Annotated in this window: 440 protein-coding genes, 1 tRNA gene, 2 pseudogenes and 2 riboswitches (2 of these 445 cut by a window edge); of the genes and pseudogenes, 225 read left to right on the top strand and 218 right to left on the bottom strand. The window is 73.6% G+C overall.

Translation table 11 applies throughout. From position 1 onward, the window contains the following. The 3 genes from ACSDG8_RS03250 to ACSDG8_RS03240 form a co-directional block, all read right to left on the bottom strand. A protein-coding gene (locus ACSDG8_RS03250; protein ID WP_210891343.1) for an AI-2E family transporter crosses the window boundary here: on the bottom strand, positions 1-1,020 show its 5' portion. The gene continues 96 nt to the left of window position 1, outside the view; 1,020 of the gene's 1,116 nt are visible here — the first part of the coding sequence; the start codon lies at positions 1,018-1,020; its stop codon lies off the left edge, out of view. A gap of 39 nt (positions 1,021-1,059) precedes the next feature. Then, positions 1,060-1,845 (bottom strand): spermidine synthase, encoded by a 786-nt coding sequence (locus ACSDG8_RS03245; protein WP_210891345.1) that lies wholly within the window; start codon positions 1,843-1,845, stop codon positions 1,060-1,062. Positions 1,846-1,916: 71 nt separating this feature from the next. Then, on the bottom strand, positions 1,917-2,888 hold the full coding sequence (locus ACSDG8_RS03240) for a DUF2267 domain-containing protein (protein ID WP_210891347.1): 972 nt from the start codon (positions 2,886-2,888) through the stop codon (positions 1,917-1,919). A 182-nt stretch (positions 2,889-3,070) separates the two neighbouring features. Here ACSDG8_RS03240 and ACSDG8_RS03235 point away from each other — a divergent pair, with 182 nt between their 5' ends. Further along, positions 3,071-3,382, top strand: a complete 312-nt coding sequence (locus tag ACSDG8_RS03235; RefSeq protein ID WP_184685618.1) for a hypothetical protein — start codon at positions 3,071-3,073, stop codon at positions 3,380-3,382. Positions 3,383-3,455: 73 nt separating this feature from the next. Here the strand turns inward: ACSDG8_RS03235 and ACSDG8_RS03230 are convergent, their stop codons facing one another. Further along, complete coding sequence (locus tag ACSDG8_RS03230; protein WP_307856152.1) at positions 3,456-3,803, bottom strand: STAS domain-containing protein; 348 nt, start codon at positions 3,801-3,803, stop codon at positions 3,456-3,458. A gap of 42 nt (positions 3,804-3,845) precedes the next feature. Continuing rightward, complete coding sequence (locus ACSDG8_RS03225) at positions 3,846-4,190, bottom strand: STAS domain-containing protein (protein WP_307856151.1); 345 nt, start codon at positions 4,188-4,190, stop codon at positions 3,846-3,848. A gap of 258 nt (positions 4,191-4,448) precedes the next feature. On the opposite strand from ACSDG8_RS03225, the gene ACSDG8_RS03220 reads away from it, so the two are divergent. The 5 genes from ACSDG8_RS03220 to ACSDG8_RS03200 all read left to right on the top strand — a co-directional run bounded on the left by ACSDG8_RS03220 (position 4,449) and on the right by ACSDG8_RS03200 (position 8,783). Then, positions 4,449-6,206, top strand: a complete 1,758-nt coding sequence (locus ACSDG8_RS03220; protein ID WP_210891351.1) for a PP2C family protein-serine/threonine phosphatase — start codon at positions 4,449-4,451, stop codon at positions 6,204-6,206. Continuing rightward, positions 6,203-7,249 (top strand): cobalamin B12-binding domain-containing protein, encoded by a 1,047-nt coding sequence (locus ACSDG8_RS03215; RefSeq protein WP_210891353.1) that lies wholly within the window; start codon positions 6,203-6,205, stop codon positions 7,247-7,249. Before ACSDG8_RS03220 ends, ACSDG8_RS03215 begins: the two co-directional genes overlap by 4 nt. A 76-nt stretch (positions 7,250-7,325) precedes the next feature. Continuing rightward, positions 7,326-7,673, top strand: a complete 348-nt coding sequence (locus tag ACSDG8_RS03210; RefSeq protein WP_210891355.1) for an STAS domain-containing protein — start codon at positions 7,326-7,328, stop codon at positions 7,671-7,673. Between the two features lie 72 nt (positions 7,674-7,745). After that, positions 7,746-8,192 carry a response regulator gene (locus tag ACSDG8_RS03205; RefSeq protein WP_210891357.1) on the top strand — a complete coding sequence of 149 codons (447 nt, stop codon included), beginning with the start codon at positions 7,746-7,748 and terminating at the stop codon, positions 8,190-8,192. Between the two features lie 117 nt (positions 8,193-8,309). After that, positions 8,310-8,783, top strand: coding sequence for an ATPase (locus ACSDG8_RS03200; RefSeq protein WP_210891359.1), 474 nt, complete (start codon positions 8,310-8,312; stop codon positions 8,781-8,783). Between the two features lie 10 nt (positions 8,784-8,793). On the opposite strand, the gene ACSDG8_RS03195 is transcribed toward ACSDG8_RS03200, so the two are convergent. Beyond that, entirely contained in the window at positions 8,794-9,633 is an 840-nt protein-coding gene (locus ACSDG8_RS03195; RefSeq protein ID WP_210891361.1) for a hypothetical protein, read from the bottom strand. A gap of 351 nt (positions 9,634-9,984) precedes the next feature. On the opposite strand from ACSDG8_RS03195, the gene ACSDG8_RS03190 reads away from it, so the two are divergent. Further along, positions 9,985-10,935 (top strand): endonuclease/exonuclease/phosphatase family protein, encoded by a 951-nt coding sequence (locus ACSDG8_RS03190; RefSeq protein ID WP_307856149.1) that lies wholly within the window; start codon positions 9,985-9,987, stop codon positions 10,933-10,935. 4 nt (positions 10,936-10,939) lie between these two features. On the opposite strand, the gene ACSDG8_RS03185 is transcribed toward ACSDG8_RS03190, so the two are convergent. Both ACSDG8_RS03185 and ACSDG8_RS03180 read right to left on the bottom strand, forming a co-directional pair. Next, positions 10,940-11,368 carry an OsmC family protein gene (locus tag ACSDG8_RS03185; RefSeq protein ID WP_013285994.1) on the bottom strand — a complete coding sequence of 143 codons (429 nt, stop codon included), beginning with the start codon at positions 11,366-11,368 and terminating at the stop codon, positions 10,940-10,942. 79 nt (positions 11,369-11,447) lie between these two features. Further along, positions 11,448-12,395, bottom strand: a complete 948-nt coding sequence (locus ACSDG8_RS03180) for a serine/threonine-protein kinase (protein WP_210891363.1) — start codon at positions 12,393-12,395, stop codon at positions 11,448-11,450. Positions 12,396-12,525: 130 nt separating this feature from the next. Here ACSDG8_RS03180 and ACSDG8_RS03175 point away from each other — a divergent pair, with 130 nt between their 5' ends. After that, the gene (locus ACSDG8_RS03175) at positions 12,526-12,750 is read left to right on the top strand and encodes a hypothetical protein (RefSeq protein ID WP_174536561.1); all 225 of its coding nucleotides are present in this window, start codon (positions 12,526-12,528) and stop codon (positions 12,748-12,750) included. 3 nt (positions 12,751-12,753) lie between these two features. Here ACSDG8_RS03175 and ACSDG8_RS03170 read toward each other — a convergent pair whose 3' ends face one another. Beyond that, complete coding sequence (locus ACSDG8_RS03170; RefSeq protein ID WP_210891365.1) at positions 12,754-13,551, bottom strand: alpha/beta fold hydrolase; 798 nt, start codon at positions 13,549-13,551, stop codon at positions 12,754-12,756. Beyond that, positions 13,548-14,441, bottom strand: coding sequence for an SDR family oxidoreductase (locus ACSDG8_RS03165; RefSeq protein ID WP_210891367.1), 894 nt, complete (start codon positions 14,439-14,441; stop codon positions 13,548-13,550). Before ACSDG8_RS03165 ends, ACSDG8_RS03170 begins: the two co-directional genes overlap by 4 nt. A gap of 136 nt (positions 14,442-14,577) precedes the next feature. Between ACSDG8_RS03165 and ACSDG8_RS03160 the strand changes: the two genes are divergently transcribed. The 5 genes from ACSDG8_RS03160 to ACSDG8_RS03140 all read left to right on the top strand — a co-directional run bounded on the left by ACSDG8_RS03160 (position 14,578) and on the right by ACSDG8_RS03140 (position 21,377). Further along, positions 14,578-15,324, top strand: coding sequence for a response regulator transcription factor (locus tag ACSDG8_RS03160; protein WP_043324544.1), 747 nt, complete (start codon positions 14,578-14,580; stop codon positions 15,322-15,324). Continuing rightward, on the top strand, positions 15,302-16,834 hold the full coding sequence (locus ACSDG8_RS03155; RefSeq protein ID WP_439427630.1) for a HAMP domain-containing sensor histidine kinase: 1,533 nt from the start codon (positions 15,302-15,304) through the stop codon (positions 16,832-16,834). Before ACSDG8_RS03160 ends, ACSDG8_RS03155 begins: the two co-directional genes overlap by 23 nt. Positions 16,835-16,879: 45 nt before the next feature. Then, a complete protein-coding gene (locus tag ACSDG8_RS03150) occupies positions 16,880-19,321 on the top strand; it encodes an ArnT family glycosyltransferase (protein WP_210942649.1) in 2,442 nt (813 codons plus the stop codon). 3 nt (positions 19,322-19,324) lie between these two features. Then, positions 19,325-20,548, top strand: coding sequence for a dolichyl-phosphate beta-glucosyltransferase (locus tag ACSDG8_RS03145; RefSeq protein WP_439427629.1), 1,224 nt, complete (start codon positions 19,325-19,327; stop codon positions 20,546-20,548). A gap of 103 nt (positions 20,549-20,651) precedes the next feature. Then, positions 20,652-21,377 carry a helix-turn-helix transcriptional regulator gene (locus ACSDG8_RS03140; RefSeq protein ID WP_210942736.1) on the top strand — a complete coding sequence of 242 codons (726 nt, stop codon included), beginning with the start codon at positions 20,652-20,654 and terminating at the stop codon, positions 21,375-21,377. Positions 21,378-21,389: 12 nt separating this feature from the next. Here ACSDG8_RS03140 and ACSDG8_RS03135 read toward each other — a convergent pair whose 3' ends face one another. Next, on the bottom strand, positions 21,390-21,791 hold the full coding sequence (locus ACSDG8_RS03135) for a VOC family protein (protein ID WP_043324537.1): 402 nt from the start codon (positions 21,789-21,791) through the stop codon (positions 21,390-21,392). Between the two features lie 181 nt (positions 21,792-21,972). On the opposite strand from ACSDG8_RS03135, the gene ACSDG8_RS03130 reads away from it, so the two are divergent. The 4 genes from ACSDG8_RS03130 (at position 21,973) to ACSDG8_RS03115 (ending at position 27,041) form a co-directional block, all read left to right on the top strand. After that, positions 21,973-22,131: a hypothetical protein gene (locus tag ACSDG8_RS03130; protein ID WP_013286005.1), complete on the top strand. Its 159-nt coding sequence runs from the start codon at positions 21,973-21,975 to the stop codon at positions 22,129-22,131. Continuing rightward, positions 22,128-23,543 (top strand): methyltransferase domain-containing protein, encoded by a 1,416-nt coding sequence (locus ACSDG8_RS03125; RefSeq protein ID WP_210942648.1) that lies wholly within the window; start codon positions 22,128-22,130, stop codon positions 23,541-23,543. Before ACSDG8_RS03130 ends, ACSDG8_RS03125 begins: the two co-directional genes overlap by 4 nt. Beyond that, complete coding sequence (locus ACSDG8_RS03120) at positions 23,536-25,581, top strand: sulfatase-like hydrolase/transferase (RefSeq protein ID WP_210942647.1); 2,046 nt, start codon at positions 23,536-23,538, stop codon at positions 25,579-25,581. The genes ACSDG8_RS03125 and ACSDG8_RS03120 overlap by 8 nt, the downstream gene beginning before the upstream one ends. Positions 25,582-25,757: 176 nt before the next feature. After that, a complete protein-coding gene (locus tag ACSDG8_RS03115; protein WP_210891383.1) occupies positions 25,758-27,041 on the top strand; it encodes a citrate synthase in 1,284 nt (427 codons plus the stop codon). 178 nt (positions 27,042-27,219) lie between these two features. Here the strand turns inward: ACSDG8_RS03115 and ACSDG8_RS03110 are convergent, their stop codons facing one another. Further along, entirely contained in the window at positions 27,220-28,617 is a 1,398-nt protein-coding gene (locus tag ACSDG8_RS03110; protein ID WP_210942646.1) for a glycosyltransferase family 4 protein, read from the bottom strand. 315 nt (positions 28,618-28,932) lie between these two features. Here ACSDG8_RS03110 and glgX point away from each other — a divergent pair, with 315 nt between their 5' ends. The 3 genes from glgX to treZ are packed head-to-tail and all read left to right on the top strand — an operon-like array spanning position 28,933 to position 35,087. Next, complete coding sequence (gene glgX / locus ACSDG8_RS03105) at positions 28,933-31,053, top strand: glycogen debranching protein GlgX (RefSeq protein ID WP_210942645.1); 2,121 nt, start codon at positions 28,933-28,935, stop codon at positions 31,051-31,053. A 3-nt stretch (positions 31,054-31,056) separates the two neighbouring features. After that, entirely contained in the window at positions 31,057-33,357 is a 2,301-nt protein-coding gene (gene treY / locus ACSDG8_RS03100) for a malto-oligosyltrehalose synthase (protein WP_439427628.1), read from the top strand. Continuing rightward, positions 33,354-35,087 (top strand): malto-oligosyltrehalose trehalohydrolase, encoded by a 1,734-nt coding sequence (treZ, locus tag ACSDG8_RS03095; RefSeq protein ID WP_210942644.1) that lies wholly within the window; start codon positions 33,354-33,356, stop codon positions 35,085-35,087. The genes treY and treZ overlap by 4 nt, the downstream gene beginning before the upstream one ends. A 4-nt stretch (positions 35,088-35,091) precedes the next feature. Here the strand turns inward: treZ and ACSDG8_RS03090 are convergent, their stop codons facing one another. Both ACSDG8_RS03090 and ACSDG8_RS03085 read right to left on the bottom strand, forming a co-directional pair. Beyond that, positions 35,092-37,908, bottom strand: coding sequence for an AfsR/SARP family transcriptional regulator (locus ACSDG8_RS03090; RefSeq protein ID WP_210942643.1), 2,817 nt, complete (start codon positions 37,906-37,908; stop codon positions 35,092-35,094). A 121-nt stretch (positions 37,909-38,029) separates the two neighbouring features. After that, positions 38,030-38,641, bottom strand: coding sequence for a calcium-binding protein (locus tag ACSDG8_RS03085; RefSeq protein ID WP_210891395.1), 612 nt, complete (start codon positions 38,639-38,641; stop codon positions 38,030-38,032). Positions 38,642-38,879: 238 nt separating this feature from the next. Here ACSDG8_RS03085 and ACSDG8_RS03080 point away from each other — a divergent pair, with 238 nt between their 5' ends. Further along, on the top strand, positions 38,880-39,527 hold the full coding sequence (locus ACSDG8_RS03080; RefSeq protein WP_210891397.1) for a maleylpyruvate isomerase family mycothiol-dependent enzyme: 648 nt from the start codon (positions 38,880-38,882) through the stop codon (positions 39,525-39,527). 31 nt (positions 39,528-39,558) lie between these two features. Here ACSDG8_RS03080 and map read toward each other — a convergent pair whose 3' ends face one another. Beyond that, a complete protein-coding gene (gene map / locus ACSDG8_RS03075) occupies positions 39,559-40,332 on the bottom strand; it encodes a type I methionyl aminopeptidase (RefSeq protein WP_210891399.1) in 774 nt (257 codons plus the stop codon). A 66-nt stretch (positions 40,333-40,398) separates the two neighbouring features. Here map and ACSDG8_RS03070 point away from each other — a divergent pair, with 66 nt between their 5' ends. From ACSDG8_RS03070 to bla, 3 genes are all read left to right on the top strand, one after another. Next, positions 40,399-40,689 carry a helix-turn-helix domain-containing protein gene (locus tag ACSDG8_RS03070; RefSeq protein WP_210891401.1) on the top strand — a complete coding sequence of 97 codons (291 nt, stop codon included), beginning with the start codon at positions 40,399-40,401 and terminating at the stop codon, positions 40,687-40,689. Between the two features lie 49 nt (positions 40,690-40,738). Continuing rightward, positions 40,739-41,344 carry a DUF6518 family protein gene (locus tag ACSDG8_RS03065; protein ID WP_247677914.1) on the top strand — a complete coding sequence of 202 codons (606 nt, stop codon included), beginning with the start codon at positions 40,739-40,741 and terminating at the stop codon, positions 41,342-41,344. Between the two features lie 141 nt (positions 41,345-41,485). Next, a complete protein-coding gene (gene bla, locus ACSDG8_RS03060; RefSeq protein WP_439427627.1) occupies positions 41,486-42,424 on the top strand; it encodes a class A beta-lactamase in 939 nt (312 codons plus the stop codon). A gap of 12 nt (positions 42,425-42,436) precedes the next feature. On the opposite strand, the gene ACSDG8_RS03055 is transcribed toward bla, so the two are convergent. Beyond that, complete coding sequence (locus ACSDG8_RS03055) at positions 42,437-43,915, bottom strand: glutamate--cysteine ligase (RefSeq protein ID WP_210891405.1); 1,479 nt, start codon at positions 43,913-43,915, stop codon at positions 42,437-42,439. Between the two features lie 156 nt (positions 43,916-44,071). Between ACSDG8_RS03055 and ACSDG8_RS03050 the strand changes: the two genes are divergently transcribed. Further along, positions 44,072-44,443: a DUF3817 domain-containing protein gene (locus ACSDG8_RS03050; RefSeq protein WP_210891407.1), complete on the top strand. Its 372-nt coding sequence runs from the start codon at positions 44,072-44,074 to the stop codon at positions 44,441-44,443. Here the strand turns inward: ACSDG8_RS03050 and ACSDG8_RS03045 are convergent. After that, positions 44,424-45,314 carry an alpha/beta fold hydrolase gene (locus tag ACSDG8_RS03045; protein WP_210891409.1) on the bottom strand — a complete coding sequence of 297 codons (891 nt, stop codon included), beginning with the start codon at positions 45,312-45,314 and terminating at the stop codon, positions 44,424-44,426. The two genes, ACSDG8_RS03050 and ACSDG8_RS03045, sit on opposite strands and share 20 nt — an antisense overlap. Before the next feature lie 36 nt (positions 45,315-45,350). Next, the gene (locus ACSDG8_RS03040; RefSeq protein ID WP_210891628.1) at positions 45,351-45,899 is read right to left on the bottom strand and encodes a hypothetical protein; all 549 of its coding nucleotides are present in this window, start codon (positions 45,897-45,899) and stop codon (positions 45,351-45,353) included. A gap of 142 nt (positions 45,900-46,041) precedes the next feature. Here ACSDG8_RS03040 and ACSDG8_RS03035 point away from each other — a divergent pair, with 142 nt between their 5' ends. The 3 genes from ACSDG8_RS03035 to ACSDG8_RS03025 are packed head-to-tail and all read left to right on the top strand — an operon-like array spanning position 46,042 to position 50,014. Continuing rightward, a complete protein-coding gene (locus ACSDG8_RS03035; protein ID WP_210942642.1) occupies positions 46,042-47,166 on the top strand; it encodes a baeRF2 domain-containing protein in 1,125 nt (374 codons plus the stop codon). Further along, positions 47,159-48,916, top strand: coding sequence for a thiamine pyrophosphate-binding protein (locus ACSDG8_RS03030; protein WP_210891412.1), 1,758 nt, complete (start codon positions 47,159-47,161; stop codon positions 48,914-48,916). The genes ACSDG8_RS03035 and ACSDG8_RS03030 overlap by 8 nt, the downstream gene beginning before the upstream one ends. A 51-nt stretch (positions 48,917-48,967) precedes the next feature. Continuing rightward, the gene (locus ACSDG8_RS03025) at positions 48,968-50,014 is read left to right on the top strand and encodes an iron-containing redox enzyme family protein (protein WP_210891415.1); all 1,047 of its coding nucleotides are present in this window, start codon (positions 48,968-48,970) and stop codon (positions 50,012-50,014) included. Positions 50,015-50,128: 114 nt separating this feature from the next. Here ACSDG8_RS03025 and ACSDG8_RS03020 read toward each other — a convergent pair whose 3' ends face one another. Then, positions 50,129-50,353 (bottom strand): CDGSH iron-sulfur domain-containing protein, encoded by a 225-nt coding sequence (locus tag ACSDG8_RS03020; RefSeq protein WP_210891417.1) that lies wholly within the window; start codon positions 50,351-50,353, stop codon positions 50,129-50,131. A 188-nt stretch (positions 50,354-50,541) separates the two neighbouring features. Here ACSDG8_RS03020 and ACSDG8_RS03015 point away from each other — a divergent pair, with 188 nt between their 5' ends. Together ACSDG8_RS03015 and ACSDG8_RS03010 are read left to right on the top strand one after the other, a co-directional pair. Beyond that, a complete protein-coding gene (locus ACSDG8_RS03015) occupies positions 50,542-51,957 on the top strand; it encodes a hypothetical protein (protein ID WP_210942641.1) in 1,416 nt (471 codons plus the stop codon). A 246-nt stretch (positions 51,958-52,203) separates the two neighbouring features. Further along, positions 52,204-53,337, top strand: a complete 1,134-nt coding sequence (locus tag ACSDG8_RS03010) for a SigB/SigF/SigG family RNA polymerase sigma factor (protein WP_210942640.1) — start codon at positions 52,204-52,206, stop codon at positions 53,335-53,337. 105 nt (positions 53,338-53,442) lie between these two features. Here the strand turns inward: ACSDG8_RS03010 and ctaD are convergent, their stop codons facing one another. From ctaD to ACSDG8_RS02985, 5 genes are all read right to left on the bottom strand, one after another. Next, positions 53,443-55,446, bottom strand: coding sequence for an aa3-type cytochrome oxidase subunit I (gene ctaD, locus ACSDG8_RS03005; protein ID WP_210891421.1), 2,004 nt, complete (start codon positions 55,444-55,446; stop codon positions 53,443-53,445). Positions 55,447-55,533: 87 nt separating this feature from the next. Next, positions 55,534-56,265, bottom strand: a complete 732-nt coding sequence (locus tag ACSDG8_RS03000) for an ATP-binding protein (protein WP_210891422.1) — start codon at positions 56,263-56,265, stop codon at positions 55,534-55,536. Positions 56,266-56,400: 135 nt separating this feature from the next. Continuing rightward, complete coding sequence (locus ACSDG8_RS02995) at positions 56,401-56,853, bottom strand: DUF4383 domain-containing protein (protein WP_210891629.1); 453 nt, start codon at positions 56,851-56,853, stop codon at positions 56,401-56,403. A gap of 120 nt (positions 56,854-56,973) precedes the next feature. Further along, positions 56,974-58,128 (bottom strand): glycosyltransferase, encoded by a 1,155-nt coding sequence (locus ACSDG8_RS02990; protein WP_210891424.1) that lies wholly within the window; start codon positions 58,126-58,128, stop codon positions 56,974-56,976. Between the two features lie 19 nt (positions 58,129-58,147). Beyond that, on the bottom strand, positions 58,148-59,179 hold the full coding sequence (locus tag ACSDG8_RS02985; RefSeq protein ID WP_210891426.1) for a glucosyl-3-phosphoglycerate synthase: 1,032 nt from the start codon (positions 59,177-59,179) through the stop codon (positions 58,148-58,150). A 202-nt stretch (positions 59,180-59,381) separates the two neighbouring features. On the opposite strand from ACSDG8_RS02985, the gene ACSDG8_RS02980 reads away from it, so the two are divergent. The 6 genes from ACSDG8_RS02980 to ACSDG8_RS02955 all read left to right on the top strand — a co-directional run bounded on the left by ACSDG8_RS02980 (position 59,382) and on the right by ACSDG8_RS02955 (position 66,233). After that, positions 59,382-60,404 (top strand): Gfo/Idh/MocA family protein, encoded by a 1,023-nt coding sequence (locus tag ACSDG8_RS02980; protein WP_210891428.1) that lies wholly within the window; start codon positions 59,382-59,384, stop codon positions 60,402-60,404. Then, a complete protein-coding gene (locus ACSDG8_RS02975; protein ID WP_210891430.1) occupies positions 60,397-61,485 on the top strand; it encodes a zinc-binding dehydrogenase in 1,089 nt (362 codons plus the stop codon). Before ACSDG8_RS02980 ends, ACSDG8_RS02975 begins: the two co-directional genes overlap by 8 nt. A 160-nt stretch (positions 61,486-61,645) precedes the next feature. Further along, positions 61,646-63,940: an accessory Sec system translocase SecA2 gene (gene secA2, locus ACSDG8_RS02970; protein ID WP_210891432.1), complete on the top strand. Its 2,295-nt coding sequence runs from the start codon at positions 61,646-61,648 to the stop codon at positions 63,938-63,940. Between the two features lie 193 nt (positions 63,941-64,133). Further along, positions 64,134-64,850, top strand: coding sequence for a GAF and ANTAR domain-containing protein (locus ACSDG8_RS02965; protein WP_247677918.1), 717 nt, complete (start codon positions 64,134-64,136; stop codon positions 64,848-64,850). 75 nt (positions 64,851-64,925) lie between these two features. After that, entirely contained in the window at positions 64,926-65,429 is a 504-nt protein-coding gene (locus ACSDG8_RS02960; protein WP_210891435.1) for a DUF2231 domain-containing protein, read from the top strand. Positions 65,430-65,480: 51 nt separating this feature from the next. Then, complete coding sequence (locus ACSDG8_RS02955; RefSeq protein WP_210891437.1) at positions 65,481-66,233, top strand: class I SAM-dependent methyltransferase; 753 nt, start codon at positions 65,481-65,483, stop codon at positions 66,231-66,233. Here ACSDG8_RS02955 and ACSDG8_RS02950 read toward each other — a convergent pair. Next, positions 66,211-67,167, bottom strand: coding sequence for a DUF3500 domain-containing protein (locus tag ACSDG8_RS02950; RefSeq protein WP_247678028.1), 957 nt, complete (start codon positions 67,165-67,167; stop codon positions 66,211-66,213). The two genes, ACSDG8_RS02955 and ACSDG8_RS02950, sit on opposite strands and share 23 nt — an antisense overlap. A gap of 47 nt (positions 67,168-67,214) precedes the next feature. Further along, positions 67,215-67,607: an ankyrin repeat domain-containing protein gene (locus ACSDG8_RS02945; RefSeq protein WP_210891441.1), complete on the bottom strand. Its 393-nt coding sequence runs from the start codon at positions 67,605-67,607 to the stop codon at positions 67,215-67,217. A 70-nt stretch (positions 67,608-67,677) separates the two neighbouring features. Here ACSDG8_RS02945 and ACSDG8_RS02940 point away from each other — a divergent pair, with 70 nt between their 5' ends. From ACSDG8_RS02940 to ACSDG8_RS02900, 9 genes are all read left to right on the top strand, one after another. Then, entirely contained in the window at positions 67,678-68,055 is a 378-nt protein-coding gene (locus ACSDG8_RS02940) for a signal peptidase I (protein ID WP_210891444.1), read from the top strand. A gap of 106 nt (positions 68,056-68,161) precedes the next feature. Then, complete coding sequence (locus ACSDG8_RS02935; RefSeq protein WP_210891446.1) at positions 68,162-68,614, top strand: cysteine dioxygenase; 453 nt, start codon at positions 68,162-68,164, stop codon at positions 68,612-68,614. Positions 68,615-68,646: 32 nt separating this feature from the next. Continuing rightward, positions 68,647-69,141, top strand: coding sequence for a rhodanese-like domain-containing protein (locus ACSDG8_RS02930; RefSeq protein WP_210891448.1), 495 nt, complete (start codon positions 68,647-68,649; stop codon positions 69,139-69,141). Positions 69,142-69,193: 52 nt separating this feature from the next. Next, on the top strand, positions 69,194-69,760 hold the full coding sequence (locus ACSDG8_RS02925; protein WP_210891450.1) for a winged helix-turn-helix domain-containing protein: 567 nt from the start codon (positions 69,194-69,196) through the stop codon (positions 69,758-69,760). 292 nt (positions 69,761-70,052) lie between these two features. Next, on the top strand, positions 70,053-70,658 hold the full coding sequence (locus ACSDG8_RS02920; protein WP_210891452.1) for a winged helix-turn-helix domain-containing protein: 606 nt from the start codon (positions 70,053-70,055) through the stop codon (positions 70,656-70,658). Between the two features lie 95 nt (positions 70,659-70,753). Next, positions 70,754-71,383, top strand: coding sequence for a uridine kinase (locus tag ACSDG8_RS02915; RefSeq protein WP_210891454.1), 630 nt, complete (start codon positions 70,754-70,756; stop codon positions 71,381-71,383). A 182-nt stretch (positions 71,384-71,565) separates the two neighbouring features. Next, a complete protein-coding gene (locus ACSDG8_RS02910) occupies positions 71,566-71,964 on the top strand; it encodes a TraR/DksA family transcriptional regulator (protein ID WP_210891456.1) in 399 nt (132 codons plus the stop codon). A gap of 48 nt (positions 71,965-72,012) precedes the next feature. Continuing rightward, the gene (locus tag ACSDG8_RS02905; RefSeq protein WP_210891458.1) at positions 72,013-72,882 is read left to right on the top strand and encodes a DUF72 domain-containing protein; all 870 of its coding nucleotides are present in this window, start codon (positions 72,013-72,015) and stop codon (positions 72,880-72,882) included. A gap of 294 nt (positions 72,883-73,176) precedes the next feature. Next, positions 73,177-73,605, top strand: coding sequence for a DUF2267 domain-containing protein (locus tag ACSDG8_RS02900; protein WP_210891460.1), 429 nt, complete (start codon positions 73,177-73,179; stop codon positions 73,603-73,605). On the opposite strand, the gene ACSDG8_RS02895 is transcribed toward ACSDG8_RS02900, so the two are convergent. Together ACSDG8_RS02895 and ACSDG8_RS02890 are read right to left on the bottom strand one after the other, a co-directional pair. Then, a complete protein-coding gene (locus ACSDG8_RS02895; protein WP_210891462.1) occupies positions 73,595-74,398 on the bottom strand; it encodes a DUF72 domain-containing protein in 804 nt (267 codons plus the stop codon). The genes ACSDG8_RS02900 and ACSDG8_RS02895 overlap by 11 nt on opposite strands. Before the next feature lie 9 nt (positions 74,399-74,407). Beyond that, positions 74,408-75,151 carry a PIG-L deacetylase family protein gene (locus ACSDG8_RS02890; protein ID WP_210891464.1) on the bottom strand — a complete coding sequence of 248 codons (744 nt, stop codon included), beginning with the start codon at positions 75,149-75,151 and terminating at the stop codon, positions 74,408-74,410. A gap of 188 nt (positions 75,152-75,339) precedes the next feature. Between ACSDG8_RS02890 and ACSDG8_RS02885 the strand changes: the two genes are divergently transcribed. Together ACSDG8_RS02885 and ACSDG8_RS02880 are read left to right on the top strand one after the other, a co-directional pair. Continuing rightward, positions 75,340-75,642, top strand: a complete 303-nt coding sequence (locus tag ACSDG8_RS02885) for a hypothetical protein (protein ID WP_073829703.1) — start codon at positions 75,340-75,342, stop codon at positions 75,640-75,642. Positions 75,643-75,645: 3 nt separating this feature from the next. Beyond that, complete coding sequence (locus ACSDG8_RS02880) at positions 75,646-76,920, top strand: cupin domain-containing protein (RefSeq protein ID WP_439427626.1); 1,275 nt, start codon at positions 75,646-75,648, stop codon at positions 76,918-76,920. Positions 76,921-76,999: 79 nt separating this feature from the next. Here the strand turns inward: ACSDG8_RS02880 and ACSDG8_RS02875 are convergent, their stop codons facing one another. The 5 genes from ACSDG8_RS02875 to ACSDG8_RS02855 all read right to left on the bottom strand — a co-directional run bounded on the left by ACSDG8_RS02875 (position 77,000) and on the right by ACSDG8_RS02855 (position 82,031). Further along, entirely contained in the window at positions 77,000-77,671 is a 672-nt protein-coding gene (locus ACSDG8_RS02875) for a hypothetical protein (RefSeq protein WP_439427625.1), read from the bottom strand. Continuing rightward, positions 77,668-80,340 (bottom strand): FtsK/SpoIIIE domain-containing protein, encoded by a 2,673-nt coding sequence (locus ACSDG8_RS02870; RefSeq protein WP_439427624.1) that lies wholly within the window; start codon positions 80,338-80,340, stop codon positions 77,668-77,670. The genes ACSDG8_RS02875 and ACSDG8_RS02870 overlap by 4 nt, the downstream gene beginning before the upstream one ends. Next, positions 80,333-81,211, bottom strand: coding sequence for a hypothetical protein (locus ACSDG8_RS02865; RefSeq protein ID WP_210942638.1), 879 nt, complete (start codon positions 81,209-81,211; stop codon positions 80,333-80,335). Before ACSDG8_RS02865 ends, ACSDG8_RS02870 begins: the two co-directional genes overlap by 8 nt. A gap of 8 nt (positions 81,212-81,219) precedes the next feature. Next, entirely contained in the window at positions 81,220-81,480 is a 261-nt protein-coding gene (locus tag ACSDG8_RS02860) for a hypothetical protein (RefSeq protein WP_030504016.1), read from the bottom strand. A 173-nt stretch (positions 81,481-81,653) separates the two neighbouring features. Continuing rightward, entirely contained in the window at positions 81,654-82,031 is a 378-nt protein-coding gene (locus ACSDG8_RS02855; RefSeq protein ID WP_210942637.1) for a hypothetical protein, read from the bottom strand. A gap of 112 nt (positions 82,032-82,143) precedes the next feature. Here ACSDG8_RS02855 and ACSDG8_RS02850 point away from each other — a divergent pair, with 112 nt between their 5' ends. From ACSDG8_RS02850 to ACSDG8_RS02840, 3 genes are all read left to right on the top strand, one after another. Then, a complete protein-coding gene (locus ACSDG8_RS02850) occupies positions 82,144-84,693 on the top strand; it encodes an ATP-dependent Clp protease ATP-binding subunit (RefSeq protein WP_210891631.1) in 2,550 nt (849 codons plus the stop codon). Between the two features lie 62 nt (positions 84,694-84,755). After that, entirely contained in the window at positions 84,756-84,923 is a 168-nt protein-coding gene (locus tag ACSDG8_RS02845) for a hypothetical protein (protein WP_210891476.1), read from the top strand. After that, entirely contained in the window at positions 84,923-85,273 is a 351-nt protein-coding gene (locus tag ACSDG8_RS02840) for a DUF3140 domain-containing protein (RefSeq protein ID WP_210891478.1), read from the top strand. Before ACSDG8_RS02845 ends, ACSDG8_RS02840 begins: the two co-directional genes overlap by 1 nt. A gap of 47 nt (positions 85,274-85,320) precedes the next feature. Here the strand turns inward: ACSDG8_RS02840 and ACSDG8_RS02835 are convergent, their stop codons facing one another. From ACSDG8_RS02835 to ACSDG8_RS02825, 3 genes are read right to left on the bottom strand one after another with little or no spacing between them, the layout of a single operon-like run. Continuing rightward, the gene (locus ACSDG8_RS02835; RefSeq protein WP_210891479.1) at positions 85,321-85,557 is read right to left on the bottom strand and encodes a hypothetical protein; all 237 of its coding nucleotides are present in this window, start codon (positions 85,555-85,557) and stop codon (positions 85,321-85,323) included. A 20-nt stretch (positions 85,558-85,577) separates the two neighbouring features. After that, positions 85,578-86,564 (bottom strand): LysR substrate-binding domain-containing protein, encoded by a 987-nt coding sequence (locus ACSDG8_RS02830; protein ID WP_439427623.1) that lies wholly within the window; start codon positions 86,562-86,564, stop codon positions 85,578-85,580. A 47-nt stretch (positions 86,565-86,611) separates the two neighbouring features. After that, positions 86,612-87,229, bottom strand: coding sequence for a hemerythrin domain-containing protein (locus ACSDG8_RS02825; RefSeq protein ID WP_439427622.1), 618 nt, complete (start codon positions 87,227-87,229; stop codon positions 86,612-86,614). A 127-nt stretch (positions 87,230-87,356) separates the two neighbouring features. On the opposite strand from ACSDG8_RS02825, the gene ACSDG8_RS02820 reads away from it, so the two are divergent. Continuing rightward, positions 87,357-88,685, top strand: coding sequence for a M20/M25/M40 family metallo-hydrolase (locus ACSDG8_RS02820; RefSeq protein WP_210891485.1), 1,329 nt, complete (start codon positions 87,357-87,359; stop codon positions 88,683-88,685). A 62-nt stretch (positions 88,686-88,747) separates the two neighbouring features. Next, entirely contained in the window at positions 88,748-89,401 is a 654-nt protein-coding gene (locus ACSDG8_RS02815) for a hypothetical protein (protein WP_030504008.1), read from the top strand. A 54-nt stretch (positions 89,402-89,455) separates the two neighbouring features. On the opposite strand, the gene ACSDG8_RS02810 is transcribed toward ACSDG8_RS02815, so the two are convergent. After that, positions 89,456-89,647, bottom strand: a complete 192-nt coding sequence (locus ACSDG8_RS02810) for a DUF5703 family protein (protein WP_030274256.1) — start codon at positions 89,645-89,647, stop codon at positions 89,456-89,458. Positions 89,648-89,717: 70 nt separating this feature from the next. Next, entirely contained in the window at positions 89,718-90,689 is a 972-nt protein-coding gene (locus ACSDG8_RS02805; RefSeq protein ID WP_210891487.1) for an aldo/keto reductase, read from the bottom strand. A 164-nt stretch (positions 90,690-90,853) separates the two neighbouring features. On the opposite strand from ACSDG8_RS02805, the gene ACSDG8_RS02800 reads away from it, so the two are divergent. Together ACSDG8_RS02800 and ACSDG8_RS02795 are read left to right on the top strand one after the other, a co-directional pair. After that, positions 90,854-91,906, top strand: a complete 1,053-nt coding sequence (locus tag ACSDG8_RS02800) for an LLM class F420-dependent oxidoreductase (RefSeq protein WP_439428027.1) — start codon at positions 90,854-90,856, stop codon at positions 91,904-91,906. Next, on the top strand, positions 91,903-92,739 hold the full coding sequence (locus tag ACSDG8_RS02795) for an undecaprenyl-diphosphate phosphatase (RefSeq protein WP_210891489.1): 837 nt from the start codon (positions 91,903-91,905) through the stop codon (positions 92,737-92,739). Before ACSDG8_RS02800 ends, ACSDG8_RS02795 begins: the two co-directional genes overlap by 4 nt. A gap of 63 nt (positions 92,740-92,802) precedes the next feature. Here ACSDG8_RS02795 and ACSDG8_RS02790 read toward each other — a convergent pair whose 3' ends face one another. Next, complete coding sequence (locus tag ACSDG8_RS02790; RefSeq protein ID WP_210891491.1) at positions 92,803-93,393, bottom strand: hypothetical protein; 591 nt, start codon at positions 93,391-93,393, stop codon at positions 92,803-92,805. Positions 93,394-94,673: 1,280 nt separating this feature from the next. Between ACSDG8_RS02790 and ACSDG8_RS02785 the strand changes: the two genes are divergently transcribed. The 4 genes from ACSDG8_RS02785 to mshC all read left to right on the top strand — a co-directional run bounded on the left by ACSDG8_RS02785 (position 94,674) and on the right by mshC (position 98,176). After that, complete coding sequence (locus ACSDG8_RS02785; RefSeq protein ID WP_439427621.1) at positions 94,674-95,387, top strand: histidine phosphatase family protein; 714 nt, start codon at positions 94,674-94,676, stop codon at positions 95,385-95,387. Positions 95,388-95,473: 86 nt separating this feature from the next. Continuing rightward, positions 95,474-96,055, top strand: coding sequence for a DUF3090 domain-containing protein (locus tag ACSDG8_RS02780; RefSeq protein ID WP_210891495.1), 582 nt, complete (start codon positions 95,474-95,476; stop codon positions 96,053-96,055). Next, positions 96,052-96,870, top strand: a complete 819-nt coding sequence (locus ACSDG8_RS02775; protein WP_210891497.1) for an SCO1664 family protein — start codon at positions 96,052-96,054, stop codon at positions 96,868-96,870. The genes ACSDG8_RS02780 and ACSDG8_RS02775 overlap by 4 nt, the downstream gene beginning before the upstream one ends. Positions 96,871-96,937: 67 nt before the next feature. Next, positions 96,938-98,176 carry a cysteine--1-D-myo-inosityl 2-amino-2-deoxy-alpha-D-glucopyranoside ligase gene (gene mshC / locus ACSDG8_RS02770; RefSeq protein ID WP_210891498.1) on the top strand — a complete coding sequence of 413 codons (1,239 nt, stop codon included), beginning with the start codon at positions 96,938-96,940 and terminating at the stop codon, positions 98,174-98,176. 464 nt (positions 98,177-98,640) lie between these two features. Here the strand turns inward: mshC and ACSDG8_RS02765 are convergent, their stop codons facing one another. Together ACSDG8_RS02765 and ACSDG8_RS02760 are read right to left on the bottom strand one after the other, a co-directional pair. Further along, the gene (locus tag ACSDG8_RS02765; RefSeq protein ID WP_184685754.1) at positions 98,641-99,432 is read right to left on the bottom strand and encodes a GntR family transcriptional regulator; all 792 of its coding nucleotides are present in this window, start codon (positions 99,430-99,432) and stop codon (positions 98,641-98,643) included. 121 nt (positions 99,433-99,553) lie between these two features. Next, entirely contained in the window at positions 99,554-100,423 is an 870-nt protein-coding gene (locus tag ACSDG8_RS02760) for a PAC2 family protein (protein WP_184685755.1), read from the bottom strand. Between the two features lie 238 nt (positions 100,424-100,661). Between ACSDG8_RS02760 and metH the strand changes: the two genes are divergently transcribed. Next, the gene (metH, locus tag ACSDG8_RS02755) at positions 100,662-104,177 is read left to right on the top strand and encodes a methionine synthase (protein WP_210891501.1); all 3,516 of its coding nucleotides are present in this window, start codon (positions 100,662-100,664) and stop codon (positions 104,175-104,177) included. 64 nt (positions 104,178-104,241) lie between these two features. Here metH and ACSDG8_RS02750 read toward each other — a convergent pair whose 3' ends face one another. Then, positions 104,242-104,772 carry a pyridoxamine 5'-phosphate oxidase family protein gene (locus ACSDG8_RS02750; protein WP_210891502.1) on the bottom strand — a complete coding sequence of 177 codons (531 nt, stop codon included), beginning with the start codon at positions 104,770-104,772 and terminating at the stop codon, positions 104,242-104,244. Between the two features lie 134 nt (positions 104,773-104,906). Further along, a complete protein-coding gene (locus tag ACSDG8_RS02745) occupies positions 104,907-105,365 on the bottom strand; it encodes an Lrp/AsnC family transcriptional regulator (protein ID WP_210891504.1) in 459 nt (152 codons plus the stop codon). Positions 105,366-105,473: 108 nt separating this feature from the next. Here ACSDG8_RS02745 and ACSDG8_RS02740 point away from each other — a divergent pair, with 108 nt between their 5' ends. The 3 genes from ACSDG8_RS02740 (at position 105,474) to ACSDG8_RS02730 (ending at position 108,857) form a co-directional block, all read left to right on the top strand. Continuing rightward, positions 105,474-106,532: a Glu/Leu/Phe/Val dehydrogenase dimerization domain-containing protein gene (locus ACSDG8_RS02740; RefSeq protein ID WP_247677919.1), complete on the top strand. Its 1,059-nt coding sequence runs from the start codon at positions 105,474-105,476 to the stop codon at positions 106,530-106,532. Positions 106,533-106,805: 273 nt separating this feature from the next. Continuing rightward, positions 106,806-107,912 (top strand): family 43 glycosylhydrolase, encoded by a 1,107-nt coding sequence (locus ACSDG8_RS02735; protein ID WP_210891506.1) that lies wholly within the window; start codon positions 106,806-106,808, stop codon positions 107,910-107,912. 75 nt (positions 107,913-107,987) lie between these two features. Then, complete coding sequence (locus ACSDG8_RS02730) at positions 107,988-108,857, top strand: endonuclease/exonuclease/phosphatase family protein (RefSeq protein ID WP_210891508.1); 870 nt, start codon at positions 107,988-107,990, stop codon at positions 108,855-108,857. 79 nt (positions 108,858-108,936) lie between these two features. Here the strand turns inward: ACSDG8_RS02730 and ACSDG8_RS02725 are convergent, their stop codons facing one another. From ACSDG8_RS02725 to ACSDG8_RS02710, 4 genes are all read right to left on the bottom strand, one after another. Beyond that, positions 108,937-109,338, bottom strand: coding sequence for a hypothetical protein (locus tag ACSDG8_RS02725; RefSeq protein WP_210891511.1), 402 nt, complete (start codon positions 109,336-109,338; stop codon positions 108,937-108,939). 71 nt (positions 109,339-109,409) lie between these two features. Further along, a complete protein-coding gene (locus tag ACSDG8_RS02720; RefSeq protein WP_256440756.1) occupies positions 109,410-109,532 on the bottom strand; it encodes a hypothetical protein in 123 nt (40 codons plus the stop codon). Then, positions 109,525-110,226: a DUF6069 family protein gene (locus tag ACSDG8_RS02715; RefSeq protein WP_210891513.1), complete on the bottom strand. Its 702-nt coding sequence runs from the start codon at positions 110,224-110,226 to the stop codon at positions 109,525-109,527. Before ACSDG8_RS02715 ends, ACSDG8_RS02720 begins: the two co-directional genes overlap by 8 nt. Beyond that, on the bottom strand, positions 110,226-111,224 hold the full coding sequence (locus ACSDG8_RS02710; protein ID WP_210891515.1) for an RNA polymerase subunit sigma-70: 999 nt from the start codon (positions 111,222-111,224) through the stop codon (positions 110,226-110,228). The genes ACSDG8_RS02715 and ACSDG8_RS02710 overlap by 1 nt, the downstream gene beginning before the upstream one ends. Positions 111,225-111,338: 114 nt before the next feature. Here ACSDG8_RS02710 and ACSDG8_RS02705 point away from each other — a divergent pair, with 114 nt between their 5' ends. Continuing rightward, positions 111,339-111,758, top strand: coding sequence for a hypothetical protein (locus ACSDG8_RS02705; protein WP_210891517.1), 420 nt, complete (start codon positions 111,339-111,341; stop codon positions 111,756-111,758). A 10-nt stretch (positions 111,759-111,768) separates the two neighbouring features. On the opposite strand, the gene ACSDG8_RS02700 is transcribed toward ACSDG8_RS02705, so the two are convergent. The 4 genes from ACSDG8_RS02700 to ACSDG8_RS02685 form a co-directional block, all read right to left on the bottom strand. Beyond that, the gene (locus tag ACSDG8_RS02700; protein ID WP_210891520.1) at positions 111,769-112,104 is read right to left on the bottom strand and encodes a YnfA family protein; all 336 of its coding nucleotides are present in this window, start codon (positions 112,102-112,104) and stop codon (positions 111,769-111,771) included. 3 nt (positions 112,105-112,107) lie between these two features. After that, entirely contained in the window at positions 112,108-112,524 is a 417-nt protein-coding gene (locus ACSDG8_RS02695) for a MerR family transcriptional regulator (RefSeq protein ID WP_210891522.1), read from the bottom strand. Next, a complete protein-coding gene (locus tag ACSDG8_RS02690; protein ID WP_210891524.1) occupies positions 112,524-112,853 on the bottom strand; it encodes a hypothetical protein in 330 nt (109 codons plus the stop codon). Before ACSDG8_RS02690 ends, ACSDG8_RS02695 begins: the two co-directional genes overlap by 1 nt. A gap of 68 nt (positions 112,854-112,921) precedes the next feature. Next, positions 112,922-113,440 carry a GNAT family N-acetyltransferase gene (locus ACSDG8_RS02685; RefSeq protein ID WP_210891526.1) on the bottom strand — a complete coding sequence of 173 codons (519 nt, stop codon included), beginning with the start codon at positions 113,438-113,440 and terminating at the stop codon, positions 112,922-112,924. 221 nt (positions 113,441-113,661) lie between these two features. Between ACSDG8_RS02685 and ACSDG8_RS02680 the strand changes: the two genes are divergently transcribed. Next, positions 113,662-113,835: a hypothetical protein gene (locus tag ACSDG8_RS02680; protein ID WP_210891527.1), complete on the top strand. Its 174-nt coding sequence runs from the start codon at positions 113,662-113,664 to the stop codon at positions 113,833-113,835. 10 nt (positions 113,836-113,845) lie between these two features. Here ACSDG8_RS02680 and ACSDG8_RS02675 read toward each other — a convergent pair whose 3' ends face one another. Then, on the bottom strand, positions 113,846-114,211 hold the full coding sequence (locus ACSDG8_RS02675; RefSeq protein WP_210891530.1) for a hypothetical protein: 366 nt from the start codon (positions 114,209-114,211) through the stop codon (positions 113,846-113,848). 160 nt (positions 114,212-114,371) lie between these two features. On the opposite strand from ACSDG8_RS02675, the gene ACSDG8_RS02670 reads away from it, so the two are divergent. After that, positions 114,372-115,118 carry a neutral zinc metallopeptidase gene (locus ACSDG8_RS02670; protein ID WP_210891637.1) on the top strand — a complete coding sequence of 249 codons (747 nt, stop codon included), beginning with the start codon at positions 114,372-114,374 and terminating at the stop codon, positions 115,116-115,118. A 115-nt stretch (positions 115,119-115,233) separates the two neighbouring features. After that, on the top strand, positions 115,234-115,872 hold the full coding sequence (locus ACSDG8_RS02665; protein WP_210891532.1) for an HAD family hydrolase: 639 nt from the start codon (positions 115,234-115,236) through the stop codon (positions 115,870-115,872). Positions 115,873-115,924: 52 nt separating this feature from the next. On the opposite strand, the gene ACSDG8_RS02660 is transcribed toward ACSDG8_RS02665, so the two are convergent. From ACSDG8_RS02660 to ACSDG8_RS02645, 4 genes are all read right to left on the bottom strand, one after another. Continuing rightward, on the bottom strand, positions 115,925-118,474 hold the full coding sequence (locus tag ACSDG8_RS02660) for an ABC transporter permease (RefSeq protein WP_210891534.1): 2,550 nt from the start codon (positions 118,472-118,474) through the stop codon (positions 115,925-115,927). After that, positions 118,474-119,238: an ABC transporter ATP-binding protein gene (locus ACSDG8_RS02655; RefSeq protein WP_210891536.1), complete on the bottom strand. Its 765-nt coding sequence runs from the start codon at positions 119,236-119,238 to the stop codon at positions 118,474-118,476. The genes ACSDG8_RS02660 and ACSDG8_RS02655 overlap by 1 nt, the downstream gene beginning before the upstream one ends. A gap of 260 nt (positions 119,239-119,498) precedes the next feature. Then, positions 119,499-120,182, bottom strand: a complete 684-nt coding sequence (locus tag ACSDG8_RS02650; protein WP_439427620.1) for a response regulator — start codon at positions 120,180-120,182, stop codon at positions 119,499-119,501. A gap of 1,396 nt (positions 120,183-121,578) precedes the next feature. Next, positions 121,579-122,499, bottom strand: coding sequence for a RecB family exonuclease (locus tag ACSDG8_RS02645; RefSeq protein ID WP_439427619.1), 921 nt, complete (start codon positions 122,497-122,499; stop codon positions 121,579-121,581). Between the two features lie 130 nt (positions 122,500-122,629). Between ACSDG8_RS02645 and ACSDG8_RS02640 the strand changes: the two genes are divergently transcribed. From ACSDG8_RS02640 to ACSDG8_RS02630, 3 genes are all read left to right on the top strand, one after another. Further along, positions 122,630-123,772 carry a M50 family metallopeptidase gene (locus tag ACSDG8_RS02640; protein ID WP_374223503.1) on the top strand — a complete coding sequence of 381 codons (1,143 nt, stop codon included), beginning with the start codon at positions 122,630-122,632 and terminating at the stop codon, positions 123,770-123,772. Beyond that, a complete protein-coding gene (locus ACSDG8_RS02635; RefSeq protein ID WP_210891543.1) occupies positions 123,769-124,713 on the top strand; it encodes a tRNA (adenine-N1)-methyltransferase in 945 nt (314 codons plus the stop codon). Before ACSDG8_RS02640 ends, ACSDG8_RS02635 begins: the two co-directional genes overlap by 4 nt. Before the next feature lie 175 nt (positions 124,714-124,888). Continuing rightward, positions 124,889-125,461: a hypothetical protein gene (locus ACSDG8_RS02630; protein WP_073829671.1), complete on the top strand. Its 573-nt coding sequence runs from the start codon at positions 124,889-124,891 to the stop codon at positions 125,459-125,461. 77 nt (positions 125,462-125,538) lie between these two features. Here ACSDG8_RS02630 and ACSDG8_RS02625 read toward each other — a convergent pair whose 3' ends face one another. Then, entirely contained in the window at positions 125,539-125,832 is a 294-nt protein-coding gene (locus ACSDG8_RS02625; RefSeq protein ID WP_043324386.1) for a ferredoxin, read from the bottom strand. 177 nt (positions 125,833-126,009) lie between these two features. Between ACSDG8_RS02625 and arc the strand changes: the two genes are divergently transcribed. The 8 genes from arc (at position 126,010) to ACSDG8_RS02585 (ending at position 133,905) form a co-directional block, all read left to right on the top strand. Continuing rightward, positions 126,010-127,791 (top strand): proteasome ATPase, encoded by a 1,782-nt coding sequence (gene arc / locus ACSDG8_RS02620; RefSeq protein WP_091428079.1) that lies wholly within the window; start codon positions 126,010-126,012, stop codon positions 127,789-127,791. Between the two features lie 164 nt (positions 127,792-127,955). Continuing rightward, the gene (dop, locus tag ACSDG8_RS02615) at positions 127,956-129,473 is read left to right on the top strand and encodes a depupylase/deamidase Dop (RefSeq protein WP_374223502.1); all 1,518 of its coding nucleotides are present in this window, start codon (positions 127,956-127,958) and stop codon (positions 129,471-129,473) included. Positions 129,474-129,580: 107 nt separating this feature from the next. After that, positions 129,581-129,787: a ubiquitin-like protein Pup gene (locus ACSDG8_RS02610; protein WP_030504127.1), complete on the top strand. Its 207-nt coding sequence runs from the start codon at positions 129,581-129,583 to the stop codon at positions 129,785-129,787. A 5-nt stretch (positions 129,788-129,792) separates the two neighbouring features. Beyond that, positions 129,793-130,461 carry an endonuclease VII domain-containing protein gene (locus ACSDG8_RS02605; RefSeq protein ID WP_210891545.1) on the top strand — a complete coding sequence of 223 codons (669 nt, stop codon included), beginning with the start codon at positions 129,793-129,795 and terminating at the stop codon, positions 130,459-130,461. After that, positions 130,380-131,219 (top strand): proteasome subunit beta, encoded by an 840-nt coding sequence (gene prcB / locus ACSDG8_RS02600; RefSeq protein WP_210891547.1) that lies wholly within the window; start codon positions 130,380-130,382, stop codon positions 131,217-131,219. The genes ACSDG8_RS02605 and prcB overlap by 82 nt, the downstream gene beginning before the upstream one ends. A gap of 63 nt (positions 131,220-131,282) precedes the next feature. Further along, positions 131,283-132,116, top strand: a complete 834-nt coding sequence (gene prcA, locus ACSDG8_RS02595) for a proteasome subunit alpha (protein WP_210891548.1) — start codon at positions 131,283-131,285, stop codon at positions 132,114-132,116. 149 nt (positions 132,117-132,265) lie between these two features. After that, positions 132,266-133,624 carry a Pup--protein ligase gene (gene pafA, locus ACSDG8_RS02590; protein WP_210891556.1) on the top strand — a complete coding sequence of 453 codons (1,359 nt, stop codon included), beginning with the start codon at positions 132,266-132,268 and terminating at the stop codon, positions 133,622-133,624. 62 nt (positions 133,625-133,686) lie between these two features. After that, positions 133,687-133,905, top strand: coding sequence for a hypothetical protein (locus ACSDG8_RS02585; RefSeq protein ID WP_174535579.1), 219 nt, complete (start codon positions 133,687-133,689; stop codon positions 133,903-133,905). A 13-nt stretch (positions 133,906-133,918) separates the two neighbouring features. Here ACSDG8_RS02585 and ACSDG8_RS02580 read toward each other — a convergent pair whose 3' ends face one another. Further along, positions 133,919-134,863 (bottom strand): hypothetical protein, encoded by a 945-nt coding sequence (locus ACSDG8_RS02580; protein ID WP_439427618.1) that lies wholly within the window; start codon positions 134,861-134,863, stop codon positions 133,919-133,921. A gap of 240 nt (positions 134,864-135,103) precedes the next feature. Between ACSDG8_RS02580 and ACSDG8_RS02575 the strand changes: the two genes are divergently transcribed. Continuing rightward, positions 135,104-135,652: a carboxymuconolactone decarboxylase family protein gene (locus tag ACSDG8_RS02575; RefSeq protein WP_439428026.1), complete on the top strand. Its 549-nt coding sequence runs from the start codon at positions 135,104-135,106 to the stop codon at positions 135,650-135,652. Between the two features lie 10 nt (positions 135,653-135,662). Here the strand turns inward: ACSDG8_RS02575 and ACSDG8_RS02570 are convergent, their stop codons facing one another. Continuing rightward, a complete protein-coding gene (locus ACSDG8_RS02570) occupies positions 135,663-136,748 on the bottom strand; it encodes a DUF3866 family protein (protein WP_439427617.1) in 1,086 nt (361 codons plus the stop codon). Positions 136,749-136,792: 44 nt separating this feature from the next. Beyond that, complete coding sequence (locus ACSDG8_RS02565) at positions 136,793-137,782, bottom strand: cation diffusion facilitator family transporter (RefSeq protein ID WP_439427616.1); 990 nt, start codon at positions 137,780-137,782, stop codon at positions 136,793-136,795. Positions 137,783-137,885: 103 nt separating this feature from the next. On the opposite strand from ACSDG8_RS02565, the gene ACSDG8_RS02560 reads away from it, so the two are divergent. From ACSDG8_RS02560 to tatC, 5 genes are all read left to right on the top strand, one after another. Further along, a complete protein-coding gene (locus ACSDG8_RS02560) occupies positions 137,886-138,884 on the top strand; it encodes a helix-turn-helix transcriptional regulator (RefSeq protein WP_439427615.1) in 999 nt (332 codons plus the stop codon). Beyond that, entirely contained in the window at positions 138,881-139,888 is a 1,008-nt protein-coding gene (locus tag ACSDG8_RS02555; RefSeq protein ID WP_210891566.1) for a helix-turn-helix transcriptional regulator, read from the top strand. Before ACSDG8_RS02560 ends, ACSDG8_RS02555 begins: the two co-directional genes overlap by 4 nt. A 16-nt stretch (positions 139,889-139,904) precedes the next feature. Continuing rightward, positions 139,905-140,147 carry a hypothetical protein gene (locus ACSDG8_RS02550; protein ID WP_439428025.1) on the top strand — a complete coding sequence of 81 codons (243 nt, stop codon included), beginning with the start codon at positions 139,905-139,907 and terminating at the stop codon, positions 140,145-140,147. Positions 140,148-140,363: 216 nt separating this feature from the next. After that, positions 140,364-140,699: a Sec-independent protein translocase subunit TatA gene (gene tatA / locus ACSDG8_RS02545; protein WP_210891571.1), complete on the top strand. Its 336-nt coding sequence runs from the start codon at positions 140,364-140,366 to the stop codon at positions 140,697-140,699. Positions 140,700-140,720: 21 nt separating this feature from the next. Continuing rightward, positions 140,721-141,674, top strand: a complete 954-nt coding sequence (tatC, locus tag ACSDG8_RS02540; RefSeq protein WP_210891572.1) for a twin-arginine translocase subunit TatC — start codon at positions 140,721-140,723, stop codon at positions 141,672-141,674. Positions 141,675-141,968: 294 nt separating this feature from the next. On the opposite strand, the gene ACSDG8_RS02535 is transcribed toward tatC, so the two are convergent. After that, complete coding sequence (locus ACSDG8_RS02535) at positions 141,969-142,853, bottom strand: ABC transporter substrate-binding protein (protein ID WP_439427614.1); 885 nt, start codon at positions 142,851-142,853, stop codon at positions 141,969-141,971. Positions 142,854-143,036: 183 nt separating this feature from the next. On the opposite strand from ACSDG8_RS02535, the gene ACSDG8_RS02530 reads away from it, so the two are divergent. The 3 genes from ACSDG8_RS02530 to ACSDG8_RS02520 all read left to right on the top strand — a co-directional run bounded on the left by ACSDG8_RS02530 (position 143,037) and on the right by ACSDG8_RS02520 (position 145,528). Beyond that, on the top strand, positions 143,037-143,735 hold the full coding sequence (locus tag ACSDG8_RS02530) for a hypothetical protein (RefSeq protein WP_210899160.1): 699 nt from the start codon (positions 143,037-143,039) through the stop codon (positions 143,733-143,735). Positions 143,736-143,845: 110 nt separating this feature from the next. Further along, the gene (locus tag ACSDG8_RS02525; RefSeq protein WP_225980576.1) at positions 143,846-144,496 is read left to right on the top strand and encodes a fasciclin domain-containing protein; all 651 of its coding nucleotides are present in this window, start codon (positions 143,846-143,848) and stop codon (positions 144,494-144,496) included. A 105-nt stretch (positions 144,497-144,601) separates the two neighbouring features. Then, on the top strand, positions 144,602-145,528 hold the full coding sequence (locus tag ACSDG8_RS02520; RefSeq protein WP_210899158.1) for a diacylglycerol kinase family protein: 927 nt from the start codon (positions 144,602-144,604) through the stop codon (positions 145,526-145,528). On the opposite strand, the gene ACSDG8_RS02515 is transcribed toward ACSDG8_RS02520, so the two are convergent. Then, complete coding sequence (locus ACSDG8_RS02515; RefSeq protein WP_210899156.1) at positions 145,491-146,468, bottom strand: EamA family transporter; 978 nt, start codon at positions 146,466-146,468, stop codon at positions 145,491-145,493. The genes ACSDG8_RS02520 and ACSDG8_RS02515 overlap by 38 nt on opposite strands. A 71-nt stretch (positions 146,469-146,539) precedes the next feature. Next, a complete protein-coding gene (locus ACSDG8_RS02510) occupies positions 146,540-147,304 on the bottom strand; it encodes an HAD family hydrolase (protein ID WP_374223582.1) in 765 nt (254 codons plus the stop codon). A gap of 86 nt (positions 147,305-147,390) precedes the next feature. Here ACSDG8_RS02510 and ACSDG8_RS02505 point away from each other — a divergent pair, with 86 nt between their 5' ends. Together ACSDG8_RS02505 and ACSDG8_RS02500 are read left to right on the top strand one after the other, a co-directional pair. Next, positions 147,391-150,171, top strand: a complete 2,781-nt coding sequence (locus tag ACSDG8_RS02505; protein ID WP_210899155.1) for a DEAD/DEAH box helicase — start codon at positions 147,391-147,393, stop codon at positions 150,169-150,171. A gap of 166 nt (positions 150,172-150,337) precedes the next feature. After that, entirely contained in the window at positions 150,338-151,225 is an 888-nt protein-coding gene (locus tag ACSDG8_RS02500) for an MHYT domain-containing protein (protein ID WP_210899154.1), read from the top strand. A gap of 91 nt (positions 151,226-151,316) precedes the next feature. Here the strand turns inward: ACSDG8_RS02500 and ACSDG8_RS02495 are convergent, their stop codons facing one another. Further along, complete coding sequence (locus ACSDG8_RS02495) at positions 151,317-152,240, bottom strand: 5'-3' exonuclease (protein ID WP_210899153.1); 924 nt, start codon at positions 152,238-152,240, stop codon at positions 151,317-151,319. A gap of 99 nt (positions 152,241-152,339) precedes the next feature. On the opposite strand from ACSDG8_RS02495, the gene ACSDG8_RS02490 reads away from it, so the two are divergent. The 4 genes from ACSDG8_RS02490 to ACSDG8_RS02475 all read left to right on the top strand — a co-directional run bounded on the left by ACSDG8_RS02490 (position 152,340) and on the right by ACSDG8_RS02475 (position 155,989). Beyond that, positions 152,340-153,425, top strand: coding sequence for a DUF4037 domain-containing protein (locus tag ACSDG8_RS02490; RefSeq protein WP_210899151.1), 1,086 nt, complete (start codon positions 152,340-152,342; stop codon positions 153,423-153,425). Positions 153,426-153,552: 127 nt separating this feature from the next. Then, entirely contained in the window at positions 153,553-154,935 is a 1,383-nt protein-coding gene (locus tag ACSDG8_RS02485; protein ID WP_210899149.1) for an extracellular catalytic domain type 1 short-chain-length polyhydroxyalkanoate depolymerase, read from the top strand. A 152-nt stretch (positions 154,936-155,087) separates the two neighbouring features. Continuing rightward, positions 155,088-155,210 carry a 50S ribosomal protein L36 gene (locus tag ACSDG8_RS02480; protein ID WP_116510746.1) on the top strand — a complete coding sequence of 41 codons (123 nt, stop codon included), beginning with the start codon at positions 155,088-155,090 and terminating at the stop codon, positions 155,208-155,210. 5 nt (positions 155,211-155,215) lie between these two features. Next, entirely contained in the window at positions 155,216-155,989 is a 774-nt protein-coding gene (locus tag ACSDG8_RS02475; protein ID WP_210899147.1) for an SDR family oxidoreductase, read from the top strand. Here the strand turns inward: ACSDG8_RS02475 and ACSDG8_RS02470 are convergent. The 4 genes from ACSDG8_RS02470 to ACSDG8_RS02455 all read right to left on the bottom strand — a co-directional run bounded on the left by ACSDG8_RS02470 (position 155,949) and on the right by ACSDG8_RS02455 (position 158,428). After that, complete coding sequence (locus ACSDG8_RS02470; protein ID WP_210943262.1) at positions 155,949-156,710, bottom strand: glycosyltransferase family 2 protein; 762 nt, start codon at positions 156,708-156,710, stop codon at positions 155,949-155,951. The two genes, ACSDG8_RS02475 and ACSDG8_RS02470, sit on opposite strands and share 41 nt — an antisense overlap. An 83-nt stretch (positions 156,711-156,793) precedes the next feature. Continuing rightward, positions 156,794-157,429 (bottom strand): YdcF family protein, encoded by a 636-nt coding sequence (locus tag ACSDG8_RS02465; protein WP_210899143.1) that lies wholly within the window; start codon positions 157,427-157,429, stop codon positions 156,794-156,796. Between the two features lie 16 nt (positions 157,430-157,445). Next, the gene (locus tag ACSDG8_RS02460) at positions 157,446-157,715 is read right to left on the bottom strand and encodes a DUF4873 domain-containing protein (protein WP_210899141.1); all 270 of its coding nucleotides are present in this window, start codon (positions 157,713-157,715) and stop codon (positions 157,446-157,448) included. Next, positions 157,712-158,428 (bottom strand): TetR family transcriptional regulator, encoded by a 717-nt coding sequence (locus tag ACSDG8_RS02455; RefSeq protein ID WP_210899139.1) that lies wholly within the window; start codon positions 158,426-158,428, stop codon positions 157,712-157,714. The genes ACSDG8_RS02460 and ACSDG8_RS02455 overlap by 4 nt, the downstream gene beginning before the upstream one ends. A 48-nt stretch (positions 158,429-158,476) precedes the next feature. Between ACSDG8_RS02455 and ACSDG8_RS02450 the strand changes: the two genes are divergently transcribed. Further along, positions 158,477-159,379 carry an AurF N-oxygenase family protein gene (locus ACSDG8_RS02450; RefSeq protein ID WP_210899136.1) on the top strand — a complete coding sequence of 301 codons (903 nt, stop codon included), beginning with the start codon at positions 158,477-158,479 and terminating at the stop codon, positions 159,377-159,379. A 46-nt stretch (positions 159,380-159,425) separates the two neighbouring features. On the opposite strand, the gene ACSDG8_RS02445 is transcribed toward ACSDG8_RS02450, so the two are convergent. The 5 genes from ACSDG8_RS02445 to ACSDG8_RS02425 form a co-directional block, all read right to left on the bottom strand. Beyond that, entirely contained in the window at positions 159,426-160,877 is a 1,452-nt protein-coding gene (locus tag ACSDG8_RS02445) for a cellulase family glycosylhydrolase (protein WP_210899133.1), read from the bottom strand. Positions 160,878-161,018: 141 nt separating this feature from the next. Beyond that, complete coding sequence (locus ACSDG8_RS02440) at positions 161,019-161,309, bottom strand: BON domain-containing protein (RefSeq protein ID WP_374223583.1); 291 nt, start codon at positions 161,307-161,309, stop codon at positions 161,019-161,021. Positions 161,310-161,331: 22 nt separating this feature from the next. Continuing rightward, the gene (locus tag ACSDG8_RS02435) at positions 161,332-161,868 is read right to left on the bottom strand and encodes an STAS domain-containing protein (protein WP_210899131.1); all 537 of its coding nucleotides are present in this window, start codon (positions 161,866-161,868) and stop codon (positions 161,332-161,334) included. Continuing rightward, the gene (locus tag ACSDG8_RS02430; RefSeq protein ID WP_210899130.1) at positions 161,865-162,176 is read right to left on the bottom strand and encodes a hypothetical protein; all 312 of its coding nucleotides are present in this window, start codon (positions 162,174-162,176) and stop codon (positions 161,865-161,867) included. The genes ACSDG8_RS02435 and ACSDG8_RS02430 overlap by 4 nt, the downstream gene beginning before the upstream one ends. Before the next feature lie 9 nt (positions 162,177-162,185). Next, positions 162,186-162,551: an STAS domain-containing protein gene (locus ACSDG8_RS02425; protein ID WP_210899128.1), complete on the bottom strand. Its 366-nt coding sequence runs from the start codon at positions 162,549-162,551 to the stop codon at positions 162,186-162,188. Between the two features lie 151 nt (positions 162,552-162,702). On the opposite strand from ACSDG8_RS02425, the gene ACSDG8_RS02420 reads away from it, so the two are divergent. The 4 genes from ACSDG8_RS02420 to ACSDG8_RS02405 all read left to right on the top strand — a co-directional run bounded on the left by ACSDG8_RS02420 (position 162,703) and on the right by ACSDG8_RS02405 (position 166,235). Further along, a complete protein-coding gene (locus tag ACSDG8_RS02420) occupies positions 162,703-163,377 on the top strand; it encodes a response regulator transcription factor (RefSeq protein ID WP_210899125.1) in 675 nt (224 codons plus the stop codon). After that, positions 163,374-164,723 carry a HAMP domain-containing sensor histidine kinase gene (locus tag ACSDG8_RS02415; protein ID WP_210899123.1) on the top strand — a complete coding sequence of 450 codons (1,350 nt, stop codon included), beginning with the start codon at positions 163,374-163,376 and terminating at the stop codon, positions 164,721-164,723. Before ACSDG8_RS02420 ends, ACSDG8_RS02415 begins: the two co-directional genes overlap by 4 nt. Further along, a complete protein-coding gene (locus ACSDG8_RS02410) occupies positions 164,720-165,283 on the top strand; it encodes a GerMN domain-containing protein (RefSeq protein WP_210899121.1) in 564 nt (187 codons plus the stop codon). Before ACSDG8_RS02415 ends, ACSDG8_RS02410 begins: the two co-directional genes overlap by 4 nt. 142 nt (positions 165,284-165,425) lie before the next feature. Continuing rightward, entirely contained in the window at positions 165,426-166,235 is an 810-nt protein-coding gene (locus tag ACSDG8_RS02405) for a SigB/SigF/SigG family RNA polymerase sigma factor (protein ID WP_210899120.1), read from the top strand. 50 nt (positions 166,236-166,285) lie between these two features. Here ACSDG8_RS02405 and ACSDG8_RS02400 read toward each other — a convergent pair whose 3' ends face one another. After that, positions 166,286-168,283, bottom strand: coding sequence for a glycosyl hydrolase family 28-related protein (locus ACSDG8_RS02400; RefSeq protein ID WP_439427613.1), 1,998 nt, complete (start codon positions 168,281-168,283; stop codon positions 166,286-166,288). A gap of 199 nt (positions 168,284-168,482) precedes the next feature. On the opposite strand from ACSDG8_RS02400, the gene ACSDG8_RS02395 reads away from it, so the two are divergent. From ACSDG8_RS02395 to ACSDG8_RS02340, 12 genes are all read left to right on the top strand, one after another. Next, positions 168,483-169,490: a LacI family DNA-binding transcriptional regulator gene (locus tag ACSDG8_RS02395; protein ID WP_210899116.1), complete on the top strand. Its 1,008-nt coding sequence runs from the start codon at positions 168,483-168,485 to the stop codon at positions 169,488-169,490. 362 nt (positions 169,491-169,852) lie between these two features. Beyond that, positions 169,853-171,229, top strand: a complete 1,377-nt coding sequence (locus ACSDG8_RS02390) for an ABC transporter substrate-binding protein (RefSeq protein ID WP_439427612.1) — start codon at positions 169,853-169,855, stop codon at positions 171,227-171,229. Positions 171,230-171,289: 60 nt separating this feature from the next. Then, positions 171,290-172,249 carry a carbohydrate ABC transporter permease gene (locus ACSDG8_RS02385; RefSeq protein ID WP_210899112.1) on the top strand — a complete coding sequence of 320 codons (960 nt, stop codon included), beginning with the start codon at positions 171,290-171,292 and terminating at the stop codon, positions 172,247-172,249. Between the two features lie 3 nt (positions 172,250-172,252). After that, positions 172,253-173,140, top strand: a complete 888-nt coding sequence (locus ACSDG8_RS02380) for a carbohydrate ABC transporter permease (RefSeq protein ID WP_210899109.1) — start codon at positions 172,253-172,255, stop codon at positions 173,138-173,140. Positions 173,141-173,200: 60 nt separating this feature from the next. After that, positions 173,201-174,826, top strand: a complete 1,626-nt coding sequence (locus ACSDG8_RS02375; RefSeq protein ID WP_210899164.1) for a glycoside hydrolase family 13 protein — start codon at positions 173,201-173,203, stop codon at positions 174,824-174,826. A 114-nt stretch (positions 174,827-174,940) separates the two neighbouring features. Next, positions 174,941-177,811 (top strand): discoidin domain-containing protein, encoded by a 2,871-nt coding sequence (locus ACSDG8_RS02370; RefSeq protein ID WP_210899107.1) that lies wholly within the window; start codon positions 174,941-174,943, stop codon positions 177,809-177,811. A gap of 99 nt (positions 177,812-177,910) precedes the next feature. Next, positions 177,911-182,197, top strand: coding sequence for a discoidin domain-containing protein (locus ACSDG8_RS02365; protein WP_439427611.1), 4,287 nt, complete (start codon positions 177,911-177,913; stop codon positions 182,195-182,197). Positions 182,198-182,422: 225 nt separating this feature from the next. Next, positions 182,423-185,035 carry a class III lanthionine synthetase LanKC gene (gene lanKC, locus ACSDG8_RS02360; protein ID WP_210899103.1) on the top strand — a complete coding sequence of 871 codons (2,613 nt, stop codon included), beginning with the start codon at positions 182,423-182,425 and terminating at the stop codon, positions 185,033-185,035. 6 nt (positions 185,036-185,041) lie between these two features. After that, a complete protein-coding gene (locus tag ACSDG8_RS02355; protein WP_088974649.1) occupies positions 185,042-185,161 on the top strand; it encodes a SapB/AmfS family lanthipeptide in 120 nt (39 codons plus the stop codon). 50 nt (positions 185,162-185,211) lie between these two features. Continuing rightward, positions 185,212-185,331, top strand: coding sequence for a SapB/AmfS family lanthipeptide (locus tag ACSDG8_RS02350; RefSeq protein ID WP_088647629.1), 120 nt, complete (start codon positions 185,212-185,214; stop codon positions 185,329-185,331). 64 nt (positions 185,332-185,395) lie between these two features. Next, positions 185,396-187,063, top strand: a complete 1,668-nt coding sequence (locus ACSDG8_RS02345) for an ABC transporter ATP-binding protein (RefSeq protein WP_210899100.1) — start codon at positions 185,396-185,398, stop codon at positions 187,061-187,063. Beyond that, a complete protein-coding gene (locus ACSDG8_RS02340) occupies positions 187,060-188,868 on the top strand; it encodes an ABC transporter ATP-binding protein (protein ID WP_307856292.1) in 1,809 nt (602 codons plus the stop codon). Before ACSDG8_RS02345 ends, ACSDG8_RS02340 begins: the two co-directional genes overlap by 4 nt. On the opposite strand, the gene ACSDG8_RS02335 is transcribed toward ACSDG8_RS02340, so the two are convergent. From ACSDG8_RS02335 to ACSDG8_RS02325, 3 genes are all read right to left on the bottom strand, one after another. Continuing rightward, positions 188,764-189,375, bottom strand: a complete 612-nt coding sequence (locus tag ACSDG8_RS02335; RefSeq protein WP_210899098.1) for a response regulator transcription factor — start codon at positions 189,373-189,375, stop codon at positions 188,764-188,766. The two genes, ACSDG8_RS02340 and ACSDG8_RS02335, sit on opposite strands and share 105 nt — an antisense overlap. A gap of 113 nt (positions 189,376-189,488) precedes the next feature. Continuing rightward, complete coding sequence (locus tag ACSDG8_RS02330) at positions 189,489-190,121, bottom strand: response regulator transcription factor (protein WP_210899096.1); 633 nt, start codon at positions 190,119-190,121, stop codon at positions 189,489-189,491. Between the two features lie 131 nt (positions 190,122-190,252). Then, positions 190,253-191,644 (bottom strand): PLP-dependent aminotransferase family protein, encoded by a 1,392-nt coding sequence (locus tag ACSDG8_RS02325; RefSeq protein ID WP_210899094.1) that lies wholly within the window; start codon positions 191,642-191,644, stop codon positions 190,253-190,255. A 40-nt stretch (positions 191,645-191,684) separates the two neighbouring features. Between ACSDG8_RS02325 and ACSDG8_RS02320 the strand changes: the two genes are divergently transcribed. Then, on the top strand, positions 191,685-192,593 hold the full coding sequence (locus tag ACSDG8_RS02320; RefSeq protein ID WP_307856293.1) for a DMT family transporter: 909 nt from the start codon (positions 191,685-191,687) through the stop codon (positions 192,591-192,593). Between the two features lie 31 nt (positions 192,594-192,624). Here ACSDG8_RS02320 and ACSDG8_RS02315 read toward each other — a convergent pair whose 3' ends face one another. The 3 genes from ACSDG8_RS02315 to ACSDG8_RS02305 are packed head-to-tail and all read right to left on the bottom strand — an operon-like array spanning position 192,625 to position 194,669. Continuing rightward, the gene (locus ACSDG8_RS02315; protein WP_210899090.1) at positions 192,625-193,104 is read right to left on the bottom strand and encodes an SRPBCC family protein; all 480 of its coding nucleotides are present in this window, start codon (positions 193,102-193,104) and stop codon (positions 192,625-192,627) included. Then, positions 193,101-193,448: an ArsR/SmtB family transcription factor gene (locus ACSDG8_RS02310; protein WP_210899088.1), complete on the bottom strand. Its 348-nt coding sequence runs from the start codon at positions 193,446-193,448 to the stop codon at positions 193,101-193,103. Before ACSDG8_RS02310 ends, ACSDG8_RS02315 begins: the two co-directional genes overlap by 4 nt. A 9-nt stretch (positions 193,449-193,457) precedes the next feature. Next, on the bottom strand, positions 193,458-194,669 hold the full coding sequence (locus ACSDG8_RS02305) for a hypothetical protein (RefSeq protein ID WP_439427610.1): 1,212 nt from the start codon (positions 194,667-194,669) through the stop codon (positions 193,458-193,460). 330 nt (positions 194,670-194,999) lie between these two features. On the opposite strand from ACSDG8_RS02305, the gene ACSDG8_RS02300 reads away from it, so the two are divergent. Beyond that, positions 195,000-196,565, top strand: a complete 1,566-nt coding sequence (locus tag ACSDG8_RS02300; RefSeq protein ID WP_210899086.1) for a pectate lyase family protein — start codon at positions 195,000-195,002, stop codon at positions 196,563-196,565. 59 nt (positions 196,566-196,624) lie between these two features. On the opposite strand, the gene ACSDG8_RS02295 is transcribed toward ACSDG8_RS02300, so the two are convergent. Beyond that, positions 196,625-198,349 (bottom strand): cellulose binding domain-containing protein, encoded by a 1,725-nt coding sequence (locus ACSDG8_RS02295; RefSeq protein ID WP_210899084.1) that lies wholly within the window; start codon positions 198,347-198,349, stop codon positions 196,625-196,627. 27 nt (positions 198,350-198,376) lie between these two features. Next, positions 198,377-199,729 (bottom strand): non-reducing end alpha-L-arabinofuranosidase family hydrolase, encoded by a 1,353-nt coding sequence (locus tag ACSDG8_RS02290; RefSeq protein ID WP_439427609.1) that lies wholly within the window; start codon positions 199,727-199,729, stop codon positions 198,377-198,379. Between ACSDG8_RS02290 and ACSDG8_RS02285 the strand changes: the two genes are divergently transcribed. Then, entirely contained in the window at positions 199,728-199,862 is a 135-nt protein-coding gene (locus ACSDG8_RS02285) for a hypothetical protein (RefSeq protein WP_282100793.1), read from the top strand. The two genes, ACSDG8_RS02290 and ACSDG8_RS02285, sit on opposite strands and share 2 nt — an antisense overlap. 229 nt (positions 199,863-200,091) lie before the next feature. Here the strand turns inward: ACSDG8_RS02285 and ACSDG8_RS02280 are convergent, their stop codons facing one another. The 3 genes from ACSDG8_RS02280 to ACSDG8_RS02270 all read right to left on the bottom strand — a co-directional run bounded on the left by ACSDG8_RS02280 (position 200,092) and on the right by ACSDG8_RS02270 (position 203,183). Next, positions 200,092-201,156 (bottom strand): SRPBCC domain-containing protein, encoded by a 1,065-nt coding sequence (locus ACSDG8_RS02280; protein ID WP_439427608.1) that lies wholly within the window; start codon positions 201,154-201,156, stop codon positions 200,092-200,094. A 21-nt stretch (positions 201,157-201,177) separates the two neighbouring features. Next, positions 201,178-202,509 carry a low temperature requirement protein A gene (locus ACSDG8_RS02275; protein ID WP_439427607.1) on the bottom strand — a complete coding sequence of 444 codons (1,332 nt, stop codon included), beginning with the start codon at positions 202,507-202,509 and terminating at the stop codon, positions 201,178-201,180. An 83-nt stretch (positions 202,510-202,592) separates the two neighbouring features. Continuing rightward, on the bottom strand, positions 202,593-203,183 hold the full coding sequence (locus tag ACSDG8_RS02270; protein WP_439427606.1) for a TetR/AcrR family transcriptional regulator: 591 nt from the start codon (positions 203,181-203,183) through the stop codon (positions 202,593-202,595). 122 nt (positions 203,184-203,305) lie between these two features. Here ACSDG8_RS02270 and ACSDG8_RS02265 point away from each other — a divergent pair, with 122 nt between their 5' ends. Beyond that, entirely contained in the window at positions 203,306-204,946 is a 1,641-nt protein-coding gene (locus tag ACSDG8_RS02265) for an MDR family MFS transporter (RefSeq protein WP_439427605.1), read from the top strand. Between the two features lie 73 nt (positions 204,947-205,019). Next, positions 205,020-205,868 carry a phosphatase PAP2 family protein gene (locus ACSDG8_RS02260; protein ID WP_439427604.1) on the top strand — a complete coding sequence of 283 codons (849 nt, stop codon included), beginning with the start codon at positions 205,020-205,022 and terminating at the stop codon, positions 205,866-205,868. A 9-nt stretch (positions 205,869-205,877) separates the two neighbouring features. On the opposite strand, the gene ACSDG8_RS02255 is transcribed toward ACSDG8_RS02260, so the two are convergent. After that, positions 205,878-207,932 carry a cellulose binding domain-containing protein gene (locus ACSDG8_RS02255; RefSeq protein ID WP_439427603.1) on the bottom strand — a complete coding sequence of 685 codons (2,055 nt, stop codon included), beginning with the start codon at positions 207,930-207,932 and terminating at the stop codon, positions 205,878-205,880. A gap of 244 nt (positions 207,933-208,176) precedes the next feature. On the opposite strand from ACSDG8_RS02255, the gene ACSDG8_RS02250 reads away from it, so the two are divergent. From ACSDG8_RS02250 to ACSDG8_RS02230, 5 genes are all read left to right on the top strand, one after another. Next, positions 208,177-208,926: a lytic polysaccharide monooxygenase gene (locus ACSDG8_RS02250; protein ID WP_210899068.1), complete on the top strand. Its 750-nt coding sequence runs from the start codon at positions 208,177-208,179 to the stop codon at positions 208,924-208,926. Beyond that, positions 208,911-209,534, top strand: a complete 624-nt coding sequence (locus ACSDG8_RS02245; RefSeq protein ID WP_210943105.1) for a DUF305 domain-containing protein — start codon at positions 208,911-208,913, stop codon at positions 209,532-209,534. The genes ACSDG8_RS02250 and ACSDG8_RS02245 overlap by 16 nt, the downstream gene beginning before the upstream one ends. A 312-nt stretch (positions 209,535-209,846) precedes the next feature. Beyond that, positions 209,847-211,436 carry a DHA2 family efflux MFS transporter permease subunit gene (locus ACSDG8_RS02240; protein ID WP_210899064.1) on the top strand — a complete coding sequence of 530 codons (1,590 nt, stop codon included), beginning with the start codon at positions 209,847-209,849 and terminating at the stop codon, positions 211,434-211,436. 175 nt (positions 211,437-211,611) lie between these two features. After that, complete coding sequence (locus tag ACSDG8_RS02235; protein WP_210899062.1) at positions 211,612-211,836, top strand: hypothetical protein; 225 nt, start codon at positions 211,612-211,614, stop codon at positions 211,834-211,836. A 35-nt stretch (positions 211,837-211,871) separates the two neighbouring features. Beyond that, the gene (locus tag ACSDG8_RS02230; RefSeq protein WP_210899060.1) at positions 211,872-212,957 is read left to right on the top strand and encodes a PIN domain-containing protein; all 1,086 of its coding nucleotides are present in this window, start codon (positions 211,872-211,874) and stop codon (positions 212,955-212,957) included. 241 nt (positions 212,958-213,198) lie between these two features. On the opposite strand, the gene ACSDG8_RS02225 is transcribed toward ACSDG8_RS02230, so the two are convergent. Beyond that, entirely contained in the window at positions 213,199-214,461 is a 1,263-nt protein-coding gene (locus ACSDG8_RS02225; protein WP_439427602.1) for a hypothetical protein, read from the bottom strand. Positions 214,462-214,552: 91 nt separating this feature from the next. On the opposite strand from ACSDG8_RS02225, the gene ACSDG8_RS02220 reads away from it, so the two are divergent. Then, positions 214,553-215,026, top strand: a complete 474-nt coding sequence (locus ACSDG8_RS02220) for a molybdenum cofactor biosysynthesis protein (RefSeq protein ID WP_210899042.1) — start codon at positions 214,553-214,555, stop codon at positions 215,024-215,026. A gap of 153 nt (positions 215,027-215,179) precedes the next feature. Continuing rightward, complete coding sequence (locus ACSDG8_RS02215) at positions 215,180-215,746, top strand: sigma-70 family RNA polymerase sigma factor (protein WP_439427601.1); 567 nt, start codon at positions 215,180-215,182, stop codon at positions 215,744-215,746. A 69-nt stretch (positions 215,747-215,815) separates the two neighbouring features. Here the strand turns inward: ACSDG8_RS02215 and ACSDG8_RS02210 are convergent, their stop codons facing one another. Continuing rightward, positions 215,816-216,553, bottom strand: coding sequence for a zf-HC2 domain-containing protein (locus ACSDG8_RS02210; protein ID WP_210899040.1), 738 nt, complete (start codon positions 216,551-216,553; stop codon positions 215,816-215,818). Positions 216,554-216,602: 49 nt separating this feature from the next. Then, positions 216,603-218,003, bottom strand: coding sequence for an acyl-CoA synthetase (locus tag ACSDG8_RS02205; protein WP_210899038.1), 1,401 nt, complete (start codon positions 218,001-218,003; stop codon positions 216,603-216,605). A 112-nt stretch (positions 218,004-218,115) separates the two neighbouring features. Between ACSDG8_RS02205 and ACSDG8_RS02200 the strand changes: the two genes are divergently transcribed. Next, positions 218,116-219,243 carry a CaiB/BaiF CoA transferase family protein gene (locus tag ACSDG8_RS02200; RefSeq protein ID WP_210899036.1) on the top strand — a complete coding sequence of 376 codons (1,128 nt, stop codon included), beginning with the start codon at positions 218,116-218,118 and terminating at the stop codon, positions 219,241-219,243. A 22-nt stretch (positions 219,244-219,265) separates the two neighbouring features. Here ACSDG8_RS02200 and ACSDG8_RS02195 read toward each other — a convergent pair whose 3' ends face one another. Both ACSDG8_RS02195 and ACSDG8_RS02190 read right to left on the bottom strand, forming a co-directional pair. After that, complete coding sequence (locus tag ACSDG8_RS02195; RefSeq protein ID WP_210899034.1) at positions 219,266-219,682, bottom strand: ASCH domain-containing protein; 417 nt, start codon at positions 219,680-219,682, stop codon at positions 219,266-219,268. 73 nt (positions 219,683-219,755) lie between these two features. Continuing rightward, positions 219,756-220,634 (bottom strand): alpha/beta hydrolase family protein, encoded by an 879-nt coding sequence (locus ACSDG8_RS02190; RefSeq protein WP_210899031.1) that lies wholly within the window; start codon positions 220,632-220,634, stop codon positions 219,756-219,758. Positions 220,635-220,742: 108 nt separating this feature from the next. On the opposite strand from ACSDG8_RS02190, the gene ACSDG8_RS02185 reads away from it, so the two are divergent. Further along, entirely contained in the window at positions 220,743-221,279 is a 537-nt protein-coding gene (locus ACSDG8_RS02185; protein ID WP_210899029.1) for a GNAT family N-acetyltransferase, read from the top strand. 16 nt (positions 221,280-221,295) lie between these two features. Here the strand turns inward: ACSDG8_RS02185 and ACSDG8_RS02180 are convergent, their stop codons facing one another. The 3 genes from ACSDG8_RS02180 to ACSDG8_RS02170 form a co-directional block, all read right to left on the bottom strand. Next, positions 221,296-222,888: an ABC transporter permease gene (locus tag ACSDG8_RS02180; RefSeq protein WP_210899027.1), complete on the bottom strand. Its 1,593-nt coding sequence runs from the start codon at positions 222,886-222,888 to the stop codon at positions 221,296-221,298. Then, positions 222,885-223,772, bottom strand: coding sequence for an ABC transporter ATP-binding protein (locus tag ACSDG8_RS02175; RefSeq protein ID WP_439427600.1), 888 nt, complete (start codon positions 223,770-223,772; stop codon positions 222,885-222,887). The genes ACSDG8_RS02180 and ACSDG8_RS02175 overlap by 4 nt, the downstream gene beginning before the upstream one ends. A 108-nt stretch (positions 223,773-223,880) precedes the next feature. Beyond that, positions 223,881-224,297: an MmcQ/YjbR family DNA-binding protein gene (locus ACSDG8_RS02170; RefSeq protein ID WP_439427599.1), complete on the bottom strand. Its 417-nt coding sequence runs from the start codon at positions 224,295-224,297 to the stop codon at positions 223,881-223,883. A gap of 163 nt (positions 224,298-224,460) precedes the next feature. Here ACSDG8_RS02170 and ACSDG8_RS02165 point away from each other — a divergent pair, with 163 nt between their 5' ends. The 3 genes from ACSDG8_RS02165 (at position 224,461) to ACSDG8_RS02155 (ending at position 227,870) form a co-directional block, all read left to right on the top strand. After that, a complete protein-coding gene (locus ACSDG8_RS02165; protein WP_210899023.1) occupies positions 224,461-225,576 on the top strand; it encodes a WD40/YVTN/BNR-like repeat-containing protein in 1,116 nt (371 codons plus the stop codon). Further along, positions 225,573-225,869: a MoaD/ThiS family protein gene (locus tag ACSDG8_RS02160; protein WP_210899021.1), complete on the top strand. Its 297-nt coding sequence runs from the start codon at positions 225,573-225,575 to the stop codon at positions 225,867-225,869. Before ACSDG8_RS02165 ends, ACSDG8_RS02160 begins: the two co-directional genes overlap by 4 nt. Before the next feature lie 84 nt (positions 225,870-225,953). After that, positions 225,954-227,870 carry a beta-propeller domain-containing protein gene (locus ACSDG8_RS02155; RefSeq protein WP_439427598.1) on the top strand — a complete coding sequence of 639 codons (1,917 nt, stop codon included), beginning with the start codon at positions 225,954-225,956 and terminating at the stop codon, positions 227,868-227,870. A 47-nt stretch (positions 227,871-227,917) separates the two neighbouring features. Here ACSDG8_RS02155 and ACSDG8_RS02150 read toward each other — a convergent pair whose 3' ends face one another. The 9 genes from ACSDG8_RS02150 to ACSDG8_RS02110 form a co-directional block, all read right to left on the bottom strand. Then, positions 227,918-228,532 (bottom strand): hypothetical protein, encoded by a 615-nt coding sequence (locus tag ACSDG8_RS02150; RefSeq protein ID WP_439427597.1) that lies wholly within the window; start codon positions 228,530-228,532, stop codon positions 227,918-227,920. After that, positions 228,529-229,881, bottom strand: a complete 1,353-nt coding sequence (locus ACSDG8_RS02145; protein ID WP_439427596.1) for a hypothetical protein — start codon at positions 229,879-229,881, stop codon at positions 228,529-228,531. The genes ACSDG8_RS02150 and ACSDG8_RS02145 overlap by 4 nt, the downstream gene beginning before the upstream one ends. Next, positions 229,878-230,675, bottom strand: coding sequence for an ABC transporter ATP-binding protein (locus tag ACSDG8_RS02140; RefSeq protein ID WP_439427595.1), 798 nt, complete (start codon positions 230,673-230,675; stop codon positions 229,878-229,880). Before ACSDG8_RS02140 ends, ACSDG8_RS02145 begins: the two co-directional genes overlap by 4 nt. A 72-nt stretch (positions 230,676-230,747) precedes the next feature. Next, positions 230,748-231,563, bottom strand: coding sequence for a zf-HC2 domain-containing protein (locus tag ACSDG8_RS02135; RefSeq protein WP_439427594.1), 816 nt, complete (start codon positions 231,561-231,563; stop codon positions 230,748-230,750). Continuing rightward, positions 231,560-232,144, bottom strand: a complete 585-nt coding sequence (locus tag ACSDG8_RS02130) for an RNA polymerase sigma factor (protein WP_210899010.1) — start codon at positions 232,142-232,144, stop codon at positions 231,560-231,562. Before ACSDG8_RS02130 ends, ACSDG8_RS02135 begins: the two co-directional genes overlap by 4 nt. A gap of 64 nt (positions 232,145-232,208) precedes the next feature. Then, positions 232,209-233,375: an SGNH/GDSL hydrolase family protein gene (locus ACSDG8_RS02125; RefSeq protein ID WP_439427593.1), complete on the bottom strand. Its 1,167-nt coding sequence runs from the start codon at positions 233,373-233,375 to the stop codon at positions 232,209-232,211. A 73-nt stretch (positions 233,376-233,448) separates the two neighbouring features. Next, complete coding sequence (locus ACSDG8_RS02120; protein WP_439427592.1) at positions 233,449-234,288, bottom strand: sugar phosphate isomerase/epimerase family protein; 840 nt, start codon at positions 234,286-234,288, stop codon at positions 233,449-233,451. Continuing rightward, on the bottom strand, positions 234,285-235,448 hold the full coding sequence (locus ACSDG8_RS02115) for a dihydrodipicolinate synthase family protein (RefSeq protein ID WP_439427591.1): 1,164 nt from the start codon (positions 235,446-235,448) through the stop codon (positions 234,285-234,287). The genes ACSDG8_RS02120 and ACSDG8_RS02115 overlap by 4 nt, the downstream gene beginning before the upstream one ends. Further along, positions 235,445-236,596 (bottom strand): Gfo/Idh/MocA family protein, encoded by a 1,152-nt coding sequence (locus ACSDG8_RS02110; protein WP_439427590.1) that lies wholly within the window; start codon positions 236,594-236,596, stop codon positions 235,445-235,447. Before ACSDG8_RS02110 ends, ACSDG8_RS02115 begins: the two co-directional genes overlap by 4 nt. Positions 236,597-236,698: 102 nt before the next feature. Here ACSDG8_RS02110 and ACSDG8_RS02105 point away from each other — a divergent pair, with 102 nt between their 5' ends. Beyond that, complete coding sequence (locus ACSDG8_RS02105) at positions 236,699-237,721, top strand: LacI family DNA-binding transcriptional regulator (protein WP_439427589.1); 1,023 nt, start codon at positions 236,699-236,701, stop codon at positions 237,719-237,721. Between the two features lie 39 nt (positions 237,722-237,760). Continuing rightward, positions 237,761-238,270: a pyridoxamine 5'-phosphate oxidase family protein gene (locus ACSDG8_RS02100; RefSeq protein WP_439427588.1), complete on the top strand. Its 510-nt coding sequence runs from the start codon at positions 237,761-237,763 to the stop codon at positions 238,268-238,270. Positions 238,271-238,352: 82 nt separating this feature from the next. Here ACSDG8_RS02100 and ACSDG8_RS02095 read toward each other — a convergent pair whose 3' ends face one another. From ACSDG8_RS02095 to ACSDG8_RS02080, 4 genes are all read right to left on the bottom strand, one after another. Further along, positions 238,353-238,583: a hypothetical protein gene (locus ACSDG8_RS02095; RefSeq protein WP_439427587.1), complete on the bottom strand. Its 231-nt coding sequence runs from the start codon at positions 238,581-238,583 to the stop codon at positions 238,353-238,355. Next, positions 238,568-238,975, bottom strand: a complete 408-nt coding sequence (locus ACSDG8_RS02090) for a methyltransferase domain-containing protein (RefSeq protein WP_439427586.1) — start codon at positions 238,973-238,975, stop codon at positions 238,568-238,570. Before ACSDG8_RS02090 ends, ACSDG8_RS02095 begins: the two co-directional genes overlap by 16 nt. Positions 238,976-239,087: 112 nt before the next feature. Further along, positions 239,088-240,032 carry a sugar phosphate isomerase/epimerase family protein gene (locus ACSDG8_RS02085; RefSeq protein ID WP_439427585.1) on the bottom strand — a complete coding sequence of 315 codons (945 nt, stop codon included), beginning with the start codon at positions 240,030-240,032 and terminating at the stop codon, positions 239,088-239,090. Positions 240,033-240,051: 19 nt separating this feature from the next. Next, entirely contained in the window at positions 240,052-242,163 is a 2,112-nt protein-coding gene (locus tag ACSDG8_RS02080) for a PQQ-dependent sugar dehydrogenase (protein ID WP_439427584.1), read from the bottom strand. Positions 242,164-242,386: 223 nt separating this feature from the next. On the opposite strand from ACSDG8_RS02080, the gene ACSDG8_RS02075 reads away from it, so the two are divergent. Further along, positions 242,387-242,800 carry an NUDIX hydrolase gene (locus ACSDG8_RS02075; protein ID WP_210898993.1) on the top strand — a complete coding sequence of 138 codons (414 nt, stop codon included), beginning with the start codon at positions 242,387-242,389 and terminating at the stop codon, positions 242,798-242,800. On the opposite strand, the gene ACSDG8_RS02070 is transcribed toward ACSDG8_RS02075, so the two are convergent. Then, the gene (locus ACSDG8_RS02070; RefSeq protein WP_439427583.1) at positions 242,797-243,687 is read right to left on the bottom strand and encodes an arginase family protein; all 891 of its coding nucleotides are present in this window, start codon (positions 243,685-243,687) and stop codon (positions 242,797-242,799) included. The genes ACSDG8_RS02075 and ACSDG8_RS02070 overlap by 4 nt on opposite strands. A gap of 41 nt (positions 243,688-243,728) precedes the next feature. After that, positions 243,729-244,460, bottom strand: a complete 732-nt coding sequence (locus ACSDG8_RS02065; RefSeq protein WP_439427582.1) for a class I SAM-dependent methyltransferase — start codon at positions 244,458-244,460, stop codon at positions 243,729-243,731. A gap of 105 nt (positions 244,461-244,565) precedes the next feature. On the opposite strand from ACSDG8_RS02065, the gene ACSDG8_RS02060 reads away from it, so the two are divergent. From ACSDG8_RS02060 to ACSDG8_RS02040, 5 genes are read left to right on the top strand one after another with little or no spacing between them, the layout of a single operon-like run. Then, positions 244,566-244,994: a YbaB/EbfC family nucleoid-associated protein gene (locus ACSDG8_RS02060; RefSeq protein ID WP_439427581.1), complete on the top strand. Its 429-nt coding sequence runs from the start codon at positions 244,566-244,568 to the stop codon at positions 244,992-244,994. Beyond that, positions 244,991-245,302 carry a WXG100 family type VII secretion target gene (locus tag ACSDG8_RS02055; protein ID WP_439427580.1) on the top strand — a complete coding sequence of 104 codons (312 nt, stop codon included), beginning with the start codon at positions 244,991-244,993 and terminating at the stop codon, positions 245,300-245,302. The genes ACSDG8_RS02060 and ACSDG8_RS02055 overlap by 4 nt, the downstream gene beginning before the upstream one ends. Positions 245,303-245,308: 6 nt before the next feature. Next, a complete protein-coding gene (locus ACSDG8_RS02050) occupies positions 245,309-245,797 on the top strand; it encodes a hypothetical protein (protein WP_400321176.1) in 489 nt (162 codons plus the stop codon). Beyond that, positions 245,790-246,347: a hypothetical protein gene (locus ACSDG8_RS02045; protein WP_210898981.1), complete on the top strand. Its 558-nt coding sequence runs from the start codon at positions 245,790-245,792 to the stop codon at positions 246,345-246,347. The genes ACSDG8_RS02050 and ACSDG8_RS02045 overlap by 8 nt, the downstream gene beginning before the upstream one ends. Before the next feature lie 3 nt (positions 246,348-246,350). Next, entirely contained in the window at positions 246,351-246,818 is a 468-nt protein-coding gene (locus ACSDG8_RS02040) for a hypothetical protein (protein ID WP_210898979.1), read from the top strand. Between the two features lie 86 nt (positions 246,819-246,904). Here the strand turns inward: ACSDG8_RS02040 and ACSDG8_RS02035 are convergent, their stop codons facing one another. The 5 genes from ACSDG8_RS02035 to ACSDG8_RS02015 form a co-directional block, all read right to left on the bottom strand. After that, positions 246,905-248,800, bottom strand: coding sequence for a DNA/RNA helicase domain-containing protein (locus tag ACSDG8_RS02035; RefSeq protein WP_439427579.1), 1,896 nt, complete (start codon positions 248,798-248,800; stop codon positions 246,905-246,907). 127 nt (positions 248,801-248,927) lie between these two features. Next, on the bottom strand, positions 248,928-249,263 hold the full coding sequence (locus tag ACSDG8_RS02030) for a nucleotide pyrophosphohydrolase (protein ID WP_439427578.1): 336 nt from the start codon (positions 249,261-249,263) through the stop codon (positions 248,928-248,930). Between the two features lie 20 nt (positions 249,264-249,283). Next, positions 249,284-249,943 (bottom strand): response regulator, encoded by a 660-nt coding sequence (locus ACSDG8_RS02025; protein WP_439427577.1) that lies wholly within the window; start codon positions 249,941-249,943, stop codon positions 249,284-249,286. After that, positions 249,940-251,094 (bottom strand): sensor histidine kinase, encoded by a 1,155-nt coding sequence (locus ACSDG8_RS02020; RefSeq protein ID WP_439427576.1) that lies wholly within the window; start codon positions 251,092-251,094, stop codon positions 249,940-249,942. The genes ACSDG8_RS02025 and ACSDG8_RS02020 overlap by 4 nt, the downstream gene beginning before the upstream one ends. Next, positions 251,094-251,930 (bottom strand): lysostaphin resistance A-like protein, encoded by an 837-nt coding sequence (locus tag ACSDG8_RS02015; RefSeq protein WP_439428024.1) that lies wholly within the window; start codon positions 251,928-251,930, stop codon positions 251,094-251,096. The genes ACSDG8_RS02020 and ACSDG8_RS02015 overlap by 1 nt, the downstream gene beginning before the upstream one ends. Before the next feature lie 203 nt (positions 251,931-252,133). On the opposite strand from ACSDG8_RS02015, the pseudogene ACSDG8_RS02010 reads away from it, so the two are divergent. After that, positions 252,134-252,367: pseudogene (locus ACSDG8_RS02010) on the top strand (class I SAM-dependent methyltransferase); the annotation flags it as partial. Here ACSDG8_RS02010 and ACSDG8_RS02005 read toward each other — a convergent pair. Further along, positions 252,277-252,483, bottom strand: a complete 207-nt coding sequence (locus ACSDG8_RS02005; RefSeq protein ID WP_439428086.1) for a hypothetical protein — start codon at positions 252,481-252,483, stop codon at positions 252,277-252,279. The pseudogene ACSDG8_RS02010 and the gene ACSDG8_RS02005 sit on opposite strands and share 91 nt — an antisense overlap. A gap of 93 nt (positions 252,484-252,576) precedes the next feature. On the opposite strand from ACSDG8_RS02005, the gene ACSDG8_RS02000 reads away from it, so the two are divergent. Beyond that, positions 252,577-252,771: a hypothetical protein gene (locus tag ACSDG8_RS02000; protein WP_439428085.1), complete on the top strand. Its 195-nt coding sequence runs from the start codon at positions 252,577-252,579 to the stop codon at positions 252,769-252,771. Here ACSDG8_RS02000 and ACSDG8_RS01995 read toward each other — a convergent pair whose 3' ends face one another. The 6 genes from ACSDG8_RS01995 to ACSDG8_RS01970 all read right to left on the bottom strand — a co-directional run bounded on the left by ACSDG8_RS01995 (position 252,772) and on the right by ACSDG8_RS01970 (position 256,710). After that, on the bottom strand, positions 252,772-253,002 hold the full coding sequence (locus ACSDG8_RS01995; RefSeq protein ID WP_439427575.1) for a hypothetical protein: 231 nt from the start codon (positions 253,000-253,002) through the stop codon (positions 252,772-252,774). It abuts the gene before it with no gap. 118 nt (positions 253,003-253,120) lie between these two features. Next, positions 253,121-253,327 (bottom strand): DUF4926 domain-containing protein, encoded by a 207-nt coding sequence (locus tag ACSDG8_RS01990; protein ID WP_439427574.1) that lies wholly within the window; start codon positions 253,325-253,327, stop codon positions 253,121-253,123. 2 nt (positions 253,328-253,329) lie between these two features. Continuing rightward, positions 253,330-254,490, bottom strand: coding sequence for a WXG100 family type VII secretion target (locus ACSDG8_RS01985; protein ID WP_439427573.1), 1,161 nt, complete (start codon positions 254,488-254,490; stop codon positions 253,330-253,332). Next, on the bottom strand, positions 254,487-254,807 hold the full coding sequence (locus tag ACSDG8_RS01980) for a type VII secretion target (protein ID WP_274478391.1): 321 nt from the start codon (positions 254,805-254,807) through the stop codon (positions 254,487-254,489). Before ACSDG8_RS01980 ends, ACSDG8_RS01985 begins: the two co-directional genes overlap by 4 nt. Beyond that, on the bottom strand, positions 254,794-255,195 hold the full coding sequence (locus tag ACSDG8_RS01975) for a YbaB/EbfC family nucleoid-associated protein (RefSeq protein ID WP_439427572.1): 402 nt from the start codon (positions 255,193-255,195) through the stop codon (positions 254,794-254,796). The genes ACSDG8_RS01980 and ACSDG8_RS01975 overlap by 14 nt, the downstream gene beginning before the upstream one ends. Positions 255,196-255,318: 123 nt before the next feature. Beyond that, on the bottom strand, positions 255,319-256,710 hold the full coding sequence (locus ACSDG8_RS01970; protein ID WP_439427571.1) for a pyridoxal phosphate-dependent decarboxylase family protein: 1,392 nt from the start codon (positions 256,708-256,710) through the stop codon (positions 255,319-255,321). A gap of 177 nt (positions 256,711-256,887) precedes the next feature. Here ACSDG8_RS01970 and ACSDG8_RS01965 point away from each other — a divergent pair, with 177 nt between their 5' ends. Next, positions 256,888-257,811: a hypothetical protein gene (locus tag ACSDG8_RS01965; RefSeq protein ID WP_439427570.1), complete on the top strand. Its 924-nt coding sequence runs from the start codon at positions 256,888-256,890 to the stop codon at positions 257,809-257,811. Here the strand turns inward: ACSDG8_RS01965 and ACSDG8_RS01960 are convergent. Further along, the gene (locus tag ACSDG8_RS01960) at positions 257,780-259,735 is read right to left on the bottom strand and encodes a BTAD domain-containing putative transcriptional regulator (RefSeq protein WP_439427569.1); all 1,956 of its coding nucleotides are present in this window, start codon (positions 259,733-259,735) and stop codon (positions 257,780-257,782) included. The two genes, ACSDG8_RS01965 and ACSDG8_RS01960, sit on opposite strands and share 32 nt — an antisense overlap. Positions 259,736-259,832: 97 nt before the next feature. Here ACSDG8_RS01960 and ACSDG8_RS01955 point away from each other — a divergent pair, with 97 nt between their 5' ends. Further along, positions 259,833-260,711 (top strand): alpha/beta fold hydrolase, encoded by an 879-nt coding sequence (locus tag ACSDG8_RS01955; protein WP_174534176.1) that lies wholly within the window; start codon positions 259,833-259,835, stop codon positions 260,709-260,711. Positions 260,712-260,763: 52 nt separating this feature from the next. On the opposite strand, the gene ACSDG8_RS01950 is transcribed toward ACSDG8_RS01955, so the two are convergent. Both ACSDG8_RS01950 and ACSDG8_RS01945 read right to left on the bottom strand, forming a co-directional pair. Then, the gene (locus ACSDG8_RS01950) at positions 260,764-261,735 is read right to left on the bottom strand and encodes an ABC transporter permease subunit (protein ID WP_439427568.1); all 972 of its coding nucleotides are present in this window, start codon (positions 261,733-261,735) and stop codon (positions 260,764-260,766) included. Continuing rightward, entirely contained in the window at positions 261,732-262,565 is an 834-nt protein-coding gene (locus ACSDG8_RS01945; RefSeq protein ID WP_439427567.1) for an ABC transporter ATP-binding protein, read from the bottom strand. The genes ACSDG8_RS01950 and ACSDG8_RS01945 overlap by 4 nt, the downstream gene beginning before the upstream one ends. 119 nt (positions 262,566-262,684) lie before the next feature. Here ACSDG8_RS01945 and ACSDG8_RS01940 point away from each other — a divergent pair, with 119 nt between their 5' ends. From ACSDG8_RS01940 to ACSDG8_RS01925, 4 genes are all read left to right on the top strand, one after another. Next, the gene (locus ACSDG8_RS01940; RefSeq protein ID WP_439427566.1) at positions 262,685-263,803 is read left to right on the top strand and encodes a sensor histidine kinase; all 1,119 of its coding nucleotides are present in this window, start codon (positions 262,685-262,687) and stop codon (positions 263,801-263,803) included. Beyond that, positions 263,803-264,450, top strand: a complete 648-nt coding sequence (locus ACSDG8_RS01935) for a response regulator (protein ID WP_439427565.1) — start codon at positions 263,803-263,805, stop codon at positions 264,448-264,450. The genes ACSDG8_RS01940 and ACSDG8_RS01935 overlap by 1 nt, the downstream gene beginning before the upstream one ends. A 65-nt stretch (positions 264,451-264,515) precedes the next feature. After that, positions 264,516-265,484 (top strand): ATP-binding cassette domain-containing protein, encoded by a 969-nt coding sequence (locus tag ACSDG8_RS01930; RefSeq protein ID WP_439427564.1) that lies wholly within the window; start codon positions 264,516-264,518, stop codon positions 265,482-265,484. Positions 265,485-265,489: 5 nt separating this feature from the next. Further along, entirely contained in the window at positions 265,490-266,290 is an 801-nt protein-coding gene (locus tag ACSDG8_RS01925) for an ABC transporter permease (RefSeq protein ID WP_439428023.1), read from the top strand. Between the two features lie 43 nt (positions 266,291-266,333). Here ACSDG8_RS01925 and helR read toward each other — a convergent pair whose 3' ends face one another. Next, entirely contained in the window at positions 266,334-268,505 is a 2,172-nt protein-coding gene (helR, locus tag ACSDG8_RS01920; protein ID WP_439427563.1) for an RNA polymerase recycling motor ATPase HelR, read from the bottom strand. Between the two features lie 221 nt (positions 268,506-268,726). Here helR and ACSDG8_RS01915 point away from each other — a divergent pair, with 221 nt between their 5' ends. The 4 genes from ACSDG8_RS01915 to ACSDG8_RS01900 all read left to right on the top strand — a co-directional run bounded on the left by ACSDG8_RS01915 (position 268,727) and on the right by ACSDG8_RS01900 (position 271,436). Continuing rightward, entirely contained in the window at positions 268,727-269,518 is a 792-nt protein-coding gene (locus ACSDG8_RS01915; RefSeq protein WP_210898945.1) for a TetR/AcrR family transcriptional regulator, read from the top strand. Positions 269,519-269,620: 102 nt separating this feature from the next. After that, positions 269,621-269,767 carry a hypothetical protein gene (locus ACSDG8_RS01910; protein WP_174534167.1) on the top strand — a complete coding sequence of 49 codons (147 nt, stop codon included), beginning with the start codon at positions 269,621-269,623 and terminating at the stop codon, positions 269,765-269,767. Continuing rightward, positions 269,767-271,008, top strand: a complete 1,242-nt coding sequence (locus ACSDG8_RS01905) for a YeiH family protein (protein ID WP_439427562.1) — start codon at positions 269,767-269,769, stop codon at positions 271,006-271,008. The genes ACSDG8_RS01910 and ACSDG8_RS01905 overlap by 1 nt, the downstream gene beginning before the upstream one ends. A gap of 98 nt (positions 271,009-271,106) precedes the next feature. Continuing rightward, positions 271,107-271,436, top strand: coding sequence for an NIPSNAP family protein (locus tag ACSDG8_RS01900; RefSeq protein ID WP_210898940.1), 330 nt, complete (start codon positions 271,107-271,109; stop codon positions 271,434-271,436). Here the strand turns inward: ACSDG8_RS01900 and ACSDG8_RS01895 are convergent. Continuing rightward, a complete protein-coding gene (locus ACSDG8_RS01895) occupies positions 271,433-272,443 on the bottom strand; it encodes a helix-turn-helix transcriptional regulator (protein ID WP_439427561.1) in 1,011 nt (336 codons plus the stop codon). The genes ACSDG8_RS01900 and ACSDG8_RS01895 overlap by 4 nt on opposite strands. 86 nt (positions 272,444-272,529) lie before the next feature. Between ACSDG8_RS01895 and ACSDG8_RS01890 the strand changes: the two genes are divergently transcribed. Together ACSDG8_RS01890 and ACSDG8_RS01885 are read left to right on the top strand one after the other, a co-directional pair. Next, positions 272,530-273,114, top strand: coding sequence for a DinB family protein (locus ACSDG8_RS01890; protein ID WP_439427560.1), 585 nt, complete (start codon positions 272,530-272,532; stop codon positions 273,112-273,114). 20 nt (positions 273,115-273,134) lie between these two features. After that, positions 273,135-274,226 (top strand): winged helix DNA-binding domain-containing protein, encoded by a 1,092-nt coding sequence (locus tag ACSDG8_RS01885; RefSeq protein ID WP_439427559.1) that lies wholly within the window; start codon positions 273,135-273,137, stop codon positions 274,224-274,226. 38 nt (positions 274,227-274,264) lie between these two features. Here the strand turns inward: ACSDG8_RS01885 and ACSDG8_RS01880 are convergent, their stop codons facing one another. Continuing rightward, positions 274,265-275,473, bottom strand: a complete 1,209-nt coding sequence (locus ACSDG8_RS01880) for a MalY/PatB family protein (protein WP_439427558.1) — start codon at positions 275,471-275,473, stop codon at positions 274,265-274,267. 34 nt (positions 275,474-275,507) lie between these two features. Between ACSDG8_RS01880 and ACSDG8_RS01875 the strand changes: the two genes are divergently transcribed. Further along, positions 275,508-276,062: a GNAT family N-acetyltransferase gene (locus ACSDG8_RS01875; protein WP_439427557.1), complete on the top strand. Its 555-nt coding sequence runs from the start codon at positions 275,508-275,510 to the stop codon at positions 276,060-276,062. A gap of 9 nt (positions 276,063-276,071) precedes the next feature. Here ACSDG8_RS01875 and ACSDG8_RS01870 read toward each other — a convergent pair whose 3' ends face one another. Continuing rightward, complete coding sequence (locus ACSDG8_RS01870; protein ID WP_439427556.1) at positions 276,072-276,896, bottom strand: MOSC domain-containing protein; 825 nt, start codon at positions 276,894-276,896, stop codon at positions 276,072-276,074. A gap of 7 nt (positions 276,897-276,903) precedes the next feature. Then, entirely contained in the window at positions 276,904-278,532 is a 1,629-nt protein-coding gene (locus ACSDG8_RS01865) for an isovaleryl-CoA dehydrogenase (RefSeq protein WP_210898928.1), read from the bottom strand. Positions 278,533-278,710: 178 nt separating this feature from the next. Between ACSDG8_RS01865 and ACSDG8_RS01860 the strand changes: the two genes are divergently transcribed. Genes ACSDG8_RS01860 through ACSDG8_RS01835 form a run of 6 tightly spaced genes read left to right on the top strand, consistent with a single transcriptional unit; the run spans position 278,711 to position 285,980 of the window. Beyond that, a complete protein-coding gene (locus tag ACSDG8_RS01860; RefSeq protein WP_210898925.1) occupies positions 278,711-280,249 on the top strand; it encodes an ABC transporter substrate-binding protein in 1,539 nt (512 codons plus the stop codon). Next, on the top strand, positions 280,249-281,193 hold the full coding sequence (locus tag ACSDG8_RS01855) for an ABC transporter permease (RefSeq protein WP_210898923.1): 945 nt from the start codon (positions 280,249-280,251) through the stop codon (positions 281,191-281,193). Before ACSDG8_RS01860 ends, ACSDG8_RS01855 begins: the two co-directional genes overlap by 1 nt. Then, positions 281,190-282,071 (top strand): ABC transporter permease, encoded by an 882-nt coding sequence (locus ACSDG8_RS01850; protein ID WP_210898921.1) that lies wholly within the window; start codon positions 281,190-281,192, stop codon positions 282,069-282,071. Before ACSDG8_RS01855 ends, ACSDG8_RS01850 begins: the two co-directional genes overlap by 4 nt. Before the next feature lie 53 nt (positions 282,072-282,124). Then, complete coding sequence (locus ACSDG8_RS01845) at positions 282,125-283,147, top strand: ABC transporter ATP-binding protein (RefSeq protein WP_210899048.1); 1,023 nt, start codon at positions 282,125-282,127, stop codon at positions 283,145-283,147. Next, positions 283,144-284,181, top strand: coding sequence for an ABC transporter ATP-binding protein (locus ACSDG8_RS01840; RefSeq protein ID WP_210898919.1), 1,038 nt, complete (start codon positions 283,144-283,146; stop codon positions 284,179-284,181). Before ACSDG8_RS01845 ends, ACSDG8_RS01840 begins: the two co-directional genes overlap by 4 nt. Before the next feature lie 11 nt (positions 284,182-284,192). Beyond that, entirely contained in the window at positions 284,193-285,980 is a 1,788-nt protein-coding gene (locus ACSDG8_RS01835; protein WP_210943109.1) for a gamma-glutamyltransferase family protein, read from the top strand. Positions 285,981-286,077: 97 nt separating this feature from the next. Here ACSDG8_RS01835 and sthA read toward each other — a convergent pair whose 3' ends face one another. Then, positions 286,078-287,481, bottom strand: a complete 1,404-nt coding sequence (gene sthA / locus ACSDG8_RS01830; RefSeq protein WP_210898914.1) for a Si-specific NAD(P)(+) transhydrogenase — start codon at positions 287,479-287,481, stop codon at positions 286,078-286,080. 81 nt (positions 287,482-287,562) lie between these two features. Then, positions 287,563-288,924: a glycosyl hydrolase family 18 protein gene (locus ACSDG8_RS01825; protein ID WP_210898913.1), complete on the bottom strand. Its 1,362-nt coding sequence runs from the start codon at positions 288,922-288,924 to the stop codon at positions 287,563-287,565. 145 nt (positions 288,925-289,069) lie between these two features. Between ACSDG8_RS01825 and ACSDG8_RS01820 the strand changes: the two genes are divergently transcribed. Next, positions 289,070-290,314 carry an ROK family transcriptional regulator gene (locus tag ACSDG8_RS01820; RefSeq protein ID WP_210898912.1) on the top strand — a complete coding sequence of 415 codons (1,245 nt, stop codon included), beginning with the start codon at positions 289,070-289,072 and terminating at the stop codon, positions 290,312-290,314. Positions 290,315-290,368: 54 nt separating this feature from the next. On the opposite strand, the gene ACSDG8_RS01815 is transcribed toward ACSDG8_RS01820, so the two are convergent. The 9 genes from ACSDG8_RS01815 to ACSDG8_RS01775 form a co-directional block, all read right to left on the bottom strand. Next, on the bottom strand, positions 290,369-291,781 hold the full coding sequence (locus tag ACSDG8_RS01815) for a GH1 family beta-glucosidase (protein WP_210898911.1): 1,413 nt from the start codon (positions 291,779-291,781) through the stop codon (positions 290,369-290,371). Between the two features lie 39 nt (positions 291,782-291,820). Continuing rightward, complete coding sequence (locus tag ACSDG8_RS01810) at positions 291,821-292,828, bottom strand: ABC transporter ATP-binding protein (protein WP_210898909.1); 1,008 nt, start codon at positions 292,826-292,828, stop codon at positions 291,821-291,823. Beyond that, the gene (locus tag ACSDG8_RS01805) at positions 292,825-293,892 is read right to left on the bottom strand and encodes an ABC transporter permease (RefSeq protein ID WP_210898907.1); all 1,068 of its coding nucleotides are present in this window, start codon (positions 293,890-293,892) and stop codon (positions 292,825-292,827) included. The genes ACSDG8_RS01810 and ACSDG8_RS01805 overlap by 4 nt, the downstream gene beginning before the upstream one ends. Positions 293,893-293,895: 3 nt before the next feature. Next, entirely contained in the window at positions 293,896-294,873 is a 978-nt protein-coding gene (locus tag ACSDG8_RS01800) for an ABC transporter permease (RefSeq protein WP_210898905.1), read from the bottom strand. Continuing rightward, a complete protein-coding gene (locus ACSDG8_RS01795) occupies positions 294,870-295,973 on the bottom strand; it encodes an ABC transporter ATP-binding protein (protein ID WP_210898904.1) in 1,104 nt (367 codons plus the stop codon). Before ACSDG8_RS01795 ends, ACSDG8_RS01800 begins: the two co-directional genes overlap by 4 nt. Positions 295,974-296,060: 87 nt before the next feature. Beyond that, positions 296,061-297,737, bottom strand: a complete 1,677-nt coding sequence (locus ACSDG8_RS01790; RefSeq protein ID WP_210898902.1) for an ABC transporter substrate-binding protein — start codon at positions 297,735-297,737, stop codon at positions 296,061-296,063. Between the two features lie 119 nt (positions 297,738-297,856). Beyond that, positions 297,857-298,927, bottom strand: a complete 1,071-nt coding sequence (locus ACSDG8_RS01785) for a LacI family DNA-binding transcriptional regulator (RefSeq protein WP_210898900.1) — start codon at positions 298,925-298,927, stop codon at positions 297,857-297,859. A 228-nt stretch (positions 298,928-299,155) separates the two neighbouring features. Then, the gene (locus tag ACSDG8_RS01780) at positions 299,156-299,878 is read right to left on the bottom strand and encodes an FkbM family methyltransferase (protein WP_210899046.1); all 723 of its coding nucleotides are present in this window, start codon (positions 299,876-299,878) and stop codon (positions 299,156-299,158) included. 650 nt (positions 299,879-300,528) lie between these two features. After that, a complete protein-coding gene (locus ACSDG8_RS01775; RefSeq protein ID WP_174534142.1) occupies positions 300,529-300,909 on the bottom strand; it encodes a YccF domain-containing protein in 381 nt (126 codons plus the stop codon). Positions 300,910-301,027: 118 nt separating this feature from the next. On the opposite strand from ACSDG8_RS01775, the gene ACSDG8_RS01770 reads away from it, so the two are divergent. The 5 genes from ACSDG8_RS01770 to ACSDG8_RS01750 are packed head-to-tail and all read left to right on the top strand — an operon-like array spanning position 301,028 to position 305,201. Then, on the top strand, positions 301,028-302,155 hold the full coding sequence (locus ACSDG8_RS01770) for an FUSC family protein (protein WP_210898899.1): 1,128 nt from the start codon (positions 301,028-301,030) through the stop codon (positions 302,153-302,155). A gap of 9 nt (positions 302,156-302,164) precedes the next feature. Then, positions 302,165-303,274 carry a M24 family metallopeptidase gene (locus ACSDG8_RS01765; RefSeq protein ID WP_439427555.1) on the top strand — a complete coding sequence of 370 codons (1,110 nt, stop codon included), beginning with the start codon at positions 302,165-302,167 and terminating at the stop codon, positions 303,272-303,274. Beyond that, positions 303,271-304,413, top strand: a complete 1,143-nt coding sequence (locus ACSDG8_RS01760; RefSeq protein WP_210898895.1) for an acyl-CoA dehydrogenase family protein — start codon at positions 303,271-303,273, stop codon at positions 304,411-304,413. The genes ACSDG8_RS01765 and ACSDG8_RS01760 overlap by 4 nt, the downstream gene beginning before the upstream one ends. Positions 304,414-304,422: 9 nt before the next feature. Next, the gene (locus ACSDG8_RS01755; RefSeq protein ID WP_030502405.1) at positions 304,423-304,638 is read left to right on the top strand and encodes a DUF433 domain-containing protein; all 216 of its coding nucleotides are present in this window, start codon (positions 304,423-304,425) and stop codon (positions 304,636-304,638) included. 59 nt (positions 304,639-304,697) lie between these two features. Then, the gene (locus ACSDG8_RS01750) at positions 304,698-305,201 is read left to right on the top strand and encodes an Lrp/AsnC family transcriptional regulator (protein ID WP_030502406.1); all 504 of its coding nucleotides are present in this window, start codon (positions 304,698-304,700) and stop codon (positions 305,199-305,201) included. Here the strand turns inward: ACSDG8_RS01750 and ACSDG8_RS01745 are convergent. Beyond that, positions 305,134-305,745 (bottom strand): histidine phosphatase family protein, encoded by a 612-nt coding sequence (locus ACSDG8_RS01745; RefSeq protein ID WP_210898894.1) that lies wholly within the window; start codon positions 305,743-305,745, stop codon positions 305,134-305,136. The two genes, ACSDG8_RS01750 and ACSDG8_RS01745, sit on opposite strands and share 68 nt — an antisense overlap. Before the next feature lie 211 nt (positions 305,746-305,956). Here ACSDG8_RS01745 and ACSDG8_RS01740 point away from each other — a divergent pair, with 211 nt between their 5' ends. Next, a complete protein-coding gene (locus ACSDG8_RS01740; protein ID WP_073829538.1) occupies positions 305,957-306,151 on the top strand; it encodes a CsbD family protein in 195 nt (64 codons plus the stop codon). 57 nt (positions 306,152-306,208) lie between these two features. Here ACSDG8_RS01740 and ACSDG8_RS01735 read toward each other — a convergent pair whose 3' ends face one another. After that, on the bottom strand, positions 306,209-307,615 hold the full coding sequence (locus ACSDG8_RS01735; protein WP_210898892.1) for a KamA family radical SAM protein: 1,407 nt from the start codon (positions 307,613-307,615) through the stop codon (positions 306,209-306,211). A gap of 143 nt (positions 307,616-307,758) precedes the next feature. On the opposite strand from ACSDG8_RS01735, the gene ACSDG8_RS01730 reads away from it, so the two are divergent. The 6 genes from ACSDG8_RS01730 to ACSDG8_RS01705 are packed head-to-tail and all read left to right on the top strand — an operon-like array spanning position 307,759 to position 314,442. Then, positions 307,759-308,820, top strand: coding sequence for a zinc-binding alcohol dehydrogenase (locus ACSDG8_RS01730; protein ID WP_307856260.1), 1,062 nt, complete (start codon positions 307,759-307,761; stop codon positions 308,818-308,820). A 4-nt stretch (positions 308,821-308,824) separates the two neighbouring features. Further along, positions 308,825-310,396: an amidohydrolase gene (locus tag ACSDG8_RS01725; RefSeq protein WP_210898889.1), complete on the top strand. Its 1,572-nt coding sequence runs from the start codon at positions 308,825-308,827 to the stop codon at positions 310,394-310,396. Continuing rightward, positions 310,393-311,955 (top strand): lysine 5,6-aminomutase subunit alpha, encoded by a 1,563-nt coding sequence (locus ACSDG8_RS01720; protein ID WP_210898887.1) that lies wholly within the window; start codon positions 310,393-310,395, stop codon positions 311,953-311,955. The genes ACSDG8_RS01725 and ACSDG8_RS01720 overlap by 4 nt, the downstream gene beginning before the upstream one ends. Beyond that, the gene (locus ACSDG8_RS01715; protein WP_210898885.1) at positions 311,952-312,707 is read left to right on the top strand and encodes an OAM dimerization domain-containing protein; all 756 of its coding nucleotides are present in this window, start codon (positions 311,952-311,954) and stop codon (positions 312,705-312,707) included. The genes ACSDG8_RS01720 and ACSDG8_RS01715 overlap by 4 nt, the downstream gene beginning before the upstream one ends. Then, a complete protein-coding gene (locus ACSDG8_RS01710) occupies positions 312,704-313,096 on the top strand; it encodes a hotdog domain-containing protein (RefSeq protein ID WP_210898883.1) in 393 nt (130 codons plus the stop codon). The genes ACSDG8_RS01715 and ACSDG8_RS01710 overlap by 4 nt, the downstream gene beginning before the upstream one ends. After that, positions 313,093-314,442 carry a glutamate mutase L gene (locus tag ACSDG8_RS01705; protein WP_210898881.1) on the top strand — a complete coding sequence of 450 codons (1,350 nt, stop codon included), beginning with the start codon at positions 313,093-313,095 and terminating at the stop codon, positions 314,440-314,442. Before ACSDG8_RS01710 ends, ACSDG8_RS01705 begins: the two co-directional genes overlap by 4 nt. A 417-nt stretch (positions 314,443-314,859) precedes the next feature. Here ACSDG8_RS01705 and ACSDG8_RS01700 read toward each other — a convergent pair whose 3' ends face one another. The 3 genes from ACSDG8_RS01700 to ACSDG8_RS01690 all read right to left on the bottom strand — a co-directional run bounded on the left by ACSDG8_RS01700 (position 314,860) and on the right by ACSDG8_RS01690 (position 319,792). Beyond that, entirely contained in the window at positions 314,860-315,642 is a 783-nt protein-coding gene (locus ACSDG8_RS01700) for an ABC transporter permease (RefSeq protein ID WP_210898879.1), read from the bottom strand. After that, positions 315,639-316,613 carry an ATP-binding cassette domain-containing protein gene (locus ACSDG8_RS01695; RefSeq protein WP_210898877.1) on the bottom strand — a complete coding sequence of 325 codons (975 nt, stop codon included), beginning with the start codon at positions 316,611-316,613 and terminating at the stop codon, positions 315,639-315,641. The genes ACSDG8_RS01700 and ACSDG8_RS01695 overlap by 4 nt, the downstream gene beginning before the upstream one ends. A gap of 68 nt (positions 316,614-316,681) precedes the next feature. After that, complete coding sequence (locus tag ACSDG8_RS01690; protein ID WP_210898875.1) at positions 316,682-319,792, bottom strand: ATP-binding protein; 3,111 nt, start codon at positions 319,790-319,792, stop codon at positions 316,682-316,684. A 206-nt stretch (positions 319,793-319,998) separates the two neighbouring features. Between ACSDG8_RS01690 and lnt the strand changes: the two genes are divergently transcribed. Genes lnt through ACSDG8_RS01675 form a run of 3 tightly spaced genes read left to right on the top strand, consistent with a single transcriptional unit; the run spans position 319,999 to position 322,936 of the window. After that, a complete protein-coding gene (gene lnt / locus ACSDG8_RS01685; protein WP_247679505.1) occupies positions 319,999-321,525 on the top strand; it encodes an apolipoprotein N-acyltransferase in 1,527 nt (508 codons plus the stop codon). Positions 321,526-321,551: 26 nt separating this feature from the next. Beyond that, positions 321,552-322,343, top strand: a complete 792-nt coding sequence (locus ACSDG8_RS01680; protein WP_210898871.1) for a polyprenol monophosphomannose synthase — start codon at positions 321,552-321,554, stop codon at positions 322,341-322,343. Between the two features lie 53 nt (positions 322,344-322,396). Continuing rightward, entirely contained in the window at positions 322,397-322,936 is a 540-nt protein-coding gene (locus ACSDG8_RS01675) for an FxsA family protein (RefSeq protein WP_210900334.1), read from the top strand. An 851-nt stretch (positions 322,937-323,787) separates the two neighbouring features. Here the strand turns inward: ACSDG8_RS01675 and ACSDG8_RS01670 are convergent. After that, positions 323,788-324,129, bottom strand: a complete 342-nt coding sequence (locus ACSDG8_RS01670) for an RNA polymerase-binding protein RbpA (protein WP_007070998.1) — start codon at positions 324,127-324,129, stop codon at positions 323,788-323,790. 224 nt (positions 324,130-324,353) lie between these two features. Here ACSDG8_RS01670 and ACSDG8_RS01665 point away from each other — a divergent pair, with 224 nt between their 5' ends. Further along, positions 324,354-325,835 carry a peptide MFS transporter gene (locus ACSDG8_RS01665; RefSeq protein WP_210900332.1) on the top strand — a complete coding sequence of 494 codons (1,482 nt, stop codon included), beginning with the start codon at positions 324,354-324,356 and terminating at the stop codon, positions 325,833-325,835. Positions 325,836-325,841: 6 nt separating this feature from the next. Here the strand turns inward: ACSDG8_RS01665 and ACSDG8_RS01660 are convergent, their stop codons facing one another. From ACSDG8_RS01660 to ACSDG8_RS01650, 3 genes are read right to left on the bottom strand one after another with little or no spacing between them, the layout of a single operon-like run. Continuing rightward, positions 325,842-326,432: a pyridoxamine 5'-phosphate oxidase family protein gene (locus ACSDG8_RS01660; protein WP_210900329.1), complete on the bottom strand. Its 591-nt coding sequence runs from the start codon at positions 326,430-326,432 to the stop codon at positions 325,842-325,844. 60 nt (positions 326,433-326,492) lie between these two features. Beyond that, the gene (locus ACSDG8_RS01655; RefSeq protein WP_210900327.1) at positions 326,493-327,785 is read right to left on the bottom strand and encodes a hypothetical protein; all 1,293 of its coding nucleotides are present in this window, start codon (positions 327,783-327,785) and stop codon (positions 326,493-326,495) included. Positions 327,786-327,797: 12 nt separating this feature from the next. Beyond that, positions 327,798-329,150 (bottom strand): MFS transporter, encoded by a 1,353-nt coding sequence (locus ACSDG8_RS01650; protein WP_210900325.1) that lies wholly within the window; start codon positions 329,148-329,150, stop codon positions 327,798-327,800. Between the two features lie 73 nt (positions 329,151-329,223). On the opposite strand from ACSDG8_RS01650, the gene ACSDG8_RS01645 reads away from it, so the two are divergent. The 4 genes from ACSDG8_RS01645 to ACSDG8_RS01630 are packed head-to-tail and all read left to right on the top strand — an operon-like array spanning position 329,224 to position 332,651. Next, positions 329,224-329,886, top strand: coding sequence for a TetR/AcrR family transcriptional regulator (locus tag ACSDG8_RS01645; protein WP_247679713.1), 663 nt, complete (start codon positions 329,224-329,226; stop codon positions 329,884-329,886). A gap of 54 nt (positions 329,887-329,940) precedes the next feature. Next, positions 329,941-331,248: a flavin-containing monooxygenase gene (locus tag ACSDG8_RS01640; RefSeq protein WP_210900323.1), complete on the top strand. Its 1,308-nt coding sequence runs from the start codon at positions 329,941-329,943 to the stop codon at positions 331,246-331,248. Further along, positions 331,245-332,132 (top strand): SDR family NAD(P)-dependent oxidoreductase, encoded by an 888-nt coding sequence (locus ACSDG8_RS01635; protein ID WP_210900321.1) that lies wholly within the window; start codon positions 331,245-331,247, stop codon positions 332,130-332,132. The genes ACSDG8_RS01640 and ACSDG8_RS01635 overlap by 4 nt, the downstream gene beginning before the upstream one ends. A gap of 9 nt (positions 332,133-332,141) precedes the next feature. After that, positions 332,142-332,651: an NUDIX hydrolase gene (locus ACSDG8_RS01630; RefSeq protein ID WP_210900319.1), complete on the top strand. Its 510-nt coding sequence runs from the start codon at positions 332,142-332,144 to the stop codon at positions 332,649-332,651. Here the strand turns inward: ACSDG8_RS01630 and ACSDG8_RS01625 are convergent. The 5 genes from ACSDG8_RS01625 to ACSDG8_RS01605 all read right to left on the bottom strand — a co-directional run bounded on the left by ACSDG8_RS01625 (position 332,648) and on the right by ACSDG8_RS01605 (position 342,096). After that, positions 332,648-334,825 carry a glycoside hydrolase family 95 protein gene (locus ACSDG8_RS01625; protein WP_210900317.1) on the bottom strand — a complete coding sequence of 726 codons (2,178 nt, stop codon included), beginning with the start codon at positions 334,823-334,825 and terminating at the stop codon, positions 332,648-332,650. The genes ACSDG8_RS01630 and ACSDG8_RS01625 overlap by 4 nt on opposite strands. Further along, positions 334,822-335,841 (bottom strand): LacI family DNA-binding transcriptional regulator, encoded by a 1,020-nt coding sequence (locus ACSDG8_RS01620; RefSeq protein ID WP_210900315.1) that lies wholly within the window; start codon positions 335,839-335,841, stop codon positions 334,822-334,824. Before ACSDG8_RS01620 ends, ACSDG8_RS01625 begins: the two co-directional genes overlap by 4 nt. Beyond that, entirely contained in the window at positions 335,838-338,246 is a 2,409-nt protein-coding gene (locus ACSDG8_RS01615; protein ID WP_439427554.1) for a beta-glucosidase, read from the bottom strand. Before ACSDG8_RS01615 ends, ACSDG8_RS01620 begins: the two co-directional genes overlap by 4 nt. Before the next feature lie 238 nt (positions 338,247-338,484). Continuing rightward, on the bottom strand, positions 338,485-339,684 hold the full coding sequence (locus tag ACSDG8_RS01610) for an ROK family transcriptional regulator (RefSeq protein ID WP_210900309.1): 1,200 nt from the start codon (positions 339,682-339,684) through the stop codon (positions 338,485-338,487). A gap of 48 nt (positions 339,685-339,732) precedes the next feature. After that, positions 339,733-342,096, bottom strand: coding sequence for a TIM-barrel domain-containing protein (locus tag ACSDG8_RS01605; protein ID WP_210900306.1), 2,364 nt, complete (start codon positions 342,094-342,096; stop codon positions 339,733-339,735). A gap of 115 nt (positions 342,097-342,211) precedes the next feature. On the opposite strand from ACSDG8_RS01605, the gene ACSDG8_RS01600 reads away from it, so the two are divergent. After that, a complete protein-coding gene (locus tag ACSDG8_RS01600) occupies positions 342,212-344,212 on the top strand; it encodes a beta-galactosidase (RefSeq protein WP_210900303.1) in 2,001 nt (666 codons plus the stop codon). Between the two features lie 45 nt (positions 344,213-344,257). On the opposite strand, the gene ACSDG8_RS01595 is transcribed toward ACSDG8_RS01600, so the two are convergent. Then, on the bottom strand, positions 344,258-344,908 hold the full coding sequence (locus ACSDG8_RS01595) for a LysE family translocator (RefSeq protein WP_210900300.1): 651 nt from the start codon (positions 344,906-344,908) through the stop codon (positions 344,258-344,260). Positions 344,909-345,137: 229 nt separating this feature from the next. On the opposite strand from ACSDG8_RS01595, the gene ACSDG8_RS01590 reads away from it, so the two are divergent. Continuing rightward, positions 345,138-345,674, top strand: coding sequence for a GNAT family N-acetyltransferase (locus tag ACSDG8_RS01590; RefSeq protein ID WP_210900297.1), 537 nt, complete (start codon positions 345,138-345,140; stop codon positions 345,672-345,674). On the opposite strand, the gene ACSDG8_RS01585 is transcribed toward ACSDG8_RS01590, so the two are convergent. Then, positions 345,662-346,075, bottom strand: a complete 414-nt coding sequence (locus tag ACSDG8_RS01585) for a YkvA family protein (RefSeq protein WP_210900294.1) — start codon at positions 346,073-346,075, stop codon at positions 345,662-345,664. The two genes, ACSDG8_RS01590 and ACSDG8_RS01585, sit on opposite strands and share 13 nt — an antisense overlap. A gap of 125 nt (positions 346,076-346,200) precedes the next feature. On the opposite strand from ACSDG8_RS01585, the gene ACSDG8_RS01580 reads away from it, so the two are divergent. Then, a complete protein-coding gene (locus ACSDG8_RS01580; RefSeq protein WP_210900291.1) occupies positions 346,201-346,671 on the top strand; it encodes a DUF1992 domain-containing protein in 471 nt (156 codons plus the stop codon). Positions 346,672-346,677: 6 nt separating this feature from the next. Here ACSDG8_RS01580 and ACSDG8_RS01575 read toward each other — a convergent pair whose 3' ends face one another. Further along, the gene (locus ACSDG8_RS01575; RefSeq protein ID WP_210900288.1) at positions 346,678-347,244 is read right to left on the bottom strand and encodes a hypothetical protein; all 567 of its coding nucleotides are present in this window, start codon (positions 347,242-347,244) and stop codon (positions 346,678-346,680) included. Then, positions 347,241-348,017 carry a class I SAM-dependent methyltransferase gene (locus tag ACSDG8_RS01570; RefSeq protein WP_210900285.1) on the bottom strand — a complete coding sequence of 259 codons (777 nt, stop codon included), beginning with the start codon at positions 348,015-348,017 and terminating at the stop codon, positions 347,241-347,243. Before ACSDG8_RS01570 ends, ACSDG8_RS01575 begins: the two co-directional genes overlap by 4 nt. Before the next feature lie 223 nt (positions 348,018-348,240). Here ACSDG8_RS01570 and ACSDG8_RS01565 point away from each other — a divergent pair, with 223 nt between their 5' ends. Together ACSDG8_RS01565 and ACSDG8_RS01560 are read left to right on the top strand one after the other, a co-directional pair. Further along, positions 348,241-349,167 (top strand): TerC family protein, encoded by a 927-nt coding sequence (locus ACSDG8_RS01565; RefSeq protein WP_210900282.1) that lies wholly within the window; start codon positions 348,241-348,243, stop codon positions 349,165-349,167. Positions 349,168-349,222: 55 nt separating this feature from the next. Then, a complete protein-coding gene (locus ACSDG8_RS01560) occupies positions 349,223-350,080 on the top strand; it encodes an MBL fold metallo-hydrolase (RefSeq protein ID WP_210900279.1) in 858 nt (285 codons plus the stop codon). Positions 350,081-350,084: 4 nt separating this feature from the next. Here the strand turns inward: ACSDG8_RS01560 and ACSDG8_RS01555 are convergent, their stop codons facing one another. Next, complete coding sequence (locus ACSDG8_RS01555; RefSeq protein ID WP_307856261.1) at positions 350,085-350,807, bottom strand: hypothetical protein; 723 nt, start codon at positions 350,805-350,807, stop codon at positions 350,085-350,087. 226 nt (positions 350,808-351,033) lie between these two features. Here ACSDG8_RS01555 and ACSDG8_RS01550 point away from each other — a divergent pair, with 226 nt between their 5' ends. Next, complete coding sequence (locus ACSDG8_RS01550) at positions 351,034-351,780, top strand: SDR family oxidoreductase (protein ID WP_439428022.1); 747 nt, start codon at positions 351,034-351,036, stop codon at positions 351,778-351,780. Here ACSDG8_RS01550 and ACSDG8_RS01545 read toward each other — a convergent pair. Beyond that, positions 351,760-352,353, bottom strand: a complete 594-nt coding sequence (locus ACSDG8_RS01545) for a TetR/AcrR family transcriptional regulator (protein ID WP_439427553.1) — start codon at positions 352,351-352,353, stop codon at positions 351,760-351,762. The two genes, ACSDG8_RS01550 and ACSDG8_RS01545, sit on opposite strands and share 21 nt — an antisense overlap. A 122-nt stretch (positions 352,354-352,475) precedes the next feature. Here ACSDG8_RS01545 and ACSDG8_RS01540 point away from each other — a divergent pair. Beyond that, positions 352,476-353,656 (top strand): annotated as a pseudogene (locus tag ACSDG8_RS01540) (macrolide family glycosyltransferase). Between the two features lie 40 nt (positions 353,657-353,696). On the opposite strand, the gene ACSDG8_RS01535 reads toward ACSDG8_RS01540, so the two are convergent. Further along, the gene (locus ACSDG8_RS01535) at positions 353,697-354,233 is read right to left on the bottom strand and encodes a DUF1062 domain-containing protein (RefSeq protein WP_307856262.1); all 537 of its coding nucleotides are present in this window, start codon (positions 354,231-354,233) and stop codon (positions 353,697-353,699) included. Between the two features lie 334 nt (positions 354,234-354,567). Here ACSDG8_RS01535 and ACSDG8_RS01530 point away from each other — a divergent pair, with 334 nt between their 5' ends. Further along, on the top strand, positions 354,568-355,185 hold the full coding sequence (locus ACSDG8_RS01530; RefSeq protein ID WP_439427552.1) for an acyl-CoA-like ligand-binding transcription factor: 618 nt from the start codon (positions 354,568-354,570) through the stop codon (positions 355,183-355,185). Positions 355,186-355,247: 62 nt separating this feature from the next. Then, positions 355,248-356,819: an MDR family MFS transporter gene (locus tag ACSDG8_RS01525; RefSeq protein WP_439427551.1), complete on the top strand. Its 1,572-nt coding sequence runs from the start codon at positions 355,248-355,250 to the stop codon at positions 356,817-356,819. Positions 356,820-356,876: 57 nt separating this feature from the next. Here the strand turns inward: ACSDG8_RS01525 and ACSDG8_RS01520 are convergent, their stop codons facing one another. From ACSDG8_RS01520 to ACSDG8_RS01510, 3 genes are all read right to left on the bottom strand, one after another. Further along, on the bottom strand, positions 356,877-357,185 hold the full coding sequence (locus ACSDG8_RS01520) for a hypothetical protein (RefSeq protein WP_210900562.1): 309 nt from the start codon (positions 357,183-357,185) through the stop codon (positions 356,877-356,879). A 147-nt stretch (positions 357,186-357,332) separates the two neighbouring features. Continuing rightward, on the bottom strand, positions 357,333-358,151 hold the full coding sequence (locus ACSDG8_RS01515; protein ID WP_210900559.1) for a TIGR04222 domain-containing membrane protein: 819 nt from the start codon (positions 358,149-358,151) through the stop codon (positions 357,333-357,335). A gap of 13 nt (positions 358,152-358,164) precedes the next feature. Continuing rightward, positions 358,165-359,706: an ArnT family glycosyltransferase gene (locus ACSDG8_RS01510; protein WP_439427550.1), complete on the bottom strand. Its 1,542-nt coding sequence runs from the start codon at positions 359,704-359,706 to the stop codon at positions 358,165-358,167. Positions 359,707-359,813: 107 nt separating this feature from the next. On the opposite strand from ACSDG8_RS01510, the gene ACSDG8_RS01505 reads away from it, so the two are divergent. The 6 genes from ACSDG8_RS01505 to ACSDG8_RS01480 all read left to right on the top strand — a co-directional run bounded on the left by ACSDG8_RS01505 (position 359,814) and on the right by ACSDG8_RS01480 (position 363,912). After that, complete coding sequence (locus tag ACSDG8_RS01505) at positions 359,814-360,302, top strand: GNAT family N-acetyltransferase (RefSeq protein WP_439427549.1); 489 nt, start codon at positions 359,814-359,816, stop codon at positions 360,300-360,302. An 86-nt stretch (positions 360,303-360,388) separates the two neighbouring features. Continuing rightward, positions 360,389-360,916, top strand: a complete 528-nt coding sequence (locus ACSDG8_RS01500) for a DUF2087 domain-containing protein (RefSeq protein ID WP_439427548.1) — start codon at positions 360,389-360,391, stop codon at positions 360,914-360,916. Continuing rightward, entirely contained in the window at positions 360,913-361,422 is a 510-nt protein-coding gene (locus ACSDG8_RS01495; RefSeq protein WP_439427547.1) for a GNAT family N-acetyltransferase, read from the top strand. Before ACSDG8_RS01500 ends, ACSDG8_RS01495 begins: the two co-directional genes overlap by 4 nt. Before the next feature lie 74 nt (positions 361,423-361,496). Further along, positions 361,497-361,931 (top strand): Hsp20/alpha crystallin family protein, encoded by a 435-nt coding sequence (locus ACSDG8_RS01490; RefSeq protein WP_030504676.1) that lies wholly within the window; start codon positions 361,497-361,499, stop codon positions 361,929-361,931. Between the two features lie 113 nt (positions 361,932-362,044). Beyond that, positions 362,045-363,034, top strand: a complete 990-nt coding sequence (locus tag ACSDG8_RS01485; RefSeq protein ID WP_210900547.1) for a tyrosine-type recombinase/integrase — start codon at positions 362,045-362,047, stop codon at positions 363,032-363,034. A 32-nt stretch (positions 363,035-363,066) separates the two neighbouring features. Further along, positions 363,067-363,912: an LLM class flavin-dependent oxidoreductase gene (locus ACSDG8_RS01480; protein WP_439427546.1), complete on the top strand. Its 846-nt coding sequence runs from the start codon at positions 363,067-363,069 to the stop codon at positions 363,910-363,912. Positions 363,913-363,916: 4 nt separating this feature from the next. On the opposite strand, the gene ACSDG8_RS01475 is transcribed toward ACSDG8_RS01480, so the two are convergent. Next, complete coding sequence (locus tag ACSDG8_RS01475) at positions 363,917-364,288, bottom strand: VOC family protein (protein ID WP_210900541.1); 372 nt, start codon at positions 364,286-364,288, stop codon at positions 363,917-363,919. Between the two features lie 99 nt (positions 364,289-364,387). Between ACSDG8_RS01475 and ACSDG8_RS01470 the strand changes: the two genes are divergently transcribed. Continuing rightward, a complete protein-coding gene (locus ACSDG8_RS01470) occupies positions 364,388-364,846 on the top strand; it encodes an Rv0361 family membrane protein (RefSeq protein ID WP_210900538.1) in 459 nt (152 codons plus the stop codon). 4 nt (positions 364,847-364,850) lie between these two features. On the opposite strand, the gene ACSDG8_RS01465 is transcribed toward ACSDG8_RS01470, so the two are convergent. The 4 genes from ACSDG8_RS01465 to ACSDG8_RS01450 form a co-directional block, all read right to left on the bottom strand. Beyond that, positions 364,851-365,645, bottom strand: a complete 795-nt coding sequence (locus tag ACSDG8_RS01465) for an NPCBM/NEW2 domain-containing protein (protein WP_439427545.1) — start codon at positions 365,643-365,645, stop codon at positions 364,851-364,853. Positions 365,646-365,672: 27 nt separating this feature from the next. Continuing rightward, the gene (locus ACSDG8_RS01460; RefSeq protein ID WP_374223560.1) at positions 365,673-366,359 is read right to left on the bottom strand and encodes a thymidine kinase; all 687 of its coding nucleotides are present in this window, start codon (positions 366,357-366,359) and stop codon (positions 365,673-365,675) included. Positions 366,360-366,442: 83 nt separating this feature from the next. Then, positions 366,443-367,840 (bottom strand): MFS transporter, encoded by a 1,398-nt coding sequence (locus ACSDG8_RS01455; RefSeq protein ID WP_210900528.1) that lies wholly within the window; start codon positions 367,838-367,840, stop codon positions 366,443-366,445. A 20-nt stretch (positions 367,841-367,860) separates the two neighbouring features. After that, positions 367,861-368,628, bottom strand: coding sequence for a glycerophosphodiester phosphodiesterase family protein (locus ACSDG8_RS01450; protein ID WP_210900525.1), 768 nt, complete (start codon positions 368,626-368,628; stop codon positions 367,861-367,863). Positions 368,629-368,716: 88 nt separating this feature from the next. Between ACSDG8_RS01450 and ACSDG8_RS01445 the strand changes: the two genes are divergently transcribed. Both ACSDG8_RS01445 and ACSDG8_RS01440 read left to right on the top strand, forming a co-directional pair. Further along, on the top strand, positions 368,717-369,142 hold the full coding sequence (locus ACSDG8_RS01445) for a helix-turn-helix domain-containing protein (protein WP_247679744.1): 426 nt from the start codon (positions 368,717-368,719) through the stop codon (positions 369,140-369,142). After that, the gene (locus ACSDG8_RS01440; protein WP_210900522.1) at positions 369,135-369,503 is read left to right on the top strand and encodes a DUF4180 domain-containing protein; all 369 of its coding nucleotides are present in this window, start codon (positions 369,135-369,137) and stop codon (positions 369,501-369,503) included. The genes ACSDG8_RS01445 and ACSDG8_RS01440 overlap by 8 nt, the downstream gene beginning before the upstream one ends. Positions 369,504-369,642: 139 nt before the next feature. On the opposite strand, the gene ACSDG8_RS01435 is transcribed toward ACSDG8_RS01440, so the two are convergent. Next, on the bottom strand, positions 369,643-370,293 hold the full coding sequence (locus tag ACSDG8_RS01435) for a flavodoxin family protein (RefSeq protein ID WP_210900519.1): 651 nt from the start codon (positions 370,291-370,293) through the stop codon (positions 369,643-369,645). A 63-nt stretch (positions 370,294-370,356) separates the two neighbouring features. Then, a complete protein-coding gene (locus ACSDG8_RS01430; protein WP_210900516.1) occupies positions 370,357-371,127 on the bottom strand; it encodes a lysophospholipid acyltransferase family protein in 771 nt (256 codons plus the stop codon). 177 nt (positions 371,128-371,304) lie between these two features. On the opposite strand from ACSDG8_RS01430, the gene ACSDG8_RS01425 reads away from it, so the two are divergent. Together ACSDG8_RS01425 and cydB are read left to right on the top strand one after the other, a co-directional pair. Continuing rightward, on the top strand, positions 371,305-372,714 hold the full coding sequence (locus ACSDG8_RS01425) for a cytochrome ubiquinol oxidase subunit I (RefSeq protein WP_210900514.1): 1,410 nt from the start codon (positions 371,305-371,307) through the stop codon (positions 372,712-372,714). 17 nt (positions 372,715-372,731) lie between these two features. Next, positions 372,732-373,730, top strand: coding sequence for a cytochrome d ubiquinol oxidase subunit II (cydB, locus tag ACSDG8_RS01420; protein WP_210900511.1), 999 nt, complete (start codon positions 372,732-372,734; stop codon positions 373,728-373,730). Positions 373,731-373,800: 70 nt separating this feature from the next. On the opposite strand, the gene ACSDG8_RS01415 is transcribed toward cydB, so the two are convergent. Together ACSDG8_RS01415 and ACSDG8_RS01410 are read right to left on the bottom strand one after the other, a co-directional pair. Next, on the bottom strand, positions 373,801-374,484 hold the full coding sequence (locus ACSDG8_RS01415; RefSeq protein WP_210900509.1) for a hypothetical protein: 684 nt from the start codon (positions 374,482-374,484) through the stop codon (positions 373,801-373,803). A 65-nt stretch (positions 374,485-374,549) separates the two neighbouring features. Further along, the gene (locus tag ACSDG8_RS01410; RefSeq protein ID WP_282100766.1) at positions 374,550-375,014 is read right to left on the bottom strand and encodes a peroxiredoxin; all 465 of its coding nucleotides are present in this window, start codon (positions 375,012-375,014) and stop codon (positions 374,550-374,552) included. 90 nt (positions 375,015-375,104) lie between these two features. On the opposite strand from ACSDG8_RS01410, the gene ACSDG8_RS01405 reads away from it, so the two are divergent. Further along, on the top strand, positions 375,105-375,497 hold the full coding sequence (locus tag ACSDG8_RS01405; RefSeq protein WP_307856264.1) for a YciI family protein: 393 nt from the start codon (positions 375,105-375,107) through the stop codon (positions 375,495-375,497). A 19-nt stretch (positions 375,498-375,516) separates the two neighbouring features. Continuing rightward, positions 375,517-376,737, top strand: a complete 1,221-nt coding sequence (locus ACSDG8_RS01400; RefSeq protein WP_210900506.1) for an RNA polymerase sigma factor — start codon at positions 375,517-375,519, stop codon at positions 376,735-376,737. Between the two features lie 18 nt (positions 376,738-376,755). Here the strand turns inward: ACSDG8_RS01400 and ACSDG8_RS01395 are convergent, their stop codons facing one another. Then, positions 376,756-377,589 (bottom strand): patatin-like phospholipase family protein, encoded by an 834-nt coding sequence (locus ACSDG8_RS01395; protein WP_439427544.1) that lies wholly within the window; start codon positions 377,587-377,589, stop codon positions 376,756-376,758. Between the two features lie 74 nt (positions 377,590-377,663). Between ACSDG8_RS01395 and ACSDG8_RS01390 the strand changes: the two genes are divergently transcribed. After that, entirely contained in the window at positions 377,664-378,392 is a 729-nt protein-coding gene (locus ACSDG8_RS01390) for an SDR family NAD(P)-dependent oxidoreductase (protein WP_210900500.1), read from the top strand. 50 nt (positions 378,393-378,442) lie between these two features. Here the strand turns inward: ACSDG8_RS01390 and ACSDG8_RS01385 are convergent, their stop codons facing one another. Together ACSDG8_RS01385 and ACSDG8_RS01380 are read right to left on the bottom strand one after the other, a co-directional pair. After that, positions 378,443-378,568, bottom strand: a complete 126-nt coding sequence (locus ACSDG8_RS01385; protein ID WP_256440953.1) for an MFS transporter small subunit — start codon at positions 378,566-378,568, stop codon at positions 378,443-378,445. Beyond that, positions 378,565-379,974: an OFA family MFS transporter gene (locus tag ACSDG8_RS01380; RefSeq protein WP_210899692.1), complete on the bottom strand. Its 1,410-nt coding sequence runs from the start codon at positions 379,972-379,974 to the stop codon at positions 378,565-378,567. The genes ACSDG8_RS01385 and ACSDG8_RS01380 overlap by 4 nt, the downstream gene beginning before the upstream one ends. A 178-nt stretch (positions 379,975-380,152) precedes the next feature. Here ACSDG8_RS01380 and pdxY point away from each other — a divergent pair, with 178 nt between their 5' ends. The 5 genes from pdxY (at position 380,153) to ACSDG8_RS01355 (ending at position 384,842) form a co-directional block, all read left to right on the top strand. Beyond that, positions 380,153-381,004 carry a pyridoxal kinase PdxY gene (pdxY, locus tag ACSDG8_RS01375; RefSeq protein WP_210899689.1) on the top strand — a complete coding sequence of 284 codons (852 nt, stop codon included), beginning with the start codon at positions 380,153-380,155 and terminating at the stop codon, positions 381,002-381,004. 97 nt (positions 381,005-381,101) lie between these two features. After that, positions 381,102-381,566 carry a helix-turn-helix transcriptional regulator gene (locus ACSDG8_RS01370; protein WP_210899686.1) on the top strand — a complete coding sequence of 155 codons (465 nt, stop codon included), beginning with the start codon at positions 381,102-381,104 and terminating at the stop codon, positions 381,564-381,566. A gap of 5 nt (positions 381,567-381,571) precedes the next feature. Beyond that, on the top strand, positions 381,572-381,982 hold the full coding sequence (locus ACSDG8_RS01365) for a VOC family protein (RefSeq protein WP_073829981.1): 411 nt from the start codon (positions 381,572-381,574) through the stop codon (positions 381,980-381,982). 8 nt (positions 381,983-381,990) lie between these two features. Continuing rightward, the gene (locus ACSDG8_RS01360; RefSeq protein WP_210899683.1) at positions 381,991-382,440 is read left to right on the top strand and encodes a pyridoxamine 5'-phosphate oxidase family protein; all 450 of its coding nucleotides are present in this window, start codon (positions 381,991-381,993) and stop codon (positions 382,438-382,440) included. Positions 382,441-382,466: 26 nt separating this feature from the next. Beyond that, positions 382,467-384,842 (top strand): ATP-binding cassette domain-containing protein, encoded by a 2,376-nt coding sequence (locus ACSDG8_RS01355; RefSeq protein ID WP_210899680.1) that lies wholly within the window; start codon positions 382,467-382,469, stop codon positions 384,840-384,842. Positions 384,843-384,881: 39 nt separating this feature from the next. Here ACSDG8_RS01355 and ACSDG8_RS01350 read toward each other — a convergent pair whose 3' ends face one another. The 3 genes from ACSDG8_RS01350 to ACSDG8_RS01340 form a co-directional block, all read right to left on the bottom strand. Beyond that, positions 384,882-385,589, bottom strand: coding sequence for a response regulator (locus ACSDG8_RS01350; protein WP_439427543.1), 708 nt, complete (start codon positions 385,587-385,589; stop codon positions 384,882-384,884). A 98-nt stretch (positions 385,590-385,687) separates the two neighbouring features. Continuing rightward, positions 385,688-386,947 (bottom strand): sensor histidine kinase, encoded by a 1,260-nt coding sequence (locus tag ACSDG8_RS01345; protein WP_439427542.1) that lies wholly within the window; start codon positions 386,945-386,947, stop codon positions 385,688-385,690. Between the two features lie 7 nt (positions 386,948-386,954). After that, a complete protein-coding gene (locus ACSDG8_RS01340) occupies positions 386,955-387,515 on the bottom strand; it encodes a hypothetical protein (protein ID WP_439427541.1) in 561 nt (186 codons plus the stop codon). A gap of 285 nt (positions 387,516-387,800) precedes the next feature. On the opposite strand from ACSDG8_RS01340, the gene lanKC (ACSDG8_RS01335) reads away from it, so the two are divergent. The 3 genes from lanKC (ACSDG8_RS01335) to ACSDG8_RS01325 all read left to right on the top strand — a co-directional run bounded on the left by lanKC (ACSDG8_RS01335) (position 387,801) and on the right by ACSDG8_RS01325 (position 392,877). After that, on the top strand, positions 387,801-390,407 hold the full coding sequence (gene lanKC, locus ACSDG8_RS01335; protein WP_439427540.1) for a class III lanthionine synthetase LanKC: 2,607 nt from the start codon (positions 387,801-387,803) through the stop codon (positions 390,405-390,407). Between the two features lie 329 nt (positions 390,408-390,736). Then, a complete protein-coding gene (locus ACSDG8_RS01330; RefSeq protein ID WP_439427539.1) occupies positions 390,737-392,002 on the top strand; it encodes an MFS transporter in 1,266 nt (421 codons plus the stop codon). Positions 392,003-392,136: 134 nt separating this feature from the next. Beyond that, a complete protein-coding gene (locus tag ACSDG8_RS01325; RefSeq protein ID WP_439427538.1) occupies positions 392,137-392,877 on the top strand; it encodes a hypothetical protein in 741 nt (246 codons plus the stop codon). Positions 392,878-393,199: 322 nt separating this feature from the next. On the opposite strand, the gene ACSDG8_RS01320 is transcribed toward ACSDG8_RS01325, so the two are convergent. Continuing rightward, positions 393,200-393,478 carry a hypothetical protein gene (locus tag ACSDG8_RS01320; protein WP_439427537.1) on the bottom strand — a complete coding sequence of 93 codons (279 nt, stop codon included), beginning with the start codon at positions 393,476-393,478 and terminating at the stop codon, positions 393,200-393,202. A 14-nt stretch (positions 393,479-393,492) separates the two neighbouring features. Here ACSDG8_RS01320 and ACSDG8_RS01315 point away from each other — a divergent pair, with 14 nt between their 5' ends. The 3 genes from ACSDG8_RS01315 (at position 393,493) to ACSDG8_RS01305 (ending at position 396,511) form a co-directional block, all read left to right on the top strand. After that, positions 393,493-394,491: a tyrosine-type recombinase/integrase gene (locus ACSDG8_RS01315; RefSeq protein WP_439427536.1), complete on the top strand. Its 999-nt coding sequence runs from the start codon at positions 393,493-393,495 to the stop codon at positions 394,489-394,491. 40 nt (positions 394,492-394,531) lie between these two features. Beyond that, complete coding sequence (locus tag ACSDG8_RS01310; RefSeq protein ID WP_439427535.1) at positions 394,532-395,551, top strand: hypothetical protein; 1,020 nt, start codon at positions 394,532-394,534, stop codon at positions 395,549-395,551. Then, positions 395,550-395,631: riboswitch (ZMP/ZTP riboswitch) on the top strand. (Overlaps the previous gene by 2 nt.) Before the next feature lie 13 nt (positions 395,632-395,644). Continuing rightward, entirely contained in the window at positions 395,645-396,511 is an 867-nt protein-coding gene (locus ACSDG8_RS01305) for a bifunctional 5,10-methylenetetrahydrofolate dehydrogenase/5,10-methenyltetrahydrofolate cyclohydrolase (RefSeq protein ID WP_210899653.1), read from the top strand. Between the two features lie 3 nt (positions 396,512-396,514). Here ACSDG8_RS01305 and ACSDG8_RS01300 read toward each other — a convergent pair whose 3' ends face one another. Continuing rightward, positions 396,515-397,294 carry an endonuclease/exonuclease/phosphatase family protein gene (locus ACSDG8_RS01300; protein ID WP_210899651.1) on the bottom strand — a complete coding sequence of 260 codons (780 nt, stop codon included), beginning with the start codon at positions 397,292-397,294 and terminating at the stop codon, positions 396,515-396,517. A gap of 228 nt (positions 397,295-397,522) precedes the next feature. On the opposite strand from ACSDG8_RS01300, the gene ACSDG8_RS01295 reads away from it, so the two are divergent. Continuing rightward, complete coding sequence (locus ACSDG8_RS01295; RefSeq protein ID WP_439428021.1) at positions 397,523-398,239, top strand: sulfite exporter TauE/SafE family protein; 717 nt, start codon at positions 397,523-397,525, stop codon at positions 398,237-398,239. Further along, complete coding sequence (locus ACSDG8_RS01290; protein ID WP_210899646.1) at positions 398,224-399,027, top strand: GNAT family N-acetyltransferase; 804 nt, start codon at positions 398,224-398,226, stop codon at positions 399,025-399,027. Before ACSDG8_RS01295 ends, ACSDG8_RS01290 begins: the two co-directional genes overlap by 16 nt. Here the strand turns inward: ACSDG8_RS01290 and def are convergent. Then, on the bottom strand, positions 399,007-399,516 hold the full coding sequence (gene def, locus ACSDG8_RS01285) for a peptide deformylase (RefSeq protein ID WP_210899640.1): 510 nt from the start codon (positions 399,514-399,516) through the stop codon (positions 399,007-399,009). The two genes, ACSDG8_RS01290 and def, sit on opposite strands and share 21 nt — an antisense overlap. Positions 399,517-399,537: 21 nt before the next feature. Then, a complete protein-coding gene (locus ACSDG8_RS01280; protein WP_210899636.1) occupies positions 399,538-400,035 on the bottom strand; it encodes a MarR family winged helix-turn-helix transcriptional regulator in 498 nt (165 codons plus the stop codon). 46 nt (positions 400,036-400,081) lie between these two features. On the opposite strand from ACSDG8_RS01280, the gene pip reads away from it, so the two are divergent. Continuing rightward, positions 400,082-401,047, top strand: coding sequence for a prolyl aminopeptidase (gene pip, locus ACSDG8_RS01275; RefSeq protein ID WP_439427534.1), 966 nt, complete (start codon positions 400,082-400,084; stop codon positions 401,045-401,047). Between the two features lie 112 nt (positions 401,048-401,159). On the opposite strand, the gene ACSDG8_RS01270 is transcribed toward pip, so the two are convergent. Beyond that, positions 401,160-402,353, bottom strand: coding sequence for a chorismate-binding protein (locus ACSDG8_RS01270; RefSeq protein WP_210899626.1), 1,194 nt, complete (start codon positions 402,351-402,353; stop codon positions 401,160-401,162). Positions 402,354-402,476: 123 nt separating this feature from the next. Here ACSDG8_RS01270 and ACSDG8_RS01265 point away from each other — a divergent pair, with 123 nt between their 5' ends. After that, complete coding sequence (locus ACSDG8_RS01265) at positions 402,477-402,677, top strand: DUF5999 family protein (protein WP_013286363.1); 201 nt, start codon at positions 402,477-402,479, stop codon at positions 402,675-402,677. 94 nt (positions 402,678-402,771) lie between these two features. Here the strand turns inward: ACSDG8_RS01265 and gcvP are convergent, their stop codons facing one another. Together gcvP and ACSDG8_RS01255 are read right to left on the bottom strand one after the other, a co-directional pair. Continuing rightward, entirely contained in the window at positions 402,772-405,594 is a 2,823-nt protein-coding gene (gene gcvP / locus ACSDG8_RS01260) for an aminomethyl-transferring glycine dehydrogenase (RefSeq protein WP_210899622.1), read from the bottom strand. A 72-nt stretch (positions 405,595-405,666) separates the two neighbouring features. Next, a riboswitch (glycine riboswitch) is annotated at positions 405,667-405,757 on the bottom strand. Positions 405,758-405,816: 59 nt separating this feature from the next. Next, positions 405,817-406,659, bottom strand: coding sequence for an NAD-dependent protein deacetylase (locus ACSDG8_RS01255; RefSeq protein WP_210899620.1), 843 nt, complete (start codon positions 406,657-406,659; stop codon positions 405,817-405,819). A gap of 153 nt (positions 406,660-406,812) precedes the next feature. Here ACSDG8_RS01255 and ACSDG8_RS01250 point away from each other — a divergent pair, with 153 nt between their 5' ends. Beyond that, positions 406,813-407,469 carry an NAD(P)H-binding protein gene (locus ACSDG8_RS01250; protein ID WP_210899619.1) on the top strand — a complete coding sequence of 219 codons (657 nt, stop codon included), beginning with the start codon at positions 406,813-406,815 and terminating at the stop codon, positions 407,467-407,469. Between the two features lie 52 nt (positions 407,470-407,521). Here the strand turns inward: ACSDG8_RS01250 and ACSDG8_RS01245 are convergent, their stop codons facing one another. The 15 genes from ACSDG8_RS01245 to ACSDG8_RS01175 form a co-directional block, all read right to left on the bottom strand. Further along, positions 407,522-408,205, bottom strand: coding sequence for a DivIVA domain-containing protein (locus ACSDG8_RS01245; RefSeq protein ID WP_210899617.1), 684 nt, complete (start codon positions 408,203-408,205; stop codon positions 407,522-407,524). Positions 408,206-408,260: 55 nt separating this feature from the next. Then, positions 408,261-409,427, bottom strand: a complete 1,167-nt coding sequence (locus ACSDG8_RS01240) for a globin domain-containing protein (protein WP_210899615.1) — start codon at positions 409,425-409,427, stop codon at positions 408,261-408,263. Positions 409,428-409,429: 2 nt separating this feature from the next. Beyond that, positions 409,430-409,819, bottom strand: coding sequence for a group I truncated hemoglobin (locus tag ACSDG8_RS01235; protein WP_210899613.1), 390 nt, complete (start codon positions 409,817-409,819; stop codon positions 409,430-409,432). Between the two features lie 435 nt (positions 409,820-410,254). Beyond that, positions 410,255-410,842: a MerR family transcriptional regulator gene (locus ACSDG8_RS01230; protein ID WP_210899611.1), complete on the bottom strand. Its 588-nt coding sequence runs from the start codon at positions 410,840-410,842 to the stop codon at positions 410,255-410,257. Positions 410,843-411,059: 217 nt separating this feature from the next. Next, entirely contained in the window at positions 411,060-411,524 is a 465-nt protein-coding gene (locus tag ACSDG8_RS01225) for a bifunctional nuclease family protein (RefSeq protein ID WP_043330120.1), read from the bottom strand. A 215-nt stretch (positions 411,525-411,739) separates the two neighbouring features. Beyond that, on the bottom strand, positions 411,740-412,441 hold the full coding sequence (ftsR, locus tag ACSDG8_RS01220) for a transcriptional regulator FtsR (protein ID WP_210899695.1): 702 nt from the start codon (positions 412,439-412,441) through the stop codon (positions 411,740-411,742). A 50-nt stretch (positions 412,442-412,491) separates the two neighbouring features. Then, positions 412,492-412,944, bottom strand: coding sequence for an oxoglutarate dehydrogenase inhibitor Odhl (gene odhI / locus ACSDG8_RS01215; protein ID WP_030503922.1), 453 nt, complete (start codon positions 412,942-412,944; stop codon positions 412,492-412,494). 217 nt (positions 412,945-413,161) lie between these two features. After that, on the bottom strand, positions 413,162-413,542 hold the full coding sequence (gcvH, locus tag ACSDG8_RS01210; protein ID WP_030503921.1) for a glycine cleavage system protein GcvH: 381 nt from the start codon (positions 413,540-413,542) through the stop codon (positions 413,162-413,164). Positions 413,543-413,596: 54 nt separating this feature from the next. Continuing rightward, a complete protein-coding gene (locus ACSDG8_RS01205; RefSeq protein WP_210899609.1) occupies positions 413,597-414,526 on the bottom strand; it encodes a DUF881 domain-containing protein in 930 nt (309 codons plus the stop codon). A 10-nt stretch (positions 414,527-414,536) separates the two neighbouring features. Continuing rightward, positions 414,537-414,869 carry a small basic family protein gene (locus ACSDG8_RS01200; protein ID WP_007071104.1) on the bottom strand — a complete coding sequence of 111 codons (333 nt, stop codon included), beginning with the start codon at positions 414,867-414,869 and terminating at the stop codon, positions 414,537-414,539. After that, a complete protein-coding gene (locus tag ACSDG8_RS01195) occupies positions 414,866-415,822 on the bottom strand; it encodes a DUF881 domain-containing protein (RefSeq protein WP_210899607.1) in 957 nt (318 codons plus the stop codon). The genes ACSDG8_RS01200 and ACSDG8_RS01195 overlap by 4 nt, the downstream gene beginning before the upstream one ends. Beyond that, a complete protein-coding gene (locus tag ACSDG8_RS01190) occupies positions 415,819-416,457 on the bottom strand; it encodes a CDP-alcohol phosphatidyltransferase family protein (RefSeq protein ID WP_374223577.1) in 639 nt (212 codons plus the stop codon). The genes ACSDG8_RS01195 and ACSDG8_RS01190 overlap by 4 nt, the downstream gene beginning before the upstream one ends. A 303-nt stretch (positions 416,458-416,760) precedes the next feature. Next, positions 416,761-417,231 (bottom strand): MarR family transcriptional regulator, encoded by a 471-nt coding sequence (locus ACSDG8_RS01185; protein ID WP_210899603.1) that lies wholly within the window; start codon positions 417,229-417,231, stop codon positions 416,761-416,763. A 45-nt stretch (positions 417,232-417,276) separates the two neighbouring features. After that, complete coding sequence (locus ACSDG8_RS01180) at positions 417,277-418,464, bottom strand: PP2C family protein-serine/threonine phosphatase (protein ID WP_210899601.1); 1,188 nt, start codon at positions 418,462-418,464, stop codon at positions 417,277-417,279. 89 nt (positions 418,465-418,553) lie between these two features. Further along, a complete protein-coding gene (locus ACSDG8_RS01175; RefSeq protein WP_210899599.1) occupies positions 418,554-419,300 on the bottom strand; it encodes an SAM-dependent methyltransferase in 747 nt (248 codons plus the stop codon). 129 nt (positions 419,301-419,429) lie between these two features. On the opposite strand from ACSDG8_RS01175, the gene ACSDG8_RS01170 reads away from it, so the two are divergent. The 3 genes from ACSDG8_RS01170 (at position 419,430) to ACSDG8_RS01160 (ending at position 421,018) form a co-directional block, all read left to right on the top strand. Continuing rightward, entirely contained in the window at positions 419,430-420,269 is an 840-nt protein-coding gene (locus ACSDG8_RS01170; protein WP_210899597.1) for a universal stress protein, read from the top strand. 69 nt (positions 420,270-420,338) lie between these two features. Continuing rightward, positions 420,339-420,548, top strand: a complete 210-nt coding sequence (locus ACSDG8_RS01165; protein ID WP_013286381.1) for a hypothetical protein — start codon at positions 420,339-420,341, stop codon at positions 420,546-420,548. Then, the gene (locus tag ACSDG8_RS01160) at positions 420,545-421,018 is read left to right on the top strand and encodes a hypothetical protein (RefSeq protein ID WP_210899594.1); all 474 of its coding nucleotides are present in this window, start codon (positions 420,545-420,547) and stop codon (positions 421,016-421,018) included. The genes ACSDG8_RS01165 and ACSDG8_RS01160 overlap by 4 nt, the downstream gene beginning before the upstream one ends. Here ACSDG8_RS01160 and ACSDG8_RS01155 read toward each other — a convergent pair. Further along, positions 421,015-421,215 (bottom strand): hypothetical protein, encoded by a 201-nt coding sequence (locus ACSDG8_RS01155; protein WP_210899592.1) that lies wholly within the window; start codon positions 421,213-421,215, stop codon positions 421,015-421,017. The two genes, ACSDG8_RS01160 and ACSDG8_RS01155, sit on opposite strands and share 4 nt — an antisense overlap. 127 nt (positions 421,216-421,342) lie before the next feature. Here ACSDG8_RS01155 and ACSDG8_RS01150 point away from each other — a divergent pair, with 127 nt between their 5' ends. Then, entirely contained in the window at positions 421,343-421,999 is a 657-nt protein-coding gene (locus ACSDG8_RS01150; RefSeq protein ID WP_184686016.1) for a hypothetical protein, read from the top strand. Positions 422,000-422,004: 5 nt separating this feature from the next. On the opposite strand, the gene ACSDG8_RS01145 is transcribed toward ACSDG8_RS01150, so the two are convergent. The 11 genes from ACSDG8_RS01145 to ACSDG8_RS01095 all read right to left on the bottom strand — a co-directional run bounded on the left by ACSDG8_RS01145 (position 422,005) and on the right by ACSDG8_RS01095 (position 433,891). Continuing rightward, complete coding sequence (locus ACSDG8_RS01145) at positions 422,005-422,184, bottom strand: hypothetical protein (protein WP_073829444.1); 180 nt, start codon at positions 422,182-422,184, stop codon at positions 422,005-422,007. A 66-nt stretch (positions 422,185-422,250) separates the two neighbouring features. Continuing rightward, complete coding sequence (locus tag ACSDG8_RS01140; protein WP_210899590.1) at positions 422,251-423,528, bottom strand: hemolysin family protein; 1,278 nt, start codon at positions 423,526-423,528, stop codon at positions 422,251-422,253. Further along, entirely contained in the window at positions 423,528-423,725 is a 198-nt protein-coding gene (locus tag ACSDG8_RS01135) for a hypothetical protein (protein WP_030503909.1), read from the bottom strand. The genes ACSDG8_RS01140 and ACSDG8_RS01135 overlap by 1 nt, the downstream gene beginning before the upstream one ends. Before the next feature lie 45 nt (positions 423,726-423,770). After that, entirely contained in the window at positions 423,771-425,534 is a 1,764-nt protein-coding gene (gene selB, locus ACSDG8_RS01130; RefSeq protein WP_210899588.1) for a selenocysteine-specific translation elongation factor, read from the bottom strand. A gap of 5 nt (positions 425,535-425,539) precedes the next feature. Beyond that, positions 425,540-426,832 (bottom strand): L-seryl-tRNA(Sec) selenium transferase, encoded by a 1,293-nt coding sequence (selA, locus tag ACSDG8_RS01125; protein WP_210899586.1) that lies wholly within the window; start codon positions 426,830-426,832, stop codon positions 425,540-425,542. Between the two features lie 21 nt (positions 426,833-426,853). Further along, positions 426,854-426,949: transfer RNA gene (locus ACSDG8_RS01120), tRNA-Sec, on the bottom strand. A gap of 45 nt (positions 426,950-426,994) precedes the next feature. Continuing rightward, the gene (gene nrfD, locus ACSDG8_RS01115; protein ID WP_210899584.1) at positions 426,995-428,212 is read right to left on the bottom strand and encodes an NrfD/PsrC family molybdoenzyme membrane anchor subunit; all 1,218 of its coding nucleotides are present in this window, start codon (positions 428,210-428,212) and stop codon (positions 426,995-426,997) included. Then, positions 428,209-429,252, bottom strand: a complete 1,044-nt coding sequence (locus ACSDG8_RS01110; protein ID WP_210899582.1) for a 4Fe-4S dicluster domain-containing protein — start codon at positions 429,250-429,252, stop codon at positions 428,209-428,211. The genes nrfD and ACSDG8_RS01110 overlap by 4 nt, the downstream gene beginning before the upstream one ends. Beyond that, the gene (gene fdh / locus ACSDG8_RS01105; protein WP_439427533.1) at positions 429,245-432,568 is read right to left on the bottom strand and encodes a formate dehydrogenase; all 3,324 of its coding nucleotides are present in this window, start codon (positions 432,566-432,568) and stop codon (positions 429,245-429,247) included. The genes ACSDG8_RS01110 and fdh overlap by 8 nt, the downstream gene beginning before the upstream one ends. 346 nt (positions 432,569-432,914) lie before the next feature. Next, positions 432,915-433,142, bottom strand: coding sequence for a hypothetical protein (locus ACSDG8_RS01100; RefSeq protein ID WP_210899576.1), 228 nt, complete (start codon positions 433,140-433,142; stop codon positions 432,915-432,917). 155 nt (positions 433,143-433,297) lie between these two features. Continuing rightward, positions 433,298-433,891, bottom strand: a complete 594-nt coding sequence (locus tag ACSDG8_RS01095) for a hypothetical protein (protein WP_210899574.1) — start codon at positions 433,889-433,891, stop codon at positions 433,298-433,300. A 999-nt stretch (positions 433,892-434,890) separates the two neighbouring features. Here ACSDG8_RS01095 and ACSDG8_RS01090 point away from each other — a divergent pair. Together ACSDG8_RS01090 and ACSDG8_RS01085 are read left to right on the top strand one after the other, a co-directional pair. Continuing rightward, positions 434,891-435,217 carry a hypothetical protein gene (locus ACSDG8_RS01090; RefSeq protein WP_210900494.1) on the top strand — a complete coding sequence of 109 codons (327 nt, stop codon included), beginning with the start codon at positions 434,891-434,893 and terminating at the stop codon, positions 435,215-435,217. Continuing rightward, positions 435,214-435,864 (top strand): nucleotidyl transferase AbiEii/AbiGii toxin family protein, encoded by a 651-nt coding sequence (locus ACSDG8_RS01085; RefSeq protein ID WP_104112613.1) that lies wholly within the window; start codon positions 435,214-435,216, stop codon positions 435,862-435,864. Before ACSDG8_RS01090 ends, ACSDG8_RS01085 begins: the two co-directional genes overlap by 4 nt. A gap of 62 nt (positions 435,865-435,926) precedes the next feature. Here ACSDG8_RS01085 and ACSDG8_RS01080 read toward each other — a convergent pair whose 3' ends face one another. Continuing rightward, on the bottom strand, positions 435,927-436,829 hold the full coding sequence (locus ACSDG8_RS01080; RefSeq protein ID WP_210900491.1) for an SDR family oxidoreductase: 903 nt from the start codon (positions 436,827-436,829) through the stop codon (positions 435,927-435,929). 151 nt (positions 436,830-436,980) lie between these two features. Here ACSDG8_RS01080 and ACSDG8_RS01075 point away from each other — a divergent pair, with 151 nt between their 5' ends. Continuing rightward, on the top strand, positions 436,981-438,771 hold the full coding sequence (locus tag ACSDG8_RS01075; RefSeq protein ID WP_210900488.1) for a bifunctional metallophosphatase/5'-nucleotidase: 1,791 nt from the start codon (positions 436,981-436,983) through the stop codon (positions 438,769-438,771). 36 nt (positions 438,772-438,807) lie between these two features. On the opposite strand, the gene ACSDG8_RS01070 is transcribed toward ACSDG8_RS01075, so the two are convergent. Next, positions 438,808-438,993, bottom strand: a complete 186-nt coding sequence (locus ACSDG8_RS01070) for a hypothetical protein (protein WP_247679733.1) — start codon at positions 438,991-438,993, stop codon at positions 438,808-438,810. Positions 438,994-439,088: 95 nt separating this feature from the next. Here ACSDG8_RS01070 and ACSDG8_RS01065 point away from each other — a divergent pair, with 95 nt between their 5' ends. Further along, complete coding sequence (locus ACSDG8_RS01065; RefSeq protein ID WP_210900485.1) at positions 439,089-440,123, top strand: NAD(P)-dependent alcohol dehydrogenase; 1,035 nt, start codon at positions 439,089-439,091, stop codon at positions 440,121-440,123. Positions 440,124-440,133: 10 nt separating this feature from the next. Here the strand turns inward: ACSDG8_RS01065 and ACSDG8_RS01060 are convergent, their stop codons facing one another. Next, positions 440,134-440,925: a DUF2785 domain-containing protein gene (locus tag ACSDG8_RS01060; protein ID WP_210900482.1), complete on the bottom strand. Its 792-nt coding sequence runs from the start codon at positions 440,923-440,925 to the stop codon at positions 440,134-440,136. A gap of 9 nt (positions 440,926-440,934) precedes the next feature. Then, entirely contained in the window at positions 440,935-442,080 is a 1,146-nt protein-coding gene (locus ACSDG8_RS01055; protein WP_210900479.1) for a geranylgeranyl reductase family protein, read from the bottom strand. A gap of 137 nt (positions 442,081-442,217) precedes the next feature. Here ACSDG8_RS01055 and ACSDG8_RS01050 point away from each other — a divergent pair, with 137 nt between their 5' ends. Beyond that, positions 442,218-442,454, top strand: coding sequence for a hypothetical protein (locus ACSDG8_RS01050; RefSeq protein WP_184686031.1), 237 nt, complete (start codon positions 442,218-442,220; stop codon positions 442,452-442,454). 71 nt (positions 442,455-442,525) lie between these two features. Further along, the gene (locus tag ACSDG8_RS01045) at positions 442,526-443,980 is read left to right on the top strand and encodes an MFS transporter (RefSeq protein WP_210900476.1); all 1,455 of its coding nucleotides are present in this window, start codon (positions 442,526-442,528) and stop codon (positions 443,978-443,980) included. Here ACSDG8_RS01045 and ACSDG8_RS01040 read toward each other — a convergent pair. After that, positions 443,953-444,018, bottom strand: partial view of a helix-turn-helix domain-containing protein gene (locus tag ACSDG8_RS01040; RefSeq protein ID WP_210943238.1) — the 3' end only. Its footprint extends 492 nt past the window's final position; only the last 66 of its 558 coding nucleotides appear in the window; its start codon lies off the right edge, out of view; it ends in the stop codon at positions 443,953-443,955. The genes ACSDG8_RS01045 and ACSDG8_RS01040 overlap by 28 nt on opposite strands.

Below are 444,018 nucleotides of genomic sequence, written 5' to 3'. Positions count from 1 at the left end.
CCCGGCCGGCACGAACTCGCGCAGCAGCACCTGTGCGATGCCGGCTGCCGGGATCGCCAGCAGCGCGCCGACCAGGCCGGCCAGCTCGACCGCCAGCAGCACGCTGACCAGCACCGTCAGCGGGTTCAGCCGGACCGCGCGGGCCATGATGACCGGTTGCAGCAGGTGGTTCTCCACCTGCTGGTAGACCACGAAGAAGACGAGCACCACGAGGCCGGCGGTGGGGGAGTGCACGAACGCCGCGCCGGCCGCGGCGATCGCCCCGAGCGTGGCGCCGACCAGTGGGATCAGGTCGAACACGGCGACCGACAGCGCGATCACCGCGGCGAACGGCACGCCGAGCAGGAACAGCACGAGGAACGTCAGGCCGCCGCAGATCACGCTGATCAGCAGGTTGCCGCTCAGGTAGCCGGTGACGATCCGGGACGAGTCGCGGCCGATGCGCCGCAGCCGCCGCGCCGGGCCGTCGCCGACCAGCCGCAGCGTCGCGGCGACGATCTTCGGCGCCTCCAGCACCATCAGGTACGCCAGCACCACCACCGTCACCAGCGCGGTCACCGCCTGCGCCACGCTGCGGACCACACCGACGGTCGGGTCGCCGAGCCGGGAGCCGAACCGGCGCAGCTGGCCCGGCTCGGCGTACCGCAGCAGGTGGAAGCGCTCCAGCAGCCGCCCGACCGGCCCCCGCCCGGCCTGCGCCTCGCGCACCAGCTCCGGCAGCCGGTCGGCGAAGCGGGCCACCTCGTCCACCAGCGGCACCACGATCAGCGCGCCGAGCGCGGCGAACAGCGCGAACGCGGCCAGGAACACCAGCAGCGTGGCCAGCGCGCGACGGCGTACCCGACGCTCCAGGCGGTCCACGAGCGGCTTCAGCGCCACCGCGAAGAACACCGCCACCAGGCCCCACACCAGCACCCGCCGGGTCGCCCAGACCAGCGCCAGCCCGAGCGCCGTGGCGAGGACCAGCCCGATCACGACAAGCGTCCGGCGCGCGGTGGACCGGTCGTCGGCGGTGCTCATCCGCCGCGGCTACCCGCCGCGCGGGTGGGGAAACCCGGCTCAGCCCAGGTCGGCGTCGGTGACCGGGAGAGCGCCGGCGGCGAACGCGTCGAGCGTCGCGCCGTGCAGCACGGTTCCGGGCACCGGATCGGCGGCGGCCCGGGCGGCCAGCCGGCGCGCCGGCAGCCGGCCCGGCGTGGGCGAGGCGGCCAGCACCACGTTGCCGTACCGCCGCCCGCGCAGCATGCGCCGGTCGGCCATCAGGCAGACGTCGGCGAACACCGCCCGCAGCGTGGCCACCTGCCCGCGGGTGTGCGCCAGCGGCGGCAGGTCGGTCAGGTTGATCAGATAGATGCCGTCCGGGCGCAGCACGCGGGCCACCTGCGCCGCGAACTCGAGCGCCGCCACCTGCGGCGGCATGCGGGCCGCCCGGTACACGTCGGCCACGACCACGTCGTACGCCCCGGACGGCGCCCCGGTGACCGCCTCCCGGGCGTCGCCGAGCGCCACCACCACCTCCGGCGGCAGTGGCGGCAGCTTCCGCCGGACCAGGTCGACAACGCCCGGGTCCCGCTCGATCACCAGTTGCGCCGAGCCGGGCCGGGTGCCGGCGAGCCAGCGCGGCAGCGTGAGCGCGCCCCCGCCGAGGTGCAGCGCGGTCAGCGCCACGCCCCGGGGGGCGGCCAGGTCGATCGCGGCGGCTATCCGCCGCACGTACTCGAAGTGCAGGTACCGGGCGTCGGCCACGTCCACGTACGACTGCTCGACGCCGTCGGCCAGCAGCGTGCGCCCGGACGGGCGGGCCGGGTCCACCACGATCTCCAGGGCCTCGGCGTCGCGTTCCACGGCGGGACACGCTACCTCGCGGCGGCGGGCGGCCCCGGCCCGCGGGGGACCGGGGCCGCGCCGGCGCCGGCTCAGCCGGCGGCCATTCCGGCGCCCGCCTCGTCGACGGCCGCGTCGACCCGGTGCGCGAGGTCCACGTCCGCCGCGGTCACGCCGTCGACCTGCTGCGTGCGGACCGTGAGCACGGCGTTGTCCGGGTCCGGCCGCCCGATCTGCGGCGCGCGCCCGACCTCGGCCTTGAGCCGGTCCAGCCGGTCGAGCACCCGGTCCAGGTTGCCGCCGGGCAACTCGATCGTGCGCACCAGCGACCGCCGGTCGCTGGACCAGTAGGGCAGCGAGGCGAGCGCGTCACGCAGCTCCGGCTCGGTCAGCGGCGCGGTGGCCGAGGACGCACCCACCAGGCCGCCGCCGAAGTCGGTCGGCCCGAGCAGGTCGCGCAACTCGTCCGGTACGCGCAGCGACTCGACCAGCTCCGCGTCGGCCTCGGCGAGCGCGGCGAGCGTCGCCCCGGCCTGGTAACGCGCCTGCTCCGGAGTGAGGCGGCTGTAGCGGCCGACCTCGGCCAGGAAGCCGGGCAGGTCGCGGCGGGGTTCCATGCCGTAGACCGGCACCACGTCGTGCAGGGTCAGCGGCACCGCCTCCAGCAGCCGCTCCCGTTCCGCCTCGTCCAGCGCCTGGGCCAGGGCCAGCACGGTGCCCTCCGCCGCGACCTTGGCCGTGGTGAAGTCCACCCCGGCGCGTCGGCTCACGTCGTCGACGAGGTCCCGGTAGCTCATCGAGATCCCGGGTGACGGCGCCGGGTCCGGCAGCGGGCGCTGCTGCTCCGCGACGGCGACCGGCGGCGGCGCGGGACCGCCACGCGTGGTGTCCGGCTTGTGCCGTCCGGCCGGCGGCGGACCGGACCGGTCGTGCTGGTCCAGCGAGGTGACCTGCTTGGACGCGCTCAGGCTGGCGCCGGTCTGGCTCGGCCGCAGCCCTCGCTCGCGGGCCTGACGGGCCAGGGCCCGGCGGCGCTGGTTGTCGCCCTCCATCTGCTTGCGCATCGTCGCACCTCGTTCCTGGTCGGTTGCGCTTGCGCCGACCGCGTTCCCGGCGCTGCCGGGAAGCTAACGGGGGCCCGACCGGCGGAGGCTTCACTCGCTGCGGGTGAGGAGCGCTCACCCCGGCGGGCGGCAGGATCGGATGGACCGGACAACTTCCGACGCACGCGGAAGGGCAGGTCGACATGAAACGGATCGTGGAGATCGTCCCCGCCCGTCCCGGGTGGTACGCCCGCTGGCGGATCGGCCCGGACGTCACCCGCTGCTACCCGGTGACCCTCTGGGCGCTGCTGGAGCACCACGACGGCACCGGGCGTGAGGTGATCGGCGTCGACTGCGTCGGGCAGTGGCCCGGCGCGGACGACGACGGGGATACCGGGGACTTCGTCCGTTACCTGTTCCAGACGCCCGATTCCGGCGCGCCGGAGGACGCCGAGGCCCCGCTGGCGGAGCCGCGCGACAGCGGCCCGCGCCGGCAGGCCGCGCCTGCCGCCTGAGCCATCCTCCCGGCCCCCGGCCCCTGGTCCCAGGGCCGGGGGCCACCCCTTCCCGGGAACGCCGCGGGGACGGTCAGCCCACCTCGCGGGCGCTGCCGATGACGCCGCGGGGCGGGGCGGCCAGCAGCTCGGCCAGGCCGGTGCGGTCCAGCAGATGCCGGATCTGGGCGTTCATGTTCCGCAGGCGGACCGCGCCGGTGCCGGAGCGGTGGATCACCACGAGCGCGCTCAGCCCGGAGGAGTCGCAGAGGACCACGCCGGCGAAGTCGAGCTCCACCTCCTGGTAGCCGTCGCGTCGAAGCCGCGCCACGGCCTCGACGAGTTCCGGGGCCGTGTCGAAGTCAAGCTCACCGGCCAGCCGTACCCGGGCGGCGCCGGCGTCGAGCCGGTCCGCCTCGATGGTCAGCATCTGGGAGGGCACACACCCATGTTCCCAGCCGGGCGCCGGCGGGAAACCCCGGGGTCACGCGGAGGCGGCCGAACCCGCGGCGGACGGCCCGGTCCGGCCGTCGACCGGCGAACGGTCGAGCAGGCCGGTGACGCCGGTCAGGTCGAGGATGGTCTCCAGGAACCTGGGTACCGCGCGAAGCTCGATGCGGGTGCCGACCTGCTGGCCCTCCCGCCAGGCGTGCACGATCACGGACAGGCCGGTGCTGTCCAGGAACAGCAGGTCGGCGAAGTCGAACACGAGCGTCGCGGGACGCCCGGCGAGCAGCCGGTCGACCTCCGCGCGCAGCGGGGCAGCCGTGGCGTAGGCCAGGTCGCCCCCGACGCCGAGCACCGGGACGGCGGGGTCGGAACGGTCCACGGAGATGCTCAGCGGGGTCGCCTCGGGCCGTCTGCGTTGAGGAACCACCATCACGCCTTTCCGCACGCTGCCGCTCGGGCAGGGATGCCTGGATCGTAACAACAGCGGCACCGTCGCGCTGGGCGCGCGCGGGCCGCCCCAGCAGCGCCGGCGGGGTGGCGGTCGTGGCATACCCGCGTAGGGTGGGGTGAAGAGATATGGCCACAGGCGCCGTGCGGGCGCCCCGGGGGTGCCGACGAGGAGAGTGGGGCTCAGCTGGTGACTGCTGCCGACGTCAGGGGTGCCGACCCGGGCGACGGACGGATCTCCACGCCGAGCGCCGCACGGGCCAAGGCGTGGTCCGCCGCCGCGGCGACGCCCGCCCTGCCGCCGCTGGCAGCCGACCGGGGCCCCTCCGTCCCGGACTGGTCCGAGGTCGTCGAGCACTTCCGGGAGGGCCTCGTCGTCTGCGACGCCGACGGTGTCGTGCGGCACGTCAGCCCCGTCGCGGAGCGCCTGGTCCCCGAGGTGACAGCCGGCGAGTTGCTCGCCGCGGCAGGCGTGGGCGCGCTGCGCGGCGACGGCCCGGCCGAGTTCACCCACCACGGGCGGCGGCTGCGCGTACGGCCGGTCGCGCTCTCCGGTCGCCGGCGCTGCTGGTACGTCGAGGACGTCACCGAGAGCGTCAGCCGGGCCGACGCGCTGCTGGCCGAGCGGGCCCGCTCGGCGTTCCTCGCCGTGGTCGGCGAGAAGCTCGGCAACCCGCTGCACCCCGACCGGGCGGCCGCCGCGGTGGTCCGCCTCGCCGTGCCGACCGCGGCCGACGTGGCGGTCCTGGTGCTCGCGCCCCGCTCCGGCCGGTCCCGGTGGTGGCGGGCGGTACGCGCGGACGACCAGGCGCCCGTGGTGGACAGCGGCATGCTGCCCGCCCCGGCGCTGCCCGCGGCCATCGAGGCCGGCCTGTCCGGCGCCGAGCCGCACGAGATGGACTGGCTGGTCGAGCAGGCCGCCGAGGCGGGCTGGCTGCCCGGCCTGGACACCGCCGGCGCCGTCGCCCGGGTGGTGCCGCTGCCGGGCCGGGAGGCGCCGGCCGGCGCGCTGCTGGTGGCCCGCCGCGCCGACCGCTGGTACGACGAGGCCGATGTGGACCTGATCCGCGCGTTCGCGGCACGGGCCGGCGCGGCGCTGACCACCGCCATGCTCTACCGCGACCAGGCCGAGGTCGCCGACACGCTCCAGGCCAGCCTGCTGCCGGTCGAGCCGGCGCCCGCGGCCGGCGTGCAGTGGGGTACCGCGTACCGGCCCGCGCAGGCCGGCCTGCGCATCGGCGGCGACTTCTACGGCTCGCACCAGCTCACCGACGGCGGGTCGGTCTTCTTCCTCGGTGACGTGTCGGGCAAGGGCGTGGAGGCGGCGGTCTTCACCGGCCAGCTGCGCCAGTGTCTGCAGGCGCTGCACCGGGTCGAGAGCCAGCCCGGACGGCTGCTGAAGCTGCTCAACGACGCGCTGCTGGAGACGACCCAGGCGCACGGGCAGGGCCGCTTCGCCACCATGGTGCTCGGCGTGGCGCGCCCGCACCGCGACGGCGGCCAGACCCTGACCCTGGCCGGTGGCGGGCATCTGCCACCGCTGGTGCTGCGGGAGTCCGGTGACGTCGAGGTGGTGCCGTTGCGCGGCATGCTGATCGGCGTGGTGCCCGATCCCCGCATCGGCGAGGTCACCGTGCGCCTGGCGCCGGGGGAGACCTGCCTGTTCTACAGCGACGGGGTGACCGAGGCGCGGGGCGGCCGGCGCGGCGACGAGCAGTTCGGCGCCGAGCGGTTGCTGAACGCCGTGGCCGGCTGTCACCGGATGCCGGCGCCCGCGCTGGCCGAGCGGGTCGAGCAGGTGACCTGCGACTGGCTGGCGCACGGCGACCACGACGACATCGCGGTGCTGGCGCTGCGGGCGACCGGCCCGGCCGGGCGGACGCCCCGGCACCTGCACGCGGTGCCGGAACCGGCCGAGGGCGAGCTGACGAAGGAGTGGTCCGCGTGACAGTGCCGGTTGTCGAGGCCGATCCGGGCCACGCCTTCGCCAGTTACCTGCAGTGCCTGGCCGACGCCGACGAGGCCGCCGCCGTGGCGGTGGCCCGGGGGCTGCTGGAGGCCGGTGTGCCCGCCGAGCGGGTGCTGCTCGATCTGGTCGCCCCGGCGCAGGCCGAGGTGGGCGAGCGGTGGGCGCGCAACGAGTGGAGCGTCGCCGAGGAGCACGCCGCCACGCACATCAGCGAGCGGGTGGTGGCGGCGGTGGCCGCGTACGCCGATCCCCGGCCGACCCGCGGACGGATCGTGATGGCCTGCATGGACGGCGAGTGGCACGCGCTGCCGGCCCGGCTGGTGGCCGAGGTGCTGCGGCTGCGCGGCTGGCAGGTCGTCTTCCTCGGCGCCAGCGTGCCCGCCGCCCACCTGGTCTCCTACCTGCACCGCTACGACGCGGAGGCGGTGGCGCTCGCCTGTGCCCTGCCGATGCGGCTGCCGCACGCCCACCGGATGGTGGAGGCGTGCCGCCGCTCCGACGTGCCGGTGGTGGTGGGTGGCCGGGGCTTCGGCGAGGACGGCCGCTGGGCGCGCGTGCTGGGTGTGCCGTGGGCGCCGGACGCGCCCGCCGCGGCCGACCTGGTCGCCGACGAGCGGGCGCTGCGTGACGTGCCGCCGGCCCGGCTGGACCACCTGGCCGACGACGAGTACGCCAGCCTGGTGAAGCGGCGCGGCGAGCTGATCGACAGCGCCCTGGCCGACCTGCGGGAGCGGGTGCCGTCGGTGGCCGACTACACCCCGGCGCAGCTCGACTCCACGATCAGCGACCTCGGCTACATCGTGGACTTCCTGGCCGCCGCGCTCTACGTGGACGACGGGACGCTGTTCACCGCGTTCGTCGAGTGGCTGGTGGAGATCCTGGTCAGCCGCGGTGTGCCGGCCGGAGCGGTGGGTCTGACCCTGGAGCACTATGGACAGCAGCTGCGTGACTTCCCGCGCGCGGCCGGGTTCCTCGACCGCTCCCGGGCGCTCGTCGGCGGTCTGTCGGCGGCGGGCCGCTGACGGCGCCCGGGTGGGCCGTCCCATATACTTGCACTACTGCAAGGGTTTGTCTGCGGTGGGAGCGAGGGGGACCGCTGTGACGTTCACCGTCACGTACGCCCGGCGGGACGAGGGCGAAGCCTGCCTCCGGCTCGCCGGTGAGCTCGACCTGAGCACGGCCCCCGAGCTGAACTCGGCGATCGACCGGCTCGTCGCCGAAGGGCGGCGTGAGCTGCTGCTCGACCTCGCCGAGCTGACCTTCTGCGACTCGACCGGCATCGCCGCCTTCGTCCGCGGGGACAACCTCGTCGCCGCCGACGGTGGCTGGCTGCGCCTGACCGGGGCCACGGGCCGGGTGGCCCGGGTGCTCCAGGTGACCGGGCTGGCCGAGGTGCTCCGGTACCCCCGTGACACCGTCGACCCGGCCGCGCCGGCCGCCTCCTGATCCGATACATTTCCCCGCCAGCAACCGGCCGCCCGGCCGGCCGCCCTCCTCGAGACAAAGCAGGTAGAACGCATGGGTCAGAGCAGCCCGAGCCCGGTTCGCATCCTGGTGGTGGACGACGATCCGGGTGACGTCCTGATGATCGAGGAGGCGCTCGCCGACTCCGACGTCGACAAGGTCATCGACGTGGTCGCCGACGGCCAGGAGGCGATGGAGTTCCTGCGTCGCGAGGGCCGGCACGCCGAGGCGCAGCGCCCGGACGTGATCCTGCTCGACCTGAACATGCCCCGGATGGACGGGCGGCAGGTGCTCGGCGAGGTAAAGGGTGACGAGAGCCTGCGGACCATCCCGATCGTGGTGCTCACCACCTCCAACGCCGACACCGACGTGGTCAGCAGCTACACGTTGCAGGCCAACGCGTACGTGACCAAGCCGATCGACCTGGACGACTTCAACGACGTGGTACGCCGCATCGACGAGTTCTTCGGACGGGTGGTCGTGCTCCCGAAGCACCCGTAGGAGCGGGAAGTCCGGGCGTCCGCAATCTGAACATTTTGCGCGAACGGCCGCCCTCGGAAGCGTCCGGCCCGCAGGATCGGCAGTGGGGACGAACACCGGCTGCCTGGGGGGCGACGCATGAGGTTCTCGGTGGTGGAGACCGGATACGACAGGCGTCAGGTGGATTCCTGCCTCGACGAGCTCAGCCTCCGGCTGGGGCGGCTGGCGGCGCGGGCGGAGGGCGCCGCCGGGGCCGGCCGGGAGTGGGACCAGATCCGGTCGGACGCCCTGCACCTGTGCGACTTCCTGCACCGGCGGGCCGCGCCGGTCGAGAGCCCGCAGGCGGCCGGCCCGTCGGCGGCGGAGCGGGAGGCCGCCGAGCTGCTGGCCACGGCGCGCGCCGAGCTGGAGGCCGCGCGCCAGGAGGCCCGCCGGTTGCGGGAGGAGGCGTACGCCGAGGCCCTGCGGGCCCGCCGCGAGTTCGAGGCGGCCCTGCTGGCGCGGCGTTCCCGCGAGTCCCGGGTCGACGAGATCCTGGCCGGCGCGCGCGGCGAGCGGGTGCCGGTGGACACCCCGACCGCCGCCGCGGGTGTGCGGCGCGGCACCGCCTGACCGGTCCGGATCAGGTCAGCGCCGCCACGATCGTCGCGGCCCGGTCCTCGTGCCGGGCGTACGCGTCCGGGTACGCGGACACCTGCACCGCCTGGGCGGCGGCGGTGACGCTCATGCCCGCCCAGCCGGGCACGTCGCGCAGGGCGGTGTAGAAGGCGCGGGCCGCGTACGACGGCCGCATGAGCTGGGCGACGGTGCCCCAGCCGCTGCTGGGACGCTGCTGGAACAGCCCGACCGAGTCGTGGTCGGAGCCGCTGCCCTGGTGCGGGTGGTCGAAGGATTCCGGGAGCACGTCGCTGGCCAGGTTGTACAGGTTGCTCTCCTGCATCGCGGTGGCCACTGCGACGACGAGCGCGCGGCGCGGCATCCCCATGTCCCGCCCCACGTCGACGATGATCTTCGCGTTGTTCATCTGCCGCTGGTCGAGCCCGGCGACCGGCCGTGGGTTCTTCGGGCGGGCGGGCTTGCGCGGCGGCTTCTTCGTCGACGCGGCCGGGCTCGGCGTGACGGCCGGGGCCGGCAGGGCCGGCGCGGCGACGGGCGGTGGCGCGAGGCGGGTGAAGTCGCGGGAGGCCCGCTGCTCGGCGGCGGCCCGGTCGGCGACCGCCTCGCGTACGTCCAGCCGCGCGGGGCCGGTCTCGCCGACGCCGGCGACGCCGATCAGGCCGAGGCAGCAGGTGACGCCGGTGGCCACCGCGATGCGAGCCGGTACGGAGCGGGCCGGGCCGCGCCGGGGCGGCTCCGGGGCGCGGTGACGCCCCACTCTCCGTTCGGCTGATGCCGGGTCAATCGTTCGGCGAACCGGGCGGTTGGCGGGCAACGGCTGGTGATCGGGGTGGTCGGGAGGCACCCGCCGAGGCTAGAGAGCTTGCGGGCCGTTGCCATCGGGGTGATTGGTGGCATGCGCCACAATCTGCCGGATTCGCGGCCGACAATCCACGCGGCCGATCATGAAACGAGTGAACCGCGCGTACCCGGAAGATGCCTTATGTCGGCTTAAGAATATGAATTCGGGCGCTGGCGGGGGTGTCCCGCGTCGCGCGCCGGCCTCCACCGTTCGGGGGAGGCCGGCCTGGTCGGCCGACCGGACCGGCGCGGCGGTCCGCCGACCGCCGGCATCGACCACGCCGGATGCGCCGTCAGCTGTGGATCATGGTGAGGCCCCGGCGCAGCCACCCGGGCGCTCGTTACGATTCCGACGGTGACCGAGCAGCAGGCCGACGAGTGCGCCCCCGGAGAGCCGTCAGGCCGCCGGAGGCGGCGCGGCCTCGTCGTCATGGCCTGCGCCGCGCTGCTCACGGCGCTCCTCGCCGGCCACCGGGCGGTGCCGAACGTGCACGGGCTGGGCAGCCTGCTGGACAGCGCCGTCCCGCTGCTCGGCCTCGGCGTACCCCTGCTCGCGCTCGCGGCGCTGCTGCGCCGCTCCCGCCCGGCGCTGCTGGCGGTGCTGCTGCCGGCGCTGGTCTGGGCCGGCCTGTACGGGCGCGCCTGGCTGCCCCCGGCCGCCGGCGCGGCCGGCGCCTCGGTGCGGGTGGTCAGCCAGAACCTGCGCGTGGGCAACCCCGACCCGGCCGCCACGGTGGGCGCGCTCGCGGGCGACGGACCGGACCTGATCGGGCTCCAGGAGGTCGCCGACGGCGAGCGGGTGGCGCCGGTCCTGGCCGACCGCTACCCGCACCGCGCGGTGGTGTCGACGGTGGCGCTGTGGAGCCGGTGGCCGATCCGGGAGGCGCACGGCGTCGACACCGGGCTGGGCTGGGACCGTGCGCTGCGCGCCGTGGTGGCCGCCCCCCGGGGCGACCTGACCGTGTACGTCGTGCACCTCGGCTCCGCGCGCGCCGGGCACACCGCCACCCGGGACCAGACCGTCGCCGCGCTGGCCGACGCCGTACGCGCCGACCCGGCCGAGCGGCTCGTGGTGCTCGGCGACCTGAACACCGCCACCACCGACCGCGTCTTCGACCCGCTGACCCGGCTGCTGCGCGACGCGCAGGCCGAGGCCGGGCAGGGATTCGGCTTCACCTGGCCGGCGGAACTGCCGGTGACCCGCCCGGACCACGTCCTCTGCCGGGGACTCACCCCCACCACGGCCGGGGTGCTGCGCACTCCGGACAGCGACCACCGGGCGGTGACCGCCGGCTTCCGCTGGTGAACGCTCAGTGCCGGCCGTTCTCCGCCGGGGTCACCGTGAGCCGGTGCCGGCTCGGATCGCCGCTGGAGAACGGCCAGAGCCGGTCGGCGTACGCCACCAGGTCGGCCAGCTGATCCCGGGTCAGTCCTGCCGAGGAGATCTCGGCGTGCACGTCGGCCCGGTAGCGGCCGTCGTCGTCGCGGCCCAGTTTCGCCTCGGCGGTCACCTGCACGGTGTGCGCCTCGTCGGTGATCTCCCCGGCCGCCTCCACCGCCGCGTGGTGCAGGCAGGAGGCGAACGCCGCGGCCAGGAGCTGCTCCGGCGTCAGGCCGGTGCAGTGCGGCGCCAGCGGGGACGCCAGGGCGGAGGAGAGACCGCCGTCGTCGGTGCGTACGTGACCGCCCGCCGCGGTCGCCGTGGCCGTCTCGGCCAGCCAGGAACTCGGATCCGGCATCGCGTTCCTCCCGTCACTCACCGGCCGCGTTCCCGGACCCCGGGCAGCGAAACCGCGCCCGGGCAGGCAGTACGCGCGCTCAGCGGATCCGGCCGCTCGGCGCGGCGTCGACGGCCATCGCCGCAGTGGCCTCGGCGGCCGCCCGGCTGGTCCACGGCGACACCTGCTCCGCGCGCTGGCGGGGCAGCACCGCGCTCATCGGCACGTACACCCGGGCGTCCACCGCCTCGGCCAGCAGCAGCGCGGCCATCGGGCTGGTCGGCCGGGCCGCGGGGTCGGCGTCGAGGCAGGTGCGGCACAGCTCGGCCACCTCGGGCGGCAACCCGGCAACGTCGGGCAGCGGCCGGGGCGTCCGGCGGCCCGGCGACCTGAGCAACTGGGTGGTGCTGTCCGCCTCGTACGGCAGGTAACCGGTGAGGCAGTAGTAGAGCAGCACGCCGAGGGCGTACATGTCGGCGGCCGGGGTGGCGGGCTGCCGGTCGAGCTGCTCCGGCGCCAGATAGGCGGGCGTGCCCACGACGATGCCGTCCGGGGTGTGGTCCGGCGCGCCGGCCGAGGTGGCGATGCCGAAGTCGAGCACCTTCACCCCGCACGGGGTCAGGATCACGTTCGCGGGCTTCACATCCCGGTGCACGATGCCGTGCGCGTGCGCGGCCGCGAGCGCGGCGCACACCTCGGCGCAGACCCGCACCGCGATCCGCCAGTCCAGCGGCCCGGAGCGCAGGTGCGCGGCGAGCGTCTCGCCCTCGGCCAGCTCCATCACGATGTACGGCACCGGCCGGCCGTCCGGCAGCGTGGCGGTGCCGAAGTCGTGCACGCTGGCGACGTTCGGGTGCACCAGGCGCGCCGCCGAGCGCGCCTCGGCCCGGATCCGCTCCACCGAGCCGGCTTCGCCGTCGAGCCGGGGGGAGATCAGCTTCACCGCGACGGTCCGGTCCAGCACACGGTCGTGTGCCCGCCAGACCTCCGACATGCCACCCAGGCCGGCCCGCTGTTCGAGCTCGTACCGCCCGCCCAGCGTCCGCATCGCCCACTCCTCGCCTCGTCCGGTGTGCCCTCCGGTCCCGCTACCCGGCCCCGGAGCTGTGCAAACCGGCGGGGGTTCCCACCCCGGCGGGGTAGCTTCGCGGCGAGGGGTCGACACAGGGAGGGCAGCGGTGGCTTCGGTGCGCGTACGGTTCGTCGGCGGTCCGGCCGACGAGCTGACCCGGGACCTGCCCGCGGGGCCGGACGGCACGCCGCCGCCCCGGTGGGTGCTGCGGCACCCCGAGGAGCCGGCCGAGGGGGTGGCCGACCACCTCTACGAACGCGACGAGCACGCCGCGGCGGGCGGCTGGACCATGCGGTACGTGCACACGTTCCCGTTCGGCGCGACCGAGTGAGGCTCAGCCCGCCCGGACGCCGGTGGTGCCGAGGATGACCGAGGCGACCAGCTCCGGGTCGTCGTGCATCGGCACGTGGCCGCAGCCGGGCAGGTCCAGGTGCCGCGCGGCGGGCAGCCGGGTACGCGCCAGCGCGGCCTGCCGGTAGGGCAGGATCCGGTCCCGCGTGCCCCACGCGATGGTCACCGGCACTGTCGGCGCGCCCGCGTAGGCGTACCCCCGGCCGGCGCGCGCGACGGCGCGGAACGCCCGCGCCTGGCGCAGCGCGCGGGCGTCGGCGAGCGCGTCGTCCAGCGCCATCCGGTTGGGCCGGGCCAGGATCATGCCCATCGCCAGCATCCGCAGCGCGGGCGCGGCGAACAGGCGGCGCAGCACCGGCTCGGGCAGCCGGGCCGCGTTGCGGTGCAGGGCGAGCACGGTCAGCGCCCAGCGCAGCTCGCGGGCGTTGCAGAACCCGGCCGGGGACAGCGCGGTGGCCGAGGAGACCGCGCCGAGCGCGGCGAGTTCCAGCGCGATCGCCCCGCCGAGGCTGTTGCCCGCGACGTGCGGGCGTTCCAGCCCGAACGCGGCGAACAGCTCGACCATGGCCGCGGTCAGGCCGGGCATGTCGGCGGGCAGCCCGGTGGCGGGCACCGGGGAGCGGCCGAAGCCCGGCAGGTCGACAGCTATCACGTCGTGCGCCTCGGCGAGCCGGTCCAGCACCGGCCGCCAGGCGCCGCTGTGGTGACCGATGCCGTGCAGCAGCACCAGCGTGGGCCCGGCGCCGCGCCGCTCGTAGACGACCTCCACCGGCGCGGTCACGGCCGCCCCTGCGGCGTGCTGGCGCCGAAGCCCCGCCCCAGCGCCCGGGACTGCTCCTCGATCAGCGGCACGGTGGCCCGCGCGGTGCGGCCCACCAGGCGGTCGGCCAGCGGGCTGACCAGCACCGAGCGCACCGCCTGCACGCCGGCCACGGCGCGCGGCACGTACACCCGGCGGCTGCGGCGCTCGATCGCCCGCACGAACGCCTCGGCGCACTCGGCCACTGTGGTGGTGCGCCGCAGCGGCCACGGCAGCTTCGCCAGCGCCGCCTCGAAGGCGGGCAGGTCGGCGCGCGCCTCGCGGACCAGGTCGGTGTCCACCCACGACGGGTGGGCGGTGCCGACCGCCACGCCCCGGTGCGCCAGTTCGAGGCGGATCGCGTTGCCGAACTGCTCGACGCCCGCCTTCGAGGCGCAGTAGGCGGCCATGCCGGGCAGCGCGGCGAACGCCGCGGCCGAGGACACGATCAGCAGGTAGCCGCCCCGGTCGACGAGCGCCGGCACGGTCGCCGCGGCGGTACGCATCACCCCGACCAGGTTGACCTCGACCGTACGCACCAGCGCCTCGACGTCGCCGACGGCGATCGTGCCGCGGTTGGCCACCCCGGCGTTCGCGACCACCGCGTCGATCCCGCCCAGCGCCGCCACGGTGCCGTCGGCCGCCTCGGCCAGCGCCTGCTGGTCGGTGACGTCGGCGGCGAACCAGATGTGCCCGGGACCCAGCTCGGCGGCGAGCGCGGCCAGCCGGTCGGGTTCCAGCCCGACCAGTGACAACCGCGCCCCGCGTGCAGCGGCGAGGCGGGCGGTGTGCTCGCCGATGCCCCGGGCCGCCCCGGTCACCAGCACCACCTTGCCGGCCAACCGGCCGGAAAAACGACCGTCGATGGACATGCCGGGAAGTTACCACCGGGTAGCCCGGGTGCGGAAGACCCGGCCGGACTGCCCGGATCACCGCCGGCCGGGCGCGCACAGCTGGTACACAGGAACGGGACAGCCCGGCGACAGCGGGTCCGCCCACGATGGGGGCATGGTCATGAACGGGCAGGCCGCGCAGGGCCGCATCGAGCTGCACCGACCGGACGGCGAGCCGGTGCGGGTGCTCGTGGTCGACGACGAGCCGACGCTCACCGACCTGCTCTCGATGGCCCTGCGGTACGAGGGCTGGCAGGTCGCGACCGCCGGCAGCGGGATGGCGGCGATCAGCACCGCCCGCCAGTTCCGCCCGGACGCCGTGGTGCTCGACGTGATGCTGCCCGACCTGGACGGCTTCCAGGTGCTGCGCCGCCTGCGCGAGGAGTCGCCGAGCGTGCCGGTGCTGTTCCTGACCGCCCGCGACGCCGTGGAGGAGCGCGTCGCCGGGCTCACCGTCGGCGGCGACGACTACGTCACCAAGCCGTTCAGCCTGGAGGAGGTGATCGCCCGGCTGCGCGCGCTGCTGCGCCGTTCCGGTTTCGCGGTCGCCGCCCGCCAGGAGGCGGTGCTGACCGTCGGCGATCTCACCCTCGACGAGGACAGCCACGAGGTACGCCGCGGCGACGACCTGATCACGCTCACCGCCACCGAGTTCGAGCTGCTGCGCTACCTCATGCGCAACCCGCGCCGCGTGCTCAGCAAGGCGCAGATCCTCGACCGGGTCTGGAACTACGACTTCGGCGGCCAGGCCAACGTGGTCGAGCTGTACATCTCGTACCTGCGCAAGAAGATCGACGCGGGCCGGGCACCCATGATCCACACGTTGCGTGGGGCGGGTTATGTCCTCAAGCCCGCCGAGTGAGGGCCGCGGCCGGCTGCGCCGCCGCCTGGCCGGCTGGTCGCTGCGCCGCCGGCTGGTGCTCTCCGTGGTGGCGCTGCTCGCGCTGGTCAGCCTCGGCATCGGCGGCCTGACCACAGTGGCGCTGCGGCACTTCCTGATCGACCAGATCGACAACCAGCTCAGCTTCGGCGACCGCCGCCCGGACGACCTCGAACGCTGGGCGCGGCGGGGCATGGATCCGACGCGCCCGGACCAGCGGCCCGCCCTGCCGGACTCCGACGAGGTGGCGCCCGCGCCCCCGGGCGGTTTCCCGCCGGGCTCGATCGCGGTCCGGGTGCCCGCCGCCGCCGAACCCGTCGGCCGGGTCCGGTCCGGCAACGGCGACAGCGAGGAGGTGCCCGCCGCCGACCTGACCGCGCTGGCCCGCGTACCCGTCGGCGAACGCCCGCGCACCGTCGTCGTCGGGAACCGGGGCGAGTACCGGGCGGTCGCGATGCTCTCGCCGCGCGGCGACGGCGACGTCCTGGTCCTCGCGATCCCGACGGCCCAGGTGGACGACACCGTCATGTGGATGCTCGTCGCCCAGGCCGGGGTGATCGGCGCCGGCCTGGTCATCGCCGGCGCACTCGGCACGCTCGTCGTCCGGGCCACGCTGCGCCCGCTCAACCGGGTCGCCGCCACCGCCGCCCGGGTCACCGAACTGCCGCTGGACCGCGGCGAGGTGGCCCTGTCGGTGCGGGTCCCGGCCGCCGACACCGACCCGCGTACCGAGATCGGGCAGGTCGGCGGCGCGCTCAACCGGATGCTCGGCCACGTCGCCGCCGCGCTCGCCGCCCGGCAGGCCAGCGAGACCCGGGTACGCCAGTTCGTCGCCGACGCCAGCCACGAGCTGCGCACCCCCCTCGCGGCCATCCGCGGGTACGCCGAGGTGGCCCGCCGGGGCCGCCAGGAGGTCCCGCCCGACGTGGCGCACGCGCTGCGCCGCGTCGAGTCGGAGAGCACCCGGATGACCAGCCTCGTCGACGACCTGCTGCTGCTGGCCCGGCTGGACTCCGGTCGCCCGCTCGGCACCGAACCGGTCGACCTGACCGCCATGGCGGTGAACGCGGTCAGCGACGCGCACGTCGCCGGCCCGGACCACCGCTGGCAGCTCGACCTGCCCGACGAGCCGCTCACCGTCACCGGCGACGCCCACCGGCTGCACCAGGTGCTGGCGAACCTGCTCGCCAACGCGCGGGTGCACACCCCGGCCGGGACCACGGTGACCGTCCGGCTCGCGTCCGCGCCCGGCGGCGTCGAGCTGCGCGTCACCGACGACGGGCCGGGCATCCCGGAACAGTTGCAGCCGGAGGTCTTCGAGCGGTTCGCCCGCGGCGACAGCTCCCGCTCCCGCGCGCAGGGCAGCACCGGCCTCGGCCTCGCCATCGTCGCCGCCGTGGTGGAGGCCCACCACGGCCGGGTCGACGTGGTCAGCCGGCCCGGCCACACCGCGTTCACGGTCTGGCTGCCCGAATCCACAGCCGACGCATAGCCCGTTGACGGGAGCGGGTCAGCGGGCGCTCCGAGGCTTGCCGGCATGGACAGAACCGAGACCCTGCCGACCGCGCCCACGGCCGATTCACCCGGCACCGAGCCGGCCCCTGCGCCCGCACCCCCGCAGACCCACGCCGACCGCTGGGCCCGGCCGGCCCTGCTCGGCCTGCTGGTCGCCACCGCGCTGCTCTACCTGTGGAGTCTGGGCGCATCCGGCTGGGCCAACGCGTTCTACTCGGCCGCCGTGCAGGCCGGGTCGCAGAACTGGACCGCGTTCTTCTACGGCTCGTCCGACGCGGCCAACTCGATCACCGTGGACAAGACCCCGGCCTCGCTCTGGCTGATGGCGCTGTCGGTGCGGATCTTCGGCTTGAGCAGCTGGTCGATCCTGGTGCCGCAGGCGCTGCTCGGCGTCGCCTCGGTCGGCGTGCTGTACGCGACGGTCCGCCGCTGGTACGGACCGGCCGCCGGACTGCTCGCCGGGACGGTGCTCGCGCTCACCCCGGTGGCGACGCTGATGTTCCGGTTCAACAACCCGGACGCGCTGCTGGTGTTCCTGCTGGTCGCCGCCGCGTACGCCACAGTGCGCGCGGTCGAGACTGCGAGCACCCGGTGGATCGCGCTGACCGGCGTGCTCGTCGGCTTCGGCTTCCTCACCAAGATGCTCCAGGCGTTCCTGGTGATCCCGGTCTTCGCCGGGGTCTACCTGCTGGCCGCGCCGACCGGCCTCGGACGGCGGATCCGCCAGCTCCTGCTCGCCGGGCTCGCCGTGGTCGTCTCCGCCGGCTGGTGGGTGGCGGTCGTGGAACTGGTGCCGGCGAGCGCCCGCCCCTACGTCGGCGGCTCACAGAACAACAGCATCCTGGAGCTGACGCTCGGCTACAACGGCCTGGGCCGGATCACCGGCGACGAGGTGGGCAGCGTCGGCGGTGGCGGTGGACGGCCCGGCGGCGGTGGACCGTTCTCCGGTCAGACCGGGCTGCTGCGCATGTTCGACACCGAGGTCGGCGGGCAGATCTCCTGGCTGCTGCCGGCCGCGCTGATAATGCTGGTCGCCGGGCTGTGGCTGGCCGGGCGGGCGCCACGTACCGACCGGACCCGGGCCGGTCTGCTGCTCTGGGGCGGCTGGCTGCTGGTCACCGGACTGATCTTCAGCTTCATGTCCGGGATCTTCCACGCGTACTACACGGTCGCCCTGGCCCCGGCCGTCGGCGCGCTGGTCGGCATCGGCGTCACAGTGCTGTGGCGGGCCCGTTCCGCCGAGGCGATGGCGTCCGCCGCGCAGGATTCGGCGGCACCTGGCTCGGCCACACCGGCCCGCTGGCGTGGGTTCGCCGCCACGCTGGCCATGGCCGCGACGCTCGCGGTCACCGCCTGGTGGTCCTGGCGCCTGCTCGGCCGCACCCCCGACTGGCACCCCTGGCTGCGTCCCACGGTCCTCGCAGTGGGCCTGACCGCAGCCGTCCTCCTGGCCGCGCCGGCGTTCCTCACCCGCCGGACCGTCCCGCCCGCCCCGGGCTCCCCGCCCGCCCCGGTGATCAAGGAGTTTGTGTCCGGGAACGGCGTTCAGGGTGACGCAAAGCCCTTGGTCAACTCCGAGGCGGGGGCGGCGGCGGGGCGCCGGGCCGGGTTTGCCGGGCGGGCTGTGCGGTGGGTGGTGCCGGTGGTGTCCGTCGCCGGGATCGCGGTGGCGCTGGCCGGGCCGGCCGCGTACGCGATGCAGACCGCTGCCACCCCGCACAGCGGCGCCATTCCGAGCGCCGGGCCGGCCGGAGCGCGCGGCTTCGGGGGGCCGGGTGGTGGACCGGGCGGGCGGATGCCGGGCGGCGGGGACGGGCAGTTCCCCGGTGGCCCGGGCGGCGGGAACGGGCAGTTCCCGGGCTTCCCGGGCTTCCCGAACGGCACCGGCTCCAACGGCACGGGTCCGGACGGCACCGGCCCGGGCGGCGGGGCGAACGCCGGTGGATTCCCCGGCTTCCCGGGCGGTGGTTCGGCCCCGGGCGCGCCGGGCGGCACCGGCACCGGCGGCACCGGCACCGGCGGCACCGGCACCGGCGGCGCCGGTCCGGAGGGTGGCATGGGACCGGGCGGCCGGGGCCAGCGCGGCGGGGGCATGGGCGGGCTGCTCGACGCCCGTGAGCCGAGCGCCGAGATGACAGCGCTGCTCACCGCCGACGCCGACGACTACACGTGGGTCGCCGCCACGGTCGGCTCGAACAACGCCTCCGGCTACCAGCTGGCCACCGGCCGGCCGGTCATGCCGATCGGCGGCTTCAACGGCAGCGATCCGTCGCCGACGCTCGCCCAGTTCCAGCGGTACGTCGCCGACGGGCGGATCCACTACTTCCTCGGCGGCGGCGGGTTCCGCGCCAACGGCGGCAGCAACGCCTCGGCCGAGATCGCCGCCTGGGTCGCCGACACCTTCACCGCGACCACCGTCGACGGCGTGACCGTGTACGACCTGAGCAGCGGAAAGCAGGGCTGAGCGATGACTGACACGTACGCGCCCCGGGCCGCAGTGCAGGCCCGGCCCGCCGCCGGCGGCGCGGTGCTGGACGTGGTGGTGCCGGTCTACAACGAGGAGACCGACCTCGGCCCCTGTGTCCGGCGGCTGCACGCGCACCTGACCGCGCACTTCCCGTACCCGTTCCGGATCACGGTGGCCGACAACGCCAGCGTGGACGGCATCCCGGCGGTGGCGCGGGCGCTCGCCGACGAGCTGCCCGGGGTGGGGGTGCTGCGCCTGGACGAGAAGGGACGCGGGCGGGCGCTGCGCGCCGCGTGGTCGGCCTCGCCGGCGCCGGTGCTCGCGTACATGGACGTGGACCTGTCCACCGACCTGGCCGCGCTGCTGCCGCTGGTGGCGCCGCTCATCTCCGGGCACTCGGACCTGGCCATCGGCACCCGGCTGGCGCGGACCAGCCGGGTGGTGCGGGGCGCCAAGCGGGAGGTGATCTCGCGGGGTTACAACCTGCTGCTGCGCGGCACGCTCGCGGCGCGGTTCTCCGACGCGCAGTGCGGGTTCAAGGCGATCCGCGCCGACGTGGCGGCCGAGCTGCTGCCGCTGGTACGCGACACCGGCTGGTTCTTCGACACCGAGCTGCTGGTCCTGGCGCAGCGGGCCGGGCTGCGCATCCACGAGGTGCCGGTGGACTGGGTGGACGACCCGGACAGCCGCGTCGACATCGTCGCCACCGCGCTGGCCGACCTGCGGGGCATCGGCCGGCTGGGCCGGGCGCTGGCCACCGGGGCGCTGCCGCTGGCACAGCTGCGCGCCCAGCTCGGCCGGGGTCCGTTGCCGGCCGCGCCGGCGCGCGTGCCGGCCGGCCTGCCGCGCCAGCTGGTCCGGTTCGCCGCGGTGGGCGTGGCGAGCACGCTCGCGTACCTGCTGTTGTTCCTGCTGGCCCGCGGACCGCTCGGGGCGCAGCCGGCGAACCTGCTGGCGTTGCTGCTCACGGCGGTGGCGAACACGGCGGCCAATCGGCGGCTCACGTTCGGGGTCAGCGGCCGCCGGCATGCCGGCCGGCACCACCTCCAGGGGTTGCTGGCGTTCGCGCTGGGCCTGGCCCTGACCAGCGGCTCCCTCGCCGCCCTGCACGCCGCCACCCGTCCGGGCCGCGCGCTGGAGCTGACCGTCCTGGTCGTGGCCAACCTGGCCGCGACGGCCCTGCGCTTCCTCCTGCTCCGCCTGGCCATGCACCACCGCCCCTGACCCACCCCGAACACCCCGTCGATCATGAGGTTGACGGCGCGACACGCCGGACGCCGGTGGCGTCAACTTCATGATCGACGGGGTGGGTGGCAGGGTTGAGGGCGTGTACCGGGAGTGGGAGGCAGCGGGGGTTCCGGGCGCGGTGCTGTGGAGCAGCGTGTCCGGCGGGAGCGAGACGCGGGTGCTGCCGGACGGGTGCGCCGACCTGCTCTGGTCCAGCCGCAACGGACTGCTGGTGGCCGGTCCGGACCGCACCGCGCACCTGTCGCGGTCCGCGCCGGGGGACCTGTGGATCGGGCTGCGCCTGCCGCCGGGCACCGGCCCGGCCGTGTTCGGCGTGCCCGCCGAGGAGCTGCGGGACCGCCGCGTACCGCTGGCCGACCTGTGGGGCCGCGCCGCCGTCGAGGTGGCCGAGCGGGTCGAGACGACGCTGTCCGCGCCGGCCGGCAGCGATGGAACTGACGCCGCCGCTGCCGTGCTGACGCGGGTGGCCCGGGATCGGCTGCGCGAGGCCGGCGGCCCCGACCCGCTCGGCGCGCGCATCGTCGGACGCCTGTCCGCCGGGGCCACTGTGGCCGCGACCGCCGCCGAGGTCGGCCTCGGCGCGCGGGCCCTGCACCGGCGCAGCCGGGCCCTGTTCGGGTACGGCCCGAAGACGTTGGCCCGCATCCTGCGGATGCGCCGCGCGCTGGACCTGGCCCGTACCGGCGCGCCGCTCGCCGAGGTGGCGGCGCGCAGCGGGTACGCCGATCAGGCCCACCTGACCCGCGAGGTGCGGGAGCTGGCCGGGGTGCCCCCGTCGCGGCTGCTCACCCCGGCCACCGCCTGATCGGGCGGGCGGTCAGTCGCCCGCCGGCAGCGGGGCGAACAGGTCCACGCCGTTGCCGTCCGGGTCGTGCAGGACCGCGTACCGCTGGCCCCAGAACGCGTCCCACGGAGGCAGCTCACCGTGGTGGCCGGCGGCGGTCAGCTCGGCGTACCAGCGGTCCACCTCGGCCGGGTCGGCGCACCGGAAGGCCAGGCTCATCCGGTTGTTGCCGCCGGACGGGTCGAAGTCGGGGTGGAAGCTGCGGATCACCTCGACCGTGTCCCAGGCCAGCCGTACGCCGTTCGGCAGGGTGACCTCCACGTGTCCTTCCGTCTCGGCGCCGGCCGGGATCGGCAGCCCCAGCCGCCGGTAGAAGTCGAGTGTGCGGGCCATGTCGGTGACCACGGCCCCGACGAGATCGAACTGCGGTGTCATGGCGCCACGGTAGGCGCGACCGGACCGGCCCGTCTTGAACGGATCGGACGGGGGACGAGTGGCCGGTTGTGGCCGCGCGTGCGGCGCCCGAGGCGTTACGGTGGGGGACAAGTCCGGCGCGAAGCATAAAAGCTCGCATTCCGGGCGCGCACCGACGACCGGCGACGGAAGGAAAGCAGCCGTGACCCACCTGGCCTACCTGGACGCGGGATCGGGCAGTCTCATCGTGCAGGCGGTGGTCGGCGGTGTGGCCGGAGTGGCCGTGGCCGCCAAGCTCTACTGGCGCCGCCTGGTGTCCCGGTTCCGCCGTCAGCCCAGCGACCAGGGCCCCGCGGCGTGACGCTCCACGACACCGGCGTCCGCGTCGAGCCCGGCTCCTTCCGCGACCCCGGCAACCGGGTGTTCCACCGGGGCGAGGAGGTGCTGCGCGGGCTCGACGAGCGCTCCGCCCGTGACTGGCGGGCGCTGTCCGTCACCGACTTCTTCCGCCGCGCGGCCGAGCAGGGGCAGATCGTCGCCACCGAGGAGCTGACCCCGGTCCCCGTCGACACGCCGTGGGCGGCGGTGCTGCGGCACGAACGGATCCCGTTCGTCTCGCACCCCTACGAGTGGTCGTCCGCGATGCTGCGCGACGCGGCGCTGCTGCACCTCGACGTGCTGCGCGCCGCCCTGGAGGCCGGCTTCACCACCAAGGACGGCTCGGCGTACAACGTGCAGTGGCGCGGCGCCCGGCCCGTCTTCATCGACGTCGGCTCGTTCGAGGCGTTGCGCGACGGCGAGCCCTGGGCCGGGTACCGGCAGTTCTGCCAGACGCTGCTCTACCCGCTGCTGATCCAGGCCCACCTCGGGCTGGACTTCCAGCCGTTCCTGCGGGCCCGCGTCGACGGCGTCGAGCCGGACCAGATGCGGCGGCTGTTCGGCGGCGCCCGGCGCTGGCGGGCCGGCGTGCCCACCCACGTGCATCTGCACGGCGCGATGCAGGCCCGCAACTCCGCCGCGAGCACCACCGACGTCCGCGCCCAGCTGCGCGCCGCCGGCTTCTCCCGCGAGCTGGCGCTGGCCACGGTACGCGGACTGACGAAACTGGTCCGCCGCCTCGACCACCGGCCGGGCGGCAGCCACTGGTCGGACTACCAGCGCACCTGCGCGTACTCGGTGCCGGACCGGCAGGCCAAGGAGGAGTTCGTCGACCGGGCGGTGGCCGCCACCGGCGGCGGCTCGGCGCTGGACCTGGGCGCCAACGACGGCCGGTACGCCCGCATCGCCGCCCGCCACGCCGCGCACATCGTCGCCGTCGAGCAGGACCCGGCGGTGGTCGACACGCTCTACCGCGCGCTGCGCGACGAGGGCGAGACGCGGATCCTGCCGCTGGTGATGGACCTGGCCGACCCGTCGCCCGGCGGCGGCTGGCGTGGCGTCGAGCGGGCCGCGTTCGCCGACCGGGCCCGCGCCGACACCGTCCTCGCCCTGGCCGTCGTGCACCACCTGGCGATCGGGCGCAACGTGCCGCTGCCCGAGGTGCTGGACCAGCTCACCGCGCTCACCGCCACCGGCGGCAGCCTGGTGGTGGAGTTCGTCCACCCGGACGACCCGATGGCCCGCCGCCTGCTGGCCAACAAGCCCGACGGCCTGTTCCCGGACTACCGGCGCGACGCCTTCGAGGCGCTGCTGGCCCGCCAGGGCCGGGTGGTCGCCCGCACCGAGCTCCCGTCCGGCACCCGCACGCTCTACCAGGTGGTGGTGGGTGGCTGAGCGCACCCTCGCGCCACCCCGGGACCACGCGGCCGGCCCGGCCCGGCGGGAACACCGGCTCTGGTGGCGGTCCGAGGCGGCGCGACTGGCGGAGGTGACGGCACTGGTCGGGCTGGTGGTCACCCAGCCGCTGCTCGACGTGCTCGGCCGCAGCCCCGACTTCTTCCTGTTCCACCGCGCCTCCCGCGGCGACGTGCTGCTCCTGGTCGCCCTGATCGCGCTCGCGCCGACGACGGTGTTCGCGCTGCTCGGCGCGCTCGCGCTGCCCGCCGGACGCCTCGTCCGGGCCGTCGTGCACACCGCGTTCGTCGGCCTGCTGCTCGCCGCGCTGGCGGTCCAGGTCGGCCGGCACGTCACGCCGCTTCGGGGCGTACCCCTGCTTGTCGTCGCCGGTGTGGCCGGAGCCGCCGGAGCGGCCGCGCACCGGCGGTGGCGGGCGCCCCGGCGGGTGCTGCGGGTCGCCGCCGCCGGGCCGCTGGTGTTCGTCGGCTTGTTCCTGTTCGCCTCGCCGGCCTCGGCGGTGGTGCTGCCGCGCGGCGAGGGCGGCGCGGCCGGGGTGGCCGGCGCGGGCGCGCACCCGCCGGTGGTCATGATCGTGTTGGACGAGCTGCCGCTGGTCTCCCTGCTCGGCCCGGACGGCCGGATCGACGCCGAGCGCTACCCGAACTTCGCGGCACTGGCCGACGGGTCGACCTGGTACCGCAACGCCACCGGCGTCAGCGGCTGGACGCCCTACGCGCTGCCCGCGATGCTCACCGGGCGCTACCCGGAACGGGGCGTGGCGCCGCACTACTCGCAGTACCCGGACAACCTGTTCACCGCGCTCGGCGGCCTGTACCGGATCAAGGCCGAGGAGAGCATCACCCGGCTCTGCCCGCCGAGCCGCTGCGAGCAGGCAACGACACCGGAACAGGGGCTCGGGGTGCTGGTCCGGGAGAGCGGCAAGCTGATGGGCCGGATCGCCGCGCCGGTGGACAGCCGCGTCGACCCGGAGGACTCCTACCGCGAGCGGACCGCCGCCGAAGCGGGCCTGGACGCCGCCGAGCCGGTGCCGGACGACCCCAAGTTCCGCTGGGACACCCTGGACGACAACCAGCCGGCCCGGTTCACCTCGTTCCTGGCCGGGCTGCGCCCCGACCCCCGGCCCACGCTGCACTTCCTGCACCTGCTGATGCCGCACTCGCCGTGGGCGTACCTGCCGTCCGGGGCGCACTACGCCGCGCCCGAGGACCTGCCGAACGACGGGCCCGGCTGGGTCGACCTGGCCCGCGCCCGGCACCTGGCCCAGCTCGGCTACACCGACCGGCTGATCGGCGAGACGCTGCGCACGCTGCGCGCCACCGGCCTCTACGACAAGTCGCTGGTGGTGGTCACCGCCGACCACGGCGTGAGCTTCCGGCGGGACTGGCAGGGGCGGGGAATGGACGCCATCGACCACGCCGCGAACGAGGTGGCCTGGGTGCCGATGTTCGTCAAGAAACCCGGCCAGCGCGCCGGCCGGGTGGACGACCGCAACTGGGAGCACGTGGACCTGCTGCCCACGATCGCCGACGAGACCCACATGCGGGTGCCCTGGCGGATGGACGGCCGGTCCGCCGCGGCCGCCCCGCGCGAGCGGGCCGACAAGCGCTTCTACGACCGCCCCGGCCAGCCGGTGACGATCACCGGCGGGGTGCCCGCCCCGCTCCCGCCCGTTCCCGTCGACCCGCTCGTCGGCACCCGGGTCGCCGACGTGCCGGTCGGCGGATCCGCCACGGTGGCCGACCGGGGCGCGTTCGACGCCGTCGACCCGGCGCGCGGCGGCCTGCCCGCGCTGGTCTGGGGGACGGTCCCGGACGACGTGCCCGACGGCGCCCGGCTCGCCGTCGCGGTGAACGGCACGGTCGGCGCGGTGGTGCCCGTGGTGCCCCCGGACGCCGGCGGGCGGCGGTTCGCGGCGTTCCTCCCCGACGACCGGCTCTTCGCCGCCGGCACCAACCGGCTCGACCTCTACCGGGTCGGCGACGACGGGTCGCTGCGGCGGCTCACGCTGTCGTGACGGGCCCTCCGCCGGCGCCCATGGTCGCGCTCCCAACCGGTTTCCGGACCGCCTGGCCGGGAAACAGGTGACGCACACCTCACCCCGAAACCATGACGAGCGGTGTTCTCCGCGCCGTGATTACGGTAGAAGCGAAGGCAATTCAACGAAGATCTTGCCGGCGAAGCGAGGAACAGATGACGGAAGTCAAGCTCGACCACCCCGGTGGGCAGCTGTCGATGCCGGTGCAGTCCGCGGTTGAGGGCCCCGCCGGGATCGGGGTGAGCAAGCTGCTCAAGGAAACCGGGATGACCACGTACGACCCCGGTTTCGTGAACACCGCGTCCTGCTCGTCCGCCATCACCTACATCGACGGTGATGCCGGCATCCTGCGGTACCGGGGTTACCCGATCGACCAGCTGGCCGAGAAGTCCTCCTTCCTGGAGGTCTCCTACCTGCTGATCTACGGTGAGCTGCCGACCCAGACGCAGCTGACGGAGTTCAGCGAGCGGATCCGGCGGCACTCGCTGCTGCACGAGGAGATGCGCCGGTTCTTCGACGGCTTCCCCCGTGACGCGCACCCGATGGCCGTGCTCTCCTCGGCCGTCAGCGCCATCTCCACCTTCTACCAGGACAGCCTGGACCCGTTCGACTCCGAGCACGTGGAGATGTCCACCGTGCGGCTGATGGCGAAGGTCCCGACCATCGCCTCGTACGCGTACAAGAAGTCGATCGGCCAGCCGCTGCTGTACCCGGACAACTCGCTCGGCTACGTCGAGAACTTCCTGCGGATGAACTTCGGCGTGCCAGCCGAGCCGTACGAGGTCGACCCGGTGATCGCCCGGGTGCTGGACATGCTGTTCGTCCTGCACGCCGACCACGAGCAGAACTGCTCCACGTCGACCGTGCGGCTGGTCGGCTCCAGCAACGCCAACCTGTTCGCCTCGGTCTCGGCCGGCGTGAACGCGCTGTTCGGCCCGCTGCACGGCGGCGCCAACCAGGCCGTGCTGGAGATGCTCCAGAAGATCCACGCCGACGGCGGCGACGTCCGCTCCTTCGTGCAGAAGGTGAAGGACAAGCAGGACGGCGTGAAGCTGATGGGCTTCGGGCACCGGGTCTACAAGAACTACGACCCGCGCGCCGCCATCGTGAAGAAGGCCGCCCAGGACGTGCTCGGCCGGATGTCCAAGCCGGACCCGCTGCTGGACCTCGCGGTGCAGCTGGAGGAGATCGCGCTCGCCGACGACTTCTTCGTGTCCCGCCGGCTCTACCCGAACGTGGACTTCTACACCGGCCTGATCTACAAGGCCATGGGCTTCCCGACCAAGATGTTCACGGTGCTGTTCGCGCTGGGCCGCCTGCCCGGTTGGATCGCGCAGTGGCGCGAGATGATCAACGACCCGGAGACCAAGATCGGTCGCCCGCGGCAGATCTACACCGGCGCCACCGAGCGGGACTACGTCCCCGCCGACAAGCGCTGAGCGTGCAAGGAAGGGCCCCTTGTTAACGCCTCCGGTAGAGGAGGGGCCCCCTTTTAACACGCGGACCACGAAGGCCGCCGACCCGAGCAGGGTCGGCGGCCTCCGTCGTGTGCACCGGGGTGGAGGGCGTTAACAAGGGGCCCTTCCTCTACCCCAGGCGTTAATAGGGGGCCCTTCCTTACCGCAAGCCGGCGGCGGTGAGGAGGTTGCCTTCGGGGACGCGCGGCGTGGGCTGGCCGTGGGCCATGCGGTGCTGGGCGCGGGTGGCCGTGAAGGACGGGTCGGCGGCGATCGCGGCGGCGTACGCGCCGGCGGTGCGGGACGCGATGGCCGCCCAGCCGTACCGCTCGTGGACCATGGCGCGGGCCCGCCGGGCGAGCACACGGGCCCGGTCCCGGTCCGACAGCAGCGCGTGCACCGCCTCGGCGAGCCCGTCCGGGTCGTGCGGGGCGAACGTCATCCCGGTGACGTCCGGCTCGACGATCTCGGCCAGCCCGCCGGTACGGGCCACCGCCAGCGGCGCGCCTGCGGCGGCCCCCTCCAGCGCCACCATGCCGAACGGCTCGTAGATGCTGGGCACCGCGAAGCAGTCCGAGGCGGCCATCACGGCGGGCAGGTCGGCGCCGCCGAGGAACCCGGGCATGCTGACGGTGCCGCCCAGCCCGAGGCGGTGCACCTCGGCTTCCAGGTCCGCCCGGTACGGCCCGTCGCCGACGATCACCGCGCGCAGCCCGGGGTGCCGGTCGCGCAGCCGGGGCAGCCCGGCCAGCAGGTGCTGCACGCCCTTCTCGTACACGAGGCGCCCGGCGAACGTGACCAGCGGGCCGTCGGCGGCGAACCGGGCGCGGGCGGCGGCGACCGCCGACGCGGGCACCCGCCAGCGGTGCGGCTCGACGCCGTTGGGCACCACGTCGACGCGGGCGGCGTCCACGCCGAACAGCGCGCCCACCTCGTCGCGCATGTAGCCGGAGCAGACGATCACGCGGCCGGACTCGCCGGCGAGCCAGTGCTCGACGCCGTGGATGGTGCGGTTCATCTCCTCCGGCAGCCAGCCCTGGTGCCGGCCCGCCTCGGTGGCGTGGATCGTGCTGACCAGCGGCACGTCCAGGTGCTCGCGCAACGTCATCGCGGTGTGCGCGACCAGCCAGTCGTGGGCGTGGATCACGTCATAGGCGCCGGAGGAGGCGGCGCGCAGCGCGGCCCGGGTCAGGGTGTGGTTGAACGCCATGGTCCAGGCCAGCAGCGACCCGGTGGCCAGGGGGAAGGTGACCGGGTCCTCGGCGGCTCGGACGATGCGCACACCGTCGGCGTACTCCTCGAGGGGAGCGCCCTCCGCGTGGCGGGTGACGACTGTGACCTCGTGCCCGGCGGCGGCCAGCGCCACGGACAGCGCGTGGACGTGGCGGCCGAGGCCGCCGACGAGCACCGGCGGGTACTCCCACGACAGCATCAGGATGCGCCGGGTCCGGGGCGCGGCCCCGGCCGGCGACGGCGGGGCCGGGCGGGAGGTGAGAGTGGGCCGGTGGAGCCGGTCCGTCGCGGTGGCGGGCTGAGCGCCGACCCGCAGAGTGGTCACGTCGATCTCCGTCCATGCATGGTGAGGCACGCCGGCAGCGATGGCGGCGTCGAGCGGTGGTGGGGGATGGCCGAACGGCCGGGCGGGCCCGCGGGCGCAGGTCCGGATCCAGGAAAGTCCATCGGCGGCCGACGCGCATCTCGAAAAGGGCGATCGTGACGGATGACACCCGAACGTCTATCCGTTCTCAGGAGGGTGGATTCGGTTACGGTCCGAACGGGTGGATTGGCCGCGGCGACGACTGGGCATCACCGGCGTGCGCATCGGCGGTTCCCCCTGTCCGATGCGCTCACGATCATGGGCCGAAGGAGCGACATGCAGGTCTGGCCGGGCGAGAGCTACCCCCTCGGCGCCACGTACGACGGGATGGGGACCAACTTCGCGATCTTCTCCGAGGTGGCGGAGAAGATCGAGCTCTGCCTGTTCGACGAGTGGGACATCGGCACCGAGCGCCGGGTGGAGCTGCGCGAGGTCGACGCGTACGTCTGGCACGCCTACATTCCCGGCGTCGAGCCCGGCCAGCGTTACGGCTACCGGGTGCACGGCCCGTGGGACCCCGCCAACGGGGTGCGCTGCAACCCGCACAAGCTGCTGCTCGACCCGTACGCGAAGGCGGTCGACGGGGAGGTCACCTGGCATCCGTCGGTCTACGACTACGAGGTCGGCGGCGACCCGGACCGGATGAACGACACCGACTCGGCGCCGTACATGCCGAAGTCGGTGGTGGTGAACCCGTACTTCGACTGGGGCAACGACCGGCCGCCGCGTACCCCGTACCACCACTCGGTGATCTACGAGGCGCACGTGCGCGGGCTGACGATGCGTCACCCGGGCATCCCGGAGGAGTTGCGCGGCACGTACGCGGCGATCGCCTCGCCGGTGATGATCGAGCACTTCAAGCGGCTCGGCGTGACGGCGGTGGAGCTGATGCCGGTGCACGAGTTCGTGCACGACCACCGCCTGGCGGACCTGGGGCTGCGCAACTACTGGGGCTACAACACCATCGGCTTCTTCGCCCCGCACCACGGCTACTCCGCGCTGGGCCGCCTCGGCCAGCAGGTGCAGGAGTTCCGGGGCATGGTCAAGGCGCTGCACGCCGCCGGCATCGAGGTCATCCTCGACGTGGTCTACAACCACACCGCCGAGGGCAACCACCTCGGGCCGTCGCTGAGCTTCAAGGGCATCGACACACCCAGCTACTACCGGCTCTCGGAGTCCGACCGGCGCTACTTCGTCGACTACACCGGCACCGGCAACAGCCTCAACGTCCGCAGCCCGCACTCCCTGCAGCTGATCATGGATTCGCTGCGCTACTGGGTCACCGAGATGCACGTCGACGGTTTCCGGTTCGACCTGGCGGCCACGCTGGCCCGCGAGTTCTACGAGGTGGACCGCCTGTCCACGTTCTTCGAGGTGGTGCAGCAGGACCCGGTCGTCGGCCGGGTCAAGCTCATCGCCGAGCCGTGGGACGTGGGCCCCGGCGGCTACCAGGTCGGCAACTTCCCGCCGCAGTGGACCGAGTGGAACGGCAAGTACCGCGACACCGTACGCGACTTCTGGCGCGGCGAACCGGCCACGCTCGCCGAGTTCGCCTCCCGCATCTCCGGCTCCGCCGACCTCTACCAGGACGACGGCCGCCGCCCGTTCCACAGCATCAACTTCGTCACCTGCCACGACGGGTTCACGCTGGCCGACCTGGTCTCCTACAACGACAAGCACAACGACGCGAACGGCGAGGACAACCGGGACGGCGAGAGCCACAACCGGTCCTGGAACTGCGGCGTCGAGGGGGAGACCGACGACCCGGGCGTACGCGCGCTCCGCGCCCGGCAGCGGCGCAACTTCCTGGCCACGCTGATGCTGTCCCAGGGCGTGCCGATGCTCGGCCACGGCGACGAGCTGGGCCGCACCCAGGGAGGCAACAACAACGCCTACTGCCAGGACAGCGAACTCGCCTGGGTCGACTGGGACCGGGCCGACAGCGAGCTGCTGGACTTCGTCCGCCGGCTCACCGAGTTCCGCAACCAGCACCAGGTGTTCCGCCGCCGCCGGTTCTTCACCGGCCTGCCGGTGGGCGGCCGGGCCGCCGGCTCCGGGCTGCCGGACCTGGCCTGGTACACCCCGGACGGCCGGGAGATGACCGGCGAGGACTGGGGCAACGACTTCGGCCGCTCGGTGGCCCTGTTCGTCAACGGCGACGGCATCGGTGAACGCGGCCAGTACGGCCAGCGCCACCGCGACAGCTCCTTCCTGCTGCTGTTCAACGCGCACGACGCGGCGCTGGACTTCACGCTGCCCGGCGAGGAGTTCGGCAGCCGGTGGGAACTGGTGATCAACACCGCGGAACCCGACCCGGAGAAGACGACACTGGTCGAGGCGGGCGGCACTGTGTGCGTACCGGACCGCTCGCTGCTGGTCCTGGAGAGGACGGCCTGACCCATGCCCGCCACCCCCCGCTCGACCTACCGGGTCCAGGTGCGGCCCGGCTTCGACCTGGACGCCACGGCCGAGCTGGCGGGCTACCTCGCCGCGCTCGGCGTCACCCACCTCTACACCGCGCCCCTGCTCACCGCCACGCCCGGCTCCGCGCACGGCTACGACGTGGTCGACCACCGCGCGGTCAACCCGCAGCTCGGCGGCGAGGCCGCCCGGGCGCGGCTGGTCCGGGCGCTGCGCGCGGCCCGGCTGGGCCTGGTCGTGGACATCGTGCCCAACCACGCCGGCGTCGCCCGACCCGAGGCCAACCCGGCCTGGTGGGACGTGCTGCGGCGGGGACGCGACTCGGCGTACGCGCGCTGGTTCGACATCGACTGGGACCGGGGACGGCTGCTGCTGCCGGTGCTCGCCGACACCGCCGGCGCCCTGGACGACCTGAAGCTCGTCGACGGGGAGCTGCGCTACCACGAGCACCGCTTCCCGGTCGCCGACGGCACCGGCGACGGGACGCCCCGCCAGGTGCACGACCGGCAGCACTACGAGCTGGTGAACTGGCGGCGCGGCGACGCCGAGCTGACGTACCGCCGGTTCTTCGCCGTCTCCGACCTGGCCGGCCTGCGGGTGGAGGACCCGGAGGTGTTCGACGCCACCCACGCGGAGATCCTGCGCTGGGTCGACGCGGGGGAGGTCGACGGCATCCGCGTCGACCACCCGGACGGGCTGCGCGACCCGGCCGGCTACCTGGCCCGGTTGCGCGCCGCCGCGCCGGAGCGCTGGCTCGTGGTGGAGAAGATCCTGGAGTACGGCGAGGACCTGCCGGACTGGCCGGTCGACGGCACCACCGGCTACGACGCGCTGGCCGCCGTGTCCGGGCTGTTCGTCGACCCGGACGCCGAGGCGGACTTCACCACGCTGGACGGCCGGCTCACCGGGCGGCACACGTCCTGGGAGGACCTGACGCACGCCACCAAGCTGGAGGCCGCCACCCGGCTGCTGGCCGCCGAGCTGACCCGGCTGGCCGCGCTGGTGCCCGAACTGCCCGGCGAGCAGGTCCGCGCCGCCCTCGCCGAGCTGGCCGCGTGCTTCCCGGTCTACCGCGGCTACCCGCCCTCCGGCGCTCGCCACCTGGCCGCCGCCCGCGCCGAGGCCGGCCGTCGCCGCCCCGACCTGACCGGCGTGCTCGACCAGGTCACCGCGCGGCTGCGCGACCCCGGCCACGAGCTGGCCGCCCGGTTCCCGCAGCTGACCGGCGCGGTGATGGCCAAGGGCGTGGAGGACACCGCGTACTACCGGTGGAGCCGGTTCGTCGCGCTCAACGAGGTCGGCGGCAGCCCGGCCCACTTCGGCGTGCCGGCGGCCGAGCTGCACCGCTTCGCCGCCGCCCGGCAGGTGCGCTGGCCGGCGAGCATGACCACGCTGTCCACCCACGACACCAAGCGCGGCGAGGACGTCCGCGCCCGGCTCGCGGTGCTGTCCGAGCTGCCCGGCCGCTGGGCCGAGCGGGTCGCCGACTGGATGTCGCGCGCGCCGCTGGCCGACCCCGCGCTGGCCCACCTGCTCTGGCAGACCGCCGTCGGGGCCTGGCCGATCGAACGGGAGAGACTGCACGGGTACGCCGAGAAGGCCGCCCGGGAGGCGTCGGTCGCCACCAGCTGGGCCGACCCGGACCCGGCTTTCGAGCACGAGCTGCACGCCCTGGTCGACCGGATGTACGACGACCCGGAACTGCACGCCCAGATCACCGCGTTCGCCGCCGAGATCACCCCGCCCGGCTGGTCCAACGCGCTCGGGCAGAAGCTGGTCCAGCTCGCCATGCCCGGCGTGCCCGACGTCTACCAGGGCACCGAGCTGTGGGAGAACTCGCTCGTCGACCCGGACAACCGGCGGCCTGTCGACTTCGCCGTACGCCGGGACATGCTGGCCCGGCTCGACGCCGGCCGGCGGCCCGAGGTGGCCGCCGACGGCGCGGCCAAGCTGCTCGTGGTGTCCCGGACGCTGCGGCTGCGCCGCGACCGCCCGGACCTGTTCGGCGGCTACCGGCCGGTGCCGGTCCGCGGCCCGGCCGCCGCGCACGCGGTGGCCTTCGACAGGGGTGGCGCGGTCGCGGTGGCGACCCGGCTGCCGCTGCGGCTGGCCCGCTCCGGCGGCTGGCGGGACACGGCGCTGTCACTTCCCGTTCACGAGCGCACCGACTTGTTCACCGGACGGGTCTACAGTGGTTCTGAGCTGCTCCTCGATGATCTGCTGAGCACCTATCCCGTCGCCCTCCTCGCACCCACCGACTCTGTGGAGGCCGCCGCATGACCGAGTTCACGGTGTGGGCGCCCGACGCCGCCCGGGTGCGGCTGCGCCTGCCCGGCGCCGCCGACCACGCGATGCGTCAGGGGCCGGACGGCTGGTGGCGGGTCGAGGTGCCCGGCACCGGGCCGGGCACCGACTACGCGTTCCTGCTCGACGACGACGAGCAGGCCCTGCCCGACCCCCGCTCGGCCTGGCAGCCGGCCGGCGTGCACGGGCCCAGCCGGCTCTACGACCACGCCGCGTTCGACTGGACCGACTCCGCGTGGACCGGCCGGCAGCTGCCCGGCAGCGTGCTGTACGAGCTGCACATCGGCACGTTCACCCCCGACGGCACGTTCGACGCGGCGATCGCCCGGCTCGACCACCTGGGCGACCTCGGCGTGGACATGGTCGAGCTGCTGCCTGTGAACGCGTTCAACGGCGAGTACAACTGGGGCTACGACGGCGTCTGCTGGTTCGCCCCGCACGAGCCGTACGGCGGCCCGGACGGCCTCAAACGGTTCGTCGACGCCGCCCACGCCAAGGGCCTGGGGGTGATCCTCGACGTCGTCTACAACCATTTCGGGCCCTCCGGGGCCTACGCGCCGCGGTTCGCGCCGTACCTCACCGAGCAGAGCAACACCTGGGGCCGCACCGTCAACCTGGACGGCCCGCACTCCGACGGGGTACGCCGCTACATCGCCGACAGCGTGCTGGGCTGGCTGCGTGACTACCACGTCGACGGGCTGCGGCTCGACGCCGTGCACGCCATGCCCGACGGCCGGGCCGTGCACTGGCTGGAGGAGGTCGCCGCCGAGGTGGAGGCGCTGTCGACGCACCTGGGCCGGCCGCTGTCGCTGATCGCCGAGAGCGACCTCAACGACCCGCGCCTCATCACGCCCCGGGAGGCGGGCGGGTACGGCCTGCACGCGCAGTGGAACGACGACGCCCACCACGCGCTGCACACGCTGCTCACCGGCGAGCGGCAGGGCTACTACGGCGACTTCGGCTCCCTGGAATGCCTCACCGACGTGCTGACCGGCGGGTTCTTCCACGCCGGCACCTGGTCCAGCTTCCGCGGCCGCAGCCACGGCCGCCCGGTCGACAGGCAGCGCACGCCCGGCTACCGCTTCGTGGCGTACCTGCAGAACCACGACCAGATCGGCAACCGGGCCACCGGCGACCGGATCTCCGCCACGCTGTCGCCCGGGCTGCTGCGCGTCGGGGCGACGCTGCTGATGACCGCGCCGTTCACGCCGATGCTGTTCATGGGGGAGGAGTGGGCGGCCACCACGCCGTGGCAGTTCTTCACCAGCCACCCCGAGCCGGAGCTGGCGACGGCGGTCGCCACCGGCCGCAGGCGCGAGTTCGCCGACCACGGCTGGGCCACCGACGACGTGCCCGACCCGCAGGACCCGCAGACGTTCCTGCGCTCCCGGCTCGACTGGGCCGAGCTGGACAAGCCCGAGCACCACGAGACGTACGACCTCTACCGGCGGCTGATCGCGCTGCGCCGCTCCCGGGCCGACCTGTCCGACCCCCGGCTGGACCGGGTCGACGTACGCCACGGCGACCGGTTCCTGGTGATGCGGCGCGGCGACACGCTCGTGGTGGCGAACCTCGCCGACCGGGCGCAGCGGATCAACCTGCCCGGGGTGGTACGCCGGGTGCTGCTCGCCACGTCCGAGGGCGTCACGGTGATGCGTGACGGCATCGAGCTGCCGCCCGAGTCGGCCGCGGTCGCGGCGCTCTGACCGCTCACCGGTGAAGTTTGCGCCGTACCGCCTCGGCGTCGGCGTGACCGAGCTCCTCGTACAGCGCGAGTGACCGCCGCCAGGCGTCCCGGGCCGCGTCCGCCCGCCCGGCCGCGGCCCACGTGTCGCCCAGGTGGTCCAGCACGATGCCTTCGGCGTGCCGGTCACCGATCTCGGCGAACAGGGCGAGGGCCTGCCGGTAGCAGTCCACTGCGTGCTCGTACTCGCCGAGGTGGTGGTGGGCGAAGCCGATGCTGTCCCACGTGTTCGCCTGCCCGTACGCGCTCCCGGCCTGCTCGGACAGGGCGAGCGCGCGGCGGCAGAACGTGATCGCGTCGTGGTGCTCGCCGAGCTGCGAGTGGTACCAGCCGATCGCGTTGAGCGCGACCGCCTGCTTGAGCGGGCTGCCGACCCGTTCGTAGAGGGCGAGGCTTCGCCGTGCGTGCGGCAGGGCCTCCCGGGGCTGCCGCCGCCGGTCGTGCAGCATGCTGAGGTCGAAGTGGGTGTGCGCCCGCCCCTCGTCGTCGCCCAGCGCGGCGAACAGGTCCAGCGCGGCGAGCAGGTTGCGCTGCGCCTCGTCGTACCGGCCGAGGTTGGAGCAGGCACCGGCCAGCAGCCGGTGCGCCTGGGCCTGCGCCGGGCGGTCGCCGGACCGCCGGGTCGACTCGACCGCCCGGCGGGCCACTGTGGCCCAGTCGTGCCAGTGGCCCTGCCTGTCGAAGTAGGTGGCCAGGGTCCACGAGAGCTGCCCGGTTTCGGCGTCGAGGCCGATGCCGGCGGCGTACTCGATGGTCGCGAGCAGCACCTGGTGTTCGCCGGTGAACCAGGCCAGCGCGGCCGCCAGGTCGTCGAGCCGCTGCGCTGTCACCCCCGGCGCGGCGGGCGCCAGGGTCAGCGGGTCGCGCTGCGGGGACAGCAGCAGCGCGGCCGCGTGCGCGGTGTGCAGGTGGTGGTCGACCAGCCGGCGCAACGCGGACCGGGAACCGGCCGGGTCGCCTCTCGCCCGCTCGACCGCGAAGCTGCGGACCAGGTCGTGCATGCGGTACCGGCCGGCGACGTGTTCCTGCACCAGGTGCGCGTCGAGCAGCTCGCGCAGCGGCGGGCGCAGCTGCTCCGGCGTACGGGCGGTCAGGCTGGCCGCCGCGGCCCGGCCGATGTCCGGGCCCGGGGCGAGGCCGAGCAGCGCGAACACCTCGGCCGCGGCCGGGGTGAGCGCCGCCAGCGAGCGGGACAGCACCACCCGCAGGTTCGTCGTCATCTCGTCGCCGGCCAGCGCGTCCAGCGGGCTGACTGCCGTGGTCAGCTCGGCCGCGACGGACGACAGGGCCAGGTCGGGGTTGAGCGCGGCGCGGGCCGCCACGATCCCGAGCGCCAGCGGCAGGCCCCCGCAGAACCGCAGGATGGCCGCGACGGCGTCCGGTTGTTCCGCCACCCGCGCGGCGCCCACCTGCCGGGCGATCAGCTCGCGGGCCTCGTCGTCGGGCAGCACGTCCAGCGGCAGCGGTCGCGCGCCGTGGGTGGTGACGAGACCGGCCAGCTGCCGTCGGCTGGTCACCAGGACCGCGCTCGTGGGGGTGCCCGGCAGCAGCGGGATCACCGTGGCGGCGTCGCGGGCGTCGTCGAGGACCACCAGCAGCCGGCGGCCGGCGACGAGCGTGCGGTACAGCGACGCCTGGGCCTCCGGGTCGGCCGGGACACGCGCCGGTTCGACGCCGAGCGCCTCCAGGAAGCCGCGCACCGCGACCGGCCACCCCACCGGGGCCGAGGTCGGGTCGAAGCCGCGCAGGTTGACGTAGAGCTGCCCGTCGGGGAAGCGATCGGCGTTGGCGTGCGCCCACCGCAGAGCCAGCCAGGTCTTGCCGACGCCACCGCCGCCACCGATGGACGAGATCACCACCGGTGACCCGGCGCCGTCCGGGCGTCCCGCGTCGCCGAGTTGTTCGTCGAGGCGCGCGAGCTGGGCGGTCCGGCCGGCGAAGACGCCTGGTGACGCGGGTAGCTGCCGGGGCACGGCGTCCCCGTCCCGTGCCGTGCGGGTGGCCGTCGCGCTCGGTTCTTCGCCGCCCGCCGGGTCCGGCGGCGCGATCGCCGCGTCGGCGGTGAGGATCTGCTGGTAGAGCTGTGCCAGTGGCGGGCTGGGATCGGCGCCGATCTCGGCGGCCAGCCTTCGGCGCAGCCGGTGGAAGTGTTCGAGGGCGTCGGCCTGCCGCCCGCACCGGTACAACGCGAGCATCGCCTGCGCCGCCAGGCGCTCGTCCCACGGGTGCCGGCCGCTCAGATCCAGCAGGTCGGGGAGAAGGCGGGCGTGCGCGCCCCGGCGCAGCGCGATGTCGTTGCGGTCCAGCGCGGCCGCGAGCCGCTGCCGGTCGAGGGTCTGCCGGTAGGCCGCCAGCCAGGGCGTGGTCAGCCCGTCGAACGCGGCGCCGCGCCACAGCCCCAGCGCCCGCTCCAGGCAGCCGATCGCCGTCGCGTCGTCCCCGGTGCGCCGGGCCTGCTCGGTCAGCGCGCGGAAGCGGTGCAGGTCGACGCGGTCCGGGTCGACGGCGAGCAGATAGCCGGGATGACGCCGGACGATGCGTACGTCGTCCGTGTCGGCCAGCGCCTGGCGGAGCCGGGACAGGTAGCCACGCAGCGTGGCGGCGGCCCCGTCCGGCACCTCGTCGCCCCAGACCCGGCTGATGAGCTGTCCGGTTGCGACGACACGGTTGGGCTCGACCAGCAGAGCGGCGAGGACGCACTGTTGACGGGCGTGACCGATCCGGACCGTCCGGCCGTCGACCCGGACGTCCAGGTCGCCGAGCACCCGGAACTCCACCGCCACGGACTGTCACGGTAGCCGCGTGCGGTCATGGTCGGACCCGGCTTGACGACGATCCGACAGGCGGCGACGCGACGGTGCGCGGGGCCCGTTCTCCGGGCCCCGCGCCGTCGCGACGGTCGAATCAGACGGTGCAGTCCTCCGTGCTGACCCGGCAGATGTCCGAGCCCGCGTTGCCCTCCCCGTAGTCGTCGGGGCCGGGACCGCCGACCAGGGTGTCGTCGCCGTCGTCGCCGTACAGCTCGTCGGTGTTGCTCCCGCCGTCCAGGCGGTCGTTGCCGTCCAGGGCGCTGGGCCCGATGAAGCGGTCCCCGTGGATGATGTCGACGCCACCGTCGCCGTGGAGGTTGTCGTTGCCGAGATCGCCCCAGATGTCGTCGCCGTGAAACCCGCCGTAGACGATGTCGTCGCCGCTGTCGGCCTGGATGTTGTCGCTGCCGGCGAGCCCGCAGATGACGTCGTCGTAGACGCTTCCGACGATGACGTCGGAACCGGTTGTGCCGATGATGAACTCCGGGCCGTTGTTGTTGGTGCTGGTGTAGAGCCCGCCGACGGGCACGTACTGCGGGTCGTATCCGAACGGCACCGGTGCCCCGGAGTAGGGGCCGCAGTCGGCGGGGACGATGTAGCCCGCCGACGCCGGGGCGGCGCTGCCGGCCAGGCCCGCGGCGGCCAGGACGAGCGCCCCGATCACCGAAGCGACGGCACGCGGTGTGAAGAGGTGATGGTGTGACATGACGCTTCTCCCTTGCGGTTGATGTGTACGAGAAGCGTCACCGGCGAGCGTTCGGCCGACGTGCAGCAAACGTGCAGCCCTGCCCGCCCGCCCCGCCCTCAGCGCCGATCTTGGAGTTGTGGCTCCTCGAAGGTCGCGCACGCCGGGTTTGCGAACCACCACAACTCCAAGATCGGCGGAGCGGTGAGTTCGTGGACGGGGCGTGGTCCTATCTCTGACGACCGACCCTGGAGGTTTCATGTCCGACACGCTGACCCGCCGTGAGCTGTGGGCGCTCGCGCACGCCGAGCGCGCCGCCCTCGCCGACGATCTCGCCGGACTCGACGCGGGGCAGTGGGCGCGGCGCTCGCTGTGCGGCCGGTGGACGGTGCAGGAGGTGGTCGCCCACCTCACGGCGGCGGCGAGCGTCGGCCGCGCCCGCTGGGTCGCCAGCGTGCTCGGCGCCCGGTTCGACTTCGACCTGCACAACGACCGCCGGCTGGCCGAGCACCGGGGCGCCGACCCGGGGGAGACGCTCGACCGGTTCCGCCGGATCATCGGCAGCACCACGTCGACGTTCGGCCCGACCGAGGCGTGGCTCGGTGAGGTGGTCGTACACGCCCAGGACATCCGGCGTCCGCTCGGCCTGACACGGACGCCCCCGGTCGAGGCGGTCACGCCGGTCGCCCGGTTCTACGCCGGGCGGGACTTCACGGTGGCCGGGCGCAGCGCCATCGACGGCCTGCGGGTGGAAGCGACCGACGGGCCGTTCACCGCCGGCGCGGGTCCGCTGGTCAGCGGTACCACTGTGGCGCTGACGATGGCGATGGCCGGGCGGGCCGCGTACTGCGACGACCTCACCGGGCCCGGCGTCCCCACGCTGCGGGGGCGGTGCGCGCCCGCGTGACCAGGGCCGGTGACCGGGGGCCGGGCCCGGGTCACGACCTCGGCAGCGTCAGGATCTCCGCTCCGTCGTCGGTGATGGCGATGGTGTGCTCGCTGTGCGCGGTACGGCAGCCGGTCGCGCTGCGCAGCGTCCACCCGTCGGCGTCGGTGACGAGCGTGGCGGTGTCCGCCATCACCCACGGCTCCAGCGCCAGCAGCAGCCCGGGGCGCAGCTTGTATCCGCGCCCGGGCCGGCCGGTGTTCGACACGTGCGGGTCCTGGTGCATCGTCGACCCGACGCCGTGGCCGCCGAACTCGGTGTTCACCGAGTATCCGGCCTCCGTGAGGACTGATCCGATGGCGTGCGAGAGGTCGCCGACGCGGGCGCCGGGACCGGCGGCGGCGATCCCGGCCTGCAACGCGCGCTCCGTCGCGTCGATCAGCGCGACGCTCTCCGCGGGCCGGGCGTCGCCGACGAGGAAGCTGATCGCGGAGTCGGCCACCACTCCGCCGAGGCTGACGGCCAGGTCGAGGCTGAGCAGGTCGCCGTCGGTGAGCGCGTAGTCGTGCGGCAGCCCGTGCAGCACCGCGTCGTTGACCGAGGTGCAGATGTAGTGGCCGAACGGCCCGCGCCCGAAGGACGGCTCGTAGTCGACGTAGCAGGACTGCGCCCCCGCCTCGACGATCATCCGCTGGGCCCACCTGTCGATGTCGAGCAGGTTGGTGCCGACGGTGGTGCGGCTGCGAAGCGTCTGAAGGATGTGGGCGACCAGGGCGCCGGTGTCCCGCGCCCGCCGTACGTCGCTGGGGCTCAGGATCTCGATCATGCAGGCGCCTTCCTCGCGCGACCAATAAGTATCCCGGTCATGTTATCCCGGTATTAGAATCTCGGCATGGTCCGGTTGCCCCTCACCCCCGCCGAGGTCGAACGCGGGCAGCGCCTCGGCGCGCTCCTGCGCCGCGCCCGGGGCGAGCGATCCATGCTGCTCACCGCGCTGGACGCGGGCGTCTCCCCGGAAACGCTCCGGAAGATCGAGTCCGGCCGGGTCGCCACCCCGGCGTTCCCCACCATCGCCGCGATCGCCGACGTCCTCGGCCTCTCCCTCGACGCGGTGTGGTCGGAGATCAACCATTGCGACGACGCGGTGGGTCTCGCGCCGTCCGAGCGGCGCCTCGCCTCGTAGCAACGCCCTGTGCACGAGATGAGCATACCGAGTATGTATGCTCCGTCGCATGCCGCCCTCACGCCGCGCCGTCGCCCTCGTCGTCCCCGTCGCCGGATTCCTGCTCGGCTTCCTGGACTTCGTCTGGATCAAGTGGGTGCCGTACCCGTTCGCCGAACTGGGCAACTCCACAGCCACCTGGGCCGTGGCCGCGTTCGCGATGGGCTGGTGGATCCGGTCGGGCGCGGTGCGCGCCGCCGTGGCCGCCAGCGTGTTGCTGATCGTCGCGGTGCCCAGCTACTACCTGGCGGCGACCCTGCTCCAGGGCGACGACCTCGCCGTGATCTGGGCGGTCACCTCCTTCATCTGGATGGCGTTCGGCGTGGTGGCGGGCGTGGTGTTCGGCGTCGCCGGAATCTGGGCGCGCACCGACGGATGGCGGCGCGTCGTGGGGACCGCGCTGCCGGTGGCCGTGTTCGTCGAGGAGGCGCTGCGGTTCGCGCTGAAGTCCGGGTCCTACCCCGGAGCGTGGTGGAACGTGGCGATCGACCTCGCGCTCGCCGCGCTGCTCGTGGTGCTGATCGGCCGCTCCGCCCGGGTGCGGCTGCTGGCCGCCGCGGTGGCGCTGCCGGTAGCCGCGCTCGGCGCGCTGACGTTCGCCGCCGTCGCGGGCTGACCCACCACACCGGCTGGCGGGCCGCCGCACCGGCTGGCAGGCCACCGCACCGGCCGAGAGCGGGCGGACCTCCGACCCCGACCGGGATCGGCGACAATGGCGCGAGATCGGCGGTGGTCCGGACGACGGGGGAGGAAAGGGATGATCCGACGGCAGGTGCTCGCGGTGGCAGCGGTGCTCACCACGACACTCGCGGCCGGCTGCACGAAGGACCAGCCCGAAGCCGCGCCGCCCACCAGCGCCCCGGCCACGGCCACGCCGAGCGCCACACCGAGCGCCACACCGAGCGCCGAGCCGGTGCCCGCGCCGCCGGAACTGGCAGCCCTGGAACGGCGCTTCGACGCCCGCATCGGCGTCTACGCCGTCGACACCGGCACCGGCCGCACCCTCGCGCACCGGGCCGACGAGCGGTTCGCGTACGCCTCGACGTGCAAGGCGCTCGCCGCCGGCGCGGTGCTGGCCGCCACGTCGGACGTCGACCGGGACCGCGTGCTCCGCTACCGCCGCGCCGACCTGGTGGCGCACTCGCCGGTGACGGAGCGGCACGTGGGCACCGGGATCACGCTGCGGGACGCCGCCGAGGCTGCGGTGCGGTACAGCGACAACACGGCCGGCAACCTGCTGTTCGACGCGCTCGGTGGCCCGGCCGGCTTCGAGCGGGCGCTGCGGGACGTCGGTGACCGGGTCACCCGGCCGGTCCGCACCGAGCCGGAACTCAACGCGGCCACGCCCGGGGACACGCGTGACACCAGCACGCCCCGCGCGCTCGTCGGCTCGCTGCGCGCGTACACGATGGGTGAGGGCCTGCCGGCCGCGGACCGCGACCTGCTGCTGGGCTGGATGCGCGCGAGCACCACCGGCAGCGCCCTGGTCCGGGCCGGCGTGCCGGCCGGCTGGCAGGTGGCGGACAAGTCCGGCACCGGTGGGTACGGCACCCGCAACGACATCGCCGTGGTGTGGCCGCCGGACCGGGCGCCGATCGTGCTGGCCGTCATGTCCAGCCGGGACAGCCGCGACGCGAAGCCCGACGACGCCCTGGTCGCCCAGGCCGCGAAGGCGGCGGTGACGGCGTTGGGCTGACGTTCCGCCCGGTCAGGGGATGGGCCACTCGTGCACGGGCCGGTTGCTGTGCATCAGGTCGACGTAGTGGCGGACCACCTCGCGCAGCGCCGCCGGCCGGTCCAGGTGGTCGGCCGACTCCAGCCGGTGCAGCGTCTCCACCTGCCAGGTCGCGCCGTTACGGCTGGTCAGGCACCGCTGCTCGATGATGCCGAGCAGCCGGTCCCGCTCGGCCGGGTCCAGGCCCCACCGGTCCAGCCCGTGGTGGGCCAGCGGCAGCAGCCGGCGCAGCACCAGCTCGGTCACCGGCAGGTAGCCCAGCCCGGGCCAGTACACCTGGGCGTCGATGCCGTGCCGGGCGCAGGCGTTGAAGTTCTCCTCGGCCGCGCTGAACGACATCTGCGACCACAGCGGACGGTCGGACTCGGCGAGTGCCCGGACCAGGCCGAAGTAGAACGCGCCGTTGGCGACCGTGTCCAGCACCGTCGGCCCGGCCGGCAGCACCCGGTTCTCCACCCGCAGGTGCGGGCGGCCCTTCAGCACGTCGTAGACCGGCCGGTTCCACCGGTAGATGGTGCCGTTGTGCAGCCGCAGCTCGGCGAGCTTCGGCACCCCGCCGCTGTGCAGCGTGGTCGCCGGGTCCTCCGCGTCGCAGACCGGCAGCAGCGCCGGGAAGTAGCGCACGTTCTCCTCGAACAGGTCGAACACCGAGGTGATCCAGCGCTCCCCGAACCACACCCGCGGGCGTACCCCCTGGGCCTTGATCTCCTCCGCCCGGGTGTCGGTGGCCTGCTGGAACAGCGGCACCCGGGTCTCGCGCCACAGTTCCCGGCCGAAGAACAGCGGCGAGTTCGCGCCGAGCGCCACCTGGATGCCGGCGATCGCCTGGGCCGCGTTCCAGTAGTCGGCGAACTGCGCCGGGCTGACCTGGAGGTGGAACTGGGTGCTGGTGCAGGCCGCCTCCGGCGTGATGGTGTCGGCGGTGGTGGCCAGCCGCTCCACCCCGCTGATCGCGATCGGCAGGTCCTCGCCCCGGGCGGCGAAGATCTGCTCGTTCAGCAGCGCGTACCGGGGATTGGCCGACAGCGTCTCGGCGGTCAGGTGCTCCGGGCGCAGCGTCGGCAGGATGCCGACCATCACCATGTGCGCGCCCACCGCGCGGGCCTTCTCCTCGGCGGCGTTCAGACTGGCCCGCACGTGCTCCTCGAACGCGGCCGTGCCGGTGCCGGCCAGCCGGCGCGGCTCGACGTTGATCTCGACGTTGAACTGGCCCAGCTCGGTCTGGAACGCCGGGTCGGCGATCGCCTTCAGCACGTCGGCGTTGCGCATGGCCGGGTCGAAGCCGTCGTCGACCAGGTTCAGCTCGATCTCCAGGCCGGTCATCGGCCGCTCCACGTCGAACCGGGACTCGCGCAGCATCTCGGCGAAGACGTCCAGGCACCGCCGGACCTTCTCGCGATAGCGGGCCCGGTCCTCCCGGCTGAAGGTACGCACGCCGACGTCCTCGCCCATGGTCACCACCCTGTCACCGTTGGTTCTTCCCAACCTCGCACGGAGCGGCGGGTCAGGAAAGGCCCGGAGGCCCTTTTCTGTACCCCGTGGCGGCCCCGGTGATCCCCGTCGCGGCCCCGCGGGTTCCGTCGGGGCGGCCCGGACGCGGCGGCTAGCATGGCCGCCGACGGCGAAGGGGAGTGGCTGATGCGCGACGGGTGGATCCGGGCGTTCGTGGTGGCGGCGTTCGCCGAGGCCTGCTCGTGGGCGGCGCTGCTGGCCGGCATGGCGGTCAAGTACGGCCCGCCCGGAAACGAGATCGGCGTGAAGATCTTCGGCCCGATCCACGGCGCGTTGTTCGTGGTCTACGGCCTGCTCACGCTCGTCGTCGCCCTGCGGCGTCGCTGGACGCTCGTGCAGACCGGGCTGGCCCTGGTCAGCGCGGTGCCGCCGTTCGCCACGGTGCTGTTCGAGCGCTGGGCGAGCCGCCGGGGCCTGCTCGACGCGCCCGCTCCGGTGGAGAAGCCGCTCACCCCGGCCGGTCGCTGACCGCGGCGAGGTCGTCCGCGAGGAACCCGGCCAGCACGTCGGTCAGCTCACGCGGCGCCTCCTCGGCCATGTGGTGCCCGGACGGGATCGAGGCGGTCCGTACGTCGTCGGCCCAGTCGCGCCAGACGGCGGCCGGGTCGCCGTACAGGTCGACCATGTCGTCGCGCTCGGACCAGGCGAACAGCACCGGGCAGGCGATCCGGCGCCCGGCGGCCCGGTCCGCGTCGTCCGCCGCCCGGTCCGGCCCGAGCCCGGCCCGGTAGTCCTCGCACATGGCGTGCACGGTCGCCGGGTCACCGATGGCGCGCCGGTAGTCGGCGTACGCCTGCTCGCCCATCTCCTCCGGTGATCCGCCGTACCAGGCGTCCGGGTCGGCGTTTATGACCCGCTCGGCCGGCTTGGTGAGCTGACCGAGGAAGAACCAGTGCCACCAGCGGGCCGCGAACCGGGCGTCGCAGCGGGCCAGCGCCTCGCCGATCGGCACCCCGTCCAGCACGCCGAGGCGGCTCACCCGGTCCGGGTGGTCCAGGGCGGTCCGCATGGCCACGTACGCCCCGCGGTCGTGACCGATGACGGCGGCCCGGCGGTGGCCGAGCGCGTCGAGCAGCGCCACCACGTCGGCGGCCATCGCCCGCTTGGAGTAGACAGTGTGCTCCGGGTCGCTCGGCGGCTTCGACGAGCCGCCGTAGCCGCGCAGGTCCGGGCAGATCACCGTGTGCCGCGCGGCCAGCCGCGGCGCCACCCGGTGCCAGGTCGCATGGGTACGCGGGTGCCCGTGCAGCAGCACCACCGGTGGCCCGGAGCCGCCGTGGCGTACGCGCAGGCGTACCGGCCCCACGTCGATCTCGGTGAGCGTGAATCCGGGGAACATGGCCGCAGCGGTGCCCGCCCCGGGCCGGGCGGAAACCTAGGTCAGCGCCGAGCAGGCGGCCACGCCGAACAGCAGCACCGCGCCGAACGCCGCCTGCAGCAGCAGCGCCGGCCCCAGGTGCGACCAGAGCGTGGCGGTACGCGGGCGCAGCAGCTGACCGGTGGTCAGGTTGACGATCCGCTCGATGCGGGGCGCCAGGTCGGCGTCGCGCTGGGCGCGCAGCGTGAGCTGGACGTGGTCGCCGGGGTGCAGCGCGCTCTGCGGCAGGTGGCCGTGCAGCTCGACCTCGACCAGCCGGCCGGTCGTGTCGCGTACCCGGACCGGGGTGACCAGGAACTCCGGGCCCTTCTTCAGCTCCTTGAAGCTGCGCCGGGCCCCGCCGCCACCGCTGCTGAGCAACGCGCGCACCACCTTGAGCAGCAGCCCCACCACCCCCGCGGCGGTCAGCACCGCGACGAGTACCGGCTGCCCGACCCGTACCTCCCGTGCGTAGCCCTCCATCAACCGGACCAGACGGCCGGTGACGACGCGTTCGGCCGGGTGGACGACGCGTCGGGTGTGCAGCTCCGTGTCCATGTTCACCACCGAGAGTTCCGATCCGTGCACAGATGGTATCGACCCGTGGAGTTGAACGACGTGAATGAACACTGGTCACGCCCGGGAAGCCGGCAGGTGAACTCCGCCGGGGTGCGGGTATGCGTGCGGCCGAGCCGGAAAGGGGTCGAGCATGCAGCTGTCCTTCCTGCGCCCGCTCTACAACCGTCCCGGGCCGTGGTGCTCGGTGTACATGGACGCCTCCCGTGACACCCAGGACGCGCGAGCGCAGGTCGACCTGCGCTGGCGGGCCCTCAAGGGCGACCTGCTGAGCCAGGGGGCCGACCCGGTCACCGTCGAGGCGGTGGAGGAGGTCGTCCGCCGGCACCAGCCGATGCCCGGTGACTACGGCATCGCCGTCTTCGCCACCCGGGGCCGCGTGGTGCTCACCGAGTACCTGTCCGCGCCACCGCTGCGTGACCTGGCGAGCTGGTCGGCGCTGCCGCACACCATGCCGCTCGTCGCCCAGCGCGGCGAGCAGGTGGCCTGGGTGCGCGTGCTGGCCGACCGCACCGGCGCGGACGCGATGGCGGTGAGCGCCGGCGGCGTGCCCCGCCGCGCCCACGTCACGGGCGCGCAGAGCCGCCAGCTGCGGCGCGTGCAGCCCGGCGGCTGGTCCCAGTCGCGCTACCAGCGCGCCGCCATGGAGGCGTGGCACCAGAACGCCGGTGACGCCGCCGCGGCCACCGCCGACCTCGCCGAGCGGGTCGGCGCGGACGTGGTGGTGGTGGCCGGGGACATCCGGGCCACCGGCATGATCGCCGCCCAGCTGCCGGAACGGTGGCAGGACGTGCTGGTCCGCACGGACGCCGGCGCCCGCGACGCCGGCGCGGACGACACGCTGATGGACGACATCACGGCGCAGACCGTCGCCGAGGTCGCCGACCGGCGCGTCACCGCCGCCCTGGACCGGTTAGGCGTGCAGGAGGACGTCGGCGCCGGCCTCGACGCCGTGGTCTCCGCGCTGCAACGCAACCAGGTCGACACCATGCTCATCGTGGACGACCCGTCCGCCGACGGCGAGCTGTGGGTGGGCCCCGAGCCGACCGAGATCGCCACCGACCCGGGCCAGCTGGCGGACATGTCCGTCGCGGACCCGCAGCGGGTACGCGCCGACGCCGCGCTGCTGCGTGCGCTGATCGGCACCGACGCGGACCTGACCGTGCTCGCGCCGGAGGAGGCGCCGGAGCTGACCGACGGGGTCGGCGCGGTGCTGCGCTACGTCGACGCGAGCACGCCGGGGCGGGGTAATGGCTGAGCGCATCGTCGCCGACCTGGTGGTCGAACGCCTGCGGGCCTGGCGGGTGCCGCGGGTGTTCGGCTGTCCGGGCGCGGCGATCGCCCCGCTGGTGGGCGCGCTCGACGACGCGGGCGGGGACCCGGCGTTCGTCCCCGCCCGGCACGAGGAGACCGCCTCGTACATGGCCACCGGGCACGCCAAGTTCACCGGCGGCGTCGGGGTGTGCCTGGCCACCCAGGGGCCCAGCGCGGTGCACCTGCTCAACGGGCTCTACGACGCCAAGCTGGACAGCAAGCCGGTGGTCGCGATCGTCGGCGAGGACGTCAGCGGCCCGCTCGGCGGCGCGTACGAGGAGATCGGGCTGAGCCGGCTCTTCGGTGACGTGTGCAACCAGTTCGTCCGCTACGGCCGCCGGCCGGAGCAGGTGCCGGCGCTGCTGGACCAGGCGTTCCGCACCGCCGCGGCGACCCGCAGCCCGACCTGTGTGGTGCTGCCCCGGGCGTTGCAGGTCACCGCCGTGCCGGACCTGCTGCCGCAGACCGCCGGCGTGGTCACCGCGACGCCCGGTGAGCCGCTGGCCCGGGTGCTGCCGCACGACGCCGACCTGGACGCCGCCGCCTCGCTGCTGAGCAACGGGCAGCGGGTGGCGATGCTGGTCGGCCAGGGCGCGCACGGCGCGGCCGACGAGATCGTCGCGCTCGCCGACCGGCTCGGCGCGGGCGTGGCCACGTCGCTGCTCGGCAAGCCGGTGCTGGACGAGCGGCTGCCGTTCCACACCGGCGTGCTCGGCGAGGTCGGCACCACGGCCGCCGCCCAGCTCATGGGTTCCTGCGACACGCTGCTGATGATCGGCACCAACGACCCGTGGACCGACTGGTTCCCGCTGCCGGGACAGGTGCGCACCATCCAGATCGACATCGACGGCCGGCGCATCGGCACCCGCTACCCGGTGGACGTGCCGCTGGTCGGCGACGCCGCCGAGACGCTGCGGGCGCTGCTGACCCGGGTGCCGGAGAATCCGCACCGCGAGTGGCGCGCCATGGTGGAGAAGATGGTGGACCGGTGGCACACGGCCGCCGCCGAGCGCGCCGCCACGCCCGCCGACCCGATCGACCCGCGGCTGGTGCTCCACGAGCTGTCCGCCCGGCTGCCCCGGCACGCCGGTGTCGCCGTCGACGTCGGCTCGGTCGTCTACTGGTACGCCCGGCACCTGGAGCTGCCGCCGGGGGTGCAGGCGCGGCTGTGCGGCACGCTCGGCTCGATGGGCTGCGCGCTGCCGTACGCGGTCGCGGCCAAGCTGGCCCGCCCGGACGAGCCGGTGCTCGCGCTGCTCGGCGACGGCGCGATGCAGCTCAACGGCCTGGCCGAGCTGATCACTGTGGCCCACCACTGGACCCGGTGGCGCGATCCCCGGCTGATCGTGCTGGTGCTGAACAACCGCGACCGGTCCGGCGTGGGTGGCGGGCGGCCGCCCGGACCGGACGGGGCCCGGCGGCCCGACGTCCCGTACGCCGGGTGGGCGCGCCTGCTCGGGCTGCACGGCGTACGGGTGGACCGGCCGGACCTGGTCGGCGCCGCCTGGGACGAGGTGCTCGCGGCCGACCGGCCCGCAGTCCTGGAGGCGGTGGTGGACCCGTCCACGCCGCTCGACGTGCCCGAGCCGGCGCTGGCCGACCTGCGCGGCCTGGTCGCCGACGGGGACGCCGCCCGCCGGGTGCGGGAGCGGGTGATCCAGACCGAGGCCATCGCGGCCGACGAAATCGTTTAGCCGGATCACGCCGGGGCACTGCGACCGGGCACAACAGTCCCGGGAGGTCCCATGTCCGTCGCCGCCGGCCGTCGCTACGGCCCCGCCCCGCTGCCGGCCGCCCGCGGCCCGGTCTCCGCCGCGTTGCTCGCCGCGCTCAGCGGAACGCCCGGCGAGCTGCCCGCCGGCCTGGGCGCCGAGTTCGGCGCGGTGGCCGCGCCGCTGACCGACGAGGACCTCCAGCTCACCCTGTTCCTCTGCTACGAGCTGCACTACCGGGGCTGGTCGGGCGTCGACGAGGGGTGGGAGTGGGAGCCGTCGCTGCTGGCGCTGCGCGCCCGCGCCGAGCGGCCGTTCGAGGCCGCGCTGAGGCAATTGGCCGGCCCGCTGCCGGCGGTCCTGCCGGCCGCGCTGCCGGCGGCGCTCGCCGACGTGGTGACCGCCGACGACGGCCCGCCGCTGGCGGCCACGCTGCAACGCCGGGCCGACCTGGAGCAGTTCCGCGAGTTCGTGATGCACCGCTCGATCTACCACCTGCGTGAGGCCGACCCGCACAGCTGGGCGCTGCCCCGCCTCGGCGGTCCGGCGAAGGCGGCGCTCGTGGAGATCCAGACCGACGAGTACGGCAACGGCCGGCTGGACCGGATGCACGCCGAGCTGTTCCGCGTCACGATGGACCGGCTCGGCCTGGACACCGGCTACGCCGCCCACCTGGACCGGGTGCCGGCGGTGACGCTGGCGACGAACAACCTGATGTCGCTGTTCGGCCTGCACCGGCGGCTGCGCGGGGCGCTGCTCGGGCACCTGGCCGCGTACGAGATGACCTCCTCGCTGCCGAACCGCCGCTACGGCAACGGACTGCGGCGGCTCGGCTTCGACGCGGTCGCCACGCGCTTCTACGACGAACACGTCGAGGCCGACGCCGTGCACGAGCAGATCGCCGCGCACGACATGTGCGGCGGGCTGGTCCGCGAAGAGCCGGCGCTCGCCTCCGACGTGCTGTTCGGCGCCGCCGCCGCGCTGGCGCTGGACGCCCGGTTCGCCGAGCACCTGCTCACCGCCTGGTCAGCCGGGAGATCGTCACTGCGCCCGCCGCACCACGCCCTCGCCGCAGCCTGACCCCACCCCGTCCCCCGGGATCTTGCACTTCGGGCCCCCGGAGTGCCCGGTTCGGGTGGGTTTTCCGGGTACCGAAGTGCAAGATCGACGAGGCGGGGGTGGTGCGGGGCGGGGTCAGCGGTCGCGGTCGGTGCCGGCTCGGAAACCCGCGACCTTGTGGGTGCCGTCGCAGAACGGCTTGATGGCGCTCTTGCCGCACCGGCACAACGCCACAGTGCCCTGGCGCGTCTCGATCGGCGTGCCCTCGGGCGTGACCAGCGCGAAGTCGCCGCGTACCAGCAGTGGTCCGTCCCGGTACGGGGTGATGGTCGCCGCCGGGGTGCTCTCGTCGTCAGGCATGCGCCGTGCAGTGCCCGTCCCGGTCCGGCCCAAACCCGCATCCGAGCGCCGTTGCGCCCACGACGGCGGGCGCGCGGCGCGACGGCGTACCTGGGTGCCGCGGGCGGTGCGGCCATGGGGCGGGCCTTGGTCCTCACCAGTGGGGAGATGCCCCGTTTAGACCCCAGAGGGACGGGAAGCCGGGCCGCGTGGTGAGCGAACGAGTCGAACGGACGCCGGTCAGCGGCGCTGGGCTGCCCCCGGAGCGGGCGGTGGCGGCCGGCAGCGCCGCCCGGGTCCTGGTCGCCGCGACCGCCCGGGCGCTGCGCGGCGACGACTGCGGCGACCTCGGCCACCCGCGTGCGCTGTCCCGCCTCACCGGAGCGCCCGAGCCGGTACGCCGCGCCGCCGCACTCCGGGCCGCCGGACGTGCCGCGCTCAACGACGCCCAGATCGCCGCCGTGGACGCCGAGCGGGTGGCCGGCTGGTTCGCCGGGCAGTACCCGGACCGGCGCTGGCCCGGGGTGGTGCTCGGCTCGCCGCACGGTGCCGCCGCCCACCTCGCGGTGGCGCTCGGCGTGCCGTGGCTGCCGGCCGGCTTCGAGGTCGCCGCCCAGTGGAGCCGGGGCGCGGTGGACCGCCCGGACGCGGCGTTCGAGCACGGCGTGCCGCTGGCCGAGCGGCTGCTCGCCGGCAACCCGAGGGTGCACGTACGGCAGGTGCACTGCCCGGCCAGCCGGGGCGCGGCGGCCGGGGCGGTGGTGACGTTCGCGGTCCGTTGGCGCACGCTACCCCGGGCGTACGCGCGTTTCCTGGCCGACCGGCTGGAACCGGCGGCGCCGGTGCTGCTGCTGCACGACGCCCGCACCTGGCCAGTGCGCGACGGCGGCGACGGGCACAGCTTCCAGACCGGCTGCCCGGCCGGCGGGCTGGACCCGGTCGACTTCCACCCCGACGCCCGCGCGCTGGGCCAGGTGCTGCGCGCGGCCGGCGGGGACGAGACGCGCTGGGCGGCGCCGGAGGTGACGGTGGCGGGCGCGTTCGCCGAACACGGCGTGGAGTCCGGTTTCGAGCACGACGCCCGCTCCTGGGGCGATCGGCAGGGGCATCCGCTGCACCGGGTGGTCGTGCCGCAGCCGGACGCGCTGAGCGCGGTGACCGCCGACCTGTACCGGCGCTGGCTGCGGCGGGCCGGCAAGACCGGGGACCGGCTGGTGGTGGAGTGCGGGCGGCTGCTCGATCCGGGACAGGTGCTGCGGGCCGGTCTGGTGCCCTACTGGTGCGAGAACGCCACCGCGCGCCGGGTGGCGGGCGTCGAGTTGTGGCTGGCCGGCAGCGAGCCGTTCAGCTCGGTGGACGTGCTGGCCGAGCCGCCCGGCCTGCGCTCGCCCGCGCACGCGGGGCTGCCGCAGTGGCTCGCCGTGGCCGGTTTCGGGCGCCGTCGGCGGGCGCTGGACCGGGGCGCCGCGCGCGGGTATCCGGTCGCCTCGGTACCGACCCGACGTGCCACGGAGGTGTTGCGCAACCAGCCCTGCGACCTGCCCGCGCCGCCGCCGTTGCGGATGGCCGACGCCCTCGCCGCGCTCCGCGACGCCGGCGCCCACCAGGGCCTGCTGGTCTGCTGACGCGCCCGCCGGTGACGGCGCGCCGGGCATCCTGGCGAAACATCCTCGCGATCCTGCGGACCGTGATTGAGTACCTACGGAGCGGGAAGAACGCTCGCCGCGGAACGGCCCACGACGCCGTGCGGCGAACGGCCACCGCTTTCGACGTACTCCGTCACGTAACCCAACTTCCTCACCCGGTGCGTGGTCCGACCACGCGCACGACCGGTTACGACCGGGCGGGGACCTTCGGCGAGGGGGGCGCGGATGTTCGGACAGACCACCACACCCACACCACCGACCATCGACCGGGGCCTGGAGGACCTGGACGCCGCGGCGCTCGCGTACGCGGCCCGGATCGAGGGACTGCCACCGGAACGGCGTCAGGAGGCGCGGGACGACCTGGTCCGGTTCGCGTTGCCGTTCGCCGGCCGGCTGGCCCGGCGCTACCGGGGACGCGGCGAACCGCTGGAGGACCTGGAGCAGGTGGCCCGTCTCGGGCTGGTCAACGCCGTCGACAGGTACGACCCGGAACGGGGCTCGTTCACCGCGTACGCGGCGATCACCATCGTCGGCGAGATCAAACGGCACTTCCGCGACCGCACCTGGGGCGTGCACGTGCCGCGCCGGCTGCGGGACCTGATCCTGGAGGTCGGGCAGGCCACGGCGACGCTCACCAGTGAGCTGTCCCGCGCCCCCACGGTGGCGGAGCTGTCCGCCCGGCTGGAGACGCCGGAGGAGGAGATCCTGGCCGCGCTGGAGTCGGCCGCCGGCTACAGCCCGGCGTCGCTCAACGCGCCGGTCGGCGGGGAGAGCTCGGCCGAGTTCGGTGACCTGGTCGGCGAGTCCGACCACGCGCTGGAGTCGGTGGACGACCGGGTGACGGTGAGCGGCCTGCTGCACCGGCTGCCCTGGCGCGAGCGCCGCATCCTGGCGATGCGCTTCTACGGCAACCAGACCCAGGCGGAGATCGCCGCCCGGTTCGGCATCTCGCAGATGCACGTGTCCCGGCTGCTGTCGCGGGCGCTGACCTGGCTGCGCCAGGCGATGCTGGCCGAGGCGCCGCCGCCCTGGCAGAACGGCGCCGCCGAGGCCGAGCCGGCGAAGGCCCGCATCTCGGTGAAGCAGAACGGCGACCGGGTGGTCGTCGAGGTCGGCGGCGAGGTCGACCGCGCCGGCGCGGACCAGCTGCGCCGGGCCGTGCTCAAGGCGGTCACCGGGCAGCCCCGCGAGGTGGTGGTGGACCTGGTGGGGGCGGGCGGCTTCGACGCGGGCGGGATCGCCGCGCTGATGGCCGGCCGGGACGCCGCCGCGCGTACCGGGGTGCCGCTGCGGCTGACCCGGGTGCAGCCGGCGGTGCGCCGCTCGCTGACCGCTGCCGGGCTGCCGGCCGCCGACTGACCGACCCGCCGCACGTACGTACCGCGCCGGCTCCCGTGGGGGGAGCCGGCGCGTGGCGTACGGCGAGGGCCGGCGCCCGCACGGCGCCGGCCCTCGTACTTCTTCTCAGTTCTCCGGGGTGTCCCCGTGCCCGCGCGGGTGCCGCCACCTGTCGTTGGGCTGCTCGTCGCGCTCGGCGTTGAGCGCGCTGCCCTCCGGCTCGTCGGTCTCGTCGAAGCTGGGCCGGCGAACCTCCCCCGGATCCGGCACCTCCACCGGCCGGGCGCCGGACTGCGGCGCGGGCTGGTAGTCCACCGCCTCCGGCGCACCGTACGCGCCGCCGGCCGACGGGGACTCCGGCACGTGCCGCTCGTGGTGCAGCTCCTCCCGGAACGTCTGCGGCGGCTTCGTGGTGCGCTGCGGCAGGTCGCGGCCCAGGTCAGAGACGAGGGGACCGTACTTGAGGTCGAACGCCGGCCGCTCGGAGCGGATGCGCGGCATCCGGTCGAAGTTGCGCAGCGGCGGCGGGCACGTGGTGGCCCACTCCAGCGAGTTGCCGAAGCCCCACGGGTCGTCCACGGTGACCATCGCGCCGTAGCGCCACGACTTCCAGATGTTCCAGATCACGAACAGCGTGGACGCGCCGAGCACGAACGAGCCGATGCTGGAGATCGTGTTGAGCGTGGTGAAGCCGTCGCCGGGCAGGTAGTCGGCGTACCGCCGCGGCATGCCCTCGTTGCCCAGCCAGTGCTGCACCAGGAACGTGGCGTGGAAGCCGATGAACATGGTCCAGAAGTGCATCTTGCCCAGCCGCTCGTCGAGCAGCCGCCCGGTCATCTTCGGGAACCAGAAGTAGAGCCCGCCGAACGCGGCGAACACGATGGTCCCGAACATCACGTAGTGGAAGTGCGCCACCACGAAGTAGCTGTCGGTGACGTGCCAGTCCAGCGGCGGGCTGGCCAGCAGCACCCCCGTCAGGCCGCCGAGCAGGAACGTCACCAGGAAGCCGACGGCGAACAGCATCGGCGTCTCGAACGTGATCTGGCCCTTCCACATGGTGCCGATCCAGTTGAAGAACTTCACTCCGGTCGGCACCGCGATCAGGAAGCTCAGGATGCTGAAGAACGGCAGCAGCACCTGCCCGGTGGCGAACATGTGGTGCGCCCAGACCGTCATGGACAGCACCGTGATGGCGATGGTGGCCAGCACCAGGCCGGTGTAGCCGAAGATCGGCTTGCGGGAGAACACCGGGATGATCTCGGTGATGATGCCGAAGAACGGCAGCGCGATGATGTACACCTCGGGGTGGCCGAAGAACCAGAACAGGTGCTGCCAGAGCATCGGCCCGCCGGTCGTCGAGTCGTACACGTGCGAGTGCAGCAGCCGATCCGAGGCCAGCGCCAGCAGCGCGGCGGCCAGCAGCGGGAACACGAAGATCACCAGCACGCTGGTGAGCAGCGCGTTCCAGGTGAAGATCGGCATCCGGAACATGGTCATGCCGGGCGCGCGCAGTGTCACGATCGTGGTGATCAGGTTGACCGCGCCGAGGATCGTGCCCAGGCCGGACACGGCCAGGCCGACCACCCACAGGTTCGCGCCGACGCCGGGGGAGTGCTGCGCGGTGCTCAGCGGCGTGTACGCGGTCCAGCCGAAGTCCGCCGCGCCGGCGGGGGTGGCGAACCCGCCCACGACCATCAGCGCGCCCAGGAAGTACAGCCAGTACGCGAACGCGTTGAGCCGGGGGAACGCCACGTCGGCGGCGCCGATCTGCAGCGGCACCAGGTAGTTGGCGAACCCGAAGAACAGCGGCGTCGCGAACAGCAGCAGCATCACCGTGCCGTGCATGGTGAACATCTGGTTGTACTGCTCCGGGGACACCACCTGCATCCCGGGCCGGGCCAGCTCCACCCGGATGATCAGGGCCAGGATCCCGCCGACGATGAAGTACGAGAACGACGTGATCAGATAGAGCAGGCCGATCTGCTTGGCGTCGGTGGTGCGCAGCAACCGCCACAGCGAGTTGCCCTTCACCGCTTCCCGTACGGGCCCGGGGAATCCCCCGAACCGGGCCGGCGCGAGGATCGCGGGCCCCCGGTCTCGTGCCGGTTCCGTGACTACCCGCTTGGGCATGGCTTCTCACCCCGTGTGACGACAGACAGGACGGGCGGGCGTACCCGGCCCCCTGCCCATGTAACCAGGCGAGAGCGGAGAATTCGGTCAATTAGCCGGGAGCATGGCCCAGACGACCTTGCCGGCGCCGACCGGAGTGCTGCCCCAGCGCTGGGTCAGCTCCCGCACCAGCATCAGCCCGCGGCCCCCCTCGTCGCGCGGGTCGCGGCTGCTCGCGGCGCGGGCGTCGGCCGGGCTGCCGTCCATCACCGCCACCCGCAGGTACGGCCGGCGCAGCGTCAGCGTCACCTGCATCGGGGTGCCGGCGTGTCGCACCACATTGCCGACCAGCTCGCTGAGCACCAGCGAGGCCGGGCCGGCCAGCTCCGGCACGTTCCACCTGCCGCACGCCTCGGTGACCAGCTCCCGGGCACGCCGGCAGGCGCCCGCCACCGGCTCCAGCCGGGCCCGCAGCCGGGGCGCCGAATCCTCGCCGGCCAGCGCCGCCGCCTCGGCGCAGTCCCGCCGTACCGGCACCACCCGGCAGGCGGTGGTCTCGGCCAGCCAGGCCGCCGTCTCGGCGGGCGGCGCGGCCAGCACCATCGGCACCGCCGGCCAGTCGGCCGCCCGGCGCGCCGCGGCGGCGAAGACGGACAGCGCCAACGGCTCGCCGACCTCGATCTCCTCCAGGTCGACCACCAGGGCGTCCGGCTGCGCGGAGAGGCACCGGTCCAGCACCTCGTGCACCGCGCGCATCGTGGCCAGGTCGAGCGCGCCGGCCAGCCGCACGACAGTGACCGGCGACTCGTCGCGGACCTCGCACCTGATCCGGGTCACCATCGCCGTCCTCGTTTCCGTTTCGTCGGGGAGGGTCGTCCGGCCGGGACGCTCGCCCGCGTCCCGCAGCCGGAGAACTACGGACGTACCCGGGCCCCCGGCCCCCGAAACCGGGCATCCGGGTCACCGGGGCGCAGGTCAGCCGCGGTTCCCGCGCCGCGCCGCGAGCAGGCCCAGGACCAGCATGGCGGCGCCCAGCAGCAGGTGCAGCCAGGCGTCGGCGCGGTTGACCGCCAGCACGTTCGCCGCGTCGCGCCGGTCGACGGCCAGACCGGCCAGCCACAGCACCAGGTAGATCGCCCCGGCGCCGATCAGGAACGCGCGGGCGCCGGCCACGCTGCGCGCCAGCGCCAGCCCGGCCACCCCCAGGACCAGGTGGACCAGGTTGTGCACGACCGAGACCTGGAACAGCCCCAGCAGCCGGGCGCCCGAACCCGGGCCGGCGAAGCGCAGGTCCGCGTAGTCGCTGGTGATGCCGGGCACGAAGCCCAGCGCGCCGAGCAGCAGCAGGAGCACCGCAAACCCCGAGGCGATCCGGCGCACCGGCGCCCGGCCGTCGGCGGGGTTGCGGCGCGCCCGGGAGTGCGCCATCGAGTTCGTCACGCCGGCCTCCTCGCCACGCGGGGCAGCGACGGTTTCCCGGGTCCGGCGCGGACAAACGCCGGCCCGGCCACGCGGGGTGGCCGGGCCGGCGCCGGGTTCGCGACCGGGTCAGACGGGCTGCAACGGCTGCGCCGCGCCCTGGCGGACCCGCTCGTACAGCTCCAGATAGCGCTGCGCCATCCGGGCCGGGGTGAACCGGTGGGCCGCCTCGCGCCGGCACTCGTCCGGCTCCAGGCCGCCGGCGGCGAGGACCATCTCGCCCAGCTCCTCCTCGTCGGCGGTGAGCAGGCCGGTGCGGCCGTGCTCGATCAGCTCCGGCAGGCAGCCCCGGGCCGTCGCCACCACCGGCGTACCAAGCGACAGCGACTCGACCACAGCGGTGCCGCCCGGCTCCTCCCAGCGCAGCGGGAACAGCGAGGCCCGCGCCGAGGCGACCAGGTCGTCGCGGTCGCGCCCGGCGACCGTGCCGACCCAGCGCACCCGGTCCCCGTCGACGTACGGCGCGACGTGGTCGTGGAAGAAGCGCACGTCCGGGTTCTGCCGGGCCTCGTCGCCGGCCGCGGCGAGATCCTCCGGCCGGTGGTACGGGCCGACCGGCCCGGCCAGCACCAGCGGGAAACCGGCCTCGTGGGCGAGCCGCGCGCCCAGGTCCTGCCCCTTGCCCGGGTTGATCCGGCCGAGGATCACCACGTGGTCGCCCTTGGGCACGGGCGCGTGCCGGTCCGCGTCCACCGCGAGCGGGGTGGACAGGTGCACGTGACCCACCGAGTGCGCCCGCAGCGCCTGCGGCGCGCGCGCCAGCTGCGACGCGGACACCCCGTTGACCCGTACCCGGTCGCCGCCGTCGAGGTTGCCGTACAGCTCGGGGTGCTTGGCCAGGTCCCAGTGCAGCGTGTGCAGCACCGGCGGGCCGTCCGGGCCCATCGCCGCGAGCGTGGCCAGCCCGACCGCCTCCACGTGGTCGTGCACCAGGTCGATGTCGTCGCGGGCGTGCAGCGCCCGCACCACCCCGGCCAGGTGCGCCTGGGACACGCCGCACACCTGGTTGTACGGCCGTTGCAGCGCGTGGAACTGGCCGTCCGGGAAGACCGCGATCTTCTCGTCCACCGGCAGCGTGCTGCTCTCCACCGAGGCCAGCACCACCCGTACGCCCAGCCGGCGCAGCTCCGGCACCAGCGTGGCCACCACGTTCTCGATCCCGCCGTAGCCGGGCGGCGGCACGGACAGCCACGGACCGGCGTTCATCAGCACGGTGAGCGTCATGTGTTGTTCCTCCTCGCGCTCACGCGGCCGCGACCCGGCGGCGGCGCGGGATGCGGTGCCGCAGCTGCGCCAACGGCGGGCGCTCCTGCACCGACACGTCGTTGACCACGATCTCCCGGTCCAGGTTGGGCAGCGCCTCCGAGCCGCCGCGGCGGAACTGGGTCAGCAGCGCGCCCGGCGAGACCCCGGGCGCCGCCCAGCCGCGCCGTTGCAGCCGTGACCAGGCCGTCAGCATGATCTGCGCCGACATCCGGCCGAGCGCGGCGGTGTCCTGGTGCCGGTGCTTGCGCTCGCCCAGGTCGACCTGGGCCAGCGCGTCCAGCCCGACCATCTCCAGCAGGTCGATCAGCATGGCCGTCTCCACCCCGTACCCGGTGACGAACGGCACCCGCTCCAGCACCTGGCGGCGACCGGCGTACTCGCCCGCGAGGGGCTGCACGAAGCCGGCCAGCTCCGGCCAGAACAGGTTGAGCAGCGGCCGGGCCATCAGCTCCGTCACCCGCCCGCCGCCGTCGGGCTCCACGCTCGTCGCGCCGACCAGCGGCCGGTGGTAGAAGCCCTTCACGAAGTCCACGCTCGGATCGGTGAGCAGCGGCCCGAGCAGCCCGGTGACGAAGTGCGGCCGGAACTCGCGCAGGTCGGCGTCGACGAACGCGACCACGTCCCCCTCGGCCGCGGCCAGCCCGGCCCAGAGCGCGTCGCCCTTGCCGGTCAGCCGGGGCAGCCCGCGCGTCATGGCGTCCTGGCTGACCACCTCGGCGCCGGCCGCGCGCGCCACCTGCGCGGTCCGGTCGGTGGAGCGGGAGTCGACCACGATCAGCTCGTCGACCAGCGGCACCCGGTCCATCAGGTGCTCCCGGATCGTCGAGACGATCGCGCCGACAGTCGCCTCCTCGTCGCGCGCCGGCAGCACCACGCTGACCCGGCTGTTCCCCTTGGCCCGCACCAGTCGCTGCGCCGGCCAGTCGGCGGCGGTGCTGGTGCGGTACGTGGCCCACGCCTCAACCACTGGTGAGACTGTCGAATCTGCTTCCCGCACAGGCACCCCCATCGACGGTGGATTAGCGGATCTGGTTTTCCCAATCCCGCATCCGCGCTAACCGGATCTTGCCCATCATCCTGATCACCTGCCGCGTACCGGGAGGTTCCGGGCGCATGAACGTTGCGTTGCGCACCCCGGCGGAGTTTGGCGCGACGCCGCCGGGGGGAGTGGTGTCCGCAGTTTGTCCAGTCGTGGCGAGAGGGTTGGTCGGATGCGTGCCTGCCGGGTGGGACTTGTCGGAGCCGGCGGGGTGGCGCAACGCCACGCCCGGGTGCTCACGGGCTTCGAGGACGTGGAACTGCTCGGCGTGACCGACGTCGCGCCGGACGCGGCGGGCGCGCTCGCCGGCACGTACGGCGGCCGGGTGTTCCGCGACGTGGACGAGCTGCTCGCGGCCGGCCCGGACGCGGTGTACGTCTGCGTGCCGCCGTTCGCGCACGGCCCGGTCGAGGAGGCGGTGGTCGCCGCCGGGGTGCCGATGTTCGTGGAGAAGCCGGTGGCGCTGGACCTGGACACCGCCGAGCGGATCGCGGCGCTGGTGCAGCGGCGCGGGCTGCTCACCGGCGTCGGGCACCACTGGCGCTACCTGCACGTGGTCGAGGAGGCCCGGCGGCTGCTCGCCGACCGTCGCGTGCGGATGGTCAACGGCGCCTGGCTGGACAAGGTGCCGCCGGTGGCCTGGTGGGCGCGGCGGGACCGCTCCGGCGGCCCGGTGGTCGAGCAGGCCGCGCACGTGCTCGACCTGGTCCGGCTGCTGGCCGGCGAGGCGGTCGAGGTGACCGCGTACGGCGACGGCAGCCCGCCGCCGGTCGACGGCGCCGACATCGACTCGGTGACCGCGGCGACGCTGCGCTTCGGCTCCGGCGCGGTCGGCACGCTCGCCGCGTCCTGCGTGCTGGGCTGGAAGCACCGGGCCGGCGTGGAGATCCTCGCCGACGGGCTGGCGTTGTGGCTGGCCGAGGACGGCCTGACGATCCGGGACGGCGACGGCGAGCGGCACCTGCCCGCCGACCCGGACGCGGCGCGGGTCGCCGTCGACCGGGCGTTCGTCGACGCCGTGTGCGGCCTCGGCGACGACGTCCGGGTGCCGTACGCCGAGGCGCTGCGCACGCACCGGCTCGCGCTCGCGGTGGCCGAGTCGGCGCGGACCGGCCGGGCGGTGGCGCTGCCCACCGGGCCGGCGTCGCGGCTCACCGCGCCGGTCGCGGACGCGGGGGTGAGCGTCGATGCGTGACCGCGTGGTGGTGGTCAGCGGCCCCGGCCGGGTCGAGCTGGCCGAACTGGACGCGCCGGAGCTGCGCGAGGGCACGTTCCGGGTGGAGACGCTCTACAGCGGCGTCTCGGCCGGCACCGAGCTGAGCTTCGTCAAGGGCACCAACCCCTACCTGCACGTCACCTGGGACGCCGGGCTCGGGCTGTTCCGGCCCGGCGAGGCGAGCACGCCGTACCCGGTGACCCGGCTCGGCTACATGCAGGTCGGGCGCGTGGTGGAGAGCCGCACCCCGGCGGTCGCGGTGGGCGAGGTCGGCGCCATGACGTACGGCCATCGCAGCGGCTGGGTCGCCGACCCGGTCACCGAACGGTTCGTGCCGCTGCCCGACGACCTCGACCCGCTGCTCGGCGTCTACGTCGCGCACATGGGCCCGATCTGCGCCAACGGGCTGCTGCACGCCGCCGCCGACCTGTGCGGCGCCGACGTGCGCTCGCTCGGCGACGGCGTACGCGGACGCCGGGTGGCGGTGGTGGGCGGCGGCGTGGTCGCGCTGCTCACCGCGCTGTTCGCCCGCCGTCACGGCGCCGCCTCGGTGGTGGTTGTCGACCCGACGCCGGCCCGCCGGCAGGTCGCCGAGGCGCTCGGCCTGGACACGCTCGACCCGGACGCGGACGACCCGGCCGTGGTGCTCAAGACCCGGTGGAACCATGCGGCGGGGGACCGGGGCGCGGACGTGGTCTTCCAGTGCCGCGGGCAGGACTGGGCGTTGCAGCTGGCGCTGCGGCTGCTGCGCCCCCAGGGCACCGTGATCGACCTGGCGTTCTACCAGGCCGGCGCGGACGCGGTGCGGCTCGGCGAGGAGTTCCACCACAACGGGCTGTCGCTGCGCTGCGCGCAGATCGGCCGGGTGCCGCGCGGCCTGACCCCGACCTGGGACCGCGAGCGGCTGTCCGCGGAGACGGTGGAGCTGCTGCGCCAGTACGGCGACGTGATCCGCAAGCACCTGATCTCGGCCGTGGTCCCGCTGGACGAGGCCCCGGCCCTGCTGACCGACCTGGCCGAGCGCCGCCGCTCCGAACTCCAGGTGGTCCTGACCCCCTGACACCCCCCTTCCCAGAGCGTCGATCATGAGGTTGGCGGCGACAAAACGGACGCCGGACGCCGCCAACCTCATGATCGACGGAAGCGGACGCGAAGGGCGGAACCCGGCGCGCGGCGGGCGGGGGTCACAATCGGCTCCGGTTCGCGTACCGTTGCCGCTCATGGGTGTGTCGCAACGGTTGAAGACCAGGTTCCGCCGCTTCCTCCAGCGCCCGGGGACGACTGTCGACCTGGCTCCGCTGGAGAAGCTGCTTCCGGCGATCGAGGCGCGCGAGGCTGACCTGGAGAATCTCTCCGACGCCGAGCTGACCGAGGCCGCCGGCCAGGCGTCGGTGTACGAGGAGATCTGCGCGATCGGTCGCGAGGCGGCCCGGCGCGGGCTCGACCAGCGCCCCTACGACGTGCAGCTGCTCGGCGCGATGGCGCTGCTGTCCGGCAAGGTCGCCGAGATGGCCACCGGTGAGGGCAAGACGCTCACCGCCACCGTCGCCGCGTACGGGCACGTGCGGCTGGGCAACGGCCCGGTGCACGTGCTCACCGTCAACGACTACCTGGCCCGCCGCGACGCCGAGTGGATGACCCCGGTCTACGACCTGCTCGGGCTGACCGTCGGCTGGGTCAACGAGGCGTCCACGCCCGACGAGCGGCGCGCCGCGTACGCCTGCGACGTCACCTACGTCTCGGTCAGCGAGGCCGGCTTCGACTTCCTGCGCGACCAGCTCGTCACCGACCTGGCCGACCGGGTGCAGCCGCCGCTGAAGACCGCGATCGTGGACGAGGCCGACTCGATCCTGATCGACGAGGCCCGGGTGCCGATGGTGCTGGCCGGCGCGGTCGGCGGCGAGCAGGACCCGGTGCACGCCGCCGCCGCGCTCGTGCGCGGGCTGCGCAAGGGCAAGCACTACATCGTCGCCGAGGACGGCCGCAGCGTCGCCTTCACCTCGATCGGCCTGGCCACCGTCGAGGCCAAGCTCGGCGGCATCGACCTGTACGACGAGGAGCACGTCGGGCAGCTCTCCGCGGTGAACGTGGCGCTGCACGCGCACGCCCTGCTGCACCGCGACGTGGACTACATCGTCCGGGACGACTCGGTCGAGCTGATCGACGAGATGCGCGGCCGGGTCGCCCAGCGCCGCCGCTGGCCCGACGGGTTGCAGGCCGCGGTCGAGGCGAAGGAGGGGCTGGACGCCACCGCCGAGGGCGAGGTGCTGGGCACGATCACCGTGCAGGCGTACATCGCGCTCTACCCGACGGTCTGCGGCATGACCGCGACCGCGGTGCTCGTGGGCGACCAGCTCCGCGAGTTCTTCGGCCTCGAGGTGGCGGTGATCCCGCCGAACACCCCGTGCGTGCGCGAGGACGAGACCGACCGCATCTACGCCACCCGCGCCGAGAAGGAGGAGGCGCTGGTCGACGAGATCACGCGCTGCCACGAGGCGGGGCGGCCGGTGCTGGTCGGCACGCTCGACGTCAAGGAGTCCGAGGGGCTGGCCGCCGCGCTGAACGCCGCGGGCGTGTCGTGCGTGGTGCTCAACGCCAAGAACGACGACGAGGAGGCCGGGATCATCGCGGAGGCCGGCGCGTACGGCGCGGTGACGGTCTCCACGCAGATGGCCGGCCGGGGCGTCGACATCCGGCTGGGCGGCAGCGACCAGGCCGACCGTGAGCGGGTGGCGGAGCTGGGCGGCCTGTACGTGATCGGCAGCGGCCGGCACGACAGCCGCCGGGTCGACGACCAGCTCCGCGGCCGGGCCGGGCGGCAGGGCGACCCGGGCGGGTCGGTGTTCTTCGTCAGCCTGGAGGACGACCTGGTCGTCCGGCACGCCGGCGACACCGTCCCGGCCTCGCCCCGGATGAACGCCGACGGCCTGGTCACCGACCCGCAGGTCGACTACGCGGTCGAGCACGCCCAGCGCGTCGCCGAGGGCGTCAACCACGAGATCCACCGCAACACGTGGCGCTACAGCCAGGTGATCGAGCAGCAGCGCAAGGCGCTCGCCGAGCGCCGGGAGCGGCTGCTGACCAGCGACATCGCCGCGCTGATGCTGCTGGAGCGGGTGCCGGAGAAGGCCGGCGAAATGGACGAGGACCTGCTCGCCGACGTGGCCCGCAAGATCGCCCTCTACCACCTGGACCGGCTCTGGGCCGACCACCTGGCCGAGCTGTCCGAGGTGCGCGAGGGCGTGCACCTGCGGGCGCTGGGCCGGCTCGACCCGCTCGACGAGTTCCACCGCAGCGCGGTGCCGGCGTTCAACGCGCTGGTGCCCGAGATCGAGACGCGGACCGTGGCCACGTTCGAGGAGACCGAGTTCGACGAGGGCTGGGAGCCGGACTCCGCCAAGCTGGTGCGGCCGAGCGCCACCTGGACGTACCTCGTGCACGACAACCCGTTCGGCTCGGAGCTGGACCGGCTGATCGCCTCGGTGGGCCGGCGGCTCATCTCCGGGTCGCGCTGACCCGCGCGGGAGGGCCCCTTCCGGCGCGACCGGGAGGGGCCCTTTTTGCGCGGTTTCCCCCGCGGTCTGGGAGGGTAGTAGGCCGAGGCCCGGCCACAGGAGGGACGGACATGGGACAGGCAACGGCGCCGAGCGGGAACATCGGGTGGACGGCGGAGGCCACGGCCCGGTGAACCTCGACACGCGCCAACCCATGATCGACAACCTTGGTGTGCTGGAGACCGCCGCGCTGCTGCGCGAGCTGACCGCCGGACTGATCGGCGCGGCCGGGTTCGACGAGGCGCTGGACCGCCTGGTCCGCATCGCCCGCGACGCCGTGCCGGCCGTCGACTGCTGCGGCTTCACGGCGCTGCGTGCCGGTGAGCCCGCCGGCGTGGCCGCCTCCGACCCGGACCGGGCCGAGCTGGACGACCTGCGGCACGGCCCGGACACGCCGGCGATGACCGCGATCCGCCGCCGGGAGATGATCACCGCGGGCGGGCTGTCCGGCGACACGCGCTGGCCGCTCTGGAGCGAGCGGGCCCGCGCCCTGGGTGTGCACGGGGTGATCTCCGCGCCGGTCGACATCGACGAGCAGGTCATCGGCGCGATCAACCTCTACGCCGACTCGCCCGACGCGCTGACGCCCCGGCACCAGCTCACCGCGATGCTCCTGGCCGAGCACGCCGGGCTGCTGCTCGCCGCCGCCCGCGACCGCGAACGGGCGGCCACCCGCGCCGGCCAGCTCGACGACGCGCTGCTGGCCGAGGGGGTCCTCGGGCAGGCCGTCGGCGTGATCATGACGCAGCGCGGCTGTCCCGCTCCGGAGGCCCTGCGGGTGCTGCGCAGCGCGGCCTCCTCGTTGGACATCCCGCTGCGCGAGGTGGCCGAGCGGCTCGTGCTGACCGTCTCCCGGCCCCGGGACAACTGAGCGACACTCGTTTCACCTCGCGACGCCTCGGGTAGCACTCTGGACTGGTGAGCTGCGCCGACCTGGGGAGGAAGCATGCAGAGCCGGCTGCGGGTGCAGGGGCACCCCATCCAACCGATGCTGGTGACGTTCCCGTTCGGCCTGTTCGTCTGCGCCGCGGTCTTCGACTTGGCCGACGTGGCGGGCGGTCCGGCGTTCCTCGGTGAGGTGGGCTACTGGACGGCGGTGGCCGCGCTCGTCGCGGCCGGGCTCACCACCGTCGCCGGGATGGTCGACCTGTGGGACGTGCGGGCCGGCCGGACCAGCCGCACGGTGCTGATGTTCAACCTCGCCAACGCCGTGATGGCGGCGCTGTTCCTGCTGTCCTGCCTGATCCGGGCGAGCGCGCCGCAGCGGGGCGCGAACGGTGCCCTGCTCGCCGCCGAACTCGTCGCGCTCGTCGTCGGCGCTGTCGGCGTCGCCCTGGGCGCGCGGCTGATGCAGCAGTTCGACCGGGTCACCGAGCCGGCCGGCTTCGAGCCGTTCGCCGACGTGCCCGCCGGGTCCACCGTCGAGATCGCCCGCCCGCGCCCGTACTGACGCGACCGAAATGCGTTGCCGCGGCCACCGCCGGGCGGCAGGCTCGCGGGCATGGTCGGCACATTCGAGGAACTGGTGGCCGAAGCCGAGGCGGCGCCGGTCGAGGGCTGGGGCTTCGACTGGCTGCGTGGCCGTGCCACCGAGGAACGCCCGCCCTGGGGGTACGCGCGCCTGGTCGGCGAGCGGATGGCCGGGGTGGGGGCGGCGCTGGACATCGACACCGGCGGGGGAGAGGTGCTGGCCGAGGTGCCCGCGCCGCCGCCGCTGCTGGTCGCCACCGAGGCGTGGCCGCCGAACGTGCCGGTGGCCCGGCGCCACCTGCGCCCGCTCGGCGCGACAGTGGTACGGGTGGCCGACCGCCCGCCGCTGCCGTTCCGGGACGCCGCCTTCGACCTGGTCGTGAGCCGTCACCCGGTGCACACCTGGTGGGACGAGGTGGCCCGGGTGCTGCGCCCCGGTGGCGCCTACCTGTCCCAGCAGATCGGCCCCGGCACGGTGCGGGAACTCAGCGAGGCGATCCTCGGGCCGCTGCCGCCGCCGGAGCACCGCCACCCGCAGGCGGCGGTCGCCGACGCGCGGGCCGCCGGCCTCACAGTGGTCGACCTGCGCGAGGCCACGCTGCGTACCGTCTTCCACGACATCGGCGCGGTGGTCTGGTTCCTGCGCAAGGTGGTCTGGACGGTGCCCGGCTTCACCGTCGGCCGCTACACCGACGAGCTGCGCCGCCTGGACGAGCGGATCCGCGCCGAGGGGCCGTTCGTCGCGTACGCCCGCCGTTTCCTCATCGAGGCGCGCCGGGACTGAGCGGGCCGGGCCGGTGCGCGGCGGCGTGGTGCGCGGCCAGCACGTCGGCGCCGAAGTCCCCGGCCGGGCGGCGCAGCACTGTGTGCGCGTGGTTGCCGTCGTCGGTGGTGTTGTCGTACTCGATGAGCAGGTCCTCGCCCTGCACCCGGTAGTAGTGCCGCCGGCCCGGCTCGACCGGCCCGGCCCAGGCGAAGTGCAGCTCGCCGCCGTCGAGCCGGTCGGCCTCCCGGGCCGCCAGCTCCGGCGGGAGCCGGTCCAGGTAGAGCGCCACCAGCCGGTCCAGCAGCGCCCGCCCGGTCGGTCCGAGCCGCCCCCGCGGTACGCCGAGCGGGTCGAGCCGGCCGGGCGCGGTGGCCCGGGTGGCGCTGATGATGTCGGCGGGCGCCTCGTCGGCGACGATCGCGGCGGACCGGCCGCCCGGGCCGAGCGCGTCGAGCAGCTCCCGGGCCAGGTCCTCCTCGGGGCCGAGCGGCCGGGTCACCGGGCGGCCGGCGTGCCGGACGGTGGCCGGGTTGGCGCCGAGGAAGACCGGCGCGGGGGAGACCTGGTCGTCGGCGACCGTCATGCTCACCGACAGGTGGTGTCCCTCGAACCGCCAGGCCCAGTCGTCGTCGCGGTCCGGGTCGCCGAAGACGGCCACCCAGTAGTCGCCGCTGTGCCGCCCGCGCCGCCATCCCTCGGCCCGGTCGAGCACCTCTTCCAGGGCCATCACGGTCATGGCCTGCGCGTACGCGGCCGGGCTGAGCGCGGTGGCGAGCAGCCGGTGTGCGGCCTTGCGCGCGGTGACGTCCAGGCGGTCGAGCGCGACGCCGGGCCGGGGCCGCGGCCGGTACTCCAGCCACCGCCGGGCCGGCTCGTCGTCGAAGGCGTGCCGGGCGGCGTCGCGGGCGGGCTCGTCCAGCGCGGCCAGGAACGCCGCAGCGGCCGTGCGCATCCGCTCGGGTACGGGATCCTCCACCGTCTCTGTATACCGCCTGCGGCTCACTCGCGGCCGAGCAGCGCCAGCATGTCCGGCAGTTCGAAGAACCGGGCGGTCTCGACCGCCGACGGGCCGCCGTGGTCCGGGTCGGCGCCGGCGTCCAGCAGCGCGCGTACCGCCTCCTCCTGACGCCGGAACACCGCCGCGGCGAGCGCGGTCTGTCCGCGATCGTTCACCCGGGCCGGGTCGGCGCCGCGGGCGAGCAGCGCGCTCACCGTGTCCGGGTGGGCGTGGTACGCGGCGAGGATCAGCAGCGTGTCGCCCTTGGCGTTGGTGAGGTTGACCGGCAGCCCGGCGTCCACGTTGGCCGCCAGCTCCTCGGTGGCGCCGGCCCGGGCCAGGTCGAACATCCGGTGGGCGAAGGCGATGGTCTCGTCGTCGAGTTCGTCGGGCATCCGCCCAGGCTATGGCGTCGCGGCCGGACGCGCCTGGTAGCTTGCGCAGCCGGGCACGGGAGGCGCGCACATGGACGATCGGGTGTACGTCGGCAACGCGGCGGTGGACGGCGCGACCGACGCGGGCTGGCTGCTGGGCCACTTCAAACCGGCCGGCGACGTGCGGCACAGCACCGACGTGGAGGTCAAGTGGGGCGTGCACCCGGCGGGGGAGAGCCGGTCCCGGTGGGCCACCGGTGAGCGGCGTACCGCCCTGCTGGTGCTGATCAGCGGGGCGTTCCGGATCGAGCTGCCGGACCGCACCGTGGTGCTGCGCGCGCCCGGCGACTACGTGGTGTGGGGCCGGGGCGTGGACCACTCCTGGTACGCGGAACGGGAGTCCACGGTGCTCACCGTCCGCTGGCCGTCGGTGCCCGGGTACCGGGTGGACCCGCCGGTCCTCCGCTGAGCCACGCCCGGCGTCCCAGCATCTGGTATTACCTACTAAACCGATAGGCTTTACCGTCTAAGCTGGGGGGGGCACATCCGCTCCGCACCGTGAGGACGCTCCGCCGATGACCAGCACCGTTGCCGCCGATCTGCTCGCCGTCGCCGCCCGTTGGGCCGACCCCGCACGCTGGCCGGTGCCGCTTCGCTTCGACGCGTCCGAGCGGTGGTACGCCCGCCTGGACGCCGGCGACGAGCACGAGGTGTGGGCGCTGAGCTGGCTGCCCGGACAGGGCACCGGCCTGCACGACCACGGTGGCTGCGCCGGCGCCTTCCTGGTCGTGGCCGGCGTGCTCACCGAGGAGACGGTCAGCGGCGCGCGGCTGCGCCCGCACCGGCTCGCCGCCGGGGCCGGCCGGCGCTTCGGCGCCCGGCACGTGCACCAGGTCACCAACCACGGCGACCGGCCCGCCGTGAGCGTGCACGTGTACCGCCCGGCGCTGACCCGGATGACCCGCTACCACCTCGTCGCCGGCCGGCTCCAGGTTGCCGAGGTGGCCGAGGCCGGCGTGGCCTGGTGACCCGCAACCCCGACGAACGGAAGGACGCCACGATGGCGCACACCCCCACCGCCGCGACCGAGCGCTGTCCGGTCCCGCCGCCCGGCTCGCGGGGCATCGACGAGATCCTCGCCGCCGCCCGGGCCCGCCTGCGCCGCCTCGACCCGGAACAGGCGCACCTGGCGTGCCGGGCCGGCGCGCTGCTGGTGGACATCCGCCCGGCCGCCCAGCGCGCCGCACAGGGCACCGTGCCGGGCGCGCTCGTCGTCGAGCGCAACGTGCTGGAGTGGCGCTTCGACCCGCGCTGCGCCGCCCGGCTGCCGCAGGCGGTCGACTACGACGTGCCGGTGATCGTGCTCTGCCAGGAGGGCTACACCTCGTCGCTGGCCGCCGCCGCGCTCCAGGACATCGGCCTGCGCCGCGCCACCGACGTCGTCGGCGGCTTCGCCGCCTGGCACATCGCCGGCCTGCCCACGCTCGGTCCCACCCCGCCGACCCGACCCTCGTCCGCCGCGCCCCCGGTCACCGCCGGCGGGGCGCTCCGCTGACCGTCCCGCCACGACCGGCGGGGCGGGGCGACCGCCCGCACAGGAGGCTCACATGTCCGTCGTCGCCCTCACCACCCGTCCGGCCCGATCGGGCCGCCCCGACCGGGCAGTGCCGCCCCGGCCGCGTACCGCGCCGACCCTGACCATCACCCTCGACCTGGGCGCCGGCCCGCTGACGCCGGGCCTGGCCCGGCTGGCCGAGCTGCTGGACGAACTCGCCGCCTCCGGCGAGGCGCTGGTGAGCCCGGACGAGCACCGGGCCGCCCGTACCGTGCTCGACCTGCGCCGTGCCGCCGCGCCGCCGCCGCCCGGCAGCGGCGGCGTGCGCATCCTCACCGGCACCCGCCGGGTCCGGCTCGGCGGCACCGAGATCCCGCTCACCCGGATCGAGTACGACCTGCTGCTCTTCCTCGCCGAGCACCCGCGCCGGGTGTTCACCCGGCTGCAACTGCTCGCCAACGTCTGGGGGTACGAGCACGCGGTGGCCCGGACGGTCGACGTCCACGTCCGCCGGCTGCGGGCCAAGTTCGGGCCGGACACGCCGCTGGTCACCACCGTCTATGGCGTCGGCTACCGCCTCGCCGACGACGCCGCGATCGCTGTGGACCGCGACGCCTGAGCGGCCACCGTCCCGCACGCGGCGCACCCGGAGCACGGGTGCGCCGCGTTCACGTTCAGGACGCATCCGCCATTGTGAACCGCCGGGGAGACCCCCCGTACCGTCCCGAAACGGCGCTCTGCTGTAATCAACGGGCCTCGCACGCAGAGCGAGCGCACGGCTCCGATGTGTTCGTCAAATGTCACATTCATGCAACGCAGCCGCCTCTTGACCCTCGCAGAGACGCCGGGAAGCATCGATGAGGCGGCGTCCCGGGCCGTGGGGATATACCCGGACCAGCCCAAGGAGGACCATGTCGGTCAGCCCCGCCTCGTCGCGCGCCGGATGGCATACGTCCCAACCCGCGGTCCCCGGTCGTCCCCCCGGCGGCCAGCGTCGTCCCGCAAACACCGCCGCGCCCATGCTCACCGTCACGCTGAACATCCCACTGGCCTGCGAGGAGTCGCTCACCCCGGCCGCGCGCCGGCTGCTCGACGCCGCCCGCGAGATGCTCGAACGCGGCGACGCGGTGGTCACCGCCGCCGTACCGGCCGAGCGCCGGCCCGACGCCGTACCAGCCGGCCGCACGCCGTCCCGGCCGCTCGCCCCGACCATCCCGGCCCTGCACATCCTGGCCGCGTCCCGGTCGGTGCTGCGCGACGGCGAGCCGCTGCCGCTGACCCGCCTGGAGTTCGACCTGCTGCTGCACCTGGTCGCCCACCCGCGCCGGGTGTTCACCCGGCTGCAACTGCTGAACGCGGTCTGGGGGTACGAGCACGCCGGCGTCCGCACCGTCGACGTGCACGTGCGCCGGCTGCGCGGCAAGGTCGGCGTGGACGTCCCGCTGGTCACCACCGTCTACGGCGTCGGCTACCGGCTCGCCGACGACGCCCGGGTGACCATCGACCGCACCGGCTGACCCGGGACGCCACGCGCCGATCGCCGCCGGACGGAGCCCCGACCGCCCGAACCGATCATGTGGTGACCCGCCCGCCCGCGCGGCACGATGGTCCGATGCGTGTCCGCCCGATCAGCCCCGACCGGCTCGTCACCGAGCTGGCCGGGCGTCTCGTCCGCACCGGGACGCCCGGCCGGCTGCGGGTCGCCGTGGACGGCCCGCCCGCCGCCGGGCCGGACGCGCTCGCCGAAGCCCTCGTCGACCCGCTGCGCGCCGCCGGCCGGCCGGTGCTGCACGTACGCGCCGACGACTTCCTCCGCCCCGCCTCGGTCCGCCTGGAGCACGGCCGCACCAACCCCGACGCGTACTACGAGGGCTGGCTCGACGAGCCCGGGCTGCGCCGCGAGGTGCTCGACCCGGCTGGCCCCGACGGCTCGGGCCGGCTGCTGCCGTCGCTCTGGGACGCCGCCGCCGACCGGGCCAGCCGGGCCCCGTACGTGGATCTGCCGCCCGGCGGGGTGGTCCTGGTCAGCGGCGCGCTGCTGCTCGGCGGCGCGCTGCCGTTCGACGTCACAGTCCACCTCGTGCTGTCCCCGGCGGCGCTGGCACGGCGTACCGAACCGGCGCTGCGCTGGACGCTGCCCGCCTTCGCCCGCTACGCCGACGAGGTGGTCCCCGCGTCCTTCGCCGACGTGGTGGTCCGGGCCGACGACCCGCGCCGCCCGGCGCTCGTCGAGGCGGCCTGACCAGCGCCGCCGAACTCACCGGAAACACTCAGGAAACAGCCGGTTTGGCCCGCCGTGGGCGAGGGTAATCGCCCGGCTCACAGAGCACGGGTGATCTCGTCGCCCGCGCATCCACAGTCGGACCAGGTCCGGGGCGCTGGCCGCCCCGGTCCGGTATGAGGACGTAGGAAAGGCAGGCAGCGATGCTCGTCCACGACACGACAGCCACCGGCCGCTCCCAGGCGGAGGCCGACCAGATCCGGCAGTCCCTGCGGTCGCGGTACGACGAGCTGACCGCCGAGTACGAGCAGACGCTGGCGCAGAGCCACGTGCTGCGGCTGGTCGAGGTCGGCGACACCGCCGGCGACGACCAGGCCGACAGCGGCACCAAGACCGCCGAGCGGGACACCGCGCAGTCGCTGCTGCGCACCATCCTGGAACGGCGGGCGCAGTTCGAGCACGCGCTGACCCGCCTGGCCGAGGGCACCTACGGCTTCTGCGAGGGCTGCACCGCCCCGATCCCGGTGGAGCGGCTGGAGATCTTCCCGTCCGCGACCTCCTGCGTGGCCTGCAAGCAGACCCGGGAGCGGCGGGCGGCCTGAACGCCTACCTGGTTGCCGGTCGGTCCGCCGACGCGATGAACTCCCACCATGGGTGAGATCAAGGTGGGTACCGCCTCGTGGACCGACCGGACACTGCTCGACTCCGGCTGGTATCCGGACAGCGCCGACACGCCGGAGCGCCGGCTGTCCTACTACGCCCGGCAGTTCCCGCTGGTCGAGGTGGACGCCACCTACTACTCGCCGCCGGCCGAGCGCACCGCCCGGCTGTGGGCCGAACGCACCCCGGCCGGGTTCACGTTCAACGTCAAGGCGTTCAGCCTGCTGACCGGCCACCCCACCCGCGTCTCCGCGCTCTACAAGGACCTGCGCCCGGACACGGACAAGCGCAACGTCTACCCGGACGACCTGCCCGCGCAGGCGTACGAGGAGGTGTGGACGCGGTTCCTGTCCGCCCTGGACCCGCTCGTCGAGGCGGGCAAGCTGGGCGCGCTGCTCTTCCAGTTCCCGCCCTGGTTCACCATCAAGCGGGACAACAAGCAGTACCTGCTGGAGGTGGCCCGGCGCTGCGCGCCGCTGCGCCCGGTCTTCGAGTTCCGGCACGCCTCCTGGTTCGACGGCGACAACGCCGAGGAGACGCTGGGCTTCCTGCGCGAGCACGCGCTGCCGTTCGTCTGCGTGGACATGCCGCAGGGACACAAGTCGTCCGTCCCACCGGTGGTGGCGGCCACCGCGGACCTCGCGATGGTGCGCTTCCACGGGCACAGCGACAAGTGGACGAGCAAGGACATCCACGAGAAGTTCGGCTACGACTACTCCAAGCGGGAGCTGCGCGACTGGGCGCCGAAGCTGCGCGAGCTGGCCGGTGAGGCGGAACAGACCCACGTGCTGATGAACAACTGTTATCGGGACTACGCGCAGCGCAACGCCCGTACGCTCGCCGGCCTGCTGGACGCCTGAGCGGCTCACCCGCGCAGGGTGAGGCCGGCTCACCCACCCGCGGCGCAGCATGAGTGTGGACGCGCTCCGCCGGCCGGGCGGAGGCGCCGCGACGAGGAGGTGGGTCATGACGGTACGGGTGGTGGCGGATCGGCGCCGCGGTGGCGTACTGCACGTGGTCGGCAGCTCCGAGGCGCCTCGGCGGGCCGAACGGCCCGGCCGGTTCAGTCCGACCCGGTTGTGGCGGGGGCCCAGCGGACCGCCGCGCCGCGCCGAAGACCGACGCTGGGAGACCGAAGCACGGGGGTGATCCCGATGGCCGAACAGCTGTTGTCCGCGTTCGAGTCCTCGCTGGACAAGACGAACGTGATCCTGAAGGAGATCGAGTCCGCGTACGGCTGGCCGAAGGACCGGCGCAACCAGTCCTACGCCGCGTTGCGTACGGTGCTGCACCTGTTGCGGGACCGGATGCCGGTGCAGGAGAGCGTCGAGTTCGCCCAGCAGTTGCCGGTGCTGGTGCGCGGCGTCTACTTCGACGGCTGGCAGCCGGAGAACGTCCCGATCAAGCTGAACCGGGACGACTTCCTCTACGAGGTGCGCCAGGGTTTCCCGTACGACGTCGAAGGCGGCGCGCAGCGGGTGGTGCAGGTCGTGCTGGACACGTTGCGCCGGCACGTCACCCAGGGGGAGTGGCAGGACGTGAAGGCCACCATGCCGCACGATCTGCGTCAGCTCATTCCCTGACCCGCCCCGGACCGGTCCGTCCCGCCCCCTCGGCGGGGCGGGCCGCCGGCGTTCGGGACACCGGCAGTCCGGCCCGCCGGGCCAGCCCGGCGAACGCGACGGCGTCGACGATCGCCGCGCCGCCCGGGTCGTTGTTGAAATAGACGTACGCCGGCTCGCCGCCGCCGAACGCCTCGGCCAGCCGGCGCGTCCACCCGGCCAGCGCGGCCCGGCCGTAGCGTGGCCACGGCCGCGCCCGGCCCTCGTGCAGCCGCAGGTAGCCGAAGTCGGTGGTGCGCCACAGCGGCGTGATCGGCCGGCTGAGCCGGTCGGCCCAGACCAGCGCCGCCCGGTGCCGTTCCAGCACCCGCCTCGTGTCGTCGGTCCACCACGACGGATGCCGTGGCTCGACCGCCACCCGCACGTCGGCCGGGAAGCGGCGCAGCACGTCGGCCAGCGCGTCCGGGTCGGCGCGCAGCGTCGGCGGCAACTGCACCAGCACCGGCCCGAGCCGGTCGCCCAGCCCGGACGCCCGGTCCAGGAACCGCGCCACCGGCTCGGCCGGGTCCCGCAGCCGCTTGACGTGGGTCAGGTAGCGGCTCATCTTCACCGCCACGCAGAAGTCGCCGGGCGTTCGTTCCCGCCACGCGACGAACGTGTCGCGCTCGGGCAGCCGGTAGAACGCGTTGTTCACCTCGACGGTGGCGAACCGCGAGGCGAAGTGCTCCAGCCAGCGCCGCTGCGGCAGCCCGGCCGGGTAGAACCGCTCCCGCCAGTCCCGGTACTGCCAGCCCGACGTGCCGACCAGGATCATCGCCGTGTCCTACTGAAGGTTGATCTGGAACACCTCGAACGTGGCGCCGAACCGCGCGCCGAGCCGGCTGCCGGCCGGGCGGGCCATGCCCTCCAGGAACTCCTCGGCGTCGAAGCCGCCGTCGCCGAGCCCGCTCAGGTACGCCCCGTGCGCCCGCAGCGACGCCACGCCCCGCTCGAACGTGTCGGTCACGTCCACCCCGTGCCGGGCTGCCGGCGACCCGGCCGCCCACACCTCGCGCACCCGCGACCACGGCTCGACGCCGTCGGTGAGCTGCTCCGGGAAGATCCACCGGTTGCCGGCGTCGCGGACCGCGTCGAGCGTGGCCCGGCCGCAGGCGATGTGGTCGGCCTGGTTAAGCGCGTACGCCCCGTCCCACGTCTCCCGGAAGTTGTTCGTCAGCACCACGTCCGGCCGGTGCCGGCGCACCACAGCGGCGATGGCCCGGCGCAGCGGCACGCCGTACTCCAGCAGCCCGTCGGGCAGGCCGAGGAACTCGACCACGGACACCCCGACCACTGCGGCGGAGGCGCGCTGCTCCTCCTCGCGTACCACCCGGGCGCGCTCCGGCGGCATCCCGTCGATGCCCGCCTCGCCGCTGGTGAGCAGGCAGTACACCACCTCCTTGCCCTGTGCGGTCCAGCGCGCCACCGCGGCGGCGGCGCCGAACTCCAGGTCGTCGGGGTGCGCCACCACTGCGAGCGCCCGCTGCCAGTCCTCGGCCAGTGGGGTGAGCGGCTCCGGCTGCGTCACATGGACCTCCTCGCGTTCGTCCCTGCCGACCATCCTGGCACCGACACGACCCGGACGCTTGCGTCGCGAACCGTCCGTACGGCGGCGTCCGGACGTCTACGGTGTGGTTAGAGAAGATCGGGCGTGGGGTACCACCCGCTGCACACGGACCCCGGCACCACGCGGGGCGGCACACCGAGGGAGCACCCATGGCATTGAACGACGACGACATCCAGAGCAGCGGCGGCAGCGGCCTGGAGGGCCCCGCTGACGGCGGTGCCACCCCGGGTCAGCACGACGGTGGCGCGGACGGCGGCGCCGAGGGCCCCGCTGACGGCGGCGCGACCCCGGGTCAGCACGACGGTGGCGCGGACGGCGGCGCGGAGGGCCCCGCTGACGGCGGCGCGACTCCGGGTCAGCACGACGGTGGCGCGGACGGCGGCGCGGAGGGCCCCGCTGACGGCGGCGCGACCCCGGGTCAGCACGACGGCGGCGCCGACGGCAGCGCCTGACACATGAGCACGCACGTCGACCCGCCGGGTGGCCACGGCCGCCCGGCGGTTCCGCTTTCCGCCACCGAGGCGCTGGCCCGGTGCGTGGCAGTGGAGCCGGCCAAGTTCGCCGCCGACCACTGGGGGCGCAGCCCGCTGCTGTCCCGCGCCGCGGAGCTGCCCAACGCCGACGGTTTCACCGACCTGCTCAGCCCTGCCGACGCCGACGAGCTGCTCAGCCGCCGCGGTCTGCGTACCCCGTTCCTGCGGGTCGCGAAGGACGGCCAGCTGGTGCCGGCGGCGCGCTACACCGGCGGCGGTGGCGCCGGCGCCGAGATCGGCGACCAGGTCCTCGACGAGAAGGTGCTGGCGCTCTACGCCGACGGCGCCACGCTGGTGCTGCAGGGCCTGCACCGCACCTGGCCGGCGCTCGTCGACTTCGCCCGCGACCTGGGCGTGGCGCTGGCCCAGCCGTTGCAGGTCAACGCCTACCTGACCCCGGCCGGCAGTCAGGGCTTCGCCACCCACTACGACACCCACGACGTGTTCGTGCTCCAGGTCGACGGCCGCAAGCACTGGCGCATCCACCCGCCGGTGCTGGCCGACCCGCTGGAGCGCCAGCCGTGGGGCGGCCGGGCCGACGAGGTCTCCGCCACCGCCGACGGACGCCCCGAGCTGGACGTGGTGCTCGAACCGGGCGACGCGCTCTACCTGCCGCGTGGCTGGCTGCACAGCGCCCAGGCGCAGGAGTCCAGCTCGCTGCACCTGACGGTGGGCATCCGGGCGCTGACCCGGTACGCAATGGTCGAGGAACTGCTCGCGCTCGCCGCGGAGGACGCGCGTCTGCGCGCGAGCCTGCCGTTCGGGCTGGACCTGGCCGATCCGGACGCGATCGAGCCGGAGCTGACCGAGACCGTCGAGGCGCTGCGTGACTGGCTGCTGCGCGCCGACCCGGCGGCGGTCGCCGACCGGTTGCGTGCCCGGGTCTGGCCGGCCGCCCGGCCGGCGCCGATCCGGCCGCTGGCCCAGGCCGACGCGCTGGCCCGGCTGAGCCCGGACAGCGAGGTCGCGGTGCGCGGCGGGCTGCGCTGGCAGCTCGTCCCGGCCGCCGACGGACGGGTGACGCTGCAGGTGCCCGACCGCACGCTCACCCTGCCCGGCACCTGCGAGGCGGCGCTGCGCGCCCTGCTCACCGGCGAGGTCACCAGGGTGGGTGACCTGCCCGGCCTCGACGACGACGCCGACCGCCTGGTGCTGGCCCGCCGCCTCCTGAAAGAGGCCGTCCTGACCCCCGCCTGACCGGCGCGATCATGAGGTTGACCGGCGGCGCGACGGCGTGTCGCGCCGCCAACCTCATGATCGCCGGCGGGAGAGGCGGTCAGCGGGTGTAGGTCACCGTCAGCAGCAGGACCGTGGTCACCAGGCCGGAGACGGCCACCAGGATCATCGGGCGCGGGGTCAGCACCGCGTGCCGCCGGTCGGCCAGCAGACGGGCCGGCGCCAGCCCGATCACCGGGCCGAGCAGCGTCACCACGAGCGCCAGCACCGGCAGGCCCACCGCCAGGTCACCGCTGGAACCGGCCGCGAGGGCCCGCGCCGCCACCCCCAGCGCGTACGCCACCAGCGCCCCGCCGATGCCGCACGCGATCAGCAGCGGGTTCACCGAACCGGGCAGCTCGCCCGGCGCGCCGGTGCGCTCCAGCAGGTCCCGGACCGCGCGCAGCAGCGGCACCGGGTCACCGGCGGCGCCGCGAACCGGGCCGGGCGGGTCACCCAGCCGCCGGGCGCCGACACCGAGCCGGGCCCGCAACTGCGTCCACAGGTGAGTGGCCTCGCCGTCGACCCGCTCGACCATCCGGGACGCCTCGGCCACCTCCGCCTCGGCCTGCCGGACCTGCTCGGCCGCCTCGGCCACCGCCCGGTCGGCGGCGGCCACCTGCTGCGCGTACCAGGTGTGCGCCTCGGTCCGCTGGGCGGACACCCGGGCGGTCAGTTCGGCGAGCCGCCGGATCTGCGCGTGGTACGTCTCACTGGTAACCGGTTCGTTCATCGGGAGGGACCATAAGGGATGATCACCTGTCCGGTGCGGTGCACCGCCCGGTCGAAGTAGAGGCCGCGCCACGGCCGGGGATACCAGTCCGGCCCGCCGCTGCCCGGATACAGCGAGGAGCCCAGCTCACCGCCCTGTACGTCCAGCGCCACCCAGGCGCCGATCTGGTCCGTGCGCGCGCCCGCGCCGCCCAGGTCGACGCGCATCCGGGCCACGCCACGCCACCACGCCAGCACGTGCGTACGCCGCTCCGGCCCGTCGTGCAGGATCCGGCGCAACTGCTCCAGGCCGGTGCGCGTACCGGCCTTGCCGGCCAGCGCCGCAGCGGCCGCGTCCACCGCGTACAGCAGCAGGAAGTGCGGGGTACGCGACGCGCCCGGCGCGCCCAGCCCGTCGCCCACCTCGGCCATCAGCTCCGGCACGGTCTCCTCGTCGTACCAGGAGGCGTCCCCGGCCAGGTCCTCGTACAGCGCGCGGGCGGCCGGGTCGGCGTCCGGGTCCAGGCAGGCGATGGAGAAGCGGGCCGCGCCGGGCTGGTACTGCCGGGCCAGCGAGCGGGCGGCGGCGTCGAGCACCGCGCACGCCTCGTCCACCCGGGTGCCCAGCACCGCCAGGTTGCGACCCGGCGCGCGGGGCAGCCGCAGCGCCGCCGAGCGCGCCTGCACGTCGATGATCTCGCCGAGCAACGCCACCGGGTTGCGCGGGACGCCCTGCTCCGGCGCGGTCAGCGCGCGGAAGTCCGGCGCGTCGGTCAGCTTCGGGATCGCGTCACCGTCGAAGAGCCGGGCCGGCGCTGCGTCCTGCGGGCGCATCCGCCACAGCCGGTGCTGAAGCTCGCTCCACGTCTCCCAGTCGCTGGCCGACGGGATGCGGGCCACCTCGTTCCCCTCGGCCAGGCCCGACTCGGCGTTGATGACCGCGTGGTGCCGGGGCAGCGACTGGGCCGCGTCGTTGCGCTCGGCCAGGATGCGCAGCGCCTTCGGCAGCGCGATCCGCAGCGTGAACTGGGCGACCAGCGCGGGCCGCCCCCACAGCGCCTCGATGCCGCGCACGTCCTGCGACGCGAGCACCAGGTGGATGCCCTGCGACCGGCCCCGCCGGGCCAGGTCCTCCAGCAGGTCGGCAGCCTCCCGGGCGACCACGTCCCGGCCGGCGAGGAGCGCCTGGAACTCGTCCACCACCGCCACGATGCGCGGCCAGTGCCCGTCCGGGTCCACCGCGCGCAGCTCGGCGAGCTTCGTGACCTCGTGCTTCTTCGCCGCGTCGGCGCGCCGGCGCAGCTCCTCGGCGAGGAAGCGCAGCAGCGCCAGGCCGAACTCCCGGTCGGTGTTGACGTTGATGCCGACCAGCCGCATGTGCGGCAGCCAGCTCGGATCGCGGCGGCCCTGCGCGAACCGGGCGAAGGACACGCCCTCCTTGAAGTCCAGCAGATAGAACTCCAGCTCGGCGGGGGAGTAGCGGGCCGCGAGCGCGCCGATCCAGGCGAAGATCAGATTCGTCTTGCCGGTGCCGGACGGGCCGCCGATCAGCGCGTGCGGCGGGTAGTCGCCGAGCGTGAGCAGCACCTGCCGCCCGTGCGGGCCCTCGCCGACCGGCGCGCTGAGCCCGTGCGCCGAGTCCTCTCGCCAGTACTCGTCCGGCGGCGGCAGGAGGTCGGTGAAGGGCGTCGGGGGAGGACCGGCGGCGACCCGGGAGGCGACAGTACGGCAGGTCTCGGTGACCAGCGCGGGCGGCGGCGGCGCGTCGAGCACCACCGGCAGCCCGGCAACCCGGGCGTCGTCCAGCTCCACCACGATCCGCGTGACCGTCGGGTCGTCGGGCAGCTCGATGCCGCGCACCACCAGGTGCACGCCGCACGCCGCGCCGGTGCGTACCACCCGGTCGAGCTGGCCGCGCTCGTGCCGGGACAGCTCGTCGCCGCCGAGCAGCACCGCCACCCGCCACGGCTCCGGGCGGCGGCCGGTCGCGGCGGCCAGCTCGCGCAGCGAGGCGTACTCACCGGCGAGCACTGTGGCGTTGATCCGGCGGATCTGCTCCACCAGGTCGTCCAGAAGCCGGCCCAGGCCGCCCGGTCCGACGAACGTGAGCAGCCCGGCCGTGCCGAGCGGGGCGAACCCGGCCAGGCCGCCGCCCAGGTGCTCCGGGTCGTACCCGTACAGCCGCACCGCGCCCGGGTCGGCGCGGCCGACCGAGCGCAGCAGCAGCGCCGGCACCACCGCGGCGAGCCCGTCCCGGTCGCCGCCGGCCAGGTGCGCGTGCCCGGCATCCAGCAGCGGGACCAGCGCCGGCACCGGCTCGGCGCCGGCCAGGCGTACCGTGCCCACGCGCAACGCGCCGGGCGGCTCGACCCGGCCGGCGGGTGTGGCCTGCCAGCGGTCCCAGGGCGCGGACGCCGCGCCGGGCGCCTCCCGCTGTGCCGCGGCGGCGGCCCGGCGGGCCAGCTCCGCCAGGCGGGCGGTGTGCCGGGCGTCGATCTCGGCCAGGCGCCGGTCGCGGGCCGTGCCCACCCGGGCGGGCACGGCCGCGGCGGCCCGGCGGGTACGCGCCAGCCGCTCCCGGCTCGCGACCAGCTCCGCCTCGGCGGCGGCGAGGCGGGTACGGGTGGCGCCCAGCGCCTCGGAGAGCATCCCCCGGACCCGCGTCACCAGTTGCGTGCGGACGTCAGCCACGGGACGTCTCCCGTTCGTCGGTGTCCTTCGGCAGGTCCCGGCCGAGCCGGTCGAGCAGCACCCCGGTGAGCACGCCGGCGGTGACCGCCGGGTCGGCCGCGTGCGGCTGCTCCGCGTCGTCGTCGCGGCGCGGCGGGGGCATCCGGCACACCCGGGTCAGCAGCGTGTCCAGCACCGGCCGCGGCAGCCCGGGCAGCAGGTCACGGACCCGGGAGTCCAGCGCGCCCCGCAGCCGGGGCAGGTCGTCCGCGCGGGGCGGATGGCCGAGCAGCTCACCGGCCAGCTCGCGCAGCAGCGGCGGGGCGATCGCGGCCAGCCCCAGCCCCACGTCGGCGTGCGCGGCGCGCAGCTCGCGGTGCAACCGGTCCCGGTCACCGGAGCGGACCCCGGCGACCACCCGGCGCAGCAGCTCACGGGAATCCCCGACGCGTTCGTCGGGCTCGTCGGGCGTCCCCTCCCGGCCGCCGGTCAGCTCCGCCACCCGCACCGCCCACCAGCGCCGTACCGCGGGTTGCTCGCCCGGTTCGGGGGCCGCGCCGGGTGCGGGCGGGTCGTCGCCGCGCGGCGTGTCGTGCCGGGGCCGCCGCTCGCCCGGCGGCGGCGGTGGCGCGCTGTCGGGGGCCAGGCCGATCGCGGCCAGGTACGCGGTGAGCTGCTCCTGCGCCACGCGCAGCGCGTAGCCGGCGGTCTCGGCGTGCTCGGTGGCCGAGGACAGCTCCGGCACCCCCATCGGGTCGGCCGACTCCTGGCGCACCCAGCGCAGCCGTTCCTGCGCCTGGCCGAGCTTCTCCAGCGCGGCGGCGAGCTGCGCCAGCGGCAGGTCCTCGGCGGCGGCGCGGACCTGCGCGCCGATGTCCTCGACGATGGACACGGCCGGCCTCAGAGCGTCGCGACGTAGAGCTGTGCCTGCTCGACCGCGACGAGTGTCGCGGCGAGGCACTCCTCCAGCTCCTGGCTGGCCTGTGTCAGCGAGGCCTGGGCCGCCTCGACTGTCTCGTGGCCGCTGCCCTCCAGCGCGCCGGCCAGCGTCTGCTGTGCCTCGGCCAGCTTCTCGCCCGCTGCCTGCACCGCTGTCTGGCCGTCACCGATCTGCTGGAGCGCGACATCGATGGCGGCCTTCAGCTCGGCGACGCTCGCCACGGAACCTCCTGGGGGCAAAAGAGATCTCCATTACAACCCATCGGAACGAGTGGACGAACATCCACCCTCGCGCCGTTGCGACCCGCGTGTCCGGTTCCCGCCCTGACGTGCGCGAAGACATCGCCGTCGGTCCCACCGGCGGGCCTGCCGGTCCCGTCGACGGAACCGGTGATCTAGCGGCCCAGCCAGCGCGGGCCGCGTACCTCCGCGCCGAGCGCGGTCACCCGCTCGCGCAGCTCCCGGTCGGCGGTGACCACCACCCGTCGCCGCTGCGGCGCGGCGGCGACCAGCTCGACCACCGTGTCGTCGCCGGAGCCGGGCGCGGACACCACCTCCACCCCGGGCGCCGAGGTGACGTGCCGGGCCGCGCCCTCCACCACCAGCACCACCTGCACCGGCGGCGACAGCTCCGGCGGCACGCCCGCCTCCCCGACGGACGCCAGCGCGTCCCGCAGCCGCACGGCCGCGCCGGCCCGGTCCCGCCACCAGCCGTCCGGGCGCGAGCCCACCACGTTCGCGCCGTCCACGACCAGCAGCGGTCTGCTCTCCATGCCCTCAGCCTGCCATCCGGTCGCGTTTGTCGCGCCGACCGCCGGGTAGCCACCGCCGACCGTGCCGCGCGTGCCGGATACCGGTCGTGCCGACCGACTGCGGAGGACGATGATGATGGGACCGGGTGACTTCGGCAACGACCCCTGGGACGAGTTCCTGGCCCGATACTTCGGTCGGGGCGAGGGGGGACGCCGACCGGCGCACCGGGTCGACATCACCCGCCTGATGACCGCGGACGCCCGGGAGATGCTCGCCGACGCGGCCCGCCGGGCCGCCCAGAAGCACAGCAACGACCTGGACACCGACCACCTGCTGTGGGCGGCGTTGCAGCGTGAGCCGCTGCGCGACCTGGTACGCCGGGCCGGCGCCGACCCGGACACGCTCGTCAACGCGCTCGGCGGGCGGGGGGAGGGCGCGCCCCGGGGCGAGGTGCCGCCGAACCTGTCGCTGACCCCGGCCGCGAAGCGGGCGCTGCTGGACGCGCACCAGCTCTCCCGCGCGATGGGCGCCAACTACATCGGCCCCGAGCACATCCTGATGGCGCTGCCGCTGAACCCGGAGTCGCCGGCCGGCCGGATGCTCGCCGCCGGCCGGATCCAGCCGGAGTCGTTGCAGGCGGCCAGCGCCGAGCGGGGCGCGGCCGGCACGCCGCGCCCGGACCGCGGCACCCCCACCCTCGACCAGTACGGCCAGGACCTCACCGAGCTGGCCCGGATGGACCAGATCGACCCGGTGATCGGCCGCGCCGACGAGATCGAGCAGGCGGTGGAGATCCTGTCCCGGCGGACCAAGAACAATCCGGTGCTGATCGGCGAGGCCGGTGTCGGCAAGACCGCGATCGTGGAGGGCCTGGCGGAGCGGATCTGCGACGGCGACGTGCCGCAGACGCTCATCGGCAAGCGGGTCATCCAGCTCGACCTGTCCGGCCTGGTCGCCGGCACCCGCTACCGGGGCGACTTCGAGGAACGCCTGAAGAAGGTGATCGACGAGATCCGCGCCAACCGCGACGAGCTGATCATCTTCCTGGACGAGATCCACACGCTGGTCGGCGCGGGCGGCGCCGGCAGCGAGGGCGGGATGGACGCGTCGAACATGCTCAAGCCGGCCCTGGCGCGCGGCGAACTGCGGGTCATCGGCGCCACCACGCTCGACGAGTACCGGCGCACCATCGAGAAGGACGCCGCGCTGGCCCGCCGGTTCCAGCCGGTGCTGGTGCCCGAGCCGACCGTGGAGGACACCGTCGCGATCCTGCGCGGGCTGCGCGACCGGTACGAGGCGCACCACCAGGTCCGGTTCACCGACGAGGCGCTGATCGCCGCCGCTGAGCTGTCCGACCGGTACGTCACCGACCGGTTCCTGCCGGACAAGGCGATCGACCTGATCGACCAGGCCGGGGCGCGGGTCCGGCTGCGCACGCGCACCCCCGCCGAGGACGTGCGTGAGCTGGAGCAGCAGCTCGAGGACACGCGCCGGGACAAGGAGCAGGCGGTCTCCGACGAGCAGTACGAGCGGGCCTCCGCGCTGCGCGACCGGCTCGCCGAGCTGGAGGACCAGGTCCGCCGCGCCCGTGGCGACGAGGCCCCCAGCCACGTGCCCGAGGTGGGGCCGACGGAGATCGCCGAGGTGGTCTCCCGGGCCACCGGCATCCCGGTCACCCAGCTCACCGAGGAGGAACGCGACCGGCTGCTGCGCCTGGAGGGGCACCTGCACGAGAAGATCATCGGCCAGGACGACGCGGTCAGCGCCGTCTCCGAGGCGGTGCGCCGCTCCCGTACCGGGCTGGCCGACCCGAACCGGCCGATGGGCAGCTTCCTGTTCCTCGGCCCGACCGGCGTCGGCAAGACCGAGCTGGCCCGCGCGCTTGCCGAGGCGCTGTTCGGCGAGGCGGACCGGATGGTCCGGGTCGACATGAGCGAGTTCCAGGAGCGGCACACGGTCAGCCGGCTGGTGGGCGCGCCGCCCGGGTACGTCGGCTACGAGGAGGCCGGCCAGCTCACCGAGGCGGTCCGCCGCCGCCCGTACGCGGTCGTGCTGCTGGACGAGATCGAGAAGGCGCACCCGGACGTGTTCAACATCCTGCTCCAGGTGCTCGACGACGGACGGCTCACCGACAGCCAGGGCCGGACGGTGAACTTCAAGAACACTGTGCTGATCATGACGAGCAACCTCGGCTCGGAGCTGATCACCGGCACCCAGCGCACCGTCGGCTTCGCCAGCGGCGCGCCCGGCGAGCAGGAGAACGACGAGCTGCGGGAGCGGCTGATGCGCCGGCTGCAGGAGAACTTCCGCCCGGAGTTCCTCAACCGCATCGACGAGGTGATCATCTTCCAGCGGCTGGAGGCCGAGCAGCTTCGCCAGATCACCGGGCTGCTGCTGGAGGACACCCGCCGCCGCATGCACGCCCAGGACATCCAGGTCGAGTTCAGCACCGCCGGGGTGGACTGGCTCGCCGAGCACGGCTACCAGCCGGAGTTCGGCGCCCGCCCGCTGCGCCGCGTGATCCAGCGCGAGGTCGACAACCGGCTGTCCCGGATGCTGCTGGAGAACGAGATCTCCCCGGGGCAGAAGGTCACCGTCGACACCCGCGACGACCAGCTGGTCTTCGACGTCACCGCCGGTGAACGCGGGCACGCGGCGGCCACCACGTCTCATCCCCGATGACCGGCGGCGGTCCGCCCCGCACGGGACGGACCGGCTCGTCACCGAAGGATCGGAGGGCGGACATGACCGAACCCGAGGAATCCCGCGACGACGACACCGCCGCCGGTGAACCGATCGAGGCGGCCCCGACGGCGAACCCGTCCCGGGTCCGGGTGCCGCCGGAGGGCGTGCGGCAGCAGACACCGAACGAGAACGAGGCGGCACCCGGGCCGCCGGCAGAGGAGGCGTGATGGCACGCGAGGCGCGACTCGACCCCGAGGTCGAGGTGATCTGGGACGACTTCCACGCCGAGGTGAACGTCGAGTCCGAGACGTTGCGGCAGTGGCTGCTGACCCGGGGCTCGGGCGAGGAGGCGTTCGGCCCCGGCCCGGACCTCAACCTGCCCGAACCCGGCCGGCAGATCCTCGCCGTGCTGCGCAAACGCAAGGTGGACCTCACACCGGAGGACATCGAGGTGATGCGGGAGGCGATCACCCGGATCCGGGAGCTGAGCGCCCAGCGGCCCCGCCGGGGCAACGCCGACGACGAGTGGCGGCACGCCCTGCTCGACCTCGGCCACGACGTGCTGACCGAACGCTGAGCCGGTACTCGGGCGCCCGGGCGGATCACCCGCCCGGGCGCCGGTGTCTACTCCGACTCCAGGCTGGGCAGTCGCAGCCCGGCCGCGTCCGCCGCGGCCAGCAGCTCGTCCCGGGCCCGCTCCGCACGGCTGAGCAGGTTGGCGTACTCGGTGACGTCGGCCGGGTCCGGCACCTCCGGCAGCCGCCGCAGGAACGCCTCCACCTCGGCTGCGGCTGTGGTGTGCGCGGTGGCCGCCTGACGCAGCAGCTCCCGCTGATCGGCGGCCGGATACAGATCAGTCATGTCGCCGGTGTTACCCGGGTTCAGGCGATTCGCACCCCGCCGGTGCCGTTGGGCTGCACGCCGAACTCCGGGTGCGCCAGCAGCCAGCCCAGATAGTCGGGGTGGTTGGCCAGCGCGTCCGTGTACGCCGCGACCGCCGCCGCCAGCACCGGGTCGGCCACCGCGGCCGCCGGCACGTCCGGATGCCAGCCCAGCAGCAGCCGCCAGCGCAGCGGCGAACCGGCCAGCCGCCGCGTCACCAGCCCGGCGACCGGCCGGAACGTGGCCTGGCACAACGCCACCGCCTCGCCCGCGTCCACCAGTTCCAGGGCGGCCCGCACGTCCGCCTCGTACACCTTCCTGGGGGTGAAACCGGCGCGGGCGCACGCGGCGGCGAAGCAGTCGCCGAAGCAGCCGTCGCCCGGCGCGGCCACCCACCGCTCGCGACCGAGATCGACCAGGTCGATCTCGGCGCGACCGGCCAGCGGATGGGTCTGCGGCAGCAGCACGCAGATCGGCTCCACCGCCACCTCCCGCCAGCTCAGCCCGAACCCCGCCGACGGCGCCGAGTCGCCGCACACCCCGGTGAGGGCGAAGTCGAGCCGGCCGCCGGCCACCATCTGCGCCAGCTCGTCCACCGACCACGACGAGTACGTGGTGATCTGCGCGTCCGGCCGCTCGGCGGCGAGCCGGTGCACCAGCCGCCCCATGATCGGGCTGTTCACCCCGCCGAAGCGGTACCGGCGCAGCGGGTCGCCCGCGCCGGCCATCCGGGCCGCCTCGTCCCGCAGGCCCTTCATCGCCGGCAGCAGCACCCGCGCCCGGTCCAGCACCAGCTCGCCCAGCGCGGTCGGGCGTGCGCCACGGCGGTCCCGTTCGAACAGCGGCCCGCCCAGCGCCCGTTCGATCCGCTGAAGCTGGGCCGTCAACGCCGGCTGGGCAAGGCCGAGCGCCGAGGCGGCCTTGGTGACGCTCCCCGTCTCCGCGATCGCGCAGACCACACGCAGGTGTCGCAGCTCCAGATCCATACCGTGACGGTAGGACCACGAACCGATACGCGAAAGGGGCGATCGGCTCATGCCTCCCGGCGGTGTTCCAGGTCACTCAGCCGCGTACGCCGTCCGGCGACCACGTCACGCACCTTGTCCAGCACCCCGACCGCCGGTTCGACGATCTTGTTCCAGGGCGGGGTGGCCGGGGTGCCGGGGTGCGGACGCGTCGGCGCCGCCTCCTCCGCGATCTCCCAGCGGTTGCCCAGCCGGATCAGCTCGGCGTCGCTTGCCACCTCCCGCAGCGGCGTGACCAGCGCCGCGACGCGGCTGACGTGCCGGCGCACCCGCTCGGCCACGTCCGCGACCGCCGGGTCGTCCGCGCCGGACAGCTCCTTGAGCGCGGTCAGCAGCCCGCCGTCGGCCTCGATCTCCCGTTCCACCAGCTCGACGGCGTCCGGCATGGCGGCCCGGGCCGCCGGGAACAGGTACTGCTCCTCGGCCGACAGGTGCCGCGACACCGCGGCGGTCAGCACGTCCAGCACGTCGCGCCGCTCGTCCGCCGCCAGCGCCGGGTCGGTGACCCGGTCGGCCAGCCCCAGCAACGCCCGGTGCTCGGTGTCCACGAGGTCGGCCACGCTGCGACCCCCGGGCCGGTACGCGTCGTCGGCCGCGGGCGGCAGCGGCGGCAGCGGGACGGTCATGGGGCCCTCCTCGTGACGGCCGGGGTCGATGTCCCGGGCGCCTCCGCCGGTACCCGGCCGGGAGATCTGCGAAACCGCGGCGCGCACCGGCGGCCGGAACGACCCCGCCTGCTGATATAAGGAAGCGATGACGAGCGACGCCCTCCCCGCCCGGCCCGACGGCACCGACGAGGTCGTGGACCTCTGCCGCGACCTGCTGCGCATCGACACCACGAACACCGGCGACAACGACACGAGCGTGGGGGAGCGGCGCGCCGCCGAGTACGTGGCGGAGAAGCTCGCCGAGGCCGGCGTCGACGCCGAGATCCACGAATCGGCACCCGGCCGGGCGAACGTGGTCGCCCGCATCCCCGGCACCGAGCCGGGCCGCGACGCGCTGCTCGTGCACGGCCACCTCGACGTCGTCCCCGCCGACCCGGACGAGTGGTCGGTGCACCCGTTCTCCGGCGAGATCCGCGACGGCTACCTGTGGGGCCGCGGCGCGATCGACATGAAGGACTTCGACGCCATGGTGCTCGCCGTGGTGCGCGGCTGGCAGCGCGCCGGCGTCCGCCCCCGGCGTGACATCGTGCTCGCGTTCACCGCCGACGAGGAAGCCGGCAGCGACTACGGCGCGCACTTCCTCACCCAGCGGCACCGCGACCTGTTCGACGGCTGCACCGAGGCGATCGGCGAGGTCGGCGGCTTCTCCTACTCGGTGGACGAGCAGCGCCGCCTCTACCTGATCGAGACCGCCGAGAAGGGCATCGACTGGCTGCGCCTGCACGCCAAGGGCCGGCCCGGCCACGGCTCGATGATGCACGACGACAACGCCGTCACCGCGCTGGCCGAGGCGGTCGCCCGGATCGGCCGGCACCGCTTCCCGGTGGTGATGACCGACACCGTCCGCGCCTTCCTGGCCGAGGTCTCCGACGTCCTCGGCATCGAGATCGACCCGGACGACCCGGAGACCGCGATCGCCAAGCTCGGCCCGATCGCCAACATCATCGGCGCGACCATCCGCAACACCGCCAACCCGACCCGGCTGGCCGCCGGCTACAAGGACAACGTCATCCCCGGCCGGGCCACCGCCACCATCGACTGCCGCAGCCTGCCCGGGCAGAGCGAGGAGCTGGAACGGCAGCTGCGCGAGCTGGTCGGCCCGGACATCGCCATCGAGTACGTCCAGCGCCAGCCGGCCCTGGAGACCACCTTCGACGGCGACCTGGTGGCGGGCATGTCGGCCGCGCTGCGCGCCGAGGACCCGGGCGCGCACCCGGTGCCGTACATGCTCTCCGGCGGCACCGACGCCAAGGCGTTCTCCCGGCTCGGCATCCGCTGCTTCGGCTTCGCGCCGCTGCGGCTGCCCGCCGACCTCAATTTCTCCGGCCTGTTCCACGGCATCGACGAGCGGGTTCCGCTGGACGGACTACAGTTCGGCGTGCGGGTTCTGGACCGCTTCCTGCGTACCTGCTGACCGCGCCCACAGCGGCGCCGCCGGCGCGGAACCCTCCCCCCATCGCGAAGGGACTGCCACACATGACCGACCAGCACGGTGAGCTGGATGCCGCCCTCGAGCGGGTGATCGACGCCGCTCGCGCCCACCTGGCCGCCGTCCGGGCCGCTCAGGGCCGGATCGACGACGACGCCGTCTGGCAGGCGTACGTCGCGTTGAACAACGCCTCGTTCGCCTACGACGAGCAACTGCTCGACGCGTTCGGCGAGGTGACGCCCTGGGACGTGGAGTCGATCGACCCGGACGAGGCCGACGAGCGCTTCGGCGCCGTCGAGGGCGGCGAGCCCACCGACCCGCACCCGCGGGTCATCTCGGTGCGGCAGCGCCGCGACTACCGGGTGCCCAGCGTCGCCGCACTGCTGCGCGCGGCCGAGGCGGCCCGCCGCGACGGCACCCCCGAGGACGACGAGCCGGCCCCGGTGGAGGGCGTCGGCGAGGCGGTGCTGGAGCTGCTGCAGAGCGGCGACGGCTCGCTGTCCGCGCTGGACGTGCCGGAGCTGGAACCGCTCGACGGCGTCGTCATGGTCAGCGAGGTCGGCACCCCGGTCGACCTGGAGTCGTTCGACGACGACGACCCGGTCGGGCCGTTCCAGCCCGCCGCCGACGACCGCCTGGTCGGCCGGCTCGACGAGCACCCGTTCATGGAGCTCGACGAGGAGCACGACCACGCGCACTAGGCCGTGCGCGTCCCCGGGGCGGCGCCGCGCCGCGCGGCCCCGGGGACGGGCCCGTCAGTACGACAGGCCCGGCTGCGACTGGTTCACCAGGCGGCGCCGCAGCACCACCTGCCGCGTGCCGTCCCGGTAGAGCCGCACCCGGGCCAGCTCCCAGCCGGAGAACTCGGCCTGGATCGCCAGCTGCGCCGCGGCGGTCAGCCGATCGACGTTCGAGGGCAACCGCAGCGGCGCGTATTCGTAGTCCATGCCCCTATGCTGCCCAGGTGGCGAGCCCTCCGCCACCCCTTGACGGTGACCCGGATCGCCCCGCCGCGGTTCAGCCGTCGCGCTCCGGATAGCCCACCGGCACCGCCGACACGTCGTCGAGCGCCGTGACGATCTCCTCCGGCAGCGTCATCCGCTCCACCTGCAACGCGCCGAGCAGTTGCCCGACGGTGCGGGCGCCGAGGATCGGCGCGGTCACACCCGGCCGGTCCCGGACCCAGGCCAGCGCCACCTCCAGCGGCGACACGCCGAGCCCGCCGGCCGCGATGGCGACCGCCTCCACGATGCTGGAGCAGCGCGGCTCCAGGTAGGTGGCGACGAACCGCTCGAAGTGCGGGGACACCGCCCGCGAGTCCGCCGGGCGGCCGTTGCGGTACTTGCCGGTGAGCACGCCCCGGCCCAGCGGCGACCAGGGCAGCACGCCCAGCCCCATCCCGGCGCAGGCGGGCAGCACCTCCCGCTCGACGCCGCGCTCCAGCAGCGAGTACTCCACCTGCGCGGCGACCACCGGGGCCCGCCCCGGCCAGGCGGCCTGCCAGGCGGCGGCGCGCGCGGTCTGCCAGCCGGAGAAGTTCGACACGCCGACGTAGCGGGCCTTCCCGCTGGACACGGCGTGGTCCAGGGCCGAGAGCGTCTCCTCCAGCGGGGTGTCCGGGTCGTACCCGTGCACCTGCCAGAGGTCGACGTGGTCGGTGCCGAGCCGGCGCAGCGAGGCGTCGAGCGTACGCAGCAGGTGCCCGCGCGAGCCGTCGCGACGCCGCCCGCTGCCCGGCCGCAACCCCGCCTTCGTGGCGATCAGCAGCTCGTCACGGTCCACCAGGCTGCCCAGCAGCGAGCCGATCACCGACTCGGCGTCGCCGTCGGCGTACACGTCGGCCGTGTCCACGAGGTTGCCGCCCGCGTCGAGGAAACTCTTCAGCTGGGCGGCCGCGTCGTCGGCGTCGGTGTCCCGTCCCCAGGTCATGGTGCCGAGCGCGAGCCGCGATACCGCCAGCCCGCTTCGGCCGAGCGGTCGCTGTTGCATGCGTGAACCTTATTTCGAACCCGGCGTCACGGATATCCTCGCCGCAGTCAAGTTCCCGCGCGACACCAGACGGGTGTGACATGTTCGGGGTGAGCCGGACGTCGAGGGTGCCACGCTCATTGCGTAACCTGATGCGACCTGTGGTGCGGATGGCGGGAGGATCAGTGCGACTCGGGCTCAACCTCGGATACCAGACGGCGTGGAGCACGCCGTTCGACCACCTGGCATTGGCCCAGGAGGCGGACCGGCTCGGCTACTCGGTCGTGTGGGCCGCGGAGGCGTACGGCTCGGACTCGCCGAGCATCCTGTCCTGGATCGCCGGGCAGACGGAGCGGATCGACGTCGGGTCAGCGGTCATGCAGATCCCGGCCCGCTCGCCGGCCATGACCGCGATGACCGCCGCGACCATCGACGCGATCTCCGGCGGCCGGTTCCGGCTCGGCCTGGGCGTGTCCGGCCCGCAGGTCTCCGAGGGCTGGCACGGCGTCCGGTTCGCCAAGCCGCTGGCCCGCACGCGGGAGTACGTCGACATCGTCAAGCTGGCGGTGGCCCGCAAGGAGGTCGCGTACGACGGCGAGCACTACACGCTGCCGCTGCCGGACGGCCCGGGCAAGGCGCTGCGGCTGGGCTTCCACCCGCCGCGCGAGCACATCCCGATCTACCTGGCCGCCGTCGGCCCGAAGAACCTGGAGCTGGCCGGCGAGATCGCCGACGGCTGGCTGGCCGTCTTCTACTCCCCGGAGTTCGCCGACGAGCACCTCGCCTCGGTCCGGACCGGCCGCGCCGCGGCGGGCAAGGAGCTGGCCGGCTTCGACGTGGTGCCGTCCGTGCCGGTCGTGGTCGGCGACGACATCGCCACCTGCGCCGAGCTGGTCCGCTGGTACGCCGCCCTGTACGTCGGCGGCATGGGCAGCCGCAAGCAGAACTTCTACAACCAGCTCGCCACCCGGATGGGCTACGGCGACGCCGCCCGCGAGGTGCAGGACCTCTACCTGGCCAAGCGGCAGCGCGACGCGGCCGCCGCCGTACCCATGGAGTTCATCGACCGCACCTCGCTGCTCGGCCCGAAGGAGCGCATCGCCGAGCGCATGCGGGAGTACGCCGCAGCCGGCGTGACCACGCTGTCGGTGTCGCTGTTCGTGGCCGACCGGGAGAGCGGGGTGCAGACGCTGCGGACCGTCGCCGAGGCGCTGGAGCTGTCCGGAGTCGGCGAGTGACCTGGCTCGAAGCCATCGTCCTGGGCCTCGTCCAGGGACTGACCGAGTTCCTCCCGGTGTCCTCGTCGGGGCACCTGCGGATCACCTCGGCCATCTTCTTCGGCCGGGACGCGGGCGCGTCGTTCACCGCGGTCACCCAGCTCGGCACCGAAGCCGCCGTCCTGATCTACTTCGCCAAGGACATCTGGCGGATCGTACGGACCTGGTGCGTGGGCCTGTTCGACCGCTCGGTGCGTTCCAGCCTCGACTACCGCATGGGCTGGTACGTCATCGTCGGCACCATCCCGATCGGCATCTTCGGACTGATCTTCAAGGACCAGATCCGCACCGCCGGCCGCAACCTCTGGCTGATCTCCTGCACGCTGATCATCGGCGCGGTGCTGCTGGCCTTCGCCGAGTACTGGGGCCGGCAGACCCGCACGCTGGAGAACTTCCGGATGCGCGACGGCGTGGTGATGGGCTTCGCGCAGGCCGCGGCGCTGGTGCCCGGCGTGTCCCGCTCCGGCGGCACGCTGACCGCGGGCCTGCTGCTCAACCTGACCCGGGAGACCGCGGCCCGCTACTCGTTCCTGCTGGCCATCCCGGCCGTGGTGATCTCCGGCGTGTTCAGCCTGCCGGACGTCTTCGAGCCGTCCGCGCCCGGGACCGCCGCGCCGAGCGTGGCGCAGATGGTGGTGGCGACGCTCATCGCGTTCGTCGTCGGGTACGCCGCCATCGCCTGGCTGCTGCGCTACGTCGCACACCACACGCTGTACGTCTTCGTGCTCTACCGGGTCGCGCTCGGCAGCCTGGTCATCTGCCTGCTGGCCACCGGCACGATCAGCGCCACCTGACGCTGTCGTCCTGGCACGCGAAAAGGCCGGCACCCCGTTCATCGGGGTGCCGGCCTGTCTTGCTTACTTGTTCCAGTGTTCGGCGACGAGGTCGGCGGCCTGCTGCTCCCACTGGGCGTAGTGGTCGGGGTAGGCACTGACCTGGACGGTCTGGGCGGCGACGGTCAGGGGCATGTCCTGCCAGCCGTCGACCTGCTTGAGGCCCTTCAGGAACGCGGTGGTCGAGTACTCGGGGTCGGTGATCTGCTCGACCGTGCCCCAACCGCTGGAGGGGCGCTGCTGGAACAGGCCCTGCGAGTCGTGGTCGTTGCGGTCACCGAGGTGGCCGAGGTTCTCCAGCTTGGACTCCTGCAGGGCCGTGGCGATGGAGACGACGGCGGCGCGTTCGTCCATGCCGGCCTTCTTGGTGGCGGCGATGATCGCCTTGACGTTGGCGGTCTGCTCGTCGTTGAGGTCGATGTGGGACTGGGTGCCCTGCACGCCGTGCGGGATCAGGGTGGCGGTGTCGAGCTTCGCGGCGGTCTGGGTGGTGGTGACCGCGGCGTCGCGGGTGGTGGGGGTGGTGTCGGTGTGGTTGAGCGGGCCGGCGGCCAGGCCACCGGCGACGGTCAGACCAGCGATACCGAGAATGCTCTTACGCAGGATCGTGTTCATGGGGGGCTCCATTCGGGGGTCGACGCACACCCGGGGGGATGGGGCGCGCGGGCACCGTCAGGCGCACAAGAAGTCTTCGGGGGATCCGGCTTCGCTGCCCGTGGTTCGGGGGGCCGGAAGGATGTGCAACGACCGCCGTCCCGGGTTCATTCCGGGGTGCCATCCGCCCTCGCGGGGGTGCGGGGGGATGCTGCTGCGGTCGTTCACCAGGTATAACGCCTCGCGGCCGTCCCCGATTCCGCCACCAAGGTGTCCCCGACCACCCCGAAACCCGACACCGCACCCACGTCCGGACACCGGCCCCGAACCGCACGCTCGTCCCAGCCCGCCGGTCAGCGCAGGCCAGCCCAGCACAGGCCAGCCCCAGCCCGGGCCTCTGGCCGTCCTTGCTGCCGTCGATCATGAGGTTGACGGCGCCGGTTGTCCGGTTTGTCACCGCCAACTCCATGATCAACGGCTAGGACGGACCAGCATGGTGGCCGCATCCGAGTGCCCCGGACCCGCCACTTGCCGCAGTGGCGGACCGGCCGGCCACTACGCCGAAGTGGCGGCAACGGGGCGCCCCGGACCCGCCACCTCCCCGAGCTGGCGAACCAGTCGCCAGTTCCCCGAAGTGGCGGCATCGGGGTGCCCCGGATCCCGCCATTTCCCCGAACTGGTGGACCGGGCGACCACTACGCCGAAGTGGCGGCATCCGAGTGCCCCGGATCCGGCCACCTCCCCGAGCTGGCCAACCCCGCCCTCCGCTGTGACCCACTCCTCGCCCTCGCTTGCGCCCGGGGCATCCGGTTCGCGCCGCTCGGTTGTAGTGGTGACCGGTTCGCCACCTCGGGGAAGTGGCGGGATCCGCAGCACTCCGTTGCCACCATTTCGGGGGTGACTGGCCTGCCAGTTCGGGGTAGCGGCTGCCTTCGCCGTTGTCCGGCGCCGGGCAGTTCGCCTCGGGGCGGCCTGGTCCGCCCGGTTCAAGGAGGTGGCGGGGTCCGGCCTCCTCCGCACCACGCCGAAGGCGCGTTGTGTGCCAGCCGGTTCGGTTGTCAGGGCTCATCCGCCTGCCCTGTTGCCACCATTTCGGGGAACTGGTGGCTGGCTGGCCAGCTCGGGGAGGTGGCCGGATCCGGGGCACTCCGATGCCGCCAGTTCGGGGAAGTGGTCGGCCGTTCCGCCAGTTCGGGGAAGTGGCGGCGTCCGGGGCACCCCGATGCCGCCACTTCGGGGAACTGGTGGCCGATAGGCGGGCGTCGTGGCGGGACGATCACCGGCGGGGCGTACCGCCTAGGGTGGTCAGCGTGGCGACCCTTCTGCTTCTGCGACACGGCCGGACCACCGCGAACGCCGACGGCGGCCTGGCCGGGCGGCAACCGGTCGAGCTGGACGACACCGGCCGGGCGCAGGCGACCGCGGTCGGCGCACGCCTGGCCGGGCTGCCGCTCGCGGCGGTGGTGACCAGCCCGCTGATCCGCTGCCGGCAGACCCTGGAGCTGGCGCTGCCGGACGCCGCGCCGGTGGTCGACGAGGGGCTGATCGAGTGTGGGTACGGCGACTGGGAGGGGCAGTCGCTGAAGAAGCTGGCGAAGGAGCCGCTCTGGCCGGTGGTGCAGCAGCACCCGAGCGCCGCCGCGTTCCCGCAGGGGGAGTCGATGGCGGCGATGTCCGCGCGCGCGGTGGCCGCGGTGCGGGCGTGGGACGCGCGGGTCAACGCCGAGCACGGGCCGGAGGCGGTCTGGCTGGCGTGCAGCCACGGCGACGTGATCAAGGCGATCGTGGCGGACGCGCTCGGCGTACACCTTGATCTTTTCCAGCGGATCGTGGTCGACCCGGCGTCGGTGACGGCGATCCGCTACACCCCGTTGCGGCCGTTCCTGGTCCGGCTCAACGACACCGGCGGCGACCTGTCGGCGCTGGTCCCGCCGCCGCGCAAGCGGCGCCGGCGTTCGGCGCGGCCGGCCGAGTCGGACGCGGCGGTCGGCGGGGGTGCGGGCGCGGCCGGATAGCCGGCCCGGCGCGGCGCGTTCGCTCTGGGCGGATTCGGCGTCGGTGGGCTGCGCGGCACTTCCACACGCCGGATAGGGTCGTGGGTATGACGCACCAGGTGCACGCCTTCGAGCCGCCCGAGCGGTTCGTCGCCGGTACGGTCGGCCCGCCGGGGGAGCGTACGTTCTTCCTCCAAGCGCGCGGCGGCGGCCGGCTGGTCAGCGTGTCGCTGGAGAAGGTCCAGGTGTCGTTGCTCGCCGAGAAGCTCGAAGAGCTGCTCGCCGAGGCGCAGCGCCGCTTCGGCGTGCAGCTGCCCGAGGCCGCGCCGACGACGGGCGGCGACAACGAGCCGCTCGACACCCCGGTGGACGAGGAGTTCCGCGTCGGCACGCTGGGCCTGGCCTTCGACGTGGACACCGCGACGGTGGTGATCGAGGCGATCGCCGTGGGTGAGGCGGAGGTCGAGGTCGAGCTGGGCGGCGCGGACGACGACACCGACGAGGAACCGGACGAGCCGGACGCCGACCTCGACCGGCTCCGGGTACGGCTGACCCCGGAGGCGACCCGCGAGTTCATCGAGCGGGCCAAGCGCGTCGTCAACGCCGGCCGTCCCCCCTGCCCGCTGTGCGGGCAGCCGCTGGACCCGGCCGGTCACCTCTGCCCCCGGAACAACGGCTATCACCGGTGACGTCGTCGGAACTGCAGCCCCGACAGGACGGCGCCGAGGCGCTGCGGCTGCTCGCCGACGGTGAGCTGACCCTGGAGGGGCGGCTGGTCGACGCCTCCAACGCCACCTTGCGCGGCGTCGTCGCGCTCGGCGACGTCACCGCCCACTGTGTCTACAAGCCGGTACGCGGCGAGCGCCCGCTATGGGACTTCCCGGACGGCACGCTCGCCGGCCGGGAGGTGGCCGCCTACCTGGTGTCCCGCGCCACCGGCTGGGACCTGGTGCCGCCGACGGTGCTGCGCGACGGTCCGTTCGGTCCCGGCTCCTGCCAGCTCTGGATCGACGAGCCGGACGACGCCGAGCCGCTCGTCGGGTTCGTGCCGGCGCGGGAGATCCCGCCGCGCTGGTTCCCGGTGGCCGCGGCCCGCGACGACGACGGCGCCGCGTACGCGCTGGCGCACGCCGACGACCCCCGCCTGGCCCGGCTTGCCGTGCTCGACGCGGTGATCAACAACGCCGATCGGAAGGGCGGGCACGTGCTCGTCGGCCCGGACGACCGGATCTACGGCGTCGACCACGGCGTGAGCTTCCACGTCGAGGAGAAGCTGCGTACGGTGCTGTGGGGCTGGGCCGGCCGCGAGCTGCCACCGGACGCGGTGGAGATGCTCGACGGCCTGGCCGGTCAGCTTCGCGGCCCGCTCGGCGACGAACTGGCCGACCACCTGACGATCGGTGAGACCGCGGCGCTGGCGGCCCGGGTACGGCGGCTGCGCGAGACCGGCCGGTTCCCGCTGCCTCCTGAGGAGTGGCCGGCGATGCCCTGGCCGCCGATGTGAGCCGCTGTCGCGTTGATCACCCGTAGGGCGGCACCCGAGGGTCTGACGGATCGTTAGGCTGGCGGTCATGGAGTCTTGGGCGGGACACGAGGTGCCACGGCTGCCCGGCGCGGGCGTGCCGCTGAGGTTGTACGACTCGGCGCGGCAGGGCGCCCACCCCAGCCGGCCCGAGGGCGCGGCCTCGATGTACGTCTGCGGCATCACCCCGTACGACGCCACGCACCTGGGGCACGCCGCCACCATGATCGCGTTCGATCTGGTGCAGCGGATGTGGCGCGACGCCGGCCTGGACGTGCGCTACGTGCAGAACGTCACCGACATCGACGACCCGCTGCTGGAGCGCGCCGAACGCGACGGCGAGGACTGGAAGGTCCTGGCCATGCGCGAGACCGCGCTGTTCCGCGAGGACATGGAGGCGCTGCGGATGATCCCGCCGGCGCACTACGTCGGCGCTGTCGAGTCGATCCCGGAGATTGCCGAGAAAGTGCTGGTGCTGCTCAAGGACGGCGCCGCGTACCGCCTCGACGACGGCACCGGTGACGTCTACTTCGATGTCTCCGCCGCCCCGCGCTTCGGCTACGAGTCGAACCTGTCCCGCGAGCAGATGCTGGAGCTGTTCGCCGAGCGCGGCGGCGACCCGGAGCGCGCCGGCAAGCGCGACCCGCTCGACCCGCTGCTGTGGCGCGGCGCCCGCGAGGGCGAGCCGTCCTGGCCCGGCGGTGAACTCGGCGCGGGCCGCCCCGGCTGGCACATCGAGTGCACGGTCATCGCGTTGAACCTGCTCGGCGACCGGATCGACGTGCAGGGCGGCGGCAACGACCTGATCTTCCCGCACCACGAGTGCTCCGCCGCGCACGCCGAGCGGCTCACCGGCGAGGCGCCGTTCGCCGACCACTACGTACACGCCGGCATGATCGGCCTGGACGGCGAGAAGATGTCGAAGTCCCAGGGCAACCTGGTCTTCGTGTCCCGGCTGCGGGCCGACAAGGTCGACCCGATGGCGGTGCGGCTGGCGCTGATGAGCGGCCACTACCGCAGCGACCGGTCCTGGACCGACGATCTGCTCACCGAGGCGCAGGAGCGGCTGGACCGCTGGCGGCGGGCCGCCGCCGCGCCGGCCGGGCCGTCGGGGGCGGCGTTGCTGACCGAGGTACGCGAGCGCCTGGCCGACGACCTGGACACGCCGGGCGCTCTGGCGGCGGCTGACCGCTGGGCCGACGGGGCACTGAACGGCGCGACGGACGACCCGGAGGCCCCGGAGCTGTTCGCCGACACGGTCGACGCCCTCCTCGGCATCGCCCTGTAGCCGCCCCGCCCGCCCCTCGCTCATCCGTCCCGCGCCGCGCTCTCGCCCTCGCTCGTCCGTCCCCCGCCGCGTCGCGCCTCGCCTCGCCTCGCCGATCTTGCACTTGCGGCCCGCGCTCTCGCCGTTTCGCCCCGGTTCGCGGGGTCGGAAACCGCAAGATCGCGTCGCTCGGCGGGTGGATGGAACGTGGTGGGTGTGTCAGGGGCGGTTTGACACCCATGGCGTTCCACCCCGCGTGACCCGGCCCGTGGCGTGGCCACTTCGTGAGCTGCGCCCGTGTGCCCGGGCGGGAGTTCCGCCGGGCGCGGCCCTTTAAGGGAGGCTGCGTGCGTGTGCGCAGGCCCTACCGGCCCACCTCGGCGATCTTGCACTTGCGGCCCTCGGGGCGTCGTAAATGCCCCGTATGCCGGGGCGCGGAGTGCAAGATCGCCGGGGCGTGCGTGGGAGCGCCGGGGCGCGGGCGGTCAGCCCAGGACCAGGCCGGGGTCGGGGTCCTGGTCGGGGGACGGGGCGGGGATCTTGTACTCCTCGGTGAGCGTGGTCATCGGGCCGGGCCAGGTGGCCTGCGCGACCTCGATCGGCTTGCGCCGCTCGTCGTACGCCACGTGCAGCAAATGCAGCACCGGTGTGTCGGGGCGGATCTGGAGGATCTCCGCCTCCTCCCGGCTGGGCTGGCGCGCGCTGATCGTGTCGGTGGCGGTGACGTACCGCCGGCCGGTGACCTCCTCGGCCTCCTGGTAGAGCGGCCGGCCGAACGCCTCGGCGCGTTCCAGCGAGGTGCCGGCGGTGTCGGCGGGCAGGAACCACGACGCGCCGACCTCAACCGGGGAGTCGTCGGTGCGTACCAGGTGCCGCCGGCAGAGCAGTTCGGTGCCGTCGGCGACGCCGAACGCGTCGGCCACTTCGGCCGGGGCGGGGGAGCGGCCGACCGAGACGAGTTGCTGGCGGTACCGGGCGGCCAGGTCGGTGTGGTAGCCGCGGAAGCCGCCGTACCGGCCCCGGGACAGGCGGTTGAGGCGGCGCCGGGTGCCGCGGACGTACGTACCGGAGCCGGGTTTGGTGATCAGGATGCCTTCGACCCGCAGCTGGTCGACGGCGCGTTGGACGGTCTGCTTTGCGACGCCGAACATCTCGGCGATGGCCGGGATGGACGGCAGCCGCTCGCCGGGTCCCCAGTCGCCGCGGCGCACCTGGGCCTTGAGCTGCGCGGCGATCTGCCGGTGCGGGAACTCGGCCGCGCCGGGGTTGATCTGCATCCGGGCCTCCTCAGAACCAGAACAGCTAGGTTCCTAGGATGCCCTACGGGGTGTGACGCCGCTACCCCGGACACGCAGAAACCGGGCCCCGGCGAGGGGACCCGGCTTCGACGGAAAGCTGCTACCAGGAACCCGCTGTCGGCCCGGCGGAGCCGCCGCGGCGGCGCAGGTACTTCTCGAACTCCTGGGCGATCTCGTCCCCGGTCAGCGGGGTGATGCCGGCGTCGCCGACCCGTTCCTCCAGCTCACGCACGTACTCGCCGAGTTCGGCGTCCTGCTCGGCGGCGCTGCGGACCCGCTGCTCCCACTCGGCGGCCTCCTCGGCCAGGTCGGCCATCGGCACCGGCAGGTCGAGCACGTCTTCGACCCGGTGCAGCAGCGCGAGCGTGGCCTTCGGGCAGGGCGGGTTGTTGGCGTAGTGCGGCACGTGCACCCAGAACGACACCGCGTCGACCTCGGCCCGGGTGCAGGCGTCGTGCAGCACGCCGACGATGCCGGTCGGCCCGTCGTACCGGGTGGGGGTGAGCTGGTAGCGCTTGGCCGCGTCGGCGTCCGACGCGCTGCCGCTGATCGGCAGCGGCCGGGTGTACGGCACGTCGGCGAGCAGCGCGCCGAGCAGGACCACCCGCTCGACCTCCAGGCTGTGGCAGATCTCCAGCACCTGCTCGCAGAAGGTACGCCAGCGCATGCTCGGCTCGATGCCCCGGATCAGCACCACGTCCCGCTCGGTGCCCTCCGGGCTGGCCACCATGAACCGCGTGGTGGGCCATTCGACGCGCCGGGTCTCCCCGTCGGCCATGGTGATCGTCGGACGGCTCACCTGGAAGTCGTAGAAGTCCTCCGGGTCCAGCTCGGTCACCTGCCGGGCCTGCCAGACCTGCTCCAGGTGTTCCACGGCGGCGGTTGAGGCGTCGGCGGCGTCGTTCCAGCCCTCGAAGGCCGCGATGGCGACCGGCGAGCGCAGTACCGGCAGCCCGTCGAACTCGGTCACGCCGTCACCTCACCCTGCTCGTCGGGCGCGGCGCCCCGTCGCACTGTCGCACCCCTGTTGTCCTTCACGTCCGTCAGCCTACGTGCCGCCGACGGGGCCGGCCCGTCGGCCGCGCCGGTCGCCGAGGTCGACCACCCGGGCGAACCGGCGCAAAGGCGTACGCCGGCCGGCCGGGCAGTATGTGGGAAGGCCCGGTTCGGGTGAGTCTGGCGTACTCGGGCGCACTAACCTGGGCCATGTGCCTATTTCGTTGCGTGACCTGCTGGCGGATCGGATCCTGATCGCGGACGGCGCGATGGGGACGATGCTCCAGGCGGCCGACCTCACCCTTGACGACTTCGACGGCCTCGAAGGCTGTAACGAGATCCTCAACGTGACCCGGCCGGACGTGGTCCGCGGCGTGCACGACGCCTACCTGGCCGCCGGCGCGGACTGCGTGGAGACCAACACGTTCGGCGCGAACCTGCCCAACCTCGCCGAGTACGGCATCCCCGGCCGCATCCGGGAGCTGTCCGAGGCGGGCGCGCGGATCGCGCGGGAGGCAGCCGACGCGTACGCGACGCCGGAGCACCCCCGGTTCGTGCTCGGCTCGATGGGTCCGGGCACCAAGCTGCCCACGCTCGGGCACGCGAGCTACGCCTCGCTGCGCGACGCGTACCAGGCGAACGCCGCCGGACTGATCGCCGGCGGGGCGGACGCGCTGATCATCGAGACCTGCCAGGACCTGCTCCAGGTCAAGGCGGCGGTGGTCGGGTCGAAGCGGGCCCGCGCCGAGGCCGGCCGGGACGTGCCGATCATCTGCCAGGTGGCCGTGGAGACCACCGGCACCATGCTGCTGGGCAGCGAGATCGGCGCCGCGCTGACCGCGATCGAGCCGCTCGGCGTCGACCTGATCGGGCTGAACTGCTCGACCGGCCCGGCGGAGATGGGCGAGCACCTGCGCTACCTGGCGCAGCACTCGCGTATCCCGATCTCGGTGATGCCGAACGCGGGCCTGCCGGTGCTGACCGCCGACGGCGCGTACTTCCCGCTCAGCCCGGACGAGCTGGCCGACGCGCTGGAGCAGTTCGTCACCGACTACGGCGTGGGCCTGATCGGCGGCTGCTGCGGCACCACCCCGGAGCACATCCGGGTGCTGGTGGAGCGGCTGGGCGGGCGGGCGCCGGTGGCGCGGGAGCCGAAGCCGGAGGCCGGGGTCTCCTCGATCTACCACCACGTGCCGTTCGCCCAGGACGCCAGCATCCTGATGGTGGGGGAGCGGACCAACGCCAACGGCTCGAAGGCGTTCCGCGAGTCGATGCTCGCCGGGGACTGGCAGGCCTGCGTGGAGGTCGCCCGCAGCCAGGCCCGCGACGGCTCGCACCTGCTCGACCTATGCGTCGACTACGTGGGCCGCGACGGTACGCAGGACATGCGGGAGCTGGCCGGCCGGTTCGCCACCGCCTCGACGCTGCCGATCGTGCTGGACTCCACCGAGCCGGCGGTGATCGAGGCCGGGCTGGAGATGCTCGGCGGCCGGTGCGTGGTCAACTCGGTGAACTTCGAGGACGGCGACGGCCCCGACTCCCGCTACGCGCGGGTCATGCCGGTGGTCAGGGAGCACGGCGCCGCCGTCGTGGCGCTGCTCATCGACGAGGAGGGCCAGGCCCGCACCCGCGAGTGGAAGGTACGCGTGGCCAGCCGGCTCATCGACGACCTGACCGGCCGGTGGGGGATGCGCCGGGAGGACATCCTCATCGATGCGCTGACGTTCCCGATCGCCACCGGGCAGGAGGAGACCCGCCGCGACGGCATCGAGACGATCGAGGCGATCCGGGAGATCGCGGCGCGCTACCCGGGCGTCAACTTCACCGCCGGCATCTCCAACGTGTCGTTCGGTCTCAACCCGGCGGCCCGGCAGGTGCTCAACTCGGTGTTCCTGCACGAGTGCGCCCAGGCCGGGCTGACGTCGGCGATCGTGCACGCTAGCAAGATCCTGCCGATGGCGCGGATCCCGGACGAGCAGCGCGAGGTGGCGCTCGACCTGGTGTACGACCGTCGCCGCGAGGGCTACGACCCGGTGCAGCGGTTCATCGAGGCGTTCGAGGGCGTGGACGCCGCGTCGGCGCGCGCCACCCGGGCCGAGGAGCTGGCCGCGCTGCCGCTGGACGAGCGGCTCAAGCGGCGGATCATCGACGGTGAGCGCAACGGCCTGGAGGCCGACCTGGACACCGCGATGGCGCAGGGGCGTACGCCGCTGTCCATCATCAACGACCTGCTGCTCGACGGCATGAAGGTGGTCGGCGAGCTGTTCGGCTCCGGCCAGATGCAGCTGCCGTTCGTGCTCCAGTCCGCCGAGGTGATGAAGACCGCGGTGGCCTATCTGGAGCCGCACATGGAGAAGACCGACGACGACGGCAAGGGCCGCATCGTGCTCGCCACGGTGAAGGGCGACGTGCACGACATCGGCAAGAACCTGGTCGACATCATCCTGTCCAACAACGGCTACGACGTGGTGAACATCGGCATCAAGCAGCCGATCAACGCGATCCTCGACGCCGCCGAGGAGCACCGGGCCGACGCGATCGGCATGTCCGGCCTGCTGGTCAAGAGCACCGTCATCATGAAGGAGAACCTGGCCGAGATGGCCTCCCGGGGCGTGGCCGAGCGCTGGCCGGTGCTGCTCGGCGGCGCCGCGCTGACCCGCGCGTACGTGGAGGACGACCTGCGATCGATCTACCCGGGCCAGGTGCACTACGCCCGCGACGCGTTCGAAGGGCTGTCCCTGATGGACCGCGTGATGGCGGCCAAGCGCGGCGGTGCGCCGGTGGTCGACCCGGAGCGCGAGGCGGCGCTGGCGGCCCGCCGGGAGCGCCGCGAGCGGCAGCGGGCCCAGGTCCGCGAGGCGCTGCCCGAACTGGACGACGCCTCGGTCCGCTCCGACGTGGCGGTGGACGTGACGGTGCCGAAGCCGCCGTTCTTCGGCACCCGTGTGGTCAAGGGTGTGCCGCTGGCCGACTACGCGGCGCTGCTCGACGAGCGGGCCACGTTCCTCGGCCAGTGGGGGCTGCGCGGCGCCCGCGGCGGCAAGGGCCCGTCGTACGAGGAACTGGTCGAGACCGAGGGCCGGCCCCGGCTGCGGTACTGGCTGGACCGCCTGATCTCCGACCAGGTGCTGGAGGCGGCCGTGGTGTACGGCTACTTCCCGGCGTACTCCGAGGGCAACGACCTGGTGGTGCTGGACGAGAACGGGCACAGCGAGCGGGCCCGGTTCTCCTTCCCACGGCAGCGGCAGGAGCGGCGGCTGTGTCTGGCCGACTTCTTCCGGCCCAAGGGCGACCAGCTCGACGTGGTGGCGCTGCAGCTGGTCACCGTCGGGCAACCGATCAGCGAGTACACGGCGAAGATGTTCGCCGGCAACGAGTACCGCGACTACCTGGAGGTGCACGGCCTGTCGGTGCAGCTCACCGAGGCCCTGGCCGAGTACTGGCACCGGCGGATCCGGGCCGAGCTGGTGCTGCCCGGCGGCGGCACCGTCGCCGACGACGACCCGGCCGACCTGGCCGGTCTGCTGCGCACCGACTACCGAGGCTGCCGGTACGCGTTCGGCTACCCGGCCTGCCCGGACCTGGAGGACCGGGCGAAGATCGTGGAACTGCTGGGCGCGGAGCGGATCGGCGTGCAGTTGTCCGAGGAGTTCCAGCTGGTGCCGGAGCAGGCCACTGACGCGATCGTGGTGCACCACCCGGAGGCGAACTACTTCAACGCCAAGTGACGCCGGATGCTGTCGACCTGTCCGAAGCGAACAGGCTGCCGCATCGGTCGGCCCGTGCTGTGGATCAGGGCTGGGACGCCACGGTGAGCTTTGCGATGTCTGGGGCATAGACGGTCATCCAGTGCGGATGCAGCCGGTAGTAGACCACGTCGTTGTCCCAGTCGAAGAGGTCGTCGCCGTAGAAGTCCTTCAAGTACGCGAGCACGTCCGGCCAGTCCGTGGCCTGGTCGCCGTTGCGGGGGTTGAGGATCTCCACCTTGCCGTGCGTGAAGACGCCGAGGTCCTCACCGCGCATATGTGCGGCGCTGACGGCGGGCCGCGCCGCGAGGTGGCGCGCCTTGGCGGCGTCGGGCGCCGTGCCGAAGTACCACTTGCCTCGCAGGAAGTGCCCGTCGACACCGCTGATCCGCGGCTCACCCTTCGCCGTCACGCTGGACAGAGCGAGGGTGCACATGCCGGTGAGGACCTGGGTGAGCTGCTCCGCGTTCAGCGTGCTCGCGGTATTGATGATCGAGCGGAGGTGGGAGGTGGAGCCGGCGAGGGAGGCGTCCAGGAGGGCTTGGAGCTCTTCGAGATCTTGTGGGGTTTCGCGCATGAAGATCCTTGTCTCTCCGCATCTGTCTACGCCGTGGTCCGCGCCTCTCACCGGCGCCGGTCGATGAGCCCATGCTCCATCCAAAACCTGACGCCTTGCGTCAGATTTCTTCAAGCGGTCTAGGCGATTGCGCGTTACGGGTCGAGTGGTTCGATGACCTGTTTTCGGGCGTGCTGGTAGATGACGGAGCTGCGGAACCCGACGATCTCGCGGCGTCCGCTGAACTTGTCCATGAGGAAGGAGTGCAGGATGTCGACGCTGGGGACGGCGACATGGACGAGGAAGTCGTCGCCGCCGGCCACGACGTACACCGACAACACCTCGGGCAGCTCCATCGCATATTTCTTGAAGCCGTCGATGACGGTTCGGCTCAGGGGCCGGACCTGCACGTGCAGCAATGCCTGTACGCCGCGGTTGAGGGCGGCCAGGCTGATCTCGGCGTGATAGCCGGTGATCACGCCGCGTTCCCGCAGTGCGCGCACGCGTTCCAGGCAGGTGGACGGCGCGATGCCGACCGCGCGGGCCAGTTCGCGGTTGGTCTGCCGCGCATGTGTCTGCAGGTGCTCGATGATCGCCGAATCAAGTTCGTCCACGACCGGGATCCTGTCACCTTCTCCGAACGATGTTCGCTTTTAGCTGGTCGGCGCCAACCACCTGCCTACTGTCGATCCCGTTCCGGCGAGCGCACGACAGGAGCCATCATGGTCGCGACCCACCTCGACACCGAGCCCATGCACGAACACGTCGTCATCAGGCGGGGCGCACGGTCCGGCCTGCCGATAGTTGTTGCGGTGCACTCCACCGCGCTCGGTCAGGCCATCGGTGGCTGCCGGGTCGCGCAGTACCCGCACTGGCGTGACGGGCTCACCGACGCGCTGCGGCTGTCGGCCGCGATGTCGGACAAATGCGCGCTGGCCGGGCTGCCCAACGGCGGCGGCAAGACCGTCGTCGCCCTGCCCCCGGGCAGGACACTCGACGCGGCCGCCCGTCGGGCGGTGCTGCATGACGCGGGCGACGTGATCGCCGGCCTGGACGGCGCCTATGCCACCGGGCCGGACGTGGGAACCGGACCGGACGACATGGTCACGATCGCCGAGCGGACCCCGCATGCGTTCTGCCGACCGGTGCACGCCGGTGGCAGCGGCGACTCCTCCGGACACACCGCCGCCGGCGTCCTCGCCGCGCTGCATGCCCTGTGCGCCGAGCGATTCGGGTCAGCCGATCTGTCCGCGCGCAGCTTCGCCGTTCTCGGCCTCGGCCGCGTCGGCGGCCACGTACTGCGCATGCTCGCCGAAGCCGGCGCGACCCTGGTGGCCGCCGACATCGACGAGGGTAGACGAACGCTCGCCGACGCCGCGGGTGCCGCCTGGACCAGCCCGCAGGACTGCCTGACCGCCGACGTGGACGTGCTCGTCCCCGCCGCCCTCGGCGGTCTGCTCACCCCGCACACGGTGCCGACACTGCGGTGCGCCGCGATCGCCGGCCCGGCCAACAACCAACTCGACACCCCGGCCACCGCCGACCTGCTGCACCAGCACGGCATCCTCTGGGCACCGGACATCATCGTCAGCGCCGGCGGCATCATCCACGCCACCGCGGTCGAACTGCACCAGGAAACCTCCGCCCAGGCCACCGCCCGGGTTCAGGGCATCGCCGGGACTCTCGCCGACATCCTGCGCGCCGCCCGCGCCACCGGCTCGACCCCGGCCGCCGCCGCCCGCTCCCGCGCCCGCCGCCGCATCGAACACCGCAGCCGCTGACCCTGACACCGCCCGACCGCAAGACAGCCGCCCAGCCGCCACCGGTCTCGACGCGGACGCACCACCGATACCCGGTGACAGCTCAGGGCCAGGTGACGCCGTCATCCGGCCCGAGCTGAGCTGACAGGTTCACGACACCCGGCCGGCCCGCCACCGGGCTACCGGGTCGGTCGAGCCTTGCCCGGAACGGCCGCCTCCGCGAGGCTCTGGTAATCGTTGTATTCACATGCTTTGATCTGTCCTCAGGATCTGACCCGGATTCAGAGGAGCTTCATGCGAGTCACCATCCGAGCGCTCGTGGCAGGGCTGGCACTGGCCCTCGCGGCCACGACCGGCGCTGCCGCCGCACCCTCCGCCGGCGCCGCCGCCGTCGACCCGGCCGACGAGTCGCAGGACTTCCCGTTCCCCGGCGCGGACACCATCGCCCTGCACGACGGCTCCAACAAGTACATCACGTACGGGGCCAGCAGCGGCGGGCGCAAGGTGCCGTACTCCGTCTCCGGCTCGGGGAATGTCGTCGGCACCTCGCCGATCGTGGGCGGCGACGCCATGCCGAGCGGCGGCGGGGCGTGGGTCGAGGCCGGCTCCGGGATCTGGACGCCGGGGGCGTTCTACCACGTCAAGGACGGGGTCGGCCGCTACTACCTCTTCTACACGGCCACCCGCAAGAACGACGACGGACGCAAGTGCATCGGAGTGGCTCGCTCCCAGAACCCGTACGGAGCGTTCATCGCCGAGGACCTGCCGATCGCCTGCCCGGACAAGGGCAGCCGGTGGGCGCTGGACGCGGACGTCACCGCCGGTCCCGCGGGTGCGATCTGGATGACTTGGCGCGACGGGCAGCGGGCCGAAGGGCAGGAGTCGGCGCTCTCCGTCATGATGCTGAAGTTCAACGCCAACGGCACCGTCGACCGCAACAGCGATCCGGTCGTCATCTTCCGCAGCGACAATCTGACCTGGGTCACGTACCGGGACACGAGCGGCGTCGCCGTGATCGAGAACCCGAGCGTGTTCTACCACAACGGTTCCTGGTATCTGTTCTACTCCGGCAACGCCTGGCGGGAGAACTACTACTCGACCGGCATCGCCTTCTGCGGCGACCGGATCGACGACGGCCTGTGCGCGCCGATGCCCGGACCGAATCGGGCCTGGTTCTCCTACTCGGGTCCGGCCGCGCACCTGCCCGACACGATGCGCAAGTACTCGTTGCCGGGGAACAAGCGCGGGCCGGGCGCGATGGACGTCTACCGGGCCCGCGACGGCAAGCCGTGGGTGACGTGGAACTACCTCGCCGACGACGGCTCGGGACGTAAGAGCCGGACCGGGCGTCTCGTCATCACCGGCTCCGGCTCCAACGCCGACTTCAGGGTGGAGCTCTAACGATTGTCCCGGACTGCGACCGCCACCACAGTGGCGGCGCCGGTCCAGTGTGCCCTCCAACAGGAAGGACCATTGATGAAAAGAACCTACCGAAACGTCCGCCGTGCCATCGCCCTGATCACCACGCTCACGGTGGCGACGCTCCTCCTGCCGGTCTCGCCAGCCGCGGCGGCATCTACCTTCCAGGCCGGCCACCTGAACATCTACAACGGCCTCACCCACGAGAAGTTCCTCCACGACCTGAACCTGATCACCTCGAAGGCCGACATGGTCGCGCTCAACGAGGTGGGTCCCCGCAGGGCCTTCCTGGTGGACTGGGCCGCCAACAACGGCTGGACGTTCTACGCCCCGACCACTTCGGTGCACGCGGCCGGTGAAGCCCTGCTGGCGAAGAAGAGCATGTTCGAAGTGGTCGACAAGGGGTCGAAGTTCGTGTGCGACACCAACCCCGACGAGCCACCGCCGCCGCGCTACAACAACTGGGTCAAGTACCGGCACAAGGCGACCGGGCGGTTCGTGTTCCACATCAACTTCCACGCCGTCGCCGGTATCGACAACAACGGCTGGCCGGAAGACCTTCCGCGTACCCGATGCGCGGAGCAGCAGTTCGCGGAGGTCAAGGAGCTGGCCCGCGAGAAGAAGGCCGAGGGGCAGGTCATCGTCAGCGGCGACCTCAACGTCGACTTCAGCGCCGACAAGGCCCGCGGGTACGAGAAGTTCCCGTGGAAGGTCTTCGAGGCCAACGAGCTGCCGAACCTCCGCTCCGTCTACAACCTCTACGGCGAGAAGGGAACCGGCACGCACGGGAACCGGCACATCGACTACATCTACTTCTGGAAGCGGATCGAGAGCTCCCAGGTCATGTGGATGACCGACTACCGCATCGTCGGGGACACCAACTCCGACCACAAGGGCGTCGTGGCGGACTTCTCCCTCGCGTCCTGACCGGCGGTACGAACGGGTCGAAGCTCCGTCAACGAGCGGTTGGCGGAGCTTCGACCTGTGAGGACCACAACGCCGGCCGTCACGTGTCGTAGAGCCCGTCCCACGGCTCGTGGAATCCGAGGCGATCCGGATACAGCTCGACCCAGTCGACGTGGCTGCCGTCGCCCGCCCGGTCGCCGGACTCGTCGACCAGACCGAACAGGACGCCGTCCCGACGGGTCTGGAACAGTTGTACGGCGATGTCGCCGTACGACCTGCCGGGCAGGCTCGCGAGCAGCCCGTCGAGCGCCTCGGTCAGCGCGCCCCGATCCGCGACCCGCGTGATCGTCGAGTGCCGGTACGTCCCGTCGTGGTCGAACAGGTGCACGTACGCGTGGTGGTCCCACGCCGAGGCGAGGAACAGCCCGTCGTCGTAGCGGCCGATCGTGTCCGTCCGGTAATCGGGCTCGTGCGCGATGGGAATCAGCCGGGGTACGGGCACCCGGTCAACGTAGCGCACGAGCGCGGGGCGCCCGCCGTGACGGCGGACGCCCCGAAGCGTCGACGTGCCGGTCAGCCGATCAGCGTGACCGAGTAGTCGTAGGTCGTCCGGGTCACCGAGTACGTCGCGGTCTGCCCGTTCTGGCCCGGCCCACGCCGCCCGCCGTCGCGGACGGCCGGGCAGCCGTCAGGCACGTCCCGGATGGTGTGCGCGCAGGCTTCGCGTCAGGGCGGGGATCATCACCGCCGCCGCGACCAGGTGCAGCGCGACCAGCGTGACGCTCGTCGTGGCGGCGGCCCCGACGAGGAACGGCGGTGCCAGCGACAGCGCGGTCAGTGGGGCCGCCGTCCACAGGAACCGTTCGGCGGGTCGCGCGCTGCACCGCAGCAGGACCGCGGCGATGACGACCCCGACGAGCGAGAAGAAGCCGGTCACCACGGTGAATCCGCCCAGCGGGATCGCCTCGTCACCGCCGTCCGGGATCGCGAAGTCGACGCCGGCTGCCCGGGCGAGCGCCGCGCCGAGCGTGGTGGCCGTCATCGCGGCGAGCGTGGCGACGACGCCGGTGACGGCGAGCCGACGGAAGCGGTGCGACCGACTCACGTCGACGCGGGTGTCGGTGCTGCTGGTCATGTCGTTCCTCCAGGGACTGTGGTGAGGCGTGAGGATCCGCACCGTCGCGGTGCGACGGCCGGGGTTGCACAGCGCGCGTACGCCGGTGCCGCGCAGCCAGAAGCCGGCGTCGCGGCGAAGGACCGGCCCGGGGGCGCCGTCGCGCAGCTCCAGCTGCACCCGTCCGCGCGTGACCACGCCGTACGCGTGCTGCCACTGGGCAGCGACCACCGCGACGCGCGCGCCGCCGGGCAGCGCGAGCGTCCGCGCGGGCACTACGGCGTACGGTCGGCCGGCAGGCGCTCGGGCAGCCCGAGGCGCGGGAACTGGTCGGCGTGGAACGTGACGATCTCGGTGATCGCCCCGCCGGTGACGCGCAGGGCGTCGACGGTGAGCGGCAGGTACGCGCCGTCGCTGTCCTCCCACAGGTAGAACGCGACGGCGGGCTGGCGGTTCACGGCGGTGGGCAACGCCCGCATGCTGCCCAGGCTCTCGAAGCCGTCCGCGACCCAGTCGGCGACCACCGCGTCCCGGCCGATCTGCAGGCCCGGGGTGGGCGGCATCGAGCAGCGCACGTCGTCGCGCAGCATGGCGGCGAGCGCGCCGACGTCCTTGGCGACGGCCGCGTCGGTGAAGCGGCGTACCAGCTCGCGGGTCCGGGTGTCCGTCTCGTCGCCGGTCCAGTCCTGCCGCTGCGCGGGCAGGTGCTCCCGCATGCCGGCGCGGGCGCGCTGCAACGCGCTGTTCACCGAGTTGACCGAGTCGCCGAGCAGGTCCGCGACGTCCTTCGCCGGCCAGCCGAGCACGTCGCGCAGGATCAGCACGGCGCGCGGACGCGGCGCGAGGTGCTGCACGGCGACCAGGTACGCCAGCTCGATCGTCTCCCGTGCCACCGCGACGGCTTCCGGCTCGTCCGCGCCGGCGGCGGGAAGCTCGTCGAGCAGCCGGTCCGGGTAGGGCTGCAGCCACCGCACCTCGCCGCCGGTCGCGGGCTCGGGCCGGCACTTGGCCAGCAAATCCAGGCAGGCGTTCGTGGCGATCCGGTACAGCCAGGCCCGGAACGTCGAGCGTCCGGCGAACGTCTCGCGCCGTCGCCAGGCCCGCAGGAACGTCTCCTGGACGGTGTCCTCGGCGTCCTCGAACGACCCGAGCATCCGGTAGCAGTGCACGTGCAGCTCCCGCCGGTGCCGCTGCGCCAGCCCGGCGAACGCCGGCTCGTCGACCTCACCCAGGTCGCGTACGTCCAGCTCCGCCTGCCGCGTCTCCGCACCCATCGCGTCATCCTCCCGCCTCGTCGTGGTCTGTCGCAGGTGTGACGGGTACGGGCGGAAAAACTCATCACCGCCGCCTGCTCCCCGGAGGTGACGGGCGGTACTACCGTGCGCGCCATGCAGTTCTCGATCGACCGCGATTCCGTCTGCATGGGCGACGACGTCGATTCCCACCGCGTGACTTTCCACGTGCGCCCGCATCGGACCCTCGGGTCGCTTCTGGCGCAGGCCCTGCGCAAGTACCGCCTGGCCTCGGTCGGCGGCGAGATCTCCTGGATCGCCGAGGTCACCTACGGCGGTTACCGGAGCGACGAGCGCGGCTCCCTGCATTCGCCGACGACCCACGCGCTCGCGCTGCTGCACGTGCCGTTTCCGGAGGGCGAGACGACGATCATCCCGTTGAGCAACTACTTCCTGAGCATGCCGTTGCGGGAGATGGCGGAGCGGGCCGGCGGGGCCGAGGTGACCCTCAACTTCCACTATCTCAGCGAGGGGGCCCGCTGGCGTCCGGAGGAGTTCATCGCCCGGTACAAGTGACGGCGAACGGTCAGCCGGTCCGCGGCGCGTACATGATGACGGCGACGCCGACCAGGCAGATGGCCGCGCCGGCGAGGTCGAAGCGGTCGGGCCGGAACTTGTCGACGACCATGCCCCAGGCGAGCGACCCGGCGACGAACACGCCGCCGTAGGCGGCGAGGATGCGGCCGAAGTTCGGGTCCGGCTGGAACGTGGCCACGAACCCGTAGGCGCCGAGCGCGATCACCCCGGCGGCGATCCAGAGCAGCCCGCGGTTCTCCCGCCAGCCCTGCCACACCAGCCAGGCGCCGCCGATCTCGGCGAGCGCGGCGAGCAGGAACAGCAGGATGGACCGGACGACAGTCATGCGTCAGACCGTAGCCGGGTCGTGGTCCGGGCCGGCGAACGGCAGGGGGCAGCGCGGGCTGGCGGCGCAGGCGACCAGGTCGTCGCAGCCGGCCGAGATCGCGGCCCGGAGCGTCTCGCGGACGACAGTCAGGTCAGCCAGCCGCCGCTCCACCTCGGCGAGCTTGGCCCGGGTCCGCAGGCCGGTGTCGTGCCGTCCGGCCGCCAGCAGGTCGGTGACCTCGGCGAGGGTGAAGCCGAGACGTTGCGCGGCCTTCACCACCCGCAGCAGGGTGACCGTCTCGGCCGGGTAGAGGCGGTGTCCGCCCGGCGACCGCCGGGGCGCGGGGAGCAGCCCGCGCCGCTCGTAGTAGCGCAGCGTCTGCACGGTCACCCCGGCCGCGTCGGCGAGCCGGCCGCTGCGCAGCCCCGGCTCGCCCATCACCGGCCCCGCGCGGCCGTGGCCCGCAGGGCCAGGGCATCGAGTACGGCGACACGGGTCGCCGGGACGCGGATGTCGAGCGTCACCGTGTCGGCGTCCGGGCGGGTGAGGTCGAACGTGAAGAAGGAACAGCAGGCCGACTCGCGGTCGATCAGGTCGCGGGCCAGCGGTTCGGCGCGGCCGTCGAGGCGCAGCCGCAGGTGCCCGGCGGCCGGCCGGTCGGCGCCGCGCAGGGCGTCGTGGAACAGAGCGTCGAACTCGGCCAGCCGCAGCGGCCGTTCGGCGGTGGGCAGTGTGCAGGTGTCGGGCACCCAGGAGTCGTCGGTCACCTCTCGACGGTAAGCCCGTACCGGGGTACCGGATGCAAGTGCCGGCCGCCGGTGGCGGCTGGGGACGCTCACGGCCTTCGGCTCACGTAGATCAGGTCCGGGCCGTCCTCGCCCGGCGTGTCGAGGTGCGCGGCGCGGTGCAGCCCGGCCCTTCGGGCGACCCGCTCCGAGGCGGTGTTCGCCGGACGGATCCGCGCGACGACCGGCAGTTCCGGGCGATGGGCGGCGGCCCAGGCCACGACCGCGGTGGCCGCCTCGCCCGCCACGCCGTCACCCCAGACGGCCGGGTCGAGACGGTAGAACAGGTTCAACACGTCACTGTCGTGCAGCCGCATCAGCTTCAGGCCGCAGAAGCCGACCGGCCGGTCGTCGCGGCACACGGACCAGTAGCCGAAGCCGTGCCGCCGCCAGTGCGCGTCCCAGCGCCGGAAGCGTTCGCCGGCCTCGGCGCGATCGGCGAGCAGATCGGACGGATTGTGCGCGCAGGCCCGCGAATCGGTGTGCAGGGCATGGATCAGATCGACGTCGTCGCGGGTGGGCCGGCGTAGGCGCAGCCGCGCGGTGGTCAACTCCTCGTGCTCGCCCATCAGCACGCATCATCCGCGCCGGGCGGGCCCTCGGTCCACCCCTTTCCCGCTCGCGACCTGCGGCGACGTCGGGAATACGGCTGTGCTCGACGGCCCGGCGGGCTACCGTCACCGGAGTACGGGCCGACGCCGGGCCAGGCGCCGCGTCCACGCCCGCGCCGTCGGAGTTGACGTGGCGGAAACGCCCGAGGGCGAGCATGGGTACGACGAAAGGGGCGGACATGACCGACGAGGTGACGTCGCAGGTCCCGCCGGACCCGGCTCCCGTGCTGAGCGCGCCCGCCGGGCCGGTCGGACCGCCGAGCAGCCTGGACCTGTGGGCCCGCGCCCAGGTGCTGCACCGCTGCTTCGGCGACGACGACGGCGAGCCGCACATCATGCGCGGCCTGGACTGACCCCAGCGGCTCAGCGCACCACCACACCGGCCCGCGCCAGCGCCTCCCACCAGGACGCGAGATCGGGAACCGGCTGCGCGCGGGCCGTCAGCTCGTCCAGCTGCCGCAGTTGTTCCCTGCTCGGTGACGGTGAGACGGTGGCGCCCTCGCCGACCAGGGCGTACCGGCGGCCCTCGACCGTCAGCAGCATCGTGCCGAAGATCGTCCCCCGGGCCTCGACCCGCCCGGCGAGCGCGCCGAACACCGCCGCGCCGCGCCGGTCGCCGGCCCGCAGCCGGCCCTCGTCGAGGACCATCAGCACCGGCACGCACCGCAGGCCGTTCCAGAGGCTGCGTCGCCAGTAGACGATTCCGGCGTACGACGGGCGCGGCTCCACCCGGCGACGGTACCCGGGCCGATGCGGCACGACCGGCGCGGACGCCCGGGCGCCCGGCACCCGGTGAACGTTTCCCGGCCGTGGTGCGTGTGAGCCGGTGAGCATCACCGGCGTCCGCCGGGGGTACTGCTGCGGACACGGGCACAACAGCCGGGAGGTCATGGTGGGGGACAGGGCGCGACGTCAGGGCCGCGGACCGATCGCCGGACTGGTGGTGGCCGCGCTGGTGGCGGCCGGCTGCATGGCCGGCGGCGTTGACCAGGGCGAGCCGCAGCAGCAGCCCGCGCCCCGGCGCAGCGCGCAACCCGACTCGCAGACCACCCGGGCCGACGGCACCACGAGCGTCGCCGAGTTCAAGCAGGACATCGAGGACGCGGTCCGGCTGGCCGAACGGTACTGGGCGCAGCAGTTCCGCGCCTCCGGTCAGCGGTTCACCCCGATCCGACGGGTGGTGGCCTACAGCCGCGAGGGCGAGCTGGCCTGCGCCGGGCAGGGGCTGCCGCGCAACAACGCGGTGTACTGCTCGGCCGGCGACTTCATCGCCTACGACGTGAACTGGGCGGTGGCGGCGTTCCGGCAGATCGGCGACGCGTTCCTGTTCTACCTGCTCGGCCACGAGTACGCCCACGGCATGCAGGTGCGGCTGGGCATCCGCTACAACTTCACCATCCAGCAGGAGTTGCAGGCCGACTGCATGGCCGGGGCGTACCTCGGTGACAGCGTGCGTTCCGGGGTGCTGGAGCTGGAGGACGGCGACCTGGAGGAGTTCAAGGAGGGGCTGCTGGCCGTCGGCGACGACCCCGACCAGCCGTGGTTCGCCGAGGGCTCGCACGGCACCGCCGAGCAGCGCAGCGACTCGTTCTTCCGGGGGTACGAGAAGTCGCTGGGCGCCTGCGGTCTCGGGTGATGCCGCGGGTCACCCCCGCCGGGGACGGTGGCGGGCGGCTCTGGCGCGGCTGGCAGGATCGGCGGGGTACGCGTACCGAAGGAGGCCCCCGCTGATCAGCAAGCATCCCGCCGCCGTGCTCTTCGACATGGACGGCACCCTGGTCGACAGCGAGAAACTGTGGGACGTCGCGCTGCAGGAGCTGGCCGCCGTGTACGGCGGTGTCCTGTCCGACGACGCCCGCCGCGCGATCGTCGGCACCGGGATGGCCGACGCGATGCGGATCGTGCACGACGACCTGGGCCAGCCGGAGCGGGACGTGCAGGCCAGCGCCGACTGGATCAGCGCCCGGATCCTGGAGCTGTTCCGCACCGGGCTGCGGTGGCGTCCGGGCGCGCTGGCGCTGCTGCGCGCGGTACGGGACGCCGGCATCCCCACCGCGCTGGTCACCTCCAGCGGCCGGTCCCTGGTCGAGGTGGCCCTGGACACGCTCGGCCGGGACAGCTTCGACGCGGTGGTCTGCGGCGACGAGGTGGACGCGGCCAAGCCGCACCCGGAGCCGTACCTGACCGCCGCGCGCCTGCTGGGTGTGCCGGTCGAGCGGTGCGTGGCGATCGAGGACTCACCGACCGGCGTGGCGAGCGCCCTGGCGGCCGGCGCGGCGGTGCTGGCCGTACCGGCCGAGGTGCCGCTCGCGCCCGCCGACGGCGTACACCAGATGGAGAGCCTGCTCGAGGCGGACCTGGAGCTGCTCGCGGCCCTGCTCAACCGTTAGGAAGGGCCCCTTCTTATGCACGAGGCGTTAAGAAGGGGCCCTTCCTTTCACGTCAGTCGTGGGCGATGGCGCCCAGGACGTTGATCCGCGCGGCGCGGATCGCCGGCAGCACCGCCGCGACCACGCCGATGACCGCGGCGAGGATCAGGAACGTCACCATCTGACCCCACGGCAGGATCAGGTCGGTGATGCCCTCGTCCTTGAGCGCCTCGACCACCGCCGCGCCGAGACCGGTGCCGACCGCCACGCCGAGCAGCGCGCCGAAGATCGAGATCACCACCGCCTCGACCGTGATCATGCGCATGGTCTGGGCGCGGCGCAGGCCGATCGCCCGCAGCAGACCCAGCTCCCGGGTCCGTTCCAGCACCGACAGCGCGAGCGTGTTGATGATGCCCAGCACCGCGATCACGATGGCCAGCGCCAGCAGGATCTGGATCATCTGGAGCAGGGAGTCCAGCTGACCGGTCTGCTGCTCGATGAACGCCGCCCGGTCCGCCACCGACACCTCGGGGCTGTCCGCCAGCAACTGCTCGACCTGCGGCTGCACCGCGCCCACCGACGTGCCGGGGGCGAGCTGCAGGAAACCCTGGATCGGCTGCGGGATGGCGAAGTCCGCGGCGGCCTGCGGCGGCAGCGTCACCGGGTTGGTCAGCTGCGAACTCTCGTAGATGCCGCTGACCGTGTAGGTACGGGCGTCGCCGCGGGAGAGCTGCACCGGCACCGTCGAACCGAGGCTGAGGTTGCGTGCCTTCGCGGTGTCGGAGCTGACCAGCATCTGGTCCGGCGCCAGCTTGCTGATGTCACCGGCGCTGGCCTTCGCCCCGAAGATCTGCTGGAGCGCGGCCACGTTGCTCGACGCGGCCACCCAGGTGCGCTCGCCGCCGACCACCGCCATGTCGCCGTACTCGCCGGAGACCATCCGCACGCCCGGGATCGCGGCGGCCTTCTCCAGCACCGCCGGGTCGAAGCTCGCCGGACGCGGCCCGGACGTGGACCCGGAGATCACCAGCTCCGCCTTGATGTTGTCCTCCGCCAGCTTGCCGATGCTGCCCTTGGCCGAGTCCAGGATCACCGTCACGCCGGTGACCAGGGCGATGCCCACCATCAGCGCGGCGGCCGTGATCGCGGTACGGCGCGGGTTGCGGCCCGAGTTGAGCCGGCCCAGCTTGCCCGGCACCGACCAGGAGAACATCGCGCCGAGCAGTGAGACCACCGGCCGGCTGATGATCGGCGTCAGCAGCGCCACCCCGATGAACGCGAACAGCACGCCGCCGAGGATGGTCGCCAGGGTGCTGTCGCCGGCGTGCCCGCCGAGACCGAGGAACAGCAGCACCGCGCCGATGCCGGTCACCACGGCGCCGCCGATGGTGACCTTCGTCAGCGGCCGGTCCGGGGTGGCGACGTCCTGCATCGCGGCGATCGGCGGGATGCGCGAGGCACGCAGCGCCGGCAGCAGCGCGGCGATCACCGTGATCAGCATGCCGACCGCGAACGCGCCGATCACCGCCGAGGCCGGCACGCCCAGCCCGGCCAGGGTCAGGCCCCCGGCGAGCTGACCGAACAGGTACGCCAGCAGCGCGCCCACGCCGATGCCGGCGGCGAGCCCCAGCACCGAGGCGATCAGGCCGACCGCGAGCGCCTCCAGCACCACCGAGCCGATGACCTGCTTGCCGCTGGCCCCGATCGCGCGCATCAGGGCCAGCTCACGGGTGCGCTGGGCCACGATGATCGAGAACGTGTTGAGGATCAGGAACGTGCCGACCAGCAGCGCCACCGCGGCGAACCCGAGGAGGATCTTGTTGAAGAACGACAGCCCTTCCTTGAGGCCGGCCGAGGCGTCGGCGGCGAGCTGCTCGCCGGTCTTGACCTGGTAGTCGGCGCCCAGCGTGCGGGCCAGCTCGTCGCGCAGCGCGGCCGGCGTGGTGCCGTCGGCGGCCTGGACGCTGACGTTGCTGAACACGTCCGGCTTGCCCAGCATCAGCTGCTGCGCCACCGGGGTGGTGAAGTAGACCTCGTTGGCGCCACCGATCGAGTCCCGGCCGCCGCTGTAGCCGAACACGCCGACGAGCGTGAACTCCTTCTTCGGCGCGAGCGTCAGCACGCCGACCCGGTCGCCGACCTTGACCTTGCCCGCCTCGGCCAGCGCGGTGTTGATCACGATCTCGTCGTCGGCCTGCGGCGCGCGGCCCTCGCGGATCTCCACCAGGTCGCTCTCACCGAGCCAGTTCTGGCCCAGCTGCGGCGGCCCGAACGAGGTGACCACCTTGCCGTTGCTGCCGATCATGCGGGCGCCGTCGGCGGCGACCACACCCTCGGCGTCGGCGACGCCGGGCACCGCCTTGATCCGGTCGAGCACCGACGCCGGCATCGGGGTGCTCAGCGGCATCCCCTCCGCGGTGGAGACGTCGATCTTCGGCTTCGCCTCGACGCTGACGTCGACCTCGGCGTACGCGTCGGCGAAGACCGCGTCGAAGGACCGCCCGAGCGTGTCGGTGAGCACGAACGCGCCGGAGACGAACATGACGCCGAGCACCACCGCCAGGCCGGACAGCAGCAGGCGCAGCTTGCGCGCCAGCAGGCTCTTGAGCGTTGCCCGCAGCATCAGTTGCCCACCTCGACCGGGGCGTCCAGCTTCTTCATCGTGTCCAGCACCGTCTCGGCGGTCGGCTCGATCAGCTCCGAGACGATCTGCCCGTCGGCGAGGAAGACCACCCGGTCGGCGTACGCGGCGGCGGTCGGGTCGTGCGTGACCATGACGATGGTCTGGCCGTGCTCGCGTACCGAGTTGCGCAGGAACTTGAGCACCTCGGCGCCGGAGCGGGAGTCCAGGTTGCCGGTCGGCTCATCCGCGAAGATCACCTCGGGGCGGGCGACGAGCGCCCGGGCGCACGCCACGCGCTGCTGCTGGCCGCCGGAGAGCTGCGCCGGGCGGTGCCCGAGCCGGTCCCGCAGACCGACCGTGTCGATCACCGTGTCGTACCAGGCCGGGTCGGGCTTGCGGCCGGCGATCGACAGCGGCAGCAGGATGTTCTCCTGCGCGGTGAGCGTCGGCAGCAGGTTGAACTGCTGGAAGATGAAGCCCACCTTGTCGCGGCGCAGCTTCGTCAGACCCGCGTCGTTGAGCCCGGTCACCGTCGTGTCGCCGATCATCACGGTGCCCTTGGTCACCGTGTCCAGACCCGCGAGGCAGTGCATCAGTGTGGACTTCCCGGAGCCCGACGGGCCCATGATCGCGGTGAACCGGCCGCGTTCGAACTCGGCGCTCACCCCTCGCAGCGCGGCGACCTGCGCCTCGCCGCTGCCGTACACCTTCCACACATCGTTCGCCCGGGCCGCGGCCTGCTCTTGGCCTACCGTCGCGGTCACGTCATCTACCTCTTCCGTATGTCGTTCTCATGCCGCACCGCCCCCGCTGGCCGGTGCGGCGCAATCCATCCTCGTGGGCGGGCGTTGGAAAACCCTCCGACCCGGGGTGGAATCCTCGCGGAGCTTTCGCTGGGGGTCGCCCCCCATCCGGCGTCAGGGTGACCCCTGACGGTCGGGGCAAGCCGATGTTCGTGCCTGACCCGGCGTGAGAGTCAACACAACGGCTCCGCCGCTGGTCACGGTAGGTGACCCGCGCCACCTCACCCGCCCGGACGGACCAGACCCGTCTCGTACGCGAGCACGACCGCCTGCACCCGATCGCGCAACCGTAGCTTCGTGAGCACATGCCCGACATGGGTTTTCACAGTGGTCTCGCTGACCGACAGCACCCGGGCGATCTCCGCGTTGGACAGACCGCGCGCCATGTGGACGAGCACCTCCCGCTCCCGGTCGGTCAGCGGGTCCAGCGCCCGCGCCGGCGCGGCGGCCGGGTCGGGCAGCAGCTCGGCGAAGCGGTCCAGCAGCCGGCGCAGGATGCGCGGCGCCATCACCGCGTCCCCGGCGGCGACCGTACGGATCGCGGCGACCAGGTCCTCGGCCGGCACGTCCTTGGTCAGGAAGCCGCTGGCCCCGGCCCGCAGCGAACCGACGACGTGTTCGTCCTGCTCGAACGTGGTCAGCACCAGCACCCGCACCGGCAGCCGGGCGGACACGATCGCGCGCGTCGCGGCCACCCCGTCCATCCGCGGCATCCGGATGTCCATCAGCACCACGTCGGGCAGCAGCCGCCGGGCCAGCTCCACCGCCTCCGCGCCGTCACCGGCCTCACCCACCACGTCCAGGTCGTCCTCCGCGCCGAGGACCAGCCGGAATCCGGTACGCAGCAGCGGCTGGTCGTCGGCGAGCAGGACCCGCACGGGCCGGGACACGGCGCCGTCGGTCATGCGTCCCCCTCGTCGTCCGGGCGGCGGTCCGGCCGGGCTCCGACAGGCGCCGGCACGCGCCCACGATCCGCCCGGCGCGCAACCGGGCCGCGGTAACCACCGTAGAGGTCCCCGGCTGCCCGGCCGCCGGTCAGGCCACCCCGATCCCGCAGGTTGGCCGCGCTTCGCCGCGCCCGGCCCGCGCGGATCGCAGGCGCTCTGCGCGCCGGACTCGCCCGACTCGGGTAGCGCCGCGCGCCCGCAGGGACGCATGATCGACTCCACTTCGCCGAGGTGGCTGCCCCGTCGACCCCGCCACCTCCCCGAAGTGGCCCGCGTGCCCGGTCATCACCGGCCGTGATCCGCACCTGTTCGGGGAGGTTGCGGCATCATGGCCCCTGGACCCCGCCACCTCGCCGAGGTGGCCCGCGTGCCGGGTAGCCACCGGCCGTGATCCACATCTGTTCGGGGAGGTTGCGGCATCATGCGCCCCTGGACCCCGCCACCTCGCCGAGGTGGCCGGCGTGCCCGGTCGGAACCGATCGTGATCCACACCTGGTCGGGGAGGTTGCGGCATCACGCGCCTCTCGACCCCGCCACCTCTCCGAGGTGGCCGGCGTGCCGGGTGGCCACCGGCCGTGATTCCCTCCTGCTCGGGGAGGTTGCGGCATCATGCGCCCCTGGACCCCGCCACCTCGCCGAGGTGGCCGGCGTGCCCGGTCGGAACCGATCGTGATCCACACCTGGTCGGGGAGGTTGCGGCATCACGCGCCTCTCGACCCCGCCACCTCTCCGAGGTGGCCGGCGTGCCGGGTGGCCACCGATCGTGATCCACACCTGTTCGGGGAGGTTGCGGCATCATGCGCCCCTGGACCCCGCCACCTCGCCGAGGTGGCCGGCGTGCCCGGTCGGAACCGATCGTGATCCACACCTGGTCGGGGAGGTTGCGGCATCACGCGCTCCTGGACCCCGCCACCTCTCCGAGGTGGCCGGCGTGCCGGGTGGTCACCGGTCGTGATCCACACCTGTTCGGGGAGGTTGCGGCATCATGCGCCGCTGGACCCCGCCACCTCTCCGAGGTGGCCGGCGTGCCGGGTGGTCACCGGCCGTGATCCACTCCTGTTCGGGGAGGTTGCGGCATCACGCGCCTCTCGACCCCGCCACCTCGCCGAAGTGGCCCACGTGCCCGGTCATCACCGACCGGAAGGGCCGGCAGCGGAGGGCGGGCGGTCAGGCGGGGGTGTGACCCAGGCGGGAGGGGGCTCGGCCGCGATCAGCCAGTCCTGCGGTACCCCGCCGCGCCCGCCCACCCCGCGGTGTACGCGGCCACGTCCCGCCCACGACGGCGGCCGTGGTGTCCACGTCACTGCCCGCCTCGGCAGGTGTCAGGCCGGGTGCACTCCGCCGGGAGGGGAGGTCACTCGTCGGCGCCGGGGGCCACCGGGCGGGAACGGGCGTCCACCAGCGGGTCGGGCGCGGCGGCGGCCACCGGGAACGGCGGCGGCGTGCCGCCGTAGCTCGGGCACAGTGCCTGGTGGCTGCACCAGTCGCACAGGCGGCTCGGCCGGGGACGGAAGTCCTGCCGGGCGGTGGCCTGCTCGATCGCCCGCCACAGTGCCACCACCGTGCGCTCGAAGCGCACCAGCTCGTCGGCGTCGGGCGCGTAGTCGCAGACCTCGGCGTCCTTGAGGTAGAGCAGGCGCAGCACCCGCGGAACCACGCCCCGGGTGCGCCACAGCACCAGGGCGTAGAACTTCAGCTGGAACAGCGCCCGCGCCTCGAACGCCTCGCGCGGCGCGCCGCCGGTCTTGTAGTCGACCACCCGCAGCGCGCCGTCGGGGGCGACGTCGAGCCGGTCGAGGTAGCCCCGGATGAGCAGCTCGTCGTCGACCACCGCGGAGATCAGCGCCTCGCGCTCGGCCGGCTCCAGCCGACGCGGGTCCTCCACGGCGAAGTAGCCGTCGAGCAGCGCCGTCGCCGACCGCAGGAACTCCTGCGGGCCGATCGTGTCGCCGTCGGCGAACAGCGTGGCCAGCTCCGGCTCCTCGGTGAGCAGCCGGTCCCACTGCGGGGCGACCAGGTCACCGGCCGACTCCGGGGTACGCGCCGGCGCCGGCAGGTCGAACAGCCGCTCCAGCACGGCGTGCACGAGCGTGCCCCGCGCCTGCTCGACAGTCGGCCGCTCGGGCAGCCGGTCGATGCTGCGGAACCGGTAGAGCAGTGGGCAGGTCTTGAAGTCGGCCGCCCGGGACGGCGACAGCGACGCCCGCACCGTGACCGGCGCCGGTGCCGCCGCCGTCTGGTCGCCGTGGCTGTCGATCATCGGTTCCGCCGTCATGCCCGGAAGGTTAGGCCACGCGTGTGACAGCGCCGCCGTCGCCGCACCGGAGCATGATCGGGTCCCTTGTCAGCGACCGCGAAGGCTCGCCCGAGACGGCCGCCGCGAGCGCTCACGTAGCATCGGGCCGGTGCAGCAGCGGAGCCGTGGACCCCGCCGGCCGGGGCTCAGCCTCGGCCGGGTGCTCGGGGTGCCGCTGCGCGTCGACGCCTCGATGCTGCTGCTCACCGTCGTCGTCACAGTGCTGTACGCGGCGCTGGCCCGCCGCCAGCTCGACATCGGCCCGCTCGGCGGCTACCTGGTCGGGTTCGGCTTCGTGATCTCGCTGCTCGGCTCGGTGCTGCTGCACGAGCTGGGGCACGCGCTGACCGCCCGCCGCTACGGCATCGGTGTGCGCGGGATCACGCTGGAACTGCTCGGCGGGTACACCGAGATGGACCGCGACGCCCCCAGCCCTCGGACCGAGCTGCTGATCTCGCTGGCGGGGCCGGCCGTCTCCGCCGTGCTCGGCGCCGGCGCGGTCGCCGCCACCCTCGCCCTGCCCGCCGGCACGCTCGGCCACCAGCTCGCCTTCCAGCTCGCGGTCAGCAACGTCGTGGTGGCGATCTTCAACAGCCTCCCCGGCCTGCCGCTGGACGGCGGACGGGCGCTGCGCGCCGCCGTGTGGGCGCTCACCCGCGACCGGCACCGCGGCACCGAGGTGGCCGGCTGGGTCGGCCGGGCCGTCGCGCTGGGCACGCTGGCGCTGGTCGTGGTGCTCACCATGCGCAGGGCGCTGGCCCCGCTGGCGCTGCCGCTGCTGCTGCTCGTCGCGCTGACGCTGTGGCGCGGCGCCGGCCAGTCCATCCGGATGGCGCGCATCGGCCGCCGGCTGCACCTGGTCGACCTGGCCCGGCTGGCCCGCCCGCTGCTGCCGGTGCCCACCGGCACGCCGCTGGCCGAGGCCCAGCGCCGCCGCGCCGAGGCGGCCACCCCGGACGCCGCGCTCGGCGTCGTCGACTCCGCCGGCCGTACCGTCGCCCTGGTCGACCCGGCGCGCGCCGCCGCCGTACCCCCGGAGCGGCGGCCGTGGATCGCGGTGGACGAGGTGGCCCGCGACCTGTTCGCCGTGCCGGCCCTGCCGGTCGGCGCGGACGGTGAGCGGGTCCTGGAGGCCGTGCGCACCCACCCGGGCGCGCAGTACGTCGTGACGGCAGGCGAAGATGTGGTCGGCGTGCTGCACATCGCGGATCTCGCCCAGCTCCTGGAACCCAAACGGAAGACGAACACGTGACCGTAGAGATCTCCACCGTCCCGGCGTTGCCCCCGGTCCACCGCGGGCCGTTCCGGCCGGGCGACCGGGTCCAGCTGACCGACCCCAAGGGCCGGATGCACACCGTGACGCTGGAGCCCGGCAAGGAGTTCCACACCCACCGGGGGATCCTCAAGCACGACACCCTGATCGGCCTGCCCGACGGCAGCGTGGTCACCACCGCCGGCGGCGGCACCGCGTTCCTGGCGCTGCGACCGCTGCTGTCGGACTACGTGCTCTCCATGCCGCGCGGCGCCCAGGTGATCTACCCGAAGGACTCGGCGCAGATCGTCGCCATGGGCGACATCTTCCCCGGCGCCAAGGTGCTGGAGGCCGGCGCCGGGTCCGGCGCGCTGTCCTGCTCGCTGCTGCGGGCCGTCGGCACCGAGGGCGAGCTGCACTCCTTCGAGCTGCGCGACGACTTCGCCCAGATCGCCCGCCGCAACGTGGAGGCGTTCTTCAACGGCCCGCACCCGGCCTGGAACCTGCACGTCGGCGACGTCGCCGACTGCGCCGAGACCAGATTCGACCGCATCATTCTGGACATGCTGACCCCGTGGGAGATGCTCGACATGGTCGAGCGGGCGCTGGTGCCCGGCGGCGTGCTGATCGGCTACGTGGCCACCACGCCGCAGCTGTCCGAGCTGGTCGAGGCGCTGCGCGAACGCGGCGGCTGGACCGAGCCGCGCGCCTGGGAGTCCCTGGTGCGCGACTGGCACGCCGAAGGGCTGGCGGTCCGCCCGGACCACCGGATGATCGCCCACACCGCGTTCCTGGTCTCCGCCCGCAAGCTCGCCCCCGGGGTCACCGCGCCGCCGCGCCGCCGCAAGCCCAGCAAGGGCGCCGAGGCGTACGCGCAGCGCCGCGACGCCCTGCGCGCCGCCGCCGCGGCCCGCGCGGCGCAGGAGCCGGAGCAGTCCTGACCCCCGCCGCGCGGGCGCGTGCGTACGGGCGGATCATGTGTGCCGGTGGGGACGACACCTGAGCGGGTGGAGACGGTGGCATGAGCGAGCGGATCGGGGCGCGCGTCGGGCGGCGCGCCCGTGCCGGTGACCTGGACCGGTGGCAGCACGGCGGCGCGGCCCGGTGGGAGGCGGCGTGAGCAACCCCGGCTACGGCAACGGTGACCTGCCCGCCGTCTTCCCGGACTGGTCGCCCTACACCGACCTGGAGTCGGCCGCCCGCGCGTACCTGCGCGACCCGGACATCGCGCTGGAGGCGCTCGACGGCGTGCTGCGCGGCGCCTCGGTGCTCGGCTTCACGCTGGAACGGTTCGTCAACGAGGTGAACGGCGTGTGGCAGGAGGTCGTCGTCTGCGACGGCAGCCGACTGGTGCTCTGGCACGGCGAGGACGTGCCGCCGGGGGAGGGGCCGCCCGGCGCGATGACCTCGTCGCTGCGGGTGGTGCCGCTGTCCACCGTCACCGAGGTCGGCTGCCGGCGGCGGCTCATGCGGGCCGACAACGGCACCGTACGGGTCGACAGCATCGACGTGTACCTGCTGCTCAGCTCCCTGGACGAGGCGCCGCCCAGCGACGAGGTGGCGGGCGCGCCCCGGCACGACGCGCTGCGCTTCGGCAAGACGCTCGACGACGGCGGTGCGGGGCAGATCGCCCGGCTGGAGGAGTTCGCCCGGCTGGTCGCCTCGGTCGTCGGCCGACCGCTGCTCTGAGGCGCGGCCCCGGCTTCGAGGCGGACGCACGGCGGGCCGGGGACGTGTGGTCCCCGGCCCGCCGTGTCCGTGTCCGCCTAGTCGTCGGCCTCCGGGCCGGCGACCTCCACCCCGTCGCTGCCGCGCACCACGTGGATGCACTCGCCCGGGCACTCCTTCGCCGAGTCGATCACCTCGAGGCGCAGGTGTTCCGGCACGTCCACCCGGGCGCCCGGGGCCTGCCGCAGCTCGCCGTCGGGGCCCTTGACGTACGCGAGGCCGTCGACGTCGAACTCGAAGACCTCCGGCGCGTACTGCACGCAGAGCCCGTCACCGGTGCAGAGGTCCTGGTCGACCCAGACCTGCAACTGGTCGGTCGCGACGTCGGTCACGAAGCACCCCCCATGTTCTCCCGTCCCACACTCCGACGGTACCCGAACGCCCGTACCCACCCCGCGACCAGCCCTTCGCGATCAAGCTTCGGTGACGAGCGCGTTGCTGTGGACCGAATCGGGCTCATAGCGGCTAGTGTTAGCTCAGAACGTTCAAGCCCCCCGGGGAGGTGGGACGTGGCACGCAGCGACGACGCGGACTCGCGCGCCGCACGGTGGGAAAAGGAAGCCCACGATCTCTCCACGCAGGTCGCGTTCCTGCAAGAGGAACTCGCTCTGGTGCGGCGCAAGTTGACCGAAAGCCCTCGACACGTCCGGCAGCTCGAAGAGCGGCTTGCGGCCACCCAGGCCCAGCTGGCGCGGCTGACCGAGAACAATGAACGGCTCGTGAGCACCCTCAAGGAGGCTCGCGCGCAGATCGTGACGCTCAAGGAGGAGATCGACCGGCTCGCCCAGCCACCGAGTGGCTACGGCGTCTTCCTGGCCAAGCACGACGACGGCACGGTGGACGTGTTCACCGGCGGGCGCAAGCTCCGGGTGGCCGTCTCGCCCTCGCTGGAGGTCGACGAGCTGCGCCGTGGCCAGGAGGTCCTGCTCAACGACGCGCTCAACATCGTCGACGCGTTCGGCTACGAGCGGGTCGGCGAGGTCGTGATGCTCAAGGAGATCCTGGCGGGCCCGGAGGGCGCGCCGGGTGACCGTGCGCTCGTGGTCTCGCACTCCGACGAGGAGCGGATCGTGCACCTCGCCGAGACCCTGATCGGCAGCGCGATCCGGGCCGGCGACTCGCTCATGATCGAGCCCCGTTCGGCGTACGCCTACGAGCGGATCCCGAAGAGCGAGGTCGAGGAACTGGTCCTGGAGGAGGTGCCCGACGTCAACTACGAGGACATCGGCGGCCTCCAGGCGCAGATCGAGCAGATCCGCGACGCGGTGGAGCTGCCCTTCCTGCACTCCGACCTGTTCCGCGAGCACCAGCTCCGGCCGCCGAAGGGCATCCTGCTCTACGGCCCGCCCGGCTGCGGCAAGACGCTGATCGCCAAGGCGGTGGCCAACTCGCTGGCCAAGAAGATCGCCGAGCGGGAGGGCAAGGACCGGCACACCAGCTTCTTCCTCAACATCAAGGGCCCTGAGCTGCTCAACAAGTACGTCGGCGAGACCGAGCGGCACATCCGGCTGATCTTCCAGCGGGCACGGGAGAAGGCCGGCGAGGGCACTCCGGTGATCGTGTTCTTCGACGAGATGGACTCCGTTTTCCGCACCCGCGGCTCCGGCGTCTCCTCGGACGTGGAGAACACCATCGTCCCGCAGCTGCTCAGCGAGATCGACGGCGTGGAGGGCCTGGAGAACGTCATCGTCATCGGCGCCTCCAACCGGGAAGACATGATCGACCCGGCGATCCTGCGCCCGGGCCGGCTCGATGTGAAGATCAAGATCGAGCGTCCGGACGCCGAGGCGGCCAAGGACATCTTCTCCAAGTACATCCTCGCCGGCCTGCCGCTGCACGCCGACGACCTGGCCGAACACGGCGGCGACGCCCAGGCCACCGTCGCGGCGATGATCGACGCGGTGGTCCTGCGGATGTACTCCGAGACCGAGGAGAACCGCTTCCTCGAGGTCACCTACGCCAACGGCGACAAGGAAGTCCTCTACTTCAAGGACTTCAACTCCGGCGCGATGATCCAGAACATCGTCGACCGGGGCAAGAAGATGGCCATCAAGGAGTTCCTCACCTCCGGTCGCAAGGGGCTGCGCCTGCAGCACCTGCTCGACGCCTGCGTCGACGAGTTCCGCGAGAACGAGGACCTGCCCAACACCACCAACCCCGACGACTGGGCCCGCATCTCCGGCAAGAAGGGCGAGCGGATCGTCTACATCCGCACGCTCGTCTCCGGCGGCAAGGGCGCCGAAGCCGGACGGTCCATCGAGACCGCCAGCAACACCGGTCAGTACCTGTAGTCCGAACCTCCGACGAAGGCCCGTGGCGTACGCGCCACGGGCCTTCGCGCGTACCCGGGTGGGCCGCCACACCGGACCGGCACGTCCGGCGCGCCCCCTCGGCGCGTCACGCCGACTACGCTCGACGTGACGGGGACCGGGACGGCGAGCGGAGCGGGCAGTCGATGAGCGTCAGAAGGATCATGGGCACCGAGGTCGAGTACGGCATCTCCGTGCCCGGCCAGGCCGGAGCCAACCCGATGGTCACCTCCTCCCAGGTGGTAAACGCCTACGGGGCGCGGCCGGAACTCAACCGCGGCGGCCGGGCCCGCTGGGACTACGAGGAGGAGTCGCCGCTGCGTGACGCCCGCGGCTTCACCTACTCCGGCGCGGCGTACGACCCGGCCGAGGCGCTCGCCGACGAGGACCTCGGCCTCGCCAACGTCATACTCACCAACGGCGCGCGGCTCTACGTCGACCACGCTCACCCCGAGTACTCCACGCCCGAGGTGACCAACCCCCTCGACGTGGTCCGGTGGGACAAGGCGGGGGAGCGGGTGATGGCCGAGGCGGCCCGGCGGGCCGCGACCATCCCGGGCACCCAGCCGATCCACCTGTACAAGAACAACACCGACAACAAGGGCGCCAGCTACGGCGCGCACGAGAACTACCTGATGCGCCGGCAGACGCCGTTCGCCGACATCGTGGCGTACCTGACGCCGTTCTTCGTCACCCGGCAGATCGTCTGCGGCGCCGGGCGGGTCGGCATCGGCCAGGACGGCGGCCAGAGCGGCTTCCAGATCTCCCAGCGCGCCGACTTCTTCGAGGTCGAGGTGGGGCTGGAGACGACGCTCAAGCGGCCCATCATCAACACCCGCGACGAGCCGCACGCCGACGCCGACAAGTACCGGCGGCTGCACGTCATCATCGGCGACGCCAACCTCTCCGAGATCTCCACGTTCCTGAAGGTCGGCACCACCTCGCTGATCCTCGCCATGATCGAGGAGAAGGCGCTCGGCGCGGACCTGGGCATCGCCGACCCGGTGGGAGAGCTGCGCGCGGTCAGCCACGATCCGTCGCTGAAGCACCTGATGCGGATGCGCGACGGCCGCAAGCTCACCGCCCTGGACGTGCAGTGGGCGTACCTGGAGCGGGTCAGCTCCTTCGTGGACGACCGCTACGGCCAGGACGTGGACGCGCAGACCGCCGACGTGCTGCGCCGCTGGGAGAGCGTGCTGGACCGGCTCGGCCGGGACGCGTTCGAGTGCGCCGACGAGCTGGACTGGGTGGCGAAGCTGCGCGTGCTGGAGGGCTACCGGGAGCGGGAGAAGCTCGGCTGGGGCTCGCACAAGCTGCAACTGGTCGACCTGCAGTACTCCGACGTGCGGCCGGAGAAGGGCCTGTACCACCGTCTGGTGCAGCGGGGCTCGATGAAGACGCTGCTCAGCGACCAGCAGACCCGCACCGCGATGACCGAGCCGCCGGAGGACACCCGAGCCTACTTCCGGGGCCGCTGCCTGGCCCAGTACGCCTCCGAGGTGGTCGCCGCGAGCTGGGACTCGGTCATCTTCGACGTGGGCCGGGAGTCGCTGGTCCGGGTGCCGATGATGGAACCCGAGCGGGGCACCCGGGCGCACGTGGGTGAGCTGTTCGACCGCTGCGAGAGCGCCAAGGATCTGCTGGAGACGCTCACCGGCGGCTGACCCGGATGCCGGAAGGCCCGCCGAGTGCCGGAACCGGGTGCGCGACGGGCCTTTCGTCGCTCCCGCGAGGTAAGTTGATCGCAGGCGATCGTGGAGGAGGCACCACCATGGCGACCCAAGAGGGTGGGCAGACCCAGTCCGGCAAGTCCCGCGAGGAGGTCGACGAGGTCACCGCGGAGGCGAACCCCGAGGTGGCCGAGCGGCACGCCGAGATCACCGAGGACGTGGACGACCTGCTCGACGAGATCGACTCCGTCCTGGAGGAGAACGCAGAGGAATTCGTGAGGGGATATGTGCAGAAGGGGGGTCAATGAGGCTTATGTCCGATTTGCCGGAGGCGTCGGACAAGCTTTGCCCCCAGTGCCGCCGAACGCTGCCGGCGTCGGCGTTTCACCGTAATCGCCGTCGTCCGGACGGGCTGGCGTTCTACTGCAAGACATGTGCCGCTGCCCGCTCGGAGGCGAGTCGCCGCAAGCGGGGGATCGCCCCGCAGCGAAGGGCGGCGGTGCCGGTTGCGGACGGCCTCAAGTGGTGCCCCGACTGCGAGCAGATCAAGCCCGTCGACGACTTCCCGCGGACGACCAACGCCAGCGGCCGGCACAGCTACTGCAAGCCGTGCCACATCGCCCGCGGCAACGAGACCAAGCAGCGGCTCTACGGCGGCAATCGCGAGTACCACCTGCGTCGCCGCTACGGGGTTGGGGAGAAGGAGTTCCAGGAGCTCCTGGCCGAGCAGGGCGGCGTGTGCGCGATCTGCCGGCGCCCCGATCCGGAACATCTGGACCACGATCATCGCACCGGATGGGTGCGCGGGATACTCTGCTTCAACTGCAACGGTGGTCTTGGCCAGTTCAAGGACAACGCCGACGTCCTGGCCAGGGCGATCACGTACCTGAGAGGAACCACGTGGCAGCGGGTTTTGATCCATCCGGGCGTCTTCCAGATGTGTTCACCAACGCGGGGACGTCCTCCTTCACAGCGTTCCTGAGCAAGGTGGCCCCCGAGATGCTGCCCGGCCGACGGCCGCTGCCGCCCGGCATGGCCGCCGACATGGCGCCGCACGCGACCACGATCGTGGCCATCGCGGCCGCCGGTGGCGTGGTGATGGCCGGCGACCGGCGCGCCACGATGGGCAACCTGATCGCCCAGCGCGACATCGAGAAGGTGCACCCGGCCGACGCGTACTCGCTGGTCGGCATCGCGGGCACGGCCGGCATCGGCATCGAGCTGATGCGACTGTTCCAGGTGGAGCTGGAGCACTACGAGAAGATCGAGGGCGCGATGCTCTCGCTCGACGGCAAGGCCAACCGGCTCGCCTCGATGATTCGCGGCAACCTGGGCGCGGCCATGCAGGGCCTGGCCGTGGTCCCGCTGTTCGCCGGCTTCGACCTGGCCGCGAGCGACCCGGCGCGGGCCGGTCGGATCTTCAGCTTCGACGTGACCGGCGGCCCGTACGAGGAGACCGGCTACGACGCGATCGGCTCGGGCTCGCTGTTCGCCAAGTCCGCGCTGAAGAAGCGGTTCCGGACCGGCCTGTCGGTCGAGGACGCGACGCGGCTGGCGGTCGAGGCGCTCTACGACGCGGCGGACGACGACACCGCCACCGGCGGCCCGGACCTGACCCGGCGGATCTACCCGGTCGTGATGACCGCTACCGCCGACGGCACCCACCGGCTCACCGACGCCGAGACGGCGGCGATCGCGGAGAGTGTGGTGGCCGGCCGGATGGAGAACCCCGGCGGCTGATCCCGCTTCCCGTCCACCGACTCAGCAGTCCCGCACCATCAGGTCCGAAGGAGAACCGCCGCCGTGGCCATGCAGTTCTACGCCTCGCCCGAGCAGATCATGCGCGACCGCTCCGAGCTGGCCCGCAAGGGCATCGCCCGGGGCCGCAGCGCGGTGGTCCTGAGCTACGCCGGCGGGGTGCTCTTCGTCGCCGAGAACCTGTCCAGCACGCTGCACAAGGTCAGCGAGATCTACGACCGGATCGGCTTCGCCGCCGTCGGCCGGTACAACGAGTTCGAGAACCTGCGCCGCGCGGGCGTGCGGATGGCCGACCTCAACGGCCTGAGCTACGACCGGCGGGACGTGACCGGCCTGGCGCTCGCAAACGCGTACGCGCAGACGCTCGGCGCGATCTTCACCGAGCAGTCGAAGCCGTTCGAGGTGGAGATCTGCGTGGCCGAGGTGGGCGCCACGCCCGAGGACGACTCCCTCTACCGGGTGACCTACGACGGCTCGGTGAACGACGAGCCGGGCCGGATGGCCATGGGCGGTCAGGCTGAGGCGATCAGCGGCGTGCTGAAGAACGAGCACCGGCCGGAGATGACGCTGTCCGAGGCGGTCCGTGCCGCCATGAAGGCGCTGAGCAGCGTCGGCGGCGAGGGCGGCGCGGCCCGGACCATCGCCGCGAACCAGCTGGAGGTGGCGGTCCTGGACCGCGGCCGGGTGGGGCGTACGTTCCGGCGGATCACCGGCGCGGCGCTGACCGCGCTGCTGGACGGCGACGCGGAGGCCGACACCGCGCCGGCGCCGGGCCGGGCGAAGACGCCGGCGGGGCCGACGGAGGAGGCGAAGAAGCCGACCACGTCGGCCGGCTCCGCCGATCTGGAGGGCAACGCGGAGGACAAGCCCGCCGAGTGACACCTGCGCACGGACCCCGCCACCACGCAACGCGGTGGCGGGGTCTTTTCGCGTACGCAGCCCGCCGGTTCGCCGATCCGCCGGGGGAGATCGCAAGCGGCGACCGTCGGCGCTGCCCATCGGAGGCTCCGGGCGGCTAATGTCTCATCATGGAGCGGCGAATCTTCGGCCTCGAGACCGAGTACGGCGTCACCTGCACCTATCGCGGGCAGCGCCGACTGTCCCCCGACGAGGTCGCGCGGTACCTGTTCCGGCGGGTGGTGTCGTGGGGCCGGTCGAGCAACGTGTTCCTGCGCAACGGCGCCCGCCTCTATCTGGACGTGGGCTCGCACCCGGAGTACGCGACTCCGGAGTGCGACTCGGTGACCGACCTGGTGGCCCACGACCGGGCCGGTGAGCGGATCCTGGAGGGGCTGCTCATCGACGCGGAGAAGCGGCTGCACGACGAGGGCATCGCGGGTGAGATCTACCTGTTCAAGAACAACACCGACTCGGCCGGCAACTCGTACGGCTGCCACGAGAACTACCTGGTGTCGCGGCACGGCGAGTTCGGCCGGCTGGCCGACGTGCTCATCCCGTTCCTGGTCACCCGGCAGTTGATCTGCGGCGCGGGCAAGGTGCTGCAGACGCCGCGCGGCGCGGTCTACTGCCTGTCGCAGCGGGCCGAGCACATCTGGGAGGGCGTCTCCTCGGCGACCACCCGCAGCCGGCCGATCATCAACACCCGGGACGAGCCGCACGCGGACGCGGAGCGCTACCGGCGGCTGCACGTGATCGTCGGCGACTCGAACATGAACGAGGTCACGACGCTGCTGAAGGTCGGCACGGCCGACATCGTGCTGCGGATGATCGAGGCGGGCGTGGTGATGCGGGACCTCACGCTGGAGAACCCGATCCGGGCGATCCGCGAGGTGTCGCACGACATCACCGGGCGGCGCAAGGTGCGGCTGGCCGCCGGCAAGGAGGTCTCGGCGCTGGAGATCCAGCAGGAATACCTGGCCAAGGCGACGGAGTTCGTGGAGCGCCGGGGCGGTGACCAGACCGCGAAGCGGGTGGTCGACCTGTGGGGGCGGGTGCTGCGCGCGGTCGAGACCGGCGACCTGGACCCGGTGGCACGGGAGATCGACTGGGTCACGAAGCTGAAGCTGATCGAGCGCTACCAGCGCAAGCACGACCTGCCGCTGTCGCACCCGCGGGTGGCGCAGATGGATCTGGCCTACCACGACCTGCGGCGCGGACGCGGCCTGTACGGGCTGTTGGAGCGTCGCCGCGAGGTGGACCGGGTGGCCACGGACCCGGAGATCTTCGAGGCGAAGGAGACGCCGCCGCAGACGACCCGGGCGCGGCTGCGCGGGGAGTTCATCCGGCACGCGCAGGAGAAGCGGCGCGACTTCACCGTGGACTGGGTGCACCTGAAGCTGAACGACCAGGCGCAGCGCACGGTGCTGTGCAAGGACCCGTTCCGGGCGTACGACGAGCGGGTGGAGCGCCTGATCGCGAGCATGTGACCGCGTGGGGCGGCCGGTGCCCCGGCACCGGCCGCCCGTGGCACGGGTACGCTGGCGTCGCGATGAACACTTCCGAATCCGCCGGGCGCCCCGACCGTGAGACGTCCTCCGGGCGCGACGGCGCCGAGAAGCTGAACTGGATCGATCGCCGCCGGGAGAAGATCCGGGCCGAGATCGAACGCAACCGGCGTGGCGACTACACGGTCCCGACGTGGGTGCTGGCGGCGGCGCTGGTGCTGATCGTCGGCGGCTGGCTGGCGTTGGTCCTGCTGCTCGGCTGAGTTGCGGGGCGGCTCAGTTGTACGGCATCCGGGGGAACCAGCCGAAGCCGAACATGGCCGGCACCCGGATGTCCCAGTAGATGACCGTGAAGACGCCGAGCGCGACGAGCAGCGCTCCGGTGACGGCGGCGGCGCGGCGGGGGTCGGCCATCCAGGCGAGGAAGCGTCCTCGGCTGATCGTCACGGCGAGGGCGAAGACGGCCGTGACGAGCACGATGTTCCCGAGGGACTGCAGCGTGAACGCGAGCGCCCCGTAGAGGGGGTTGCCGGTGTCGACGGCCCAGTGGAACAGCTTGTTGAACATCGGGTAGGGGCGGCCGACGAGGAATCCGCCGACGAGCGCGCCCATGGTGATCACCCGGGCGACGGGCCGGTGCGCGAAGACGTCCGGCACCAGCTTGAGGGCGGCGAGCCCGAGGTAGGTGAGGGCGAGTCCGATGACGCCGAAGACGACTGAAGACTGGATGAGGCGTACCGGGACGCCGCCGACGGCCTCGGTGGACAGTTGGGGCAGCCGGTCGCCGAGCAGGACGCCGATGATGCCGTAGCCGGCCGAGACGACGACCATGCCGAGGGCGAGCCAGCCGACCGGGCGCAGCAGGGCGCGCAGCGCGGACCGGGTGCCGCCGGCGGGGTCGGCGCCGGAGACCTGGCTCATCGGTCCGACCGAGGCCGCCACCGCGATGTTGCAGGCGGTGAAGGTGCCGGCGAAGCCGGAGACGAAGGCGAAGAGCAGTCCGGCGACGGTGCCGGTGATGGCGGTCTCCTTGGCGTCGTGGCCGAGCACGGTGTTCGCCACGTTGTCGCCGATGACCTTGTCGACCAGCTCGAAGGACCACAGGACGGCCAGCAGCACGCCGGCTGCCGCGCTGATCAGGGCGAGTCGGAGGGGATGCGGCGGGCGGTGGGTGGAGATCGCGGCGTCGGGGGTCGCGTTCGGGAGCTGTCGCAGTGCCATGGGGGGTCGCCTCCTGTACGGCGGCCAGCCGCGTTTCCCGCGCGGCTGCCTGGCGCGGACGGCGGTGACGGGGTGGCCGGAGTCGAGTTCCCGGACAGTATGGGGAGGTCGCGTGGGCCCCTGGTTCTTCGATCATGCTGACCTGTGTCCGGCGTCTGGCCCGGGCGCCGGGGGTGACGGCACTCTGGACGGCGGGCCGCCGGCGTGACCGGGCCGGCACGGACAGGGGAGCGTGACGTCATCGCACACATCGATCTCGGGCTGGACGAGAAGGCCTATCCGGGCATCCAGGGGCCGCTGCGGTTCCGTCCGGAGACGGCGAAGCCGCTGGGCGAGCTGGCGGAGGTGCTGTTGCGCGCTCCGCATCCCACCTTGTCGCCGGGGGAGCGGGAGCTGATCGCGGCGTACGTCTCCGGCCTCAACGACTGCGACTTCTGCTGCTCGTCGCACGCGGCGTTCGCGGCCGCCCAGCTACCGACGGGGATGGAGTTCGTCGACCAGGTGCGCGCGGACGTGGCGACCGCACCGGTCGACGGAAAGCTGCGGGCGCTGCTGCACATCGCCGCCGCGGTGCGCGTCAGCGGCCGGGAGGTAACCGCCGAGCTGGTGGAGGCGGCCCGCGCGGAGGGCGCCACGGACCTGGAGGTCCACGACACGGTGCTGATCGCGGCGGCGTTCTGCATGTTCAACCGCTACGTCGACGGGCTGGGCACGTGGGCGCCGCAGGATCCGCAGGCGTACGCGCGGGCCGCGGACCACCTGGTGGCGAACGGCTACCTGGCGATCTGAGGGCGGCGGCTCAGCCGAGCAGGCGGGCCGCGTGGCGCCCGGCGGCCGCCGCGGCCAGGAAGTAGGCATGGTCGGCGTCCAGGCCGCGGCCCATCGTGGACAGCCCGACCGGGCTGGCCCGCAGCGCCGCGTCGAGTCCGTCGGCGGGCACTGTGACGATGGTGTGCCGGTCGGCCAGCGGCGCCAGGGCCGCGGCGACCTCCGCGGCCAGGGCGGGGTCGAGGCCGCCCGGCACGACCAGCTCCGCGCGGGCCAGCGCGACCCGGCCGTACGCGGTGAGGCTGTGATGGGACACGCCACGGTGCCGGTGCCGGGCGTCGGCGTCGGAGATGCGCAGCGAGCCGACCGGGCGCCCGCCCAGCGTGGCGACGGCGTTGACGGCCTCGCCGACGGCGACGCCGGAGAAGCCCCAGCGGGTGCCGGTGCCGAGGTTGCCGGGGCCCTGGGCGACGATCGTCAGGTCCGCGCCGAGCACGTGCCGGGCGGCGAGCAGGCCGCTGTGCAGGGTGGTGGCCTCCAGGTCGCCGCCGAACGCCTGGCCCACGCTCACAGTGCCGGCGAGGTGCCCGGACAGGCCGGCCAGGGTGCGGGAGAACCAGGCGGGCAGCGCCCCGCCGTCGGTGAGCACGTACGCGACGCGGGCGCCGGGGGCGTCGGCGCGTACGCCGGCCAGGATCGCCGGCAGCGCGGAGTGCAGGTCGGCGGTGACCACCGGCATGCCGTCGACCGAGTCGGCGGCGGCCAGCGTGTCGTGGTGCGGCGACGCCTCCTCGTCCACGCCGAGCAGGATCGGTTGCAGCGGCGTGTAGCGGGCCTTGACCAGGTGCCCGGCGTCGCGGCTGTCGCCGGCCTGCGGCGGGTCGGCGGGCAGCCGGTCGGGCAGCGCGACGACCAGGGCGTAGCCGCCGGTGCCGAGGCCCATCAGCAGCGCGCCGGCATTCAGCAGCACCCGGTCGCCGGGCTCCGGCTCGCCGACCAGCGCCGGGTAGGCCAGGGCGCGCATCCGGGCGCCGTCGGGCAGGTCGACGTCGAGTTCGACGGCGCCGGTCCACCGTCGCCGTACCGCCGTGACCGTGCCGGACCGCCATCGCACCATGCGGTGCACGCTATCGGCCGGGGTGCGGGCGGGCCGGGGGCGGGTCAGGTGGCGCCGTCGTGTGGGCGGCCCGTCTCGTCCTGCGTGGTGCGGGCGGGCCGGTCCGCCGTGCGGGAGCGGGTGGGGTCGAGGAAGACGTACGCGATCTCCGGGAAGTGCCCGGTGAGGCGGCGTTCGGCCTCGTCGGCGGCGGCTTCGATGTCGGCGCCGGTGGCGTCGTCGCGGAAGTCGACCTTGGCGGCGACGAGGATGTCGTCGGGGCCGAGGAACATGGTCATCAGGGTGTCGATCCGGTCGACAGTCGGCACGTCCGCCAGTTCCCGTTCGATGCGCCGGTGCAGCCGGTCGGAGACGGAACGGCCGACCAGCAGCGAGATGTTGCTGCGGGCCAGCACGACGGCGACGACCAGCAGCAGCACGCCGATGAGGATCGAGGCGATCCCGTCGTACAGTTCGTCGCCGGTGAGGTGTGACAGGGTGAGGCCGGCGGCGGCGATCAGCAGGCCGATCAGCGCGGCGCTGTCCTCCAGGAAGACGGCCTTGACGGTGGTGTCGGCGGTCAGGCGCAGGTAGCGGCGCGGGGTGGTGCCCCAGCGGCGCGACTCGCCGCGCACCTGCCGCACCGCCCGGGCCAGCGACACCGACTCGATCGCGAAGGAGACCGCCAGCACCACGTACGCGACCAGGTATTCGCCGCTGTGCTCGTGCACCAGGATGGTGGTGACGCCGTGCGTGATGGCGAAGCCGGCCCCGGCGACGAAGGTGAACAGCGCGGCGAGGAACGCCCAGACGTAGCTCTCCTTGCCGTACCCGAAGGGGTGCCGGGTGTCGGCGGGCCGAGCGCCGCGGCGCAGCGCCAGGTAGAGCAGCACCTCGGTGGTGGTGTCGGCGAGCGAGTGGGCGGCCTCGGAGAGCATCGCTGCGGACCCGGAGATGAGGCCCGCGACCAGCTTGGCGACGGCGATGGCGAGGTTCGCCGCGCCGGCCACCACGACCGTGCCGACGCTCTCGGTCTTGACCTCCGGTTCCGCCATGCGCTCACCCTATGACCGGTCGATGTCCGTCGCCGGGTGGGAAGACCGTGCGCCGCGCCGCGCGGGTGCCCGCGCCGGACGCGCGGGCTGCTAGCGTTTGCACGTGTCCCGGACCCGTACCGAACGCCTGGTCAACCTGGTGATCTGCCTGCTGTCCACGCGGCGCTTCCTGACCGCCGCGCAGATCGCCGCGACCGTGCCCGGCTACGAGCACGACCCGGACGACGCCAAGGACCACGAGGCGTTCCAGCGCAAGTTCGAGCGCGACAAGGCCGAGCTGCGTGAGCTGGGGGTGCCGTTGGAGACCGGCACGGCGAGCGTCTTCGACGCCGAGCCGGGCTACCGGATCGCGCCGCGCGCGTACGCGCTGCCCGACATCCCGCTCGAACCGGACGAGGCCGCCGCGGTGGGCATCGCCGCGCGGTTGTGGCAGCACGCCGGGCTGGCCGCCGCCGCGTCGTCCGGGCTGGCGAAGCTGCGCGCCGCCGGCATCGACGTGGACCCGCAGGCCACGCTGGGCCTGGAGCCGATGGTCACCGTCGACCCGGCGTTCGCGCCGCTGACCGCCGCCGCGCGGGACCGCCGCGAGGTCAGCTTCGACTACCGCGTGCCGGACCGCGACGCGCCCACCCGCCGCCGGGTCCAGCCGTGGGGCGTGGTCTGCTGGCGCGGCCGGTGGTACGTCGTCGGCCACGACCTGGACCGCGACGCGACCCGCTGCTTCCGGTTGTCCCGGGTGGTCGGCGCGGTGCGGGCGATCGGCGAGCCGGGCGCCTACGAGCCGCCCGCCGGTGTCGATCTGATCAGTCACGTGGCCCGCTGGTCGGGGCCGGTGGAGCGCACCGGCCGCGCGACCGTGCTGGCCGCGCCGGGGCGCGCCGCCGGGCTGCGCCGCTGGGCGGTGGAGTGCCAGGCCGGCCCCGACGGCGACCGGCTGGTGCTGCCGTACGCCGACGCCGACTACCTGGCCGGCCAGATCGTCGGGTACGGCCCGGACGTCCGCGTCCTGGAGCCACCGGAGGTACGGGAGGCGGTCATCCAGCGGCTCAAGGAGGTCGCCGCCCGGCACGACGAGCTGGCGACCACCGGGGGTGCCCGGTGACCCGCCCGGCGGCCCGCGCGGGCCGTGCCTCCGCCGACCGGCTGGCCCGGCTGCTCAACCTGGTGCCCTACCTGCTGGCCCGCCCCGGCATCGAGATCGCCGAGGCGGCGCACGACCTCGGGGTGACCGAGAAGCAGCTCCGGGAGGACCTGGAACTGCTCTGGGTGTGCGGGCTGCCCGGCTACGGCCCCGGTGACCTGATCGACATGGCGTTCGACGGCGACCGGGTGACCATCACCTACGACGCCGGCATCGACCGTCCGCTGCGGCTCACCCCCGACGAGGCGCTTGCCCTGGTGGTGGCGTTGCGGATGATCGCCGAGACGCCCGGGGTGGCCAACCGGGAGGCGGTCGAGCGGGCGCTCGCCAAGATCGAGAACGCGGCCGGTGACCTGGCCGGGGCGCCGGTGGAGGTCCGTCTGCCCGGCGACAGCGCGCGGGTACGCGAGCTGCGCGCCGCCGTCGAGCGCGGCCGGGCGCTGCGGATCACCTACTACACACCGGCGCGGGACGAGACCACCGAACGCACCATCGACCCGCTGCGGATGCTGATGGTCGGCGGGCGGGCGTACGTGGAGGCGTGGTGCCGCCGCGCCGAGGCGGTGCGACTGTTCCGGGCCGACCGGATCGACGCGGTGGCCGAACTACCGGAGCAGGCGGTCGTGCCGCCGCAGGCCCGCCCGCACGACCTCAGCGACGGCGTGTTCCGCCCGACGGCCGACCTGCCGTTGATCACGCTGCGGATCGGCCGGGGCGAGCGGTGGATCACCGAATACTATCCGTGCGAGCGCGTCGAGGCCGACGGCGAGCAGTGGCTGGTGTCGCTGCGGGTCACCGACCTCGGGTGGGCCCGGCGGTTCGTGCTCGGGCTGGGCCCGGAGGTCACTGTGGTGGCCCCGGCCGAGCTGGCCGAGCAGGTACGCGCCCAGGCCGTGGCCGCGCTCGACGCGTACGCCACCCCGGCCGGCAGCGCCGACCCGGCGGCCGCCGCCGTCACCCGATAGGCTGACCGCCGTGGTGATGTGGATCGTGCTCGGGGTCGTGCTGTTCGCGCTTGTCGTCCTGGCTCTCGCGGTCCGTCCGGTGGTGGGCCGCCTGTCCGGGCTGCGCCGTTCCGCGCTGGCGTTGCAGCGCCGGGCGGCCGAGGCGGAGTCGCTGCGTACCGCCGCCGAGGAGTTGCAGGCGCGGGCCGAGTCGCTCCAGGAGCGGATCGTCGTCGCGCAGGAGCGGATGACGTTGATCAAGGCCAAGCGCGGCGACTGAGCGACGGCCCTCGGCCCGGTGAGCGTCGTTTGCGCGTTCCCGGGCGGTTGCGCGCACAATTGCGCGGACCTGGACGGTTGACGGGACACTTCGGGTTGGTCGAAACTTCACCGATCGGGCCCGCACCGGCAGGCCCACCGGGGTGGCAAGCCGCTGCGACGCACGTACGATGGGCGGCGACCCACCCTCACCGACACAGAGCGACTGGAGCTTCCCATGGGTGCCCTCAAGCCGTGGCACATCGCCGTACTCGTGGTCGTGCTGATCCTGCTGTTCGGCGCGAAGCGGCTCCCCGACGCGGCCCGCTCGCTCGGCCGGTCCCTGCGGATCATCAAGGCCGAGACGAAGAGCCTGCAGGACGACGACCGTGACCTCGCCGAGAAGGCGGACGCGCAGGCCGGCTACCAGCCGCTCCCGCCGCAGCAGCAGCACGTGCAGGGGCAGCCGTACGCGCAGCAGCAGCCGTACGGGCAGCAGCAGCCGTACGCGCCGCAGCCGCAGCAGCCGGTCGCCCCGCCGGCCGACCCGGTGCAGCGCGTCCGCGAGAACTGATCCGAGAGGGCCTCAACCACCGTGGCCTTCGGGTTGAAGAAGCGCGGCCCGAGCAGCTTCGCGCGCGCGGCCGACGGCTCGATGACGCTCATCGAGCACATCCGTGAGCTGCGCAACCGGCTGTTCCGCGCGTCACTGGCGATCCTGGTCGGTTTCGGGTTCGGCGTGTGGCTGTCCGGGCCGGTGCTGCACATCCTGCAGAAGCCCTACTGCGACCTGCCCAAGGCGCGGTTGATCGACGGCAACTGCAACTTCGTCCAGCTCGGTCCAGCCGACCTGTTCCTGCTGCAGATGAAGGTGGCCCTCTGGGTCGGCCTGATCATCGCCGCGCCGATCTGGCTCTACCAGCTCTGGGCGTTCATCGCGCCGGGCCTGCACCGGCACGAACGGCGGTACGCGTACTTCTTCACCGCGCTGGCGGCCCCGCTGTTCGCCGCCGGCGCGGTGCTGGCGTACTTCGTCACGTCCAAGGGCCTGGAGTTCCTGCTCAACGTCTCCGGCGGCGGCGACGTGACCACCACGCTCGACATCACCCGCTACGTCGGGTTCGTCACGAACCTGATCCTGCTGTTCGGGGTGGCGTTCGAGTTCCCGCTGATCGTGCTGATGCTCAACTTCGTCGGCATGGCCAGCGCCAAGCGGCTGCTCAGCTGGTGGCGGGTGGCGGTCTTCGTGTTCTTCGCGTTCTCCGCGGTGGTCACGCCGACACCCGACCCGTTCGGCATGACCGCGCTGGCGATCTGCCTCTGCGCGCTCTACTTCGCCGCGGTGGGGGTGGCGTTCCTCAACGACAGGCGGCGCGGTCGCGGGCGTGAGGCCTACGCCGGCATCGCCGACGACGAGGTGTCACCGCTGGACCTGTCGACCGAACCGGTGCCCACGGGCGCCCGGATCGAGGCGTCCGATCCGATCGGGGCGCCCGAGCCGGTCGCCGCGCCGAAGCCGATCGAGCGCCGCTACGACGACATGACCTGACCGACCCCGCTCACCCGGACGCCGTCCCCGCCGCACGGGGGCGGCGTCCGTGTTTCCACAGCCACCCCTCGCGCGTCGCGTGGACGTCGGCGGCCCGCTCCGCGCGTCGATCACGGGGCTCGACGACCTCCGAGAACGCCGGGCGGCCTGCCCCTCCGCCGATCTTGCACTTGCTGCCCCACGCATGCCCGATATCCGCATTTTGTCGGGGCCGCTAGTGCAAGATCGCCGGGGCGGGGCGGGGCGGGGCGGGGCGGGGCGGGGCGGGGCGGGGCGGGGCGGGGCGGGGCGGGGTCAGGGGATGCGGCGGGCTGCCTCGGGGGGCGGCGGGGGGACCGCGGTGGGGTGGAGGATGGCGGCTATCGCTTCGGCGCCGTCGACCAGGCGCGGGCCGGCGCGCACGATCAGCCCGTCCGCGTCCAGCGCCCACACCTGCGCGCCGGGGAAGTGTTCGGCCACGCCGGCGGCCTGCTCGGCCGCGCCGTCGAGGTGGAAGCCGCACGGCGCGACCAGCACCACGTCGGGGCGGGTGGCCCGCAGGGCGTCCCAGGTGGTCGGGCCGGACCGGGCGCCGCGATGGGTGCCCACCGGCTCGCCGCCGGCCACGTCGACCAGGTCGGGGATCCAGTGCCCGGCGCCGAACGGCGGGTCCACCCATTCGACCACCGCGACCCGTGGCCGGGGCCGGCCCGCCACCGCCGCGGCGACCGCCGCGAGCCGGGCGCGCAGCCCGTCGACAAGGGCCTCGGCGCGGTCCGGCACCCGGGCCGCCGCGCCCACCGCGCGGATCGACTCCAGCACGTCGTCCAGGGTGTACGGGTTCAGCGACAGCACCTCGGCGCGGCACCCGAGGTGGTCCACGGCGTCGGCGACCCGGCCCGAGGGCAGCGCGCAGACACGGCACAGGTCCTGGGTGAGGATCAGGTCCGGGTCCAGCCCGGCCAGCGCCCCGGCGTGCAGCGTGTAGAGGTCGGCGCCGGCCGCGAGCTGCGCCTTGACGTACGCGTCGATGTCGCCGGGGCTCATGCCCCGGGTGTCCCGGCCGCCCACGACCACAGTGGTGCCGGACCGGTACGAGGCGGGCACCTCGCACTCGAAGGTGACGCCGACCAGGTCGTCACCGAGGCCCAGCGCGTACACGATCTCGGTGGCGGAGGGGAGCAGGGAGACCAGCCGCATGCCGCCATCATGCCGGTCACGCCGATCGCCCGGTACGCGGGCACATCGGGTCGCCCTCGGGCCTTGCCACGACGTCGTACCCGCTTAGACTCTGCTGACTCCGCCGAGCCCCCCGGGCGGTGTGCCGGGGTGCGTCGGCGCCCCGTTCCGGTCAGCACGCTGACCTGCGCTCCGGAGATCCCGATGAAGAGCCGTACCGCCACCGTCCTGACCGTCCTCTGCGCGGCCGCCGCGCTCACCGCCTGCGGTGACGACGAGCCCGCGCCGAAGGGCCAGCAGGTGCCGGTGACCGCCACCGACACCAGCTGCGAGGTCACCACCACGCTGTTCACGCCGGGCACCGTCACCTTCACCGTGACCAACCGGGGTCAGCAGGCCACCGGCGTCTACGTCTACGGGCGGGAGGGCGACGCCTTCACGAAGGTGATCGCCGAGGTCGCGGACGTGCCGGCGGGCCGTACCGGCGACCTGCGGGCCTCACTGCAGACCGGCACGTACGAGGTGGCCTGCAAGCCGGGCCGGCAGGGCGACGGCGTGCGGACGAAGATCACCGTGTCCGACGACGGCAACCTCGCGAGCGCCGCCGCCGAGGTGGCGTACGACCGGTCGGTGACCATCGAGCTGACCGGCGACGCGATGACCGGCGCGGACGCCCTGATCGCCGAGCCGGGCGAGAAGCTCGCGTTCAAGGTGACGAACAAGACCGCCGGGGCCCGGACGCTGTACGTGCTCAACCCCGACGGCAAGCGGGTCGCCGAGATGAAGGCGGAGGCGAACGGCACCGCCGAGACGGTGGTGACGCTCGGCGCCGCCGGTGACTGGTCGCTGAAGGTCAAGGGCGACGGCGTGCCGTCGGTGAGCAAGCGGCTGGTGGTGCGCTGAGGCGGCGCCGAAATCACGTCGACTGGGCTGCATCCACCGGGGACGGTGCGGGCGAAGCATTGGTCGTGACGACAGTCACGGACCTGGTCGCTTCGACGAAAGGCTCCCCGATGAACATCGCTCGTCTCGCCGCCCGGCTGGCCGTGGGCGCCACGGCCGCGGCGGTGGCCACCACCGCCGTCGCCGTGCCCGCCCAGGCCGGCGCCAAGCAGCCGGGCACGCGGTCGCTTGCCGCCGTGCTCACCGCCGACAAGAGCGGCTTCGACCGCAACGCGCGGGACTTCGACGTGCTCACCAAGGCGGTCCTGACGGTGCTGCAGGCCAAGCCGGACTCGCCGGTGAAGGTGCTCACCGACGGCACCGTCGCGCTCACCGCGTTCGTGCCGAACGACTACGCGTTCCGGGAGCTGGTCCGGGACATCACCGCCGCGAAGAAGCTGCCCGGGGAGAAGGCCGCGTTCGACGCGGTCGCCGGCCTGGGCGTGGACACCGTGGAGGACGTCCTGCTCTACCACGTCGTGCCCGGCGCGACGATCGACCGGAAGGCGGCGCTCAAGGCCGACGGCGCGGACCTGACCACCGCGCTCGGCGCCACCGTCGAGGTGGACGTGAAGCGCTGCTGGTACGGCCGCGAGGTGCGCCTGGTCGACGCCGACACCAGCGACCGCGACGCGCGTGTGGTGCGGTACGACATCAACAAGGGCAACAAGCAGATCGCGCACGCCGTGGACCGCGTGCTGCGCCCGATCGACCTGCCCTGAACCACCCCCGCGACGGCGCCCGGCACCCCCTGCCGGGCGCCGTCGGCGTACGCCGCCCGCCCAGCCCGGCGTCGCTCTGGTGACCTGCGCGACCCGTGTCGTACGGTGCTCGCCGTGACCGCGCACGATCATGTCCCGCCCGGCCCCGTCGCCGTGCTCGCCAACCCGAGCGCCGGCCGGGGACGGCACCGTGGGCTGCTGCCCCGCATCCTGGAGCGCCTGGGCGCCGCCGGCCGTCCGGTCGAGCTGCTGCGCGCGCGTACCCCGGAGGAGGCGGAGGCGGCGTGCCACGCCGCGGTGGCGGACGGCGCCGGGGCGCTGGTCACTGTGGGTGGCGACGGCACCGTGCACCGCGCGTTGCAGGCGGTCGCCGGCACGGCCGTGCCGTTCGGGCCGGTCCCGGCGGGCACCGGCAACGACTTCGCGGTGGAGACCGGCTTCCCGGCCGACCCGGCGGCCGCGGTCGAGGTGATCGCCGACGCGCTCGCCGCCGGCCGTACCCGCCCGGTCGACCTGGCTCGGCTGTCCCGGCCCGGCGTCGGGGACCGCTGGTACGGCGCGGTGCTCGCCGCCGGGTTCGACGCCATCGTCAACGAGCGGGCCAACCGGATGCGCTGGCCGCGCGGTCCCCGCCGGTACGACCTGGCGATCGTGGTGGAGCTGGCCAAGCTGCGGCCACGCCGCTACCGCCTGTCACTGGACGGTGTGCCGCAGGAGGTGGACGCGGTGCTGATCGCGGTCGGCAACGTGGCCAGCTACGGCGGTGGCATGCGGATCTGCCCGGACGCCGACCCGCACGACGGCCTGCTGGACGTGGTGGTCGGCGGCCGGTTCGACAGGCGCACGCTGATGCGGGTCAAGCCGCAGATCTACCGGGGCACGCACGTCACGCATCCGCTGGTGCGCGCCTACCGGGCCCGGACCGTGGAGTTGGCCACCGAGGGCATCACCACGTACGCCGACGGGGAACGCTCCCTCGACCTGCCGGTGACCGTCACGGCCGCCCCGGCGGCGCTGCGGCTGCTGCGCTGAGCGGCGGCTCCGGCGCGACCGCCGGGCCGGAACCGGCCGGCGGCGGCGCCGCGGGCGGTGGGGTGGGAGGCGACGGCGGGGCGGCGGCGTGGACCGCGCCGGCGCTCGCGGCGACCACCAGCACGATCGCGAGCACCTCGACCGGGTGCAGCGCCTGGCCGAGCACCAGCCAGCCGGCCACCGCGGCGATCGCCGGGCCGAGGCTCATCATGACCGCGAACGTCGCGGTCGGCAGCCGCCGCAGCGCCGCCAGCTCCAGGCTGTACGGCAGCACCGAGGCGAGCAGCGCCAGCGCGGTCCCGAGCCCCAGCACCGCCGGGTCGGCGAGCCGCCCGCCCGCGTCGGCCAGCCCGAACGGCAGCGTGAGCAGGGCGGCGAAGGTCAGCGCGAGGGCCAGCCCGTCGGCGCCGGGGAACCGCGCGCCGATCCGCGCCGAGCAGACGATGTACGCGGCCCACATGGCGCCCGCCGTCAATGCCAGCGCCGCGCCGACCGGGTCGAGCCGGTCGAAGCCGCCCTGACCGAGCAGGGCCACCCCGCCCAGCGCCAGCGCGGCCCAGAACCAGGCCGCCGCCCGGCGCGCGCCGAACACGGACAGCGCCAGCGGGCCGAGCACCTCCAGCGTCACGGCCGGGCCGAGCGGGATCCGCTCGATCGCCTGGTAGAAGATCGAGTTCATGCCGGCCAGGGCCAGCCCGAACGCGACCACGGCGGCCCAGTCGCGGCGCCCGTACCCGCGCACGCGGGGGCGGCACACCACGAGCATGACCAGCGCGCCGATGGCCAGCCGCAGCGTCACCGCCCCGGCCACCCCGGTACGCGGGAACAGCAGCGCCGCCAGCGCGGAGCCGAACTGCACCGACAGCGCCCCGCCGAGCACCAGCGCGACCCCGCCGAGCCGGCCCGGCGCACGTGGCGGCAAGGGGTGGGCACCGGTCATGCCCCTGACGTTAGCCGGTCCGCCGGGACGCCTCCGCGCCGGTCACACCCGGTCTGACCAGGCCCGGGCGCTCAGCTCGCCCCGGCGAGGTCGAGCACCGCGCCGAGCCCGTTCGGGCGGCCGGCGTCGGCGCAGGGCAGCACCAGCACCCCGCAGCCGGCCGCGACCGCGCCCGCGTCGGCCGGGGTGTCGCCCACCATCAGGGTGCGCTCCGGGTCGACACCGAGCATCCCGCAGGCCCGCAGGAAGATGCCCGGGTCCGGCTTGCAGCGCCCCACCTCGTACGACAGCGCGTAGGCGTCGACGAGCGCGTCGAGATCCCAGGCGGCGAACAGCGGCCGCAGGTCGAAGCCGATGTTGCTGACCACCGCCACCTTCACCCCGGCGGTCCGCAGCGCGCCGAGCACCGGCGTGGTGTCCGGGTACGGCACCCAGCCCTCGGGCACCAGCACCCGCTCGTAGAGCGCGTCGGCGAGCCCGTCGATGCCGGTGTCCACGGTCTCGGCCAGCCCCGTGTACGCGCCCCGGTGGGCGTGCGGGTAGAGATCGCGGTCGGCCCACAGCTCGGCCAGCCGGGGCGGTACCCGGGCCGGCAGCGGGCCGCCGGCGCGCCCGGCGGTGAGCAGCCGGTCGGCGAGGGAGGTGGCCCGGATCCGGTCCAGCTCGACCCCGCAGGCGTTCGCCGCGGCGAGCACCCAGGCCAGCGGCTCCTCGACCTGGGCGAGGGTGCCGTGGAAGTCGAAGAGCACCGCCTCCACGGGCCGGCGGGACGGTCGCGGGCCCACGGCGTCGTCGGCGCCGCTGGCGGCATGGGGCAGTTCGGTACGGTCCGGCACGTCGTGCACCCTACCGACCCGCTCCGACCGCCCTGCCGGATGGCCTTGACCGGTACTCGTCGGCCGTACCGATTAATCTTGGACGCATGTCGAGCCCCGCCGAGCGGTACGCCGCGGCGCGCCGCCGGGCCGCGCAGGCCTCCGCCTTCCCGGCCCTGGACGAATTCTCTCTGGATCTCGGGTTCGATCTCGACGATTTCCAGCGCGAGGCGTGCGAGGCGCTGGAGCGGGGCAGCGGTGTGCTGGTCTGCGCGCCCACCGGCGCCGGCAAGACCGTGGTGGGGGAGTTCGCGGTGCACATGGCGCTGCGCGGGCGCCCCGGCGGCGAGGCGCCGGCGGCCCGGCGCAAGTGCTTCTACACCACGCCGATCAAGGCGCTGTCGAACCAGAAGTACCACGACCTGGTGGACCGCTACGGCGCCGAGCAGGTCGGCCTGCTCACCGGCGACAACGCGATCAACGGCGACGCGCCGGTGGTGGTGATGACCACCGAGGTGCTGCGCAACATGCTCTACGCCGGCTCGGCCACCCTCGAGGGCCTGGCGTACGTGGTGATGGACGAGGTCCACTACCTGGCCGACCGGTTCCGCGGCGGGGTCTGGGAAGAGGTGATCATCCACCTGCCGGAGTCGGTCACGCTCGTGTCGCTGTCGGCCACCGTCTCCAACGCCGAGGAGTTCGCCGACTGGCTGGTCACCGTGCGCGGCGAGACCGCAGTGGTGGTCTCCGAGCACCGCCCGGTGCCGCTGTGGCAGCACATGCTCGTCGGCAAGCGGATGTTCGACCTGTTCCACGACGCCGACGCCGCCCGCAAGCACGACGTGCACCCGGAGCTGCTGCGCTACACCCGCGACACGATGCGCCGGCTGGAGCTGGGCGAGGGCCGCAGCGCCGGCCCCGGCGGCGGCCGGCGCGGCCCGCGCTGGCGTGGCCCGATGCGCCCGGACATCGTTGACCGGCTCGACCGGGAGGGGCTGCTTCCGGCGATCCTGTTCATCTTCAGCCGGGCCGGGTGCGACGCCGCCGTGCAGCAGTGCCTCGCCGCCGGGCTGCGGCTGACCTCCCCTGACGAACGCGCCGAGATCCGCCGCGTGGTCGAGTCCCGGGTCACCGCCATTCCCGGCGAGGACCTGTCCGTGCTCGGCTACTGGGAGTGGCTCGACGGCCTGGAGCGCGGGCTGGCCGCGCACCACGCCGGCATGCTCCCGGCGTTCAAGGAGGTCGTCGAGGAGCTGTTCGTCCGCGGGCTGGTAAAGGCCGTCTTCGCCACCGAGACGCTCGCGCTGGGCATCAACATGCCGGCCCGCTGCGTGGTGCTGGAACGCCTCGTGAAGTTCAACGGCGAGGCCCACGTCGACCTGACCCCGGGTGAGTACACCCAGCTCACCGGCCGCGCCGGCCGCCGGGGCATCGACGTCGAGGGCCACGCGGTCGTGGTGTGGTCGCCGGAGACCGACCCCCGGCACGTCGCCGGGCTCGCCTCCACCCGCACCTACCCGCTGCGTTCCAGCTTCCGGCCGTCGTACAACATGGCCGTCAACCTGGTCGGCAGCGTCGGCGCGGCGCCGGCCCGGGAACTGCTGGAGTCCTCGTTCGCGCAGTTCCAGGCGGACCGGTCGGTGGTCGGCCTGGCCCGGCAGGTGCAGCGCAACACCGAGACCATCGACGCGTACGGCGCGGAGGCCGCCTGCCACCACGGCGACTTCGACGAGTACTTCGCGCTGCGGGTGGCGATCGCCGACCGGGAACGGGCCATCGCCCGGCAGGGGCAGACCCAGCGCAAGGCGGCGGCCGTCGCCTCGCTGGAGCGGCTGCGGGTGGGCGACGTGATCCGGGTGCCGTCCGGTCGGCGGGCCGGCCTGGCAGTGGTGCTGGACCCGGCCACCGGCGGGTTCGGCGAGCCCCGGCCGCTGGTGCTCACCCAGGACCGCTGGGCCGGGCGGGTCACGCCGGGCGACTTCACCACCCCGGCGGAGGTGCTGACCCGCATCCGGGTGCCGAAGCACTTCAACCACCGCTCGCCCGCGGCCCGGCGGGACCTCGCCGCGGCGGTCAGCGGCACCGGCCTGGACCGGCACGGCGGGCGGCGCGGTGGCCGGTCCCGCCAGGCGGCGGGGGAGGACCACCGGCTCAGCCAGCTCCGGGTCGAGCTGCGCGCGCACCCGTGTCACGCCTGCCCGGACCGGGAGGAGCACGCCCGCTGGGCGGAGCGGCGGCGCCGGCTGGAACGCGACACCGAGGAGCTGCGTCAGCGGGTGTCCGGGCGGACCGGCTCGCTGGCCCGTACCTTCGACCGGATCGTGGCGTTGCTGACCGCGCGCGGCTACCTGGCCGCCGACGGCGAGGTCACCGACGCGGGCCGGACGCTGGCCCGGATCTGGACCGAGGCCGACCTGCTGGTGGCCGAGTGCCTGCGCCGCCGGGTGTGGGACGGCCTGTCCCCGGCGGAGCTGGCCGCCGCCGTGTCGGTGGTGGTCTTCGAGGCCCGGCGCGACGTCGACGAGCGGGCGTCGTTGCCGCGCGGCGGGGTCGCCGACGCGGTCGACGAGACGCTCAAGCTGTGGAGCGACATCGAGGCCGACGAGGCCGCGCGCGGCCTGGCGGTGACCCGCGAGCCGGATCTCGGGTTCGCCTGGCCGATCTACCGGTGGGCGCGCGGCGAGGCGCTGGCCAAGGTGCTCGCCAGCGGGCACCAGATCGACGGGGAGATGCCGGCCGGCGACTTCGTCCGGTGGGCGCGCCAGGTGGTCGACCTGCTCGGTCAGCTCGCCGACTCCGGCGGCGCCTCGGCCGAGCTGCGCGGCACCGCGCGGCAGGCCATCGCGGCAGTCAACCGGGGCGTGCTGGCCTACCACGCCTCCGCCTGACGGTCACTTCCGGTCAACGATTGCCGGAAATCGACGCACCGCTGCGTCACGGCGCTGCCACGGCGCGAATTGTCGGGGGGCCGATGCGTGCCCTGATCAGGGCCTGCCCGATCATTGCCCCCGGGGCGCCGTGCTTCGCGCTCGGCCGATGTGAGGGAAGGGCGTCGTGGGCGAGATCAATCACTTTGAGTACGGGTGGATCACACCCGCGCTCAGCTACGCGTTGTCAGTGCTCGGCTCGGCGCTCGGACTGGTCTGCGCCGGACGTATCCGGACCGCCACGAGCGGCGGCCAGCGCGTCTGGTGGGGCCTGCTCGCCGCGTGGGCGCTGGGCGGCACCGCCATCTGGGCCATGCACTTCATGGCGATGCTCGGGTTCGCCGTCGCCGGCACCCGCATCCGCTACGACGTGCCGCTGACGGCGGCCAGCACCGCGATCGCGGTGGGCGCGGTCGGCATCGGGCTGTGGATCGTGGGAACCGGCCGGCTCTCCGCGTTCCGGCTGCTGGGCGGCGGGTTCTTCACCGGCGCCGGCGTGGCCGCCATGCACTACACCGGCATGGCCGCGATGCGCCTGGACGGCTCGCTCGGCTACGACCCGCTGCGGGTGACGCTGTCGGTCGTCATCGCGATCGTGGCCGCCACTGTGGCGCTCTGGCTGGCGATGACCGTCCGGCGGGCGCTCGCCATCGCCGCGTCGGCGCTGGTCATGGGCATCGCGGTCAACGGCATGCACTTCACCGGCATGAGCGCTCTGTCGGTGCACCTGCACGAGAGCCGCGGCCCGGCCTCCGGCACCGAGGTGAGCGGACTGCTGGTGCCGATAGTGCTCGCCGTGATCTTCGGCGTGGTGGGGCTCGTCTACGCGCTGCTCGCCGCGCCGTCGGACGACGACCGGGCCGGGGCCGCGTACGTCAGTTCGCGGCTCGGTGAGGCGCCGCAGCCCGTCGCCCCCGAGCCCGCGCCGGACCCGGTCGGTCTGCGTGCCCGCTCGACGCTGGCGCAGCCCGGCGCCCAGTTCCCGTCCCGCCGGAGCACCGACCGCCGCCAGTGATCAACTGATCACTTTCGGCCAGTACGGCTGTCGATTGATCGGTGCCGGCTGGCCCCGGACGCGGCAGCGCCGGCGAATCGGCGCGGGGCCGTCAGTCCCGGGCCGTGGCCAGCGCGTCGACCAGGCGGCGGCACGAGCCGGCCAGGTTCCAGCGCTCCGCGAGCTCCAGCAGCCGGTCCGGGTCGGCGGGCGACGTCGGCAGCGCCGGATCCAGCTCGGGCAGCGGCACGTCGGTGGCGACCCGGACCACCTTCGGCGCCACCGCCAGATAGTCGCGGGCGGCGTCGAGCTTGGCGCGCAGCCCCGGGGCGAAGCCGGAGCGGGGGTCGTCGAGCGCGGCCAGGATGCCGTCGAGCCCGCCGTAGCGGTCGATCAGCCGGGCGGCGGTCTTCTCGCCCACCCCGGCTACGCCGGGCAGGCCGTCGCTGGGGTCGCCGCGCAGCGCCGCGAAGTCGGCGTACCGGTCGGCGGGCACGCCGTAGCGGGCCCGTACCGCCGCGTCGTCGCAGTCGTCCAGCTTGGCCACGCCCCGCCCGACGTAGAGCAGCCGCACCGGGCGCGCGTCGTCGACGAGCTGGAACAGGTCGCGGTCGCCGGAGACCACCTCGACCGGGCCGGGCTGGGTCACCGAGAGCGTGCCGAGCACGTCGTCGGCCTCGTAGCCGGTGGCGCCCACGGCCGGGATGCCGAGCGCGTCGAGGACCTCCAGGATCATCGGCACCTGCGGGGACAACGTGTCCGGCACGACCTCGCCGCCCTCGGGCGCGACCCGGTGCGCCTTGTACGACGGCAGCAGCTCCACCCGCCACGCCGGCCGCCAGTCGTGGTCCATCGCGCAGATCATCCGGTCGGGCCGGCGGGTGCGTACCAGCTGGGCGAGCATGTCGAGGAAGCCGCGCACGGCGTTGACCGGCTGACCGTCGCCGGTCTTCGCGGCCGACTCGGGAATGCCGAAGTAGGCGCGGAAGTAGAGGCTGGGGGAGTCGATCAGGAGGATCGGCTGTCGGTGTGCCACGGCGGCAAGCCTTCCACAGCCCTGTGACGAGATGGGGGAGGCGGCCGCCGGGCCGGAAACCCGGGCGCGCGCGGGGCGTCCGGTGCGCAGACTGGCGGGGTGAGCTTCGTACCCGGCCTGACGCTGGCCCGCCGGTTCCACGACGAGGTGGTGGGGCCGCTGCTGGCGCGGCGGCTGCCCGGCCTGCGCTACGCCGCCGGTCTGCTCGACGGCGGCTCCGAGCTGCTCGGCCTCGACACGCCCCGCTCCACCGACCACGACTGGGGTCCGCGTACCCAGGTCTTCGTCGCGGACGTGGACGACGTGGCGCCGGTACGGGCGGCGCTCGACGCCGAGCTGCCGGCGCGCTTCCTGGGCTGGCCGACCCGGTACGCGGGCGGCCCGGCGGCGCGGCTCGGCACGGTCCGCGCCGACGGTGACCGGCACGGCGTGACGGTGGACGAGCTGGGTGCGTGGTGGCGTGACCGGCTCGGCGTCGACGTCGGCGCCGGCATGTCGGTGGCGGACTGGCTCGCGACGCCGACGCAGCGGCTGGCGGAGCTGACCGGGGGAGCGGTGTTCCACGACGGGCTCGGCGGGGCGCTCACCGCCGCCCGCGCCGCGCTGGCCTGGTATCCGGACGACGTGTGGCGGCACGTGCTGGCGTCCGGGTGGCAGCGGGTCGCGCAGGCCGAGCACCTGGCGGGCCGGTGCGCCGAGGTCGGCGACGAGCTGGGCAGCCGGGTGGTGACGGCCGGGCTGGCCCGCGATCTGATGCGCCTCGGGCTGCTGCTGCGGCGCCGCTGGCCCCCGTACGCGAAATGGCTCGGCACGGTGTTCGCGACGCTGCCGGGCGCGGCGCCGGTGGTGGACGGGCTCGCCGCCGCGCTCGGTCCGGGCGGCTGGGCGGCCCGGGAGCCGGGCCTGGTGCGGGCGCTGGAGACGCTGGCCGGCTGGACCAACGACGCCGCTCTGGCGCCGCCGGTGGACCCGGCCGCCCGGCCCTTCCACGACCGGCCGTTCCTGGTGCTCGACGCGGGCCGGTTCGTCGAGGCGCTGCGCGCCGCGATCACCGATCCGCTGTTGCGCGACCGGCCGCCGGTCGGCGCGGTGGACCAGTACGTCGACAACGTGGACGTGCTCACCCACCCGGACCGGGCCTGCCGGGTGGCCGCGGCGGTTGTCGGCCCGCCGGACCGGGCCTAGACTGCGATCGGGTCGCATCGATCAGCGACTGTCTATCTCGCTCCGAGGGTCCGGGCCGCCCTTCGCGGGCGCCTCGCCGGCGAGAACGCCGCTGCGCGCGGCGTTCCCACCACCCGAGGAGAACCGCATGCTGTCCAGAAGGAGCAGACTCCGGCTGCTCGGCGCGGCGCTGGCCGCGGCCGGGCTCGCCGTCGCGGCGGCGCTCGCCGTGCCCGGTCCCGCCTCGGCGGCGTCGCTGACCGAGGTGACGAACTTCGGCACGAACCCGAGCAACCTGCGCATGTACCTGTACGTCCCGGACACCGTCGCGGCCCGCCCCGGGCTGCTGGTGGTGAACCACTACTGCACCGGCAGCGGCCCGGCCATGTACTCGGGCACCCAGTTCGCGGCGCTCGCCGACCGGTACGGCTACATCGTGGTCTACCCGTCGGTCACGCGCAGCAGCAAGTGCTTCGACGTCTCGTCGCCGCAGGCGCTGCGCCGCGACGGCGGCAGCGACCCGGTGGGCGTCAAGTCGATGGTGGACTACGTGCGGCAGCGCTACCCGGTCGACTCGCTGCGGATCTTCACCACCGGCACCTCGTCCGGCGCGATGATGACGAACGTGCTGCTCGGCCTCTACCCGGACGTGTTCCGGGCCGGGGCGGCCTTCGCCGGCGTGCCGTTCGGCTGCTTCGCCACCACGAACGGCTCGGAGTGGAACAGCGAGTGCGCCAACGGTCAGGTGCTGAAGACCCCGCAGCAGTGGGGTGACCTGGTCCGCAACGCCTATCCCGGCTACACCGGCCCGCGTCCGCGCATGCAGATCTGGCACGGCACCAACGACGAGACGCTGCGCTACCCGAACTTCGGCGAGCAGATCGACCAGTGGACGAACCTGCACGGGCTGAGCCAGACGCCCGACTACACGGACAGTCCGCGGGCCGGCTACACCCGTACCCGCTACGGCGGCATCGGCGGCCTCTCGACTGTCGAGGCGATCAGCATGCAGGGCGTCACGCACAACCTGCCGGTGGACGCGGCCGAGGCGGTGCGCTTCTTCGGCCTGGACACCGCGCCGCCGACCAGCCCGCCGCCCACCACGGCCGTCCCCACCACGCCTCCGCCCACCACGCCTCCGCCGACGACGCCGCCGCCCACCACTCCGCCGCCGCCCACCACTCCGCCGCCGCCCACGACGCCGCCGCCGTCGGGTGCCTGCCGCGTCGGGTACGTGGTGAACGCCTGGAACAACGGCCTCACCGCCTCGGTGACGATCACCAACACGTCCACCACGGCGATCAACGGCTGGAACCTCGCGTTCACGCTGCCGAGCGGCCAGACGATCACCGGCGGCTGGAACGCCACGTACAGCCCGTCCAGCGGCGCGGTGACCGCCCGCAACGTCTCCTACAACCCGGTGATCGGACCGGGCGGCTCGGTGGACATCGGCTTCCAGGCCACCCACACCGGCAACGCCGGCAGACCCGCCTCGTTCACGCTCAACGGAAGCGCCTGTACGGCCGCCTGACCGGCGCGCCGCCGTCCTGGCGGCATCACCGGTCCGGGTGATGCCGCCACCCGGCCGCGTCACGCCCGTCGCGGCGGGCGCGGTCGGGCATGACCGTCCCGGCGGCGGGTACCCGCACCGGACGGACACCGGCGGGAACCGAAGGAGCGGATATGAAGGTCCGAAGCTCCCTGCGCGGGCTCAAGCGCAAGGCCAACTCGATTGTGGTCCGGCGCCGGGGCAAGCTGTTCGTGCTGAACAAGTCCGACCGGCGGCAGAAGGCCCGGCAGGGCTGAGCCCGATGGCGGACATCCTGATCACCGGGGCCGGCAGCGGGCTCGGTCGGGGCACGGCGCTCGGGCTGGCCCGCGCCGGCCACCACGTGATCGCCGCCGCGCAGGTCTGGCCGCAGGTCCGCGAGCTGCGCGCCGAGGCCGAACGGGCCGGCGTCGCGCTGGAAGCGATCAAGCTGGACGTCACCGACCCGGCCGACCGGGCCGCGGCCGCCCGCCACCGCGTCGACATCCTGGTGCTCAACGCGGGCGTGCAGGAGGCCGGCGCCGTGGTGGAGATCCCGATGGACCGGGTCCGCCGCTCGTTCGACGTGAACGTCTTCGGCCACCTGCACCTGGCGCAGGACCTCGTGCCGCCGATGCTGGCCCGGGGCGCCGGCAAGGTGGTCTGGGTGTCCTCGGCGGTCGGCGTACGGACCCGGCCGTTCATCGGCGTCTACGCCGCCACGAAGCACGCGATCGAGGCGCTCGCCTGGGCCATGAAGGGCGAGCTGGAACCGCGCGGCGTGCGCGTCGCGGTGATCAACCCGGGCCCGTACCGGACCGGCTACAACGACACCGGCGTGGAGACCATGTCCCAGTGGTGGGACGAGTCCACCGCCCTGCTGCCGCGCCCCGACTTCGGCGACTACCTGGGCCACCAGCGCGATCCACAGGAGATGATCGACGAGATGGTCCGGGTGGTGCCCGCCGACGCGCACCCGTACCGCACCACGTACCCGCCGTCGCTGCGCGAGCAGCTCAGGGAGTTCGAGTCGCAGGTGTGGGACGCGACGTCGTGACGCCGGCGTCCGGGACCCGCCCCGGGTGGGCGCGGCCGGCCAGCCGGGCCGCGGCGAAACCGACCAGCGGGCGGTAGATCCGCACCGAGTCGGCGAGCGCGGAGAAGTGCGAACCCGAGTTGCCCGCGTGGTAGCGGGTGGTGATGTCCACCTGTTCGATCGGCAGCCCGGCGCCCACCGCGCGCAGCAGCACGTCCATCTCGTACTCGAAGCGGTCACCGGGGATCGTGACCAGCCAGTCCAGCAGCCCGGCCGGGTACGCCCGCAGGCCGGTCTGGGTGTCCCGCACGTCCCGCCCGGTCGCCAGCCGGAACGCGACCCGGGTCGCGGCGTTGCCGAACCGGCTGCGCGCCGGCACCTCGCCGTTGAAGCGGCGCACGCCGAGCGTCGTCGCGCCGGTGGCGCGCATCCGCTCGGCCACCCGGCACACGTCGGGCACGAGGTGCTGGCCGTCGGCGTCCACACAGAGCACGTCGTGTCCCGGGTGGTGCGCGGCGGCGTACCGGAAGCCGGTGCGCAGCACCACGCCCTTGCCCCGGTTGACCCGGCGGCGCAGCACCGTCGCGCCGCGGGCGCGGGCCGCGCCGAGCACCCCGGCGGCGGCCGGGCCGCTGCCGTCGTCCACGACCAGCACCCGTGCCCCGGGCAGCGCGGCCCGCAGGTCGGTGACCAGCGGCGCAAGCCGGTCACCCGGTCGGTACACCGGCACGAGCACGATCACGGAACCTCCCGGCTGGACTCGCCCGCCGGCACGGCCCGCCGGGTCGATCGAGGACCGTCGTACCCCCGGGTCGCGACCGCGAATCACCGGCGGGGCGTGAGGCGTCCGATCCGGTCGGCCGCGCGGGTCAGCGCGCGCTCGCGGCGCAGCGACGCCTCCGGGGTACGCACACCGAGATAGCCGAGCCGGCTGAGCGCCCGGGCGGCCCGCTCGCGCCGCGCCGGCACCGGGTCGGGCGCGGTCACCGGCACGTCGGCCAGCGCCGGGCCGGACAGGCCCAGCACGCGCGCGGCGAGCAGCCGGACGCGGGGCAGGTGCCACGGATGCGTGACCAGCCCGAGCGGGCGCCGCGCGGTGAACTCGGCCGCGCCGAGCAGCCCGTCCTGCACCGTGTGCGCCAGGTTCTGCAGCGTGGTGCGGGACCGGGTCTCGGCCGCCGAGCGGGCGTACGCGTCGAGCCCGGCGTCGCGGGCCAGCGCCCGCATCAGCTCGCCCTCGCGGAATCCGGGCGGCGGGCCGGGCGCCCCGGCCGGGCCGTGCGGCCAGCCGCCGGTGAACACCACCCGGGCGCCGGGCGCGCGGCGGAACTCCTCGGCGTGCGCCCGGACGTACGCCACAGCGGCCTCGGTGCGCGCGACGCTCTCGGCCGTGAGCCGGTAGCCGTCGTCACCGGCCACCACGCCACGGCCGAAGACCAGCAGGACGGTGGCGGTCGTCATCCCCTCACGGTACGTGTCACTCCTCCTCCGGCGGCCAGGGCGGCGCCCCGACGCCGGTGATGCGCACCCCGCCCCACGGGTCGACCTCGGTCAGGCGGGCCCGGGTGACGCGCTCGCCGATGCGGACCTCCACGTCGCGGCGGCCGGAGCGCAGCAGCCGCACCAGGCGCGGCTCCGGCTCGACCCGCCCGGCCCAGTGGTAGCGGCCGTCGACCGGCTCGAACCGGCCGCCGGCGTGCAGCCGTACCGGGGTGCCGGCGATCTCGGCCGTGCCCTGCCAGGTCACCCGTCGATCCGCTCGTGCGCGCGGGTCAGCTCCGGCGGCAGGTCCGCGCCGCGCCGTACCCCCTCGATGCCGCTCCACAGCAGCGTGGTCAGGTATTCGGTGAGCGCGGACCGGTGGATCGGCTGCCCGTGCGTGGTCCACCAGTCGCCGACCGCCTGCACGAACCCGACCAGCCCGTACGCCCACGGCTCGGCCGGCCCGGCGTCGAGACCGAGCGCGCGCAGCCGGTCGCCGATGACCCGGGCCAGTCCGGTGGCGACCTGCCGGCTGGTGCCGGCGACCACCTGCTGGATGCCCGGGTGGCCGGACTCGTGCACCAGGAACCGGTAGAGCGAGGGCTCGAACTCCACCACGCTCAGGTACGCGTCGATTGTCGCCTCGACCAGCGCCCGCTCCTCGCGGACCTGCTCCACGGCGGGCGCGACGGCGGCCACCACGCGCTCCGCGACCACCTCGCTGACCGCCAGCCAGAGCTGCGCCTTGTCGGCGAAGTAGCGGTAGAGCACCGGCTTGCTGACCCCGGCGGTGGCCGCGACCTGGTCCATGTCGACGTTCGGGCCGTGCCGCAGCAGCGCCTGCACGGCGGCGGAGATCAGCTCCTGGCGGCGCTGTTCGCGGTGCTCCGCCCAGCGGTCGCGCCGCCCGCCGGAGCGGGGCGGGGACGGCTCCGGCGAGGGGTCGGGGCCATTGACATCGGTGGTGGTGCGTCGCATGCTACCACTCGTAACAGTTACTGGAAGTTACGTCAATATGGAGGGGTCATGGAGCGGACGACGGCCGGATTCCCGCGCGAGGCGGTCGCCGATCGCCTCCTCACCGCCTCCGTACGCACCAGCTACGACCCCATGGTGGACATCGACTGGTCGGCGCCGCCCGCGCCCGGCGCGTACTGGCTGCCGCCGCAGCGCAGCAGCCTCTACGGCACGCCACTGTGGGACGCGATGACCGAGGAACAGCGGATCGAGCTGACCAAGCACGAGGTCGCCAGCGCCGCCAGCGCCGGGATCTGGTTCGAGACCATCCTCATGCAGATGCTGATCCGGCAGTACTACGACGCGGATCCGACCAGCCGCCACGCCCAGTACGCGCTCACCGAGGTCGCCGACGAGTGCCGGCACTCCATCATGTTCGGCCGGCTCATCGAGGCCACCGGCGCGCCCGTCTACCGCGCCGAGCCCGTCGACCACCTGCTCGGGCGCTGGCTCAAGGCCACCGCGACCGGCCCGCAGATGTACGCCGCCATCCTCATCGCCGAGGAGATCCTCGACTCGTTCCAGCGCGAGATCATGGCCGACGAGTCGTTGCAGCCGCTGATCCGGATGGTGTCGCGCATCCATGTGGTCGAGGAGGCCCGGCACGTGCGCTTCGCCCGCGACGAGCTGGCCCGGCAGGTGGAGGCGTCCGGGCCGGTCGCGCTCGCGTACGCGCGCCTGGTGATCGGGCGGGCCGCGTACTCGATCACGCGGCGGCTGGTGCACCCGAGGGCGTACGCGGCGGTCGGGATCGACCCGGCGGCCGGTCACGCCGCGGCGCGGGCCAACCCGCACTGGCGGGCCACGCTGCGCTGGTCCGCCCAGCGGATCGCCGAGCACCTGACCGAGCTGGGCCTGGTGTCCGGGCCGGGCCGGCTGCTGTGGCGCCGGGCCGGGCTGATCGAGGGCTGACCGGCGGCGACCCGAAGGGGATGAGGATCGCCGCCGGCCCGCCCGGTCAGGAGGTCGGGAAGTTGTCGGGGGTACGGATCCGGTCGCGCATGTACGCGCCGGACTGCGTGAGCACCGACGTCCCGCTGAACGAGCCGGACGCGCACGTGCCCGGCCGCAGCGCCGCCGAGCCCTCGGCGGCGTCGGAGAACGTCCAGTTGGCGTAGCTGATCTTCAGCCGGTCGAGCAGGTCGAGCCAGGCGTTGCTGCTGGCGGTGTCGACAGCGCCGTCGCCGGTGTAGGTGACGGTGCCGAACTCGGTGACGAACAGCGGCAGCCGGGACGCGGCCCGCTGCACCTCGTTGCGGTAGTTGTCCTGGTGCGAGGCGGCGTAGAAGTGGAACGCGTACATGATGTTCTGCGCCCGCACCGGGTTGTTCACGATCTCGTCGGAGTTGCTGCCGTCGGACACGCCCAGCGAGGACCAGCCGCGGGTGCCGACGATGACCACCGCGTCCGGGTCGTTGGCCCGGATCACCGGGATGACCTGCTCGGCGTAGTTGCGGATGGTCGACCAGCTGACCCCGTTGGGCTCGTTGGTGATCTCGTAGATCACGTTCTTCTTGGCCGCGTTGCGCGCCGACACGTTGGCGAAGAACGTCTTGGCCCGGTCCAGGTTGTACATCGGGTCACCGGGGGTCAGCGTGTGGAAGTCGATGAGCGCGTACATGCCGCGGGCCTCGGCCTTGTCCACGAGCGTGTTCACCTGGGCGGTGAAGCCGGCCGGGTTGGTCTCGTAGCCCTGCTCCTGCACGTACATCGAGATGCGCAGCAGGTCCGCCTGCCACTCGTCGGCCAGCACGTTGAGCGAGGTGTCGGTGTAGCAGTTGGCGAACCACTGCAGGCCGTGGGTGCTCATGCCGCGCAGCTGGATCGGCCGGCCGTACTGGTTGCAGAGGTTGACCCCGCAGACCTGGAGCTGGCCGTTGATCGCGACCGGGGTGGTGCCGGTCGGCGGCGGCGTCGTGGGCGGGGGAGTGGTCGGCGGCGGGGGCGTGCTGGGCGGCGGGGTGCTCGGCGGCGGGGTGCTCGTGCCGCCGGTGCAGGCCGTGCCGTTGAGCGTGAACGAGGTGGGGCTCGGGTTGGACCCGGTCCAGGAGCCGTTGAAGCCCACAGTGGTGCTCGCGCCGGTGCCGAGCGCGCCGTTGTAGTCGACGCTGCGCGCGGTGACCGAGGAGCCGCTCTGCTGCCAGGTGGCCGACCAGCCCTGCACCACGCGCTGGCCGCCGTCGGGGAAGGTGAAGCCCAGCGTCCAGTTGCTCACCGGGTCGCCGAGGTTCTTCACCGCGACGGTGGCGGTGAAGCCGCCGGGCCACGAGTTGGTGGTGTAGGTGACGGCACAGCCGGTCGCGGCCATCGCGTTGGCCGGCGGCAGGACGGCCGTCGCTGCCAGGGCGAGCGCGCCGACCGCGCCGCCGACGAGCAGATGCCGCCGCGACGGCCGGGGAATTGAGGACATGCGGGAAGGTCCCATCTGGTGGATGGTCATCGGACGATGCCCGTCGTGAACCTGCCCGGAAAGTCCGACGCGGCGACCCTGGGGGAGCGCTCCCACGGCCGAGCGTAGAGGCGGATGCCGATGCGTGCAACAGTCGTCGGCTCAGCGGCCGCCGCGCCGCCCGCCGTAGAGCCGCAGCGCGTTGCAGACGTCGAACACTCCCGGCACGTCCCAGGCCAGCTCGGCGGCGACCAGGCGGGTCTCCGGGTCGGCCACCAGGCCGGCGAGGATCACCACCCGGTTCTGCACGGTGACGGTGATCTGCTGCCGCCGGGTGGTCCAGTCGGCGCTGAGCCGCTGGGCGACGAGGGAGGCGAGCCGGCTGTCCGCGTCGTCGGGCTCCGGCCCGCGGCCGGTGTAGGGGAACTCGGGGTACGACCAGGGCATCACCACGGGGAGGGCTCCTTCTGTTCGGTCATGACCGCGCGCCGGACGCGGATCGCGGCGCCGGGACGCGGCCCTCGACGACTGTGAAGACGCCGTCGAGCCGCATGGTGTGCAGCACGGTGAGCACGAAGCGCGACGGCGACAGCAGGCACAGCCGGCGACCGTCACGTCGGGCGTCCTGGTGTGCGCGCACCAGCAGGCCGAGACCGGCCGAGTCGATCACCTCGAGCGCGGACAGGTCGACCAGCTCGCGGTCGCCGCGTACGGAGCGCTCCGCGAGCGCCCGGCGTACCGCCTCGGCGGGATCGACGTCGGCGACGGCCGGGGTGCCGCCCACCTGCTCCAGGTCCTCCGTGCCGAGGCCGTCCTCGGCGACGGTGGCCCGGACGCTGCACCGGGGGCAGTGGTGCGGGCCGGACGCGAAGGGCGAGCCGACCCAGTCGTGCTCGAACACGAGCGTCCACACCACCTCGGCGTCGGGCAGCGTGGCGCCCGCGCCGGTGACGCTGTCGCCGCAGCCGTCGCAGATGAGCATCATCAGGTGGTCCGCGGGGACGACTGTCACACCTCCTCCTTCCGTCGGGCGCCCGGACCGGGCGCCTGCCCGTCCGCCTCCGTGCGGCCGGCCGCCACCACGGCCAGCACGACCGCCACTGCCGCGAACGCGGTCTGCGTCATCAGGGACAGCAGCGGCGAACCGTCGGGACGGCGGTCCACCAGGCCGACCACGATCGCGCCGAGCAGCGCGGCGGCCACGCCGAGCGCCAGCGTCAGCCAGACCGGGGCGGCCTTGCGTCCCGGCACGACGAGACGGCCCACGCCGCCGACGGCGAGACCCACCACGAGCGCTCCGACGAGCGTGCTTCCGGTCACGGCCCCTCCTCAGCGGGGTGCGGACACGACCTGGGCCCGGCCGCGCGCGGCCGGACGGGGCGTGTCGACGACGGGTACGGCGCCCAACCCGGAGGTCTGCAGGATGCGCCGGATCCGTGGGTGCGGGTTGCTCAGCGTGAGCACGCCGTCCTGCCGCGCCAGCCGCCGGTGCACGTCCAGCAGCAGCGCGACTGCGGCGGCGTCCACATGTCGGCACGCGGCGAGGTCGATCGTCACCTCGCGGGGACGGAGCGCGAGGATGCGGTCCAGCACGTGCGCGACCTCGGGCAGCCCGGCGAGGTCCAGCTCGTCGGTGATGTCCACCCGCACGTGCGGCACGGCGGACTCCGGCGGGGACGGCAGGGTTGCGGGCATCGGGTCGCTTCCGTGGTGGGAATCAGTGTCGATCCCCACTCTGCGCAGCGATCTTGGAGGTCGCCGGACGGTTGTGTGACGGTTCGATGACAAAAACCACGAACGGCCCACGCGATTGGGCGACCCGTGACCGGCCGGTCATGATGCCCATATGACGGCCGTACTGGTGATCGAGGACGACGACCGCATCCGGCTCGCGCTGCAGCTCGCCCTGGAGGAGGAGGGCTACGAGGCGTTCGGCGCCCCGACCGCGGAGGACGGGTTGCGACGGCAGCGGGAGAAGCCGGCGGACTACGTGCTCGTCGACCTCATGCTGCCCGGTATGAACGGGTTCGACTGCATCCGTCAGCTGCGCCGCGACGACGACGTGCCGGTCGTGGTGATCAGCGCCCGCGACGACACCCACGACATCGTCGCCGCGCTGGAGGCCGGCGCCGACGACTACGTGGTGAAGCCGGTCGCGATCAAGGAGCTGTCGGCCCGGCTGCGGGCACTACGCCGGCGGGTCCGCACCGTGTCCGGACCCGCGCCCGCCCAGTTCTTCGGCGACCTGGAGATCAGCGCCGAGGCCGGCGAGGTGCGCCGCTCCGGCCGGCCGGTCCCGGTCACCCGCACCGAGTTCCGGCTGCTCTGCGAGCTGGCCGAGCACGCCGGCCGGGTGCTGTCCCGCCAGCAGCTGCTCAGCCGGGTCTGGGGCTACGAGACCGGCGACGAGCGGCTCGTCGACGTGCACGTCGGCCGGCTGCGGCAGAAGATCGAGTCGGACCCGGCGAACCCCCGCCACCTGGTCACCCTCCGCGGCCTCGGCTACAAGCTGCAGCGATGACCCGTCCCGGACTGCGCGCCCGCGTCACCGCGGCGTTCGCCGTCGGCGCGTTGCTGCTGTCCGCGCTGATGGCCCTCTTCTCGTACGACCTGACCCGGCGCTCGCTGCTCGACGAGCGGGAGCGCACCGCGGTGCGGGCCGCCTACTACGACGCGGCGGTGGTCCGTTCCGGGCTGGACACCGGCACCCCGGACGTGGTGGCGGTGCTGCGCTCGCTCGACACCGGCAGCGCCCGCCGGCCGCTGCTGCACCTGCCCGACGGCTGGTACGCCCGCACCGCCGACGTGGGCGCGAGCTCCGTGCCGGTGGAGTTGCAGCGGATGGTCGCCGAGGGCAAGCCCGCGGTGCAGCGGATCCGGCTCGACGGCCAGCCCGCGCTGCTGGTCGGCGTGCCGTTGCCCGGCGCGCTCGGCTACTACGAGCTGACCTCGCTGCGGGAGGTGGAGGAGACCTTCCAGGTGGTGGGGCTGGCGCTGATCGCCGTGGCGATCATGGTCGCCGGGGCGGGTGCGGCGCTCGGCTGGTACGCCACCCGGCACAGCCTGCGGCCCCTCACGGCGGTCGCCGACGCGGCGGAACGCATCGCGGCCGGCGACTTCGCCACCCGGCTCGACCCGACCACCGATCCGGATCTCACCCGCCTGTCCAGCTCGTTCAACGAGATGGTCGACAAGCTGGTGCAGCGCATCGACCGGGACCGCCGCTTCGCCGCCGACGTGAGCCACGAGCTGCGCTCGCCGTTGCAGACGCTGGCCGCGGCGGCGAGCGTGCTGCACCGCCGTCGTGAGCACCAGGACGAGCGCACCGCGACCGCCGCCGGCCTGGTGGCCGACGAGGTGACCCGGTTCCAGCGGCTGGTCGACGACCTGATCCAGCTGGCCCGCACCGAGCAGCCCGCACACCGCGAAACCGTCGACGTGGTCGAGCTGGCCCGGGCCACCTGCCGGGAACGGTCGCTGCCGGAGAGCCTGGTGCAGGTGGCCGACGGCGTACCGCGCGAGTGGTGGGTCGACCGGCGCCGGTTCGCGCAGACGCTGCTGAACCTGGTGGAGAACGCCGAGCGCTACGGCGGTGGTCCGGTCGCCGTACGCCTGGGCGGGCGCGACGGCGTCGGCGTGCTGGAGGTCGACGACGACGGACCGGGCGTGCCGCCGGGCGACCGGGAGATCATCTTCGACCGGTTCGTACGGGGCCGGGCGGCGCACGACCGGGCCGGCACCGACGGCACCGGTCTCGGCCTCGCCCTGGTGGCGCAGCACGCCGACGCGCACGGCGGATCGGCGCGGGTGCTGGACCGCGCGCCCGGCGCCCGTTTCCGGGTCGAGCTGCCCGGAGCGCTGCGGTGAGCCGGCGGCGGCTCCTTCCCGGCCTGCTCGCCGTGGCGCTGCTCGCCGGCTGCGGGGTGCCGGTGGACGACGAGCCCCGGCTCGTGCAGACGCCGCCCGGGGCGTTCCCGACGCCGGCGGTGTCCTCGACCGCCGACGGGGACGGGCGGGTGGACGAGCCGTTCTGCTTCGTCCGGGACGACGGGCTGGTCGTGGTGAACCGCCGGGTGGACGGGCTGCCGGGGGTGGACGCGCACCTGCAGCACCTGCTGGCCGGGCCGGATTCCGGCGAGCGCCGTCAGGGGCTGGCCACGGCGCTGCCGGGCACGGTGGCGGTGGCCGGGGCCACACTGGCCGGCACGGTGGCGACCGTCGACGTGCGTCAGGCGGGGGAGGAGACCGGCCGCAACGACGAGGTGCTGGCCTTCGGGCAGATCGTGTGCAGCCTCACGCAGCGGCCGGACGTGTACAGCGTCGCGTTCCGCCGGGGCGGGCAGCCGCTGGAGGTGCCGCGCGCGGACGGAAGCCTCTCGGTGTTGCCGCTCACCGCTGCCGACTATCGGCCGTTGATGCCGCGCTGATCGCCGTTGCTCGCCGCTATGTCCGGATATGAGGCTGAATCTCCATCGTCCGTTCGGTTGATTTGGCCATGGCCTTTGGTCTAGTGTGGCTGGCACGACCGGTGTGGGAGGCCACCCGTTCTCCGAGGACAGGAAGGGCAGCATGACCACGATGACCATGGCATCGACCGCGACCGAGGTGCAGCGCGCGCCGCAGACCGGTGAGGAGTCCCGTGCCAGCGAGCTGATCACGGCGCTCGCCGCACTGCCCGCCGACCACCCGCAGCGGGCCGCCCTGCGGAACCAGGTCATCGAGGCGTGGCTCCCGCTGGCGAACCACCTGGCCGCCCGCTACAGCGGCCGCGGCGAGCCGGCCGGTGACCTCGCGCAGACCGCGGCGCTGGGCCTGATCAAGGCGGTGGACCGGTTCGACGCCTCGCGCGGCGTCGACTTCGCCGGGTTCGCCATTCCGACCATCCTCGGCGAGATCAAGCGGCACTTCCGCGACCGCACCTGGAACATCCGGGTGCCGCGCCGCCTCCAGGAGCTGCGGCTGCGCATCTCCGAGGCGAACAGCACGCTGACCCAGACCCTCAACCGGGCGCCGACCGTCGCCGACATCGCCGCCCACCTCGACGTCACCGAGGAAGAGGTCCTCGAAGGCCTGGAAGGCGCCCGCGCCTACAACGCGGTGTCGCTGTCCACCCCGATCGGCGACGGCGACAGCGCCACCGAGCTGGGCGACACCCTCGGCGCCGAGGACAACGAGTACGAGCTGGCCGACCTGCGCGCCTCCCTCGGCCCGGCGCTGGCCACGCTCGACGAGCGCGAGCAGAAGATCCTCACGCTGCGCTTCTACGGCAACCTGACCCAGAGCGAGATCGCCGCCCGGGTCGGCGTCTCCCAGATGCACGTGTCCCGGCTGCTCGCCCGCGCCCTGACCAAGCTGCGCGGCCAGCTCACCGAGGCCTGAGCCACACGACCGCGACCCCCGCCGGCCCGGCCGGCGGGGGTCGCGTCGTGTCACCAGCGCGAGGGCGGAGGCGGCGGGACCACCGGCGGGCGGTCGTCGCAGGTGATGGTGTTCGGCAGCAGCCACGGCGCCAGCCAGCCGCCGTCGTTGCCGCCGAGGTCGGTCAGGGCGAACTCCGAGCCTGGCGGGGTGAAGTGGAACGACCCGCAGTTGTTCACGCCGACCGCGCCCACGTTGCGGGCGTCGACGTCGGCGAAGCTCGCCCCACCGGCCGTGCGCGCGCTGACCACCGACGTGCCGGCGCCGTCGACCCGGATGTCGCGGAAGCGCACGTTGTCGATGCGGACGCTGTCCTTCACCGGCCAGTCGCTGACCAGCATGATCGCGTTGTAGGTGCTGTCCAGGTACGAGTCGCCGCTCACCAGGACGTCCGCGTCGATGCTGCGGTCGAGCGCGTAGAACCAGATCGCGCCGAGGCCGATGTTCCAGTTCAGGTCGTACGTGCCGGCCCGGACCGTGGTGTTGCCGGTGATCCGCAGCCGGCCGGCGAACGGCTCCGCCCCGAAGCGGGCGCCCACCTGGATCGCGCTGCCCTCGCGGACCGGATCGGCGATCAGGTTGTGCGCGACTGTGAGGTCCGTGCCGCCGTACAGCGCGATGCCGTTGGCGAGCACCGGTGACTGCACGGTGTTGTACGCGAACGTGTTCGACGCGTTCGCCGTCCCCTCCGACCACATCGCCAGCGCGTCGTCGCCGCTGTTGCGGACCACCGAGTTCGTCACCGACGAGTGGGTGACGCCGGTGTGGAAGTTCAACCCGTCGGCGATCTGGTCCGCGATCACGGTGTTCGTGACCCGCAGCCCGGTCATCGGCCCGTCGAACCACATGCCGACCTTCGTGTGGTGCAGGTAGAGACCGTCGATCGTGCTGTGGCTGAGCGCCCCGCCGATGGCGTTGACCTGGTCGGTGTCGATCCGCTCGCGTACGTCGCCCTCGATCGCGAAACCGGACAGGTGCACGTCGCTGCTGCCGCCGTCGGCGGCGTCGCGGCCGTAGAACCCGACGCCGGTGTGCCGGGAGCCGTCGGGCGCGGGCGTGTCCAGCGTGACCTCGCGCCCCCGCACGATCGTGTACCAGCTGCCCGCTCCGGCGATCGTCACGTCGTCGACGACGATGTGCCGGTTGACCTGGTAGGTGCCCGGCGGCAGGTAGAGCGGGCGGTCCACCCGCCGCGCGTACGCGATCGCCCGGTCGAACGCGTCGGCGGACTCCCGCCGGCCGGTCGGGTCGGCGCCGAACGACAGCGCGTTCACCGCGCGGGGGACCGTCCGGGGCGGCGCGACCAGATGCGCGTCCACCAGGTCGATCACCGTCCAGGCGGCGGCCGTGCCGCGCGGCGCGGTCAGCCGGACCACCTCGCCGGCCCGGTGGGTACGGCCGAGCAGCAACCGCTGCTCGTCGTAGAAGTGGTGCGGCCGGAACGGCTTGCTGATCACCGGCGCGGGCGTGGTGGCCGCCGGGACGCAGGCGCACTCGGTGATCCACCAGTCCGGGTGCAGCAGGTCGGCACCGGGGTCGTTGGTGAACGGGTACTGGTTGTAGAGCCAGGCGTACTGCGAGGTGAGCGTCATGGTGCGGGCGGGCGCACGCCCGACGGAGACCCGCAGCGGCGCGGTGATCCCGCCGCCGCCCGGCGCGTCCGGGATGCTGTACCGCACGGTCAGCGCGTTCGTCGGCCGGGGGAGCGTCAGCTCGACGTACTGGCCGGGCAGCAGGCGCACGGCCCGGCGGCCGGACGCCTCACCGGCGAGTGTGTACGCCGACCGGTCCGGTCCGATCACGACGCCGGTGGTCCGGCCGTGCTCCGCCTCCTGCTCGACGTAGTCCACTGTCGCGCCGCGCCCGGCGACGAGCGCGGGGTCGAGCCCGGCGCGGGTCACCACGGGCGCCGGTCCGCGCGGTGGGCCTGCCGTTGCGGTGCCGGGCGGGACGAGCAGGGCGGCGGCGGCCAGCGCCGCCGCGAGGATCCTCGGCACGCTCCGCGACATCGGAGCACCCACTTTCTCGGGGGACGGGTGGCCTCGGCGGCGCAGGCCATCGACAAGGTTCCTCATGTTATTCCGGCGCTTTGTTGCCTTTCAAGCATCAGTCTGCTCGCATCTTTCGAACCAGTTGTCGCCCTTCGCGGCAAGAAGTGACCCGTCCGGCTGTTCATTTCTTGCAAGAATCCGACGTACGATTGCCGCCGTGACGAAGCGCCTGACCGAGGTCGCCCGCAAGGCGGGTGTCAGTGAGGCCACAGTGAGCCGCGTGCTCAACGGCCGCGGCGGCGTGTCCGAGGCGACCCGGACCGCCGTGCTGACCGCCCTCGACGTGCTCGGCTACGAGCGCCCGAGCAAGCTGCGCGGCGAACGCGCCCGCCTGGTCGGCCTGGTGCTGCCGGAGTTGCAGAACCCGATCTTTCCGGCCCTGGCCGAGGTGGTCACCGGATCCCTCGCCCAGCGCGGCTTCACCCCGGCGCTGTGCGCCCGCACCATCGGCGGCGTGCCGGAGTCCGGGTACGTGGAGATGCTGCTCGACCACCAGGTCAGCGGCGTCATCTTCGCCGGTGGCTCGTACGCGCTCGCCGACGCCTCGCACGAGCACTACCGGCGCCTCACCGACCGGGGCCTGCCGGTGGTGCTCGTAAACGCCGGCGTCGAGGAGCTGGGCTTCCCGCGGGTGTCCACCGACGACGCGGTCGCCGTCGAGCAGGCGTACGGCCACCTGCGCTCGCTCGGCCACGACCGGATCGGCCTGGTGCTCGGCCCGGCCGACCACGTGCCCTCGCGCCGCAAGCTCGACGCGATGGTCCGGGCCGCCGGCTGGGGCGAGGACCGCTCCCTGGTGGAGCGGTCGAGCTTCTCGATGGAGGGAGCGCGGGTCGCCGCCACGAAGCTGATCGAGCGCGGCGTGACCGGCATCGTCTGCGCCAGCGACGTGCTCGCGCTGGGCACCATCCGGGCCGCGCGACGCCTGGGCTGTGCGGTGCCGGCCGACGTCTCGGTGGTCGGCTTCGACGACTCGGCGTTCATGACCTGCACCGACCCGCCGCTGACCACGGTCCGGCAGCCGATCGAGACCATGGGACAGGCCGCTGTGGACCTGCTGGTGACCCAGATCGAGGGCGCCGGGGTGCTGCACGACGAGCTGCTGTTCGAGCCCGAGCTGGTGGTACGCGGCTCCACCGCCCCCGCCCCCGCCCCTCGCCGCTGACCCGCCGGGCCCCGCGCCCGCCCCGCACCGCCCGCACCCCACCCCGCCTCCGCCGATCTTGGACTTGTGGCGCCCGGAATGCGGCCTATTCCCGGTATCCGAGGCACCACAACTCCAAGATCGACGGTCGAGGCGGCCTGGGCCGCGCCCTTCCGGGTCTAAGTCGAGTTCTTGCATCCACAAGTTCGCATCTTGCTGCGATCGGTTCGCGTCGCTACAGTGACTCCACTCACACCTGACCCGGGGCGCGGTTTCCGGAGGCAGGGCGCGTGCCGGCTGCCGTTCCACCACCAGAGGCAGCCGCGCGGTCACCGCACATCAGTGAAGGCCATGGATACACCCGTTCCCGAAGGGATGGACAGATGTCCGTACCGCAGTATCGGAAGGTCGCGGCGCTCGCGCTCGCGACCGGCCTCGGGCTCAGCCTTGCGGCGTGCTCCACCAAGAGCGACGACAGCAGCGACGCCGGCGGCAAGGTCACCATCACCGTCGACTGTCAGCCGGTCGGCGCGCAGAAGGAGCTGCTGAAGAACTGGAACGACGACGTCGCCGAGTTCCAGCGGCAGAACCCGGACATCGTCGTCAAGAGCGTCAGCGTCGGCGAGCAGTGCAACAACCCGCCGGACTTCACCGCCCGCCTCGCCGGCGGCACCGTCACCGACGTGTTCTACGGCTACATGACCGACCTGCAGCAGGTGCTCGACTCCGGCCAGGCGATGGACATCGGCCAGTACGCCACGAAGGACACCGTCCCCACCTGGGACAGCGTCGACCCGGCGCTCAAGGAGGTCTTCACCGACGGCGGCAAGCTCTACGCCGTACCGGTGAAGAACTACTCGATGGGCCTGATCTACAACAAGGCGCTGTTCCAGCGGGCCGGGCTCGACGTGAACAACCCGCCGAAGACGTGGCCGGAGGTGCGGGCCGCGGCCAAGAAGATCGCCGCGCTCGGCGACGGCATCGCCGGGTACTCCGAGTACAGCGCCGGCAACACCGGCGGCTGGCACTTCACCTCGCTGCTCTACTCGCAGGGCGGTCAGGTGCTCAGCGCCGACGGCAAGAAGGCCGACTTCAACAACGCGATGGGCAAGCAGGTCCTGCAGAACCTCAAGGACATGCGGTACGGCGACAACAGCATGGGCAGCCGGCAGCTGCTCCAGTGGGGTGACCTGCTCACCAACGCCGGCGCCGGCAAGGTCGGCATGTTCATCGGCGCGCCGGACGCGACCCAGGCGATCGTCAGCCAGTTCCAGGGCAAGTACCAGGACTGGGCGATGGGGCCGCTGCCCGGCCAGGACGGGCAGGCCAAGGCCACGCTGGGCGGCGGCGAGGGTTACTTCTTCAAGAAGGGCTTGAGCCCGGAGCAGGTCAAGGCCGGCCTGAAGTGGCTCGCCTACCAGAAGCTCACCCCGGGCAAGGGCCAGTTCGACTACGTGCGCGCCAAGCCGCAGAACTACCCGGTCGGCCTGCCCCAGCCGCTGCTGTTCACAAACGGCAGCGACGCGCAGAAGCAGGAACTGGAGCTGCGCAAGGCCAACGCCAACGTGGACACCACGAACTTCGCGGTCTTCGAGGCCAACCCGGTGCCGATCAAGGGGGAGCCGCGCAACGCCCAGGCCGTCTACGCGGTGCTCGACGCGGCGATGTCCGGGGTGTTGACCAACCCGAACGCGAACATCGACGCGCTGCTCAAGACCGCCGAGGACAAGGTCAACCAGCTGCTGGCCGCCGACAGCTGACCCGACCGGAGGTGGGGCCGGCGCACCGGCCCCACCTCCCCGAGCACCGCAGGAGTCGCCTTGGCGCTCACCACCGCCCCCGGCGCCACCCGCCGTACCGGCCCTGTCGCGCCGACGCCGTCGCGTACCGCCGGACGCCGCGCCGGCCTCGGCCGCAAGGTACGGGACAACCTCACCGGGCACACGTTCCTCATCGGCGCGGTCGTCTGCTTCGCCGTCTTCTCCTGGTACCCGATGGTTCGCGGCGTCGTGATGAGCTTCCAGCGCACCCGCCGCGGCGAGACCACCTGGGTCGGCTGGGACAACTACAGCCGGATCATCGCCGACCCGAGCTTCTGGACCGCCTGGAAGAACACGTTCGTCTTCACCGGCCTGGCGCTGCTGCTCGGCTACGCCGTGCCGTTCTTCGTGGCGATCCTGCTCAACGAGCTGCGCCACGCCAAGGGCTACCTGCGGGTGCTGGTCTACCTGCCGGTGATGCTGCCGCCGGCCTCAGCGCTGTTCCTGTTCAAGTTCTACGCGTACGACCCGAGCGAGGCGGGCCTGTTCAACGCGATCCTCACCGCGCTGGGACTGCCCACGTCGGAGTGGATGCAGTCGCCCACGATGACGATGCCCGCCATGGTGATCGCGTCGACCTGGATGAACATGGGCGGCGCCGTGCTGATCTACCTGGCCGCGCTGCAGAACATCCCCGGCGAACTGTACGAGGCCGCCGAGATCGACGGCGCCGGGGTGTGGCGGCGTATCCGCCACGTGACGATCCCGCAGACCCGGCTGATCCTGGCGCTGCTGGCGATGCTCCAGATCGTCGCCACCATGCAGCTGTTCATCGAGCCGCTGATCCTCGCCAACGGCGCCGGTACGCAGGACTCGGCGACCTCCGTGGCGTACCTGATCTACCAGCACGGCTTCTTCCAGAACGACCTCAACGGCGCCGCCGCGCTCGGCGTGATCATGCTGGTGGTGCTGGCCGGATTCTCCGCCGTCTACCTGCGGCTGACCGCGAGACAGGACTAGGACATGGCCGCCGACACCACCACCCGTACCCTCATCTCCCACGCCCAGCTGCGGCGCGGTCGCGGTCGCGTCCTCTACTGGGCCGTGCTCGCCGTGGTCGTGGCCGGGTTCACGCTGGTGTTCCTCGGCCCGCTGTACTGGATGGTCACCGGCGCGCTGAAGTCCGGCCAGGAGATCGCCCAGACCCCGCCGACGCTGTTCCCGCGCGACCCGCAGCCGGGCAACTACGTCGACGCCTGGACCAACCTGGACCTGGCGAAGCTGCTGTTCAACACGTTCTACTACGCGACCGGGGCGGTGCTGTTCCAGCTCGTGTTCGACACCGCCGCGGCGTACGCGCTGTCGAAACTGCGTCCGGTGCTGGGCAAGCTGATCCTCGGCATGATGCTGGCGACGCTGATGATCCCGGCGATGGTGCTGATCGTCCCGCAGTACGTCACGGTGATCGACCTGCCGATCGTGCACGTCAACCTGCTCGACTCGCCGTTCGCGATCTGGCTGCCGTTGGTGGCGAACGCGTTCAACATCTTCCTGCTCAAACGGTTCTTCGACTCGATCCCGGAGGACCTGATGGCCGCCGCCGTGATGGACGGCGCCACCCCGCTGCGCACGCTCTGGTCCATCGTCCTGCCGATGTCCCGCCCGATCCTCGGCGTGGTGGCGATCTTCGCGGTGACGGCGGTCTGGAAGGACTTCCTCTGGCCGAAGCTGGTCATGCCGTCGCCGGAGACGCGGACCGTCAGCGTCGGCATCTACGCCTTCGCCGGCGGCACCCCGATGAACGTGGTCATCGCCGCGTCGGTGATCGCCGCGATCCCCACCGTCGTGCTGTTCCTGATCTTCCAGCGCAACATCATGTCCGGCCTGACCACCGGCGGCCTCAAGGGCTGACCGGGCGCCGCCGCCCGCCAGCGCAGTACCGACCCCCGCAGAAAGCAGGTGCCCGTGTCCATGGCCGACAACAGCCCGTGGTGGCGCTCCGCGGTTATCTACCAGGTCTATCCGCGCAGCTACGCCGACGGCAACGGCGACGGGATCGGCGACGTCGCCGGCATCCGGTCCCGCCTGGACCACCTCGCCGCGCTCGGCGTCGACGCGATCTGGTTCAGCCCGTGGTACCCGTCGCCGATGGCCGACGCCGGCTACGACGTGTCCGACTACCGTGACATCGACCCGGTCTTCGGCACGCTCGCCGAGGTGGAGGCGCTGATCGCCGAGGCGCACGCGCTCGGCGTCCGCAGCATCGTCGACGTGGTGCCGAACCACTGCTCCGACGCGCACCCCTGGTTCCAGGCGGCGCTGGCCGGCGGGCCGGGCGCGCCCGAGCGGGACCTGTTCTGGTTCCGCCCCGGCCGGGGACCCGGCGGTGACCTTCCGCCCACCGACTGGACCGGCGAGTTCGGCGGACCGACCTGGACCCGCACCACCGACCCGGACGGCACCCCCGGCGACTGGTACCTGCACCTGTTCGCCCCGCAGCAACCCGACTTCAACTGGGACCACCCCCGGGTACGCGCCGAGTTCGAGGACATCCTGCGGTTCTGGTTCGACAGGGGAGTGGACGGCATCCGCATCGACTCTGCCGGACTGCTCGTCAAGGACGGCGCGCTGCCGGAGGTCCACGCGGACCGGCCGCACCCGTTCCGCGACCAGGACGGCGTGCACGACGTCTACCGCGCGTGGCGGCGCATCGCCGACTCGTACCCGGGCAGCCGGGCCCTGGTCGGCGAGGTGTGGCTGCCCGACCGGCAGCGCTTCGCGAACTACCTTCGCCCGGACGAGCTGCACACCGCGTTCAACTTCGACTTTCTCGGCTGCGCCTGGGACGCCACGGCGCTGCGGGACAGCATCGACGGCACGCTGAGCGCGCACGCCCCGGTCGGCGCGCCGGCCACCTGGGTGCTGTCCAACCACGACGTGACCCGCCACGTCACCCGGTACGGCCGCGCCGACACCCGGTTCAGCTTCGCCGCCAAGCGCGAAGGCATCCCCACCGACCTGGAACTGGGCACCCGCCGGGCCCGCGCCGCCGCGCTGCTGTCGCTCGCGCTGCCCGGCGCCGCCTACGTCTACCAGGGCGAGGAGCTGGGCCTCTGGGAGGTCGAGGACATCCCGTACGAGCTGCGGCAGGACCCGATGTGGGAGCGGTCCGGGCGGGTCGACCCGGGCCGCGACGGCTGCCGGGTGCCGCTGCCCTGGCAGGGAGACACCCCGCCGTTCGGGTTCAGCCCCGACGGCGCGGCCGCCGCGCCCTGGCTGCCGCAACCGGCCGACTGGAAGGACCGCACCGTCCGCGCCCAGACCGGCGATCCGCACTCGATGCTGGAGCTGTACCGGGCCGCGCTCACGCTGCGCCGCGCCGAACCCGCGCTCGGCGACGGCACGCTGACCTGGCTGCCCGCCCCGCACGGCGTGCTCGCGTTCGCCCGCGAACCCGGCTTCACCTGCCTGGTCAACCTGGGCGACGCGGCGGTGCCGCTGCCCGCGCACGACGAGCTGCTGCTCGCCAGTGGCCCACTCGACGACGACCGGCTGCCACCGGACACCGCGGTCTGGCTGCGTACCCGATCGGCCTGACGGCGGCGCCGGCGGCCCGTCCCGGCCGCCGGCGCGCCGCACACCTGGGGAGGAGGAAGGAGAGGCAACGCCGCACGGGGGATCTGGCCACCGACGAAAGGGAGCACACCCCGCATGGCCGAGCACCGCACCGCGCACCGCCACCGCAGCACCGGCGTGGCCGTCCTCGCCGCCGCCGCGCTCGCCGCCTCGACACTCGTCGTCGTGGCGCTCACCACGACCGCCACCCCGGCGTCCGCCGCCGGACTGTCCCCGTTCGACATCACCGGACGCGGCGCCACGGTCCCGTTCCGGGAGCAGGAGGCCGAGCAGGCCGCGCACACCGGCATGAAGATCGGCCCCGACCGGCGCTACGGCACGCTGCCGTCCGAGGCGTCCGGCCGGGAGGCGGTCACGCTCGACGCCGTCGGCGAGTACGTCGAGTTCACGCTCACCGCCCCCGCCAACGCCGTGACGTTCCGGTACAGCCTGCCGGACAACGCCGCCGGCACCGGCCGCGACGCCACCATCGACCTGCGCGCCAACGGCACGCTGGTCAAGGCGGTGCCGGTCACCTCCCGGTACGGCTGGTACTACGGCGGTTACCCGTTCAACAACAACCCGGGCGACACCAACCCGCACCACTTCTACGACGAGACCCGCACCATGTTCGGCACGACCTATCCGGCGGGCACGAAGATCCGACTCCAGGTGTCCTCGACCGCCCAGTCACCCACGTTCACCATCGACCTGGCCGACTTCGAGCTGGTCGGCGCGCAGATCACCAAGCCGTCCGGCGTGCTGGACGTGGTGACCGACTTCGGCGCCGACCCGACCGGCGCGACCGACTCGACGGCGAAGTTCCAGGCGGCCGTGGACGCCGGCAAGGCGCAGGGCCGGGCGGTGTGGATCCCGGCCGGCACGTTCACGCTCTGGGACCACGTGGTGGTCGACGGCGTGACGCTGCGTGGCGCCGGCCCCTGGTACTCGGTGCTCGGCGGCCGGCACCCCACCGACCGCAAGCGCGCCGCCGGCATCTACGGCAAGTACGTGCCGGGCGGCGGCTACTCCGGCGAGATCCGGCCGCACGAGGCCGGCGGGCCCAGCCGCAACGTCACGCTGCGGGACTTCGCCATCATCGGCGACATCCGCGAACGCGTCGACGAGGACCAGGTGAACGCCATCGGCGGCGCGATGACGAACTCGGTGGTGGACAACCTGTGGTTGCAGCACACCAAGGTCGGCGCCTGGATGGACGGGCCGATGGACAACTTCACCATCCGCAACAGCCGCATCCTCGACCAGACCGCCGACGGGGTGAACTTCCACTGGGGCGTCACCAACTCCACTGTGACGAACACGTTCGTCCGCAACACCGGCGACGACGCGCTGGCCATGTGGGCGCAGAGCGTGCCGAACGTCGGCAACTCCTTCACCCGCAACACCATCGGCGTGACGATCCTGGCCAACCACCTGGTCACGTACGGCGGGCGGGACATCACCATCGCCGACAACGTCACAGCCGACTCGGTCACCAACGGCGGCGGCATCCACGTGGCCAACCGCTATCCGGGCGTCACCGGGCCGACGGCGGTGGCCGGGACCATCACGGTGGCCCGCAACACGCTGATCCGCAACGGCAACTCCGACTACAACTGGCAGTTCGGCGTGGGCGCGATCTGGTTCTCCGCGCTCAACGAGCCGATCCAGGGCGCCGCCATCAACGTCACCGACACCGACATCCTGGACAGCTCGTACGCGGCGCTGCACTGGATCGAGGGGCAGACCAGCGGCATCTCGTTCGACAACGTCCGCATCGACGGCGCGGGCACGTACGCGCTCCAGGTGCAGGCGCCCAGCCAGGTCCGGTTCACCAACGTCCGCGCCACCGGCATCGCCCAGTCCAACCCGATCCACAACTGCGTCGGCAGCGGCTTCCAGATCACCCAGGGCGCCGGCAACTCCGGCTGGTACACGCCCACCCCGTACTGCGGTCCGTGGCCGCAGCCGCAGTGGGGCAACGGCCCGTCCAGCCCGCCGCCCACCAGCCCGGCGCCGACCACGGCCGCGCCGACGACGGCCCCACCGACCACCGCGCCGCCGACCACGCCGCCTCCGGCCGGCGGGAACCTGGCCCTGGGCCGGCCGGCGACCGCCACCAGCACCACCCAGGCGTACGCCGCCGGCAACGCCGTCGACGGCAACCCGGCCAGCTACTGGGAGAGCGCCAACAACGCGTTCCCGCAGTCGCTCACCGTCGACCTCGGCGCGTCCCGCACCGTCGACCGGGTCGTGCTGAAGCTCCCGCCCGGCTGGGAACGGCGTACCCAGACGCTGTCCGTGCTCGGCTCCACCGACGGCTCCTCGTACACCACGCTCGCCGCGTCGGCGGGCCGCGTGTTCGACCCGGCGGCCGGCAACAGCGTGTCTGTCGCGCTGCCGTCCGGCGCTCGGCGGTTCGTCCGGGTCACAGTCACCGGCAACACCGGCTGGCCGGCCGGCCAGCTCGCCGAACTGGAGGTGTACGGCGGCGGCACCACCACACCGCCGCCCACCACGACGCCGCCGCCCACCACCGCGCCGCCGACCGGCAACCTGGCCGCGGGCCGGCCGGTCGCCGAGACCAGCCACGCCGACGTGTACGGCGCCGCCAACACCGTCGACGGCAACGCGAACACCTACTGGGAGAGCACCAACAACGCCTTCCCGCAGTCGGTGACGGTCGACCTGGGCAGCGCCCGGCAGGTCGCCCGGGTGGTGCTGAAGCTGTCCCCGGCGGCGGCCTGGCAGACCCGTACCCAGACCGTCTCGGTGCTCGGCTCCACCGACGGCTCGTCGTTCTCGACGCTCAAGGCGGCGGCGGGCTACACGTTCGACCCGGCGGGCGGCAACAGCGTGTCGATCGCGCTGCCCGCCGGTGACCGCCGCTTCGTGCGGCTGACCTTCACCGGCAACACCGGCTGGCCGGCCGGCCAGCTGTCCGAGTTCGAGGTGTACGCCTCCTGACCCGGCGCGGCGGGGATCACCGCCGGTCCCCGCCGCGCCATCGCACCCCCACCCCCGAACGCCTCTCCACCTCCCCCGGGAAGAAGGTGTCCGTCCACCATGTCCAGACTCCGTACCGGAATCGTCGCGGTGCTCGCCGCGGTCGGCCTGGTCGTCACCGCGGCCCCCGCCCCGCCGGCCCGCGCCGCCGGCGGCCCGAACCTCGCCGCCGGGCGCACCGCCACCGCCAGCAGCGTCAACGGCCCCTACGTCGCGGCCAACCTGACCGATGGCAACCAGGGCAGCTACTGGGAGAGCAGCGGCGCGCTGCCCCAGTGGGCGCAGGTCGACCTCGGCACCAGCCGCGCCGTCGACCAGGTCGTGCTGAAGCTCCCGGCCGCCTGGGAGGCCCGCAACCAGACGCTGTCCGTGCAGGCGAGCGCCGACGGCAGCGGCTTCACCACTGTCGTCGCGTCCGCCGCCCGCACGTTCAGCCCGGCCGCCGCCAACACCGTGACGCTCGGCTTCACCGCCACGAACGCCCGCTACCTGCGGGTGGTGATCACCGCGAACACCGGCTGGGCCGCCGCGCAGCTCGCCGAGCTGGAGGTGTACGGCACGGCTACCTCCTCGACCAACCTGGCGCTCGGCCGCACCATGACCGAGAGCGGCCACGCCGACGTGTACGGCGCGAGCAACGCCAACGACGGCAATGCGGCCACCTATTGGGAGAGCCCGAACAACGCGTTCCCGCAGTGGATCCAGGCCGACCTGGGCGCCGCGACCAGCGTCAACCGGCTGGTGCTGCGGCTGCCGTCCGGGTGGGGCGCGCGCACGCAGACGATCACCGTGCAGGGCAGCACGAACGGCTCCACGTTCGGCACGCTCGTCGGCTCCGCGTCGTACGCGTTCGACCCGGGCGGCGGCAACACGGTGACGGTGACCGTGTCCACCGCCTCCACCCGGTACGTGCGGCTGCTGTTCACCGCGAACAGCGCCTGGCCCGCCGGGCAGCTCGCCGAGGTGGAGGTGTACGGCCCGGTCACCGGCGACACCCAGGCGCCGAGCGCGCCCGGCAACCTCGCGTTCACCGAGCCGGCCACCGACCAGGTGCGGCTGACCTGGACCGCGTCGAGCGACAACGTCGGCGTCACCGGCTACGACGTGTACGCCAACGGCGTGCTGCGCACCACTGTCGGCGGGTCCACGCTGACGTACACCGACACCCAGCCCGCCGGGACCACCGTCTCCTACTACGTGCGGGCGCGGGACGCGGCCGGGAACGTGTCGGCGAACAGCAACACGGTGACCCGGACCGGCAACACCGGGGACACGGTCGCTCCGACAGCGCCCGGCAACCTGGCCTACACCCAGCCGGCGAGCGGGCAGATCCGGCTGACCTGGACCGCGTCCACCGACAACGTGGGCGTCACCGGCTACGAGGTGTACGCCAACGGCACGCTGCGTACCACCGTCAGCGGGTCCACGCTCACGTACACCGACAGTCAGCCGGACAGCGCCACCGTCTCGTACCACGTGCGGGCCCGCGACGCCGCCGGGAACGTGTCGGCCAACAGCAACACGGTCACCCGCACCGGCAGCAGCACCGGCGGCACCAACCTGGCCGTCGGCAAACCGGCGACCGCGTCGTCGATGGTGCACGTGTTCGCCGCCGCCAACGCCGTCGACAACGACGTCACCACGTACTGGGAGGGCGCGCCCGGCGCGTACCCGAGCACGTTGACCGTCGCGCTCGGCGCCAACGCCGCCATCAGCGCCGTCGTCGTGAAGCTCAACCCGGACCCGGCGTGGGGCGCGCGCACCCAGACGTTCCAGGTGCTCGGCCGGGAACAGTCCGCGTCCGGGTTCACCAGCCTGGCCGGCTCCGCGACGTACTCCTTCAACCCGAACAGCGCCAACACGGTGACCGTCCCGGTGTCCGCGACCGCCGCCGACGTCCGGCTCCAGTTCACCGCGAACTCCGGCTCCTCCAACGGCCAGGTCGCCGAACTCCAGGTCATCGGCGTCCCGGCGCCGAACCCGGACCTCACCGTCACGGCCGTCACCGCGTCGCCGTCCGCGCCGGTGGAGACCGACGCGATCACGCTGTCCGCCACCGTGCGCAACGCCGGCACCGCGGCGTCCGCCGCCACCACCGTCAATCTCTACCTGGGTACGACGAAGGTCGGCACCGCCGCCGTCGGCGCGCTCGCCGCCGGCGCGTCGAGCACCGTCTCGGCCAACATCGGGGTACGCGACGCGGGAAGCTACCCGCTCACCGCGAAGGTCGACGAGCCGAACGCGGTGATCGAGCAGAACGAGGCGAACAACTCCTACACCAGCCCGACGCCGCTGACCGTCAGCCCGGTCGCCAGCTCCGACCTGGTCGCCTCCGCCATCACCTGGTCGCCCGGCACGCCGAGCGCCGGTGCGGCCGTCACCTTCGCGGTGATGTTGCGCAACCAGGGCACCATCGCGTCGGCGAGCGGCGCGCACGGCATCACGCTCACCGTGCGCGACCAGTCCGGCGCGGTGGTCCGCACGCTCACCGGCTCGTACAGCGGCACGCTCGCGGCCGGGGCCACGGCCGGCCCGGTGTCGCTCGGCACCTGGACCGCCGCCAATGGCCGGTACACGGTGCGCGTGGTGCTCGCCGACGACGGCAACGAACTGCCGGTGAAGCGGCAGAACAACACCAGCGACCGGGCGCTGTTCGTCGGCCGCGGGGCGAACCTGCCGTACGACGCGTACGAGGCCGAGGACGGCACCACCGGCGGTGGCGCGCAGGTCATCGGCCCGAACCGCACCATCGGCGACCTCGCCGGGGAGGCGTCCGGCCGCCGCGCGGTCACGCTCAACACCACCGGCGCGTACGTCGAGTGGACCACCCGCTCGGCCGCCAACGCCCTGGTCGCCCGCTTCTCCATCCCGGACGCCCCGGGCGGCGGCGGGATCGACTCGACGATCAACGTCTACGTCAACGGCGTGCTGCACAAGCCGATGAGCCTCACCTCCAAGCACATCTGGCTCTACGGCGCCGAGGCCGGCCCCAGCGACTCACCGAGCGCGGGCGCGCCCCGGCACCTGTACGACGAGGCGAACGTGCTGCTCGACGCCACGGTCCCGGCTGGTAGCCGGATCCGGCTCCAGAAGGACCCGGCGAACACCACCACGTACGCGATCGACTTCGTCGACACGGAGATGGTGTCGCCGCGCGCCAACCCCGACCCGGCCCGCTACAAGGTGCCGACCGGGTTCAGCCACGCCGACGTGCAGAACGCGCTCGACGCGGTACGGATGGACACCACCGGCACGCTGGTCGGCGTCTACCTGCCCGCCGGCACGTACGAGACGGCGCAGAAGTTCCAGGTGTACGGCAAGGCGGTGAAGGTCGTCGGCGCCGGCATGTGGTTCACCCGGTTCCAGACGCCACGCAACCAGCAGAACACCGACGCCGGCTTCCGGGTCGAGTCCTCGGCGAGCGGGTCGACCTTCGCCCACCTGGCGTTCTTCGGCAACTACACCAACCGGATCGACGGGCCCGGCAAGGTGTGGGGCGAGCTGAAGGACGTGGACGACCTGACGCTGGACAGCGTCTGGGTCGAGCACACCGTCTGCGCGTACTGGGGGGTGAGCGTGGACGGGCTGACCATCCGGGACAGCCGGTTCCGCAACACCTTCGCCGACGCGGTGAACATGACGAACGGCAGCACGAACAACCTGGTCACCAACTCGGAGGGCCGCTCCAACGGCGACGACGCGTTCGCCCTGTTCTCCGCCACCGACCAGGGCGGGTCCGGCGGCAACCACGGCAACGTGTTCGAGAACCTGACCGCCACGCTGACCTGGCGGGCAGCCGGGCTGGCGGTGTACGGCGGCTACGACAACGTGTTCCGCAACCTGTACATCGCCGACCAGTTGACGTACTCGGGCATCACCATCAGCTCGCTGGACTTCGGCTACCCGTTCGTCGGGTTCGGCGCCAGCCCGCCCACCCGGTTCGAGAACATCTCGCTGATCCGTTCCGGCGGGCACTTCTGGGGCGCGCAGACGTTCCCGGCGATGTGGTTGTTCTCCGCGTCCAAGGAGTTCCGTGGCATCCGGGTGAGCGACGTGGACATCGTCGATCCGACGTACTCGGGGATCATGTTCCAGACCAAGTACAACGGCAGTCAGCCGGAGAACCGGATCACCGACACGGTGCTGACGAACGTGTCGATCTCGGGGGCGCGGCGCAGCGGTGACGCGTTCGACGCGAAGTCCGGCTTCGGCATCTGGGTCAACGAGATGCCCGAGGCGGGTCAGGGCCCCGCGGTCGGCTCGGCCACCTTCACCAACCTCCGCCTGACCGACAACTTCCAGGACATCCGCAACACCACGAGCACGTTCACCATCACCCGCAACTGAGATGGAAGGAGGGGCCCCTTCTTAACGCCTCCGGCATTGAAGGGGCCCCTTCTTCACACCCGTGGAGGCTCGGCACTGGTCAACCCGGGTTCGCGAATTCAAACTCCGCTTTTGTCACGACTTCGCAGTGCGGAACTCACCGTCGCGTCGTGACTCATCGCACTGGGCCCGCGACTCCGCCATCCGCAGGATTGACGTCAACCGATCAGCCGGTGGAGGCACCCGATGGACGAACGGTACGACTCGTACTGCGCGGTCGATCCGCTCTTCTACGACTCGCTGGCCGGCACCACGACCGAGGCCGGCGGCTACCTCACCGGTCCGGTGCCGCAGGGCTGGGAGTGCGAGGTCAAGGACGACTGGATGATCCACGGACCGGTCGGCGGATCGCTCCCCGCGCAGGGCTGGAAGATTCACGTGTCCGCCCGGCTGGACAACGCCGAGCGTGTGCTGGCCCGGGTGGCCGACTACTGCCGGCCCCGTGGCATCCCGTTCAAGCATCTGCGCGGCCCGCGCCTGCTGCTCATGCGCAACAGCAAGTACGCCCGGCGCGCCGCCAGCGGGAAGTTCGTCACCGTCTACCCGCGCGACGACGCCGAGCTGGAGCTGACCGCCAAGGAACTTGCCGACCTGCTCGCCGGCGAGACGGGGCCGTACATCCTCAGTGACCTGCGCTACGGCGACGGCCCGGTGCACGTCCGCTACGGCGGTTTCGCGGCCCGCTACTGCGTCTCCGCGGACGGCCAGACGGTGCCGGCGATCGAGGGTCCGGACGGCGTCCTGGTGCCCGACCGGCGGGACCCGGTGTTCCACGTGCCGGAGTGGGTGACCCTGCCCGACTTCCTCGCCCCGCACCTGGCCGCCCGCAATGCGACGACGACGACCGACCTGCCGTACCGGATCGAGAAGGTGATCCACTTCTCCAACGGCGGCGGCCTGTACGAGGCTCGCGACACGCGCACCGGGCAGCGGGTGGTGCTCAAGGAGGCCCGCCCGCACGCCGGCCTGGACGCGACCGGCACCGATGCGGTGACCCGGCTGCGCCGCGAGGCGGAGACGCTGCGCCGGCTGGCCGACGTGCCGCACCTGGTGCGGGTGCACGACGAGTTCAGCTTCGGCGGGCACGAGTTCCTCGCGCTGGTCTTCGTCGAGGGGCGACCGCTCAACCAGGTGGTGGTCGAGCGGTACCCGCTGGTCCACGCCGACGCCGACCGGGCCGACTACACCCGCTGGGCGCTCGACGTGCACCGCCAGGTCGCGGAGGCGGTCGCCGCCATCCACGCGCACGGCGTCGTCTACGGCGACCTGCACATGTTCAACGTGATGGTGGGCGACGGCGGCGCGGTGACGCTCATCGACTTCGAGGTGGCCACCGACGTCGTCGAGGCGACCCGGCCCGCGCTGCGCAACCAGGCGTTCGCCGCGCCGCGCGACCGCACCGGCGTCGACGTCGACCGGTACGCACTGGCCTGCCTGCGCCTCGCCCTGTTCCTACCGCTGACCGCGATGCTGCGGCTGGCCCCGGCCAAGGCGGCGCACCTGGCCGACGTGGTCGCCGAGAACTTCCCGGTGCCGCGCGAACTGCTGGACGAGGCGGTCGAGGTGATCGTGCGCGGACGCCGGGCGGACCTGCGCCGCGCCGTCACGATCGACCCGGACGACTGGCCCGGCCTGTGCGACCGGCTCGCCGAGGCGATCACCGCGAGCGCCACCCCGGACCGCGACGACCGGCTCTTCCCCGGCGACATCCGCCAGTTCGCCGGCGCCGACGGCGGGCTCAACCTGGCGTACGGCGCGGCCGGGGTGCTCTGGGCGCTGCACGTCAGCGGCGCCGGCACCGACCCCGCGCACGAACGGTGGCTGATCGACCGGGCACGCCGCCCCGCCTCCGGCAGCCGGCTCGGCCTCTACGACGGGCTGCACGGCATCGCGTACGTGCTGGACCTGCTCGGTCACCGGGACGAGGCGGCGCGCCTGCTCGACCTGTGCCTCGACCAGCCCTGGACGGAGCTGCGCGACGACCTGACCGGCGGGCTGTCCGGCATCGCGTTGAACCTGGCGCACTTCGCCGCGCGCACCGGCGAACGGCGTTACGCCGACGCCGCCCGACGGGCCGTCGAGGTGGTGGTGGGCCGGCTCGGCGACGTCGACTCGGTCGCGGAGGTCAGCGGCGGGCGGCACCCGTACGCGGGGCTGGCCCGGGGCGGAGCCGGCGTGGCGCTGATGCTGCTGCGGATGTACGAGCGGTACGGCGACGACGACCTGCTCGACCACGCGCGCATCGCGTTGCGCCAGGACCTGCGCCGCTGCGTCCGGCGCGACGCCGGGCACCTGGAGGTCAACGAGGGCTGGCGGACCATGCCCTACCTGGCCGAGGGGAGCGTCGGGATCGGGCTGGTGCTCGACCAGTACCTGCGCCACCGGCCCGACGACGACCTGCGCGACGAGGCGGCCGCGATCCGCCCCTGCGCCGACTCCCCGTTCTACGCGCAGTCCGGCCTCTTCGCCGGCCGCGCCGGGATCGTCGCGTACCTCGCCGAGCGGGGCGAGCGGGAGGCGGCCCGACAGCAGGCCCGGCTGCTCGGCTGGCACGCCCTGCCGTACCGGGACCGGACCGCCTTCCCCGGCGACCAGCTCCTGCGGCTGTCCATGGACCTGGCCACCGGCACCGCCGGGGTGCTCGCCGCGCTCGCCGCGACGCGGCCGGACGACCCGCTCCACCTGCCGTTCCTGACTCCGCTGCCCGACGCGACGCGCGTCGCGGGCGCGGACCGGACGGCCACCGACCCCCCGGCTTCCCCGGGGCGACCCCGCACCGACGTGACCGGAAGGAGGTGAATCGACATGGCTCTGCTCGATCTCCAGGGGATGGAGCTGCCGGCCGCCGAGCGTACCGGCGGTGGCAGCCAGGCCAGCCTGTTGCTCTGCGGCGACAGCTCGCTGAGCGTCACCACCTGCAAGTGATCCGTCCGAACACCGACGTCAACGTCACACGAGAGAAGTGAGGAAGCGACATGGCTCTGCTCGACCTCCAGGGAATGGAACTGCCGGCCGCCGAGCGTACCGGCGGTGGCAGCCGCGCCAGCCTGCTGCTCTGCGGCGACAGCTCGCTGAGCGTCACCACCTGCAACTGACGATCAGTCGCTTGGCCCCGGACCGGCGCGAGCCGGCCCGGGGCCCGCGGCCTTGGGAGGACCGATGACCCCCGCCGACCGGCTCGCGCTGCGCGCCGTGTCCTTCGCCGGGTGGTGGACACCGACGTTGGCGGTGCTCGCCGTGGTGGAGGCCGCGGCCGAACTGGCGCTCCCCGCCGTCCTGGGGCGCGCCGTGGACGCCGTGGTCGGCTCCGCGCCGCAGTCGTCGTCCGGCCGGTGGATCGCGGTGGTCGCCGCGCTGGTGCTGGTGCTCATCGGCACGCGGGCGGCCAGTGACTTCGGCAGCGGCGTGGCCGGGGCCCGCTCGGTGGCCTCGCTGCGGCACGCCCTGATCCGGCACCTCTTCGCCCTCGATCCGCGCACCGCGGCCCGCCGGCCGGTGGGCGACCTGGTCGGCCGGCTGGTCGGGCAGGTCGCCGCCGCCGGGCAGGCCGCGCCGACGGTCGTCCTGGCCGGCAGCGTGCTGCTGCCACCGCTGGGCAGCCTGGTCGCGCTCACCCTGATCGACCCCTGGCTCGGCCTGACCTTCGTGGTGGGACTGCTGCTCCTGGCACTGCTGCTGCGGCGCTTCGTCAGCGAGGCGTCGGACGCGGTCGCCGGCTACCAGCGGGCGCAGGGAGATCTGGCCGGGCGACTGGTCGAGGCGCTCGCCGGCGCGCGGACGATCGCCGCCGCCGGCACCGCCGAGCGGGAGGTCGACCGGGTGCTCGCTCCGCTGCCGGAGCTGCACCACCACGGCGTACGCACCTGGCGGGTGCTGGCCGGGGCGTCCGCCCGGGGTGCGCTGCTGAACCCGTTGCTGCAACTGGCGGTCGTGGCGGTCGGCGGGTGGTCGCTGGCGGCCGGGCGGCTGACTCCCGGGGAACTGCTCGCCGCCCTCCAGTACGCGGCGATCGGCGCCGGGCTGGGCGCCGCGATCGCCGCTGTCAACACCGCCGTGCGGGTACGCGCCGGCTGCGCCCGGGCCGCCGAGATCCTCGACGAACCGGCCCGCCGGTACGGTGCCCGGGACCTGCCGCCAGGGTCAGGGCGGCTGGACCTGTGCGGGGTGCAGGTCCGCGGTGACGACGGCCGGCCGCTGCTCGACCGGGTCGACCTGCAGGTGCCGGGCGGGACGCTGCTCGCCGTCGTCGGCCCGTCCGGCGCCGGCAAGTCCCTGCTCGCGGCAGTGGCCGGCCGGCTGCGGGACCCGGACGCCGGCGAGGTGCGCCTGGACGGTGTGCCGCTGCGCCAGTTGACGCCGGCGGCGCTGGGCCGGGCGGTCGGCTACGGCTTCGAGCGGCCGGTGCTGGTGGGGGAGAACGTCGGCGCGGCGGTCGGCTGCGGCGCCGACCCGGTGCCGCTGACCCGCGCGGCCCAGGTCCACGACGTGGTGCGGCTGCTGCCCGAGCGATACCGCACCCCGCTGGCCGGGCTGGCCCTCTCCGGCGGGGAGCGGCAGCGCCTCGGCCTGGCCCGCGCGTTGCGGGCCGAGCGGCTGCTGATCCTCGACGACGCGACGTCCAGCCTGGACACGGTCACCGAGCACAAGGTGGTGGGCGCGCTCACCGGCCCGGACGACCGGCGTACCCGGGTGGTGGTGAGCCACCGGATCGGCACCGCGGCCCGCGCGGACCTGGTGGCCTGGGTGGAGGGCGGCCGGGTGCGGGCGGTGGCCCCGCACGAGGTGCTCTGGGCCGATCCGGCCTACCGGGCGGTGTTCCGGTCGTGACCTCGGTGGGCGCGACTGTCCGCGCCGCGCTGTCGGCGCGGCGTGGGCCGCTGCTGCGCCTGGCCGGCTGGTCGCTGGCCGAGGCGCTGCCGGCCGCGTTGACCGGCCTGCTGACCGCCCGTGCCGTGGACGACGGCTTCCTGGCCGGCCGGCCCGGCGTCGGGCTGCTCTGGCTGGGGCTGCTGGCGGTCGCGGTGCTCGTCGGCGCGCTCGGCACCCGCCAGGCGTACGGACTGCTGGGTGAGGTGGTGGAGCCGTTCCGCGACGACCTGCTGCGGCGGGTGGTGGCGGGAGCGCTGGCCGGCGCGACGGACGGCCGGGCCGACGACGCGGCGGTGACCCGGTTGACCCACCAGGTGGAGATGGTCCGGGACACCTGGGCCGGCCTGATGATGGTGGTCCGGGGCTTCGTGTTCGCCGCCGGGGCCGCCGTGGTCGGCCTCTTCTCCCTGGCCGCCCCGGTCGCGCTGCTGGTGGCCGGGCCGGTGCTGGCCGGTCTCCTGCTCTTCGCGGCGGCGCTGCCGGCGATGGTCGCCCGCCAGCGCGAGTACGTCCTGGCCGGTGAGCGGCTCGGCCGGGACGCGATCGTGGCGGTGGCCGGCCACCGGGACGTCACGGTGAGCGGGTCCGGGGACCGGGTCGTCGGCTGGCTCGGGGGTCACGTCGACGCCCAGGCCCGGGTGGAGCGGCGCCTGGCCGTCATGGCTGCCGCGCGGAGCCTGAGCCTGGCCGTCGGTGGCTGGCTCCCGGTGCCGCTGCTGCTGCTGGCCGGCCCGTGGCTGCTGCGGCAGGGCCTCGGGCCGGGTGCGCTGCTCGGCGCGCTGGTCTACGTCGTGCGTGGCATCCAGCCGGCGCTGCACACGCTGTTCCAGGGGGTGGCCGCCGGCGGCCTCCGCTTCGTGGTCACCCTGGACCGGCTGCTGCGCACGTGCGTACCCCCGCCTGGGTCGGGGGGCGCGGCGGTCGCGTCGCCGCGCGAACCGGCCGCACCCGCGCTGTCGCTACGGGCGGTGACCTTCCGGTACGGGCCGCACGCCGAGCCGGTGCTGGACGGCTTCGACCTGACCGTGCCGGCCGGCGATCACCTGGCGATCGTCGGTGCGAGCGGAATCGGCAAGTCCACTCTCGCCGGGTTGATGGCCGGGGTGCTGCGTCCGGAGGCGGGCTCGGTCCACGTGTCGGGGACGTCGACCGCCGAGGCGGGCGCCGCAGAGCTGGCGGCCCACCGGGTGCTGATCCCGCAGGAGGCGTACGTGTTCACCGGCACGGTCCGGGACAATCTTCGCTACCTGCGGCCCGGCCTCGACGACGCGGCCGTCCTCCGGGCAGCGGACCGGTTGGGGCTGGCCGACCTGCTGGCCCGGCTCGGCGGCCTCGACGCGACGCTGCGGGCCGCCGACCTGTCCGCCGGGGAGCGCCAGCAGGTGGCCCTGCTCCGCGCCTGGCTGTCGCCGGCGCCGCTGGTCATCCTCGACGAGGCGACCTGCCATCTGGACCCCGCCACCGAGGCGCGCCTGGAAGCAGCCTTCGCCGCCCGGCCCGGCACCCTCGTCGTGATCGCGCACCGCATCAGCTCGGCGGCACGTGCCCGCCGGGTGCTGCTGCTCGACGGCGGGTACGCCCATCTGGACAGTCACCGGGGACTGCTGGCCGTCTCGGCGGCCTACCGAGAGCTGGTGGGCCACTGGGCGGGCGGCGGGTCAGATCCAGCCGGACTCGCGGGCGAGCCGCACGGCTTCCAGGCGGGTCCGCGCCCCGGTCTTCGCCATGACGCGGGACAGGTGGTTGCGGACCGTTCCGGGTGAGACGCCCAGCTTCTGGGCGATTTCCCGCACCGGGAGGCCCTCGGCCGCGACGTCGAGCACCTCCCGCTCGCGTGGGGTCAGCGGGTCGTCGGCGACGTCGAGCGCGGCGACGACCAGGTCCGGGTCGAGCACCGGCTGACCGCCGGCGACCTGCCGGACCCCGTCGGCGATCCGCTCCGGTGGCACGTCGCGGTCGAGGAAGCCGATCCACCCGTGATGCTCGGCGAGTACCGCCCGCATCCGTGCGGCGTGACGCCGGTCCACCAGCACCAGCACCCGGCCGCCGTGGTTGTCGTCGGCCGCGGCCGCGAGCGGGACCAACCGCTCCACCGGTACGACGTCGACGTCCACGACGACGACGTCCGGGCGCTCCTGCAGGAGCGCGGCGTGGACGGCGTCGGCGGTGTCCGCCTCAGCGACGACATCGATGTCGTCCTGTGCGGACAGCAGGTGGGCGAGCGCCCCGCGGACCAGCCGTCCCTCGAGGGCGAGCAGCGTGCGGACCATCTCGACTCCCAGCCACGGCCCCCGCCTTCCTGACGTAACGTAAACATGCGATAACGAGCCGTCAGGAATCTTAGGGAAATCACTGTCTCGGCGACACCCGCCCGCGCGTGTCGTCAGATCCAGCCGGCGTCCTGCGCGCGCTGCACCGCTTCCCACCGGTTCCGGCCGCCGGTCTTGCGCAACAGGCTGGACACGTGGTTGCGGACCGTGCCCGGGGCGAGGTGCAGCAGCGCGGCGATCTCCCGGCTCGGCAGACCCTTCGCGGCGACGGCGGCCACCTCACGTTCCCGGTCGGTGAGCGGGTTGACCACGGTGTCGAGGGCGGCGAGCGCGGTCACCGGGTCGGTGGTGCGGCGTCCCTCCGCGACCGCCCGCAGCCGGGCGAGCATCTCCTCCGGCGGTACGTCCTTGGCGACGACCGCGCGGGCGCGCAGCCGCAGCGCCGACCGGAGCATCCGGGCCGTCGGCCGGTCCGTCAGCACCACGACCGCGCAGTTCGGCACCGCGGCGCGCAGCGCCGGCACCACTGTCGACATGTCGTTCTCGGCGGTGAGGTCGACCAGGACGAGATCGGGGTGGGAACCGGCGAGGCGGCGCATGTCGTCGGGGTCGGCGGCGCACTCCCGCACCACCTCGAAGTCGGCTGCCGCCGCGACCACTCCGGCCACGAGCGTGCGACACAGCCCTGGTTTGCCGAGCACGGCCACCCGAACCGCCGCGGCGGATCCGTGTGGAGTATCACTCACGGGACCACTGTGCCCGACGCGGGCGGCACCGGTAACCCTACTCGGTCGTATGTTCGCGGTGTTCCCGTCATGTGGGCGGATGCCCCGTCGCCCGGGTCGCAGTGTCCGGGGTGGACGGACCCCTGGGCTCGTCAGTGGGGGAGGGCGGTGGACAGGCGGCGGACCGCCTCGTCCATCTGCTCGGGTGGGGTGGCGGCGTAGGTGAGGCGCAGGTGTGGGGCGGGGGGTTCGGCCGCGTACCAGGGGCGGCCGGGGAAGACGGTGACGCCTGCCGCCGCGGCCGCAGTGGTCACCGCTACGTCGTCGGTGTCGTCGGGCAGGCGTACCCACAGGTGCAGGCCGCCGCGTGGGACGGCGCGCGGTGTCAACTGCGGCAGGTGCCGGTTCAGCGCGGCGAGCAGGGCCTCCCGGCGGGCCCGCAGCTGTACGCGCAGGTTGCGGCGGTGCCGGTCCCAGGCCGGCGCGCTGAGGAACTCCACTGTGGCCTGTTGCAGGGGCCCGGCGACGAAGAGGTCGTCGAGCAGGCGGGCGGCGCGCAGCCGTGCCCCGGCGGGTCCGCGCGCGCCGATCGCGGCGATGCGCAGGCCGGGCGCTGTGGACTTGGTCAGTGAGCGCAGGTAGACGACGTGTCCGTGCGGGTCGTCGGCGGCCAGCGGTGGGGGAGCGTCGCCGTCGATGGTGAGGTCGCGGGCGTAGTCGTCCTCGACGAGGAACGCCCCGGCGTCGCGTACCGCCTCGGCGACCTGGGCGCGCCGGTCGGCGGCCAGGGTCGCGCCGTGCGGGTTGGCGTACAACGGCTGGCAGTAGAACAGGCGGGCGCCGGTGCGGGCGAACGCGGCGGCGAGCTGGTCGGGGCGTACCCCGTCGGTGTCGGCGGGTACGGGCACCACCCGCAGCCCGGCGGCGCGCGCGGCGGCGAGCGCGCCCAGGTAGGTGGGGGATTCGACGAGCAGCGTGTCGCCGGGGGTGGTGAGCGCCCGCAGCGTGGAGGAGAGCGCCGCCTGCCCGCCCGGGCAGATCACCATGTCCTCGGCGCGCAGGCCGCCGCCCGCCTCGCGGGCGAACCAGGCGCGCAGGTCGGCGCGCCCCTCGACCGGGCCGCGCTGCCACGCGGCGGGCTGCCGGGCCGCGCGGGCGAGCGCCGCGCCGAGCGCGGCGGCCGGCTGGAGGTCCGGGTCCAGGTAGCCGCCGGTCAGCGGGATCGCGCCCGACGGTGGTAACGCGAGCAGCGCCTGCATCTCCTCCTCGCCGCCCCGCCGCGAGCCGAGCGCGACGGTCTGCCACGACAGGTCCGCCCGTGGCGGGTCGGCGCGGCGGTTCGCCACGTACGCGCCACGGCCCGGCCGCGTCTCGATCAGGCCGTCCGCGACGAGCCGCCGGGTCGCCTCGGCGACGGTGACGGGGGAGACGTGATGGTGCGCGGTCAGCTCCCGCACCGACGGCAGCCGTGTGCCGGGGGCGGCATCGGCCGCCAGCGCACCCAGATGCCGGGCCACCCGCTCGATAGCGCTACCATCATTCATGACCGCACAGAGTAGCGCTACTGCACCAACGACGGTAACGGTGGGACCGGGCGCCGGAGTCGCCCTCGGCGCGCTGGGCGTGCTGGCCTTCAGCATGTCGCTGCCGGCCACGCGCGTCGCCGTGCACACGCTCGACCCCTGGTTCGTCGCGTTCGGACGGGCGGTCGGCGCGGCGCTGCTCGCGTGGGCCTACCTGCGACTGACCGGCGCGCCGCGTCCCACGCGGGACCAGTGGCGGCGGCTGTCGATCGTGGCGCTCGGCGTCGTGGTCGGCTTCCCGCTGTTCACCTCGCTGGCGCTCACCACACAGACCTCCGCGCACGGCGCGGTCGTGGTCACCGTGCTGCCCGCGATGACCGCCGTGTTCGCGGTGCTCCGGGCCGGGGAACGGCCGCCGCCGCTGTTCTGGCTCGCCAGCGCCGCCGGACTGGCGCTGGTGCTCGCGTTCCTCGCCGCCGGCGGCTCGATCCGCGGCGCGCTGTCGGCCGCCGACCTGTTCCTGCTCGCCGCCGTGGTGCTCTGCGGACTCGGGTACGCCGAGGGCGGCCGGCTGGCCCGCGAACTCGGCGGCGCCCGGACGATCTGCTGGGCGTTGCTGCTGTCGCTGCCGGTCACCGTGCCGGTCACGGCGGTTGCCGCGTTCGTTCACCGTCCCCAGGGCGGCGTCGCCGCCTGGACCGGGTTCGGCTACCTCACAGTGGTGTCGATGTTCCTCGGCTTCTTCGCCTGGTACGCCGGGCTGGCCCGGGGCGGCATCGCCAGGGTCGGCCAGATCCAGCTTGCCCAGCCGGTGCTCACGCTGATCTGGTCGGCGGCGCTGCTCGGTGAGGCGGTCACGCCCGGCGCGCTCGTGGTGGCGGGCGCGGTGCTCGCCTGCGTCGTGCTCATCCAGCGCACGCGCAGCGGCGCGACGCCGGGGGCATCCCGCAGGCGAGCCGTTCCACTCTGACACCCACCAACCCGGTCAGATCGCCGGACCCTTATCCGCCGTCGGCGAACAGGCCGGCGTACCGGGTCAGGTACAGCGGCCAGCCCTCGTCGTGAGCGACGCCGTCCCGGACCGACTCCCAGCCCGGGCCGTGCCGGTCCAGGTTGCGGTGCTCCAACTCGACCCGGGTCCGCTGCGGCGTCTCGGCGACGAACCGGACCTCGACCTCGCTGGCGTTGTCCTGATCCTGTTCGAGCTGCCAGGCCGGGCTGATGTCCCAGCTGAACACCAGCCGGTCCGGCGGCTCGAAGACGAGGATCCGCGCCCAGGCGCACTCGCTACCGTCCTCGCCGCGGTCGTAGATGTGCCCGCCGACCTTCGGCTCCAGCACGGTCTCCACGATCGGGGACCCCAGCAGGTTGTGCTCTCTCGGCTTGAAGTCGCCGAACCGCTGCGTGAACACCGCGAACGCCTGCTCGACCGGCGCGTTCACGACGATCTGCCGGCTCACCACCGCGTCCCTGCCACTCATGATTCCTCCTCGCCGGGACGTTCGGCGACGTCCCGGAAGCTCTCCAACGCCCGGCTCCAGTAGGTGTCGAGCTGATCTCGTAGCGCCGCCACCCCGGCGGGATTGAGCCGGTAGACACGCCGGGTGCCCGCCGCCCGGTCCGTCACCAGGCCGGCGTCCTTCAGCACCCGCAGGTGCTGCGACACCGCCGGCCGGCTGATCGGCAGCACCGCGGCCAGTTCGCCGACCGCCCTCGGCCGCTCCGCGAGACTCGCGATGATGGCCCGACGTGTCGGGTCACCCAGGGCGTCCCATCCGTCCTCAGCTTTGTAAGTGGGCACGAACGGTAAGGTACGGCTTACCATAGAGCGCCGTCAAGTCAGCAGGGCGCGATGGCGCCGGTCACGCTGGAGACGTACGCGTGGCTGACGAAGTGTCCTGACGCGAGGCGGTTCCACTGGGTGGTGGTCCGGTACGGGCCACTGGCCGGTGACCGAGCACTCGATCGGCACGTTGGCGTAGGTGGCGGCCAGGCCGACGACGGGGTTGCTCGTACTCGGGCCGGAGCGGATGTTGAGCAGGCCGCTGCCGATGCGGCCGCGCGTGCCGGTGCCGGTCCACAGGTAGGCGACGTCGACCCAGGCGTTGTCGGTCAGCAGCAGGCCGTCCCAGAACGTGCCGTCGGCGAGGTCGATGCCGGCCGGGCTGCCCACCACGCGTCCGAACTGGTCCCGGCCGCCGTTGTAGCCGCTCTGGTACGCCGCCTGCGCCTCGGGCCGGCCCTGCGGCAGGTCCTTCCACATCTCCCGGACGCTGCCCGGGTTCCAGTAGTCGTCCTTCGTGTTCCACGGTCCCATGTCCCAGACCGGGGCGTACTCGCAGCGGCTGCGGGTCGTGGTGCAGACCCGCACGGTGTAGTCGCCGGTGTTCTTCGGCGCGAGGCCACGGGCCGAGGGCAGCGCGACGAAGTGGTCCCGGGAGACGATGACGTGCCCGTTGGCGGTGGTGCCGCCGACCAGTCCTTCGCGGGTGGCGTACACCCGGTAGGTGAGGCCCGGCGTGGCGGCCGTGACGGCGGCGACCGAGTCGGCGGTGAGGCGGACCGTGCGCAGGGTGGGCGCGGCGGACGGCCGTTCGGCGGTGAGGACCACCCGGATCTGCACCCGGGTGACCGGCTGGTCGAAGACGGCCGCGCCGGCCAGGGTGCGCCATTCGGTCCCCGCGCCCGATCGCCAGCCTCGCGCGGCCACCTCGACGGCGCCGGCGCCGGCGGGGCCCGCGACGACGTCGGCCCGGACCCGGTTGGCCGGGGTGGCGAGCGAACGGGGCGCGACGACGAGCGTGCCCTCGGCCGCGATGCCGCGCCGGGCCGCGGGCCGGTGTGCCGGGTCGGCGAGGCGGAGTTCCGTGCCCGTCCAGCGGACGTTGACGTCGTCGGCGTCGATTCCGGCCAGGTCGGCGCTCCAGGTGTTGCCGGTGGCCGCCGGTGTCTCCAGGGGTGCGGCGAGGGCCGGCGAGGCGGCCAGAACGGCGGCGACCGCGCCGGCGACGGCCGCCGACGCACGGGTCCTGCGGGATGCGGGCATGGCGCTCCTCGTGGGGGCATGAGTAGACAGACGTCGATGCGAGGGTGAGGTGCAGGCAATCATTGATCTCGCATCGCGTCAAGGTGGCGTCCCTGGCGTCCGGACGCCCTGAGCAGTGCAAAAAACCTGCAAACGCTACCTCTTGCTTTCCTGGAAAGCGCTTTCATACGATCGCGTTACATCGATGTTTCGTTTGCGGCCCGGGCATCGCAGATGAACGACATCCGCTGGCGGCGCGCCTGATCGCGTCGCGGCTCCGCACCATTCCCATTCGGTGACTGCCGCTGCTCGGCGGCAATTCCCGCATGCTCGAAAACGAGAAGAGGCGACATGAGAAGACCAGTCGCGCTGCGACTCCACGCCACGCTGGCCACGGCGGTCGTCGGGATCGCCGTCGCCGTGGTCCTGCCGAGCCCGCAGGCGTCGGCGGCGGCCGGAAGCGCCACCGGCTACGCCACCCAGAACGGCGGCACCACCGGCGGCGCGGGCGGGCAGACCGTACGTGCCACCACCGGCACCGCGATCCACGCGGCGCTGTGCGGGCGCGCCAGCAGCAGCACCCCGATCATCATCGAAGTGACCGGGACCATCAACCACGGCAACACCAGCAAGGTATCCGGATCGAGCTGCAACACCGCCGACGGCGTCATCGAGCTGAAGCAGATCAGCAACGTCACCATCATCGGCGTGGGCAGCGGCGCCGTCTTCGACCAGCTCGGCATCCACATCCGCGATTCCCGCAACATCATCATCCGCAACGTCACGGTGCGCAACGTCAAGAAGTCCGGCTCGCCCACCTCCAACGGCGGTGACGCGATCGGCATGGAGAGCACCGTCCGCAACGTCTGGGTCGACCACGTGACGCTGGAGGCGTCCGGCGGGGAGTCGGAGGGCTACGACGGCCTGTTCGACATGAAGGACGACACCCAGTACGTGACGCTGTCCTACAGCATCCTGCGCAACTCCGGCCGCGGCGGCCTCATCGGCTCCAGCGAGAGCGACCGCGGCAACGGCTACATCACGTTCGAGCACAACCTGTACGAGAACATCGACTCCCGTACGCCGTTGCTGCGCGGCGGCATCGCTCACATGTACAACAACCACTACACCGGGCTGCACGAGTCGGGCATCAACTCCCGGGCCGGCGCGCGGGCCAAGGTGGACAACAACTACTTCCGCAACTCCAAGGACGTGCTCGGCACGTTCTACACCAGCGAGCGCGGCACCTGGCAGGTCAGCGGCAACATCTTCGACAACGTGACCTGGTCCTCGCCCGGGAGCGACAACTACCCGGCGGGGCCGAACGTGACGTCCACGACCACCGTGAGCGTCCCGTACTCGTACCGTCTGGACGCGGCGAGCTGCGTGCCGGACATCGTGCGGCAGACGGCGGGCGCCAACACCGGCCTGCGCGTCTCCGACGGCAACTGCACGCCGCAGTCCCCGGCCCCGACCACGCCGGGGCCGACCACGCCCGCCCCGACCACGCCGCCGCCGGGGACGACCACCCCGCCCCCGTCCGGCGGGACCAACCTGAGCCTTCTCTCGGGCGCCGGCGCCGACGGGTCCAGCAAGGCCGACGGCACCAGCTACGGCAACGTGCGCGACGGCAACCTGAGCACCTACTGGTCGCCGTCCGGGTCGACCGGCACGGTCTCGATCAAGTGGGGCTCGGCCACCACCGTGTCCCGTGTGGTCATCCGTGAGCCGTCCGGCACCTCGGGCTCGATCGGGTCGTGGCAGCTCGTCAACAACGACAACGGCGCGGTGCTGGCCTCCGGCAGCGGGGCCGGCCAGATCACCTTCGGCGCGACCTCGCTGAAGAAGATCAACTTCAAGATCAACAGCTCCGGCGGTACGCCGAGAGTCGGCGAGTTCGAGACGTACGCCAGCTAGCAGGCGCAACGAGCGGGGGCGGCCGATCCGGCCGCCCCCGCCCTTTGTGCTGTCCCCGCTCAGAGGGTGAGCACGACGGTGGAGATGCTCCGCGCGCCGACGTTCACAGTGACCTGGTTGCCGTTCACGCCGACCGGCTGGCTCGCCGCGCTCGCGTTCTGCGACGTGGCCACGTACTCCGCCCGGCTGACGTTCTGCGGCGCCTGGATGATCGCGTTGTTCACCGCGCTGGTGGACCGGTTGAGGATCACCAGGGTGACCTTCCCATCACCCTGGTACGCGGTCACCTCCAGCGGCGACGCCTTGGAGCTCTTGGTCAGGGCGACCCGCTGGTAGCCGGGCCGCACGTACTTGGCGTACTGCGAGAACGCGTACCCGCGCTTGAGCGGCGCGCCCGCCACAGTGCCGTACGCGGACTCGCCGTCACCGATGAACGAGTAGTAGCGCTTGCCGTACCACCAGACATACGCGCTCCAGTTCGACTCCATCGACTTGTGCACGGTGCGCATGATGTCGTCGAGCGTCTCGTTCCAGACCGTGGCGTTAGCCGGGTTGCCCCAGATGTTGGAGCCGCCGCCGTCGGCCTCGTGCAGGTTCCACTCGGTCATCCACACCGGCTTGTTGTACTGCTGCGCCAGCGTGTACGGCTTCAGCCGGCCGGACGCCTCGGTGCCGTAGAGGTGACCGCCGATGTAGCCGATGTTGTTGCGGGCCGCCGCGTCGTTGAGCGTCGGGTCGGTGTAGCTGTAGTTCAGGTTCACCGCCTCGGCGACCATCAGCTTGGTGTTCTGCACCTTGGCGCCCTGCTCCCGGACGAAGGTCTGCAGCTCGGTGCCGCTCCAGTCCATCGAGTCGTAGTCCGGGTGCCAGTCCGGCTCGTTCTGCACGGACGTGACGTCGACCGTCACGCCCTGGTTGCGCATGTACTGAACGTAGCTGTTGAGGTGGTTGGCGTAGTCGTCGTAGTAGTCGGTGCGCAGCTTGCCACCGTTGATCCGGCTGTTGTTCGTCTTCCAGGCCGCCGGAGCGGTCCACGGCGACGCCATGATCTTCACGTTCGACCCGTACGACTTCGCCGTCCGCAGCGCGCTGACCTGCGTTCCCCACTCGCCGGACACCGGCGAGATACCGGTACGCACGATGGACAGGCCGAGCTGGTTGGGGCCGAGCCCGACGAGCGTCTGCGTCTCGGCCGTCGACCAGGCGCCGCCCCAGATCGACACGGCGGCGCCGAACCCGTCGATCGTCTGGTAGCGGCTGGCGGTGTTGACGGTGATGTCCGCCGCCCCGGTGGGCGGCGGGGTGGTGGGCGAGCTGGTCGGCGAGTTCGTCGGTGAGGTGGACGGCGACGTGGTCGGCGTCGTCGTACCGCCGGTGCAGGTCACGCCGTTGAGCGCGAAGCTCGTCGGCGCGGGGTTGCTGCTGGTCCAGGACCCGTTGAACCCGAACGACGTGTTGCCGTTGGTCGGGATGGATCCGTTGTAGTCGACGTTGCGGGCGGTAACCGCCGCTCCGCTCTGGGTCACTGTGGCGTTCCACGCCTGCGTGACGGTCTGGCCGGCGGCGTAGGACCAGGTGAGCGTCCAGCCGTTGACCGGGTCACCGAGGTTGGTGACCGTGACGTTCGCGCCGAAGCCGCCCTGCCACTGCGACGACACGGCGTAGGTCACCGCGCATCCGGCGGCCGCCGCCCCGGCGGGCAGCGCCGCGGCCATCGCCGTGGACGCCAGCAGGACCGCGCCGGCCGACAGCACCGCGGTACGGGTCGTTCTGTGCCTTCTCATGCGATCTTCTCTCCTCGACGGCCCGGGTCAGCGCTGCAGGGTGAGCAGTCCGGGGCGGTAGGGCAGGAGGCCGTAGTCGCCGCCGGAGTTGGGGGAGCGGCCCTGGTAGAGCAGTTGGAGGTTGCAGGGGTCGACGGTGAAGGTCTGGTCGGCGGTGGTGCGGATCAGTTCGCCGTGGCTGATGTCGTTGGTCCAGGTCGCGCCGCTGTTGGCCTTGCCGGCGAACGGGTTGGACTCGGTGGCCGCCTGCGGCGTCCAGGAGCCGCCGAGGCTGGTGGCGGTGAAGGACCGGAAGTAGCGGCCCTGCGAGCCGATGGCCTCGACGATCATCAGGTAGCGGGTCTGACCCTGCAGCTTGTAGACCTGCACTGCTTCGAACAGGTTGTTCGTCGAGTCGCTCATGATGGTGGTGTAGTTCGAGCCGAAGCTGCCCGGGAAGTTGCCCAGGGGCATGCTGGAGCGGTAGATCTTGCCGTTGTCACCGGCGAAGAACAGGTACATGTTCTGGTCGTCGGCGATCAGGGTCTGGTCGATCGGGCCGGTGCCGGAGCCGGAGATGCTGCCGGTGAACAGCGGCTGCGCCGAGGACCACCCGTTGGGGTTGGTGGGGTCGTTGGAGGTGCGGTAGGAGAACGCGGTGGGTCCCCACTGGTAGGCCAGCACCCAGATGTTGCGCGGCGCGAAGTAGAACAGGGTGGGCGCGACGGTGCCGGACGACATCGCGTTCTGGCTGGCCGAGGCCATCTGCGACCAGTTGGAGAAGAGGCCAAAGTTCATCGACCCCCACCTGGTTCCGGTGTCGTGCGTGGTGGCGTAGACCAGGTGCTGTCCGTTGTAGGGCACGACTGTGAAGTCCTTCAGCGACACCCAGCCCGAGCGCGGCTGCGCCAGCGCGCCGGTCGAGGACCACCGGTACGACGACGGCAGGCTGCACGTGTTGCCCGGCGGCGGCGTCGTGGGCGGTGCGGTGGTCGGCGGCGCCGTGGTGGGCGGCGCGGTGGTGGGTGCACCGGTCGGGCCGCCGGTCGGCGTGGTGGTGCCGCCGGTGCAGGTCACCCCGTTGAGCGCGAAGCTGGTCGGCACCGGGTTGCTGCTGGTCCAGGAGCCGTTGAAGCCGAACGACGTGGTGCCGTTCGTCGGGATGGACCCGTTGTAGTCGACGTTGCGCGCGGTGACCGCCGCTCCGCTCTGGGTCAGGCTCGTGTTCCACGACTGGGTCACCGTCTGCCCGGCCCCGAACGACCACGTCAGCGTCCAGCTCGACACCGGGTCGCCGAGGTTCGTGACGGTGACGTTGGCGCCGAAGCCGCCCTGCCACTGCGACGAGATCGCGTAGTTCACCGAGCAGCCGGCGGCTGCGGCGCCGGCGGGGAGCGCCATGACGACAGTCGCCGACGCCAGCAGCGCGGCGCCGGCCGATGCCAATATGGCATTGACTGACCTGGATCTGGACATGAATAGACCTCCTGCGGGGGCGGCGGCTCTGGCATTGGCGGTGGCGATTGTTTTGTGAGCGTTAACAGCCGCGTCAGGGATGTTACGGGAGCGCTCCCATGCACTCAACAGCTCATTTCCGCACCCACCGCACCAGGCCCCGCCCCACATGCCCGAACCCCGCCCGAACCCCGCCCGCCACCGCCCCAACCCGACGATCATGAAGTTGGCCGCCGTGAATGCGGACGAAACCGCGGTTCAACCTCATGATCAACGCGGTGAAAGGAGGTGGGGCGGGGGAGTGCGGGTCAGGCGGGGGCGCAGGGAGTGCTGTCGGCGGCGCAGCCGGCGGGGGCGTTGTGCGACGGGTCGGGGTCGCGCACGTCGAACCGGATGGTGACGGACCCGCCGCCCGGCAACGCGGCCCCGGTGAACGTGACCACACTGCCGTCCTGTGCCGCCTCGGCCCCGTTGACGCTGCCCACTGTCGCGCCGTCGTGCAGCGTCACGGTGACCGTCCACTCCGGGCGCGGCGCGGGACCGGGATTGCGCAGCACCACCTCGCCCCGGTAGCCGAACAGCCGGTCGTTGACCGTCTCGTACGTGGCGCTCAACGAGGCGGTCGCCACAGTGGAGGGCGTCGGGTTCGGCGTACGGCTGGGGGTGGGCGACGGGGACGGCGAGGGTGAGGCGCTGCGGCGGCTGGTGCTCGGCGTGGGCCGGGCGGTGGTGGGCCGGGCGGCGGGCGCGGCGTCCGACGGCACGACGAGCGGGGCCGACGGCGGCAACGCGGCCGGCGCGCTCGGGCTGTCACCGGTGGCCCACAGCGCCGCTGCGGCGCCCGCGGCGAGCAGCGTCACCGCGCCGGCCGCCAGCAGCACCGGGCGTCGCCGGGAGCGGCGGCGTTCCTCGCCGAGCAGCCGGACCACAGGCAGTTCGGCGGTCAGCCCGCCCTCGGCCCGGCGCAGGTCCACGTTCTGGAACGCCAGCCAGTCGAGAATGGCCGGCAGCCGTCCGGTGACCGCCTGCTCGTGCTGCTCGGCGCGGGCGTCGGCGTCCCAGTCGCCCTCTTCGAGCACCTCGCGCATGGACAGCCGGGTGCCGTGTGCCGTGGGGGCCAGGTCGCAGGCCAGGCGGGTGGCCCGGCCGGCCTCCCGGCAGCGGACGACCAGCCGGTGCGGCGCGCGCAGTTCGACGGTCTCGACCTCGGTGTCTGAGTCGTACCCGGGCAGCGCGGCGGTGGCCAGCACCCACCGGTCGGACCCGGGCGTGCTGTCGGCGAACCACTTGGCCAGCAGCGCGCGTTCCGTCAGCGCCCGCCAGGTCCGGGCGGGCGGGTGGAACAGGTCGACCTCGGTGACGATCTCGATCACGCGGAGACTCTAGGGCCTGTGTCAAGGTCGGTGCGGGGCGCTGTCGCCGCCGTCGCGCCAGCGGGCCCGCCAGGCGGCCTCGCTCTCCTCGGCGCTCGCCTTCTCCTCGTGCATCAGCCGCCGCAACGCGACCCGGGAATCGGCGAAGATCACCAGCTCGGCGGCGACGAGGACCACGCAGATCGCGGTGAGCAGGCCCAGCGCGCCGAGCGCCGGCAGGTGCCGCCCGACCGGCAGCGCCGCGGCGAGCAGGAGCAGGGTGCCGAGCCGGGTCCAGGACAGCGTCCGCAGCGCGCGCCACTGGAACGCCATGTTGGCGGCGAGGTAGAGGAGCACACCACCGAAGAGCAGCGGCACCGCAGGTCCGTGGCCGCGTTCCATCGGTCCGCCCGCCGGGTCGGTGACGATCCGCACCAGCTCCTCGGCGCCGATCGCGAACAGGATCACCCCGGCGATCATGGGCAGGTAGAGGTACGCGTATGCGTCGCGGGCCAGGGCCACCCGCCGGTGGCCCTGAGCGGCGTGCAGCGCGATCCGGGCGGCCGGGCCGATCATGTCGAAGTGCGCCCACCAGAGCGCGGCGGTGAACAGGATGCCGAAGATCGCCGCCGGGATCGCCGGCCAGGTCACGGGCTGGCCGAGCAGGTTGCCGCCGACGCCGACCGAGATGACCGACTCGCCGAGCGCGATGATCAGGATGAGGTCGTACCGCTCGGTCCAGTGCTCGGCCGAGGTGATCTTCCAGCCGTCGGTGCCGGCGAGCAGGCCGCTGCTGTACTGGATGGCGACCACGGCGATCCACAGCCCGTCGCGCAGCCACGGGCCGACCCCTGCCGGCACCCGCGGTGGCAGCAGCGCCGCCACCAGGAGCAGGGAGGCCGAGATGAGCGCCTCGGGCAGGAACAGCCGCAGCTTGCGGCGGGCCGGCGGGTCGTCGCCGGTGGCGTACCAGTACAGCGCGGTGTGCACGAGCCGGATCACCACGTAGCTGATCGTGACCAGGATCGGCCCTGCACTGCCCTTGTCCAGGTCGCCGAACGTCTGCGGCAGCGCGAGCGCGAACGTGAACAGCGCGATCATGCCGACCACCATGAGGATCGGCACGAAGCCCTCGCCGAGGCGCAGGCGGGCGGCCACCGCGCTGTGCACCACCCAGCACCACCACAGCACGGCGAGCACCAGCAGCGCGTGCAGCAGTTCCCGCGGCGTCACGTTGGCGGCGGTGGCGCGCGTGATGATGAAGAAGGACACCACGAAGACGAGGTCGAAGAAGATCTCGAACCGGTCGACCCGGGTGGCGGGGGCGACGCCGGTCGCGGGCCCGAGCCCCTTGCGCCACCGGTCGCCACCCACCGGGCGAGTGTGTCAGCCCAGGTCAGGCGGGGTGTCGCTTTCGCCGGCCATTCCACCGGTCCGACCGGGGGCCCGGGGAGTGTTCAGCCGGCCGCCGGGGCGGCATGGGCGAGCACGTCGCGCAGCACGTCGCGCAACGACCGCCCGGGGTGCTCCAGCCACTCCTGGGCGGCGATCCGCAGGGACGCGAGGAACGTCGCGGCGATGATCCGGGCCCGCAGCGCCGCCTGGGGTCCGTCGAGACGGCGGGCCAGCTCCGCGGCCATCTCCCGCTCCAGTGCGGCGTACGCGGCGACCTGGTGGGCGGCCAGGCTCGGCTGGCCGTGCAGTCGCCGGCGCCGGTTGAGCCAGGGCTCGGCCGGGTCGTCGTAGCCGTCCTCGGCCTGGGTCAGGGCGGCCCGGGTCAGCGCGGCCCACGGTGGCAGCTGCGCCGGTTGCTCCGCGACCAGCGCGAGAAGCCGGCGCAGCCGCAGCGTGTCGCCGTGGAAGAGGGCCTCCTCCTTGCTGCTGAAGTAGTTGGAGAACGTGCGCCGCGAGACGTTGGCGGCGTCGGCGATCGCCTCGACGGTGATCCGGTCGGGGCCGTGCTCGACGGCGAGGGACAGCGCCGCCTCGTGCAACGCCTGACGCGTCGCCGCCTTCTTCCGTTCGCGCAGCCCGGTGCACTCCTCCATGGCGACAAGCGTAGGTGAGCCATTTCTCAATGGGCAAACTTGCCCGACGGGCAAGGTTTAGTGTTGATTGCTTTAGGCAACGAAGCGGCCAACCCGCATCGACACACCTGGAGGACGCGCGCATGAGCGCACCCACCGCGACGGCCGAGGCCGCGCCCATGAGCAAGCGGCAGACGCTGGAGGCGCTCAGCGGGCTGCTGCTCGTGCTCTTCGTGGCCATGCTGAGCAGCACCGTGGTCTCGACAGCTCTGCCGAAGATCATCGGAGCGCTCAACGGCTCGCAGACCCAGTACACCTGGGTGGTCACCGCCACCCTGCTCACCGCGACCGCGACCACCCCGATCTGGGGCAAGCTGGCCGACCTGTTCAACAAGAAGCTGCTGATCCAGGTCGCCATCGTGGTGTTCCTGGTCGGGTCGGTCGCGGCCGGCTTCGCGCAGAGCGCCGGGCAGCTCATCGGCGCCCGGGCCTTCCAGGGCATCGGCGTGGGTGGCCTCCAGGCGCTGGTCCAGGTCGCCATCGCGGCCATGATCCCGCCGCGCGAGCGGGGCCGCTACAACGGCTACCTGGGCGGCGTGATGGCGCTGGCCACCGTCGGCGGCCCGCTGCTCGGCGGCCTGATCGTGGACACCTCGTGGCTCGGCTGGCGCTGGTGCTTCTTCGTCGGCGTGCCGGTCGCGGTCGTCGCGCTGTTCCTGCTCCAGATCACCCTGAACCTGCCCACCGCGCGCCGGGACAACGTCAAGATCGACTACCTGGGCGCCGCGCTGATCGCCGCCGGGGTCAGCGTGCTGCTGATCTGGATCTCGTTCGTCGACGACTCGTTCGCCTGGGCCTCCTGGCAGACCGGCGCCATGGTCGGCGGCGCGGTGCTGCTGCTCGCGCTCGCCGTCTGGGTGGAGTCGCGGGCCGCCGAGCCGGTGGTGCCGCTGCACATCGTCCGCGAGCGCACCACAGCCCTGGCGATCCTCGGCAGCCTCGCGGTCGGCATGGCGATGTTCGGCGGCGCGGTCTTCCTCGGCCAGTACTTCCAGATCGGCCGCGGCTACAGCCCGACCGAGGCCGGTCTGCTGACCATCCCGATGATGGTCGGTGTGCTGATCTCCTCGATCGTGGCGGGCCGGATGATCACCGCTACCGGGAAGGTCAAGCCGTACATCGTGTTCGGCGCGGTCGTGCTGGTCATCGGGTTCGCCATGCTCGGCACCATCGACCACGACACGTCGCTGGTCTTCGTCGGCATCGCGATGTTCATCGTCGGCGTGGGCGTCGGCATGACCATGCAGAACCTGGTGCTCGCGGTGCAGAACACCGTCGCGCTCAAGGACATCGGCGCGGCCAGCGCCAGCGTGGCGTTCTTCCGCTCGCTCGGCGGCACCATCGGCGTGTCGGTGCTCGGCGCGGTGCTGGCCCGCCAGGTCACCGACCGGATCACACACGACCTCGCCGCGGCAGGCATCCCCACCTCCGGCGGAGGCGGCGGCAGCACGCTCAACCTCGACGCGCTGCCCGAGCCGGTACGGCAGATCGTGCGGGCCGCGTACGGGGACGCAACGGGGCACATCTTCCTGATCTCGGCCGCCATCGCGGTGGTGGGTATCGTTGCGGCGCTGCTGCTGCGCCCGGTCACCCTGCGTTCCAGCCTCGACCTGCCGGACACCGGCCGGTCGGTGGCGGTGGGAGCGGACGCCGTCGACGGCGCGCCCGCCTTCGACGAGGTGAGCGTGGACTCGGCCGGCCGGGAGGAACGCGCCCGCCGCTGAGCCCGTACCCCAGGGCCGTCGCCGAGCCCGGCGGCGGCCCTGATGTGTGCCGGGAGGCACCGAAGGAGGAGCCGTGGACACCACGTGGGCCACGCCCGCGCGCCTGGCCGCATGGCGGCGGGCCGCGCGTGAGCTGGCGCTCGTCGCCGTGCTCTTCCTCGCCTACAAGGCGGGCCGGCAGGTGGTGGCCGACCACGCCGACCTGGCCCTGGCGAACGGCGAGTGGATCTGGCACCTGGAACGGCTGCTGCGCCTGCCGGACGAGGCGGCGGTGCAGGCCCCGCTGCTGCCGCACGCGATGCCGGTGTGGGTGGTCAACGCCTACTACGCCTACGTCCACTTCCCGGCCACCGTGCTCTGCCTGGTCTGGCTGTGGCTGCGCCGCCCGGCCCACTACCTGCGGCTGCGGCGCGCCCTGGCGGCGCTGACCGCCGTGGCGCTGGTGCTGCACGTGTGCGTCCCGCTCGCGCCGCCCCGGTTGACCGAGCTCACCGGCCTGGTCGACACCGGCACCCGCTACGGGCCGAGCGTCTACGGACCGCCCGACACCGACCAGCTCAGCAACCAGTACGCGGCCATGCCGTCCCTGCACGTGGGCTGGGCGCTGGCGATCGCGCTGGCGCTGATGGCGGTCACCGCCGGACGCCGCCGCTGGCTGTGGCTGCTGCATCCACTGGTGACCGCGCTCGTGGTGGTGGTCACCGGCAACCACTACTGGCTCGACGGCCTCGTCTCGATGGCGCTGCTCGTGGTGATCCTGGCCGTGCTGCCCCGGCCCGCACCGGACCGGCCCGCGCCCGTCGAGGCGCCCGGACCGGTGCGGCCGCACGTGGTCCCCGCGCCGCGCCGCGCCGGCCACCGCCGGAACCCGAGGGTCCCGGCGGCGGTCGACGTGCGGCTGCGGCCACCCGGCCGGGGCTGAGCGCGCCGGTCAGCGCAGCGTGCAGACGGTCCCGTTGAGGCGGAACGCGCCCGGCGGCACGTTCGGTCCGCTGTACGCGCCGACGAACCCGACGGTCGTGCTCCCGCCGTCGGCGGCGAGCCGCCGGTTGTCGTCGGTCGGCGTCACCCGGACGTTGCGGCCGTCCTGGTTCCAGGTGGCGCTCCACCCGCTGTTCACCTGCTGCCAGGCCGTCGGCCAGGTCCAGGTGAGTGTCCAGCCGTCCAGCGCCTTCGCGCCGGTGTTGATCACCTCGACGTTGGCCACGTACCCGTTGCCCCAGTCGTTGTCGTCGTTGAACCGCACCGCGCAGGAGCTCTCCGCCGGGCTGCCGGTGGCGAACGTCAGCGGCGGCGACGACCACGAGACCCGACCGGCGGTGTCCCGGGCCAGCACGTTGACCGTGTAGCGGGCGCCCGGTTCGAGGTTGCCGACGGTCAGCGACGTGCCGGCGGTCTCGCCGAGCTGCTCGCTGACCGCGCCGTTCTGCCGGTGCACCTCGTACTTGGCGATCCGGGACGCGCCCGGCGTGGCCGCCGGCCAGGAGATGGTGGCCGCGCGGTCGGTCGCCGCGCTCGCCGTCGGCCGGCCCGGGGCGCCGGGCCGCCCGGCCGAGCTGCCGGCCGGTCGCAGCACGAGCGTGGTCAGCGAGTACGGCGGCAGCGTACGCGCTGTCGCGTCGCCCGAGCGGCCGGTGCTGACCCCGGTCGCGCCGTTGGCGAGCGTGTGCACCGTCGGCGCCTCGTCGGCCGGGGTGAACCCGGCGTAGTCGAGCGTCACCGGGTGGGCGTTCTCCGGGTCCTTGTTGAGCAGCAGGACCGCGACGCTGCCGTCCGGCCGCCGGACCGCGTGCGCGGCGACGAGCGGCTGGTCGGTCCCGGCACGGACGAGCTGGTCCCCGGGCCGGACGAACAGGTTCATCATGGACAGCGCGTGGTACGGCGCGAAGGGCGTGTTGAACGGCGGCTGGCACACCTCGCCGTCGCTGGCGCAGTTGCCGCTGGACAGCATTCCGAAGTCGCCGTAGTCGGTCTGCCCGGCCACCTCGGAGACGGTGCCGATGCCGTTGTGCACGTTCCACCACTGCACGGTGAAGACGCCCTGCTCCAGCAGGCCGCTGTAGGCGTCGGCGAGGAACAGCGCGCCGGGCGCGGTGGTGCGGCCGGCGTCCACGTTCAGCTCGGTGAAGCTGATCCCGATCCGGTCGGCGCCGGGGCCGGCGTACCGGGCGATCTGCTGGCGCAGCAGCCAGGCCGCGTCGGGCAGGTGGTTGGTCCGGGCCAGCGAGTCGGCGGCGTTGCCACCCGGGTACCAGTGCACGTCCACGAAGTCGATCTTCGGGCCGGCGAGGGAGAGCACGGTCTGGTTCCACGGTCCCGGGTCGGACCCGGCGGTGATGCCGTCGGGCCAGTTGCCGGGCATGGTGAGCACCGCGCCGACCTTGACGGTCGGGTCGACCGCCTTCATCGCGTCGGCGTACTCGATCACCAGCCGCGCGTACTGGCTCGCGCTCTTGTCCGGGTGGTCGTCGGCCTCCCAGGCCGAGCCGTAGTGGCCGTTGCCGTAGTTCTCGTTGCCGACTGTCCACCACTTGGCGCCGTAGCCCTTTGTGACGTTGGCGTAGCGGACCCAGGCCGCCGCCTCGGCGGGCGTGCCGGTGCCGTAGTTCGCGATGATCATCGGCTCGGCGCCGACGCGCCGGGCGCCGGCCATGAACGTGTCGAAGTCGGTGTTCGGCGCGACGTAGCCGCCGGGCGCGGTGTGCGTCTCCCAGTGGTAGATGTCGGCGTACGAGCCGCCGGGGTAGCGCAGCATCTTCACGCCCGCCGCCTTGAGCAGGTCGGACGTCTCGGCGCTGCCGAGTTGCGAGTCCCAGATGGCGTGGTTGACGCCGAGCGCGGTGGCCGGGACGGTGGCCAGCCCGGCGCGGGTGTTCACGGTGACGGTGACCGCGTCGGTGGGGTCGGCGGCGACCGGCCCGCCGACGGTGCTGAGCGCGGCGGCGAGCAGCAGCAGGCTGGCCGCGAACGCGGTGGTTCTCCTCATGCGGGGGTGTCCTCCGGGGAGTGGGACGACGAGGCGATGCCCGGTCTGCGTCGTCCTCCCGGAGCCGTGACGGCGGCGGGATGCCCAGGAACGACGATCGGCTCCGCGCGGCGAGCCATCGATGGAGATCATACGCCCGGCGCAGGGGAGTGCAGGGCTTAATTTATAGACAGGAGTCTTTACTGTTAACAATGTTTAATTTATGTTCGGGGCACCTTCCGTTCCCCCTGAAGGAGTTGCCACCATGCGCCGAAGAATCACCCTCCCGCTGCTCACCGCAGGCGCCGTGACCGGCACGCTGGCGCTCGCCGCACCCGCGCAGGCCCACGGCTACATCTCCTCGCCGCCCAGCCGCCAGGCGCTCTGCGCGCAGAACCGGGTGCCCGACTGCGGCCAGATCAAGTACGAGCCGCAGAGCGTCGAGGGCCCCAAGGGCCTGCGCAGCTGCAACGCCGGCATCGCCCAGTTCGCGGTCCTCAACGACGACAACCGCAACTGGCCGGCCACCTCGGTCGGCAGCACCGTCACGTTCACCTGGGTCAACACCGCCCGGCACGCCACCGCCAACTGGGAGTACTGGATCGGCGGCACCCGGGTCGCGGTGGTCGACGGCGGCGGCCGCCAGCCCGGCGCGACCGTGTCGCACTCGGTCAACCTGGGCGGCTTCTCCGGCCGGCAGAAGCTGCTCGCCATCTGGAACATCTCCGACACCGCCAACGCCTTCTACTCCTGCGTCGACCTGCAAATCGGCGGCGGTGGCGGCAACCCGACCCCGTCGCCCACCCCGACGGCGGCGCCGACCACCCCCGCCCCCTCACCCACCCCCACCCGGACCAGCACCCCGGCGCCGGGCGGCACGTGGACGGCCGGCCGGGCGTACCAGGTCGGTGACACGGTCACCTACGACGGCCGCAGCTACCGCTGCCGCCAGGCGCACACCGCCATCGCCGGCTGGGAGCCGCCGAACGTGCCGGCGCTGTGGCAGCAGATCTGAGCCCGCGTACCCGCGCGGCGGAGCCGGCCGGTCCCCGGCTCCGCCGCGCGTCCGCCGCCGCCGTGCTCGGCGTGGCGCTGGCCCTGACCGGGTGCGGCGGCCCGCCGGTCGCCGATCCGTCCCCGTCCGCCCCGGCCTCGGTCCCGGCCGGCGCGGACGCCACGGTCAGCGGGATCGACGCGCTGTTCCTGGCCATGATGGTGGCCCACACGGAGCAGACGCTGGAGATCGTCCGGCTCGGCCTCGACCGTGCCACCGACACGCGGATCCGCACGCTGATCGCCGCCGTGCGGGCCACCGAGACCGACGAGCTGGCCACCATGCGCGAGTGGCTGCGCGACGCCGGCCCGTCGGCCGCCGCCGCGGCCGCCCGGCACGACCACTCCGGGCACAGCGACGCCGCTGCCGGACTGGCCCGGCTGCGCGCCGCCGTGCCCGCCGATGCCGACCGGGTGCTGCTCGACGTGCTGAGCCGGCACCAGCGCACCGCGGCCGACCTGGCCCGCGCCCAGGTCACCGCCGGCACCGGCGATCGGGTACGCGAGCTGGCCCGCCGGATCGAGCGCTCCCGGACCGCCGAGATCGAACTGATGGGTCAGATGGGCTGAAACGGCGCGCCGGCATGGCCCCCGAGCTGCCCGGACGCGTGATGACCTTCGTCACGGTCGCCGGTGCGCCCAGGCGCTCGCCGAGCCGCACGAATCGGCGCGCAACCACCCTTTTCCGTGAGCCGCCGGCCCGCCGTCCGGGTGTGCGCCGGGTCGGCACGCCTCGTCCGTCGGCAAAACCCGCCGCGGCCTGTCGCCGGTCGTGGTTAGGCTTCCCGCCGGACGTCGCCCGCCGCGCGTTCCGCCCGCGCCCGGACGGCGCGTGGCGACCCCCGGCCTTCCCGCAGCCGAACCGGATCCAGGAGACCGTAAGTGACCCAGCAACCCGTCGCGACGTCGACAAAGCTCGACGCCGCGGTGCTCAAGGTGGCCGGCGTCGTCGTGCTCGGCGCGATCATGTCGATCCTCGACGTGACTGTCGTCAGCGTGGCGCTCCCGACGTTCCAGAGCGAGTTCGACGCCTCGTACGCGCGCGTCGCGTGGACCATGACGGGCTACACGCTCGCGCTGGCCACCGTGATCCCGCTCAGCGGCTGGGCCGCCGACCGGTTCGGCACGAAACGCCTCTACATGGTGGCGCTGGCGCTGTTCACCATCGGCTCCGGGCTCTGCGCCACGGCCGACTCGATCGGTGAGCTGATCGCCTGGCGTGTGGTCCAGGGCCTCGGCGGCGGCATGCTCATGCCGCTCGGCATGACGATCATGACCCGGGCCGCCGGTCCGCACCGCATCGGCCGCCTGATGGCCGTGCTCGGCATCCCGATGCTGCTCGGCCCGATCACCGGCCCGATCCTCGGCGGCTGGCTGATCGACGTCGCCAGCTGGCACTGGATCTTCCTGATCAACCTGCCGATCGGCGTGGTCGCGCTGATCTACGCCCAGCTCGCCCTGCCGAAGGACAACGCCGAGCCGTCCCAGTCGTTCGACTTCCTCGGCATGCTGATGCTCTCGCCGGGCCTGGCGCTGTTCCTGTACGGCATCTCCACGCTGCCGGAGACCGGCACGATCGCCGACACCAAGGTGTGGCTGCCGATGCTGGCCGGCGGCGCGCTCGTGGTCGCCTTCGTGGCCTACTCGTTCCGGCCCCGGCACCCGCTGCTCGACCTGCGGCTGTTCCGCAACCGCAACCTCACCATCGCCTCGATCACCATGTTCGTGTTCATCATCGCGTTCATGGGTGCCGGCCTGCTGTTCCCGAGCTACTTCCTGCAGGTACGCGGCGAGACGACGCTCGCGGCGGGCCTGCTGATCGCGCCGCAGGGCATCGGCGCCATGCTGACCATGCCGATCGCGGGCATGCTCGCCGACCGGGTGCCGGTCGGCCGGACGGTGCCCTTCGCGCTGGTGCTCATCGCAGCCGGGTTCTTCACCTTCACGCAGCTCGGCACCGACACCTCGTACTGGCTGCTCTGCGGCTCGCTGTTCGTGATGGGCCTCGGCATGGGCGGCACGATGATGCCGATTATGACCTCGGCGCTGAAGACACTCAGCGCCGCCGAGGTGGCGCGCGGCTCCACGCTGGTCAACATCCTCCAGCAGATCGGCGGATCGATCGGCGCCGCGATCATGTCGGTCATCCTCACCAGCGAGCTGAACGGCTCGCGGCCCATCCCGGGCGTGACCGACCCGGGCACCGGCGCTCCGCTCACCGAGTCCCAGCTCGCCATCGCCGCACAGCAGCGGCCCGAGCTGATCCAGCAGTTCCCGGTGCCGCCGTCGCTCATCGAGCGAGGGCTCGACTACGCCGCGGGCGCCTTCTCGACCACGTTCTGGGTCGCGTTCGGGCTGGTGCTGCTCACCTTCGTCCCGGCCGCCTTCCTGCCGCGCCGGCGCGAGCCGTCGCACCTGCTCGACGGCGAGACGGGCGAGGACAAGCGCCCGATGGCGGTGCCGATCCACTGACCGCCGCCGTGCACGGGGCCGGACGCCTGCGCGTCCGGCCCCGCGCCGTGCCGGCGCGCTGCCGCCCGCAGTGTCGGGTCGCCGGCCCGCCGTGCCGTGTCGGCGCGGCCAAGCCGCCACCCGGGCCGTGACGAGCGCCTACGATCGGCACAGGAGCAGGGGAGAGGCGGGCAGCGTGAGCGCAGACGACGCGCAGCGGTCGGCGCGACGGCGTAACCGCCTGCTGCTCGCGGGTCTGCTCGCCGTCGCCGGGATCATCCTGCTGCTGCTCGGCCTCACCGTCGCCACCGGCACGGTCGCCGGCGTCGAAGTGGTGCTGGCGCTGCTGCTCCTGGTCAGCAGCTACGCGATTCAGCGCCTGGCCCGCCGCGAGACCGTGTACCGCGACGAGCGGCGCTGACCGGCGCGGGGGCCCGGCCCGGCTAGGCTGCCAGTGTGGATCACGAAGACCGGATCGCGCTGTTCCTCGACTACGAAAACCTGGCCCTGGGCGTACGCGACCACCACGGTGGCGGTGCGTTCGACTTCCGGCCGATCGCCGACGCCCTCGCCGAGCGGGGGCGGGTGGTGGTGCGCCGGGCGTACGCGGACTGGTCGTACTTCGACGAGGACCGGCGGATGCTCACCCGTTCGCACGTCGAGCTGATCGAAATTCCGCAGCGCATGGGCGCCTCCCGTAAGAACGCCGCGGACATCAAGATGGCGGTGGACGCGGTCGAGCTGGCGTTCGAGCGCGGCTACATCTCCACGTTCGTGATCTGCACGGGCGACAGCGACTTCACGCCGCTGGTCCACAAGCTGCGCGAACTCAACAAGCGGGTGATCGGCGTCGGGGTGGAGAAGTCCACGTCGGCGTTGCTGCCGCCGGCCTGCGACGAGTTCCTCTACTACGACCGCCTCGAAGGCGTCGACGTACCGCCGCCGGCCGCCCGCCGGTCGCGTCCGGCCCGGACGGCGCCGCCCGGGCCGGTGGCGGAACCGGCGGCGGAGGCAGTGCCGGAGACGGCTGCGGCCGAGGAGGGGCGGGCCCGGGACGTCGACACGCTCGCCGTCCAGCTCGTGCAGACAGTGGCCGGCATGCAGGGCAGCTCGAGCGGCGACGTGACCGCCTCCGCGCTCAAGCGCGCGCTGCTGCGGAAGGACCCGACGTTCAGCGAGTCCGACTACGGCTTCCGTACCTTCGGCGAGCTGCTGCGCCACCTCGCCGCGCGCAACGTGGTGGAGTTGGCGGCTGGGCCGGCGAAGGGTGATCCGGAGGTGTCGCTTCCGGAACAGGGTGACCGGGACGTCGCGTTCGGGTTGCTGCGCTCAGTGGTGGTGGATCTGGCCGGCGAGGGCGGCGCGGTGGCGCTGTCCGGGCTGAAGGACCAGCTCCGGCGCGCCCGGCCCGACTTCAGCGAGAAGAAGCTCGGGTATCGCGGCTTCCTGCAGTTCTGCAAGGCAGCCGCGACGGGCGGCGCCGTGGAGCTGCGCTGGAGCCCCGAAGACGGCGACTACTTGCTGACCCCCCAAACCCCCTGACCCCCACCCGCCCCCGGCCCTCGGCCCCCGGCCCCCGACCCTCGGCCCTCGGCCCTCGGCCCTCGGCCCTCGGCCCCCGCGATCTTGCAGTTGCGGACCCCGCAAACGGAATGAATCCGGCATCAGTGGGGCGCCAAGTGCAAGATCGACGGCGAGGGAGTGCGCGCGGCGCGGCGAGGGACAGGGCGCGGCTGCGGTGAGCGGCGGGGCGAGGGAGCGCGGCGGAGGCTGAGCGGGTGGGTCAGGGGAGATCCGCGTCTGCCTCGACTGTTGCGCCGGAACGGGCGGCCGAGCCGAGGCGTAGGCCCAGCAGGTCCAGTAGGTCCAGCGTGTCCAGGAGGGTCGGCTCGGCTGATGCGGCGGTCGGGCTCGGTTCCGCGGTGGGATCGGGTTCGCCGGTCGGACCTGGATCAGGCGTCGGGCTCGCGCTCGGTGCTGCCGTCACCGGATCCGCGGGCGGGCCGGACGGTTCGGCCGGCGCAGGCGGACGGTCGCCGACGTGCGTTGACGGGGAACCGGCGACAGGTGGCGTGGTGGTGCGAATTCGATCATCCGACCGGGCCGCCGGGCCGGGCGGAGCCTCCGGTCGCTGCGTGGGCCGGGGCGCCGGGGGAGCCGACGGACCGATCGGAGTCGCCGCGGGCGGCGCTGAAGAGCGGGCCGGCGCGGGAGCGGTCGCCGGGTGGGTCGCGGTCCGGCCTGCCGGATCGGTCTGCCCGGCGGTCGCGGCCCAGGTGCCGGCGGAGGTGACGCCCAGCAGCACGGCGACCGCCGCGACGCCTGCTGCCGCCAGCCGCTGGGGGAGCGCCCGGTCGGCAGGGGCGTCCCAGGGCCCGAGCGGCCGAGGCGGCCGGGGCCGTGCGGCCCGGTGGGCGGACCACAGCGCCTCGACGTCGTCGACCACCGCCTTCCGGCTGCCGGTGGCGTCGGCGTGGGCCAGGGTGAGGTAGAACCGGGCGTTCGCCGCGCCCGGCGCCGGCACGCGCAGGCCCGCCGGTGTGCCGCCGTCGGCGTCGTGCAGCAGGGTGACCGGACGGCCGGGGTGGTGCCCGAGGCCGCGCAGACTCCGCAGGGGCCACTCCCGTCCGACGTCGGGCCCGGCGAAGGCGACCCGCCGGTCGGTCACCACTGCGGCGCCGCTGGCGACCACGCGCAGCCCGGCCGGTAGCGGGCCCTCGGCCGGGTCGAGGCAGCCGGCCAGCGTGCCGCCCGGCACTGACAGCCCGGGCAGGTGCCGGGCGGTGGCCTCGACCAGGTCGACGGTGGGCAGGATGCGGTAGACGACCTCGCCGTCGTCCAGTGGCACCGGCAGCGCGGTGCCCGGCAGGACGCATCCGCGGAAGTCGGCCGCTTCGATCCGCAGGCGGTCGAGGTGCTCCGCGCGCCGCCGCCAGGCCCGCGCCGCCGTCTCGTACGCCTGGCGCCGGCGCTCGTTCTCGCGCCGCGCCCAGGCCAGCCGCCGCCGGGGATGAGCCCCGATCGCGTCGGGTCGCCTCGCCGTCACACCTGGTACAACGCCCTGCGTACGGCACGGATACGTGAGCGCGGCTATCGTCCGGTTTGGCGATGGTATGCCCGCGATTACACTTCGGGGCATGCCGCGGATCGTCCAGTTGCTGGCCTCGCCCGTGCACCGGTACGTGGGCCGCCCCGCGGACGGACCCGCCCCCGCACCGCCTGGCGAACTGGTCGAGCGGGTGGAGGTGCGCGCCGGTCTCGGCATCGTCGGTGACCGCTACTTCGGCCGGCCGGCGCACCGCCAGGCGAGCGTCACGCTGATAGCGCGGGAGTCGCTGCCGCCCGGTGCGGACCTCACCCAGCTGCGGCGCAACGTGCTGACCGACGGCATCCCGGTGGACGAGCTGGTCGGCCGGGTGCTCACGCTCGACTCCGGCGACGGGCCCGTACGCCTGCGGGTGCACCGGGCCGCGCCGCCGTGCGCCTGGCTCGACGTGGTGGTCGCGCCCGGCACCTGGAAGGCGATGCGGCGCAGGGGTGGCGTGCGCTGCGCGCCGCTCACCGACGGCGTCCTTCGGGTCGGGCCGGTCACCGTCTCCGTGGACGACTGACCCGGTTCGGGAACTTTTCCCGGCCGCCGGCCGACCAACCGGTGGTCGCCGACTGTCAGGCCCGGTGGCAGGAGGGACGCCAGGGATGAACCGAGCGGGCTGCGGATCCGTACCGTCCGGCATGACCATGTCGGGCCCGCGGGCCGGCCGCCGATGAGCCCGGACGCCGACGACGAGCAGGTGACCGGGTGGGCCCGGCGCGCCGCCCGTGGCGACCGGCTGGCCGCTGCCGCGTTCGTCCGGGCCCTCCAGGCGCCGGTGTGGCGGTTCCTCGCCCACCTGGCCGGTCCGGCCGAGGCCGACGACCTGGCCCAGGAGACGTTCCTGCGCGCGCTGCGCAGCCTGCCCGGATTCGCGGGCCGGTCGTCGGCGCGTACCTGGGTCTTCACCATCGCCCGCCGGGTCGCGGTGGACCACGTGCGGGCGGCGACCGCGCGGCCCCGGACGGCGGCGCTGGCGGACTGGCAGGCCGCCGCCGAGGCGGCCGGTGCGGTGACCCGCGGCGGAGACGAGGGGGTGGTGTTGCGCGGGCTCATCGCGGCGCTCGCCCCGGACCGCCGGGAGGCGTTCGTGGCCACCCAGGTGCTGGGCCTGTCCTACGCGGAGGCCGCCGAGGTGTGCGGCTGCCCGGTCGGCACCATCCGGTCCCGGGTGGCCCGCGCCCGGGAGGACCTGGCCGCCGCCTGGTCCGGCGACGTCCGCGACCGCCGGGCCCGCTGACACCCGCGCGCCGTCACCGGCCGCCCGCGTCGCGCCGGCCCGGTGCCGCGGCACTCCGCGCGGCGCGCGTCAGGCGGCGCGCCGGTCGCGGGCCTGTGCGGGGTACGGGCCGGGGCGCACCAGCCGCAGCGGCGCCGGCGCGGCCGGTTCCTCGGTACGCAGCGCCCACCGCGATCCGCTCGACCGGCCCCGCCCGGGTGGCGTGTCGCCGGGGCGCCAGCCCGGCCGGGACAGCACCAGCATCACGGCCCAGCCGACGAGCAGGAAGCCGTGGCTGACCAGCCGGGTCATCGCGACCTGGCCGGTGATCAGGTCGTTCACCGACAGCAGCACCAGCGTGGCGACGAACGCGCTGAGCATCGGCAGCAGGCCGGACGGCGTGGACCGGCGTGCCGCCACGTAGAGGAACCCGGCGCCGACTGCGACGTTCCACGCCGCCGACTCGTGCCACAGGTGCTGGCCGGAGGCGTGCGCGTGCGCGACGACCGCCTCCCGGCCGATCTGGGCCAGGCCGAGCACGAGCTGCACCGCGCCGAGCAGCCCGAGCGCGCCGCGTAGTCCGAGCGCGATCCGGTGGCGACGGCTCGGCCGGGGCGGCGGCGCGGCGGCGAGCACCGCGTCGACCAGGTCGGGTACGCGCGGGGCGAGCTGCGTACGGGCCCGCCGGGTGACCGTCGCGGCCGAGTCGAACCAGCCCCGGCAGCCGGCGCAGCCGCTCAGGTGCGTCTCGGCCGCCTCGATCTCCGAGCGGGACGCCTCACCGTCCAGCTGTGCCGACAGGATCTCCCGCCACTGCTCACACGCCATGTAGGGATAGTCGTCGGGAGGGCCGCGCTGGTTCCCGGCGGGGTGCGGGTCACGCCTCGGTCAGGCGGGATTTCTGCACCTTGCCCATCGCGTTGCGGGGCAGCGCGCCGACCAGCCGCACCTGCCGGGGCCGCTTGTGCGCGGACAGGTGCCGTGCCACGAAGCCGATCAGCTCCGCCTCGGTCACGCCGTCGCCGACCACGTACGCGGTGACCTGCTGCCCCAGGTCGGCGTGGGGCGTGCCGACCACGGCCGCCTCCCGCACGCCCGGATGGGCCAGCAGCGCGTCCTCGACCTCGCCGGCCCCGATCCGGTACCCGCCGCTCTTGATCAGGTCTGTGGCGGCCCGGCCGACGATCCGGTGGGCGCCGTCCGGGTCGACAGTGGCGACGTCGCCGGTGCGGAACCAGCCGTCGGCGGTGCGGGTGGCCGCGTCGGCGTCCGGCCGGTTCAGGTAGCCGTCGAACAGCGTGCCGCCGCGTACCTGAAGCTCACCCATGGCGGCGCCGTCGGCTGGTAGCGGGTCGCCGTGCTCGTCCACCACCCGCGTGTGCACGCCGGGCAGCGGCACACCGACGGTGCCGGGCCGCCGGGGGCCGTCCGCCCGGGCGCTCACCGTGACCAGGGTCTCGGTCATGCCGTACCGCTCCAGCGGCCGGTGCCCGGTCAGCCCGGCCAGCGTCGCGAAGACCGGTTCGGGCAGCGCGGCGCTGCCGGACACGAGCAGCCGGGCGCCGCGCAGCGCCCGCGCCGCCGCCGGTTGCGCCGCGATCCGCGACCAGATCGTGGGTACGCCGAAGTACAGCGAACCGCCCGCCGCCGCGTACCGCTCGGGGTGGGGACGGCCGACGTGGCGCAGCCGGCTGCCGACGCGCAGCGGGCCGAGCACGCCGAGTACCAGCCCGTGCACGTGGAACAGCGGCAGTCCGTGCACCAGCAGGTCGTCCGGCGTCCAGGCCCAGGCGTCGGCGAGCCCGTCCAGGCAGGCGGCGACCGCGCGGCGGGACAGCACCGCGCCCTTGGGCGCACCGGTGGTGCCGGAGGTGTAGAGGATCAGCGCGGTGGCTGCCGGGTCGGGTTCGGGATGCCGGGTGTCCGAGCGCCGGGCCAGGTCCAGCGGCACGAGCGGCGGCGAGTCGGCGTCCCGGGTGCCCGGCGCCGCGAGCAGCAGTTCCGCGCCGGAGTCGCGCAGGATGTGGTCGCGTTCCATCGGGCCCGCGTCGGGCGGCACCGGCACCACCGCCGCGCCCGCGAGCAGCCCGCCAACCACGCCGACCACCGTTTCCAGGCTCGCCGTGGCGGGCACCGCGACCCGGGCCGCGCCGCGCAGGTCGTCGGCGACCGCGGCGGCGGCCCGGCGCAGCTCCACCCAGGACAGCGACCGGTCCTGCACCCGGATCGCGCCGGGGCGCTCGTCGGTGGCTTCGGCGAGCCGGCTGAGCAGCGGCACGGGCACCCCTTTCCCGGTACGTCCCCGACGTGACCGTAGCCGGGCGGGCCACCCCTGCCCGGTCCGCCGTCAGGAATGTGTCATCGTGGTCGGCGGCGAGGGAGGGGTCGGTATGTCGGGTCCGTTGCACGGGGTGCTGGTCGCCGACTTCTCCCGGATCCTCGCCGGGCCGTACGCGACGATGCTCCTGGCCGACCTCGGCGCGGACGTGGTGAAGGTGGAGTCGCCGGGCGGCGACGACACCCGCGGCTGGCGGCCCCCGGTGCGCGACGACGTCTCCACCTACTACCTGGCGGTCAACCGCAACAAGCGCTCGCTGGTGCTCGACCTGACCGCCCCCGGCGACCTGGCGCTGGCGCACCGGCTGGCCGACCGGGCCGACGTGCTGATCCAGAACTTCCGCCCGGGCGCGCTGCGCCGCTTCGGCCTCGACCACGACACGGTCACCGCCCGCAACGCCCGCCTGGTCTACGCCTCGATCAGCGGCTTCGGCGCCGCCGGGGGCGCCGACCTGCCCGGGTACGACCTGATGGTGCAGGCCGCTGCCGGGCTGATGAGCCTCACCGGGGACGCGGACGGCCCGCCCTACAAGGCCGGCGTGGCCGTGTTCGACGTGATCGCCGGGCTGCACGCGGCGGTCGGGATCCTGGCCGCCCTGCGGCACCGCGAGTCGACCGGGCGCGGCCAGCACGTCACAGTGGACCTGCTCTCCTCGGCGCTGTCCGGGCTGGTCAACCACACCAGCGCGCACGTCGCCGGGGCAGCGCAGCCGCACCGGATGGGCAACGCGCACCCGAGCATCGTGCCGTACGAGCCGCTGCCCACCGCCGACGGCGAACTGGTGGTGATCGCCGGCAACGACGCGCAGTTCCGTACCCTCTGCCGGGTGCTGGGCGTGCCGGAGCTGGCCGACGACGAGCGGTTCCGGCGCAACACCGACCGCGTCGCGCACCGCGACGAGCTGCGGCCGCTGCTGGTGGCGGCGCTGTCCCGGCGCGGCAGCGCGGAGTGGTTCGGCGAGCTGCGCGCGGCGGGCGTGCCGTGCAGCCCGATCAACTCCGTGGCCGAGGGGGTGGCGCTGGCGCAAGGGCTGGACCTGGAGCCGGTGGTGACGACCGGCGGGGTGCCGGGCATCCGGCATCCGATCGGCCTTTCCGACAGCCCGCCGCGCTACGAGCTGCCGCCGCCGGAGCTGGACGAGCACGGCGCGGAACTGCGCGCCTGGCTCGCCGCTTCCTGAGCCCGGCCCGCCGGGCCTGCGGTCAGAGCGTCTCGACCAGGCGGAAGCGTTCCAGCACGGCCGGGGTGTCGTCGTCGACGGTGAACGTAGGGTCACCGAGCCAGCCACGGTAGTCGTCGCCGTGCCAGAACCGCTCGTGGCCGGCGCGCCAGGCGGCCACCGACTCGTGGCCCTCGCCCTCGTCGCGCGCGTGGTCGAGGTCGACGTCGCCGAGGCGGGCGACACGAACCTCCACCAGCTCGATCACCGCCACCGGCCGGTTGTCGGAGTCGATCACCGCCGAGCGGGCGCCGACCGTCGGCAGCGGCTCACCGTCGATCTCGTAGTCCTGGAGCAGGCCGGTGGTGGTGGTCTTGCTCCCGTCGAGCACGGCGGCGACGAGCTTGTCGCGCAGCGGGCCGGGAAAGGCGAACTCGAACGTGGGCAGGTCGGCGTCCATGCCCGGCAGGCTAGCGGTCAGCGGCGGCGCGGCGCGCGGACAATTGGAGCCGGAGCCGGAGCCGACCGCCAGCTCAGCCGGCCGGCGGCAGCAGCCGGTCCAGCCAGTCCAGCAGCGCCCGCTCGTACTGCGGGCTGACGCTGTCCAGGTCCTCGGCCTCGCCGAGCGTGGGCGCGTGATCGCAGCCGGCGAGGCGGGTCACCGTCAGCTCGGCGTCGCGCGCCGCCCGCCGCCACACCGCGAGGCTGTCCTCGATCGGGATCCACGCGTCCGTCTCGCCGTAGCAGAGCAGCACCGGGCAGGTCAGCCGCGCCAGCACCGGCGCCGGGTCGTAGTCCATGTCGGTCCAGGTGCCGGGGGTGGCGGGCAGTTCCTCGGGCAGGAACGCCAGCGGGAACCACTGTCGCCGGGCCGCCGCGTCGATCGCCGCCTGCGCGACCGGGCGCGGCACGTCGCCGCGCTGGTAGCCCTCGGCCAGCCGGCGCAGCTCGGCCAGCTCGGCCAGGTCGGCCGGCCCGTAGCCGTTGCGGCGCAGCTGCTCGGCGGTGCCGTGGCGCATCTGGACCGCGGGGCTCACCGCGCTGCACCCGACCAGGGCCAGGAAGTCGACCGGATGCCGGGTGGCGGTCAGCGCCGCCGCCCACGCGCCCTGGCTGAAACCCCACAACCCGGCCGGGGCCGCCCCGATGTGCCGGCGCAGCTCGGTGAGCGCGGCGGCGGCGTCGCCGGCCTGGTCGGCAAGAGGCACGTCGTGCCCGTCGACGCGGGGGCGGCGGTCGTAGCGCAGCACCGCGATCCCGGCCGGAGGCAGCAGCCGGGCCAGGTGCGCGTACAGGAAGTAGGAACGCTGCTCGGCGTGCGAGCCGTGCAGCACCACCAGGCCGCCGCGTACCGGCCCGGCCGGCAGGTCCAGCACTCCCGGCAGGCCCGCCGCGCCGACTGTCGTCTCCATGCCGGGCAGTGAACCACCAGCCGTCCCGCCCGGTGGTCCCGGCCGCCGTCCGGAACACCCGCGTGCGTACGCTGACCAGGTACGTTGCCGCGACCGTGGAGAGCCGCCATGACCAGCCCCGCATCCCGTTCCGTCCGGGTCGCCACCCCCGACGACGTGGCCGCCCTCGTCGACCTGATCGAGTCGGCGTACCGGGGGGAGCGCAGCCGGCAGGGCTGGACCCACGAGGCGGACCTGCTGGCCGGGCAGCGCACCGACCCGGACATGGTCGCCTCGGCGGTCACCGCCCCGGACGGCGTGGTGCTGGTCGCCGAGCAGGACGGCGACCTGCTCGCCTGCTGCCAGCTGGAACGCCGCGACGACCACGTCTACTTCGGGATGTTCGCGGTCAGCCCCGGCCGGCAGGGCGGCGGCCTGGGCCGGGAGCTGCTGGCCGAGGCCGAGCGGTACGCGGCCGAGCAGTGGCACGCGGGTGAGATGCGGATGACCGTGATCGTGCAGCGCGACGACCTGATCGCCTGGTACGAGCGGCGCGGCTACGTCCGCACCGGCGAGCTGAGCCCGTTCCCGTACGGCGACGAACGCTTCGGCGTGCCGCTGCGGCCGGACCTGGCGTTCGAGACGTTGCGCAAGAAGCTCGGCTGACCGGCGGCCGCGACCGTCAGCCCGCCAGGTCACGGCGGCGGTAGGCCCAGCCGCCCAGTGCGGCCAGGGCGGACGCCGCCGCGAGCAGCACGCCCTGGGCGGTCCAGTTCGGCGTCGCGTCGGGCACGGCGGCGAGGTGCGTGTACGGCGACAGCGCGCCGATCCAGGCGGGCGCGCGCACGCTCTCGGACACCACGGTCAGCAGGAAGCCGCCCGCTGTGGGAAGCATCCCCAGCACGGTGACCAGCCGGGGCGCCGCGCCGACGGCGAGCGTGGCCGCCCCGGCGCCGAGCAACGCGAGCGGCAGCACGTTGAGTGTGCCCGCGAGGGCGGCGGTGAGAGGCAGGCCGGCGCCGACCAGGGCTGTGCCCAGCCAGGTCGCGAGACCGGCGGCGAGCGCCAGCATCACCACCCCGGCGGACGCGCTGCCCAGCTCGGCGGCGAGCAGCCGGACCCGGCTGACCGGACCGGCGCGCAGCATCGTGAGGCGGCCGGCGACCTCCGCCGCGACGAAGGCGTTCAGCCGCGCGGTGGCGAACGCGCCGATCGGCACCGTCAGCAGCGCGAACAGCGTGGCCACGTAACCCCGCACGTGGTCGAGCCCGCCGAAGCCCGCCCGGGCGGCGAGGTCGGCGAAGGCGGGGTTCTGCTCCAGGAAGCCGGTCAGCGACGTGGCGAGCACACCGATCAGCAGGAAGTAGGCGGCGACGCCGACGGTCCAGCCGGCGAGCGGACGCAGGGCGCGTCGCACCGCGAAGGCCGGCGCCGAGCCGAGCAGGGCGCGTCGCGGCGCCCGGCCGGCCGGTGCGCGCAGCAGTCCGGCGCCCACGTCGCGCCGGGCGCACAGGGCCAGCGCCGCCCCGGTCAGCAGGACGACGGCGGCCAGCGACACGAGCAGCGGCAGCCACCGGTCGTCGTGGTAGGGGCGGGTGAGCGCGAGCGGGCCGTACGGCGGAAGCCATCGGAGCCACGCCAGCGCCGGCCCGGAGTCGCCGGCCATTCGCGCGAGGAGGCCGGCCCCGAGCACGGCCAGGCCGCTGCCGGCCGCGCCCGCCCGGGTCGGCTGGACCTGCACGACGACGGCGCCGACCGCGACCGCGAACGCCCCGGCCGAGGCGAGCCCGGCGCCGTGCAGCAGCGCCCCCTGCCATGGCGTGCCGGCCGTCGTCAGCGCGGCCGCGAGCAGCGTTCCGGCCAGCGCCGACGTCGCCATCAGCGGCGCCAGGTGACGCCGCAGCGCCGCTGCGGGCGTCAGCCGGCCGGCGAGCAGCAGCGCCCACCGGCCGGCCTCCTCCTCGCCCCGGGTCAACCGGACGGTCGCCAGCAGGCTCCACACAGTGACCAGCACGGCCAGCACCATGCCGGTTCGCCACACGGTGAACCCGCCCGCGGTGTCCAGGGCGACGGGCTCGCCGAACAACGTGCGGATCGCGGGGTTGCGCGCCAGCGCCTCCAGACCGGAGGCGCCCATTCCCTCGCCGACGGTGCGCGCGTAGGTGCCCACCACGAGGACGGACATGCCGACGGTCACGCCGGTCACGACGAGGGCCGGCCGCCAGATCCCGCGAGCGGCGAGCAGACTGACCGCGGTGCCGGCCGTCCGCCTCACGCCTGCTCCCCGTAGTAGTCGAGGAAGATCTCCTCCAGGCTCGGCTCGCGCACCGTCAGCGCGCTGATGTCCGCGCCGGACAGGGCTCGCAGCGCGGCGGCGGGCGGGCCGGCGAGGGTGAAACGCAGCAGCCCGTCCCGCTCCTCGACCGCTTCGACGCCGGGCACACCGGCCAGATCCGGTGCGGGGCCGGTGAACCGTACCGTCACCTCGCCCCGGTGCAGCCGCCGCAGCTGCGGCACCGGGGCGATGTCCACGAGCCGGCCGGCCCGCAGGATCGCCACCCGGTCACAGACCGCCTCCACCTCGGCGAGCTGGTGCGAGCAGACCAGCACGCTCTGCCCGTTGTCCCGCGCCTCGCCGACCGCCCGGCGGAACTGAAGCTCCATCAGCGGATCCAGGCCGCTCGTCGGCTCGTCGAGCACGAGCAGCGGCGCCCGGGTGGCGAACGCGGCGACCAGGGCGACCTTCTGCCGGTTGCCGGTCGAGTAGGCGCCGGCCGGGCGGGACAGGTCGAGGGCGAACCGCTCGACGAGTTCGCCCCGGTAACGGGTGTCCACACCGGGACCGGTCGCGGCGAGCAGGTCGAGGATCTCCGCACCGGTGAGCTGCGGCCAGAGCGCCACGTCGGCCGGGACGTACGCCAGCCGCCGGTGCGCCTCGCGCACGTCCGCCGCGTCCGCCTCGAAGATCCGGGCCTCGCCCCGGGTGGGACGGGCGAGGCCGAGCAGCAACCGGATGGTGGTGGACTTGCCGGCGCCGTTCGGGCCGAGGAGGCCGACCACCTCACCGGCCTCGACGGTCAGATTCAGGCCGTCGAGAGCCACCAGGCGGCCATAGTGTTTGGTCAGGTCACGGGTGTGTACGGCGGGGCGGGCTCGCATCGCGCGGCTCCAGGGTCGGCGGGGCAACGATCGCCGACCAGGCTTCCCGGCACACCGCGACCACCGTACTGCTGACGCCTCGCCCCTGGGAAGCCCCGACGGCCGCCGTCACAGCTCCGGCGGCCGGTCGACGAGCGCCACCAGCTTCTTCGGGGCCAGCACGCAGTAGCTCTCGGTGAGCAGCTCGGCGACCTCGGTCCAGTCCGTGTCCGCGTCCAGCCGCAGGCCGACCACGTCGGCGGCCCAGTCCGGCTTGAAGAAGTGCGGCCCGGCCGCGAGCAGTCCGGCGATCTCGTCGCCGGGGGAGCGGAACGTCATCACGCAGACCGGCTCGTCGGTCGCCGCGGCCCGCGCGTACGCCGCCTGGTGGTCGGGGTCGACGGTGAGCACGTGCGCGAACGTGCGGCCGCGCACGCGCCACCGCACGCCCACCCAGGCCGGCTCCTCGTAGGCGTCGGGCAGGCTGAGGCAGACCGGGCGCAGGCGGTCGAGGTGCTCGGGCGGGACGTCTCCGGGACCGCTCATGCGCGCACGCTAGCCGCGGCCCCCGACATTCCCGCCGCACCGGCGTGGCGTCCGGCCGCCGGGTGTCCGGCGGAGAAATGTCACAGCCGGGGAGTACCACGTCGATGAGTTTCGGCGAGGCGCGCGGTCAGTGCAGGGAAGACACCTGGATGGAGGACGAGACATGAGCGGCGTACGGGTACTTGTCGGCACGCGCAAGGGCGCGTTCATTCTGACGTCGGACGGCAAGCGCGACGACTGGACGGTCGACGGGCCGCACTTCGGCGGATGGGAGATCTACCACCTCACAGGTTCACCTGTCGAACCGGACCGGCTCTACGCGTCCCAGTCCGGCGGCTGGTTCGGGCAGCTGATCCAGCGCTCGGACGACGGCGGCCGGAACTGGACGACAGTCGGCAACGACTTCGCCTACAGCGGCGAGGTGGGGCAGCACCTCTGGTACGACGGCACCCCGCGCCCGTGGGAGTTCAAGCGGATCTGGCACCTGGAGCCGTCCCGCCACGACCCCGACACCGTGTACGCGGGCGGTGAGGACGCCGCGCTCTACCTGTCCACCGACGGCGGGCAGAAGTGGTCCGAGCTGACCGCGCTGCGGCAGCACCCGACCGGCCCGTCCTGGCAGCCGGGCGCGGGCGGGATGTGCCTGCACACGATCATTCTCGACCCGGCCGACCGCGACCGGATCTACGTGGCGATCTCCGCGGCGGGCGCGTTCCGCAGCGACGACGGCGGCGCGAGCTGGCTGCCGATCAACAAGGGACTGCGCTCGGGGGAGATCCCCGACCAGGACTCCGAGGTGGGCCACTGCGTGCACCGCCTCGCCCAGCACCCGTCCCGGCCGGACACGCTGTTCATGCAGAAGCACTGGGACGTCATGCGTACCGACGACGCCGGCGGCAACTGGCGGGAGATCAGCGGCGACCTGCCGACGGACTTCGGCTTCCCGATCGCGGTGCACGCCCACGAGCCGGAGACGGTCTACGTGGTGCCGATCACCAGCGACTCGCTGCACTACCCGCCGGAGGGCAAGCTGCGCGTCTACCGCAGCCGCACCGGTGGCGAACACTGGGAGCCGCTGACCGAAGGGCTGCCGCAGTCGCACTGCTACGTCAACGTGCTGCGCGACGCGATGGCCGTCGACACGCTCGACCCCTGCGGCATCTACTTCGGCACCACCGGCGGTCAGGTCTACCACTCGGCCGACGGCGGCGACACCTGGGCGCCGATCGTGCGGGACCTGCCGGGCGTGCTCTCGGTCGAGGTCCAGGTGCTGCCGTGATCCGGGTGGTGTTACCGGCGCACCTGAAGAACCTGGCGCACGTCACCGGCGAGGTACGCGTCGAGGTGGCCGGGCCGCCCACCCAGCGGGAGGTGCTCGACGCGCTGGAGGCCGCGTACCCGATGCTGCTCGGCACGATCCGCGACCGGCACAGCGGGAAGCGCCGGCCGTTCGTCCGCTTCTACGCCTGCGAGCTGGACCTGTCGAACGAGTCACCGGACGAGCCGCTGCCCGAGGAGGTCGTCGCCGGCAAGGAGCCGTTCATCGTGCTCGGCGCGATGGCCGGCGGCTGAGCGCGTCCGGCCGGGAACCGTGCGCGCCGCGGCCACGTCTGACGGTTCATGACCTGTCGCAGATCCCGGACGATCGGATGGACGATGGCCGCCGCGCTGGCCCTCGGTGGCTGCACCGCCTCACCGCCGGCCGATCCGCCGCCCACCGGCCGGCCCGTTCCGGCCGGTGGGTTGCGGCTCGTGGCGTTCGACTCCTGCGACGAGGCGCTGCGGCAGATCCGGGCGGCCGCGCGGGCCGCGGTGGGACCGTGGGGTCTCGGGCCGGGCCACGACCTGCTCCGGTACAGCGCGGAGTCCGGGGCCGACGGCGGCGCCCTGAAGGCGGCCGGGCCGGCGTCCACGCCGGACTTCTCCGGCACGAACGTGCACGAGGCCGGTGTGGACGAACCGGATCTGGTCAAGACCGACGGCCGGCGCATCGTCACGTACGGCCGGGGCGTGCTGTCGGTCGTCGACCCGGCGACCCGCCGGCAGACCGGCCGGCTGGCGCTCGACCCGGCCGCCGGGCGGTTCTCCGGCAAGGAGGGCAACCTGCTGCTGCACGGGGACCGCGCGCTCGTGCTGCTGCACGCCGGAATGGTCCCCAAGTCCGCCGTGCCCGGCCGGCGTCCCGCACCCGGCGCGGTCGCGCAGGCCCGGCTGGTCCTGGTCGACCTCGCCGCGGCGCCGCGCGTCGTCGGCGAGTACTGGATCGACGGCCGGACGGTCGACGCCCGGCAGGTCGGCGCGACCGCCCGCATCGTGATCAGTTCCGGGCACCGGCTCGACTTTCCGCAGCCCTCCGGGAAGCGTACCGACGCGCAGCGGATCGCCGCGAACCGCGCGGTCGTCGACAAGGCCACGCTCGACGACTGGCTGCCCCGGTACGAGATCCGCGACAGCGTCCGCACGGTCGGCAGTGGCCGGGTCGGCTGCGACCGGGTGAGCCGGCCGGCCGGCTTCTCCGCCGCCTCGACGCTCACCGTGCTCAGCTTCGACCTGGCCGCGCCCACGCTCGGCGCCGGTGACCCGGTCACCGTGTTCGCGGACGGCGACACCGTGTACAGCAACGGTCAACGCCTCTACATCGCCAACGACCAGCGCTGGCGAACGTGGCACGCCGCGTCACCCGAGGCGCGCGAGGTCAGCACCGAGATCTACCAGTTCGACACCGCCGCGGGCACGCCGCGCTACGTCGCCGCCGGATCGGTGCCCGGCTGGCTGATCGACCAGTACGCGCTGTCCGAGTGGGACGGTCACCTGCGGGTGGCCACCACCACCGGCGACAGATGGGGGCGGCGGGGGAACGCCTCGCAGTCCGGCGTGTACGTGCTGCGCGCCGACGGTCCCGCGCTCAAGCGGGTCGGCGCGGTCACCGGCCTCGGCAAGGGCGAGCGGATCTACGCGGTGCGGTTCGTCGGCGGCACCGGGTACGTGGTGACGTTCCGGGAGACCGACCCGCTGTACGGCGTGGACCTGCGGGACCCGGCCGCGCCCCGGGTCACCGGCGAACTGAAGATCAACGGCTATTCGGCGTACCTGCATCCGGCCGGCGACGGCCGCCTGATCGGGGTCGGTCAGGACGCGACCGACCGGGGACGGGTGACCGGCACCCAGGTGTCGCTGTTCGACGTCGCCGACCCGGCCCGGCCCACCCGGATCGCCCAGCACCACGTCGAAGGCGGCTGGTCCGAGGCGGAGCACGACCCGCACGCGTTCCTCTACTGGCCGCCGGAGCGGCTGTTGGTGATTCCGGTACGGCAGCCGGGGGTGGTCACCGACCGCGCCGACGGCACGAAGCGCCCGCCGTCCGGCGGCGTGCTGGCGTTGCGGGTCGGCGACAAGGGCTTCACGGTGGCCGGCGCGGTGGACCATCCGGGGAGCCTGGCCGACGGCGGCGAGTGGGCGCCGATCCGCCGCTCCCTGATGATCGACGGCGTGCTCTGGACCGTCTCCGACGCCGGTCTCAAGGCGACCGCCCTGTCCGGCATGACCAGCCTGGCCTGGGTGCCGCTGACCTGACGTCGGCCGGGCCCCGCCGCGCGGTGTGCGCGACGAGGCCCGGCACGTCACTGTTCCAGCGCCGCCTCGGCCGCCGCGACCTGCGGTCCCACCCGCAGCGCGTACGCGACGACGCCGCCGAGGAGGAACGTCGAGGCGGTGACCGCGGCGATCCGGTTGCCCGGCTCCTGGGCCATCCACAGCGCCACCTGCCGCCATTCCGGTCCGCCCGGCGCGGCCAGGAACGCGCCCAGCGCGGCCCAGGCGGTCGGCACCTGCCAGGCGGCCCGCGCGCCGGCGAGCGCGGCCCCGAGTCCGACCAGCCCGATCAGGCCGGCCGTGTTGCGGGCCAGCACGGACAGCGGCCCGAAGTCGGCGTCGAGGGCGCGGGCGGCGGCCAGCAGCCCGACCACCACCGCGCCGTACCCGATCAGGTGCCCGGCCCGGCGCGGCGCCCACTGCCACGCGGCGGTCTTCTCCAGCGCCGGGTCGGTGCCGGCGAGCGTCGGCCCGAGCGGCGCGACCGCCATCGCGGTGGTGAGCACGGCGAGCCCGGCCGGCACCTCGGGGCGGTCGGTGAAGGCGGCCCAGGCCACGGCCATCACAGCGACGGCGACCGCTGACCCGGCCAGGGCGGCGGGTATCCGGCGGGACCGCACGTACAGCGGCAGCCAGTGGGTCACGGCGCGGCCCGTCCGGTGAGCGCCGGCATCAGGTCCGGCTCGCACCGCGCGGCCGCGTCCCGCAGCGCGGTGACCCGCCGCAACTGCTCCGGCTCGGGCAGCGTGCGCAGTTGCCGCACCCCGTCCCGGATCTCCGGCTGCTGCGTGTCGGTGTGCCGGTACCCGGTCCAGGAGTCCCACAGCCGCACCGTCTCGGCGTCCAGCAGCCAGGCGGCGGCGATCGCCGGGGCGATGTCGTCGCCGCTGCGCCCGCAGCCGTACCACGTGGTGCCGCCGCCCAGCGCGACGCGTTCGGCCACGTCGGCGGCCCGTCCGGTGTCCGGGTCGACCTCCAGGAGGAACTGCACGGTGCCGGGTACGGGCTTGGGCCGGTGCCACTGCTCGCTGTCATTGCTGCCGATGGTGTCCAGCCGTAGTTCCACCGCGCGGGTCGGCGCGTCCGGCAGCTTCGCCAGCGCGCGCAGCCCTCGGCGGGCCTCGGGAGTGATCTGGGGCAGCAGATGCGCGTTGACGGCGGTGACGCACACCTGCGGCGTGCCCTCGGCGCAGACGTAGCGGCGTGCTCCCGGGTCGAGCTGCCAGATGCCGGCGGGACCGGGCACGCCGATCAGCAGGAGACCCGCCACGCCACCGGCGAGGCTCGCCGCCGCGCCGGCCCGCACCTGCCACGACCGGCCCGCCGCCAGCAGCAGCCCGGCGAGTACCAGCCCGGCCCCCAGCGCGAGGCGGCTGAGCAGCAGCCGGTCGGACAGCGTCTCCCACGGCGTGTCCGGCGGCCAGGAGATCATGAGGGAGGCGTTCGTGAGCCGGCTGTCGCCCGTACCGCCGAGCATGGCGGTGCCCTCCTGCGCCACCAGGGCGGCGGCGGCCAGCAGCGGCGGCAGCAGCGGCGAGGACCACAGCCGCCCCACCGCCACGCCCACCCAGGCCGCGCCCACCAGCACCAGCACGTCGACCAGGGGTCCGGCGAGTCCGCGTACGCCGAGGTAGGCGCCGTCGGTGGCGACCACCGCGGCGCTGGCGGCAACCACGAGCAGGTGCGCGGACCCGACGGCGATGCCGAGCGCCGTCATCGCCGGCAGCGCGCGCTGCCAGCGTGGCCGGCCGGTGCTGTTCATCAGATCATCGGCGCGGGTACGCCGGTCCCGGCGCCCCAGCACCGCGCCACCGGCCAGCGCGAGCGGCACCAGGAGGAACATGTCGGAGGCGTGCACGTAGCCCAGCCGCAGCCACTGTCCCTGCCAGAAGCTGTACATGCTGGCGGTGCCGAGGACGCCGATGGCCAGCAGCAGCACCGCCACGACCGGCGCGTTGGAGCGGCGCAGTTCGACGCGTACCTGTCGGATCATGAGGCGCTCCGGTGCTGCTGGAGGAGATTCGAGTAGCCGCGCTCGGCGGCGCTGTCGCCGACGCCGCCGGTCTCGCCGTGGCGGACCAGGTCGGCGGGCAGGCCCTGGAACACGCGGGTGCCGTGGTCCATCAGGATGACGTCGGAGCAGGCCGCGACCACGTCCTCCACCAGGTGGGTGGAGACCAGCACGCAGGCGTCCGCGCCGAGTTCGCGGATCAGCTCGCGGAACTCGACCCGCTGTTCCGGGTCCAGCCCGACAGTCGGTTCGTCGAGCAGCAGCAGGTCCGGTTCGTTGACGATCGCCTGGGCGATGCCGGCGCGGCGCAGCATGCCGCCGGACAGCGACTTGAGCTTGGCGTCGGCCCGGTCGGTGAGGCGTACCCGGTCGATGGCCCGCTGGGCGGCGGCCGGCACCGCCGAGGCGGGCATCTCCCGCAGCCAGGCCACGTACTCGACGTACTCGCGGACGGTGAACCGGGGGTAGTAGCCGAACTGCTGCGGCAGGTAGCCGAGCCGGCGGCGCACCGGCCGCAGCTCCCGGGACGCGGTGGCGTCCGCGCCGAGCAGCCGCAGCACGCCGGCGTGCGGCTTGACCACTGTGGCGAGCGCGCGCATCAGCGTGCTCTTGCCGGCGCCGTTCGGGCCGAGCAGCCCGTGCACGCCGGCGCCGAGCGTCAGGCCGAGGTTGTCGACGGCCAGGTGCCGTCCGGCCTTCACCGACAGTCCCACCGCCTCGATCCGCCAGGCGTGCCGGGTCGGCGCCACCTCGTCGGCGCTCACTGCGCGTACCAATGTCTTCTCCTTCTCGGGCACGGTCGGTCGCGGCGCCGGACGGGCGCCGTGTGTTGTTCGTGGGGTGCGGGGTCAGCGCCAGCCGGGTCGTCGCAGGTCCTCGGCGCGCAGCACGGCCAGCACGGTGAGCACGGCGGCGGCCGCCGCCCAGGCGGGCATGGTGGCGGGCCGGAGCAGGGCCTCGGTGACGGCGGCGGCGCGGGCCGCGTCGGCGTCGCCGGTGAACGACGCGGCGGTGACCGCGCTCAGCCAGCCGCCGCCGAGGACGGCGGCGGCCAGCGGCACGCCGACGCGGCTGCCGAGCAGCAGCGTCGCCGCGGTGAACGTCAGGCACGGCAGCAGCCACAGCGCGGGGTTGCGGCCGACCGCCAGCCCGGCCACCGCGAGCACTGGCGCGACCAGGAGCAGAACCGCGAGGGTACGGCGCAGCAGCAGTTCCAGCCCGGCGCGGGCGGTGCCGGCGACCACCTCCCAGTTCGGGTTGGCGCGGCGGGACCAGGCCACCGCGAGCCCGGCGAGCGGCGCGACCGGCGCGAGCAGCAGCACCGCCGAGGGCTGGTCCGGGTAGTTGCGGTCCAGCAGCACCGCGGCGAGGATCGCCGTGCACGTCATCGCCGCCCAGGCCAGCAGCGACCAGTCGGTCCAGCGCAGCCACCATTGCCGCAGCGGCCGCCGGGGCGCCGGTCGCGGGCCGGTGCGGGCCTGTTCCAGGATCGCCTCGCGGGCGTCGCCGAGCAGCGCCCGCAGCGGCGGCGCGGCCAGCTCGCCGAGCCGGTCGCGGCACTCGGCGCAGCCCTCCAGGTGCACCTCTACCGTCCAGGCGGTGGCGTCGTCGGGGCTGCCCGCGGCGTACGCGGCCAGTGCCGACGGGGGTACGTGAGCGGTCATGCCAGTGCCTCCCGTAGCGCGTTGCGGGCACGCCGCGCCCGGCTCTTCACGGTGCCTTCCGGCACTCCCAGCAGGACCGACGTCTCCCGGACGGTCAGCCCGTCCAGGACCATCGCGGCCAGCACCGCCCGCAGCTCCGGTGCGAGGGCGTCGAGCGCGGCGCCCACCTCCGAGCCGAACGACCCGGCGAGCGCCTCGTCCTCGGCGGCGGGCGCGCTGCGGACCGGCAGCACGTCGGTCGGCACCTCCTGGACGCGGGCGCGGCGGCGCAGCGCGTCGACCAGGCGCCGGGCCGCGATGGTCCAGATCCAGCCGGCTGCCGAGCCGCCCGGCGCGTCCGATCCACCGGAGCGCCGGATGCCGGCGAACGAGCCGGCGGCCCGCCACACCGTGAGGTACGTGTCCTGGAGGACCTCGGCGACGATGCCGTCGTCCGCGCAGCGCCGCCGCAGCCGGATCGCGAGCCACGGCGACGTACGCCGGTACAGCTCGTCGAACGCGTCCAGGTCGGCGCGCGCGACCCGCCGCAGCAGCCGCTCCTCGTCCTGTTGGCTTCCTCCCACGCCTAGATGGTCGTTCACGGCCCCTCCGACGGATCACGGCGCGGCGTGACCTGGGTCACACCGCGCCGCGGGTAGGCGTCCGTCACTGCGCTGCGGCGAACGGTCCCTTCGGCCCGAACGCCAGCGCGGCGAACCGCTCGCCGATGCGGCGGTCGGCGGCCGGGTCGGGGTGCAGCTCGTCGGGCAGCGGCAGCTCGGCGTAGTCGGCCTCGCCGTACAGCTCCAGCCCGTCGAGGTAGTGCAGGTTCGGGTCCGCGTCGGCGCGGGATGCCACGATCCGGGCCAGCTCGGCGCGGATGACGCGCAGCGTGAGCCGGCCGGACGCCACCTCGGCCGGGTCGCCGGTGGCCCGGAACCGCACCCTGCCGTCGACGAACTCGACAGCGCCCGGGCCGGGCGTGTCCTCCTGGATCGGGCACAGGATCGACGACACGACCAGCAGCGGGGTGCGCGGGTGTCCCTCCCGGACGGTGTCCAGGAAGCCGTGCACGGCCGGGCCGAACGCGCGCAGCCGCATCAGGTCGGCGTTCACCACGTTGATACCGATCTTGACGCTGATCAGGTCGGCCGGGGTGTCGCGCATCGCGCGGGCGGTGAACGGGTCGAGCAGCGCGCTGCCGCTGAACCCGAGGTTGACCAGCTCCACGCCGGCCAGCTCGGCGGCCACCGCCGGCCAGGTGCCGGTGGGGCTCTCCGCGTCCGAGCCGTGGCTGATCGAGCTGCCGTGGTGCAGCCACACCCGGCGGCCACTCGTGTCGGCCGGCTCGACCGGCGCGTCCGTGCGCAGCGCCACCAGCTCGGTGATCTCCCGCTGCGGCAGCCAGATCACCACCTCCTTGTCGGTGGCGGGCAGGTCGGTGAAGCGCACCGTGGCGACCGGGCCGGGCTCGATGCCGGACGTGCCGGTGGCCAGGTCGATGGTGAGCACCTTGCCGCCACCGGCGGTGGCCTGACCGGCGAGGCGGCCGTCGACGACCAGGTCGTAGCGGCCGTCGGGACGCGGCCCGGTGCCCCGGTAGACCATCTTCATGGGCAGCACGTCCAGCTCGACGGTGGTGGCACGGGTGCGGAACACCAGCCGTACGCCCGAGGGCATCGCCTCGGCCATCGCCAGCTGCGGGTCGATGTTCTGCGCCCGGGCCCCCGCGGGCAGCCGGTGCGGCAGCACCCCGTCCGCTGTGTGTTCCAGGTCGAGCGCGCCGCGCAGCAGGTCGGTGGTGATCGGAGTGGTGATGTGCGGGGATGCCATGATCCCGATCCTGCCCCCGGATCCGGAGGGCGGCCACCTGATTTATCCGACAGGCCGGACTCGTGACGCTGGGTCAGTCGGCGAGCACCAGATCCACGTACCGGGCGGTCATGGTGGCGAGCACCTGGTCCGGGTCGGTGGCCCACACCTCGGCGTTGAAGATCTCCACCTCCACGTCGCCGGAGTATCCGGCAGCCTCCACCGCGCGGCGCAGCGGCGGGAAGTCGATGTGCCCGTCGCCCATCATGCCGCGCCCGAGCAGCACGTCGGCCGGGAGCGGGGTGAGGAAGTCGCAGACCTGGAAACTCGCGATCCGTGTCCCGGCGCGGGCGATCTGCCGCCACACGTCCGGATCCCACCAGACGTGGAACGTGTCCACCACGACGCCGACCTGCTCGGCCGGGAACGCCTCGGCCAGGTCGAGCGCCTGCCCGAGCGTGGACAGCACCGCCCGGTCGGCGCAGTACATCGGGTGCAGCGGCTCCAGCGCGAGGCGTACCCCGCGCTCGCCCGCGTACGGCGCCAGCTCGGCCAACGCGTCGGCGACCCGCTGCCTCGCGCCCGGCAGGTCACGGGAGCCGGGCGGCAGGCCGCCGACGACAAGCACCAGGCAGGCGGCGCCCAGCTCGGCGGCCTCGTCGATCGCGCGGCGGTTGTCGGCGAGCGCCGCGGCCCGGCCGGCCTCGTCGGCGGCGGTGAGGAACCCGCCCCGGCACAGCGACGACACCCGCAGCCCGGCGTCCGCGACGAGCCGCGCCGCGGCCGGTACGCCGATCTCGGCCACCGGCTCGCGCCACAGCCCGATCGCCGGGATGCCGGCGCGCACACAGCCGTCGACCGCCTCGGCCACCGACCAGCGTTGCGTGGTGCGCTGGTTGAGTGACAGCTTCGCCAGCCGCGGGTCGGCGCTCATTGCGGCACGCCCGCCACGTCCAGGTACGCGCGCATCCGCCGCGCCGAAAGGCCCGGGTCGAGCAGCAGCCCGGCGGCGTCGGCCAGTCGGAACGCCTCGACCAGGTGCGGGACGCCGCGCCCGCCGTGCAGGCCGCCGACCATTGTGAAGCCGGGCTGCCGGCCGTTGAGCCAGGACAGGAACGCGATGCCGGTCTTGTAATACGGCGTGGGCGGGGCGAACAGGTGCCGGGACAGCGGCACCGTCGGATCCATGACGGCCCGGAACCCGGCCGGGTCGTCCGCGTCGAGTCGTGCCAGCGCGGCCGACGCGGCCGGGGCGATGGCCGCGAACGCGCCGAGCAGCGCGTGGCTGAACCGTTTCCCGTCGCCCTCGATCAGCTCCGGGTAGTGGTAGTCGTCGCCGGTGTAGACCTTCACCGCCGGCGGCAGCAGTTCCCGCAGCCGCACCTCCCGGGCGGCGTCGAGCAGCGACACCTTCACGCCGTCGACCAGGCCGGCGTGGGCGTGCACCAGCGCGACGAACGTCGCGGTGGCCTCGTCCAGGTCGGTCGAGCCCCAGTAGCCGGACAGCGCCGGGTCGAACATGTCGCCGAGCCAGTGCAGCACCACCGGCGCGCCGGCCTCCCGCAGCACCCGCTCGTAGACGCGCAGGTAGTCCTCCGGGCCGGCGGCGAGCGCGGCGAGGTGCCGGCTGGCCATCAGCACCGGCGTGGCGCCGTACTCCTGCACGACCGCGAGCTGCTCGGCGTACGCGGCGACGACCTCGTCCAGCGTGTCGGGGACGCCGGTGAGCTGGTCGGTGCCCACCCCGGCGACGATCCGCCCGCCGCAGGAGGCGGCCTCGGCGGCGCTGCGCCGGATCAGCTCGCGGGTAGCCGCCCAGTCCAGCCCCATCCCGCGCTGCGCGGTGTCCATCGCCTCCGCCACGCCGAGACCCCACGACCACAGGTCGCGCCGCACCGCGAGCGTCGCGTCCCAGTCCAGGCCCGCCGGGCGGCCGGGGGAGTTGTCGGCGTACGGGTCGGCGACGACGTGCGCGGCCGCGTACGCGATCCGGCTGGCCGGCGGCGCGGACGGCCGCTGCCAGGCGGGCGGTTCCCGCAGCGTGAGCCGTTCGGTGCCGCCGTCCGGGGTGGGCAGCGTGACGTACGTGCTCACCGGGGGATCTCCTCGATCTGCACCCGCCGCCCCTCCCGGGCCGAGCGCAGCCCGGCCTCGGCCAGTTGCACGCCCCGGGCACCGGCGAGGAAGTCCCACGGGAACGGCTCGTCGTCGACGACGTGCCGCAGGAACGCCTCCCACTGCACCTTGAACCCGTTGTCGTGCTCGCCGTTGTCCGGCACGGTCTGCCACTGTGCGCGGAACGGCTCGGTGACCGGCAGGTCGGGGTTCCACACCGGCATCGGGGTGGTGCCCCGGTGCTGGATGCGGCAGTCGCGCAGCCCGGCGACAGCGCTGCCGTGCGTGCCGTCGACCTGGAACTCGACCAGTTCGTCGCGGTGCACGCGGACCGCCCAGGACGAGTTGATCTGCGCGACGATGCCGCCGGCCAGTTCGAAGATGCCGTACGCGGCGTCGTCGGCGGTGGCGCGGTAGCGGGCGCCGTTCTCGTCGACGCGCTCGGGGATGTGCGTGGCGGTGACAGCGGTGACGGCGGTGACCGGGGCGATGATCTGCTCCAGCACGTAGTGCCAGTGCGGGAACATGTCCAGCGTGATGCCGCCGCCGTCCTCGGCGCGGTAGTTCCAGCTCGGACGTTGCGCGTCCTGCCAGTCGCCCTCGAACACCCAGTAGCCGAACTCGCCGCGCACCGACAGGATCCGGCCGAAGAAGCCGCCGTCGACCAGCCGCTTGAGCTTGCGAAGGCCGGGCAGGAACAGTTTGTCCTGCACGACGCCGTTGCGGACGCCCTTGGCGGCGGCGAGCCGGGCCAGCTCCAGCGAGGCGAGGAAGTCCTCGGCGAGCGGCTTCTCGGTGTAGACGTGCTTGCCGGCCTCGATCGCCGCCCGGATCGCCTTCTCCCGCGCGGCGGTCACCTGGGCGTCGAAGTAGATCTGGTGGGCGTCGTCGGCGAGCGCCGCTTCCAGGTCGCATGTGTATGACGACAGCCCGTGCCGTTGCGCGATCTCGGCCAGGCGGGCCTCGTCGCGGCCCACGAGGGTCAGCTCGGGCCAGATGCGTGTGCCGTCCCGCGCGGGCACGCCGCCCTGTTCGCGGATGGCCAGCAGGGACCGGACGAGGTGCTGCCGGTAGCCCATCCGCCCGGTGACGCCGTTGAGGATGATCCCGACGGATGTGCGCTCCACTGTGCCTCCCAGCGGTGAATGCGCTTTCAGTAAGCGCTTTCAGGGTGCTACCGTAGCCACGCCGGAACACCGGGTCAAGACGTTCCGCAGGGAGACACATCGATGCCGCACGTGACGCTGGAAGACGTGGCCAGAGCGGCCGACGTGTCCCTGGCCACCGCCTCCCGGGCGCTCAACGGGCGGCGGGTCACCCCGCACCTGCACGACCGCGTCCTGGCCGCCGCCGCGCGGCTCGCGTACACCCCGAACGCCCACGCCCGCGCGCTGGCCGGCGCGTCGCACCGCAGCGTCGGCGTGATCTGCCACGACGTCACCGACCCCTACTTCGCCGCCGTCGCCGGCGGCGTCATGCGGGTCGCCGCCGACAACGACCTGCTGGTCATGCTCGCCAGCACGTTCCGCGACCCGGAACGCGAGATCGCGTACGTGTCGATGCTGCGCGCCGAACGCGCCCCGGCCATCCTGCTCATCGGCTCCGGCTTCGAGGACCCGCGCTGGGATCGCGCGCTGGCCGCAGAGCTGACGCCCTACCTCGACGGCGGCGGCCGGGTCGCAGTGGTCAGCCGGCACCGCAACCTGAAGGTCGACAGCGTGCTGCCGGAGAACCGGGCCGGGGCCGCCGCGCTGGCCCGCGCGCTGCTCGGCCTCGGGCACCGCCACTTCGCCGTGCTCTCCGGCCCGTCCGAACTCACCACCGTCGCCGACCGGTTCGGCGGGTTCCGCGACGAGCTGGCCGCCGCCGGCGTGACGCTGGCCCCGGCGGCGGTGGCCGAGGCGGAGTTCACCCGCGACGGCGGCTACCAGGCGATGACCGAGCTGCTCGGCCGTGGGCTCGACGCCACCTGCGTGTTCGCGCTCACCGACGTGATGGCCGTCGGCGCGTACGCGGCGCTGCGCGACCACGGGCTGTCCGTGCCCGGCGACGTCTCGGTGGCCGGCTTCGACGACATCCCGATCGTCCGCGACCTCACCCCGCCGCTGACCACAGTGGCGCTGCCGCTGCGGCAGCTCGGCGAGAAGGCGATGGAGCTTGCGCTCACCGAGAACCCGGGTCGCCGCCGGCGGATCACCCGCCTGCCCGCGGAGGTGGTGCTGCGGGCCAGCACCGCGCCGGTCGGCGCCTGAGCCCGGCCGGTAGGGTGCCGCCATGATCGAGGACGCCCCGTGCCGTTGACGAACCCCTGGCTGAGCGGGCCGACGCCGACGAGGAAGCTGGACCGGGACCGCCTCGCCGAACGCATCCTCAACCTGCTGTCGTCGCAGAACATGTGCGTGCTCGCCACCGCCGGGCCGGACGGCTCGCTGGCCACGCCGGTGCGCTACTACCCGCTGGACTTCACGCTGATGTTCACCGCCGCGCCGCGCTCGCCGAAGATGCGCAACATCGCCGCCGACCCGCGCGTGTCGGTCGGCGTCTTCGCGCCGCTCGTCGGACTGGCCAGCAGCCGCGGCGCGCAGGTGTTCGGCACCGCCCGGGTGCTCGGCCCCGAGCATCCCGACCGCGCCCACTACTGGGCGGCGTTCCGCTGGGAGAACGAGCACGCCGAGCGCGGCCGGTCACTGGCCGAGCCGCCCGAGGACCCGCTCGTCGTGATCGAGGCCGATCGGATCGTCTACACCGAGCACTGGCTGCGCCGCGAGGGCTACGCCCCACGCCAGCACTGGCGTCGCTGACGCCGCTCGCCGCTCGCCGTTGGGTGGAACGCCACGTGTGTCATCCGGGCCCGGAGACACCCACGGCGTTCCACCGGACGCGCTACGGGCCGGCGGGGGAGCGGGTGGCGCGCAGCAGGTTGCCGGCCAGCCGCAGGTCCGCGCCCTCGACCTTCGCGAGCACGTCGATCGGCTCGACCGTCACGTGCGTCCAGAGCGGCTCCGGAAACGCCGCGCGCAGCGTGCCGGCGTCCAGGCCCCAGCCCTGGCCCGCCTCCGGCGACACCGCCAGTACGAACACGGCGCCGCCGGGCGCGGTCAGGCGCGGCAGCAACGCCAGGTAGTCTCGCGTACGGCGGCGCCCCGCCGGTCCAGGGAGTGCAGCAGCCCGGAGTCGAACACCGAGTCGTACGGCGTCGGCGGCACCGGGATCGCCGTGGCGTCGCACACCTCGAAGCGCACCGGCAGTCCCGCCTCGGCGGCCCGGGCCCGCGCCTGACCGATCGCCACCGGCGAGAGGTCGACACCCGTCACGTCGAGGCCGCGGCGGGCCAGCTCGAGCGCCAGCTCCCCGGTGCCGCAGCCGACGTCGAGCACGCGCGGCCCGCGTACCCCGGTGTCGAGGACCGCGGCGAGCGCCGGCTGCGGGCCGCCGATCTCCCACGGCGGGCGCTCGGTGTCCCGGTAGAGGCGGTCATAGTGGACGTCGTCCGGCTCCTCGGTCATCGCGTACCCCCTCGGTCGGTGCGTGACCCCGTGCCGAGCGTGTCACGTCCGACGGCGGTCGTGCGCCCGCCGAGGCCGGCGGTGGGCCGGCCCCGGCGGGTACGCACGCGCGTCAGAACCGCAGGCGGCGCAGGTAGCGGTAGCCGACCTCGGCGGTCTGCTGCGGCGTCACGTCCGGCGTGTCGTTCTCCACGATGTACTCCAGCACCTGGTGCCCGCGGAAGATCCGGGCGAAGTCGATCATCCCGGTGCCCAGGTCGGCCATGTCGCCGGTGGCCGGATCGCGGTCCTTGACGTGGTACTGCAGTACCCGTTGCGGCGCCGAGCGGATCACGTCGAGCGTGAAGCCCTCCGGGTCGGCGACGCCGTCGCCGGAGTTGATGCCGCCGGTCACCGCCCAGTAGATGTCGATCTCCAGGTGCACCAGGCGCGGGTCGAGTTCCTCGGTCAGCACGTCCCACGGCCGCCGGCCGTTGCCGAAGTCGATGGTGAACTCGTGCGCGTGGTTGTGGTAGCCGTACCGCAGGCCCGCCTTGCGCGCCGCGGCGGCCTCCACGTTCATCTGCTCCGCCCAGCGCTTCCAGTCGTCCTCGCGGTCGGAGTTCAGGTACGGCACCACCATGAACCGCTGGCCCAGCGTACGGGCGTTCGCGATCTTCTGCTCCAGCCCGGCGGCGTCGGCGGCGATGCCGTCGTGGCTGGAGCTGGCCTTGATGCCGATGCGGTCCAGGAACCGGCGCAGTTCCCGCGCGGTACGCCCGAAGTAGCCGAGCGCCAGCTCCACCCGGGGGTAGCCGATGCGGGCCAGGTGCGCCAGCGTGGCGTCGTAACCGGGTGAGCCGTTGAGCGCGTCGCGGACCGTCCAGAGCTGGAGGCTGATCATCTCCTTCGGCACCGGACGCCGGCCGTGGTGATGCCCGCCGCCGGCCTGCGCCGCCGTCGCGCCCAGCCCGGTGGCCAGGCCGACGCCGGCGAGGGCGGCAAGGGAGCCGCGCAGCAGGCCACGCCGGTCCAGCGACTGCTCCAGCGCGGCGTGTCCGTCATATCCGTAGCACATGGTCGTACTCCTTCCGAGGTCAGGCGGACGGGACCAGGACGACCTGGTCGGTACCGGTCAGCGCGGGCAGGCCGTCGCTGCCGGTGTCGGTGTAGCTGGCGACGAAGACGCCGGTGAGGTTGTCGGTCTCCGGGTCGTGGCCCTCCGGCACCGTGGTGGTGATCGAGCCGGTGCAGCCGCTGGCGGTGGTCTGCGGGTGGCCGTGGCTGTCGTGGCCGAGGATGTAGGTGACGGTGACGCGGGCGCAGTCCACCGGCTGGTCGTCGGTGACCCGCACCTCGAAGCTCACCGTGTCGCCGAAGGAGAACGGCTGACCCTCGACCGGGTTGACCAGCTCCACCACCGGCGTGGCGTTGCCGACCGCGATCCGCACCTCGGTGGACGCGGACCGGCCGACCCGGTCGGTGACCTTCAGCGTGGCCCGGTACAGGCCGTTCTCCCGGTAGGTGAACGTCGGGTTCGGCGCGCGCGAGTCCACCCGGTCGTCGTCGTCCAGGTACCACTCGTAGCGCAGCGCGTCGCCGTCGGCGTCGGTCGTGCCCGCGCTGGAGAAGCTGACTGTCAGCGGGGCCACCCCGGCGGTGGGCGTCGCCGACGCCTGCGGCACCGGCGTGTGGTTGCCGGTGAAGCCGATGTGATCGATCCGGGCGAGCTGCGCGTCCGGGTTCTCACTGAAGTAGCCGTCGCCGTACTCCAGCACGTAGAGCGCGCCGTCCGGGCCGAACTCCAGGTCCATCGGGTTGTCGAAGACCACCGAGGGCAGCACCGGCTCGATCCCGGTCACCGCGCCGCGGGCGTCCTGCCGGAACGCCTTGACGTAGTCGCGGGTCCACTCGTGGAACAGCGGCAACCCGTCGTAGTACGACGGCCAGGCCACCGCGGTACGGCCCCGGGTGGCGCGGCGGTCGAACTCGTACGCCGGGCCGGCCATCGGGCCGATGCCGCCGTCGCCGAGTTCCGGGAACTGCGGCGAGATGCCATAGGTGTACGCCACCTGCGGCTTCTGCACCGGCGGCAGCTCGCGCAGCCCGGTGTTGTGCGGTGACTCGTTGACCGGCGCGGCGCAGTTGAACGGCGCGCCGGACTGCCCGGTGGCGAAGTCGTAGTCGACGTAGGGCAGCGCGTCGGTGGCGCAGTACGGCCAGCCGAAGTTGCCGGGCTTGCGGGTGGCGAGCCACTTGCCGTGCCCGGACGGCCCACGGTTCGGGTCGGCGGCGCGCGCGTCGGGGGAGTAGTCCGCCACGTACAGCTCGCCGGTGGCCCGGTTCAGCTCGATGCGGAACGGGTTGCGCAGGCCCATCAGGTAGATCTCCGGGCGGGTGGCCGGCGTGCCCCGGCGGAACAGGTTGCCGTCCGGAACCGTGTACGACCCGTTCGACCCCACCCGGATGCGCAGGATCTTGCCGCGCAGGTCGTTGGTGTTGGCCGAGGTGCGCTGCGCGTCGTACGCCGGGTTGCGGCCGGGCCGCTCGTCGATCGGCGTGTAGCCGCCGGACTCGAACGGGTTGGTGTCGTCGCCGGTGGACAGGTAGAGGTTGCCCTTGGCGTCGAAGACGATGTCGCCGCCGACGTGGCAGCAGATGCCCCGGTCCACCGGCACGTCCAGGATTTTCTGCTCGGTACGCAGGTCGAGCTTGTCCTTGACCAGCCGGAACCGGGACAGCCGCAGCACGCCGGCGAACGGCGCGAAGTCCTCCGCGGTGCCCCAGCCGGGCGCGTCGCCCTCGTTGACGCCGGGCGTGGCCGGGTCGTCGACGGGCGTGTTCATCGGCGGCGAGTAGTAGAGGTAGACCCAGTTGTTGCCGCCCCGCCCGAAGTTCGGGTCGACGGCGACGTTCTGCAGGCCCTCCTCGTCATGGCGGTAGACGTCGAGCGTGGCGGCGATCGTGTTGCGGCCGGTGGCCGGGTTGTGCAGCCAGACCTCGCCGGCGCGGGTCACGTGCAGCACCCGGCGGTCGGGCAGGACCGCCAGATCCATCGGCTCACCGGGGCTGTCGTTGAGGGTGACCTTCTGGAAGTCGCTGTCCGGCGGCGGTGCGGCGGCGCCCGGCGCGGCGGTGGCGACGGTGGGGGTGGCGACGAGGGCCGTGGCGGTGAGAGTGGCCACGGCGAGCGCGAGTCGTCTGGTCAACTGCCTCTCCTTGCTGGGGACGGGTCGGGCAGGTACTCCTTCGCGGACTAATGCGGGCACGGCGGGACGCCACGCCGGGAGGTGGGAGGAGTGGGGGCGAAACGTCATCGCCTGCGGCCGACGCTACAAAAGCCATGTCGATATGTCTATAGCTTTCATTGACGCTGAAAGAACTTTCGTCGCTCGTGGACGAAAGTTGGGTGACGCATGGCATGCTCGGGTCGTGGCCAGCTACGACGTCGCTCTCGTCCTGCTCGTCGACCCGACCGGCGCGATCCTCATGCAGCACCGCGACGGCAACGCGCCCGTCTCCCCGTACCAGTGGAGCCTGCCCGGCGGCAGCATCGAACCCGGCGAGACACCGGAGCAGGCCGCCCGCCGCGAGCTACGCGAGGAGACCGGACTGACCGCCGGTGAGCTGCACCTGCTGTGGAGCGGCCCCCGCCCGCACGAGGACGGCTTCGCGCACACCGTCACCGTGTACGTGTTCCGCGGCGCCACCGACGCCCGGCAGGAGGATGTGGTGCTCGGCGAGGGTCAGGCGATGGTCTTCGTGCCCCGCGACGAGGTGCTCGACCGCGAACTGGCGGTGAGCGCCGCGAAGGTGCTGCCGCTGCACCTCGCGGAAACCGCCTAGCGGCCGGTCAGCGCCCCGGCCAGCACGCCGGCGAAACGGGGGAGCAGCTCGTCGTCCGGCAGATGATCCGGGTTGATCTCGGTGACCGACAACCCGGCGAAGCGCGGGCTCGCCACCAGCTCGGCCAGCGTGGCCGCCGCCTCGTCCAGGCTCAGCCCGGACGGCTCCGGCACGTCCGCCAGCGGCGCGTCCACGAAACGCAGCACGTCCACGTCGAAGTGCACCACGAACCTGTCGGCCGCGCCCTCGGCCACCGACCGGGCCCGCCGCGCCGCCGCCCGCGCGTCCGCGTGCACCTCGTCGGCCGGCACGTAGGCCAGCCCCAGCTCCGCCACCAGATCGAACTCGTGGTCACCGGGCGGCAGCGAGTCGCCGTACACCACCACCCGCTGCGGGGACAGCAGCGGCGTCACCGGCCCGACGCCCGCCACCTCGGGCAGCGTCCCCGGCAGGCCCAGCATGTGCGCGAGCCCCATCGCGTCCAGGTTGCCGTTCGCGCGGGTCACCGGCGTGTACAGATCCGGCCCGCCGTCCACGTACACTAGCGCGGGCGACATCCCGGCCCGCGCGCACCCGGCGACCAGGCCGACCGTCACGGTGCAGTCGCCGCCGAGCACCAGCGGCGCGCGCCCCCGGCGCAGCGCCGCCGCGACCCGGTCGGCCACCGCCGAGGCGACGGCGGCCACCGCGCCCGCGTTCTGACCCCTCGGGTACGCCGGATCGGGCCGCCACCGGAAGCCCGGCACGTCACCGGAGTCCTCGACGTCGGTGCCCAAGCGGTCGAGCAGGCCGGCGGCGCGTAGAGCGGCCGGGGCACGCTCGACACCGGGGGTGTGCGCGCCGGCGCTCGACGGCGCACCGACGACCGTCCACTCACGAAGACCCACGCCTCACCCTAACCGGCGCCGACGGCCGCACGATGCCCCTGTCAGCGCAGCACCAGCAGGTCCAGCGCGTCCACGACCGGCCCGACGTCCACCTGCGCCGCCGCACGCAACCGTCGCACGCCCGCGGCGTACTCGTCGTCGGTGATGAGCTGAAGCGGCGTGTGCGCCTCCCGGCGCAGCCCGGCCGCCGCCTCCCGCAACGACAGCGCGGTGACCTGCGGGACCTGCTCGACCACCGCGGTGCTGAAGCCGGCGTCCAGGAAAGCGGCCTCGACCTCGGCGACGCTCGGGAACGTGTCGAGCACCCGCACCGCCTCCGGAAAGTACCGGAACAGCGTGATCGCCTCGTGGCGGCCGGCGAACGCGGACCGGATGAGCACCGGCGCGCCCGGCCGCACCACCCGGCGCAGCTCACGTGCCGCCCCGGCCAGATCGGGTACGTGGTGGACGACGGTGGACAGCCACGCGCCGTCGACGCTGCCGGCGGCCAGCGGAAGGTGGGCGGCGTCGCCCGCGACGAGCGGCGCGAACGCGCACCGGGCGCGCATCGCCGCCGACGGCTCGACCGCGACCACGTCGACGCCGGGAAACCAGGAGGTGAAGACGCGGGCCCAGCTGCCCGTGCCGGCGCCCAGGTCGAGCAGCCGAATGCCGGGACGCGGGGCGAGGTGGCGGGTGACGGCTGACCGCCAGGCGGTGAGGCCGTCGTCGGTGAGGTGCCGGGTCGCGGCGAACGCTTCGGCGTCGGCGTCGTGGTACGCGATGCGGGCCATGCCGACGAGCCAACTACACGGTGACTAATCACGCAGTCCCCGGGCGGCCGTCGTGCCACGTTCGGGGCCCTCACCGACCGTGCCGGGCTGGTATCTTGCCGTGTCGTGGCGAGCGAACGTGAAGTGTCGAACCTGGACGGTCTGCTCACCGAGGCCCGGCGGGCGCTCGAGGTGGTCCGGTCGGGCGGCGCCGGCCCCGCCGAACCGGAAGCGGCGCAGACCGCGACCGGTACGGGCACCGCCGCCGACGGCATGGTCTCGGCCACCATCACCGACGGCCGGTTCGACACCCTGGTGATCGAGCCGCGACTCATGCGGCTGCCCGCCGCTGAACTGGCCGAGCACGTGACGTCGGCGGTCAACGCGGCCCTGGACGACCTGCGCAACCATCGGCGCGACAGCGAGCAGTCCGCCGATCTCGACGCGCTGGCACAGAACCTCGAGGTGGTCCAGGACCGCTCGATCCGCCAGATGACGCAGATGAGCCACGCGCTGCGCGACGTCGTGGCGCTGCTTCAGGAGCCCCGCCGATGAAGCCGCTGGACGTCGACCCGGAGCAGGTACGCGCGGCCGGCACCGGCGTACGCGCCGTCGCCGACCAGCTCGATGCGCAGTGGCGCGAACTCACCACCGGGGCCGCCGCCATGGGCGACATCTTCGGCGGCGACGACGTCGGCGGCCTCATCGGCGCCTCCTACCAGGGCGCCTTCGGCATCGCCGAACGATCAGTCACCTCGGTCGTCACGGCGCTCACCGGATTCGGCGACGGCCTGGTGCGGATGGCGGACGCGTACGACCGGATCGAGAGCGACAACGCCGACCTGTTCCGCCGGCTGGTCTGAGCCGCGATGGGCATCCAGATCCCGGGCGAGCTGTCCGCCCTGCTCAACGAACTCGGCTACACCTGGCCGGAGAGCGACGAGGAATCGCTGTTCGCGCTCGGCCAGAGCTGGATCGCGTTCGGCGCGCAGGCCGACGGCGTCGCCGCCAGCGCCGCCGCGGCTGTGCAGGCCCTGTCCGGCAGCCACGGCATGGCGCTGGACGCCTTCCGGGCCCAGTGGGACGACCCGGAGTCGGCCAGGGAGGTGCTCGCCGGGCTCGGTCTCGGCGCCCGCGCGGTCGGCGCCGCGCTGATCGTCTGCGCCATCGCCGTCCTCGCGTTGAAGATCAACGTCATCGTGCAGCTGACCCTGCTGATCATCGCGATCGCACAGGCCATCGCCACGGCCGGCCCGACGTTCGGCGCGTCGCTGCTGGAGGTCCCGCTGTTCAAGAAGCTCACCGACATCGCCATCGACATCCTGATCGACCAGGCACTGGAGATCGTCCTTGGGTAGGCGGGGCCGGAAGGCGTCCGGGGACGCCGCCTCCGGCCTGATCGCCAAGGCCGCCGCGGCGTCGATGCGCGAGGCGAAGCAGGTCGGCGGGGAGGTCGCCGACGACGCCGCCGAAGCCGCCCGCAGAGCCGTCCCCGGGCCGGCCGGGAAGATCCCCCTCAAGCCGCCGCACCCCCGGCACAACCTCGACAGCATCCGCCCGAAGAACCCCTCCAAAGAGGTCAACACCGTCGTCCTGCCCGGCACCGACGTGCAGAAGGACCTCGACGACATCGCCGCCGGCCGGGCCACCTGGGACCCGAACCGCCAGCGGTACGAGGTGAACGGGCGGACCTACGCCGTCGAGCCGACCGGCACCGTCTTCCCCGAAGCCGGACCCGGCCTGGTGCAGTTGAACCGCGCCGAGTACGGCGCGCTGAAGGAGTACATTGCCGCTGGCGGCGACATCGACAAGGCGAAGGCCGCGATGGCCCGCAACCCGTTCCTGACCGAGGCGGCGCAGGAACGTGCGCTGGAGGTCTTCCGCAAACACAAGAGCTACCAGGAGTAGAAGGTGCAGTACCAGATCCACTTCGAGGGCGAGCTGCCGGCGGACGCCCTGCGCCGCTTCCTGCACCAGGAGTACGGCGTCGCGCCGGAAGCCGTCTACGTCGGGCGGATCGAGGACCGCGCCGTGGACGACCCGCGCCCGGTGGCGATGCTGACACCGCCCGACGAGGACGAGGGCTTCGGCTGGATCCTGACCGGCGACACCGAACTCCTCGACGCCACCGGCCAGGGCGAGCGGGACCTCGCCGTCACCCTCGCCCGGACCTTCGGCGTACGGGCGCTCGTCGACGACGGCAGCATCCACCCCGACCGGTGGCTGCTGGTCAGCACCGACGGCAGCAGCGGGCGGGTGCTGACCGATGAGGACGCCGCCGCCGACGGGGACCTGCGGATCGTGCACGCGCTGGAGCCGATCAGCGGGGAGCCGCAGCTCGCCGTCGTACCGCCGCCGGACTGGGCCCGCGACTGGTGACCCGCCGGGTCCACCGCGCGGTCGCGTACCCGGTGCCGCATGCCGAACAGGGCGGGTGATCGAACCAGCTTGCCCCTCCGGGGGTCTCAGCCGCCGCTCGGCTCGTAGACCGTCTCGAGACCACGCTTCACGCGGACCAGCGAGCCGAGCCACGCCCTGGTCTCGGCGTCCGTCGAGTACAGGATCGTGCCGCGCATGCCTCGCGTCATCAGCACCTTGTAGGTGTTGCGGATCAGACGGTCCGCCTCCGCGTCGCTGAGCGTCTTCGTGCTGCGGAACGAGGGATCCTTCGACTCCGCCCGCCGGGTGACGAGCCGACCGTCCCGCGCCACGAGGTCGGTTCCGAGGATGACACCGGACCACTCGTACTCGAAGCCCTGAGCGGTGTAGACGCAGCCCACCTGGCCGAAACCGTGCGGATCGGTGGCCCAGAACGCGCTGCCGGGCGCGTCACCGACGCTGCGGTCGCTCTTGACGTTCCAGGGCCGCGCCCAGCCGCCGATCCGCACGTCGGGGACCAGGGAGTCGTCCGGTAGCGGGTCGCTCCACTTCCAGCAGTACCCGGCCGACATCCGCGCCGTCTCCCCGGCCGCCTGCTTCGCGGCCAGGAACGCCTCCATCTCCTCGGGCGAATCGGCCAGCCGCAGGTCGAAGCGTCCGTCTCCGGCCCACACCGACGGCTTGCCGCCGTCGAGGCCGAGCAGGTCGACAACCCATTCCTCGTACGCCTCGCTGCCGCCGCACCGGAACTGGTCGTGCAGCGACACCACCTCGACGTCCAGGTTCAGCTGCTTCGCGTACGTGGAGATGACCTCGACGTTCCCCAGCTCGCCCGGCTTGACCACCTGGTGCTCGTCGAGCAGGAAGACCGGCACCCGGGCGGCGGCGATGAGTTCGTCGATCTGCGGCCGGGCACGGTCCCGCTTCGCCTTCGGGGTGAACCGGTTGACCGACGTCTCCCGGATCCGGTGAGCCTCGTCGCAGATCAGCACGTCGAGGCCGTTGCGCTCGGCGGTCATGAAGCTGTTGAAGTAGCCGAACAGGTTCTTCAGCCGGGTCGAACCCTTGCCCGCGTAACGCCGCAGCGTCTGGGTGAACGAGCGGGAGCCCGTCACGTGCATGACCGAGCGCTGCTGCCGGGCCAGTTCGCCGAGCACCGACAACGCGATGACGCTCTTGCCGCTGCCCGGCCCACCGGCCACGACCACTACCGACTTGCGGTCGGCGCTGCGCGCACGCTCCACGGCGTGCAGCACCAGCTCGTACGCCAGACGTTGTTCGTCGAGCAGGGTGAAGTGGGACCGGTCCTTCAGCTCGGCGGCGGCGTAGGAGAGCAGGTGCTTGCTCGGGCGTACCGAACTGGTGAGGAAGCGGTCAGCGGCGGCCGCGCCGGAGCCGGGCGCCAGGTGGCTGCGGAGATAGTCGAGGAACTGGCCGCGGCGCTGCTTGGTGAAGATCCGGCTCTGCTCCGTCGGCCGGCGGCCGAACAGGTCGTCGACGTCGCGGTCGACGGCGTTGTGCAGGTAGGCGGCCCCGACGATCGGGTTGCCCGAATGGGCGAGCACGCCGAGGAAGTCCGCGAGGTACTCGCAGTAGTCCTCGACCTGCACGCCCGGATGCAGCCGAGGGGCGGCGGCGTGCTCGACCAGGACCAGGCTGTCGGATTCCTCGTACGACTCGACCCGGGACCACTGCTTCAACTCGACCACGACGTAGGAGTCCTCGGCCGTCTTGGGATGTGTTCCGGCGAGGACGACGTCGATCCGCTTGCTGGTCAGCGGGAGCTGGTACTCCACCAGCATCTCGACCTGCCCCAGACCCGCGTCGGCGAGATCCTGGGCGAGCACCGGCAGACTCCGCTCCCAGGACCGCCGTTCGGAGGCGCTCACGTTGTGCCCGATGTGCTCCGCGATCCGGTCGGCGAGGGCGCCACCGGCCGCGTAGCGCAGAAGTCCGTCGGCGGAGGTGCGAAAGGCTGACACGACTTGCCCCCGGGCAGCACGAAATGATCGTGCGCATGGGGGCGTGTCCGGCGACGACCGGAAGCCCGTCGTTACGCGCTTGTACGGGTGGACTGTAGCGGAGAGATCATCCGCATGGCACGCCCTGCTACCGCTTGGCCGCGGAGCCCCTGACGTCGTCGGCGGGATAGCGGACCGCGACCTCGGCCAGCTTGGTGAGTGCGGCCTCCTCCAGGTCGATGCCGAGGACGTCCGCCAGCCTCGTCAGGTAGATCATGACGTCGCCGATCTCCGCCCGCACACGTGCGCCCGCCTCGCGGTCGTCCATCACCGTGGCGGCCTGCTCCGGGGTCAGCCACTGGAACTCGGCGATCAACTCCCCGACCTCGCCGGCGAGTGCCATCGCGAGGTTCTTCGGCGTGTGGAACTGCTGCCAGTCACGTTCCTCCGCGAACGCCCGTACGCGGGCCGTCAAGTCGTCCACGCGGGCAGTCTGACACGCGCTCAGGTGACCAGGCCGGTGCGGTACGCGTACACCACCGCCTGCACCCGGTCCCGCAGGTCCAGCTTCGTCAGGATCCGCGATACGTACGTCTTCACCGTCTCCTGACTGATCACCAGCCGCGCCGCGATCTCGCTGTTCGACAGCCCGTCGGCGATCAGCCGCAGCACCTCCAGCTCACGCGGCGTCAGCCCCACATCCGCCGGCGTGCCCTCGGCCGGGCGGATCCGCGCCGCGTATCGGCCGACGAGCTGCCGCGTCACCTCCGGCGCGAGCAGCGCGGCGCCGGAGGCGACGGTGCGGATGCCGTGCAGCAGCTGCGCCGGCGGGGCGTCCTTGAGCAGGAACCCGCTCGCGCCGGCGCGCAGCGCCTCGTAGACGTACTCGTCGAGGTTGAACGTCGTCACCACCAGCACCTTGACCGGGTGGGCGACGCCCGCGCCGGCCAGCAGGCGGGTCGCCTTGATGCCGTCGAGCACCGGCATGCGTACGTCCATCACCACCACGTCGGGCCGCAGGCGGGCGGCGAGGTCGACAGCGGCGCGGCCGTCGCCGCACTCGCCCACCGCGGTCATGTCCGGCTGCGCGTCGATGATGGTGGTGAATCCGGTACGGATCAGCGCCTGGTCGTCGCAGATCAGCACCCGGATCGGCGCGGTCACGACGCGCTTCCGGTGGGGATGCGCGCGCGGACCACGAAGCCGCCGCCGGCCCGAGGCCCGGCGTCGAACTCGCCGCCGAGCACCGTGACGCGTTCGCGCAGCCCGGCGAGGCCGCGTCCGCTTCCGCCCGGACCCGCGGTGCGCGTGCCGGGGCCGTCCGTGCTGATCTCCACCGTGATCTCCCGGTCGCCATGGTGTACGTGCACAGCGGTGGGGCGGCCGTGTGCGTGTTTGAGGGCGTTCGTCAGCGCCTCCTGCACCACCCGGTACGCGGCCACCTCCGCGCCGCCGGTCACCTCCGCCGGGGTGCCCTGCTGCGTGAACTCGACTGGTTGCCCGGCCTGCCGGGTCTGCTCCACGAGGGTGTGCAGTTCGCCGACCGACGGGGCGCGTGGCTCCGTACCGTGGTCGGGGTTGAGCACGTCGAGCAGCAGCCGCAGGTCACCGATGGCGCGGCGGCCGGTGTCGGTGATGGCAGTCAGCGTGGTGTCGAGGCGGTCGGGCGCGGCGGTCAGGTAGCGGGCCGCCTCGGCCTGCACCACCATGGCCGTCACGTGGTGGGTCACCACGTCGTGGAGTTCACCGGCGATGCGCGAGCGTTCGGCGGCGCGGGCGGTCTCGGCGACGTGCCGGCGGCGTTCGGCCTCGGCGAGGCGGTTCTGCCGCAGCCACGACCCGGCGCCCCAGGCGAGCGCCAGCAGCAGGTAGAACGTGGTGAAGCCGACCACACCCTCGGTCGACCCCTGCCGGTCCAGGATGACGGCAAGTCCGGCGTACGCGAGGGAGCCGGCGAGCACCGCAGTACGGCGGCCGCGGTCCAGGTGGGCGCCCGCGCTCAGCAGGGCGATGGCGAGCGCGGTGCCCGCGAAGGTGTGGTACGCGCGTACCTGGTCGATCGCGAAGCCGAGCGACACCAGGGCGAGCGACAGCGCCGGACGGTTGCGGCGCAGTGCCAGCGGAAGGCACTCCAGGGCGATCACCACCACTATGAGCGCGTCGAACGGCCGCGCGGGCAGGTCGCCGAGCTGCGTACCGATGCCACGCAGCGGTGGGGTCACCGACGCGAGCGCGATCACCAGCGCGAGCGGGAGATCCCGGACCGTGACGGGCCAGCGCCGCCACGAGTCCGGGAACATCCGTCGGGTGATCATCAGGAGACCGTAACGCTCTCCGCCGGCGCCTCGGCCGTGCGGCGGCGGCGCGTCACGATGTGGCCGCGGCGGTGGGCCAGCCAGAGGAAGACAACTGTGAGCGCGGCCCCGGCCGCCACCGTGTAGAGGCTGCCCTCCGGACCGAAGTCGCCGCCGCTAAGCAGCATCGAACCCGACGTGCTGGCATCAAGCAGCCCCGCTGAGTCGCCGTTGCCGGAGACGACGACGCTGAAGACGCCGCCGGCGGCGAAGTTCCAGCCGAAGTGCAGGCCGATCGGCACCCACAGGTTGCGGGTCGCGGCGTAGCAGGCCGCCAGCATGAACCCGGCCTCGATCGCGATGGCTGTCGCGCCCCACAGGCTGGCGTCCGGGTTCAGCAGGTGCATCAGGCCGAACAGTACGCCGGTCAACAGCAGCGACAGCCACGTACCGAGCCGTTCCTCGACCAGGCGGAACAGCAGGCCGCGGAACATCAGCTCCTCGGTCACCGCCGCGGCGGCCATTAACCCGAAGATGCCCACCGCGCCGGACACCGAGCCGAGACCGTGTACGTGGTAACCGCCCATGAGGGCGATGTTCACGATGACCGCCGCGAACATGGCGAAACCGATCAGCACCCCGCGATTGAGCCTTGCGGCCGCGCCGTCCCGGGCCAACTCGGTAACCTCGCGGCGTTCGGTGCGGCGCACCACCCACCCGTACACCAGGATCGCGGCCGCGGCGGTCGCGACGCCGAGGATCAGGCTGAACCAGGCGTTGTCCTGTACCGCGAGGACCGCCCGGCTACCGACGAGACTGACCGCGACGACGGCCAGGAACTGCTTCACCACGCGCATGACGTTTCCTTCGAGAGGTTCGCGGCCGGAGCGCCGCGGTTCACCTGAAACGCTATGGATTCGCAGGCCGGGAAACGTCACCGCGCGGTGGACACTTGCGGGTAGCTCGCACGGGGGGCAGGCGCTTTGGCCGAGGCGTTTTCGGGACGTGCCCTGAGCAGAACCGCTGGCCTTGTGACGGCCGCGGCGGGCAGGCTGCCGGCATGGCGACGGGCTTCGGCGGTGAGGTGGCGACCTACTACGCACGGCATCGGCGCGGCTATCCGCCCGAGGTGCTCGACGCCCTGGCGGCAGCGTTCCGTCTCGGCGCCGACGACACGGTGGTCGACCTCGGCTGCGGCACCGGTCAGTTGACCCTTCCGCTGGCCGAGCGGGTGGGCATGGTCATCGGCATCGACCCGGAACCGGACATGCTGGCGCTCGCCCGGCGAACCGCCCTCGACCAGGGCAGGGCCAACGCCACGTGGGTGCTCGGCAGCGACAGTGACCTGCCCGCGTTGTCCCGGCTGCTCGGCGGGCGGAGGGTCGGCGCCTGGAGCGGATGGTCGGTCACCCGTGCACCGGAAGATGTCAGACCGACGAGGACGGGCGGCGGCGCAACCGGGAGGCGCTCGTGGGTGCCGGATATCGGTACGAGGAGACGGCGGTGCTGTACGAGGCACCGCTCACGGTCGACGACATGGTGGGCGGCGTCTTCTCCGCCATGTCGGCCGAACATCTGCCGACCGAACAGAAGCGCGAGTGCTTCGCCGTCGAGCTTCGAGATGCGCTCGGCGGGAGGACAGAGGTGGTCGAGAGTGTGCGGGTCTGGTTGCAGTGTGGCGTGCGCGACGAAGGCTAGCTAGCTCGCGAAGAGCATCCGTTGCGGAAAATCGCCCTGGTCGAGCCAGGCGTCGACGATCTTTGCGGTGATCGCGCTGGCGGCGGCATTGAAGTCGCCGTGCTCGACTCGCGCCAGCAAGGTGTGCGGGTCGATGACGAGGATGCGGTCGAACCGGTCCTCGAAACCGAACGCGTAATGCACCTCGTCCGCCGGAGCGTCGATCCGCCGGGCGGCCACCATCATGCCCATGTCGCCTCTCTGAACCTCGCGCAACTCGTAGTCGTAACCCCGGCATCGAGGCGGAGAGCGTGCAGAACGATGAGGTCGGCGGCCGTACTTCCTCACCCTTCGGACCAGTTGGCGACTGCTAGTCGGCCCTAGTGGTGTCGACCTGCTGGATCTTGTCCGGTGTGAGGGCCAGAGTGCTGACGGTCCGACCCTCCTGATCGGCAAACTCCACCTCGTAAGCGAGGTCGGGCCGCTGGAATACGTGAACAATCGTGCCGACCGCTCCGGCGGGAAGGTTCTCCTCGGGCACGGCGTCCCTGAGTTCTACCAGGTCGTACAGGTCCACGATCATCCTTGCTTGGGTGGAAACGAGATGGTGACGAGGCGCGGCGCGGAAGTGTCGAGCTCGACGATCCAGGCGGTCCGTACCAGGATAGTTCCCGACGGGCCGGTCAGTGGGAGATCGACGGACCAGCGTCGGCCATATCGGTCCGTCTTGCCCGCGATCGGCATTCCTCTTCGCACACCCTCGCGAATCTGCTGTTCGATGACCGCGGCGTCGTCGGGGCCGAGTCCAGTGGCCGCGTTGATGACCCGATACTTGTTCTTGCCGACGGGGTGCTCCGGGTTCATTGCGTATCCGGTGATCTTCCTGGTGTCCATCTCCGGATTGCGGAAGTCGGGGGCATCGGGGTCGTGTGGGGTCTGGGGTGGGTCCCCGTCGCGCGGCGGACGCGACTCGGATGGTTGGCGGCGCAAGCGAGTCAGCGCCTCCCTGAGCTTGCCGATCAGGTCGCCGAGCCGCCGCATCTCCGGCATCAGCCGCCGCAGACTCGCCAGCAACCCCCGCAACAACCTCCCGATCCGCGCCGCCCACGACGCCACCGTCGTCGTCACCTGCTCCACCACGAGCGGCGTCGCCAACCCCGCCGTGGCGACCAGTTCGGCCGCGTACACGATCAGGCGGGACACGCAGGCGGCGATGGCGTCGCGGACCAGCAGCCGCACGGCCGCGACCAGGCCGGCGGCGCCCTCGGTGATCGCGGCCATGGCCTCGGCGCCCTGCGCGAGCCCGGTGATTGCCTGCTGCTGTTCGCCTGCCCAGCGGCGGTAGCCGGTGGCGGCGGCGCCGGTCCAGCCGGCGACCTCGGTACGGACGGCGTGGGCCAGGTCGGCGGCGTCCTCGCGCAGCGAGGCGGCGACGTTGCGCCAGGTCTGCGCGTGCGCGGTGATCTCGGCGGGGTCGCCGGCGAGCCAGTCGAGGGCTTCGCTGAGCGGCTTGACGTGTTCGATGAGCCAGGCGATGCCGTACTGGAGGAGGGCTCCGGCCGGGTCGGACATCAGGGCGAGCGCGTCGAGGCCGGCGCTGACGACGCCGAGGCTGCCGTCGATCCAGCTGCCGGTGCGGACGCCCTGGGCGATGAGTTCGATGTCCTCGCAGATCCACACGCCGGCCCACGGGCTCGGCCCGGTGTCCGCCGCAACGGCGACCAGCGGGTTCGTGGTCACCGCCGCTGCCGTACCCGGTCGAGCAGGTCGGCGGCGTGCGCGTCGGAGGCGCGGTAGCGCTCGGCGCTCGACCGCAGCTTCCCGGCGGTGTCGCGGACCGACGTGGCGGCGGTGCCGATGCCGTCTGTGAGCGTCCGTTGGAGACCGTCGAGCAGGACCGGCATGATCGCGCAGAGCTGCCCGTACGCGTCGGCGCCCAGGCGGACGTGCTGGCCGGCCTGCCGGGCGGTGTCGATGCTGTCGGCGCAGCGGCCGAGGTGTGCGGCGTGCGCGGTCAGGTCGTCCGGGTCGACCTGGAGGCCGTCACCGGGCGGCATCCGGCGTGCCCTGGTCGGGGCCGAGCCGCCGCTGGTGGGACTCGACGATCGCCTGCCCGGCCGAGTCGTCCGCGCCGAGTGCCGCGGTGGTGGCCTCGGTGAGCCGTCGCAGCAGGTCGGCGCGGGCGTCCCGGGTGACGGCGAGAATCTGCCGGGCGGTGTGTGCGGCGGAGTGCTGCCGGACGCGATCGTCCAGCCGCAGGTCGGCGAGCAGCCCGGACGAGTCGACGGTGACCTCGACCAGCCCGTCGGCGCTGCGCGCGGTGCCGGTCAGCGTCTGGGTGCGGGCGGACAGGTCGCGGGCCCGTGCCGCCCGGTCGGCGAGCGACGACTCCCACTCGTCGAGCCGGCGTGCCGCCGCGTCCAGCGCGGCCTCGTCCGCCCACATGTTGACCCTCCCCAGGGGACTGCGGCAGCGCCACGCTACCAACCGATCGCGATGCGTGTGTGCCCCGCCGAGGCATGTGAAGCGGTTCGGCCCGGCAACTGCCGCCGCGGCCGGTAACTGTCCTCAGTGAACCATGTCGCCGCCGTCCCGGTGGGCCACCCGGATGATGGCCGCCACCGACCGGTCCACGTCCGCCTCCGTCGTGGTCGCGTTCGACACGGAGATCCGCATCAGCCGCCGTCCCCGCCACGTCGTCCCGCCGACCCAGCACGTCCCGTCGGCCTGGACTGCGTCCACCAGCCGGTCGGTGCGCGCGTCGTCGCCGAAGCCGACCAGCACCTGGTTGAGCACCACGTCGTTCACCACCTCGAACCCGGCTTCGGCGAGCCCGTCGGCGAACCGGCGCGCCAGGGCGCAGCACCGCTCCACCAGCGCGGCGACGCCGTCGCGGCCCAGCTCCCGCAGGCCCGCCCAGACCGCGAAACCACGGGCGCGGCGCGAGGACTCCGCGGTCAGGTCAGCGCCCGCGGGCACACCACCGGAACCCACGAGGTACGCGGCCGTGAGCGACATGGCCGCCGCGTGCGCGTCGGGCCGGGCGCAGAACGCGAACGCGCTGTCGTACGGCAGGTTCAGCCACTTGTGGCCGTCGCAGGCCCACGAGTCGGCGTTCTCCAGCCCGTCGACCAGGTGCCGGGTCGACGGGCTGGCAGCCGCCCACAGTCCGAACGCGCCGTCCACGTGCGCCCAGCCGCCGTACCGGTGGACCAGGTCGCAGGCGCGGCGCAGGTCGTCGCACGCGCCGGTGTTCACGTTGCCCGCTTGCAGGCAGACGACTGTCGGTCCGGGACCGGCGTCGCGCAGCGCGGCTTCCAGGGCGTCCGGGTCGATGGTGCCCTGCGGGCCGGCCGGCACCAGGCGCAGCACGTCGGTGCCGAGGCCGAGCAGGCGCAGCGACCTGTCGATGGTGGCGTGCCGTTCGGCCCCGGCGAACACGCGCACCGCCGGCGCGCCGGACAGGCCGCGCCGTTCCACGTCCCAGCCGGCGTCGGCGAGGACCTGGTGGCGGGCGGCGGCGAGCCCGGCGGTGTTCGCCGCCTGCGCTCCGGTGACGAAGCCGACTGACGCTGTGGCCGGGATGCCCAGCAGGTCCTTCAGCCAGCTCCCGGCTGCCGTCTCGGCGGCCACGGCGGCGGGGGAGGTGACCGCGTTGAACGCGAGCTGGTCCCACCCGACGGCCAGCATGTCGGCGGCGGTTGCGGCGGGCGAGGCGCCGCCGACGACGAAGCCGAAGTAGCGGGGGCCGGCGCTGGCGACCAGGCCCGGTTCGGCGGCGGCCACCAGGTCGGCGAGGACCCGCTCGGGCGGGGTGGGCGCGTCCGGCAGTGGACCGGCGAACGCCTCGGTCAGCGCGGCCTGATCCACGGGTACGCCGACCGGCCGGTCCGGCAGCGACAGCCGGTAGTCGGCCGCGTGGTCGGCGGCGCGCCGGAACAGGTGCCTCAGCTCGTCCATCGCCGCACCCTAGCCCTCGCAACTCTGCTGGCGGGGCCTTGGCGGGCCGTCGACGTACGCGGAGTGAGTGCTGAGTGACGTCCGTGACCGCTGGCTCACCCACTGTTCCTGCGCTTGTGTGGACTGCAGAGAGCCGTTGGTGGCTTTCCCACCGATGAGGTGGGGCCCGGAGGACCGATGATTCTGAGAAGACTGCTGGAGAGCGGACCCGCTCGCCTCGCCCGCCAGAGTTCCGACCTGCTTCAGCTCCTCGTGCTGGCCGGTACGGCGCTCGTGACGATGTTCGGCGTCGGGAGCGCCTGGATGGTGGCGTTGCGTCTTCCGCTCTGGACTCTCGCAACCCTCGTGATGCTTCTGCCCGTTGGAGCGCTGATCACTTACTACGTGCGGTGTGTCTACCACCCGCCTGATTTTGTGATCGAGGAACTCGACGGATCATTGATCGTCACCAGAGTCAGGGGCGACGATGGCCGTGACCATCACCGCTACGCGTACACCCGACAACAACGCATCCGCGCCACCCGGCAGATCCGTCTTGTGGGCATCCGTTCCCACTGGAGCGGACAGAACCGGGTGATCGACGGGGTGACGTCGCTGTTCCCCGAACATCGGCTGCTCGACGGGGCCGTGGCGGAGGAAGACGGCCGCATCTACCGGTGGTTGTATCTGCTCGGTCCGCTTGCCCGCGGACGTCGCGTCAACGTCGGCATCAGGCAAGTGTTCGAAGACGTGTACGCCCCGATGAAGCCCTACTATCGCGAGAGCTGCGAGGAGCGGCGAGTAGGGAAGCTGTCGGTGCGTGTGCAGTTCGATCGTGCGGACGCGCCGGCCGAGGCGTGGCAGGTCGTGTGGCGAAGAACGCGGTCGGGATCGAGTCGCCAGGAGATCGCCCGTACCCGCTGCGAACCGAGCAGTAAGCACCTCGCAGGGAAAGTCATCTACGAGATGACGTTCCGGCGCCCGGACCGCGAGTGCGCGTATGGAATCTGGTGGCGGTGGCCCGACGAGCCACCACGTCGACGCCGGACCTCGGCGTCCCTCGACGCGACCAATCAGCACGAACGCGACGTCACCCCGGACTCCCCAACAAGGCCGCGGTGATGCATTCGAGGTGTGCGGCGACCGGCCCGACGGTGAGCAGCCCGCTGCCCGCCCCGGCCAGCTCTCCCGCCGCCGGGGCGAGCGCGTCCCGCGCCCGGAGCATCGCGTCCCGGTCCCCGAGCGCCACAGCGGCCCGGCCGGTGAGGCACCACAGCGCCTCCTGCAGCAGGTCGCGCGGCGGCGCCGGGGTGCGGCGCAACGCCCTGGCGGCCTCGTCGCGGCGGTCGGCGGCGAGCAGCACCAGCGGGCGCGCCCACGGCGCGTACGGGCCCCAGTCGGTGTCGGCCGGGAAGTCGGCGGGCCGGTCGTGCCACACCCGCAGGCACAGCAGCGCCAGCGGCAGCAGCCCGCGTTCCACGCCCGGCATCCCGCAGCCGGCCAGCCCGGTCGCCCACGACCGGTACGCCGCCTCCGCATCCGGGTACGTGGCGCCGGTGGCGGCGGTCCGCATGGCTCGGTAGCCGCCGGTGAACACGCCCACCAGAGGGCTCTCGTGCCGGGCGGCGAGCCGGTCCGCCGCGTCGGCGTGCGCGTCTGCGGTGGTGAAGTCGGCGAGCGCGCTGCGCGCCTGGACCCGGATCAGGTGGCCGAGGATCTCCACTGTGGCCAGGCCGTGCCGGGCGGCGAGCGCGACCAGTTCGACGCCGACCGCGTCCCGCTCGGCGGCCAGCCCGGCCCTGTGGAACGTCTGCATGTAGACACCGTTGAGCGCCTGGGCCAGCAGCGCCGGGTCGGCCACCCGCCGGGCGATCGCCTCCGCTTCCCGTGCGGCCTGCGCCGGGCCGGGTGACGCCGTACCTCGGGACTCGATCGCGACGGTGGCCAGCAGCCGGGCGCGGGTCGCCTCCGGCGCGTCCGGACCCAGCCCGGCGAGCGCCCGCTGCGCCGCCGCGACGACTCGGGCCGCCTGCGCCGGGTCGTCCGAGCGGGTCCAGATCGCGGGTACGTCGTACCCGCCGATCACCCGCGCGGTGAACTCCGGATCGCCCAGGTGCTCGGCCGCGGTGATGGCCGCCTCGCGCTGGTCCCGGGCGGCCTCCAGTCCGTCCGGCCCGGTGACGGCGAGGCTGCGCAGCATTCCGACCGTCGACTCCAGCCGGGCCCGCGCGCCGGGCACGACACTGCGCTCGTACGCCGCGGCGGTGTCGGCCCAGACCCGCGCCGCGCCGGTCGGTTCGGGTTCGGCCTGGCGCAGCAGGTCGGTCTCCAGCCGCCGCAGCCGCGGTCCCGGGTCGAGGCCGAGCTGGTCGCGCAGCAGTTCCCGGGCGCGGCGCAGCACGGCGAGCGCGTCGGCCTGCCGCCCGGCGCGGTAGAGCGCCGACGCCAGCAGCGCCCACCCGTCCTCCCGCCACGGGTACGCGGCGACGTGCGCGTCGAGATCGGGTATGGCGTCGGCGGCCCGGTCCAGCGCCAGCAGCGCCTCGGCCCGCCGCTCGACGGCGGTGAGCCGGATCTGGTCGAGCCGGGACCGTTCGGCGTGCGCCCACTGCTGGTCGAAGTCGGCGTACGCGGGTCCGCGCCACCAGCCCAGCGCCTCGTCGAGCCGGTCGAGCGCGGCCCGGGGCAGCGCGTCGGCCACCGCGTTGACGGTGTCCTCGAACCGCCAGGCGTCTACGGCGCCCGGGTCGGCGCGCAGCGCGTACCCCGGTCCGTCGGTGACCAGCAGCCGGGCCGGCTCGCGTGGCGGGCGGCGCGGTTCCAGGCGGCGGCGCAGCGCCGCGACGAACGTGCGGACGGCGCTCACCGCGCCGGCCGGCGGGTCGTCCCACAGGTCGTCGACGATCTGCCCGACCGGCACCACCCGGCCCCGGGCCACGATCAGCCGGGCCAGCACGGCCCGGTGCCGGGGCCCCTTCAGGCCGACCGGCTCGCCCGCGTCGTCCCAGGCCGTGACCGGACCCAGCACACCGAAACCGACAGGCACCGACCCTCCTCGACAGGGGCCACCGTATCGCGCTCATCGGTTGCTCATCGGGCGCCGCCACGCTGGTCAGGTACGACGAGACGAAAGAGGGATCGACATGAGCACCGCCATCGCGGGATTCGACTACCAGCGCGTTCCGGTCGCCGAGGGTGTGACGCTGAACGTGGCGGTGGGCGGCTCCGGCAGCCCGGTCGTGCTGCTGCACGGCTTCCCGCAGACCCATCTGATGTGGCGGCACGTCGCCGCCGACCTGGCAGGCGAGCACACGGTGATCTGCCCGGACCTGCGTGGCTACGGCGCCAGCGACAAGCCGGCCGCCGACACCGAGGACACGTACAGCAAGCGGACCATGGCCGCCGACGTGGTGGCGCTGGCCCGCGCGCTCGGACACGAGCGGTTCGCGCTCGCCGGGCACGACCGGGGCGCCCTGGTGGCGGTCCGGGCCGGCCTCGACCACCCGGACGTGATCACCCACCTGGCGTCGCTGGACGTGCTGCCGACCCTCGACATGTGGGACGTGCTGCACGGCGTGAACGCCTCGGTGGCGTTCCACCTCTACCTGATGGCCCAGCCGCCCGGCCTGCCCGAGAAGATGATCGCGGGCAGCGCCGACGCGTTCTTCGGGCACTTCCTCGACGCCTGGGCCGGTGACCCGGCGGCCATGCCGGCCGAGGTGCGCGCCGAGTACCTGCGGGCCTCCCGGGAGGCGGTCGACTCGATCGTCGCCGACTACCGGGCGTCGGCCGGGATCGACGTGGCGCACGACCGCGCGGACCGGGACGCCGGGCGGCGGCTGGCCATGCCGGTCACCGTCATCCAGCAGGACTGGGGGGCCGCGCTCGGCTACGACGCGGCGGCGGTGTGGCGGGCCTGGGCGCCGGACCTGGAGCATCGCACCACCACGGCCGGGCATTTCATGGCCGAGGAGGCGCCGGGCGAGATCGCCGAGGCGCTGCGCGCGCTGCTCAAGCGCTAGGTACGGCGGTCCGGGCGCGCGCCACGCGCCCGGACCGGCCGCCCCCGTCCGCTCAGCCGGCCCGTCTCCGGACGTGCCACAGGCCGAGCGCCGCCAGCAGACCGGCCGCGCCGAGGTGCAGCGCCAGCTCGATCCACTGGAACGTCCAGAACCGGCGGTTCGGCTGGTAGGCAAGGTCCACGTGCAGGTCGAGCGCGCCGAGACAGACCGCCGTGTCGCCGAACGTGCCGGTGGCGCCGGTACGCGGCGGGTCGCGGAAACAGGTGCCGAACGCGGCGTCGGAGAGCTGCCGTCCGTCGGCGGTCCGCAGCGGGCTGATGTCGGTGACCCAGGCGCCCGGCACGTCCAGTCCGCCGACGACCGGCGAGCCGGTGATGCTGCCGAGGTTGCGGGCCCGGTTCACAGCGTCGGCGGTCATCGGCACGGTGACCCGCTCCGGCGGTAGGTAGTGCGGGCGCAGCAGGTTCGGCACCGCGAGCTGCGCCACCACCACGGCCAGGAACACCACTGCCATCGCCGGGAGGGTGCGGCGCAGCAGCAGCCCGGCGACGACGCCGAGGACGAGACCGAACACGGCGTACCCGACCGGCGCGACGCCGCGCGCGCTGAACAGCACGGTGCTGAACCGGTCGCCCGCGACCCGGTCGACGGGCGCGGCCGCCCAGGTCAGCAGCGCGCCGAGCAGCCCGGCGACGAGCGCGGCGGCGGCCGACAGCACGGCGAGCTTGACCGCCAGCCAGCGGCGGCGCGGCACGCTCTGGTTCCACACCAGCCGGTGGGTGCCCTGCTCCAGTTCCCGTGCGACGAGCGGCGCGCCCCAGAACGCGCCGATCAGTGCGGGCAGCAGCGCGAACCCACCGGCGAGGAACAGCATGGACTGCGCGTACCGGTCGGGCAGCCGGGCCGGGTCGGGTACGGCCCGGATGTCCGCGCCGAGGCGCAGCAGGTAGGCGCCGGCCAGCACCAGCAGGACGGCGCCGGCGAGCGCCGGGAGGCGGAACTGCCGCAGCGTCATCCGGATCATCCGGTCACCGCCGGGTGGGCGGCGGCCCGGGACAGGTACGCCAGGACCAGCTCTTCCAGCGTGACCGGCGCGCCGTCGCGTACCGCCGGGCCCCGGACCACGACGCGGCCGGGCTCGGCCCAGACCACCTCGGCCCCGGCGGGCGCGGCGGCGGCCCGGTGGTGGGTGGCGAGCAGGTCCGGGACCGGCCCGGCCACCTGGACCCGGGCGGCGCAGAGCACGACCAGGTGGTCGCAGACCTGCGCCACGTCGCCGAGCAGGTGTGAGGAGAGCACCGCGCCGGCGCCGAGTTCCCGCACGAAGCCGGCCAGGCCGTGCATGAACTCGCGGCGCGCGAGGGGGTCCAGCGCGGCGGCCGGCTCGTCGAGGATGAGCAGCTCGGGACGTTTCGCGGCGGCCAGCGCGAGGGCCAGTTGGGCGCGCTGGCCGCCGGAGAGCCGGCCCGCCTTCTGCGCCGGGTCCAGGCCGACCTCGTCGATCCGCCGCCGGGCCAGCGCCGCGTCCCAGGACGGGTTGAGCCACGCGCCCATCCGCAGGTGCTCGGCGACGGTGAGGGAGGCGTAGACCGGTGTGTCCTGGGCGACGAAGCCGACCCGGGCCAGGTGCGCGGCGTCGGCTGCCGGTGGCGCGCCGAGGACCGTCAACGTGCCGGAGGTCGGCGCGATCAGCCCGCAGGCCAGTTGCAGCAGCGTGGACTTGCCGGCGCCGTTGGGGCCGACGAGGCCGACCACGTGGCCGCGCGGGACGCTCAGGTCGCAGTCGACAAGCGCGGTGCGGCGGCCGTACCGTTTGGTCAGCCGCTCGGCGTGCAGGGCGAGTGGTGGATGCATGCGGGTCATCCTGGGCGCGCCGGGGCCGGCGGGCATCGGTCCGGAGCACGGTCCGGCGCGCGGCCGACCCCTACTTTCGGCCGGTTCGCGGCGGCCCGCGATCTCCTAGCGTGCTGGGCATGGCTGGTGAACGGTTCCCCCGGGTGGCGGCGACGGCGGGGCTCGCCGTGGTGCTGCTCGCCGCGATCGGCGTCCAGGCGGTCGCGATCGCCGCGAGCTGGGGTTTGCGGTACTGGCTCGTGGGCGGCGCGGCCGCCGTCGTGGTCGGCGCGCTGGCTCTGGTACGCGACAGGCAGCGCGTCGTCACGGCCACTGCCGGGCTCGTCGTCGCGGCGTCGGCCGTTGCCGCCGCCCGGTTGTTCGACCTGCCGACCGAGCCGGGGCCGGCGCTGGCGCTGGCGTCGGCGGTCCTGGTCGGATCGGCGGTACGCGCGTTGCCGTCGCTGCCCGCCGGGCTGATCGCCGCCGGTGGTCTCGTGGTGGCGGCCGGGGCGTGGGCGGTGGCCCGGCCGGGCGCGGGCGGGTCCGGGGTGGTGGCGCTCAACTGCCTGTGCTGGCTCGGCGGGGTTGCCACCGGGCTGACGCTGCGGCTGCTCGACGAGCGGGCCCGGGCCACCGCCGAGCGGGTACGCCGCGACGAGCGACTGGAGCTGGCCCGGGAGCTGCACGACGTGGTGGCCCACCACGTCACCGGCATCGTGGTGCAGGCGCAGGCCGCCCACCTGGTCGGACGGCGGGATCCGGCGCGCGTCACGGAGTCGCTGGCCGGGATCGAGGAGGCCGGCGGCGAGGCGCTGCGGGCCATGCGCCGCGTGGTGGGGGTGCTGCGCGACACTGCTGACGCGCGGCCGGCCTCGGCCGGTACCGAGCAGATCGAGGAGCTGGTCGAGCGGTTCCGCCGGCAGGGCCCGCCGGTGCGGCTGCGCCTGCCGGGGGAGACGGCCTGGCCGCCGGAGGTCACCAGCACCGTGCACCGGATCGTCCGGGAGGCGCTGACGAACGTGGCCCGTCACGCCCCGAACGCCGGGCAGGTCATTGTGGACGTGACGCGGGAGCCGGACGCGGTGGTGGTCGAGGTGACCGACGACGCGCCCGGCGGGCCCGCCGAACACCGGGGCGGATACGGCCTGATCGGCCTGCGTGAGCGCGTCGAGGCCCTCGGCGGGACGCTGCGCGCCGGTCCCCGCCCCGACGGCGGATGGTCGGTGCGGGCCTCCGTGCCGTGCGGGAGGCCGTGATGGCGATCCGGGTGCTGCTCGCCGACGACCAGGCGATGGTCCGCGGCGGGTTGCGGCTCATCCTGGAGGACCAGCCCGACATCACAGTGGTCGCCGAGGCGTCCGACGGCGTCGACGCGGTCGCCCAGGCCCGCCGGCTGCGCCCGGACGTCTGCCTGGTGGACATCCGGATGCCGCGGCTCGACGGCCTCCAGGTGACCCGGGCGCTCGCCGGGCCCGAGGTGGTCGACCCGCTGCGCGTCGTCGTGGTCACCACGTTCGACCTGGACGAGTACGTCTACGGCGCGCTGCGCGGGGGAGCGGCCGGGTTCCTGCTCAAGGACGCCGGTCCGGCGCTGCTGGTGGAGGCGGTCCGGGCGGCGCACCAGGGCGACGCGCTCGTGTCCCCGTCGGTGACGGTCCGGCTGCTGCGGCACCTGGCCCCGCCCGCCCCGCCCCGCGACGAGCGCCGCCCGGCGCTGTCCGAGCGGGAGATCGAGGTGGTACGCGAGATCGCCCGGGGCCGCACCAACCTGGAGATCGGCGCGGAGCTGTTCATCTCGCTGAGCACCGTCAAGAGCCACGTCTCGGCGGTGCAGACGAAGCTCGGGCTGCGCAACCGTACCGAGATAGCGGTCTGGGCGTGGGAGCACCGCGTGGTCGGCTGAACCGTTGGCGGACGCGCTACCGTACGTTGTACGTTAGTGGCCGTCGTCAACGGAGGGGGACAGACGTGGAACACGCGATCCTCGCGGAGGGCCTGCGCAAGCGGTACGGGGACACCGCCGCGCTGGACGGATTCGACCTGCGCGTGCCACCGGGCACTGTGTGCGGCCTGCTCGGCCCGAACGGCGCCGGGAAGACCACAGCCGTCCGCATCCTGGCCACGCTGCTGCGCTTCGACGCCGGGCGGGCCGAGGTCGCCGGCTACGACGTGGCCGCGCAGGCCGACCGGGTGCGCCACCGCATCGGCCTGGTCGGGCAGCACCCGGCCCTGGACGAGGCGCTGACCGGCCGGGAGAACCTGATCATCTTCGGCCGCCTGTTCCACCTGGACCGGGCCGGAGCGAGACGGCGGGCCGGCGAACTGCTCGACCGGTTCGGGCTCGCCGACGCCGCCGACCGGCCGGTACGCACGTACTCCGGTGGCATGCGCCGCCGCCTCGACCTGGCCGCCGGGATGATCCTCGCGCCCTCAGTGCTGTTCCTCGACGAACCGACCACGGCGCTGGACCCGCGCGGACGCAACGAGGTGTGGGAGGCGGTGCGGGACCTGGTACGCGGCGGCACCACGGTGCTGCTGACCACGCAGTACCTGGACGAGGCCGACCAGCTCGCCGACCGCGTCTGCGTGCTCGACGCCGGGCGGGTGATCGCCGAGGGCAGCCCCGACGCGCTCAAGTCCCGCCTCGGCGGCGACCGGATCGAGCTGGTCGTCCGCGACGCCGCCGACCTCGCCACCGCCGCGAGCCGGCTGCGCGCCGTGGCCCGCGCCGAACCCGCAGTCGACTCGGACCGGCGGGCGGTCAGCGCCCAGGTCGGCGACCGGGCCGGCGCGCTGACCGAGGTGCTGCGCGCGCTGGACGCCGACGGCGTGGGCGTGGCCGACGTGGCGCTGCGACGACCCACACTGGACGAGGTGTTCCTCCAGCTCACCGGCGGGCCGTCCGCCGGCCGTTCCGCAGTGGAGGTGACCGCGTGACCGCGATGGTGAACCCCGCCCGGCGCGCGTCCCTGGCCGGTGACGGCCTGACACTCACCGGACGCGCGCTGGCGCACTGGCGGCGCGAGCCCGGCCCGCTGATCGGCTCGCTGGGCTTCGACATCCTGATGGTGCTGATGTTCGCGTACCTGTTCGGCGGCGCGCTCCAGGTACCAGGCGGCGGCAGCTACCGCGAGTTCCTGATGCCCGGCATGTTCGCCATGGCCATGGTCTTCGGCATCAGCATGACCACCATGGCGGTCTCGGCGGACCTGGACCGCGGGGTCACCGACCGGCTGCGGTCCATGCCGGTGTCCCGGCTGGCCCCGCTGCTCGGCCGCGCGGTGGCCGACCTGATGTTCGCGGTGGTGACGCTCACCGTCATGCTGCTCGTCGGCCTGGCCGTCGGGTGGCGGGCGCGCGGCGACATCGGCGACACGCTCACCGCGTTCGGGCTGATCCTGCTGCTGCGGTTCGCGCTGGTCTGGGTGGGCGTCTTCCTCGGCCTGACCGTCAAGGGGCAGAGCGCGGTGACGGCCGTGCAGACGCTGGAGTTCCCGCTCGGCTTCCTGTCCAGCGCGTTCGTGGCGCCGTCCACCATGCCCGCCTGGCTGGGCGCGGTCGCCGAGTGGAACCCGCTGTCCGCGACCGTCGGGGCCACCCGGGAGCTGTTCGACAACCCCGGCTGGGGCGGCGACTCGTGGGTGGCCGCCCACCATCCGCTGCTGGCGGTGCTCTGGCCGCTCGTGCTGATCGTCGTGTTCCTGCCGCTGTCGCTGCGCCGCTACCGGGCGCTGAGCCGCTGAGCCGGACTCCGGGGGCGGCCGTGCGCCGCCCCCGGGGCGCCGGTCACGGCGCGGCGAGCACGACCAGCTCGCCGGTGGCCCGGGTCATCGCGACGTACCGGTCCACCGCGCCGGAGATCCCGTCGCCGAAGGACTCCGGGTCGACCAGCACCACCAGGTCGAACTCCAGTCCCTTCGCCAGCTCCGGGGTCAGCGACCGGACTCGCTCCGAGGCCGGGAACGCCGGATCGCCGATGACGCACGCGACGCCCTCGGGATGCGCGGCGAGCCAGCCGTCCACCACCGCGCCCAGCTCCGCGCGGACGCCGTACCGCACCGGCGCGCCGTCACGGATGGACGTGGGCACGTTGGCGTCCGGGAGCACGGCCCGGATCACCGGCTCGGCCGCCGCCATCACCTGCGCCGGAGTGCGGTAGTTGACTGTGAGCGTGGCCACCTCGACCCGGTCGAACCCGGCCCGGGTCAGCCGCTGCGGCCACGACTCGGTGAACCCGTGCCGCGCCTGCGCCCGGTCACCGACCACAGTGAAGCTGCGCGACGGGCAGCGCGCCAGCAGCATCTGCCACTGCGCGTCGGTCAGCTCCTGCGCCTCGTCCACCACCACGTGCGCGAACGGCCCGGCCAGCAGGTCCGGATCGGCCACGCTCAGCGCGCTGGAGTCGACCAGGCTGGTGCGCATGTCCTCGCCGTACAGCATGGTCATCAGACCCTCGCCGTCGTCGTAGGCGTGCGACGCGATCAGCGCGTCGACCACCGTGTCCATCTCGGCGCGCTGCGCGGCCAGCACCGCCTCGTCGCGCCGCCGCCGCAGCGACGCCTCCGGGTCGCCGACGCGCCGCCGGGCCGCGTCCAGCCACGGCAGGTCCGCGACCGTCCACGTGCGGGGGTCGGCCCGCCGCAGCGTACGGATCTCCTCGACGCTCAGCCACGGGGCGGACCGGCGCAGGTACGCGGGCACCGACCACAGGTCGGCCACCACGTCGAGCGGGTCGAGCAGCGGCCACGCCCGGCCGAACGCGGTCACCAGTTCCCGGTCACGCCCCAGCGCCCGGCGGACCTCCTCCGCCGGCTCGTCGCCGCGGTACTTCTCCACCAGGATCGTGAGCAGTTCCTCCCACACCTCGTCGCGGGCCTCGTTGTGCGGGGCACCCGGCCCGGCCGCCTCGAACGCCGTCGCCCAGTCGTCGGCGGTCAGCCGCAGCTCGGCGTCCCCCACGCCGACTGTCATCCCGGTCGCCGGCGGCTCCTCGTAGAACCGCACCGCCGCGTCGACCGCCCGCACCACGTCCGCGGACGCCTTCAGCCGGGCCACCTCCGGGTCGGGTTCGGGCGCCGCCGCCGCGCCCTCCGGCACCAGGTCGGCCAGCGTGCAGATCTGCACGTCTTCCTCACCCAGGCTGGGCAGCACGTCGGAGACGTAGTTCAGGTACGGCTGGTGCGGCCCGACGACGAGGACGCCGCCGCGGCGCTCGCCCAGCCGCGGGTCGGCGTGCAGCAGGTACGCGGTGCGGTGCAGCGCCACCACCGTCTTGCCGGTGCCGGGACCGCCGTCGACCACCAGCGCGCCCCGCGACCCGGCCCGGATGATCGCGTCCTGGTCGGCCTGGATGGTGCCGAGCACGTCGCGCATCCGCGCCGACCGGGTCGCGCCCAAGCTGGCGATGAACGCCGACTGGTCGTCCAGCGCGGCGTGCCCGGCCAGTCCGTCGGCGGTGAACACCTCGTCCCAGTAGTCGGTGATCCGGCCTCCGCTCCACCGGTACCGGCGGCGGCTGACCAGGCCCATCGGGTCGGCGTGGGTCGCGCCGAAGAACGGTTCGGCGGCGGGGGAGCGCCAGTCCAGCAGCAGCCGGCCGCCCGCGCCGTCGGTGAGGCCGAGCCGCCCCACGTACACCGGGGCCGCGCCGTCCGCGCCGACCATCCGGCCCAGGCACAGGTCCAGGCCGTAACGGCGCAGCGTACGCAGGCGCGCGGTGAGCCGCCGGACCTCCTGGTCCCGGTCGACCGCCTGTCGGCCCCGGCCGCCGGCGGCCCGGCGCGTCGTGTCGAGCCGGTCGGTCAGCTCGGCGATCGATCGGCGCAGGCTGTCCGCGATGGCGGCGAAGTGACGCTCGTCGTCGGCGATCAGGCCCGGGTCCGCCTTCGCCGACAGACGCTCGGGTAGGTCGAAAACGCTCGTGGCAGGCAGATTCAACTCGTCTCCGATCACGGGCACGGCCGAGCCTCCGCTCTTCGCGGCTTTTCGAATGCCTCGGCAATGGGTTACGGCCGGCAATTCTGCGCCACCACCGGGGGCTTGCCGCAAGACCGGGGGTGCGCTATATGTTGGTAGTGGCGGGAGAACCCGCCATTCTTTTTGCCCGAACAATTCTCGCGGCTCTTTCCCTCGTCCCGCCGACGGCCCGCTACCGGCGTGGCCGGTAGGATGACGGCACCATGTCGAAGGAGCGCCGGCGCAAGGCCGATCCCGCCCGCAGCCTGGCCCTTCTGTGGCGCACCCGGGAGCCGGCCAGCCGCGGCGCCGGTCCCGGTCTGAGCGTCGAGCGGATCGTGCGCGCGGCCGTCGAGATCGCGGATGCCGAGGGCATCGACGCGCTCACCATGCGCCGGGTCAGCGAGGCGCTGGGCGTGGGCACCATGTCCGTCTACACGTACGTGCCGGGGAAAGCGGAACTGCTCGACGTCATGGTGGACGCCGTTCTCGGTGACCTCCCGCGCCCGGCCGACGTGCCGGGTGGCTGGCGGGGCCGGCTGGAACGGATCGCGCGGGACAATCTGGCGCTCTACCGGTCCCACCCGTGGCTGCTGCGCGCCGAGACCACCCGGCCGGTGCTCGGCCCGAACGTGCTCGCGAAGTACGACTACGAACTGCGCGCCGTCGCGGACATCGGGCTCGACGACGTGGAGATGGACGCGGTGCTCACGCTGGTGCTGGGGCACGCCAAGAGCGCGGCCCGGGCCGCGCTGGACGTGGCCGAGCTGGAACGTGAGACCGGGATGACCGACGATCAGTGGTGGCAGACGCACGGGCCGTGGCTGGAGAAGTTCATGACCGCCGGCAGTTTCCCGCTCGCCGCGCGGGTCGGCACTGCTGCGGGTATGGCGCACGGCGCGGCGTACGGGCCGGACCACGCCTTCGAGTTCGGTCTCCAGCGGGTGCTCGACGGCATCTCGGTGGTGGTGGCCGAGCGCGCCGGTGGCGAGCCAGGGCCCGGGAAGACCTTGTAATCCTACTGGTTAAATAGGAAACTCTTGTGGGGATCGATGATCCCCGTCGTCCCGCGCCTCCGGCTGCCCTCCGTCGCGCCCGCGTACCCGTAGGAGCCCTCCATGAGCAACGCGCCCACCCCACCCGAACCGCCTACCGCAGGCCACTCCCGGCTCGCCCTCAACGAGGACTGGGCCGCCACGATCCTCGGCCTCGCGCTGCTGCTCCTGGTGCTCGCCGGCGCCATTCCCGCCGGGCTGGTGCCGTGATGGCCGGCGCCCCGGAATCCGCCGCCCACGGCACCGCCGCCGGGCCGTCCGCAGCCGCCACCACGGCCGCCCCGGCCGCCACGGACGCCCCGGCCGCCGTGACGACCACGACGGACCGGCCGGACGGTACGGCCTCGGACGCGCCGCCCCCGGCCGACCTGCGCTCCGGCGCGTTCTGGGCCTGGACCGCTCTGGGTCTGCTGGTGGTGTTCGGGCTCGCCGCGCTCACCCGGTACCTGGAACAGAACGTGCCGGTCTGGGCCGAGGGCAGCGCCATCGAGGACGTGGCCGCCGCCGTCGAGTACCCGGTCTACGCGATCCTGCTCGGCCTGCTCGGCAACCTGGTCGTCACCGTGACCGGCCTGTGGGAGCGCATCTCCGCCGCGTTCCGGACCGAGTTCTTCATCAAGACCGGCCTGGTGCTGCTCGGCGCCTCCATCAACCTCGCCGTCATCGCGAGCGCCGCCGGTCCCGCCATCGCCCAGGCGCTGCTGCTGATCAGCGGCGTGTTCCTGTTCACCTGGTGGCTGGCCGGGCGCTTCGGCCTGGATGAGAAACTGCGGGCGCTGCTCGCCTCGGCCGTGTCGATCTGCGGCGTCAGCGCCGCGATCGCCGCCGCCGGCGCGGTCCGGGCACGCCGGGAGCAGCTCGCGTACACGGCGAGCCTGGTCATCGCGTTCGCGCTGCCGTCGATCTTCCTGCTGCCGTGGCTGGCCGACGTGCTCGGCCTCTCCGACGCGGTCGCCGGCGCCTGGATCGGCGGCAACATCGACACCACCGCCGCCGTCACCGCGGCGGGCGCGCTCGCCGGTGAGGACGCGCTCCAGATCGCCAGCATCGTCAAGGTCACTCAGAACGCGCTGATGGGCGTGGTGGCGGTGGCCCTCACCGCGTACTTCGCGTTGCGTGTGGAGCGTCGCCCGGACACCCCGCGGCCGGGGCTCGGCGAGCTGTGGCGGCGGTTCCCGAAGTTCGTCCTCGGGTTCGTCGCCGCCTCGGTGATCGCCACCTGGTACCTCGACGTCGCCGGGGCGGACGGCAAGGCCACCATGGCGGTCGTCACCGACCTGCGGGTCTGGTTCCTCATCCTGGCCTTCGTCAGCATCGGCCTGGAGGTCCGCGTGTCGTCCCTGCGCGAGGCCGGCTGGCGACCGGTCACTGTGTTCGCCGCCGCCACCGTGTTCAATCTGGTGCTGGCGCTCGGACTGGCCTCGGTGCTGTTCCACGGCTTCACGGTCTGACGGGTCCCGTCCCTTCACCACGGTGTCGCACGGCCGGCACGAGGTGGCCCGGACGTTCGCCGCTCAGCCGCGTGACCGAACGTCGCTATCGTGGCCGCGTGATCACCTGCGTCGTGCACTACACGATCGACCCCGCACAGATCGAGGCGTTCGAGCGCTTCGCCCGCACCTGGATGCGGCTGGTGGCACGGCACGGCGGCGTGCACCACGGCTACTTCCTGCCCGCCGAGGGCGCGAGCGACCGGGCCGAGGCGCTGTTCAGCTTCGAGAGCCTGGCGGCGTACGAGCAGTACCGGTCCCGGTTCGGAGTGGACCCGGAGTTCGTCGCCGCCGACCGGATCCGTGAGGAGTCGGGCTGCGTCCTGCGGTACGAGCGCACGTTCATGCGGCCGCTGCTCCCCGGCGACACCGAGGGCGCGCACAGCTAGCCGCGGCGCGGCGCGTCCGGGTCCGCAGCGGCGGCGGCGTAACGGCGGGCCAGGCGGGCGAACGCCTCGCGCAGCTCCGGCGGCCCGACCACCTCGATGTCGGCGTCGTAGCGGCCGAGCACGGCGGCCAGCCCGGGCCACGACCAGGCGCCCAGCACCAGCCGGCAGCGGTCCGGGCCGAGCGCCTCGACGATCCCGTCGCGGGTCCACCCGGACACCACGCGGGCGGGCAGGTCGAGGATCACCTCGCCCCGGCAGGGCCAGTCGCCCGGCCCGGTGGCGCCCTTGAACCGACCGGCGACGTACGCGGCCACGTCTCCGCCGGGCAGCTCGCGGGGCGTGAACCGGGGGCCGGTGGGCGTACGCGGGCTGATCCGGTCGACCCGGAAGGTGCGCCAGTCGTCGCGGTCGAGGTCCCAGGCGACGAGGTACCAGCGTCCGCCCCAGGTGACCAGGTGGTGTGGTTGCACCCGGCGCGGCGGCCGGTCCGGCGCCGGCGGCGCCGTCGACACCGAGTCGTAGTCGAAGCGCAGTTCCTCGCGGGCGTGTACGGCGGCGCTCAGCGTCATCAGCAGCGCCGGTTCCACCCGGTGCCGGGCGGGCGTGCCGGCGCGTTGCACGTCGACCACCCGCAGCGCGTCCACCCGGTGCCGCAGCCGCGCCGGCATCACCTGCCGCACCGTGGTCAGCGCCCGCGCGGCGGCTTCCTCGATGCCGGTCACCCCGCCGGCGGCGGTCTGCAACGCCACGGTGAGCGCGACCGCCTGTTCGTCGTCGAAGAGCAGCGGCGGCAGCGCGGAGCCGGCGCCCAGCCGGTAGCCGCCGTCCGGGCCCTTGGTGCTCTCGATCGGGTAGCCCAGCTCGCGCAGCCGGTCGACGTCGCGGCGCACGGTACGCGCACTGACCCGCAGCCGTTCGGCGAGCAGCGCGCCCGGCCAGTCCCGCCGGGCCTGAAGCAGGGACAGCAGCGAGAGCAGTCGCGCGGAAGTTGTCGGCACGACACGCATTCTGCCCGCAGAAGAGGACACATCCTGACCGCTATGCCTGCGAGGGTGGACCCGTACCCGATCAGGACCGGAAGGAACCGATGACGATGACCGACACGACCACGGCCACGACCTCCACCATCCTCGACGCCGAGCGGGCCGACCTGCTGGCCGAGCTAGCCGAAGCGCGCAACATGCTGATCAACACCGTGCGCGGCCTGACCGACGAGCAGGCCGGGCAGAAGCCGACTGTCAGCGCGCTCTGCCTGGGCGGCCTGATCAAACACGTCGCGTCCACCGAGGAGGCGTGGCTGCGCTTCGTGGTCGAGGGCTCGTCGGCGATGTCCTTCGCCATGCCCGAGGGCGTCACCTGGGAGGACTTCATGGCCGGGCAGGCCCGCGAGCTGCCGCAGTGGGCGATCGAGCGGGGACGGGACTTTCAGATGCTGCCCGAGGACACGCTGCCGGCCATCCTGGACCGGTACGCCCGCATCGCCGCCCGTACCGAGGAGATCGTGGCCGGCGTCGAGGACCTGTCCGCGACCTGGCCGGTGCCGGACGCGCCGTGGAACGAGCCCGGTTCGGTCCGCAGCATCCGGCGGGTGCTGATCCACGTCATCGCCGAGACCACCCAGCACGCCGGGCACGCCGACATCCTGCGGGAGACCATCGACGGGCAGACCACCACCTGAGCCGGCCGGAGACCACGGCCATGACAGTGCTCGACCAGCGTGCGCTCAACCGGGCGACGCTCGCCCGGCAACTGCTGCTCGACCGCGCCGACCTCCCGGTGGGCGGCGCGGTCGAGCACCTGTGCGGACTACAGGCCCAGGAGCCGCAGGAGCCGTACGTCGGGCTCTGGTCGCGGCTGCGGGCCTTCGACCCGGCGGTCCTGTCCGACCTGCTGGTGCGCCGCCGCCTGGTGCGTACCCATCTGATGCGCCGCACCGTGCACCTGCTCGTCGCCGACGACGTGCTGGCCTGGCGATCCCGCCACGACGCGATGCTGCGGCAGCGGGTGCTGGGCGTCTACCGCGGCGAGCTCGACGGGGTCGACCTCGACGAGCTCGCCGCGGCGGCCCGGGAGGCGCTCGCCGACGACGAGCCCCGCACCAACGCCGAGATCGTGTCCGTGCTCGCCGCCCGCTGGCCGGGCCCGGACCGGCGCGCGCTCGGCGAGATCGTGCTCGCGCTGGTGCCGACCGTGCAGGCCCCGCCGCGCGGGCTGTGGCGCAGCACGGCCGGCGTCCGTACCGTCGCCCTGGCCCGCTGGCTGGGCCGCGACCCCGACCCGCCCGACGCGGACGGTGACGACCCGGTCGGGCAGCGGCTCGTCCGGCGGTACCTGGCCGCGTACGGTCCGGCGGCCTCGGCGGACGTGCGCGCCTGGTGCGGCCTCGCCGGGCTGCCCGCGGCGGTGGCCGCACTCCGCGACGAGCTGGTGACGTTCCGGGACACGCGCGGCCGCACGCTGCTCGACCTGCCGGGCGCGCCCCGGCCCGACCCGGACAGGCCCGCGCCGGTACGGTTCCTGCCCGCCTTCGACAACGCCGTGCTCGGCTACCACGACCGCAGCCGGATCATCGACGACGCCCACCGCAACCTCTCCGTTGCCGGAGCCCGGTTCGTGCTGGTCGACGGCCGGGTCGCCGCGACGTGGACGGTCGAGGGCGTCGTCGTCGTGGTCACGCCGCTGCGCACGCTCACCCGCGCCGAGCGCACGGCAGTCACCGCCGAGGGCGGCGCCGTGGCGGCGTTCCTGTCCGAGGGCGACAACCAGGGGGTACGCGTCGCCGCGAGCTGACCTCCGGCTGCCGGTCAGGCGCGCCCTGGGGCTGCCGGTCAGGCGCGCACGGCGCGGCCCATCCGGGTGACCGCCTCGGTGAGCACGGCGGGGGAGGTGGCGAAGTTGAGCCGCACGAACCCGGCGCCGCCGGCGCCGAAGACGTGCCCGGAGCTGAGCGCCACCCGGGCCCGGTCGACGAACATCCGCGCCGGCCCGGCCAGGTCGCTGGCCACCCCCGGGCCGTCGCCCGCCTCGGTGGGCACGCCGAGGGCGCGGCAGTCCAGCCAGGCCAGGTACGTGCCCTCGGGCGGCTGCCAGGACACCGCCGGCAGGTGTTCGGCCAGCAGCGACCCGAGCAGCGCCCGGTTGGCGTCCAGGCCGTCGAGCAGCCGGTCCAGCCACGGCTCGCCGGCCCGGAACGCGGCGGTGTGCGCGAGCACCCCGAAGTGGCTGGGGCCGTGACTCACCTCCTCCGGCATCCGGGCCAGGTCGTCGGCGGCGTCCGGCCCGGCAACGGCCAGCGCCGCCTTGAGCCCGGCGAGGTTCCACGCCTTGGACGCCGACATCAGCGCGAACGCGTTCTCCGCGCCGGGCACCGTCAGGTACGGGGTGAACCGCGCGCCGGGCAGCGCCAGCGGCGAGTGGATCTCGTCGGAGACCACCCGTACGCCGTGCCGGGCGGCCAGCTCGGCGACGGTGGCCAGCTCGTCGGGCCGGTGCACCACCCCGGTCGGGTTGTGCGGGTTGCAGAGCAGGAACGCCGGCCGGTCACCGGCGGCGCGGGCCCGGCGGAACGCCTCGTCCAACGCGGCCGGGTCGAGCCGCAGGTCCGCCCCGAGCGGCGCCTCGATCACCTGCCGGTCGGCGTGCGTGACGAATGCGTAAAACGGCGGGTAGACCGGGGGAGTGACCACCACCGCGTCGCCCGGCCCGGTGACCAGGCGCAGCACCTCGACCGTGCCCATCATGACGTCCGGCACCAGCGTGGTCCGGCCGACCGGGAAGTCGGCCCAGCCCCAGCGCCGCGCGGCGAACCCGCCGACCGCCTCGGCGTACGCGGTTCCGTACGCGTAGCCGGTGTCGCCCAGCTCGACGGCCCGGCGCAGCGCCTCGGCGATCGGCGGCGCCAGCGGCACGTCCTGCTCGGCGACCCACAGCGGCAGCACGTCCGACGGGTACAGCCGCCACTTCACGCTCGTGCGCTGCCGAAGCTGGTCGAGTGTGAGCTGGGTGAGCGGGTTGCCGTCGTCGGCGGAAACGACCATGCGGCCCACACTAGGCGCGTCCTACCATCGCCCGATGGCCCACCCGGCGTACCCGCTGCGCACGCCCCGGCTGCTGCTGCGCCCGGTGACCCTCGACGACCTCGACGACGTGCACGCCTGGCAGCGCCGCCCGGACGTGGTCCGCTGGATGGCCGGCGCCGCCCCGCGTACCCGGGAGGAGTCCCTGTCGTCGGTGACCGCGATGGTCGGCGAGGACGCGCTGCGCGCGGAGGGCGACTGCCTGACGCTCGCCGTGGTCAGCGACGTGCGGGTGATCGGCGCTGTCGAGCTGGTGTGGCGCAGCGCGGCGGACCGCACCGCCGAGCTGGGGTACGTGTTCCACCCCGCCCACGGCGGCCGGGGGCTGGCCACGGAGGCGGCTGGCGCGCTGCTGGACTGGGGTTTCGGCGAGTTCGGGCTGCACCGGGTGCTGGCCCGCTGCCACGCCGGCAACGAGCCGTCGGCCCGCCTGATGGCCCGGCTCGGGATGCGGCGGGAGGCGCGGCACGTGCGCAGCTACCGGTTCCGGGGCGCGTGGGCCGACCAGCTCGTCTACGCGATCCTCGCCGACGAGTGGCGTCGCCGTTGAGCCGCCGGATCAGGAGACGGCGACGGGATCGCCGACCCGGATCTCGCCGGTGGTCACCGGGACCAGCCGGATGCCGAACCACGTCTTGCCGTCGTAGCGCCGGTGCCGGGCCAGCGTACGGATCGGCTCCTTCCCGCTGGTGAGCGTCTGCGGGTCGATGAGCGTCACCGAGCAGCGGTCGCAGCGTTCGGAGACCCGGAAGTCGACGGCGCCGATGCGCACATGCGTCCAGCCGTCCTCGGCGAACGGCTCGAACGGCCCGTCGAGCACCACTGTCGGCCGGAACCGGGCCATCGCCAGCGGCTCCGGGGCCGGTTCGCCGCGTTCCAGCGCGCCCTCGACGATCCAGTCCCGCAGTCGCCGCAGCGACGGCGCCGTGGTGAGCAGCAGCGGCCCGGCGTCGGAGAGGTTCAGCGGATCACCGGGCAGGCCGCCGTGCTCGGCCGACATCGGCCGGCGGCGCGGGTCGTCCAGCCAGGCCAGCCGCACCGGACGGCCCAGCCGCGCGGAGAGCCAGTCGTGCGCGTCGTCGGCGGCGAGCCGGACCGTGTCCAGCCGGGACACGTCGGTGCCGACCGGCGGCCCGTCGACCGGTTCGGCGACTGTCAGCGTCGACCCGTCGCGGTCGGTGAGCGTGATCGACCCGGTGCCGGGCACGGCGGTGAGGCCGAGCAGCGCCGGCAGCGCGCTCGACGTCACCTTGCCGCCGTCGGATCGCAGCACCACCCAGCGGCGGTCGTGGCGCAACCCCCACGGCTGCACCTCGGCCCGGTCGACGTCGACGCCGCCGAGGGACTTGACCGGACGCAGGTGGGTCGAGACCAGACGCGTCATCGCCCGCTCAGCCGATCTTCGGGGTGGCGCGGTCGATGATCGCCGACAGGTCCAGCCCACCCGGCAGCGTCCCGTACGCCTGCCCGTGGTCGCCGCCGAGCCGGGACGCGCAGAACGCGTCGGCGACCGCCGGGTGGCCGTGGCGCACCAGCAGCGCCCCCTGCAGCACCAGCGCCAGCCGCTCCACCACGCGCCGGGCACGCAGCTCCACGTCGGTGTGGTCGGCCAGCTCGTCGCGCACCCGGCGCACCGCGGCGTCCAGTCGCGCGTCCGCGCCGGCCGCGGCGGCCACCTCCGCCTCGTAGGCGGCGAGGACCTGCGGCTCCCGGGTGAGCGCGCGCAGCACGTCCAGCGCTGCGACGTTGCCGGAGCCCTCCCAGATCGAGTTCAGCGGCGACTCGCGGAACAGCCGCGGCATGCCGGACTCCTCCACGTAGCCGTTGCCGCCCAGGCACTCCAGCGCCTCGGCGGCGTGCCCCGGCCAGCGCTTGCACACCCAGTACTTGCCGACGGCCAGGGCGAGGCGCTTGAACGCGGTCTCGCCGTCGTCGCCGCGCGCCGACCGGTCCGTCGCGCCGGCCAGCCGGAGCATCAGCAGGGTGGCGGCCTCGGACTCCACCGCCAGGTCGGCCAGCACGTTGCGCATCAGCGGCTGGTCGACCAGGTAGCTGCCAAACGCCCGCCGGTGCGTGGCGTGGTGCACGGCGGTGGTCACGCCCTGACGCATCCCGGCCGCCGCGCCGATCACGCAGTCGAGCCGGGTCAGGTTGACCATGTCGATGATGGTGCGCACGCCCCGGCCCTCGTCGCCGACGCGCCACGCCACCGCGTGCTCGTACTCGACCTCGGCGGAGGCGTTGGAGCGGTTGCCGAGCTTGTCCTTGAGCCGCATCAGCCGCATCGGGTTGCGGGCGCCGTCGGGCAGCACGCGGGGGACCAGGAAGCAGGTGAGGCCGCCGGGCGCCTGGGCGAGCGTGAGGAACAGGTCGCACATCGGCGCCGAGGTGAACCACTTGTGCCCGACGAGCCGGTAGCTGCCGTCCGGCTCGGGCCGGGCGGTGGTGGTGTTGGCGCGCACGTCCGAGCCGCCCTGCTTCTCGGTCATCGACATGCCGGCGAGCAGGCCGCGCTTGGTCTGCGGCGGGCGCAGCCCGAAGTCGTACTCCCGGGTGGTGAGCAGCGGCTCGTAGCGGTCGGCCAGCTCCGGGCTGTGCCGCAGCGCGGGCACCGCCGCGTAGGTCATCGAGATTGGGCAGCCGTGCCCGGCGTCGGGCCGCCACAGGTAGAAGCCGGCGGCCCGGGCCACGTGCGCGCCCGGCCGGTCGTCCGCCCACGGCGCGGCGTGCAGGCCGTGCCCGACAGCGGTACGCATCAGCTCGTGCCAGGACGGGTGGAACTCCACCTCGTCGATGCGGTTGCCGTACCGGTCGTGGGTGCGCAGCGCCGGCGGGTGCTCGTTGGCGAGCCGCCCGTGCTCGGCGGCCTCCTCACCACCGGCGAGCCGGCCCAGCCTGTGCAGCCCGGACAGCGCCCAGCCGGCGCCCTCCCGGGCGACGCCGTCGCACAGCGCCGGGTCGTCGGCGGTGTCGTGGCCGACCATCGGGGGGACCTGGTTGACGACCTCGTGTGTGGTCACGGCGGCAACTCCCAGCGCGGTGGCGGATCAGGTCGGGGCCCGGATTGAAACATCGTTCACTCCGCACCGGCAAGCACCCGCCGGGAAGTCTATTTGGCTGGATTCGTTTGACATCATCCAGCTCGGAGAGAAGACTCGCCGAAACTTTCTTTTGTCCGGGAAGTGGCAAGGGGGGCCTGTGTCCAGGAAAAAGCTCGGCGCGTTCGGCGCCGCACTCATTCTCACCATCGGCGTCCTGTCCGGATGCACCGGCGGCGAGGCGGTCGACGTCGGCGGCGGGGGGAACGCCGGTGGCGAAGGCGGAGTCCTCAACGCGGCGATCGGCGGCGAACCCGACCAGCTCGACCCGCACAAGACCTCGGCCTACTACAGCTTCCAGGTGCTGGAGAACGTCTACGACACGCTCGTCGAGCCGGACGCCGACCTGAAGATGGTGCCCTCGCTGGCGACGAAGTGGACCACCAGCGACGACCAGCTGACCTGGACGTTCACCCTGCGCGAGGGCGTGAAGTTCTCCGACGGGTCGCCGCTGACCTCCGAGGACGTCGTCTACTCCTTCGAGCGGATCATCAAGGAGAAGCTGAACAACGCGTACAAGTTCGCCACCGTCAAGTCGGTCACCGGCCCCGACCCCACGACGGTGGTGGTGACGCTGAGCGCGCCGACGCCGAACCTGCTCGCCAACCTCGGCGGGTTCAAGGGCGTGGCGATCGTGGAGAAGTCCAACGTGGAGTCCGGCAAGGTCAAGACCGCGCCGGTGGGCAGCGGGCCGTTCACGGTCGCCGGCTACACCTCCGGCGACAGCATCAAGCTGGTGCGCAACGACGCCTACTGGGGTGAGAAGCCGAAGCTCGACGGCGTCACGTTCACCTTCGTCAAGGACCCCACGGTGGCGCTGCAGAACCTGCGCAGCGGCCAGGTGCAGTGGACCGACAACCTGCCGCCGCAGCAGGTCAAGTCGCTGCAGGACGGCGACGACCCGGTGGTGAAGTCGGCGGCCTCCACCGACTACTGGTACGTGGCGCTCAACGAGGCCCGCAAGCCGTTCGACAACCCCGAGGTGCGGCGCGCGATCGGATACGCCCTGGACCGGGAGGCGATCACCAAGGCGGCGAAGTTCGGCCTGGCCACCGTCAACCAGACCGCCATCCCGAAGGACAGCGCGTTCTACTACGACTACGCGCCCTACAGCCACGACCCGGGCAAGGCCAAGCAGATGCTCGGCCAGGCCGGCGTCGGCAACCTGACCATGGACCTGATGGTCACCAGCGAGTACCCGGAGACGGTCAGCGCCGCCCAGGTCATCGCCGCCCAGCTCAAGGACGTCGGCATCACCGTGAAGATCCGTACGCTGGACTTCGCCCAGTGGCTCGACGAGCAGGCCAAGGGCAACTTCGACGGGTTCATGCTGGGCTGGCTCGGCAACATCGACCCGGACGAGTTCTACTACGCCCAGCACCACAGCGGCGGCACGTTCAACTTCCACAAGTACAAGAACCCGGCGGTCGACAAGCTGCTGGACGACGCGCGCACCCAGACCGACCAGGGCGCCCGCAAGCAGGCGTACGAGCAGGCGGCGAAGCAGATCGTCGACGACGCCAGCTACCTCTACCTCTACAACCCGGACGTGGTGCAGGGCTGGTCGAAGAAGGTCTCCGGCTACGAGGTGCGCACCGACCGGGCGATCCGGTTCCGGTCGGTCTCCCTGGCCAAGTGATGGCCCGCTTCGTCCTGCGGCGGGCCCTCCAGTCGGCGGTCGTGCTGATCGGCGTGACCCTGGTGGTGTTCCTGCTGCTGCAACTCGTGCCCGGCGATCCGGTCCGGGTGGCGCTCGGCACGCGGTTCGACCAGGCGACGTACGACGCGTTGCGGGAACGGGCCGGCCTCGACCAGCCGCTGCCCGTGCAGTACGCCAGCTACCTCGGGCACGCGCTCACCGGCGACCTGGGGGTCAGCTTCCGCACCGGCCAGCCGGTGAGCCAGATCGTGCTGGAACGGCTGCCCGCCACGCTGTCGCTCGCCGTCACCGCCGTGGTGTTCGCGCTGCTCGTCGCGTTCCCGCTCGGCATCGTCGCGGCGGTACGCAGCGGGTCCGCCGTCGACCACGCCGCCCGCGTGTTCAGCCAGTTCGGCGTCTCGGTGCCGGACTTCTGGATGGGCATCATGGGCATCCTGCTGTTCGCCGGCGTGCTGGGCTGGCTGCCGCCCTCGGGCTACGTCGCGCTGACCGAGGACCCCGGCCGGTGGGCCACCCACGTGGCGCTGCCGGCGGTCACCGTCGGCCTGGTCACCGCCTCCATCCTCACCCGGTTCATCCGCTCCTCCGTGCTGGAGGTGCTCTCCGCCGACTACGTACGCACCGCCGAGGCGAAAGGACTGCGCAACCGCGTGGTGATCGTGCGGCACGTGCTGCGCAACGCGCTGATCCCGGTGGTGACCGTGGTCGCTGTGCAACTTGCGTCCCTGCTCGGCGGCGTCATCGTGATCGAGGTGCTGTTCGCCTGGCCCGGCATCGGCCGGCTCACCTTCGACGCCGTGCAGGCCCGCGACTATCCCGTCCTGCAGGGCGCGGTGCTGCTTGTGGCCGCCCTGTTCCTGCTGGTCAACCTGCTGGTGGACATCCTCTACGCCCGCCTCGACCCGAGGATCACGGTCAAGTGAGCGCCACGACCGAGAGCACCGGACGCCGCGTGCTGGACGCGCTGCGCCGCGACCCGCTCGCCGTCGGCGGCACGATCGTGCTCGTGCTGCTGGTCGTGGTCGGCGTGGCCGGCCCGTGGCTGGCCCCGGCCGGCGTGAACGACGTCGACGTGGACCAGATGCTGCGCCCGCCCAGCGGCGCGCACCCGTTCGGCACCGACGAGCTGGGCCGCGACGTGCTCAGCCGGGTGCTCGTCGCCGCCCGTGTCTCACTGCAGGTCGGCGCGGTCAGCGTCGGCATCGCGCTGGTCGCCGGGGTGACGCTCGGACTGTTCGCCGGCTACTACCGGGGCTGGCTGGACAGCGTGCTCATGCGCTGCATGGACGTGCTGTTCGCGTTCCCGGTGCTGCTGCTGGCGGTGGCCATCGTGGCGGTGCTCGGCCCCGGCCTGCTCACCGCCATGGTCGCCATCGGCGTGGTCTACACGCCCATCTTCGCCCGGATCACCCGCGCCGGCGTGCTGTCGGTACGCGAGCAGGTGTTCGTCCGGGCCGCCGTGTCCATCGGCGCGTCCGACCTGCGCATCATGCGCCGCCACGTGCTGCCGAACATCGCCGCGCCGCTGATCGTGCAGACGTCGCTGTCGCTGGCGTTCGCGATCCTCTCCGAGGCCGCGCTGTCCTTCCTCGGCCTGGGCATCCAGCCGCCGGCGCCGGCCTGGGGCCGGATGCTGTTCGACGGGCGCGGCTTCGTCACCGACGCCTGGTGGCTGGGCGTGTTCCCGGGCGCGGCGATCTTCCTCACCGTGCTGGCGTTCAACCTGGTCGGCGACGCGCTGCGGGACGTGCTCGACCCGCGCCAGCTCACCCTCGCCGAGGCCCGCCGGAGCACAGCATGAGCGAGCGCACCGAGCGGAGCGAGGGCCACGAGCGCATGCCCGGCCAGCACAGCATGAGCGAGCGCACCGAGCGCATGCCGAGCCAGCGCCAGCGGCCGAGGGCCGACTCGACGGTGCTGTCCGTCGACGACCTCACCGTCACCGTCGGCACACGCCGGGGTCCGGCCCGCGCCGTGGCCGGCGTGTCCTGGCAGGTGCGGCAGGGGGAGACGTTCGCCCTGGTCGGCGAGTCGGGAAGCGGCAAGAGCATGACGCTGCTCGCGGCCACCGGCCTCGCTCCGCGCGCCGCCACGGTCACCGGCCGGGTGCGGCTGCTCGACCACGAGCTGACCGCGCTGCCCGACGACCGCCGCCGTAAGCTGCGCGGCCGGCACGTCGGGTTCGTCTTCCAGGATCCGATGACCTCGCTCAACCCGGTGCTGCCGGTGGGCCGGCAGGTCACCGAGGCGGCCGAGGAACACCTCGGGCTGACCCGCCGCGCCGCCCGCGACCGGGCGGTGGAGCTGCTGGAGCTGGTCGGCATCCCGTCGGCCGCGCAGCGCGTCGACGCGTACCCGCACCAGTTCTCCGGCGGCATGCGCCAGCGCGTCGCCATCGCCATGGCGCTGGCGTGCGAGCCGGACCTGCTGATCGCCGACGAGCCGACCACCGCGCTGGACGTCACCACCCAGGCGCAGATCATCGAGCTGGTCGCCGACCTCCAGGCGCGCCTGGGCACCGCCGTCGTCTGGGTCACCCACGACCTCGGTGTGGTCGCCGGCATCGCCGACACGGTCGCGGTCATGTACGGGGGGCGGATCGTCGAGCAGGGCCCGGTGGACGCGGTGTTCGACACGCCCACCCACCCGTACACCCGGGCGCTGCTGGCGGCCCGGCCCGACCCGTCCCGGCGCGGCGAGGACCTGGTCGCCATCCCCGGCGCGCCGCCGAGCCCGCTGGACCTGCCGCCCGGCTGCGCGTTCTGGCCGCGCTGCCCGGTACGCGCCGACCCCCGTTGCGAGCACGAGCTGCCGCCGCTGACGCCGGTCGGCGACGGGCACACGGTCCGCACCTTCTACCGTGGAGAGACCGGATGAGCGACGACACCCCGGACGTGGTCGCCGAGCTGGACGACCTCGCGGTGCACTTCCCGACCCCGGCCGGAACGGTCCGCGCCGTCGACGGCGTCTCCCTTGCCGTACGCCGGGGCGAGACGCTCGGGCTGGTCGGCGAGTCGGGCAGCGGCAAGTCCACCGCCGGGCTGGCGCTGCTGCGGCTGGTCGACCCGACCGCCGGGCGGGTCCGGGTGGCGGGCGCGGACGTGACCCGCTGGTCCCGCCGCCGCCTGCGCGCGACGCGCCGCCACGTGGCGATGGTCTTCCAGGATCCGCAGGCGTCGCTGGACCCGCGCCGCACTGTCGGCGACAGCATCGCCGAGCCCCTCGTGGTGCACCGGCTCGCCGCGTCCCGCACCGCCCGCCGGGAGCGGGTGGCCGAACTGCTGGACCTGGTCGGCCTGCGCGCCGACACCGCCGACCGGCATCCGCACGAGCTGTCCGGCGGCCAGCGCCAGCGCGTCGGCGTGGCCCGGGCGCTGGCGGGCGAGCCGGACCTGATCGTCCTGGACGAGCCGATCGCCTCGCTCGACCTGAGCGTCCAGGCGCAGATCATGAACCTGCTGCGGCGCCTGCAACGCGACCTCGGGCTGACCTACCTGTTCATCGCGCACGACCTGGCCGCCGTGGAGCACATGAGTGACCGGATCGCGGTGATGTACCTGGGCCGCATCGTGGAGACCGGCCCACCGGAGCGGATCTACCGGCGCCCGGCGCACCCGTACACGGCAGCGCTGTTGTCGGCGGTGCCGGTGGCCGATCCCCGGGTCGAGCGGCAGCGCCGCCGCATCGTGCTCACCGGCGACATCCCCAGCCCGGTGGACCCGCCGAGCGGCTGCCGCTTCCGTACCCGATGCCCGCAGGCCCGCCCCGCGTGCGCCGAGACCGACCCGGCGCTGGCCGAGGTGGGTCCGGGCCACGAGGCCGCGTGCCTGTTCCCGCTCGACGGCGAGCGCGACGGCGGCGAGGTGGAGGGCGGCTCGACGGACCGGGCCGACGTCGCTGGCACGGCGTAGGCTCACCGCCGATGACGTTCACCACCCGGCCGACGCTGCGCGGCACGTTCGGCATGGTCTCGTCCACGCACTGGCTGGCCAGCCAGTCCGCGATGGGTGTGCTGGAGCGCGGCGGCAACGCGTTCGACGCCGCCGTGGCCGCCGGGTTCGTGCTGCACGTCGTGGAGCCGCACCTCAACGGCCCGGCCGGCGAGGTGCCGGCGATCCTCGCCACCGCGGCCGACCCGACGCCGCGGGTGCTCTGCGGGCAGGGCCCGGCCCCTGCGGCCGCCACGGTCGCACACTTCCGGTCGCTGGGCCTGGACCTCGTGCCCGGCGCCGGCCCGCTCGCCGCGGTGGTGCCCGGCGCTGTCGACGCGTGGCTGCTGCTGTTGCGCGACCACGGCACCCGCACGCTCGCCGAGGTGCTGGAACCGGCGATCGGCTACGCCGCCGCCGGTCACCCGCTTGTCGGCGCTGCCGGGCAGACTGTGGCGCGGGTCCGGTCGCTGTTCACCGACCACTGGCCGACCTCCGCGCGCCTCTGGCTCCGCCACGGCCGCCCGCCCGCGCCGGGGGAGATGGTCACCAACCCGGCGTACGCAGACACGCTGCGCCGCCTCGTCGACGCCGGACGGGCCGCCGGCACGGACCGGGAGGCGCAGATCGAGGCGGCCCGGCGCGCCTGGCGGGAGGGTTTCGTCGCCGAGGCGATCGACGCGTTCAGCCGGCTGCCGTTGCGCGACTCCAGCGGGCGCGCCCACGCCGGGCTGGTCACCGGCGACGACATGGCCCGCTGGTCGGCCACCTGGGAGGAACCGGTCACGCTGGACTGGCACGGGCACACGGTCGCCAAGACCGGCTTCTGGGGCCAGGGCCCGGTGCTGCTGCAGACGCTCTCGATCCTGGACGCGCTCGACGACCCGGCGGTCTACGATCCGTCCGGCCTGGACGGCATCCACGCGCAGGCCGAGGCGCTGAAGCTCGCCTTCGCCGACCGGGAGGCGTGGTACGGCGACACCGACGTCCCGGGCTCCGCGCTGCTGTCGGCCGGTTACGCCCGTTCGCGGGCCGCGCTGGTCGACGACCGCGCCGACACGTCGCTGCGCCCCGGCAGCCCGGCGGGAGCGCCGCCCCGGCTGCCGTCGCACCTGCACGACCACGCCGCCGGGCGGGCCGTCCCGCAGGACCCGAGCACCGGCGAACCCACGGTGCGGGCCGACGGCGTGACCCGCGGCGACACCTGCCACGTCGACGTGGTGGACCGGTGGGGCAACATCATCTCCGCGACGCCCAGCGGTGGCTGGTTGCAGAGTTCACCCGCCATCCCGGAGCTGGGCTTCCCGCTCGGCAGCCGGCTGCAGATGTGCTGGCTGGAGGAGGGGCTCGCCTCGACGCTGCGGCCGGGCCGGCGGCCGCGTACCACGCTCAGCCCGACGCTGGTGCTGCGCGACGGGGAGCCGGTGATGGCGTGCGGTACGCCCGGCGGCGACCAGCAGGACCAGTGGCAGCTGCTGTTCCTGCTGCGGCACCTGGCCGGCGGGCAGGAGCTTCAGGAGGCGATCGACGCGCCGACCTGGCACACCACGAGCCTGCCCGCGTCGTTCTATCCGCGCGAGGTCGAGCCGGGCGTGCTGGTGCTGGAGGACCGCCTCGACAGCGACGTGCTGGAGGGCCTGCGCGCAAGGGGCCACACCGTCCGCCTGTCCGCCCCGTGGAGCCTGGGCCGCATGTGCGCGGTAACCCGCGACCCGCGCACCGGAGTCCTGTCCGCCGCCGCAAACCCCCGAGGCGCTCAGGGCTACGCCACCGGCCGCTGACCCCTCTTCCTCGTTGATCTTGCACTTGCGGCCCGGGCACAGCGGTCATAACGGGCGCTCGCCGGGCAGCAAGTGCAAGATCGACGGGGAACGGCGGTCAGTCGTTGATTCGGGTTATGTTGCGGATCTTGTTGGCGGCGTCCAGGGCCGCCACCTTGTACGCCTCCGCCAGGGTCGGGTAGTTGAACACCGCGTCGAGCAGGTAGTCGACGGTGCCGCCGCAGCCCATGACCGCCTGCCCGATGTGGACGATCTCGGTGGCGCCGGTGCCGAACACGTGCACGCCGAGCAGCCGGCCGTCCTCGGGTGAGACGAGCAGTTTCAGCATGCCGTACGAGTCGCCGACGATCTGGCCCCGGGCCAGCTCCCGGTAGCGGGCGATGCCCACCTCGAACGGGGTGGACGCCTCGGTCAGCTCCTCCTCGGTCGTCCCGACGAAGCTGATCTCCGGAATGGTGTAGATGCCGATCGGTTGCAGGTCGGACATGCCGCGCGCCGGTTCGCCGCAGGCGTGCTGGGCGGCCAGCCGGCCCTGTTCCATCGAGGTGGACGCCAGCGCCGGAAAGCCGATCACGTCGCCGACCGCGTAGATGTTGTCCACGGCGGTGCGGTAGTTGGCGTCGACGGTGATCCGGCCGCGGTGGTCGGCGGTGAGCCCGGCCGCGTCCAGCGCGAGGTCGTCGGTCTGTCCCTGGCGCCCGGCCGAGTACATCACCGTGTCCGCGACGATCTTCTTGCCGCTGCGCAGCACGCAGAGCGCGGCGGTGCGGTGCTTCTCCACGGCGGCCACCTCCTCGCCGAAGCGGAAGGTCACCGACAGGTCCCGCAGGTGGTACTTCAGGGACTCGACGATCTCCTCGTCGCAGAAGTCGAGCATCCGGGGGCGGCGCTCCACCACCGTCACCTTGGTGCCGAGCGCGGCGAACAGGGAGGCGTACTCCATCCCGATCACCCCGGCGCCGACCACGACCATGCTGCGCGGGACGGCCTGGAGGTTGATGACGCCGTCGGAGTCGACGATGGTCCGGTCGTCGAAGTCGACGCTGTCCGGGCGGGCCGGGCGGGTGCCGGCGGCGATGACCGCCTTGTCGAAGCTGATCCGGGTCTCCCGGCCGGAGCCGGCGTCGACCCAGACGGCGTGCGGGTCGGCGAACCGGCCGGTGCCGGTGATCAGCGCGACCTTGTTGCGGGCCAACTGGTCGCGGATGACGTCGGTCTGCCGGGTGATCACGTGCTGGGTGCGGGCGGCCAGGTCCGCGACGGTGATCTCCTCCTTGACCCGGTAGCTGCTGCCGTAGAGGTCGCGCTGGCTGAGCCCGGTCAGGTAGAGGACGGCTTCGCGCAGTGTCTTGGAGGGCACGGTGCCGGTGTTGATGCACACTCCGCCGAGCATGTCGCGGCGATCGACGATGGCGACGCGGCGGCCCAGTTTGGCCGCGGCGATCGCCGCCTTCTGTCCACTCGGTCCGGAGCCCAGCACCAGCAGGTCGTAGTCATACACGAGCGCCAGCCTGGCAGGGTCTCGCAACCCGCGCCAGCGGTGGGGCTCCGCGCCGGGGGTGGAACGCGGAGCCCCACCGGGTCAGCGGCCCTGCAGGTTCCGGACGTTGTCGCCGAACGTCCAGCCCTTCGACCCGTCCCAGTTGACCGACCAGGTCATCAGGCCCTTCAGCCGGCCCTGGTAGGTGTTCCACGCCTGGGCCACCAGCGCCGGGCTCATGTAGCCGCCGCCGGCGCCGACCTGTGCGGGCAGGCCGGGGACCTGCCGGTCGAGCGGGACGCGGATGGTGGTGCCCTGGATGACCAGGCCGGCGTCGAGGCAGTTGGTCTGCGCGACGAATCCGGCCACCGTGCCGGCCGGGTACGAGTCACCGGCGCAGCCGTACATCGAACCGTTGTAGTACTGCATGTTCAGCCACCAGAGCCGCCCGTTGTCGGCGTACTTCTTGATGATCGGCAGGTACGCGCCCCAGATCGAGCCGTAGGTGACGCTGCCGCCGGTGACGTACGCGGTCTCCGGCGCCATGGTGAGCCCGAACCCGGCTGGCATCTGGGCCAGCACCCCGTCGATGATCCGGATCAGGTTGGCCTGGGAGGGGGAGAGCTGGTTGATGTTCCCGCTGCCGGTCAGGCCGGTCTCGATGTCGATGTCGATGCCGTCGAAGTTGTGCCGCTTGAGGATCGGCACGACGGTGGCGACGAACCGGTCGGCGACCGCGCTGGAGCTGAGGTCGATGCCGGCGGTGGCGCCGCCGATGGACAGCAGCACGGTGAGTCCGGCGGCCTTGGCCTGGCACACCTGCGCCGGGGTGGGCACCTTGACGCCGGCGTCCATGCCGTCCTCCCAGAGCACGGTGCCGTCGGCGCGGATGACCGGGAACGCGGCGGTGACCACGTTGTAGCCGTGCCCGGTGATCCGGGAGTCGGTGATCGGGATCCAGCCGAGGCCGGGGTGTACGCCGTTGGCGGCGCCGTCCCAGTTCTCCCAGTAGCCCTGGAGCACCTTGCCGGAGGGCCGGGACCGCAGCGCGCAGGTGTCCCCGCCCGGAGTGGTCGGGCTGGACGACACGGTCGGCGTGGGGGAGGGCGTCCGGGTGGGGGAGGCGGACGGGGACGGCGAGGGCGGCCGGGTGGTGGGGCTGGGCGACGGCGTGCCGCCGGTGCAGGCGCCGAGGTCGGTCCAGAGCGCCGGTAGGGCGGCCGGGTTCCAGCCGGCGCCGGCCGGCGGGGTGTGTGTGACGAGCGCCTGGTAGAGCCGGCCGGCGTAGGTGGCGCGGCTGCCGGCGTTCCAGGTGACGCCCTCGGCCCAGGCCGGCGCGTCACACGCGACGAGCGCGCCGACGGCGCCGGTCGTGGTGGCGGCGGTGGCGGGCAGTGCGGCGGCGGTGGCGGCGAGCAGCGCGACGCCACCGAGCAGTGCGGTCATCCCGCGTCCGAGTCGCATTGACATACCTCCTCATCGATGCGCCGGAGGCTATCAGTTAACTTTGTTAAGTGTAAATGAGCAGTACGCTGTCACCGCTTGGTTCACGGCGTGAACGCGATGAACGCAGGTCGCCGTGGGCGGCCGGGAAGGGACGGCGGCGGACGTGGACGCCAGACGCACCACGGTGCGCGACATGCGCCGGGCCAACCGGTCGGTCCTGCTGACCCGGATCTGGCTGGACGGCCCGCTCAGCCGCCACGAGCTGGGCCAGTCCACCGCGCTCAGCCTGGCCAGCGTCAGCAACCTGGTCGGCGAGATGATCAACGAGGGCCTGGTCGAGGAGGCCGGGTCGGTCGAGTCCGACGGCGGCCGTCCCCGCGTGCTGCTGCGCGTCGCGCCCGGCTACGGCTACCTGGTCGGCGCCGACGTCGGCGAGACCCGCGTCCAGGTGGAACTGTTCGACCTGAGCATGACCGCGCTGGCCAAGGCGGAGTACCCGATCGCCGCGACCGGGCCCGACCCCGAGCGGGTCGCCGCGCACCTGCGGCACGGCCTCGCCGCCGTCACCGAGCAGGCGGGCGTCGACCCGGCCGCGGTGCTCGGCTTCGGCGTCGCCGTGGCCGGCACCGTCGAGCGCACCGCCGACGCCGTGGTGCACGCCCAGACGCTCGGCTGGGACGGCGTGCCGCTCGGCGCGATGCTGCGCGCCGGCGCCGGCGTGCCGGTGCACGTGGACAACGGCGCGAAGACGCTCGGCCAGGCCGAGATGTGGTTCGGCGCCGGCCGCGGCGTCCGGCACGCGGTGGTCGCGCTGGTCGGCTCCGGCGTCGGCGCGAGCGTGGTCGCCGACGGCGTCGGCTACCGCGGCGCGCACAGCAGCGCCGGGGAGTGGGGCCACACCACAATCGTGTACGGGGGCCGCCGCTGCCGCTGCGGCAACCTCGGCTGCCTGGAGGCGTACGTCGGCGCGGAGGCGGTACTGGACCGGTTCCGCCAGGCCAACCGGGGCCGCCCGGCGCCGGGCGCGGACGAGGAGACCGCCTTCGGTGAGCTGCTGCGCTCCACAAGCGGCGCCGCCGCGAAGGTGGTCGGCGAGACGATCGGCTACCTGGGCGCCGGGGTGGCCAACCTGGTGAACCTGTTCAACCCGGAGCGGGTGGTGCTCGGCGGCTGGGCCGGGCTGGCCCTGGGCGAACGGCACCTGCCCGCGATCCGCGAGGCCACCGCGCGGCACGCGCTGCGCCAGCCGTACGCGCAGACCTCGATCGAGCTGTGCCGGCTCGGCCCGGACGCGGTCGCGATGGGCGCGGCCACCCTGCCGATGACCCGGCTGCTGCGCGACGGCGGCGTGCCCCGCGACCCGGCCGCCCGCCCGGCCCCGGCGTGGCGGCCGAGCCGTCACGACTGACCGGGCCGCCCGGGGTGGGGTGCGGGCACTGCCGGACACCACCCCGGACAGGCGTCAGCGCTGGCCGCGTACCCGCCGCACGGTGTCCCGGTACCACAGCGCGCTGCGCTTGGGGACGCGGCGCTGCGTGTCGTAGTCGACCCGGACGATGCCGAACCGCTTGTCGTAGCCGTACGCCCACTCGAAGTTGTCCAGCAACGACCAGGCGAAGTAGCCGCGCACGTCCGCGCCGGCCTGCCGGGCCCGGGCCACCGCCCGCAGGTGCTCGGCGAGGTAGCCGACCCGGTCGTCGTCGGCGACGAACCCGTCCGCGTCCGGCTGGTCGTCGAACGCCGCGCCGTTCTCGGTGATCACCATGGGCGTGCCCGGGTAGTCGCGGTGCAGCCGCACCAGCAGCTCGGTGAAGGACTCCGGCACGATCTCCCAGTCCATCGCGGTACGCGGCAGGTCACGGCGCACCACCCGGCGTACCGGCTTGCCGTCGTCGTCGCGGTCGCGGCCCTGCTCGTCCACGCCGGAGTGCAGCTGCCCGAAGTAGAAGTTGACGCCCAGCACGTCGATCGGGGCGGCGATGACGTCCAGGTCGCCGTCGCGCACCGGGATCTGCACGCCCTCGGCGGCCAGGTCCGCGATCACGTCCTGCGGGTACTCCCCGCGCAGCACCGGGTCGAGGTAGAGCCGGTTGCCCAGCCCGTCGGCGGCCCGCGCCGCGTCCCGGTCGGCTGCGCTGTCGGTGGCCGGGTCGGCGGTGGACAGGTTCAGCGTGATGCCCAACTCGATCGGCGCCGTGGCCGCCTCGCGCAGCCGCCGCGTCGCCAGCCCGTGCCCGAGCAGCAGATGGTGGGCCGCGGCGATGCCGTCGCCCAGGTTCCGCCGGCCCGGGGCGTGGTCGCCGTAGGCGTACCCGAGCATCGCCGAGCACCACGGCTCGTTGAGCGTGGTCCAGGTGCGGACCCGGTCGCCGAGCGCGGCGAAGACCAGCTCGGCGTAGTCGGCGAACCGGTACGCGGTGTCCCGGTTCGGCCAGCCGCCGGCGTCCTCCAGCTCCTGCGGCAGGTCCCAGTGGTAGAGCGTCACCCACGGCTCGACGTCGCGGCCGAGCAGCTCGTCCACCAGCCGGTCGTAGAAGGCCAGCCCGGCCACGTTCGCCGGGCCGCGCCCGCCCGGCTGCACCCGCGGCCAGGCCACCGAGAACCGGTACGTGTCCAGCCCCAGGTCCGCGATCAGCGCCACGTCCTGCGGCATCCGGTGGTAGTGGTCGCACGCCACGTCGCCGTGGTCGCCGTTGGCGACCGCCCCGGGCACCCGGCAGAACGTGTCCCAGATGGACGGCGTTCGGCCGTCGGAGGCCACCGCGCCCTCGATCTGGTACGACGACGTCGCCACCCCCCACCGGAAGGTCGGCGGCAGCGTGTCGATCGGGTCCGGACCGGCGACTGACGACGGGCGGGTGAGGTCGGTGTCCATGCTTCTCCTCGCGGTTGGCGGGTGGTGGTGTCGGGCGGGTCAGCGGGACAGGGGCGCGACGGCCGGGTGCAGATGGCACGCGACGGCCCGTGCCGGGTCGTCGACGCGCGGCGCGCCGAGCGCCGGCACCTGCTGGTCGCAGGGCTCGAACGCCTTCGGGCAGCGGGGGTGGAACGCGCACCCGGACGGCATGGCGCGCAGGTCCGGCGGGGAGCCGGGGATGCCGGTCAGCTCGCGGCGCGGTCCGTGCAGCGCCGGGAACGAGTGCAGCAACCCCTCGGTGTACGGGTGCAGCGGCTCCCGGTACAGCCGGGCGGCGGGGGCCTCCTCGACGATCCGGCCGCCGTACATGATCGCGATGCGGTCGGAGAACTCGACCAGCAGCGACAGGTCGTGGGTGATGAACAGGACCGCGAAGCCGAGGCGTTCGCGCAGCTCGGCGAGCTGGCCGAGGATCTGCCGCTGCATCACCACGTCCAGCGCGGTGGTCGGCTCGTCCATGATGACCAGCTGCGGTTCCAGCGCCAGCGCCATCGCGATCATGACGCGTTGCCGCATGCCGCCGGAGAGCTGGTGCGGGTAGCTGTCCAGCCGGTCGGCGGAGATGCCGACCAGGCGCAGCAGATCCTTCGCCCGGGCCAGCCGGCTCGCCGCCGTGCTCTTCGGCTCGTGCGCCCGGATCACGTCGAGCAGCTGGGTGGAGACCTTGTGCACCGGGTTGAGTGAGTTCATCGCGCCCTGGAACACGATCGACGTCTCGGCCCAGCGGAACTCGCGCAGCTTCGCCGGGCTGAGCGTGAGCACGTCGACCGGCGGGCCGTCGGCCGGGTGGTAGATCACCTGGCCGCCGCTGACCACGCCGGGCGGCGGCAGCAGTCGGGTCAGCCCGTACGCGAGCGTGGACTTGCCGCTGCCGCTCTCCCCGGCCAGGCCGAGCACCTCGCCGCGGTGCAACGTCAGGTCGACGTCGCGGACCGCGCGCACCGCGTCCGCGCCGACGCCGTAGTCGACGCACAGCCCGCGGATCTCCAGCACCTGGTCGCTCATGCGCGCTTCCCTCCCTGGTCGGCGTCGGCGGGCTGCCCGTCGGCGGCGTCGCGTGCCTGCATCGGCACGGTGGCGGTGACCGGCGCGAGCACCGGGGTGAACCCGACGCGCATCGCCACGACGCGTCCGTCGGCGGTACGGATGCGGTTCCGGCCGCCGGTGCGCAGCCGGGGGCTGACGAACTCGTCGATCCCGAAGTTGATCAGCGCGAGCGCGGTGCCGAGCAGCGCGATGGCCAGCCCGGCCGGCACGAACCACCACCAGGCGCCCTGCGCGAGGGCCTGCTGTCCCTGGGCCCAGAACAGGATCGTGCCCCAGTTCCACGACGAGACCGACGAGACGCCGATGAACGCCAGGGTGATCTCCGACATGACGGCGAAGATGACGGTGCCGACGAAGCCGGAGGCGATGATCGCGGTCAGGTTGGGCAGGATCTCGAAGCCGATGATCCGCCAGGTCCGCTCGCCGGTGGCCCGGGCGGCCTCGACGTAGTCGCGGCGGCGCAACGACAGCGTCTGGGCGCGCAGCACCCGCGCGCCCCAGGCCCACGACGTGAGGCCGATGATGAGCGCCACGAGCGTGTCGCTGGCCTGGTCGACCAGGGACGTGACGATGATGATCAGCGGCAGCGCCGGGATCACCAGGAACACGTTCGACACCGCCGACAGGCCCTCGTCGGCCGCGCCGCCCAGGTAGCCGGCGGTCACGCCGATCAGGATGGACAGGATCGTGGCGAGCACGCCGGCGGTCAGGCCCACCACCATCACGCTGCGCGCGCCGACCAGGATCTGGCTGAAGATGTCCTGCCCGAGGTGGGTGGTGCCGAACCAGTGCCGGGCCGAGGGCGCCTGAAGCACGTCGGCGCTGCGCGCGTCCGGGTCGTACGGCGCGATCCACGGTCCGATCACCGCCAGGAGCACGTACACCCCGAGGACGGCCAGGCCGGTCGCGGCCTTGCCGTTGGCGACGAAGCGGAACCGGCGGCGGCGGGCCCGGGCCGACGGCTGCGCCATCGCCCCCTGGCCGGGGATGACCTGCTCGATGCTGGACGGGGAGAGTGTCATCGCTCAGCTCTTTCGGGTCCGCGGGTCGAGGAGCAGGTACGCCACGTCGGCGAGCAGGTTCGCCACCAGCACCGAGATCGTGATGATCAGGAAGATGCCCTGCATCAGTGGATAGTCCTTCGAGCCGACGGCCTGGAAGAGCTGGAACCCCAGACCCGGGTACGAGAAGACGATCTCCACCAGCAGCGTGCCGCCGACGATGAAACCCAGCGACAGCGCGAACCCGGACACGTTCGGCAGCAACGCGTTGCGCGCGGCGTAGCTGAGCGCCACCCGGCGCTCGGACAGCCCTTTGGCGTGCGCCACGGTGATGTAGTCCTCGCTGGCGACGGTGACCATCATGTTGCGCATGCTCAGGATCCAGCCGCTCATCGACGACACCAGGATCGTCGCCGCCGGCAGGATGCTGTGCTGGATGGCGCTGGGCACGAAGTACGCGTCGAACGCCGGCACCAGGCCCGGCTCGTAGCCGCCGGAGGACGGGAAGAAGCTGCCCGGCCCGGCGAACAGCGCGATCGCGACCAGTCCCAGCCAGAAGTACGGGATCGAGGAGAGGAACGTGGTGGCCGGCAGCAGCCCGTCGATCCAGGAGCCGCGCCGCCAGCCCGCGCCGACGCCGAGCGCGGTGCCCAGCAGGAAGCTCACGACCGTGGTGACGCCGACCAGGCCGACCGTCCACGGCAGGCTGTCGCCGATCACCTGCGACACCGGGGCCGGGAAGAACGTGAACGACAGGCCCAGGTCGCCGCGCAGCAGCTGCCCCCAGTAGGCGAGGTACTGCTCCCAGAGCGAGCTGTCGGAGTCCAGCCCGAACAGCACCCGCAGCGACGCGATCGCGTCGGCGCTGATCCGGCCCTGGTTGCGGGAGATCAGCGACTGCACCGGGTCGCCCGGCACCATCCGCGGGATGAAGAAGTTCAGCGTGATCGCCGCCCAGGCGGTGAACAGGTAGAAGGCCACCCGTTGCAGCAGGAACCTCATCGGGCCGCCTCCGCCCCGGCCGTGCCGGTTCCGGTCTTCTCCGCCGCGACGGTGTCCGGGTCGAACAACCAGCACGCGGCCCAGTGGCCGGGCGCGTCGTCGACCGGGATGGCCGGCGGCAGGTCGGTGGCGCAGCGCGGCATGGCCGCCGGGCAGCGCGGGTGGAACCGGCAGCCGGCCGGCGGGCGGATCAGGCTCGGCGGCTCGCCGTGGCCCCGCTCACCCGCCGCCGCGCCGTCGCCGCCCGCGCCGGTGATCCGCTCCGGGTCCGGCGCCGATTCGATCAGCAACCGGGTGTACGGGTGCGCCGGCCGCTGGGTGACCGTCTCGCTGTCGCCGCCCTCGACCATCCGCCCGGCGTACATGACGATCGTCTCGTCGGCGAAGTAGCGGGCCGAGGCGATGTCGTGGGTGATGTAGAGGATCGCCAGGTCGAGCCGGTCCTTGAGGTCCTGGAGCAGGTTGAGCACGCCCAGGCGGATCGACACATCCAGCATCGACACCGGCTCGTCGGCGAGCAGCACCTCCGGGTCCGCGCCGAGCGCCCGGGCGATCGCGACGCGCTGGCGCTGCCCGCCGGACAGCTCGTGCGGGAACGCGTCGAGGTAGCGCTCCGGCGGGGTCAGGCTGACCCGGGTCAGCAGGTCGGCCAGCGCCTTGTCCAGCCCGTCGGGCCCGGTCCCGGCGTTGCCGTGGATGCGCAGCGACCGGGTGAGGTGGTAGCGGACCGTGTGCACCGGGTTCAGCGAGGCGAACGGGTCCTGCAGGATCAACTGCACCCGGCGCACGTACGCCCGGAACCGGCGCCCGCCGCGTACCCGGGTGGAGCGGCCGTGCAGCCGGATGTCGCCGCCGGTGCGCGGGTAGAGCTGGGCCAGCAGCCGGGCGACTGTGGACTTGCCGGAGCCGGACTCGCCGACCAGCGCGGTCACCCGGCCACGGCGCAACTCGATCGATACGTCGTCGACGGCGTGCACCACCGCCGGGGTCCGGGAGAGAAGGTCACGCAGCCGCCGGCGGACGGGGAAGTGCTTGGTCAGGCCGACGGCCTCCAGCACCACCTCGTCGGCCGGCGCGGGCGCGCTCTCGGTCAACGTCATGCCGAATTCCTGTCTGGGGTTGCCGGTAGCGAAGGGCGGGCGCCGCCGGCCCGGCCGGGGGATCGTGGCCGGGCCGGCGGCGCCGGGTCAGCCGGCGGCCGGCTTGAGGTGCAGCACCACGTCCACCGCGTTGGGCTGGGTGGGCTGGAGCGCGCCGTACGGGTTCGAGTCGTCCGGCCAGCCGACCCAGTTCTTCGTGCTGTACGCGCCGCCGATGTTGTCCGCGCCGACCGGGATCATCGGCATCTGCTCGACGAAGATCTTCTGGAGCGTGGCCAGCGCGGTCGTGCGGGTGGCGTCGTCGGTGGCGTTGGCGTACGACACCAGCGCGTCGGTCGCCTCCTTGCTCTGGAACCGGCCGAAGTTGCCCGCCGGGGAGGCGGTGCCGATCGGCTTGAGCACCCGGCCGTCCATGATGGTCCGATAGATGTCGTACGGCGTGGCGCCGCTCTCGGTCCACCGGAACGTGGCCTCGAAGTTGCCCTGCTCGACGTTGCGGAACCAGGCGTCCTGGTTGGCCTTGTCGACTGTGGCCGCGATGCCGATCTTCGCCAGGTTGCCCTTCACGATCTCCAGGCTGGTCTGGTAGTCCGACCAGCCGGCCGGGTCGGTCAGCCGGATCGTGACGGCCTTGCCGCTCTTGTCCTTGAGCGTGTTGCCGTCCAGCTTGTAGCCCGCGCCGGTGAGCAGCGCCTTGGCGCCCTCGACGTCGACCTTGTGCTCCTGGCCCTTGTACTCGGGCGCGATGAACGAGTCACCGGCCGGGCTGGGCAGGCCGGTCACGCTCTTGACCTCGGGGTGGAAGTAGCCGGCCTCGGCGGTGGTGAAGATGTCCGCCCGGTCGATCACCATGTTCATGGCCTTGCGCAGCGTCGGGTCGTCGAACGGCTTCTTCGTGGTGTTCAGGTAGAGGCCGTGGATGCCGAGCACCGGGGGCGCCCACATCTTGTGGTTCTTCTGGTCCTTGGCCACGAACACGGTCTGGTAGTTCGGGATGAAGACGAAGCTCCACTCCGACTCGCCGTTTGCCAGCGCGGTGGTCTGCGCGCTGTTGTCCGTGTACGAGGTGTACCGCAGCTCCTTCACCTTCGGCAGGTCCTGCCAGTAGCCGCTCTCGCGTACCGCGAGCGTCATGCTCGCCGGGGTGAACGACTTGAGCGTGTACGGGCCGCTGCCGACCGGCTGCTTCACCGGGTCGGTGGCCGGGTCGGCGATCTTCTCCCACAGGTGCTTGGGCACGATCGGCACCCGCCACAGCACCTTCTGCTGGTTGACGAACTGCGGGCTGGCCATCGAGATGGTGACCTCGTTGCCGCTGGCGACGGCGTCGGTGTACGGCACACCCTGGTCGTTGATGGCCGGGAACTTCTTCACCAGGTTGTAGGTGAACGCGACGTCCTCGGCGGTGACCTTCTGCCCGTCGGACCAGGTCGCGTTCTCGCGGATGGTCACCTTGACCGACTTGTAGTCCGAGGACCACTCGGCCTTGGTGGCCAGCCACGGCTTGAACGGCTCGGCCGGCTTGACCGGGTTCCACATCATAAGCGGCTCGTAGATCTGCCACCGGTAGCCCAGCGAGGCGGCGGCCGAGGTGGTGAGGAACGGGTTGTTGTTCTCGGCCTGCGGGCCGTTGGGCATGCCGACGCTCAGCACCGTCGCGGCCTGGCCGCTCTTCTTGTTGGCGTTCGGGCTGTCGCCGCACGCGGCGGCGGTGGTGACCATCGCGCCGGCCAGCGCGAGGGCGAGGAGTTGCCGTCTTCTCATGGAGGTCTCCCTCGGTGGTCCCGCAGTCCTCGGGCGGGATGTGGTGGATGGAGGGTGTGCGGTGGAGCCACCGGCGGGCGGACCCGCCGGCATGGTCGCCGGGTACGGCGGGGGTGGGGTCAGGTGACGCGGGCGCCGGTGGGCTCCCGCGTGCCTGTCGAGTCCTGTTCGGTCGGGTCGCTCGTGTTCTCGTCCACGCCCGTCGAGTCGCGGGCGGTGAAGCCGGTGGGGATGACGGTCGGGCCCTCCGGCAGCGGGGTGCCGGCGAGGTGGGCGATGAGCAGGCGGGCGGCGGCCGTACCCATCTCGCGCAGCGGCTGGCGCACGGAGCTCAGCGGCGGGTGGGTGTGCCCGGCCAGCGGCAGGTCGTCGAAGCCGACCACAGCGACGTCCCGCGGCACGCGCCGTCCGGCGTCGCGCAGCGCCTGCAGCGCGCCGGCGGCCGACAGGTCGTTGTGGGCGAAGACGGCGTCGAAGGGTACGCCGTCGGCGAGCAGCCGCCGTACCGCCGCGCGCCCGCACTCGAACGTGAAGTCGCCCTCCACCACGCGTTCCGGCTCGATCTCCAGGCCGGCTTCGGCGTACGCGCCGGCGAACCCGGCGAGCCGTTCCCGGGTGCAGCCGAACCGGCGCAGGCCGGTGACGACGAGCGGCCGCCGCCGTCCGAGCGCCAGCAGGTGCGTCGCGGCGGCCCGTGCCCCTGCCTCGTTCGTGGTGCGCACCGACGGGAAGCCGGGCTGGTGCCCCCGGTCGTCGATGAGGATGACCGGCAGGCCGCGCCGGTGCAGCTCGGTGATGTAGTCCAGCGTGCCCTCGGGCTCGACCACGAGCAGGCCGTCGAACGACTTGGCCGAGACCTGGGAGGCGAACCGGCGCATCGACTCGTCGCCGTGGGTGCAGGTGAACAGCAGCATGCCGTAGCCGGCGGCCTCGACCACGTCGGCCGCGCCTTGGAGCACCTCGCCCATCCAGGGCCAGGTCAGCGCCGGCACCAGCATGCCGACCACCCGGGTACGCCCCCGGGCCAGCCCGACCGCGCGGGCGCTCGGCACGTACCCGAGGTCGCTGATCACCGCGCGGACCCGGTCGGCGGTGCGGACGTGCACCTCGCCCTTGCCGTTCAGCACCCGCGACACCGTCGTCTTGCTCACCCCGGCGCGGGTGGCGACGTCGGCGATCGTGATCGGCACGTGGCGCTCCCGGGTCGAGGGGATGAGCGGAATGTTTCGGAACCGGTTGCGGAAGCGGTTCCGTGGCAGTCAACCCAAGTGCCGCGGCTCACGTCAATCACAGATGAGTAACGATGTATAGCTAAGTTCGAGCTGTAAAAAAAGTGCCCGGACTGAGTCTGCGCCGATCGCCGCGATGAGCAGGGTCGATGCCTTCCGGCTCGGCCGTTCCTGGTCCGAAGTGGAGGTTCAGGGACGGGCGTACACGTCGCCGGAGTTGGCCTCGTCCGGCAGCGTCCCCAGGTACGCGGCCACCTCGCCGGCCGGGCGCCACCCCGGCAGCGCGAACGTCGTCTCGTCACCGATCGCCACCGTGAAGCGGGTGAAGCCCAGCGCGGTGAGCCGGTCCAGGCAGCGCGCCGCCGCCACCCGGGCGATGGTGGTGAACTCGAACGACAACGCCGGGACCGGCCGGCTCAGCCCGGCGAGCACGGCGTCCTCGAAACCCTCCACGTCGATCTTCACGAACGCCGGCACGCCGTACGCGGCCATCAGCGCGTCGAGCGTGGTGCCGGGCACCTCGATCTGCGCGTCCCAGGTCTCGCCCGCCCAGCCGGGCGCGCCGTCGGCGGCGCGGACGAACCCGGGGGAGGCGGTGGAGACCGTCGGGTTGGCCGTGTTCACGTGCAGTCGCACCGGCCCGGCGGTACGCCCGCAGGCCGCCTCGACCACAGTCACCGCGCCGTCGTCCGCGTACAGCTCGCGCAGCGCCCGGGCGCACAACGGCTGCGGCTCGACGGCCACCACCGTCGCGCCGAGCCGGCGGAAGCTGCCCAGCCGGTCGCCCACGTGCGCGCCGATGTCGAAGACCAGGTCACCGGCGCGAACCAGCGGGGCGTAGAACGCGTCGAGCGCGGCGTCGCGCGCCGGGTCGCCGTGGTAGAAGTCCAGCGACCGGCGCAGACCGGACATCGCCGGATCCGCCTTCAGCGTCTCGATCACCCCGTCCCGCACCCCTCCGACGCTAGCCAGCGAGGCCGCCCTGCGAGCCTCATTCGCGTCCCTTGAGCGACCACCCCATCCTCCTAGGATGCCGTAGGGGTGGTGCGCTGCACCGCCCCCGCTACGCATGTCATGCGAGCGGTCGACGACGGCGGGATGCGGGGCGGGACCGAGATCCGGAAAGCGTCCGGCCCTCGGCGATGGGCGCGGTGGCTGCACGGGGGAGTCGGCCGGCGCCCGGGCCTCCGGAGCGGCCCGGCAGATCTTGGTACGAAACGGCCCTCATAGGGGCCCTCTCGTACCAAGATCTGCCGCAATCCCGGTAACCGGCACGCGGATCCCGCCGACTAGGACCCTCCCTCCGTACCGGAGGTGTCCCCACCATGGGTGGAACGTCATCGGTGTCAAACGAGGGCGGAGACACCCATGACGTTCCACCCGCTGGGCGCGGCGACGGTTGGGGGAGGGCTGGGCGCGGCGAGGGCCGGCGTACATGCAGGCCGTCGACAGGGCGGCAGCTGTCCCGGCGTTCGCTCAGCCCCTACCGGCGAGAGCCCGCCCGGCGCCGGCCAGAGGGCTGCGAGGGCCGGGCGACCGGGCTCGCCAAGGTCGGGATGGGGCTACGGGTTCTCGACGACCTCCTGGCCGAGCGGCCACAGCGCCGCCGGGACCAGCTTGAAGTTGGCCACCCCGAACGGGATGCCGATGATCGTCACGCAGAGCGCGACGCCGGCGAGGATGTGCGACAGCGCGAGCCACCAGCCGGCCAGCACCACCCAGAGCACGTTGGCCAGGCCGGAGGGGAGGCCGGCGCCGGGCTTGCGCACGATGGTGCGCCCGAACGGCCACAGCGAGTACGAGGCGAGCCGCAGCGAGGCGACGCCGAAGGGGATGGTGACGACCAGGACGAAGCAGATGAGGGCGGCGATGCCGTAGCCGAGGGCCAGGACGAAGCCGCCACCGAAGACGAGCCACAGCAGGTTCAGCAGAAAGCGGATCACCACTCCATGGTCGCTCGTGCCCGCAAGCGCGGGTATATCGGTGCGAGCGCCGGGTAGAGGAGGGCGTGGTCGAGCCCGAGTCGTCGTGCCTGTGGCGCCCGGGCAGGCGGGTGGCGCCGTGACGCCTGTGGCTCCGGCGGCGCGCCGGGAGTTCCGGGAGGCGTACGAGCGGCTGCGCCGGTACTTCATCGTGGCCCTTCAGGCCGGGCTGGCCGCCGGGCTGGCCTGGTACGTGGCCGCCACGCTGCTCAAGAATCCCCAGCCGCTGTTCGCGCCGGCCGCAGCGGTGGGCACCATCGCCGCGGCGATCGGCAACCGGATCCGCCGTACCGCCGAACTGCTCGGCGGTGTCATCGTCGGTGTCCTGGTCGGGGATCTGATCATCAAGCTCATCGGGGCGGGGCCGGTGCAGACCGGGCTGGTGGTGGCGCTCGCCATCTCGCTCGCGGTGGTGATCCGGGGCAGCGGCGCCGTGATGGTGCAGGCGGGCAGCACCGCGGTTCTGCTGGGCACCGTGGAGCCCAGCGCGCCGGACCTGGCCGTGCCGCGTACGGCGAACGCGCTCGTGGGTGGCGGGGTGGCGGTGGTGGTGGCGCTGCTGCTGTTGCCGCTGAACCCGGTCCGGGTGGTGCACCGTGCCGCCGGGCCGACCCTGGATCTGTTCGCCGGCGAGCTGACCGCTACGGCGAACGCGCTCGCCGCCCGGGACGCCGGGGCCGCCGAGGCGGCGCTGAACCGGCTGGAGGCGGCCGAGGTCGAACGAAAACAGACCACCGAGATCGTCGGCGCGGCCCGGGAGGTGACGGCGCTGTCGCCGTGGCGGTGGCGACGGCGGGCCCAGCTGCGCCGCTATCAGAACGCCGCGGCCCACCTGGAGTTGGCGTACACGAACAGCCGCAACATGGTCCGCCGGGTGGTGGCGCTGCTGGAGGCCGGTGAGCCGGTGCCGCCGGCGCTGCCGGTCGCGGTGGAGACGTTCGGGCAGTCGCTGCGGCTGCTGCACCGCGACTTCCTGGCCGGCCGGCTGCCGGACATCGCCCGGGATCGGGCGCGGGAAGCCGCCGAGCAGGCCGCCCGAGCCCGGGCGGCGGGCCTCGGTTTCTCCGGCACGATCGTGGCGTCGCAGCTGTTGATCGTGGTGGGGGAGCTGTTGCAGGCGTCCGGGATGACGAAGGTCGAGGCGGACCGGATGTCGGGCGTGTGCGAGCATCAACCGGACTCCCGCCCCGGCCCAAACGACCGTTAAGCTTCGGCTGTGGGAATCGACGATCTGTACCCGGCCGGGCGACTCGCCGAGGCCCAGCGCGCCACCGCCGCGGCGGGCCTGGACGCGCTGCTGCTCACCCCGGGTTCGGACCTGCGCTACCTGACCGGCTACGACGCCCGCGAGGGGGAGCGGCTGACCTGCCTGGTGCTACCCGCCGAGGGCGAGCCGACGCTGGTCGTGCCGGTGCTGGAACGGCCGGACGCCGAGGCCGCGCCGGGCGCCGGGTACCGGATCGTCGACCACGCCGACGGCGCGGACCCGTGGCCGCTGGTGCGCGCGGCGCTGCCCGGCCCGGTACGCGCGGTCGGGCTGGCCGACCGGATGTGGGCACAGCAGGTCCTCGCGCTGCGCGACGCGCTGCCCGGCGCGGCCCAGCGGCTCGCCTCCGACGTGCTGCGGGAGATGCGGATCCGCAAGTCACCGGCCGAGGTGGCGGCGCTGGCCGAGGCGGGCGCCGCGATCGACGCGGTGCACCTGCGGATGGCCGAGTGGCTGCGTCCCGGCCGCACCGAGCGGGAGGTCGCCGCCGACCTGGCCGCCGCGATCCGGGCCGCCGGGCACGCCACAGTCGACTTCGTCATCGTGGCCGCCGGCCCGAACGGCGCGAGCCCGCACCACGGCGTCTCGGACCGCCCGGTCGGCGCCGGCGAGCCGGTGGTGGTCGACATCGGCGGCACCATGCCGTCGGGCTACCGCTCCGACTGCACCCGCACGTACGTCGCCGGCGGTCCCGCCCCGGCCGAGTTCGTGGACTACTACGCGGTGCTGTGGGAGGCGCAGCGCGCCGCCGTGGCCGCAGTCGCGCCGGGCGTGACCGCCGAGGCCCTCGACGCGGTCGCCCGCGACGTCATCACCGTGGCCGGTTTCGGCGACGCCTTCCTGCACCGCACCGGCCACGGCATCGGCCTCGACGGCCACGAGGAGCCGTACGTGGTGACCGGCAACCCCCGGCCCATCGAGGCCGGCATGGCTTTCTCGGTCGAACCCGGGATCTACCTCGCCGGGCGGCACGGCGCCCGGATCGAGGACATCGTCGTCTGCACAACGGACGGCGGTCAACGGCTCAACACCACCCCCACGGAGCTCATCGCGCTATGAACGTCGACCGGATCCTGCCCACCGACGAGGCCCGCGACCTGCTGGACCTCGCCACCGAACTCGCCGACCGGGAGCTGGCCCCGGCCGCCGCCGGTTTCGAGGCCCGCGCCGAGTTCCCCCGGGAGGTCCTGCGCACGCTGGGCCGGTCCGGCCTGCTCGGCCTGCCGTACGCCGAGGAGCACGGCGGCGCCGCCCAGCCGTACGAGGTGTACCTGCAGGTGCTGGAGATCCTCGCCAGCCGGTGGCTCGCCGTGGCCGAGGCGGTCAGCGTGCACACGCTGTCCTGCTACCCGGTGGCCCAGTTCGGCACCGACGAGCAGCGCAAGATGCTGCCGGACATGATCGGCGGGGAGCTGCTCGGGGCGTACTGTCTCTCCGAGCCGCAGGGTGGTTCTGACGCGGCGGCCCTCACCACCCGGGCGGTGCGCGACGGCGACGCGTACGTCGTGACCGGCACCAAGGCGTGGATCACGCACGCCCAGGTCGCCGACTTCTACAACATCTTCTGCCGCACCGGCGGTCCCGGCCCGAAGGGCATCTCCTGCCTGCTGGCCGACCGGGCCACGCCGGGCATCCACCCGCAGGCCGTCGAGCGCACGATGGGCCTGCACGCCTCCCCGATCGCGCAGATCGCCTTCGACGACGCCCGGGTGCCGGCGGAGCGGCTGATCGGCGGCGAGGGCGCGGGCTTCACCATCGCCATGTCGGCGCTGGACTCGGGCCGGCTGGGCATCGCCGCGTGCGCGGTGGGCCTGGCCCAGGGCGCGCTGGACTACGCGGTCGGCTACGCCCGGGAGCGCCGCCAGTTCGGCCGCGCGATCATCGACTTCCAGGGGCTCGGGTTCAACCTGGCCGACGCCGCCACCCAGATCTCCGCCGCGCGGGCGCTCACGCTCGCCGCCGCGCGGCTGCGCGACGCCGGACGCCCGTACTCGATCGAGGCGGCGAAGGCGAAGCTGTTCGCCACCGACATGGCGATGCGGGTGACCACCGACGCGGTGCAGGTGCTCGGCGGCGCCGGCTACGTCGTCGACCATCCGGTGGAGCGGTACATGCGCGAGGCGAAGGTGCTGCAGATCGTGGAGGGCACCAACCAGATCCAGCGGCTGGTCATCTCGCGCGCGCTGGCCAAGGGCTAGCCTGTCGCGGTGACCTTCCCCCGGATCACCGCCGACCCCGACGTCATGGGGGGTGCGCCCTGCGTACGGCAGTCGCGCATCCCCGTGGCGACCCTGCTTGCCATGATGGCCGAGGGCATGTCCGTCACCGACATCCTCACCGACCTGCCGTTCCTGGACGAGGAGGACATGGCGGAGGTGCTGAACTACGCGGCGGACGCGGTGCGCGACCGGACGGCGCGCTGAGCGTCACCCCGGCGGGCCGGGTGCGGCGTGGGAGCGCTTTTCCGGCTAGGGTGCAGCGCGTGGAGGAGATCGACCGTGCCATCGTCGCCGCGCTGACCGGTGACGGTCGGCTGTCGTACACGGACCTGGCCGAGCGGGTGGGCCTGTCGGTGTCGGCCGTGCACCAGCGGGTCCGCCGGCTGGAGCAGCGCGGGGTGATCAAGGGGTACGCCGCGCGGGTGTCGTTCGAGGCGCTGGACCTGCCGCTGACCGCGTTCGTGGCGATCCGGCCGTTCGACCCGTCGCAGCCGGACGACGCGCCGGAGCGGCTCGCGCACCTGCCCGAGATCGACTCGTGCTACTCGGTGGCGGGGGAGGACTTCTACCTTCTGCTGGTGCGGGTGGCCGGTCCGGCCGACCTGGAGCGGGTGCTGCAGGAGATCCGCACCTCGGCGAACGTCACCACGCGCACCACCGTGGTGCTCTCCACGCCGTACGAGAACCGGCCGCCGAAGATCAATGGCGAGCTGACCGGTCGGGGGCGTCCCCGCCCGTCGGCGGAGCCGGCAGGTTCCACCGCCTGATCACCCGCCGGCCGTGCTCGTGGCCAAGCACGCTGAGCGTGGCGGTGTCCAGCCGCAGCAGCCCGCCGGCCGAGGGCGGCAGCCCGATCCAGCGCGCCCCGAGCACCCGCAGGGCGTGCCCGTGCCCGACGAGCGCGACGTCGCCCTGCTCCAGCAGCGGCGCGACCCGGTCCAGCACACGGTCCAGGCGGGCGCCCACCTGCTCCGGCGACTCACCGCCGGGGCCGCCGTCGGCCCAGATCGACCAGCCGGGCCGGTCGGCCTGGATGTCGGCGGTGGTGCGTCCCTCGTACTCGCCGTAGTCCCACTCGGCGAGGTCCGGCTCGATCGCGTCCACGGTGAGCCCGGCCAGGGCGGCGGTGCGGGTGGCGCGCTGCCGAGGGCTGGACAGGACCCGGGCGAAGCGCCGGCCGGCGAGCAGGGGGGCCAGCGCGCCCGCCTGCCGCTCGCCGTCGGGGGTCAGCTCCAGATCGGTGTACGAGGTGTGCCGGTGGGTGGCGCTCCAGGTGGTCTCGCCGTGCCGGATCAGCAGGATCTCGTTCACCGGCCCAGTCAACCACGGCGGGGCGGGCCGGGCCCGCCGACGGTTCGCGTCGCCGCTCACCGCGTTCCTGGCTGCCGTCACCGACCGGGCCCATGCCTTCAACCTATCGTCCTAGGATGCACTACGCGATGTGCGCAGCACAACAGCGTTTGACACGACAGTCACCGGGGACGCGACAAGGGCAACGCTCAGCCGGAACGAGGAGGGCGACATGAGCTTCACCGACAAGGCGAAGAACAAGGCCCAGGAGATGAGCGGCATGGCCAAGGAGCGCATCGGCGACGTCACCGACAACGAGCGGTTGCGGGCCGAGGGCGCCTCCGAGCAGAGCACGGCGCGCGCCCGGCAGGCCGGGGAACACGCCAAGCAGGCGGGCCGCGACGTCAAGGACGCCTTCAACAAGTGAGTACGCGGACGGCGGGCCACCTCATCGCTGAGGTGGCCCGCCGTCGGGTGTCCGGGGTCAGTCGTCGCGGTGGGCGAGCCACCAGGCCTGGCCGGCCTCGGGCAGCGTGTCGATCGGGTCGTAGTAGGCGTAGCGCTTGTTCAGCGCCTCCAGGTCCGCCGACTCGATCGAGGTGCGGTAGTTCTTCGTCCAGTACGAGATGCCGCGCTCACGGTCGTAGTCGGTGAGCATGTGCACCCAGCGCTTGCCGACGAACGGCACGTCACAGACGATCCGCGGCGTGGCGTAGCCGGGCAGGTAGCCCATGATGTCGTGCTGGAGCTGCTGGGCGTGCCAGACCGGGACGCGCCAGTGCTCGGCGTTGGGGATCATGTCGCACATGTAGAAGTAGTACGGCAGGATGCCCGCCTCGCCCTGCAGCGCGAAGCACAGGTCGAGCAGGTCGGCGCTGGTGGCGTTGACGCCGCGCATGAGCACGCCCTGGTTGCGGACGTCGCGTACGCCGACGTCGAGCGCGGTCTGGGCGGCCTTGGCGACTAGCGGGGTCAGCGACTGGGCGTGGTTGACGTGGGTGTGGATGGCCAGGTTCACGCCGCGGCGGGCGGCGGTACGGGCGACCCGCTCCAGGCCCTCGACCACGTCGGGCTGCAGCCAGTGCTGAGGCAGGCCCATGAGCGCCTTGGTGGCGAGCCGGATGTCGCGGATCGTCTCGATCTCCAGCAGGCGCATCAGGTACGACTCGAGGTTGCGCCACGGCACGTTGGCGACGTCGCCGCCGGAGACGACCACGTCACGTACGCCGGGGTGGGCCTTGAGGTAGCTGATGTGGGCGTCGTAGCGGTCGACGGGCTTGAGGGTGAGCTTGAGCTTGTCGACGGCGGGGGTGGAGTTACCGACCAGGTCCATGCGGGTGCAGTGCCCGCAGTACTGCGGGCAGGTGGAGAGCAGCTCGGCGAGGACCTTGGTGGGGTAGCGGTGGGTGAGGCCTTCGGCGACCCACATGTCGTGTTCGTGGAGGCTGTCGCGGCTGGCGTACGGGTGCGACGGCCAGTCGGTGCGGCGGTCGGAGGCGACCGGGATCATGTAGCGGCGGATCGGGTCGGCGAGCAGCGCCTCGGTGCTCATCGGCTCAAACGGCACCATCGTGTTGAGCATCTGCGGCGGCACCAGCATGGACATGGTGGCCAGGGCCTTCTGGTCGGCCTCCAGGTCGGCGTAGAAGGTCTCGTCGACGGTGTCGCCGAGGACGGCGCGCAGCTGCTTGATGTTCTTGACGCAGTTGACCCGTTGCCACTGGGCGCTCTCCCACTGGTCGCGGGTGATGTGGCGCCAGCCGGGGAAGCGGGTCCAGTCGGGTTCGACGAGGGGCGCGCGGCGGTATTCGTACGGCTGGCCGGCGGCCGGGACGGCGATCGGCGTGGGGCGGGGCGTCGGGATGGTCTCCACCGGTTGGGTCTGGGTCACGGCCCCTCCTCGTCAGCGTGCGGGTTGATCAACGGATGCGTAGGCTACTGGAAAATCTGCGGTGAAGAAATTAGTCTGCCGGAAGTTTTCCCGCGACGCGAGTCCTGACCAGGGGTTCGGGCGGCTGGACATAGGGGGTCGGCGTGACATCACCGGTGGGTCTGCACCGAGTCGTGGAACCGGCGGGGGTGCTCCCGCAGGCGGCCTGGCGGCTGGACCCCGACCCGCGCATCGCGGCGAACGAGGTGCGGATCCGGGTCGAGCGGCTGAACCTGGACGCGGCGAGCTTCCGGCAGCTGGCGGAGAAGCACGGCGGCGACGGGGACAGGGTCCGCGCCGAGGTGCTGGAGATCGTGTCGACCCGGGGGAAGATGCAGAACCCGGTGACCGGTTCCGGCGGCATGCTGATCGGCACCGTCGAGGAGGCGGGCCGCCGCTCGCCGCTGGGGCTGACGGCGGGCGACCGGGTGGCGACGCTCGTGTCGCTGACGCTGACGCCGCTGACGATCACCGACGGGCTGGCCCGCTGGGACGGGCGCAGCGAGCAGGTGCCGTGCGACGGGCACGCGATCCTGTTCGCCCGGTCGATCGCGGCGGTGCTGCCGCCGGACCTGCACCCCGAGTTGTCCCTCGCCGTGCTGGACGTGTGCGGGGCGCCGGCGTTGACCGCGCGGGTGGTGGCCGAGCAGGTGGCGCGGCGCTCGCGTGAGGGTGACCCGCGCCCGGTGTCGGTGGCGGTGATCGGTGGGGCCGGCAAGAGCGGGTCGCTGTCGCTCGCGGCGGCGCGGCGGGCGGGCGCCGCCCGTACCGTCGGAGTGGTTCCGGTGGACGCGGAGCGGAACGCGCTGGCGGCGGCCGGGCTGGCCGACGTGGTGGCGCTCGCGGACGCGCGGGATCCGGTGGGATTGTCGACGGCGGTGACGACGGCGCTGGGTGTGCCGGCGGACGTGACTGTGGTGTGCGTGGACGTGCCGGGGTGTGAGCACGGCGCGGTGCTTGCCACGGCGGACGGCGGTACGGTGATCTTCTTCTCGATGGCGACGAGCTTCGCGGCGGCGGCGCTGGGCGCGGAGGGCCTGGCGGCGGACGTGACGATGCTGGTGGGCAACGGGTACGTGCCGGGGCACGCGGCGCTGGCGCTGGACCTGTTGCGGACCGAGCCCGGGGTGCGCGGTCTGTTCGAGGCCCGTCTGGCGGCAGACTGAGACCATGACGAACCCCTCGACGCTGTATCGCGGCGGAGTGCTGCACTGTCCGGCCGAACCGAGCGCGACCGCGCTGCTGGTGCGCGACGGGCGGATCGCCTGGCTGGGCACGGACGCGGACGCGCCGCGGGCGGACCGGGTGGTGGAGCTGGGCGGTGCGCTGGTGACGCCGGCGTTCGTTGACGCGCACGTGCACGCGACGGACACCGGGTTGGCGTTGTCGGGGCTGGATCTGTCGGCGGTGCGGTCGGCGGGTGAGCTGCTGGAGGCGGTGTCGGCGTTCACGGCGGGCCTGCCGGGTGACGCGGTGGTGCTGGGACACGGCTGGGACGAGTCGGGCTGGGCGGATGCGTCGTTGCCGGATGCGGCGGCGCTGGACCGGGCGGCCGGTGGGCGGCGGGTGTACCTGTCGCAGGCGTCGATCCATTCGGCGCTGGTGTCGGCGGCGCTGCTGGCGGCGTGCCCGGAGGTGGTGTCGGCGGCCGGGTACGACGCGTCGGGGTGGCTGCGGCGCGACGCGCACCACGTGGTGCGGGCGTCGGCGTTCGCGTCGGTGACGCGGGCGCAGCGGGTGGCGGCGCAGCGGCGGGCCCTCGAACACGCGGCGTCGCTGGGAATCGCGGCGGTGCACGAGTGCGGCGGGCCGGACATCTCCGACGAGGAGGACTTCACCGGGCTGCTGGCGGTCTCGGGGGCCGGGGTGCCGGAGGTGTACGGGTACTGGGGTGAGCTGCTGGGCGCGGCGAAGGCGCGGGAGCTGGGCGCGGTGGGCGCGGGCGGGGACCTGTTCGCCGACGGGGCGCTGGGGTCGCGGACGGCGCACGTGTCGGCGGCGTACCTGGACGGTGAGGCGGGGGCGTGCGGGCACGGGTACGTGTCGGCGGAGCAGGTGCGTGATCATCTGCTGGACTGTGCGGCGCACGGGTTGCAGGGCGGGTTCCACGCGATCGGGGACGCGGCGATCGGCACGGTGCTGGAGGGTTTCGGTCTGGCGGCGCGGTCGCTGGGTGTGGACCGGTTGCGGGCGGCGCGGCACCGGGTGGAGCACGCGGAGATCATGAGCAAGGCGTTGATCGCCGGGTTCGTGGAGTACGGGATCGTGGCGTCGATGCAGCCGGCGTTCGACAGGTTGTGGGGCGGCGCGGGCCGGATGTACGAGTCGCGGCTGGGGTTGGCGCGGTCTCTGGAGTCGAATCCGATGGGCGCGATGCACGGGGTCGGGGTGGCGTTGGCGTTCGGGTCGGACTCGCCGGTGACGCCGCTGGATCCGTGGGGTTCGGTGCGGGCGGCGGCGGCGCATCACAATCCGGCGCAGCGGATGAGTGTGCGGGCGGCGTTCGCGGCGCACACGCGCGGCGGCTGGCGGGCGGTGCATCTGGACAACGAGGGTGTGCTGGCGTTGGGGGCGCCGGCGACGTTCGCGGTGTGGGACACCCCGGCGGGGGTGGAGCGGGGGCTGCCGGTGGTGCAGGCCGAGGATCCGGAGTTGCGGGGCGCGGACGATCCGACGCCGCTGCCGGTGTGCCGGGCCACTGTGTTGCGCGGTGACGTGATCTATCAGGAAGGGTCTTCGTGACAGGCAAGCTTGGGCTGGATCCGGCGTTGGTGGCGCGGGCGCGGGAGTTGGCGCGCCGGGCCGGGCAGCCGGTGGTGGATCTGGCGCGTAGCCACACCACGGTGTCGGTGGAGCGGGCGGTGCTGCGGCTGGCCGGGGTGACCGGCGCGGACCCGGACGGCATTCCGTGGGTGAACCGGCTCGTGGACGCGGTGGTCGCGGACGTGGGCCTGGGGCACGGGGTGGCGGCGCCGGTGTTCGACGCGCTGGCGCGTGAGGGCATCGCTGATGTGACGTTGCTGGCGCAGAAGGCGGCGGCGGGGTCGGTGCGGTTCGCGCAGCCGTCGGGCAAGGCGGCGACGGCTGCGCGGCGGGCGTCACGTAAGGCGGTGGCGGCGGGGATCCGCAGCATCGACCGGCGGCGTGTGGAGCGGGACCGCCTCGTGAAGCGGTTCGGGGATCCGGCGCAGCGGCCGTGGATCTACCTGATCGTGGCGACGGGTGACATCTACGAGGACATTCCGCAGGCGCAGGCGGCGGCGCGGGCCGGCGCTGACGTGATCGCGGTGATCCGGTCGACGGGGCAGTCGCTGCTGGACTACGTGCCGGAGGGGGCGACCCGGGAGGGTTTCGCGGGCACGTACGCGACGCAGGAGAACTTCCGGTTGATGCGGGCGGCGCTGGACGAGTCGTCGCGGGAGCTGGGCCGGTACGTGCGGTTGACGAACTACGCGTCGGGTCTGTGCATGCCGGAGATGGCGACGCTGGCCGGCCTGGAGCGGCTGGACATGATGCTCAACGACTCGATGTACGGGATTCTGTTCCGTGACATCAACCCGATCCGCACGTTCGTGGACCAGCGGTTCTCGCGGCAGGTGCACGCGCGGGCGGGGATCATCATCAACACCGGTGAGGACAACTACCTGACCACCGCTGATGCGGTGGACGAGGCGCACACGGTGACGGTGTCGCAGCTGCTCAACGAGTACTTCGCGCACGAGGCGGGCCTGGCGGACTGGCAGTTGGGGCTGGGGCACGCGTTCGAGATCAACCCGGATGTGCCGGAGTCGTTGCGGTTGGAGCTGGCGCACGCGCTACTGGCGCGGGAGTTGTTCCCGGACGCGCCGTTGAAGTGGATGCCGCCGACGAAGCACATGACCGGTGACGTGTTCCGCGGCAACCTGCTCGACGGGTTCTTCAACCTGGTGGGCACGATGACCGGGCAGGGGATTCTGCTGGTCGGGATGATGACCGAGGCGGTGGTGACGCCGTGGCTGTCGGACCGGGACATCGCGCTGCAGAACGTGCGGTACGTGCTGGGCGCGGCGGGCGGCCTGCACGAGGACTTCGTGCCGGCGCCGGGCGGGTTCATCCAGGAGCGGGCGCACCGGGTGCTCGGTGAGGCGGTGGACCTGCTGGAGCGCATCGGCGACCAGTCGCTGCTGACGGCCATCGCGGAGGGCACGTTCGGGATCATGAAGCGGCCCGCGGACCGCGGTAAGGGTCTGGACGGGGTGGCCCGGCACGAGGCGGACTACTACAACCCGGCCACGGAGATCCTGGAGCAGCAACCGTCATGAGTGAGAAGACGATCGTGCGGCCGTACGGGGACACCACCGGCGACGGCATGGTGCAGGTGTCGTTCACGTTGCCGGTGCCGCACGACAAGCGGGCCGAGGGCGCGGCGGTGCAGCTCGCAAACAAGATGGGCATGGACCCGGCGATGCTGGTGCACGCCAAGCCGATCGGTGACGGGTTCACGTTCTTCGTGGTGTACGGGCGGGTGAACCACCTGGTGGACCTGGCGAAGGTGCAGGTGGTCGAGCGTGACTATCCGCTGCTGTCGGCCAAGGAGGTCAACGCGGTGGTGAAGCGGCAGCTGCGCCGCAAGCTGTCCGTGGTGGGCGCGTGCATCGGCACGGACGCGCACACCGTCGGCATCGACGCGATCCTCAACGTCAAGGGCATCGCCGGGGAGAAGGGCCTGGAGTACTACCGGGAGCTGAAGGTCACGAACCTCGGCGCGCAGGTGAGCGTGCCGGAGCTGGTCGAGGCGGCCCGGCGGGAACGCGCCGACGCGGTGCTGGTGTCGCAGGTGGTGACGCAGCGCGACGCGCACCTGCACAACACGCGGGAGATGTCGGCGGCGTTCCGCGAGGCCATGCCGGCGGGGAAGCGGCCGCTGCTGATCGTCGGCGGGCCGCGCTTCGACGAGACGATGACCGGCGAGCTGGGCGTGGACCGGATCTTCGGCCGTGGCACCACTCCGGGCGAGGTCGCCAGTTACCTCGTCCACGCTTTGATCACTTCCAGGAAGGCGAACGCCGCATGAGCGATCCGCGTGTCGGTCTGACAGTCACCCACCGCCGGTACGTGCCGTACTCCCACGCCCACTACGCGGGGAACCTGGTCGACGGGGCGTACGCGCTGGGGTTGTTCGGGGACGTGGCGACCGAGGTGTGCATCCGCACCGACGGCGACGAGGGGTTGTTCGCCTCGTACGCCGATGTGCAGTTCCGGGCGCCGATGAAGGCCGGTGACGTGCTGGAGGTGACGGCGACGGTGACCCGGGTGGGCACCCGCAGCCGCACCATCGACTTCGCCGCGACAGTGGTGTGCCGAGGCCGCCCGGACAAGGGCGAGTCCGCCGCCGAGGTGCTCGACGAGCCGATCGTGGCGGTCACCGCGACCGGCACGGTGGTCGTGCCAGCGTCGGCGTGAGCGCGAGGAGCGAGCCGGTCGTCGTCTGCGCCGACGTGGGGTCGACGTACACGAAGGCCGCGGTGGTGGACCTCGACGGCGGCCGGCTGGTCGCGGCGGCGTCCGCGCCCACCACTGTGGGCACGGATGTGCTGCACGGCCTGGACGCCGCGGTCGGCGCGGCCCTCGCGTCGGCCGGGGCCGGTGAGGCGCCCTGGTACGTGTGTTCGTCGGCCGGGGGTGGGCTGCGCCTCGCGGTGGTGGGTTACGAGCCGCTGGTGACCGCTCAGGCGGGCCGGCGGGTCGGTCTGTCGGCGGGCGCGAACGTGGTGCACGTGGCCGCGGGGCGGCTGTCCGGGGCGGACGTGTCCGCGTTGCGGGCGGCCCGCCCGGACGTGGTGCTGCTCGTGGGCGGCACCGACGGCGGGGACGCCGAGACGGTGGCGCACAACGCGACGCGGCTGGCGAAGGCCCGGTTCCGGGTGCCGGTGGTCCTCGCCGGCAACGCCGACGTGCGCGACGAGCTGCACGCGCTGCTGGCCGGCGCGGGCGTGCCGGTGACGGTGGCGGGCAACGTGCTGCCCCGCATCGGGGTGCTGGAGCCCTCCTCGGCGCGGGCGGCCATCCGGGAGGTGTTCCTGCGGCACGTCATCGGCGGCAAGAAACTGTCCCGGGGTACCCGGTTCGCGCGGCTGGTCCGCGCCGCCACCCCGGACGCGGTGCTGACCGGCGTGGAGGTGCTCGCCGGCACCGTCGGCGGTGACCTGGCCGTGGTGGACGTCGGTGGCGCCACCACCGACGTGTACTCGGTGCTCACCCCGGACGAGCGGGACAGCGGCCCGAGCCAGGAGGTCGCCGGGACGCTGTGGCGGGCCCGTACCGTCGAGGGTGACCTGGGCATGCGGTGGAGCGCGCCGGGTGTGGTGCGCGCCGCGGTCGAGGAGCGGCTGCTCGACCCGGCCGAGGAGGTGGAGCTGGCGGCCGCGGCGGCGGTCCGGGCCGCCGACCCGGGGTTCCTGCCCGCCGGTGACGCCGACCGGGCCGCGGACCGGCGTATCGCGGCCCTCGCGGCGACTGTGGCGTTGCGGCGGCACGCGCGGGGGGCGGCGACGGGGGAGAGGGCCGGGCGGGACCTGCGGGAGGTGAAGCTGCTCGTCGGCTCCGGTGGGGTGCTGCGGCACGCCGACCCGGGCGACGCGGGCGCGGTGCTCGATGCGGTCCTCACCGACCACGCCGGCGGGTGGGCGTTGCCGCGCGCGGCCCGCCCGGTCGTCGACGTGGACTACGTGCTGGCCGCCGCGGGGCTGCTCGCCGCCGACCATCCGGGCGCGGCGGCGGCGATGCTGCGGCACCATCTGGGCGGCTGAACCGCGCTCAGGAATCGAGACGCGCCGACGCGACACGCCGTGTCGCAACACACGACAGGCCCGGGTGGGTTGACAGCGGCGGGGGTCCACGCCGTACCGTCTTTGAGTCCTACCACGGGAAGCGGCTGTTGTTCGCTTCGTCCCTTCGTCCGCTGGCCGAGCGACCGGAAGGTTGCGGCGGCCAGGTCCAGCGGGCGGGGGTCGGCGGGGCGGCGCGAACCGGCCGCGGTTACCGGTGTACGGGCAAGGCGAGAGGCACGGCCAGTAGACAACGGCCAGGCGGGGGCAGCCAGTCCACGTCGGGTCGGTCCGAAGGTCGGCGCCGATCGCTTTCGCCCCACCGGCCGGGAAGGGCCTGGGAGCATCGGGGCGCGGCTTAGGCCGCGCCCCGATTTCATCCCCCCGATGTTTCCCGTGTCAGCGGCCGAGCCGCCGGTAGCGGCGCACCGCCGCCGGGGCGGCCACCGCGATCAGCGCCACCGGCCAGGCGATCGCCAGTTCCAGCGCGTGCCGGGCCGGCCACGAGTCCCCGCCCAGGCCGGGGTTGCCGAACAGGTCCCGGGCCGCCGCCACCGTCGCCGACAGCGGGTTCCACGCGGCGATCGCGCCCAGCCAGTCCGGCATCAGTTCCGGCGCCACGAACACGTTGGACAGGGCGGTCAGCGGGAACGCCAGCGGGAACACCACCACCGCGACCGTGTCCGGGTTCGGCACGAGCAGCCCGAACAGGATGCCCACCCAGGTCATCGCGATGCGCAGCAGCAGGATCAGCGCCACCGCGGCCAGCGCCGGGCCGACGCCGTCGCGCCACTGCCAGCCCACCAGCAGGCCGCACACCACCAGCGTGGTCATCTCCAGGCAGGCCCGTACCACGTCGGCGCCGGCCCGGCCGGACAGCAGCGCCGAACGGGCCATCGGCAGCGACCGGAACCGGTCCACCACGCCCCGCCCGGCGTCCACAGCGATCGCCGACGCGGTCGCGCCGAGGCCGTACAGCATCGTCATCACGAACACCCCGGGCAGCAGGAACTCCCGGTAGTTGCCGCCGCCCGGCACGGCCATGCCGCTGCCGAACACGTAGCCGAACACCAGCACGAACATGATCGGCAGGCTGAAATAGAGGATGATCTCCTCGGGGGCGCGGACCACGTGGCGCATGTTCCGCCCGGCCATCAGCCACCCGTCGGCAAGCGCCCTCACGACGCCACCCCCACCCGCTGCGCGTCGGCGTGACCGCCGGTGAGGCGCAGGAACGCCTCGTCCAGCGTCGGCCTGCGCACCAGCACGTCCTCCACCGCAACCCCGGCGTCCTCCAGGGCCCGCAGCACCGCGGTCAGCACGACGATCCGGTCGGTCACCGGCGCGTCCACGCGCCGTAGCTCCGCGTCCACCGTCGCGGACGTGCCGGTGGCGCGCTGCACCACCACCGCCGCCGTGGGCAGGTCGGCCGCGTCGCGGACCACCAGCTCCAGCCGGTCCGCGCCGATGCGGGCCTTCAGCCGCTCCGGGGTGCCCTCGGCGACCACCCGGCCGGCGTCGATGACGCACACCCGGTCGGCGAGGTGGTCGGCCTCCTGCAGGTACTGGGTGGTCAGCAGCACCGTGGTGCCGTCGGCGACCAGTTCCCGCACCGCCGTCCACAGGCCGTTGCGGCTGCGCGGGTCCAGTCCGGTGGTCGGCTCGTCGAGGAACAGCACCCGCGGCGGCACCACCAGGCTCGCCGCCAGGTCCAGGCGGCGGCGCATCCCACCGGAGTAGCCGCCCGCCGACCGGTCGGCGGCCTCGGTCAGGCCGAAGCGGTCCAGCAGCTCCTCGGCGCGGCTGCGGGCCCGGCGCGCCGACAAGCGGCGCAACCGGCCGAACAGCACCAGGTTCTGCCGGCCGCTGAGCACCTCGTCGACCGCCGCGTACTGGCCGGTCAGGCTGATCGCCTCACGGACCCGGTCCGGTTCGGAGGCGACGTCGTGCCCGGCCACCCGGGCGCGCCCGGCGTCGAACCGCGCCAGCGTGGTGAGGACCCGCACCGCAGTGGTCTTGCCGGCGCCGTTGGGGCCCAGCACCCCGTACACGCTGCCAGCCGGCACGGCCAGGTCGAAGCCGTCCAGGGCGGTGGTGCGGCCGTACCGTTTTCGTATCCCGTCGGCCAGCACGGCCGTCGTGTCGTCGCTCATGGGAGTCAGCGTCACCGGCGCCGCTGACCAGGCGCGTACCGCGCGCGCACCGGGCGGCGCCGCGCCGGTCAGCGCCCGTCGACCAGCGCCAGCGCCCGCTGCCGGGGCAGGTCCGCTCCCCGGGCGTACGCGGTGGCGAACGCCGCCTCACCCAGGTGTTCCCGCAGCGCGACGGCGGTGGGTGTGCCGGCCGGGGCGCCGGCCGCGCCGGTGCCGGCCAGCAGCGCCGCCGCCGCGCCCAGCAGACGGGCCGCCGACTCGGGATCGCCGTCGCGCAGCAACGGCCCGGCCAGCCCGTCGACCGCAGCGGCCACCACCGGCACGTCCCACACCCCGACGCCGGCGGTCAGGACCCGCCGGTAGTGGGCACGGGCCGCGGCCGGGTCGCCGGTGGCGTCGGCGAGCTGCCCGAGCGTCACCAGCGCCGCCAGCCGCACCACGTCGGCGCCGAACCAGCCCGACGGGCACTGCGCGACCGCCCGTTCGCACAACGTCCGCGCCCGCTGCGGGTCGCCGTCGCGGCGGGCGATCTCGCCGAGCCCCAGGTACGCGGCGGCGACCAGCTCCGGCGCGCCGGCCGGCCCGGCGATGCGCCGCACCCTGCGGTAGTCCTCGGCCGCGCCGGTCAGGTCACCGGCGACCAGCCGCCCGTCGGCGCGGGTGCGCAGCAACTCCGCCAGGTCGAGCGTGGAGCCGAGCTGCTCGGCCAGCTCCAGCGCCTCCGCCATCGGCGCGGCCGCCGACGCGACGTCACCGATGCGGTAGGCGGCCTCGGCGTGGGTGGACAGCGTCACGATCATGCCCCAGCGGTCGTCCAGGGCCCGGAAACCGGCCAGCGCGGCGTCCAGGCCGACGCGGGCCTCGTCGTGGCGGCCGTGCAGCAGACTGACCATCGCGGTGCCCACCAGGCCCAGCGCCCGGCTCCACGGGTCGGTGCCGAGCAGCCGGTCCCGGACGGCCTGCTCGTGCAGCGCCGCCGCGTCCTGCGGCGACGGCGGCCCGCTGGCCATGCCGGACAGGTACAGCAGGAACGGATGCCGGGGCGGCCGGGCCAGAGTCCACAGGATCCGCGACGCGGCGTCGACCTCGCTGCGCTCGCCGCCACCGGCGAGCGTGGCGATCAGCAGGCCCAGGGCGTACTCCTCGGCCAAGTCGTCGGGCGGCCCGTCGAGCCGGTCGACCAGCCGCCGGGCCAGCGCCGCGCCCTCACCGCGCAGACCCCGCAGCCACCAGTAGAACGCCAGCGCCGCGACCAGCCGCAGCCCGGTGGCGGTGTCCGCGTGCCGCAGGGCCGCGTGCAGGTCGTCGCGGGCCGCGTCGAGGCGGCGCAGCCACCGGTCCTGGTCGCCGCCGCGCAGGCCCGCGTCGCCGGCCGACGCCAGATCCAGGAAGTACGCGGCGTGCGCGTCGCGCACCCGGCCGGTCTCGTCGCGTTCGGCCAACCGGGCGGCGGCGAACTCGCGGATCGTCTCCAGCATCCGGTACCGGCCGCCGGCCGCCTCGACCAGCGACTTGTCCACCAGGCCGGTGAGCACGTCCAGCACGTCACCGTCGTCCGGGCCGCACACCGCCTGCACGGCGGCGAGGTCGGTGGTGCCGGCGAACACGCTCATCCGGGCGGCCAGCAGCCGTTCCGCCTCGTCGAGCAGGTCCCAGCTCCACCCGACCACCGCCTCCAGGGTGCGGTGGCGGGGCGCGGCGGCGCGGTCGCCGCGGCGCAGCAGCCGGAACCGGTCGTCCAGGCGAGCCGCCACCTGCGCCACCGGCAGGGCCCGCAGCCGCGCCGCCGCCAGTTCCAGGGCCAGCGGCAGCCCGTCGAGGGTGCGGCAGATCCGCAGCACCGCCGGGGTGGTGTCGGCGTCGAGCGTGAACCCGGGCGCCACGTCGGCGGCCCGGTCGGCGAACAGCCGCACCGCCGGGTACGCGGCCGCGGTCTCCGGTGTGCTCGGCGCGTCCGGGGCGGGCAGGCCGCCGACCGGGCACAGCGCCTCGCCGGTGAGGCCCAGCGGCTCCCGGCTGGTGGCCAGCACCCGCAGTCCGGGCGCGGCGGCGAGCAGCCGGGCGGTCAGCCGGGCCGCGTCGTCGATCACGTGCTCGCAGTTGTCCAGCACCAGCAGCAGACGCCGGCCGGCCAGCGCCGCCACCAGCCGGTCGGTGAGGTCCCGGGGCCCGCCCGGGGCGCGCAGCCCGGCGTCGCGCAGGTCCAGCGCGGCCAGCACCGCCGGCGCGACCGGGGAGCCGGGCGTCACCGCGGCCAGCTCCACCAGGCACACCGGCCCGTCGTGGCCGGATGCGACGGTGGTGGCCAGCCGGGTCTTGCCGGCGCCGCCCGGGCCGTGCAGGGTGACCAGCCGCGCCGCGCCGAGCAGGTCGTGGACGCGCCGCAGCTCCGGTTCCCGGCCGACGAAGCTGGTGAGCGGGCTGGGCAGCCGGGCGGGCGGGACGGCGTCGTCGCGCAGCAGCGCCGTGTGCAGGGCGACCAGGTCCGCCGACGGGTCGGTGCCCAGCTCCTCGGCCAGCACCCGGCGCGCGTCGGCGTAGACGGCGAGCGCCTCGGCGCGGCGGCCGGCGCCGTGCAGGGCACGCATCAGCAGACCGTGCAGCCGCTCCCGCAGCGGATGCGCCGCCACCAGGGCCCGCAGCTCGGCGATCAGCGGCGCGCCGGGCGGCGCCAGCGCCAGGTCCGCCTCCGCGCGGTCCTCGATCGCCGCCAGGCGCAGCTGGCGCAGCCGGGCCGCCTCGGCGTCGGCGAACGGCGCGCCGGTGACGTCGGCCAGCGGTTCGCCGCGCCACAGGTCCAGCGCGTCGCGCAGCAGCGCCGCCGCGCCGCGCGGGTCGCCGTCGGCGAGCGCCGCCCGTCCCGCCGCGGCCAACCGGGTGAACCGGTGCACATCCACCTGCTGCGGGTCGACGGCCAGCCGGTAACCGGCCGGACCGAAGTCGATGCGCGCGCCGGGCAGCAGCCGCCGCAGCCGCGACACCTGCGACTGCAGGGCGTTCGCGGGCTGCTCGGGGGGCCGGTCGCCGTAGACGCCGTCGATGAGCCGCCGCGGCGGCACCGTGCGGTCGGCGTCGAGCAGCAGCAGCACCAGCAGGGCGCGCAGCCGCTCACCGGCGACCGGGAGCGCGCTGCCGTCGGCCGCGTACGCCTGTGTCGCGCCGAGCACACCGAACCGCATGGGCCCGATTGTCGCCTGCCGGGGCGCGGGGCGGCACGCCGCACCCGCCGGTGGCACGCCCCACACCGGTTCGGCCCCGCGCCGTCGTGGGCGGGTAGCCTTCGGCCCGTGATCGTGGTGAGGTGCCGGTGACGACGCTGGACCGGGAACAGCCGCATGCCACCGACGGGGCACGCGGGGACGGCGGCGCACGGCCGCTGCCGCTGATGTTGGCCGTGCCGGCCGCCGTGCTGGCCGGGGTGGCGCTGCTGCTGGCGTTCCCGCCGTACGGGATGTGGCCGCTGGCGCCGGTCGGGGTCGCGTTGCTGGCCGCCGCCGTGCACCGGCGGCGGTTGCGCGCCGGCGCCGGGCTGGGCTTCCTCACCGGCGTGGCGCTGTTCGCACCGCTGCTGGAATGGACGAACCTGCACACCGGCTACCTGCCGTGGGTGCTGCTGTCGCTGCTGCAGGCCGCCTACCTGGCGCTGCTGGGCGCCGCCACCGCCTGGGTGTCGCCGCTGGCCGACCGGCACCGGGCGGCGTGGCCGCTGCTGACCGGCGTGCTGTGGGTGGCGCAGGAGGCGCTGCGCGACCGCACCCCGTTCGGCGGGTTCCCGTGGGGGCGGCTGGCGTTCAGCCAGGACACGTCGCCGATGCTGCGGCTGGCCGCGCTCGGCGGCGCGCCGCTGGTCACGTTCGCGGTCGCGGTCGCCGGCGGGATCCTGGTCACCGTGGCGTGGCGCGACTGGCGTCGCGCGCCCGGGCAGTGGCGTCCCGTCGCCGGGCTCACCGCCGCGCTGGTCGCGCTGCTCGCCGCCGGACCGGCCGTGCCCGCGGAGGTACGCGGCGCCGGCGACACCGTCACCGTCGCGATCGTGCAGGGCAACGTGCCGCGCCTCGGCCTGGACTTCAACGCGCAGCGGCAGGCGGTGCTGAACAACCACGTCGACGCCACGCTGGAGCTGGCCGAACGGGTCACCGAGGGCAGGCAGCCCCGCCCCGACCTGGTCGTGTGGCCGGAGAACTCCAGCGACATCGACCCGCTGCGCAACCCCGGCGCGGGGGAGCGGATCTCCCAGGCCGCCGACGCGATCGGCGCGCCGATCCTGGTCGGCGCGGTGCTCGCCGGCCCGGAGGCGGGGCAGGTGCGCAACGTGGGGCTGCTGTGGCGGCCCGGGACCGGCGTCGACCTGGACCAGACGTACGTCAAGCGGCATCCGGTGCCGTTCGCGGAGTACGTGCCGCTGCGTTCGCTCGCCCGCATGGTCAGCTCGCAGGTCGACCGGGTCAGCTCCGACTTCGTCCCCGGTGACCGGCCCGGCGTGGTGGACGCCGGCGCGGCGATCCTCGGCGACGTGATCTGCTTCGAGGTCGCCTACGACGGGATCGTCCGGGACACCGTGACCGGCGGCGCGCAGCTGCTGGTGGTGCAGACCAACAACGCCACGTTCGACGTGGCCGAGGCCCGCCAGCAGCTGGCCATGGTGCGGTTGCGGGCGGTGGAACACGGCCGGGCCGCGTTGATGGCCTCCACTGTCGGGGTGTCCGGGTTCGTTTCCCCCGACGGGCGGGTAGACGGTGCGACCGGGTTCAACACCGCCGCGGTGGTGGTGCGGCAGATGGAACTCGGCAACGGGCGTACCCCGGCGACGACCGCCGGGGTGTGGCCGGAGGTGGCGCTCACGGCGCTGGCGGTCGCGGCCCTGGCCGGCGCGGCCGTGCTGCGCCGCCGCCGGGAGGTCGCTCCCGGCTGAGCCGACGAGCGGGAGGCGGTGCGACGGTGGCGGTGACAGCCGACAGGCGGACGGCCGGCCACCCCGGTGTGGGGCGGGTCCTCGTGGTCGTCCCCACCTACAACGAGGCCGACAACGTCGAGCGCATCGTCGCCCGGGTACGCGCGGCGGCGCCCGCTGTGGACGTGCTCGTCGCCGACGACAACAGCCCCGACGGCACCGGCGCGATCGCCGACACCCTCGCCGGCAACGACCCGCGGGTGCACGTGCTGCACCGCGAAGGCAAGGAAGGACTCGGCGCGGCCTACCTGGCCGGTTTCGCCTGGGCCCGAGCACGCGGCTACGACGCCGTGGTGGAGATGGACGCCGACGGCTCGCACGCCCCGGAAGACCTGCCGGCGCTGCTGGACGCCGCCCGCGACGCCGACGTGGTGATCGGCTCCCGGTGGACCCGCGGCGCGCGGGTGCTGAACTGGCCGTGGCGGCGGCTGCTGCTCTCACGCGTCGGCAACCTGTACGCGCGGCTGGCGCTGGGCATGCCGGTCAGCGACGCCACCGGCGGCTACCGGGTGTACCGGCGCAGCGCGCTGGACGCCATCGACCTGGACTCGGTGCGCTCCCAGGGGTACGCCTTCCAGGTGGAGCTGTCCCGGCTGGCGCACCGCGCCGGGGTACGCATCGTGGAGGTGCCGATCACGTTCGCCGAGCGGGAACACGGCGACAGCAAGATGAGCCCGCTGATCGTCGCGGAGGCGCTGTGGCGGGTCACCCGCTGGGGGGTACGGGACCGCCTGGCGACCATGCAGGCCCGCCCGGACGCGCTCGCCCGCTGGCCTTGAGCCGGGGCGTGTCATGCTTGAGAGGCGTGATGACCCCGGGCTGATGAGGTGAGATGCGCCGAGGACTGAAGTACGTACCACCGGCCCTGCTGCTGTTGACGCTGCTGGAGCTGGCCGTTTTCGTGCTGGTCGGCCGGGCAGCCGGGTTCGGCGTGGCGGTGCTGCTGGTGTTCGGGGCGTCCCTGCTGGGCCTGGTGCTGCTGCGCCGCGAAGGCATGCGCGCGTGGCGGGGTTTCCGGGCCGCTGCGCAGGCCGGCCGCCCGCCGGGGCCGGAGGTGACCGACGGTCTCGTCGGTCTGCTGGGTGCGCTGCTGCTGGCGATGCCGGGCCTGTTCAGCGGCGTGGTGGGCCTGCTGTTGCTGCTGCCGCCGCTGCGCCGGCTGGCTGGGGGCGGGGTGCGCCGGGCCACCGAGCGCCGGGTGTCGTCGATGGTCGCCGGTGACCTGTTCGGGCCGCGCCGGGTACGGGTGTACCGGGGCGCGCCGCAGCCGACCCCGCAGCCCACACCGTCACCGTCGCCCGGTCCCGCGCCGTCGCCCCAGCCGGTCACCGACCCGGGCAAGGCCATCGAAGGCGAAATCGTCGACCGCTGACGCGCACCTGCCTTTGATCAACACCAGGTCCGGGGGAGTTGCCGGCGCGTCCTCGCGCCGCCCTCTGCTTGATCAACTCAACTCCGCCGAAGTGGTGCCATCCGGGCCACGGTGATGCCGCCACTTCCCCGAACTGGCGGCCCGTCCTCCGGTCCCCCGGCGCACGGGCAGCACGCGGAGGGCACCCCCACGCGAGGTGGATCAGCGGATCAGCAGTCCACAGCCACCCTGCCCATCCCATGATCGACACCACTTCGGGGAGATGGCGGCATCAGGGGGTGTCCGACCCCGCCACCTCCCCGATGTGGCGCCCCGAGGCTCGATGGCACGGCAGATCATCGACCCAAGGGCGGGCCCACCCTCATCCGCCCGACCTCATGATCAACACCAGCCTGGGGGAGTTGGGGTGCATCACACCGCAGCCCGGATGCCACCACCTCCCCGAGGTGGCGCCAATTCGCGGCGGCGCGCGAACCGGCACCAGGCGCGGCGGATCAGCCCTCACGGCCAGGCCTACCGCCCCATGATCGACGCCACTTCGGGGAAATGGTGGCATCAGGCACGTGGGATGCCGCAACCTCCCCGAAGTGGCGGCCCGGCGCTCGATTCGACACGGCGGCTCAGTGACCTGCGAACAGCGGCCGACACCCGCGCGGCTAACCCACTCCACCCGCCTGCTGCTCCGCACCCGACGGCCCCGCTCGACCTCGTGATCAACACCGGCTCGGGGAGGTGGTGGCATCACCGTGGCCCGGATACCGCCACCACCCCGAGGTGGCGACGGTCGTCACCCGGGCAACAAAAAACGCCCCCGGGTGATCCCGGGGGCGTTTTCGGTCGTTGCGGGATGCTCAGGCGCGGCCGCGGCGGGTCCGAACCTCCTGGAGCCGCTCGGCGAGGATGTCCTCCAGCTCGGCGATCGAGCGCCGCTCCAGCAGCATGTCCCAGTGGGTGCGCGGCGGCTTGGCCTTCTTCTGCTCCGGCTCGGTGCCGTCGACCAGCCGGGCGACGCTGCCGTCGAACTTGCACTCCCAGGTCGTCGGGACCTCGGCGTCGACAGCGAACGGCACCTCGAACTGGTGGCCCTTGGCGCAGAGGTACTCGCGGGTCTGGCGCGGCGCGAGCTCCGTGTTGCGGTCGGATTCGTAGCTGACCGCGCCCAGCCGGCTACCGCGCAGCATGCGCTCGCCCATGATCGACTTCCCCTCGTCCGTGGTGCTGGTCTTCAGGTGTAACGGCCGGTCACCGTTCGCCCATTCCCCACCCACGGCGGCAGGGCCGTACGCGGGTCGGAGGATCCAAGGGTAACCGGCCATGACAGCTGCCCGGCGGGGTCGTCCCCGGCCGGGCCGAATCGGTGGAGTGTTTCGCCTGTCAACGGGGATGTTACCCACCTGTTTGCGTGCCGGAGGTGACGATGAGCAGTGACGCGCCGGTCGGGGCCCGACCACCCGCCGGGAAGACCTTCTTCGGTCATCCCCGTGCGCTGTCCACGCTCTTCCTCACCGAGATGTGGGAGCGGTTCAGCTTCTACGGCATGCGGGCGATCCTGGTGCTGTACCTGACCGCCGCGGTCGCCGACGGCGGCCTGGACATCGGCGAGTCCAGCGCCAACGCCGTGTACGGCACCTACAACGCCATGGTCTACCTGATGGCGCTGCCCGGCGGCTGGGTGGCCGACCGGCTGATCGGCGCGCGGCGCAGCGTGCTGTGGGGCGGCGTGGTGATCGCCGCCGGCCACTACGTGATGGCTATCCCCGCCACGTGGAGCGTGTTCGCCGGCATGGCGCTGATCGTGGTGGGCACCGGCCTGCTGAAACCGAACATCTCCACCATGGTCGGTGACCTGTACGAGCGGGACTCGCCGCGCCGCGACGCCGGGTTCTCCATCTTCTACATGGGCATCAATCTGGGCGCGTTCATCGCGCCGCTGATCACCGGCTTCCTCGGCGAGAAGATCAACTGGCATCTGGGGTTCGGCGCCGCTGCGGTCGGCATGACCTTCGGCGTGCTCCAGTACGTGCTGGGCCGGCGCAACCTCGGCGACGCCGGCGCCCGCCCGGCGGACCCGCTGCTCGGCGCGGACCGGCGGCGCGCGCTGACCCGCATCGGCGTGGCGAGCGTCGTGCTGCTCGCGGCGCTGGTGGTGCTGCTGCTGGCGGGCTGGTTCACCGTCGACACGGTGGTCAACCTGCTGACCGTGGTGACGGTGCTGGTGACCGTCGGCTACTTCGCGCGGATCCTCACCGACCGGGAGATCAGCGACACCGAACGCAGCCGGATGAAGGCGTACGTGTGGCTGTTCGTGTTCGCCGCCTCGTTCTGGCTCATCTACGACCAGGCCGGGTCGGTGCTGAACATCTTCGCCGCCGACCAGACGGACCGCTCGGTGGGCGGGTTCACCTTCCCGGCGTCCTGGCTGCAGTCGGTGAACCCGATCCTCATCATCATCGGCGCGCCGCTGGCCGCCGCGCTGTGGCTCAAGCTCGGGCACCGGGTGTCCACGCCCACGAAGTTCGCGGTCGGCCTGGTGCTCAACGGCCTGTCGTTCGTGCTGATGGCCGCCGCCGCGCGGGCCGCCGTCGGCGGCGACCTGGTCTCACCGCTGTGGCTGGTCGCGGTGTACGCGATCCAGGTCGCCGGTGAGCTGTCGCTGAGCCCGGTCGGCCTGTCCGCCACCACGAAACTGGCCCCGGTCAAGTACGCCAGTCAGATGCTGGGTCTGTGGTTCCTCGCCACCGCCGTCGGCGACGCCATCGGCGGTCAGGTGGCGCGGCTGGCCGACACCTGGTCGCAGCCGGTGTACTTCCTGACCTTCGGGCTGGCCTCGGTGGTGCTGGGCCTGGCCGCGGTGATGTTCACCCGCCAGATCCGGAACCTGATGGCCGGCATCCACTGACCCGGTTCACACCGCCGGGGTGGGCGGCAGCGGCAGCGGCAGGCCGGGCAGCCCGTCGATGCTCGTGGCGACGTGGTCCTTGCCGGCGAAGTACGCGCTCAGCGACGCGTCGTCCTCCCTGGCGAACCGGCGTTCGTGCAGGTCCCGGTCGGCGTCGTAGGTCATGAACGGCACCGCGTAGCCGCAGGTGTCGCGAATCAGCTCGGCGTGCGCCACGATGATCGCCCGCAGGCCGTGGGGGCCGGGGTCGATGTCGGGGAAGTGCTGTAGCAGGCCGGGCCAGCGCGGGTCGTCGCGGAACACCGGCTCGCCGCGCCCGTGCACCCGCACGATGTTCGGCGGGCCGGTGAACGCGCACCACATCAGCGTGATCCGGCCGTTCTCCCGCAGGTGGGCGATGGTTTCGGCGTTGCTGCCGGCGAAGTCCAGGTACGCCACTGTGTGCTCGTCGACCACCGCGAGGCAGCCGCGTAGCCCCTTGGGGGAGAGGTTGACGGTGCCGTCACCGGCCAGCGGCGCGGTGGCGACGAAGAACATCGGCTGCGCCTCGATGAAGTCCCGCAGCCGGCCGTCGATGCGCTCGTGTGTCTTTCCCATGCCCCGATCATCACCGTCGGCACCGGTTCGGCGCTGCCCCGTTCCCAGCCCGTGGCGCGGTCAGCCGGTGCGCGTGCCGAGCCGCGCCAGCGCGGTCGCCAGGTCACTGACCTGGTCGGCGAGCTGCCCGGCGCGCCGCTGCGCCGCGTCCCGGTCGGCTTCGGCAGCGCTGAGCCGGGCCGCCAGGTCGGCCGCGCGGGCCTCGGCGGCGGTCGCGGCGCGCCGCGAGTCGGCCAGCTCCGCGGCCAGCGCGTCCCGCTCGGCGGTACGGGCCGTAGCCTGCTCCACCGCGGCGGCCACGTCGGCCCGGGACCGCTCGACGGCAGCGGCAGCCTCGGCCCGGGACCGTTCGACAGCAGCGGCAGCCTCGGCACGAGACCGTTCGACAGCAGCGGCAGCCTCCGCGCGGACCCCGTCGACCGCCGCGCTCGACTCGGCGCGGGAACGCTCCAGCGCCGCCTCGACGTCGGCGCGTACCGCGTCGGCCCGGTCCCGCTCGGCGCGAGCCTGCTGTGCGGCGGCGGCCTGGGCGTCGGCCCGCTCGGTCGCGGCCCGGGCGGACCGGTCCGCCTCGGTGGCCCGGGCCTGGGCGGCCTGGGCGTCGGCGCGCGCCCGGTCGGCTTCGGCGCGGGACTGCTCGGCCCGGTCCAGGGCCTCGGCGGCGGAACGGGTGGCCCGCTCGGCGTCGGCGCGGGCGGTGTCCCGTTCGGCGGTCAGCTCGGCGACGCGGCGGCGTTCGGCGTCGCGTTCGGCGCGTACCGTGCGCAGGTCGTGCCGGGCGGCGTCGCGGTCGCGTTCGGCCTGCACCCGCAGCGCCTGCGCCGCGCCCGCCTCGGCGCGGGCGGCGTCGCGGGCGTCCTCGGCGGCGGTGGCCCGCTCGGCGGCAGCCGCGGCCGACGTCTCCGCCCGTTCGGCCCGGTCGGCGGCGGCGTCGCGTTCGGCGTACGCGGCGCGGGTCTGCTGCCGTTCGCGGGCCGCTGTCGCGGCGGCGTCCTCGGCCTCGCGGCGGGCCTCGTCGCGTTCGGCGTGCGCGGCCGCCACCTGCGCCGACGTCTCCGCGCGCAGCTCGGCGAGCTGGCGTTCCACACCGGCCGGGGACAGTTCGGCGTGCAGCGCCTCGGTGAGCGTCTCCACGATCTGGTCGAGCCGGTCCACCGCCTCCCAGGTGCGCGCCACCTGCCCGGGCAGGCCGGGGGAGTTGCGGTGACGCATCCGCGAGTTGCGCGCGGCCCGCTGGCAGGCGCCGTCGTTGTCCCGGCAGTAGCGGAACGGGCGGCCCGCGCCGACGCGTTGCGGCACGTCGCGTCCGCAGTGGGCGCAGGGTCGGGTGTCGGTGGCGGGCTCGGCGTCCATCGGGGGCGAAGTCTATCCGGCGGCGTCGGCGCGGGCCGCGCCGTCGAGGGTGTAGCGGCGCTGCAGCAGCACCGCGACCACCATCACGGCGGCGGGCAGCAGCCCGAAGCCGTAGCGCAGCGCGTCGAGCGCGGCCGGGGACTGGGTCACGGTCTGCCCGGCCGTCGAGGCCACGAAGCCGCCGGCGGCCAGGCACAGCGCGTACGCGTACGGGCCCAGCGCCGCGCCGGTGGCCTCGGTGGCGGTCCACACCCCGGTGTACGTGCCGGCCCGCTCGGCGCCGCCTCCCGCGCGGATCACGTCGGGCAGCATCGAGAACGGCAGCAACTGCATGCCGGCGAACGCCACCCCGAGCACCGCCACGGCGGCCACCAGCACCGGCAGCCCGGCGGGACGGCCGACCGCCAGCACGAGCGACCCGGCGGCGAACGCGGCCTGCGCGGCGAGCAGGGCGCGTTGCTTGCCGATCCGCCGGGCCACAGTCAGCCAGAGCGGCGTCACCAGCAGCGCGGGCGCGACGAACGCGGCCACGAGCACTGTGGTGAGTCCGGGGCGGCCCAGCTCGTACTCGGCGTAGTAGGGCACTCCGGCCAGGACGAGGTGGGTGGTGGTGGACATGGCCAGGTACGCGCCGACCAGCCAGCGGAACTGTCGGTCCCGCAGGCTCGCCGTCAGTGCCCGCCATCCGCCCGCGCCGTGCGGGGTGACCGCGTCGGCGGCGGTACGGCGCAACCGGCCGATCCCGGCGACGCCGACCAGCATCGCGGCGAGCATCCCGGCCGCCAGCACCACGCCCATCAGCAGGTAACCGTCGCGGGTGGCGTCGTCGCCGCCGGCCAGCAGCGGCGCGAGCAGCCCGGAGACCAGGATGCCGAGCGTCAGCACCACCATCCGGAACGCCATCAGCCGGGTCCGCTCGTGGTAGCCGATCCGCAGGTCGGCGGGCGTCGCCAGGTAGGGCACCTGGTACGCGGCGAAGAGCAGGTTGCCGGCGACGAAGAAGATCGCCACCCAGCCGGCCGCGGCGGCGCCGGTGAGGCCGCCGGGTACGGCGAACAGCGCGGCGAACGCCAGCGGCAGCGCGCATCCGGCCAGCAGCAGCCGGCGGCGGTGACCGCGGCGGGCCTGCTCGACGTCGCAGAGGTGCCCGATCCACGGGTGCAGCAGCACGTCGGCGATCTTCGGCAGCAGCAGGGTGAGCCCGGCCAGCCACGGGGCGACCGCCAGCACGTCGGTCAGGAAGTAGAGCAGCAGCAGCCCGGGCACTGTGACCCAGACGCCCATGCCGAGCGAGCCGGTGGCGAACCCGGCGAGCGGGCCGCGCGGCAGGGTGAGCGCGTCGGAGCGCTGATCCAGCCCGGTCATCGCGGCCTCCTGTCCTCGGGGCACGCCGCCCCCAATCCAACGGTTGCTGGATTGTAGGGGGAACAATGGCCGGATGACCATGCCTCGCCGGCGGCCGGGCCGGCCCCGCCGCGACGACCAGCGCCCGACCCGTGACCTGGTGCTCGCCGCCGCCACCGCGTTGTTCGCCGAACGGGGCTTCGACGCGGTGAGCGTGCGCGACGTCGCCGCCGCGGCCGGGGTGGACGCGGCCACCGTCGTGCACCACACCGGCACGAAGGCGCAGCTCTACGACGCCTGCTTCGCCCGGGTGTTCAGCGCCGAGCGGGAGGTCATCGAGGCAGCCGGGGAACGCGCCCGGGCGGCCCTGGCAGCGGGCCCGCACGACGCGCTGCGCGCGCTGCACGACCTGCTGGACGTGTTCGTGGACTTCCTGGAGGACCGGCCGGAGACCACAGCGCTGTGGCTGCGCCGCTGGCTGGAGCCCCAGCGGCACGGCGAACTGGACCGCCGCTACGCCGCCCCGCTGTACGGGCTGGTCGAGGAGCTGCTCGTCGCGGCGGCCGAGGCGGGCGCGCTGACCGAACCGACGCCGCACGTGACGGTGCGCAGCCTGGTCTGGGCGGTGCACGGGCACGTGGTGGCCCTGGCGGCGGGCAACGTCTCCGGCGCGCGGGAGCGGCGGGAGTTCCGGGCGTTCGTGCACCGGTTCCTCGACGCGCTGTATCGGTCAGGTCCGGCCGACACCCGGCCTTGACGCCGGCCCGCGCTCCGGGGACTATCCATCGGTCGTTGGATTAAGGAGGCGGGTATGGCCACACCGAGGGTCGCGGTCGTCGGCGCCGGAGCCGCCGGGCTGGCCACGCTCAAGGCGCTCGCCGACGCCGGTGTGCCGGCCGTCGCGTTCGAGGCGGCCGACACGCTCGGCGGCCTCTGGGTGTACGGCGCACCCGGCTCGCCCGCGTACCGGACGCTGCACCTGAACACCAGCAAGGGCCGTACCGAGTTCGCCGACCACCCGATGCCCGCCGACTGGCCGGACTACCCCGACCACACCCGCGTCGCCGGCTACCTCGGCGAGTACGCCGACCGGTTCGGCCTGCGCGAGGCGGTACGGCTGCGGCACACCGTCGAGCGGGTCACCCGTACCGGCGACGGCTGGCGGGTGCGGGCCACCGGCCCGGACGGCCCGGTCGAGGTCGACGTCGAAGCGGTGGTGGTCGCCAACGGGCACAACCGGTCCCCGAAGCGACCCGAGCCGTACCCGGGTGAGTGCACGGCCGAGCAGATGCACAGCCACGACTACCGCGGGCCGGAGCAGCTCGCCGGGCGGCGGGTCCTCGTGGTCGGCGGCGGAAACTCCGCCATGGACATCGCCGTCGACGCCTCGTACGCCGCCGCGACCACGCTGCTGTCGCTGCGCCGCGGCGTCTGGGTGGTGCCGAAGTACCTGCTCGGCCGCCCGTCGGACACGCTCAACGGCGCCCTGGCCCGCCGGCTGCCCTGGCGGCTGCGCCAGCGAATCAGCCAGACCATGATCACCACCGCGGTCGGGCCGCCCACCCGGTACGGGCTGCCCGCCCCGGCGCACGGCTTCCTCCAGGACCACCCGACGCTGTCCGACGCGCTGCTGTCCCGGCTCACCCACGGTGACATCCAGGCCCGGCCCGGCATCGCCCGCTTCGACGGCAACCGGGTCGAGTTCACCGACGGCCGCGCCGACGAGATCGACCTGATCGTCTGGTGCACCGGCTACCGCGTCGAGGTGCCGTTCCTCGACCCGGCGCTGCTCGGCGACGGCCCCGACCGGCTGCCGCTGTACCGGCACGTGTTCCACCTGGACGCCCCCGGGTTGGCGTTCGTCGGGCTCATGCAGTCCACCGGCGCCGCGTTCCCGCTGGTCGAGGCGCAGGCCCGGCTGGTCGCCGCGCGCCTGGCCGGCACCTGGGCGCCACCGGAGCCGGCCCGGCAGGCCGCCGCCTGCCGCGCCGAGCTGCGCGCCGCCACCGCCCGCTGGGGACAGCGCCGCCCACACATGCGCGTCGACTTCGACGTCTACCTGGCCGAACTGGGCCGCGAACTGGCCGCCGGGCAGCGCCGCGCGGGAGCGGCGCGATGAGCGCGGCAGGCCGGGACCCCGCCGCCGACCCGCAGCGGACCGGATCCGGCGCGGCAGGCCGCAGCGCTCTGGCCGGGCGGCGGGTGCTCGTCACCGGCGCGCGGGGCACGTTCGGACAGCACCTCGGCGCGGCGCTCACCGCCGCCGGCGCGCACGTGATCGGGCTGGACCTGCACGCCGACCTCGGCGCCACTCCGCCGGTGCTCGGCGTCGACCTGACCGACCCGGCCGCGACACCACCGGCGGTGGCCGCCGCGATCGACCGGCTCGGCGGGCTCGACCTGCTGATCAACAACGCCGGTGTGGGCGGGCCCGCACCGGCCGAACTGCCGCCGGACGAGGTGGTGCGCCGCCAGATCGAGGTGAACCTGCTCGCCGCCTGGCGCACCACAGCCGCCGCGATGCCCGCCCTGGAGGCCGCCCGCGGCCGGGTGATCTTCGTGGCCAGCCGGATGGCGGTGCTGCCGCTGCCGCTGGCCGCCGCGTACGGGGTCAGCAAGCGGGCGCTCGTGGCGTACGCCGACGCGCTGCGCCACGAAGTAGGAACCCACGTCGGCGTCAGCGTCGTCTACCCCAGCATGGTCGCCTCCCCGATCCACGACAGCACGGTGGCGGCCGGACTGTCGCTGAACGGGGTGTCCCGCCCGGAACCCGTCGACGGCGTGGTCGCGGCGATCCTGCGCGCCGCCACCGCCCGGCGCGCGCCCCGCGATGTGGCCACCACCCGGCGCGGCCGGATCGAAATGGCGCTGGCCCGGCATGCCCCGGCGCTGGCCGACCGGCTGGTACGCCGTACCGTCGCCGGGCGCCTGACCGCCGGTGACCTGGACGGTGCGGCGCTGGCCGCGGGCATGGTCCGGCGGCACCGGCAGGCCCGCGGGTAGCGTGCGCGCATGGCCGTCTCGCCCTACATCGCCCGGCTACGCCGCCACGTCGGCCACGACCTGCTCATGCTGTACGGCGTCAGCGGCGTGGTCACCGACGACGCGGGACGGGTGCTGCTGGCCCGCCGGGGCGACAACGGCCGCTGGTCCGTCCCGGCCGGCACTGTCGATCCGGGGGAGCAGCCCGCCGACGCGCTGGTGCGGGAGGTCCACGAGGAGACCGGCGTCAAGGTGGCGATCGACCGCCTCGCGGGTGTCGCCACCCATCCGGTGGTCTATCCCAACGGCGACGCCTGCGAATACCTGAACATCTGGTTCCGCTGCCGGGCGATCGGCGGGGCGCCGGCCGCCGACGGTGACGAGTCGCTGGCGGTGGCCTGGTTCGCCCCGGACGCGCTGCCCGAGCTGGACGACTGGGCGCGGCTGCGGATCGGCACGGCGCTCACCGACGACGCCCCGCCGTGGTTCACCGCGCCGGGGCAGACCCACCCGGCGCTGCGCCGGCCCGACAACCTCTAGCCGAACGTCACGTCGCACGGCCGCTCCGGAACCAGATCCACCGCACGGTGTCCGCCCGGCGCGTGGACGACCACGCGCTGCGCCACCGGCGACACCAGCCGCGCCCGTACCCGGCCCGGCGCCCAGGTCAGCTCCTCGACTGTGACGCGGCCCCGGCAGGTGATGCCGCGCAGCGTCCCGGCGGGCAGATCGGGTAGCGGCGCGGGGAGCAGCCGCAGCACGCCGGGGCGGGACTGCACGAGCGACTCGATCAGCACCGCCGGCAGCGCGTGCGCGGCGTCGGCGTTGTACGTGGTCCGGCCCGGGTTGTGCGCGCTCATCAGCGACCGGAAGAACATGTCCGCGCCGAGGATCTTGCACAGGTTCGCCGCGACCAAGCCACCGTCGCGCAGCCGCGCCGCGGCCAGCGCCCGGTGCAGGCTGCCGTGCGCGGACTGGTTCTCGTCGCCGCGCAGCGTCAGCGCCCGGTGCGCGGCGGCGGCCAGTTCCGGGGTGTCGTCCGGGTTGATCTCGTCCAGCGGCCACACCGGATACAGGTGGCTGACGTGCCGGTGGTCCTCGTCGCCGGTGCTGCCCGGCCACGCCCACTCGGCGAGCGCGCCGCGCCCGTCCACCAGGTAGCCGGGCGGCCGTACCCCGGCCCACCTGTCGTCGCCGGTGACCTCGGCGGCCAACCGCAGCGCGTGCCGGGCGGCGGCGACGTCCATGGTGGCGTTGACCGCGACCGGCGCGGTCCGGCCGGTGTCGTCGTACGGGCCGGTCTCCGGCGAGTACGACGGCACCAGCGTCGGCTGCCCGTCCACATCGGTGAGCACGTCGGCGAAGAAGTCCGCCACCTCCGCCAGCCAGCCGGCCACCTCGCCCAGCGGCTCACCGGTGACCAGGTGGTGTTCGTGCAGCGGATGCAGCAGCCAGTCCGCGCCCGCGAGCCACGCCGTGAACGGCCAGTCGGGGTGGACGTGGAACAGGTGCCCGTGCTCGCCGTCGGTGCGGCTGGGCGCGAGCAGGCCGCGCGCGCCGTAAACCGAGCGGGCGTTGGCGCGCCAGTGCTCCACCTGCGCGGCGACCAGCCGGGCGTGCGCCGCTGTCACCTCCGGCAACGCGCCCACGTTCGCCCCGGCGAGTTGCAGGTTCAGGTTCGCGTCGGTGGTGAAGTCACCGGCCCACGCGGCGTCCCACGAGCCCAGCCACAGCCCGGTCAGCCGGGGCGGCAGCACCCCACTGGCGCTGAACAGCAGGTACCGGCCGGAGTGGAACAGCCGCTCCAGCAGCGCCGGGTCCAGCCGGTGCGGCGCGGCGGCCTGCCGGGCCAGCAGCTCACCGGTCGGCAGCGCCCGGTCGGCGGCGGGCACGCCGAGGTCCAGGCCGACCCGGGTGTACGGGCCGCGATGGCGGGGCACGTGCCGGGCCAGCAGCGCGTCGTAGTCCCCGGCCAGGGCGGCGAGCCGCCGTTCCGATTCCCGGGTACGCCAGGGCGGCGCGTCGGGCCGGTCCACGAGTGTGGTGAGCAGCGCAGGGCCGCGTACCCGCACCCGGTCGCCGTGGACGCTCACGTCGCCGCGCAGCAGCGTCAGCCCTTCGAACCCGTACGCCCCGCCGGCGTGCGGGTAGCGGGCGCGTACCCGCAGGAACACCAGCCCGTCGCGGCGGTACGCGGCGTGCTCGTAGACCACGTCGGCGGGCCGGCCGGGCAGGTCACCGGTCGCCCCTACCACGCAGTCGCCCTGGTCGAAGTGCAGCACCGCCACCGCGTCGGCACGAGAGGCGAAGCAGCGCCGCCGCCCGCCCGACCACTCGACAGTCACCTCACCGGTGGTGAAGTCGGCGTCGCGCCGGTAGTCGCGTACCGGGCCGGGCGGCGCGTAGACGGTTAGCGCGTACCCGGGGTGGAACGACTGGGTCCACTCCAGCTCCCGGCCGCCGGTGAGCAGCCGGGCGGCTTCGGCCCGCCGTCCGGCGAGCACCAGCGCGCGGATGTGCGGCATCCGGGCGGCCAGCTCGGGCGCGCGGGCCGCCCGGGTGCCGTTGGGCAGGACGAGCCGGTGATGGTTGACCACGATCCGTTCCGCGTGCGGCTGCCCGGGGACCATGAGGCCCAGCTCGCCGTTGCCGGTGAGGAACGCGTCGGTCCAGTCGGCTGCCGGTGCGGTGTCGTGGATGCGGTGGGTCGTCACCGGTCGGCGCTGGTGTCCCGCACGACCAGGCGCGGTTCCAGCAGCGTCACCTCCGGCACCGCCTCGCCGCTCAGCCGCCGCATCAGCAGCGCCACCGCCTGGCGGCCCACGTCCTCGGCGGGCACCGGTACGCAGGTGAGCGCCGACTGCTCGGCCAGCTCGTCCGGGCAGACCGCGACCACCGACACGTCGCGGGGCACCCGGCGGCCCAGCAGCGGCAGCGTGGCCAGCACCGGGCCGACCGCCGACTCGTTCTGCACCACCAGGCCGGTGACGTCCGGGTGGTCGGCGAACAGCGCCTCCAGGTCGCGGCGTACCGCAGCCGGTCCCTCCTCGCAGGAGCGGGTCACCGCGTCGATGCCGAGCCGCTCGGCCGCGGCGCGTACCCCGGCGCGGGTGCGATGGGCGAACCCGGTGCCCCGGTCGTAGACGGCGGCGGGCGCGCCGAGCAGCGCGATCCGCCGGTGCCCGGCGGCGGCCAGGTGTTCCACGCACAGCTCACCGGCGCGCCGGAAGTCGAGGTCCACGCACGCCAGGCCGGTGCTGTCGGCCGGGTGCCCGATCAGTACGCCGGGCAGTGACAGTTCCCGCAGCAGCGGCACCCGGGAGTCCTCCAGCTCGACGTCCATCAGCAGGACGCCGTCGACGAGCGCGCTGCCGGCGATGCGGTGCAGCCCGGCCGGGCCCTCGTCGGCGGTGACCAGCAGCACGTCGTGGTCGTAGCTGCGCGCGGTGGTGACCACGGCGGTGGCGAAGCGCATCACCACCGGCACCTGCATACCGGTACGCAGCGGCAGCACCAGCGCGATCACGTTGGCCCGGCGGCTGGCCAGGGCGCGCGCCCCGGCGTGCGGGTGGTAGCCCAGCGCGCGGATGCTCGCCAGCACCCGTCCGCGGGTGGTCGCCGAGATGGTGCGTTTGCCGCTGAGCACGTACGACACGGTGCTGGCCGCCACCCCGGCGTGCCGGGCCACGTCGGCGATGGTGACCTGCTCGCCGGGGACTCGGCCGGTCACCGGGCGGCTCCGCAGGTGCTGTCGGCCGGCTCGGCGGTGGCGTGGCCGCCGGTGACGGTGAGCGCGCCGACGAGCCGGATGTCGCGCGCGGACCGGCCCACGAGCACCGAATGGGTGGCGTCCTCCACCACCATGGCCGCGCGGGTCTCGTCCCACCAGGCCAGATCGGCGGTACGCAGGCGCATCGTCACCCGGGCGGAGCAGCCCGGGTCGAGGGTGACGCGGGCGAAGTCGCGCAACTGCCGCAGCGGCTGCTTGACCCGGGAGCGCCGCTGCCGGGTGTAGAGCTGCACCACCTCGGTGCCCGGGCGGCGGCCCGTGTTGGTGACCTCGACGCTCACCTCCACCTCCTCGCCGGCACGCGTCGTGGCGGTGCTCAACCGAAGGTCAGCGTAGTCGAACGCGGCGTAGCTGAGCCCGTGCCCGAACGGGTACAGCGGCTCGCCCCGGTGGTAGAGGTAGGTGGTGTCGGCGCCGATGACGTCGTAGTCGAGCAGGTCCGGCAGTTCGGCCGTGTCGGCGTACCAGGTCTGGGTGAGCCGCCCGCCCGGGTCAGCGGCGCCGAGCAGCACGTCGGCGAGCCCGTTGCCGTGCTCCTGTCCACCGTGGGCGCTCCACAGGATCGCCGGCAGGTGCTCCTGCGCCCAGTCGACCGCGTACGGGTAGCTGCTGGTCAGCGCCAGCACGGTACGCGGGTTCGCGGCGTGCACCGCGCGCAGCAGTTCCTCCTGGCCGGTGGGCAGCGTCAGGTCGGCCCGGTCCTCGGTCTCGCGGCCGTTGACCATCGGATGGTTGCCGAGCACCACCACCGCCACGTCGGCGGCGGCGGCCAGCGCGGCGGCGTCGGCGGCACCGTCGGCGCGCAGCGTCACGGTGAACACGGCCGGGTCGCCGGTGGCCACGCTCAGGTTCCCGTCCGGGGCGACGGCGACGTGCCGTCCGGTGGCCAGGTGGCGCAGCAGCGTGGTGCCGTCGGGCCGGTGGTCCAGGCGGAACGTTTCGCGTACCACCCAGCCGCCCGGTCCGTCGCGGTCGGCCACCAGGGCCCCGGTGTCGTCGGCGCCGACGTACCGGCCGGTGTCCACGGCGCGCAGCGCCACCACGTCCTGCCCCCAGTCGACCACCTCGAACTCGGTCGCGGTGTCGCCGAGCGCCAGCGGCCCGTCGCCGTCGTGGCGTACCGCCCGGTCGCCGACGTGCAGCGTGACCCGGTCGGTGCCGGGGTGGGTGGTCACCTCGGGCAGCCGTCCGAGCAGCCCCGCGTACGCGCTGATCGTGTACGGCGGGGTGCCGCTGTACCAGTCGGTGAGCACGGTGTCGGCGAGCGGGCCGAGCACGGCGACGCGGGTGCCGGGGCGCAGCGGCAGCAGGCCGTCGTTGCGCAGCAGCACGACCGACTGGCGGGCGGCCTCGCGGGCGAGTTCCCGGTGGGCGAGGCTGTCGAGCGTGTCGGGTGGCACGTCGTCGTGGGGGTCCGGGTCCAGGTCGCCCAGGCGTGACCGGACGGACAGGATCCGCCGTACCGCCCGGTCCACGTGGGAGGGCTCGATGAGCCCGCGCGCCAGCGCCTCGGTGAGCCGTTCCACTGTGGGGGCGTTGTCCTCGTCGTCCTCGGTGAAGCTGTCGATCCCGGCGCGCAGCGCGGCGGCGAACCCGGCCACGTGGTCGGGCAGGTACTCCTGCACGCCGGCGATGTTGCCGACCGCCCCGGCGTCGCCGACCACCATGATGTCGTCGTCGGCGTAGCCGCGCAGCTCGCCCTCGATGAGCGGGCTCAGGTGCGCCGGCACGCCGTCGACCAGGTTGTACGACGCCATCACCGCGACCGCCGCGCCGGCGGCGAGGGGGGCGCGGAACGCCGGCAGCTCGTACTCGTGCAGCACCCGGGGCGGCAGGTCGCTGGAGGTGGTGGCCCGGTCGGTCTCGTTGTTGTAGCCGAGGAAGTGCTTGAGCGTCGGCGCGGTCCGCAGCCGGATCGGGTGGTCGCCGCGCAGCCCGAGCCCGTACGCGGTGGCGAGCCGCCCGGTCAGCCACGGGTCCTCGGACCAGCCCTCCTCGTTGCGTCCCCACCGGGGGTCGCGCAGCGGGTTGACCACCGGCGCCCACACGTTGAGGCCGACCCGGACCGGGTCCGCCCGGTGCTTGACCCGCACCTCGTCGCCGACGGCGGCCCCGACCGCCCGGATCAGGTCCGGGTTCCAGCTCGCGGCCAGGCCGACCGCCTGCGGGAAGACGGTGGCGGTGCCGAGCCACGCGACGCCGTGCAGCGCCTCGGTGCCGGTGCGGAACGCGCGCAGGCCGAGCCGGGGCACCGGCGCCTGCCACTGGTGCAGCAGGCCGAGCTTCTCCGGCAGCGTGAGCCGGGCCAGCAGGTCGTCGAGACGGTGGGGGACGGGGTCGGTCATGGTGGGCGCCTCCGGTCGGCGTACGGGTCGCCGCTCAGCCGTCGAAGCGCTTCGACGGCCGTGCCGGTGATGGGGCGGCACGTACGCGAAAAGGGGTGGTGGTCGGTCGGCAGGGTCGGCCCGGAGCGGTGGTGAAGCGCTTCGACAACCGCCGAAAAACACGCCGCTGTCGGGGTTGCCCGGTCCCGGAACGCGGCGCTACCGAGGTTGACACCTTCCGGCCGGTGCGGTCAAGGGGTCATCCGGCGGGCAGGCGTCCCGCCTCCACTGTGGCCAGCGCCGCGGTGGCCCCGCCCAGCGCGCCGGCCGCGGACCCGAGCGTGCTGGCCTCCAGCCGCACGCCGGGCGGGACCGGGGTGCGGGCCGCGAGTTCGGCGTGGGCGGCCGGCAGCAGCCACGGCGCGAGCGCGGCCAGGTGGCCGCCCACCACCACCACGTCCGGGTCGAGCAGCCCGGCCAGCACCGCCACCGCCTGGCCGAGCAACCGGCCGATCTCGGTGAGCCCGGTCCGCGCCGGCTCGTCCCCGGCCCGGGCGAGCGCCTGGATCCGTTCGATCTCCGGCAGGTGGTCGGTGACCGGGCCGGCGTCCGGTAGCAGCCGGCCGATCACCGCGTCCACCCCGAGCAGCGCGGTCAGGCAGCCAGGCCGGCCGCAGGCGCAGGGCGGACCGTCAGCGGCCAGCGGCAGGTGCCCGACGTCGCCGGCGAAGCCCCGGCCGCCGCGCAGCAGCCGCCCGCCGCTGATCAGGCCCGCGCCGATCACCGGACCGCCGGTGAGGTGCACCAGGTCGGCGGTGCCGGCGTACGGGCCGTGCCGCTGCTCGGCCAGGACGGCGAGGTTGGCCTCGCTGTCGACGGTGACCGGGAAGCCCGGATCCCGCAGCGCGCGGCGCAACGCGGCGGCGAGTGGGACGCCGCGCCAGCCGAGCGCCGGGGCCGTCGGCACGTCCCCGTCGGCGTCGACCAGCCCGGGCACGGCCACGGTGAGGCCGAGGACGGCGCGGTCGGCGCCGGTGACGCGGGTGACGGCGCGCCGGGTCAGCGCGGCCAGCGCCTTCACCGTCTCCTCGGGACCGGCGGTGGCGGCGGGGAACGCGCGCCGCCAGGTGAGCACCGGGTCGCCGCCCAGTCCGGCCGCCACCGCGACCAGCTCGTCCGCGCCGACGCGCAGCCCGAGCCCCACGTAGCGGGCGCCGTCGAGGACGAGCATGGTGGCCGGGCGGCCCACCCGGTTCTCGGTCAGCCCGGTCTCGCGCAGCAGACCGTGTTCGATCAGCTCGCCGACCAGGCTGGAGACGGTGGCCTTGTTCAGCCCGGTGTGCGCGGCGACGTCGGCCCGGGAGCAGGGGGCGTGGCGGCGGACGTGCCGGAGCACCACGGCCCGGTTTGTCACCCGCACGTCGCCGAGGTCGGCCGTCGGCCGGTCGATGCTGATCACGTACTGCCCGCCTCCTGCGCCCGGCCCTGGGTTCGGTTAAAGCTTAAACTAAATAGGCGCGATTCCGGCCGGGTGGGTCCGGCCGGGGAACCACGGCGCGAACGGCGTGACCGGAATCGGCTCGCCGTCGAGCACCACCCGGCGCGGTGGGTCCGTCCCGACCACGCTCACCCGCCGCACGTCCAGCGGCCCGTCCACGCGGACGCGCAGCGTGTCGCCGTCGCGCACTGCGGTGATCGTGGTGTCGCCGTCGGGGTCGCGCACCACGCTCACGCCGTCCACGCCGCCCCAGGCCACCACCGTGACGTCCCGGAACGGGCCGGTCCCGACCGTCGTCGCGGGCGCCACGGTGGGGATCAGGGCGCCGTGTCGCACGAACAGCGGCAGGCGGTCCAGCGGCACGCCGACCCGCAGATGCCCGCCGCCGGAGTGCCGCTGCCCGGTGTACGCGTCCAGCCAGTCCTCGCCCGGCGGCAGGTAGACCGCGCGTTCGCCGGACGGGTCGAGCACCGGCGCCACCAGCAGGTCCGTGCCGAGGCGGTACTGGAGGTCGGTGGTCCAGGCGGCCGGGTCGTCCGGGTTGTCGACGAGCAGTGCCCGCATCATCGGGCTGCCGGTGCGGGCGCTGTCCACCGCTGCCGACCAGAGGTACGGCAGCAGCCGGTAGCGCAGCCGCAGCGCGTGCACCGCGTGCCGTTGCGCCTCGGGCGGGAACTCCCACGGCAGGCGGCTGGTGGTGCCGTGCAGCCGCACCAGCGGTGACAGCGCGCCGAACTGGGTCCAGCGCACGTACAGGTCCGGCTCGGGGGTGCCGTGGAAGCCGCCGGTGTCGTGGCTCCAGAACGGCACCCCGGACAGCCCGTGGGACAGGCCGCCGCGCAGCGTGCTGGCCATCCCGGGCCACGTGGCGTTGACGTCGCCGCTCCACTGGGCGCTGTGCCGCTGCCCGCCCAGGTACGACGATCGCGCCCACACCGTGCGGTGCCCGGCGACCTCCTCGGTGACGTCGGCGACCACGTCGTTGAACATCAGCGCGTACACGTTGTGCAGCTCGACGCCGGTCATGCCGTTGTGGGCGACGGCGTCGGCGGGCACGCCCTCGGCGAAGTCGGTCTTGAACACGGCGACGCCCTGGGCGAGCAGCGGGCGCAGCAGGTCCTGGAACCAGCGCACCGCGGCCGGGTTGGTGAGGTCCACGAAGGCGCAGACCGGGTAGCTGCCGTGCCAGGTGTCGGCGACGTACGTGCTTCCGTCCGGGCGGCGCAGGAGGTAGCCGGCTGCTTCGGCCTCGGCGTAGAGCGGGCTGCCGGTCATCAGGTACGGGTTCATCCACAGGCACACCCGGAAGCCCTGCTCGGTGAGGTCCTTGAGCATGCCGTCGGGGTCGGGGAAGGCGTCGGCGTCCCAGCGCAGGTCCGACCAGTGCCCGGCGACCTGCCAGTAGCAGTCCAGGTGCAGCACGTCGCAGGGGATGTCGTCCTCGCGGATGCGCCGGGCCCGTTCCAGCACGCGCTGTTGGCTGTCCGGGAAGAAGCCGGAGGAGATCCACGCGCCGAACGCCCACCTCGGTGGCAGGTACGGCCGTCCGGTCAGCGCGTCGAGCCGGTCGAGCACCTGCGCCGGGGTGGGGCCGGCGAGCACGTAGTAGTCGAGCAGGTCGTCCGGGACCAGCACCTGCACGCTGCTGTGCGTGCTGGCGCAGACGTCGAACTGCACCGGCAGCCCGCTGTCGACGAGCACGCCGTAGCCGCGGTCGGACAGGTAGAACGGCACGTTCTTGTGCGAGCGGTCGGACTCGCCGCCGAAGGCGTCGAAGTTCCACATCAGCGGGCGCTGGCCGCGCTTGTCCAGCGGGGTGAACTTCTCGCCGAAGCCGACGAACCGTTCGTCGCCGGGCGCCACGAAGCTCTCGTGCCAGGCGACCGGCTCGCCGTCGACAGTGGAGCGGCCCAGCGGCAGCGTGCGTCGGCGGCCGCTGATGTCGCGGGTGCCGCCGTCGGCGGCCAGCAGCAGCCGCCCGTCGGGGGCGAGGAAGCGCAGCCCCCACGGGTCGAGGCGCACCTCGGCGACCATGCCGCCGGCGCCCACCAGGACGTGCCCGTCGGCGACGGTCACGGTGGCCGGGTGCGGCTGCGGGTGGACCAGCGTCAGGGCCGCCGCGGACCGGCTGCGGACCGAGAGGTCGTCGGCGAGGCGTACCCGGATGATCCCGTCGCCGGCGGCCTCGACGCGCGCGACGAGCGTGCGGCCGGACCCGCAGGTCGCGGTGAGGGTGACCCCGTGCGCGTCGGTCGCGGCGACCTCGGCCCGCAGCAGGTCGTCGGCGCCCTCCTCGCCGGGGGCGCGGACCGGCAGGTCGGGCGGGTCGGCCACGAACGTCTCGTACGGGACCAGCGGCGGGCGGTACGGCATGGGCGTCTCCTCGCGGCGTCCACGGGCGGTCCCGCCAGTTTCTTTGGAAGCCCAACTAACTGTCAATGATCGACGCCATTGACTTTCCGTCTCACCTGTTCCTATTTTGGCCGGGATGACAACTAAAGCGCCGTGGAGCGACGGGCGGCTCTGCTACGGCGGGGACTGGAACCCGGAGCAGTGGCCGCCGGAGGTGTGGCGCGAGGACGTCGCCCTGATGCGCGCCGCCGGGGTCAACCTGGTCACCGTCGGCGTGTTCGCCTGGTCCCGGCTGGAACCCCAACCCGGCCGGTACACGCTCGACTGGCTCGACCGCGTGCTGGACCTGCTGCACACCAACGGCATCCGGGCCGCGCTGGCCACCCCCACCGCGTCACCGCCGCCCTGGTTCTCGCTGCGCCACCCGGACGCGCTGCCGGTCACCGCCGACGGCGTACGACTGACCCACGGCAGCCGCGACACCTACTGCGCCGCCGCGCCCGCGTACCGCGACGCCGCCCGGAGCATCGCCGAGGTGCTGGCCGCCCGGTACGCGCACCACCCGGCGCTGGCGCTGTGGCACGTGCACAACGAGTACGGCACCACCTGCCACTGCCCGCACACCGAGGCGGCGTTCCGCCGCTGGCTCACCGGCCGGTACGGCGACCTCGACGCGCTGAACGACGCCTGGGTCACCAGCTTCTGGAGCCAGCACTACTCCGACTGGGCGCAGGTCGGCACGCCCCGCGCCACCCAGTACCTCGCCAACCCCGGCCAGCTGCTCGACTTCCGCCGCTTCTGGTCCGACACGCTGCTGTCCGCGTACACCGAGCAGCGGAACCTGCTGCGGGCGGCGAACCCGGCGGTGCCTGTCACCACCAACTACGTGCTCGGCGACTGGGTGCCCGTGGACCACGCCCGCTGGGCGCGCGAGGTCGACCTGGTCGCGATCGACCACTACCCGTCCACGGCCGACGTGGGCGCGGAGGAACAGACCGCGTTCGCCGCCGACCTGGCGCGCGGCTGGGCCCGCCACGGCGCCGGGCGACCGGCGCCCTGGCTGCTGGCCGAGAGCGCCCCCAACCAGATCCACACCGCCGGGCGGATGCACACCAAGGAACCCGGCCGGATGACCCGCCACAGCCTCGCCCACGTGGCGCGCGGCTCGGCCGGGGTGATGTTCTTCCAGTGGCGCGCCCCGGCCGGTGGCGCGGAACGTTTCCACTCCGCAGTGGTGTCGCACGCCGGCGCCGACACCCGGGTGTTCCGCGAGGCCACCGACCTGGGCGCCGCGCTGGGCCGGCTCGCCGGGGCCGCGCCGGGCCGCGTCGAGGCGGGCGTGGCCATCGGGTACGACGCGGCGAGCGGCTGGGCGCTGCGGCACCCGGGGATGCCCCGCGCCGGACTCGACCACCCCGGCGAGGCGGCCGCCGTGCACCGGGCACTGTGGCACGCGGGCATCACCGCCGACGTGGTACCGCCCGGTGGCCCGCTCGACGGTTGCCGGCTGCTCGTGCTTCCCGCCCTCTACCTGGCCTCGGACGCCACCGTCGACTGGGTACGCGGGCACGTCCAGGGCGGCGGGCACCTGCTGGTGACCTGGCTCAGCGGTGTCGCCGACGAGCACGCCCGGATACGCCTGGGCGGCTACCCGGGCGCGTACCGGGACCTGCTCGGCGTGCGGGTGGAGGAGTTCCACCCCCTCGCCGACGACGAACACGTGCCGCTGACCGGCGGCGGGACCGGCCGGATCTGGTCGGAGACAGTGCACCCGGCCGGCGCCGAGACGGTCAGCGCGTACGCCGGGGGAGCACCGGACGGGCGGCCCGCGATCACCCGCAACCGGGTCGGTGACGCGTACGCCTGGTACGTCTCCACCCGCCCCGACGACGACACCTACCGGCGGCTGCTCACCGAGGCGGCCCGGCTCGCCGGTGTGACCCCGGCCTGTCCCGGCGCGCCGCATGGTGTCGAGGCGGTACGCCGCCACGACGGCCTCCTCTACCTGCTCAACCACACCGACCGGCCGCAGCGGGTGCCGGTCGCCGGGCTCGACCTGCTGACCGGCGCGACAGCCGACGGCTCGTTGACGGTGGCGCCCGGTGGCGTGGCGGTCGTCCGCGAGGAGCCGTCATGACGGTATGCGCTCGGGACGGACGGCGCGGGTGCGCGTACCCCCGGGTCAGGGCGTGGCGACGGCGGCGCGGGAGCGGTCCGCGGCGATGCGCACCGCGAGCGCGGCCAGCACGGTGCCCATCACCCACCGCTGCAGGCGCGCCCAGCCCGGCCGCCGGGTGAGGAACGCCGACACCGAACCGGCGCTGAGCACGATCAGCGCGTTCACGGTCAGCGCCACGACGATCTGGGTCAGGCCGAGCAGCAGGCTCTGCACCGCCACGTGCCCGCGCGCCGGGTCGACGAACTGCGGCAGCAGCGACACGTACAGGATGGCGATCTTCGGGTTGAGCAGGTTGGTGACCAGGCCCATGGTGAACAGGCGCCGGGGCCGGTCCGGCGGCAGCGGCGTCGGGGTGAACGCCGACGTGCCGCCCGGGCGCAGCGTCCGCCAGGCCAGCCACAGCAGGTACGCCGCACCGGCCAGCTTCACCGCCGTGTACAGCGGCGGGACCAGCACGAACACGGTGGCGATGCCGGCCACCGCGGCGGCCAGGTAGACCAGGAAGCCGACCGCCACGCCGAGCAGCGACACCAGCCCGGCCCGCCGGCCCTGGGTCACCGATCGCGACACCAGGTAGACCATGTTCGGCCCGGGCGTGAGCACCAGACCGAGCGCCACCAGGGCGATTCCCGTCACCGCGCCGACAGTCACCACGTCGCCTCCCCGTTGCCGACCGTGAACCGGACCCTACGCCCACCCCCCGACGCCCACCGCCCCGTCCCCCGCTCCCGCCCCTGCCCGGCGATCATGAAGTTGGCGGCGACAAATCGGTCGCCGACGGCAGCTAACTTCATGATCGCCAGGGCCGGGCCGGGCCGGGTGATGGCCCGGCCCGGGCGCTTTGGGGGCGGCGCGGGAGGGGAGCGGTGGGGATACTTGTCGCATGTCGATCGTGCTGTCCGCGCCGGCGACCCCGACCGCGCCCGGTCTCCTGCTGCGCCCGTGGTGCGACGGTGACGCCGACGCGCTGATCGAGGCGTACCGGGATCCGGTGCTGCGGGCCTGGACCCGCTACCCGGTGACCGGTCCGGCGGAGGCGCGGGCGTTCCTGCGCCGCAGCCGCCAGGGCTGGTCGGCAGGCCGACGGTTCACGTTCGCCGTGCTGGAGGGGGAGCAGCCGGTGGCCTGTGTCGTGCTCAAGGACGTCCGCCCGGGAGGCGCGGCCGCCGAGGTCGGCTACTGGACGGCCGCGCCGGCACGCGGCCGGGGTGTCGCGCCGCGTGCCGTGGAGGCGGTCACCGGGTGGGCGCACGCCCGGTTCGCCGCCGCCGGCCTGACACGCCTGGAGCTGCTGCACCAGGTCGACAACCCGGCGTCCTGCCGGGTCGCGGACAAGTGCGGGTACGCGTTCGCCGAGGTGCTGCCGGCCTGCCCGCCGTACCCGCGCGACGGCCACCGCCACGTCCGTCAGCTGTCCTGACGTCCGCCTCGTTCCTCGGGGCCGAGCAGGCGCAGCAGCAGCCGAGGCTCGCCCGGCCACGCGTCGAGCAGCACCTGCCGGGGCATCTGCCGGGCGGCGTAGCGCAACGCGAGCGCGACCACCACGATGTCGTCCAGCGGACCGATCACCGGCAGGAACTCCGGGATCAGGTCGATCGGACTGGCCACCCAGAGCCCGGCGACCACTATCGCGACCCGGGCGCGGCGGGGCACCCGCGGGTCGCGGCGCAGCCGTCGCACCGCTGTCACGCAGTCGGGCACGAACGCGGCCAGGTCGCGCAGGATCCCCGGAGGCAGGCGCCGGGCCAGCAGCACCAGCACCGCCCAGCTCGCGACCAGGCAGGCCGTCGCCACCGCGAGGCCGATGAGCCAGTCGCGCACGCCGTCACCCCTTTCCGTACCCGGTGGCACGCTACGCGGCGGCCAGCGCGGGAACAGCCCGGCCCCGCGCGACGCTGACCCTTGTCGGACAGCGGCGGATACCGTGGGTACGGGAGGTGACGGCGGTGACGACAGCGTGGGAGGCCGCGGTCGAGGCGCAGATCCGCTCGGCTCAGGAACGCGGCGAGTTCGACAACCTGCCGGGCGCCGGCAAGCCCATCCCGGGGCGCGACATGCCCTACGACGAGGGCTGGTGGATCCGCAGCTTCATGGAGCGCGAGCAGATCCCGTCCGACCTGATGCTGCCGACGCCGCTGCAGCTGCGCCGCCGCATCGAACAGCTCCCGGCCGAGCTGCGTGACATGCCCACCGAGGAATCCGTCCGGTCGTACGTGGCGGCGCTCAACACCGAGGTGGTGGCCTGGCTGCGTACCCCGACCGGGCCACGCGTGGTGGTGCGCCCGGTGAACGTCGAGGAGGCGGTGCGCCGCTGGCGCGCCGATCGCGAACGCGCCGCGCCGGCAGTCACGGCGCCCGAGCCGCCCCGTGCCGCCCCGGCCCGTCCGCGCCGTCGCTGGCGCTGGTGGCGCCGCTGAGCTCGGTCAGGGGCGCGCCGCCTGCCAGGTCCACGCGGTACGTCGCGGCCGCTCGCCGAGCGGCGCCCGGCCGGTCAGCCACAGCAGCACCGGGGCCGGGTCGCCGCCGGGCGCGTCGGGGAACAACCGCCGTACCACCGGGGCACACAGCCCGGCCGGTGGTGACCAGTCCAGGCCCAGCCCCCGGGTCACGTCGTGGGTGTGCAGCAGGATCTCGGCCACGCCCATCGCGGCGAAACCGCCCGGATCGCACGGGCCGAAGTGCCACGCCCGGTCGTCCGGGCGCGCGGCGTCGATCGTGGCGGCGAGCATCCCGGCCGCGGCCGCCGCGACAGTGAGCACCCCGGCGGGCGCGGCGTCGGCGCGTACCCGAAGGTCGAACGGGAGATAGCCGGCGTCGGGCCGGCCGGACACCTGACCGGCGTACGCGACGAGGTCGTGCGCGATGTGCGCGGCGGTGGTCCAGCAGGACCAGTCCAGGTCTCCCGCCCGTACCGTCCAGCCCCGCCCGGTGGCGGGCCGCAGCACGGCGGTCATCGCCTCGGCGGCGGCGCGGACGTCAGCGCCGTTCACGTCCGTCGCACGCGCAGCACGCAGGTGAGCATCGGCAGCGTGAACTCCCCGTCGGCGGTCTCCGGACGGCTCGCCAGGTACGCGCGGATGCGGTCGAGCGCCTCCGTGCGTTCCTCCTCCGGCATCACCAGCATCCCCGCCCGGGTGGCGAGCGTCGCCACGAGCGAGTCGGCGGTGCGGCGCTGCCCGTGCGGGAACTGCTCCTGCTCGGGCGAGCCGAACCGGGGCTCGCCCGTCTTCGGCAGGTGCATGCCGGCCGTGGCGACGCGCCAGCTCGTGGGCGTGTCCCGAGGGCCGATCGCGGCGCTTCCGCTGACCGCCGCGAGCCCGGCGACCCAGTCGACCCGGTCGTCCACGACGTTCCACAGCCCGGCCAGGACACCGCCGGGCGCGAGGACGCGGGCGATCTCCGGCCCGGCCACTGCCATGTCGAACCAGTGCATGGCGTTGCCGGCGACCACCGCGTCGACGGAGGCGTCCGGCAGCGGGATCGCCTCGGCGCTGCCGGACAGCGCGCGTACCCCCGGCAGGGTGCGGCGGAGTTCGGCGAGCATCGCCGGGTCCGGCTCGACGGCCGTCACGTGGTCGCTCACCTCGGCCAGCGTGGCGGTGAGCTTGCCGGTGCCCGCGCCGAGGTCGAGCACCCGCGCGCCGGGCGCGGGGTCGAGCGCCCAGCGCAGGGCGGCGCGCGCGTAGTCCGGGCGGTGTTCGGCGTACGCGGTCGCCGCCGCGCCGAACGACGACGAGTGGCGACGTCGAGCGTCTTCGTCCATCCGGTCACCCTAGCGACGAGCCAGGTCCCTTGACGTACGAACTATGCTTCGTGAATAATGAGTCGTAGTTCGAGGGGGAGTACCCGACGATCCACGCACCGCCGTCAGTACGGGCCCGGCCCATCCGGATCCCGGCGGTGCAGCCACCGCTGTCGTGGCCCGGGGAGACCTTCGTCCAGCAGCGCCGGCACCCGCCGGCCCGGGCGAGAGGTCTCCCTTCGGTATGTCCGTGTCCCTGTGGATCTGGGCCGCACTCATGCTGGCGATCGCGGCGATGCTCGCCGTCGACCTGTTCCTGCACCGCGACAACCACGTCATCGGCTTCCGCGAGGCAGCGGTCTGGTCCGGCATCTGGATCGCCGCCGGCCTGCTCTTCGGCGTCGTCCTGTGGGCCTGGCAGGGCGGTGACGTGGCCGGCACCTACTACGCCGGCTACCTGATCGAGAAGGCGCTGTCGATCGACAACGTCTTCGTCTTCGCGCTGATCTTCACCTACTTCGCCGTGCCCGCCGCGCTCCAGCACAAAGTGCTGTTCTGGGGTGTCATCGGCGCCCTGGTGTTCCGGCTGGTCTTCATCTTCGTCGGCGCCGAGCTGCTGGAGACGTTCTTCTGGACCGCGTACGTGTTCGGCGCGTTCCTCGTCTACACCGGCTACAAGATGGCGTTCCGCCACGACGGGCAGACCCCGCCGGACCGTAACCCGGTCGTCCGGCTCGTCCGCCGGGTCATCCCGACCGACCCGGCCTTCCACGGCGACAGGTTCTTCACCCGGGTCGACGGCAGGCGCGTCGCGACGCTGCTGTTCGTGGCCCTGATCGCGGTGGAGGCCACCGATCTGATCTTCGCGATCGACAGCGTCGCCGCGATCCTGGCCATCACCACCAGCACGTTCATCGTCTGGACCGCCAACGCCTTCGCCATCCTCGGCCTGCGCAGCCTCTACTTCTGCCTCGCCGGGCTGCTGCGCCGCTTCGTGCACCTGCACTACGGCCTAGCCGTCCTGCTCGCCTTCGCCGGCGTGAAGTTGATCCTCTCGGAGACACCGGTCGGCAAGCTGCCCATCCCGGTCACGCTCGGCGTGATCGTGGTGACGATCGCGGTGTCGATCCTGTGGAGCCTGCGCAGCACCCGGAGCGCCGAGGCGCGCTGATCCTCCGCCCCCGCGGTAGCGCCGCTGGAGCCCATGCGGGCACTACCATCTGCGCATGGGCTCCAGCGGGGCATCCGTCGAAGCCGTCTTCTTCGGCACCTCGACCGTCCACGTGACCGACGGGACGTCCGGCATCCTGATCGACGGCTTCCTGAGCCGGCCCTCGCTGCTCCGCGTCGCGTTCGGTCGCGTCGCCCCCGACGTCGGCCGGATCACCGGCGCTCTCGCCCGGGCCGGCGTGACCCGTCTCGACGCGCTCTTCGTCGCCCACTCCCACTACGACCACGTCATGGACGCCCCCGAGGTCGTCAAGCTCCTCGGCGGCACACTGTTCGGTTCCGAGTCGACGCTCAACGTGGGGCGCGGCGCGGGCCTCGCCGAGGAGTCGATGGCGCGGGTCGCCGACGGCGACGAGTACCGCGTCGGCGCGTTCACCGTGCGCGTACTCGCCGGTGTTCACAGCCCGGGCAACAGGTTCCCGGGCACGATCGACGAGCCGCTGGTCCCGCCGGTCAGGGCGAGCAGCTACCGCGAAGGCGGATGCTTCTCTTTCCTCGTCACCCATCCCGCCGGTTCGCTGCTGATCCACCCGAGCGCCAACTTCGTGCCCGGCAAGTTCGACGGGCTCGACGTCGACGTCCTGTACCTCGCGATCGGCGCGCTGGGCGTGCAGTCGCGGCGGTTCCAGGACGACTACTGGCGGCACGTGGTGGACGCGACTCGACCCGGCCTGATCGCGCCGATCCACTGGGACGACTTCTTCGTGTCGCTGGACCGCAGGCTGCGGCCACTGCCTCGCATCTTCGACAGGTTCGCCGTGGCGAAGGCGTTCCTCGACCGCAAGAGCGAGGAGACCGGGATCCCCGTACGGCTCCCCGAGCCCTTCGAGGTGATGAGGCCGTTCGCGAGGTAGGGCGTCAGCGAAACCGGTCGACGGTGACGGGAACCATCCCCTGCTGACGCATCCGGGCCGTCAGGCCGTGCAGCAGCACACCGACCGCGTCATCACGCTCGCCGAGAAGGTCGCACGTCACGTCCAGCGCCCAGGCGGTGCCCGCGGCGACGCGGCACAGATCCCAGCGGAGGGCGTCGCCGAAGACCTCGCGGCGGGCCGCGCCCAGGATGCGCGTCCCGGGATCCGTCGGGTCGCCGGTGATCGGCATCCGCCACGCCGTGCTGAGTGCCGCGACACCGTCCGGGCTCAGCTCGCCAGCGAACAGGATCCGGTACACGCGCGTCTCGCGGAATCCCCGCCGGGGCTCGGAGTCGCCCAGCCGCAAGGGGGAGGGCGGCCGCGTCGGCGGCGGGCCGAAGCACGCCCGAAGGGTGTCCTCGTCCGGCAGGTCCGCGCCGCAGAGGCCCCGATAGAGCGCCGCCGCCGCGGCACGGTCGACGGACGTCACCCGCTTGCGCAGACCGGCGTCCGCGCGGAGGCACCGGCTGGTGGCCGACGCCTCGTGCCAGCGACCCGCCGACCGGGTCCAGCCACCGCTCACCAGCCCGGCGGAGGAGTAGTCCGCCGCGAGCAGGAATTCCTCGACCAAGAGTCCTTCCGGCGCGCCGGCGCCGTCGTGCACCGCGTAGTAGTGCAGTGCGGGAGGCGAGCCGGCCATCTGTCGCGCGAGGGAAGTCGTCGTCACACGTGGATTGTCGAGCAGGGCGGGAGTCGCGGGCGTCCGGCTCGCCGCGCCCTATTAACGGATTACCGTTAATAGCAATCGCTTAATCTGTTCGGTCAAATAGGACGAATCGGTAGCACACCATAATGACAGTTATGTGCGCGCGGCGACGCAGCCGCGAGGGACTGTCTCTCTGTCCTCTACCGACTACCGTGAGGCGGGTACGTCCGAGAGGAGGGCGATGGCGATGCGGATCGCGGTTGCCGGAGCGACAGGCCGCATCGGGGAGCTGACCGCCGACGCGCTGGAGCGGCAGGGGCACGACGTCGTACGCATCAGCCGCTCGCAGGGCGTGGACCTGATGACAGGCGACGGGCTGGACGAGGCGCTCACCGGGGTCGAGTCAGTGGTCGACACGACCAATGTCGCGGCAGCCGAGCGGTCGGAGACGATGGCGTATCTGGGCGGCCTCACGCGCAACCTGCTGGCGGCCGAGCAGCGTGCCGGCGTACGGCACCACGTGCTGCTGTCGATCGTCGGCATCCACCGGGTCGACGACAACGCCCACTACGCGGGCAAGCGGGAGCAGGAGCGACTGGTCGAAGGCGGGCCGGTGCCGTGGACGATCGTCCCGGCCACCCAGTTCCACGACTTCGCCGCCATGGTCACCGGCTGGACCGAGCGCGACGGCGCCGCCACCGTCGCGCCGCTGCTGGTGCAACCGATCGCACCCCGGGACGTCGCCGACATCCTCGCCGAGGTCGCTGTCGGCGAACCGCAGGGACGCCACGTCGACATCGCCGGACCCGCGACGGAGGATCTCGTCGACATGGCCCGGCGTACCCATGTGGCGCGTGGCCGTCGGGTCCGGCTCGTCCCGACCTGGTCGGGCGTGTTCGGCACGTCGATGGCCGGCAACGTGCTGCTGCCCGGCGACGACGCGCGTATCGCGCCGACCAGCTTCGACGACTGGCTAGCGGCCGGCGCCCGGTGACGGGGTGACCGCGGCCACGACCAGGTCGACGATGCCGTCGGCGTAGTCGTCGGTCAGCGGGCCGTTGCGCAGCAGCCAGCGGTGGTACAGCGGACCGAACAGCAGCTCCACCACCAGGTCCAGGGGAGCGTCGGGGCGGACCTGGCCGGCCTCGCGGGCGGCCTCCAGCCGGGCGCGGACCGCGGTCAACTGAGGGCGGAGCAGCCGGTCGCGCGCCTGGGCGGCGAGGTCCTCGTCGGTGAGTGTCTCGATGGTGATGGCGCGGGTGGTGGCGGACAGCCGTGGATCGGCGAACTCGGCGACGGTGGCCCGGAGCACCTCACGCAGGTCGGTGCGCAGGTCACCGGTGTCGGGCAGGGCGATGACCTGCGGCAGGCCGTCGGCGAGCGCGTCCAGAATGACCGCGCCCTTGCCGCGCCACCAGCGGTAGATGGTCTGCTTGCCGACCCCGGCGCGGGCGGCGATCGCCTCGACGGTCAGCGCCGGGTAACCGGTCTCGGTCAGCAGCTCCAGTGCGGCGGCGAGGATCGCGCGGCGGGACTGCTCGTTGCGGCGGCTGGGCTGCGGGGTCACGCCACGAGCCTACAACGAGACGAGACGTATCGTCTTGACGGGATGCCGGCACCGTGCTCTGCTGTGACGAGACGAAACGTCTCGTCTCACCGAGTTCAGGAGACCCCGTGCCGCACATCGCCATGGTCAGCATTCCGTTCCACGGCCACGTCAACCCGAGCCTGGAGATCATTCGTACCCTCGTGCGGCGCGGCCACCGGGTCACCTACGCCAACGACCCCGCCTTCGCCGAGGTCATCCGGTCCACCGGCGCGGAGCTGAAGCCGTACGCCTCGACGCTGCCCGGCGACGGCGGCGCCGAGATCGAGGACCCGATCGATCAGCTCACGCTCTTCCTCGACGACGCCATCGCCATGCTGCCGCAGCTACGGGCCGCCTACGCCGACGACCGGCCGGACCTGTTCCTCTACGACATCGCCGGCGCGCCGGCGCGCCGGCCCGGCTGCTCGGCGAGCAGTGGGCGATTCCGGCCGTCCAGCTCTCCTCGACGTTCGTCGCCTGGGACGGCTACGAGCAGGAGATGGCGGCGGTCGTGGAGGCGATGCGGGCCGACCCGCGCGGCGCCGACTACTACCGGCGGTTCACGGCATGGCTGACCGCGGAGGGTTCGTCGGTCACCGACAGCATGGCGTTCCAAGGGCGGCCGGTGCGCAGCCTCGTCCTGCCGCCGGAGGCGCTCCAGCCGCACGCCGACCGCGTGGACCGGTCGGTCTACAGCTTCGTCGGCCCGGTCCTGGGCGACCGCGCCGACCAGGGTTCCTGGGTACGACCGGAGCACGCCGAGAAGGTGCTGCTCGTGTCGCTCGGCTCCGCCTTCACCCAGCGGCCCGAGTTCTACCGCCGCTGCGTCGCCGCGTTCGGCGACCTGCCCGGCTGGCACACAGTTCTCCAGATCGGCCGGCACGTCGATCCGGCCGAACTCGGTTCCGTCCCGGACAGCGTCGAGGTCCACCGATGGGTGCCGCAGCTGGCCGTACTGGAACAGGCGGACGCCTTCGTCACCCACGCCGGCATGGGCGGCAGCAGCGAAGGTCTCTACTGCGGGACGCCGATGATCGCCGTACCGCAGGCGGCCGACCAGTTCACCAACGCCGAGCAGTTGGCCGCCCTCGGCGTCGCCCGGGTCGTCGACTCGGCCGGCGTCACCGCAGCGGAGCTGCGTGCGGCGCTGCTGGCCCTCACGTCGGACCCCGCCGTGGCGGCCCGCACCGCCGAACTGAAGCGGCAGGCCCGCGCCGCCGGGGGCGCGGACCGGGCCGCCGATCTGATCGAGGCCGAACTCGGTGCCAGGTGCGGCGGGTGAGGCGTGGTCGCGGCGGGATCCCGCCGCGACCACGCCACGGTCAGTCCTCCGCCAGGACGGTGAAGGTGAATCCGGTGCTCGTCGGACGGTTCAGCGGGATGTCGCACTTGACCCGGCGCAGCACCTCGGACCGGGTGAGGCCGAACCGGTGGGCGATGAGCCGGTCCGGGCGTACCGGCACCGGGTCGTCGAACGTGACGTTCACCTGGACCGGCCACCCGTCGAGCGGCACGACCGGCGCGTCCAGGCGCCACGCGCCGGTCCAGTCGAGGGTGAAGCGGCAGCGCCGGGCGAACGCCGGGTCCAGCAGTGTGGCCGCCACCAGATCGGGATCGTTGAGCTGGTGGCCGTGCAGATCGGCGGGATCGAACGAGCTGACCGCCGCCCGCTCCCGGACGGTGAGCTTGCTGGTCCGGTCGCAGGACACGCAGTGCACGAGCAGCCACACGTCCAGGATCTTGCCGTTGGCGTTGACGCGGAACCGGCCCCGGGCGGCGGTGGCCGACTCCGCCCGGCAGGTGACGCAGCGCAGCGACAGCAGCGGAAGGCGGGTCCGGCGTACGACCCAGGGCAGCACGATATGCGGTTGGGATGACATGGAGACCTGATCTCTGAAGACCTGACGCGAGGCCGATTACGCGCGGCCTCGGACGCTGTGGCCGGGCGCGCGAGGGCAGCCCGGGGAGCCGGCACGCAGGCGCCGGCTACAGGCGTGGGGAACGTGTCAGGTTCTAGAGAGCAGGAGGGGTCACGCGGAGTCGTCCTTCTTCGCTGCGACAGAGGTGCGGGAAACGTACGGGACGCCGGAAACCGCGCTCAACCCGTTTTCCGGCGCCCACTGCGGTGCGCCGCCTGTCACTTCACTCAGTAAAAGTTTGCACTCACTGCAAGATCGCTCGTAGAGTCCTGGCGTGACCTCGGATCAGGGCCGCCCCGGCCTGCGTGACCGCAAGAAGCGGCAGACCCGCGCCGCCCTCAGCGCCGCCGCGCTGCGCCTGGTCGCCGAGCGCGGCCTGGACCAGGTGACGGTGGAGGAGATCAGCGAGGCCGCCGACGTGTCGGCCCGCACCTTCTTCAACTACTTCCCCAGCAAGGACGAGGCGCTGCTCGGCGACCAGCCGACCGACCGCGAGGTGCTGGCCGCCCGCGTCGTCGCCGCGCCACCGGAGCTGTCCGCGTTCGACGCGCTGCGACTGGCCTTCGACGACGTCGTCGAGGCCATCGAATCCGACCAGGAGGTGTGGCTGCTGCGCCTGCGGGTGATCGCGGCGAACCCGTCGCTGCTTCCGCGCCTGATCAGCGGCAACGCCGAGACCGAACAGGTGATCGTCGCGGCGGTGGCCGCCCGGCTGGGGCTCGACCCGTGCCACGGCCACCCGACGCTCGTCACCACTGTTGCCGGCGCGGTCCTGCGTACTGCCCTCATGCAGTGGGTCGAGCGACCCGACACGACGACGCTGCGGGAGCTGACCGCCGACGCGTTCGCCGCCGTCGCCGCCGGCCTGCCCGATCCGCACGCCTCCACCTGAGCCATTCGTACCGGCCGCCGCCGTCGCGCGGCCGCTCGCCCGTGCACACGACAAGGAGTTCGATGACCACCGCCACTGTTCCGCCCGCCGAAACGGGTACGCGGATGTCACGCCGGGAGGTCCTCCAGGCGTTGTCCGGCCTGATGGTCGGCATGTTCGTGGCGATCCTCGCCTCGACGGTGGTGGCGAACGCGCTGCCGCGGATCATCGCCGACCTCAACGGCAGCCAGACCGTCTACACGTGGATCGTCACCAGCGAGCTGCTGGCGATGACCGCGACGGTCCCGCTGTGGGGCAAGATGGCCGACCTCTACAGCAAGAAACTGCTGATCCAGTTGTCCCTGGGCCTGTTCGTGGCCGGCTCGCTGGTCGCCGGCTTCACCCCGAACGTCGAGGTGCTGCTGCTCAGCCGCGTCATCCAGGGCATCGGCGCGGGCGGCATGACCGCGCTCGCCACGATCGTCATGGCGGCCATGATCCCGCCGCGTGAGCTGGGCCGGTACGCCGGCATCTTCGGCGCCGTCTTCGGCGTCGGCACCATCGCCGGCCCGCTGATCGGCGGCGTCCTGGTCGACACGTCCTGGCTGGGCTGGCGCTGGTGCTTCCTGATCGGCGTGCCGTTCAGCCTGCTGTCGATCACGCTGTTGCAGAAGACGCTGCACCTGCCGGTGGTCCGCCGCAAGGTCCGCATCGACTGGCTCGGCGCCCTGCTGATCACCTCGGGCGTGTCCACGCTGCTGATCTGGTCGTCGCTGGCCGGGAACAAGTTCGACTGGGTGTCCGGCTGGACCGCGCTGCTGGTCGGCGGCGGGCTGGCGCTGCTCGCGCTCGCCGTGTTCGTCGAGTCCCGCACCGAGGAGCCGATCATCCCGCTGGGCATCTTCCGCAACCGCACCGTCAGCCTCACCACGATCGCGAGCATCCTCGTGGGCGTGGCGATGTTCGGCGGCACCGTGTTCCTGTCGCAGTACTTCCAGACCTCGCTCGGCAAGTCGCCGACGGCGGCCGGCCTGATGAGCCTGCCGATGGTCCTCGGTCTGCTGGTCTCCTCGACGGTGGCGGGCCAGCTCATCACCAAGTACGGCCGGTGGAAGATGTTCCTGGTCGCCGGCGCCGCGGTGATGACCGTCGGCATGCTGCTGCTGAGCACCATCGACGCGAACACGAGCGTGCCGGTGCTGTCGGTGCACATGGCGGTGCTGGGCGTCGGCGTCGGCATGCTGCTGCAGAACCTGGTACTGGCCGCGCAGAACGACGTGCCGGCCGCCGAGCTGGGCGCGGCGACGTCGGTGCTGACGTTCTTCCGCAGCATGGGCGGCGCGGTCGGGGTCAGCGCGCTCGGCGCGGTACTGGCGAACCGGGTGACGTCGCTGACCACGGAGAAGCTCGGCCCGCTGGCCGGCGGGGGCGGTTCGGCCGAGGTCCCGGACCTGTCGGCCCTGCCGGAGCCGGTGTTGCGCGTCGTGCAGGAGGTCTACGGCACCGCCACGTCGGAGATGTTCCTCATCGGCGCGCCCTTCGCGCTGCTCGCCCTGATCGTCGTGCTGTTCATCAAGGAGAAGCCGCTGAACACGCTCAGCGGTGACGAGCGCCGGGCCCGTGAGGAGGCGGCGGCTGCCGCCGGGATGCACTGACCCGCCCGATCGAGGGCCGCCCCCGCAATCACCCGGGGACGGCCCTCGTGCGTACGGTCAGCGTTGCGTGCGGTCGTTGATCTCGGTGCCCGACTCGCCGGGCACGGCGCCGATCGACTCCTCGGCGGCCCGGCCACCGGTGCTCTCGTCGCCCTGCTTCAGCGAGCTGCGGGGCAGCCCGGCCAGGTGAGCCGGGTCCTCGATGGGCTGGGGCGGCCACTGGTCCTGCGTACCGTCGGTCACCCCGGCGCGGCGCAACGCCTCGACCAGTTGGTCCGGCGACAGGCGGTCGACCTCCTGTATCCCGGCCCCGCGCGCAATCGCCTGCAGTGTCTTCAGGTCTTCGCTCACGAATGTCTCGGCCATGCCCGAGCCTTCCCAGCGCCCAAGACAAGGAAACCCGGCGGGCGCCGACGGCCTGCCCACCCCGAGCCGTCGATCATGAAGTTGTACCGGGCAAAACGGACGCGGAGCGCCGTCAACTTCATGATCGATGCGGAATGAGAGGTCTGGTCAGCGGCGGGCGGGTTTGCGGTCGGGGCGCGGACGGTCCCGTTCCGGGTCGACGCCCACCTGCACGGCGAAGGCCGGGTCCACGGCGAGCAACGGCCGGGGGCCGAACAGGGCCATCCCGGTCAGCAGCGTGTCGGTGTCCCGGCCCTGCCAGGTGGGACGGCGTTCCGGGTCGAGATCGGCGTGCTCGCGACGCAGCCGCCGCAGCAGCCGGCGGGCGGCCGAACCGGTCTCCGGCACCTCGGTCAGCCACCAGCCACCGAGCGCGGTGGCCAGGCAGCACAGCAGCAGCCCCGCGACCGAGGCGGGACCACCGGCGGAACGCCCCTCGACGGCGCTGTCCACGAGCCGGGTCAGCCCGACCGCGGCGACCGCGAACAGCGGCACCGTGCCCAGCGCGATCCGCCGCCGCTGCGCGCGGGTGAGCAGCCAGCCGTCGCGGACCAGCCGCCCGACCGTACGGCGCAGCGCCCGGCCCACGTCCGGGTCGGCGAGCACCGCCGCCCAGGTCTGCGGGCGGCGCAGCGCACTGTGCAGGGCACGCACCAGCGCGGGCGAGCCGGCCGGGGGCGGCCCCTGCGCGTGCAGCGTGGCCAGCTCACCGATCTCGACGCCACCGGCGCGGCGCAGCGCGGCCACCCCGAGCTGGCAGGCCAGCAGCGCCCGGTCGGTCAGGTACGCCAGCTCGACCCGGTCGGGCGTCGCGCCCCGGGTACGGCGGCCGGTCAGTTCGCGTACCGCCACAGCGATCACGACGGCTACGGCGACCGCGCCGAGGTAGTCGAGGAGGAAGATCGGCCCGCTGACTCCCCAGAGCATGGCGGCAAGTATGTCAGGAGCCGTGGCGTACCTCGGTGTCCCAGATCTGCGACCACGGACGGCGCAGCCCTCGGGCCACGAAGATCGGCTCGCCGTTCTCGTCGTTGTCGACGTCGACCCGCTGGTCGACCCGGCCCGCCTCGGTGACGTCGGTGAACCAGGCACGCAGCCGGTCCGGGCGGGACCAGCCGACGACGATCACCACGTCCGCGCCGTCGGGCGGCCGACCGAACGTGGCCATGCTGTTGTGCCCGGAGTACGCGCGCGGCAGTCCCCGCTGCGGCCCGTACCGGGCCAGCGCGCCGGCCTCGCCGTAGTTGCCGGTCAGCACCACCGCCCGGTCGCGCTCGGCCGCGGGCAGGGCGCGGTGCACGGCGGCCACCGAGTCGGCGAACTCCGGCCAGCCGATGGTCTCGCCCGCGTCGTAGTTCGCCGCCACCACGAACCCGGGCAGCCGGTCGGCGGGCAGCGTGGGCAGCAGCAGCACCGCGCTGCCCGCGGCCATCAGCACGGCGGCGGTGACCAGCAGCGCCTGCCGGACCCGCGGCGCGCCCCGCCGCGCCCACTCGACGGCCGGCACCACCCCGGCCGCGGTGAGCACCAGCAGCAGCGGCGCGTCGTAGTAGCCCTTGCCGCCGGCCACCACCACGATCGCGACCACCACCAGCCAGGCCCAGGCCAGCGACCGGTACGCCGCCCAGGACGGCCGGCGCAGCAGCGCGACCAGCCCGGCGACCCACACCGGAACCGCGAACGGGCTGATGATCAGGAACTGGAGCACCACCGCGTCGATCCGGCCGCTGTAGGAGCTGTCGCCGTCGGCGATCGACGCGGCCACGTCGAGCTGCGGGAAGCCGTGCGCGGCCTGCCACGCCGCGTACGGCACGGCGAGCAGCACGGCGACGCCCGCACCGGCGAGCACCCACCGGTCGCGCAGCAGCCGACGCGGACCGGCGATCAGCACCCCGGCGACCAGACCCACGCCGAGCAGGGCGGGCAGCGGCTTGTTGAGCAGGCCGACGCCGAGCGCCAGCCCGGCGCCGAGCGCCCACCGGGTGTCGCCGGTGCGCAGCATCCGCACCACGCACAGTGCCGCGGCCAGCCACACCAGCAGGTCGACGCTCGTGGTGCTGAGCAGGTGGCCGCCGGCCAGCACGATGCCCGAGGCGGCGGCGAGCACCGCCGCGGCCGTCTGGGCGACGCGGTCGGCGCCGAACTGCCGGGCGATCGCGGCGACCAGGACCACCGCCGCGCCGCCGATGAACGCCGACGGGGTACGCAGCACCACCAGGTTGCCCGGCGCGATCGTGTCGGCCAGCCGCGCCAGCGCCGGCACGAGGGGCCCCTGGTCGACGTAGCCCCAGTCGAGGTGCCGGCCGCAGAGCAGGAAGTACAGCTCGTCGCGGTGGTAGCCGTAGCGGCCGGCGAGCGACAGCAGCACGACGGTGAGGACCGCGCCCACCACCAGGGGCGCGGCGGTACGCGGACCGGCGGGCGGCGGGCCACCGGGCGCGGCGGCCTGGCTCCGATCGAGGTCGGCGACTGATTCGGCCACCTGCCCATGATGGACCGCACCGGCGGGCCGCCGATGCCCCGCGACCCTCGGCCGGGTGGACGGAAACCGGTGGCCGGACGGCCGGGCGACGGCTAGCGTGCCCGGCGATGCTGATCCGTGACTGCACCGACGCCGACTGGGACCAGGTCTGGCCGATCTTCGCCGACGTCGTCACCGCCGCCGACACGTTCCCGTACGACCCCGCGTGGCCGCCGGACGTGGCGCGCGACGTGTGGCTGGAGCGCCCGCCGGGGCGTACCTCGGTCGCGGTGGACCACGACGGCACGGTGCGCGGCACCGCGAAGATGGGCCCGAACCGGCCCGGGCCGGGTTCGCACGTGGCTACCGCGAGCTTCATGGTCGCGGCGGACGCGCGCGGCCGGGGTGTGGGCCGTGCGCTGTGCGAGGAGGCGCTGGACTGGGCCCGGCGTCAGGGCTTCGCCGCGATGCAGTTCAACGCCGTGGTGGAGACCAACACGGCGGCGGTGGAGCTGTACCGGCGGCTGGGCTTCACGGTGATCGGCACCGTGCCGGAGTCGTTCGCCCACCCGACGCTGGGCCGGGTGGGGCTGCACGTCATGCACCGCCGGCTGTGAACCGGCGGCCTTCCTGCCGGGCCCGGGGCAGCGGCGGCCGGAAAACGCCTCGCCGGATCCGGCGGGTTGCTGACAGGCTGCCCGTCATGACCGCTCATGCCCTCGCCGGGGCGCTCGCCGACGAGCGCCGCCGAACCGTGTTCGCCGCGATCGTGCTCGGCGCCCGGGACGTGCCGGCCGTGGTGACCCGCACCGGGCTGCCCGCCCGCGACGTCGCCGTGGCCGTACGCCGTCTCACCGACGCCGGTGTGCTCGCCGACGACGGGGACGGGCTGCGGGTCGACGCCGAGCGGCTGCGCGAGTTCGCCCGGGCCGGGGCGACGTCGCCGGCGGCCCCGGCGGCGAACCCGCGCGAGACGATCCTGCGCACGTTCCTGCGTGACGGCGCGCTGACCCGGTTGCCCGCGCAGCGGGGGCGCCGCCGCGTGCTGCTGGAGCACATCACCGAACGGACCTTCGAGCCGGGGCTTCGTTATCCGGAGCGGGAGGTGGACGACGCGCTGCGCCAGTGGTGCGAGGGCGGCGAGGCCGACCACGTGACGCTGCGCCGCTACCTGATCGACGACATGCTGCTCACCCGCGAGCAGGGCGTCTACTGGCGGACCGGGCCGTGAGCGGCTGGAGCACCCACGTCGCGCGTCCGGACGAGCCGGACGCGGCGCTGATGCTGCGCGAGTACATGGCGGAGATGGTGCGCCGCTGGTACGACCGTCCGGAGCGGCCCGGTGAGGTGGACGCCGCGCTGGCCGAGGACCCGAGCGACGACCTGGCCGCGCCGAGCGGGCTGCTGGTGCTGGCCCGCCGCGACGGCCGCCTCGCCGGGTGCGCCGGGCTGCGGTGGCAGCCGGACTGGGCCGAGCTGACCCGGGTGTATGTGCGCCCGGAGCACCGGGGCGCCGGTGGCGGCGCGGCGCTGATCGCCGCGATCGAGGCGTACGCGAGCGGCGGCGGGGCGCCGCGGATCCGCCTGGACACCCGCTCCGACCTGGTCGAGGCGCGTGCCTTATATGCCCGGCACGGCTACCGGGAGATTCCCGCCTTCAACAGCGGCCCGTACGCGCAGCACTGGTTCGAGAAGGCGCTCCCGGGCCGAGTTGACGACGCGGCGGAGGCGCGCTAAAACAGAACCAGGAGCTTGAGTCACCCGGACTCAACTTGAGACCTTGGGCCAGGAGAACCGAGGAGGCAAGAGCCATGTTGATGCGTACCGACCCGTTCCGCGAGATCGACCGGATCGCCGAGCAGTTCTTCGGCACCGCCGCCCGGCCCGCCGTCATGCACCTGGACGCCTACCGCGACGGTGACCACTTCTACGCCGCGTTCGACCTGCCCGGCGTCGACCCGGACAGCATCGACTGCACCGTCGAGCGCAACGTGCTGACCGTCCGCGCCGAGCGCCGCCGCCCCAGCGGCGAGAACGTCGAGCTGGTCGCCGCCGAGCGTCCGATGGGCACGTTCACCCGGCAGCTGTTCCTGGGCGACACGCTCGACACCGACCGGCTGGAGGCCGGCTACGAGAACGGCGTGCTGACGCTGCGCATCCCGATCGCCGAGCGCGCCAAGCCACGCCGGATCACCGTGGCCACGCCCGCCGAGGGCAACGGCCGCCGCCAGCTCACCACCGCCTGAGCACGTCAGGCCGACGCGGGGAAGGCCGGAGCACCGGCCGACCCCGCGTCGCCGTGACGACGGGTCCGCGCGCCTCGTCGCCAAACCCCCCGCCGGCTGAGAACCTTTCTCACATGCTTCGCCCCGAGGTGCTGCCCCGCGCCCGCACCGCCGCCCTGCCCGCCGGCCCCGCCGATGTCACCGAGGCGTGGCTGCGCAACCGGCGGCTGTCCGAGCACACCCGCGACGCGTACCGCCGCGACGTCACCGGCTGGCTGAGCTGGTGCGCCGAGCGTGGGCTCGACCCGCTGCGCGCCACCTTCCTCGACGTCAACGCGTACGGCCGGGAACTGGAGTCCACGCCGCGCGGGCGCGACGGCCGGACGCTCACGCCGGCCACCGTGGCGCGCCGGCTGTCCGCGCTGTCGAGCTGGTACGACTTCCTGGCCAAGCTGGGCGCGGTGACCGCCAACCCGGTGTCGGCGGCGGACCGGCCCCGGGTGGACCGGGACCACTCCGCCACTGTCGGCCTGACCCCGGAGGAGGTCGACGCGCTGATCGCCGCCGCCGAGGCCGACACCGGCCCCACCGCCGCCCGCAACCGGGCCGCCGTCGCGCTGCTGGCCGACCTGGGGCTGCGGGTGGGGGAACTGGTCGCGCTGGACGTGTCCGACCTGGGCACGGAGCGCGGTCACCGCAGCGTCCGCTTCATCGGCAAGGGCGGCAAGGTACGCCGGCGCGCGCTCACCCCGGGCACCGCGTACGCGGTCGACGCCTACCTCGCCGTGCGGGCCGCCGCGCAGGGTGTCCCGGCGCCGGAGCTGACCGGTCCGCTGCTGGTCACCGCGACCGGCGCCCGGCTGGACCGGCACGCGGTGTTCCGGCTGGTGCGCCGCCTCGCCCAGCGGGCCGGGATCGCCGCGTGGGCGAAGCTCTCGCCGCACTCGCTGCGCCACGCGTTCGCCACCACGGCCCGCTCCGAGGGGGTGCCGCTGGAAGACGTGCAGGACGCGATGGGGCACGCCGATCCGCGTACCACCCGCCGCTACGACCGGGACCGGCACAACCTGGACCGCGACCCGGCGTACGCGATCTGGGCGGCGCGGGCGCGCCGGCGCGGCTGAGCCGTCATACCCGCGCCGTAGCGTGCGCGGGCGTGAGACACGGACTGGAGATCCCCTGCGGCGGCGGCACGCTGACGGTTGCCGATCTCGTGGCGCTCGGTGAGCTGGCCGAGCGGGCCGGCTGGGACGGGGTGTTCCTGGAGGACTACCTCGTGCACCACGCCGGGGACGACCCGCCGACCTGGGATCCCTGGCTGGTGCTGGCGGCGATCGCCGGGCGCACCGGGCGGGTGCGGCTGGGCACGACAGTCACCGCGCTGCCCCGGCGCCGCCCGGCCAAGCTGGCGCGGGAGGTGCTCACCCTCGACCACCTCTCCGGCGGCCGGGCCGGCGTCGCGGTCGGCGTCGGAGACCCGGCCGACCGGGGTCTGGCCGCGTTCGGCGAGCCCACCGACCTCAGGACCCGCGCCGCGATGCTCGACGAGGGCCTGGACCTGCTGGTCGGGTTGCTCGGCGGCGAACCGGTCACGCACCACGGCGTCCACTACCGGGCCGAGGGCGTGGCGTTGCGTCCCCCGCCGGTGCAGTCGCCCCGGGTGCCGGTCTGGGTGGGCGGGAGCACCCAGGCGAAGGCGGTGCTGCGGCGTGCCGCCCGGGCGGACGGGATCGTGCCCTACAAGCTGACCGACACCGACGGGTGGTCCGACTTCACGCCCGACGAGGTTGCCGCCCTGGTCGCCGCGTTGCCGGCCCGCCGCGCGGACGGCCAGCCGTTCGACGTGGCAGTCGGCGGCCGGCGGCGACGGTCCGACGAGCGGGCCGAGCGGGCCTACCTGACGCAGTTGGCGCAGGCGGGCGCCACCTGGTGGCTGGAGTACGTCCCGGCCGCCGATCCGGCGGCGATGCGGGCCGCGGTGCTGCGCGGCCCGCTGCGCTGACCGGTCAGCCCTGCGGGCGTGGGCAGAGGCAGAACGGCTGCCCGATCGGGTCGAGCAGCACGGTCCACCGCTCGCCGCCGGGCTGGAACCCGGGCCGGGTCGCGCCGGCCGCCACCAGCTCCTTCTCCGCGGCCGCCACGTCGTCGACGTAGAGGTCCAGGTGGTAGCGCTTGCCGCCGCTCTCGTCCGGCCAGGCCGGTGGTGTGTACCCGGGCACCAGCCCGAAGCCGATCGACGTGCCGTCCTTGACGATCATGGCGTACTCGGCCTGGCTGTGGGTGATCTCCCAGCCCAGCGCCGTGGCGTAGAAGGCCGCGTGGGCGGCCGGGTCGGAGCTGTCGAGGCTGATCATGGCGATGTCGGCATTGACTGTCATGCCGACAGTCTGCCGCCGGCCCCTGACATCTCCGGCCCGCCACGAGCGCGCGTCGCAACCGCCTGCGCGACGCGTTCCGGTTGCCTACCGTCGACGGTGATGGGCAGGCAGCAGGAGTGGCACCACACGGCCCGGCGTCGCCGGCCGCTACGCGCGGGCGTGCTGATCGCCGGTCTCGGCGTGGGCACCTGCCTGATCGGGGTGGCCGGGCTGGCGGCGTGGAACGCGCAGGTGGTGTTCCAGTCCGACGGGCCGGTCCGGGAGACCGCCGACGGGTTCTTCCGCGACGTCGCCTCCGGTGACACCGACGCGGCGTACGAGCGGCTGTGCGCCGAGGCCCGGGGCAGGTGGAGCAAGGCCGGTTTCGGCAGTTGGGTGCGGACGCCGCCGCAGGTCAGCGGCTATGAGATCGTCGACGTGTCGGTGGCGACCCGCTCCGGCCGCCCGCACGGCACTGTAGTGGTGCGGATCAACCGCGACGGTGGCGGCAGTGAGGAGCGTGAGCTGCCGGTGGTGCAGGAGAAGGGGGCGTGGCGGGTGTGCGGGGACCCCTTCTGACGCGTCAGCGCAGGCGCGGCTCAATCCAGACGCCGTTGTCACACCCGCCCGGCCCGACGTTGTCGACGTGCAGGGTCAGCCGCAGCGCGCCGGTGACCGGCACGTCCAGCGTGGCGGTGCCGCCCAGTCCCAGATCGCGTCGGAACACCACCTCGCCGTCGACCAGGACGGTGAACCGGGCGCGGAACACGTCCGGGACGTCGTCGGGCACCCCGATCGTGGCCCGGAACCCGGCGAAGCGTTTGCCGAGGTTGAACGACTCCGACTCTTCGGCGGTGGCGCTGCAGGTCGAGGCGACGAGGCTGTTGTCGTACCGTTTGCCGTCGACAGTCTCCGCGCCCTGCTCCCAGCCTTTCCCGCCGTCGACGGACGGCACGTCGTACAACCAGGTCGTGGCGCCCGAGGCCGGGACGCCGGTGGCCGTGGGGACGCCGGTGGTGGCCGCGACCGGGGTGCCGGTGGCAGGGGCCGCCGCGGTGGTGGGTGCCGCGCCGACGGGCGACGTCCGGTCCGGCGCGGGCCGCACTGCGTAGCCGAAGATCGCCGCGCCGGCGACCGCGACGGCCAGGCCCACCAGCGCGGACCGGTCCACGGGCTGCCCGAGCCGGCGTACCAGGAGATAGCCGCCGGCCAGGACGGCGCCCGCGCTGGCCGCCAGGACGATGGGCCGGCCGCCGCCGGTGAGCAGCGTGGCCACCGCCGCCACGTCCGCGATCACGCCTACGCCCTGGGGGAGCAGACGCGCGGGTCGCGGGGGCGTGCCGTGCTCCGGCGCCGTGATGTCGCTGTCGGTCCGCACGCGCCGTTTGTATCAGGCGCGCGCCCGTCAGGCACGCGGGCCGAGGTCCCCGGAGCGGTAGTGCCGCCGGCACAGCACCTGGTAGCGCACGTCGGCGGTGTCCACGGTGTCACCGATGACGACCTGCGCGCCCTCGCGGACCACAGCGCCCTGCACGACCCGGGCGTTGAGCAGCCCTTCCCGGCCGCACCAGCACAGCACCTCGACCTGGATGCGGGCCACCTCGTCGGCCAGTTCGAACAGCCGCTGCGCGGCCGGGAACAGGCAGGAGCGGAAGTCGGTGGCCAGCCCGAAGGCGTAGACGTCGACGTCGAACCGGTCGACCAGCTCGGCCATCTGCTCGACGTGTTCGAGGTTGTAGAACGACGCCTCGTCGCAGATCAGGTAGTCCACCCGTACCCCTTCGGCCCAGGCGTCGCGGACCAGATCGCGCAGGTCCAGGTCGTCGGTGACCTCGACGGCTTCGTGGGCCAGGCCGATGCGGGTGGTGACCTGCGGGCCCAGCGAGCGGTCGATGCGGGTGGTGACCAGGCCGCGGCGGCCCTGGCGGGCGTGGTTGTGGTTCATCTGCAACGCCATCGTGGACTTGCCGCAGTCCATCGGCCCCCAGAAGAACTTCAGCGCGGCGGCGTGCAGCGGCCGGCCGTCGACGCCGCGGGCGGCGGCGCAGCCGGCGGCTCGGTCGTCGCCGGGCCCCGCGAGGGGACGGGCCAGGCAGGTCAGGGCGGCGTCGTCGGTCACGTCGGGGCAGCCTAGTCCATCGACACCGCCGGATCCGGTCCGCGATGATCCACCCGTCAGAGCACCCGGGGCGGGGTGTTGCCGGCGGCGATGATGGCCCGGCGCATCGGCACGGCGGCCAGCAGCGCGAAGCCGACCACGAAGAAGATGAGCAGGGAGACCAGACCCACCCGGTACGACGAGGTCAGCTGGAACACCAGGCCGAACGCCAGCGGGCCGAGCCAGCTGGTGCCCTTGTCGCTGATCTCGTAGAAGCCGTAGTACTCGCCCTCCTTGCCGGCCGGGATGAGCTGGCTGAACAGCGAGCGGCTCAGCGCCTGGCTGCCGCCGAGCACCAGGCCGATGCAGCCGCCGAGGATCATGAACGGCACGGGCGCCTCGGCCGGCAGCCGGAACGCGGCGATGATCACACCGGTCCAGAGGACCAGCGACAGCAGCACCGTCTTCCAGGCGCCGATGCGCTTGGCGAGCGCGCCGAGGGCGAGCGCGCCGCCGAACGCGAGGAACTGCACCAGCAGGATGGTCACGATCAGGGTGCTCTGCTCCAGCCGCAGCTCCTCGGTGCCGTACTGGCTGGCCAGCGTGATGACGGTCTGGATGCCGTCGTTGAAGACCAGGAAGGCCAGCAGGAAGTAGAGCGTCAGCGGGTACGCCTTGATCTCCCGCAGGGTGCGTCCGAGTTGCCGGAACCCGTCGGTGAGCACGTTGACGCCGCCGCTGTCGTGGCGGGCCGCCGCGGTGGGGTGTTCGCGCAGCCAGCGCAGCGGGACCAGGGTGAACGCCGCCCACCACACGCCGGCCGACACGATCGACCAGCGGGCCAGGTCCAGCGTGCGCTGGGCGTTGCCCTCCTCGCTGAGCATGGTGACCGCGACCAGGTTCAGTGCGAGCAGCAGACCGCCGCCGAGGTAGCCGATGGCCCAGCCGCGGCTGGAGATGCCGTCGCGCTCGTCCGGGCCGCCGAGTTGCGGCAGGAACGAGTTGTAGACGACCACGGCGGCGCCGAAGGAGATGTTCGCGATCAGGAACAGCGCGCCGCCGAGCAGGTAGCGCTCGCCGGTGACGAACGCGAACGCGATGGTCGCGCCGGCGCCGGTGAACGCCGCCGCGGCGAGCAGCCGCTTCTTGTGCGCCGACCGGTCGGCGATCGCGCCGATCACCGGCAGCACGAACACGGTGAGGAAGACCGACAGCGAGATCAGGTACGGGTAGAACGAGCCGGCGGCGACCTTGACGCCCAGCGGGTACACGGCGCCGTCGCAGCTGTCCGCGCCCAGTTCGCAGCCGGCGGCCAGCTCGGTGACGGTGGTCAGGAACGGCCCGAGGAAGACCGTGATGACTGTGGTCTGGAACGCGGAGTTCGCCCAGTCGTAGAAGTACCAGCCGGTGCGCTCGCGGCGGGTGCTGCCCGGTCCGGCGGGGTCGGCGACGGCGGGGGTGACCGTATCGGCCATCGGGGGTCGTCCTCGGGGGGTCAGGCGGCCCAGTGGCCGCGGCTGCGGTAGACGTCGCGGAGCACGCTGACGTGATCGGTCATGATGCCATCCACACCAAGATCAAGTAAGTGGTGCATCTGGGCGGGTTCGTCGATCGTCCAGACGTGCACGTGCAACCCGATCCGGTGGCAGTACGCGAGAAACCGCCGGTCCACCACCGGCACCCGCCTGAAGGAGGCGGGCACCTGGGCGGCGACCACGGACGGGGGCAGCCGCACCGGCCGCCCGTGCAGTGAGGCCAGCCGCAGCCGGGCCACGCCGCGCATGCCGAGGCTGGTGGCGACCTTCGGCCCGGCCAGCGCGCGCAGCCGGGTCAGCCGGGCGTCACTGAACGAGGCGAGCAGCACCCGGTCGACCGCGCCGGCCCGGGTGACGGCGGCGACAGTGGGCTCCACACCGCCGTCGGCCTTGACGTCGATGTTGAACCGCACCTGCGGCCAGGCGTCGAGGACGTCGTCGAGCCGGGGCACCAGGGCGGCCCCGCCGACGCGTACCGAGGCCAGGTCGGCCCAGCGCAGGTCGGAGATGCGGCCGGGCTCGCCGGTGACCCGGCGCAGCGTCGGGTCGTGGAAGACCACGGGTACGCCGTCGGCGGTGGAGTGCACGTCGGTCTCCACGTACCGGTAGCCCAGCGCGACGGCACGGGCGAACGCGGCGGCGGTGTTCTCGTCGCCGTCGGCCGCGCCGCCGCGATGGGCGAACGCCAGCGGCGCGGGCGCGTCGAGGTAGCCGTGACGGGGCTGCACGCGGGCAGTATGCCCGGCCTGGGTGGCGCACACATGGCCGGCCGGTGAAATTACCTATCGCTCCCTATCATCGCTAAGATAGGGTGCGATGAGTAATGAGATGTACTCGGTGGAGCAGGTCGCGGACCTGCTCGGGCTGCACGTACGCACCGTGCGCGGCTACATCCGCTCCGGTCGGCTGCGGGCCACCCGGATCGGCAAGCAGTACCGGATCGCGCGTGCGGACCTGGACGCCCTGACCGGCCGGCCGGCCGTCGCGGCGACGGGACCGGCGGTGGAGGTGTCGAGCGTCCTGCGGCTCGACGGCGTCGACCGGGCCGCCGCCGACCGCCTCGGCACGCTGGTGCTGGCCGGCGTGAACACCCACCACGACCCGGACCGTCCGCTGCGGGTGCAGACGGTCCACGACGAGGAGCGGCAACGCATGACGATCATGATCCTGGGCGACCTCGCCGCCACCGCCGACCTGCTGCGCCTGGTCGACAGCGTGCTGGGCGGCGGCAGCCGTGGCTGACCAGATGCAGGACCGGGCCGGCGTGCCGGTGCTGGTCTGCGACCCCGACGGCCCGCCGATCGCCACCGAACGCGACGCGCTGGACCTGATCGGCGCGGCGTTTCTCGGCGCGACGGTGGTGGCGGTGCCTGCCACCCGGCTCGACCCCGACTTCTTCACGCTCGGCACCCGTTTCGCGGGCGAGGTGATGCAGAAGTTCGTCAACTACCGGCTGCGCCTGGCGGTCGTCGGTGACATCTCCGCCCACCTGGAGCGCAGTGGCGCGCTGCGCGCGCTGGTGGCCGAGTCCAACCGCCACGACCAGGTGTGGTTCCTACCCGACCTGGCCGCCCTCGACGAGCGACTGCGCGCCACCCCCTGACCCCCGGCCCCGCCTCGCCGCGCCCCGCCTCGCCTCGCCGATCTTGCACTTGCGGCCCCCCGTCGGGGGTGGTTCGCCGGGTTTGCCGGGGCACCAACTGCAAGATCGACGGCGGCGTGCGAGCCTGCGCGGGCGCCGGTCAGCTCGGCCGGCCGCTTGGGCCGACGCCCGCGTTGCGGGTTCCCGGCGGCGGGTAGGGCTGGTTCGCGAGCAGTCGGGCCAGGTGGGCGCTGTTGAGGGCCAGCGCGGCGGTGGTGCGGCCGGTCGTGTCGGGTTTGGGGCGGGCGTCGACGTAGTCGGTCTTGTGCAGCGCCTCGCCGACCCAGTAGGTGGCCCCGGCGGCCGGGCAGGTGAACCCCACCTCGTTGAGGGCCTGCTGCACCTCCGCGATGGTGTGGTGCGCGCCGTCCTCGTTGCCGACCACTGCGACCCCGCCGACCTTGCCGTAGGTGCGCAGGCGGCCCTGGTCGTCGGTCTCGGACAGTTCGGCGTCCAACCGTTCCAGGACCATCTTGGTGACCGACGAGGGCTGACCGAGCCAGATCGGCGTGGCGATGATCAGGATCTGGGCGGCGAGCAGCTTCGCGCGGATGGCGGGCCAGCCGTCGCCGTCACCCTCGTCGACGGAGACCCCGAAGCGCACGTCGTGGTCGACCACCCGGACGATCTCCCCGTCGACGCCCTGCTCGGCCAGCGCGTCGAGCACCTCCTGACCGAGCACCTGTGAGCTGGACGTCGCCGGTGAACGCTTCAGGGTGCAGTTGAGCACGAGTGCTCGTACAGCGGTCATGACCAGGTCCTCTCCGCCAAAGGAGTGCGGAACCTTGATACCCGCAGCCGGGGCCGGGATGCGTCAGCCGGCGCGGTGGCGGCGGTGCGCGCGGGCGGTGTCGACCGGTCGTCCCGGGTCGATGTGGCGCGGCAGGTCCGGCTCGTCGGGGCGCAGCGGGACCAGGTCCTCGGTGATCGCGTCGATGATCCGGTCGGTGGCCTGCCGGGCCGCGCCGGGGGAGCCCGAGCGCAGGTCGTCGATCGCCACCGGGGCACCGAAGTGCACCCGGATGACGGGCCGGCGGACGAGCGCCCGGGCCACGCCGCGCAGCATCCCCTTGGGCGCGCGGTACGGCAGCACCTCGTGCGAGCCCCACTGGGCCACCGGGACGACGGCGGCGCCGCTGGCGAAGGCGAGCCGGGCCGTGCCGGTCTTGCCCCGCTCGGGCCACATGCCGGGGTCGAGCCCGATGCGTCCCTCCGGGTAGACGAGCACCACCGAGCCGCCGGCCACGGCCTGGGCGGCGACCTCCAGCGAGCGGTGCACGGCGGCGGTGCCGCGGTCGACGCGGATGTGCCCGGCGTGGCGCATCAGCGCCCCGATCACCGGGGTGCGGAACAGGCCGCCGGTGGCCATGATCCGGGGCGCGACGTCGCGGGCCCGGCACGCGGCGGCGAGCACGACCGGGTCGAACGGGCTGATGTGGTTGGCCGCCAGGATCAGCGGGCCGCGGCGCAGCGCGTCGGGCACGTCGCCGGTGACCTCCAGCCGGCCGACCAGCCCGACGGCGGCGCGGGCGAGCGTCTGCGCGCCCCGCCAGAACAGCGGCGCGCGCCAGAGGGTGCTGTTCATCAGTGCTGGATGGTCGCATGCGCGGGCATGGCTCGGGGAGCCGGTGGGGGTCATCCGGCAAGGGTGATCAGGGTCATTGGTCCCGGGTCGGGTGAGGCCCTGCGGCCCTGCTGTCGCGCCTACGACGAAGAGTAGTATCTACTACGTCTCGTAGTATGCGCAGCTGGGGGTTTACAGGTGGACGCGTTGGACGTCGCCCGCTGGCAGTTCGGTGTCACCACCGTCTACCACTTCTTGTTCGTGCCGTTGACCATCGGCCTGTCCGTGCTGGTGGCCATCCTCCAGACCATGTGGCACCGCACCGGCAACGAGCGGTACCTCAAACTCACCAAGTTCTACGGCAAGCTGTTCCTGATCAACTTCGCGATGGGTGTGGTCACCGGCATCGTGCAGGAGTTCCAGTTCGGCATGAACTGGAGCGACTACTCCCGCTTCGTCGGCGACATCTTCGGCGCGCCGCTGGCCATCGAGGCCCTGGTCGCGTTCTTCCTGGAGTCCACGTTCATCGGCCTGTGGATCTTCGGCTGGGACCGGCTGCCCAAGCGGCTGCACCTGGCCGCGATCTGGGCCGCCGCGATCGGCACCAACCTGTCGGCGTACTTCATCCTCGCCGCCAACTCGTTCATGCAGAACCCGGTCGGCTTCCGGATCAACCCGGAGAGCGGCCGCGCCGAGCTGACCGACTTCGTCGCCGTGCTCACCAACAAGGTCGCCCTGATCACCTTCCCGCACACGCTGGCCGGCGCGTTCCTGGTCGCCGGGTCCCTGATGGTCACCGTCGGCCTGTGGCACGTGATGCGCAACCGCGACAGCGCCGACACCGGCGCGTACCGCTTCGCCACCAAGCTCGGCTCCTGGGTCGTCCTGATCTCCTCGGCGCTGGTGATCCTCACCGGCGACATCCAGGGCAAGATCATGACCGAGGTGCAGCCGATGAAGATGGCCGCCGCCGAGGGCCTCTACACCACCGAGAGCCCCGCCTCGTTCTCCGTGCTCACCGTCGGCAGCCTCGACGGCAGCCGTGAGCTGTTCGCCATCAAGATCCCGTACCTGCTGTCGTTCCTCGGCACCGGCGACCCCAACGGCACCGTGCAGGGCATCAACGACCTGCAGGCCCAGTACGCCAGCCAGTACGGCCCCGGCAACTACGCCCCGATCATCCCGGTCACCTACTGGAGCTTCCGCTTCATGATCGGCTTCGGGCTGGCCGCCGCCGCGATCGCGCTGCTGGTGCTCTGGAGCCAGCGCAAGGGCCGCACCCCCACCAGCAAGTGGCTGCTGCGCGCCGGCCTGGTCATGCCCGTGCTGCCGCTGATGGCCAACTCCTTCGGCTGGATCTTCACCGAGATGGGCCGCCAGCCCTGGATCGTCTTCGGCGAGATGCTCACCCGTGACGGCGTGTCCCGCAGCGTCTCCCTGACCGAGGTCCTCACCTCCTTCACCGCGTTCACGCTCATCTACGCCGTCCTCGCGGTGGTCGAGTTCAAGCTGCTGGTCCGCTACGCCCGCGCCGGCGTCCCGGACGTCACCCCGCAGACCGACGACGACACCGACGACGCCGAGCGCCCGCTGGCGTTCGCCTACTGACACCCCGGAGCCCAACCGTGGAACTGACGACCGTCTGGTTTCTCCTCGTAGCAGTGCTCTTCACCGGCTACTTCATCCTCGAAGGCTTCGACTTCGGCGTCGGGATGCTGCTGCCGGTGCTCGGCCGCGACGACCGGCAGCGCCGCGTCATGATCAACACCATCGGCCCGGTCTGGGACGGCAACGAGGTGTGGCTGATCACCGCCGGCGGCGCCATGTTCGCCGCCTTCCCCGAGTGGTACGCCACCCTGTTCTCCGGCTTCTACCTGCCGCTGCTGCTCATCCTGCTGGCCCTGATCGCCCGCGGCGTCGCCTTCGAGTACCGCCACAAGCGGCCCGAGGCGTCCTGGAAGCGCCGCTGGGACCAGGCCATCTTCTGGGGCTCGGCGATCCCGGCCGTGCTGTGGGGAGTGGCGTTCGCCAACATCTTCCGCGGCGTGCCGCTGGACGCCGACCACGAGTACGTCGGCGGCCTGTTCGACCTGCTCAACCCGTACGCGCTGCTCGGCGGCCTGACCACGCTGGGGCTGTTCCTCACCCACGGCGCGGTGTTCCTGGCGCTGAAGACCACCGGTGACATCCGCGAGCGCGCCGGCGCCCTCGCCGTCAAGCTCGGCGTCGGCACCGCCGTGGCCGCCGTCGCGTTCCTGAGCTGGACGCTGACGATCCGCTCCAGCGCCGCCGCCGTGGTGCTCGCCGTCGGCGCCGCCCTCGCCCTGCTCGGCGGTCTGGCCGCGGCCAAGGTACGCCGGGAGGGCTGGGCGTTCACCGGCACCGCCGTGGCGATCGCCCTGGCCGTGGCGACGCTGTTCGCCGCGCTGTTCCCGAACGTGATGCCGTCCACCCTCGACCCGGCGGGCACGCTGACTGCCACCAACGCCGCGTCCACCCCGTACACCTTGAAGATCATGACCTGGGTGGCAGTGCTGTTCACCCCGATCGTGCTCGCGTACCAGGGTTGGACGTACTGGGTGTTCCGCCGCCGGATCGGGGTACAGAACATTCCGCAACACTGATCGACCTGTGGGCGCAGGGGCGCGGGGCCGGTGCGAGGGGGTCGCACCGGCCCCGCGGGGCGTCCGGGGGTCAGCGCGCCTCGCGCAACTCCGCCAGCCGCGCCTCGATCTCGGCCAGCTCGGCGCGCAGCTTCTCCGCCTGCTGCTCCGCCTCGGCCCGCTCCGCGGCCAGGATCTGCTCCACCGCCTCCTGCACCCCCGGAACGTCCACCAGCGCCACCATCCGCAGCGCCTCGGCCGGCTTCACCACGTACGGCCGGGCCAGCGCCTTCGTGCCCTGCTGCGCGGCGACCGTCCACTCGCCCTCGGCGTAGGCCAGCGTCACCGTCAGCCCCGGCGGGGTCTTCGGCTTCGCCGCCTTCGCCGCCCGCTTGGCCGGCTTCGGTTCCGTCGCCGGCTGTTCCACCTTCGGCTCCTCCCGTCGTGGCGCCGGCACCCGCGGCGTGTCCAGCACGAACTCCGGCTCCGGCGGCGCCGCCGGCTGTTCCGGCTTCGGCTCGGCGGCGGCCGGCCGCCGCCCGGCGCCCTTCGGCGCGATCGCCACGTCGGCGGGGGAGAACGGCAGCTCGTCGCGGCCGAAGCGGACCACCACGAACTCCTCCGACGCCTCCGGGTCGGTCAGCTCCACCACCTGCCCGATCTGCCCGGCGATCTGCCCGGCCGTCTCGGTGAACACCACCCGGGGCTTGCGGCCCGCCGCCAGCGCCTCCCGGATCCCCTGAACCTCGTCAGTGGACAAACCCTGACCCGCCATCACGCCCTCTTCCGTACACCTGTTTGACGCAGCCTTGATACCAGCCGGCTGCGACACCTCGATGATCAGCCCCCGAGGGCCCGCAACGCCGCGTCGGCGTGCTCGTTCATGCTCAGCTCACTGCGCACCACGGCCAGCACCCGCCGGTCCGTGCCGATCACGAACGTCATCCGCCGCGTGCTCAGCGGCCCCAGCGGCAGCCGCCGCCGCACCCCGAACGCGTCGGCCACCGTGCCGTCGACGTCGGAGAGCAGCGGATAGTCGAACCCGTGAAGGCGGGAGAACTCGGCCTGCCGATCCACCGGATCACGGCTGATCCCCACCCGCTGCGCGCCCACCGCCGCGAACTCCGCCGCCAGGTCCCGGAAGTGGCAGCTCTCCGCGGTGCAGCCCCGCGTCATCGCCGCCGGGTAGAAGAACAGCACCACCGGCCCGGCGGCCAGGAACTCCGACAGGCGCCGCGGCGTACCCGTCTCGTCCGGCAGCGTGAAATCCTCGACCAGGTCACCGACACCCATCGTGTTACTCATGACGCGAGGATATGTAGACATCGGCGATCCGGCTCCGTCGTACCCGGCGAGCGGCGGGGAGGCACCGCCGCACGACGCGAAGGACCAACAGTGAAGTACGTAATCATGATCCACTCCAACCCGGAGCCGTGGGGGCACCCCACCTCCGAGTATCTGGCCGCGTACCAGGAGCTGCCCGCCGAGGTGCGGGACCGGCTCAACGCCGACTTCGAGCAGGTGCTGACCGAGCTGCACGCCAACGGCGAACTGGTCGTCGGTGAGGCGCTCGCCGATCCCGGCACCGCCCGGCTGTACCGGTGGAGCGACGGCTCGCCGCTGGTGACCGACGGCCCGTACTCCGAGGCCAAGGAACACCTCGCCGGTTTCTTCCTGATCGACGTGGAGGACCAGGCCCGCGCCGAGGCCGTCGCGGCGAAGTTCGCAGGCCCGGGGGAGACCGTCGAGCTGCGGCCCCTGATGTGGCCGGGCGGCTCCGATCAGTAACGCAACCGCCCTCGCGGACGTGTGGCGCCGGGAGGCGCCGCACGTCCGCGCCGCGCTGCTGCGCCGCTACGGGCACCCCGACGCCTGCGACGACGCCCTGCAGGACGCGGCGGAGGCGGCCGCCGCCCACTGGCCGAGCGCCGGCGTCCCCGACGACCCCCGCGCCTGGCTCATCCGGGTCGCCGCGCGACGGTTGATCGACCGGATCCGCGCCGACGCGGCCCGTACCCGCCGCGAGCGGCTCGACGCGGCCCGGCAACCCGACGCCGGCGTCGTGCCGTCCGCCGACGACACGCCCGTGACCGGCGCCGACGACACGTTGCGGCTGCTGTTCCTGTGCTGCCACCCGGCGCTGAGCCGCCCCTCCCAGGTCGCGCTGACCCTGCGCGCGGTGGCCGGCCTGCGTGTGGAGCAGATCGCCGCCGCCTACCTGGTGCCGGCCCGGACCATGACCCAGCGGCTGAGCCGGGCCCGCGCGACGCTGCGCGAGGCGGGCGCCCGGTTCACCATGCCGCCGCCGCACGCGCTGCCCGCCCGGGTCGCCGCCGTGCTCGACGTGTGCCACCTGGTGTTCAGCGAGGGCTACACCCGCACCTCCGGCGACCAGCTCCTGGACGTGGAACTCGCCGAGGAGGCGATCCGGCTCACCCGGCAGGTCCACGCCGCGCTGCCGGAGCACCACGAGGTGACCGGCGCGCTGGCGCTGATGCTGCTGACCCACGCCCGGTCGCCCGCCCGCACCGACGCCGCCGGTGACCTCGTGCCGCTCGCCGAGCAGGACCGTTCCCGCTGGCGCGGCGACCTCGTCGACGAGGGCGTCACGCTGCTCGGCCGGGCCCTGCCCCGGGGCCCGGTGGGCCGCTACCAGCTCCAGGCGGCCATCGCCGCCGTCCACGCCGAGGCGCCGACCTTCGACGACACCGACTGGCTGCAGATCAGCGTCCTCTACGACATGCTGAGCCGGGTCGCCCCCAGCCCGTTCGTCACGCTCAACCAGGCCGTAGCCGTGGCCATGGCGCACGGCCCCGACGTCGGGCTGGCCCTGCTCGACCCGCTGCGCGCCGACCCGGCCATGCGCCAGCACCACCGGCTGCACGCCGTCCGCGCCCACCTGCTGGAGCTGCACGGCGACCGGGAATCCGCTGCCGAGCACTACCGGCTGGCCGCCCGCCTGACCGGCAGCCTGCCCGAACAGCGCTATCTCAACCGGCGGCTGGGCCGCCTGAGCGGCGGCTCCTGATCCTGGTGGCGGCCGCGCTCACCGCCACACCGCTGCCACCTCGTCGGCCACCGCGTCGGCCTGGGCGAACCCGGCCCGCGCCGACGCCGCCCGCCGCGCCGGATCCAGCACGTTGCGGCCGATCGCCGTCCGCGCCGCCCGGTCCGGGGACACCACTGCCACCCGCGCGCCCGCCTCCCGCAGCGCCGCCACCTGCGCCGACAGCCGCGGCATCGGTCCCACCGCCGCGCGCGTCGGCGCCAGCACCACCACCCGCTCGCAGCCGGCCGCCAGATCCGCGTTCACCGGCGAGCGGACGCCGCCGTCGACGAACCGCCGGTCACCGATCGTCACCGGCGGCCACACGCCCGGCACCGCGCAACTGGCCCCGACCGCGTCCACCAGCGACGCCCCGCTGTCGGCGTCGAACACCACGAACTCGCCGGAGGCCGCGTCGACGGCGGTCACCAGCAGCCGCGCCGCCGGCCACCGCGACGACGGCAGCCGGGCCGCGATCACCGCCCGCCGGGACTGCTCCGACGGGGTACGCGCCGACAACGCCAGCGCGCCGATACGTGCCCGGGCCCGCGCCGCGTCCCGCCCCCACCCACCGGCCCACGCCCAGCGCGCCAGCACCCCCATCCCGAGCCGGGCCGGCACCTCCTCGCGGAGCGGCCGCAACTGCGCCTCGTACAGCTGCGTCACCGGCGTGCTCGAACGCACCTGCGCGCCGACCACCGACCCGGCGGACGTGCCCACCACCAGGTCCGCCTCGTCCAGCCGCAGGCCGTGCCCGGCCAGCCCGGCCAGCAGACCCAGCTCCCACGCCACCCCGGTCACCCCGCCGCCACCCAGCACCAACGCGCGCCCCATGTGACAGTCCTCTCCACCCCGGGTCGTCCCGCCCACGGTAACGTCGGCCCTCACCATCAGGTAGGGGAGAGGCATTGAGCTCCGTCACCATCGTCACCGGGGGAGGACGCGGCATCGGCGCGGCCACCGCCCGCCGGCTCGCCACCGACGGCCACGACCTGGTCATCGGCTACCGCGCCGACCACACCGCCGCCGAGGCGGTAGCCGCCGACGTGCGCGCGGCCGGCCGCCGCGCGGTCACCGTCGCCGCCGACACCACCGACCCCGACCAGGTACGCCGCATCTTCGACGCCGCCGACCAGCTCGGCCCGCTTACCGGCCTGGTCAACAACGCCGGCGTCACCAGCCCGATCGGCCCGTTCACCGACCTGCGCGTCGACGACCTGCGCGAGGTCGTCGACGTCAACCTCATCGGGTACGTGCTCTGCGCCCAGCAGGCGGCCCGGCGGCTCACCCGCGGCGGTGCCATCGTCAACGTCTCCTCCGTCGCCGCCACGCTCGGCTCACCCGGCGAGTACGTGCACTACGCCGCCGTGAAGGCCGCCACCGACACCCTCACCGTCGGGCTGGCCAAGGAACTCGCGCCGCGCGGCATCCGGGTCAACGCTGTCGCTCCCGGCATCATCCGCACCACCATCCACGCCCGCTCCGGCGCGCCCGACCGGCCCGACACCGCCGCGAGCCGGATCCCGCTGGGCCGCGCCGGGGAACCCGAGGAGGTCGCCGGCGCGATCGCCCACCTGCTCGGCCCGGACGCCTCGTACACCACGGGCGCGGTCCTGCGCGTCGGCGGCGGTCTCTGACACGGCGGCGGCCCGGGGTTCCGCCCCGGGCCGCCGCCGTCTCGCCTCCGCTACTGGGTGAACAGCTTCGCCGCCGTGATCACCGTCTGCACCACGCCGTAGCCCAGCAGCACCGACACCACCAGCCACGACACCACCAGGCGGGCCCCCTGTCCGCCACCGGTCCGCTCGTTCACGATCCGCTCCTCTCCGTCGCACCCGGCGCTGTCCCGTCCCGTCCCGACGCCGGCTCGTGGTACCGCTCCGGCACCGGCCGCACCAGCAGGTTCGCCACCAGACCGACAGCCAGCACGCCCACCATCGTGAACAGCGCCGGCCGGTACGCCGCCGCGGTCAACGTGCCCGGCTCGCCCTGTGCGTCGAGGAACCCGTTGACGATCAGCGGCCCGGCCACCCCGGCCGCCGACCACGCGGTCAGCAGCCGGCCGTGGATCGCGCCCACCTCGAACGTGCCGAACAGGTCCCGCAGATACGCCGGTATCGTCGCGAACCCGCCGCCGTAGAACGACAGGATCACGGACGCCAGCAGCACGAACAACGCCGTCGAGGTCTGCCCCACCAGCGCCAGCACCAGGTACAGCACCATGCCCACACCCAGGTACACCACGTAGATCGGCTTACGGCCGATCACATCCGAGGTGGACGACCACACGAACCGGCCCGCCATGTTGAACAGCGACAGCACCCCCACGAACCCGCCGGCCGCCGCCACCGACACCGCCGAGGTCCCGTTGTCGCGGAAGAAGTCCTGGATCATCGGGCTGGCCTGCTCCAGGATGCCGATGCCCGCGGTCACGTTGCAGAACAGCACCACCCACAGCAGCCAGAACGACCGCGTCCGCAGCGCGTTGGCCGCCGACACGTTCGCTGTGGTCACCAGCGGCTTCTCCGCCACCTGCGCCGGGTCGAACCCGGCCGGACGCCAGCCCGGCCCGGGCACCCGCACGTTGAACACCCCGAACATCATGATCACGAAGTAGCCGATGCCGAGCGTCACGAACAGCCACACCAGCGCCGACCCGGACGCCGTGGAACCGCTGTCCGACGGGTCGTACCCGGCGTCGTAGAACGACAGCAGCTGCCGGGACAGGGGAGAGGCCACCATCGCCCCGCCACCGAACCCCATGATCGCCAGCCCGGTCGCCAGACCCGGCCGGTCCGGGAACCACTTGATCAACGTGGAGACGGGGGAGATGTACCCGATCCCCAGACCGATCCCGCCCAGCACCCCGTACCCCAGGTACAGCAGCCACAGCTGCCCGGTCGCGATGCCCAACGCCCCGACCAGGAACCCCGCCGCCCAGAAACACGCGGAGACGAACATCGCCTTACGCGGCCCGTTCGCCTCCACCCACGTACCGGCCACCGCGGCCGACAACCCCAGCATCACGATCGCGATGCTGAAGATCACCCCGATCGCCGTCTGACTCGTGTCGAAATGCGCGATCAAGGAGTTCTTGTACACGCTTGTCGCGTACACCTGCCCGATGCACAGATGGATCGCCAGCGCCGCCGGAGGGATCAGCCAGCGGCTGTACCCCGGCGGCGCGACGGTGTGCCGACGATCGAGTGCGGAAAGCATCGTTGCTTCCTCCGTCCAGAAGGCGAGACCACCCGGGTTCATGCCCCCGCCGCACGCTGCACCCAAACCCGCCCCGCGCCCGACGGTCGAAACCGTGAGCCGAACGGTCACCGCCGCGCCCGCCCGTCATCGCCCCGCGACTACCCGTCACCAGGGCGGAAGATGCGACGATGACCGGGTGAAGATCCTGTCCATCCAGTCGTCGGTCGCCTACGGCCACGTCGGCAACTCCGCCGCCGTGTTCCCACTGCAACGCCTCCGACACGAGGTCTGGCCGGTCCTGACCGTGCACTTCTCCAACCACACCGGCTACGGCGCCTGGCGCGGCCCGCTGCTCGCCCCCACCGACGTCGCCGACGTCATCGCCGGCATCGAGGACCGCGGCGTGCTCGGCACCGCCGACGCCGTCCTGTCCGGCTACCAGGGCGACCCCGCCGTCGGCGCGGTCATCCTCGACGCGGTCGCCCGGGTCAAGGCCGCCAACCCGGCCGCGCTCTACTGCTGCGACCCGGTCATGGGCGACGTCGGCCGCGGCATGTTCGTGCGCCCCGGCATCCCCGAGTACCTGCGCGACACCGTCGTGCCCCGCGCCGACATCGTCACCCCCAACCAGTTCGAGCTGGAGTTCCTCGCCGGCCGCACCACCGACACGCTCGACGACCTGCTCGCCGCCGTCGACACCGTCCGCGCCACCGGCCCCCGGCACGTCCTGGTCACCAGCGTCCTGCACGGCGACCTGCCCGCCGGGCACCTGGAAGTCGTCGCCGTCTCCGACGACGGCGCCTGGGCCGTCACCACCCCGCTGCTGCCGATCGCCCCCAACGGCGGCGGCGACGTCACCGCCGCCCTCTACCTGGCGCACCTGGTCACCACCGGCTCACCGCAGACCGCGCTGGAACGCACCACCAACTCGATCTACGCGGTACTCGAGGCGACCCTCGACGCGGGCACCCGGGAACTGCAACTCGTCGCCGCTCAGGACGCCATCGCCGAGCCGCCCACCCGGTTCGCCGCCCGCCGGCTGCGCTGACCGCCGCCCGGGTGCACCTGCCGCGCGGGTGCACCCGGCGACGACTCGCCGCCCGCACTGGTGGACGACACCACCGCCCAGCAGGCAGGATGCGGACGTGTCACCGCACCAGGGCACCGACGACGCCGCGTTCGCCCAACGCCTGCGCGACCTGACCCGGCTGCGCCGCGTCCGCGACCGCATCGACCGCGAGTACGCCAGACCCCTCGACGTCGAAGCCCTCGCCCGAGGCGAGCACATGTCCGCCGGGCACCTCAGCCGCCAGTTCCGCCAGACCTACGGCGAATCCCCGTACGCGTACCTCATGACCCGCCGCATCGAACGCGCCATGGCGCTGCTGCGCCGCGGCGACCTCAGCGTCACCGATGTCTGCTTCGCCGTCGGCTGCCAGTCCCTGGGCACCTTCAGCACCCGGTTCACCGAGCTCGTCGGCGAACCGCCCAGCGCCTACCGCGCCCGCCACACCCCCGACACCGCCGAGCCGCCCCCGTGCCTGACCAAACAGGCGACCCGACCGGTCAGGAATCGAGAAGCCCGCACCGGCCGACCACCACTAGCGTGACCATCATGACGATCACCATTCACTACACGTTCCTGCCGCACACCGACGCCGACGCCGCCCTCGCCTTCTACCGCGACACCCTCGGCTTCGAGCTGCGCAACGACGTCGGCTACCAGGACATGCGCTGGCTCACCGTCGGCCCACCGAACCAGCCCGAGACGGGCATCGTCCTGCACCCGCCGGCCGCCGACCCGGGCATCACCGACGACGAGCGCCGCACCATCCTCGAACTCATCGCCAAGGGCAGCTACGGCGCGCTCACCCTCGCCACCGACGACCTCGACGGCCTGTTCGACCGCCTGGCGGCCAGCGGCGCCGACGTCGTCCAGGAACCCACCGAGCAGCCCTACGGCGTGCGTGACTGCGCGTTCCGCGACCCCACCGGCAACCTCATCCGCATCAACGAGCGGCGCTGACCGCGCCCATGGCCGACGCGCCCCGCACCCGCGCCCAGCGCCGCCACGACACCACCCACCGCCTCGACCACGACGTCGACTGCTGGGTCGCCACCGCCGGCCCCGACGGCACCCCGTACCTGGTGCCGCTGTCCTTCGACTGGGACGGCCACACGCTGCTCGTCGCCACCCCGGCCGACAGCCCCACCGGCCGTAACCTCGCCGGCGGGCGCGCCCGCGTCGGCCTCGGCCCCACCCGCGACGTCACCATGATCGACGGCGACGTGGAAAGCCTCGCCCTGGACGCCCTGCCGACCGCCCGGGCGGACCGCTTCGCCACCCGCACCGGCTTCGACCCCCGTACGCTGACCACTTCCTACCGCTGGTACCGCGTCACGCCGCGCCGTGTCCAGGCCTGGCGGGAGGCCGACGAGCTGCCCGGCCGCACGCTGATGCGCGACGGGCGCTGGCTCGACTAGCACCACCCGACCCGGACGGAGAGACCATGAGCGAGGCCACCGCCGGCCTGCACCGCGCCGACAGCCACGACGTCATCCGCGTCCTCGGCGCCCGCGAGAACAACCTGCGCCACGTCGACGTCGAACTGCCCAAACGCCGCCTCACCGTGTTCACCGGCGTCTCCGGCTCCGGCAAGAGCTCACTGGTCTTCGGCACCATCGCCGCCGAGTCCCAGCGCCTGATCAACGAGACCTACAGCGCCTTCGTCCAGGGTCTCATGCCCACCCTGTCCCGGCCCGAGGTCGACGTCCTGGAGGGCCTCACCACCGCCATCATCGTCGACCAGGAACGCATGGGCGCCGACCCGCGCTCCACCGTCGGCACCGCCACCGACGTCAACGCGATGCTGCGCATCCTGTTCAGCCGTCTCGGCGACCCGCACATCGGCCCGCCGAACGCCTACTCGTTCAACGTGCCCTCCGTACGCGCGGCCGGCGCCATCACCGTCGAGCGGGGCCCCGGCAAGACCCAGACCAAGAAGGGCACGTTCAACCGCCTCGGCGGCATGTGCCCGCGCTGCGAGGGCCGCGGCGCGGTCACCGACTTCGACCTGACCGTCCTTTACGACGAGAAGCTGTCCCTCAACGAGGGCGCCATCACCATCCCCGGCTACAGCATGGACGGCTGGTACGGCCGCATCTTCCGCTCCAGCGGCCTGTTCGACCCGGACAAGCCGATCCGCGACTACACCAAGCGCGAGCTGAGCGACCTGCTCCACAAGGAACCCACCAAGATCAAGGTCGACGGCATCAACGTCACCTACACCGGCCTGATCCCGGCCATCAGCAAGTCGATGCTCGCCAAGGACGTCGACGCCATGCAGCCGCACATCCGCGCCTTCGTCGAACGAGCTGTCACGTTCACCACCTGCCCCGAGTGCGACGGCACCCGCCTGAGCCCCGAGGCCCGCTCCTCGAAGATCAACGGCATCAACATCGCCGACGCCTGCGCCATGCAGATCAGCGATCTCGCCACCTGGGTACGCGACCTGCGCGAACCCTCCGTCGGCCCGCTGCTCGAAGCGCTGGGGGACACCCTCGACTCGTTCGTCGAGATCGGCCTCGGCTACCTGAGCCTCGACCGCCCCTCCGGCACCCTCTCCGGCGGCGAGGCCCAGCGCACCAAGATGATCCGCCACCTCGGCTCGTCCCTCACCGACGTCACCTACGTCTTCGACGAACCCACCATCGGCCTGCACCCGCACGACATCGCCCGGATGAACAACCTGCTGCTGCAACTGCGCGACAAGGGCAACACCGTCCTGGTCGTCGAACACAAACCCGAGACCATCGCCATCGCCGACCACGTCGTCGACCTCGGCCCCGGCGCCGGCACCGCCGGCGGCACCATCTGCTACGAGGGCACCGTCGCCGGCCTGCGCGCCAGCGACACCACCACCGGCCGTCACCTCGACGACCGCGCCACCGTCAAGGACAAGGTTCGTACGCCCAGCGGCGCCCTGCCGATCCGCGGCGCCCGCACCCACAACCTGCGCGACGTCGACGTGGACATCCCCCTCGGTGTCCTGGTCGTGGTCACCGGCGTGGCCGGCTCCGGCAAGAGCAGCCTCATCCACGGCTCACTGGCCAAACGCGACGACGTCATCGCCGTGGACCAGACCGCCATCCGTGGCTCCCGCCGCAGCAACCCGGCCACCTACACCGGTCTGCTCGACCCGATCCGCAAGGCGTTCGCCAAGGCCAACGGCGTCAAACCCGCCCTGTTCAGCGCCAACTCCGAGGGCGCCTGCCCGACCTGCAACGGCGCCGGCGTCATCTACACCGACCTGGGCATGATGGCCGGGGTCGCCAGCACCTGCGAGGACTGCGAAGGCAAACGCTTCCAGCCCGCCGTGCTCGACTATCACCTCGGCGGACGCGACATCAGCGAGGTCCTCGCCATGTCCGTCGACCAGGCCGAGGAGTTCTTCAGCGACGGTGAGGCCCGCACCCCGGCCGCGCACACCATCCTCGACCGGCTCGCCGACGTCGGCCTCGGCTACCTCACGCTCGGCCAGCCACTGACGACGCTGTCCGGCGGGGAACGCCAGCGGCTCAAGCTCGCCACCCGGATGGGGGACAAGGGCGGCGTGTACGTCCTCGACGAACCCACCACCGGCCTGCACCTGGCCGACGTCGCCCAGCTGCTCGGCCTGCTCGACCGGCTCGTCGACGCGGGCAAGTCCGTCATCGTGATCGAACACCACCAGGCGGTCATGGCACACGCCGACTGGATCATCGACCTCGGGCCGGGCGCCGGTCACGACGGCGGCCGGATCGTCTACGAGGGCACCCCGGCAGACCTGGTCGCCGCCCGGTCCACGCTCACCGGCGAACACCTCGCCGACTACGTCGGCGCGTGAGCGCCACGCCCGCTGAGGCTCCCGGCCACGCCGCGGGCCTCAGCGGGACAGGCCGGCCATCCGGGCCGGCGGCGCCGTGCCGGGCTCCACCAGGCCGCACTGGTACGCGGCCACCACCGCGTGCGTCCGGTCCCGCATCCCCAGCTTCGTCAGGACCCGGCTCACGTGTGTCTTGACCGTCGCGTCGCCGAGCACGAGATGCTCGGCGATCTCCCGGTTCGACATCCCGTACGCCATCAGCACCAGCACCTCCCGCTCCCGCAGGGTGAGCCCGCGCATCTGCACGGGTGTCGGCAGTCCCGGGTCGGGCCGGGACGCGAGGTCGTCGAGCAGCCGCCGGGCCACCGCCGGATCCAGCCACGCCTCCCCGGCGGCCACCGCCCGGATCGCCGACACCAGCTCGGCGGGCGCGGCGTCCTTGAGCACGAAACCGGAGGCGCCCGCCCGCAACGCCGCGTGCACCGCCTCGTCCACGTGATACGTGGTCAGCATGATGATCCGCACCGGCCGCTGCGGATCGTCGATGAGCTGCTCGTCGGCCATCAGCCTGGTCGCGGCCAGCCCGTCGGTGCCGGGCATCCGCACGTCCATCAGCACCACGTCCGGGCGCAGCCGGCGACTGACCTCGACGGCCTGCGCCCCGTCGTCGGCCTCGCCGACGACCTCGATGTCAGGCTCGTTGGTGAGCAGCATCGCGAGTCCCGCCCGTACGAGCGGCTGGTCGTCGGCGAGCAGCACCCGGATCATGAAGGCTCCCGTCGTCGGCGGCCGTGACAGTGGCCCCACCACATGATCATCGACGTCGGCGCCGCCGGCCAGCCGGATGTCGCACAGCGGACACGCGTTCACCCGACAGCCGGCGCCCCGCCGTCACCCGATGCCGCCACGAGGTCGCCGCGCTGCGCGACCGGCAGCGTCGCGCTCACCCGGAACCCGCCCTCGGGACGCGGCCCGGCGACCAGGCGACCCCCGACGCGCTCCAGCCGCTCGGCGAGGCTGGCCAGCCCGTTGCCGGTGGACAGTCCCGCCGCCGCGCCCGGCTCGCGGCCCGTGCCGTCGTCGTCGACGCGCAGCAACAGCACCCGCTCCTGCCACCCGAAATGAACAGTCGCGCAGGCCCGCCGGCCGACGTGCTTGAGCGTGTTCGTCAGGCTCTCCTGCACCGTCCGGTACGCCGCCAGTTCGATACTCGGATCCAGCGGCCGGGCACTGCCGGACACCGACATGGTCACCGTCAGCCCCGCGCACCGCATCGACGTCAGCAGCACCTCGATGTCGTCCAGCCGCGGCTGCGGACCCGGCTCACCGCCGGCCGCCGGGCCCGACTCGGCGCGCATGACCGACAGCAGCCGCCGCAACTCCGCCATCGCCTGCTGCCCGGCCTGCTGAATGTGCAGCAGCGCCTCCCGCGTCCGCTCCGGATCGGACGCGCTGATCCGCGCCGCGCCCGCGGCCTGCAGCACCATCACGGTCACCGAGTGCGACACCACGTCGTGCAGCTCCGCGGCGATCCGGCGACGCTCCAACGCCACCGCCTCCGCCCGGGCCACCCGCCGTTCCCGTTCCAGCTGGGCCACCCGCCGCCGGTGCCGCCGCACCACCGACCCGGCGGTCCACGCCGCCGCGTAGATGAGCGCGAACATCAGGGCGGTCACCACGAACTCCCCGCCCCGCGCGCCCGGGTTCGGCTCCACCCGGAACGAGTCGAACGCGCTGAGCAGGCTCCGGGCGCACGCCGCCGCGTACGCCGCCGCCGACACCACGAGCGGACGCAACGCCGCCACCGTGTACAGGGCCACGATCAGGCCCACCCACGGCCGGTAGTCGTGCAGCAGGAACCACATCGTCACGCCGTGCACGCACTCGAACGCGAACACCGCGACCGGTGCCCGGGCCCGCCACCACAGGGCGCCCACCGACAGCACCGCGGCGAGCACCTGCAACCACTGCCGGGCCGGGCCGACCGGCTCGCTCTGAATCACCACGGACGATGCCGTGAACAGGTCGAGCAGGCCCAGCACCGGCAGCAGCAGAAGATCGTGACGCCACCAACTCGCCGCCCGCGCCGGAGCAGACGGCGCCACCGCACCGGTCACCGAGGTCATCGGCGGGTCAGGAGTTTTCCGTGGGGCAGCCGATGCCGAACAACCGGCACGTCCAGGACAGCGGAGAGCCGTCGTCGTCACCGCCGCCGTCACCGTCGGGCGGCGGCGTGGCCGCGCTCACCCGGTGCGTGGTCACCGGCACCGCCGGCCGCCCCGGCTCACCCGCGCGGCCCGCACCGGCCAGCACCACCACGTCGGCCGCGGCGTCCGCGGCCACCCGCCACCGCCCGTCCGCGTCGTCGGCGAGCATCGCCAGCACCCGCCGCACCGCCGAGGCGTCCGTGCCGAACCCACCGGGAACCGTCTCACCGGCCAGCGTCACCATCAGCAGGTCCGCCCCGTCACGGTGCAGCACCGACACCTCCGCCACAGTGAGCGACCGCACGTCCCCGCCGGCCACACCCACCAGACGCACCGCGTCACCGGACCGCGTCCGGCCCGCACCCACCGTCCTCAGCAGACACCGCCGGCCGTCCAGCGGCACCCCCCGCGCGACTGTCACCCACCCGGACGGCCGCTCCGCCTGCAGGAACACCACCACCGGCGGCGACTGGACCTCGGTTCTCATCACGGACCTCCACAGAAGGAATTGCGGGCGAACAGCCCGCGTACGCGAGGAATTCTGGCCCACCCCGGCCCGCCGGACGTCCCCGTACCGGGTGACATCCGGTGTCCACTTCCAGACGGACCCCCGGCCCCCGGCACCGAGCCGGGACGGACCCCGAACCTCGCCCCACGGCCGGACGCCAACACCCGCCGGTGACCACCACGATGGAACCAGTCCGGACGACGGCGGCAACACAACCGAACGCCCCGGACACCCCACCCATCCGTCACGGCCGCGAGGTTTGCCATGCCCACGCCCGGTGCGTTCCTGATCGCCGACCCGGTCCACGTCGACTCACCGGCGTACGTCGCCGACACGGCGAGCCGGTTCCCGCTGGCCGACCAGACCCCGCCCGACGGCTGGCGCATCGCCGAACACGGCGGCTGGGTCATGTGGCACCCGCCGCACGCGCAGCTGCCGCAGCAGGGCTGGAAGGTACACGTGTCAGTGCGCCTCGACGACGCCGCCGACGTCCTCGACCTGGTACGCGATCACTGCGTCCGCCACCGGGTCGCCTTCAAGTTCCAGCGCAGCCGCCGCCTCGCCCTGGTCAACAACGAGAAATACGCCCACCGCGCCGGCAGCGGCAAACTCGCCGCCCTCTACCCGGCCGACGACACCGCCCTGCGCCGCATCCTCGACGACCTCGGCGCCCGCCTCGCCGGCTACCGCGGCCCCTACGTCCTCAGTGACCTGCGCTGGCACGACGGACCCCTCTACCTGCGCTACGGCGGATTCGCCGAACTGTGGTGCGTCGACGGCGACCAACCCGTCCCAGCCGTCGCACGCCCCGACGGAACCCTCGTCCCCGACCGCCGCGAACCCGTCTTCACAGTGCCCGACTGGGCCCCCGTACCCGACTTCGTCGCCGAACACATCGCCGCCGTCGACGCGCAGACCGACGACGAACCGCCGTACCGCATCGAGGAGGCCCTGCACCACTCCAACGCCGGCGGCGTCTACCGCGCCACCGACCTGCGCGACGGCCGCACCGTCGTCCTGCGCGAAGCCCGCCCGCTCGCCGGCCTCGACGGTGCCGGAACCGACGCGCTCACCCGCCTGCGCCGCGAAGAAGACATGCTGCGGCGCCTCGCCGGCCTCGACTGCGTCCCCCGACTGCTCGACCGCATCACCTGGTGGGAACACCAGTTCCTGGTCGAAGAACACATCGAGGGCGACACCCTCCAGCACCACCTCGCCATGCGGCACCCGCTGATCCACCCCGACCCCACCGAGAAGGACCTCACCGACTACACCACCTGGGCGCTCGACGTCATCGACCAGGTCGAGGCAGCCCTGGCCCAGATACACGCCAGGGGAGTGGTCTTCGGCGACCTGCACACCGCCAACGTCATGATCCGCCCCGACGGCCGCGTCGTGCTCGTCGACTTCGAACAGGCATACCTGCTCGACGAGGACTTCACCCCGTCACTCGGCGACCCCGGCTTCGCCACACCCCGCATCCGCCGCGGCCCAGCCGTCGACAGATACGCCCTCGCCTGCCTGCGCCTCGCCGTCTTCGTACCACTGACCCCACTCGCGGCCCTGTGCGACGACAAGTTCGACGACCTCCTCACCATCGCCCGGCGCTTCCCCCTGCCGCCCGGCTACCTCGACCGCATCCGCGACGACCTGCACACCGCACTCAACCCACCCACGCCCACGCCCGGCCGCCGCGTCACCCGCTACCCCTGGCCCGCCGACCCGCGCCAACTCATCGCCTCACTGGCCGCCGGCATCCGCGCCACCGCCACACCACACCGCACCGACCGGCTCTTCCCCGGCGACCCCGGTCAGTTCCCGCACGGCGGCGCCACCCTCGCGCACGGCGCCGCCGGCGTCATCTGGGCACTCGTCAACACCGGCGTCGACTACCCCGAACGCGACGAACACCTCGACTGGCTCACCCGCGCCGCCCGCCGCCTGCCCGCCGCCCACCTCGGCCTCTACGACGGCCTGGCCGGCATCGCCGCGCTACTGGACCGGACCGGACGCCACGACGACGCCGGAGAACTGCTCGACCGATGTCGCACCGGCCTCCACGACCGCTACGGCCCCAGCCTGCACAGCGGCCTCGCCGGCATCGGACTCGCCCTGCTCCGCCCCGGCAGACCCGCCCCCGACGACGCCCTGCACATCGGCGACCGACTCGCCCGCACCCTCACCGGCGACACGACACAACCCGTACCCGAACCCGCACGCCCCGGCCTGCTCCACGGCTGGTCCGGCCCCGCGATCTTCCTCACCCGCCTCCACGAAGCCACCGGCGACCCCGCCTGGCTACGCGCCGCCCGCACCGCCCTGCGCCGCGACCTGCAGCACACCGTCCGCGACGACAACGGCAACCTCCACGTACGCGACGGCGCACGGCGACTGTTCTACCTCGACGAAGGCAGCGCCGGCATCGCCGTCGCCGCGCACACACTGCTGCGCCACGGCGAACGCCCCTGGCTGCGCGACATCGTCACCACCGTCCAACGCACCATCGACGTCGAGTTCGTTCTGCTGCCCGGCCTCTTCCACGGCCGCGCCGGACTACTCGCCACCGCCGCCCTGCTCACCGACGACCCGCCGCGCACCACCCCGCACGGACCCGTCGGCCTCGTCCGCCACGGCGCGCCCCGCCACACCCCGGCGCACCTGAACCGGCTCGCCTGGCACGCCTACGCCCTCGACGGCCGGCTCGCGTTCCCCGGCGACACCCTGCTGCGCATCTCCACCGACCTCGCCGCCGGCGGCGCCGGAATCCTCTCCGCGATCCACGCCGCGCTGCACCGCACCACCGTGACCCTGCCGTTCCTCGACGCGCCCACCCACGTCGCACCCACCGGCCACCTCCTCGCCGCGAGCTGAACCCAGCCGGCGCCCACAAACCCCGTCGGAACCACCGACGGCCAACCCCACCACACCCGAGAAGGAGGTGAACCCCCATGACGAAGCTCCTCAACCTGCAGGCCATGGCCACGCAGAACGGCACCCGCCACGCGGTCCCGCCGCAGTCCAGCAGCATCAGCATCGCCTGCTGCAACGGCTGAGACGGCAGTGGCGAACGGGCCACCGGCCCCGGCCACACCTGATCCGCCTGGCGACCCGGGCGGGCGGCCACCGCCCGCCCGGGTCCGTCGTCAACCCGCCCGGTGGAAGCCCGACCTCCCGCCCGCCACCACGCCCACGGAGCCCCCATGCCACCCACCGGCCTGCGACACAACCGCGACTTCCTCCTCATCACCGTCGCCCGCACCGCGTCGAAACTCGGCACCCAGGTCACCGCCGTCGCCACACCACTGCTCGTCCTGCTGACCACCGGCTCCGCCACCGACGCCGGCCTCGTCGCCTTCGCCGAAGGAATCGCCCTGGTCCTCGTACTCCTGCCCGCCGGCCTGCTCGCCGACCGCCGCGACCGGCGCATCCTCATGCTCTGCTGCGACGGCGGCGCGCTGCTCGCCGTCACCGGCGTCTTCGTGCTCGCCCTCGTCGGCGACGCGCCCGTCCTGCTCATCGCCGTCCTCGCCGCCGCCACCGCCGGTCTCGGCGCCGCGCTGCAACCCGCCGCCGCGGCCGCCACCCGCGCCGTCGTCCCGGCCCGCGACCTGCGTACGGCCACCGTGTTCAACGAAACCCGCAACGGCGTCGTCCACCTCGCCGGCCCACCGCTCGGCGGCTTCCTGTTCGGCCTCGCCCCGGCGCTGCCGTTCCTCGTCGACGCGATCTCCTACGCCGTCTCCCTGGTCGCCGTGGCCCTGCTGCGCGGCCCGCTCGGCCGGTCCCTGACCACGCCGGGGGAGTCCCTGCCCCGGCAGGCCGTCGCCGGGGTCCGGTTCCTGTGGCGGCAACCGTCGCTGCGGTTCACGCTGCTCTGCGGCGCCGTCCTGAACTTCGCGTTCGCCGGCGTCCTGCTGGCGATCATCGTGGTGCCCGTCCGCAACGGTGCCTCCGGACTGTCCGCCGGAACCGTCGTGGCATGCGTCGGGCTCGGCGCCGTCATCGGGTCACTCGTCGCGTCCTGGCTGACCGCCCGGGTACCCACCCGCTGGCTGATCCTCGCCGTCGTCTGGGCCTGCGCCGTGCTGACCGCCGCGATGGCCACCACCGACAACGGACTGATCCTGGGCGCGCTGGCCGGCGCCTGCGTCCTGGTCGTACCGGCCGCCAACATCAGCATGCTGACCCTCCAGACCCTGCTCACCCCCGGCGACCTGCAGGGGAGAGCGAACGCCGCGACCAGCTTCATCGCGCTGATCGTGGCGCCGTTCGGCCCGGCGCTGTCCGGCCTGCTGATCGACCGCGTACCCGCGCCGATGGTGTTCGGCAGCTTCGCAGCCGTCATGCTGGCGCTCGCCGTGGGCGCTGCCGTCGCACCCGCTGTACGCGCCATGCCCGACCTGCGCGCCGTCGAGGACGTCCCGGAGGCGGGGGAGGCCGAGCGCCGCGACCCGCAGCCGGTCTGAGCTGATCTCCGTTCCCGCAGGCAGGGGAGAGGTAGTGGCCTTTCCGGGGACGTTCGGATGATCACGAGAGCGCTTCGCCCGTGCCACCATGTAGGGCCCCGCCCAGGACAGGCCACAAGGGACGAGGTGCCGGCATGGAGCTGCGTAAGAGCCGACAGACGCTGTGGAAGGGCCTCACGGTCTTCGGAGTCGGCGTTTTCCCGCTGCTGTACCTGACATCCCCGTCGACCGTACGGTGGATCCTTCTCGGCCTGTGGCTGCTGTCGGCCGCCGCGTTCGTCGCCTACCAGCTCAGGCCGTTCCGGTTCCGCATCGGAGCCGACGGACTGGACCTGCGGGTCGCCGGACTCAACCGGCTCGTGGCGTGGGCCGAGATCGAAGCCGTCGTCCTCGACCAGCCGCTACCGACCGCCGGCCGGAAGCAGAAAGCCGCGTCGGTGCTGCTGGTGCCGGCCACCGCCGCGACCATCGATCGTCGGCTCACCGGCCGCAGCCCCGTCGACGGCCGGCCGGCCCTGGTGCTGCTCGACCTCGATCAGGTGCAGCAGCCGCCCGGTGAGGTGGCGGCCGCCCTGGCCCGTTTCGGGAGAAGCCGCTTCGCCGACGTCCGGCAGCTAGCCCCGGAGCGGCCGGAGGCGCCGGGCGCGCCGGACATGGACGGCCTGAGCTTGTTGTCCGACCTGATGCCGCGAGTGCAGAAGGCGCTCGACTCCGGCGACGCGTCGCAGCGTCAGGCCCTCAAGGCAGAGGTGGACGCGGCACTCGCGAAGCTGCCCGAGGCGCCGGCCGGTCGTGACCAGCCACGGTTGGACGGCGTGCTGAAGGCGATGTCGGAGGCCCTGGCCGCGGAGGACGAAGACGCGAAGCCCTCCTGAGCGGCTCTGGTTGTGGTGATTCGATAATGTACATTATGTCAAATTGAGCTCGAGAGGGGTGTCCCCAAGCGCCCGCTCGGGGCGGCTGACCGCCGAACGCGGGCCCTCCCGGTGCTGGCGTTCAACCGATCACTCCGTCGCACCCCCCGAACGGCGGCACCAACTTCACTCCCGCGGACCGACGCCTGCCGCACTGCGGTTACCGACCACCGCGCGGTCCGGCTCGTTGGTCCGCACCCAGGCGCAATGCCGCCCGGGCTTCACCGCAGGCGCCAATCGCCCGGCAGCCCACCGCCGACACCGGACCTCCGGCGTCGCCCCCTCACCCCATCCACCACCCGGCGATCATGAGGTTGGCGGCGAATCCTGTCCACTTTGTCGCCGCCAACCTCATGATCGCCGGAGCAGAGTGGGTGCCGGCCCTTCCGCCCTCTCTCTCCCGGTGCATCCCGAGCGCCGACGGGCGTCGCTGTCGCCAGTTCGCCGATGTTGCTGCATCGGAGCGCTCGGGATGCAGCAACATCGGCGAGGTGGAGTCGATCATTGGCTGATCGGACGGCGCTCCCCCTGGAATGACCCCTGTCGGGAACGCGAGAATCATGCATAATATCCCTTATGCATGACAAACCGGACGAAACGGTAGGTGCTCTGATCGAGGAGTTCCTGACCGCCCGGGCCACCCGTAAGCCCTCCCCCCACACCCTGGCCGCGTACCGGCGGGATCTGACCACAGTGGCCGCGCTGGTCGACCCCGAGGATGACGCCACTCCCCTCCCCTTGGACCGGCTGGCGGTCGGTGCCCTCTCCCCCAAGGTGATGCGCGCGGCGTTCGCGCGGTTCGCCGCTCCCCGCGCCGCCGCGTCGGTCCATCGTGCCTGGTCGACGTGGAACAGCTTCTTCACGTTCCTGGTGGCGGAGGGCGTCGTACCGGGAAATCCGATGCCGGCGGTGGGGCGGCCCCGGACGCCGCTCCCCCGGCCCAAGCCGCTGCGGGGCGAGGACACCCCGGAGGAGCTGCTGGCGGCGGTGGCGCGCGCGGAGGGCCGGCAGCGCGATCCGTGGCCGGAGCGCGACCTGGCGGTGCTGGCGCTGGCGTTGTGCGCGGGGTTGCGGCTGTCGGAGCTGCTGGCGCTGCGGGTGTCGTCGGTGGCAGGGCGCGACGGCGAGCGGCGGGTGGACGTGGCGGGTAAGGGTGGGCGGCCGCGTACGGTGCCGATCGAGGACGCCGTGGACCGGGTGCTGGCGGGTTATCTCGACAGTCGGCGGCACCGGTTCGGGTCGCGCAGTGTGCGGCCGGACTCGCCGTTTCTGGTGGACCGGCAGGGTGAGGCGTTGCGGCGGGGCGGGCTGCAGTACCTGGTGGAGTCGTGTTACCGGCGCGCGGGCATCGGTGACCGGGTGCCGCGGGGCGCGCGGTTGCACGCGTTGCGGCACACGTTCGCGACGCGGTTGGCGGAGGACGGGGCGAGCGCGGCGGAGATCATGCGGTTGCTGGGGCATGCGTCGTTGGCGTCGTCGCAGACGTACATCGAGGTGACTGCTGGTCAGCAGCGGGCGGCGGTGGCGGCGAACCGCACCAATCGGGCGTTGTCGGGGTTGATGCCGCCGCGATGACGGGCGCGCGGCGGTCCGACCTGCTGGCAGGATCGGCGGGATGCGGGTTGGTGTGGCGCGGGCGGTTGCGGTCGGGTGGGTGCGGGAGCGGATGCGCGTCGACCCGTCGGTCGAGGGGGCGTTGTTCAGCGGGTCGACTGTGGGCTTGCCGGACGACGCGGTGCTGCCTGCGTGGTCGGACGTGGACGTGCTGCTGGTGAGCCGGGATTCCGGCGCGAAGGTGGGCAAGTTCGTGCACCGGGGTGTGCTGCTGGAGGTCAGCACGATCACGTGGGAGGAGCTGGGCGGCCCAGAGGATGTGCTGGGGTCGTGGGTGTTCGCGCCGATGTTGCGTACCGATGGGGTGATCGCGGATCCGTCGGGCCGGCTGGGCGCGCTGCGGGAGCGAGTGGCGGCGGGGTTCGCGGATCCGGTGTGGGTGCGGGCGCGGTGTGCCGGTGTGCGGCGGCGGATCGAGAACGGGTTGCGGGCGGTCGGCGGCTCGGGGTCGCCGGCGGAGCAGGTGCTGGCGTGGGTGTTCCCGACGTCGTTGCTGGCGGTGTGGCCGGCGGTGGCAGGGCTGGTGGATCCGACGGTGCGGCGGCGGTACGTGCGGGCGGAGCGGGTGTTGTCGCGGTTCGGGTTCGCCGATCGGTATCCGGAGCTGCTGGACACGCTTGACGGCGGCGGGGTGGGGTTGGACGCGGCGCGGGTGCGGGAGCATCTGGCCGGGTTGGCGGTGGTGTTCGACGAGGTGGCGCGGCTGCCGCGGGAGGGGTTCGCGTTCGGGGCGGATCTGGGCACGGCGGGTCGGCCGGTGGTGTTCGACGGTGCGGCTGAGCTGATCGCGGCGGGCCGGCATCGGGAGGCGATGTTCTGGGTGCTGGTGACGTACGCGCGGTGTCATGTGGTTCTGGGTGCGGTGGCGCCGGAGCGGGAGCGGGCGTTCGGGGCGGTGCTGGCGGATCTGGGTGTGGCGTCGGCGGCGGATCGGCGGCGGCGGGCGGACGGGCTGCTGGCGGCGTTGCCGCGCTGGCAGGCGGTGGTGGATGCGGTGGCGGCGGAAGCTGTGGCAGGCTGAGGGGGAACGCGACTGGCGGCACGGGGATGGGTGAACCATCGGGGAGCTCGTCGTGGGGGTCGACCGCCTGGGCCCTCGCGGGCGAGGTGTCGTATGTCTTCTGCACGGTTGTTGCCGGGTGCCCCGGTGGCGGAGCAGGTGTTGTCGGAGGTCGCCGCGTCGGTGGCCGAGTTGCGTGCGGCGGGGGTGACGCCGGCGCTGGCGACGGTGCTGGTCGGTGACGACGACGCGAGCGCGGGTTACATCCGGATCAAGCAACGGCAGGCGGCGGAGCTGGGTTTCGTGTCGCCGCACGTGCATCTTGCGGCGTCGGCGTCGCAGGCGGATCTGCACGCGGTGCTGGCGGATTTCAACGCGGACAAGACGGTGCACGGGGTGCTGGTGCAGTACCCGATTCCGGGTCACCTGGACTACGACCGGGCGTTGGCGGAGCTGGACCCGGACAAGGACGTGGACGGGATGCATCCGGTGAACATGGGCCGGCTGGCGTTGGGGTTGCCGGGTCCGTTGCCGTGTACGCCGGCGGGGATCGAGGCGTTGCTGGCGTTCCACGGTGTGCCGGTGGCGGGCCGGGAGGTGGTGATCCTGGGCCGGGGTGCGACGTTGGGGCGGCCGTTGGCGATGTTGCTGGCGCAGAAGCGGCCGACGGCGAACGCGGCGGTGACTGTGGTGCACACGGGGGTGGCGGACTGGCCTCGGTACACGCGGCGGGCGGAGATCCTGGTGGCGGCGGCGGGGGTGCCGGGGATCGTGCGGCCGGAGCATGTGCGTCCGGGCGCGGTGGTGGTCGGTGGCGGTGTGCGGTACGAGGGGCGGCGGTTACTGCCGGACGTGGACGAGTCGTGTGCCGAGGTGGCGGGGGCGATCACGCCGCGTGTGGGCGGGGTGGGTCCGACGACTGTGGCGATGTTGTTCCGTAACGCGGTGGAGGCGGCGCGGCGGCAGAGCGGGCTGGGTTGAGCGTCAGCCGAGGTCGACGACGAGGGGCCGGTGGTCGGAGATGGTGGCCAGCGGGGTGTGCACGGCGGTGACGGGTGGGAGCCGGTCGAGCGCGTGCCGGTCGGCGAGGATGTGGTCGAGTTGGACGCGGGGTTGCCCGGCCGGGTAGGTGGGGCGCCGGGCCAGGGGTCGCCAGCGGGTGAGCGCGGCGGCGGGTCCGGCGGGCAGGTTGAGGTCGCCGAGCAGGATCCGGGGCGCGGGCAGGGTCCGCAGGGCGCGCACGACGCGGCGTAGCTGCCAGACGTTCCAGCCGGGGACGAAGGACAGGTGGGTGGCGGCGACGGTGAGGGGGCCGTGGGGGGTGTCGAGGACGGCGGCGAGCACGACGCGGGGTTCGTCGCGGAGCAGGATGAGGCCGCCGCCGGGGCCGGGCGCGTAGATGGGTGAGCGGACGGGGGCGGCGCGCAGCCGGGTGACCTGCCAGGAGCGGACGGGATATCGGCTGATCAGGCCGATGCCGTAGAGGGGTTCGCCGTGGCCGTCGTCGTCGTGGGTGAGGGGGCGGAACTGTTCGCCGGGGGTGCCGACGACGGCGGCGGCGAAGCGGTGGTGGTCGGCGTGCAGGGCGCGGGCGGCCAGGGCGGTGAGGTCGAGTTTGCCGCTGCGGCTCTGGTCGCGGTCGACTTCCTGCAGGGCGAGGACGTCGGCGTCGAGTGCGGTGACGGCGGCGGTGAGCCGGTCGGGGTCGACGAGTCCGTCGGTGAGTGATCGGCCGTGCAGCAGGTTGAAGGTGGCCAGGCGCACCTGGACACCCTACGTCGTCGTGGCAGTCTTGCCGGGTGCTGAGACTGCTGTGCTGTTCGATGCTGGTGTTCGTGGCGGTGGCGTCGGTGGGGATGTGGTTGCGGCGTCGCCGAGGCCGGTGAGGCTGGCCACAGGTGGCGTTGTCGCTGGTGGCGGGGTGGGCAGAATGCGGCGGTGGATGCCCTGTCGTTGACGACGTTGCTGAGCGCTGCCCTTGTCGCGGGGTGGGTGGACGCGGTGGTGGGTGGCGGTGGCCTGTTGTTGTTGCCGGCGTTGCTGGTGGCGGCGCCGGGTGTGCCGGTGGCGACGGCGTTGGGCACGAACAAGCTGGCGGCGATCTTCGGTACGTCGACGGCGGCGGTGACGTATGCGCGGCGGACGAAGCTGGACTGGGGTGTCGCGGGGCCGGCGGCCGGGTTGGCGGTGTTGACGGCGGGGTTGGGCGCGGCGTTGGCGGGTGCGGTGCCGGGTAGCGCGTACCGGCCGGTGGTGCTCGTGGTGCTGGTGGCGGTGGCGGTGTTCGTGCTGGCGCGGCCGTCGCTGGGTGTGGTGTCGTCGTCGCGGCGGACGCCGAGGCGGGTGGTGGTGGCGGTGGCGGTGGCCGGGTTGGGCATCGCCTTGTACGACGGGTTGATCGGGCCGGGGACGGGGACGTTCCTGGTGTTGGCGTTCACGGCGATTCTGGGTTCGGATTTCGTGCACGCGTCGGCGATGGCGAAGGTCGTGAACGCGGGCACGAATCTGGGTGCGCTGGTGGTGTTCGGGTTGACCGGGCACGTGTGGTGGGCGTTGGGTGCGGCGATGGCGGTGTGCAACGTGGTGGGGGCGGCGGTGGGCGCGCGGATGGCGTTGCGGCGGGGTGCCGGGTTCGTGCGGGTGGTGCTGCTGGTGGTGGTGCTGGCGTTGGTGGTCCGGTTGGGTTACGACCAGTGGGTGGCGGGCTGATCGCGGTGGCGGTGCGGGCGGAGCACGATCGGGCGGTGCTGGCGGGTCTGCTGGGCCGGGATCCGGTGTTGCACGCGTACCAGTTGGGCGATCTGGACGATTTCTTCTGGCCGTACACGTCGTGGTTCCGGCGTGACGACCAGGTGGTGTTGCTGTATCACGGGGTGGCGTTGCCGACGTTGCTGGCGTTCGCGGCGCCGGATGAGGTGGCGGGGCTGGCGGGGTTGCTGGCGGAGGCGGCGCCGGTGTTGCCGGCGCGGATGTGGGCGCACCTGTCCCCCGGTCTGGAGGCGACGCTGGGCCGCTGGTTCGTGGTGTCGGAGGCGGCGGCGCATCACCGGATGGCGTTGACGGATCCGGGCCGGTTGGCGGAGGTGCCGGCGGTGGGTGAGCCGTTGGGGCCGGCGGACGCGGCGGAGCTTTCCGGTTTGTACGCGGTGGCGTATCCGGGGAACTGGTTCGACGCGCGGATGCTGGAGACGGGTCAGTACGTGGGGGTGCGGGAGCGTGGCCGGCTGGTGGCGGTGGCGGGGGTGCACGTGTTCTCGCCGCGGTGGCGGGTGGCGGCGCTGGGGAACGTGACGACGCATCCGGACGTGCGGGGTCGGGGTCTGGGCGCGGGTGTGGTGGCGGCGTTGTGCGCGCGGCTGCTCGCGTCGGTGGATCACGTGACGTTGAACGTGCGGGCGGACAACGCGGCGGCGGTGCGCCTGTACGAGCGGCTGGGGTTCTCCCGGGTGGCCGGGTTCACCGAGTGCGCGTTGACGTCAGCGGCCTCGGCTGGGTGAGTCGAACCGGCCGGCGCGGATCTCGCGCAGGGCTCGGCGGCGGGTGTCGCCGCGCAGCGTGTCGACGTAGAGGCGCCCGCGCAGGTGGTCGGTCTCGTGTTGCAGGGCGCGGGCGAGGAAGCCGCTGCCGCTGATGGTGAGCGGTTCGCCGTGCTGGTCGTAGCCGTGTGCGGTGGCGTGCATGGCGCGGGGGGTCGGGAAGTACAGGCCGGGGATGGACAGGCAGCCCTCGTCGTCGTCCTGGAGTTCGTCGGACACTTCCAGGGTGGGGTTGACCATGTGGCCGCGGTGGCCGTCGGCGTCGTAGACGAACACCTGGGCGTTGACGCCGATCTGGGGTGCGGCGACGCCGGCGCGTCCGGGTGCGCCGAGCAGCGTGTCCATCAGGTCTTCGACGAGTGCGCGTAGTTCGGCGTCGAAGCTGGTGACGGGTTCGCTGGGGGTGCGCAGCACGGGGTCGCCGATGATCCGGATCGGGCGCATAGTCATGTCCGGAAGGCTATCCGTTGCTTACCGTTCGCGGGTGTCCGGTGGGGTGTCCAGCAGGCCGGTGTCGGCGATGCGGTCGCGCAGGGGCCGGCGGCGCAGGGCGGCGAGGACCGCGTACAGCTCGTCGGCGAGCGGCACCGGCAGTTCGGTGTCGAGGTGGCGTACGGCGGTGGTGGTGGCGGCCCATTCGGCTTCGACGGCGGGCAGCAGGGCGCGGGCGCGGTCGGTGAGGGTGACGATGCGGTGGCGGGCGTCGGCGCCGGGGCGCAGGTCGACGAGGCCGGCGCGGCGCATCTGGGCGACGGTCTGGCTGGCGGCGGAGTGGGTGACGCCGACGCGGGCGGCGAGGTCGCGGATGGGCAGCGGGCCGTCGGCGACGAGCGCGCGGACGACTGGTGAGTAGCGGGGCCGGTAGTCGGTGAGGCCGAGCCGCTGGTGGACGGCGGCGACGTCGCCGTCGAGGACGTCCAGGACGTGGCGCAGCAGGGTGCCGAGGGCGTCGCGGTCGGGGGCGGTCACGTCCACTAATGTAACAGCGCTGTTGTATCTCATCCGGGGAGGCCATATGTATCCGCCGATCGAGCCGTACGCCCACGGCATGCTGGATGTCGGGGACGGGCAGCGCGTGTACTGGGAGACGTGCGGCAACCCGGACGGCCGGCCGGCGCTGGTGGTGCACGGCGGACCCGGTTCGGGCGCGGGCGCGTCGTGGCGGCGGCTGTTCGACCCGGCCGCGTACCGGATCGCGCTGTTCGACCAGCGTGGCTGTGAGCGCAGCACTCCCCCGGCGTCGGATCCGTCCACCGACCTGTCGGTGAACACCACCGGGCATCTGCTGGCCGACATGGAGGCGCTGCGCGCGCACCTGGGGATCGACAGGTGGCTGCTGTGCGGCGCGTCGTGGGGGTCGTCGCTGGCCCTGGCGTACGCGCAACGGCACCCGCAGCGGGTCACCGCGCTGGTGCTGTTCAGCGTGGTCGCCAACACCGACCGGGAGATCGAGTGGCTGACCCGCGACATGGGCCGGGTCTTCCCGCAGGAGTGGGCGCGGTTCCGCGACGGCGTGCCGGAGGCCGACCGTGACGGTGACCTGTCGGCCGCGTACGCCCGGTTGCTCAACGACCCGGACCCGGCGGTGCGGGAGCGGGCGGCGCGGGACTGGTGCGACTGGGAGGACGTGCACGTTTCCCTCGCGGGCGGGTACACGCCGAGCCCTCGGTTCGCCGATCCGGTGTTCCGGTACGGGTTCGCCCGGCTGGTGACGCACTACTTCGCCCACCGGGGTTTCCAGCCGGACGGGCAGGTGCTGGCCGACGCGGGCCGCCTCGCCGGCATTCCGGGGGTGCTGGTGCAGGGCCGGCTGGACGTCAGCGGCCCGCCGGACATCGCGTGGCAGCTGACCCGGGACTGGCCGGACGCGCGGCTGGAGATCGTGGAGTCCGGTGGGCACGGCGGCGGGCACGGCATCGGCGAGCGGGTGGTCGCCGCCCTGGACTCCTTCGCCGCCGCGCCGGGCCGCGCCGCCGGCTGAGCCGCCGCCGATCGCGGCCCCACCGGTCTGAGCGCTCCGGGCGACGCCGCCACGGAGCCCGGCCGCTGTCCGAAGCCGCCGCGGCGCGGTGCGGCGCGGCGTACCGGACGGGTCAGCCGGCGAGCAGGGCGCGGATCGGGGCGGCCTTGGCGGCGGCCTCGGCGACCTCGGCGGTCGGGTCGCTGTCCCAGGTGATGCCGCCGCCGGCCCACAGGTGCAGCAGGTTCCCGTCGGCGGCGGCGGTGCGGATGGTCAGGCCCAGGTCGAGCCGGTCGGGTCCGACCCAGCCGAGCGCGCCCATGCTCGCGCCGCGTCCGACCGGCTCCAGCTCGGCGATCTGCGCCAGCGCGGCGCGTTTGGGGGCGCCGGTGACCGAGCCGCCGGGGCACAGCGCGCGCAGCAGGTCGGCCAGGCCGAGGCCGTCGGCGGGGGCCGCGGACACCGTCGACTCCGCCTGCCACAGGTCGCACCAGCGGCGTACGGCGAACAGCTCGTCGACGCGCACCGAGCCGGTGCGGGCCACCTGGGCCAGGTCGTTGCGTTCCAGGTCGACGATCATGACGTGTTCGGCGCGTTCCTTGGCCGAGGCGAGCAGCTCGCGGCGGCCGGCGGCGGTGGCGGGGCGGGTGCCCTTGATGGGGCGGGTGACCAGCCGGTCGTGCTCGACCGCGATGAGGGTTTCCGGGGAGGCGCAGCCGAGCGCCCAGCCGGGCCCGCGCAGCGTGCCGCCGTAGCGGGCGCCTGGCAGCGCGGCGAGGCGGGCCAGCGCCGGCAGGGGGTCGCCGGTGTACGCGGCGGCGGCGTGCCCGACGAGGTTGGTCTGGTAGACGTCGCCGCAGGCGATGGCGGCGCGGACGGCGTCGACGGCGGCGGCGTGCGCGGCCGGGGTCCAGCTGTCCCGCCACGGCCCGAGCCGCCACCCGGCGCCCGCCGGTGGTGGGGTCGGCGTCGGCCGGTCGGTGTGGTGGTAGACGACCACTACGAGGTCGGGCAGCACCGGCGCGGGGCTGGGCGCGCCGGGCGACACGCCGAGCGTGTACGCGCCGGCGGCGGCGGACAGGTACAGCGCCGCCCCGCACACAGCGTGACCGGGGTCGTGGCGGCCGGGCCGGTTCAGGTCGTCGCGGGTGATGCCGTGCGCGGCGAGGAAGCGTTGTGCCAGGTCGGCGGGGTCCCCGCCGTCGCCGATACGCCAGTGCAGCCGGGCGGTCTCGACGAGCCGGCGGCGGCATCCGGGCGGCGCGCCGGGAACATCGACCTCCACCTGTGGGAGCGCTTCCACGACGTCCGGGCCGTTACGGGTCATCCGTTCAGCCCATTCTGGGTGAACAAGACGCATCCTTGCTCGTTGCCGCTCAGTTTTCCTTGGTACTGTGCGTCACTGGTCATGTGAACCATGACACAGTGCCCCCACAGTCCGGAGAACCCGATGTGTCAGCACCAGCCCACCTGCCCCTCCGCCGACGCGACCGACCGCGAGGCCGCCCGCGTCCTAGCCTGCTTCCCTGAGCAGGGCTGGAGCCTGCTCTGCAACGGTGTCATCGTCTTCGAGGACACCGGTGAGCTGCTCCCCGACGGACGCACCATCGCCCCGCACCGAGGTCCGGCCCGCCACGCTCTCGTCGCCTGAGCCATCACGCAGCGTCAGTGAGCGTACGCGTCGGCCATGACCGGCCGGCGCCCCGGCCGGGGCGGCGAGAGCCCACCGCCCCGGCGTCAGCCGCTCAGTCCTCGAACGCCTCCGGCGCGGGGCACGAGCAGACCAGGTTCCGGTCGCCGTACGCGCCGTCGACGCGCCGCACCGGAGGCCAGTACCGGCCCGCCCGGTCCACACCGGCCGGGTAGGCGCCCACCGACCGCGGGTACGGGTGGGGCCACTCGTCGGCGGACACCATCGCCGCGGTGTGCGGCGCGTTGGACAGCGGGTTGTCCCCCGCCGGCCACTCCCCCGAGCCGACCTTGTCGATCTCCGCCCGGATCGCGATCATCGCGTCGCAGAAGCGGTCCAGCTCGGTTAGGTCCTCACTCTCGGTCGGCTCCACCATCAGCGTCCCGGCCACCGGGAACGACATCGTCGGCGCGTGGAAGCCGTAGTCGATCAGCCGCTTCGCCACGTCGTCCACGCTCACCCCGGTCGCCTTCGTCAGCGGACGCAGGTCCAGGATGCACTCGTGCGCGGCAAGGCCCTTGTTGCCGGCGTACAGCACCGGGAAGTGGTTGCGCAGCCGCGCCGCCACGTAGTTCGCGGCCAGCACCGCCACGCCGGTGGCGCGGGCCAGCCCGTCGGCGCCCATCATCCGCAGGTACGCCCACGGGATCGGCAGGATCCCCGCCGACCCGTGGTTCGCCGCCGAGATCGCCGGCCGCCCGTCGGCGCGCGCCCCGAGCGGGTCACCGGGCAGGAACGGCGCCAGATGCGACCGCACCGCCACCGGCCCGACGCCGGGGCCGCCGCCGCCGTGCGGAATGCAGAACGTCTTGTGCAGGTTCAGGTGCGACACGTCCGCGCCGAAGCGGCCCGGCTTGGCGAACCCGACCAGCGCGTTGAGGTTCGCGCCGTCGACGTACACCTGGCCGCCGGCGTCGTGGACCTTCGCGCACAACTGGGCGATGCCGGTCTCGTACACGCCGTGCGTCGACGGGTACGTCACCATGATCGCGGCGAGCGCGTCCCGGTGCTTGTCGATCTTCGCGTCGAGGTCGACCAGGTCGACATTGCCGTCGGCGTCGCAGCCGACCACCACCACGCGCATGCCGGCCATGACCGCCGACGCGGCGTTCGTGCCGTGCGCCGACGACGGGATCAGGCACACGTCGCGGTGGGCCTCGCCGCGCTCGCGGTGGTAGCCGCGGATCGCCAGCAGCCCGGCCAGCTCACCCTGCGACCCGGCGTTCGGCTGCACGCTGACCGCGTCGTAGCCGGTCACCTCGGCCAGCCAGCCCTCCAGCTGCGCGATCAGCTCCCGGTACCCGGCGGTCTGTGCGTCCGGCGCGAACGGGTGCAGGTGCGCGAACTCCGGCCAGGTGATCGGTTCCATCTCGGTGGTGGCGTTGAGCTTCATCGTGCACGACCCCAGCGGGATCATGCCGCGGTCCAGCGCGTAGTCGAAGTCGGCCAGGCGGCGCAGGTAGCGCAGCATCGCCGTCTCCGAGTGGTGGCTGGAGAACACCGGGTGGGTGAGGAACCCCGACGTGCGGGCCAGCCCGTCCGGCAGGGCCGCGTCGGCGTCGCCGTCGTAGGTGTCGACGCCGAACGCCGCCCACACCGCGGCGAGGTGCGCGGCCGTGGTGGTCTCGTCGCAGGAGATGCCGACCCGGTCGGCGTCGACCAGCCGCAGGTTCACGTTGCGCTCGGCCGCCGCGGCCACCACGTCGGCGGCGCGGCCCGGCACGACCGCGGTGACGGTGTCGAAGAACGCGACGTCCCCGACCTGCACGCCCCCCGCGCGCAGCCCGGCCGCGAGCCGCGCCGCCGCCTCATGGGTACGCCGGGCGATGGCCCGCAGCCCGTCCGGGCCGTGGTAGACGGCGTACATGCCGGCCATCACGGCGAGGAGCACCTGCGCGGTGCAGATGTTGCTGGTCGCCTTCTCCCGGCGGATGTGCTGCTCGCGGGTCTGCAACGCCAGCCGGTACGCCGGGTTGCCGTCCGCGTCGCGGGACACCCCGACCAGGCGGCCCGGCAGCATCCGTTCCAGGCCCGAACGCACCGCCAGGTAACCGGCGTGCGGCCCACCGAAGCCCATCGGCACACCGAACCGCTGCGTGGTGCCGGCGGCGATGTCGGCGCCGATCTCACCCGGCGGGCGCAGCAGCGTCAACGCCAGCAGATCCGCCGCGACGGTCACCAGCGCGCCCACGCCGTGCGCCGCCTCGACCAGCGCCCGGTGGTCGCGGACCGCCCCGGACGCGCCCGGATACTGCAGGTGCAGGCCGAAGAACTCCGCCGGCAGCTCGTCACGCTCGACGTCGATCACCCGCACGTCGATGCCGAGCGGCTCGGCGCGGCTGGCGATCACCGCGACGGTCTGCGGCAGCGCGTCGGCGTCCACCACGTACACCGGGCTCTTGCTCTTGGACGCGCGGCGCGCGAGCGTCATCGCCTCGGCCGCGGCGGTGCCCTCGTCGAGCATCGAGGCGTTCGCGGTGGCCAGGCCGGTCAGGTCGGTGACCATGGTCTGGAAGTTCAGCAGCGCCTCCAGCCGGCCCTGGCTGATCTCCGGCTGGTACGGCGTGTACGCGGTGTACCAGGCGGGGTTCTCCAGCACGTTGCGGCGGATCACCGCCGGGGTGTGGGTGCCGTGGTAGCCCAGACCGATCATGGACACGGCGACCGTGTTGCGCGCGGCGAGGGCGCGCAGCTCGGCGATCGCCTCCCGCTCACTGGCCGGGGCGGGCAGGTCCAGGGTGCCGTGCCAGCGGATCACCTCGGGAATCGCGGCGTCCATCAGCTCGTCGACGGAGCTGTAACCGACGGCCTCCAGCATCCGGCGCTCGTCGTCGCGGCCCGGGCCGATGTGCCGGTCGGCGAACTGCTCTACGGTCATGCGCTGCGCTCCTTGTGGGGCGAGGTCGACGGATCGGCCTCCCCCTGAGTCGCGCTGACGCGCTCCACAGCGCCTGCCCACGTGGTCCTTTTGCCTGAGAGGTTCCGGGGAGAATCTGCCCCTTCGGCGCCGTCGGGTCGACGGTCTCTCCCACGTGGGTGGTACCGGCACCCCCAACGCTACCAGCGGCCGTGTTTCCGGCTCATGTCCCGGGGTTGTTGATCACACCGGCGCCGGGGCCGCCGCGCACCGGTCGGCCAGCGCGCTCAGGGTGGCGCCCAGCGGCGCGTCCAGGCGCACCGTCGCGTACCCGTCGCCGCGGGTGACGCCCTGGTTGACGATCGCCACCGGGATGCCGTGGCGGGCCGCGCGCAGCACGAACCGCCGCCCCGACATCACCGTCAACGACGAGCCGAGCACCAGCAACGCCCGGGCCCGCTCCACCAGCGCGAAACAGTCCGCGACCCGCGGCGCGGGCACCGTCTCGCCGAAGAACACCACGTCCGGTTTCAGCATGCCGCTGCCGCAGAGGCCGCAGTCGATCGTGCGGAACCCGGTCACCGCCTCGTCGGGCAGGTCCACGTCGCCGTCGGGGTTGACGTGCGCCACCCGGGCGTCAAAGCCCGGGTTCGCCTCCGACAGGCGCCGGTGCAGCTCCTCGCGGCCGGTGGCGTTGCCGCAGTCCAGGCACGTCACCTCGTCGAGACGGCCGTGCAACTCGATCACCCCGGTCGCGCCCGCCGCGGTATGCAGCCCGTCGACGTTCTGGGTGATGATGCCGCCGAGCAGCCCGGCGTCCTGCAGGCGGGCCACCGCCCGGTGCCCGTCGTTCGGGGCCGCCCGGGCGATGGTCTGCCAGCCCAGGTGGCTGCGCGCCCAGTACCGCCGCCGCGCCAGCGGATCCCGGGTGAAGTCCTGGTACGTCATCGGGGTGTGCCGGCGCGCCGCGCCGCTGGGCCCCCGGTAGTCCGGGATGCCCGACTCGGTGGACAGGCCGGCGCCGCTGAGCACCACCACGTCCCCGGCGGCCACCAGCCGCGTCAACGCCTCGAACGCCTCACTCACCCGTCCATGGTCCCTCGCCTCCCACCCGCCGCCCACCCCGCCCGGTGATCATGAGGTTGGCGGTGGTCCGGCCCGGCGTGTCGCACCGCCAACCTCATGATCAACGAGGCCGGTCGCCCGGCGGCGGCCGGTGCGCCGGGCTAGGTTGAGCCCATGCGCGTCGTCATCGCCGGAGGGCACGGAAAGATCGCCAAACTGCTGGAGCGGGAACTGGCCGGACGCGGCGACACCGCGCTCGGACTCATCCGCAACCCCGACCACGCCGCCGCGCTGCGCGCCGCCGGCGCCGAACCGGTCGTCTGCGACCTCGAACACACCGACGTCGACACCCTCGCCGGCCACCTGGCCGGCGCCGACGCCGTCGTGTTCGCCGCCGGCGCCGGACCCGGCAGCGGAGCCGCCCGCAAGGACACCGTCGACCGCGGCGCCGCCGTGCTGCTCGCCGACGCCGCCGTACGCGCCGGAGTACGCCGCTACCTGCTGGTCTCCTCCATGGGCGTGGACGACGCGCCCACCGAAGGCACCGACGAGGTGTGGTCGGCGTACCTGCGGGCCAAGAAAGCCGCCGAGGACGACGTCACCGGCCGGGACCTCGACGTGACGGTCCTGCGGCCCGGCCGGCTCACCGACGACGAACCCGAAGGCCGCATCACGCTGGCCCGGCACGTCAGCGGCGGCGCGATCAGCCGCGCCGACGTGGCCCGCGTGCTGCTGGCCCTGCTCCACGCCCCCGGCACCGCCGGGCACACCCTGGAACTCGTCGGCGGCGACACCCCCATCGCCGAGGCGATCAACGCCGTCACCGACTGACCCGCCGAACCCTCACCGCCCGGCCCGCCGCACGGCAGGCCGGGCGGTACGGTCACCGCTGATGCCGGGGCAACGCCGGCTGCGGCGCGCCGCCACCAGCCGGCGGCAGCTCCCGGGAGATCCGCTCCATCGTGCGCGCCAACTGCTCGCTACCGTCGTCGAGATGCCGGGCCGCCGCCTGCATGTGGGAGATCATCATCTCGCCGAAGATCCGCAGCGCCTCCCGCGTCGCCACCGAGTCGTCGAAGCTGCCCCCGGCGGCGCTGCGGTACTCCGCCACCGCCCGCTCGGCCTCCTGCTTCGCCTCCTCCGCCGCCGCCCGCATGTAACTCTCGTACTGGGTACGGGCATACTCGGCGACCCGGCGCGCGTAGTCGTGCGCCTGCGCGATGATCTGCTCGGCCTCCCGCTGCGCCGCCGACAGCAGGTTGACCTCCTTCGCCGCCGGCGCCGCCACCGTCTTCTCCGCGCTCGGGATCACCCCGTGCCGGTGCAACTCCAGATGGTCGTTGAGCCGCTCGTTCTCCGCCCGCAGATCCCCCACCTGCGCCGCCAGCAGATCCAGCTCGTCGGCCACCTGCAACCGAAACCGGTCCACGTCGGCCGGGTCGTACCCGCGCCGGGTGAACGCCGCCGACCCGAACTCCCACCGGCGCACCCGGTCCGCGGTCAGCCGCACCTGCACCGGACCCGACACGTGCTGCGCGTCATAGCTGCTGATCGGGCTAGCGCTCACCGGATCACCTCTGCTCGCGACTGCGGGGCTCGCAACCCCGGCTCACTCCTCGCGCTCACCGGATCACCTCTGTTCCCTCGGAACCGGCCACCGTCCGCCAGGACGGGCCGTACCAGTGCTTGCCGAAACCCTCGTGGTGCACCTGGCCCGGCTGGTAACCCGCCGCGGTCAACGCCGCCACCGAATCACCGACCATCTCGTCGGACCCGCACACGTACACGTGCCTCGACCGCCAGTCCCCGTCGGCCAGCACCCGGTCGGCCAGCCGCACCATCTCCCCCGGTCGCCGCGGATCCGATCCGGCCACATACGACACCCGCAGCCACGGATGCGTCGCCGCCAACTTGTCGATCGCCTCGCTGTCGTAGAACTCCGTCCGCGACCGGGCCCCCACATACAGGTCGACCCGCCGTCCCGAACCCTCCGCCGCGACCTGCTCCACCAGCGCCTTCACCGGCGCCCAGCCGGTACCCGCGGCCAATAGCAGCAGATCCGACGACCCCGCCTGCCACAACGTCAACCGGTCCCCCACCGGCGACGCCAGATGGATCTGGTCACCGGCCGCGCACCCGTACACCAGGCGCGACGACACCACACCACCCGGCGCGGCCCGCACGTGCAGCTCCACCGTGCCGTCCGGACGCGGCGCGTTCGCCGGCGAGTAGTACCGCCACGACCGCACCGCCGGATGCGACACCCCGATCGACTGTCCCGGCGCGAACGGCAGCAGATACTGCGGCCGGACCGTCAGCACCGCCACGTCGAACGTGCGCTGCTCATGCGACAGCACCTCCGCCACCCACCACGGCGGCGACTGCGACTCCGCCGCCTTCGCGCCGTCGGTCATCACCTGTGCCACCAGGCCGTACGCCGCGGTCCAGTCGGCGGCCAGCTCCTCGGTCCACGCCTCGCCGCAGAAATGCCGCAACGTCGCCAGCAGCGCCTCACCGACCGCCGGATAGTGCTCGGCGCGCACCGCGAACTTGCGGTGATCCGCGCCCAGGTCCCGCAGGAACCCGACCAGCCGGTCCACCTGGTCCACGTGGGACACCACGTGCCCCAGCGCCGCCACCAGACGATCCCGCTGGCCGGCCATGTTCGTCGGGAACATCTGCCGGGTCTCCGGATGCGCCAGGAACAGCGTCGAATAGAAGTAGAGCGGCACCTGGTCGCCGTGCGCGGCGACCAGGGACCAGCTCTGCTTCAGCCGTGCCGCGTCCACGCTCAGGCATCCCCCGCCGACACGACCTGCTCGCGCACCTGCCCCAGCACGACCTGCACGTCGGCGATCACGTCGGCCGGCACGCCCAGCTCCACGAGCGTCGCCGTCAGGTGCTCACCGACCTTCGCGTAGTGCGCACCCGGAATGTTCAGCGGCTGGTGTGCCTCGGCCAGCCCACGGCCGGCGTACTCGTTCGGCCCGCCCAGCACCACCGCCAGCATCAACGCCAGGTGCCGCCGCTGCTCCACCATGTCCACCTCGGTGAAGTAGCCCGCGAGATCCGGATCGGCCAGCACCTTGTCGTAGAACAACTCCACCGCGGCCTTCACCGCCGCCGCGCCGCCGATGCGCTCGTAGTGGGAGATCGGGGTGGTCTCGCTCGTCACCGTCATGCTCGGTCCTTCCACCAGGGGTCCGCGGGCAGCGCCGCGTCAGGGGCTCGCCGTCCGGCGCGGCGTCACACAGCGTTCCACCGTGATGCCGACACGCCGACGACCGGAACGGACGATAGCGCGCCTGCCACGACGCTTCACGCCGCCCCTGTCCCCATCCCGAGAACCGTCAACTACGGACAGTCAACAACAGCGGCGAATCCGATGAACGCACCGCAGCCAGCCCACCACCCCTGGTCAGCCCGCGACGCGTACCGTCCCTTTCGGACATAGCGCCCCGACCCGCCGCGACCTGCGAATACACCGACCGGGCCGCGCCCACCCAGCGCGCCGGACCCAGCCGGCCACCACACAGCACACCCCGTCACCAAAACACGAATCGCGCCGCACCCTTTTCGGGCGCGGCGCGATCCCGTCAACGAGACGCGACGCAGGTCACCCGGCCCGGCGCCGCGCCCGGCGCACCGCCAGCTCGTCACCCACCGCGTCCGACTCCGGCTCCGCGACCGGGGCAACCGGCTCCTGCACACCCACCGGCTCCGCCGGCAGATGCGACAACGAACCCTGGATCTCCTTGAACGCCCCACCGATCGCGATGCCGAACACCCCCTGGCCGCCCTGCAACAGGTCGACCACCTCTTCCGGCGACCGGCACTCGTACACAGTCGTCCCGTCGGAGATCAACGTGATGCCCGCCAGATCGTCCACCCCACGCGACCGCAACGCCTCGATCGCCTTGCGGATGTTCTGCAACGACACCCCGGCGTCCAACAGCCGCTTCACGACCTTCAACACCACCAGGTCGCGGAACGAGTACAACCTCGACGTCCCCGAACCCGAAGCGTCCCGCACACTCGGCACCACGAGCGCCGTACGCGCCCAGTAGTCCAACTGCCGGTAACTGATGCCCACCGCCGAACACGCGGTCACACCCCGGTAGCCGACCTCGCCGTCACCGACCGACTCAGGCCCCACACCCGCCTGCTGCTCCGCACCCGGACCAGGATCCCGTGGCTCGTGCATCCGGACCAACCTCCCCGCGCCCGTGGCGGTGTCGCGCCGACTCCCCGTCACGCGCACCCCTCGACACGGCAACCCTATCGCCGCCGCCCGTCCTTCACCCGCAGGAGACACCGCGACACGCCGCGCGTCCGCCCCGCAACACCACACACGGCGGCCAGCCATCACCCACAGTGACAACCGCCGCCGCGCCGACCCCGGCCACCCGGCCAGGAACACCTCAACCCGCGAAGTCCTCCGGACGCACCTGGTCCAGGAACTCCCGGAACTTCTCCACCTCGTCCTCCTGCTCGTCGGGGATCACGATCCCCGCCTCGCCGAGGACCTGTTCCGCACAACGAATCGGAGCGCCGACCCGCAACGCCAACGCGATCGAGTCACTCGGCCGCGCCGACACCCGCACCCCGTCACCCAGCAGCAGATCCGCGTAGAACACGTTGTCCTTCAACTCGGTGATCTCCACCGCCCGCAACGGCGCCTGCAACGCCGCCAGCACATCCCGCAGAAGATCATGCGTCAACGGCCGGGCCGGCTTGACCCCCTGCTGCTCGTAAGCGATCGCCGTCGCCTCGACCGCGCCGATCCAGATCGGCAGATAGCGGTCCCCCTCGACCTCCCGCAGCAGGACGATCGGCTGGTTGCTGGGCAACTCCACCCGAACTCCGACCACGCTCAGCTCGCGCACCGCCGCCTCCGTGTCGTCGTCACCTTGCACCGCGCCCTTCCCTGCACGGTACACGGACCAGGACACGGGAGTCCCACACGCTACGTGCACCACGCCTCGCCGGAGGGGCTTACCCCGGCAAGCCTACGACACGCTCCTCCGGCCAGATCTTTCCGCGCCACCCACCCACGACGAAGGGCCGGGCGTCCACGACACCCGGCCCTCCACCGACGACCTCACCGGCCCAACGTCGACCGCAGCCCCACCCGCACCAACGCCGCGTGCAACCGCTGCGACAACGCCACCAGCTCCCGCGCCGTCTCCGCCGCACGAGCCCGCGCCGCCGGATCACTCTGCCGCGCCAACGGCGCCACCAACTGCGCGAACAGACCGACCTCACGATCGGCCGCCGACCGGTACGCCCGCAGATGCCGAGGCTCCAACCCGTACGCCGCCAGACCCGCCACCGCACTCGCGATGATCAACGCGTCCGCGTCGTACCACCCCGGCGGATCCGACACCAGCACACCGAGCCGCTCCAACTCCGCAAGCGTCGACTCGTCCACGCCACTGCGCGCGATCAGCCCCGCCCGGTCCAGCCGCACCTCCGACGACTCGACCGAATCCACCGGCTCCCGGCCCGGCACCTCACCACCCGGACCCACAGCCACTAGATTCGGCCGCCCCCGCCCCGGCGACGGACCAGACCCGTCCCACTGGGCCAACTGCTCCCGGATCACCCGCAACGGCAGATACTGATCCCGCTGCGCGGTCAACACGAACCGCAGCCGCGCCACATCGTCCCAGCCGTACTTCCGATAACCCGCCGGCGTCCGCTGCGGCTCCACCAGGCCCTCGGCCTCCAGAAACCGCAACTTCGAGATCGTGACGTCCGGAAACTCCGGCCGCAACTGCGCCAGCACCTCGCCGATACTCATCAGCGCAGGCGCCCGCCCAGCCCCGGACGGCGTCGAAGCCGCAGGCTCGTTCACCCCCGGCCGGCCTCACCCTCCGGGCGCGGACCGGCGATGAACACCACCCGGAACTTGCCGATCTGCACCTCGTCACCGTTGCTCAACGTCGCCGCCTCGACCCGCTCACGATTCACGTACGTGCCGTTCAGGCTGCCCACATCCCGCACCGTGAAAGTCCCACCGTCGCGGTGGAACTCCGCGTGCCGACGCGACACCGTCACGTCGTCCAGGAAAATGTCACTGTCCGGGTGCCGCCCACTCGTCGTCACGTCGTGGTCCAACAGGAACCGGGCGCCCGCGTTCGGACCCCGGCGAACCACCAGCAACGCCATACCCGGCGGCAAAGAACCGGACATCCGGCTCGGCACCACATCGGTGTCCGGACCCTCCAGCACTTCGTCGAGCGAACCGAGATTGAGCGTCGAAGTGACGTCGAGCGGGGGGAACTCGTCGTCTGGGCGCGTCATGGGACCACCTCACGGATCTGTTCGGTTCGGCGTCAGGAAATGGCGGGTCTGGCCGCCGGGCAACACCACACCCGGCGGCTGGCTCCCCGTGCCCGGGAAGGCGCATTCCGCAACGCTCAAACTATTGGTTCTCGGTCGACTGGGCGAGCCTAGCCAGCGCCGAAATGCAGGGCAACCGGACGCGCGGAACCTCGCCGCCGCCCGGAACAGCACGAACTCAGCTCTCGGTGAGCTCGCGGTACGCATCAGCGGTCAACAACCCCTCGACCGCCGCCGGATCATCCGGAGTGATCTCCACCAACCACCCCGCACCGTACGGATCCGTGTTGATCACCTCAGGGGTGTCGGCCAACGCCTCGTTGCGCGCCGCCACCGTGCCGCTCAGCGGCGCGTAGATCTCCGACACACTCTTCGTCGACTCGATCTCGCCCAGCGACTCGCCCGCCGCCACCACCGAACCCTCGTCCGGCAGCTGCACGAACACGATGTCACCCAGAGCGTCCTGCGCGAAGTGCGTGATACCGACGCGGACGACACCACCGTCACCACCGACCACCCACTCGTGCTCGGCGGTGTACCGCAGATCCTCAGGAATCACCAACTGCGTCCTTCGTCATCGGTGCACCGGAGAAACCGGCGCGGCCGCGACCGGTCAGGAAACCGGCCGGGCGTGGTCCAGCTTGATCGGCGCGTGCAGCTGCGAAACCTCCACAACCTCACGATCCTCGGAGGTCACGTTACCGCCGCGGTCCCGCACCGATGCGACCACCCCGCCAGGAATGTTCAACGCCGTACGCATCGTCGCCGGATCGCCGATCACCATGATCGTAAACGGACCCGTCAGCCGCCGCCCGTCCACCACCAGAGCACCGTCGGCCCCGTCCACGAAATACGTCGACGCGATGATCCGCACCGCCGAACCGTCAGCGCCCTGGATCTGCATCGCCTCCGCGCCCGCACCCCGCAGCTCCTGCACCGCGTCCAGGATCCCCGTCGACGACACCGCCTTCGCCGGCCCCGAGAACCGCACCTCCAGCCCCGGACCCACCGCCGGCAACGTACCCGCCAGGATGCCCAGCTCGTCCGCCCGCCGCGTCGCCTCCTCCAGCGCCGCCTGCCGGCCCTGCTCACCCGAGCGCAACTGCCGCTGGCTCTCCTCCAACGCCTCGATGTCCTGACGCAGCCGCCGCTCCCGCGAATCCAGATCCGACGAGATCCGCACCAGGTCCTCCTCCCGCGTCGCCGCGAGCGTCGGATCCGTCGACGTCGTCTTGAACTGCACCACGAGCGTGAAACCCAGCAACGCCAGCAGCACCGCGATCATCAGACCCGCCGAGGAGAACCGCCGCGCCCGCGACGGCTGCGCCACCGCACCCGGCTCCGGCTCGGACTCCGGCACCGCCTCCCGCTCCGCGGGCTCCGACGACTCGTCCGGCGCCGGCTCCACCGGCGCCAACGGGCTCAACTCGTCCGGATCGGGCGCGTCCGGGCGCGGATCCGGCTCACCCGCCGGACCCGACGGCTGCTCCGGCTCCACCGGACGCGGCCACCCCGTCCCCGTCTCCCTGTGTTCCTCACTCATCGCGTCAAACCTACGCCCGGAACAGGTGCCGACGGATCGCCGCCACATTTCCGAAGATGCGCACCCCGAGCACGACCACCACACCCGTGGACAACTGACCACCCACGCCCAACTGGTCCCCCAGGTACACGATCAGCCCCGCCACCAGCACGTTTGAAATGAACGACACCACGAACTGCTTGTCGTCGAAGATCCGGTCCAGCTTCGCCCGCACCCCACCGAACACCGCGTCCAACGCGGCCACCACCGCGATCGGCAGATACGGCTGCAACGCCGCCGGCACCGTGGGGTCCAGATACACCCCGAGCACCACACCGGCGAGCAACGCCAGCACCGCGATCATCGGCCACCTCCCGAGGGGCTGGAAGAACCACCCGGGCCGGACGACCCGGGACTCGACGAACCGGCCGCCCCCGAACCCGACGGACGCGGACTCGGACTGACCGAAGGCTCGGCGTAGCGTAGCCGCGGCTGCGGCGCCGCCGGCAAGGTGAGGTCGTCGACCCGCTTCACCCCGAACGACAGGCCCGTCGTCCGCGCCACCTCACGCATGAGCGCCGCCGCCCGGCTCTCGTTGAACCGGTCCCGCATCGACCGCGGCCCGATCGCCTGCACCTCGTACGGACCCGTCACCGGCCGGTAGTCCACCAGGATCGCCTCGCCCGCCGACCGGATCGTCGACGTCGCGGTCAACCGCTGCCCGTTCACGGCGACCGCCTCGGCGCCCGCCGCCCACAACGCGTTCGCGACCTTCTGCAGATCCGAGTACAGCACCCGGGACGGATCCGCGCCCCCGCTGGTCACCCCGTCCTGATCCGACGTCGCGTCGGCCAGCCGCACCACCACGCCGTCACCGCGCACCCGCGCCAGCCCGGTGCCCGCCTCCAGCGTGCGCAACCGGGACGCCTGCGAGCCGCTCAGCGCCGCGTCCCGCTGCCGGCCGACCTCCTCGCGCAACTGCTCCGCCCGCTCGGTCAACCGGTCGGTCTCCGCCTCACGCCCCTTGATCTCGGCGATCAGCCCCGCCCGCGCCGTCGCCCGGCTCGGCTCCTCCGCCATCGTCTCCCGGTACGCCACCGCGAACAGGAACCCGATCACCGCCAGGACCAGCAGGCTCACCGGGCGGCCCAGCACCTGCCGCACCCGCGACACCGGACCCGCCGCCCGGCGCGCCGCCGCATCCCCGTACCCCGGGTCCAGCGGATTGCGGAACAGCTCGGTCAGGAAGTCCGGCGCGTACACCCGGCTCGACGGGTCGCGCTCCTTCTTCCCGTCGGTCGACGTCGGCCTGGTCATGCCGCCGCCTGCGCGCGCCGCGCCCGCATCCGCCGCACGAGCCGGCTCGCCTGCACCACGTACATCGCGCCGGCGACCCAGTAGAGGACCAGACCCCACCAGGCGAGACCCCAGCCGATCGCGCCGGCGGCGGTGCCGATGCCCGGCGCGGCGTCGGCCAGCAGCAGGATCGGGAACGCCGCCAGCAGCAGGAAGGTGGCGGTCTTGCCCACGTAGTGCACCGGCGGCGGGCCGTAGCCGTAGCGGCGCAGCACCCCGAGGGAGGCCAGCAGCAGCAGCTCACGGGCCAGCAGCGCCCCGGTGAACTGCCAGGGCACCACCTCGCGCGCGGTGAAGGCGAGCAGCGTGGCCAGGATGTAGAGCCGGTCGGCCAGCGGGTCGAGCAGTTCCCCGAGACGGCTCACCTGCCCCAGCCGGCGGGCGATCCAGCCGTCCACCCAGTCGCTGGTGCCGCCCACCGCGAGCACCACGATGGCCGCCACGTCGGCCTCGACCACGAGGAACAGGTAGAGGAAGATCGGCACGCCGACGAGTCGGACGAAGCTGATCAGGTTGGGCAGCGTGAGGACGCGGTCTCCCACGACCGTGGCATCCCCGGAATCCGGGTGCTCCGCTGGAGCCGGCCGACGCGACACCGAACCCTCCCTTCGCAGCACGGTCCGGCAGCCGGACGAGCGGCCGCTGGAGGGACGTGCGCGTTGCCGGCCGGTCAGACGCCGGCGCCCTCTGTGATCCCGGGCTGGGACCTCCCCCGACGCGGCCGGTGATCACCGGCCGCTCAGTTGCGCTGCCACTATATCGGGCTCCCCCGTTCCGGCCGGTGGCCGCGCTGCGTCGTTGCTCAGTGATGTCACGGTGGGGACCGTCACAACCGCTAAGGCATCCTAGGACACTAGTTGACGCTCGTGACCGACGCGGGACCGCCGTGGCGGGCGGGCTCAGGCGGTGCGGGCGGTGGAGTCGGGGGCAGCCTGCGGCGCGGCAGCCGTGGCGGCCTGGCTGAACGCCACGAGCGCCAGCAACAGCTCGTGCTGCGCGCGGTTGGGCATCCGGTCTAGCACCGCCTGCACGGCGAGGTGCCGGCGCTCCTGCAGGTCGCGCAGCAACGTCTCCGCCGCCGCGGTCGGGATCAGCCGCACCTCTCGCCTGTCGCGCGGGTCGGCCACCCGGCGCAGCAGGCCGACGGCCTCCAGGCGGTCACAGAGCCGGCTCGCCGACGACGGGACCACGTCCAGCAGCTCGGCCAGCCGGTTCACGTTGGTGTCCGGATGGGACACGATCAGCGACAGCACCCGCAACTGGGTCGGTGAGACGCTGACCGTGTGCCGTGAGGTGGCGGAGTCGAGCACACCGATGAGCGCCTCCGCAGCCGACTCGATGGCCGCGGCAAGATTCGGAGGTCGCTCCACCCGCTGTCCCCTGCGATCGTCCCGCTCGTGTTCGCTCCGCCCCGATCACTGCCGCGTGACGTCGTCGGACCGGCCGGAACCGCGCCAGTCCAGGCAGACGACGACCGCGTCGTCACGGAGATCCGCGTCGGCGTGGTACGCATGCAGTTCGCGCATCACCGTACCAACTGCCTCGGTCGCCGGCTGCAGCCGAGTGGCCCGCATCGCGCGCGCCATGGCCCGGGCGCCGTACGGCTCCTGGCCGTCGGGCTCCGCCGCGTACACCCCGTCGCTGACCACGAAGAGACGATCGCCCGGCTCCAGAGTGAACTCCTGCACGTCGTAGCGGGTCTCGGCGAACATGCCCAGCGGCAGTTGCTGCTCCAGCGCGATCGGGGTGACCCGACCCCCGCGCAGCCGCAGCAGTTGCGGGGAGCCGGCGTCCACCGCCCGCACCACGCCCCGGTGGCTGTCCAGCTCCAGCAGCAGCGTGGCCACGTGCCGGCCGCCCCGGTGCTGGTAGTAGATGGTGTCCGAGGCCAGCTCCGCCTGCTCGACCAGACTGCCGCCGGAGCGCCTGGCGTTGCGCATGGCGTTCACCGTCATCGCGGTGAGCAGCGACGCGGCCAGCCCGCTGCCGGTGCCGTTGAGCACGGTCAGGGTGAGACGTTCGCAGTCCACCGACCAGTCGAAGTGGTCACCGCCCACCGTGTACGCCGGCTCGAGCTGCCCGGCCAGCAACGCGTCGCCGTGGCGCACGCTGCGTCCGGGCAACAGGTCCCACTGCATCTCCGCGGCCATGCTCAGCCGTTCCCGCCGCCGGGCGCGGCGATACCTGTCGGTCTCCCGGTCGGCCGCGCGGATGGCCACGGCCAGCTCCCCGGCGGCGTCCCGCGCCGCCTCCACGGTGGCCGCGTCCGGGTCGCCGGGCAGTTCGACCATCAGCACGCCGAGCCGCTCCCCCCACACCGACAGCGGCAGGTAGGCCCGGCAGCGGCCGTCGTCGACGATGTCCAGAACCGGCTCCTGGCTGCTGAAGCAGCGTTGCGCCACGGTGTGCGCCAGAAACGGGCCGGCGTCGGACACGTCCGGGTCGAGCACCGGCCAGAGGCCGCTGGCGCGGTAGTCGGCGACGAACACCTCCGCCCGCGCGGCCCCGAGCGTCTGGCGCAGCACCGCGTCCGCGGTCTCCACCAGCTGGTCGGGTGGCGCCGTGCGCAGGGCACGTGACACCGATCCGGACGCCTCCGGCATGCTCATCCTCCGATGACGACTATTGCTACAGGGCAAACATCATACGAAGGACCCCCGACAGCCGAACGGGCCGCCTCGACCGGCGCGGCTCAGTCCGCCGGCCGCAGCGCCAGCGCGCCGTAGAACGCGTCCGGCACCTGCTCCGGCTCGCCGTCGGGCCGCCACCGGGCCACCGGCACGACGCCGTCGTCAGTGGGACGCCAGCGGCCCAGCAGCGGCGCGAACCGGTCGGGCGCGCGCATCCGGAACGCCGGGCCCATCATGGCCAGCGCCTGCGGGTGCCCGGCCAGCTCCTCGCTGTCGAAGTCGATCGCCAGCCGGCTGCCCGGCGCGACCGCCTGGTACAACTCGTCCAGCGTACGGGCCAGCGTCTCGTCGTCCAGGAACGCGGCCAGCCCGAGGAAGACCACTCCGACCGGCCGTCTCCCCCACCCCGGCACGAAGCGGTGCAGCTGCGCCCGGTCGACGGTGCCGATGTCGGTGGCGTCACCGTAGGCGTAGCCGGCGCGGTCACTGCCGGCGAGCAGGCGCTGGCCGAGCCGGACCGTCTCCGGGTCGACGTCGGTGTAGAGGACAGTCGCCTCCGGCGCGACCTCGTGCACGTTGCCGCAGGTCGGCACGCCCGCGCCGAAGACCAGGAAGCCGTCCACACCCTCGTCGGCCATGGCCCGCACGGTCCGGCCCAGGAAGCCGCGCAGCGAGCGGAAGATCACCGCGCAGGGCCCGTACGCCGCTTCGAACGCGGCGGCCGCGGCGACGTCGACCGGACGGTGGTGCCGGCCACCGAGCCAGTAGTCGATCATGCGGGCGGTGCTCGGTCCGTCCGGCTGATCCATCGACGGACCTCCCTCCCCTGGGCGCTGCGTGCCAGCGTACCGACCGGGCGACCGGCGCGGTATCGCCCCGGGCCGGTCCCGCCGGCCGCGATACTGGCCGCGGGAGCGTCGGCCACGAGGAGGTACCGGGTGAACTCCGCTGACGGCGCGGCCGTGGTGGTCGGGGTGGACGGCTCCGAGCCGGCGACACGAGCCGTGCTCCTGGCCGCCCGGGAGGCTGCCCGCCGCAACCGGCCGCTGCGGGTGGTCCACGGATTCATCTGGCCGCTGCTGGGCGTGCCGGTGGCCGCTCCGGCCGGGGCGCCGCCGCACGCCGGCCTGCGCCACCAGGCCGAGCAACTGGTCGCCGACGCGGTCAACGCGGCCGAGGCGCAGGAGCCCGGGCTGCGCATCACCGGCGAGATCATCGACGGGGAGGCGGCCGCCGTGCTGCTCGGCGAGTCCCCCACCGCCGCCCTGATCGTGCTCGGCGACCGAGGACTCGGCGGGTTCGCCTCGCTGGTGATCGGCTCGGTCGCGCTGCAGGTCACCGCGCACGCCGACTGCCCGGTGCTGGTCGCCCGGGGCGCCGCCCGCGACACCGGCCCGGTGGTGGCCGGGGTGGACGGCTCCGCGCTGTCCCGCGCCGCCGTCGAGTTCGCCGCCGAGGCGGCGTCCTGCCGTGGCGCCCCGCTGCGCGTGGTGTACGCCCGCCCGGGCAGCCGGGCGGCGCAGGCCGACGAGGAGGAGCGGGTGCTCGCCGAGTCGGTCGCCGGCATCGCCGAACGGTGGCCGCAGGTGCCGATCACCCGGGAGGCGGTGCACGCCCGCCCGGTCACGGCGCTGACCGAGGCGTCCCGGGACGCCCAGCTGGTCGTCGTGGGCCGGCAGGGCCGCGGCGAGCTGAGCGGCCTGCTGCTCGGCTCGGTGAGCCAGGGGATCCTGCACCGCTCCGTGTGCCCGGTCGCGGTCGTACGCACCCCCGGCTGAGCGCACGGTTGGCCCCGGCCCGGGCGGGTAGACGGGTTCCTCAGCCGACAGCGACCCGAGGAGGCAGTGATGCCAGGACCACGTCCGGGCAGCAACGCGTACGACAAGCAGCGGGCACGCCTTCGCGACCTCGTCGAGCAGTCCGGACGGGCGTCCGACAAGGAGGCGAACCAGGTCGCCAACCGGATCCTGCAGGACGACAGGGGACAACGCGGTGTGGTCCGGGGCGAACGGACCTACGGCCCCAAGGGCAACCGGGAACCGGGTGACCCGAAGTGAGGACGGCAGCGGTTGTCGACGGCGCCATCGCGGGCGCCGTCGGCAGCGCCGTGCTCAACGCGGTTTCCTACCTCGACATGGCGCTGCGGGCCCGGCCGGCCAGCAGCACCCCCGAATCGGTCGCCGGGCGGCTGGCCGACGTCACGCACGTCGACCTGGGCCCCGGCGAGGAGGCGGAGAACCGCCGCTCCGGTCTGGGCCCGTTCCTCGGGTACGCCACCGGCATCGCCGCGGGGGCCGCGTTCGGCCTGCTCGCCGCCCGCCGCCGGCTGCCGTTGCCGCTGGCCACCGTGCTGCTCGGCGGCGGCGTCATGGCCACCTCCGACGGCTCGATGACAGTGCTCGGCGTGACCGACCCGCGTACCTGGCGGCGCAGCGACTGGGTCTCCGACCTGATCCCGCACCTGGCGTACGGGCTGTCGGCCGCAGCCACCTGGCGGCGACTGCGGCCGACGTCGGCTCGCGGCTAGCTCTCGTCGTCGGCCACCGGCTCACCGGCCGGCCCGTACGGCGACACCTGCCCCTTGGGGACCGGCCGGCCCGCGTCGGCGTTCGACGTGCCCCCGCCTCGCGAACGGCCGCCCGCCTGGGTGGCCGTTTTGCGGCTGTCCTGGCTGGTCGCGCCGAGGTCGTTCCGACGCAGTTCCTCCTGCTGCGGCTTGACCACGGGTCTCTCCTTCCCGGTGGAGCACACGGCCGTCGACCGCGCGCCCAACCCGCGTACCCGTCGCCGCCGGGCACATTCCGGATCGGCCCGAGGGTCTGGCCGGGGCCGGGGCGGGTAAGCCGGATGGATGCCAGACGATCGCAACGTCGCGCGCGCCCTGCTGGACCGGCAGTCCCGCACGTACGCCGAGGAGGCCGGGATCGCGCTCGCCGACCGGCCCGGCCCGCTGTACCAGTTGCTGGTGCTCACCACGCTGCTGAGCACCCGGATCCGGGCGTCGGTGGCGGTGGCCGCGGCCCGGGAGCTGTTCGCGGCCGGCTACCGCACGCCGCAGGCGATGGAGGCGGCGACCTGGCAGGACCGGGTCGACGCGCTGGGCCGGGGCCACTACCGGCGCTACGACGAGCGGACCGCGACGATGCTCGGCACCGGCGCCCGGCTCTGCCTGGACCGCTGGCACGGCGACCTGCGCCGGCTGCACCAGGAGGCCGGCGCGGACCGGGCCGCGTTGCGCCGGTTGCTCACCGAGTTCCCCGGCATCGGCCCCACCGGAGCGGACATCTTCCTGCGCGAGGCGCAGTCGGTGTGGCCGGACGTGCGCCCGTACGCCGACCGGCGCACGCTGGCCGGGGCGAAGCGGCTGGGTCTGCCGGCGAGCCCCGGCGACCTGGTCGGGCTGGTCGGCGAGGCGGACTTCGGGCGGCTGGCGTCGGCGCTGGTGCGGGTGGCGCTGGGCGAGGAGTCGGCGGGCGAGGTGAGCCGCAGCGCCGCGACGGCCCGCTGAGCGCGCTACTTGGCCGGGCCGGGCTTGGTCAGGTTCCAGGCCAGCAACGAGGCGAGCAGCGCCAGCAGCACCACGCCGCCGGAGACGCCCTCCTCGCCGCTGCCGCGGCTTCCCGAGAAGCCGAAGTAGATCACGGCCAGTCCGGCCAGCACGGTGATGAACGTACGCAGTCCTCGGTCCTTCACGCCCGCACCGTACGACCGGCGGCGGCGCCCGGGGCGCGGATCGGGCGGCCGTCCCCCGTCCGGGTGTCAGTCCGGCGCGCGGCCGACCGCCGGGCCGCGCAGCCGCACCCGGCGGATCGCCCGTCCGGCCACGTCGACCACCTCGACGGTGAGGCCGGGCAGCCGGACCCGTTCGCCCGGCCCTTCGGGCAGCCGGCCCAGCCCGGCCAGCACCAGCCCGGCCACCGTGGTGTACTCCCGCGACAGCGGGAACGTCACGCGTACGCCCACGTCGGGCAGGTCGTGCAGCGGGAAGTCGCCCGGCAGCAGCAGCGCGCCGTCCGGTTCCCGCTCGGCCCGGCGCACGTCCCGGTCGGTCTCGTCGTACAGCTCGCCGACCACCTCCTCGAGCAGGTCCTCCATGGTGACCAGGCCGTCCACGCCGCCGTACTCGTCGACCACCAGGGCCATCTGCTCGTGACGCTGGCGCAGGTGCCGCATCGCGTCGGCCACCGGCAGCGTGCCGGGTAGCAGCACCGGCGGGCGGGCCCGGGCGCCGACCGGGGCGCCGTCGGCGTCCACCAGCTCACGGATGTGCACCACGCCGCGCACGTCGTCGAGCCCGCCGGGCCCGATCACCGGCGCCCGGGACCGGCCCGCGCCCGCCAGCAGCCGCATCGCCTCGGCCGCCGGCAGCTCCACCGGCAGCGTGGTCACGTCCCGGCGGGCCACCAGCACCTCGCGCAGCGTACGGCCGGCGATGTCGAACGCCCCGGCGAGGATCTCCCGCTGCTGGGCCGAGAGGCCACGCTGGCTGACCAGCATTTCCCGCAGCTCCTCCTCGGTGACCTCCTGCCGGTTGGCGCGCGGGTCGCCGCCGGCGAGCCGCACGAGCAGGTCGGTGGAGCGGCCGAGCAGCCACACCGCCGGCCGGGACAGCCGCGCCAGCAGGTCCAGCGGTCCGGCGCTGAGCAGCGCCCACCGCTCCGCGGTCTGCATGGCCAGCCGCTTGGGCGCCAGCTCCCCCACCACGAGCGTGAGGAACGTCAGCAGCAGCGTCACCAGGAACACGGCCACCGGGCGGGCGGCCCCGCCGAGGAACCCCAGCGGTCCGACGAGCGGCTCGGCCAGCGTCACCGCCGCGGCGGCCGAGGCGAGGAACCCGGCGAGCGTGATGCCGAGCTGGATGGTGGCCAGGTAGCGGTTCGGTTCCCGGGTGAGGCGGCTGAGTCTCGCCCCGGCCCGCCCGGAGCGCGCCAGCCGGCGCAACTGCCCCTCCCGCAGGCTCACCAGCGCCATCTCACTGCCGGACAGGGCTGCGTTGACCAGGACCAGGACGGCCACCAGCGCGATCTGCCCGCCCATCAGTCGGTCTCCAGGTCGTCCAGGGAGATCGCGTGGGTCATCAGCCAGCGGGCCAGCGCGGCCATCCCGAACAGCCACAGCGGCGCCGACTCGGTGGGGCCGTTGGTGGCGTAGATGGCGAACCGCAGGTCCGGGGCGCGGTACGCCTCGATCCGCCACTTGTGGTTCTTGTCCCGCCAGACCGCGGAAGGGTCCATGGCGTCACGGTAGGTGACCGGAGCGGGCCGCCGACGCCTGTTGACTCAGCCCGGCGGGCGGAGCACCTCGCGGGCGTCGTCGGGCAGCCGCCGGGTGGCCCCGCGCCGGTCCAGCAGCTCCAGCAGCGGCACCGCCACCCGCCGGGTGGTGCCGAGCGCCTGCCGGGCAGCGCTGAGCGTGAACGGCTGCGGCAGCCCGGCCAGGACGCGCACCGCGTCGTCCGGGGCGCCGGGCAGCAGCACCACGTTCTCGGCCAGCTTCAGCAGCGCGCCGGCCCGGACCGCGGCGCCGATCTCGCGGGGGCCGAGCCCGAGGTCGGCCAGGTGGTGCGCCTCGGGCGCCTGGAACGGCCGGTCGCCGTACTCGGCCCGGACCCGGTCCACCGCCCGGGCCACCGGGTCGGGCAGCGTGTGCTGCGGCGCGGCGGTGACCAGGCCGTCGCGCAGCCGCAGCGGCGGGCGCAGCAACGCGGTGACCAGGGCGCGCTCGGGCAGGTCGAGCCGGTGGCGCAGCACGTCGACCGGTACGCCCGCGGCGAGCGGGTGTTCGGCGGTGTACCGGGTCACCTCCTCGCTGAGGCGGCGGCCCAGCTCCTGCCAGTGCTCCGGGTCGGCCAGCCACTGCCCGGCCACCGGCGTCGCGGTCGGCGGCACGCCCATCCGGGTCAGGTCCCCGGCCCGGATCAGCCGTCGCCGCCGCAGTTCCCCGGCCAGGTCCGGTCGCCCGTCCAGCCCGGCGAGCACGGCCGCGCGCGCGGCCGCGGCGCCCCGGCGGCGCAGCGGCGGCGGGTCCACGTCCAGCACCGTGACGCCACCGCAGACGTGGTGCCGGCCGGGGTCGCGCAGCAGCGCCCGGTCCCCGATCAGCAGCGGCAGCGGCCGGGCCAGGCGCAGCCGCACCGTGTCCGGGCCCAGCGGCCGGACCCGGGCGGGCACCGCCGCCGAGCCGGCGTGCAGGGTGAGCGTGGCCGGCAGGTCGGCGGCCGGATCGCCGGACAGCCGCACGTCGAGCAGGTCGGTACGGCCGAACCGGCCGGGAGTGAGCAGCGCGTCGCCGCGCCCGACCCGGTCCCGGGGCAGGCCGCGCAGGTTCACCGCGACCCGGGCCACCGCGTCGACGGCGGCGTGCGCGGCGCCGAGGGAGTGCAGGCCGCGTACCCGCACCGCCTCGCCGCTGCCGGCCAACTCCAGTTCGTCGCCGACGCGCAGCCGGCCGCCGCCGAGCGTGCCGGTGACCACGGTGCCGCTGCCGCGCACCGTGAACGCGCGGTCCACCCAGAGCCGCACCGGAGCGTCCCGATCCGGGTCGGGCAGCCGGGCGACCAGGCGGTCCAGCGCGGCACGCAGCTCGGGCAGCCCGGCGCCGGTGACCGCGGAGACCGGCACCGCCTCCACCTCGCCCAGCGACGTCGCGGCGATCTCCGCGCGGGCCCGCGCCGTCGCCGGGCCGGGATCGGCCAGGTCCGCGCGGGTGACCGCGAGCAGCCCGTACGACACGCCCAGCGCGTCCAGCGCGGCCAGGTGCTCGGCGGACTGCGGCATCCAGCCCTCGTCGGCGGCCACCACGATCAGCGCGGCCGGGACCGGGCCGACACCGGCGAGCATGTTCGGCACGAACCGCTCGTGCCCGGGCACGTCGACGAACGCGATGGTGCCGCCGGAGGGCAGCGTGGTCCAGGCGAAGCCGAGGTCGATGGTCATGCCGCGGCGGCGTTCCTCCGCCCACCGGTCCGGTTCCATCCCGGTCAGCGCCCGCACCAGCGTGGACTTGCCGTGGTCGACGTGCCCGGCGGTCGCCACCACCCACATGCCGGTCAGTCCTCCACGCTCAGCACGGCCGCCCGGACCCGGTCGTCGGCGCCCTCCGGCACGGCGCGCAGGTCCAGCAGGAGCCGGCCGTGCAGCACCCGGCCGAGGATCGCCGGCTCGCCGGTGCGCAGCGGCTCGGCGTACCGCTCGGGCAGGCTCAGCGCCCACGAGTCCAGCTCCACGCCGGGCGCGCCGCCGCCGCCGACGACCGCCGCGCTGGGCACCACCTCGGCCTTGCAGCCGTCCTCGCCGAGGCGGTCACGCAGCCGCTCCACCCGGGCGCGCAGGCGGGCCGGGTCGGCGTGCAGCGCGTCCCGGGTGGGCGTGGACGGCGCGTACAGGGTGGCGGCGAGCGCGGCGAGGGTGAGCTTGTCGACGCGCAGCGCCCGCGCGAGGGGGTGCCGGCGCAGCCGGTGCACCAGGTCGGCGTCGCCGAGCAGCAGGCCGGCCTGCGGGCCGCCGAGCAGCTTGTCGCCGCTTGCGGTGACCAGGTGCGCGCCCGCGCGCAGCGTGGTGGCGGCGTCCGGCTCGTCGGGCAGCAGCGGGTCGGGCGCGAGCAGGCCCGAGCCGATGTCGACCACCACCGGTACGCCGAGCGTGGCCAGGTCGGCGACCGGCACAGCGGAGGTGAAGCCGGTGACCACGAAGTTCGACGGGTGCACCTTGAGCACGAAACCGGTGTGCTCGCCGATCGCGGCCTGGTAGTCGGCGCGGGTGGTGCGGTTGGTGGTGCCCACCTCGCGCAGCCGGGCGCCGGTGCTGGCCAGCAGGTCGGGCAGGCGGAACCCGTCGCCGATCTCGACCAGCTCACCGCGGCTGACCACGATCTCCCGGCCGGCGGCGAGCGCGGTCGCGGCCAGCGCCAGCGCGGCGGCGCCGTTGTTCACCACGTGCACCGCCCCGGCGTCGGGCACGGCGGCGGCGAGCGCGTCGAGCGCCTCCCGGCCGCGCCGGGCCCGCCGCCCGGTACGCAGGTCCAGCTCCACGTCGGTGTTCCCGGCGGCGGCGACCAGCGCGTCCACCGCGGACGCGGCGAGCGGGGCGCGGCCCAGGTTGGTGTGCAGCACGACGCCGGTGGCGTTGAGCACGGCGCGTGGCGTACGGCCGGGCAGGTCGGCGAGCGCCGCGTCGCGTACCTGCTCGGGGGCCAGCTCGCCGCGGCGGGCGCGGTCCTGCGCGCGGACTACGGCGGCCCTGACCCGGTCGCGGCCCAGCGTGCCGGCGGCGGCGGCCAGCGCGGGATCGGCGAGCAGCGCGTCGGTGCGCGGCACCCGCCGTCGCGGGTCGACCTCACGCATCGCGCTCTCCCGGGAACGGTTTGGCGGAGACGGACGGGAATCGAACCCGCCTGGCCCGGGTCCCGGACCACACCGGTTTTGAAGACCGGGAGGGGCACCAGCCGCCTGAACGCCTCCACGCAGCAGTCAACCACAGCGGGCGGGAGGCCGCCCGGGAAGGTGTCAGTCCTGCTCGGCGGCCCGCCGGTCGACCCGCTCGCGCTGCGGCACCACCGTGTAGCGCGGGTCACGCGCGGACGCGACACCGCCGTGGAAGATCCCGAACCGGGTGCACACCGACGCGGCGATCAGCGCGGCGCCGGACAGCGCGGACAGCACCCGGCTGCGGCGACCGACAAGCGCGCCCACGACACCGGCGGCGGTCAGCGACCGGCCCGCGCGCAGCAGCTTGCCGGGCGTGCCCTGCGTGTAGGGCTCGCTGAGCAGCCCGAGCCGGTTCTCCACCCGGTGCGAACCCCACAGCTCCATCGCCGCGCCCGCGACCGCGAGCCGCCGCGCCGGGCCCGCCTGCCCGGGCGGCGCGGCCACCAGGCCGACGCCCGCGCCGCTGGCCAGCGCGCTGCCCGCGAAGATGGCCGGCAGTTCCGGGTACGCCTCGTGCCACGACGGCACCGCCGTGTCCGCCAGCAGCACCCCGGTGTACGTGGCCAGCGCCGGCGCGGTGACCGCGGCGACCAGCCCGGCGGCGTGCCCGGCCGGGGGCAGCAGCCGGCGGCCCAGCCCCAGCACGCCGCGCTCGGGCAGCAGCGGCGCCGCCTCCGCGATCGCGGCGAGCCCGGCGGCCGGGCCGAACACGCTGAGGATCCAGGTGCCCACCGACATCGGCGAGGTCACCTTCGCCACCCGCAGCATGTGGTGGAAGCGCGACGGCCGGCCCAGGTCGTTGACCAGGAAGTACGTGCTCGCGCCCACAGCCGCCAGCGCGGTGACCCGGCCGGCGCCGCGCAGCGCCGGGCGGCCGGTGAGCTGCCCGCCAGCGGCCAGCAGCGACGATCCGGCGGCCAGCCCGCCGGTGAACAGGTACGCCGCGATGTCCCACCGCCACACCGGCGGCTTGAGGACGGGCCGGCCGTAGTAGGAGGTGAACTCGGCCGGCGGAACGTTGAGCTGCTCGCCGCCGCCCTTGCCGCCCCGGCGTCGGCGCGGTGCCGCGTCGCGGGGCGGGTGCGGGGTCAGGCCGGCGTCGCGGGAGCCGGCGTCGGTGCGGCCCACGCCGGGCCCGGCGGCGGTGGCCCGGCTGCCGTTCTCCCGCTCGGCGGCGCTGCCGCTGCCGGCGCTCAGACGCTCGAGGCCGCCGTGCGGCCCGGCGGCGGGGCGTTCGGCGGACAGGCGCTCGCGGAAGCGGCGGAACAGGTCACCGACCGGGCGGTCCGGGCTCACGACGATCCTCCGACGAACGCGGCGACGGCAGCCGCCGCCATGGCCAGCGCGGCGAACCCGGCGCGCTTCCACATCTTCGGCAGGTCCCGGGTGGTGACCACCGGGTCCGGCGGCAGCCCGTACACCTCGGGCTCGTCGAGCAGCAGGAAGAACGCGCCGTCGCCGCCGACGCCGTCGGTCGGGTCGTGGCCGTACAGGCGCGCCTCCGGCACACCCCGATCATGCAGCGCGGCGACCCGCGTGGCGGCGCGTTCCCGCAGCTCGTCAAGCGGGCCGTACTGGATCGACTCGGTCGGGCACGCCTGCGCGCAGGCGGGCGTCATGCCCGCGCCGATCCGGTCGTAGCACAGCGTGCACTTCCACGCCCGGCCGTCGCCCTTGCGCTGGTCGATCACGCCGTACGGGCAGGCGGAGATGCAGTAGCCGCAGCCGTTGCAGATGTCCTCCTGCACCACCACCGTGCCGAACTCGGTGCGGAACAGCGAGCCGGTCGGGCACACGTCCAGGCAGGCCGCGTGGGTGCAGTGCTTGCACACGTCGGACATCATCAGCCAGCGGAAGTCGGTGCGGGTCTCCGCGCCGCTGTCCCGCCCCGGCGGCTGCGCGCCGGGCATGCCGAGGAACTCCGGCCCGGCCGCCATCCGCGCCGCCGCCTGCGGCTGCCCCGGCGGCAGACCGGGATTCGTGCCGGTGTCCGGGGCCGTGACCGCGCCGGCCGCCGCGGACGCGGGGCTGACCGTCGGGCCGGTCGGGTCGCCCGCGAACGGCGGCGTACGGTGCCCGGCCGGGCGGGGCTGCTCGATGAACGCGACGTGCCGCCACGAGTTCGCGGTCAGCGCGCCGGTGTTGTCGTACGACATGCCGAGCAGGTCGAACCCCGAGTCGGGGACGCCGTTCCACTCCTTGCAGGCGACCTCGCACGCCTTGCAGCCGATGCAGACGCTGGTGTCGGTGAAGAAGCCCATCCGGGGCGGCGCGGACACCCAGCCCGCGTCGGGGGCAGGGTCCAGCGGTCCGTACAGGCTGTTGGCGTCAGGCATGCGGTTCCCCGTCCTGGTGCGCGGCGGGCGACTGCTCGTCGGTGCTTCCGGCGGCGTCGTCCCCGCCGGCCGCGTCGGTGGTCACCATCGGGATCTTCCGGTCCGGCGTCATCCCCGCCCGCCGCTGGTAGTCGCCGACCAGGTCCAGCAGCGGCGGACCGGTGGGACGACGGCCGGGCCGGACGTCGCAGGTGCCGACCTTGCTCTCCTGGATGAGCACGTTCGGGTCCAGCGTGATGCCGAACAGGTCGTTCGCCGAGTCGCCGGTGACCAGACCCTCGCTGCCGAAGTGGTACGGCAACCACACCTGGTGGATGATCCGCCCGTCCACCCGCAGCGGGGTGAGCCGGTCGGTGACCAGCACCCGGGCCTCGATCACCGCGCGGCCGCTGATCAGGTGCGCCCAGCCCAGGTGGGCCAGCCCGACCTCGCCGGCCAGTTCCGGGGACACCTCGACGAACATCTCCGGTTGCAGTTCGGCCAGGGGCGACACGGTACGGCTCATCCCGCCGGCGGTGTGGTGCTCGGTGAGGCGGCTGACCGTGAACACGTACGGGAAGACCTCGCTGTGCGGCTCCGGCGGACTCGGGTTCATCCGATTGACCGGATGCTCGTAGACCTTGCGGGTCGGGTTGGCCTGCTGACCGTAGAGCGGGTTGCGCATCGGCGACTCGGCCGGCTCGTAGTGCGTCGGCAGCGGGCCGTCCAGGACGCCGCTCGGCGCGTACAGCCAGGCCTTGCCGTCGCCCTGCATGACGAACGGGTCGTCACCGGCGAGCGCGGCCGGGCCGGAGGAACCCTCCGGCGGCCGGTACGACGGCGGTTTCGTCTTCTCGAAGTCCGGCACGTCGTAGCCGGTCCACTCGCCGGCGTCCGGATCCCACCAGACGTACTTCTTGCGCTCGCTCCACGGCCGGCCGTCCGGGTCGGCGGAGGCGCGGTTGTAGAGCGTGCGGCGGTTCGCCGGCCACGCCCAGCCCCACTCGGCGGCCACCCAGTCCTGCTCGTGGCGCGACCGGCGGCGGGCCGCCTGGTTCACGCCGTCGGCGTAGACGCCGGAGTAGATCCAGCAGCCGATCGCGGTGGAGCCGTCGTCCCGGGCCTCGCCGAACGCGTTCAGCTGGCGGCCGGTCGCCACCTCGTACCCGTTGATCTCCTTGAGCACCGCCTCGGCGCTCGGCTCCGCGTGCGGACCGTGCGTGGGGTAGTCCCAGGCCAGGTCCAGCAGCGCCCGGTCGCGGCGCTCGGTGGAGGCGGCCAGCTTCTCCCGCATCACGCGGCCCAGGTGGTAGAAGAACCACAGCTCGGAGCGGGCGTCGCCCGGCGGGTCGACGGCCTTCTCCCGCCACTGCAACAGCCGCTGCGTCTGGGTGAACGTGCCCTCCTTCTCCACGTGCGAGGCCGCCGGCAGGAAGAACACCTCCGTACGGCACTCCTCCGGCGCGATCTCGCCGGTGGCGATCTCCGGGCTGTTCTTCCAGAACGTGGCGCTCTCGATCATGAACAGGTCGCGGACCACGAGCCAGTCCAGGTTGGCCATGCCCAGCCGCTGGGCGCGGCCGTGCGCGGAGCCGACCGCCGGGTTCTGGCCGAGCAGGAAGTAGCCCTTCACCTTGCCGTCGATCATGTTCAGGACCTGCTGGTACGTGCCGTGGTCGCCGGTCATCCGGGGCATGTAGCCGTAACAGAAGTCGTTCTCCGGCGTCGCCGCGTCACCCCAGTACGCCTTGAGCAGGCTCGCCGCGAAGGCCCGCGAGTTGCCCCAGAAGCCCTTCTGGCCCGGATGCCGGATGCTGTTCACCCACTCGTCGAACGTGGGGTGGTCGGCGTGGTGCGGCATCGGCAGGTAGCCGGGCAGCAGGTTGAACAGCGTCGGGATGTCGGTGGAGCCCTGGATGCTGGCGTGCCCGCGCAGCGCCAGGATGCCACCGCCCGGGCGGCCCATGTTGCCCAGCAGCGTCTGGATGATCGAGCCGGTACGGATGTACTGCACGCCGACGCTGTGCTGCGTCCAGCCGACCGAGTAGACCAGCGCGCCGGTGCGCTCCCGGCCGGAGTTCTCCGTCCAGGCGCGGGCAAGCTCGAGGAACTTCTCCTCCGGGACGCCGCACACCCGCGCCACCATCTCCGGCGTGTAGCGGGAGAAGTGCCGCTTCAGGATCTGGTAGACGCAGCGCGGGTGCTGCAACGTCTCGTCCCGCTCGGTCTGCGGCGGCATCGGCTCGCCGTGCGACTCGTGCTCCAGCCCGGAGGCCGAGTCGCGTTCCTTGCCGGTGCCCCGGATCTTGGCTTCGTCCTCGTGACCCGCGTACTGCCACGTCGCGTGGTCGTACGAGCCGGTGTCCGGGTTGTAGCCGGAGAACAGGCCGTCCAGGTCCTCGGTGTCGGCGAACTGATCGCTGACGATGTTGGCCGCGTTCGTGTACGCCAGCACGTACTCCCGGAAGTCGAGCTCATTTTCCAGGATGTAGCGCACCACGCCGCCGAGCAGCGCGATGTCCGTGCCCGCCCGGATCGGCAGGTACGTGTCGGCGAGCGCGCTGGTGCGCGTGAACCGCGGGTCGACGTGGAAGACCTTCGCGCCGCGCTTCTTCGCCTCCATCACCCACTGGAAGCCCACCGGGTGGGCCTCGGCCATGTTCGAGCCCTGGATGATGATGACGTCAGCGTTGGCGAGATCCTGCTGGAAGTCCGTGGCGCCGCCGCGACCGAAGCTGGTCCCCAGACCGGGGACGGTGGCGGAGTGTCAAATACGGGCCTGGTTCTCGATCTGGAGTGCCCCCATCGCCGTGAACAGCTTCTTGATGAGGTAGTTCTCCTCGTTGTCCAGCGTCGCGCCACCGAGGCTGGAGATGCCGAGCGTCCGGTTCAGCGGACGGCCCTCGTCGTCGACGTCCTCCCAGGTCTCCGCGCGGGCCGCGAGGATCCGGTCGGCGATCATGTCGAGCGCGACGTCGAGGTCCAGGTCCTCCCACTCGGTCGCGTACGGCCGGCGGTAGCGGACCTTGGTCTGACGCAGCGGGCTGGTCACCAGGCTCTTGCTGGCCGAGCCCTTCGGGCAGAGGCGGCCGCGCGAGATCGGGCTGTCCGGATCGCCCTCGATCTGGGTGACCTGGCCGTTCTTGTGGAAGACACGCTGCCCGCAGCCGACCGCGCAGTACGGGCAGACCGAGCGGGCCATGCCGTCGGCGGTCTCGGTGCGGGCGGCGAGACCGGCGGAGCGCGCCGACTGGGCGGCGGCGCCACGACCGAGCGGATCGGTGCCGGTGAGTTGCCGGTAGACCGGCCACCCCTGGATGAAGGTCTTCAGACCCACCCGGGCACCTCCTCTGCGTCGAGAACGGCTCTCACCTCTGCCTTCCCACCCTAGGCCAGGTGCGGGAGGCGTGCGAGTCGAGCCCAAAGACAGAGCCGCCCCGGCCGAATGGCCGGGGCGGCTCTGGGCGTCGGTGTGCATGTCGCCTCTCGGCGAGTGGCGCGACGCGGCTCCAGCCGAACGGTATTCCGCGAAGGCAATTTAGGTGAGGCCCGGGGACACTGAACACACCGACGCTCTGCACAACGGTACCGGGATCCCGGTTCTTCCGCTCGTTCGTCGTGACCCCGGTCACCACCGGGTCAGCTGTTCCAGTGCTGGGCGACGAGGCCGGGCCCGATGTGGGTCAGCTCGGAGGGCGGCGGTTGCGGCCCTCGCGAATGATGATCACCACCAGCACGGCGACGACGCCCACCACTCCCAGGCAGCAGTCGAAGCCGCTGAACCCGCCCTTGGGGCGGCCGTCCAACGCGATGCCCGACGCCGCCCAGGCCGCGACCGGTACGAACACCGAAAGCGCGACCGCGCCGAGGACCACGCTCAGGCGGACCCGCCACCTGTTCCACGAAGACATGTCCCCCATCCTCGCCGAGACCCGCAACCTGACTCCACTGTGGCCGGCAGGCGGACAGCGGCGCAGGTCCTCCGGACACGACACCGGACCGGCCGGGCCCCGATCAAGGGGGTCCGGCCGGTCCGGTGGTGTTGCTGCCAGATGAGAATCAGTTGTCAGCTGGCGGTCCAGTGCTCGGCGACGAGGTCGGCGGCCTGCTGCTCCCACTGGGCGTAGTGGTCCGGGTAGGCCGACACCTGGACGGTCTGGGCGGCCTTGGTCAGCGGCATGTCCTGCCAGCCGTCGACCTGCTTCAGACCCTTCAGGAACGCGGTCGTGGAGTACTCGGGGTTGGTGATCTGCTCGACCGTGCCCCAACCGCTGGACGGGCGCTGCTGGAACAGGCCCTGCGAGTCGTGGTCGTTACGGTCACCCAGGTGACCCAGGTTCTCCAGCTTCGACTCCTGCAACGCCGTAGCGATCGAGACGACGGCGGCGCGTTCGTCCATGCCGGCCTTCTTCGTCGCCGCGATGATCGCCTTCACGTTCTTGGTCTGCTCGTCGTTCAGGTCGATACGGGACTGGGCGCCCTGCACGCCGTGCGGGATCAGGGTCGCGGTGTCGAGCTTCGCGGCGGTCTGGGTGGTGGTGACCGCGGCGTCGCGGGTGGTGGGGGTGGTGTCGGTGTGGTTGAGCGGGCCGGCGGCCAGGCCACCGGCAACGGTCAGACCGGCGATACCGAGAATGCTCTTACGCAGGATCGTGTTCATGGGGGGCTCCATTCGGGGGTCGACGCACACCCACGGGGGATGGGGCGCGCGGGCACCGTCAGGCGCTCAAGAAGTCTTGAGGGGATCCGGCGTCCTGCTCACGCCGCCCGCAGCACGCCCGGGGGTGGCGTGCGGGGGCCGGCTGGCGGCGCCGGAGGCATACACAACGACCGCCGGCCCGTCTTCATTCCGGGTGCCTGCCACCCGCGCTCATGTGCTGCGGGGGCGCTGCTGCGGTCGTTCACCAGGTATAACGCCCCGCCGCCGTCCCGGATTCCGCCACCCGGGCGCGCGCCGTGCTCTGCTCGGAGGCGCCCTCGGCCCGCAACCGCTCGTGTCCCCCACCACCCCGAACCCCGACACCCACCCCACCACCGGACACCGCCCCCGACTGTCCCGCCCCCACCCGGCTCTCGAGCGTCCCACCCCGCCCAACCACCAGCGCCGTCTCGTCCCGTCCGGCCGATCCCCATCCCGGCCCCCGCCCTCGCCCTCGCCCTCGCCCTCGCCTGAAACTCACCTGGCGCCGTCGATCATGAGGTTGACGGCATTCGGCGTCCGTTTTGTCGCAGCCAACTTCATGATCAACCCTGGCAGGAGGCGGGCCGGCAGGTGAACGGCGGGCCGTGGGCGCGAGCGGTCCCCGAGCGCCGCCGCACGGGTCCCGGCGTTCCGCCGACGAGAGATCTTGGTACGAAACGGCCCCCATAGGGGCGCTCTCGTACCAAGATCCGCATCCGGCAGCGCGGACGCCGACGCGAGCCGGCCCCGGCGCACGCGCCGTGGGAGATCTTGGAAGGAAAGGGCCGCCATAGGGGCCCAAATCTTCCAAGATTCCGCGGAAAGCCGCACCAGGCGAACAGACAGCCAGGATGCAACCGTTGATCATGAAGTTGGCGGGGACAAAACGGACGCCGAATACCGTCAACTTCATGATCGACGGGGGCGGGGGCGGGAAGGGCGGGGGGTGATGGGCCGGGTTGGGGTTACCCTGATGCCATGTCGGCCACCGCGCACGCGTACCTCGCCCGGCCCGGGCGACCCGCCGTGGTGGCGCGCACCCTGGACGAGCTGACCGGCCCCACCAGCGGCATCGTCGAGCTGCCGGTACGCCTCATGTGGAGCAGCGAACGCGCGTTCGACCTGGCCGATCCGGACGAGCTGCTCTGGATGTACGAGAACGTGCTGCGCGAGACGACCCGCGTGGAGGACCTGCGCGAGCTGATCCACGGGGGCACGTTGCGCCGGCTGTGGCCGCTGCTGAACCTGCCCCGGGGCGTACGCCTGGCCTGGGAGGGCCGGCACCGGAGTCTGCGCCCGGCGTGACCCACCCGCACGACTTCTACCGGGAGGTGGCCCGGGTGGCCCTGGCCGCCGCCGGCCCGCACCGCTTCGTGCTCGGCGGCGGCGTCGCCTGGGCCGCGCACGGCCTGGTCACCCGCCCCACCGAGGACGTCGACCTGTTCGCCGACGTGGAGGGTGCCGCCGCGGCGGCGGCCGACGGGGTACGCGCGGCGCTGGAACGGGCCGGCTACCGGGTGGCGGAGGCGGACCCGGGCGGGCTGGGCGAGGTGTTCGACGGCTTCGACCGGGATCTGCGGGACTTCGTGGTGAGCCGGGACGGCCGGCAGATCCGGCTCAGCCTGGCCCGCCTGGACCGGCACCGCAGCCCGGTGGTGATGGACTTCGGCCCGGTGATGGACGTGCGGGACCTGATCGCCAACAAGACCGCCGCGCTGGTCAACCGGCGGGAGGTACGCGACTACATCGACGTCTCCGCCGCGCTGGACCGGTACACGGTGGCGGAGCTGCTGGAGCTGGCCCGGCAGGTGGACCCGGCGCTGGACGACGAGGACGTGCGCGCCGCGGGCCGCTACCTGGACGGGCTGGCCGACCGCCGGTTCACCCGGTACGGCTTGGACGCGCCGCGCATCGCCGAGGTGCGCCGCCGGATGGCCGTCTGGCCCCGCTGAGCAGGCGGAACCAGGCGACCGAGGGCGGGACCGGAAGGCCAGGACGGGACCGGACCGGCGGCTCACTTCGTCGGGCGGCCACCCGTGACGCCGAGGATCTCGCCGGTGACGTAGCTGGACTCCTGCGAGGCGAAGTAGACGTACGCGGGCGCCAACTCGGCCGGCTGACCGGGACGGCCCAGCGGCGTGTCGGTGCCGAACTGCTTGACCTTCTCCTCCGGCATGGTGGCCGGGATCAGCGGCGTCCAGATCGGACCGGGCGCGACCGCGTTGACCCGGATGCCGCGGTCGGCGAGGTTCTGCGCGAGCGCCTTGGTGAAGTTGGCGATGGCCGCCTTGGTGGTGGCGTAGTCGAGCAGCTGCGGCGACGGGTCGAACGCCTGGATCGACGACGTGTTGATGATCGTCGAGCCTTCCTTCATGTGGGGCACGGCGAACTTGCAGAGCCAGAACATGGCGTACACGTTGGTCTTGAAGACCCGGTCGAACTGCTCGGTGGTGATGTCGAGCAGGCCGTTGTCCTGCGACATCTGGTACGCCGCGTTGTTGACCAGGATGTCGACGCCGCCGAGGTCGCGCAGCGCCCGGTCGACCAGGGCGCGGCAGTTGTCCTCCTCGCGCAGGTCGCACTGGACCGCGACGCCGGTGCGCCCGGCCTGCTCGATCAGGGCGACCGTCTCCCGCGCGTCCTTCTCCTCCTCGTCGCCGAGGTAGGTGATCAGGACGTCGGCGCCCTCGCGGGCGTACGCGAGCGCCACCGCGCGGCCGATGCCGGAGTCGCCGCCGGTGATGATCGCCCGCTTGCCGGTGAGCCGGTCACTGCCCCGGTACGACTCCTCGCCGTGATCGGGCTTCGGGCCCATCTGCTGTTCGTTGCCGGGTGGCGTCTGCTGCTGCGCCGGCTGTCCCTCGCGCTGTCCGTACTGCTCGGCCGGGTGCTGCTGGGTGAACTGGTCCTCGCTCATGTCTGCGCCCCTACCCCGGTGACCGGAGAGGAAACAGCGCTCAGGAGCGGGAAGCGAAACAAAACGGGCCGGTGTGGCGGAGGCGACATCCGGTGGTTATGGTGCGCAACGGCGCCCACGAGGCGCGTACCCCCCATTGGAAAGGCACCTCATGACTTCCTCCTCCGGCGCCTCCCGGCGCCAGGTGCTGGCCGTCGCGGCCGCCGCCGCGACCGCTCCCCTGCTGGCCGGCGCGCCCGCCGAGGCGAAGCCGAAGCAGCCGAAGACCTGGGACCTGACGATCCTCGGCACGTCCGACACCCACGGCAACGTCTACAACTGGGACTACTACTCCGACGCCGAGTTCGACGACAGCAGGCACAACGACGTCGGCGTCGCGAAGCTCGCCACCCTGGTCAACCAGATCCGCGCCGAGCGCAAGGGCAGGGCGACGCTGGTCCTGGACGCCGGCGACACGATCCAGGGCACGCCGCTGGCCACGTACTACGCCAAGCAGGAGCCGATCACCAGCACCGGTGAGACGCACCCGATGGCCCGCGCCATGAACATCCTCAAGTACGACGCGGTGACGCTCGGCAACCACGAGTTCAACTACGGCCTGCCGCTGCTGGCGACCTGGATCGAGCAGCTCGGCTTCCCGGCGCTCGCGGCGAACGCGCTGAACGCGAAGACCGGCAAGCCGGCGTTCCTCCCGTACGTGATCAAGGAGGTCAAGCTCGGCGGGCACGGCGCGCCGAAGCTGCGCGTGGGCATCCTCGGCCTGACCAACCCCGGCGTGGCCATCTGGGACAAGGGCAACGTCGAGGGCCGCCTGGTCTTCGCCGACATGGTCGCCACCGCCGCGAAGTGGGTGCCGGAGATGCGCCGCCGCGGCGCCGACCTGGTCGTCATCTCCGCGCACGGCGGCGACAGCGGCACCTCCAGCTACGGCCCGGAGCTGCCGAACGAGAACCCGACCGCGCTGATCGCCGAGCAGGTCCCCGGCATCGACGCGATCCTGTTCGGCCACGCGCACAGCGACGTGCCGGAGAAGTTCGTCACCAACCTCACCACCGGCGAGCGGGTCCTCACCTCGGAGCCGTCGAAGTGGGGCCAGCGGCTCACCCGGATGGACTTCACGCTCACCCGGGAGAAGGGCCGCTGGGCGGTGACCGCCAAGTCGGCCACCACGCTCAACACCAACACCGTGGTCGAGGACCCGGCGGTGCTCGCGGCCGTGCGCGGCCAGCACGCCAAGACCGTCGAGTACGTCAACCGGGTCGTCGCCCAGTCCAGCGTGACGCTGTCCGCCGCCGAGTCCCGGTACAAGGACACGCCGATCGTGGACTTCATCAACCACGTCCAGACCGAGGTCGTCACCGAGGCCCTGGCCGGCGGCGAGTACGCGGGCCTGCCGGTGCTGTCCATCGCCGCGCCGTTCAGCCGTACCGCGGTGTTCCCGCAGGGCGACGTGCGCATCCGCGACGTGGCGGGCCTCTACGTGTACGACAACACGCTGGAGGCGGTCGTGCTGACCGGCGCCGAGGTGAAGGCGTACCTGGAGTACTCGGCGAAGTACTTCGTCACGCTGCCGGCGGGCGCGCCGGTGAACCCGGAGACCATCAGCGACCCGGCGGTGCCGGACTACAACTACGACGTGTTCTCCGGCGTCGACTACGACATCGACATCGCCAAGCCGGTCGGCCAGCGGATCACCCGGCTGGTGCTGGCCGGCACCGACACCCCGGTCGCGGCGGACGCTCGGTTCGTGGTGGCGGTCAACAACTACCGGCGCAGCGGCGGCGGCAACTTCCCGGGCATCGTGAAGACCCAGGTCTACAACGCCCAGCAGGAGATCCGCCAGCTGCTCATCGACTGGGCGCAGGCCAAGGGCGTCATCGACCCGGCCGACTTCTTCGTACCCAACTGGAAGCTGGTCCGCGACGGCGTGCCGGTCTTCTGACCGTGCGGCGGGGTCCGGGCGCGCGCCCGGGCCCCGTCACCCGCCCGCGCGCAGGTGCCACTCCGACTCCCCGCCGACCGGGTCCGGCCGGTCCGGCGGGGTCTCGGTCTCCACGGACCCCGTCAGGTCCTCCGGGCGTACCCGGGCCGGCAGCTCGCCGAAGCGGACGTGCCGCAGGAACGCGAACTCCTCGTCGGTGAACGACTCGGCCGGCTCACTCATGACCGCATTGTGCGCCCGCCCGCCCCGTCAGCGCATCAACCACAACGGCACGGGTATGCCGCCGCGACGACCGTCGGCGACGAGGTGGAGGAGACATGCGCGCAGTACGGATGACAGCGCCCGGGGTGCTGGAGCACACGGAGGTGCCCACGCCCGAGGCCGGCCCCGGTGAGGTGCTGCTGCGCGTCGGCGCGGTCGGCGCCTGCCACTCCGACCTGCACATCCTCGACGCGCCGGCGGGCGTGTTCCCGATCCCGATGACGCTCGGCCACGAGATCGCCGGCACCGTCGACACGGTCGGCGCGGGGGTGACCGGCTGGTCGCCCGGCGACCGGGCCGCCGTCTACGGGATCATCGGCTGCGGCCACTGCCGCGCCTGCCTGCGGGGCGAGGAGAACCGCTGCCGGGTCACCCCGGTCGGTGGCGTCGGGCTCAGCCGCGACGGCGGGCTCGCCGAGTACGTCGTGGTGCCCGCGTCCCGGCTGCTGCCGATCGGGGACATGGACCTGACCCAGGCCGCGCCGCTCACCGACGCCGGGCTGACGCCGTACCACGCGGTGGACCTGGCCCGGCCCCGGCTGCGGCCCGGCACCACCTGCGTGGTGATCGGCATCGGCGGACTGGGGCACATGGGGTTGCAGATCCTGCTCGCCACCACCGCGGTGCGGATCGTCGCGGTGGACACCAGCACCGCGGCGCTGGACCTGGCCAGCCGGCTCGGCGCCCACCACGTGGTGCAGGCCGGCCCGGACGCGGTGGAGAAGATCCGCGAGCTGGTCGGGCCGCCGCCGGACGGCGCGGACGTGGTGCTCGACTTCGTCGGCGCGCAGGCCACGCTCGACACCGGCCAGCAGGTCGTCGCCACCGGCGGTCAGCTGCTGCTGGTCGGCCTGGCCGGGGGCACGCTGCCGGTCCGGCCGGTCGCCGACGAGCCGCCGCCGGTGCCGCTGGAGACCGGCGTGGTGGTGCCGTTCTGGGGCACCCGCGCCGAGCTGCACGAGGTGATCGCGCTGGCCCGCGACGGCCGGCTGCACGCCGACGTGCAGACGTTCCCGCTCGCGGAGGCGCCGCAGGCGTACGAGGCGCTGCGCCGCGGCGACGTGCACGGGCGGGCGGTCATCGTCCCCTGACCCGGGGCGCTCAGGCGTGCTGGAAGACCGGGGCGAGCACCTCGGCCAGGCGTGCCTTGACCGCGTCGCGGTGCGGCTGCGGCAGCGCCGGGGCGTCCCGGCTCAGCCCGATGCCGGTGTCCAGCAGCACGTACAGCGCCCGCAACGTCCGCATGCTGTTCGAGGCGTACGCCGGGGTGGTGCCCCGGGGCAGCGCGGCGTAGCTCGCCGCGATCGGGTCCAGCCAGCCGAGCGCGTCGGCGCGGGACAGGCCGGGCCGGGCCAGCACCAGCGCGATCGCGCGGGCCAGCCGGTCGTCCTCCTGCTCGGCGAAGAGGTGGTCGGTCGGCGCGACGAGACGGGCCGCGGCCAGGTCGAGCATGCTCGCCGGGTCGACCGACGGGTGGCGGCCGAAGGTGGCCAGCAGGTCGGCGCCGTGGGCCACCGCGTGCAGCCAGCCGAGCTTCGGGTCGTACCCGCGCAGGTCCGTCTCGGCCGGATACCAGGCGCGGAACGCGACCGGCCACGCCGGGTCGAGGTCACCCCGGCTGACGATCATGTCCAGCACCAGCGGCGCGAACGTGCGGGCCTGGATCTCCGGGTCGGTGAACCGCCCGGCCATCAGCGTGCCCAGCCTCGCCCGGCGGCCGGCGTCGATGACGTCCCGGGCGATCCACGTGCGCAGCACCACGTAGGGCGCGCCGTCGCGGACCATCGGGTCGGGGTCGCGCAGCGCGGCGGCGAGTTCGGCGACGAGGTCGTCCAGGTCGCGGCCGTCCGGCACCGCGTAGTCGCGTTCGCAGACGAGATCCCAGTCGGTCACCGCGCCAGGTTAACCGGCCGCGGCCCGCGCCCTCGCCGGCAGCCGGTCGAGCACCGCCAGCCCGGCCCGTACCGGCCGCCGGTCGAGCATCTCGGCGAAGCTGGCCCGGCCCTGGCAGAACCGGACGAACATCCGCCAGCCGGGCGGGCTGGCGAGCATCGCGTGGAACACGTCGGGCCGCCGCTCGAACGTCTCCAGCAGCCGGTGCCCGGCGCGCATCTCCGGCGTCAGCCGCCGGTCGACCTCCCGGGCGTACGCGTCGAGGTCACCGGCGGCCACCGCCTCCCCGGCCAGCCGGCCGGAGCGCAGCGCGTAGCTGATCCCCTCCCGGCTCCACGGCTCCAGCAGCCCGGCCGCGTCCCCGGCGACGAGCACCCGCCCGTGCCGCAGCGGGGAGTCCTCGGCGCGGCAGCGGGTGAGGTGACCGGAGTCGTGCTCCGGCGTCACCCCGGACAGCCCGAGCCGGTCGGTGAAGTCGCGCAGGTAGGCGCGCGTGCGGTCGCCGTCGCCCCGGGCCGAGATGACCCCCACGGTGAGCCGGTCGCCCTTCGGGAACACCCACGCATACGAGCCGGGCAGCGGCCCCCAGTCGAGCAGCACCCGGCCACGCCAGCGTTCCCGTTCGGCGTCCGACACCGGCAGTTCCAGTTCCAGCCCCAGGTCGACCTGGCGGAAACGTACCCCGGCGTGCCGCGCCGTCACGCCGGAGGAGCCGTCCGCGCCGACCACGGCACGGGCGCGCACCACCTCGCCGTCGGCCAGGCGCAGGCGTACCTCGTCGGGGTCCTGCTCGATCGCGCGGACCGCGACGCCCTCGCGGACCTGTGCCCCGGCGGCGACGGCGGCGGCGCGCAGCCGGTCGTCGAACTCCTCCCGGCGGATCATCGTGACCAGCGGCGACGGGTGGCGGCGGGTGAACGCGCGCCGCCCGTCGCGGGTGAACGTGATCCGGTCGACCCGGTCGTGGGCGGGCACCTCGACGCGGTCGGTGACCTCGGCCAGCGAGGTGCCGATCAGGCCGCCGCCGCAGGTCTTGTAGCGGGGGTGGGTGGCCCGTTCGACCACGAGCGTGCGGACGCCGGAGCGGGCCGCGGCGTGCGCGGCGGAGAGTCCGGCGGGCCCGCCGCCGACCACGACGAGATCCCAGATGATCACGGGAGCAGCCTAGGGCACCGCCGTGCCGCGCCGCCCGGTACGACAGTCGTTCGGGTGGGCATCATCGCCGCCGGCCCGGGTAACCGCCGAGCGCCGGCCGTCCGCCGGTCGGAGGGTCCACGCCGAGGAGGGAAGCGATGCCTCAGGTCCAGTTGTCCGCGGTCGAGGAACGGGTCTACCAGGCGGTGTCCGCGCTGGAGGCGCAGGGACACGTCCCCTACCCGGACCTGATCGCCCAGGAGACCGGGATGACCGAGGAGGAGCTGCGCGAGCCGCTGCACTCGCTCACCGAGCGAGGGCTGCTGCACCGCGAGGACTCCCCGATGTCCGGCCTGGACTTCGGGCCGCGGTGGTGCGCGCGCCAGATGGCGTGATCGGGTCGTTTGCCCCACCGGGCGCCGGGTAGCGATCGCCCATACCTGATCGACGGTCTGTGGGGGGCACGATGAGCGAGGGCCGGTCGTCGACGCCGGTGCCGGGCACCGGGTACGACGACCGGCGCCGCTGGCGGGCGCTGAGCGTCGGCCTGATCGCGGCGTTCATGACGCTGCTGGACGTCAGCATCGTCAACGTCGCGGTGCCGTCGATCGACCGGGCGCTGCACGCCACACCGAGCGACCTGCAGTGGGTGCTGTCCGGGTACGCGCTGACGTTCGGCCTGGTGCTGGTGCCGGCCGGGCGGTTCGGCGACGCGCGCGGGCGGCGTACCGCGTTCGTCGTCGGGGTGGGCCTGTTCACGCTCACCAGCGCGCTGGCCGGGCTGGCCCGCTCGCCGGAGTGGCTGGTGGTGGCCCGGCTCGTCCAGGGCGCCGCCGCGGGTGTGGTGAACCCTCAGGTCAGCGGCATGATCCAGGAGTTGTTCCGGGGCGCGGACCGGGGTCGCGCGTTCGGGCTGCTGGGCGCCACCATCGGCATCTCCACGGCGGTCGGCCCGCTGCTCGGCGGGCTGCTCATCGCGCTCGGCGGAGCCGAGCACGGCTGGCGGTGGGTGTTCTTCGTGAACATCCCGGTCGGGATCGTGGCGATGCTGCTCGGCTGGCGGCTGATCCCGTCCCGGGCCACGAATCCCGCCGGACGGGGCCGCCTCGACCCGCTCGGCGTGCTGCTGCTCGGCACCGGCGTCACGGTGATCCTGCTGCCGCTGGTGCAGCGGGAGCAGTGGCGGGGCCCGGGCAAGTGGCTGCTGATCCCCGCCGGCCTGCTGCTGCTCGCCGGGTTCGCGCTCTGGGAACACCGGTACGCCCGGCGCGCCCAGCCCCTGTTCGACCTGCGGCTGTTCACGATGCGCTCGTACACACTCGGTGCGCTGATCGGCCTGATCTATTTCGCCGGGTTCACCGCGATCTTCTTCATCTTCACGCTCTACCTCCAGATGGGGCTGGGCTACAGCGCGCTCGTGGCCGGTCTGGCGATCACCCCGTTTGCGCTCGGTTCGGCGCTCGCCTCCGCGCTCGGCGGCCGGGTGGTCACCCGGTACGGCCGCCCGCTCGTGGCGATCGGGCTGCTGGCCGTGGTGGTCGGGCTGATCGCGACCGACCTGGTGCTGGCCGGCGGGCCGCACGAGAACGTGCCGCTGCGGACCGCGCTGCCGTTGCTCGTCGCCGGGCTGGGCAGCGGCCTGGTGATCGCGCCGAACCAGACGCTCACGCTGTCCGAGGTGCCGGTGCAGATGGCCGGCAGCGGCGCCGGGATGCTCCAGACCGGCCAGCGCATCGGCTCGGCCGCCGGCATCGCCGCGGTGGGCGCGCTGTTCTTCTCGACGCTCGCCGACGACCGCGGGGACTGGGGTACGGCGTTCCGCCACTCGCTTCTGCTCGCCGCCGGGATCATCGTGCTGGCGCTGGGCGCCGCGGTGGCGGACATCGTGTCCGGTCACCGGCGCTCGGCGGGCCGCTCCTGATCGGCGCCGGGCAGCAGGACCGTGGTGACCAGCCGCCG

The organism is Micromonospora sp. LA-10, from assembly GCF_051853095.1.
Taxonomy (GTDB): domain Bacteria; phylum Actinomycetota; class Actinomycetes; order Mycobacteriales; family Micromonosporaceae; genus Micromonospora; species Micromonospora echinospora_A.
This window is presented reverse-complemented; position numbering and strand designations above follow the sequence as displayed.

What these genes read in the sequence shown, in the direction of transcription:
- ACSDG8_RS01150 (WP_184686016.1), top strand. Translation starts at nt 421,343, where the DNA reads ATGCCAGACGATCGCAACGTCGCGCGCGCCCTGCTGGACCGGCAGTCC.
- ACSDG8_RS02015 (WP_439428024.1), bottom strand. Translation starts at nt 251,930, where the DNA reads ATGCGCGTGGTGAAGCAGTTCCTGGCCGTCGTCGCGGTCAGTCTCGTC.
- ACSDG8_RS02730 (WP_210891508.1), top strand. Translation starts at nt 107,988, where the DNA reads ATGAAAAGAACCTACCGAAACGTCCGCCGTGCCATCGCCCTGATCACC.
- ACSDG8_RS02290 (WP_439427609.1), bottom strand. Translation starts at nt 199,729, where the DNA reads ATGGCGCTCCCCGCCGGCGCCGCAGCCGCCGGCTGCTCGGTGAACTAC.
- ACSDG8_RS02955 (WP_210891437.1), top strand. Translation starts at nt 65,481, where the DNA reads ATGGTCGGCACATTCGAGGAACTGGTGGCCGAAGCCGAGGCGGCGCCG.
- ACSDG8_RS02085 (WP_439427585.1), bottom strand. Translation starts at nt 240,032, where the DNA reads ATGTGCTACGGATATGACGGACACGCCGCGCTGGAGCAGTCGCTGGAC.
- map (WP_210891399.1), bottom strand. Translation starts at nt 40,332, where the DNA reads ATGATCGAGATCCTGAGCCCCAGCGACGTACGGCGGGCGCGGGACACC.
- ACSDG8_RS02420 (WP_210899125.1), top strand. Translation starts at nt 162,703, where the DNA reads ATGACGGCCGTACTGGTGATCGAGGACGACGACCGCATCCGGCTCGCG.
- ACSDG8_RS01615 (WP_439427554.1), bottom strand. Translation starts at nt 338,246, where the DNA reads ATGACCGACCCCGTCCCCCACCGTCTCGACGACCTGCTGGCCCGGCTC.
- ACSDG8_RS01980 (WP_274478391.1), bottom strand. Translation starts at nt 254,807, where the DNA reads ATGCCGCCCGGTGACGGCCTCCAGGTCGACCCGGACGACCTGACCGCG.
- ACSDG8_RS02055 (WP_439427580.1), top strand. Translation starts at nt 244,991, where the DNA reads ATGAAGCCGCTGGACGTCGACCCGGAGCAGGTACGCGCGGCCGGCACC.
- ACSDG8_RS01915 (WP_210898945.1), top strand. Translation starts at nt 268,727, where the DNA reads ATGTCGAAGGAGCGCCGGCGCAAGGCCGATCCCGCCCGCAGCCTGGCC.
- ACSDG8_RS02250 (WP_210899068.1), top strand. Translation starts at nt 208,177, where the DNA reads ATGCGCCGAAGAATCACCCTCCCGCTGCTCACCGCAGGCGCCGTGACC.
- ACSDG8_RS02295 (WP_210899084.1), bottom strand. Translation starts at nt 198,349, where the DNA reads ATGAGAAGGCACAGAACGACCCGTACCGCGGTGCTGTCGGCCGGCGCG.
- treZ (WP_210942644.1), top strand. Translation starts at nt 33,354, where the DNA reads ATGACCGAGTTCACGGTGTGGGCGCCCGACGCCGCCCGGGTGCGGCTG.
- ACSDG8_RS02605 (WP_210891545.1), top strand. Translation starts at nt 129,793, where the DNA reads ATGTCCGATTTGCCGGAGGCGTCGGACAAGCTTTGCCCCCAGTGCCGC.
- ACSDG8_RS01845 (WP_210899048.1), top strand. Translation starts at nt 282,125, where the DNA reads ATGAGCGAGCGCACCGAGCGCATGCCGAGCCAGCGCCAGCGGCCGAGG.
- ACSDG8_RS01940 (WP_439427566.1), top strand. Translation starts at nt 262,685, where the DNA reads ATGGCTGGTGAACGGTTCCCCCGGGTGGCGGCGACGGCGGGGCTCGCC.
- ACSDG8_RS02845 (WP_210891476.1), top strand. Translation starts at nt 84,756, where the DNA reads ATGACCGAACCCGAGGAATCCCGCGACGACGACACCGCCGCCGGTGAA.
- ACSDG8_RS01600 (WP_210900303.1), top strand. Translation starts at nt 342,212, where the DNA reads ATGACAACTAAAGCGCCGTGGAGCGACGGGCGGCTCTGCTACGGCGGG.
- ACSDG8_RS02570 (WP_439427617.1), bottom strand. Translation starts at nt 136,748, where the DNA reads ATGGTGCGATGGCGGTCCGGCACGGTCACGGCGGTACGGCGACGGTGG.
- lnt (WP_247679505.1), top strand. Translation starts at nt 319,999, where the DNA reads ATGTTGGCCGTGCCGGCCGCCGTGCTGGCCGGGGTGGCGCTGCTGCTG.
- ACSDG8_RS01195 (WP_210899607.1), bottom strand. Translation starts at nt 415,822, where the DNA reads ATGACCAGGCCGACGTCGACCGACGGGAAGAAGGAGCGCGACCCGTCG.
- ACSDG8_RS02710 (WP_210891515.1), bottom strand. Translation starts at nt 111,224, where the DNA reads ATGGGTGCGGAGACGCGGCAGGCGGAGCTGGACGTACGCGACCTGGGT.
- ACSDG8_RS02485 (WP_210899149.1), top strand. Translation starts at nt 153,553, where the DNA reads ATGCTGTCCAGAAGGAGCAGACTCCGGCTGCTCGGCGCGGCGCTGGCC.
- ACSDG8_RS01520 (WP_210900562.1), bottom strand. Translation starts at nt 357,185, where the DNA reads ATGGCCGAGACATTCGTGAGCGAAGACCTGAAGACACTGCAGGCGATT.
- ACSDG8_RS02535 (WP_439427614.1), bottom strand. Translation starts at nt 142,853, where the DNA reads ATGCGGCTGGTCTCCCTGCTCCCCTCCGCCACCGAGATCGTGTACGCG.
- ACSDG8_RS02565 (WP_439427616.1), bottom strand. Translation starts at nt 137,782, where the DNA reads ATGGCGGAACCGGAGGTCAAGACCGAGAGCGTCGGCACGGTCGTGGTG.
- ACSDG8_RS02195 (WP_210899034.1), bottom strand. Translation starts at nt 219,682, where the DNA reads ATGGACGCCGACCTGCCCACGTTCGAGTTCGCCTTTCCCGGCCCGCTG.
- ACSDG8_RS02610 (WP_030504127.1), top strand. Translation starts at nt 129,581, where the DNA reads ATGGCGACCCAAGAGGGTGGGCAGACCCAGTCCGGCAAGTCCCGCGAG.
- ACSDG8_RS01485 (WP_210900547.1), top strand. Translation starts at nt 362,045, where the DNA reads ATGCTTCGCCCCGAGGTGCTGCCCCGCGCCCGCACCGCCGCCCTGCCC.
- ACSDG8_RS02390 (WP_439427612.1), top strand. Translation starts at nt 169,853, where the DNA reads ATGTCCGTACCGCAGTATCGGAAGGTCGCGGCGCTCGCGCTCGCGACC.
- ACSDG8_RS01075 (WP_210900488.1), top strand. Translation starts at nt 436,981, where the DNA reads ATGACTTCCTCCTCCGGCGCCTCCCGGCGCCAGGTGCTGGCCGTCGCG.
- ACSDG8_RS01905 (WP_439427562.1), top strand. Translation starts at nt 269,767, where the DNA reads ATGGCCGGCGCCCCGGAATCCGCCGCCCACGGCACCGCCGCCGGGCCG.
- ACSDG8_RS01605 (WP_210900306.1), bottom strand. Translation starts at nt 342,096, where the DNA reads ATGCCGTACCGCCCGCCGCTGGTCCCGTACGAGACGTTCGTGGCCGAC.
- ACSDG8_RS02355 (WP_088974649.1), top strand. Translation starts at nt 185,042, where the DNA reads ATGGCTCTGCTCGATCTCCAGGGGATGGAGCTGCCGGCCGCCGAGCGT.
- ACSDG8_RS03025 (WP_210891415.1), top strand. Translation starts at nt 48,968, where the DNA reads ATGTCCGTCGCCGCCGGCCGTCGCTACGGCCCCGCCCCGCTGCCGGCC.
- ACSDG8_RS01925 (WP_439428023.1), top strand. Translation starts at nt 265,490, where the DNA reads ATGGTGAACCCCGCCCGGCGCGCGTCCCTGGCCGGTGACGGCCTGACA.
- glgX (WP_210942645.1), top strand. Translation starts at nt 28,933, where the DNA reads ATGCAGGTCTGGCCGGGCGAGAGCTACCCCCTCGGCGCCACGTACGAC.
- ACSDG8_RS02380 (WP_210899109.1), top strand. Translation starts at nt 172,253, where the DNA reads ATGGCCGCCGACACCACCACCCGTACCCTCATCTCCCACGCCCAGCTG.
- ACSDG8_RS02855 (WP_210942637.1), bottom strand. Translation starts at nt 82,031, where the DNA reads ATGGAGAGCAGACCGCTGCTGGTCGTGGACGGCGCGAACGTGGTGGGC.
- dop (WP_374223502.1), top strand. Translation starts at nt 127,956, where the DNA reads ATGAGCGTCAGAAGGATCATGGGCACCGAGGTCGAGTACGGCATCTCC.
- ACSDG8_RS02135 (WP_439427594.1), bottom strand. Translation starts at nt 231,563, where the DNA reads ATGACCGCTCACGTACCCCCGTCGGCACTGGCCGCGTACGCCGCGGGC.
- ACSDG8_RS01715 (WP_210898885.1), top strand. Translation starts at nt 311,952, where the DNA reads ATGAGTGAGAAGACGATCGTGCGGCCGTACGGGGACACCACCGGCGAC.
- ACSDG8_RS02885 (WP_073829703.1), top strand. Translation starts at nt 75,340, where the DNA reads ATGGCATTGAACGACGACGACATCCAGAGCAGCGGCGGCAGCGGCCTG.
- ACSDG8_RS01570 (WP_210900285.1), bottom strand. Translation starts at nt 348,017, where the DNA reads ATGGACGAAGACGCTCGACGTCGCCACTCGTCGTCGTTCGGCGCGGCG.
- ACSDG8_RS01475 (WP_210900541.1), bottom strand. Translation starts at nt 364,288, where the DNA reads ATGACAGTCAATGCCGACATCGCCATGATCAGCCTCGACAGCTCCGAC.
- ACSDG8_RS01650 (WP_210900325.1), bottom strand. Translation starts at nt 329,150, where the DNA reads ATGACCGGGCTGGATCAGCGCTCCGACGCGCTCACCCTGCCGCGCGGC.
- ACSDG8_RS03055 (WP_210891405.1), bottom strand. Translation starts at nt 43,915, where the DNA reads ATGGGCGAGGACGTCGGCGTGCGTACCTTCAGCCGGGAGGACCGGGCC.
- ACSDG8_RS01945 (WP_439427567.1), bottom strand. Translation starts at nt 262,565, where the DNA reads ATGCATCCACCACTCGCCCTGCACGCCGAGCGGCTGACCAAACGGTAC.
- ACSDG8_RS01305 (WP_210899653.1), top strand. Translation starts at nt 395,645, where the DNA reads ATGTCTTCTGCACGGTTGTTGCCGGGTGCCCCGGTGGCGGAGCAGGTG.
- ACSDG8_RS01070 (WP_247679733.1), bottom strand. Translation starts at nt 438,993, where the DNA reads ATGAGTGAGCCGGCCGAGTCGTTCACCGACGAGGAGTTCGCGTTCCTG.
- ACSDG8_RS01415 (WP_210900509.1), bottom strand. Translation starts at nt 374,484, where the DNA reads ATGGCGGGTCAGGGTTTGTCCACTGACGAGGTTCAGGGGATCCGGGAG.
- ACSDG8_RS02050 (WP_400321176.1), top strand. Translation starts at nt 245,309, where the DNA reads ATGGGCATCCAGATCCCGGGCGAGCTGTCCGCCCTGCTCAACGAACTC.
- ACSDG8_RS01230 (WP_210899611.1), bottom strand. Translation starts at nt 410,842, where the DNA reads ATGCACGAGCCACGGGATCCTGGTCCGGGTGCGGAGCAGCAGGCGGGT.
- ACSDG8_RS02735 (WP_210891506.1), top strand. Translation starts at nt 106,806, where the DNA reads ATGCGAGTCACCATCCGAGCGCTCGTGGCAGGGCTGGCACTGGCCCTC.
- ACSDG8_RS03080 (WP_210891397.1), top strand. Translation starts at nt 38,880, where the DNA reads ATGTCCGACACGCTGACCCGCCGTGAGCTGTGGGCGCTCGCGCACGCC.
- ACSDG8_RS01660 (WP_210900329.1), bottom strand. Translation starts at nt 326,432, where the DNA reads ATGGGAAAGACACACGAGCGCATCGACGGCCGGCTGCGGGACTTCATC.
- ACSDG8_RS02930 (WP_210891448.1), top strand. Translation starts at nt 68,647, where the DNA reads ATGGCGCACACCCCCACCGCCGCGACCGAGCGCTGTCCGGTCCCGCCG.
- ACSDG8_RS02200 (WP_210899036.1), top strand. Translation starts at nt 218,116, where the DNA reads ATGTCGGGTCCGTTGCACGGGGTGCTGGTCGCCGACTTCTCCCGGATC.
- ACSDG8_RS02175 (WP_439427600.1), bottom strand. Translation starts at nt 223,772, where the DNA reads ATGCGAGCCCGCCCCGCCGTACACACCCGTGACCTGACCAAACACTAT.
- ACSDG8_RS03185 (WP_013285994.1), bottom strand. Translation starts at nt 11,368, where the DNA reads ATGCCGGATCCGAGTTCCTGGCTGGCCGAGACGGCCACGGCGACCGCG.
- ACSDG8_RS01355 (WP_210899680.1), top strand. Translation starts at nt 382,467, where the DNA reads ATGAGCGAGGCCACCGCCGGCCTGCACCGCGCCGACAGCCACGACGTC.
- ACSDG8_RS02375 (WP_210899164.1), top strand. Translation starts at nt 173,201, where the DNA reads ATGGCCGACAACAGCCCGTGGTGGCGCTCCGCGGTTATCTACCAGGTC.
- ACSDG8_RS01435 (WP_210900519.1), bottom strand. Translation starts at nt 370,293, where the DNA reads ATGACCGCTGTACGAGCACTCGTGCTCAACTGCACCCTGAAGCGTTCA.
- ACSDG8_RS02450 (WP_210899136.1), top strand. Translation starts at nt 158,477, where the DNA reads ATGGAGCGGACGACGGCCGGATTCCCGCGCGAGGCGGTCGCCGATCGC.
- ACSDG8_RS01205 (WP_210899609.1), bottom strand. Translation starts at nt 414,526, where the DNA reads ATGAGTGAGGAACACAGGGAGACGGGGACGGGGTGGCCGCGTCCGGTG.
- ACSDG8_RS03115 (WP_210891383.1), top strand. Translation starts at nt 25,758, where the DNA reads ATGACGGAAGTCAAGCTCGACCACCCCGGTGGGCAGCTGTCGATGCCG.
- def (WP_210899640.1), bottom strand. Translation starts at nt 399,516, where the DNA reads ATGACTATGCGCCCGATCCGGATCATCGGCGACCCCGTGCTGCGCACC.
- ACSDG8_RS02525 (WP_225980576.1), top strand. Translation starts at nt 143,846, where the DNA reads ATGAACATCGCTCGTCTCGCCGCCCGGCTGGCCGTGGGCGCCACGGCC.
- ACSDG8_RS02400 (WP_439427613.1), bottom strand. Translation starts at nt 168,283, where the DNA reads ATGTCGCGGAGCGTGCCGAGGATCCTCGCGGCGGCGCTGGCCGCCGCC.
- tatA (WP_210891571.1), top strand. Translation starts at nt 140,364, where the DNA reads ATGGGTGCCCTCAAGCCGTGGCACATCGCCGTACTCGTGGTCGTGCTG.
- ACSDG8_RS01325 (WP_439427538.1), top strand. Translation starts at nt 392,137, where the DNA reads ATGGAGCTGCGTAAGAGCCGACAGACGCTGTGGAAGGGCCTCACGGTC.
- ACSDG8_RS01330 (WP_439427539.1), top strand. Translation starts at nt 390,737, where the DNA reads ATGCCACCCACCGGCCTGCGACACAACCGCGACTTCCTCCTCATCACC.
- ACSDG8_RS02515 (WP_210899156.1), bottom strand. Translation starts at nt 146,468, where the DNA reads ATGACCGGTGCCCACCCCTTGCCGCCACGTGCGCCGGGCCGGCTCGGC.
- ACSDG8_RS01090 (WP_210900494.1), top strand. Translation starts at nt 434,891, where the DNA reads ATGTCGGCCACCGCGCACGCGTACCTCGCCCGGCCCGGGCGACCCGCC.
- ACSDG8_RS02445 (WP_210899133.1), bottom strand. Translation starts at nt 160,877, where the DNA reads ATGTCCTCAATTCCCCGGCCGTCGCGGCGGCATCTGCTCGTCGGCGGC.
- lanKC (WP_439427540.1), top strand. Translation starts at nt 387,801, where the DNA reads ATGCCCACGCCCGGTGCGTTCCTGATCGCCGACCCGGTCCACGTCGAC.
- ACSDG8_RS01410 (WP_282100766.1), bottom strand. Translation starts at nt 375,014, where the DNA reads ATGAGTAACACGATGGGTGTCGGTGACCTGGTCGAGGATTTCACGCTG.
- ACSDG8_RS01455 (WP_210900528.1), bottom strand. Translation starts at nt 367,840, where the DNA reads ATGGCCGATACGGTCACCCCCGCCGTCGCCGACCCCGCCGGACCGGGC.
- ACSDG8_RS02940 (WP_210891444.1), top strand. Translation starts at nt 67,678, where the DNA reads ATGGACGATCGGGTGTACGTCGGCAACGCGGCGGTGGACGGCGCGACC.
- ACSDG8_RS01310 (WP_439427535.1), top strand. Translation starts at nt 394,532, where the DNA reads ATGCGGGTTGGTGTGGCGCGGGCGGTTGCGGTCGGGTGGGTGCGGGAG.
- pip (WP_439427534.1), top strand. Translation starts at nt 400,082, where the DNA reads ATGTATCCGCCGATCGAGCCGTACGCCCACGGCATGCTGGATGTCGGG.
- ACSDG8_RS01825 (WP_210898913.1), bottom strand. Translation starts at nt 288,924, where the DNA reads ATGCGACTCGGACGCGGGATGACCGCACTGCTCGGTGGCGTCGCGCTG.
- ACSDG8_RS02670 (WP_210891637.1), top strand. Translation starts at nt 114,372, where the DNA reads ATGGTGGGGGACAGGGCGCGACGTCAGGGCCGCGGACCGATCGCCGGA.
- ACSDG8_RS01270 (WP_210899626.1), bottom strand. Translation starts at nt 402,353, where the DNA reads ATGACCCGTAACGGCCCGGACGTCGTGGAAGCGCTCCCACAGGTGGAG.
- ACSDG8_RS01950 (WP_439427568.1), bottom strand. Translation starts at nt 261,735, where the DNA reads ATGATCCGGATGACGCTGCGGCAGTTCCGCCTCCCGGCGCTCGCCGGC.
- ACSDG8_RS02780 (WP_210891495.1), top strand. Translation starts at nt 95,474, where the DNA reads ATGACGCACCAGGTGCACGCCTTCGAGCCGCCCGAGCGGTTCGTCGCC.
- ACSDG8_RS02285 (WP_282100793.1), top strand. Translation starts at nt 199,728, where the DNA reads ATGACGACAGTCGCCGACGCCAGCAGCGCGGCGCCGGCCGATGCCAAT.
- ACSDG8_RS02815 (WP_030504008.1), top strand. Translation starts at nt 88,748, where the DNA reads ATGACCGACCAGCACGGTGAGCTGGATGCCGCCCTCGAGCGGGTGATC.
- ACSDG8_RS01175 (WP_210899599.1), bottom strand. Translation starts at nt 419,300, where the DNA reads ATGGATCAGCCGGACGGACCGAGCACCGCCCGCATGATCGACTACTGG.
- ACSDG8_RS01955 (WP_174534176.1), top strand. Translation starts at nt 259,833, where the DNA reads ATGAGCACCGCCATCGCGGGATTCGACTACCAGCGCGTTCCGGTCGCC.
- ACSDG8_RS02900 (WP_210891460.1), top strand. Translation starts at nt 73,177, where the DNA reads ATGGCCGAACAGCTGTTGTCCGCGTTCGAGTCCTCGCTGGACAAGACG.
- ACSDG8_RS02895 (WP_210891462.1), bottom strand. Translation starts at nt 74,398, where the DNA reads ATGATCCTGGTCGGCACGTCGGGCTGGCAGTACCGGGACTGGCGGGAG.
- ACSDG8_RS03065 (WP_247677914.1), top strand. Translation starts at nt 40,739, where the DNA reads ATGCCGCCCTCACGCCGCGCCGTCGCCCTCGTCGTCCCCGTCGCCGGA.
- ACSDG8_RS02020 (WP_439427576.1), bottom strand. Translation starts at nt 251,094, where the DNA reads ATGATCACCCGACGGATGTTCCCGGACTCGTGGCGGCGCTGGCCCGTC.
- ACSDG8_RS01110 (WP_210899582.1), bottom strand. Translation starts at nt 429,252, where the DNA reads ATGCCTGACGCCAACAGCCTGTACGGACCGCTGGACCCTGCCCCCGAC.
- ACSDG8_RS01875 (WP_439427557.1), top strand. Translation starts at nt 275,508, where the DNA reads ATGGCCCACCCGGCGTACCCGCTGCGCACGCCCCGGCTGCTGCTGCGC.
- ACSDG8_RS01805 (WP_210898907.1), bottom strand. Translation starts at nt 293,892, where the DNA reads ATGACACTCTCCCCGTCCAGCATCGAGCAGGTCATCCCCGGCCAGGGG.
- ACSDG8_RS01780 (WP_210899046.1), bottom strand. Translation starts at nt 299,878, where the DNA reads ATGTCCGGTCTGCGCCGGTCGCTGGACTTCTACCACGGCGACCCGGCG.
- ACSDG8_RS02965 (WP_247677918.1), top strand. Translation starts at nt 64,134, where the DNA reads ATGATCGACAACCTTGGTGTGCTGGAGACCGCCGCGCTGCTGCGCGAG.
- ACSDG8_RS01265 (WP_013286363.1), top strand. Translation starts at nt 402,477, where the DNA reads ATGTGTCAGCACCAGCCCACCTGCCCCTCCGCCGACGCGACCGACCGC.
- ACSDG8_RS01885 (WP_439427559.1), top strand. Translation starts at nt 273,135, where the DNA reads ATGACAGTGCTCGACCAGCGTGCGCTCAACCGGGCGACGCTCGCCCGG.
- odhI (WP_030503922.1), bottom strand. Translation starts at nt 412,944, where the DNA reads ATGACGCGCCCAGACGACGAGTTCCCCCCGCTCGACGTCACTTCGACG.
- ACSDG8_RS02335 (WP_210899098.1), bottom strand. Translation starts at nt 189,375, where the DNA reads ATGGTCCGCACGCTGCTCGCCCTCGAGGGACGGCTGGTCCGCGGGGCG.
- ACSDG8_RS02960 (WP_210891435.1), top strand. Translation starts at nt 64,926, where the DNA reads ATGCAGAGCCGGCTGCGGGTGCAGGGGCACCCCATCCAACCGATGCTG.
- ACSDG8_RS01590 (WP_210900297.1), top strand. Translation starts at nt 345,138, where the DNA reads ATGTCGATCGTGCTGTCCGCGCCGGCGACCCCGACCGCGCCCGGTCTC.
- ACSDG8_RS01350 (WP_439427543.1), bottom strand. Translation starts at nt 385,589, where the DNA reads ATGATCCGGGTGCTGCTCGCCGACGACCAGCCGCTCGTACGGGCGGGA.
- ACSDG8_RS01505 (WP_439427549.1), top strand. Translation starts at nt 359,814, where the DNA reads ATGCTGATCCGTGACTGCACCGACGCCGACTGGGACCAGGTCTGGCCG.
- ACSDG8_RS01345 (WP_439427542.1), bottom strand. Translation starts at nt 386,947, where the DNA reads ATGACCTCGGTGACCGGTGCGGTGGCGCCGTCTGCTCCGGCGCGGGCG.
- ACSDG8_RS02365 (WP_439427611.1), top strand. Translation starts at nt 177,911, where the DNA reads ATGTCCAGACTCCGTACCGGAATCGTCGCGGTGCTCGCCGCGGTCGGC.
- ACSDG8_RS01895 (WP_439427561.1), bottom strand. Translation starts at nt 272,443, where the DNA reads ATGCGTGTCGTGCCGACAACTTCCGCGCGACTGCTCTCGCTGCTGTCC.
- ACSDG8_RS02850 (WP_210891631.1), top strand. Translation starts at nt 82,144, where the DNA reads ATGATGGGACCGGGTGACTTCGGCAACGACCCCTGGGACGAGTTCCTG.
- ACSDG8_RS01470 (WP_210900538.1), top strand. Translation starts at nt 364,388, where the DNA reads ATGGGCAGGCAGCAGGAGTGGCACCACACGGCCCGGCGTCGCCGGCCG.
- ACSDG8_RS01690 (WP_210898875.1), bottom strand. Translation starts at nt 319,792, where the DNA reads ATGCGGTTCGGTGTGCTCGGCGCGACACAGGCGTACGCGGCCGACGGC.
- ctaD (WP_210891421.1), bottom strand. Translation starts at nt 55,446, where the DNA reads ATGCCCAAGCGGGTAGTCACGGAACCGGCACGAGACCGGGGGCCCGCG.
- ACSDG8_RS01180 (WP_210899601.1), bottom strand. Translation starts at nt 418,464, where the DNA reads ATGCCGGAGGCGTCCGGATCGGTGTCACGTGCCCTGCGCACGGCGCCA.
- ACSDG8_RS02315 (WP_210899090.1), bottom strand. Translation starts at nt 193,104, where the DNA reads ATGAGTGGCAGGGACGCGGTGGTGAGCCGGCAGATCGTCGTGAACGCG.
- ACSDG8_RS01080 (WP_210900491.1), bottom strand. Translation starts at nt 436,829, where the DNA reads ATGAGCGAGGACCAGTTCACCCAGCAGCACCCGGCCGAGCAGTACGGA.
- ACSDG8_RS02685 (WP_210891526.1), bottom strand. Translation starts at nt 113,440, where the DNA reads ATGGGCGAGCACGAGGAGTTGACCACCGCGCGGCTGCGCCTACGCCGG.
- ACSDG8_RS01935 (WP_439427565.1), top strand. Translation starts at nt 263,803, where the DNA reads ATGGCGATCCGGGTGCTGCTCGCCGACGACCAGGCGATGGTCCGCGGC.
- ACSDG8_RS01640 (WP_210900323.1), top strand. Translation starts at nt 329,941, where the DNA reads ATGGCCACACCGAGGGTCGCGGTCGTCGGCGCCGGAGCCGCCGGGCTG.
- ACSDG8_RS02580 (WP_439427618.1), bottom strand. Translation starts at nt 134,863, where the DNA reads ATGGCACTGCGACAGCTCCCGAACGCGACCCCCGACGCCGCGATCTCC.
- selA (WP_210899586.1), bottom strand. Translation starts at nt 426,832, where the DNA reads ATGCGTGAGGTCGACCCGCGACGGCGGGTGCCGCGCACCGACGCGCTG.
- ACSDG8_RS01095 (WP_210899574.1), bottom strand. Translation starts at nt 433,891, where the DNA reads ATGAACACGATCCTGCGTAAGAGCATTCTCGGTATCGCCGGTCTGACC.
- ACSDG8_RS01740 (WP_073829538.1), top strand. Translation starts at nt 305,957, where the DNA reads ATGAGCTTCACCGACAAGGCGAAGAACAAGGCCCAGGAGATGAGCGGC.
- ACSDG8_RS02740 (WP_247677919.1), top strand. Translation starts at nt 105,474, where the DNA reads ATGGTCGCGACCCACCTCGACACCGAGCCCATGCACGAACACGTCGTC.
- ACSDG8_RS01910 (WP_174534167.1), top strand. Translation starts at nt 269,621, where the DNA reads ATGAGCAACGCGCCCACCCCACCCGAACCGCCTACCGCAGGCCACTCC.
- ACSDG8_RS01065 (WP_210900485.1), top strand. Translation starts at nt 439,089, where the DNA reads ATGCGCGCAGTACGGATGACAGCGCCCGGGGTGCTGGAGCACACGGAG.
- ACSDG8_RS02910 (WP_210891456.1), top strand. Translation starts at nt 71,566, where the DNA reads ATGCTCGTCCACGACACGACAGCCACCGGCCGCTCCCAGGCGGAGGCC.
- ACSDG8_RS02345 (WP_210899100.1), top strand. Translation starts at nt 185,396, where the DNA reads ATGACCCCCGCCGACCGGCTCGCGCTGCGCGCCGTGTCCTTCGCCGGG.
- ACSDG8_RS02975 (WP_210891430.1), top strand. Translation starts at nt 60,397, where the DNA reads ATGCGTGACCGCGTGGTGGTGGTCAGCGGCCCCGGCCGGGTCGAGCTG.
- ACSDG8_RS02405 (WP_210899120.1), top strand. Translation starts at nt 165,426, where the DNA reads ATGACCACGATGACCATGGCATCGACCGCGACCGAGGTGCAGCGCGCG.
- pafA (WP_210891556.1), top strand. Translation starts at nt 132,266, where the DNA reads ATGGAGCGGCGAATCTTCGGCCTCGAGACCGAGTACGGCGTCACCTGC.
- ACSDG8_RS03180 (WP_210891363.1), bottom strand. Translation starts at nt 12,395, where the DNA reads ATGCGGACGCTGGGCGGGCGGTACGAGCTCGAACAGCGGGCCGGCCTG.
- ACSDG8_RS01725 (WP_210898889.1), top strand. Translation starts at nt 308,825, where the DNA reads ATGACGAACCCCTCGACGCTGTATCGCGGCGGAGTGCTGCACTGTCCG.
- ACSDG8_RS01380 (WP_210899692.1), bottom strand. Translation starts at nt 379,974, where the DNA reads ATGCTTTCCGCACTCGATCGTCGGCACACCGTCGCGCCGCCGGGGTAC.
- ACSDG8_RS02935 (WP_210891446.1), top strand. Translation starts at nt 68,162, where the DNA reads ATGACCAGCACCGTTGCCGCCGATCTGCTCGCCGTCGCCGCCCGTTGG.
- ACSDG8_RS02840 (WP_210891478.1), top strand. Translation starts at nt 84,923, where the DNA reads ATGGCACGCGAGGCGCGACTCGACCCCGAGGTCGAGGTGATCTGGGAC.
- ACSDG8_RS02265 (WP_439427605.1), top strand. Translation starts at nt 203,306, where the DNA reads ATGAGCGCACCCACCGCGACGGCCGAGGCCGCGCCCATGAGCAAGCGG.
- ACSDG8_RS02190 (WP_210899031.1), bottom strand. Translation starts at nt 220,634, where the DNA reads ATGGAGACGACAGTCGGCGCGGCGGGCCTGCCGGGAGTGCTGGACCTG.
- ACSDG8_RS01870 (WP_439427556.1), bottom strand. Translation starts at nt 276,896, where the DNA reads ATGACGCGTCTGGTCTCGACCCACCTGCGTCCGGTCAAGTCCCTCGGC.
- ACSDG8_RS01965 (WP_439427570.1), top strand. Translation starts at nt 256,888, where the DNA reads ATGATTCTGAGAAGACTGCTGGAGAGCGGACCCGCTCGCCTCGCCCGC.
- ACSDG8_RS02325 (WP_210899094.1), bottom strand. Translation starts at nt 191,644, where the DNA reads ATGAATGATGGTAGCGCTATCGAGCGGGTGGCCCGGCATCTGGGTGCG.
- ACSDG8_RS02995 (WP_210891629.1), bottom strand. Translation starts at nt 56,853, where the DNA reads ATGGCGCACTCCCGGGCGCGCCGCAACCCCGCCGACGGCCGGGCGCCG.
- ACSDG8_RS03010 (WP_210942640.1), top strand. Translation starts at nt 52,204, where the DNA reads ATGTTCGGACAGACCACCACACCCACACCACCGACCATCGACCGGGGC.
- ACSDG8_RS01655 (WP_210900327.1), bottom strand. Translation starts at nt 327,785, where the DNA reads ATGGACGCCGAGCCCGCCACCGACACCCGACCCTGCGCCCACTGCGGA.
- ACSDG8_RS02660 (WP_210891534.1), bottom strand. Translation starts at nt 118,474, where the DNA reads ATGCTGCGGGCAACGCTCAAGAGCCTGCTGGCGCGCAAGCTGCGCCTG.
- ACSDG8_RS02915 (WP_210891454.1), top strand. Translation starts at nt 70,754, where the DNA reads ATGCGTGTCCGCCCGATCAGCCCCGACCGGCTCGTCACCGAGCTGGCC.
- ACSDG8_RS02695 (WP_210891522.1), bottom strand. Translation starts at nt 112,524, where the DNA reads ATGGGCGAGCCGGGGCTGCGCAGCGGCCGGCTCGCCGACGCGGCCGGG.
- ACSDG8_RS02310 (WP_210899088.1), bottom strand. Translation starts at nt 193,448, where the DNA reads ATGGTAAGCCGTACCTTACCGTTCGTGCCCACTTACAAAGCTGAGGAC.
- ACSDG8_RS01200 (WP_007071104.1), bottom strand. Translation starts at nt 414,869, where the DNA reads ATGATCGCGGTGCTGGCGTTGCTCGCCGGTGTGGTGCTCGGGGTGTAT.
- ACSDG8_RS02950 (WP_247678028.1), bottom strand. Translation starts at nt 67,167, where the DNA reads ATGCGCACGGCCGCTGCGGCGTTCCTGGCCGCGCTGGACGAGCCCGCC.
- ACSDG8_RS01525 (WP_439427551.1), top strand. Translation starts at nt 355,248, where the DNA reads ATGACCACCGCCACTGTTCCGCCCGCCGAAACGGGTACGCGGATGTCA.
- ACSDG8_RS01565 (WP_210900282.1), top strand. Translation starts at nt 348,241, where the DNA reads ATGTCCGTGTCCCTGTGGATCTGGGCCGCACTCATGCTGGCGATCGCG.
- ACSDG8_RS03235 (WP_184685618.1), top strand. Translation starts at nt 3,071, where the DNA reads ATGAAACGGATCGTGGAGATCGTCCCCGCCCGTCCCGGGTGGTACGCC.
- ACSDG8_RS03035 (WP_210942642.1), top strand. Translation starts at nt 46,042, where the DNA reads ATGCAGCTGTCCTTCCTGCGCCCGCTCTACAACCGTCCCGGGCCGTGG.
- ACSDG8_RS01710 (WP_210898883.1), top strand. Translation starts at nt 312,704, where the DNA reads ATGAGCGATCCGCGTGTCGGTCTGACAGTCACCCACCGCCGGTACGTG.
- ACSDG8_RS01630 (WP_210900319.1), top strand. Translation starts at nt 332,142, where the DNA reads ATGGCCGTCTCGCCCTACATCGCCCGGCTACGCCGCCACGTCGGCCAC.
- ACSDG8_RS01100 (WP_210899576.1), bottom strand. Translation starts at nt 433,142, where the DNA reads ATGTCTTCGTGGAACAGGTGGCGGGTCCGCCTGAGCGTGGTCCTCGGC.
- ACSDG8_RS02145 (WP_439427596.1), bottom strand. Translation starts at nt 229,881, where the DNA reads ATGATCCGACAGGTACGCGTCGAACTGCGCCGCTCCAACGCGCCGGTC.
- ACSDG8_RS02905 (WP_210891458.1), top strand. Translation starts at nt 72,013, where the DNA reads ATGGGTGAGATCAAGGTGGGTACCGCCTCGTGGACCGACCGGACACTG.
- ACSDG8_RS03070 (WP_210891401.1), top strand. Translation starts at nt 40,399, where the DNA reads ATGGTCCGGTTGCCCCTCACCCCCGCCGAGGTCGAACGCGGGCAGCGC.
- ACSDG8_RS02805 (WP_210891487.1), bottom strand. Translation starts at nt 90,689, where the DNA reads ATGCAACAGCGACCGCTCGGCCGAAGCGGGCTGGCGGTATCGCGGCTC.
- ACSDG8_RS02750 (WP_210891502.1), bottom strand. Translation starts at nt 104,772, where the DNA reads ATGCGCGAAACCCCACAAGATCTCGAAGAGCTCCAAGCCCTCCTGGAC.
- ACSDG8_RS03000 (WP_210891422.1), bottom strand. Translation starts at nt 56,265, where the DNA reads ATGGTGACCCGGATCAGGTGCGAGGTCCGCGACGAGTCGCCGGTCACT.
- ACSDG8_RS02370 (WP_210899107.1), top strand. Translation starts at nt 174,941, where the DNA reads ATGGCCGAGCACCGCACCGCGCACCGCCACCGCAGCACCGGCGTGGCC.
- ACSDG8_RS02300 (WP_210899086.1), top strand. Translation starts at nt 195,000, where the DNA reads ATGAGAAGACCAGTCGCGCTGCGACTCCACGCCACGCTGGCCACGGCG.
- ACSDG8_RS01340 (WP_439427541.1), bottom strand. Translation starts at nt 387,515, where the DNA reads ATGAGAACCGAGGTCCAGTCGCCGCCGGTGGTGGTGTTCCTGCAGGCG.
- ACSDG8_RS01430 (WP_210900516.1), bottom strand. Translation starts at nt 371,127, where the DNA reads ATGAACAGCACCCTCTGGCGCGCGCCGCTGTTCTGGCGGGGCGCGCAG.
- ACSDG8_RS01970 (WP_439427571.1), bottom strand. Translation starts at nt 256,710, where the DNA reads ATGGACGAGCTGAGGCACCTGTTCCGGCGCGCCGCCGACCACGCGGCC.
- ACSDG8_RS02455 (WP_210899139.1), bottom strand. Translation starts at nt 158,428, where the DNA reads ATGCGACGCACCACCACCGATGTCAATGGCCCCGACCCCTCGCCGGAG.
- ACSDG8_RS02105 (WP_439427589.1), top strand. Translation starts at nt 236,699, where the DNA reads ATGCCGCACGTGACGCTGGAAGACGTGGCCAGAGCGGCCGACGTGTCC.
- ACSDG8_RS01790 (WP_210898902.1), bottom strand. Translation starts at nt 297,737, where the DNA reads ATGAGAAGACGGCAACTCCTCGCCCTCGCGCTGGCCGGCGCGATGGTC.
- ACSDG8_RS01670 (WP_007070998.1), bottom strand. Translation starts at nt 324,129, where the DNA reads ATGGGCGAGCGCATGCTGCGCGGTAGCCGGCTGGGCGCGGTCAGCTAC.
- ACSDG8_RS01835 (WP_210943109.1), top strand. Translation starts at nt 284,193, where the DNA reads ATGACGTTCACCACCCGGCCGACGCTGCGCGGCACGTTCGGCATGGTC.
- ACSDG8_RS01855 (WP_210898923.1), top strand. Translation starts at nt 280,249, where the DNA reads ATGGCCCGCTTCGTCCTGCGGCGGGCCCTCCAGTCGGCGGTCGTGCTG.
- ACSDG8_RS02090 (WP_439427586.1), bottom strand. Translation starts at nt 238,975, where the DNA reads ATGACCGAGGAGCCGGACGACGTCCACTATGACCGCCTCTACCGGGAC.
- ACSDG8_RS01560 (WP_210900279.1), top strand. Translation starts at nt 349,223, where the DNA reads ATGGGCTCCAGCGGGGCATCCGTCGAAGCCGTCTTCTTCGGCACCTCG.
- ACSDG8_RS02465 (WP_210899143.1), bottom strand. Translation starts at nt 157,429, where the DNA reads ATGACGACCGCCACCGTCCTGCTGGTCTTCGGCCGTGGCGTGGTGGCC.
- ftsR (WP_210899695.1), bottom strand. Translation starts at nt 412,441, where the DNA reads ATGAGTATCGGCGAGGTGCTGGCGCAGTTGCGGCCGGAGTTTCCGGAC.
- ACSDG8_RS02765 (WP_184685754.1), bottom strand. Translation starts at nt 99,432, where the DNA reads ATGCAGATCAACCCCGGCGCGGCCGAGTTCCCGCACCGGCAGATCGCC.
- ACSDG8_RS02990 (WP_210891424.1), bottom strand. Translation starts at nt 58,128, where the DNA reads ATGACGCTCACCGTGCTGATGAACGCCGGTCCGTGGCTGTCCGTGCCG.
- ACSDG8_RS02220 (WP_210899042.1), top strand. Translation starts at nt 214,553, where the DNA reads ATGCCGCGGATCGTCCAGTTGCTGGCCTCGCCCGTGCACCGGTACGTG.
- ACSDG8_RS02830 (WP_439427623.1), bottom strand. Translation starts at nt 86,564, where the DNA reads ATGGATCTGGAGCTGCGACACCTGCGTGTGGTCTGCGCGATCGCGGAG.
- ACSDG8_RS01800 (WP_210898905.1), bottom strand. Translation starts at nt 294,873, where the DNA reads ATGAGGTTCCTGCTGCAACGGGTGGCCTTCTACCTGTTCACCGCCTGG.
- ACSDG8_RS02350 (WP_088647629.1), top strand. Translation starts at nt 185,212, where the DNA reads ATGGCTCTGCTCGACCTCCAGGGAATGGAACTGCCGGCCGCCGAGCGT.
- ACSDG8_RS01515 (WP_210900559.1), bottom strand. Translation starts at nt 358,151, where the DNA reads ATGCTCTGGGGAGTCAGCGGGCCGATCTTCCTCCTCGACTACCTCGGC.
- ACSDG8_RS02980 (WP_210891428.1), top strand. Translation starts at nt 59,382, where the DNA reads ATGCGTGCCTGCCGGGTGGGACTTGTCGGAGCCGGCGGGGTGGCGCAA.
- ACSDG8_RS01810 (WP_210898909.1), bottom strand. Translation starts at nt 292,828, where the DNA reads ATGAGCGACCAGGTGCTGGAGATCCGCGGGCTGTGCGTCGACTACGGC.
- secA2 (WP_210891432.1), top strand. Translation starts at nt 61,646, where the DNA reads ATGGGTGTGTCGCAACGGTTGAAGACCAGGTTCCGCCGCTTCCTCCAG.
- lanKC (WP_210899103.1), top strand. Translation starts at nt 182,423, where the DNA reads ATGGACGAACGGTACGACTCGTACTGCGCGGTCGATCCGCTCTTCTAC.
- ACSDG8_RS01635 (WP_210900321.1), top strand. Translation starts at nt 331,245, where the DNA reads ATGAGCGCGGCAGGCCGGGACCCCGCCGCCGACCCGCAGCGGACCGGA.
- ACSDG8_RS02270 (WP_439427606.1), bottom strand. Translation starts at nt 203,183, where the DNA reads ATGGAGGAGTGCACCGGGCTGCGCGAACGGAAGAAGGCGGCGACGCGT.
- ACSDG8_RS02810 (WP_030274256.1), bottom strand. Translation starts at nt 89,647, where the DNA reads ATGGACTACGAATACGCGCCGCTGCGGTTGCCCTCGAACGTCGATCGG.
- ACSDG8_RS01045 (WP_210900476.1), top strand. Translation starts at nt 442,526, where the DNA reads ATGAGCGAGGGCCGGTCGTCGACGCCGGTGCCGGGCACCGGGTACGAC.
- ACSDG8_RS01675 (WP_210900334.1), top strand. Translation starts at nt 322,397, where the DNA reads ATGCGCCGAGGACTGAAGTACGTACCACCGGCCCTGCTGCTGTTGACG.
- ACSDG8_RS02255 (WP_439427603.1), bottom strand. Translation starts at nt 207,932, where the DNA reads ATGAGGAGAACCACCGCGTTCGCGGCCAGCCTGCTGCTGCTCGCCGCC.
- ACSDG8_RS02790 (WP_210891491.1), bottom strand. Translation starts at nt 93,393, where the DNA reads ATGAACACGATCCTGCGTAAGAGCATTCTCGGTATCGCTGGTCTGACC.
- ACSDG8_RS01365 (WP_073829981.1), top strand. Translation starts at nt 381,572, where the DNA reads ATGACGATCACCATTCACTACACGTTCCTGCCGCACACCGACGCCGAC.
- selB (WP_210899588.1), bottom strand. Translation starts at nt 425,534, where the DNA reads ATGTGGGTGGTGGCGACCGCCGGGCACGTCGACCACGGCAAGTCCACG.
- ACSDG8_RS02825 (WP_439427622.1), bottom strand. Translation starts at nt 87,229, where the DNA reads ATGACCGTCCCGCTGCCGCCGCTGCCGCCCGCGGCCGACGACGCGTAC.
- ACSDG8_RS01490 (WP_030504676.1), top strand. Translation starts at nt 361,497, where the DNA reads ATGTTGATGCGTACCGACCCGTTCCGCGAGATCGACCGGATCGCCGAG.
- ACSDG8_RS02415 (WP_210899123.1), top strand. Translation starts at nt 163,374, where the DNA reads ATGACCCGTCCCGGACTGCGCGCCCGCGTCACCGCGGCGTTCGCCGTC.
- ACSDG8_RS01395 (WP_439427544.1), bottom strand. Translation starts at nt 377,589, where the DNA reads ATGGGGCGCGCGTTGGTGCTGGGTGGCGGCGGGGTGACCGGGGTGGCG.
- ACSDG8_RS02705 (WP_210891517.1), top strand. Translation starts at nt 111,339, where the DNA reads ATGCAGTTCTCGATCGACCGCGATTCCGTCTGCATGGGCGACGACGTC.
- ACSDG8_RS01890 (WP_439427560.1), top strand. Translation starts at nt 272,530, where the DNA reads ATGACCGACACGACCACGGCCACGACCTCCACCATCCTCGACGCCGAG.
- ACSDG8_RS02585 (WP_174535579.1), top strand. Translation starts at nt 133,687, where the DNA reads ATGAACACTTCCGAATCCGCCGGGCGCCCCGACCGTGAGACGTCCTCC.
- ACSDG8_RS02920 (WP_210891452.1), top strand. Translation starts at nt 70,053, where the DNA reads ATGTCGGTCAGCCCCGCCTCGTCGCGCGCCGGATGGCATACGTCCCAA.
- ACSDG8_RS01760 (WP_210898895.1), top strand. Translation starts at nt 303,271, where the DNA reads ATGAACGTCGACCGGATCCTGCCCACCGACGAGGCCCGCGACCTGCTG.
- ACSDG8_RS03200 (WP_210891359.1), top strand. Translation starts at nt 8,310, where the DNA reads ATGAGGTTCTCGGTGGTGGAGACCGGATACGACAGGCGTCAGGTGGAT.
- ACSDG8_RS01840 (WP_210898919.1), top strand. Translation starts at nt 283,144, where the DNA reads ATGAGCGACGACACCCCGGACGTGGTCGCCGAGCTGGACGACCTCGCG.
- ACSDG8_RS01445 (WP_247679744.1), top strand. Translation starts at nt 368,717, where the DNA reads ATGAGTAATGAGATGTACTCGGTGGAGCAGGTCGCGGACCTGCTCGGG.
- ACSDG8_RS03240 (WP_210891347.1), bottom strand. Translation starts at nt 2,888, where the DNA reads ATGCGCAAGCAGATGGAGGGCGACAACCAGCGCCGCCGGGCCCTGGCC.
- ACSDG8_RS02215 (WP_439427601.1), top strand. Translation starts at nt 215,180, where the DNA reads ATGAGCCCGGACGCCGACGACGAGCAGGTGACCGGGTGGGCCCGGCGC.
- ACSDG8_RS02945 (WP_210891441.1), bottom strand. Translation starts at nt 67,607, where the DNA reads ATGCCCGACGAACTCGACGACGAGACCATCGCCTTCGCCCACCGGATG.
- ACSDG8_RS02065 (WP_439427582.1), bottom strand. Translation starts at nt 244,460, where the DNA reads ATGGCCCGCATCGCGTACCACGACGCCGACGCCGAAGCGTTCGCCGCG.
- ACSDG8_RS01550 (WP_439428022.1), top strand. Translation starts at nt 351,034, where the DNA reads ATGCGGATCGCGGTTGCCGGAGCGACAGGCCGCATCGGGGAGCTGACC.
- gcvP (WP_210899622.1), bottom strand. Translation starts at nt 405,594, where the DNA reads ATGACCGTAGAGCAGTTCGCCGACCGGCACATCGGCCCGGGCCGCGAC.
- ACSDG8_RS02165 (WP_210899023.1), top strand. Translation starts at nt 224,461, where the DNA reads ATGAGCGGCGTACGGGTACTTGTCGGCACGCGCAAGGGCGCGTTCATT.
- ACSDG8_RS02425 (WP_210899128.1), bottom strand. Translation starts at nt 162,551, where the DNA reads ATGCCCGCAACCCTGCCGTCCCCGCCGGAGTCCGCCGTGCCGCACGTG.
- treY (WP_439427628.1), top strand. Translation starts at nt 31,057, where the DNA reads ATGCCCGCCACCCCCCGCTCGACCTACCGGGTCCAGGTGCGGCCCGGC.
- ACSDG8_RS02505 (WP_210899155.1), top strand. Translation starts at nt 147,391, where the DNA reads ATGTCGAGCCCCGCCGAGCGGTACGCCGCGGCGCGCCGCCGGGCCGCG.
- ACSDG8_RS02125 (WP_439427593.1), bottom strand. Translation starts at nt 233,375, where the DNA reads ATGGCATCCCCGCACATCACCACTCCGATCACCACCGACCTGCTGCGC.
- ACSDG8_RS02550 (WP_439428025.1), top strand. Translation starts at nt 139,905, where the DNA reads ATGTGGATCGTGCTCGGGGTCGTGCTGTTCGCGCTTGTCGTCCTGGCT.
- ACSDG8_RS03135 (WP_043324537.1), bottom strand. Translation starts at nt 21,791, where the DNA reads ATGACACCGCAGTTCGATCTCGTCGGGGCCGTGGTCACCGACATGGCC.
- ACSDG8_RS01165 (WP_013286381.1), top strand. Translation starts at nt 420,339, where the DNA reads ATGCCAGGACCACGTCCGGGCAGCAACGCGTACGACAAGCAGCGGGCA.
- ACSDG8_RS03045 (WP_210891409.1), bottom strand. Translation starts at nt 45,314, where the DNA reads ATGTTCCCCGGATTCACGCTCACCGAGATCGACGTGGGGCCGGTACGC.
- ACSDG8_RS01360 (WP_210899683.1), top strand. Translation starts at nt 381,991, where the DNA reads ATGGCCGACGCGCCCCGCACCCGCGCCCAGCGCCGCCACGACACCACC.
- ACSDG8_RS01235 (WP_210899613.1), bottom strand. Translation starts at nt 409,819, where the DNA reads ATGACGGTGACGAGCGAGACCACCCCGATCTCCCACTACGAGCGCATC.
- ACSDG8_RS01880 (WP_439427558.1), bottom strand. Translation starts at nt 275,473, where the DNA reads ATGGTCGTTTCCGCCGACGACGGCAACCCGCTCACCCAGCTCACACTC.
- ACSDG8_RS01645 (WP_247679713.1), top strand. Translation starts at nt 329,224, where the DNA reads ATGACCATGCCTCGCCGGCGGCCGGGCCGGCCCCGCCGCGACGACCAG.
- ACSDG8_RS02700 (WP_210891520.1), bottom strand. Translation starts at nt 112,104, where the DNA reads ATGACTGTCGTCCGGTCCATCCTGCTGTTCCTGCTCGCCGCGCTCGCC.
- ACSDG8_RS03150 (WP_210942649.1), top strand. Translation starts at nt 16,880, where the DNA reads ATGGACAGAACCGAGACCCTGCCGACCGCGCCCACGGCCGATTCACCC.
- ACSDG8_RS01665 (WP_210900332.1), top strand. Translation starts at nt 324,354, where the DNA reads ATGAGCAGTGACGCGCCGGTCGGGGCCCGACCACCCGCCGGGAAGACC.
- ACSDG8_RS02155 (WP_439427598.1), top strand. Translation starts at nt 225,954, where the DNA reads ATGGCCGCCGCGCTGGCCCTCGGTGGCTGCACCGCCTCACCGCCGGCC.
- ACSDG8_RS03165 (WP_210891367.1), bottom strand. Translation starts at nt 14,441, where the DNA reads ATGTCCATCGACGGTCGTTTTTCCGGCCGGTTGGCCGGCAAGGTGGTG.
- ACSDG8_RS02170 (WP_439427599.1), bottom strand. Translation starts at nt 224,297, where the DNA reads ATGAGCGGTCCCGGAGACGTCCCGCCCGAGCACCTCGACCGCCTGCGC.
- ACSDG8_RS01815 (WP_210898911.1), bottom strand. Translation starts at nt 291,781, where the DNA reads ATGGACACCGACCTCACCCGCCCGTCGTCAGTCGCCGGTCCGGACCCG.
- ACSDG8_RS03030 (WP_210891412.1), top strand. Translation starts at nt 47,159, where the DNA reads ATGGCTGAGCGCATCGTCGCCGACCTGGTGGTCGAACGCCTGCGGGCC.
- ACSDG8_RS01695 (WP_210898877.1), bottom strand. Translation starts at nt 316,613, where the DNA reads ATGAGCGACGACACGACGGCCGTGCTGGCCGACGGGATACGAAAACGG.
- mshC (WP_210891498.1), top strand. Translation starts at nt 96,938, where the DNA reads ATGGAGTCTTGGGCGGGACACGAGGTGCCACGGCTGCCCGGCGCGGGC.
- ACSDG8_RS01315 (WP_439427536.1), top strand. Translation starts at nt 393,493, where the DNA reads ATGCATGACAAACCGGACGAAACGGTAGGTGCTCTGATCGAGGAGTTC.
- ACSDG8_RS03020 (WP_210891417.1), bottom strand. Translation starts at nt 50,353, where the DNA reads ATGCCTGACGACGAGAGCACCCCGGCGGCGACCATCACCCCGTACCGG.
- ACSDG8_RS02985 (WP_210891426.1), bottom strand. Translation starts at nt 59,179, where the DNA reads ATGGGGGTGCCTGTGCGGGAAGCAGATTCGACAGTCTCACCAGTGGTT.
- ACSDG8_RS02120 (WP_439427592.1), bottom strand. Translation starts at nt 234,288, where the DNA reads ATGAGCGCCGACCCGCGGCTGGCGAAGCTGTCACTCAACCAGCGCACC.
- ACSDG8_RS02305 (WP_439427610.1), bottom strand. Translation starts at nt 194,669, where the DNA reads ATGCCCGCATCCCGCAGGACCCGTGCGTCGGCGGCCGTCGCCGGCGCG.
- ACSDG8_RS02650 (WP_439427620.1), bottom strand. Translation starts at nt 120,182, where the DNA reads ATGACCGACGGCGCCGTGTCCCGGCCCGTGCGGGTCCTGCTCGCCGAC.
- ACSDG8_RS02925 (WP_210891450.1), top strand. Translation starts at nt 69,194, where the DNA reads ATGTCCGTCGTCGCCCTCACCACCCGTCCGGCCCGATCGGGCCGCCCC.
- ACSDG8_RS01975 (WP_439427572.1), bottom strand. Translation starts at nt 255,195, where the DNA reads ATGTGGGCGGACGAGGCCGCGCTGGACGCGGCGGCACGCCGGCTCGAC.
- ACSDG8_RS02645 (WP_439427619.1), bottom strand. Translation starts at nt 122,499, where the DNA reads ATGACGGCGGAACCGATGATCGACAGCCACGGCGACCAGACGGCGGCG.
- ACSDG8_RS01500 (WP_439427548.1), top strand. Translation starts at nt 360,389, where the DNA reads ATGACCGCTCATGCCCTCGCCGGGGCGCTCGCCGACGAGCGCCGCCGA.
- ACSDG8_RS01050 (WP_184686031.1), top strand. Translation starts at nt 442,218, where the DNA reads ATGCCTCAGGTCCAGTTGTCCGCGGTCGAGGAACGGGTCTACCAGGCG.
- ACSDG8_RS03205 (WP_210891357.1), top strand. Translation starts at nt 7,746, where the DNA reads ATGGGTCAGAGCAGCCCGAGCCCGGTTCGCATCCTGGTGGTGGACGAC.
- ACSDG8_RS02210 (WP_210899040.1), bottom strand. Translation starts at nt 216,553, where the DNA reads ATGGCGTGTGAGCAGTGGCGGGAGATCCTGTCGGCACAGCTGGACGGT.
- ACSDG8_RS02835 (WP_210891479.1), bottom strand. Translation starts at nt 85,557, where the DNA reads ATGACTGATCTGTATCCGGCCGCCGATCAGCGGGAGCTGCTGCGTCAG.
- ACSDG8_RS02475 (WP_210899147.1), top strand. Translation starts at nt 155,216, where the DNA reads ATGGCGGACATCCTGATCACCGGGGCCGGCAGCGGGCTCGGTCGGGGC.
- ACSDG8_RS02820 (WP_210891485.1), top strand. Translation starts at nt 87,357, where the DNA reads ATGACGAGCGACGCCCTCCCCGCCCGGCCCGACGGCACCGACGAGGTC.
- ACSDG8_RS03050 (WP_210891407.1), top strand. Translation starts at nt 44,072, where the DNA reads ATGGCCGCCGACGGCGAAGGGGAGTGGCTGATGCGCGACGGGTGGATC.
- ACSDG8_RS01135 (WP_030503909.1), bottom strand. Translation starts at nt 423,725, where the DNA reads ATGGACCCTTCCGCGGTCTGGCGGGACAAGAACCACAAGTGGCGGATC.
- ACSDG8_RS01140 (WP_210899590.1), bottom strand. Translation starts at nt 423,528, where the DNA reads ATGGGCGGGCAGATCGCGCTGGTGGCCGTCCTGGTCCTGGTCAACGCA.
- ACSDG8_RS02875 (WP_439427625.1), bottom strand. Translation starts at nt 77,671, where the DNA reads ATGAACGAACCGGTTACCAGTGAGACGTACCACGCGCAGATCCGGCGG.
- ACSDG8_RS03160 (WP_043324544.1), top strand. Translation starts at nt 14,578, where the DNA reads ATGGTCATGAACGGGCAGGCCGCGCAGGGCCGCATCGAGCTGCACCGA.
- ACSDG8_RS03145 (WP_439427629.1), top strand. Translation starts at nt 19,325, where the DNA reads ATGACTGACACGTACGCGCCCCGGGCCGCAGTGCAGGCCCGGCCCGCC.
- ACSDG8_RS01795 (WP_210898904.1), bottom strand. Translation starts at nt 295,973, where the DNA reads ATGACGTTGACCGAGAGCGCGCCCGCGCCGGCCGACGAGGTGGTGCTG.
- ACSDG8_RS02880 (WP_439427626.1), top strand. Translation starts at nt 75,646, where the DNA reads ATGAGCACGCACGTCGACCCGCCGGGTGGCCACGGCCGCCCGGCGGTT.
- ACSDG8_RS01250 (WP_210899619.1), top strand. Translation starts at nt 406,813, where the DNA reads ATGCGCGTCGTCATCGCCGGAGGGCACGGAAAGATCGCCAAACTGCTG.
- ACSDG8_RS01320 (WP_439427537.1), bottom strand. Translation starts at nt 393,478, where the DNA reads ATGATTCTCGCGTTCCCGACAGGGGTCATTCCAGGGGGAGCGCCGTCC.
- ACSDG8_RS02530 (WP_210899160.1), top strand. Translation starts at nt 143,037, where the DNA reads ATGAAGAGCCGTACCGCCACCGTCCTGACCGTCCTCTGCGCGGCCGCC.
- ACSDG8_RS02480 (WP_116510746.1), top strand. Translation starts at nt 155,088, where the DNA reads ATGAAGGTCCGAAGCTCCCTGCGCGGGCTCAAGCGCAAGGCCAACTCG.
- bla (WP_439427627.1), top strand. Translation starts at nt 41,486, where the DNA reads ATGATCCGACGGCAGGTGCTCGCGGTGGCAGCGGTGCTCACCACGACA.
- ACSDG8_RS02185 (WP_210899029.1), top strand. Translation starts at nt 220,743, where the DNA reads ATGACCAGCCCCGCATCCCGTTCCGTCCGGGTCGCCACCCCCGACGAC.
- ACSDG8_RS02680 (WP_210891527.1), top strand. Translation starts at nt 113,662, where the DNA reads ATGACCGACGAGGTGACGTCGCAGGTCCCGCCGGACCCGGCTCCCGTG.
- ACSDG8_RS01995 (WP_439427575.1), bottom strand. Translation starts at nt 253,002, where the DNA reads ATGGGCATGATGGTGGCCGCCCGGCGGATCGACGCTCCGGCGGACGAG.
- ACSDG8_RS03085 (WP_210891395.1), bottom strand. Translation starts at nt 38,641, where the DNA reads ATGTCACACCATCACCTCTTCACACCGCGTGCCGTCGCTTCGGTGATC.
- ACSDG8_RS03155 (WP_439427630.1), top strand. Translation starts at nt 15,302, where the DNA reads ATGTCCTCAAGCCCGCCGAGTGAGGGCCGCGGCCGGCTGCGCCGCCGC.